419 protein-coding genes, 1 tRNA gene, 11 pseudogenes and 1 riboswitch (1 of these 432 cut by a window edge) are annotated in these 456,631 nt (G+C 59.5%); of the genes and pseudogenes, 231 read left to right on the forward strand and 200 right to left on the reverse strand.

What is annotated here, in order from left to right:
* The first annotated feature begins 326 nt into the window (after positions 1–326).
* The 4 genes from ACNAZS_RS00005 (at position 327) to ACNAZS_RS00020 (ending at position 4,039) form a co-directional block, all read left to right on the forward strand.
* Positions 327–1,055 carry a hypothetical protein gene (locus ACNAZS_RS00005; RefSeq protein ID WP_415784896.1) on the forward strand — a complete coding sequence of 243 codons (729 nt, stop codon included), beginning with the start codon at positions 327–329 and terminating at the stop codon, positions 1,053–1,055.
* A 184-nt stretch (positions 1,056–1,239) separates the two neighbouring features.
* Positions 1,240–2,094, forward strand: a complete 855-nt coding sequence (locus tag ACNAZS_RS00010; RefSeq protein WP_415784898.1) for a hypothetical protein — start codon at positions 1,240–1,242, stop codon at positions 2,092–2,094.
* A 102-nt stretch (positions 2,095–2,196) separates the two neighbouring features.
* A complete protein-coding gene (locus ACNAZS_RS00015; protein ID WP_415784900.1) occupies positions 2,197–2,799 on the forward strand; it encodes a hypothetical protein in 603 nt (200 codons plus the stop codon).
* A 349-nt stretch (positions 2,800–3,148) separates the two neighbouring features.
* Positions 3,149–4,039 carry a phage exclusion protein Lit family protein gene (locus tag ACNAZS_RS00020; protein ID WP_415784902.1) on the forward strand — a complete coding sequence of 297 codons (891 nt, stop codon included), beginning with the start codon at positions 3,149–3,151 and terminating at the stop codon, positions 4,037–4,039.
* A 150-nt stretch (positions 4,040–4,189) separates the two neighbouring features.
* Here ACNAZS_RS00020 and ACNAZS_RS00025 read toward each other — a convergent pair whose 3' ends face one another.
* On the reverse strand, positions 4,190–5,341 hold the full coding sequence (locus ACNAZS_RS00025; RefSeq protein WP_415784904.1) for a hypothetical protein: 1,152 nt from the start codon (positions 5,339–5,341) through the stop codon (positions 4,190–4,192).
* A 168-nt stretch (positions 5,342–5,509) separates the two neighbouring features.
* Between ACNAZS_RS00025 and ACNAZS_RS00030 the strand changes: the two genes are divergently transcribed.
* Together ACNAZS_RS00030 and ACNAZS_RS00035 are read left to right on the forward strand one after the other, a co-directional pair.
* A complete protein-coding gene (locus tag ACNAZS_RS00030; protein ID WP_415784906.1) occupies positions 5,510–6,271 on the forward strand; it encodes a hypothetical protein in 762 nt (253 codons plus the stop codon).
* A gap of 271 nt (positions 6,272–6,542) precedes the next feature.
* Positions 6,543–7,286, forward strand: coding sequence for an SDR family NAD(P)-dependent oxidoreductase (locus tag ACNAZS_RS00035; protein WP_415784908.1), 744 nt, complete (start codon positions 6,543–6,545; stop codon positions 7,284–7,286).
* 191 nt (positions 7,287–7,477) lie between these two features.
* On the opposite strand, the gene ACNAZS_RS00040 is transcribed toward ACNAZS_RS00035, so the two are convergent.
* The 5 genes from ACNAZS_RS00040 to ACNAZS_RS00060 form a co-directional block, all read right to left on the reverse strand.
* On the reverse strand, positions 7,478–8,122 hold the full coding sequence (locus ACNAZS_RS00040; protein WP_415784910.1) for an HD domain-containing protein: 645 nt from the start codon (positions 8,120–8,122) through the stop codon (positions 7,478–7,480).
* A gap of 222 nt (positions 8,123–8,344) precedes the next feature.
* A complete protein-coding gene (locus tag ACNAZS_RS00045) occupies positions 8,345–8,785 on the reverse strand; it encodes a DMT family transporter (protein ID WP_415784912.1) in 441 nt (146 codons plus the stop codon).
* Between the two features lie 2 nt (positions 8,786–8,787).
* Positions 8,788–9,732 carry an alpha/beta fold hydrolase gene (locus ACNAZS_RS00050; RefSeq protein WP_415784914.1) on the reverse strand — a complete coding sequence of 315 codons (945 nt, stop codon included), beginning with the start codon at positions 9,730–9,732 and terminating at the stop codon, positions 8,788–8,790.
* 47 nt (positions 9,733–9,779) lie between these two features.
* Positions 9,780–10,412, reverse strand: coding sequence for a TetR/AcrR family transcriptional regulator (locus ACNAZS_RS00055; protein ID WP_415784916.1), 633 nt, complete (start codon positions 10,410–10,412; stop codon positions 9,780–9,782).
* A gap of 216 nt (positions 10,413–10,628) precedes the next feature.
* A complete protein-coding gene (locus ACNAZS_RS00060) occupies positions 10,629–11,432 on the reverse strand; it encodes a helix-turn-helix transcriptional regulator (RefSeq protein ID WP_415784918.1) in 804 nt (267 codons plus the stop codon).
* A 45-nt stretch (positions 11,433–11,477) separates the two neighbouring features.
* On the opposite strand from ACNAZS_RS00060, the gene ACNAZS_RS00065 reads away from it, so the two are divergent.
* On the forward strand, positions 11,478–13,100 hold the full coding sequence (locus ACNAZS_RS00065; RefSeq protein ID WP_462935897.1) for an MFS transporter: 1,623 nt from the start codon (positions 11,478–11,480) through the stop codon (positions 13,098–13,100).
* Positions 13,101–13,124: 24 nt separating this feature from the next.
* On the opposite strand, the gene ACNAZS_RS00070 is transcribed toward ACNAZS_RS00065, so the two are convergent.
* Positions 13,125–14,327: an RNA-guided endonuclease InsQ/TnpB family protein gene (locus ACNAZS_RS00070; protein WP_415784922.1), complete on the reverse strand. Its 1,203-nt coding sequence runs from the start codon at positions 14,325–14,327 to the stop codon at positions 13,125–13,127.
* A 137-nt stretch (positions 14,328–14,464) separates the two neighbouring features.
* Here ACNAZS_RS00070 and ACNAZS_RS00075 point away from each other — a divergent pair, with 137 nt between their 5' ends.
* Complete coding sequence (locus ACNAZS_RS00075) at positions 14,465–14,971, forward strand: GNAT family N-acetyltransferase (protein ID WP_415784924.1); 507 nt, start codon at positions 14,465–14,467, stop codon at positions 14,969–14,971.
* 24 nt (positions 14,972–14,995) lie between these two features.
* On the opposite strand, the gene ACNAZS_RS00080 is transcribed toward ACNAZS_RS00075, so the two are convergent.
* Both ACNAZS_RS00080 and ACNAZS_RS00085 read right to left on the reverse strand, forming a co-directional pair.
* Entirely contained in the window at positions 14,996–15,361 is a 366-nt protein-coding gene (locus tag ACNAZS_RS00080) for a DoxX family protein (RefSeq protein ID WP_415784926.1), read from the reverse strand.
* Positions 15,362–15,377: 16 nt separating this feature from the next.
* On the reverse strand, positions 15,378–16,250 hold the full coding sequence (locus ACNAZS_RS00085; RefSeq protein WP_415784928.1) for an NmrA family NAD(P)-binding protein: 873 nt from the start codon (positions 16,248–16,250) through the stop codon (positions 15,378–15,380).
* A 311-nt stretch (positions 16,251–16,561) separates the two neighbouring features.
* Here ACNAZS_RS00085 and ACNAZS_RS00090 point away from each other — a divergent pair, with 311 nt between their 5' ends.
* The 4 genes from ACNAZS_RS00090 (at position 16,562) to ACNAZS_RS00105 (ending at position 19,465) form a co-directional block, all read left to right on the forward strand.
* Positions 16,562–17,029 carry a winged helix-turn-helix transcriptional regulator gene (locus ACNAZS_RS00090; protein ID WP_415784930.1) on the forward strand — a complete coding sequence of 156 codons (468 nt, stop codon included), beginning with the start codon at positions 16,562–16,564 and terminating at the stop codon, positions 17,027–17,029.
* Positions 17,030–17,179: 150 nt separating this feature from the next.
* Positions 17,180–17,974, forward strand: a complete 795-nt coding sequence (locus ACNAZS_RS00095; RefSeq protein ID WP_415784932.1) for an amino acid ABC transporter substrate-binding protein — start codon at positions 17,180–17,182, stop codon at positions 17,972–17,974.
* Positions 17,975–18,009: 35 nt separating this feature from the next.
* The gene (locus ACNAZS_RS00100; RefSeq protein ID WP_415784934.1) at positions 18,010–18,663 is read left to right on the forward strand and encodes an amino acid ABC transporter permease; all 654 of its coding nucleotides are present in this window, start codon (positions 18,010–18,012) and stop codon (positions 18,661–18,663) included.
* 49 nt (positions 18,664–18,712) lie between these two features.
* The gene (locus tag ACNAZS_RS00105; protein WP_415786969.1) at positions 18,713–19,465 is read left to right on the forward strand and encodes an amino acid ABC transporter ATP-binding protein; all 753 of its coding nucleotides are present in this window, start codon (positions 18,713–18,715) and stop codon (positions 19,463–19,465) included.
* A 78-nt stretch (positions 19,466–19,543) separates the two neighbouring features.
* On the opposite strand, the gene ACNAZS_RS00110 is transcribed toward ACNAZS_RS00105, so the two are convergent.
* Together ACNAZS_RS00110 and ACNAZS_RS00115 are read right to left on the reverse strand one after the other, a co-directional pair.
* Positions 19,544–20,194, reverse strand: coding sequence for a LysE family translocator (locus ACNAZS_RS00110; RefSeq protein WP_415784936.1), 651 nt, complete (start codon positions 20,192–20,194; stop codon positions 19,544–19,546).
* A 28-nt stretch (positions 20,195–20,222) separates the two neighbouring features.
* The gene (locus ACNAZS_RS00115; RefSeq protein ID WP_415784938.1) at positions 20,223–20,414 is read right to left on the reverse strand and encodes a YqaE/Pmp3 family membrane protein; all 192 of its coding nucleotides are present in this window, start codon (positions 20,412–20,414) and stop codon (positions 20,223–20,225) included.
* Between the two features lie 201 nt (positions 20,415–20,615).
* On the opposite strand from ACNAZS_RS00115, the gene ACNAZS_RS00120 reads away from it, so the two are divergent.
* The 3 genes from ACNAZS_RS00120 to ACNAZS_RS00130 all read left to right on the forward strand — a co-directional run bounded on the left by ACNAZS_RS00120 (position 20,616) and on the right by ACNAZS_RS00130 (position 22,269).
* Complete coding sequence (locus ACNAZS_RS00120; RefSeq protein ID WP_415784941.1) at positions 20,616–21,533, forward strand: DUF808 domain-containing protein; 918 nt, start codon at positions 20,616–20,618, stop codon at positions 21,531–21,533.
* Between the two features lie 108 nt (positions 21,534–21,641).
* Positions 21,642–21,938, forward strand: coding sequence for a hypothetical protein (locus ACNAZS_RS00125; RefSeq protein WP_415784944.1), 297 nt, complete (start codon positions 21,642–21,644; stop codon positions 21,936–21,938).
* 100 nt (positions 21,939–22,038) lie between these two features.
* A complete protein-coding gene (locus ACNAZS_RS00130) occupies positions 22,039–22,269 on the forward strand; it encodes a hypothetical protein (RefSeq protein ID WP_415784946.1) in 231 nt (76 codons plus the stop codon).
* 70 nt (positions 22,270–22,339) lie between these two features.
* Here ACNAZS_RS00130 and ACNAZS_RS00135 read toward each other — a convergent pair whose 3' ends face one another.
* Together ACNAZS_RS00135 and ACNAZS_RS00140 are read right to left on the reverse strand one after the other, a co-directional pair.
* Entirely contained in the window at positions 22,340–23,968 is a 1,629-nt protein-coding gene (locus tag ACNAZS_RS00135) for an FAD-dependent oxidoreductase (protein WP_415784948.1), read from the reverse strand.
* Positions 23,968–25,479 carry a polyamine aminopropyltransferase gene (locus ACNAZS_RS00140; protein WP_415784950.1) on the reverse strand — a complete coding sequence of 504 codons (1,512 nt, stop codon included), beginning with the start codon at positions 25,477–25,479 and terminating at the stop codon, positions 23,968–23,970. Before ACNAZS_RS00140 ends, ACNAZS_RS00135 begins: the two co-directional genes overlap by 1 nt.
* Before the next feature lie 94 nt (positions 25,480–25,573).
* Here ACNAZS_RS00140 and ACNAZS_RS00145 point away from each other — a divergent pair, with 94 nt between their 5' ends.
* From ACNAZS_RS00145 to speD, 5 genes are read left to right on the forward strand one after another with little or no spacing between them, the layout of a single operon-like run.
* On the forward strand, positions 25,574–25,960 hold the full coding sequence (locus ACNAZS_RS00145; RefSeq protein ID WP_415784952.1) for a DUF350 domain-containing protein: 387 nt from the start codon (positions 25,574–25,576) through the stop codon (positions 25,958–25,960).
* 26 nt (positions 25,961–25,986) lie between these two features.
* A complete protein-coding gene (locus ACNAZS_RS00150) occupies positions 25,987–27,024 on the forward strand; it encodes an SPFH domain-containing protein (RefSeq protein WP_415784954.1) in 1,038 nt (345 codons plus the stop codon).
* A gap of 7 nt (positions 27,025–27,031) precedes the next feature.
* Positions 27,032–28,510 (forward strand): DUF4178 domain-containing protein, encoded by a 1,479-nt coding sequence (locus ACNAZS_RS00155; RefSeq protein WP_415784955.1) that lies wholly within the window; start codon positions 27,032–27,034, stop codon positions 28,508–28,510.
* 3 nt (positions 28,511–28,513) lie between these two features.
* The gene (locus ACNAZS_RS00160) at positions 28,514–28,648 is read left to right on the forward strand and encodes a hypothetical protein (RefSeq protein WP_415784957.1); all 135 of its coding nucleotides are present in this window, start codon (positions 28,514–28,516) and stop codon (positions 28,646–28,648) included.
* Positions 28,645–28,995: an adenosylmethionine decarboxylase gene (speD, locus tag ACNAZS_RS00165; RefSeq protein ID WP_415784959.1), complete on the forward strand. Its 351-nt coding sequence runs from the start codon at positions 28,645–28,647 to the stop codon at positions 28,993–28,995. The genes ACNAZS_RS00160 and speD overlap by 4 nt, the downstream gene beginning before the upstream one ends.
* A 48-nt stretch (positions 28,996–29,043) precedes the next feature.
* Here the strand turns inward: speD and ACNAZS_RS00170 are convergent, their stop codons facing one another.
* Together ACNAZS_RS00170 and ACNAZS_RS00175 are read right to left on the reverse strand one after the other, a co-directional pair.
* Complete coding sequence (locus ACNAZS_RS00170; protein ID WP_415784961.1) at positions 29,044–30,330, reverse strand: amidase; 1,287 nt, start codon at positions 30,328–30,330, stop codon at positions 29,044–29,046.
* 181 nt (positions 30,331–30,511) lie between these two features.
* Positions 30,512–31,339, reverse strand: coding sequence for an IclR family transcriptional regulator (locus tag ACNAZS_RS00175; RefSeq protein WP_415784963.1), 828 nt, complete (start codon positions 31,337–31,339; stop codon positions 30,512–30,514).
* Between the two features lie 262 nt (positions 31,340–31,601).
* On the opposite strand from ACNAZS_RS00175, the pseudogene ACNAZS_RS00180 reads away from it, so the two are divergent.
* Positions 31,602–32,511, forward strand: a pseudogene (locus tag ACNAZS_RS00180) (Bug family tripartite tricarboxylate transporter substrate binding protein); the annotation flags it as partial.
* Between the two features lie 40 nt (positions 32,512–32,551).
* Positions 32,552–34,897 (forward strand): cytochrome P450/oxidoreductase, encoded by a 2,346-nt coding sequence (locus tag ACNAZS_RS00185; RefSeq protein WP_415784965.1) that lies wholly within the window; start codon positions 32,552–32,554, stop codon positions 34,895–34,897.
* 68 nt (positions 34,898–34,965) lie between these two features.
* Here ACNAZS_RS00185 and ACNAZS_RS00190 read toward each other — a convergent pair whose 3' ends face one another.
* Together ACNAZS_RS00190 and ACNAZS_RS00195 are read right to left on the reverse strand one after the other, a co-directional pair.
* Positions 34,966–35,859 (reverse strand): FxLYD domain-containing protein, encoded by an 894-nt coding sequence (locus ACNAZS_RS00190; protein ID WP_415784967.1) that lies wholly within the window; start codon positions 35,857–35,859, stop codon positions 34,966–34,968.
* The gene (locus tag ACNAZS_RS00195; protein ID WP_415784969.1) at positions 35,849–36,748 is read right to left on the reverse strand and encodes a hypothetical protein; all 900 of its coding nucleotides are present in this window, start codon (positions 36,746–36,748) and stop codon (positions 35,849–35,851) included. The genes ACNAZS_RS00190 and ACNAZS_RS00195 overlap by 11 nt, the downstream gene beginning before the upstream one ends.
* A 221-nt stretch (positions 36,749–36,969) precedes the next feature.
* Between ACNAZS_RS00195 and ACNAZS_RS00200 the strand changes: the two genes are divergently transcribed.
* The 6 genes from ACNAZS_RS00200 (at position 36,970) to ACNAZS_RS00225 (ending at position 42,074) form a co-directional block, all read left to right on the forward strand.
* Positions 36,970–37,887, forward strand: coding sequence for an aldo/keto reductase (locus ACNAZS_RS00200; RefSeq protein WP_415784971.1), 918 nt, complete (start codon positions 36,970–36,972; stop codon positions 37,885–37,887).
* Between the two features lie 10 nt (positions 37,888–37,897).
* Positions 37,898–39,196: an NTP/NDP exchange transporter gene (locus tag ACNAZS_RS00205; protein ID WP_415784973.1), complete on the forward strand. Its 1,299-nt coding sequence runs from the start codon at positions 37,898–37,900 to the stop codon at positions 39,194–39,196.
* Positions 39,197–39,314: 118 nt separating this feature from the next.
* Positions 39,315–39,467: a DUF3309 family protein gene (locus ACNAZS_RS00210; protein ID WP_415784975.1), complete on the forward strand. Its 153-nt coding sequence runs from the start codon at positions 39,315–39,317 to the stop codon at positions 39,465–39,467.
* Positions 39,468–39,535: 68 nt separating this feature from the next.
* Positions 39,536–39,934 (forward strand): Rap1a/Tai family immunity protein, encoded by a 399-nt coding sequence (locus ACNAZS_RS00215; RefSeq protein WP_415784977.1) that lies wholly within the window; start codon positions 39,536–39,538, stop codon positions 39,932–39,934.
* Between the two features lie 682 nt (positions 39,935–40,616).
* Entirely contained in the window at positions 40,617–41,228 is a 612-nt protein-coding gene (locus ACNAZS_RS00220) for a hypothetical protein (protein ID WP_415784979.1), read from the forward strand.
* Positions 41,229–41,393: 165 nt separating this feature from the next.
* Positions 41,394–42,074 (forward strand): DUF3313 domain-containing protein, encoded by a 681-nt coding sequence (locus ACNAZS_RS00225; RefSeq protein ID WP_415784981.1) that lies wholly within the window; start codon positions 41,394–41,396, stop codon positions 42,072–42,074.
* A gap of 42 nt (positions 42,075–42,116) precedes the next feature.
* On the opposite strand, the gene ACNAZS_RS00230 is transcribed toward ACNAZS_RS00225, so the two are convergent.
* A complete protein-coding gene (locus tag ACNAZS_RS00230; RefSeq protein WP_415784983.1) occupies positions 42,117–43,340 on the reverse strand; it encodes an MFS transporter in 1,224 nt (407 codons plus the stop codon).
* 109 nt (positions 43,341–43,449) lie between these two features.
* Here ACNAZS_RS00230 and ACNAZS_RS00235 point away from each other — a divergent pair, with 109 nt between their 5' ends.
* The gene (locus ACNAZS_RS00235) at positions 43,450–44,400 is read left to right on the forward strand and encodes a LysR family transcriptional regulator (protein WP_415784985.1); all 951 of its coding nucleotides are present in this window, start codon (positions 43,450–43,452) and stop codon (positions 44,398–44,400) included.
* 23 nt (positions 44,401–44,423) lie between these two features.
* Here the strand turns inward: ACNAZS_RS00235 and ACNAZS_RS00240 are convergent, their stop codons facing one another.
* Positions 44,424–45,539, reverse strand: a complete 1,116-nt coding sequence (locus ACNAZS_RS00240) for a site-specific integrase (RefSeq protein ID WP_415784987.1) — start codon at positions 45,537–45,539, stop codon at positions 44,424–44,426.
* Positions 45,540–45,688: 149 nt separating this feature from the next.
* Here ACNAZS_RS00240 and ACNAZS_RS00245 point away from each other — a divergent pair, with 149 nt between their 5' ends.
* Complete coding sequence (locus tag ACNAZS_RS00245; RefSeq protein WP_415784989.1) at positions 45,689–46,780, forward strand: DNA-binding protein; 1,092 nt, start codon at positions 45,689–45,691, stop codon at positions 46,778–46,780.
* Positions 46,781–46,920: 140 nt separating this feature from the next.
* Here the strand turns inward: ACNAZS_RS00245 and ACNAZS_RS00250 are convergent, their stop codons facing one another.
* Positions 46,921–47,379: a hypothetical protein gene (locus ACNAZS_RS00250; protein WP_415784991.1), complete on the reverse strand. Its 459-nt coding sequence runs from the start codon at positions 47,377–47,379 to the stop codon at positions 46,921–46,923.
* Between the two features lie 133 nt (positions 47,380–47,512).
* Here ACNAZS_RS00250 and ACNAZS_RS00255 point away from each other — a divergent pair, with 133 nt between their 5' ends.
* Positions 47,513–48,949: an NYN domain-containing protein gene (locus ACNAZS_RS00255; RefSeq protein WP_415784993.1), complete on the forward strand. Its 1,437-nt coding sequence runs from the start codon at positions 47,513–47,515 to the stop codon at positions 48,947–48,949.
* Positions 48,946–49,593 carry a glutathione S-transferase family protein gene (locus tag ACNAZS_RS00260; RefSeq protein ID WP_415784995.1) on the forward strand — a complete coding sequence of 216 codons (648 nt, stop codon included), beginning with the start codon at positions 48,946–48,948 and terminating at the stop codon, positions 49,591–49,593. The genes ACNAZS_RS00255 and ACNAZS_RS00260 overlap by 4 nt, the downstream gene beginning before the upstream one ends.
* A gap of 194 nt (positions 49,594–49,787) precedes the next feature.
* Here ACNAZS_RS00260 and ACNAZS_RS00265 read toward each other — a convergent pair whose 3' ends face one another.
* On the reverse strand, positions 49,788–50,636 hold the full coding sequence (locus tag ACNAZS_RS00265) for a c-type cytochrome (RefSeq protein WP_415784997.1): 849 nt from the start codon (positions 50,634–50,636) through the stop codon (positions 49,788–49,790).
* Positions 50,637–50,655: 19 nt separating this feature from the next.
* Positions 50,656–51,078, reverse strand: coding sequence for a c-type cytochrome (locus tag ACNAZS_RS00270; protein WP_415784999.1), 423 nt, complete (start codon positions 51,076–51,078; stop codon positions 50,656–50,658).
* A 165-nt stretch (positions 51,079–51,243) separates the two neighbouring features.
* On the opposite strand from ACNAZS_RS00270, the gene ACNAZS_RS00275 reads away from it, so the two are divergent.
* The 4 genes and pseudogenes from ACNAZS_RS00275 to ACNAZS_RS00290 form a co-directional block, all read left to right on the forward strand.
* Complete coding sequence (locus tag ACNAZS_RS00275) at positions 51,244–52,128, forward strand: cytochrome c oxidase subunit II (protein ID WP_415785001.1); 885 nt, start codon at positions 51,244–51,246, stop codon at positions 52,126–52,128.
* On the forward strand, positions 52,125–54,674 hold the full coding sequence (locus tag ACNAZS_RS00280; protein WP_415785003.1) for a cbb3-type cytochrome c oxidase subunit I: 2,550 nt from the start codon (positions 52,125–52,127) through the stop codon (positions 54,672–54,674). The genes ACNAZS_RS00275 and ACNAZS_RS00280 overlap by 4 nt, the downstream gene beginning before the upstream one ends.
* On the forward strand, positions 54,646–54,903 hold the full coding sequence (locus ACNAZS_RS00285) for a hypothetical protein (protein WP_415785005.1): 258 nt from the start codon (positions 54,646–54,648) through the stop codon (positions 54,901–54,903). Before ACNAZS_RS00280 ends, ACNAZS_RS00285 begins: the two co-directional genes overlap by 29 nt.
* A gap of 153 nt (positions 54,904–55,056) precedes the next feature.
* Positions 55,057–55,173, forward strand: a pseudogene (locus ACNAZS_RS00290) (XRE family transcriptional regulator); the annotation flags it as partial.
* Positions 55,174–55,262: 89 nt separating this feature from the next.
* Here ACNAZS_RS00290 and ACNAZS_RS00295 read toward each other — a convergent pair.
* Positions 55,263–57,491: an NADP-dependent isocitrate dehydrogenase gene (locus tag ACNAZS_RS00295; RefSeq protein WP_415786971.1), complete on the reverse strand. Its 2,229-nt coding sequence runs from the start codon at positions 57,489–57,491 to the stop codon at positions 55,263–55,265.
* Positions 57,492–57,749: 258 nt separating this feature from the next.
* Between ACNAZS_RS00295 and ACNAZS_RS00300 the strand changes: the two genes are divergently transcribed.
* From ACNAZS_RS00300 to ACNAZS_RS00320, 5 genes are all read left to right on the forward strand, one after another.
* Positions 57,750–58,661: a LysR family transcriptional regulator gene (locus ACNAZS_RS00300; RefSeq protein ID WP_415785007.1), complete on the forward strand. Its 912-nt coding sequence runs from the start codon at positions 57,750–57,752 to the stop codon at positions 58,659–58,661.
* A gap of 70 nt (positions 58,662–58,731) precedes the next feature.
* Positions 58,732–60,090 (forward strand): MmgE/PrpD family protein, encoded by a 1,359-nt coding sequence (locus ACNAZS_RS00305; RefSeq protein WP_415785009.1) that lies wholly within the window; start codon positions 58,732–58,734, stop codon positions 60,088–60,090.
* Positions 60,091–60,114: 24 nt separating this feature from the next.
* Positions 60,115–62,187, forward strand: coding sequence for an acetate--CoA ligase family protein (locus tag ACNAZS_RS00310; RefSeq protein ID WP_415785011.1), 2,073 nt, complete (start codon positions 60,115–60,117; stop codon positions 62,185–62,187).
* A gap of 25 nt (positions 62,188–62,212) precedes the next feature.
* Positions 62,213–63,361, forward strand: coding sequence for an acyl-CoA dehydrogenase family protein (locus tag ACNAZS_RS00315; protein ID WP_415785013.1), 1,149 nt, complete (start codon positions 62,213–62,215; stop codon positions 63,359–63,361).
* A gap of 91 nt (positions 63,362–63,452) precedes the next feature.
* A complete protein-coding gene (locus tag ACNAZS_RS00320) occupies positions 63,453–64,622 on the forward strand; it encodes a BamA/TamA family outer membrane protein (protein WP_415785015.1) in 1,170 nt (389 codons plus the stop codon).
* A 49-nt stretch (positions 64,623–64,671) separates the two neighbouring features.
* Here the strand turns inward: ACNAZS_RS00320 and ACNAZS_RS00325 are convergent, their stop codons facing one another.
* Positions 64,672–65,649 carry a helix-turn-helix transcriptional regulator gene (locus ACNAZS_RS00325; protein WP_415785017.1) on the reverse strand — a complete coding sequence of 326 codons (978 nt, stop codon included), beginning with the start codon at positions 65,647–65,649 and terminating at the stop codon, positions 64,672–64,674.
* Between ACNAZS_RS00325 and ACNAZS_RS00330 the strand changes: the two genes are divergently transcribed.
* From ACNAZS_RS00330 to ACNAZS_RS00435, 22 genes and pseudogenes are all read left to right on the forward strand, one after another.
* Positions 65,648–66,016, forward strand: a complete 369-nt coding sequence (locus tag ACNAZS_RS00330; protein WP_415785019.1) for an H-NS histone family protein — start codon at positions 65,648–65,650, stop codon at positions 66,014–66,016. The genes ACNAZS_RS00325 and ACNAZS_RS00330 overlap by 2 nt on opposite strands.
* 180 nt (positions 66,017–66,196) lie before the next feature.
* Positions 66,197–67,444: a Hint domain-containing protein gene (locus ACNAZS_RS00335; protein WP_415785021.1), complete on the forward strand. Its 1,248-nt coding sequence runs from the start codon at positions 66,197–66,199 to the stop codon at positions 67,442–67,444.
* Positions 67,445–67,593: 149 nt separating this feature from the next.
* The gene (locus ACNAZS_RS00340; protein ID WP_415785023.1) at positions 67,594–68,739 is read left to right on the forward strand and encodes a formylglycine-generating enzyme family protein; all 1,146 of its coding nucleotides are present in this window, start codon (positions 67,594–67,596) and stop codon (positions 68,737–68,739) included.
* Positions 68,740–68,795: 56 nt separating this feature from the next.
* On the forward strand, positions 68,796–69,764 hold the full coding sequence (locus tag ACNAZS_RS00345; RefSeq protein WP_415785025.1) for an AAA family ATPase: 969 nt from the start codon (positions 68,796–68,798) through the stop codon (positions 69,762–69,764).
* 8 nt (positions 69,765–69,772) lie between these two features.
* Positions 69,773–70,714, forward strand: coding sequence for a DUF58 domain-containing protein (locus ACNAZS_RS00350; protein WP_415785027.1), 942 nt, complete (start codon positions 69,773–69,775; stop codon positions 70,712–70,714).
* Complete coding sequence (locus ACNAZS_RS00355; RefSeq protein WP_415785029.1) at positions 70,711–71,214, forward strand: DUF4381 domain-containing protein; 504 nt, start codon at positions 70,711–70,713, stop codon at positions 71,212–71,214. The genes ACNAZS_RS00350 and ACNAZS_RS00355 overlap by 4 nt, the downstream gene beginning before the upstream one ends.
* A partial coding sequence (locus ACNAZS_RS00360; protein WP_415785031.1) for a VWA domain-containing protein occupies positions 71,201–71,850 on the forward strand: 650 nt, incomplete at its 3' end. The genes ACNAZS_RS00355 and ACNAZS_RS00360, both read left to right, overlap by 14 nt.
* A 19-nt stretch (positions 71,851–71,869) precedes the next feature.
* Positions 71,870–72,229 (forward strand): annotated as a pseudogene (locus ACNAZS_RS00365) (hypothetical protein); the annotation flags it as partial.
* Positions 72,214–73,743: a vWA domain-containing protein gene (locus tag ACNAZS_RS00370; protein ID WP_415785033.1), complete on the forward strand. Its 1,530-nt coding sequence runs from the start codon at positions 72,214–72,216 to the stop codon at positions 73,741–73,743. The pseudogene ACNAZS_RS00365 and the gene ACNAZS_RS00370, both read left to right, overlap by 16 nt.
* Positions 73,740–75,122 (forward strand): hypothetical protein, encoded by a 1,383-nt coding sequence (locus tag ACNAZS_RS00375; RefSeq protein ID WP_415785035.1) that lies wholly within the window; start codon positions 73,740–73,742, stop codon positions 75,120–75,122. Before ACNAZS_RS00370 ends, ACNAZS_RS00375 begins: the two co-directional genes overlap by 4 nt.
* The gene (locus tag ACNAZS_RS00380) at positions 75,122–76,156 is read left to right on the forward strand and encodes an HAD family hydrolase (protein ID WP_415786973.1); all 1,035 of its coding nucleotides are present in this window, start codon (positions 75,122–75,124) and stop codon (positions 76,154–76,156) included. Before ACNAZS_RS00375 ends, ACNAZS_RS00380 begins: the two co-directional genes overlap by 1 nt.
* Positions 76,157–76,201: 45 nt before the next feature.
* Positions 76,202–77,836: an arylsulfatase gene (locus ACNAZS_RS00385; protein WP_415786975.1), complete on the forward strand. Its 1,635-nt coding sequence runs from the start codon at positions 76,202–76,204 to the stop codon at positions 77,834–77,836.
* Positions 77,837–77,900: 64 nt separating this feature from the next.
* Positions 77,901–80,453 carry a fused MFS/spermidine synthase gene (locus ACNAZS_RS00390; RefSeq protein ID WP_415785037.1) on the forward strand — a complete coding sequence of 851 codons (2,553 nt, stop codon included), beginning with the start codon at positions 77,901–77,903 and terminating at the stop codon, positions 80,451–80,453.
* 117 nt (positions 80,454–80,570) lie between these two features.
* Complete coding sequence (locus ACNAZS_RS00395) at positions 80,571–81,362, forward strand: bestrophin-like domain (protein WP_415785039.1); 792 nt, start codon at positions 80,571–80,573, stop codon at positions 81,360–81,362.
* Between the two features lie 142 nt (positions 81,363–81,504).
* Entirely contained in the window at positions 81,505–82,407 is a 903-nt protein-coding gene (locus ACNAZS_RS00400; RefSeq protein WP_415786977.1) for a hypothetical protein, read from the forward strand.
* A 76-nt stretch (positions 82,408–82,483) separates the two neighbouring features.
* A complete protein-coding gene (locus tag ACNAZS_RS00405; RefSeq protein WP_415785041.1) occupies positions 82,484–83,668 on the forward strand; it encodes a hypothetical protein in 1,185 nt (394 codons plus the stop codon).
* Between the two features lie 13 nt (positions 83,669–83,681).
* Entirely contained in the window at positions 83,682–84,968 is a 1,287-nt protein-coding gene (locus tag ACNAZS_RS00410; protein ID WP_415785043.1) for a DUF3300 domain-containing protein, read from the forward strand.
* Positions 84,968–85,822: a DUF2950 family protein gene (locus tag ACNAZS_RS00415; RefSeq protein ID WP_415785045.1), complete on the forward strand. Its 855-nt coding sequence runs from the start codon at positions 84,968–84,970 to the stop codon at positions 85,820–85,822. Before ACNAZS_RS00410 ends, ACNAZS_RS00415 begins: the two co-directional genes overlap by 1 nt.
* 46 nt (positions 85,823–85,868) lie before the next feature.
* A complete protein-coding gene (locus tag ACNAZS_RS00420) occupies positions 85,869–86,261 on the forward strand; it encodes a hypothetical protein (protein WP_415785047.1) in 393 nt (130 codons plus the stop codon).
* Positions 86,262–86,537: 276 nt separating this feature from the next.
* Entirely contained in the window at positions 86,538–87,326 is a 789-nt protein-coding gene (locus tag ACNAZS_RS00425) for a hypothetical protein (RefSeq protein ID WP_415785049.1), read from the forward strand.
* Positions 87,327–87,518: 192 nt separating this feature from the next.
* The gene (locus ACNAZS_RS00430) at positions 87,519–89,456 is read left to right on the forward strand and encodes an alkyl/aryl-sulfatase (protein WP_415786979.1); all 1,938 of its coding nucleotides are present in this window, start codon (positions 87,519–87,521) and stop codon (positions 89,454–89,456) included.
* 145 nt (positions 89,457–89,601) lie between these two features.
* On the forward strand, positions 89,602–89,859 hold the full coding sequence (locus tag ACNAZS_RS00435; RefSeq protein ID WP_415785051.1) for a DUF1488 family protein: 258 nt from the start codon (positions 89,602–89,604) through the stop codon (positions 89,857–89,859).
* A gap of 8 nt (positions 89,860–89,867) precedes the next feature.
* On the opposite strand, the gene ACNAZS_RS00440 is transcribed toward ACNAZS_RS00435, so the two are convergent.
* A complete protein-coding gene (locus ACNAZS_RS00440) occupies positions 89,868–90,872 on the reverse strand; it encodes a zinc-dependent alcohol dehydrogenase family protein (protein ID WP_415786981.1) in 1,005 nt (334 codons plus the stop codon).
* A gap of 548 nt (positions 90,873–91,420) precedes the next feature.
* On the opposite strand from ACNAZS_RS00440, the gene ACNAZS_RS00445 reads away from it, so the two are divergent.
* Together ACNAZS_RS00445 and ACNAZS_RS00450 are read left to right on the forward strand one after the other, a co-directional pair.
* The gene (locus tag ACNAZS_RS00445) at positions 91,421–92,218 is read left to right on the forward strand and encodes a lytic transglycosylase domain-containing protein (protein WP_415785053.1); all 798 of its coding nucleotides are present in this window, start codon (positions 91,421–91,423) and stop codon (positions 92,216–92,218) included.
* Positions 92,219–92,271: 53 nt separating this feature from the next.
* On the forward strand, positions 92,272–93,168 hold the full coding sequence (locus ACNAZS_RS00450; RefSeq protein ID WP_415785055.1) for a MurR/RpiR family transcriptional regulator: 897 nt from the start codon (positions 92,272–92,274) through the stop codon (positions 93,166–93,168).
* A 20-nt stretch (positions 93,169–93,188) separates the two neighbouring features.
* Here ACNAZS_RS00450 and ACNAZS_RS00455 read toward each other — a convergent pair whose 3' ends face one another.
* Positions 93,189–94,697: a M81 family metallopeptidase gene (locus tag ACNAZS_RS00455; protein WP_415785057.1), complete on the reverse strand. Its 1,509-nt coding sequence runs from the start codon at positions 94,695–94,697 to the stop codon at positions 93,189–93,191.
* Positions 94,698–94,816: 119 nt separating this feature from the next.
* Here ACNAZS_RS00455 and ACNAZS_RS00460 point away from each other — a divergent pair, with 119 nt between their 5' ends.
* From ACNAZS_RS00460 to ACNAZS_RS00475, 4 genes are all read left to right on the forward strand, one after another.
* Positions 94,817–95,803 carry a Bug family tripartite tricarboxylate transporter substrate binding protein gene (locus tag ACNAZS_RS00460; protein ID WP_415785059.1) on the forward strand — a complete coding sequence of 329 codons (987 nt, stop codon included), beginning with the start codon at positions 94,817–94,819 and terminating at the stop codon, positions 95,801–95,803.
* Positions 95,793–97,082, forward strand: a complete 1,290-nt coding sequence (locus ACNAZS_RS00465; protein ID WP_415785061.1) for a hydantoinase/carbamoylase family amidase — start codon at positions 95,793–95,795, stop codon at positions 97,080–97,082. The genes ACNAZS_RS00460 and ACNAZS_RS00465 overlap by 11 nt, the downstream gene beginning before the upstream one ends.
* A gap of 141 nt (positions 97,083–97,223) precedes the next feature.
* Positions 97,224–97,538, forward strand: coding sequence for an antibiotic biosynthesis monooxygenase family protein (locus ACNAZS_RS00470; RefSeq protein WP_415785063.1), 315 nt, complete (start codon positions 97,224–97,226; stop codon positions 97,536–97,538).
* A 21-nt stretch (positions 97,539–97,559) separates the two neighbouring features.
* Positions 97,560–98,474 carry a LysR substrate-binding domain-containing protein gene (locus ACNAZS_RS00475; protein WP_415785065.1) on the forward strand — a complete coding sequence of 305 codons (915 nt, stop codon included), beginning with the start codon at positions 97,560–97,562 and terminating at the stop codon, positions 98,472–98,474.
* 14 nt (positions 98,475–98,488) lie between these two features.
* Here the strand turns inward: ACNAZS_RS00475 and ACNAZS_RS00480 are convergent, their stop codons facing one another.
* The 3 genes from ACNAZS_RS00480 to ACNAZS_RS00490 all read right to left on the reverse strand — a co-directional run bounded on the left by ACNAZS_RS00480 (position 98,489) and on the right by ACNAZS_RS00490 (position 101,924).
* Positions 98,489–99,754 carry a CaiB/BaiF CoA transferase family protein gene (locus tag ACNAZS_RS00480; RefSeq protein ID WP_415785067.1) on the reverse strand — a complete coding sequence of 422 codons (1,266 nt, stop codon included), beginning with the start codon at positions 99,752–99,754 and terminating at the stop codon, positions 98,489–98,491.
* A gap of 57 nt (positions 99,755–99,811) precedes the next feature.
* Positions 99,812–100,783, reverse strand: coding sequence for a tripartite tricarboxylate transporter substrate binding protein (locus ACNAZS_RS00485; RefSeq protein ID WP_415785069.1), 972 nt, complete (start codon positions 100,781–100,783; stop codon positions 99,812–99,814).
* Between the two features lie 190 nt (positions 100,784–100,973).
* On the reverse strand, positions 100,974–101,924 hold the full coding sequence (locus ACNAZS_RS00490) for a 2-hydroxyacid dehydrogenase (RefSeq protein ID WP_415785071.1): 951 nt from the start codon (positions 101,922–101,924) through the stop codon (positions 100,974–100,976).
* 137 nt (positions 101,925–102,061) lie between these two features.
* Between ACNAZS_RS00490 and ACNAZS_RS00495 the strand changes: the two are divergent.
* Both ACNAZS_RS00495 and ACNAZS_RS00500 read left to right on the forward strand, forming a co-directional pair.
* Positions 102,062–102,106, forward strand: a pseudogene (locus ACNAZS_RS00495) (helix-turn-helix domain-containing protein); the annotation flags it as partial.
* Positions 102,096–102,602 carry an RNA-guided endonuclease TnpB family protein gene (locus ACNAZS_RS00500; protein ID WP_415786983.1) on the forward strand — a complete coding sequence of 169 codons (507 nt, stop codon included), beginning with the start codon at positions 102,096–102,098 and terminating at the stop codon, positions 102,600–102,602. The pseudogene ACNAZS_RS00495 and the gene ACNAZS_RS00500, both read left to right, overlap by 11 nt.
* Before the next feature lie 40 nt (positions 102,603–102,642).
* Here ACNAZS_RS00500 and ACNAZS_RS00505 read toward each other — a convergent pair whose 3' ends face one another.
* From ACNAZS_RS00505 to ACNAZS_RS00520, 4 genes are all read right to left on the reverse strand, one after another.
* Positions 102,643–103,611: a Bug family tripartite tricarboxylate transporter substrate binding protein gene (locus ACNAZS_RS00505; protein ID WP_415785073.1), complete on the reverse strand. Its 969-nt coding sequence runs from the start codon at positions 103,609–103,611 to the stop codon at positions 102,643–102,645.
* A 146-nt stretch (positions 103,612–103,757) separates the two neighbouring features.
* Positions 103,758–104,339 (reverse strand): amino acid synthesis family protein, encoded by a 582-nt coding sequence (locus ACNAZS_RS00510; RefSeq protein ID WP_415786985.1) that lies wholly within the window; start codon positions 104,337–104,339, stop codon positions 103,758–103,760.
* Between the two features lie 182 nt (positions 104,340–104,521).
* Positions 104,522–105,406, reverse strand: coding sequence for an NAD(P)-dependent oxidoreductase (locus ACNAZS_RS00515; protein ID WP_415785075.1), 885 nt, complete (start codon positions 105,404–105,406; stop codon positions 104,522–104,524).
* Positions 105,407–105,525: 119 nt separating this feature from the next.
* On the reverse strand, positions 105,526–106,404 hold the full coding sequence (locus ACNAZS_RS00520) for a LysR family transcriptional regulator (protein WP_415785077.1): 879 nt from the start codon (positions 106,402–106,404) through the stop codon (positions 105,526–105,528).
* Between the two features lie 264 nt (positions 106,405–106,668).
* Between ACNAZS_RS00520 and chrA the strand changes: the two genes are divergently transcribed.
* From chrA to ACNAZS_RS00575, 11 genes are all read left to right on the forward strand, one after another.
* Positions 106,669–107,871: a chromate efflux transporter gene (gene chrA, locus ACNAZS_RS00525; protein WP_415785079.1), complete on the forward strand. Its 1,203-nt coding sequence runs from the start codon at positions 106,669–106,671 to the stop codon at positions 107,869–107,871.
* Between the two features lie 193 nt (positions 107,872–108,064).
* Positions 108,065–108,895, forward strand: a complete 831-nt coding sequence (locus ACNAZS_RS00530; protein WP_415785081.1) for an ABC transporter ATP-binding protein — start codon at positions 108,065–108,067, stop codon at positions 108,893–108,895.
* A complete protein-coding gene (locus ACNAZS_RS00535) occupies positions 108,895–109,773 on the forward strand; it encodes a branched-chain amino acid ABC transporter permease (protein ID WP_415786987.1) in 879 nt (292 codons plus the stop codon). Before ACNAZS_RS00530 ends, ACNAZS_RS00535 begins: the two co-directional genes overlap by 1 nt.
* Before the next feature lie 2 nt (positions 109,774–109,775).
* Positions 109,776–110,813, forward strand: a complete 1,038-nt coding sequence (locus tag ACNAZS_RS00540) for a branched-chain amino acid ABC transporter permease (protein WP_415785083.1) — start codon at positions 109,776–109,778, stop codon at positions 110,811–110,813.
* A 38-nt stretch (positions 110,814–110,851) separates the two neighbouring features.
* Positions 110,852–112,042, forward strand: a complete 1,191-nt coding sequence (locus ACNAZS_RS00545; protein ID WP_415785085.1) for an ABC transporter substrate-binding protein — start codon at positions 110,852–110,854, stop codon at positions 112,040–112,042.
* Between the two features lie 9 nt (positions 112,043–112,051).
* Entirely contained in the window at positions 112,052–112,885 is an 834-nt protein-coding gene (locus ACNAZS_RS00550; protein ID WP_415785087.1) for an ABC transporter ATP-binding protein, read from the forward strand.
* 5 nt (positions 112,886–112,890) lie between these two features.
* Entirely contained in the window at positions 112,891–114,717 is a 1,827-nt protein-coding gene (locus ACNAZS_RS00555) for an AMP-dependent synthetase/ligase (RefSeq protein ID WP_415785089.1), read from the forward strand.
* Complete coding sequence (locus tag ACNAZS_RS00560; protein WP_415785091.1) at positions 114,714–115,337, forward strand: TetR/AcrR family transcriptional regulator; 624 nt, start codon at positions 114,714–114,716, stop codon at positions 115,335–115,337. Before ACNAZS_RS00555 ends, ACNAZS_RS00560 begins: the two co-directional genes overlap by 4 nt.
* A gap of 4 nt (positions 115,338–115,341) precedes the next feature.
* Entirely contained in the window at positions 115,342–116,130 is a 789-nt protein-coding gene (locus ACNAZS_RS00565; protein WP_415785093.1) for an enoyl-CoA hydratase-related protein, read from the forward strand.
* A gap of 346 nt (positions 116,131–116,476) precedes the next feature.
* The gene (locus ACNAZS_RS00570; RefSeq protein WP_415785095.1) at positions 116,477–117,460 is read left to right on the forward strand and encodes a Bug family tripartite tricarboxylate transporter substrate binding protein; all 984 of its coding nucleotides are present in this window, start codon (positions 116,477–116,479) and stop codon (positions 117,458–117,460) included.
* Complete coding sequence (locus ACNAZS_RS00575; protein ID WP_415785097.1) at positions 117,418–118,614, forward strand: NADH:flavin oxidoreductase/NADH oxidase; 1,197 nt, start codon at positions 117,418–117,420, stop codon at positions 118,612–118,614. The genes ACNAZS_RS00570 and ACNAZS_RS00575 overlap by 43 nt, the downstream gene beginning before the upstream one ends.
* Positions 118,615–118,624: 10 nt before the next feature.
* Here the strand turns inward: ACNAZS_RS00575 and ACNAZS_RS00580 are convergent, their stop codons facing one another.
* Positions 118,625–119,569 (reverse strand): LysR family transcriptional regulator, encoded by a 945-nt coding sequence (locus tag ACNAZS_RS00580; protein WP_415785099.1) that lies wholly within the window; start codon positions 119,567–119,569, stop codon positions 118,625–118,627.
* Positions 119,570–119,713: 144 nt separating this feature from the next.
* Here ACNAZS_RS00580 and ACNAZS_RS00585 point away from each other — a divergent pair, with 144 nt between their 5' ends.
* Both ACNAZS_RS00585 and ACNAZS_RS00590 read left to right on the forward strand, forming a co-directional pair.
* Positions 119,714–121,834 (forward strand): hydantoinase/oxoprolinase family protein, encoded by a 2,121-nt coding sequence (locus ACNAZS_RS00585; protein ID WP_415785101.1) that lies wholly within the window; start codon positions 119,714–119,716, stop codon positions 121,832–121,834.
* Complete coding sequence (locus tag ACNAZS_RS00590) at positions 121,831–123,399, forward strand: hydantoinase B/oxoprolinase family protein (RefSeq protein ID WP_415785103.1); 1,569 nt, start codon at positions 121,831–121,833, stop codon at positions 123,397–123,399. Before ACNAZS_RS00585 ends, ACNAZS_RS00590 begins: the two co-directional genes overlap by 4 nt.
* A gap of 115 nt (positions 123,400–123,514) precedes the next feature.
* On the opposite strand, the gene ACNAZS_RS00595 is transcribed toward ACNAZS_RS00590, so the two are convergent.
* From ACNAZS_RS00595 to ACNAZS_RS00630, 8 genes are all read right to left on the reverse strand, one after another.
* Positions 123,515–124,747 carry an alpha/beta fold hydrolase gene (locus ACNAZS_RS00595; protein WP_415785105.1) on the reverse strand — a complete coding sequence of 411 codons (1,233 nt, stop codon included), beginning with the start codon at positions 124,745–124,747 and terminating at the stop codon, positions 123,515–123,517.
* Positions 124,692–125,435 (reverse strand): GntR family transcriptional regulator, encoded by a 744-nt coding sequence (locus ACNAZS_RS00600; protein WP_415785107.1) that lies wholly within the window; start codon positions 125,433–125,435, stop codon positions 124,692–124,694. The genes ACNAZS_RS00595 and ACNAZS_RS00600 overlap by 56 nt, the downstream gene beginning before the upstream one ends.
* 119 nt (positions 125,436–125,554) lie before the next feature.
* Positions 125,555–126,268 (reverse strand): ABC transporter ATP-binding protein, encoded by a 714-nt coding sequence (locus ACNAZS_RS00605; protein ID WP_415785109.1) that lies wholly within the window; start codon positions 126,266–126,268, stop codon positions 125,555–125,557.
* The gene (locus ACNAZS_RS00610) at positions 126,265–127,005 is read right to left on the reverse strand and encodes an ABC transporter ATP-binding protein (RefSeq protein WP_415785111.1); all 741 of its coding nucleotides are present in this window, start codon (positions 127,003–127,005) and stop codon (positions 126,265–126,267) included. The genes ACNAZS_RS00605 and ACNAZS_RS00610 overlap by 4 nt, the downstream gene beginning before the upstream one ends.
* Positions 126,998–127,972, reverse strand: a complete 975-nt coding sequence (locus ACNAZS_RS00615; RefSeq protein WP_415785113.1) for a branched-chain amino acid ABC transporter permease — start codon at positions 127,970–127,972, stop codon at positions 126,998–127,000. The genes ACNAZS_RS00610 and ACNAZS_RS00615 overlap by 8 nt, the downstream gene beginning before the upstream one ends.
* On the reverse strand, positions 127,969–128,832 hold the full coding sequence (locus ACNAZS_RS00620) for a branched-chain amino acid ABC transporter permease (protein WP_415785115.1): 864 nt from the start codon (positions 128,830–128,832) through the stop codon (positions 127,969–127,971). Before ACNAZS_RS00620 ends, ACNAZS_RS00615 begins: the two co-directional genes overlap by 4 nt.
* 31 nt (positions 128,833–128,863) lie before the next feature.
* Positions 128,864–130,084, reverse strand: coding sequence for an ABC transporter substrate-binding protein (locus ACNAZS_RS00625; RefSeq protein ID WP_415785117.1), 1,221 nt, complete (start codon positions 130,082–130,084; stop codon positions 128,864–128,866).
* Between the two features lie 234 nt (positions 130,085–130,318).
* Positions 130,319–131,158 carry a metallophosphoesterase gene (locus tag ACNAZS_RS00630; RefSeq protein WP_415785119.1) on the reverse strand — a complete coding sequence of 280 codons (840 nt, stop codon included), beginning with the start codon at positions 131,156–131,158 and terminating at the stop codon, positions 130,319–130,321.
* 411 nt (positions 131,159–131,569) lie between these two features.
* Here ACNAZS_RS00630 and ACNAZS_RS00635 point away from each other — a divergent pair, with 411 nt between their 5' ends.
* Positions 131,570–132,256, forward strand: a complete 687-nt coding sequence (locus ACNAZS_RS00635) for a dienelactone hydrolase family protein (protein ID WP_415786989.1) — start codon at positions 131,570–131,572, stop codon at positions 132,254–132,256.
* 77 nt (positions 132,257–132,333) lie between these two features.
* On the opposite strand, the pseudogene ACNAZS_RS00640 reads toward ACNAZS_RS00635, so the two are convergent.
* Together ACNAZS_RS00640 and ACNAZS_RS00645 are read right to left on the reverse strand one after the other, a co-directional pair.
* Positions 132,334–132,519: pseudogene (locus ACNAZS_RS00640) on the reverse strand (arsenical resistance protein ArsH); the annotation flags it as partial.
* Positions 132,520–132,528: 9 nt separating this feature from the next.
* Positions 132,529–133,239, reverse strand: coding sequence for a GntR family transcriptional regulator (locus ACNAZS_RS00645; protein ID WP_415785121.1), 711 nt, complete (start codon positions 133,237–133,239; stop codon positions 132,529–132,531).
* 249 nt (positions 133,240–133,488) lie between these two features.
* On the opposite strand from ACNAZS_RS00645, the gene ACNAZS_RS00650 reads away from it, so the two are divergent.
* The 4 genes from ACNAZS_RS00650 (at position 133,489) to ACNAZS_RS00665 (ending at position 137,374) form a co-directional block, all read left to right on the forward strand.
* Positions 133,489–134,031, forward strand: a complete 543-nt coding sequence (locus tag ACNAZS_RS00650; RefSeq protein WP_415785123.1) for a TRAP transporter small permease — start codon at positions 133,489–133,491, stop codon at positions 134,029–134,031.
* Positions 134,028–135,317, forward strand: a complete 1,290-nt coding sequence (locus ACNAZS_RS00655) for a TRAP transporter large permease (RefSeq protein WP_415785125.1) — start codon at positions 134,028–134,030, stop codon at positions 135,315–135,317. The genes ACNAZS_RS00650 and ACNAZS_RS00655 overlap by 4 nt, the downstream gene beginning before the upstream one ends.
* 101 nt (positions 135,318–135,418) lie before the next feature.
* A complete protein-coding gene (locus ACNAZS_RS00660) occupies positions 135,419–136,369 on the forward strand; it encodes a DctP family TRAP transporter solute-binding subunit (protein ID WP_415786991.1) in 951 nt (316 codons plus the stop codon).
* Between the two features lie 12 nt (positions 136,370–136,381).
* Positions 136,382–137,374, forward strand: coding sequence for a C-terminal binding protein (locus ACNAZS_RS00665; protein WP_415785127.1), 993 nt, complete (start codon positions 136,382–136,384; stop codon positions 137,372–137,374).
* Positions 137,375–137,591: 217 nt separating this feature from the next.
* Here the strand turns inward: ACNAZS_RS00665 and ACNAZS_RS00670 are convergent, their stop codons facing one another.
* From ACNAZS_RS00670 to ACNAZS_RS00695, 6 genes are all read right to left on the reverse strand, one after another.
* Complete coding sequence (locus ACNAZS_RS00670) at positions 137,592–138,278, reverse strand: HAD family hydrolase (RefSeq protein ID WP_415785129.1); 687 nt, start codon at positions 138,276–138,278, stop codon at positions 137,592–137,594.
* A gap of 189 nt (positions 138,279–138,467) precedes the next feature.
* Positions 138,468–138,932, reverse strand: coding sequence for a DUF6644 family protein (locus ACNAZS_RS00675; protein ID WP_415785131.1), 465 nt, complete (start codon positions 138,930–138,932; stop codon positions 138,468–138,470).
* Complete coding sequence (locus ACNAZS_RS00680) at positions 138,932–139,315, reverse strand: DUF6152 family protein (RefSeq protein WP_415785133.1); 384 nt, start codon at positions 139,313–139,315, stop codon at positions 138,932–138,934. The genes ACNAZS_RS00675 and ACNAZS_RS00680 overlap by 1 nt, the downstream gene beginning before the upstream one ends.
* A 95-nt stretch (positions 139,316–139,410) precedes the next feature.
* Positions 139,411–140,481 carry an RpnC/YadD family protein gene (locus ACNAZS_RS00685; protein WP_415785135.1) on the reverse strand — a complete coding sequence of 357 codons (1,071 nt, stop codon included), beginning with the start codon at positions 140,479–140,481 and terminating at the stop codon, positions 139,411–139,413.
* Positions 140,482–140,686: 205 nt separating this feature from the next.
* Complete coding sequence (locus tag ACNAZS_RS00690; RefSeq protein WP_415785137.1) at positions 140,687–141,322, reverse strand: Vgb family protein; 636 nt, start codon at positions 141,320–141,322, stop codon at positions 140,687–140,689.
* 80 nt (positions 141,323–141,402) lie between these two features.
* Positions 141,403–142,623 carry a helix-turn-helix domain-containing protein gene (locus ACNAZS_RS00695; RefSeq protein ID WP_415785139.1) on the reverse strand — a complete coding sequence of 407 codons (1,221 nt, stop codon included), beginning with the start codon at positions 142,621–142,623 and terminating at the stop codon, positions 141,403–141,405.
* A 123-nt stretch (positions 142,624–142,746) separates the two neighbouring features.
* On the opposite strand from ACNAZS_RS00695, the gene ACNAZS_RS00700 reads away from it, so the two are divergent.
* Positions 142,747–143,604 (forward strand): DUF899 domain-containing protein, encoded by an 858-nt coding sequence (locus tag ACNAZS_RS00700; RefSeq protein WP_415785141.1) that lies wholly within the window; start codon positions 142,747–142,749, stop codon positions 143,602–143,604.
* Positions 143,601–143,876 (forward strand): hypothetical protein, encoded by a 276-nt coding sequence (locus ACNAZS_RS00705; RefSeq protein WP_415785143.1) that lies wholly within the window; start codon positions 143,601–143,603, stop codon positions 143,874–143,876. Before ACNAZS_RS00700 ends, ACNAZS_RS00705 begins: the two co-directional genes overlap by 4 nt.
* A 26-nt stretch (positions 143,877–143,902) precedes the next feature.
* Here ACNAZS_RS00705 and ACNAZS_RS00710 read toward each other — a convergent pair whose 3' ends face one another.
* The gene (locus ACNAZS_RS00710; protein WP_415785145.1) at positions 143,903–145,105 is read right to left on the reverse strand and encodes a M20 aminoacylase family protein; all 1,203 of its coding nucleotides are present in this window, start codon (positions 145,103–145,105) and stop codon (positions 143,903–143,905) included.
* 221 nt (positions 145,106–145,326) lie between these two features.
* On the opposite strand from ACNAZS_RS00710, the gene ACNAZS_RS00715 reads away from it, so the two are divergent.
* Positions 145,327–146,448, forward strand: a complete 1,122-nt coding sequence (locus tag ACNAZS_RS00715) for an NADH:flavin oxidoreductase/NADH oxidase (protein WP_415785147.1) — start codon at positions 145,327–145,329, stop codon at positions 146,446–146,448.
* An 80-nt stretch (positions 146,449–146,528) separates the two neighbouring features.
* Here the strand turns inward: ACNAZS_RS00715 and ACNAZS_RS00720 are convergent, their stop codons facing one another.
* From ACNAZS_RS00720 to ACNAZS_RS00735, 4 genes are read right to left on the reverse strand one after another with little or no spacing between them, the layout of a single operon-like run.
* Positions 146,529–147,545: a Bug family tripartite tricarboxylate transporter substrate binding protein gene (locus ACNAZS_RS00720; RefSeq protein ID WP_415785149.1), complete on the reverse strand. Its 1,017-nt coding sequence runs from the start codon at positions 147,543–147,545 to the stop codon at positions 146,529–146,531.
* An 18-nt stretch (positions 147,546–147,563) separates the two neighbouring features.
* Positions 147,564–148,481: a polysaccharide deacetylase family protein gene (locus ACNAZS_RS00725; RefSeq protein ID WP_415785151.1), complete on the reverse strand. Its 918-nt coding sequence runs from the start codon at positions 148,479–148,481 to the stop codon at positions 147,564–147,566.
* Positions 148,482–148,499: 18 nt separating this feature from the next.
* Positions 148,500–149,240 carry an SDR family NAD(P)-dependent oxidoreductase gene (locus ACNAZS_RS00730; RefSeq protein WP_415785153.1) on the reverse strand — a complete coding sequence of 247 codons (741 nt, stop codon included), beginning with the start codon at positions 149,238–149,240 and terminating at the stop codon, positions 148,500–148,502.
* Positions 149,237–150,265, reverse strand: a complete 1,029-nt coding sequence (locus tag ACNAZS_RS00735) for a ketopantoate reductase family protein (protein WP_415785155.1) — start codon at positions 150,263–150,265, stop codon at positions 149,237–149,239. The genes ACNAZS_RS00730 and ACNAZS_RS00735 overlap by 4 nt, the downstream gene beginning before the upstream one ends.
* 141 nt (positions 150,266–150,406) lie before the next feature.
* On the opposite strand from ACNAZS_RS00735, the gene ACNAZS_RS00740 reads away from it, so the two are divergent.
* Complete coding sequence (locus tag ACNAZS_RS00740) at positions 150,407–151,327, forward strand: LysR family transcriptional regulator (RefSeq protein ID WP_415785157.1); 921 nt, start codon at positions 150,407–150,409, stop codon at positions 151,325–151,327.
* A gap of 237 nt (positions 151,328–151,564) precedes the next feature.
* Here ACNAZS_RS00740 and ACNAZS_RS00745 read toward each other — a convergent pair whose 3' ends face one another.
* Positions 151,565–151,861, reverse strand: a complete 297-nt coding sequence (locus ACNAZS_RS00745) for a putative quinol monooxygenase (RefSeq protein ID WP_415785159.1) — start codon at positions 151,859–151,861, stop codon at positions 151,565–151,567.
* 71 nt (positions 151,862–151,932) lie between these two features.
* The gene (locus tag ACNAZS_RS00750) at positions 151,933–152,586 is read right to left on the reverse strand and encodes a hydrolase (protein ID WP_415785161.1); all 654 of its coding nucleotides are present in this window, start codon (positions 152,584–152,586) and stop codon (positions 151,933–151,935) included.
* Between the two features lie 368 nt (positions 152,587–152,954).
* Between ACNAZS_RS00750 and ACNAZS_RS00755 the strand changes: the two genes are divergently transcribed.
* On the forward strand, positions 152,955–153,836 hold the full coding sequence (locus ACNAZS_RS00755) for a helix-turn-helix domain-containing protein (protein ID WP_415786993.1): 882 nt from the start codon (positions 152,955–152,957) through the stop codon (positions 153,834–153,836).
* 36 nt (positions 153,837–153,872) lie between these two features.
* Here the strand turns inward: ACNAZS_RS00755 and ACNAZS_RS00760 are convergent, their stop codons facing one another.
* Entirely contained in the window at positions 153,873–154,604 is a 732-nt protein-coding gene (locus tag ACNAZS_RS00760; protein WP_415785163.1) for a class I SAM-dependent methyltransferase, read from the reverse strand.
* Positions 154,605–154,864: 260 nt separating this feature from the next.
* On the opposite strand from ACNAZS_RS00760, the gene ACNAZS_RS00765 reads away from it, so the two are divergent.
* The 5 genes from ACNAZS_RS00765 (at position 154,865) to ACNAZS_RS00785 (ending at position 161,011) form a co-directional block, all read left to right on the forward strand.
* Positions 154,865–155,053, forward strand: coding sequence for a hypothetical protein (locus ACNAZS_RS00765; protein WP_415785165.1), 189 nt, complete (start codon positions 154,865–154,867; stop codon positions 155,051–155,053).
* 46 nt (positions 155,054–155,099) lie between these two features.
* Complete coding sequence (locus ACNAZS_RS00770) at positions 155,100–156,449, forward strand: citrate/2-methylcitrate synthase (RefSeq protein WP_415785167.1); 1,350 nt, start codon at positions 155,100–155,102, stop codon at positions 156,447–156,449.
* 345 nt (positions 156,450–156,794) lie between these two features.
* Positions 156,795–157,631, forward strand: a complete 837-nt coding sequence (locus tag ACNAZS_RS00775; protein WP_415785169.1) for a tripartite tricarboxylate transporter substrate binding protein — start codon at positions 156,795–156,797, stop codon at positions 157,629–157,631.
* Positions 157,632–157,726: 95 nt separating this feature from the next.
* A complete protein-coding gene (locus ACNAZS_RS00780) occupies positions 157,727–159,508 on the forward strand; it encodes a thiamine pyrophosphate-binding protein (protein ID WP_415785171.1) in 1,782 nt (593 codons plus the stop codon).
* Positions 159,509–159,538: 30 nt separating this feature from the next.
* Positions 159,539–161,011, forward strand: a complete 1,473-nt coding sequence (locus ACNAZS_RS00785; protein ID WP_415785173.1) for an aldehyde dehydrogenase family protein — start codon at positions 159,539–159,541, stop codon at positions 161,009–161,011.
* A 70-nt stretch (positions 161,012–161,081) separates the two neighbouring features.
* Here ACNAZS_RS00785 and ACNAZS_RS00790 read toward each other — a convergent pair whose 3' ends face one another.
* A complete protein-coding gene (locus ACNAZS_RS00790) occupies positions 161,082–161,345 on the reverse strand; it encodes a hypothetical protein (protein WP_415785175.1) in 264 nt (87 codons plus the stop codon).
* Positions 161,346–161,446: 101 nt separating this feature from the next.
* Between ACNAZS_RS00790 and ACNAZS_RS00795 the strand changes: the two genes are divergently transcribed.
* A complete protein-coding gene (locus ACNAZS_RS00795) occupies positions 161,447–162,229 on the forward strand; it encodes an AraC family transcriptional regulator (RefSeq protein ID WP_415785177.1) in 783 nt (260 codons plus the stop codon).
* A 54-nt stretch (positions 162,230–162,283) separates the two neighbouring features.
* Here the strand turns inward: ACNAZS_RS00795 and ACNAZS_RS00800 are convergent, their stop codons facing one another.
* A complete protein-coding gene (locus ACNAZS_RS00800; RefSeq protein WP_415785179.1) occupies positions 162,284–163,165 on the reverse strand; it encodes an EamA family transporter in 882 nt (293 codons plus the stop codon).
* Between the two features lie 76 nt (positions 163,166–163,241).
* Here ACNAZS_RS00800 and ACNAZS_RS00805 point away from each other — a divergent pair, with 76 nt between their 5' ends.
* Positions 163,242–163,763, forward strand: a complete 522-nt coding sequence (locus ACNAZS_RS00805; RefSeq protein WP_415785181.1) for a MarR family winged helix-turn-helix transcriptional regulator — start codon at positions 163,242–163,244, stop codon at positions 163,761–163,763.
* A 37-nt stretch (positions 163,764–163,800) separates the two neighbouring features.
* Here the strand turns inward: ACNAZS_RS00805 and ACNAZS_RS00810 are convergent, their stop codons facing one another.
* From ACNAZS_RS00810 to ACNAZS_RS00820, 3 genes are read right to left on the reverse strand one after another with little or no spacing between them, the layout of a single operon-like run.
* On the reverse strand, positions 163,801–165,018 hold the full coding sequence (locus ACNAZS_RS00810; protein WP_415785183.1) for an NAD(P)/FAD-dependent oxidoreductase: 1,218 nt from the start codon (positions 165,016–165,018) through the stop codon (positions 163,801–163,803).
* Between the two features lie 12 nt (positions 165,019–165,030).
* Positions 165,031–165,357, reverse strand: coding sequence for a non-heme iron oxygenase ferredoxin subunit (locus ACNAZS_RS00815; protein WP_415785185.1), 327 nt, complete (start codon positions 165,355–165,357; stop codon positions 165,031–165,033).
* The gene (locus ACNAZS_RS00820) at positions 165,354–166,496 is read right to left on the reverse strand and encodes an aromatic ring-hydroxylating oxygenase subunit alpha (protein ID WP_415785187.1); all 1,143 of its coding nucleotides are present in this window, start codon (positions 166,494–166,496) and stop codon (positions 165,354–165,356) included. The genes ACNAZS_RS00815 and ACNAZS_RS00820 overlap by 4 nt, the downstream gene beginning before the upstream one ends.
* Before the next feature lie 126 nt (positions 166,497–166,622).
* On the opposite strand from ACNAZS_RS00820, the gene ACNAZS_RS00825 reads away from it, so the two are divergent.
* Complete coding sequence (locus ACNAZS_RS00825) at positions 166,623–167,933, forward strand: citrate/2-methylcitrate synthase (RefSeq protein ID WP_415785189.1); 1,311 nt, start codon at positions 166,623–166,625, stop codon at positions 167,931–167,933.
* Here ACNAZS_RS00825 and ACNAZS_RS00830 read toward each other — a convergent pair.
* Positions 167,925–168,815 (reverse strand): LysR family transcriptional regulator, encoded by an 891-nt coding sequence (locus ACNAZS_RS00830; protein ID WP_415785191.1) that lies wholly within the window; start codon positions 168,813–168,815, stop codon positions 167,925–167,927. The genes ACNAZS_RS00825 and ACNAZS_RS00830 overlap by 9 nt on opposite strands.
* Positions 168,816–168,912: 97 nt before the next feature.
* Between ACNAZS_RS00830 and ACNAZS_RS00835 the strand changes: the two genes are divergently transcribed.
* Together ACNAZS_RS00835 and ACNAZS_RS00840 are read left to right on the forward strand one after the other, a co-directional pair.
* A complete protein-coding gene (locus ACNAZS_RS00835) occupies positions 168,913–170,544 on the forward strand; it encodes an FAD-dependent monooxygenase (RefSeq protein WP_415785193.1) in 1,632 nt (543 codons plus the stop codon).
* Between the two features lie 35 nt (positions 170,545–170,579).
* Positions 170,580–171,581, forward strand: coding sequence for a Bug family tripartite tricarboxylate transporter substrate binding protein (locus ACNAZS_RS00840; RefSeq protein WP_415785195.1), 1,002 nt, complete (start codon positions 170,580–170,582; stop codon positions 171,579–171,581).
* Positions 171,582–171,601: 20 nt separating this feature from the next.
* Here the strand turns inward: ACNAZS_RS00840 and ACNAZS_RS00845 are convergent, their stop codons facing one another.
* The 8 genes from ACNAZS_RS00845 to ACNAZS_RS00880 are packed head-to-tail and all read right to left on the reverse strand — an operon-like array spanning position 171,602 to position 177,678.
* On the reverse strand, positions 171,602–172,759 hold the full coding sequence (locus tag ACNAZS_RS00845; protein WP_415785197.1) for a thiolase: 1,158 nt from the start codon (positions 172,757–172,759) through the stop codon (positions 171,602–171,604).
* Positions 172,756–173,160, reverse strand: a complete 405-nt coding sequence (locus ACNAZS_RS00850) for a Zn-ribbon domain-containing OB-fold protein (protein ID WP_415785199.1) — start codon at positions 173,158–173,160, stop codon at positions 172,756–172,758. Before ACNAZS_RS00850 ends, ACNAZS_RS00845 begins: the two co-directional genes overlap by 4 nt.
* Entirely contained in the window at positions 173,160–173,624 is a 465-nt protein-coding gene (locus tag ACNAZS_RS00855) for a MaoC family dehydratase (RefSeq protein ID WP_415785201.1), read from the reverse strand. Before ACNAZS_RS00855 ends, ACNAZS_RS00850 begins: the two co-directional genes overlap by 1 nt.
* A 15-nt stretch (positions 173,625–173,639) precedes the next feature.
* Positions 173,640–174,608, reverse strand: coding sequence for an NAD(P)H-dependent flavin oxidoreductase (locus ACNAZS_RS00860; protein WP_415785203.1), 969 nt, complete (start codon positions 174,606–174,608; stop codon positions 173,640–173,642).
* Position 174,609: 1 nt separating this feature from the next.
* Positions 174,610–175,293, reverse strand: coding sequence for a 3-oxoacid CoA-transferase subunit B (locus tag ACNAZS_RS00865; protein ID WP_415785205.1), 684 nt, complete (start codon positions 175,291–175,293; stop codon positions 174,610–174,612).
* On the reverse strand, positions 175,277–175,957 hold the full coding sequence (locus ACNAZS_RS00870) for a 3-oxoacid CoA-transferase subunit A (protein ID WP_415785207.1): 681 nt from the start codon (positions 175,955–175,957) through the stop codon (positions 175,277–175,279). Before ACNAZS_RS00870 ends, ACNAZS_RS00865 begins: the two co-directional genes overlap by 17 nt.
* A 14-nt stretch (positions 175,958–175,971) precedes the next feature.
* A complete protein-coding gene (locus tag ACNAZS_RS00875) occupies positions 175,972–176,871 on the reverse strand; it encodes an SDR family oxidoreductase (RefSeq protein ID WP_415785209.1) in 900 nt (299 codons plus the stop codon).
* A gap of 9 nt (positions 176,872–176,880) precedes the next feature.
* Complete coding sequence (locus ACNAZS_RS00880) at positions 176,881–177,678, reverse strand: enoyl-CoA hydratase (RefSeq protein WP_415785211.1); 798 nt, start codon at positions 177,676–177,678, stop codon at positions 176,881–176,883.
* 208 nt (positions 177,679–177,886) lie between these two features.
* Between ACNAZS_RS00880 and ACNAZS_RS00885 the strand changes: the two genes are divergently transcribed.
* The 3 genes from ACNAZS_RS00885 to ACNAZS_RS00895 all read left to right on the forward strand — a co-directional run bounded on the left by ACNAZS_RS00885 (position 177,887) and on the right by ACNAZS_RS00895 (position 180,875).
* Entirely contained in the window at positions 177,887–178,729 is an 843-nt protein-coding gene (locus tag ACNAZS_RS00885; RefSeq protein WP_415785213.1) for an IclR family transcriptional regulator, read from the forward strand.
* A 255-nt stretch (positions 178,730–178,984) separates the two neighbouring features.
* Positions 178,985–179,971 (forward strand): Bug family tripartite tricarboxylate transporter substrate binding protein, encoded by a 987-nt coding sequence (locus ACNAZS_RS00890; RefSeq protein ID WP_415785215.1) that lies wholly within the window; start codon positions 178,985–178,987, stop codon positions 179,969–179,971.
* A gap of 109 nt (positions 179,972–180,080) precedes the next feature.
* A complete protein-coding gene (locus ACNAZS_RS00895) occupies positions 180,081–180,875 on the forward strand; it encodes an SDR family NAD(P)-dependent oxidoreductase (protein ID WP_415785217.1) in 795 nt (264 codons plus the stop codon).
* A 59-nt stretch (positions 180,876–180,934) separates the two neighbouring features.
* On the opposite strand, the gene ACNAZS_RS00900 is transcribed toward ACNAZS_RS00895, so the two are convergent.
* A complete protein-coding gene (locus ACNAZS_RS00900; RefSeq protein WP_415785219.1) occupies positions 180,935–183,184 on the reverse strand; it encodes a DUF3604 domain-containing protein in 2,250 nt (749 codons plus the stop codon).
* 113 nt (positions 183,185–183,297) lie between these two features.
* Here ACNAZS_RS00900 and ACNAZS_RS00905 point away from each other — a divergent pair, with 113 nt between their 5' ends.
* The 3 genes from ACNAZS_RS00905 (at position 183,298) to ACNAZS_RS00915 (ending at position 186,554) form a co-directional block, all read left to right on the forward strand.
* Positions 183,298–184,221, forward strand: coding sequence for a LysR family transcriptional regulator (locus tag ACNAZS_RS00905; RefSeq protein WP_415785221.1), 924 nt, complete (start codon positions 183,298–183,300; stop codon positions 184,219–184,221).
* Between the two features lie 100 nt (positions 184,222–184,321).
* Positions 184,322–185,290, forward strand: a complete 969-nt coding sequence (locus tag ACNAZS_RS00910) for a Bug family tripartite tricarboxylate transporter substrate binding protein (RefSeq protein ID WP_415785223.1) — start codon at positions 184,322–184,324, stop codon at positions 185,288–185,290.
* Positions 185,291–185,408: 118 nt separating this feature from the next.
* Positions 185,409–186,554, forward strand: coding sequence for an alpha-hydroxy acid oxidase (locus ACNAZS_RS00915; RefSeq protein ID WP_415785225.1), 1,146 nt, complete (start codon positions 185,409–185,411; stop codon positions 186,552–186,554).
* A 221-nt stretch (positions 186,555–186,775) separates the two neighbouring features.
* On the opposite strand, the gene ACNAZS_RS00920 is transcribed toward ACNAZS_RS00915, so the two are convergent.
* Together ACNAZS_RS00920 and ACNAZS_RS00925 are read right to left on the reverse strand one after the other, a co-directional pair.
* Positions 186,776–187,726: a dihydrodipicolinate synthase family protein gene (locus ACNAZS_RS00920; RefSeq protein WP_415785227.1), complete on the reverse strand. Its 951-nt coding sequence runs from the start codon at positions 187,724–187,726 to the stop codon at positions 186,776–186,778.
* A 41-nt stretch (positions 187,727–187,767) separates the two neighbouring features.
* Positions 187,768–188,892 carry a mandelate racemase/muconate lactonizing enzyme family protein gene (locus ACNAZS_RS00925; protein ID WP_415785229.1) on the reverse strand — a complete coding sequence of 375 codons (1,125 nt, stop codon included), beginning with the start codon at positions 188,890–188,892 and terminating at the stop codon, positions 187,768–187,770.
* Positions 188,893–189,045: 153 nt separating this feature from the next.
* Between ACNAZS_RS00925 and ACNAZS_RS00930 the strand changes: the two genes are divergently transcribed.
* A complete protein-coding gene (locus tag ACNAZS_RS00930; protein WP_415785231.1) occupies positions 189,046–189,942 on the forward strand; it encodes a LysR substrate-binding domain-containing protein in 897 nt (298 codons plus the stop codon).
* Between the two features lie 65 nt (positions 189,943–190,007).
* Here the strand turns inward: ACNAZS_RS00930 and ACNAZS_RS00935 are convergent, their stop codons facing one another.
* Entirely contained in the window at positions 190,008–193,571 is a 3,564-nt protein-coding gene (locus tag ACNAZS_RS00935) for an AAA family ATPase (RefSeq protein WP_415785233.1), read from the reverse strand.
* Between the two features lie 421 nt (positions 193,572–193,992).
* On the opposite strand from ACNAZS_RS00935, the gene ACNAZS_RS00940 reads away from it, so the two are divergent.
* The 22 genes and pseudogenes from ACNAZS_RS00940 to ACNAZS_RS01045 form a co-directional block, all read left to right on the forward strand.
* Positions 193,993–194,594: type VI secretion system ImpA family N-terminal domain-containing protein (locus ACNAZS_RS00940; protein WP_415786995.1), on the forward strand; the 602-nt coding region annotated here is incomplete at its 3' end.
* 1 nt (position 194,595) lies between these two features.
* Positions 194,596–195,510 (forward strand): annotated as a pseudogene (locus ACNAZS_RS00945) (type VI secretion system domain-containing protein); the annotation flags it as partial.
* A gap of 26 nt (positions 195,511–195,536) precedes the next feature.
* Positions 195,537–196,055: a type VI secretion system contractile sheath small subunit gene (tssB, locus tag ACNAZS_RS00950; RefSeq protein WP_415785235.1), complete on the forward strand. Its 519-nt coding sequence runs from the start codon at positions 195,537–195,539 to the stop codon at positions 196,053–196,055.
* Positions 196,056–196,058: 3 nt separating this feature from the next.
* Positions 196,059–197,546, forward strand: coding sequence for a type VI secretion system contractile sheath large subunit (gene tssC, locus ACNAZS_RS00955; protein WP_415785237.1), 1,488 nt, complete (start codon positions 196,059–196,061; stop codon positions 197,544–197,546).
* Between the two features lie 99 nt (positions 197,547–197,645).
* Entirely contained in the window at positions 197,646–198,131 is a 486-nt protein-coding gene (locus tag ACNAZS_RS00960) for an Hcp family type VI secretion system effector (RefSeq protein WP_415786997.1), read from the forward strand.
* 48 nt (positions 198,132–198,179) lie between these two features.
* Positions 198,180–198,599, forward strand: coding sequence for a type VI secretion system baseplate subunit TssE (tssE, locus tag ACNAZS_RS00965; RefSeq protein ID WP_415785239.1), 420 nt, complete (start codon positions 198,180–198,182; stop codon positions 198,597–198,599).
* A 2-nt stretch (positions 198,600–198,601) separates the two neighbouring features.
* A complete protein-coding gene (gene tssF, locus ACNAZS_RS00970) occupies positions 198,602–200,326 on the forward strand; it encodes a type VI secretion system baseplate subunit TssF (protein ID WP_415785241.1) in 1,725 nt (574 codons plus the stop codon).
* Complete coding sequence (tssG, locus tag ACNAZS_RS00975) at positions 200,290–201,339, forward strand: type VI secretion system baseplate subunit TssG (RefSeq protein WP_415785243.1); 1,050 nt, start codon at positions 200,290–200,292, stop codon at positions 201,337–201,339. The genes tssF and tssG overlap by 37 nt, the downstream gene beginning before the upstream one ends.
* Entirely contained in the window at positions 201,336–204,209 is a 2,874-nt protein-coding gene (locus ACNAZS_RS00980; RefSeq protein ID WP_415785245.1) for an AAA family ATPase, read from the forward strand. The genes tssG and ACNAZS_RS00980 overlap by 4 nt, the downstream gene beginning before the upstream one ends.
* 4 nt (positions 204,210–204,213) lie before the next feature.
* Positions 204,214–206,682 (forward strand): type VI secretion system Vgr family protein, encoded by a 2,469-nt coding sequence (locus ACNAZS_RS00985; RefSeq protein ID WP_415785247.1) that lies wholly within the window; start codon positions 204,214–204,216, stop codon positions 206,680–206,682.
* A gap of 34 nt (positions 206,683–206,716) precedes the next feature.
* Positions 206,717–207,777: DUF2169 family type VI secretion system accessory protein (locus ACNAZS_RS00990; protein WP_415786999.1), on the forward strand; the 1,061-nt coding region annotated here is incomplete at its 3' end.
* Between the two features lie 442 nt (positions 207,778–208,219).
* Entirely contained in the window at positions 208,220–209,332 is a 1,113-nt protein-coding gene (locus tag ACNAZS_RS00995; RefSeq protein WP_415787001.1) for a pentapeptide repeat-containing protein, read from the forward strand.
* Positions 209,325–210,269 carry a pentapeptide repeat-containing protein gene (locus ACNAZS_RS01000; RefSeq protein WP_415785249.1) on the forward strand — a complete coding sequence of 315 codons (945 nt, stop codon included), beginning with the start codon at positions 209,325–209,327 and terminating at the stop codon, positions 210,267–210,269. Before ACNAZS_RS00995 ends, ACNAZS_RS01000 begins: the two co-directional genes overlap by 8 nt.
* 21 nt (positions 210,270–210,290) lie before the next feature.
* Complete coding sequence (locus ACNAZS_RS01005) at positions 210,291–210,983, forward strand: DUF3540 domain-containing protein (RefSeq protein WP_415785251.1); 693 nt, start codon at positions 210,291–210,293, stop codon at positions 210,981–210,983.
* An 11-nt stretch (positions 210,984–210,994) separates the two neighbouring features.
* A complete protein-coding gene (locus tag ACNAZS_RS01010) occupies positions 210,995–211,396 on the forward strand; it encodes a DUF4150 domain-containing protein (RefSeq protein ID WP_415785253.1) in 402 nt (133 codons plus the stop codon).
* A gap of 11 nt (positions 211,397–211,407) precedes the next feature.
* On the forward strand, positions 211,408–212,232 hold the full coding sequence (gene tssJ / locus ACNAZS_RS01015) for a type VI secretion system lipoprotein TssJ (RefSeq protein WP_415785255.1): 825 nt from the start codon (positions 211,408–211,410) through the stop codon (positions 212,230–212,232).
* A gap of 21 nt (positions 212,233–212,253) precedes the next feature.
* Entirely contained in the window at positions 212,254–213,648 is a 1,395-nt protein-coding gene (gene tssK / locus ACNAZS_RS01020; protein WP_415785257.1) for a type VI secretion system baseplate subunit TssK, read from the forward strand.
* A gap of 3 nt (positions 213,649–213,651) precedes the next feature.
* Positions 213,652–214,323, forward strand: coding sequence for a DotU family type IV/VI secretion system protein (locus ACNAZS_RS01025; protein ID WP_415785259.1), 672 nt, complete (start codon positions 213,652–213,654; stop codon positions 214,321–214,323).
* Positions 214,324–214,353: 30 nt separating this feature from the next.
* Complete coding sequence (locus ACNAZS_RS01030) at positions 214,354–218,247, forward strand: type VI secretion protein IcmF/TssM N-terminal domain-containing protein (protein WP_415785261.1); 3,894 nt, start codon at positions 214,354–214,356, stop codon at positions 218,245–218,247.
* Positions 218,248–218,311: 64 nt separating this feature from the next.
* Positions 218,312–219,205: a LysR family transcriptional regulator gene (locus ACNAZS_RS01035; protein ID WP_415785263.1), complete on the forward strand. Its 894-nt coding sequence runs from the start codon at positions 218,312–218,314 to the stop codon at positions 219,203–219,205.
* 180 nt (positions 219,206–219,385) lie between these two features.
* The gene (locus ACNAZS_RS01040) at positions 219,386–220,366 is read left to right on the forward strand and encodes a Bug family tripartite tricarboxylate transporter substrate binding protein (RefSeq protein ID WP_415785265.1); all 981 of its coding nucleotides are present in this window, start codon (positions 219,386–219,388) and stop codon (positions 220,364–220,366) included.
* Positions 220,367–220,434: 68 nt separating this feature from the next.
* Positions 220,435–221,106, forward strand: a complete 672-nt coding sequence (locus ACNAZS_RS01045) for an isochorismatase family protein (protein WP_415785267.1) — start codon at positions 220,435–220,437, stop codon at positions 221,104–221,106.
* A gap of 167 nt (positions 221,107–221,273) precedes the next feature.
* Here the strand turns inward: ACNAZS_RS01045 and ACNAZS_RS01050 are convergent, their stop codons facing one another.
* On the reverse strand, positions 221,274–222,251 hold the full coding sequence (locus tag ACNAZS_RS01050; protein ID WP_415785269.1) for a Bug family tripartite tricarboxylate transporter substrate binding protein: 978 nt from the start codon (positions 222,249–222,251) through the stop codon (positions 221,274–221,276).
* A gap of 64 nt (positions 222,252–222,315) precedes the next feature.
* On the reverse strand, positions 222,316–223,758 hold the full coding sequence (locus ACNAZS_RS01055) for an amidase (protein ID WP_415785271.1): 1,443 nt from the start codon (positions 223,756–223,758) through the stop codon (positions 222,316–222,318).
* 133 nt (positions 223,759–223,891) lie between these two features.
* On the opposite strand from ACNAZS_RS01055, the gene ACNAZS_RS01060 reads away from it, so the two are divergent.
* Positions 223,892–224,575, forward strand: coding sequence for a TetR/AcrR family transcriptional regulator (locus tag ACNAZS_RS01060; protein ID WP_415785273.1), 684 nt, complete (start codon positions 223,892–223,894; stop codon positions 224,573–224,575).
* Between the two features lie 46 nt (positions 224,576–224,621).
* Here ACNAZS_RS01060 and ACNAZS_RS01065 read toward each other — a convergent pair whose 3' ends face one another.
* A complete protein-coding gene (locus ACNAZS_RS01065; protein WP_415785275.1) occupies positions 224,622–225,386 on the reverse strand; it encodes an IclR family transcriptional regulator in 765 nt (254 codons plus the stop codon).
* A gap of 226 nt (positions 225,387–225,612) precedes the next feature.
* Here ACNAZS_RS01065 and ACNAZS_RS01070 point away from each other — a divergent pair, with 226 nt between their 5' ends.
* The 9 genes from ACNAZS_RS01070 to ACNAZS_RS01110 all read left to right on the forward strand — a co-directional run bounded on the left by ACNAZS_RS01070 (position 225,613) and on the right by ACNAZS_RS01110 (position 236,149).
* On the forward strand, positions 225,613–226,941 hold the full coding sequence (locus tag ACNAZS_RS01070) for an NAD(P)/FAD-dependent oxidoreductase (RefSeq protein WP_415785277.1): 1,329 nt from the start codon (positions 225,613–225,615) through the stop codon (positions 226,939–226,941).
* An 84-nt stretch (positions 226,942–227,025) separates the two neighbouring features.
* Positions 227,026–228,048: a membrane dipeptidase gene (locus tag ACNAZS_RS01075; RefSeq protein ID WP_415785279.1), complete on the forward strand. Its 1,023-nt coding sequence runs from the start codon at positions 227,026–227,028 to the stop codon at positions 228,046–228,048.
* A 17-nt stretch (positions 228,049–228,065) separates the two neighbouring features.
* Positions 228,066–229,091, forward strand: coding sequence for a Bug family tripartite tricarboxylate transporter substrate binding protein (locus tag ACNAZS_RS01080; protein ID WP_415785281.1), 1,026 nt, complete (start codon positions 228,066–228,068; stop codon positions 229,089–229,091).
* Between the two features lie 38 nt (positions 229,092–229,129).
* Positions 229,130–230,149, forward strand: coding sequence for a Bug family tripartite tricarboxylate transporter substrate binding protein (locus tag ACNAZS_RS01085; protein ID WP_415785283.1), 1,020 nt, complete (start codon positions 229,130–229,132; stop codon positions 230,147–230,149).
* Between the two features lie 63 nt (positions 230,150–230,212).
* On the forward strand, positions 230,213–231,976 hold the full coding sequence (locus ACNAZS_RS01090; protein WP_415785285.1) for a gamma-glutamyltransferase family protein: 1,764 nt from the start codon (positions 230,213–230,215) through the stop codon (positions 231,974–231,976).
* Between the two features lie 106 nt (positions 231,977–232,082).
* Positions 232,083–233,264 carry a hypothetical protein gene (locus ACNAZS_RS01095; protein ID WP_415785287.1) on the forward strand — a complete coding sequence of 394 codons (1,182 nt, stop codon included), beginning with the start codon at positions 232,083–232,085 and terminating at the stop codon, positions 233,262–233,264.
* Between the two features lie 25 nt (positions 233,265–233,289).
* Entirely contained in the window at positions 233,290–234,882 is a 1,593-nt protein-coding gene (locus tag ACNAZS_RS01100) for a serine hydrolase (RefSeq protein WP_415785289.1), read from the forward strand.
* A 271-nt stretch (positions 234,883–235,153) separates the two neighbouring features.
* Positions 235,154–235,558: a DoxX family protein gene (locus tag ACNAZS_RS01105; protein ID WP_415785291.1), complete on the forward strand. Its 405-nt coding sequence runs from the start codon at positions 235,154–235,156 to the stop codon at positions 235,556–235,558.
* A gap of 24 nt (positions 235,559–235,582) precedes the next feature.
* Positions 235,583–236,149 carry a peroxiredoxin gene (locus ACNAZS_RS01110; RefSeq protein WP_415785294.1) on the forward strand — a complete coding sequence of 189 codons (567 nt, stop codon included), beginning with the start codon at positions 235,583–235,585 and terminating at the stop codon, positions 236,147–236,149.
* A 54-nt stretch (positions 236,150–236,203) separates the two neighbouring features.
* On the opposite strand, the gene arsC is transcribed toward ACNAZS_RS01110, so the two are convergent.
* The 3 genes from arsC to ACNAZS_RS01125 all read right to left on the reverse strand — a co-directional run bounded on the left by arsC (position 236,204) and on the right by ACNAZS_RS01125 (position 238,531).
* The gene (gene arsC / locus ACNAZS_RS01115) at positions 236,204–236,557 is read right to left on the reverse strand and encodes an arsenate reductase (glutaredoxin) (RefSeq protein WP_415785296.1); all 354 of its coding nucleotides are present in this window, start codon (positions 236,555–236,557) and stop codon (positions 236,204–236,206) included.
* A gap of 81 nt (positions 236,558–236,638) precedes the next feature.
* Positions 236,639–238,087 (reverse strand): CoA transferase, encoded by a 1,449-nt coding sequence (locus ACNAZS_RS01120; RefSeq protein ID WP_415785298.1) that lies wholly within the window; start codon positions 238,085–238,087, stop codon positions 236,639–236,641.
* Positions 238,088–238,204: 117 nt separating this feature from the next.
* A complete protein-coding gene (locus tag ACNAZS_RS01125) occupies positions 238,205–238,531 on the reverse strand; it encodes a tetratricopeptide repeat protein (RefSeq protein ID WP_415785300.1) in 327 nt (108 codons plus the stop codon).
* 175 nt (positions 238,532–238,706) lie between these two features.
* On the opposite strand from ACNAZS_RS01125, the gene ACNAZS_RS01130 reads away from it, so the two are divergent.
* Positions 238,707–239,198 (forward strand): glutathione peroxidase, encoded by a 492-nt coding sequence (locus tag ACNAZS_RS01130; RefSeq protein WP_415785302.1) that lies wholly within the window; start codon positions 238,707–238,709, stop codon positions 239,196–239,198.
* Between the two features lie 11 nt (positions 239,199–239,209).
* On the opposite strand, the gene ACNAZS_RS01135 is transcribed toward ACNAZS_RS01130, so the two are convergent.
* Positions 239,210–239,689, reverse strand: a complete 480-nt coding sequence (locus ACNAZS_RS01135; RefSeq protein ID WP_415785304.1) for an Lrp/AsnC family transcriptional regulator — start codon at positions 239,687–239,689, stop codon at positions 239,210–239,212.
* Positions 239,690–239,818: 129 nt separating this feature from the next.
* Here ACNAZS_RS01135 and ACNAZS_RS01140 point away from each other — a divergent pair, with 129 nt between their 5' ends.
* The 6 genes from ACNAZS_RS01140 to ACNAZS_RS01165 all read left to right on the forward strand — a co-directional run bounded on the left by ACNAZS_RS01140 (position 239,819) and on the right by ACNAZS_RS01165 (position 244,098).
* Positions 239,819–240,730: a DMT family transporter gene (locus ACNAZS_RS01140; protein WP_415785306.1), complete on the forward strand. Its 912-nt coding sequence runs from the start codon at positions 239,819–239,821 to the stop codon at positions 240,728–240,730.
* Between the two features lie 106 nt (positions 240,731–240,836).
* Positions 240,837–241,532, forward strand: a complete 696-nt coding sequence (locus ACNAZS_RS01145) for a glutathione binding-like protein (RefSeq protein WP_415787003.1) — start codon at positions 240,837–240,839, stop codon at positions 241,530–241,532.
* 137 nt (positions 241,533–241,669) lie between these two features.
* On the forward strand, positions 241,670–242,167 hold the full coding sequence (locus ACNAZS_RS01150) for a GNAT family N-acetyltransferase (protein ID WP_415785308.1): 498 nt from the start codon (positions 241,670–241,672) through the stop codon (positions 242,165–242,167).
* 17 nt (positions 242,168–242,184) lie between these two features.
* Positions 242,185–242,460, forward strand: a complete 276-nt coding sequence (locus ACNAZS_RS01155; RefSeq protein WP_415785310.1) for a biotin--protein ligase — start codon at positions 242,185–242,187, stop codon at positions 242,458–242,460.
* Positions 242,457–243,236, forward strand: coding sequence for a lipoate--protein ligase family protein (locus ACNAZS_RS01160; RefSeq protein WP_415785312.1), 780 nt, complete (start codon positions 242,457–242,459; stop codon positions 243,234–243,236). The genes ACNAZS_RS01155 and ACNAZS_RS01160 overlap by 4 nt, the downstream gene beginning before the upstream one ends.
* A gap of 31 nt (positions 243,237–243,267) precedes the next feature.
* Complete coding sequence (locus ACNAZS_RS01165; RefSeq protein WP_415785314.1) at positions 243,268–244,098, forward strand: RsiV family protein; 831 nt, start codon at positions 243,268–243,270, stop codon at positions 244,096–244,098.
* Positions 244,099–244,219: 121 nt separating this feature from the next.
* Here the strand turns inward: ACNAZS_RS01165 and ACNAZS_RS01170 are convergent, their stop codons facing one another.
* The 6 genes from ACNAZS_RS01170 to mltG all read right to left on the reverse strand — a co-directional run bounded on the left by ACNAZS_RS01170 (position 244,220) and on the right by mltG (position 250,231).
* On the reverse strand, positions 244,220–245,509 hold the full coding sequence (locus ACNAZS_RS01170) for a Glu/Leu/Phe/Val family dehydrogenase (protein WP_415785316.1): 1,290 nt from the start codon (positions 245,507–245,509) through the stop codon (positions 244,220–244,222).
* Positions 245,510–245,774: 265 nt separating this feature from the next.
* Positions 245,775–246,677, reverse strand: coding sequence for an ankyrin repeat domain-containing protein (locus tag ACNAZS_RS01175; RefSeq protein ID WP_415785318.1), 903 nt, complete (start codon positions 246,675–246,677; stop codon positions 245,775–245,777).
* Between the two features lie 85 nt (positions 246,678–246,762).
* Positions 246,763–247,533 carry a TatD family hydrolase gene (locus ACNAZS_RS01180; protein ID WP_415785320.1) on the reverse strand — a complete coding sequence of 257 codons (771 nt, stop codon included), beginning with the start codon at positions 247,531–247,533 and terminating at the stop codon, positions 246,763–246,765.
* 9 nt (positions 247,534–247,542) lie between these two features.
* Positions 247,543–248,595: a DNA polymerase III subunit delta' gene (holB, locus tag ACNAZS_RS01185; protein WP_415785322.1), complete on the reverse strand. Its 1,053-nt coding sequence runs from the start codon at positions 248,593–248,595 to the stop codon at positions 247,543–247,545.
* On the reverse strand, positions 248,592–249,224 hold the full coding sequence (gene tmk / locus ACNAZS_RS01190) for a dTMP kinase (RefSeq protein WP_415785324.1): 633 nt from the start codon (positions 249,222–249,224) through the stop codon (positions 248,592–248,594). The genes holB and tmk overlap by 4 nt, the downstream gene beginning before the upstream one ends.
* Complete coding sequence (gene mltG / locus ACNAZS_RS01195) at positions 249,221–250,231, reverse strand: endolytic transglycosylase MltG (protein WP_415785326.1); 1,011 nt, start codon at positions 250,229–250,231, stop codon at positions 249,221–249,223. Before mltG ends, tmk begins: the two co-directional genes overlap by 4 nt.
* A 175-nt stretch (positions 250,232–250,406) precedes the next feature.
* Here mltG and ygfZ point away from each other — a divergent pair, with 175 nt between their 5' ends.
* Positions 250,407–251,414, forward strand: a complete 1,008-nt coding sequence (gene ygfZ, locus ACNAZS_RS01200; protein ID WP_415785328.1) for a CAF17-like 4Fe-4S cluster assembly/insertion protein YgfZ — start codon at positions 250,407–250,409, stop codon at positions 251,412–251,414.
* On the opposite strand, the gene ACNAZS_RS01205 is transcribed toward ygfZ, so the two are convergent.
* From ACNAZS_RS01205 to ACNAZS_RS01230, 6 genes are all read right to left on the reverse strand, one after another.
* Positions 251,411–251,878: a PaaI family thioesterase gene (locus tag ACNAZS_RS01205; protein WP_415787005.1), complete on the reverse strand. Its 468-nt coding sequence runs from the start codon at positions 251,876–251,878 to the stop codon at positions 251,411–251,413. The two genes, ygfZ and ACNAZS_RS01205, sit on opposite strands and share 4 nt — an antisense overlap.
* 11 nt (positions 251,879–251,889) lie before the next feature.
* Positions 251,890–252,780: a 3-hydroxyisobutyrate dehydrogenase gene (mmsB, locus tag ACNAZS_RS01210; protein WP_415785330.1), complete on the reverse strand. Its 891-nt coding sequence runs from the start codon at positions 252,778–252,780 to the stop codon at positions 251,890–251,892.
* 57 nt (positions 252,781–252,837) lie between these two features.
* Positions 252,838–253,998, reverse strand: a complete 1,161-nt coding sequence (locus tag ACNAZS_RS01215; protein ID WP_415785332.1) for an enoyl-CoA hydratase/isomerase family protein — start codon at positions 253,996–253,998, stop codon at positions 252,838–252,840.
* Positions 253,995–255,149 (reverse strand): acyl-CoA dehydrogenase family protein, encoded by a 1,155-nt coding sequence (locus tag ACNAZS_RS01220; protein WP_415785334.1) that lies wholly within the window; start codon positions 255,147–255,149, stop codon positions 253,995–253,997. The genes ACNAZS_RS01215 and ACNAZS_RS01220 overlap by 4 nt, the downstream gene beginning before the upstream one ends.
* Positions 255,150–255,308: 159 nt before the next feature.
* Positions 255,309–255,653, reverse strand: a complete 345-nt coding sequence (locus tag ACNAZS_RS01225; RefSeq protein ID WP_415785336.1) for an RnfH family protein — start codon at positions 255,651–255,653, stop codon at positions 255,309–255,311.
* Complete coding sequence (locus tag ACNAZS_RS01230) at positions 255,643–256,077, reverse strand: type II toxin-antitoxin system RatA family toxin (protein ID WP_415785338.1); 435 nt, start codon at positions 256,075–256,077, stop codon at positions 255,643–255,645. Before ACNAZS_RS01230 ends, ACNAZS_RS01225 begins: the two co-directional genes overlap by 11 nt.
* 90 nt (positions 256,078–256,167) lie before the next feature.
* On the opposite strand from ACNAZS_RS01230, the gene smpB reads away from it, so the two are divergent.
* A complete protein-coding gene (smpB, locus tag ACNAZS_RS01235) occupies positions 256,168–256,635 on the forward strand; it encodes an SsrA-binding protein SmpB (RefSeq protein ID WP_415785340.1) in 468 nt (155 codons plus the stop codon).
* A gap of 48 nt (positions 256,636–256,683) precedes the next feature.
* Here smpB and ACNAZS_RS01240 read toward each other — a convergent pair whose 3' ends face one another.
* Entirely contained in the window at positions 256,684–257,613 is a 930-nt protein-coding gene (locus ACNAZS_RS01240) for an SPFH domain-containing protein (RefSeq protein WP_415785342.1), read from the reverse strand.
* Positions 257,614–257,816: 203 nt separating this feature from the next.
* Positions 257,817–258,236, reverse strand: a complete 420-nt coding sequence (locus tag ACNAZS_RS01245; RefSeq protein WP_415787007.1) for an NfeD family protein — start codon at positions 258,234–258,236, stop codon at positions 257,817–257,819.
* Positions 258,237–258,312: 76 nt separating this feature from the next.
* Here ACNAZS_RS01245 and ACNAZS_RS01250 point away from each other — a divergent pair, with 76 nt between their 5' ends.
* Positions 258,313–259,077 (forward strand): glutamine amidotransferase, encoded by a 765-nt coding sequence (locus ACNAZS_RS01250; RefSeq protein ID WP_415785344.1) that lies wholly within the window; start codon positions 258,313–258,315, stop codon positions 259,075–259,077.
* Between the two features lie 299 nt (positions 259,078–259,376).
* On the opposite strand, the gene ppsA is transcribed toward ACNAZS_RS01250, so the two are convergent.
* Positions 259,377–261,740: a phosphoenolpyruvate synthase gene (ppsA, locus tag ACNAZS_RS01255; protein ID WP_415785346.1), complete on the reverse strand. Its 2,364-nt coding sequence runs from the start codon at positions 261,738–261,740 to the stop codon at positions 259,377–259,379.
* A 159-nt stretch (positions 261,741–261,899) separates the two neighbouring features.
* On the opposite strand from ppsA, the gene ppsR reads away from it, so the two are divergent.
* A complete protein-coding gene (gene ppsR / locus ACNAZS_RS01260; RefSeq protein ID WP_415785348.1) occupies positions 261,900–262,730 on the forward strand; it encodes a posphoenolpyruvate synthetase regulatory kinase/phosphorylase PpsR in 831 nt (276 codons plus the stop codon).
* A gap of 20 nt (positions 262,731–262,750) precedes the next feature.
* Here the strand turns inward: ppsR and ACNAZS_RS01265 are convergent, their stop codons facing one another.
* From ACNAZS_RS01265 to rpsB, 16 genes are all read right to left on the reverse strand, one after another.
* Positions 262,751–263,539 (reverse strand): TrmH family RNA methyltransferase, encoded by a 789-nt coding sequence (locus ACNAZS_RS01265; protein ID WP_415785350.1) that lies wholly within the window; start codon positions 263,537–263,539, stop codon positions 262,751–262,753.
* 6 nt (positions 263,540–263,545) lie between these two features.
* The gene (rnhB, locus tag ACNAZS_RS01270) at positions 263,546–264,151 is read right to left on the reverse strand and encodes a ribonuclease HII (protein WP_415785352.1); all 606 of its coding nucleotides are present in this window, start codon (positions 264,149–264,151) and stop codon (positions 263,546–263,548) included.
* Positions 264,138–265,325, reverse strand: a complete 1,188-nt coding sequence (gene lpxB, locus ACNAZS_RS01275) for a lipid-A-disaccharide synthase (RefSeq protein ID WP_415785354.1) — start codon at positions 265,323–265,325, stop codon at positions 264,138–264,140. The genes rnhB and lpxB overlap by 14 nt, the downstream gene beginning before the upstream one ends.
* On the reverse strand, positions 265,322–266,116 hold the full coding sequence (gene lpxA / locus ACNAZS_RS01280) for an acyl-ACP--UDP-N-acetylglucosamine O-acyltransferase (protein WP_415785356.1): 795 nt from the start codon (positions 266,114–266,116) through the stop codon (positions 265,322–265,324). The genes lpxB and lpxA overlap by 4 nt, the downstream gene beginning before the upstream one ends.
* The gene (gene fabZ, locus ACNAZS_RS01285) at positions 266,117–266,572 is read right to left on the reverse strand and encodes a 3-hydroxyacyl-ACP dehydratase FabZ (protein ID WP_415785358.1); all 456 of its coding nucleotides are present in this window, start codon (positions 266,570–266,572) and stop codon (positions 266,117–266,119) included.
* A 60-nt stretch (positions 266,573–266,632) separates the two neighbouring features.
* Entirely contained in the window at positions 266,633–267,784 is a 1,152-nt protein-coding gene (gene lpxD, locus ACNAZS_RS01290) for a UDP-3-O-(3-hydroxymyristoyl)glucosamine N-acyltransferase (RefSeq protein ID WP_415785361.1), read from the reverse strand.
* A gap of 13 nt (positions 267,785–267,797) precedes the next feature.
* Positions 267,798–268,358 carry an OmpH/Skp family outer membrane protein gene (locus tag ACNAZS_RS01295; RefSeq protein ID WP_415785366.1) on the reverse strand — a complete coding sequence of 187 codons (561 nt, stop codon included), beginning with the start codon at positions 268,356–268,358 and terminating at the stop codon, positions 267,798–267,800.
* Positions 268,359–268,478: 120 nt separating this feature from the next.
* Complete coding sequence (gene bamA / locus ACNAZS_RS01300) at positions 268,479–270,809, reverse strand: outer membrane protein assembly factor BamA (RefSeq protein WP_415785368.1); 2,331 nt, start codon at positions 270,807–270,809, stop codon at positions 268,479–268,481.
* 55 nt (positions 270,810–270,864) lie between these two features.
* A complete protein-coding gene (gene rseP / locus ACNAZS_RS01305; protein WP_415785370.1) occupies positions 270,865–272,196 on the reverse strand; it encodes an RIP metalloprotease RseP in 1,332 nt (443 codons plus the stop codon).
* A gap of 24 nt (positions 272,197–272,220) precedes the next feature.
* Positions 272,221–273,420: a 1-deoxy-D-xylulose-5-phosphate reductoisomerase gene (locus ACNAZS_RS01310; RefSeq protein ID WP_415785372.1), complete on the reverse strand. Its 1,200-nt coding sequence runs from the start codon at positions 273,418–273,420 to the stop codon at positions 272,221–272,223.
* A complete protein-coding gene (locus tag ACNAZS_RS01315) occupies positions 273,417–274,274 on the reverse strand; it encodes a phosphatidate cytidylyltransferase (protein WP_415785374.1) in 858 nt (285 codons plus the stop codon). The genes ACNAZS_RS01310 and ACNAZS_RS01315 overlap by 4 nt, the downstream gene beginning before the upstream one ends.
* Before the next feature lie 18 nt (positions 274,275–274,292).
* Positions 274,293–275,057 carry a polyprenyl diphosphate synthase gene (gene uppS / locus ACNAZS_RS01320; protein ID WP_415785376.1) on the reverse strand — a complete coding sequence of 255 codons (765 nt, stop codon included), beginning with the start codon at positions 275,055–275,057 and terminating at the stop codon, positions 274,293–274,295.
* Positions 275,058–275,214: 157 nt separating this feature from the next.
* Complete coding sequence (gene frr, locus ACNAZS_RS01325) at positions 275,215–275,775, reverse strand: ribosome recycling factor (RefSeq protein WP_415785378.1); 561 nt, start codon at positions 275,773–275,775, stop codon at positions 275,215–275,217.
* Positions 275,776–275,789: 14 nt separating this feature from the next.
* Complete coding sequence (gene pyrH / locus ACNAZS_RS01330) at positions 275,790–276,506, reverse strand: UMP kinase (RefSeq protein ID WP_415785380.1); 717 nt, start codon at positions 276,504–276,506, stop codon at positions 275,790–275,792.
* A 95-nt stretch (positions 276,507–276,601) separates the two neighbouring features.
* A complete protein-coding gene (gene tsf / locus ACNAZS_RS01335) occupies positions 276,602–277,477 on the reverse strand; it encodes a translation elongation factor Ts (protein WP_415785382.1) in 876 nt (291 codons plus the stop codon).
* Positions 277,478–277,641: 164 nt separating this feature from the next.
* The gene (gene rpsB / locus ACNAZS_RS01340; RefSeq protein WP_415785384.1) at positions 277,642–278,391 is read right to left on the reverse strand and encodes a 30S ribosomal protein S2; all 750 of its coding nucleotides are present in this window, start codon (positions 278,389–278,391) and stop codon (positions 277,642–277,644) included.
* A 423-nt stretch (positions 278,392–278,814) separates the two neighbouring features.
* Here rpsB and map point away from each other — a divergent pair, with 423 nt between their 5' ends.
* The 3 genes from map to ACNAZS_RS01355 are packed head-to-tail and all read left to right on the forward strand — an operon-like array spanning position 278,815 to position 282,415.
* On the forward strand, positions 278,815–279,636 hold the full coding sequence (gene map / locus ACNAZS_RS01345) for a type I methionyl aminopeptidase (protein ID WP_415785386.1): 822 nt from the start codon (positions 278,815–278,817) through the stop codon (positions 279,634–279,636).
* Positions 279,637–279,657: 21 nt separating this feature from the next.
* Complete coding sequence (locus ACNAZS_RS01350) at positions 279,658–279,783, forward strand: hypothetical protein (protein WP_415785388.1); 126 nt, start codon at positions 279,658–279,660, stop codon at positions 279,781–279,783.
* 19 nt (positions 279,784–279,802) lie between these two features.
* Positions 279,803–282,415, forward strand: a complete 2,613-nt coding sequence (locus tag ACNAZS_RS01355; RefSeq protein WP_415785390.1) for a [protein-PII] uridylyltransferase — start codon at positions 279,803–279,805, stop codon at positions 282,413–282,415.
* Positions 282,416–282,532: 117 nt separating this feature from the next.
* On the opposite strand, the gene ACNAZS_RS01360 is transcribed toward ACNAZS_RS01355, so the two are convergent.
* The 7 genes from ACNAZS_RS01360 to ACNAZS_RS01390 form a co-directional block, all read right to left on the reverse strand.
* Positions 282,533–283,327 (reverse strand): putative hydro-lyase, encoded by a 795-nt coding sequence (locus ACNAZS_RS01360; RefSeq protein ID WP_415785392.1) that lies wholly within the window; start codon positions 283,325–283,327, stop codon positions 282,533–282,535.
* Positions 283,328–283,352: 25 nt separating this feature from the next.
* Positions 283,353–284,711 carry an amidase gene (locus ACNAZS_RS01365; protein WP_415785394.1) on the reverse strand — a complete coding sequence of 453 codons (1,359 nt, stop codon included), beginning with the start codon at positions 284,709–284,711 and terminating at the stop codon, positions 283,353–283,355.
* 63 nt (positions 284,712–284,774) lie between these two features.
* Positions 284,775–285,461 (reverse strand): DUF2848 domain-containing protein, encoded by a 687-nt coding sequence (locus ACNAZS_RS01370; RefSeq protein ID WP_415785396.1) that lies wholly within the window; start codon positions 285,459–285,461, stop codon positions 284,775–284,777.
* A 34-nt stretch (positions 285,462–285,495) separates the two neighbouring features.
* Positions 285,496–286,779, reverse strand: a complete 1,284-nt coding sequence (locus ACNAZS_RS01375; protein WP_415785398.1) for a TRAP transporter large permease — start codon at positions 286,777–286,779, stop codon at positions 285,496–285,498.
* Entirely contained in the window at positions 286,776–287,396 is a 621-nt protein-coding gene (locus tag ACNAZS_RS01380) for a TRAP transporter small permease subunit (protein ID WP_415785400.1), read from the reverse strand. The genes ACNAZS_RS01375 and ACNAZS_RS01380 overlap by 4 nt, the downstream gene beginning before the upstream one ends.
* A 102-nt stretch (positions 287,397–287,498) precedes the next feature.
* On the reverse strand, positions 287,499–288,545 hold the full coding sequence (locus ACNAZS_RS01385) for a TRAP transporter substrate-binding protein (RefSeq protein WP_415785402.1): 1,047 nt from the start codon (positions 288,543–288,545) through the stop codon (positions 287,499–287,501).
* A gap of 328 nt (positions 288,546–288,873) precedes the next feature.
* Positions 288,874–289,776 carry a LysR family transcriptional regulator gene (locus tag ACNAZS_RS01390; protein ID WP_415785404.1) on the reverse strand — a complete coding sequence of 301 codons (903 nt, stop codon included), beginning with the start codon at positions 289,774–289,776 and terminating at the stop codon, positions 288,874–288,876.
* Positions 289,777–289,879: 103 nt separating this feature from the next.
* Here ACNAZS_RS01390 and ACNAZS_RS01395 point away from each other — a divergent pair, with 103 nt between their 5' ends.
* Positions 289,880–290,854: a DMT family transporter gene (locus ACNAZS_RS01395; protein WP_415785406.1), complete on the forward strand. Its 975-nt coding sequence runs from the start codon at positions 289,880–289,882 to the stop codon at positions 290,852–290,854.
* A gap of 46 nt (positions 290,855–290,900) precedes the next feature.
* Here the strand turns inward: ACNAZS_RS01395 and ACNAZS_RS01400 are convergent, their stop codons facing one another.
* Entirely contained in the window at positions 290,901–291,569 is a 669-nt protein-coding gene (locus ACNAZS_RS01400; protein WP_415785408.1) for an ABC transporter ATP-binding protein, read from the reverse strand.
* Here ACNAZS_RS01400 and ACNAZS_RS01405 point away from each other — a divergent pair.
* The gene (locus tag ACNAZS_RS01405) at positions 291,568–292,254 is read left to right on the forward strand and encodes an arylesterase (protein WP_415785410.1); all 687 of its coding nucleotides are present in this window, start codon (positions 291,568–291,570) and stop codon (positions 292,252–292,254) included. The genes ACNAZS_RS01400 and ACNAZS_RS01405 overlap by 2 nt on opposite strands.
* On the opposite strand, the gene ACNAZS_RS01410 is transcribed toward ACNAZS_RS01405, so the two are convergent.
* On the reverse strand, positions 292,251–294,224 hold the full coding sequence (locus ACNAZS_RS01410; protein WP_415785412.1) for a SurA N-terminal domain-containing protein: 1,974 nt from the start codon (positions 294,222–294,224) through the stop codon (positions 292,251–292,253). The genes ACNAZS_RS01405 and ACNAZS_RS01410 overlap by 4 nt on opposite strands.
* A 300-nt stretch (positions 294,225–294,524) precedes the next feature.
* Positions 294,525–294,704: riboswitch (yybP-ykoY riboswitch) on the forward strand.
* A 3-nt stretch (positions 294,705–294,707) separates the two neighbouring features.
* Between ACNAZS_RS01410 and mntP the strand changes: the two genes are divergently transcribed.
* The gene (gene mntP, locus ACNAZS_RS01415) at positions 294,708–295,280 is read left to right on the forward strand and encodes a manganese efflux pump MntP (protein ID WP_415785414.1); all 573 of its coding nucleotides are present in this window, start codon (positions 294,708–294,710) and stop codon (positions 295,278–295,280) included.
* A gap of 28 nt (positions 295,281–295,308) precedes the next feature.
* Here mntP and ACNAZS_RS01420 read toward each other — a convergent pair whose 3' ends face one another.
* The 5 genes and pseudogenes from ACNAZS_RS01420 to ACNAZS_RS01440 all read right to left on the reverse strand — a co-directional run.
* A complete protein-coding gene (locus ACNAZS_RS01420; protein ID WP_415785416.1) occupies positions 295,309–295,788 on the reverse strand; it encodes a VOC family protein in 480 nt (159 codons plus the stop codon).
* 316 nt (positions 295,789–296,104) lie between these two features.
* A complete protein-coding gene (locus tag ACNAZS_RS01425) occupies positions 296,105–297,229 on the reverse strand; it encodes a zinc-dependent alcohol dehydrogenase family protein (protein WP_415785418.1) in 1,125 nt (374 codons plus the stop codon).
* 16 nt (positions 297,230–297,245) lie between these two features.
* Positions 297,246–297,998 carry an SDR family oxidoreductase gene (locus ACNAZS_RS01430; RefSeq protein ID WP_415785420.1) on the reverse strand — a complete coding sequence of 251 codons (753 nt, stop codon included), beginning with the start codon at positions 297,996–297,998 and terminating at the stop codon, positions 297,246–297,248.
* A 25-nt stretch (positions 297,999–298,023) separates the two neighbouring features.
* A pseudogene (locus ACNAZS_RS01435) lies at positions 298,024–299,383 on the reverse strand (aldehyde dehydrogenase family protein).
* Positions 299,384–299,610: 227 nt separating this feature from the next.
* Positions 299,611–299,793, reverse strand: a pseudogene (locus ACNAZS_RS01440) (ABC transporter permease subunit); the annotation flags it as partial.
* Between the two features lie 259 nt (positions 299,794–300,052).
* Between ACNAZS_RS01440 and ugpQ the strand changes: the two are divergent.
* Positions 300,053–300,799, forward strand: coding sequence for a glycerophosphodiester phosphodiesterase (gene ugpQ / locus ACNAZS_RS01445; RefSeq protein WP_415785422.1), 747 nt, complete (start codon positions 300,053–300,055; stop codon positions 300,797–300,799).
* Between the two features lie 15 nt (positions 300,800–300,814).
* Positions 300,815–301,672 (forward strand): 23S rRNA (adenine(2030)-N(6))-methyltransferase RlmJ, encoded by an 858-nt coding sequence (locus ACNAZS_RS01450; RefSeq protein WP_415785424.1) that lies wholly within the window; start codon positions 300,815–300,817, stop codon positions 301,670–301,672.
* Positions 301,673–301,693: 21 nt separating this feature from the next.
* On the opposite strand, the gene ACNAZS_RS01455 is transcribed toward ACNAZS_RS01450, so the two are convergent.
* The 6 genes from ACNAZS_RS01455 to argC form a co-directional block, all read right to left on the reverse strand.
* Positions 301,694–302,161 carry a disulfide bond formation protein B gene (locus ACNAZS_RS01455; RefSeq protein WP_415785426.1) on the reverse strand — a complete coding sequence of 156 codons (468 nt, stop codon included), beginning with the start codon at positions 302,159–302,161 and terminating at the stop codon, positions 301,694–301,696.
* 96 nt (positions 302,162–302,257) lie between these two features.
* A complete protein-coding gene (gene purF, locus ACNAZS_RS01460) occupies positions 302,258–303,778 on the reverse strand; it encodes an amidophosphoribosyltransferase (protein ID WP_415785428.1) in 1,521 nt (506 codons plus the stop codon).
* A gap of 25 nt (positions 303,779–303,803) precedes the next feature.
* Complete coding sequence (locus tag ACNAZS_RS01465) at positions 303,804–304,292, reverse strand: CvpA family protein (protein ID WP_415785430.1); 489 nt, start codon at positions 304,290–304,292, stop codon at positions 303,804–303,806.
* Positions 304,289–305,116: an SPOR domain-containing protein gene (locus ACNAZS_RS01470; protein ID WP_415785432.1), complete on the reverse strand. Its 828-nt coding sequence runs from the start codon at positions 305,114–305,116 to the stop codon at positions 304,289–304,291. The genes ACNAZS_RS01465 and ACNAZS_RS01470 overlap by 4 nt, the downstream gene beginning before the upstream one ends.
* Before the next feature lie 51 nt (positions 305,117–305,167).
* A complete protein-coding gene (gene folC, locus ACNAZS_RS01475) occupies positions 305,168–306,475 on the reverse strand; it encodes a bifunctional tetrahydrofolate synthase/dihydrofolate synthase (RefSeq protein WP_415785434.1) in 1,308 nt (435 codons plus the stop codon).
* Between the two features lie 43 nt (positions 306,476–306,518).
* Positions 306,519–307,496, reverse strand: a complete 978-nt coding sequence (gene argC, locus ACNAZS_RS01480) for an N-acetyl-gamma-glutamyl-phosphate reductase (RefSeq protein ID WP_415785436.1) — start codon at positions 307,494–307,496, stop codon at positions 306,519–306,521.
* Between the two features lie 109 nt (positions 307,497–307,605).
* On the opposite strand from argC, the gene ACNAZS_RS01485 reads away from it, so the two are divergent.
* From ACNAZS_RS01485 to ACNAZS_RS01495, 3 genes are all read left to right on the forward strand, one after another.
* Complete coding sequence (locus ACNAZS_RS01485) at positions 307,606–308,490, forward strand: LysR family transcriptional regulator (protein WP_415785438.1); 885 nt, start codon at positions 307,606–307,608, stop codon at positions 308,488–308,490.
* Positions 308,491–308,619: 129 nt separating this feature from the next.
* The gene (locus ACNAZS_RS01490; RefSeq protein ID WP_415785440.1) at positions 308,620–309,039 is read left to right on the forward strand and encodes a cupin domain-containing protein; all 420 of its coding nucleotides are present in this window, start codon (positions 308,620–308,622) and stop codon (positions 309,037–309,039) included.
* A gap of 92 nt (positions 309,040–309,131) precedes the next feature.
* Entirely contained in the window at positions 309,132–310,103 is a 972-nt protein-coding gene (locus ACNAZS_RS01495; protein WP_415785442.1) for a Bug family tripartite tricarboxylate transporter substrate binding protein, read from the forward strand.
* Between the two features lie 196 nt (positions 310,104–310,299).
* Here the strand turns inward: ACNAZS_RS01495 and lpdA are convergent, their stop codons facing one another.
* Genes lpdA through aceE form a run of 3 tightly spaced genes read right to left on the reverse strand, consistent with a single transcriptional unit; the run spans position 310,300 to position 316,528 of the window.
* Positions 310,300–312,096 carry a dihydrolipoyl dehydrogenase gene (gene lpdA / locus ACNAZS_RS01500; protein WP_415785444.1) on the reverse strand — a complete coding sequence of 599 codons (1,797 nt, stop codon included), beginning with the start codon at positions 312,094–312,096 and terminating at the stop codon, positions 310,300–310,302.
* 10 nt (positions 312,097–312,106) lie between these two features.
* Complete coding sequence (gene aceF / locus ACNAZS_RS01505) at positions 312,107–313,807, reverse strand: dihydrolipoyllysine-residue acetyltransferase (protein ID WP_415785446.1); 1,701 nt, start codon at positions 313,805–313,807, stop codon at positions 312,107–312,109.
* Positions 313,808–313,819: 12 nt separating this feature from the next.
* Positions 313,820–316,528 carry a pyruvate dehydrogenase (acetyl-transferring), homodimeric type gene (gene aceE / locus ACNAZS_RS01510; protein WP_415785448.1) on the reverse strand — a complete coding sequence of 903 codons (2,709 nt, stop codon included), beginning with the start codon at positions 316,526–316,528 and terminating at the stop codon, positions 313,820–313,822.
* 313 nt (positions 316,529–316,841) lie between these two features.
* On the opposite strand from aceE, the gene ACNAZS_RS01515 reads away from it, so the two are divergent.
* The 5 genes from ACNAZS_RS01515 (at position 316,842) to ACNAZS_RS01535 (ending at position 323,409) form a co-directional block, all read left to right on the forward strand.
* Complete coding sequence (locus tag ACNAZS_RS01515) at positions 316,842–318,596, forward strand: PAS domain-containing sensor histidine kinase (protein WP_415785450.1); 1,755 nt, start codon at positions 316,842–316,844, stop codon at positions 318,594–318,596.
* Positions 318,593–319,219, forward strand: coding sequence for a response regulator transcription factor (locus ACNAZS_RS01520; RefSeq protein ID WP_415785452.1), 627 nt, complete (start codon positions 318,593–318,595; stop codon positions 319,217–319,219). The genes ACNAZS_RS01515 and ACNAZS_RS01520 overlap by 4 nt, the downstream gene beginning before the upstream one ends.
* Positions 319,216–320,103, forward strand: coding sequence for a bifunctional methylenetetrahydrofolate dehydrogenase/methenyltetrahydrofolate cyclohydrolase FolD (gene folD, locus ACNAZS_RS01525; RefSeq protein ID WP_415785454.1), 888 nt, complete (start codon positions 319,216–319,218; stop codon positions 320,101–320,103). Before ACNAZS_RS01520 ends, folD begins: the two co-directional genes overlap by 4 nt.
* 411 nt (positions 320,104–320,514) lie before the next feature.
* Positions 320,515–322,581, forward strand: a complete 2,067-nt coding sequence (locus ACNAZS_RS01530; protein WP_415785456.1) for a M3 family metallopeptidase — start codon at positions 320,515–320,517, stop codon at positions 322,579–322,581.
* 213 nt (positions 322,582–322,794) lie between these two features.
* Positions 322,795–323,409: an SCO family protein gene (locus ACNAZS_RS01535; protein WP_415785458.1), complete on the forward strand. Its 615-nt coding sequence runs from the start codon at positions 322,795–322,797 to the stop codon at positions 323,407–323,409.
* Positions 323,410–323,474: 65 nt separating this feature from the next.
* Here ACNAZS_RS01535 and ACNAZS_RS01540 read toward each other — a convergent pair whose 3' ends face one another.
* Positions 323,475–323,948, reverse strand: coding sequence for an Lrp/AsnC family transcriptional regulator (locus ACNAZS_RS01540; protein ID WP_415785460.1), 474 nt, complete (start codon positions 323,946–323,948; stop codon positions 323,475–323,477).
* A 116-nt stretch (positions 323,949–324,064) separates the two neighbouring features.
* Here ACNAZS_RS01540 and ACNAZS_RS01545 point away from each other — a divergent pair, with 116 nt between their 5' ends.
* The 4 genes from ACNAZS_RS01545 (at position 324,065) to ACNAZS_RS01560 (ending at position 329,438) form a co-directional block, all read left to right on the forward strand.
* Positions 324,065–325,531: an aminotransferase class V-fold PLP-dependent enzyme gene (locus ACNAZS_RS01545; protein WP_415785462.1), complete on the forward strand. Its 1,467-nt coding sequence runs from the start codon at positions 324,065–324,067 to the stop codon at positions 325,529–325,531.
* A gap of 342 nt (positions 325,532–325,873) precedes the next feature.
* Positions 325,874–326,125 carry a GlsB/YeaQ/YmgE family stress response membrane protein gene (locus tag ACNAZS_RS01550; protein WP_415785464.1) on the forward strand — a complete coding sequence of 84 codons (252 nt, stop codon included), beginning with the start codon at positions 325,874–325,876 and terminating at the stop codon, positions 326,123–326,125.
* Positions 326,126–326,534: 409 nt separating this feature from the next.
* Complete coding sequence (locus ACNAZS_RS01555; RefSeq protein ID WP_415785466.1) at positions 326,535–328,925, forward strand: catalase; 2,391 nt, start codon at positions 326,535–326,537, stop codon at positions 328,923–328,925.
* 54 nt (positions 328,926–328,979) lie between these two features.
* The gene (locus tag ACNAZS_RS01560; RefSeq protein WP_415785468.1) at positions 328,980–329,438 is read left to right on the forward strand and encodes a hemerythrin domain-containing protein; all 459 of its coding nucleotides are present in this window, start codon (positions 328,980–328,982) and stop codon (positions 329,436–329,438) included.
* A gap of 52 nt (positions 329,439–329,490) precedes the next feature.
* Here ACNAZS_RS01560 and adeC read toward each other — a convergent pair whose 3' ends face one another.
* The 3 genes from adeC to ACNAZS_RS01575 all read right to left on the reverse strand — a co-directional run bounded on the left by adeC (position 329,491) and on the right by ACNAZS_RS01575 (position 335,549).
* Complete coding sequence (adeC, locus tag ACNAZS_RS01565) at positions 329,491–330,972, reverse strand: AdeC/AdeK/OprM family multidrug efflux complex outer membrane factor (RefSeq protein ID WP_415787009.1); 1,482 nt, start codon at positions 330,970–330,972, stop codon at positions 329,491–329,493.
* A 182-nt stretch (positions 330,973–331,154) separates the two neighbouring features.
* Complete coding sequence (locus tag ACNAZS_RS01570; RefSeq protein ID WP_415785470.1) at positions 331,155–334,358, reverse strand: efflux RND transporter permease subunit; 3,204 nt, start codon at positions 334,356–334,358, stop codon at positions 331,155–331,157.
* A 9-nt stretch (positions 334,359–334,367) separates the two neighbouring features.
* Positions 334,368–335,549 carry an efflux RND transporter periplasmic adaptor subunit gene (locus tag ACNAZS_RS01575; protein WP_415787011.1) on the reverse strand — a complete coding sequence of 394 codons (1,182 nt, stop codon included), beginning with the start codon at positions 335,547–335,549 and terminating at the stop codon, positions 334,368–334,370.
* Between the two features lie 236 nt (positions 335,550–335,785).
* Here ACNAZS_RS01575 and ACNAZS_RS01580 point away from each other — a divergent pair, with 236 nt between their 5' ends.
* The gene (locus tag ACNAZS_RS01580; protein WP_415785472.1) at positions 335,786–336,700 is read left to right on the forward strand and encodes a LysR family transcriptional regulator; all 915 of its coding nucleotides are present in this window, start codon (positions 335,786–335,788) and stop codon (positions 336,698–336,700) included.
* A gap of 147 nt (positions 336,701–336,847) precedes the next feature.
* On the opposite strand, the gene ACNAZS_RS01585 is transcribed toward ACNAZS_RS01580, so the two are convergent.
* A complete protein-coding gene (locus ACNAZS_RS01585; RefSeq protein ID WP_415785474.1) occupies positions 336,848–337,579 on the reverse strand; it encodes a pseudouridine synthase in 732 nt (243 codons plus the stop codon).
* A 196-nt stretch (positions 337,580–337,775) separates the two neighbouring features.
* Here ACNAZS_RS01585 and ACNAZS_RS01590 point away from each other — a divergent pair, with 196 nt between their 5' ends.
* Entirely contained in the window at positions 337,776–338,351 is a 576-nt protein-coding gene (locus ACNAZS_RS01590; protein ID WP_415785476.1) for a chorismate--pyruvate lyase family protein, read from the forward strand.
* A gap of 130 nt (positions 338,352–338,481) precedes the next feature.
* Here ACNAZS_RS01590 and ACNAZS_RS01595 read toward each other — a convergent pair whose 3' ends face one another.
* The 6 genes from ACNAZS_RS01595 to ggt all read right to left on the reverse strand — a co-directional run bounded on the left by ACNAZS_RS01595 (position 338,482) and on the right by ggt (position 346,507).
* On the reverse strand, positions 338,482–339,018 hold the full coding sequence (locus ACNAZS_RS01595; RefSeq protein WP_415785478.1) for a YaeQ family protein: 537 nt from the start codon (positions 339,016–339,018) through the stop codon (positions 338,482–338,484).
* Between the two features lie 438 nt (positions 339,019–339,456).
* Positions 339,457–341,340, reverse strand: coding sequence for a dipeptide ABC transporter ATP-binding protein (locus ACNAZS_RS01600; protein WP_415787013.1), 1,884 nt, complete (start codon positions 341,338–341,340; stop codon positions 339,457–339,459).
* Between the two features lie 14 nt (positions 341,341–341,354).
* Positions 341,355–342,233, reverse strand: coding sequence for an ABC transporter permease (locus ACNAZS_RS01605; protein WP_415785480.1), 879 nt, complete (start codon positions 342,231–342,233; stop codon positions 341,355–341,357).
* Complete coding sequence (locus ACNAZS_RS01610) at positions 342,230–343,174, reverse strand: ABC transporter permease (protein ID WP_415785482.1); 945 nt, start codon at positions 343,172–343,174, stop codon at positions 342,230–342,232. The genes ACNAZS_RS01605 and ACNAZS_RS01610 overlap by 4 nt, the downstream gene beginning before the upstream one ends.
* 101 nt (positions 343,175–343,275) lie before the next feature.
* Positions 343,276–344,790 (reverse strand): ABC transporter substrate-binding protein, encoded by a 1,515-nt coding sequence (locus tag ACNAZS_RS01615; protein WP_415787015.1) that lies wholly within the window; start codon positions 344,788–344,790, stop codon positions 343,276–343,278.
* A gap of 88 nt (positions 344,791–344,878) precedes the next feature.
* The gene (gene ggt, locus ACNAZS_RS01620) at positions 344,879–346,507 is read right to left on the reverse strand and encodes a gamma-glutamyltransferase (protein WP_415785484.1); all 1,629 of its coding nucleotides are present in this window, start codon (positions 346,505–346,507) and stop codon (positions 344,879–344,881) included.
* Positions 346,508–346,614: 107 nt separating this feature from the next.
* On the opposite strand from ggt, the gene ACNAZS_RS01625 reads away from it, so the two are divergent.
* The 10 genes from ACNAZS_RS01625 (at position 346,615) to gspN (ending at position 353,688) form a co-directional block, all read left to right on the forward strand.
* Complete coding sequence (locus ACNAZS_RS01625) at positions 346,615–347,517, forward strand: LysR family transcriptional regulator (RefSeq protein ID WP_415785486.1); 903 nt, start codon at positions 346,615–346,617, stop codon at positions 347,515–347,517.
* Positions 347,518–347,605: 88 nt separating this feature from the next.
* Complete coding sequence (locus ACNAZS_RS01630) at positions 347,606–348,049, forward strand: hypothetical protein (RefSeq protein WP_415785488.1); 444 nt, start codon at positions 347,606–347,608, stop codon at positions 348,047–348,049.
* Positions 348,050–348,143: 94 nt separating this feature from the next.
* A complete protein-coding gene (gene gspG / locus ACNAZS_RS01635) occupies positions 348,144–348,587 on the forward strand; it encodes a type II secretion system major pseudopilin GspG (RefSeq protein WP_415785490.1) in 444 nt (147 codons plus the stop codon).
* The gene (locus ACNAZS_RS01640; protein ID WP_415785492.1) at positions 348,559–349,050 is read left to right on the forward strand and encodes a GspH/FimT family pseudopilin; all 492 of its coding nucleotides are present in this window, start codon (positions 348,559–348,561) and stop codon (positions 349,048–349,050) included. Before gspG ends, ACNAZS_RS01640 begins: the two co-directional genes overlap by 29 nt.
* Positions 349,037–349,483 (forward strand): type II secretion system minor pseudopilin GspI, encoded by a 447-nt coding sequence (gspI, locus tag ACNAZS_RS01645; protein ID WP_415785494.1) that lies wholly within the window; start codon positions 349,037–349,039, stop codon positions 349,481–349,483. The genes ACNAZS_RS01640 and gspI overlap by 14 nt, the downstream gene beginning before the upstream one ends.
* Positions 349,483–350,205, forward strand: coding sequence for a prepilin-type N-terminal cleavage/methylation domain-containing protein (locus ACNAZS_RS01650; protein ID WP_415785496.1), 723 nt, complete (start codon positions 349,483–349,485; stop codon positions 350,203–350,205). Before gspI ends, ACNAZS_RS01650 begins: the two co-directional genes overlap by 1 nt.
* Complete coding sequence (gene gspK, locus ACNAZS_RS01655; RefSeq protein WP_415785498.1) at positions 350,202–351,155, forward strand: type II secretion system minor pseudopilin GspK; 954 nt, start codon at positions 350,202–350,204, stop codon at positions 351,153–351,155. Before ACNAZS_RS01650 ends, gspK begins: the two co-directional genes overlap by 4 nt.
* Positions 351,134–352,231, forward strand: coding sequence for a type II secretion system protein GspL (gene gspL, locus ACNAZS_RS01660; protein WP_415785500.1), 1,098 nt, complete (start codon positions 351,134–351,136; stop codon positions 352,229–352,231). Before gspK ends, gspL begins: the two co-directional genes overlap by 22 nt.
* A gap of 42 nt (positions 352,232–352,273) precedes the next feature.
* Positions 352,274–352,942 (forward strand): type II secretion system protein GspM, encoded by a 669-nt coding sequence (gene gspM / locus ACNAZS_RS01665; protein WP_415785502.1) that lies wholly within the window; start codon positions 352,274–352,276, stop codon positions 352,940–352,942.
* A complete protein-coding gene (gene gspN, locus ACNAZS_RS01670) occupies positions 352,939–353,688 on the forward strand; it encodes a type II secretion system protein N (protein ID WP_415785504.1) in 750 nt (249 codons plus the stop codon). Before gspM ends, gspN begins: the two co-directional genes overlap by 4 nt.
* Positions 353,689–353,864: 176 nt before the next feature.
* On the opposite strand, the gene gspE is transcribed toward gspN, so the two are convergent.
* Entirely contained in the window at positions 353,865–355,295 is a 1,431-nt protein-coding gene (gene gspE / locus ACNAZS_RS01675; protein WP_415785506.1) for a type II secretion system ATPase GspE, read from the reverse strand.
* Entirely contained in the window at positions 355,292–357,916 is a 2,625-nt protein-coding gene (gene gspD, locus ACNAZS_RS01680) for a type II secretion system secretin GspD (RefSeq protein ID WP_415785508.1), read from the reverse strand. Before gspD ends, gspE begins: the two co-directional genes overlap by 4 nt.
* Before the next feature lie 247 nt (positions 357,917–358,163).
* Here gspD and gspF point away from each other — a divergent pair, with 247 nt between their 5' ends.
* The gene (gene gspF / locus ACNAZS_RS01685) at positions 358,164–359,372 is read left to right on the forward strand and encodes a type II secretion system inner membrane protein GspF (RefSeq protein ID WP_415785510.1); all 1,209 of its coding nucleotides are present in this window, start codon (positions 358,164–358,166) and stop codon (positions 359,370–359,372) included.
* Positions 359,373–359,375: 3 nt separating this feature from the next.
* Here gspF and ACNAZS_RS01690 read toward each other — a convergent pair whose 3' ends face one another.
* The 3 genes from ACNAZS_RS01690 to ACNAZS_RS01700 all read right to left on the reverse strand — a co-directional run bounded on the left by ACNAZS_RS01690 (position 359,376) and on the right by ACNAZS_RS01700 (position 362,820).
* Positions 359,376–359,714 carry a P-II family nitrogen regulator gene (locus tag ACNAZS_RS01690; protein ID WP_415785512.1) on the reverse strand — a complete coding sequence of 113 codons (339 nt, stop codon included), beginning with the start codon at positions 359,712–359,714 and terminating at the stop codon, positions 359,376–359,378.
* 64 nt (positions 359,715–359,778) lie between these two features.
* Entirely contained in the window at positions 359,779–361,428 is a 1,650-nt protein-coding gene (locus ACNAZS_RS01695; protein ID WP_415785514.1) for an NAD+ synthase, read from the reverse strand.
* A gap of 36 nt (positions 361,429–361,464) precedes the next feature.
* Positions 361,465–362,820, reverse strand: a complete 1,356-nt coding sequence (locus ACNAZS_RS01700; RefSeq protein ID WP_415785516.1) for a mechanosensitive ion channel family protein — start codon at positions 362,818–362,820, stop codon at positions 361,465–361,467.
* A 152-nt stretch (positions 362,821–362,972) separates the two neighbouring features.
* Here ACNAZS_RS01700 and argH point away from each other — a divergent pair, with 152 nt between their 5' ends.
* Complete coding sequence (gene argH, locus ACNAZS_RS01705; protein ID WP_415785518.1) at positions 362,973–364,394, forward strand: argininosuccinate lyase; 1,422 nt, start codon at positions 362,973–362,975, stop codon at positions 364,392–364,394.
* 5 nt (positions 364,395–364,399) lie between these two features.
* Here the strand turns inward: argH and ACNAZS_RS01710 are convergent, their stop codons facing one another.
* Together ACNAZS_RS01710 and cadR are read right to left on the reverse strand one after the other, a co-directional pair.
* Positions 364,400–364,984 (reverse strand): nitroreductase family protein, encoded by a 585-nt coding sequence (locus ACNAZS_RS01710; protein ID WP_415785520.1) that lies wholly within the window; start codon positions 364,982–364,984, stop codon positions 364,400–364,402.
* 77 nt (positions 364,985–365,061) lie between these two features.
* Positions 365,062–365,496, reverse strand: a complete 435-nt coding sequence (gene cadR, locus ACNAZS_RS01715; RefSeq protein WP_415785522.1) for a Cd(II)/Pb(II)-responsive transcriptional regulator — start codon at positions 365,494–365,496, stop codon at positions 365,062–365,064.
* 155 nt (positions 365,497–365,651) lie between these two features.
* On the opposite strand from cadR, the gene ACNAZS_RS01720 reads away from it, so the two are divergent.
* From ACNAZS_RS01720 to ACNAZS_RS01735, 4 genes are all read left to right on the forward strand, one after another.
* The gene (locus tag ACNAZS_RS01720; RefSeq protein ID WP_415785524.1) at positions 365,652–368,054 is read left to right on the forward strand and encodes a heavy metal translocating P-type ATPase; all 2,403 of its coding nucleotides are present in this window, start codon (positions 365,652–365,654) and stop codon (positions 368,052–368,054) included.
* A 175-nt stretch (positions 368,055–368,229) separates the two neighbouring features.
* A complete protein-coding gene (locus ACNAZS_RS01725) occupies positions 368,230–369,009 on the forward strand; it encodes an amino acid ABC transporter substrate-binding protein (protein WP_415785526.1) in 780 nt (259 codons plus the stop codon).
* Positions 369,010–369,066: 57 nt separating this feature from the next.
* Positions 369,067–369,747: an amino acid ABC transporter permease gene (locus ACNAZS_RS01730; protein WP_415787017.1), complete on the forward strand. Its 681-nt coding sequence runs from the start codon at positions 369,067–369,069 to the stop codon at positions 369,745–369,747.
* Entirely contained in the window at positions 369,747–370,490 is a 744-nt protein-coding gene (locus ACNAZS_RS01735; RefSeq protein WP_415785528.1) for an amino acid ABC transporter ATP-binding protein, read from the forward strand. The genes ACNAZS_RS01730 and ACNAZS_RS01735 overlap by 1 nt, the downstream gene beginning before the upstream one ends.
* Positions 370,491–370,582: 92 nt before the next feature.
* Here ACNAZS_RS01735 and ACNAZS_RS01740 read toward each other — a convergent pair whose 3' ends face one another.
* The 9 genes from ACNAZS_RS01740 to ACNAZS_RS01780 all read right to left on the reverse strand — a co-directional run bounded on the left by ACNAZS_RS01740 (position 370,583) and on the right by ACNAZS_RS01780 (position 379,995).
* Positions 370,583–371,212, reverse strand: coding sequence for a flavin reductase family protein (locus ACNAZS_RS01740; RefSeq protein ID WP_415785530.1), 630 nt, complete (start codon positions 371,210–371,212; stop codon positions 370,583–370,585).
* Positions 371,213–371,295: 83 nt separating this feature from the next.
* Entirely contained in the window at positions 371,296–372,264 is a 969-nt protein-coding gene (locus tag ACNAZS_RS01745; RefSeq protein ID WP_415785532.1) for a Bug family tripartite tricarboxylate transporter substrate binding protein, read from the reverse strand.
* 64 nt (positions 372,265–372,328) lie between these two features.
* Entirely contained in the window at positions 372,329–373,414 is a 1,086-nt protein-coding gene (locus ACNAZS_RS01750) for an iron-containing alcohol dehydrogenase (RefSeq protein WP_415785534.1), read from the reverse strand.
* A 101-nt stretch (positions 373,415–373,515) separates the two neighbouring features.
* Complete coding sequence (locus tag ACNAZS_RS01755; protein WP_415785536.1) at positions 373,516–374,595, reverse strand: CaiB/BaiF CoA transferase family protein; 1,080 nt, start codon at positions 374,593–374,595, stop codon at positions 373,516–373,518.
* Between the two features lie 5 nt (positions 374,596–374,600).
* Positions 374,601–375,386 (reverse strand): citryl-CoA lyase, encoded by a 786-nt coding sequence (locus tag ACNAZS_RS01760; protein WP_415785538.1) that lies wholly within the window; start codon positions 375,384–375,386, stop codon positions 374,601–374,603.
* Between the two features lie 6 nt (positions 375,387–375,392).
* The gene (locus ACNAZS_RS01765; protein WP_415785540.1) at positions 375,393–377,543 is read right to left on the reverse strand and encodes an acetate--CoA ligase family protein; all 2,151 of its coding nucleotides are present in this window, start codon (positions 377,541–377,543) and stop codon (positions 375,393–375,395) included.
* Positions 377,540–378,052: a MaoC family dehydratase gene (locus tag ACNAZS_RS01770; protein WP_415785542.1), complete on the reverse strand. Its 513-nt coding sequence runs from the start codon at positions 378,050–378,052 to the stop codon at positions 377,540–377,542. Before ACNAZS_RS01770 ends, ACNAZS_RS01765 begins: the two co-directional genes overlap by 4 nt.
* Positions 378,053–378,060: 8 nt before the next feature.
* Positions 378,061–379,206, reverse strand: coding sequence for an acyl-CoA dehydrogenase family protein (locus ACNAZS_RS01775; protein WP_415785544.1), 1,146 nt, complete (start codon positions 379,204–379,206; stop codon positions 378,061–378,063).
* 39 nt (positions 379,207–379,245) lie between these two features.
* Positions 379,246–379,995 (reverse strand): SDR family oxidoreductase, encoded by a 750-nt coding sequence (locus tag ACNAZS_RS01780; RefSeq protein ID WP_415785546.1) that lies wholly within the window; start codon positions 379,993–379,995, stop codon positions 379,246–379,248.
* A 252-nt stretch (positions 379,996–380,247) separates the two neighbouring features.
* Between ACNAZS_RS01780 and ACNAZS_RS01785 the strand changes: the two genes are divergently transcribed.
* The gene (locus ACNAZS_RS01785) at positions 380,248–381,015 is read left to right on the forward strand and encodes an IclR family transcriptional regulator (protein WP_415785548.1); all 768 of its coding nucleotides are present in this window, start codon (positions 380,248–380,250) and stop codon (positions 381,013–381,015) included.
* Between the two features lie 70 nt (positions 381,016–381,085).
* Here ACNAZS_RS01785 and ACNAZS_RS01790 read toward each other — a convergent pair whose 3' ends face one another.
* Genes ACNAZS_RS01790 through ACNAZS_RS01815 form a run of 6 tightly spaced genes read right to left on the reverse strand, consistent with a single transcriptional unit; the run spans position 381,086 to position 386,910 of the window.
* Complete coding sequence (locus ACNAZS_RS01790; protein ID WP_415785550.1) at positions 381,086–381,808, reverse strand: ABC transporter ATP-binding protein; 723 nt, start codon at positions 381,806–381,808, stop codon at positions 381,086–381,088.
* A complete protein-coding gene (locus ACNAZS_RS01795; protein ID WP_415785552.1) occupies positions 381,805–382,560 on the reverse strand; it encodes an ABC transporter ATP-binding protein in 756 nt (251 codons plus the stop codon). Before ACNAZS_RS01795 ends, ACNAZS_RS01790 begins: the two co-directional genes overlap by 4 nt.
* Positions 382,557–383,837 (reverse strand): branched-chain amino acid ABC transporter permease, encoded by a 1,281-nt coding sequence (locus tag ACNAZS_RS01800; protein ID WP_415785554.1) that lies wholly within the window; start codon positions 383,835–383,837, stop codon positions 382,557–382,559. Before ACNAZS_RS01800 ends, ACNAZS_RS01795 begins: the two co-directional genes overlap by 4 nt.
* 4 nt (positions 383,838–383,841) lie before the next feature.
* Positions 383,842–384,783 (reverse strand): branched-chain amino acid ABC transporter permease, encoded by a 942-nt coding sequence (locus tag ACNAZS_RS01805; RefSeq protein WP_415785556.1) that lies wholly within the window; start codon positions 384,781–384,783, stop codon positions 383,842–383,844.
* 28 nt (positions 384,784–384,811) lie between these two features.
* Positions 384,812–386,059 (reverse strand): branched-chain amino acid ABC transporter substrate-binding protein, encoded by a 1,248-nt coding sequence (locus ACNAZS_RS01810; RefSeq protein WP_415785558.1) that lies wholly within the window; start codon positions 386,057–386,059, stop codon positions 384,812–384,814.
* A gap of 53 nt (positions 386,060–386,112) precedes the next feature.
* Positions 386,113–386,910, reverse strand: a complete 798-nt coding sequence (locus tag ACNAZS_RS01815) for an SDR family oxidoreductase (RefSeq protein WP_415785560.1) — start codon at positions 386,908–386,910, stop codon at positions 386,113–386,115.
* A gap of 273 nt (positions 386,911–387,183) precedes the next feature.
* Here ACNAZS_RS01815 and ACNAZS_RS01820 point away from each other — a divergent pair, with 273 nt between their 5' ends.
* From ACNAZS_RS01820 to ACNAZS_RS01850, 7 genes are all read left to right on the forward strand, one after another.
* The gene (locus ACNAZS_RS01820; protein ID WP_415785562.1) at positions 387,184–389,199 is read left to right on the forward strand and encodes a helix-turn-helix domain-containing protein; all 2,016 of its coding nucleotides are present in this window, start codon (positions 387,184–387,186) and stop codon (positions 389,197–389,199) included.
* Positions 389,200–389,245: 46 nt separating this feature from the next.
* A complete protein-coding gene (locus ACNAZS_RS01825) occupies positions 389,246–390,094 on the forward strand; it encodes an NADPH-dependent oxidoreductase (RefSeq protein ID WP_415785564.1) in 849 nt (282 codons plus the stop codon).
* A 277-nt stretch (positions 390,095–390,371) separates the two neighbouring features.
* Positions 390,372–391,154, forward strand: coding sequence for an exodeoxyribonuclease III (gene xth, locus ACNAZS_RS01830; RefSeq protein ID WP_415785566.1), 783 nt, complete (start codon positions 390,372–390,374; stop codon positions 391,152–391,154).
* Positions 391,155–391,233: 79 nt separating this feature from the next.
* Positions 391,234–391,309 (forward strand) — tRNA-Ala (locus tag ACNAZS_RS01835).
* Between the two features lie 182 nt (positions 391,310–391,491).
* Complete coding sequence (locus tag ACNAZS_RS01840; RefSeq protein WP_415785568.1) at positions 391,492–392,706, forward strand: tyrosine-type recombinase/integrase; 1,215 nt, start codon at positions 391,492–391,494, stop codon at positions 392,704–392,706.
* Between the two features lie 97 nt (positions 392,707–392,803).
* On the forward strand, positions 392,804–393,511 hold the full coding sequence (locus ACNAZS_RS01845) for a hypothetical protein (protein WP_415785570.1): 708 nt from the start codon (positions 392,804–392,806) through the stop codon (positions 393,509–393,511).
* A gap of 751 nt (positions 393,512–394,262) precedes the next feature.
* Positions 394,263–394,949 carry a replication initiation factor domain-containing protein gene (locus ACNAZS_RS01850; protein WP_415787019.1) on the forward strand — a complete coding sequence of 229 codons (687 nt, stop codon included), beginning with the start codon at positions 394,263–394,265 and terminating at the stop codon, positions 394,947–394,949.
* A 247-nt stretch (positions 394,950–395,196) separates the two neighbouring features.
* On the opposite strand, the gene ACNAZS_RS01855 is transcribed toward ACNAZS_RS01850, so the two are convergent.
* The 3 genes from ACNAZS_RS01855 to ACNAZS_RS01865 all read right to left on the reverse strand — a co-directional run bounded on the left by ACNAZS_RS01855 (position 395,197) and on the right by ACNAZS_RS01865 (position 398,733).
* Positions 395,197–396,501, reverse strand: coding sequence for a tetratricopeptide repeat protein (locus tag ACNAZS_RS01855; RefSeq protein ID WP_415785572.1), 1,305 nt, complete (start codon positions 396,499–396,501; stop codon positions 395,197–395,199).
* A 142-nt stretch (positions 396,502–396,643) separates the two neighbouring features.
* Positions 396,644–397,534: an ankyrin repeat domain-containing protein gene (locus ACNAZS_RS01860; protein ID WP_415785574.1), complete on the reverse strand. Its 891-nt coding sequence runs from the start codon at positions 397,532–397,534 to the stop codon at positions 396,644–396,646.
* 308 nt (positions 397,535–397,842) lie between these two features.
* A complete protein-coding gene (locus tag ACNAZS_RS01865; protein ID WP_415785576.1) occupies positions 397,843–398,733 on the reverse strand; it encodes a LysR family transcriptional regulator in 891 nt (296 codons plus the stop codon).
* A gap of 97 nt (positions 398,734–398,830) precedes the next feature.
* Here ACNAZS_RS01865 and ACNAZS_RS01870 point away from each other — a divergent pair, with 97 nt between their 5' ends.
* Genes ACNAZS_RS01870 through ACNAZS_RS01885 form a run of 4 tightly spaced genes read left to right on the forward strand, consistent with a single transcriptional unit; the run spans position 398,831 to position 402,586 of the window.
* Positions 398,831–399,769, forward strand: coding sequence for an alpha/beta fold hydrolase (locus ACNAZS_RS01870; protein ID WP_415785578.1), 939 nt, complete (start codon positions 398,831–398,833; stop codon positions 399,767–399,769).
* Positions 399,770–399,788: 19 nt separating this feature from the next.
* Positions 399,789–400,670, forward strand: coding sequence for an alpha/beta fold hydrolase (locus tag ACNAZS_RS01875; protein ID WP_415785580.1), 882 nt, complete (start codon positions 399,789–399,791; stop codon positions 400,668–400,670).
* Between the two features lie 39 nt (positions 400,671–400,709).
* Positions 400,710–401,684: a Bug family tripartite tricarboxylate transporter substrate binding protein gene (locus ACNAZS_RS01880; protein ID WP_415785582.1), complete on the forward strand. Its 975-nt coding sequence runs from the start codon at positions 400,710–400,712 to the stop codon at positions 401,682–401,684.
* Between the two features lie 53 nt (positions 401,685–401,737).
* Positions 401,738–402,586, forward strand: a complete 849-nt coding sequence (locus tag ACNAZS_RS01885; protein ID WP_415785584.1) for a polysaccharide deacetylase family protein — start codon at positions 401,738–401,740, stop codon at positions 402,584–402,586.
* 85 nt (positions 402,587–402,671) lie between these two features.
* On the opposite strand, the gene ACNAZS_RS01890 is transcribed toward ACNAZS_RS01885, so the two are convergent.
* From ACNAZS_RS01890 to ACNAZS_RS01940, 11 genes are all read right to left on the reverse strand, one after another.
* On the reverse strand, positions 402,672–404,741 hold the full coding sequence (locus ACNAZS_RS01890; protein WP_415785586.1) for an ABC transporter permease: 2,070 nt from the start codon (positions 404,739–404,741) through the stop codon (positions 402,672–402,674).
* The gene (locus ACNAZS_RS01895) at positions 404,738–405,766 is read right to left on the reverse strand and encodes a quaternary amine ABC transporter ATP-binding protein (RefSeq protein ID WP_415785588.1); all 1,029 of its coding nucleotides are present in this window, start codon (positions 405,764–405,766) and stop codon (positions 404,738–404,740) included. The genes ACNAZS_RS01890 and ACNAZS_RS01895 overlap by 4 nt, the downstream gene beginning before the upstream one ends.
* Positions 405,767–405,969: 203 nt before the next feature.
* On the reverse strand, positions 405,970–406,935 hold the full coding sequence (locus ACNAZS_RS01900; protein WP_415785590.1) for an ABC transporter substrate-binding protein: 966 nt from the start codon (positions 406,933–406,935) through the stop codon (positions 405,970–405,972).
* A gap of 1,015 nt (positions 406,936–407,950) precedes the next feature.
* Positions 407,951–408,838: a YghX family hydrolase gene (gene yghX / locus ACNAZS_RS01905; protein ID WP_415785592.1), complete on the reverse strand. Its 888-nt coding sequence runs from the start codon at positions 408,836–408,838 to the stop codon at positions 407,951–407,953.
* Between the two features lie 145 nt (positions 408,839–408,983).
* Positions 408,984–410,258: an amidohydrolase family protein gene (locus ACNAZS_RS01910; protein WP_415785594.1), complete on the reverse strand. Its 1,275-nt coding sequence runs from the start codon at positions 410,256–410,258 to the stop codon at positions 408,984–408,986.
* Between the two features lie 48 nt (positions 410,259–410,306).
* Complete coding sequence (locus ACNAZS_RS01915) at positions 410,307–411,257, reverse strand: ABC transporter permease (protein ID WP_415785596.1); 951 nt, start codon at positions 411,255–411,257, stop codon at positions 410,307–410,309.
* Between the two features lie 11 nt (positions 411,258–411,268).
* The gene (locus tag ACNAZS_RS01920) at positions 411,269–412,342 is read right to left on the reverse strand and encodes an ABC transporter permease (RefSeq protein WP_415785598.1); all 1,074 of its coding nucleotides are present in this window, start codon (positions 412,340–412,342) and stop codon (positions 411,269–411,271) included.
* 17 nt (positions 412,343–412,359) lie between these two features.
* Positions 412,360–413,889, reverse strand: a complete 1,530-nt coding sequence (locus ACNAZS_RS01925) for an ABC transporter ATP-binding protein (RefSeq protein ID WP_415785600.1) — start codon at positions 413,887–413,889, stop codon at positions 412,360–412,362.
* On the reverse strand, positions 413,886–414,920 hold the full coding sequence (locus ACNAZS_RS01930) for a BMP family protein (protein ID WP_415785602.1): 1,035 nt from the start codon (positions 414,918–414,920) through the stop codon (positions 413,886–413,888). Before ACNAZS_RS01930 ends, ACNAZS_RS01925 begins: the two co-directional genes overlap by 4 nt.
* A gap of 414 nt (positions 414,921–415,334) precedes the next feature.
* Complete coding sequence (locus ACNAZS_RS01935; protein ID WP_415785604.1) at positions 415,335–415,790, reverse strand: YaiI/YqxD family protein; 456 nt, start codon at positions 415,788–415,790, stop codon at positions 415,335–415,337.
* Positions 415,791–415,794: 4 nt separating this feature from the next.
* Positions 415,795–416,064, reverse strand: a complete 270-nt coding sequence (locus ACNAZS_RS01940; RefSeq protein ID WP_415785606.1) for a hypothetical protein — start codon at positions 416,062–416,064, stop codon at positions 415,795–415,797.
* A gap of 328 nt (positions 416,065–416,392) precedes the next feature.
* On the opposite strand from ACNAZS_RS01940, the gene ACNAZS_RS01945 reads away from it, so the two are divergent.
* Together ACNAZS_RS01945 and ACNAZS_RS01950 are read left to right on the forward strand one after the other, a co-directional pair.
* Positions 416,393–416,689 carry a type II toxin-antitoxin system RelE/ParE family toxin gene (locus ACNAZS_RS01945; RefSeq protein WP_415785608.1) on the forward strand — a complete coding sequence of 99 codons (297 nt, stop codon included), beginning with the start codon at positions 416,393–416,395 and terminating at the stop codon, positions 416,687–416,689.
* Between the two features lie 77 nt (positions 416,690–416,766).
* Positions 416,767–417,057 carry an addiction module antidote protein gene (locus tag ACNAZS_RS01950; protein ID WP_415787021.1) on the forward strand — a complete coding sequence of 97 codons (291 nt, stop codon included), beginning with the start codon at positions 416,767–416,769 and terminating at the stop codon, positions 417,055–417,057.
* A gap of 33 nt (positions 417,058–417,090) precedes the next feature.
* On the opposite strand, the gene hpxZ is transcribed toward ACNAZS_RS01950, so the two are convergent.
* On the reverse strand, positions 417,091–417,465 hold the full coding sequence (gene hpxZ / locus ACNAZS_RS01955; protein ID WP_415787023.1) for an oxalurate catabolism protein HpxZ: 375 nt from the start codon (positions 417,463–417,465) through the stop codon (positions 417,091–417,093).
* 301 nt (positions 417,466–417,766) lie between these two features.
* Between hpxZ and ACNAZS_RS01960 the strand changes: the two genes are divergently transcribed.
* The 10 genes and pseudogenes from ACNAZS_RS01960 to ACNAZS_RS02005 all read left to right on the forward strand — a co-directional run bounded on the left by ACNAZS_RS01960 (position 417,767) and on the right by ACNAZS_RS02005 (position 428,469).
* Positions 417,767–418,696: an ABC transporter substrate-binding protein gene (locus ACNAZS_RS01960; RefSeq protein ID WP_415785610.1), complete on the forward strand. Its 930-nt coding sequence runs from the start codon at positions 417,767–417,769 to the stop codon at positions 418,694–418,696.
* Between the two features lie 10 nt (positions 418,697–418,706).
* Positions 418,707–419,711, forward strand: coding sequence for a FecCD family ABC transporter permease (locus ACNAZS_RS01965; protein ID WP_415785612.1), 1,005 nt, complete (start codon positions 418,707–418,709; stop codon positions 419,709–419,711).
* A gap of 6 nt (positions 419,712–419,717) precedes the next feature.
* Positions 419,718–420,096, forward strand: a 379-nt coding sequence (locus tag ACNAZS_RS01970; RefSeq protein ID WP_415785614.1) for an iron chelate uptake ABC transporter family permease subunit, incomplete at its 3' end; no start/stop codon positions are given.
* Position 420,097: 1 nt separating this feature from the next.
* Positions 420,098–420,779: pseudogene (locus ACNAZS_RS01975) on the forward strand (iron chelate uptake ABC transporter family permease subunit); the annotation flags it as partial.
* Positions 420,780–420,799: 20 nt separating this feature from the next.
* Positions 420,800–421,633, forward strand: coding sequence for an ABC transporter ATP-binding protein (locus ACNAZS_RS01980; RefSeq protein ID WP_415785616.1), 834 nt, complete (start codon positions 420,800–420,802; stop codon positions 421,631–421,633).
* A 46-nt stretch (positions 421,634–421,679) separates the two neighbouring features.
* Entirely contained in the window at positions 421,680–422,519 is an 840-nt protein-coding gene (locus tag ACNAZS_RS01985) for an aldo/keto reductase (RefSeq protein WP_415785618.1), read from the forward strand.
* A 107-nt stretch (positions 422,520–422,626) separates the two neighbouring features.
* Entirely contained in the window at positions 422,627–423,142 is a 516-nt protein-coding gene (locus ACNAZS_RS01990) for a sigma-70 family RNA polymerase sigma factor (RefSeq protein WP_415785620.1), read from the forward strand.
* Positions 423,139–424,101, forward strand: coding sequence for a FecR domain-containing protein (locus tag ACNAZS_RS01995; RefSeq protein WP_415785622.1), 963 nt, complete (start codon positions 423,139–423,141; stop codon positions 424,099–424,101). The genes ACNAZS_RS01990 and ACNAZS_RS01995 overlap by 4 nt, the downstream gene beginning before the upstream one ends.
* A gap of 131 nt (positions 424,102–424,232) precedes the next feature.
* On the forward strand, positions 424,233–426,725 hold the full coding sequence (locus ACNAZS_RS02000; protein WP_415785624.1) for a TonB-dependent siderophore receptor: 2,493 nt from the start codon (positions 424,233–424,235) through the stop codon (positions 426,723–426,725).
* Positions 426,726–426,990: 265 nt separating this feature from the next.
* Positions 426,991–428,469: a PepSY-associated TM helix domain-containing protein gene (locus ACNAZS_RS02005; RefSeq protein ID WP_415785626.1), complete on the forward strand. Its 1,479-nt coding sequence runs from the start codon at positions 426,991–426,993 to the stop codon at positions 428,467–428,469.
* A gap of 64 nt (positions 428,470–428,533) precedes the next feature.
* Here the strand turns inward: ACNAZS_RS02005 and ACNAZS_RS02010 are convergent, their stop codons facing one another.
* The 4 genes from ACNAZS_RS02010 to ACNAZS_RS02025 form a co-directional block, all read right to left on the reverse strand.
* Positions 428,534–429,202: a GntR family transcriptional regulator gene (locus ACNAZS_RS02010; protein ID WP_415785628.1), complete on the reverse strand. Its 669-nt coding sequence runs from the start codon at positions 429,200–429,202 to the stop codon at positions 428,534–428,536.
* Between the two features lie 33 nt (positions 429,203–429,235).
* Entirely contained in the window at positions 429,236–430,129 is an 894-nt protein-coding gene (locus ACNAZS_RS02015) for an NAD(P)-dependent oxidoreductase (protein ID WP_415785630.1), read from the reverse strand.
* 77 nt (positions 430,130–430,206) lie between these two features.
* The gene (locus ACNAZS_RS02020) at positions 430,207–431,184 is read right to left on the reverse strand and encodes a Bug family tripartite tricarboxylate transporter substrate binding protein (protein WP_415785632.1); all 978 of its coding nucleotides are present in this window, start codon (positions 431,182–431,184) and stop codon (positions 430,207–430,209) included.
* 109 nt (positions 431,185–431,293) lie between these two features.
* Entirely contained in the window at positions 431,294–431,695 is a 402-nt protein-coding gene (locus ACNAZS_RS02025) for a carboxymuconolactone decarboxylase family protein (RefSeq protein WP_415785634.1), read from the reverse strand.
* A 231-nt stretch (positions 431,696–431,926) separates the two neighbouring features.
* Here ACNAZS_RS02025 and ACNAZS_RS02030 point away from each other — a divergent pair, with 231 nt between their 5' ends.
* A complete protein-coding gene (locus ACNAZS_RS02030) occupies positions 431,927–433,120 on the forward strand; it encodes an MFS transporter (protein WP_415785636.1) in 1,194 nt (397 codons plus the stop codon).
* A 157-nt stretch (positions 433,121–433,277) separates the two neighbouring features.
* The gene (locus tag ACNAZS_RS02035) at positions 433,278–433,610 is read left to right on the forward strand and encodes a YegP family protein (RefSeq protein ID WP_415785638.1); all 333 of its coding nucleotides are present in this window, start codon (positions 433,278–433,280) and stop codon (positions 433,608–433,610) included.
* Between the two features lie 68 nt (positions 433,611–433,678).
* Here the strand turns inward: ACNAZS_RS02035 and ACNAZS_RS02040 are convergent, their stop codons facing one another.
* The 3 genes from ACNAZS_RS02040 to ACNAZS_RS02050 all read right to left on the reverse strand — a co-directional run bounded on the left by ACNAZS_RS02040 (position 433,679) and on the right by ACNAZS_RS02050 (position 436,243).
* Positions 433,679–434,185: a YjjA family protein gene (locus ACNAZS_RS02040; protein ID WP_415785640.1), complete on the reverse strand. Its 507-nt coding sequence runs from the start codon at positions 434,183–434,185 to the stop codon at positions 433,679–433,681.
* 176 nt (positions 434,186–434,361) lie between these two features.
* Positions 434,362–435,501, reverse strand: coding sequence for a mandelate racemase/muconate lactonizing enzyme family protein (locus ACNAZS_RS02045; RefSeq protein WP_415785642.1), 1,140 nt, complete (start codon positions 435,499–435,501; stop codon positions 434,362–434,364).
* A gap of 16 nt (positions 435,502–435,517) precedes the next feature.
* Positions 435,518–436,243, reverse strand: a complete 726-nt coding sequence (locus ACNAZS_RS02050) for a GntR family transcriptional regulator (RefSeq protein WP_415785644.1) — start codon at positions 436,241–436,243, stop codon at positions 435,518–435,520.
* A gap of 98 nt (positions 436,244–436,341) precedes the next feature.
* Here ACNAZS_RS02050 and ACNAZS_RS02055 point away from each other — a divergent pair, with 98 nt between their 5' ends.
* From ACNAZS_RS02055 to ACNAZS_RS02075, 5 genes are all read left to right on the forward strand, one after another.
* Positions 436,342–437,109, forward strand: coding sequence for an ABC transporter permease (locus tag ACNAZS_RS02055; protein WP_415785646.1), 768 nt, complete (start codon positions 436,342–436,344; stop codon positions 437,107–437,109).
* Entirely contained in the window at positions 437,106–437,924 is an 819-nt protein-coding gene (locus ACNAZS_RS02060; RefSeq protein WP_415785648.1) for an ABC transporter ATP-binding protein, read from the forward strand. The genes ACNAZS_RS02055 and ACNAZS_RS02060 overlap by 4 nt, the downstream gene beginning before the upstream one ends.
* 42 nt (positions 437,925–437,966) lie before the next feature.
* A complete protein-coding gene (locus ACNAZS_RS02065; RefSeq protein WP_415785650.1) occupies positions 437,967–438,974 on the forward strand; it encodes an ABC transporter substrate-binding protein in 1,008 nt (335 codons plus the stop codon).
* An 18-nt stretch (positions 438,975–438,992) separates the two neighbouring features.
* Positions 438,993–440,594: a GMC family oxidoreductase gene (locus ACNAZS_RS02070; RefSeq protein WP_415785652.1), complete on the forward strand. Its 1,602-nt coding sequence runs from the start codon at positions 438,993–438,995 to the stop codon at positions 440,592–440,594.
* Positions 440,595–440,780: 186 nt separating this feature from the next.
* Complete coding sequence (locus tag ACNAZS_RS02075; protein ID WP_415785654.1) at positions 440,781–442,364, forward strand: aldehyde dehydrogenase (NADP(+)); 1,584 nt, start codon at positions 440,781–440,783, stop codon at positions 442,362–442,364.
* Positions 442,365–442,517: 153 nt separating this feature from the next.
* On the opposite strand, the gene ACNAZS_RS02080 is transcribed toward ACNAZS_RS02075, so the two are convergent.
* A complete protein-coding gene (locus ACNAZS_RS02080) occupies positions 442,518–443,462 on the reverse strand; it encodes a LysR family transcriptional regulator (RefSeq protein ID WP_415785656.1) in 945 nt (314 codons plus the stop codon).
* Positions 443,463–443,569: 107 nt separating this feature from the next.
* Between ACNAZS_RS02080 and ACNAZS_RS02085 the strand changes: the two genes are divergently transcribed.
* Both ACNAZS_RS02085 and ACNAZS_RS02090 read left to right on the forward strand, forming a co-directional pair.
* Positions 443,570–444,565 (forward strand): Bug family tripartite tricarboxylate transporter substrate binding protein, encoded by a 996-nt coding sequence (locus ACNAZS_RS02085; protein WP_415785658.1) that lies wholly within the window; start codon positions 443,570–443,572, stop codon positions 444,563–444,565.
* A gap of 57 nt (positions 444,566–444,622) precedes the next feature.
* On the forward strand, positions 444,623–445,588 hold the full coding sequence (locus ACNAZS_RS02090) for a 2-hydroxyacid dehydrogenase (protein ID WP_415785660.1): 966 nt from the start codon (positions 444,623–444,625) through the stop codon (positions 445,586–445,588).
* 89 nt (positions 445,589–445,677) lie between these two features.
* On the opposite strand, the gene ACNAZS_RS02095 is transcribed toward ACNAZS_RS02090, so the two are convergent.
* Complete coding sequence (locus tag ACNAZS_RS02095) at positions 445,678–446,535, reverse strand: LysR family transcriptional regulator (RefSeq protein WP_415785662.1); 858 nt, start codon at positions 446,533–446,535, stop codon at positions 445,678–445,680.
* A 95-nt stretch (positions 446,536–446,630) separates the two neighbouring features.
* Here ACNAZS_RS02095 and ACNAZS_RS02100 point away from each other — a divergent pair, with 95 nt between their 5' ends.
* Positions 446,631–447,011 (forward strand): tautomerase family protein, encoded by a 381-nt coding sequence (locus tag ACNAZS_RS02100; RefSeq protein ID WP_415785664.1) that lies wholly within the window; start codon positions 446,631–446,633, stop codon positions 447,009–447,011.
* Positions 447,012–447,066: 55 nt separating this feature from the next.
* On the opposite strand, the gene ppk2 is transcribed toward ACNAZS_RS02100, so the two are convergent.
* The 3 genes from ppk2 to ACNAZS_RS02115 all read right to left on the reverse strand — a co-directional run bounded on the left by ppk2 (position 447,067) and on the right by ACNAZS_RS02115 (position 450,570).
* A complete protein-coding gene (ppk2, locus tag ACNAZS_RS02105) occupies positions 447,067–447,984 on the reverse strand; it encodes a polyphosphate kinase 2 (RefSeq protein ID WP_415785666.1) in 918 nt (305 codons plus the stop codon).
* Between the two features lie 66 nt (positions 447,985–448,050).
* Positions 448,051–448,569: a DNA-deoxyinosine glycosylase gene (locus ACNAZS_RS02110; RefSeq protein WP_415785668.1), complete on the reverse strand. Its 519-nt coding sequence runs from the start codon at positions 448,567–448,569 to the stop codon at positions 448,051–448,053.
* A 144-nt stretch (positions 448,570–448,713) separates the two neighbouring features.
* On the reverse strand, positions 448,714–450,570 hold the full coding sequence (locus tag ACNAZS_RS02115) for a phosphoenolpyruvate carboxykinase (GTP) (protein ID WP_415785670.1): 1,857 nt from the start codon (positions 450,568–450,570) through the stop codon (positions 448,714–448,716).
* A 298-nt stretch (positions 450,571–450,868) separates the two neighbouring features.
* Here ACNAZS_RS02115 and ACNAZS_RS02120 point away from each other — a divergent pair, with 298 nt between their 5' ends.
* Entirely contained in the window at positions 450,869–451,204 is a 336-nt protein-coding gene (locus tag ACNAZS_RS02120) for a thioredoxin domain-containing protein (RefSeq protein WP_415785672.1), read from the forward strand.
* Positions 451,205–451,258: 54 nt separating this feature from the next.
* On the opposite strand, the pseudogene ACNAZS_RS02125 reads toward ACNAZS_RS02120, so the two are convergent.
* Both ACNAZS_RS02125 and ACNAZS_RS02130 read right to left on the reverse strand, forming a co-directional pair.
* Positions 451,259–451,948 (reverse strand): annotated as a pseudogene (locus tag ACNAZS_RS02125) (GNAT family N-acetyltransferase); the annotation flags it as partial.
* Positions 451,949–451,966: 18 nt separating this feature from the next.
* Positions 451,967–452,263, reverse strand: coding sequence for a hypothetical protein (locus ACNAZS_RS02130; protein ID WP_415785674.1), 297 nt, complete (start codon positions 452,261–452,263; stop codon positions 451,967–451,969).
* Positions 452,264–452,450: 187 nt separating this feature from the next.
* On the opposite strand from ACNAZS_RS02130, the gene gorA reads away from it, so the two are divergent.
* The 4 genes and pseudogenes from gorA to alkB all read left to right on the forward strand — a co-directional run bounded on the left by gorA (position 452,451) and on the right by alkB (position 456,178).
* Complete coding sequence (gene gorA / locus ACNAZS_RS02135) at positions 452,451–453,809, forward strand: glutathione-disulfide reductase (RefSeq protein ID WP_415787025.1); 1,359 nt, start codon at positions 452,451–452,453, stop codon at positions 453,807–453,809.
* A 78-nt stretch (positions 453,810–453,887) separates the two neighbouring features.
* Positions 453,888–454,980: pseudogene (locus ACNAZS_RS02140) on the forward strand (3-deoxy-7-phosphoheptulonate synthase); the annotation flags it as partial.
* A gap of 120 nt (positions 454,981–455,100) precedes the next feature.
* Complete coding sequence (locus tag ACNAZS_RS02145) at positions 455,101–455,436, forward strand: I78 family peptidase inhibitor (RefSeq protein ID WP_415785676.1); 336 nt, start codon at positions 455,101–455,103, stop codon at positions 455,434–455,436.
* Positions 455,437–455,527: 91 nt separating this feature from the next.
* Positions 455,528–456,178: a DNA oxidative demethylase AlkB gene (alkB, locus tag ACNAZS_RS02150; RefSeq protein ID WP_415785678.1), complete on the forward strand. Its 651-nt coding sequence runs from the start codon at positions 455,528–455,530 to the stop codon at positions 456,176–456,178.
* Between the two features lie 38 nt (positions 456,179–456,216).
* On the opposite strand, the gene ACNAZS_RS02155 is transcribed toward alkB, so the two are convergent.
* Positions 456,217–456,631: the final stretch of a ParB N-terminal domain-containing protein gene (locus ACNAZS_RS02155; protein WP_415785680.1), read on the reverse strand. 452 nt of this gene lie beyond the right edge of the window; only the last 415 of its 867 coding nucleotides appear in the window; its start codon lies beyond the right edge, outside the window — the gene reads right to left on this strand; the stop codon is at positions 456,217–456,219.

Genomic DNA, 456,631 nt, shown 5'->3' on the forward strand with positions numbered 1-456,631 from the left:
GCCAAGCCCCTGAAGCCCCCGACACGAACTCGCAGCGGTGGCATGCCTTTTAGCTGTGGGTTTTGATTTTATTTTGCTGATATACCCTCTGGTGAGTCGGAGGGTTTTTTCATCTTGGGGTTCGGTCGGGTTGTGTTGTTCAGTGTGGTTTGCTCATTATGTCGGTTTTAGCGAGCAGCCGCCTCGGGCTGCAATCGGCCAAATCGGACTTTAGATGGATGGCCCTAGATCGGTAACAATAGGGCGCAGTTGCAAAGCATTGTGGCGAACTCCTCACCTACTGCCGGAAGGCGAGTAATCAGCATCTTCGCAATATCGAGGAATCAGTGGAAAAACGAACCGCCGTTTCGATAGCCGTGTTTAGTGTCATATCCATTGGATTCTTTGCGGTCGGCGTCCATGTCGGCCTTAACGCGGAACAATGGGCTGCGTGGATACAGGCGATAGGAAGTATTGGCGCAATTTTGGCTGCGGTTGGCGTCGTTCAATATCAGCGCCAAAATGAAATCCGACGTGCCGCAGAAAGAGAGCGCCTCTCCTTTCAACGGAAAATGTATGCCATGAGAGCTCTATTCATGGAGATAGCTCAGCGCTGTCACACTGTCGCAGGAAAGGTATATGGCGATCACATTACTTGGGAACTAGAAAAAACCCATTTGCAAGAGGCACGGGCGATGCTGACTGCATTGCCAGTTTTCGATATACCGGACTCCGGCCTCGTCATGAGGATCATGACCATCGTCACCGGATTGCGGACAGCAGAGGCCATGGCAGAAGCAATGAAAACACCTAGGTCAAAATCGGTTCGAGATCACATCGCATCAATCTTGCTGACCCCACACGATCAGTGCTTAGAAGCGATCGTCGAAGTGACTAACCAGCTGGCGAGATGTAGTACAGAGAAAGAGCTTGAATTGGCTTGGCAGTCGTTCGAACGATTTAAAGACAATATGCAGCTAGCAAAAAAAGTGATGGCATCGCAACAGCAGAAATCTAAGAGTGAACCTTCAGATTCAGTTATCAAGGAGCCGTCAGATAAACAGAACGTCTCTTGAGGGTCGAATTCAGACAGTCGCGAAAGACTGCTTTCGACCCAAAGCTGACGATGGGGGCTAGTTCTCAAAATAGTCAATGATTTGCCGCCGCTTGCGCCTTGACAGAACCACGCCGTTAGAGAATCTAACCCCCGCCTCCTTTCGGGTTATAGTGCGTTCCGTTACTTAAAGTTTCATATTCCATATGGCGAAGGCACCGAGGGGCGAAAAGCGAAAGATCGAAGTTGCTGCGTCACTTTGGATTGATCTGCTAGGTTATGGCTCCATTCTCGAAGCGGCACAGTGGGATCCGACTTCCGAGCGGTCCGAAGCCGCGCTTGCGCGTATTGTGGAGTTCCAGCGCCTGATCACGAAACACTCCAACAGGCACTTTCCGACGTTCGTCATGAATGATGGAGCGATAGTCTTTCGGGATATGTCGCCGCGGAGTAGTGGAGTCACGTTCGACTTTCTTAAGCGCGCTATTGCCCTGCATCGTGAAGTCAACGATGTTGATCGTTCGGCGGGGTATCCCGGAGCTCGCGCAGTTCTAGCCGTTGGCTTCCGTGTTCGACGTAACATCAGCTTCGCGTCGCGCCTGCAAAGTGGTGAGGGCAAAAGAATCAAAGAGAAGCTTGCTGATGGCTCGATGGACTCCGAGCAAGCAATTAACCACGCGCTTAAGGTGCGGCATCATGCGGATTCAACTCCCGAACTCCAACATAATTACGCTATGACTAAAGCCTATCTGGCGGATTCTGGGGGGGCGAAGAAAGGCTTCAAGGGCCCAAACCTTTTCCTCGATCTGACTATGTTCCAAGACAAACTGCCGAACTGGATCACATTCACAGCGCAGACGAAATGGGCTGAGCGCGGGATGTCGGGAACATTCGGCACGTTCGAGTCGCTAGACACAGTGACCGCAAACCAAGAGGGGTTTTCGGGGATGCGCGATGCATTTGAGATTGCAGAAGCGCTATCACCAAATCCCGACATTGTTAAGCTCATCCGAATGACCCGAGTCGGCGACCTTCGAAAGAGGCATGCCGATAAGATTTAAAAAGTCGATCGGGGACGTCATAGCGCTCTGCTTGTCTAGCTTTAGGCGTAGCTCACTTTGATATTAGGCCTACATCACACACTGTCGGTAAAGTGGAGAATCATGGATTGGCTCACGTTCGTCAGCAAGGTAGTCGACTCTTTAGCATGGCCAGTAGCGGGTGTTCTCCTTGGCCTCATCTTCCGTAAGAAGCTACTTCACCTTATCCCATTGCTACGCAAGGTGAAAGCCGGTCCATTGGAAGCGGAATTTGAGATAGCAACAAAGCATGTGCTCGAAAGTACGGTTGATCTGGCCCCTAAGCAATCCACCCCAGAGATCCCTCAAACTGGAGCCAAACCAAGCGTTGAGGACCCAGCGGCGAAGTGGCTTACGGCAAGATCTGAGCCAACAGCAACGATCATCGAAGGTTGGTCAACACTGGATGGAGAACTGCACAAGCTTGGGCGGCAGACTGGACTTGTGGTCGATCCACTCGAGAGTCAACAAAAGGTCTATAACTCAATCCTGAGTTCGGACGTGCTTCCAGTCAGAACCAGGCAACTGATACAGAGTCTTCGACAGCTGCGAAATCAAGTGGCGCATGCCAACGTCATCCCCACCCCTGAATCCGCACAGGATTATCTGCTATCCGTCGAGCGTGTAGTCGAGCTCATACGCAACTATCGGAAGAATCTGCCTGGCTACACGGCCGATGTTCGCTAAGCCAAGCAGAAACTTGATGAGGTTCAATGTCAAATCGCGAAACCCGGCACAGCTCAAACGTTGATGGCTCTGCCTTCACTCGACCTCACTGGCTGTTGCTGGCGGGAAGCCGGTGCTGATGAAGGCGAGCTATCGACCCATAGCTGTCATTTCCAATGGCCTGTGCCGCGCGATTCGGTCAGAGGATCATCGAGCGCACTCACCTTAGCTCCCGCTTGCGAGATAATCATGAACGTAATGACCAGCCCCCTATCTGCCTTAAGTTAAATTGGCGCCAGCATAAAATTCCGGGAGCTTTGTTTTAAATCGATAAAGAGCTGCATCTTTCAATAACTTTCTTATCACACGCATGACTAAGCCAGTATATTCTCCCATTGCTCTTCTCGACGACGCCATCGCTAGCGCCGCATTCGCAATTGCACCGGAAAAGGCTACGGAGTTGGCAAACGATCCACGGGTCGCGGAATTTGGCCTAGTTCTATCTGCGGATTCCGGATGCACCATTAGAGTTGATATAGACACCAAAGAGGCAACTCTTCCTGTTTTTGCGATGGAATATCTCTGGTGTTTTTCATTTCTAGTTTTGGCGCTTGTTGAGGAATATCAGGGCGCCCAGTCAGGTGGGAAAGAAACGATTGACTTGCGCACTTCTCCGCAAGTATCTCAGGCGGTAGATATGTTGAATTGGTCGCATGCCCGGATGCGCCAGGGCGGCGGCTCTCCATGGCCTGAGGAATTTCCGAAGCCAGAGAAAAATCCTGCTCAGTCCGACATAGCGTACTCAGTTAACCAGATTTTTTTGTCCGCGATTGCCTGGATTATTCATCATGAAATTGCTCACATCCGCCTGGGACATGGGATCGAAACTACCTATTCCGTTCAAGAGGAGACAGCGGCGGACGACGAGGCAACAAAGAGGATATTTTCCGAAAATCTAAATGACGACGTTCTTTTGAAGCGGCAATTAGGCATGGCGGTGGCGCTGCTCTCCCTACAGTTCTTGGAAGAACCGCAAGGAAAAGATAGCAGAGTAGAGTCACACCCGCCCTCTGTGGACCGGCTATTTCGATGCTTTGATATAGCGGGCGTGGCCCAAGATGGTTTTATCTGCGCGTTGACGACCGTAGCACTTCAGTTTCAGTTGGCTAATTTGGATATCAAGACGCCATTAGACGGAAATTCTTGGAGCAACATAATGGCCGATGCCTTGATTTCGTTCACGACTGCCGGTCGAGATTGACATGCTGGCGGGCACGGATTTACGGAATCTTTCTTTCGAAATTTCTGAGAGTCTACGTCTGCTCATGGCCGAAAGGTGATACTGGATAGATGGTGGCATTCGACCCGTTGTGGCCGGTCGAGCCCCTCTCCCCCCGAATGAATAACTGGCTTAAAGCGTCAACGGATCAACGATGCGCTGCTCTATCAGCTCCTGCGATCCGAAGCAGATGAGATCTTCGCGCTGATTAGAGGGAAGATTCAATTTGGGTGCGTAAAAAGATGAGGGCAAGCAGTTTCTCAGTTCGATCGTGAATAGCTGGTTGCAGTACGCCGCAAGTGTGCCGCCTCCGTGAAAAAGAGGAAACGGGCCAAACCGTACGCTGAATAGCACTAAATTCGCAGCTACCGCTTGTAGACAGTTCCACAAAGTCGCGTCGGCGAAATTTGATCGCCGGTCATGTTTGGTTTTGTTGTATGCGTCGTACCACGGTAGAGACTTTGTCGGCGCCGTTGCTGACCAACTATCGAACGGGCATATCGCTGCTACGGCTGCATATCGTGGCAGCGAAATTTGGTATTCGGTAAGATGAAGCGGTCCCAACAGTTTCACGTAATCATTCGTTCTGAAATCCCCTCGTGCGGGCGTTGCAACATTTGCAATCCGCAGATATTCCATCCATGCGTTTTCCACTTCTGTGCATGCAAGGATCAGAAGTTCTCGAGCTTTATGACTATGTGTTTGTAGCGTGCTCGACGAGGGTTCAACGAAGTGGAGCAATTCATCCAGTCGTTGAATCAGCAGCAAAAGGGCCTGCTCTGCCACGCGAAGATCGTATACGGTTGCCGACAGACCCTGCAAGATTTCATCAGAGTAGTACAAACCTGGTCGCCAAACGCCGTGGACCGTGTGACCGACGTCACAATGTATTGGCTCAACGTCAATCGCACCAAAAGTTCTATCTATCCATTCGCCGAGAGTACCTGACTTGGCCTGAGTGACGGTAAGGCCGGTCGATACTACCCACAAGCCTTTATCCTTGCCGAAGAAATGGACGAAATGCGTGTCAGTTTCATATGCGATTCCTCGAGGCTCCTTGTGATGAAAGGGAACCCAGCCGGGAATTGTATGTTTAGTGATGCGATAGGTAAGCGCCTGCATGTCGTCCCTCAGGTTCAAGGAGTGGGCATCGTAACGACTAAGGTAATCCACGTCATATTCTGGCCATAGGGACAGCGTCCGTTTCTGGCTGGAAGCCGTCGGTGCTGGAAGATCGTTTCCGACCCATTGCCGCCATCCAGATGCAAGCCCTAAAGCAGTCATTCAGTCTAGCTACAAGCCGATTTCACAAACATGCGTACTCATTGCGCATAAGCCTGCTCGGAGGGTGGGCTATAGTGCTTAAACGAATTCGCTCACAGGCCTAATCAGCGGCCGCCTCCGGCGCAATACCGCCCCGCGCCGCCAACATTAGGCTTGATACTCAGATATATGAACTCGACACTCACGGAAGCATGCAGCAATTACCGCGCTTACATGGAGCGTATACTCCACCCAGTAGCCTCCGAATTCTTGAGCAAAATAAACAATAACTCTATTACTTTGCACGATGCCTTTGGAGTAAACCTATTTGTCGCCCATGCCGTTGACTATATACATGCAATCCGAAAAGCCGATGGCTTAAATGAAGGGCGCGCTGCCTTCGTAAAAGAGTTCGACCAACACTTTGGAGTAGCTGGAGCCCGCTTTCGCGACAGGAAGTTTGAACTTATTGACGCCATTAATAACTCGCTCAAGCATGTGCAACTCGACGAGAAGAGATACAAGAACATAGTCGATCAATACGGTTCAATTTCATTCAAATGCCTTGCTCCAGAAGATGGGCGGGTACTTTGTTTCCTTGATGGATATAGATTCGACTATGCTCGGTCGATCCTCCGTCCGGCAATTCGTGCACTTTCAGGATGGAATTTCGATGATAACTCCGAGGTCCTGGATTTTGCGCGCGGAAACATTCACATCGCGCATGACGAAAGTATGCCCTCTTATGATTACTGGGAGGATCCTATCGACCAGATGATTGAATACTGTAATCCGAATTGCGACGATTGTGAGGAGCCTGAGGGTACCTGCATGTGTGCCACCTACGTTTTTGACGGCAAGCAAGGGTCGTTCGAACCGCGCTTTGATTCAACGTTTAACTTTGATCACGTAATGTCCCGCATTTCTGGCGCATATAAAGCAGGTAGGTAGGTGCTGCGCTCATTAGCGGCAAGACGAATGATGGATGATTTCACACTAACTGGATGGTTAAGGTGAAGCTAAGATCCCTCGCTTTCGTCTCCGGCGCAGCTTACCTTTTGCATTGAGTGTCTGCGTCTTGATTACGCCAACGACGGTTTTTGGCCGCAAGCCGCCTTTGGTGATTGACGGCTCCCGGCCAAAAACGGCCATCAAGTTAAACTGCCAAATTGTGTCCTACGCCTACGATGAATAGCCCTTTACTCTTGATATCGATACGTCTATGAAGTCCTCATGTCCTGTTGCTCTCGTCACCGGTTCTACTTCAGGTATCGGTGCCGCCATCGCTCGACGGCTATCAAACGAGGGATTCGCTATCATCTTGCATTCGCGCAGCTCAGTCGATGCTGGACATGCGTTGGCCAGAGAGTTAACCACGGCCGCTTATGTGCAAGCCGACCTGGCTAATGAGGCGGACCGGCAGAGGCTCGTCCGCGAAGCAATTGCCATGTGGGGACGGCTCGACGTGTTGGTCAATAACGCTGGCGTCAGTCGCGTAATCCCGCATGCTGATATGTTGGCAGCCACGCCAGCTGCGTGGCAGGAACTGCATGAAGTAAATGTCGTTGCCCCATTTCGTTTGGTGGCGCATGCGGAATCTGCGCTCCGTGATGCTGCTGCGCGAGGAAAGCCTGGTTGCGTCATTAATGTTAGTTCGCATGCTGGCGTCAGACCAAAGGGCGCGTCCATTCCTTACGCGGCGACCAAGGCTGCGTTAAACCATGTGACCCGGTTACTTGCTCTTTCGCTTGCCCCGCATATCCGAGTGAACGCTGTCGCACCAGGCCTGGTCGATACGCCTATGACAGCGGACTGGACGCAGGCACAGCAAATTTGGAAAGAACAGGCGCCCATGCGTCGGGCGGCTAGCCCAGAAGACATTGGGCAGGCTGTTGCAATGCTGGTCGCCTCAGACTACCTGACGGGCGAGATCCTACTGTCGGATGGTGGCTTAAACCTCACATAGCCAACGCGTATCAATCGGCCAGCTGTTTTATTGATCGTCCGCTTCGGGTCGTGATCGCCTGCGAGCTGTTATCTCACTACTCCGCACCACCAAACCCCTACAGCATATTCTTAATCGACGTTACATAGCGCCGAGAAGTCGTCGCAATTTACGGAGAGATTGCGCGGTATTGAGACCGCTATCGCAGCGGATTAAATTTCGTCTGTGAATTCGTCCAGAAATCGCTGCAACCGGTCATGCCGAATCTTGGCCATACGTGCGCCAGTCGCCGTTTGGAAATTCGTCGCTAGTTTTAAAAGCTTCGTTCGGAAGTGATCGATCGCGTATCGCGTGTCATCAAGGGGCCGCTCCGATGCGTGTGGATCGGCCGGGTTATACAAAGCACTGCCCATCCGGCCGGCGACGTAAAAGCATCGCGCCACTCCTAACATTCCGATCGCGTCGAGTCGATCAGCATCTTGTAGCGTTTTTGCCTCCAATGTCGTCGGTACGAGATCGGCGGAAAAACTATGCGTCTTCACCGCATGCGCCACTGCCTGAATCTTGGTTTGCGGCCAATCGAGGGTGGTCAGTATTTCAGTAGCCTTTTCGGCTGATAGTTGCGATGCATGCGCGCGCAATGGTGAATTTTTCTCTACCGATACGCAGTCGTGGAGTATCGTTGCAGCAAACAACACTTCGGCATCTCCGCCTTCCTCTGCATGTATAGCCGCCGCGTTCTTCCAGACACGTTGTAGATGTGAGATGTCATGGGATCCGTCGCCACTAGGCTCGTTCGAATGAGCCAGCAAGGTCTTGGCCAAATCCTGAAATGGTACGAAGGCAACTGTCGTCACTGATGGATTCCGTTAAAAAGCGAGGTTTTGATTATCACCCAGGATTGATTTGGAAAAATCCGGCAATAGGGACTTCGAAACGCCTGTACTGCCTAAAGCAACTTGAGCAGACTCATTTCTAAGCGTTCAAACCGAGTTGTTCAACACAATAACTAGGCACGCATGTGCAAGCACATGCGTGGGAGGGCTATGCAGAGATTTCCCAACGGACTTGGCGGAATTTTAAACACTCATTAACACTGCTCCGGCAAGAAGCAGACCCGCTGCCGTCGTCCGCTGAAAGCTGAAGGGTTGTACTGCCATCTCAAACCAGCCAAGTCGATCCAATGCCATAGCGGCGATCACCTGCCCGGCCATGACCAACGCAATCATGTTGGCAGCGCCTATGCGCGGAGCGACGGCAGTGGTCGCAGACAGCACGACAGCTCCGCACAGCCCTCCGGTCCAGGCCCACCAAGGAAGACCGGTCATTTGCGATAGTCTTGGCCATGTTTTGCCGGACGCGAGCGCGACGCATGCGAGTATCGCTGCCACCAGCAATGCAGAGAGAGCTGCCGCCCAGAGAGGGCCTCCTATTGCGCGTCCTAAGCGAGCATTGACGAGCGCCTGTAAGGGAAGCATTACTCCGGCAGTCATAGCGAGGAGAAAGAAGAACCAAGACATCGCTATTTCCCTTGCTGCTTGCCGAAAAAATCCACCAGCAGCTCGGATACGTGATTTGAAGCTTCTTCTGGAAGGAAATGTCCGGCGTTCAAGATCACGTCACCTTGCACATCTTCCGCCAAAGACTGCAATGCATCTACGATACGATCCCCGACTCCTCGCTCTGCGCCTACAGCCAGCACTGGAATGTCGAGTCGCTTCTCAGCGCGAAGGCGGTTTGCGGCAATTCCTGTGGGTGAAAGTGCTGACTGGTAGTAACCAGTCACCGCTCGCAATGCACCGGGAGCCGCAAGCTGACGCGCGTAGATCGCGATGTCTTCGGCTGTAATTGTCCAGGGCTGAAGTGCTTTCGCGCGAAACAGCCAAGTGAGAAAAACCTCTTCGCGGCCGGCTATTAGTAACTGAGGAAGTTCGTCGAGTTGGTTGAAAGAAAAATGCCAACTGCGCAGGTTTGCCTCCTCGGCAGGCAGATCACTGCGCGGGGTTGAAAGTCCGGGTATTAGAGCGTCAAACATTGCGACGCGACGAATGTCCGAGCGCCAGTCAGCGGCCCATGCATAGGCGATCCAGCTGCCCACGTCGTGTCCGACGACGTCGATTGGTCCGTTCTCGAACAGCCCAATCTTCGCTGCAAAATGGTGCAGTTCAGTGGAGACTGTGGCCATATCGTAACTACCCACTGGCGCGTCACTTTCCCCCATACCCCGAGGATCGACTGCAATGACCCTATAACCTGCGTCAGCCAACTGGGGCATCACGTAGCGCCATGCATACCAGCTCTGTGGCCAGCCCGGAATCAGCAGAACGGGGGGGCCTTCGCCTCCCTCTAAGTAGTGAAGGTTAACGTCACCAACCCGAGTACTCGCATGGCGAAATCGTTGCCAGAAATCGGTACGCATCATGAAATCTGCACCGACATGCTCAGGTTGTCTTGAATGAACACTCATAACTGCTCCTTAAATGGAATTGAACGTTTCCTAATTGGTGAAATTTTTTAGAGCAGCCGCATTAACTCGGCAACCATTCCAACCATAGTGCTGGTTTCTGATCCGGTTTTCCCTAGTATCCGCATACCTTGTTGAAGTGTCAGGAGGAGCTTCGCCATGTTGGCGGCATTGACCTTCGTACGAATGGAACCGTCCATCTGTCCTTCTTCGATGAGACGCAGGAGCTGTTCTTCTTGCCTAGCCTGCTGTGCAGCGATCAGATCGGAAATCTCGTTGTCGGCCAGAGAAAGTTCAACCGCACTCTCGATGACTAAGCATCCCGTACGACCAGTACCCTCACTACTCAGTAGGGCATACTGAGTGAGTAAAGTTTCGATTTTTTTCTTGCCGGAACGCTCGCTCGCTAAGCAAGCAGCAATCGCCTCGCTGCGCTGTGTCATGTAGCGATCAAGCGCTGCTAGAAAAAGCCCTCGCTTGTCGCCCCATGCCTTGTAGATGCTGCCCGACGTCAACCCTAGGCATGCATTCAGGTCCGAGATAGAGGTGCCGTGGTACCCATACTCGCTAAAGCGAGTGATTGCTTTGTTCAGGGCTGCATCCGTATCAAACTCGCGAGGCCGACCAGGGCCGACAGGAACTTCCGTTTTTTGATTCATATCATCATTATAGGAAACAATCATTTCCTAATCAAGCGGCAGCAAATAACTAAGCATCCTTCTGCTCGAAGGGGCCACGAGGGTAACAATACAGAAAAGAGCGCCGCAGCTCTGAAAGCGTTCGCCAGATTTTCAGGCGTTTTGGGTCAACGGCTTCCATGCTTTACCTCTCCAACGTGAACCTGGTCAGCGCTGTGAGTGCGTCTCGCACACGCACGCGTTGGTCCGGGTTCAGGATATTCAGTGACTTGCCTGTTCGACGAAGTACACCACCATCCTGAGATGCCGGTGTTCATCGACCACCAGTGTTTCATGATGGAAATCCTGGCGGCCCTTATCGGCAGTCATGACAGATCCGATTCCGCGCCGAGCTTGCTCACTATCCGGTGTCTGCCACCAGCGCCGAAAGTCGGCCGACAGCTCCTTTAAGTTTTCGACCAATGCCAGCATGGACGGATCGTTCGGCGCCACGGCGAAGTCATAACGGAACTGCGCCAGCAATTTCGGCGCATCGTCTCGCCAGGCAGGAAGGCGCCGTCGCATGTCGGGGTCGGCAAACACCATGCGCAAGATGTTGCGTATCTGCGGTTCTCGTGCTGTTAACTCGAACAAATCATCGGCCGCCGCATTCCAGGCAATGACATCCCATCGCAAATTGAGCACATAGGCGGGCCTTGTGACCAGATCATCCATCAACTGTTGGACGAGTGGCTTGACCGATACCAAGTGATGGGCCTCCGGTGGCGGTGGCCGCTGGTGAGCCAGAAGAAACAAGTGACTGCATTCGGCGTCATCGAGCTTGAGCGCATGGGCCACACTTAGCAGGAATTTCTCCGACACCTGAATGTCCCGTCCCTGCTCGAACCACGTGTACCAGGTGAGTCCCACGCCAGCCAGTGCAGCGACTTCTTCTCTTCTCAGGCCCGGCGTTCGACGCGATCCGTGAGAGGGCAGGCCGACATCGGCTGGCGTCAGTTTTTTGCGGTGCCGAGTCAGAAACTCTGATAACTCGTTCTTGGTGCGGCTGAGGCTTCGCGCTATCACGGCTATTGCCATTAGTAATAGGATAAACACTTAAATTGTAATGTGATGATATTGCCTCAACAATGTGCCTTCCGCAACCAACCCGAGCGAACCGGGAGGCGACCTTTGACAACACTTGACGATTTATCCCCTATTACCGAAGGGCTTCAGACGCATGGTGCTGCGGGCGAGAGACGCGCAGGTGCTCGCGAATGGATCGCGCTGGCACTGCTTGCGCTGCCGACGATTCTGCTCGGGCTTGATCTGACGCTGTTGCACTTGGTGTTGCCAGCGCTGGCCGTCGATCTGCGCCCGACGAGTGCGCAGACACTCTGGATCGTCGATGCCTATGGCTTCATGATTGCCGGCCTTCTCATCACGATGGGAACGCTGGGGGATCGCATTGGGCGGCGCAAGTTGCTCATGATTGGCGCGGCCGCTTTTGGGGTGGCCTCCGTGATGGCGGCCTATTCGACTAGTGCCGCCATGCTGATTGCCGCGCGTGCCGTGCTGGGTGTGGCGGGCGCGACGCTGATGCCATCGACGCTGGCGCTGATCAGCAACATGTTTGTTCATCCTCATCAACGCGCGTTGGCCATTGGGGTGTGGGCGACGATGTTTGCGCTGGGCATGGCGGCTGGTCCCGTGGTGGGGGGCATCTTGCTTGAACATTACGGGTGGGGGGCTGCATTTCTCGTGGCACTGCCGGTCGTCGCGCTGTTGCTGATGGCTGCGCCGTTTCTCCTGCCAGAGTACCGTGCTCCGCAACAAGGGCGATTGGATTTGCCCAGTGTCGCGCTGTCGCTGCTGGCCTTGCTGCCGATCATTTACGGCATCAAGCAGTCCGCAAAGGATGGGATAGGGGCGGGTGCCACGTTGGTGATCTTGGGTGGGCTAGCGTTCTTGATGCTGTTCATCCGGCGGCAACGCCGATTGAGCAGTCCTTTGGTCGACCTCAGTCTGTTCTGTTGCCGGGCATTCAGTGTTGCCCTAGTGGTGCTTTTGGTGGGTCTGATCGGTGTTGGCGGAACGATGCTGCTGGTGACCCAGTACCTGCAACTGGTAGCGGGCTTGTCACCGTTGGCGGCGGGGTTGTGGATGGGTCCCCCGGCACTCGCCATGCTGGTGGCAGGTATTACTGCGCCATTGCTTGCGAGACGAATCCGACCCGGCTATGTGATCGCAGGAGCACTGGGGCTATCTGTAGTGGGCTATCTGATGTTGACTCAACTCGGTCACGCGCGTCACGGCATCGCACTGGTAACGGCATCGTTTTCTCTGGTGTATCTCGGTTTGGGCACGATTGCCGCGCTGGGAACAGATTTGGTGGTGGGGGCCGCACCGGCCGAAAAAGCGGGATCGGCCTCGGCCATGTCGGAGACGGTACAGGAGCTTGGATTGGCTGTAGGCATTGCCACGTTGGGCAGCCTGACAAGCGCCATCTATCGCATCAAGATGGCTGGTCAAGTCCATATCCCGATGGCACAGGACGTTCAACGTGCGGTATTGGACAGTCTGGCCGGTGCCATATCGGTGTCGCAGGAACTGCCTGCCGGTGTGTTGGAGCAGGCGCAAGCCGCTTTCATGACGGGACTCAACGCGGCGGCGCTAACCAGTGCCATCGGCGTTGCTATCCTGGCTGGGGTAGCAGCGGTCACATTGCGGTATATCGGCGTTGGGGGAGCGTAGTATGGAGGTCCGCACAGAGGAGTGTTATTGACTGCTCCCTTGCCTGAAGGCAAGGGATTCCCACTTCACAGAACCGAGCCGTTGCGCATCAACACTCATGCACTCAGGTCTTACCGTTTCTCCATGGGCTAACACCGCCAGCCCGGCGGCTAATACGTTATGGGCTGCGTTGAGGTCACGGTCGTGGTCTGTGCGGCATCCCGGGCAGGACCAACGTCGCACGCTCAACGGCAACTTGGCCAAGACATGCCCGCAATGGCTGCAACGCTTGGTGGAGGGATACCAGCGATCCACGCGCACGACGTCTCGTCCAACCCAACGCGCTTTGTATTCAAGCTGTCTCACGAACTCCGCCCACCCGGCATCGCCGATGGATTTAGCAAGGCAGCGGTTTTTCCGCATGGCTGACACAGACAAGCTTTCTACGGCGATCACTTGGTTTTCGTGGATCAACCGGGTGGAGAGCTGGTGCAGGAAATCCCTGCGGGTGTCTGCGATCTTGGCATGCAGTTTGGCCACTTTCAGCTTGGCCTTGGCACGGCGAGCCGAGCCGCGTTGTTTCCTGGCCAAGCGGCGTTGGAGCTTGGCCAACTTGGCTTCATGTTGTCGAAAGACCTGTGGCGCATCGACTTTTTCTCCTGTTGAGAGGGTTGCAAAATGAGACAGCCCCAGATCAATCCCGACACCAGTCGACGCGGGCGTTTTCTGCACCACAACGTCGTCACACAGCAGGCTGACGAAGTATCGTCCTGCGGGGTCTTTGCTGACGGTGACGGTGGTGACCTTCGCAGCCTTGGGAATTTGACGGGACCAACGAATCGGGAGCGCCTCGCGCATCTTCGCCAATTTGAGCGACCGGCCATCCCAGCGAAAGGCACTGGCGGTGTATTCGGCCGATTGCGGGCCGTCTTTGCGTTTGAATCGCGCGTATCCCGTGCGTTTCGCGAAGAAATTAACGAACGCCGTTTGCAAATGGCGCAGCGTTTGTTGCAGAGGAACACTACTGACCTCGTTCAACCAGGCATAGTCCGGCGTCTTTTTCAGCGCCGTCAGTGCAGCCGAGGTCGCGCGATATCCCAGACGCTCTTGCCGCTGGGCCCAGGCCGTCGAACGAAGATTAAGCATGTGGTTATAGACCATACGCACACAACCAAACGTGCGAGCCAGCGTCATCGCTTGCTCGGGCGTGGGATAGAACCGGAATCGGTAGGCACGTTTGGTTTGCATGCCCGAGATGTTATCGACGCCAAACCTAATAACTGGGTATTTACCCAGCTATCGACTCATATCAGACCAATCCTGCAGCCTGACGGCTGCCCCCCTTTCCTCCCCGGCAGGAATGCCGAGGTTTCTCCGAGCAAGTGATGAATCCCAAAATCAGAAACGAGAGATCCACTGATATAGATGCCATCGACGCAGTGACAACGGCTGCGTTTCTCACTGCGCGCCATACGGCTCATACCGAACAGTTCATCGTCAAGGCACTGCGCAAGACTGGCAAGTTGACGATATCGTTAGTCGCAGAGCTTGGCGCGGATGTGGTCGGTCATGTGGCGATATCGCCAGTGACTATTTCCGGCGCATTTTTGGGCTGGTATGGCCTTGGCCCCATTTCGGTAGTGCCGGCGCATCAAGGTCGAGGCATCGGCTCGCTTCTCGTCCTCGACGCCCTACGTGCGTTGCGTGAACGCCAAGCAGGCGGCTGCGTCGTTCTCGGCGAGCCTGCCTATTACGGTCGCTTTGGCTTTCGAACTGAGCCGGGTCTCGTCCTGCCGGATGTGCCACCAGAATACTTTCAAGCGCTTGCTTTCGCTGAAGTCATGCCGTCTGGTGTGGTCTCGTACGACGAATCGTTCAATGCGCGTACCTAGTGACACGACAAGCAGATCCTTGCGTTAGCTTGGTTCGGTTGGCGCCATCCGTTTGCGCCAACTTATCCAGACGACCACAAGTGACAATGTCGCTACGACCAGTGGTGGCACAGTGTGCCCGTATTCGCCGTGGATGATGACGGTCGCGAGGGCGGCCAGCATGACAAGGCAGCCGAGCGCCGAGCCTAACAGGCGGCTCGACGCCCGAAAAAGCAGAATGGCCGCAGTGAGTTCCAGCGATCCAGTCACGAAATGGAACCAGCCCGGATAACCCCATTTCAGATATTCCTCGTAGATGGGTTCCGGGGCGAAAATGTTGCTCAGTGAGCCCACGACGAAGAACGCCGCAAGAGCTAAGGGTAAGGCTTGGCGCCAAGAAATTTTAGACATGTGTCGACCCGTGGACCTACGCCGTAGCGGCCTGCTGGGCCGCCGAGAAGACATCGCGAGCGGAGGTCGCGCCTCGGACATGCTCCGTACCCGCGACCCCGAGGTCCATACAGCCCGAGTTGACGGCGTCATACATCGCTTCTGCCGGGCCTGTTTGGCCCTTCGGAATGCCGAATTGCTCAAACGCGGCCGACCAGTCGGCCCGTGGGATAGGAAGAGCTTTGACGTCGACCTTCAAGACTTCACCCCATTGGGCCGCTATTTCATCGGCGCTGACCATCGAACCGAGTTCGATGATCCGATGCTTCAACCATCCCGGCCCGGTCAGAAGTGCTGCAATCTCGGCACCGATATCATTGGTCGCGACCATGGTCGATTTCCGATCTGTCGGGTTGTAGTAGACGGGGAGCGTACCGCCCTGGGCAACATGCAGGCCGTAGAGGAAGTTCTCGAAAAACGCACCGGCACGCACATAGGCGGTGGGCAATTTCAGATCGCGAAATCCTTGTTCCAGAAGCGACAGAGCCGTGATTATCCCCAGCCCGCTGGTTCTATTTGCACCCATTGATGAGAGCGCGACGACCCGCGGCGGTGCCGCCTGGGCAAGCGCATCGAGGTAGTTTGCAATGACAGCCTTGGCTTCTGTGTAGTCAGGCGAAGGCGCCCATACAGGCGGCAGCATGAAAAATGCACCTTCGACATGTTTAAGCGCCATCGCAATAGCTACCGGATCATTCCAGTCGCCGTCCACCAGTTGCACGCCTTCGTCGGCCCACTTTGCTGCTTTTTCACGATTCCGGACGAGCGCGCGCACTTCTTTGCCTTGTGCTAACAGGTGTTTTGCCGTTGCACCGCCAACTTTTCCCGTAATTCCCATAACTAAAAACATGAGGGTTCTCCTGATCTTTAGGATTTCGTACATAAAGGTCAACTAACAGGCAGGAATTCCTGCCGATATGCTTTAGTTGAAGTAAGTGACTCCAAGCCCCAGTCCCGCTCAATCGCCGGACGGTGAAGCCGCTCCAGACGTGGTCCATGTGTATGCCGGAGCCTGTGACGAGAGGGCAGACGGAAACAGAGGGGGACATGGAGACTTTATGAGTGGAAGACTTCGGCTTAGGGTAGGTCTACTATAGAGACCTCTGCCGAGTACCGTAAGGAGGCAGTTTTTAGTAACCAGCAAATTTCGAGGGGTTCCCTATGAGTAATGCCTTGAAGGCGATCGAAAGATTCAGCCAATATCCATTAGGCGAATCCCAATCCGTGCATTGCCCGGTTCGAGACGTGCTCGACCGTATCGGCGACAAATGGAGCATGCTCATCATCATGGCTCTCGCGATGCGACCACACCGCTTCAGCGAGCTTCACCGCGCTGTCCATGACATTTCCAAGCGCATGCTCACCCAGACTTTGCGCGATTTAGAGCGCGATGGGCTGGTCACCCGTCATGTCTTTCCGACCAAGCCGCCGAGCGTTGAATATCGATTGGCGCCGCTGGGCCAATCGCTGCTGGAACCGATGGCGAGCCTCATCGATTGGGCGGATCGTTGCTATGGCGATATCCATGCTGCACGCGCCCGCTTTGACGGCACGCCCGATGATGCCCCACGGCAGGTTTTCCCTGCTGGGTCGAAAGCGCTGCCTGACAGCACCAACCTGCCAGGGTGACCTGCTGAAACCTGCATACTGTTCATGGTCTACCAGCCGGGACTCATCGCCGCGGCTTGCCCCGGGTGCTGGCTTATAATCCTGGGTTCGGCTTTTGCTTGGCCATTTCTCCTTCCTTACTTCCTGGCGCTTTTTAGCGCGTGACTCATCATGAAAAAATTGACCGCCGCTCTCCTGGTCTGCACGACTTCGCTTCTTGTGGCTTGTGGCCAAAAAGATGAACCGGCCCCTCAGGCGGCGGCTCCTGCGCCAGTTGCGCAAAAAGTGATCGTCGGGCTGGACGATAATTTCCCGCCGATGGGTTTTCGGGATGACAAGAACGAGCTGGTCGGTTTTGACATCGACATGGCCCGCGAGGCGGCCAAGCGGATGGGTGTTGAGGTCGAATTCAAGCCGATCGACTGGAGCGCCAAGGAGGCCGAGTTGAACGGCAAGCGCGTGGATGCGCTGTGGAATGGCCTGACCATCACCGAAGAGCGCAAGAAGAACATCGCGTTTACCGCGCCTTATATGGCGAACCATCAGATCATTGTGGTGGCAAAGGACTCGCCTGTGCAGACCAAGGCGGATCTGGCCGACCGCGTGGTGGGCGCGCAAGACGGCAGCAGCGCGGTGGATGCGATCAAGAAGGACGACGCCGTGGCCTCCAGCCTGAAAGAGATCAAGCTGTTTGGCGATAACGTGACGGCGCTAATGGATTTGTCGACGGGCCGTCTGGATGCGGTGGTGGTGGACGAGGTGGTGGGCCGTTATCTGGCCAGCAAGCGCGAAGGGCAATACCGTGTGCTAGAGGAAAATTTTGGCACGGAAGACTACGGTGTGGGTCTGCGCAAGGAAGACACCGCCTTGTTGGCCAAGCTCGACGAAACGCTGAATGCGATGAAAAAGGACGGCTCGGCTGCCAAGATTGCGCAGCAATGGTTCGGCGCCGACATTATCAAATAAGCTTGCGCGTTCGAGAGGGCTGACGAGAGCACCGCATGGATTACATTTTCTCCCTGCTGGGGCCGATGGCGCAGGGCGCGAAAACGACCCTGACGCTGTTTGTCATTACGCTGGTGCTGGCCGTGCCCCTGGGGCTGGTGCTGGCGCTGGCGCGTATTTCGCATTGGCGCTGGTTGAGCCAGTTGGTCAATGGTTATATCTGGCTGATGCGCGGTACGCCGCTGATGCTGCAGATGCTGTTCATCTATTTTGCGTTGCCTTTTGTGCCGGTGGTCGGCGTGCGGTTGCCCGATTTTCCGGCGGCGATTGTGGCCTTTGCGCTGAATTATGCGGCGTATTTTGCCGAGATTTTCCGCGCGGGCATTCAATCGGTCGATCGTGGGCAGTACGAGGGCAGCAAGGTCCTGGGCATGACGTATTTGCAAACGCTGCGGCGCATCGTGCTGCCACAGATGGTGCAACGCGTGTTGCCGCCGATGAGCAACGAAACGATTACGCTGGTCAAGGACACGTCGCTGATTTACGTGTTGGCGCTGAATGATATTTTGCGCACGGCACGCGGGATTGTGCAGCGGGATTTCACGACGACGCCTTTTTTGGTGGCGGCGGCGTTTTATCTGTTGATGACGCTGTTGTTGACCTGGTTGTTCCAGACGATGGAAAAACGTTATGCCAAGTACGATCAGTAATCCGTCGACGGCAATGGATGCGGCGCAGGACGGCAATGGGCGTCCGGTCATGATTGCCGCGCACCAGGTCAGCAAGTCGTTTGGGTCGGTACGGGTGCTGGACAATGTATCGTTGACGCTGCGCAAGGGCGAGGTGGTGGCGGTGATCGGCCCATCGGGCTCGGGCAAGAGCACGTTCTTGCGTTGCCTGATCCATCTGGAGACGATCGATCAGGGCAGCATCGAGATTGAGGGCGAGGCGATGGCGACGGCGGTGCCGAGCGGTCCGAGCCGCTATGCGCGCGACGCCGAGGTACGCCGAATCTGTCGCAAGATGGGGATGGTGTTTCAGTCGTTCAATCTCTTTGCGCACAAGACGGTGCTGGAAAATGTGATCGAGGCACCCATCACGGTGCAGGGCGTGGCGCGGGATCAGGCGATTGCCAAGGCCGAGGTTTTGCTGCGCAAGGTCGGCCTGCTGAACAAACGCGACAACTACCCCGCGCGTTTGTCGGGTGGGCAGAAGCAGCGGGTCGCGATTGCGCGCGCGCTGGCGATGGAGCCGGACATCATGCTGTTCGATGAGCCGACGTCTGCTCTGGACCCGGAGTTGACGGGCGAGGTGTTACGGACGATGCGCCAACTGGCGGACGAGCATATGACGATGCTGGTGGTGACGCACGAGATGGGATTTGCGCGCGAGGCGGCGCATCGTGTGATCTTTATGGACGAGGGTCGTATCGTCGAAGAGGCGTCGGCACAGGCGTTCTTTCTGGCACCGAAGCAGGAGCGCGCCCGAGCGTTCTTGGGACAGATGCTGTAGGGTTTTTGCCGGCAGGCTGGTCTGCACCTTGTCCGTGCGCGCTTGAGGTCTGGCGAGCGGCGTCGCCGCCCGCCACGATCATTTTTTGTGAGGGCCAGAGAGGGCCGCCACGACACCCAGCCCAATCAGCATGGCCCCACCCAGATAACGATCGATATTCAGATAGCTGCGGCTGGTGCGTAGCCATTGGCCTACGGCGCCGGCCGCGAACGCGTAGCAGGCATCGCTGATAAAGCCAAGGACGATGAGCAGCGCGCCCAGGATGAGGATCTGGGAGGCGATGTGGCCTTGGCTGGGGTCGGTGAATTGCGGCAAAAAGGCGAGGAAAAATAGCGCGGTCTTGGGATTCAGGAGATTGATGATGAATCCGTCGCGATAGAGTGCGCGCAGGCGCCGTTTGGGGATGGATGTGTTGGCGGCGGCCGCGGTGGGACGCGTGTAGATTTTCTTGAGGCCCAGCCAGATCAGGTAGGCCGCGCCCGCGTATTTGACGAGATTAAACGCCAGTGCCGAAGAGGCCAGCAGCGCGGAGAGACCGAGCGCGGCAGCGATGACGTGGACAAGGGTCGCCGTGTGGATGCCCAGGTCCGAGACCAAGCCGGCTTTTTTGCCTTGCTCTACGGATTGGGCAATGATGTAGAGCACTGCAGGGCCCGGGATGACCAGTAGTACGAGTGCGGAACCGGTGAAGAGCAACAGGTTTGCGGTACTGGGGACAACAAATTCCATGCTTGCCTCCGTCCACCCCGGCGCGGGATTAGCGCGAGCCCAGGGCGTCTTTGATTTTTTTGTCGGTGTTGTATTGGCTGAGGGCGTAGACGGCCCAGATGGCCGCCGGAATCCAGCCGATGAGGGTGATCTGCAAGATCAGGCAGATGATGCCGGCGATGGGACGGCCAATGGTGAAAAAGGCCAGCCAGGGCAGCAATAGGGCAATGAGTAAACGCATGATGATGGCACTTGGGTGTGAAAATTTCGAAAAGTGAGTTTACACGGCCAGCGAGGGGGTTCTGTTGCCAGACGTAGCCTTGCACGCAGTGTCTCATGCGACCGCAGAGGTATTTTCGTGATGATTCTCGCGTGAGTTTTACCGCGAAATGGCCTGTAGGCCTGTAAAATCCGGGCTCTTGCTTCAAAACTGGGGTCTTTTATGGCCGGTAGCAGCTTTTTTGCGTTGTTTGATGACATTGCGACCATTTTGGATGACGTATCCGTCATGACCAAGGTCGCGGCCAAGAAAACGGCCGGTGTATTGGGCGACGATCTGGCACTGAATGCGCAGCAGGTCTCGGGCGTATCGGTCAATCGCGAGCTGCCGGTGGTCTGGGCGGTATTCAAGGGGTCGTTGCGCAATAAGTGCATTTTGGTCCCCGCGGCGCTGTTGATCAGCGCCTTTGCGCCCTGGGCGGTGACCCCCTTGCTGATGGTGGGCGGGGCGTTTCTCTGTTTTGAGGGCGCCGAAAAGCTGATCCACAAATTTTTGCCGCATGACAGCACACCGGATGGTAATCATCAGGCACGCGCGCAGGCGCTGCAGGACGAGCGCGTGGATATGGTGGCGTTCGAGCGCGAGAAAATCAAAGGCGCGGTACGTACCGATTTTATTCTGTCGGCCGAAATCATCGCGATTACGCTGGGCGCTGTCGCGGGGGCAGACTTTACCCGTCAGGCGATTGTGGTGACGACGATTGCGTTGGCCATGACAGTGGGTGTGTACGGTTTGGTCGCGGGGATTGTCCGCCTCGACGATCTCGGGCTGTATCTGCGTAGCAAGGGTTCGGCTGCCGCCCGCGGTCTGGGCAGCATGATTGTGCAGGCCGCACCGTATTTGATGAAGACGCTATCCGTGGTAGGGACGGCCGCCATGTTTATGGTGGGCGGTTCTATTCTGACGCATGGTATCGGGCCCGTGCATCACGGGATCGAGTACGTCAGCCAACTCGCGTCATCGACGACGTGGGTGCAGGCCGTGGTGTCTACACTGCTGAATGCTGTGTTTGGCATCGCGGCGGGTGCGTTGCTGGTCGGTGTGATCTCGGTAGGCAAGCGACTGTTTCGGCGGCGGTGATTCGAAATCGATCGTATCCCATATTTACGTTTTGCCCAGAGGGACGGCGCTATGCTAGTCCGTAAATAATAAGAAATATTTTTACAGCAAGCGGTAGGGAGCAAGCGCATGTCAAATAATGATCGACATACCGGGCCCGACCAGAGAAAGCGTGATCTGCGTGATGCGGGCAGCGCTGTTCAATCGGCAGTGGAGCAGGGCCGAGAAATATATAACCGGGAGTCCGGCCAGTGGGGCGCGCATGAACCCGACTATGGGCGACCTTATGGCGAGCACCCGGAACATCAGCCTGTGTGCGGACCCAATCGTCATGGGCCGCAATACGAAGAAGGAGGGCGTTACCCCGGTACCCGAGAAAATGACGAGGAAATATCGCTGAGCGGTCGCCGCGAAGATTCAGGGTAGACCTACTCGGATCGGTATCCGCCGCGGCCTCAATGCGGTCTTGACGCAGCTTCAAGGTAGCGGATCTTGGAATAATGATTTGCCCAGACAGGAGAGCACGATGAACCTCAGCTTGCATGTTCCCCCGCCAAAGCCCAATCCAGATCCGCCCGTTATTCCTCCGGAAATCCCGCCCGAGGCGCCGCCGGAGGCTCCACCCGCCGATCCGCCTGCGGACCCGCCCATTGTGCCGCCCGAGCATCCCGATACGGATGAACCGGACGTTGATCTGCCTCCTGCAGAGCCGCCTGTCCGGCACAACACGGCGCTGGCGGGGTGCGCCCAATATTAAAATTCAGCATAGGCGGCAACCCCGGTTGCGCGATATCGCGAGTGAGTACGGGGAGTTGCAGCAAGGTCGTTTAGCTATTGCCGCCAAGTATTTTGGTGGCAGCCGTGACACCCCACCAAGACGCCTCTTCAAATACGGAGTATCCGGAGAGGTCCGCATGGGCAAACAGCACGGGGCCGTTGACTGCGCGTAGCGCGGCGAGTCCGGGATTATCGAGGTAACCAGGGACCGGCGTTGCCATGGCGTGTCCCCGTACCGTGATGTCCAGGCGATGCGCATGTTTCCAGAAGGTGTCGCCGTAGGCGGTCAGCAGGTCGCTGGACACCTCGTCGCGCAGCGCCTGCGGGCTGGCGTTGGTCAGCCATTGACGGGCCTCGTTGGGCGTGAAACGGCTGAGGGCGTGGTACGCCGTGAAGACGGTGCGCGGCGTGGGCGCGACGCGTAGCAACTGGTGGGTCGAGACGACGTAACCGAGCGCCTTGCCTTGGTAGACGACGTTATCCCAAGAAAGCGGTTCGCCGTGGATCTCTTGGGGGTAGCTGTTCATGTGGAAATTGGACACCAGCCAGGCGGCGCGCGGGCTGGCGTGCACGGCGGGATCGTAGCCATAGGCGCGGATGTCGGGCAGGACGTGTTGCGCCACGAATAGTGGCATGGCGCAGACGGCGCGCCGGGTTTGCAGTGCGTAGGCCGATGCGGTGCCGTTGATGCAGAGCACGCGCGGGCCGGCTGCGGTGTCCTCGAGACGGGCGGCGGTGCCGGGCAATAGCCAGTCGGCATGGCCGAGTTTGCGGGTGATGGCATCGCGCATCATGCGAGACAGCGAGGCCAGGCCGGCCGGCCACGTCAACACGGCGCCATCGGCGGCATTGGCTGCGTGGCCGTCGCGGCTGGCAAAGTAATGCAGGCCGGCCCAGGCGGAAACCGTATCGATGCCGGCGCCATAGTCGTCGCGACAGCAGTAGTCCAGATACCAGCGCAGGGCGGGTGAGGTGTAGTGTTCTTTATCCAGCCATTGCCGCAGGGTGAGTGTGTCGAGTGCGCGCCAGGCGGGGTCGTTTGATGACAGGGCGAGGGGGATGGCAAAGACATTACGGCCGTCTTGGCCGTGTGCCGTGCTCAGCGTCTGGGTATAGGCTAGAAACCGCCGGTGCTGGGCCACGTCGGCGTCCGGCAGGCCCGTCATGGGCAGCAGGCTGTCTTCCCAGCGACCATTGCGCAGCAGGCGCTCCTGGGGCGAATGAGCCAGTATCGTTTCGTCGTAATAGGGGTGGGTGGTATCGCCGCCGTGTTCGATGATGCCAAAGTCGGCCAGCATTTCCCGGACGTGGGTGGATTGCATCGAGGGCAGGGGCAGGTAGTGCGCGCCCAGCGGGTAGTCGAGGCCTTCGACGTGCCCGCCGGCGGCGTTGCCGGCGAACTCGGGCCCCTGGACCACCACGAATTGCCGGTACCCCTCGCGGGCGAGTTTCCAGGCGCAGGACAGGCCGGCGATCCCCGAGCCAAGGATGGCAACGTCGTGATGTCGCGTGGCGGTGGCTTGCGGCGTCGGCTCGGTGGCATCGCGCAGACGGTGACCCACGGACATGCCCGGGTAGTCGACGCGGGCGGGGATTTCGGTGACGCGGGACCGATAGTAGCCCGCGGCACCCGCGGCGGCAGCGATGGCCGTGGTGAGCAGGAAGCTGCGGCGGCGCACTAGCGAATGACCTTGCGCCAATCCTCGTCGAAGTAGCGTACGAGGGATTGTTCGTTGAGTCGATTCGGCGGCATGGCGAGCGCGGGCATGTCCGACGGGAAATGAAACAGCTCCTTGACGGTGGCGCTGTCCAGGTAGCGGGTGGGCACGGTGAGCGTGTCGGGCGGCGTGTAGTCGGCGCGTTTGCCTGCCAGGATAAATCCCCAGTCGCCGAACGACGGCACGTAGACGTGATAGGGCCAGGTGTGCAGGCCCGCTTCTTTCAGGGTGGCGTCGATGCTCCAGAATGAGCGCGGCGCAAAGTAGGGCGAGGTGGACTGGATCACCATATAGCCTTTCTCGGCCAGGTGCCGCGCCATCAGGTGATACACCGGTACAGAGTACAGGCGGCCCAAGCCGAAATTCGACGGGTCCGGAAAGTCGACCACGATGTAATCGTAGACTTCGGTGTGTGTTTCCAGCCAGCGGCCGGCGTCTTCGTTGATGACGGTGACGCGCGGGTCGTTGAGCGCGTTTTTGTTCAGGTCAACCAGAGGGGCGGACCGCTGGAACAGGCCCGTCATGGCGGGGTCGAGATCGACTAGGGTGATGTGCTCGACGTGCGGGTATTTCAGGAGCTCGCGCACGGCCAGGCCGTCGCCGCCACCCAGAACCAGGACGTTACGGGCCCAGGGCAGGGTTTGCAGGCCGGGATGCACCAGGGACTCGTGATAGCGGTGTTCGTCGCGTGAGGAAAACTGCAGGTTGCCGTTGATATACAGGCGCAAGTCGTCATTCCAGCGGGTGATGGCCAGACGCTGGTAGGGGGTGTTTTCTGCGTGGATGACTTCGTCGCCGTAGAGGCCTTTTTCGGCCCAGGTGGTCATTTTCCCGGAGTAAAGGAAACCCAGGCTCAGCAGACCCAAAATAACGGCGCAGCGCAGGGCGCGCTCGCCGGGGCGGCGCACCTCGGTCCGAAAGAGCCAGGTGGTCCACAAGGCGACGCCGGCATTGAGCATGCCAAACAGAAAGCTGGTGCGCAGCAGGCCCAGACGGGGCGCCAGGAGCAAGGGGAACACCAGTGAGACGGCCAGGGCGCCCAGATAGTCAAAGGTCAGCACGCGGCTGACGATCTCGCGGAACTCGGCTTTGCGCTGATTGAAAATGCGCATGACCAAGGGGATTTCCATGCCGACCATCAGGCCGATTATGAACACCCCGGCGTACAGGGCGGCGCGAAACGGGGCGGATAACCAGGCGAACACGAGAAAGAGTGCCGCGGCGGACACGCCCCCCAACAGCGCGACGAGCATTTCGACGTCGATAAATCGCGTCAGCACGTCTTCGTCCTTGATGTACTTGGATAGCCAGGAGCCGATGCCCATAGCAAACAAATAACAGCCAATGACGGACGAGAACTGCAGAATGGAATCACCCAGCAGATAGCTCGCCAGCGCGCTGCTGATGAGCTCGTAGCCTAGGCCGCAAGAGGCGACAATCAGTACCGATAAAATGAGAATGCGGTCGCGCATGGATTTTCCGGGCAAGGTGCGCGCAGTATATCGAACCATGCGGCGCGACCGTGCGTTTATACTGCGCGGACACCAAGACAAGGGAAGGGCTGGAATGCATCCTGTGCTGCTATATCTGATGTATATCGTCTCGGCGCTGATCATGCTCGGGATCTTTACCGTCATCTATACGACCGTCACCCGCTACAACGAGTTTTCGTTGATCCACGAGGGGAATATGGCCGCCATGTTGTCGTATGGCGGCGCGCTACTGGGATTCAGCCTGACCGTGTGCGTCAGTATCGCGGTGCACGCGACCTATGTGATGTTTCTGGCGTGGGGGCTGACCGCGATGGTGGTGCAGATCGTGGTGTACCTCGTCGTGTCGCGCGGCATTCCTGGAATGAACGACGCCATTGAAGAAAACAATGTCGCCATGGGTGGCCTGCTGGGCTTGTTCTCGTTGGCTGCCGGCGTGGTAAACGCCGGGTGCCTGACCTGAGTGTGATATTTGGAAAGGAGTCTCGTATGGGTCTCGGTTCGTTTATACGCAAGCAGTTTATTGATGTCCTGCAATGGAACGAAGACGGCGATGGCGTACTCGCCTGGCGTCATCCGATGGAGGATTTTGAAATCCAGTATGGCGCCAGCCTGACGGTGCGCGAGTCGCAGATGGCGGTGTTCGTCAACGAGGGCAAGGTGGCCGACGTGTTTGGTCCCGGCATGGTTAAGCTGACCACGCAGACGCTGCCTGTCCTGACGTACCTGAAAAACTGGGACAAGCTCTTTGAGTCGCCGTTCAAGTCGGACGTGATTTTCTTCAGCACTCGCCTGCAGTTGGGGCGGCGCTGGGGCACGGCGCAGCCGGTGACGGTGCGCGATAGCGAGTTCGGCATGGTGCGGCTGCGCGCGTTTGGCGTGTATTCGTACCAGATCAGCGATCCCGAGAAGTTTTATCGCGAGATTAGCGGCACGCGAGAGGTCTTTACGGTCGATGATCTCGAGTTGCAACTGCGCAATATGGTGGTCGCGAGCATGAGCACCGCGCTGGGTGGCTCGAATGTGGCGTTTTTGGATATGGCGGCCAATCAGGGCCTGATGTCGCAAAAGATCACCGAGCAGCTCGGGCCCGTCTTTGACCGCTATGGGGTCAAGCTCGATAACTTTACGGTCGAGAACGTGTCGGTCCCCGAGGAACTGCAAAAGGCCTTGGACCGCCGGATTTCGATGGGTATGGCGGGCGACCTGGGCAAATTCACTCAGTATCAAACCGCCACGGCGATTCCGATGGCGGCCCAGAACGAGGGCGGTATTGCGGGGGTCGGCGCGGGCTTGGCCGCGGGCGCGGCGTTGGGACAGACGATGGCCCAGGGCATGGTGCCGCCAGCGGGCGGCGCCGGTGCGGCAGCCGGCGCAGGGGCCGCGGCGGGCGCGGGTGCTGCCGCGGACAACGCCGATCCGGTGCAGCGTCTGCAGCAACTCAAAGACCTGCTGGACAAGGGTTTAATCACGATCGCGGACTACGACTCGGCCAAGGCCGAGGTGCTCAAGAAACTCACCAGCTAATTACACGATGCAGCAGGTTCTGTGTCCGCAATGCGGCGCGCCAGTCAAGTTCACGTCCACGGCTTCGGTCATGGCGGTGTGCGGCGCATGCCGCAGCACCTTGCTCAAGGATGCGGAATCGGTCAAGCATGTGGGCGAAATGGCCGATGTGCTGGAGGATTATTCGCCGATCTGCCTGGGCGCCTCGGGCATCTACGACAAGCGGCGTTTTACGGTCGTCGGGCGTATTCAACTACGCTATGACGACGGCTTTTGGAACGAGTGGTATATCTGGTTTGATGACGGCAGCGATGGCTGGCTATCGGATGCCTCGGGCCAGTATGCCGTGACGCACCGGCGTCGGGCCCAGAGTCCATTGGAGTTCCCGACGTTTTTCCAGATCGCGCCGGGCGCGGTGTTTGACCTGGATGGCCAGCATTTCATTGCCTCGGATATACGCTCCTGCCGCGCGACCGGCGTGCAGGGGGAGCTGCCCTTTGTGCCCGATACTGACGGCTGGGAGGCCCGGGTCGCGGACTATCGCAGCCTGGATGCGTTCCTGACCCTGGATTATTCCGATGGGGACACGCCCGAGGTCTATGTTGGGCACGCGTTCAAGATCGAGGGTATGGATGCGGCATCATTGCGCGGCGACGCCCTGATCGAGGAAACCGCCGGCCGCTTTCGTGGCCAGATCACGGCGCTGGATTGTCCGAATTGCGGTGCGCCCATCAGCTTTGTAGCCGCGATGGCGACTCAGGTGGTGTGCCCAACGTGCCAGGCCATGGTGGATTGCACCGAGGACACGGCTCGCGTGATCGAGCGACAGCGCAAGGTAAAGGCCACCCAAACGACGCTAGCGCTGGGTGCCGAGGCCACGATCGATGGGACGCCGTACACACTGATCGGCCTGCTCAAATGCGCTGACCCCGACCCCGATGAGCCGTCGGACTGGGTCGAGTATTTGCTGTTTAGCCCCAAAAAGGGCTTTTTGTGGCTGGTGGAGTCGGACGAGGGCTGGGAGCGCGTGCATGTCTGCGATACCTGGCCGAGTCGCAACAATAGCAACAGCTTTAATTGGCGGTCCAAGACGTATCGCAAGCTGTACGACTACACCTCCAAGGTAACGTTGGCCCTGGGGGCGTTTAATTGGCGCGTCAAGGTTGGGGACACGACGCAGATCAGTGATTATCAGTCAGGTAATCGCAAGTTGACGCGCGAGGAAGGCCTCAATGACCTGGGCTGGTCGGCGTCGGTGCCGGTCCAGCCATCCAGTCTGGCGCAATGGTTCGGGCAGCCCGAATTGGCCAGTGTGACAGCCTCGGCAACACGGTCTTCGGGCGACAAGGATACCTATCGTTCTTGGGCCATGCGGGCCTCGATTGCGATGCTGTTTCTCAATTTGTCGGACATCTTTAGTATCCGGATTCTCATGTTGATCGTCGGGTTGATCCTGCTATGGGTGCCCGCGAGCATGGCCGACAAATTCAATGGCGAAGGCGATTAACCGATGGGCAAGATTCTTTACATCATCTATGCGGCCATCGTCGTTCTCTCCATGACGGTTGGCTCGGGCGTGGGCGGATCGAGAGGCTGGGGCGGATCGTCCAGCAGTTCGGGATGGTCGTCGGGCGGCCATAAATGAGGGTGCATGCGACGCCGGGCTGCCACGTGCTGGCGGATCTGCGGGGTATCGAGGCGCGGTTATTAACGGATGCGAACGCACTGCGGGCGGTGCTGATCCAGGCTGCGGAGCACGCGGGCGCCCATGTGTTGGGCGCGCATTTTCATCATTTTGGCGAGCAGGCCGGTGTGACGGGCGTGGTCATGCTGAGCGAGTCGCACATCAGCATTCATACCTGGCCGGAGCATGGCTTTGCGGCGCTGGATATTTTTATGTGCGGGGCTGCAAAGCCCGAGTGGGCCTTGCAGCATGTGCGTGAGGCACTCAAGCCGGTTGATGCGCAGATCACGAGCGTCGACCGTGGCTAGCACCGACGCAGTGGGTTCAAGGACGCCGCGGGTTCACGGCGCCATAAGTTAGCCGCGCAGGCGCTCGTGTACCCAGGCAGCCGCGCGCAGCGTAGGCAAGTCGGCCCCGACCGGACCAATGACCTGCAGGCCCACCGGCAATCCGTGCGGCCCCTGATGAAAGGGCAGGTGGATGCAGGGGGCGCCCAGCAGCGTCCATAGACGACAGAACACGGCATCACCCGTGCCGCTGTCGGCCAACGGCGCCACGCCGGGCGCGCTGGGGGCCAGGATAATCTCCACATTCTTGAATTGGCTGGCCAACTGCGCACGAGCCTCGGCGGCCAGGGTCATCAGGGCTTGGTATCGTTCGTAGGGCAACTCCTGTCCCTGAGCCAGCATTTTTTGCAGCACCGGACCGAGTTGCTCCTCGTGACGGATCCGTTCGTCCGCCAGGGCACGGGCCGCTTCGAAGGCCATGATTTCGGCATGAATGTCCGTCAGTACGCCAAATGACGACGGCAATTCGATTTCGCGGATCTTGACGCCGGCGCCTTTTAAAACGCGTTCGGCTTGCGCCATGGCCTCGTGCACTTCCGGCTCCGCGTGATCCCACATCGGTGTGCGGCACAGGGCCACGCGCGGCGCGCGTGTTGAATCGGGATTCAGGAGGGCGCGATTGCCGCTCAGGGCGCTGACGAGCAAGGCGACGTCGTCAACGCTGCGGCCAAAGCCACCGACCGTGTCCAGCGATTCGCACAAGCTTTTCACGCCCGCGCGTGCCAGCATGCCGAAGCTGGGCTTGTAGCCTACGATCCCGCAATACGCAGCGGGACGGATGAGGGAGCCCGCCGTTTGGGTGCCAAGGGCAAGCGGCACCATGCCCGCGCCGACGGCGGCGGCGGAGCCACTGGACGATCCGCCCGGTGTAAAGGCCGGGTTGTGCGGGTTGCGCGTGGGCCCGGGTTCAAAGGTGGCAAACTCGGTCGTGATGGTCTTGCCGATCACCACCGCGCCGGCTTCGCGGCATACCGCCACGGCGGCGGCATCGTTGGCGGGCTGATGTCCTTTGTAAATCGGCGATCCGTAGGCGGTCGGCAGATCGTAGGTGTCGTAGATGTCTTTGACACCCAGCGGTAGCCCATGCAGCAACCCCTGTGTGGGGCCGCGGTCCAGTTCCTTGGCGCGTGCGATCGCCTGATCATGCCCGAGGACGGCCCAGGCATGTAGTTTGGGCTCGCGTTGCGCGATGCGTTCAAGGCAGGCGCGCGTCAGCGTTTCGGCTGAAATATCGCGTTGCTGGAGGCGGTGAGCCAGTGCGGCGGCTCCACTGTCTAACAGGCTGTCTATGTTCATCAGAGGTCCTGGGGAGTCAGATCTCGGGCTGAGTTGAGGGCTTCAAGCCTGAGGATACCAGTCACCAATGACATGGTGGAAAAAAGCGCCAGGCCGGTGCGAGTCGTTGGGGGCAGGCCACTGCATGCACGCCATCGGGCACCGCGTTGACGCCATTTGGCCGACATCGTGCAGTCATGTCTTAGGCCGTCGTTGTGCTCGCGCTATGACCCAGTAGACGGCTGATGATCTGCGCTTCTCTGCAAACGGCCTGGCCGACGACGCCTTCGGGCGACGGATTGAAGCCGCCGGTTGCGCCCAACGCTGTGAGCACCGCGCAGGGTCGGCCGGTGTAGTTGTATAAGGGCGCTGCGATCGCGCTGATACCCGGCAAGTTGGTGTCTCGCACGACGGCGCAGCCTGCTGCCAGGACGGATTGCTGCAAGGTCCCGATCGGATCTTGTGCGTCGAGTTGCGCACGCTGCTGCGGCGAGGCCGCCTGCAGCTCGGCGCGCGCCAGCGCCAGGACATTGCTGTCGTCCAGGGTGGCCAATAACGCGCGCCCCGTGGCGGACCACAACATGGGCAGGACCGAGCCCACGCGCACATTGAGGGTGACGGGAAGGCCAGGCTCTTCAAAGCGAATGATGGTCGGGCCTTTATTGCCCATCACAGCGACAAAACACGTGATCTCCAATTGCTCGCGCAAGCGAATCAACGAGGCCTCGGCTACGCGGATGGGATCAGCCTGCCGCATGGCCGACACGCCGAGTTGCAAGGTCTCCCAACCGAGGAAGTATTGTTGGGTCGCGCTGTCTTGATCGACGAGCCCGCCCTCGATCAGGCTGACCAGATAACGATGCACTTTGGCGGGGCTTTCGTCGATATGGGTAGCGATCAGGGTCAGGCTGGCACGCCCTCCCAGACTGCCCAGGGCCTTGAGCACCGCGATGCTGGTCTCGGCCGCCTGCACGCGCTGACGCCGTTCGCGTGGACGGGGGATGATGGGCGCAGAAGAGGGTGGGGTCATGGGCGTCGTTAAATAAAGGGGGCGGACCAAGGTCAGAGCTTATACCGGACCCGTCCTCACGGCGGCCCGTTGTCGACCTGCTTTCAGCCTGTTTTCGGGGTAAATCCTATTGATTAATTACGCATAGCGTATATTATTTACGCAAAATAGGATGCACAACACCTTTTCGCAAAAATAAGCCGGAGACAACCATGTCCGTTACCCGTATTGCGCGCGCACTTGCCTGTTCTGTATTCACCCTGACCGCGGCGNCGACTGCCGNCGCCGCGGATAACTATCCATCCAAGCCCGTGCGCTGGATCGTGCCTTATGCCGCCGGCGGTGGCTCGGATTTCCTGGCGCGAACCGTCAGTCAGGGGCTGGCGCCGCGCTTGGGACAGACGGTCGTGGTCGACAACAAGCCAGGTGGCAATACGGCCATCGGTGCCTCAGAAACCGCGCGATCCGCCCCGGACGGCTACACGATGTTGTCGGCCGATAACGGCACCCTGGTGTTCAATCCGGCGCTGTATCAAAAGCTGTCGTATAACCCCGAAAAAGACTTGGCGCCGGTGACGTTGCTGGGGGTGTTTCCCATGATTCTGGTCGCCGGCCCGGCCCTGAAAGCCACCGACGTCAAAGGCTTCCTCGAGGAAGTCAAGACGTACAAGGACGGCATGAGCTACGCCTCCGCCGGTGCAGGCAGCCCCCATCATCTGGCGATGGAATTGCTCAAGGTCGAAACTGGCGTCAATCTGGTGCACGTTCCCTATAAGGGCGCCGCGCCGTCGCTGTCCGATGTGGCCGGTGGGCAGGTGCCCGTGATGATGGTGGACCTGGCCGCGGGAGCGGGCTTTATCAAGGGCGGTAAGGTGCGGCCACTGGCGGTTGCCAACGCGACGCGTTTGGCTCAATTGCCCGACGTGCCGACCTTTGCCGAACTGGGCTACAAAAATATCGAGGCCGCCGCACAGGTGGGCATCGTTGTGCCGGCCGCGACCCCGCAGCCCGTCATCGATACGCTCAACCGCCAGTTGGTCGCCACGATCAATGATCCGACGATCCACCAAAAACTGGTCGACTTCGGCATCGAGCCCGTGGGCAATACGCCCGCGCAATACCGCGATTTGCTGCAAGCCGAGCGTACGCGCTGGCACAAACTGATCGACGATCTGGGTATCAAGCTGGATTAAACGCGCCGCTTGTTTTTTGAATTGCTATCGGAGCGAAGTCATGTCTGCATCCGTCACCCCCGAGCCTGCGTCGGGTTGCCCCATCCATCACGCCGCGAGCGGCCAGGCCGCCGGCTGTCCGATGCATGTCAGTGCCGGCGCCGCCGAGTTTGATCCTTTTGGTGATAGTTATCAGCAGGATCCGCCGGAGTATGTACGATGGGCGCGTGAGCAGGAGCCGGTGTTTTACAGTCCGAAGCTCGGCTATTGGGTGGTGACGCGATACGATGACATCAAGGCGATTTTTCGGGATAACCAGACGTTCAGTCCGTCTATCGCGCTGGAGAAAATCACCCCGACGGGACCCGAAGCCAACGACGTCCTGGCCTCGTACGGTTATGCGATGAACCGGACGCTGGTCAACGAAGACGAGCCAGCCCACATGCCGCGTCGTCGCGCGTTGATGGAGCCCTTTACGCCCGAGGCGCTTAAGCATCACGAGCCCATGGTGCGCCGACTGACGCGCGAGTACGTGGACCGCTTTATCAACGACGGCCGCGCGGATCTGGTGGATCAGATGCTGTGGGAAGTGCCGTTGACGGTTGCCTTGCATTTTCTTGGGGTGCCCGAAGAGGACATGGATCTGCTGCGCAAATATTCGATTGCGCACACGGTCAATACCTGGGGACGCCCCAAGCCCGAAGAGCAAGTCGCCGTGGCCCATGCGGTGGGGAATTTCTGGCAATTGGCAGGCAAGATCCTGGACAAAATGCGCCAGGATCCGGACCAGCCCGGATGGATGCAGTACGGAATACGCAAGCAGCGCGAGGTCCCGGACGTGGTCACGGATTCGTATCTGCACTCGATGATGATGGCGGGAATTGTGGCGGCGCACGAGACCACGGCCAACGCCTCGGCCAACGCGATGAAACTGCTGCTGCAGCATCCCGATGCCTGGCGTGATATTTGCGAAGACCCATCGCTGATTCCCAATGCGGTGGAGGAATGCCTGCGCCACAATGGTTCGGTCGCGGCTTGGCGTCGGCTGGTGACGCGCGATACGCAGATCGCGGGCGTACCGATGGCGGCGGGGTCGAAATTGCTGATCGTCAGTTCGTCCGCGAATCACGATGAGCGCCATTTTTCCGATGCGGATCTGTTTGATATCCGTCGGGAAAACGCGAGCGATCAACTGACCTTTGGCTATGGGTCGCACCAATGCATGGGCAAGAACCTGGCGCGCATGGAGATGCAGATCTTCCTGGAGGAGTTCACGCGTCGGTTGCCGCATATGCGCTTGGCCGAGCAGGCCTTCAGCTACGTGCCCAACACATCGTTTCGTGGGCCGGAGCATGTCTGGGTCGAATGGGATCCCAGTCAGAACCCCGAGCGTCGTCAACCCGATATCTTGTCGGTGCGCCATCCGGTGCGTATCGGTGAACCCTCGACCCACGCGATTGCGCGAACGCTGGTGGTAGAACGCGCCGAGGCGGCGTCGCAGGGCGTGCTGATGGTGACGCTGGTCTCGCCCGATGGCAAGGATTTGCCGCGCTGGTCGCCGGGCGCGCATCTGGACGTAGAGTGCGGCGACACGGGCTTGTCGCGTCAATACTCCCTGTGCGGAGATCCCAACGATGCGGGCCGGTTGCGCATCGCGGTGCTGAGAGAATCCGAGGGCCGGGGCGGCTCGGCGTGGATGCATGATCATGTCACCCCTGGCGCGCGTCTGCGTGTCCGCGGGCCCCGCAATCATTTCCGTCTTGATGAAGAAACGCGTCGCGCGATTTTCATTGCGGGTGGCATCGGCATCACGCCGGTCAGCGCCATGGCGCGACGCGCCCAGGGGCTGGGGATCGATTACGAGCTGCATTACAGCGGCCGTTCACGCGCCTGTATGGCCTTGTTGCCAGAGTTGGTGGCGTTGCATGGCGACCGTCTGCATGTGTACGCCAGTGATGAAGGGCGGCGTAATGATTTTGCGGCCTTGCTGGCCGAGCCCGATGCGCAGACACAGGTCTATGCATGCGGCCCGGAACGCATGCTGGATGCACTGAAACAAGCCTGTGCGCATTGGCCGGACGATACGCTGCGCGTCGAGCATTTTCATTCGACACTGGGCACGCTGGATCCCGCGAAGGAGCATGCGTTCGAGGCGGAGCTAAAAGACTCGGGGCTGGTGATTACGGTGGCGGCGGATCAGACCTTGTTGACCGCATTGCGTGCCGCGAATATCGATGTGCAAAGCGATTGCGAAGAAGGTCTGTGCGGCTCTTGCGAGGTGCGAGTGCTGGCCGGCGATATCGACCATCGCGATGTCGTGCTGACACGCGCGGAGCGCGAGGCCAACGGCCAGATGATGAGCTGCTGCTCCCGGGCGAAAGGCAAAAGAATCGTTCTGGAATTGTGAGGACTTGATCTGTTGTCGGCGTCGACTTGATTAGTCGATTTCCCGACCTGATCTATCTGGTTTGCCGTTTACTTGCCCTCGGCGTCATATACGATGCCCACGCGTTCGAAGTTCGCACCGTATTGCTTGACGGCCACCTCAAAGGGCGCGCTGTCTCCGGGTTTCAGGACGGGCAGGCGCAGTTCGTCGAACTCGGCACCGGTTACGCGATCTTTGGCATCGTAGAGGCTGACCCAGACGTTGATCTTGCTGACGTCGTGGTCGGCGTCGTTGGTGACCCGACCGGACACGACCACGTATTTGTATTGATAGCGGTACGTGAAGTTCAGCGTGCCCCGTCCGATGCGCGCGTCGGTTTTGTCGATGCTGATGGTCAGCGCGGGGCGCGGGCCGGGCAAAGCGGCGCGCCGCATCGCCTGCCAGGCCGGCTTGAACTCGGTGATCTTGTCAAAGCCTTCGCCGCCGTACATGACGGGGACGCGTTCGCCGGGATAGAGCGTCTCGGGCAAGGCCCACGAGGGGTGCAGCTTGACGCCGCGAGCTTTCTCGAAAAAAGCCATGTCGAGCTTCGGGTCTATCGCGATATATTGCTCGCTGCGATTGACGAGCTCGGCGATCCATAGAGACCGGCCGATCTCGTTGGCGAGTCGACGCGGCTCGACGATTTCCAGCGCCTGCGCGTCGAATAGTGCGAAGTTTTCGTCAAGCAGTTCCTGGGTGGTGAGCGTGACGCCTTCGATCATGCGCACCTTGGCCGGTTTGACGCGGATGATGCGGGTGGCGGCGGCAGGCGCGCCGGTGGTTTTTGCATTGGCTGGCTCGGTTGTCGGGCTTCCCGCAGGCTCGGTTCGTGCTGGAGTGGGCGTGGGGGCCGCGGTTGACTCGGCGGCCGGCACCGGCACTGCAATCAGCAAGGCAATGAGGCCGGCCAGTAGCGCGGCGGCGTAGCGGCTAGCGGTCACTTTGCACCATATAGTCGTAATAGGCGATGTTGCCGTTGTCGAACATCTCGACATCGACATCGAACGGCGTGGCGGCGTTGGGCTCCAGCTCGCTTGCCACGCCGTAGCCGGAGCCGGCGCCCATCAGGCGACCGTCTTCGTCATAGGCCATGACGATGATCTTGGTGCCGTTGGCCGCGCGGCTGTCCTTGTTGCGCAGCAGGCCCACGAAGCGATAGCGGTCGTCATTGAGGACCAGTTGGGTTTTCTCGGCGGCGACGTCGCGGCCTTCGGTACGTGATGCCGTCACGCCTCGTTCGAGCGTCAAGGCATAGCGCGTATAGGATTGCGATGGCACCGAGATCCGTACGGGCGTGTATTCGCCGGGTAGCAACGAGCTCGCCAGTGGTGAGGCCGATTTGGACGTTAGCGTCAATTCATCCTGAAAAAAGGTGGCCTTGACGCTCGGCACCTGGATTTTCACGCCGGTCTCGTTACGCATCATCAACACGATTTCGCGACGGCCGTTGTCCTCGACTTCCTGCGTGTTCGTCAGCGTGACCAACGCGGGATCGATGGGTTTTTCAACAACGCGGGGGGCAGCAGCGCGGGATGGGGGCGTGTCACGGTTGCCGAGTATCGAGGTTACGACGGCCACCCCAATAATCGCGACGATGATGGCGAGGACTCCGATGATCCAGGAGGTCTTGATTTCCAGCGGAGCTTGTTGGGGCGCCTGCATGCCCCGGAGAATCTTCTCTAGCCGCTGGGCGACGTCGTCTTCGACGAGGGTGACGGCCTGGCAGTGATTGCAGCAATACTCGTTGGTCGCCAGTTTGGTGAACTGGCTGCTACCGCAGGTAGAGCACGTCAGCGTGACAGTGTTGATAGTGGTTCGTTTGGTGGGCATGCTCGCTGCCACGCATCGCGCGGGCGGGTGTTGGTCATCCTTGGGGCGCAAGGATACCGGGATGGTGGGCAGGGTGGGGTGCGGGGTCGCATCTGAATATTACAAAATGCGAGCAAAGGCCGCCGGCAGTGCTAAAAGATGAGTTGTCTTGGCAAGGTCGAAGCGTGACGGTTATAAGAAAAACTCAATGCCACCCACCCGTTTCGCTAGGAGCCCACGTTATGTTTACGCGCCGTCGCTTTGTCTATGGCTTGTCTGCATCGGTCATGGGGGCTCAACTGCCACGCGTCGCGTTGGCCGCCAGTGCCGCGACCCATGCGATGTCGTCCCGACGGATTCCGTCGTCTGGCCAAATGGTGCCTGTGATCGGCATGGGGACGGCTGACAGTTTTAATGTCGGGGCCTCCGAGGGCGATCGCGCACCGTTACGAGAGGTGATGCGCCGGTTTTTCGCGGCGGGCGCCTCGGTGATCGATACGGCGCCCAGCTATGGGCAATCGGAAACCGTCGTCGGCGACTTACTGGCCGAGTTGGGGCTAAGAGACAAGGCATTTCTCTGCACCAAGATCGGCGCTTCTGGGCGCGACAACGGTCAAGCCCAATTTCAAGAATCACTGCGACGTTTAAAAACAGACAAGGTCGAACTCTTGCAGGTGCACAATCTACTTGACTGGAAAACTCAACTCGCGCTCATCAACGAGCTGAAGGCGCAAGGCAAGGTGCGTTATTCTGGGTTAACGCATTATCACGAAGGCGGGCACGACGAGCTGGCCGATGTGGTGCAAGCAACGAGACCTGATTTTCTGCAGATCAATTATTCGGTGATTTCCACGGGCGCGGAAAAACGTCTGTTCCCGATGGCACAAGACCTGGGGGTGGCCGTGCTGATTAACCGCGCGTTTGACGATGGTCGATTATTTCGCGACGTCGGCGACAAGGCGTTACCGGGCTGGGCGGCAGAGGTCGGGATCACATCGTGGGCTCAGGCCTTTCTGCGTTTTGCCATCAGCCCGCCTGCAGTCACGGCGGTCATTCCGGCGACGAGCCGACCCGATCGCCAAAGTGATAATTTGAAGGCCGGGGGTGGGCCCGTCCTGACGGCCGAGCAACGTCGATCATTGCAAGCGCTGTTTGCCTGAACGCATGGCGATGATCCCATCGACGCGCGTAGAGGCGTGGCTTGTTCGGGCGTTCAACTTGCGTCAAGGCGAAGGGCTCGCTGTTGCGGCGGGCCTGGCGATGTTCTTTCTGCTGTTCTGCGCGTATTTCATGCTGCGGCCGGTACGCGAAACCATGGGCGTGGCGGGCGGCGTCGATAATCTGCAGTGGCTGTTTACGGGGACGTTCATCGTCACGCTCATTGCGATGCCCTTGTTTGGCTGGGTGGCATCCGTGGCGCCGCGGCGTCAGATCATGCCCTGGGTTTATGGCTTTTTTGTCTTGAATCTGCTGGGTTTCGCGGTGGTGTTGTGGACGCGGCCCGACAGTGTGTGGGCAGGGCGCGTGTTTTACATCTGGTTGTCGGTCTTTAACCTGATGGCGATTTCGCTGGCGTGGAGTGTGCTGGCGGATTTGTTCGTCGGAGAACAGGCCCGGCGCTTGTTTGCGCTGATAGCGGGAGGCGCCAGCCTGGGTGGGCTCGCGGGGCCATTGCTGGGAGCCGCATTGGTCCAGCCGTTGGGCCATGGCGGCCTATTGCTATTAGCGGCGATGTTGCTGACGGCCAGCGCCTGGATGTCGGCATGGCTACATCGCTGGCGTGATCAACATCCTGTCGATGAGGCCGACGCTGCCAGCGAAGCGCGGCGCCGTCGCCCATTGGGCGGCAATCCGTTTGCCGGCTTGTCCGAAGTGCTGGGTTCGCGTTATTTGCTGGGTGTCGCGTTGTTTGTGACGCTGTTGGCCAGTGTCAGCACGTTTCTGTACTTTGAGCAGGCGCGCATGGTGGCAGAACATTTTCCCGACCGCACGCGGCAGACACAGGTCTTTGGGCTGATTGACGCGGTGGTGCAGGGTTTGGCGATTCTGACCCAGGTTTTCTTTACGGGACGCATTGCGCAACGGCTCGGTGTCGGGGTGCTGTTGGTCGGTGTGCCGCTGTTGTTGGCGCTGGGCTTCCTATGGTTAGCGTTGTCACCGGTATTTGCGGTCTTCGTTGTGGTGATGGTCGCGCGTCGTGCCGGAGAGTACGCGCTGGTGCGGCCGGGCCGTGAAATGCTTTACACCGTGCTGCCCGCAGAACAAAAGTACAAGGCCAAAAATTTTAACGACACGGTCGTGTATCGCGGTGCTGATGCATTGAGTGGTTGGGTGAAGCGGGGGGTGGACCTGATCGCGGATCAGCCCTCCTTGGCGCTATGCCTGGGCGCGGGGATCGCGCTTGCATGGGCCGCCACAGGCGGGTGGCTGGCGCGGCAATATCGAAAGCTGGAGCCTGACGGTAGCTGACCCGAGATCTCTGCGGCATGCCGTTCAGAGCGGACGTCCAGGCACGCAAGTTGCTGGACCTTAGGGCGCGCAGGCCCGACGGGGTCCCTGGCATTGTTCCGCAGGAAGGGAGGTCGCTATGTCGACTATTTTATTTATCGTGTTGATTCTTTTACTGATTGGTGCCATTCCGGCGTGGCCCCATAGCCGGAGCTGGGGGTACTACCCGAGCGGGATCCTTGGCATTTTGCTCATCGTTCTCATCGTTATGCTGCTGACAGGGCACATATAAGGAGTTAGCCGTACTGAATCAAGGCGCTGGTAATATGCGTTGTTTCCATGATGATCCGGGGTCAAATAATGACGCAGGTTTCACGGCGCCCAGCTTGCTTGTTTCATGCGATTGTTGTCACGCTGGCGCTGGCATCGGCGCCTGTGACGGCGCAGCCTGTCGAACAATATCGACCGATCGTCGCCAAGGAACTCTATGACGGCATCATGTCGGGTGGCTTGGCATCCTGGGTTGAGGATCCGGCGCAACGTACGGCGCTTTCGACCTATATGGCGACCTCGTATATTTGGGCGGTCGCGGATAGCACTCAAGGCAAACAGTGGTGTTTGATGCCGCCTCTGGATCTCGTAAAGATGGCCGAGTCTGTACTGGCCTATCTGGATGAACTACCGGCGTCCAGGCAGTCCGAGGGGGCCGCGGTAATCGTCGCCGAATCTTTGGGCAAGACCTATCCGTGTCCACGTTAAATCATGCGCGGCTGTTTTGTCACGATACTTGCCGCGTAGCTTTTACGGTACATACCGCTATTCGGTAGGCTTTACCGATTCCTTCCGTATCGTGTTGCGTCGTCTCGCGGCGAGCGGCTATTTTCCCCATGCCAGCGTTCGGGAACGGCAGTTGCGCCTGTGTCTCAGCGGACTGGCTTTTCACTCGCGGTCCGCGGAGCTTTTTCCAAGTGCGTATCACGCCTCGTATGGGAGAATCGCAATGACCGGCACAAAAACACCCCCTTCAACGAATCGACCCGCATCGCCTCATACCCATCGAACGGCAACCGAGCCTACCGTTCCACCTACAGCCGAAGGCCCGCCTAACGGTGAGATAAATACCGACCCGAGCACAAACTCCGGATATCCTGCCGGCGGCTCTCAGGCCCCCAGAGGTAAGGATCCTTTCGGGCGTAAGAATAAAAAAGAAGATTGACGCACCGAGCCTGCCTATTAATGCGTGGAGAGCGGAACCGCCTATGGCGCAAGCGCCTACGAGTGTCAGGCATGGGAATTGCGATGGGGATGCCCACGACGAGGGGCCGACGTCTCTCGAATCGGCCGAGCCCGTTAGCGCACCCGTCTCGACTCAAGCGGTTTTACCAAAAGACAATCCTTGTCTCCGAGGACTAGCGGCGATATTGACTCATTGGAGAATGATATGGCATCAAAGAACAAAGGCGATATGAAGATGATTCACGACCTGCTTTATCAGGCATTGGAAACCGAGATCGGCGGAATCAATGTCTATACGGCAGCGTTGACCTGTGCCACCAACAAAGATTTGGCAAAGGAATGGGACGGCTACCTTGGCGAAACGAAGACGCATCGCCAAGTGCTGCTGACCGTGTTCGAGGAGCTCGGCCTGGACGCCGAAGTGCGCGTACCCAGCCGTGAGGTGGTGAAACACCACGGCGATTCGCTGGTCGCCGCGATCAAATTGGCGAAGAAGGCAGGCGACCCAGCCGGCGCTCAAATCGTAGCCGCCGAATGCGTGGTGCTTGCCGAAACCAAAGACCACCAAAATTGGGAGTTGATAGGCGCAGTGGCCGATAAGCTTGCCGGCAAGGAGGCTGCTGTTCTAAAGAAGGCGCACCAAGCCGTGGAAAAGGACGAGGACCATCACCTATACCATACCAAGGGCTGGACACGGGAGCTCTGGATTGACGCCTTGGGTTTTCCCGCTGTGCTTCCACCTCCAGAGGAAGTCAAGAAGGTAGAGACCGCTATCGGCGCCTCGAGGGCGGAACAGTCGCGCGAGAAAATGTTATGACGATGGATGCCAGCTTGCAGACGCTAGGTTCGATCGTGAATTCGTCGAGCTAAAACGCAGATTCGTCGAAAATCGATAGTGATTTCCTGAGGGCGCATTTATCGTTGATCCGCGCCCGAGGATCAACCTCAGATAGAGCGCGGATTCATCTCAGGAGATTGGCTGATGGCATTGCAGCGCTTTGTTGGTCCGATGGTTGTCGCGGGAGCCTTGTTGCTCGCCGGTTGTGCGTCGAGGGTCCCGGACTCTCACGAGTATTCGGGTTTTTTGGGTAATTACAGCAATTTGCAGCCATCGACGTCGGCGTCGGGCGCGCCGATACTGCGTTGGGTCGCGCCGAGCTTTAACCCCAAGAGTTATTCGGCCCTGGTCTATGAACCTGTCGTGTATTACCCCGAGGCGCATCCGTCCAGCCAGGTTGGTCAACGGGTGCTGGACGGTGTGTTGTCCTATACGAATACCAAGCTGAAGACCGCTGCGGAGCAAAGGATGCGGCTGGTGAGCAAGCCCGGGCCCGGGGTGTTGATATTTCGTGGCGCGATCACCGCTGTGAATACCAGTGACCAAGATCTGAAACCGCGCGAGTTGATTCCTTTCGCGTTGGTCGTGGCCGGCGCGCGTGCCGCGACGGGCATGCGCCCCAAGGATACAAATTTGTTTTTCGAAGGAGAGTTGCTTGATGGCGTGACCAGGCAGCCGCTCGTCAAGATCGTTCGTAAAGGCACCGGCATACAGGTGACCAATGCGGAGCAACAAGTCACCGCGGACGATCTGCGAACGGTGATCGACCAGTTGGGCGCCGATGCGGTCATGTTTGATGCGAGGGCGCAGCCCAAGCCGAATTGATCGCGGGCTTGAGCACCCGCGAAGGATCAAGGCGGCGAAGGGTCAAGGACGGGCGCCTGTCAGGGCGATGGGGTGCAAGCGCAACAACAGGGCGCCCAGTGAGGCGGCTATCGCCAGTACGACAACACCCGTCCACCCGAAATGGGCCAAGGCCAGAGTGCCGAGCGCGCCGCCAGCCGCCATGCCAACAAATATGCCTACCATCAAGATGGCATTCAAGCGGCTGCGCGCAGCGGGGTCCAGGCTATAGACCAGGCTTTGATGCGCAATCAATGACATCTGAATACCAAGATCAAAACCGATCGCGCTGATCGCGATCAGTCCTAATGCGACGTAGGGCGACAACATGGGAACGGCGATCATCAGCGCAAAGGACGCCGCAGCCAGGAGTGCACCTCGACGCGCGACGGTCGCCGGGCCGCGCCGATCCGCCGAACGCCCAGCCAGTGGCGCGGCCAAAGCGCCCGCTGCACCCGCCAGCCCGAACGCGCCCGCGGCACCAGCTCCCAACTGAAACGGCGCCGCATGCAGCATCACTGCCAGGGTCGACCAAAACGCGCTGAAGGCGAGCGACAGCAGACCCTGGGCGACTACCGCGCGTCGCAACGCCGCATGTTGCCGCCACAATGTCGCCAGTGATCCCAGCAATGCGCCGTACGATAAACGCGTCGTAGGCGCAAAGGCGGGCAGGCCGCGCCACAGTGCCGCTCCCAAAACCAGTATCGCCGCAGACGCCGCCATGAACATGGTGCGCCAGCCGAATTGCTCTGCCACCAGACCGCTTACCACGCGTGACAGCAAAATTCCCAACAATAGGCCGGTCATGACTGATCCCACGATGCGACCGCGGTGTTCGGGCGGCGCCAGCGTGGCGGCGGCGGGCACAATATCCTGCGCCAGCGTGGCGGCTAAGCCCAATGCAAAGCTGGCGCCCAACAGGGCTTCTATTCCTGGCGCCAGTCCGGCCAACAGCAACGCCAGTGCCAAGGCAATGATTTTGCCCAGGATGATGCGCTTGCGGTCATAGCGGTCGCCCAGCGGGGCCAGCAACAAAATGCCCACGGCATAGCCCAATTGCGTTAGCGCGGGGATCCAGCCCAGCGCGGCGTCGCTGGCGCCCAGCTCATGTCCCAAAATGCCCAACATGGGCTGGTTGTAATAGAGCGATGCGACGGCGAGTCCTGCGCCGCTGGCCAGCAACAGTACACGCCCGGAAGACAAGTCCGTCCGGGCAGGGGAAGAAGCAGAAGTCATAACGGCTGGCATGAGATTTGTCCTGGGTCATTGCTTAGTGTGAAAGGCATCGCCGCATTCTGGACTTGCGCCAAACGTATTGGTAGTAGCCTAAATGGAAGAATGGTTATACGATTTACGTATGACCGATTCGAATTTCGGGGCAGATCGCCTCCAATTGCTGGAAACCTACGTGCGCATCGTCGAAGCCGGCAGTCTGTCTGCCGCCGCCGTGCAGCTTGGCGCTACTCAGCCGACAGTGAGCCGTCGCCTGCAGGCGCTGGAACGGGCACTGGGCGTACGGCTGCTCCAGCGTTCGACGCATGCCATGGGTCTGACCGAGGATGGGCAGCGTTGTTACGAGCGCGCGCTTGAGCTACTCGGCGCCTGGCAAACGCTGGAAGGGGAGGTGCGTGGCGCCAGTCGGCAGCCCACGGGCATGCTGCGCGTCGTGGCACCCCATGCATTCGGCCAAGAGCAGTTCATCGAGCCTTTGGCACAGTACCTACGCCAGTATCCCGAGATGCGAGTTGAATGGTTGCTGCACGATCGACTTCCGGACTTCATTGGCGAAAATATCGATTGCGCCATCCGGGTCGGCGAGGTGGCTGATCCTTCTGTGGTGGCGATTAAGCTGGGGGACGTCCCGCGTTTTGTCGCTTGCGCGCCAGCGTTATTACATGGGCGCCCACTGCCACAACATCCGCAAGAGCTTGCCGATCTGCCGTGGTTGGCATTGCATATGTTTTATCGCGAGGAAGTTCAGTTGACGCATCGCCATACGGGCGAACAAGCGCGCGTGGAGATCGCACCGCGTTTGTCGACGGATGGCCTGCGCGCCTTGGCAAACGCGATGAAACTGGGCCTGGGCGTCGGTATCGCATCGTCGTGGGCGCTGACCGAAGATCTGGCTACTGGCGATCTCGTCCATCTCGTTCCCGAATGGAAAGCCGAGCCGTTGCCCGTGTATCTGATTTATGTTCCGTCCCGGCTGCAGCCCGCTCGCCTGCGCACGTTCATCGATATTATGAAGACGTATCTGCCTGCGGAATTGCAGGCGTCGCAAGGGGCCGCTTCAGTCGAGATACGTTAGTCGGTTTTGACAAACGGCACCCTTTATCTCCTATCGGACGATGGCGTAAAAGGGGCGTCCTCTAAAAGATATCCGGCTTTGGACGACAAGGCCGCACCCGCCCGGTGATAGCCGACCACACTGGCTACGCTGGCGTGATTGGTCATCGCCATGATTTCGCCTAATGGACGCCCCTGGCGCCCGGCCTCGGTGACAAAACCCGAGCGCAGACTGTGGGCCGTGTAATCCCCCTCTAGCCCTGCCTGCGCCGCGCGAGCCTGGACGATTTTGCGTACGGCTTCGGCGCTCAAGCATTCGCCGATGACGCCGCCGCGCCGTACCCGGCGAAACAGCGGGCCCGACGTGATCTTGGCGGCGGCCAGCCAAGCCTCGAGCGCGGTCGCGGCGCGTCCTACCACCGGCTTATAGCTATCGGCGGTTTCCTTGCCTTGCTGGTTGGTTTTGGAATAGCCCATGGTGTATAGAAAACCCTCCGGCACGCGGCGCGTGTTCTCCAGAGTGGCACGCACAACCTCCGAGCGGCGGCGTCCACCGCTGGCCCAGGCAAATAACAGCAGAGCGCGATCACGCAAACCGATGAGCGAGTCGTCGCAAGTGGCGAGCAACTGCTCGAGGGGTTCTTTGGTGAGGGCGTCTTTGCGGCCAGGGCGCTCACCGCGCTTGGCATAAGCGCTGCGGATGCGGGCGAGCAGAGTTTGCACGGCGCGGCTGCGGCACGGATTGGGCAGGTCCTGTGTTTCGTGGGCCTCGGAGAGGACGGCAAGGCGATGGCGCACCGTGGCGAGCTTGAATGGCCCGGTTCTGCGCTTGACCTTGGCCGCGACCAGCGCGGCGTCGATGTCGTCGGGCAAGTCGTGGGCGAGTCCGGTGCCAGTGGCGTGCTCGACATGGTCGGCGATGAATTGGAGGACGGTGCTGACGGGCACGGGCAGCACAAAGGGATGCCCCAGACGCCACTGATGCCACGCCGCCCAATATTGAATGGCCGAGCGATAAGAGGCGAGGGTGTTATCCGAGCCGCCCTCGCGCAATAGCGCCTGGATGGACGCATCGCTGGCACTCAGGCTTGCCGAGAGCGCGTTCGTAATCCCATCGTATTTTTTAACGGCACGAGAGGGGCTGGATTGTGGGTTTTTCATCAGGAAACCCCTTGTTTATCTATTGAATGTATTAAATAATATGTATGACGTATTAAATAATACGTAAATATCTAATTAGGTTGGATAACTTTTAATTATCCGTTCTAATTTGCCAGAAACCCGTGCCGGTGCCAAGCCCGGCACACTCAGTGAGCAAAACCATGGCGATAGGCGTGCAAGAGGCAGATGTCTGGGCGGCGGCCGATACGCTGCTGCAGGCAGGCGAACAGCCGACGATCGAGCGGGTGCGTCTGCAACTGGGGCGCGGTTCACCGAATACAGTGGGCCCCCATCTGAAGGCGTGGTTTCGCGGTTTGAGTGGGCGGCTGAACGCCACGGGGCAGGCCGAGGTGGCCGGACCCGCGCCGGATAGCGTGACGCAAGCGGCGCAACAGTTCTGGACGCTGGCTTTGGCCGCGGCCAAGGAGGAATGGCAGCAGGCGATCGCCATAGAGCGCCAGGCACTGACTAATGCCCAGGAAATCTTGGCCGCCGATCAACGCGTCCTGGCTCTCGAGCAAGAGCGTCTGAGCCAGCGAGAAACAGATTTGAAAGCCACCATCTATAGCCTGCGCGAGCAGGCGGCGGCTTTACGGGATCGCGCCGAGACTCTGGAAAAACAGTGCCAGCAAAGTGACGCCCGCGCCACCTCGCTGGAGGCACGTTTAACCGAGGTCACGGAACGCGAGCGCGCGCTGCAGGAGCGTCAGCACGAGGCCGAACAGCAGCATCGCCAGGCATTGGCGGCGGCAGAGCAACGGCATGCCAGCCATGAGCGCCGCTGGCTGAACGATCTGGATGTGCAGCGTCAGGCCACCAGGAAAGCTCAGGACGATCTGGAACAACATCGCAAAACCGCCACCACATCCCAGGCAGCGCATCAAGACGCGTTGGCGCGAGCCGCGGACGAACTCCGCGACGCCCATGACGAACTCGCCCAAGCCCGGCATGAGTCCCTCAACACAGAACGCACGATCGCCCAGCTAGAGCAGGCACAAGATGCGCTGCAGACGCAGCTCGCCATGGCGCAGACGTCCGCGGCGGCCGTTCACGACAGCCTGAAAGAACGCGTCGCCGACCTCAACCTGCGCTTGGCGGAGCAGAGCGACCAACTTCAGGTCAAAGACCAACAGATTGCCGCACAAGCACAAGTCCTGGCGCAAACCCAGGCACTGGCGCAGCAGCAGGTCGGGCATGCCACATCTTCGACACCGAAGGCCAAGCGCGTGCCCGAACGTTAGGCGAGGGTGACGTACCGACTGAAAGTCGAGGCAACTGAAGATCGGGTGACTGACGGTTAGCCAAGGGAAACCAGCCGAAGAAAATCAGTCGATGACAGTCAGTCGGCGGAAAATCATCAACGAAAGTCATCGAACGAAAGTCAGCCAAGTCCGTGCCAGACCAGATAGACCAGCAGGATTACCGCCATGGCCAGGTCCGATATCATGGCCGCGATCTCACCCCGGGTGGTCGCCCGGTTCCGGATATGCTGGATGCCCGCCAAACCAAAGAAAATGCAGCCCGCCAAGGCCAGCGCAGGCACCCAGGCTGGAAAATACAGGCTCGCGACGGCCGGGACGCCCAATGCGAGATTGCCAAGGCCGATTTCCAGCACCAGCTTGTTCGCCCCAGGATCCTCGATGCCAAAAATATCCTTGGCCGTAAAGCCGGGCCGCAACAGCTGGTGCACCCCCGCGCCGATCAATCGCCATCCCATGCCCCAAAACACGAACCATTTGCCCAAGGCCTCGGCCAAGAGCACCTGGCCGGTAGTCACGTCTTGAATGATCGCGATGATTGGGAGGACTCCCATCAACAAGACGATCGCAACGAGCTGCATGGCAGTCTCCCGTGCTAAAAATAACAGTGACAATAGTCGCGACAGCGTGGTTGTGCAATGCAGGCACCCGGCTTGGCGTGTCAAAATAATGGCTACGTCACCGATACCCCCATGCGGTGGCCCTGGAGAGTCGATGAGTAATCCCAATGAAAACGTCAGCATGGCGCTTTTCTGTGACTTCGAAAACGTAGCCCTAGGCGTGCGCGACACGAAGTACCAAAAATTCGATATTCGCCCCGTGCTCGAGCGGCTGCTGCTCAAGGGCAGCATCGTCGTCAAGAAAGCCTATTGCGACTGGGATCGTTACAAAGACTTCAAATCGCCCATGCACGAGGCGAACTTCGAGCTGATCGAGATTCCGCACGTGCGGCAGTCCGGCAAGAACTCAGCCGACATCCGCCTCGTCGTCGACGCGCTGGATTTCTGCTATACCAAATCGCACGTCAACACGTTTGTGATCATCAGCGGTGACTCTGATTTCTCGCCGCTGGTATCCAAGCTGCGCGAGAACAACAAGAAAGTGATCGGCGTGGGGGTGAAGCAGTCCACGTCGGACCTGTTGGTCGCCAACTGTGATGAATTCATTTTCTACGACGACCTGGCGCGAGAGATCCAGCGAGCGGCCGAATCCGGGCGCGACAGCCGCGGGCAGCAAAGCGCGCCGCAGCAACGTCGCACGCCTGACGAAGAGCACCGCCGCAAAGAAGAGTCCGAGGCCCGCAAGACCAAAGCCGTCAAGATGGTGGTCGAGACCTTCGAGGCCCTGACGGCCGAGCGTGGCGATAGCGGCAAGATCTGGGCGTCCGCCCTGAAAGACGCGCTCAAGCGACGCCGGCCCGACTTCAACGAGTCGTACTATGGCTTCCGGGCTTTTGGCAACTTGCTCGACGAGGCACAGTCGCGAGGTTTCCTGGAAGTAGGCCGTGAGGAAAATTCCAGTACCTATGTGTATCGCAGCGGCGCGGAGGTCGCACCGGCAGCGTCGTTGCCCGTAGCGCAAGAAGAGCCTCGCACGAAGCAAACCCGCAGAACGCGCGGTGGTCGGCGGTCGGAGGGGGCGGGCAGGGGCGCGAACCAGACGACCGGGCAGGAGGTTCAGGCGGAAAGTGTTGCCTCACCGCGCGAGGCTGTCTCGGTATCCGAGGTCGCGGTGGTGCGCGAGGCGGCCCCGGTCTTCGAAGCCACCCCACTGGCGCCTACACAGCCATCCGGCGATCTCCCGTCATCCCGCGACGTGGCTCCGTCCAAACAAGGCAGTCTGGCCACAACATCCGAGACGGAGCAGGCGACTATACAACCGGCGCCCGAGCAGAGCGAGAACGCTCCCGCCCCCGTCAAACGCAGCCGAACGCGTAGCCGCAGTCCCAGCAAGAAGGCAACTGAGAAGGCGACTGCAACCACGGGCGTTGCGTCCAAGGAGGCCGAGCCGACGGTTGCGTCGTCTGTCGCCCCCGACGTTCAACCCGCCGATGCGACGGTAGCGGCCCCCGCCAAAACCGCCAGAAAAACCACGCGCAGCACGACCCCACGCACCCGCCGTCCGCGCAAAACTGCGAGCACCGAATCGTGACGAAACTTTTTTACCATCCCGGCAACGCCAGCATGGCGCCGCATTGCGTACTCGAAGAAATCGGGCAATCTTTTGAACTCGCGTTTGTCGATCGCGCACAAAACACGCATAAATCCCCGGACTATCTTCGGCTCAATCCGAACGGGCTTATCCCCGTGCTGGTCGATGGTGACCTGGTGCTGTACGAGACCGCCGCCATTTGCCTATATCTGGCCGATAAGTATCCAGAAAGGCAATTGGCGCCAGAGCTGGGTACCCCGGAGCGTGCGCAGTTCTATAAGTGGTTGATGTGGCTGACCAACACCATGCAAGCTTCGCTGCTGCTTTACTTCTATCCGGAACGATGGGTCGACGCCGGCAATGCGTCCGGCGCGCAGCAGATAAAATCCCATGCCGAATCAAAGGTCGCCGGTCTGCTGGCGCAGCTAGAGGATCACTTGGCAGCAAGCAGCGGCCCGTGGTTTCTGGGGGAGCATTACACCGTGCTGGACCCCCTGGTCATGATGGTTTGTCGTTGGACGCGTGGGTTTTCCAGACCCGCACGGGACTTTGCGCAACTCGGCCCTTATTTGCAACGCGTCCTGGCGCGTCCTGCCGTTCAGCGTGCGCTGCAAACAGAAGGATTGGCGCACCCGTGGGTGTAATGCATGCCTCGGCATGGTGAGTAGGGAGTCTGACTCTCTTCGCCGTTAACGAGAGGCGATGGCACGGCAAGCTATTGATTTGAAGTCAGTGTGCGGACGCTCGAGCCCGCAGGCTATGGAAAAAAATACTCAGGCCGGGAAATCATACGGAATGGGCGAAGGCGCCGATCTGCGTGTGCAGGGCGATACTCTGGCTAATCCGGCGCGGACAGCGTCTTCAAAAATGCCGCGATATCGCGCGCATCCTGCTCGCTGATGCCCAGGTCCGGCATCGCGGTGCCGGGTTTGATTGTCGTGGGCGCCATCAGCCAACGCCGCATGTTTTCCGGGGTATTGGATAACACGCCGGCAATATACGGGCGTATGGCGATGCCGGCCAGCGACGGACCGACATGGGAAGACGCACCCACCACATCGGGGATGACGTGGCAGGTCACGCACATATATTGCTGTAATGCCTGGCGTCCCGCCATTGCATTGCCTATCCGCGGAGCGTCCAGAGGGATGGCCTGAGGTGTTGGCTGGGGGGAGCGCTCATCCCACTGTCGATAGTCGGTCGGCGACAGCGTAGGCAGTACGCGCATAAACGCGACAACATCCCATATTTGACCGTCTGTCAGGCGATATTGCCAAGCGGGCATGCCGGTCATCTTGATGCCTTGACGGATTAACCAGAAGACTTCGCCCGCGGAACGTTCGTGGGCGCTCTCGACCAGGGAGGCGGGGGCGGGATTCAAGCCCAAGGCATAGGGTTCGGGCGCTACGCCGGGCGCGCCATGACATTGCACGCAGTGCGCGCGGAACAGTCCAAATCCATCCCGAATATCGGCAGGGTCATTCAGGTCGGGGACCCGAATGGATTTGGCGCGCACGCTGACCGAGCGTGCCAGGGTAGTTTCTATCAATTGATTCACGGCAGCCGTATGCGGGCGGGTCGCACTGATGTCATACCAGCCGAAGTAGATCACCGAGCCTGCGACTAACAAGGCGGCGGTGGTCAGTCCTATAACTGTCCAGGCAGCAACCCGCTTGCAGCTTGTCATGTTCAACGCTCCTCAGTAGTCATCCGTCGGGCAACGCATAGAGGAATGCAGCAATGTCCTCGGCTTCAGTCTGCGTCAGTCCGACATTCGGCATCGCGGTGCGCGGATTGACCGCGGGCGGGTCCATCAACCAACGGATCAGGTTGGCGGGAGTATTGGCAAGCAGGCCATTCACGTACGCCTGGCGCCCCATGTTATTCAACGATGGACCGACTCTCGCGATCGGGGCACGTACGCGTGGCACCACGTGGCAGGCAACACATCCCTTTTCCATCATCAGGCGTCGGCCTCGATCGGGATCGGCTCGGTCGGAAAGACCAGTGGATACGTCTTGCGCAAGCGGCGCCCGAGCATCGCCACAGGCTGCCATACCGGCCAGCATGACGATACCTATCGAGGCGAGCGCGTTGCGGGTGGCGTGATGCAAGGTTTTCTTCTCCAAACCCTGTCGCCGACGCAATTTTTGTACCTTGGGTACGGTACATGCTGCTGAGGGAGCGTTCCTTCCTCACGACGCGTCTCATAGCGAAGTTATCAAAAGCATCTATTTACATTTATGGCCGCTTTTTTCTTGCGTCCGCATGCCAAGCAACCCGGGGGTGATAGGGTGACCCAGTTCGCTGACATCAGCAGTGTGTTGTTCCTTGGCGCGACGGTCATCTTCGCAGCAGTCGTGATACTGATCGCCGTTGCAATATTCGCGCCCAGACCTTGGCGTGATCGGTTGGCTCGGCCATCGCTGATTCTGCTGGCGGGTATTGCATTTCCTGTTGTCTGCCTGACGGTCCTGTTGATCTACGTCCTGGCTCTCCCGTCCTCGACGGCATCAGATGCAAAGCCGACGATTCGCGTCGAAATCACCGGGGAACTCTGGTGGTGGCGCGTGCGTTATCTCGACGAGTCGGGCGCGCTATTGGTCGAAACTGCCAATGAAATCAGCATTCCTGCGGGGCAGCTGGTCGAGTTCGTGCTGAAGTCCGACAACGTTATCCATAGCTTTTGGATACCTGAATTGGGAACCAAGCTGGACATGGTTCCGGGCCATGTCAATCGGATGCGCGTGCGGGCGCCCGCAGCGGGCGTTCTTTCAGGTCAATGCGCGGAATACTGCGGTGCACAACACACCAAGATGAAGTTCGCGGTGCACGTGCTTACGCCGGCGTCATTCAATGCCTGGTTGTCGGCGCAACGTCGGCCCGCCAGGATGGCGGGGCCCGAGCTTCAGCAGGGTGCGCAGCGGTTTCAGCAAGCCTGTTCGGCGTGCCATACCGTGCGGGGTACGCCGGCCACGGGAACATCAGGGCCGGATTTGACGCATGTGGCCAGCCGCTCAACGTTGGCGGCTGGCGTGCTGACGAATAACGTGGGCGCGCTGGCGGGATGGATCGCTGCCAGCCAAGACATTAAACCCGGTAACCGCATGCCTTCTTTTGATCAATGGTCCGGCGAGGAACTACGTGCCGTGGCCAACTATTTGGATAGTCTGAAGTGACGACAGATAAAGCGACGTCCAGCGTGCCGCCACCGCTTCCAAACCCGCTTGAGCGCCCCGAAGGGGAGCTTGAACAACTCAAAACGGTCTGGCGACGTCCGTCGGGCTATCGGGCCATCACGGTAGTGAACAACACCTACATTGGATTGCTCTACATCGCGACCGCGTTGCTGTTCTTTATCCTGGCCGGCGTACTGGCGCTGCTAATGCGTACGCAGTTGGCGGTACCGGAGAACGCGTTGATCGGCCATGATTTGTACAACCAGTTGTTTACGATGCATGGCACGGTGATGATGTTTCTATTCGCGGTGCCGGCGGTCGAGGCGGTGGCGGTGTTGCTCCTGCCAAACATGCTGGGTGCCCGCGACCTGCCGTTTCCTCGTTTGTCCGCTTATGCCTACTGGGCGTACGCCGTGGGCGGGGTTGTGTTCTTCTGCAGTCTGTTTTTTGGACTGGCGCCGGAGGGAGGCTGGTTCATGTACCCGCCGCTCACCAGCACTCAGTATTCGCCAGCATTGAATGCGGACCTGTGGTTGCTGGGGATCGGCTTTATCGAAATATCCGCTATTGCCGGCGCGATCGAGCTGGCCGTGGGCATCCTTCGTACGCGGGCACCGGGCATGAGCCTGGACAAGATGCCCATCTTTGCCTGGGTGATGTTGGTGTTCAGCGCCATGGTGCTTGTCGCGTTTCCGGCTGTCATCGTGGCGACCGCGCTATTGGAGCTGGAGCGCGCCTTTGACATGCCGTTTTTCATTGCGCAGCGAGGCGGCGACCCTTTGCTATGGCAGCACTTGTTTTGGTTTTTTGGCCATCCCGAGGTTTATATCATTTTCCTGCCGGCGGCCGGCATGGTATCCATGATCATCCCCGCGATGACGGGCGTGCCGCTGGTCGGCTACCGGTGGGTCGTCATGGCGGTGATCGGCGTCGCGTTTCTCAGTTTTGGGCTTTGGGTCCACCACATGTACGCCACGGGGATTCCGCCGATGTCCTTGAGCTTTGCATCGGCGGCCAGTATGGCGGTGACGATACCCACGGCGATTCAGGTATTCGCCTGGATCGCGACGATTGCCGCCGCGGTACGGCTGCGTCCGGTGAAGACGCCGATGCTGTTTATCCTGGGATTTTTCTTCATCTTTGTGTTGGGTGGATTGACCGGCGTCATGGTGGCCGCCATTCCTTTTGACCTACAGACGCACGACACGTATTTCATCGTTGCACACCTTCATTACGTGCTGTTCGGCGGCATGGTTTTTCCGCTATTCGCGGCGTTTTATTACTGGATGCCGTTCGTCAGTACGCGAGCACTGTCCGAGCGTAGCGGACGCTGGGCATTCTGGTTGATGTTCAGTGGCTTCAATCTGGCTTTTTTCCCGATGCATTTCACCGGCTTGGCTGGTATGCCCCGCCGCGTCTACACCTATGCCGAGAGCCAAGGTTTAGGGACGCTCAACATGATGTCCACCGTCGGCGCCTATCTCATCGCTGCCGGAGTGCTGATATTTTTATGGGATCTGGCGCGCAACTTTCGTCCCAGCAGCGAGAAGAACGCCGGCAACATCTGGCAAGCCGGTACGCTGGAATGGCTGCCCACCGGTAACTACGGTTTGCGCAGCATTCCCATCGTGACCGCCAGGGAACCCCTATGGGATCAGCCCGGTATTGTCGACGACGTCGACGCGGGCCGCTACTTTTTGCCCAACGCGCCCGCGGGCGTGCGCTCTACGCTGGTGACGAGCGCCCTGGATGCGCGGCCGGAGTATGTGTTGCCGCTGCCAGGGCCGGGGTGGTCTCCTTTCGTTGCCGCACTTGGCACTGCCGGCTTTTTTCTGTTGTTGACCTTCAAATTGGTGGGCCTCGCGGCAATTTGTGGCGTCGTGGCCGTGGCGGCGATCTGGCGTTGGCTATGGGATGCTGACACGGGGCCCGATCCGTCGGGTGTGGATATCGGCGCGGGCATTCGCCTGCCAATGCGAGCATCAGGCAGCACATCCCACGCTTGGTGGGCCATGATGCTGCTGCTCATTGTCTGTGTCAGCATCTTTGGGGCGGTCGTGTTCGCGTATTTGTTCTTATGGCTCACCTCTCCTGAGACGTGGCCCGCCACAACGGCGATTGCAGCGCCTACGTTGCCGTCGTTATCAGCGGGCTTGCTCGTCGGTGCCAGCATCCTGGGCGTTTGCGCCGTACGTGGACTGAAGCACGGAAAGAAAATGGCGGTGAACGGATGCTTGTTGAGTGGGATCGTGTTGATGATCGCCGCCAGTGGACTGGATCTTTACACACATTGGCAACACGGTTTGAGGCCGCAGGCATCCGCGTATAGCGCTGCCGTGTTTGCCTTGTCGGGTCTGCAAACCGTGTTCGTGATATTGACAGTGGTGATGAGCCTATTCACCATCGCGCGTCATCTCGCTGGCCGGCTAAGTGCTCGGCAACGTGCATGCCTGGACACCACCATGGTGATGTGGCAATACACCGTCGTTCAGGGTTTGCTAACCCTGGGCGTTATTCATGTCTTTCCGCGATTGGCGGCGGGGTAGTCATCATGCGATCACCGTTTTGGGTCGAACTGTGGTTCCTGATTGGCGGTCCGGTGATCTGGCTGCTGCATTACCTGTCTATCTATACGATCAATGCGTTGCACTGTGCCAGGCCGAGGGCCTGGTTGGGGACTATCTGGATAAGTCTGCCGATTTCTTCCTGGATGATCCTGATTTGCAGTGCGCTGGCATTGAGCGCCATGGCGTGGGTCGCGCAGCGCCAGCATAGGCGTCTGCACGCAGGCGACTCACGGAGGTTCCATACCAGGCTGACAGATTCGTTATGTCTGTTATCCGCTCTCGCGGTGGTCTGGGAAACCCTGCCGGTCTTTCTGGTTTCAAGGTGTGGGTGAGGGTGTTCAGTCGCCGGTGCACAAGTACGACTGTGACGTCCGAGCGCAAGATGATGGACTGCTTGAATCGCCTCGGTTACGACATCGGAATCAAGGTGCGGTCGGCAAATGAACCGCTCGGTCATCTGACACTCGCGTTCGCCTGACGAAACCATAGAAAAAGCCGGCAATCCGCGAGGGTCGCCGGCTTTGATTTGCCAGGTGGCGGGCTAGCCCGCCACACCGTGCCGTTCGATCAGCTGATCGAGGCCAGTGCCTGGTTTAGCGTCGGGCTAGGGCGCATGGCTGCGCTTGCCTTGGCTTCGTTGGGTTGGTAATAACCACCGATGTCCACGGGCTTGCCTTGAGCGGCCTTCAGTTCGTCCAGGATCTTGGCTTCGCCCTCTGCGAAAGCAGCGGCCAGAGCCTTGAACTGCGTGGCCAGTTCGGCGTCGTCGGTTTGCGCGGCCAGTGCTTCGGCCCAGTACATGGCCAGGTAGAAGTGGCTACCGCGGTTGTCCAGGCCACCCACCTTGCGATCCGGCGACTTGTTGTTGTCGAGGAACTTCGAGGTGGCTTCGTCCAGGGTGTTGGCCAGGACTGTGGCGCGCGGGTTGTTGTACGCGCGGCCGAGGTGATCCAGCGATGCGCCCAGGGCCATGAACTCGCCCAGCGAGTCCCAACGCAGGAAGCCTTCTTCCACGAATTGCTGCACGTGCTTGGGGGCCGAGCCGCCGGCACCGGTTTCAAACAGCTGGCCGCCGGCCATCAACGGCACGATCGACAGCATCTTGGCGCTGGTGCCCAGTTCCATGATGGGGAACAGGTCGGTCAGGTAGTCGCGCAGCACGTTGCCGGTCACCGAGATGGTGTCCTTGCCGGCACGGATGCGTTCCAGCGAGAAGCGCGTGGCGTCCACGGGATTCAGGATCTGCAGTTCCAGACCATTGGTGTCGTGGTCGGCCAGGTATTTCTTGACCTTGGCGATCACCTGGGCGTCGTGGGCGCGATTTTCGTCCAGCCAGAAAACGGCGGGCGTGTTGCTCAGGCGGGCGCGGGTGACGGCCAGCTTGACCCAGTCCTGTACCGCGGCGTCCTTGGTCTGGCACATGCGCCAGAGGTCGCCGGCCTGAACGACATGCTCGAGCAGCACGGCGCCGGAGGTGTCGGTGACGCGCACGGTGCCATCGGCGGGGATGACGAACGTCTTGTTGTGTGAACCGTATTCTTCGGCGGCCTGGGCCATCAGGCCGACGTTGGGCACGCTGCCCATGGTGACCGGATCAAAGGCACCGTTGGCCTTGCAGTCGTCGATGACGACCTGATAGACGTCGGCATAGCAGCGATCGGGGATCACAGCCTTGGTGTCTTGCAGTTCGCCAGCGGCGTTCCACATTTTGCCCGAGTCACGGATCATAGCCGGCATGGAGGCGTCCACGATCACGTCGCTGGGCACATGCAGGTTCGTGATGCCGCGGTCGGAGTTCACCATGGCCAGGGCGGGCAGTGTCTTGTAGGCTGCGTCGATGTCGGCTTTGATGGCCGTCTGCTGGTCAGCCGGCAGGGCGCCGAGCTTGGCGTACAGGTCGCCAATACCGTTGTTGGGATCAAAGCCGATTTGCTCGAGGGCGTCGGCATGGCGAGTCAGCACGTCGCGATAGAACACGGACACGACGTGACCAAAGATGACGGGGTCGGAGACCTTCATCATGGTGGCCTTGAGGTGCACCGAGAACAGCACGCCTTTGGCTTTGGCATCGGCGATCTGGGCTTGCAGGAAGCTGCTGAGCTTCGCGGCGGACAACACCGAGGCGTCGATGATTTCGCCGACCTTGACCGGGGTTTTTTCCTTGAGCACGGTCTTCGTGCCGTCGGTCGCGGTCAACTCGATCTTGACGTCGCCGGCCGCGGCCAGCGTGACGGATTTTTCGCTACCGTAGAAATCGCCGTCGTCCATGTGTGAGACATGCGACTTGGAATCCGCGCTCCACGCGCCCATCTTGTGGGGGTGTTTGCGGGCGTAGCTCTTCACCGAGGCCGGCGCGCGGCGGTCGGAGTTGCCTTCGCGCAGCACGGGGTTGACGGCGCTGCCCTTGATCTTGTCGTAGCGCGCCTTGACGTCGCGTTCGGTGTCGTTGGCAGGCTCATCCGGGTAATCCGGCAGCTTGTAGCCCTGGGTTTGCAGTTCCTTGATGGCCGCCTTGAGCTGGGGCATCGAGGCACTGATGTTGGGCAGCTTGATGATGTTGGCGTCCGGCGTCACGGCCAGGGCGCCGAGTTCAGCGAGTGCGTCGCCGATCTTCTGGCTATCGTCCAGGTAGTCGGGAAACGTGGCAATGATGCGGCCGGCCAGCGAGATATCGCGGGTCTCAACCGTAATGCCAGCGGATTTAGCAAAGGACTGGACGATAGGCAGCAGCGAACGAGTAGCGAGCGCGGGGGCTTCGTCGGTCAGGGTATAGATAATCTTGGGAGTGGGAGCCATAGTCATCAGTGTGCCCGGTTGCTTGCGCAATCCCGGACATGCGTTGCTGGACATCGTCGCCGATGCCATCGTAGAAGGGGGGTGTCTTTGGGCACACGCAATCAAGCGCCTGCCCACCACGACGGAAACCCTGCCTTTATGACTGCTTTGGCTAGGTGTGACCGCCATATGCCGTTGATTGTAACCCCGCGGGGGGCGAAATCGTCAAGTCTTATAGAAGACTTGGAGGTTTAATCCAGGACTCGGTATATTCTCTCTATGAAAAAAATCGATATTCCCGCGCTTGAGATCTTTGTCGCGGCGGTAGAGGAGAAAAGCCTGTCCAGGGCCGCCGAGCGCGAGAATCTCGTGACGTCGGCTGCCAGTAAACGGGTCGCCGAACTAGAACGGCAACTGGATCGCATTCTGTTGCTGCGCCATGGGCGCGGCGTTGAGCCGACGCCGGCGGGCGTATTGCTATACCACCGCGCCAAGGCGATTTTGCGCAGTCTGCATCTGACCGAACAGGCCGTCCAGGGGTTTTCGGTCAACGGGCAGGCCAAGATCAAGCTGGCTGCCAACCCGTCGAGTATTTTGCAGTTTCTGCCGACGGTAATGGGGCGCTTTCTGGCGGGGCGCAGCGATGTCAGTGTCGATTTGCTGGATCAGCATAGCTACGACATTCCGCGCCTGGTCGCCGAAGGGACCGTGGATATTGGCATTTATCACGCCGATTATCCGATGCCTGGCGTGGAGTCTTTTCCTTTTCGCCGTGATCGGGTCGGGCTGGTGGTGCCGATCGGGCATCCGCTGGCCGAGCGCAAGGCGCTCTATCTCGAAGACGCGCTCGATTACGATTTACTGGGTTTTTTCCCGCGTCATTCGCTGGATCAGTTTCTGGCCTACGTGGGGCAGACGGTCTCGCGCCCGCCCAACGTCAAGCTGCAAGTGTCGAATTTCGAGACGCGCTGCCGCATGATCCGCGAGGGGCTGGGCATTGGCGTGGTGCCCGAAGATATCGCACGCAATTATCTACAAAGCATGGGCTTGGTCCTGTTGCGCCTGCTGGATGTTTGGGCCGAACGGCAGTTCTTTGTGTGCGTGCGCTCGCCCCGTGAGCTAGGGAGCGCGGCCCGTGATCTGTTTGACGTCTTGCGCGGGGAAGGGGCCACGTCTAATCAAGAACGGTGAGTTTCCTTTTTTTCAATCCTGCCGGGTATCGGATTCGATACAGTAGGCTGGATATCAACGAGGAGACATCATGTTGCTGAAAACCCTGGCGGATTACGGTGCGCGCGACAGCGTGGCGACGTTATCGGACGATGTCCTGCATCATGCGAAACGCGCCTTTCTGGACTGGTTATCCGCGTTGTACCCGGGCACCCGCGTGGCGCCGTGCCGCCAATTGCTGGGCGCCCATCGCGCAGAACTAGGCTTTGGCACGAGCAGCCTGCCCGGTTGCGGGACCACGGCTTTCGCCCCGACAGCGGCTTGGATCAATGGCAGTACGTCGCATGCGGTGGAGTTTGACGATATCTTTCGTGATGCGGTGTATCACCCCGGCTGCCCGACGATCGCGGCGGCGCTCGCGCTGGCCGAAGACCGCCATGCCAGCGGCAGCGCGCTGTTGGCCGCAATCGTGGTGGGCTACGAAATCTCGACGCGCATCGGTGCGGCCGTTCAACCGTCGCACTATCGGTACTTTCATACGACGGGTACGGTAGGCAGTTTTGGCGCGGCGGCGGCGGGTGCGGCGCTGGTGGCGCCGGGCGACACGTCGGTCATGCTGCATGCGCTGGCGACATCGGGGACGTTGGCCAGCGGCTTGCAACAAGCGTTCCGTTCTGACGCGATGAGCAAGGCCCTGCATGCAGGGCATGCCGCCGAAGTCGGCGTGCGGGCCGCGCAAGGCGCCGCACATGGTCTGACCGGGGTGGCCGATATTCTGGAAGGCGAGGTGGGTTTTGGTGCGGCGCTTGCACACAAACCGAATTGGGCCATGGCCATCGACGCGTTGGGCGAGCGTTACAACATCACGCACATGACCCAGAAAAATCATGGCTGCTGCGGGCATACCTTTGCCGCGATCGATGCCATGCTGGCCTTGCGCGACGCCGGCTTGCGACCGGAAGACGTCGCGTCCGTCACGGTGAATACCTATCAGACCGCACTGGATGTCACCGGCAATTTCCAGCCGAATACCGCGTTCGAGGCCAAGTTCAGCCTGCCGTATGTGATCAGCCATGCACTGGTCTATGGCAGCGTCAGGCTGGATGCCTTTGAGCCCGCGCGTCTCACCGACGCCACCGTGCGGGGGCTCATGCCGCGCGTCGAGCTCATCGCGGATCCCGATCTGACGGCAAGCTTTCCGGGTCAGCGCGCCGCGCGCGTCACGGTGCGTACGACGGATGGCCGCGAACTGGAGCACTTTGCGCCGTATCGCAAGGGGGACCCCGAGGCGCCACTCTCGGATGCTGATCTGAATGACAAATTCGCCGAGTTGGCAGGCCCTGTACTGGGCGAATCCCGCATGCGTGAGTTGCGTGATGCCGTCTGGCAATTGGAAAAGCAGGATGACCTGCGCGCGCTGCGCCTGGCCACCGACGGCCCATCCACCTGAATCATTGAATCCATCATCATAAGTATGACGACCTTTGCTCAAGCATTGCTGACCCCGCGCACGATCGCCCTGGTGGGCGCCTCGGGTGACGTGAAAAAGAATACGGCCCGACCACTGCGCTTTATGCGTAAACATGGCTATGACGGCCACATTTATCCGATCAACCCCGCACGCGATGAGATTCTCGGTGAAAAAGCCTGGCCGTCACTCGCCGAGCTGCCCGAGCCGATTGATCACGTCTTTGTGATGATTCCGGGCGCGGGCGTCGAGGCCATCTTGCCGGACTGCGCGCGGGCCGGGGCCAAAGTCGTCACAATTTACTCCGACGGATTTGGCGAGGCGGGCCCGGAAGGGCAGGCGCGCCAACAGGCACTGGTCGCCAAGGCCAAGGAACTGGGCCTGCGTGTGCTGGGCCCCAATAGTATTGGCCTGGCGGATCTGCATTCGGGCTCGATTTTGTCCGTCAACGCGGCCTATGAGGCGTCTACCTTGCTGCCGGGCGAAGTCAGCATGGTGTCGCAAAGCGGTTCGATGATGGGTTCTTTGCTGTCACGGGCCGCGGCGCGCGGCTTTGGTTTTGCGAAGTCGGTGTCGGTGGGCAACGAAAGCGATATCAGTGTCGGCGAAGTCGTCGACGCCCTGGTGGATGATGCGCAGACACAGGTCATCCTGCTGTTTTTGGAAACGCTGCGGGCGGCACCCGTCCTTTCACGTGCGCTACAGCGGGCGCGAGCCGCGGGCAAGCCCGTGATTGCCTACAAGCTCGGCCGCTCTGAACTGGGCGATGCGCTGGCACAATCACATACTGGGGCGATGGCGGGTAATGACAAGGCGGTCGATGCCTTTTTGCGGGCGCACGGGGTGTTGCGAGTCCATCAGCTCGAAACCCTGTTCGAGATGGTGCCGCTGGCGCGTCGCTACGGGACTGCGCGCCCGGCGCAGCGTCGGGCGGCACCGCGTGTCGCCGTCATTACGACCACTGGCGGCGGCGCGGCCACCGTGGTCGATAACCTGGGGTTGCGCGGGCTGACCGCGGTGGCTCCGCCCGATGATTTTATCGATCTGATGGCCAGCCGTGGCCTGAAACTGCGCCAGACGCCGGTGATTGATCTGACCCTGGCCGCCACCCCCCCGCAGTACAAAGACCTCCTGGAACACCTGTTGCGGGCGGATTGGTGCGACGCGGTATTGAGCGTAGCGGGCTCCTCGGCGCAGTTTCATCCGGAATACGTTGTCAAGCCCTTGCTGGAGTCCGAGAAATCCGCCTCGAAGCCTCTCGCCATCTTTCTGGCACCCGAGGCGCCTGAGTCACTGCAGCTCCTGCAACAAGCCGGTATTGCCGCGTTTCGGACACCGGAAGCTTGCGCCGATGCGTTATCGGTGTTCTTTGATACGTCGGGCGGCGCCATGCCCGCGCCCGTGACAACGCGCGAATGGTCCGCCGAGTTTCCGACGCAGGGCCTGCTGAACGAGTACGAAGCCAGCCAGGTTTTTGAAACGCTGGGCGTACCCGTTGCGCCGCGCGCCTTGTTGACGCCTGGCCGGACCACGCATGATCTGGCATACCCCTTGGTTGCGAAGGTCTGCTCGCGCGACATCCCGCACAAGACCGAGGCGAATGCCGTGCGTATCGGTATCAAAGAGCAGGGTGGCCTAAGCCAGGCGTTGGAGGAACTGCCCGCCAATGCCCGGGCCTATAAAGCCGACGCGCATATTGACGGTGTGCTGGTGCAGGCGATGCAGGACCGGCTCGCCGAATTCATTCTGGGCTATCGCGATGATCCACTAGTGGGGCCGACCGTGTTGTTTGGCGCGGGCGGGATCACTGCGGAACTGACCCCCGACTTTGCGTTGCGCCTGGCGCCGGTCTCCGAGGACGAGGCCCGGGAAATGATCGCCGAGGTGCGCCACACGCAGTTGATCACCGGCTGGCGCGGCCTGCCGCGTGGCGATATCGATGCCCTGGCGCGCGCCATCGCGGCATTCTCGCAGTTGGCGGGACTGCGCGGCGCCCATGTGACCGAGGCCGAAATCAACCCGTTGTTTGTGCAAACACAAGGCGTCGTCGCCGTCGACGGCTTGATCCGCCTGGACTGAATTTTCGATAGAGACCGATAGAAAAATGGACTTTAAACTCACCCCCGAGCAAAGCGATTTCGAGACTGCGGTCACGCGTTTTGCGCAAAACGAATTGGCCGAAGGCGCCGTCGCCCGCGCGCACTCGCAAGAATATCCCTGGGATATCGCCCAGAAAATGGCCAAGCAGGGTCTGCTGGGCATCACCATGTCCGAGGCCGACGGCGGTGTGGGTGGCTCGCTGATGGATGCGGTTATCGCGATTCAGGCGGTGGCCTCGGTGTGCCCCCGCAGCGCGGACGTCGTGCAGGCCGGCAACTTTGGCGCCATCCGCGTGTTGGCCGAATATGGCAGCCCCTTGCAAAAGGAAAAATATTTGGCTCCGCTGTTGGCGGGCGAAGCGCTGATCGCCGTGGGTATGACCGAGCCGGACGCGGGGTCGGCCGTCACCGAGCTCAAGACCAGTGCCACGGCCGTGCCGGGTGGTTTTCGAATTAATGGCAGCAAGATTTTTACGACGCACGGCCCGCACGCGACCGTCATCCTGGCCTACGTGCGGTTCGGCCCCGGCACCAAGGGCATCGGCTCCGTGCTGATCGACACTAAAGCCGAAGGCGTACGACTGGGCAAGCGCTCGGCCTTTATGTCCGACGAAGAATGGGTCGAGATCTTCTTTGACAACGTCTTTGTGCCCGACGAACTGGTGGTGCTGGGCGAGGGCGGTTTCAAAAAGCAGATCGCCGGCTTTAACGTCGAACGCATTGGCAATACCTCGCGTTCCGTGGCGCTAGGACGTTATGCGTACGAGGAGGCCCGCCAGTGGGCCCTGCAACGCAAGCAGTTCGGCCGTCTGCTCTGCGAATTCCAGGGCCTGCAATGGAAATTCGCCGACATGCGCATCAAGCTCGATGCCGCGCAATTATTACTGTATCGGGCGGCCTCCAACGCTGATACGGGCTTTCCGTCGCCGACCGAGACTGCCATTGCCAAGGCGTACTGCAATCAAATCGGCTTTGAGGTCGCCAATGACGCGCTGCAGGTGATGGGCGGCATGGGCTACAGCCGCGAGTCGCTAGTCGAGTATTGCGTGCGCCGTTGCCGTGGCTGGATGATCGCGGGTGGATCGATCGAAATACTGAAAAACCGCATTGCCGAAGGCATATTCGAACGGAGTTTCTCGCAGCGGCCCAGCTAAACCGCTACGCAAAGCGTGCCTGTACGTCGCGTATAAAACAGGGCAGTATTGCGGCTGAGCAAGAATTGCTTGCAACTCGCCGGAGTCATACATGCCCGTCACAGCAGTCGCGACTGACCGCGTCTCCTCGGTAATCAAGTACGCTTTGATTCGTGTGCTGGCGCCGACTTACGCCATGATGCTTGCGGCGACTGCCATCGCTCAGCCGACTTCGTATACGGACCCGGAGGACGGCGCTTTCGATATGAGCGACTATCTGTTGAACCGCAAGGGTGTGTTCCCCGTACCGGTCATCATTACCGAGCCCGCTGTGGGCTTTGGTGGCGGGGCTATGCTCATGTATTTTTCGGAATCGCTCGCGGAAGCAGACGAAAAGGCTAAACAAGCAGGAGAGCCCGTCGCCCATCCCAATGTGACGGGGATAGGTGCGGTGGCGACCAGAAACGGCACGCGTGGCGGTGGCTTATTTCATACGCGTAGCTGGGACAACGATAGGTTCCGGTATATGGGGGCACTGGCACATGCCAAGGTCAACCTCGATTACTACGGGCCATTCAATCAAGGACGAGGCTACGAGCTGACGGGCACGTTCTTGGTACAGCAGCTCTTGACCCGGCTGGGTAAGTCGCGGTGGTACATCGGACCGCGCTACACGTATTTCAGATCCGATACCCGGGTTACCGGCCAACCCGCCGCCGAATTTGGGCTGGAGGACAAGAAACTCAGCGTGGGCAAGCTGGGTTTGGTGATCGACTACGACAGTCGAGACAACCTGTTTTATCCCACGAAAGGCAGCTATGCCGAAGTAGAAGCGCAGTTTGCCCGTGGCTGGCTGGGCGGCTCCAGATCGTTCGAAACCTATCGTGCGCGTGGCTTCACGTGGCTGCCGATTCACCCCAAATGGACACTCGGATTGCGTGTGGATGGCCAGACCACCCGCGGAGCAGTGCCGTTCTACGCGCAACCGTCGGTCAATCTGCGGGGTGTCTCAAGGGGCCGCTATCAGGACCAGACGGCCCTGGTGGCCGAGACGGAGCTGCGCTGGAACGTGACACCGCGCTGGTCGTTGCTGGGGTTTACCGGAATCGGTAAAGCCTACGGTCGATGGAAGTCATTCAGCGATGCTTCCAATGTATCCAGTGTCGGGGTGGGATTCCGGTATTTGATTGCCCGCAAATTGGGGCTGGCCGTCGGTATCGACGTCGCGCACAGCAAGGACCAGAACGCTTTTTATATCCAGATCGGCAGCGCCTGGCGGTAAGTCAGTGATATGGCCTATTAAGGGTAACGTTTATCGCACTGGGTGATGATTAGTTCACGCGGGAACGATTCAAGGTCTCGCTTGGCAATTCGCCAAATGTCTTTTGGTAATAGTGGGAAAACCGCGACATATGCCGAAAGCCCCATTTCATCGCCACCTCCGAAACGGTGCATGTTTGATCGCATGCCAGCAGGTCGCGTAACGCCCCATTTAGCCGTGCGGTCATAAACCAGCGGCCAGGTGTCATACCCACGCTGCGGCGAAAGATCAGTTGCAACGAACGCATGCTATATCCGCTACGTTTGGCGATATCCGCGAGGGCGACGTCGGCCTCCGTGCCGGCCAGTACCAGTCGCTCGCACGCGTTAATCAAATGATGATGACGCACCTCGATGGACGGCTTTCCTGATTTGCGCGAGGGTACTGCATCGAATAGGGCATCCACATAGCCGGCCAGTAGCGACCCGTATATCTCTTGGGCCAGATCAGACGTCATACCGCCAGTCGATTGAAGACGTCGCGCGAGATTCAGGGCATCGTCGGTAATACGGGTTAATGCGCGTCTTCCGCCGACGGGCAGACGTATTGAGTAGGCGGCGGCTCGCAATAGTGTTAACGAGCGCCCCGTTCGCTCGATGGCCATCTTCTGCAGGCGCTCTTCCGGAACGACGAAATTCACCCAGCGAGACAGGCTTGCCGCGTGATACAGGAGCTCCACGCCCGCCGGATAAATTTGTATTTCCTCCGTGGCAATTTGCGTGGTGTTGATTCTGGTCGCGTCTGCGCCTTCAGCCATGAAACCAATGCAGATCGCGGTTTTCGGCATGCTTCCCCGAGCAATAACGGGAAAGTTATACCAGCCTGTCTCCAGTCTGATATCACCTAAGGTCAAGCGCTGATGCTTCATCGAGGTGCGCTTGGCGGACAAGAGGCGGTGCTCAAAACTCGTGCCATACACAACGTCGAAAGCCTGAGAGGGCTCGAAACCCGAATAGTAATGCTGTAAATAACTATTCTGAAACAACATGGCACAAACTCCCAGAAAGATTTCGTTTTTTGGATATCGCGCTGGCAAAGTTCGTAATACTTTAACTGAAAACAGCCGCAAGAATAGGTTTCAGCTTATGGCGAAAGACTATCGGCAGGTGAAAGCGCGCATACGTACGCTGGAGGCGGAGGCGGAGCGATTGCGTCGACAGGAGTTAAGAGGGCTCCTGGTCGAGATGCGTCGAAAGATTCGGGAATATGACATTTTGCCCGAGCAATTGTTTGGCCCGGATTTATCTGATTTTGTGAGATATCGACACCCGGAAACGGGGCAAACCTGGAACGGCAAAGGTCGGCCGCCCAATTGGATTCGAGGAAAAAATCGAGAACTTTTCTACGTGGAGTAAATAGCGTCAAGTCAAAAGAGCGCGTTGCTAAATGCCGACACGGAGTCCGCAGGTCTATAGGCATGATCGACTCTCCGCCAGGCAGAAAATCGAAGAAGCGAAAGTCCGAGTTTTGAAAGTGTGTGTTTTTAGTCTTGCGCCGTGGCACAAGGCGCGCCAATCAACAATAGAGGGATTGACATGGCAACGAACATCAGCTTGACGACTGAAGAACCATCATGGGCCTGGGACGCGGCGAGCACGGATCCGGACAATGCGTACAATTTTCAAATGGCGGCTGACGACGTCTCGGCCAGCTTCATCGGTTCCCCTGACTCCACTGCCAGCTTTGACGGTGCACATACCTTTTCGGTCTATGTCGAAGATACCAATCTGGACATCGGCCAGATGAACGGCGGGGCGGGTGATAGACCCTTCACCGTGCTGGTAGGACCCAATTCGAACACCAGCTTTGCGACGCTCCAGTCGCAATGGGAGAAAAACTTAACGATCGACTTTAGCGATGCCGCGGGCACAGGTAATGTGTCGATGAACATCGACCAACTTACAAACAACCCCGGTGACCTCATCACTGTCGAGGGCGCGGAAGGTGGTGCCTCCTTTACGTTTACATCGAGCGCCGGGACCCCGGTTCTGGATTCGCAGGCTACGACGTTGAGTGATGGCGTCCTGACTTTCTACGATGACAACGATGAAGTGCTTATCCAGGTAAATGCCCCGGACCTCACCTCAGAGGACCTGGCAAATTTTGAATACAGTGGCAGTACCGTCACGTTCGCGTGTTTTGTCCGAGGTACGTTGATTGCGACGCCGGATGGCCAAAAACGCGTGGAAGATTTCCAGGCGGGTGACCAGGTGCTGACCGCTAGCGGCGGTATTCGCACGGTAAAGTGGATCGGCCATCGTACCTTGTATGGGGCCTATATCCCCAAGCAGCACGCGAACCGTGCGTTTCCCGTACGGATCACTGCGGGAGCGCTGGCGCCGGAGGTTCCTGTTCGCGATTTATATGTGTCCCCGTATCACCACATGTATTTTGACGGGAAATTGGTCCCGGCGATGTTGCTTGTGAACGGCAAGACGATTATTCAGGATTTCTCACAAAAGAAATTTGAGTATTTCCATTTGGAACTGGACCAGTTTGACATTTTGATGGCCGAAGGCGCGGCATCGGAGTCATATGTTGATACGGGTAATCGTTCTATGTTCCAGAATGTGAACACCGTCACCTTGTTGGCAGACTTTGGTCCGCCGGCGGGTCGTCAATCGATGGGTGATTTTGAATTGGTGCGCAAAGGCCCCAAGCTGGCCGAGATATGCGATCGCTTGCTCAAGCGTGCTGAGCAGATCGAGGAAATCGTGCGCGTATCCGATTCAGATCCGACTGAACAAACGAATGAGCAGGTCAGCCTGCGAAAACAAGCCTGACAACAGCTTCAGTCGCATACACGCGAGTGTCGGTTCCCTTATCGAAGGGGTCGACATTCGCGGTCTGACGGTCGAGTTCTGCACTAATTTTCGCTATCACCGCGTCATTTGATGACGCCGCGTTTCTGAAACGGATGTGGGGTGGGCAAGTGAAACAGCAATTGAAAATCGGATTAACGGTCGCCGCAATTCTTGTCGCGGCGGGCGCGCTGGGGGCCTATGTGGCTCAGACACCCGCCTCGGATTCATCGGCCCCCATCGCCAAGCTCGGCGATGGTAAGTCGGGTCCTGTCGGTATGGCCTGGATTCCCGATGCCGAGTTCCTGATGGGTAATGAGCACAAGCTCTCGCAACCAAATGAGCGACCGGCTCACGAAGTTCGTGTGAGCGGTTTTTGGATGGATGTGCATGACGTCACGAACTCGGAGTTCCGGCGTTTTGTCGAGGCGACGGGCTACGTCACCACAGCCGAACAGAAACCGCGTTGGGAAGATCTGAAGCCCCAGTTGCCACCTGGCACCCCACGTCCGGACGACAGCTTGCTGGTACCGGGCGCGATGGTTTTTGTGGGCAGCGAATCAGAAATCTCGCTACGCGACTACACGCGCTGGTGGCAGTTCGTCCCGGGCGCCAGTTGGCGCCATCCACAAGGTCCAGGCAGCGATATCGAAGGCAAGGACGACCATCCCGTCGTTCAAGTGTCATATGAAGATGCGCAGGCTTATGCCAAATGGGCGGGCAAGCGTCTACCCACCGAAGCCGAATGGGAGTTCGCGGCGCGCGGCGGGCTGAACCAGGCCACCTATAGCTGGGGCAATGACCTGAGTCCGCAAGGCAAGCCCATGGCCAATATCTGGGACACGCAGCAGCAGCAGCCATTTCCGGTCGTCAAAGACGAAAAAATCCAGGTCGGTACTACGCCGGTCGGCAGTTTTCCGGCTAATGGTTATGGCCTATATGACATGGCCGGCAATGTCTGGCAATGGACCGCTGACTGGTATCGGTCGGACGCCTTTGCCATTCAGGCGCAGTATCGCCAACCGCCGCTCGATCCGGCCGGGCCCGCGTCGAGCTTTGATCCCGACGACGGCAATGTACCGGCTTCGGCGCCCAAGCGGGTGACGCGTGGCGGCTCGTTCCTGTGTAGCGATACCTATTGCATCAGCTATCGGGCTAGTGCCCGACGCGGTGCCGACCCTCTGAACGGCATGTCACACCTGGGTTTTCGCACGGTGATGACGCCGGAGCAATGGAAGGTGGTGCAAGCCCGCAAGGGCAGTGTCGCGAGTCGTTGATGTCAGGTCAGCCACCTTGTGGTGGGTGCAGGCAACAGTCATAAATAGGGAAGGGTATGGCGAATCGCGACGGTATTCTGGCGCTGGAGCAGGCGGTTGGCGCAGCTGTGTTGGGGCAATCGGAGGTCATCCATCATGTGTTGGTCGCGTTGCTGGCCGACGGGCATGTTCTGCTTGAGAGTCTGCCAGGTCTAGCCAAGACGCGTACGGTCAAGGCGTTGGCCTCACATCTGGCCGCCACGATGAGTCGCATTCAGTTCACGCCCGATCTGCTGCCTTCGGACATTACGGGCGCGGAGGTGTTGCAACAGGATGCCGACGGACGTCATCACATCGAGTTCCAGCAGGGCCCGTTGTTTGGCAATTTGGTCCTCGCGGATGAAATCAACCGCGCGCCCGCGAAAGTCCAGTCCGCGCTATTGGAGGCCATGGAAGAGCGGCAGATCACGGTCGGTGGTGTGACCCGGCCCATGCCCGAGCTGTTCATGGTGTTGGCTACGCAGAATCCCATCGAGCAGGAAGGCACGTATCCGCTACCGGAGGCCCAGATGGACCGCTTTCTCATGAAAATCCGGTTGGACTACCCGGGCGCCGAAGACGAGATGGCGATGCTGGCCTTATTGCGTGAGGGTTCGTCTGCCAGCGGCGCGGATGCGATGCGCCTGTCGCAAGAGGAGCTGTTCGCTTGCCGACGGGAGGCCGAGGCCTTGTACGTCGCGCCAGCCGTCGATCGCTACGTGGTGGATCTGGTCAACGCTACGCGACGACCGGCTGATTATGACGCGGATCTGGGGCGGTGGATACAAATCGGCGCCAGTCCACGGGGCGCCATTTCGCTGGATCGCGCCGCGCGCGCGCATGCGTGGCTGGCGGGAGCCGACTTTAGTTCGCCCGACGATGTACGTGCCGTTGCGCACGCGGTATTGCGTCACCGGCTGCATCTGTCATACGACGCGGTGGCGGATGGTATCACCGCCGAGCAGGTGATCGACCGCTTGCTGGACGTGGTGGCTGTGCCGGCCTAGGAACCCTCATGATGCGCCCCACACATCCCGTTCACCCGTCATTACATGAGTTGATGGCATTGGAAGGTGCTGTGGGCGGGTTGTCATTTCTGGCGCGCCAGCCGTTGAGCAGCGTACTGGCCGGTCAACATGGTTCTCGGTTGCGTGGGCGGGGTCTGGATTTTTCGGAGCTACGGCGCTATGTACCAGGTGATGATCTCCGGCAGCTAGATCCCCGCGCATCCTTGCGCTATGGCAAGCCGTACGTTCGTTCCTATACTGAAGAGCGTGATCGGCCGGCCATGATCTTGGTGGATCAGCGTATGAGCATGTTTTTTGGGTCGGTGCGATCCTTTAAATGTGCGGTCGCCGCGAGATTGGGCGCCATGGCCGCGTGGATGGCTTATCGCGCCGGCGACCGCGTAGGCGGACTCGTCTTCGCTGATGACGGCGTCCGGTCGGTCAAACCCTTGCGAAGCCGCGACCGTGTACGCGCGCTGCTGGCCGAGGTGACGCGTGCCAACGCCCAGTTGTCGGCCCAGCGGCCGGAACAACCCGTCGGCGCGCTATTGAATGCCGCATTGCGAGGCGCGTCGGCACATGCGCCGCATGACTGCCTGATATGCATCATTAGCGATTTCGCCGGCGCTGATGACGAGACCTTACGCTTGCTGCGCCGGTTGGCTGCCCATAACGATGTGCTGGCCGTATTGGTGTATGACCCGATGGCGCAGAACCTGCCCAAGCGCGGGCGGTTGGTGGTCACGCAAGGCGAACTGCAGTTGGAAATTGCTACGGGGCGGCAGCGAGAGCGTCAACCGCTAGCGGATTTTTTTAGCGGCCGTCTGCGTGATGTCGCGGATTTGTTGCGACGCAGCCAAGTGCCCTTGCTGTCGATCGACACGGCCGACGACGAACTCGGGCAACTGCGGCGCGAGCTGGGTCGGCAATGGTCCGGAGCACGCCCATGAATGACGCACTGCCGGGCCTGGATCAACTGCGCGAGCTGCCTTTGCCGGCGGCTATCTCGTATTGGCCCGCCACTTGGGGATGGGCGGTGGTGGCGATCGTGCTGTTAGCGGGCGGGGTCTGGTCGGCCGTTGCCATTGGACGCCGTCATTGCCGCAACCGGTACCGGCGTCAAGCGTTGGCGGAATTGGACCGTCTGACCCGCATCGTGAGCAAGACACCCCTTGAGGCACGTGCCTTGCCCGCACTGCTCAAGCGTACGGCGCTTGCCGCACAAGTCGAGGGGCAACAAGCACGGGTGGCGCCATTGAGCGGTAACGCGTGGTTGGCATACCTGAACCAGGACGCTGCGTCTCACCCATTTACCGATGATGCCGCGCGTTTGCTCGCCACACTGGCCTATGGCACGGATGCGACGGTGCAGTCGGTCGATCCCGCCGCGCTCGGTCGGCTCTTGGCGGCCAGTCGTCAATGGATGGAGCGCCATCATGTGGCGGCTTGAGTATCCGTGGGTGTTAGCCGTCGCGCCACTGGCGTTGATTTCCTATCGTTTGCTGCCCGCGTATGTGCAGGGCAGGGCGGCGTTACGGCTGCCGTTCTTCGATACGATGGCGCAGCTCACCGGGAAATCTCCGTCTCGCCCGGGGGTGAGCGCCGGCGGCGCTCAGTTGTGGCTGAACGTACTTGTCTGGCTGTTGTTGGTGCTCGCCTTGGCACGCCCGCAATGGGTGGAACCCCCGTTGACGCATACGGAACCCGTTCGCGACATTCTGCTTGCGGTCGATATTTCGCAATCGATGAGCAGCGACGATTTTCGGGATGCGCAAGGTCAGCGCGTATCACGTTGGAATGTCGTCAAGGCAGCGGTGGCCGACTTTATCGACAAGCGTCCTGATGATCGGCTCGGGCTCATCGTGTTCGGCACCGGCGCTTATCCCCAGGCGCCCTTGACGCGCGACCACGCATCGCTGCAGTTGTTGCTGGATCAGACGGCTGTCGGCATGGCCGGTCCGAATACGGCGGTCGGTGATGCGATCGGCCTGGGTATCCGTATGCTGGACGAGGCCAAGGAGCAGGACAAGGTGTTGATCCTGTTGACCGACGGCAAAGACACGGGAAGCGCCGTACCGCCATCGCGNGCCGCTACGTTAGCGGCNCAACACCATGTCACCGTGCACACCATTGGGTTTGGCGATCCCGAGTCGGGCGGCGAAGATCGGGTGGATTTCGATGCCTTGCGCGAGATTGCGACCAAAGCAGGCGGGCAGTTTTTCCTCGCTCAGGATGGCGACGCGCTGCAGGATGTCTACGCCACGCTGGACCACATTACGCCTCACGAGGTCAAGACGCTGCAACATCAGCCCAAGCGTGATTATTTCTGGGCGCCACTCGGTATCGCGCTGTGCCTGCTGGCGCTGTGGCACGGTGTAGCCGCGTTGTTTTCCTTACGGAACGGGCGCCAACACGGTGCGGACGCGATGTCGGACACGAAGGAGGCGACGTGGACATCGACCTGAGCGCCTTTCATTTTCTGCGACCGTGGTGGTTGGTGGTTTTGCCCGTCGCTGCGCTGCTTTGGTGGATGCGGCGCGGCGAGCGTGCAATGCCCGGGCGCGATAGCCAGATTGCGCCCAGCCTGTTGCCCTATTTGCTGGTGCGGGCCCCTGGCAGCCGCGGCCCAAGACCTATTGATCTGCTGGCGTTGATGGTCGCCGCGAGCGGGATAGCCGCCGCCGGGCCCGCGTGGCAGCGCGACGAACCCGCCTTTCTGGACAATGTTGCGCCGCTGATCGTCGCCGTGGATCTGTCCGCGTCGATGGACCACGCCGATGTGCCGCCCTCCCGGCTTGAGGCGGCCAAACACACATTGCGCGACCTGGCAGTGCGCCGAGCCGGGGCGAAGACGGGCCTGATTGCCTATGCGGGCAGCAGCCACTTGGTATTGCCACCCACGGACGATACGAGTTTGCTGGATCTGTTTGCGCAGGCACTATCCATCGATCTGATCGACCGACAGGGCAGGGATGCGGCCGGCGCCATCGCGTTGGGCGCGCGTGTGCTGGCGGCGGAGCGCGCGGGCGGGACATTGCTGCTGCTGACCGACGGCGCCGACGCGCAACAGCTCGACGCGGTGCAAAAGCAGGCCCAGGCGGCGCGCGACATGCAGGTGCTGGTCATGGCGGTCGGCCAGACCGGCCGCGGTCAGGCGGGCATCGACGCCGATGCCTTGCGTGATTTGGCGCAAGCAGCGGGTGCACCGCTGGGCAGCCTGACGGGCGGGCCCGATGATCTGGACTGGATCACGCTGCATGCGCAACAGCATTTCCGCGTGGTGCAAGACGCACAGCCCGGCGCCATTCACTGGAAGGACGCGGGTTATTGGCTATGCTGGCCGCTGGCGCTGCTCGCGTTGTTCGCTGTGCGGCGCGGCTGGCGGGTGACATGGAGCGCCTGCCTGGTGGCGGCAGTGATGTCGGGGGCACCGTTGGACGCACACGCGGGCGCCTGGGCAGATGCATTTTTGACCCCCGATCAGCAGGGGCGTCGGGCATTTGAACACGGTCATTATGACGAGGCGGCACAGCATTTTCGTGATCTTTATTGGAAGGGGCGGGCCGCCTATGAGGCCGGCGACTACCCGGCGGCGTTAACCGCGTTTTCCGACCTGGATACCGCCGACGGCTACTTTTACGTTGGCAATACGCAAACTCGCCTGCGTCAATATGATGCGGCGCTGGCTGCCTACGATCAGGCCTTGTCTATCAAACCGGGCTGGGAACCGGCGGTCGTGAATCGCGGGATTGTCGCGCGCCTGCTCGAGGCGATGAGCCAGGAGGATCAGGGCGACCAAGCCGAACCGCCGGACCGCAGCATTCAGGACAAGACCGCGCACGGCGGAAAAATGACCAAAGTGCCGGTGGCGCAAGCGACGTCCGAAGACGTCTGGCTGCGTAATCTGACAATATCGCCGGCGCGCTTTCTGCGCGGAAAATTCGCTGCCGAGGATGCGGCCCGAGGAGCCAAGCCATGATGCGTTGGCAACGTCTCCTGCAGGCAATCGCCCTGACGCTCAGCATGACCACGATGGCGTGGGCAGACGACTCGCCGTCGTTGCGCGTCACGGCGCGCTTGCAGGATGCCGCGCAGGCACAGGTCGGCGGGACGGTGCAATTGGAACTGCAGGTCATGACCCCGACCTGGTTCACGCAACCGCCGCGGCTGCCGGAGCTGGAATTGCCGGGTGTGATTGTGACGCCCCCCTCGGGACACGGCGCGATCGTGCGAGACCAGCAGGACGGCGTGGCCTATAGCGGATTGCGCTACACCTATCTACTCAGCCCCACCGCCGCCGGAGCGTTGCACGTGCCGGCGCTGACCGTGAGTGCTCAAGTCGGACCCGGGGGCAGCGCTGTCACCGCCAGTAGCGAGCCCATGGATTTCAATGTAGGCGGGGGCAGCGGCGTGGCGGGTGACGTCGCCGCCGCTGAGTTGACCATTACCCAGGACTACGCGCTTGAGCCTGATCCTCTTGTCAAAGGCGGGCGCGTGACGCGCAGTATCACGCAACGGGCCCAAGGCATGCAGGCGATGCTACTGCCCGCCGCGCCCTTGGAGGACGTGGCCGGTTTCAAGCGCTATCCGCGCGAGCCTGAGGTCACCACCTTGACCGATACGCGTGGCGGCTTCATCGGCGGGCAGCGGATCGACCGCGCGGATTATGTGGCCGAGGAAACCGGCACGCTTCATTTGCCCGACGTGATCATGCAGTGGCGTGATGCGAGCAGCGGTCAGCGTGAACAGCAAGCATTGTCGGGACGCGAGTTTGTCGTGACGGTGAGTCCGCTGGTCGATCCGCCCTTTTCATTAACGGATGATCTTGCACAGTTGCGCCATGGCTTGCGTTGGGTGCTGCCTGTGGCGTGGCTGGCATGGGTGGTAGGAGGGGGGTTCGCCGCACTGATGATATGGCTGGGTTGGCCGTGGTGGCGGCGCGGTATACAAAAAATACGTCTACAGATCCAGCGGGCATCCGCGCGCAGAAAGGCCGGTGAGCCGTGGCATTGGCGCGTATGGCGTCGCGCGGCGAGCCGCGGCGCGGTTTCCGACACGGCATCCATCAGCGCCTTTTACCGGTGGTTGGGTGTCATCACCGGCGCCAGCGATATGCGTGCGGCCACCCGACAGCTGGATGCGCCGAATCGCCAGGCCGTTGAGACGGCATTACGCGCGGCCTACGGCAATCCGAATGGCGGGAAGCGGTGGCGGGCCGGTCTTGCCGCGGCTTCTCGACAATGGCGACGGCTATGGCGAACACGACAGAAACCTACGCCGGCCTATACGTTGCCCGCGGCAGTGAATCCGGTGCCCGTCGAGCAAACCGGTTCATTCAAGCAAACAGGAGCACGATGATGGGCAGATTCCCGACCGTAATGACGCGCCGATGGACGAAATGGCTAGGCGTCACCGCCATCGTGCTACTGATGACTGCGTGCGCGGGGCACGGTGCCCACTCGCGCCATGGCGAACTGCCATCCTGGAACGACGGCCCGTCGCGACAAGCGATCGTGGCGTTCGTGCAGGCCGTCACCGATGCCGATAGTCCGGATTTCGTCGAACCCGAAGAACGCATCGCCGTGTTCGACAACGACGGCACGCTTTGGAGCGAACAACCGTTGTACTTCCAGGTGATGTTCGCGCTGGATCGCGTCAAAGCCATGGCTCCCGCGCATCCCGAGTGGGCACGGCGCCAGCCATATAAGGCCGCGATCGCCGGAGATCAGGCCACGCTGGCTAAGTCCGGCCAGGCCGGGCTCATGAAGATCGTCGGTGTCACACACACCAATATGAGTGTCGGTGACTTTACGAAGAGCGTCACGGAATGGGCGAACGAGGCACGTCATCCTCGTTTCAATCAACGCTATGTCGACATGACGTACGCACCGATGCGTGAGCTGCTCACGTACTTGCGCGCCCGGGATTTCAAGACGTATATCGTGTCCGGCGGCGAAGTGGAGTTCATGCGCGCCTGGGCGCCGGCCGCCTACGGCATTCCACCCGAGCAGATTATCGGCACCACGTTTGTGACGACCTTCAATGATCAGAAGGGCACGCCCGTCCTGTGGCGGCAAGGCAAGCTTGAATTCAATGACGATGGGCCCGGAAAACCCGTGGCGATCCAGCGCTACATCGGTCGTCGCCCAATTCTGGCTTTCGGTAACTCCGATGGCGATTTGCAGATGCTGCAGTGGACGGTGGCGGGCGAGGGGCGGCGATTCGCGGGACTAGTGCATCACACCGATGCGCAGCGCGAATGGGCCTATGACAGGGAATCCAAAATCGGCCGCCTGGACAAGGCGCTGGACGAAGCCACGAGCAAAGGCTGGACAGTCGTAGACATGCAGACCGAATGGAATCAGGTGTACTCGTTCGAAAAAACGCAATAAGGCTTGATGTGGGACGTAACGCCCTTCGGGGTAAGGAGAGCAATGATGAGAGCACGACGATGGTTCGGAGCGGCAGTGGTGGCCGCGAGCGGACTGGTGATGATGGGAGGAGCGTCCGCGCAAACCCCGAGTTCACAGTCCAAACCGGCGGCGCAGGCTTCCGGCAAGAAACCCAATATTCTGGTGATATTTGGCGATGACATCGGCCAGACCAATATCAGTGCTTACGGCAAAGGTGTGGTTGGCTACACGACGCCCAACATTGACCGCATCGCCAAAGAAGGCATGATGTTTACCGATTACTACGCCGAGAACAGTTGCACGGCGGGGCGGTCGACATTCATCACCGGACAGGTACCCCGCCGTACGGGTCTGTCGAAAGTGGGCATGCCTGGTGCCCCGGTCGGCCTGCAAGATCGGGATATCACCATTGCCCAAGCCCTGAAGGGGCATGGCTATAACACCGCGCAGTTTGGCAAAAACCATCTGGGTGATCGCGATGAGTATCTGCCAACCAACCACGGGTTTGACGAGTTCTTTGGCAATCTGTATCACCTGAATGCCGAGGAGGAGCCAGAACGTCCGTACTGGCCCAAGGACTCGAAGGATCAGATCATCGCATCCTATCAACCGCGTGGCGTCATCAAGGCTTCCGCTGACGGCAAGATCGAGGATACAGGCGCGTTGACGAGCAAGCGGATGGAAACCATCGACGACGAGACCGTTGGCGCCGCCCTGGATTATCTGGACAAGCATGGCAAGGATGAAAAACCGTTCTTTGTGTGGATGAACACCACCCGCATGCACGTGTATACGCATATACGGAAGGAACATCAGGGCAAGAGCGGTATGCCGGGCAACGACTACGCCGATGGCATGTGGGAACATGACCAGGATGTCGGTAAATTACTGAAGAAGCTCGACGATCTGGGGATTGCGGACGATACCATCGTGGTTTACACGACAGACAACGGTCCCAATCAGTTCAGTTGGCCCGATGCGGCGACGACGCCATTCCGTAACGAGAAAAACTCGAACTGGGAAGGCGCCTATCGGGTCCCGGCCATGATCCGTTGGCCGGGGCACATACCGGAGGGTGTCGTCAAGACCGGGCTGATGTCGGGACTGGACTGGTTCCCGACTTTGTTGGCGGCGATCGGTGATACCGATGTCAAGGACCGACTATTGAAGGGGTGGACGCCAGACGGGGCCAGCAAGAGTTTTAAGGTACACCTGGACGGCTATAACCAACTCGACTACCTGACGGGCCAGAGCGACGATAGCGCGCGCAGGGAGTTCTATTACTTCAATGACGATGGCATGTTGGTCGCCATGCGTTACAACAACTGGAAGGCCGTTTTTTGCGAGCAGCGCGCACCGGGTGGATTCGATGTATGGAAAGACCCCTTCGTTTGCTTGCGCGTGCCGAAGTTGTTCAATCTGCGCATGGATCCCTACGAGCGCGCCGATACCGTTTCAAACCAATACTATGACTGGCTGGTGAAGAACGACTATCTGGTGCTCATGGCATCGATGAAGGCGGCGGAATTCTTGCAGACTTTCGTCGAATGGCCACCGAGCCAGCGTCCCGCTTCCTTTAGCGTCGACCAGGTGCAAGCCGAAGTCGATCGGAAAGTAGAGCAGTATTTCGAAGAGGCAGCGAAAAAGCAGGGTAAGTAAGTAGACACGGCGCGGGCGTGGCATCCGCCATGCCCGCTGCCTACGAATTTCTCTGGATGGATGCATGAGTAACAATATGAGCTTGTCCACGCGCGCGCCGGCGGATGTTCCCCAAGCCGGCACGCCACCGTTGTCGTCGACGGGACTTGCCGCGCCATCCCTTTTGCTGGCGCTGTCGGGTATGGCGGCGCTGATTTTCCAGATTCTCTGGATCAAACAACTGTCGTTGATTGTCGGCGTGGAAGTGCACGCTATCGCCGTCGCAGTCAGCGCGTTTTTTCTTGGGCTGGCCGCGGGTAGTTGGTGGCTGGGTCGTCGGGCCGATCGGGTTGAACGGCCTTTGCGCTTGTACGTCCTGATCGAAATTGGCATTGCGGCGGTTGCTGTCGTCGTAACCCAAGTGTTGGCGCACGGCGCGTTGCCCTTCGCGCGAGTCGAACAGACCAGTCCCGTGCTGGCCTGGCTTGCTGTATTCCTTATTATCGGTGCCGCGCCGTTTCTGATGGGGGGCACGCTACCCGTGTTGTTGCGTGCCACCGGCGCGGCGAGAGTCGGGCGGGCGGGTGCCATGTTGTATGCGGCTAACACCAGTGGCGCGATTATCGGCGCGCTATTACCCGCATTTGTCCTGATTCCCGCCGTGGGAGTACAGCGAACGGCGTGGGCAGCGGCGGGCTTGAATCTTGCGGCGGCCCTGGGTGCCTGGATATTGGATCGACACCATCGGTCGGCCAATGACATCCCCGCGGCATCCGTTGCAGGCCACGAGCGTCAGTCGTTACCCGCCCGCGCATGGCTGGCAATTGGGCTGTACACCGTGGCAGGCGCCATTGCCCTGGGCTACGAGGTGTTGTGGTCGCAAATGATCGTGCCCTTCATGAGCACGCGCGCCTTTGCTTTTTCTATCGTACTCGCCGTTTATTTGGCCGGGTTGGCCATCGGGTCAGCGCTGTATGGACGCTATGAATCGCGTTTAGGCAGTCCGTGGCGGGTATTCGGGCTGTTGATCGCATGTGCCGGTGTGTTTGCGCTGGCGGAGGCCGCTCTGCTGGGGCGCTGGCTGGTCGATGTCCAGAGCTATGCCGAAGTCTTGGTAGCCGGCCCAACGGGTGGCGGCCTGGCGGGCATGAGCGCGCGCTTTGCGGTGGCAGCCTGCACGATCGTGCTGCTGCCGACGCTATTGCTCGGCGCGGCGTTCCCGGCCGTGTTACGCATAGTCGTGCCCGCTGAGCAGCGTGGACGTGGGGCGGGCGCGGTATTGGCGGGCAATACGCTAGGCGGCATTGTCGGCACGGCGCTCACCGCCTTTGTCCTGCTGCCGCAGTTGGGCACCCTACGCAGTCTGGTGCTGCTGGCCGCCGCGGCCTGCGGCATCGGCGTGATCGCTGTCTGGCAGGCCCGGCCCGCCGTCACCATGGCGCGCGCGATGACGATCACATTGACCGTCGCCGTGTTGATCGTCGGCTGGTCGCTGCCCACAGACCATCTTGCACGCTTGCTCCCGGGCGCGCAGGGTAAGGATCTGGTTTTCTACGAAGAGAATCACGGTGGCACCGTGGCCGTGGTGGAAAGCGGGGAGGGCGATCATCGTTTTCGGCGGCTGTATATACAGGGCGTCTCGAACTCGGGCGACGCCATGCCCTCCTTGCGCTACATGCGCTTGCAGGCCTTGCTACCGCTCATCATGCATGCGGGTGAGCCACGCTCCGCATTGGTTATCGGCTACGGTACCGGCATTACCGCGGGCGCCTTGTCGCGCTTTCCGGGCTTGGAACACCGGGTCGTGGCAGAGCTTCTGCCCGGCGTGCTGCATGCCGCTCCTTTGTTCAGGGGGACGTACGATGCCGTACAGGATCCCGGTCTGGATATCCGCGTGCGCGACGGCCGGCGCGAGCTCCTGGTCAGCACGGACGCCTATGACCTGATCACTCTGGAGCCGCCACCACCCTCCGCTGCGGGTGTGGTGAATCTGTACTCCAGGGATTTCTATACTCTGGCCGCGTCCCGCCTGAATCCTCATGGCGTCGTGGCGCAATGGCTACCTCTACCCACCCAGAACCTGGACGATACCCGCGCCTTGGTGGCGAGCTTCATCGATGTTTTCCCGCATGCCTCGCTCTGGACGACCGAGCTGCATGAAATGCTATTGGTGGGGTCGATGGATCCCTTGCCGCTGGATGTGGCCCGTATCGCCGAAAGGTACGTCAAACCCGCGACACGATCCGCCTTGGCGGAAGTCGGGATTCTCTCGCCAGCGGCGCTACTGGCGACCTGGGTCACCGATCGTGACGGCCTGGTACGTTTTGCGGGACCGGCACCTTTGGTCACCGACGATTTTCCGGCGATCGAGTACGCCACGTGGGTACGGCCTCGCGAGATCGTCCGTACCTTACCCGCACTGCTCGAGTTACGTGACTTACCCCCGGTGCAAGGGGGGTCTGAAGCCTTGATGGCCGAGATTCGCGGTGAGCGCGAACAACTGGATTTGTTTTATCGCAGTGCCCTGGCGGCCTACCGAGGGGATCGTCAGGAGTGGGCGAGCCATGCCGCCACACTGGCGCAGGTGGGGCAGGGAAATCCGTATTTGCGGTGGTTTATCGGGAGTCAAGCCGAATAGTCGGCGACGGTATCAATCTGAAGTTCAATGACGAGGTGGATACGAGGCAAAAAAATCAAAAACCTGTTCTGTTTTCATGGCGTGTCTGGTTGTGAACCTCTTTGCGCGTGGTGATATATGAACTTCTCATTGATGCTTATTAGTTTGGCCGTATTGTTTTTCTTTCTGTTGTTTGGTGCCATCCACCTTGGGCGTTATCTCGGAAAGTCGCATGGTGATACGGAAGAAGACTCGGGTCGTGTGGGTGCGGCGGCCATCGAGGCCTCAGTCTTTGCTTTACTGGGTCTGTTGGTGGCGTTCACCTTTTCGGGCGCCGCCCAGCGTATGGCGGAACGGCGCAATCTGATTGTCGAGGAGGTCAACGCCGTCGGAACGGCGTGGCTGCGTGTCGATCTTGTCAATGCTTCTGATCAACCTCAATTGCGCGCGCAATTTCGCCAATATGTCGACGAACGCATCAACTACCTGCAGCATGTCGCCGACTTCGAGCGACGTGATCAGATCGCGAACACCATAGCGGCTATCCAGAAAGACCTGTGGGCTACCTCTATGCAAGCCGCGACACGCAGCACCCCAGCCTTTGCGGCGTCGTACGCGAGCGCCGTTAACGAAATGTTCGATGTCGCCACGAGCCTGACCGTCGCACAGAAAGTGCATCCGCCGACGGTGACCTATTTGTTTCTTTGCTTTTTGGCATTGGTTTGCGGCTGCTTTGTCGGCCTGAATCTCGCCAACACAAAGCAGGGCAGTCTGATCCATCAACTGCTGTATGCGTTGGTGATGACCACCGCCCTATACATCATCGTCGATTTCGAGTTTCCCCGTATTGGCACGATACGCATCGATCAAGGCGATGCATTGCTGATCGCTCAGCGGCAGGCGATGAACGATCCCGTGGGGGGTAGGTAAATAGTTTTTCGAAGGAAAGTGACTATTGCCTGAACGCTATGCGTATTTTGATTGCGAGGACGAGATGTTTGGCTGGCAAGCGATACCGGTAATGACAGCGACACGTGCTTTGACATGGCTGATTGCCTGGGTGGCGTCGACGATGGGGACGTCGGCGTTTGGGCAATCGGGTGTTCGATTGACGCAGGACGACCTGCAAAAACGCGCCAATGGGGTGCTTGCACTAATGTCCTTTTCGATTGTCCCCGACATCACGACCAGTGCGTTGAGCATCGGCAGCGGCGGGGGGACCGCAGGTTCCAGCGATTTTTTTATGACACAGCTCGGCGGTGGAGACACGATTTCCGACAGTGTGCCCATTTATCTGGAGGGCGTGCTGGCCGCCAGCCGGTACGACCCGACCTTTATTGCGACCCAGGGTGCGGAGAATCGGAGAATCCCGGCAAAGTGGAATAGCCTGTCCGCCACGGGGGGCATAGGTTGGGATTTCAAACTGACCGATGAGTTGAAATTGCGACCCATTTTCAACTTTGCGCTTGGCAACGTGACCAGCGACCTGCGCGCTGCCAGTTGGTATGTCGGCCGCAAGACGGACCAGGATGTGGCGTTTCTCGATAGAGGTTCACTCAATGCCTATGGCCTTGGTGGGTCGCTGATGCTGGATTGGGAACACTATCGCCCGGGCTATGAGGTCGATGTGGAGCTGCGGTATTCCGATATCCGCCTGCAAAGTTTCGATAGTTCCGCAGCAGTCAAGGGCAAGGCGGCGGCACGGTCGGCCAACCTCTGGGCCCGCTATCGGGCGCCCACTGGTATCACGCTATTGCAGCGGCCGCTGCGCTACGTCCTGGAATTGACCCATACAGAGTTTCTGGGCGACCAGCGCGGCGTGCTGGGCTTTGATCGCTTGACCGCTATTGGCGCGGGGTTGGAGTTGGATTCCAGCGCCTATAACGTCGTGGTGACGCGTACGCGGCTAGTGGGCCGCTATGTTTTTGGAACCAATGTTTCGGGTTTTTCGGTGGGGTTGGCGGTGAGTTTTTAAACGAGTAGTCGCCCCTCGGCCGTGGCGATGAGGTAACCGATTGTGCGATGCCGGTGAACCTGGCTAAAGGTGAAACATGAAATCGGGGCAATCTTATGACATCGATTCTCGATCATTCTCGCTGGTGCGCAATGATCCGTTCTATCGACTACAGCGCCGGATTGGACTCATACCAGCCCATGGCGATGGATGTAAACGGCGGGCTTTACTCTACGCGCTGGTGGCATGGTTGCCCCTGATGATCGCTTCTTGGGTGGCCGGGACAGTGGTCGAATCCGCCGGGATCACCGAGCCTTTGCTGGGTCATATCGGTATTCATGTGCGCTGTCTGGTTGCGATTCCGTTGTTGGTATTGGCTGAAGGACTCGCCCAGAAGAATATCCCCTTGTTTGTGCGGGAGTTCCGCCGCACGGGGCTGATCGGTGATGCGCAATCGCCGCAGTTTGAGCAAGTGTTGGCGGACATTCAGCGACTGCGTAATAAGGCGATTCCATGGGTCATCATCGCAGGCTTGCTCATCACCTGGACAGCTGCTTTCTTTCTGGCGCCCAATTCCGACGAAATTCAATGGGCCGACGCCGAAAGCCCTAGCCTGGCTTTTGGAGCCTGGTGGTTCTTGCTGGTCACGCGCCCCATTTTTTCAGTTCTGCTATTAGCCTGGATATGGCGTCTGGTACTGCTGGGTATCCTGTTATTGCGGATCGCCCGTCTGCCGCTGCAATTGGTTGTCATGCATCCGGATCGGGCTGGTGGCCTGGGTTTTCTGGACCGCGTCCCGCTGATTTACAGCCCATTCATTCTTTCTGTATCCGCCGTCCTGGCCGGGGCCTGGGCGCACAGTGTTTTCTACCACAACGTGCCGGTGCCATCCCTGTACATCCAAATGGTCACCTTATTGATTGTTCTGACGGCAGTGGGCCTGGCTCCGCTACTGGCTTTTTCTCCGAAACTGATGCACGCCAAGCGTCAGGCGCTATTGGATTATGGTGTCTTGCTCGCCCGCCATGGCAAGGAGGTCGACGACAAATGGATTGCACAAAAAGGGGTACCCGATTCGCCCATGTTGGGTGCGCCGGAGCTCGGGCCAGTGGCTGATATGCAGGCCCTATACCAAGCCGTCGCGTCAATGCGGCCAGCGGTTATCAGCAAATCCATATTAATCAAAATCGTGTTGCCCGCTGCACTGCCGTTGCTCGTGCTGGTTGCCACACAATGGCCGCTCAAGAGCACATTGAGCAAACTGTTGTTCACACTGCTGTAAAGAGGAGAACGCCATGAGATGGCTTCCAAGATACGTCCTTGCATTGTTGGCACTGTTGTGTTTGAGTTCGCCCAGTTTCGGTCAATCGAAACTGGGTAATGAACAGTTGGATCAGATGTTGGCGCCTATCGCTCTGTACCCGGATGCACTGCTATCACAGGTGCTGATGGCCTCGACCTATCCTGATGACGTGGTGGCGGTGGCTGCATGGTCCAAGCAGCATACGGATCTGAGCGGTGACGCCGCTGTGAATGCCGTACAGAATCAACCTTGGGACCCCAGCGTCATGTCGTTGGCCGCTTTTCCTTCGGTGGTGGACATGATGGGCAGGCAGCCCGATTGGGTACGGTCGCTGGGAGACGCCTTTCTGGACCAACCCGAGGACGTCATGGATTCGGTGCAACGGCTACGGCTACAAGCTCAGAAGGCGGGCAGCCTGGCCAGCAACACACAGCAAAAGGTCACCACCTCCGCAGATAGTGGCTCGACAGTGATCAGTATCGCGCCTGCCTCCCCGAGCGTAGTGTATGTACCTACCTACAATCCCACCACGGTCTATGGCACGTGGCCATATCCCACTTATCCTCCCGCGTATTACCCGCCACCCCCGGGATCGGTATTCGCGTCGGCATTGGTCAGCGGCCTGGCATTTGGTACCGGGATCGCGATTGCGGATTCGCTATGGGGCGGTTTTGACTGGGATGATCGAGACGTAGACATAGACGTCAACCGCTACAACAATATCAACGTCAACAAGAGGCTGGACGTCAACCGCAACAACGTGAAATGGAATCATGATCCGTCCCACCGTGGCAACACGCCTTATCGTGGCGCTGATACCCGGCAGCGTTTCGAGACGCAGCGTGTCGACTCGCAACGACGTCAGGCGGGGGGAAGAGCTGGCACGGCATCCGGACAAGGAGGGGGCCAGCAAGCCCGCCGCGAGCATGCGCAAGCCGTCGCGCGTCAGCACAGCGCCGCCGGTCCGGCTGCGCGTGGTGGTGGAAGTTCAGTACGCCCGCCGAGCGCTCGAACGGGCGCTGGCACACACTCAGCGACAGCTAACCGCAGCGCAAGTCGCGGCAGTGCCCAGGCCGCGGCGGTTACGCGTTCAAAGGCCGACAATCGCGATAATGCGCTACGCGGCGTCAATGGCCCCTCTCATACGCGAAGCGTGAGTGCGAATCATGGGGGTCAGACCAGGCCTGCGGTGCATCGGGAAAATCGGCGGACGGCGGCCCCGCCTCGTCCACATGGTGGCGGGCGTGGCGCAGGACAACATACGCGTGGGAGACGGTAATGAAACAGGAAAAACAGAATTTGATACGTACCGTTGTCGTTGGGCTGTTGGCAACCAGCATGATCTGGACGGGGGGCAAAGCGCTGGCCCAAGCGTCCTATCCCAGTCCCGAAGCCGCGGCGGATGCCTTCGTGTCGTCTCTTGCCACCGGCGACGATATCAAGTTAAAGCATGTACTGGGCGCCGACTTCAAGCGGTATGTACCGCCCGGCGCCATCACACAGGAAGACATCTATACGTTCCTCGCGGCTTGGTCAAAACATCATGAGGTCGTCATGTCTGGCCCCGCAACAGCTGCATTTATCGTTGGGCAGCATGATTGGTCCTTTCCCGCACCTCTTATAAAAGGAGCCAAAGGTTGGCACTTTGACGTGCGCGAAGGCGGGCGGGAAATGCTGCGACGACGGATGAACCGTCACGAGGAAGCCGCAATACATACCCTGCAAGACTTGTGCGACGCGCAGGAGCGCTATCGATCATTGGTGGGGCAGGGTAAGCCGGCGCAACGGATTGTCAGCCACGAAGGCCAGTATGACGGTCTTTATTGGGAGTCCGACGTCCAAGCCCCCGTACAGAGTTTGCTGACGGACGACGCACTCGTAATGGGTGCCGATGTACCCGTAGATGCGGCTTTGCATGGCTATCGATACGCTATCCTGCCATCTGCCGGCGATGAAACGGGATGCGCCTTTGCCGCGTGGCCGGCCGCCTACGGCAGTTCGGGTGAGTACAGTTTCTTGATCGGGCCGGGGGCAAACGTGATGGAACGCGATCTTGGCAAACAGTCCAGCAGAGCGGATTTCAGTCGCATTGGACCCGGTACGAACGCCAAGTGGACACCGGTCGTCCCTTAGAATAGCTTTTTAAAATAACCAATCGTATCGATACTGGAGAACGACGATGGCGATCATTAACCGACAGGTCTTTACCTCTTCGCTGGCACTGGCGCTGCTTTGCGCCTCGGGGACGGCCGGCGCACAGGCATATAGCGCGTTTTCCCCTGATTCCATTTACGGTTCCTTAAAGGGCGCCGAGTCCACATCTTTTAATCAGGCCGTTGCCAGCGTGATCGAAAACCCGCAGGACAATGTGGTGCAACTGTGGACCAGCCCTGTGAAGCGCCGTACACCCATCACAGGGCAAGTCTATGCCGATGGCTCACGACAGCAAAATGGCCTGCCATGCCGCGAGCTTCACGCTAAATTGGAACGGGGCCCGAACCACGAGAACTGGAAATTCCTGTTTTGCAAGGTAGATGACACCTGGAAAATCGCCTCTCAAACGCAGCAATGATGGGCGCGTGGATAGGGTTATAAATATAGACCACCGTCGAGCATGATTTCGGCGCCGGCGTCGTTTTGATCATCACCGGCTGACCGAAGTCCTTTAACTTGAAACAACACGATAAAAAATATCCCCAAGATTTCGCTTTTCGGATAGAAAATAGCTGAGATTCGTAATAGTTTAGATGTCATGGATCACGCCAGATCCGAGACTGAACTAATAGCGGACAACGATCGACAGATTGGTGCACCGTGTATACGCACGCTCGAGACGAGGAGATGATCGATGAATCGTTGGAGAGATGCAACTCTCGTTTTGGGGACTGTCGCGCTTTGCACCGATCTGACTTTTGCTCAGAGTGCGGATAATGCCGCCGCCCAGGCTAATAACCCGTTGGCCAACATGACGGCGTTCAATATCCAGAACTATTACATTGGTCGCCAGACCGAAACGGGAAAGTCTGCGAATCAATTTTGGCTGCGGTACGCACAGCCGTTCTCTGTGTCGAATACCAAGTGGCTGATGCGGGCCTCATTGCCTGTCAACACGTTGCCGGTGAGTAATCATCATGAAACGGGCATAGGTGACCTGAATCTCTTTACGGCTTACCTTATCGATACGGGCAACCCTGCGATCAGCTTCGGGATCGGTCCGCAAATCACGGCGCCCACTGCTACCAAGAAATCTGTCGGCAGCGAAAAATGGTCGGCTGGGCTGGTGAATGTGCTTTTCGATGCCAGTTCTCCAAAGTTCCAATATGGGTATTTGCTGTCGTGGCAAGACAGTTTTGCGGGTTCGAGCCACCGGGAAGATTCAAATTTCGTTGCCCTGCAGCCTTTCGCGATGTACCAGCTAGGGGGTGGCACATATCTGCGGGCAGCGCCAATCTGGACGTATAACTTGGAAAATGACGGCTACAGCGTGCCTTTGGGCGTGGGTATTGGCCAGGTCTTCAAGCGACAAAAGACCGTTTTCAACTTGTTCATCGAACCGCAATTCTCCGTTGCCAGTCGGGGTCCTGGCCAGCCCGATTGGCAGATATACATGGGTCTGAACATGCAATTTGCCAACTGACGCGAGTCGGGTTGGGCAGGAAAAGGGTTTTTTTGCTTTACCGGGCTGCCGCATCGACGGTCGTTCATCGTTTCACCCTATGGAGAGTTAGCCATGATGAAATCCGATTATCGTGTGAAATCCCGTCAAAATCCGGAACACTACGTCGCGACGCCGCCACTGCGCGCGCGGCTAGCACCATTGGCGCTAGCCATGTTCACGCTAGTCGCGTCGAATCAGACATGGGCCGCGGAAACGTCCAAGCCTGCCGAGGCCGCGACCAAGGAGGCCAACGCCGCGCTCTTGAAAGCACTGCCTTTTTCGGACAAGACCTCATTCGAGCTGGCCCACAAAGGTTTTATCGCGCCGCTGCCACAAACCATGATCAAGGGGGCTCAGGGCAACCTGGTGTGGGATCCAACCAAGTACAACTTTATCAAGGAAGGTTCGCAGGCCCCTGATACCGTCAATCCGAGCTTGTGGCGCCAGTCGCAGTTGCTGAACATATCGGGTTTGTTCGAAGTCACCGACGGCATTTATCAGGTACGCAATCAGGATCTGTCAAACATGACGATCGTCGAAGGCAAGGAAGGCCTGACGATCATGGATCCCCTCATTTCCACGGAAACTGCCAAGGCGGCGCTGGATTTGTATTACCAGCACCGTCCCAAGAAGCCCGTCGTGGCCGTGATCTACACGCATAGTCACGTTGACCATTACGGCGGTGTACGCGGGGTCGTGGACGAGGCCGACGTGAAAGCCGGCAAGGTCAAGATCTACGCGCCTTTGGGCTTTCTGGAACACGCTGTGGCCGAGAATGTCATGGCTGGGACGGCTATGAGCCGGCGCGCAAGCTATATGTATGGCAACTTGTTGCCGCCTGGCCCCACGGGCCAGGTCGGTGCCGGCCTGGGCACCACCACGTCGGCGGGGACGGTCACTCTGATTGCCCCGACAGACATCATTCAGAAAACCGGCGAAACGCACGTCATCGACGGCCTGACATACGAGTTCCTCTACGCGCCCGGCAGCGAAGCGCCCGCCGAGATGCTGTATTACATCAAGGAAAAGAAAGCGCTCAATACGGCAGAAGACTCCACGCACACGCTGCACAACACCTATTCGCTGCGCGGCGCAAAGATCCGCGACCCTCTCGCATGGTCGAAGTACCTGAACGAAGCTCTCGCTCTGTGGGGCGATGACGTTCAGGTGATGTACGCCATGCACCATTGGCCCGTATGGGGAAACAAGGAAGTCGACGAACAGTTGAGCCTGCAGCGCGATATGTATCGCTACATCAACGACGAAACGCTGCGCTTGGCCAACATGGGCTACAACAAAGAGGAAATCGCGGAGCAGATCAAACTGCCCGAGACGATCGCCACCAAGTTTTCGAACCGTGGGTACTACGGCTCGGTAAATCACAATGTGCGTGCGACTTACGTACTCTACTTGGGGTGGTTCAATGGCAATCCGGCCACGTTGCACACGTTGCCCATTGAAGAGGGCGCTAAGCGCTACGTGGAAATGATGGGTGGTACAGACGCCTTGTTGAAAAAGGCGCGCGAATACTACGCCAAGGGCGATTACCGCTGGGTGGCAGAGGTTGTCAATTACGCCGTGTTTGCCGACCCCAAAAACCAGGCCGCTCGCGATTTGCAGGCCGATGCGCTGGAGCAGATGGGGTATCAGGCCGAAAGCGGACCGTGGCGCAACTTCTATCTGACTGGCGCGAAGGAATTGCGTGAAGGCGTGAAGAAACTGCCAGTACCGGATACTGCCAGTCCAGATACGGTTCGAGCCATGACGCTGGACATGCTGTTTGATTACTTTGCGGTGCGCCTGAACCGCGAGAAGGCAGCGGGCAAGCATGTGGTCCTGAATGTGGATTTCACCGACACCAACCAGAAGTACATGCTGGAGATGAACAACAGCGTGTTGAATCACACAGAAGGCAAGCAGGCTAAGGAAGCGGACGCCAGTCTTTCGCTGACCCGCGAAACACTGAACAACATTATGCTAAAGCAGACCACATTGAAGGACGCGATGGCCAAAGGCGACGTCAAGCTGACCGGCGACCAGTCGAAGCTGAACGATGTGTTCGGGTCGCTTGACGACTTTGAGTTCTGGTTCAACATTGTGACGCCATGACGTGATGAGGGCAGGGCGGGGCTCTCGACCGGGAGCCCCGCCCCTTTTTTCGATTGATCAGTTGTGCGTGGCACACGATTTGCTGCTCGGTAGCCTTTTGCCAGACCTCTGTCGAACGAGATAGGCTTGTTTAGGACTATTGGCCATGAAATTTACAAAATCGACCGACGCTAGCGTCCAAGACGACGCGATCGTTTTCAATATGGAAATTTCTGGTGTGGTGCGATCTTTCGAGATTTCAGGAGACGTACTGCGTCAGCACTTCGGGGCGGCCGATGACACCGCGCCAGAGCTATTGCGAGCGTTTGAACGCGGTGCGGGTGCCGTGCAAGACGCTGCGCGTCGTCTCCGATCGGTGCCCACCGAAGGGACTATTCAGTTGGGCGAGGGTGACTTTGAGTGATCCAAGCTCTAGATATCGAGCACGATTTTGCCGAAATGCTGCCCGCTGGCTTCGTACTGGAACGCCGCGACGATCTCGTCCAACTGAAAGTGGCGGTCGATGATCGGCCGTAGCTTGGTGGTATTAATGGCGCGGACAAAATCCTGTTGGTGGCGACGGCTACCGACAATGAATGCGTGCAGTCTGACCTGTCGGGCGAGCGCCTGCCCGAGCGGCAGTTGGCTCGTGACGCCGCTTAGTACCCCTATAACGGCAATATGACCGCCCACCCGGCTAGCGATAATGGACTGGGCCAACGTCGCTGGGCCGCCCACCTCGATGACATGATCGACGCCACGGCCCTGGGTCAGGCCGCGAACGGTCTTTCCCCAGTCGGGGTCATTGCGGTAATTGATCACGGCGTCGGCGCCCAATGCCTTTAATTTATCCAGCTTTTCATCGCTGGAAGAGGTGGCAATGACTTGCGCGCCGGCAAGCTTGGCTAACTGCAACGCAAAGATAGAGACGCCGCCCGTGCCTTGCACCAGCACGGTGTCGCCCGATTTCAACTGACCGTTCTCGAATAAGGCACGCCAAGCCGTCAGGCCAGCCGTCGTCAAGGTAGCCGCCTCCGCATGGCTATAGTCCTGCGGGGCGTGCGTGAACGCGGTGGCAGGCAGGGTGACCTGTTCGCGCGCGAAACCATCGATGCCGTCGCCTGGCGTGCGCCCAAATCCGGCACGTTGCGGCTCGCCGTCCAACCAGTCGGGAAAGAAAGTGCTGACCACATGATCACCGACCGCGAATTCATCGACGCCTTCGCCCACGGCAATGACTTCGCCGGCACCGTCCGACATGGGGATACGCTGCTCACTGGGGGCCATCGCGCCGCTGACCACGCCCATGTCGTGATAATTGAGCGAACTGGCCCGGATACGCACGGTGATTTCGCCCTTGGTGGGCGCTTTGGGTTCGCTGGTGCCCACCACAACGTTGCCAAAGCCGCCACCCGCTGGCACGTAAATCGTCTTGATCGGCATGTTGTCTCCAAAAGTGGGTCGGCCCAGTGGACTACCGTTGGTAGCTTAGCGGGCATAGAAGTAAAAATGATACTCGCTCACGACGCATGACGGGAGTAACGCAAACTGATCTGGCTGAACAGGTGGGCATTGGCCTATCGACGCTTGTTGCAATCGAAAAGGGCGCTCCTGGCTCTGCAATCGGCGCTGTGGCCAGAGTACTGTGGGGGCTGAACGTGCTTTCAGACCTTGACGCTGTATCCGGTCTGGAAGAAAGCGATCCGCTCCTAATCGAGCGCATCGCGGAAGTACCAAAGCGCGTGCGCAGAAGGCACCGATCATGAAAAAACAAATGAAGCCTGTCTGGGTATGGCTACCGGGATCTAAGGAACCGGTCGTTGCCGGGGATTTTGAAGTGTGAATGGACGTAGCGCGATAAAAAGTTTGAACTCGCTCTTCGATCAAATTCCTGTCACATTGCTGTCTTACTCTCTCTGTCCACAACCCGCTGGGGCATAATGCTTCGCGCGAGGCTTGCCTTACAATGTGGACGGAGGGTGCGGTTGAAAAGGAATTCGTGGCGTGATGCGGTCAGGCGGGTCGCCTTTTGCGCGACCCTGCTGGCCATGGCGCCCATGATGGCGGCTCAGGCCGCAGGGACCAAGGCCCCGGGAAAGAAACAGCCCGCGGGCGCTTCGAGCATGCTCATCATCGAAAACGGACAAGTCGTCGCCGAGATCAACATCCACGACGGTGAACTCGTGTTGTCCCATCCCGTGCCCAAGACCGTCCAGGCATCGAAGATGTCCAAGATGTCTAAGACATCGAAAGCATCGAAAGTATCCGAGACATCCATGGTATCCAGGATGACCCGGACGTCCAGTATGCAAGCAGTGCAATCCCACGAGATATATGACCCCGCGCAGGTCTACGACATCATGGTCCAACAGGCCGCTCTACGTTACAGCATGGATCCCGACTTGCTCCATGCCGTCATCAAGGTCGAGTCGAACTACAAGCCTCTGGCCGTGTCCTCCAAAGGGGCCATCGGCCTGATGCAGATCATGCCTACGACAGGCGTGGAGCTTGGTTTCGCCAACCCAAGACGTGACCTATTGATCCCTATGAATAATATCGACGCGGGTACCCGGTATCTGGCGCGGATGATGCGACGCTTCGAGGGCGATCTGTCATTGGCGCTGGCCGCCTATAACGCGGGCCCGAGCGCCGTTTCCCGAAACGCGGCATTGTCCGATTATCCCGAGACACGCAAATACGTCCGGTCCGTGCTGGACTTGTATAGTCGATCCGCTTTTAAAGCTCTGCAATTGGAAGCACTTCGGGCGGGATTGAGTCGATAGCCATCGCCGTTGTATGCAACAATCGTTGCAAGATCGTTTCACCTGTTTTTCCAATGCCATCGAATTCCACTTCTTCCGCTTTCCATACGCTGGCTGATTTCCAGGCGCATTGCCGCGCGCATTTCTCCGAGTTGAGCGCTCAGTATCAGCAGAGCGTGCGTTACCTGATGGATCATCCGCAAGAGGTGCCCATTTCGTCGATGCGAACGATCGCAGGGCGTGCAAAGGTGCAGCCGGCTACGCTGGTCAGGCTGGCCCAGCATCTGGGCTTTGACGGCTGGCAGTCATTGCGCGCGTTGTTCGTGGATGACTTTCGTGGCGCTCACCAGCCCTATGCATCGCGTGCCGAGACGGTCGTGCGTAAGCGAGGCTCGTCCCGTCTGCTGGACGATATGGTCCAGGCCCAGCACCAGAACCTGGAAACCCTGCGCGTTGAGGCGCTGGAGGGTCTGGCAAATGCGGCCGAGATGCTCGGCGACGCGCAGAATGTGCATGTGGCGGGCTTTCGGGCGTGCTTTCCGGTGGCATTTTCCTTCCATTATCTATATCGGCTGTTTCGCAAGTCAGTCCATCTGGTGCGAGGCGATGCCGGCGCGCTGGAGATGGAGCTGCGCGCCTTCGATCGACAGGACGCCGTGCTAGCCATCAGTTTCGCGCCTTACTCGCAAGAGGTGTTGAGAGTCGTCGAGGCTGCCCGCGCCGCGGGATGCCGTGTGGTGGCGCTGACCGACAGTTCGGTTTCCCCGCTTGCGTTGCAGGCTGACTGCACGGTGCTTTTCTCAGTGGACAGCCCATCGTTTTTTCCGTCTATCACGGCCGGCGTTGCCGCCGTCGAGGCGCTGGTCGAACAACTGCTGGCGCGCGAGGGCAAGGGGGCGGTCAAGGCCCTCGAGGCGGCCGAGGGGCAGTTGCATAGCATGGGCGCGTACGTGCCTGCCCGACGCCGGTAAAAGCGCCAGCAGGCTTGCGCTTAAACTACGTCCGCATCATCGAAGGGATAGACGCCCCGCCGGTCGAGTTGACGGTAGTCCAGCAGCGTCAGATCGGCAGGGCCATGATCGGGCGTGTCCACAATGAGGATCTCTTGCGCAACGGGCTCGTAGAAATCACGGAAATGTGTCTTCGAGCGGAGCACGATCACGTCGAAGTCCTCGGGACGTTGGCCGAACAGATAGAACGGGTCGCCGTCCACGGCGAAGGCGAAGCGGCTGACCACGCTGATCGAAACACCGTCGATACGTAGCAGGGCCGTCATGCCCAGATCCACCGGCATGCCGCGTTGATAATTGCCCGTGACCCGGTATGAGATGGGACCAGCTCGTTCGACTGTGGCCGTGACCGTCAGGGGTGGGCCCGCCTGCGGCGAACTGTGCGCGCCCAGGCGCACGGTGATCGTGGCGCCCACCCCGGCCTCGTAGGCCGCCTGGGCAGCGGCGGGATCCAACAGAAAGGGCACGGCGACCTTTTGCATGCGGCGCTCCAGCACCGCCGCTAGGACATAGGTAGAGTCGTTCATGCGATCGGCGTGCTCCAGCAGCACGTATGGCCGCGATGCGCCCGGCAGGCCCGCGGCCACGCGATCGATGGCCTGCGAGACGGTGAACACGTCAAAAGGCCGGTACAGTGCATGGCGTTGCGCGCGAATGTCGTCTGCCAGTGTCTGTGCGATGTCTTGTGCCTCGGAGAGCGGCCCGTCCAGGACGCACAGCACAGAAAAACCTGTGTTGTAGGCATCGGCATACGAGAAGCCCGCCATGACGGAGATGTCCAAGTAGCGTTCGCTGGCGGCTTCTTTTGCGCGAGCCTCGGCAATCAAACTGGCCAGCGGCTCCAGATTGGTGGCGCTGAAGATGCTGGGCACCAGCACGCCCGGCTTGACCACCGCCAGACTGTGGTGGATCTCGCCCGCGATCGTGCGCGTCAGGCAGAGCGCGGCGCGGCGCCCCGTATCGCCCATGTCGATGTGCGGTGACTTGTGGTACGCGAAGGCGGCCGTGGCATCGGCAAACGTGTCGGCATCGACATTGCCGTGATAGTCCAGCGCCACGACGATGGGCAGATTCGGCCCCACGCTTTGGCGGGCGCGCTCGATGATGTGGCGCTCGACGTCGGGATAGGACGCCGCCACGCAGGCCCCGTGCAGGTACAGCAGTACGCCGTCCAGTTCGCCGGCCTGCGCTGCCAGCGCCGAGCAGATTTCCCCGGTATAAAACTCGACCGCTTCGTCTGTCGCCGGACCCAGCGCGCCCAGCAGGGTGTGGACGATGGGCACGATTTCGACCGCGCGCGATTCGCAGACGTCGATGACACCGCCGGCCACCGTGTTGGTGCCGCGTAGCTGTTCGATGATGGCGTTCCCGCGCAAAGCCACTTGCTCGAAGTCCTGCAGCGTAGAGGCCACGGGCAGAAAGCTCACGGATTCGGTATTGAAGGCGGCGAATGCCACGCGGGGCGGCTGGAATTGTCGATCGGGTTTCATGTCGGCTCTTCAGTTGGAAACAAATGTTGTGTAGTATCTTAAAGCGAATCGGTTGATTCTTTTTGTTTACGGTCGATGAGTCGGCCAAATCGTCACAATAACTATCCAAGGGAAAACTTATGGCTCAGCCTCTCCTGCAGCGCGTGTTGCGCCGAGTCGCCCTCTGCGGCGTCGCCTTCATCCTCGCTCCCGTATCGGCGCAGGCCGCCTTTCCGGAGCGGCCCATCACCATTGTCGTGCCGTCCGCCGCTGGCGGAACACCCGATACGCTCATCCGTTTCCTGGCGCAAAAGGCACAGGAGCGCTATCAACAAAGCTTCGTCGTCGACAATCGGCCCGGCGGATCAGGTATTCCCGGTATCAGTGCCGTCTATCGCGCCAAGCCGGACGGCTATACCGTCGGCTATGCCAATAACGTCACCTTGGCTATCAACCGCAGCGCTTTCAAGGAGTTGCCCTACGATCCACAGGCTTTGGTGCCGGTCGCGTACGTCTTGAAGGTGGCTAACGTGCTGGCGGTGAATCCGTCTCTGCCGGTCAAAACGCTGGACGAGTTCCTGGCCTATGCCAAAAACAATCCTGGCAAAGTGACGTTTGCCTCGCCGGGCGCGGGCACGTCGGGCCATCTTACCGGCGAGCTTCTGGCCAGCTCGTCGGGCGTGGAACTGTTGCACGTACCGTATCGCGGCAGCCCGCAGGCCACCACCGACGTTATCGCAGGGACCGTCGATGCGCTGTTCGACAACACCACCAGCATTAGCCCGCATATTCGCTCGGGCAAGCTGCGGGCTCTGGCGGTGACTAGCCTGGAGCGGTCCCCCAATTTTCCGGATCTGCCTACGGTTGCCGAGAACAAGTTGCCGGGCTTCGAGGGAGTGGCCTGGGGCGGTATCGTTGCGCCGCCGGGAACGCCGCCCGAGGTCGTCCAGGTCCTGACCAAGATGTTCAACGATCTGCTCGAAGACCCCGCCATTCGGGACCAACTGCTGAAGATGGGCATGGACGAAGTGATGGGCGGCCCGCCGCAGGCCATGGCCGATTATGCGGAGAAGGAAACCGCGAAGTGGGGCAAGGTCATCAAGGATGCGGGTATCGATGTCAAGTGATCGCCGGGTCGCCATTGAACCGTCTACACGCTCGGCGGCGCGCGAACAGGTCGTTCGTTGGTTCAGCGTGATGGCCAGCAATACGGCCGATCCCGTTGCCGGTATCACGCGCCCTTCATATGGTGAAGGCGAGCAGTTCGCTCACACCTTCCTACGAGAGGAGGCAACGGCACTGGGATTGCGCGTAACCGAGGATGCCGCGCTGAACAGCTACATGACGCTGCCGGGCCGCGATAGCGAGGCGCCGGCGATCATGATCGGCTCGCATCTGGATTCGGTGGCGCAGGGGGGCAATTTCGATGGTGCCGCGGGCGTGGTGGCAGGCCTGGCCGCGCTGTCCATGTTGCGGCGGCACGGGATATCGCCGCGCGGCGACATCACGGTTATGGGGGTGCGTGCCGAAGAAAGCGCGTGGTTCCAGACCTCGTACATCGGCAGCCGCGCCGCCCTGGGTCGCTTGTCGCCCGAGGCGTTGCAATGCCGGCGCGTCGATACGCAGGCGACGCTGGCCGAGCATATACGACAGTGCGGCGGTGATCCCGACGTTTTGCTGGCCGGGCAGCCATTCCTGGATCCCGGCCGAATTCGGGCTTTCATGGAGGTACATATCGAGCAGGCCCCCAGTTTAGTCGAGGCCGGTGTGCCCCTGGGTATCGGCACGAGCATTCCTGGAAATTTCCGTTATCCGGAGATCACGGTGACGGGCGAGACCGCCCACGTGGGCCTGCCACGCCGCTTTCGCCGGGATGCGCTGGTGGCGGCTGCGCGCTTCGTGGCACAACTGGATGCCCTGTGGCAACGCTGGGAGGACGCAGGCAAGGATATGGCCTTTACCGTCGGTCGCCTGCATACCGACGCAGCCAATGACGCAATGACCAAGGTCGCGGGCGAGGTTTGCTTCAGCCTGGATGTGCGAGCGTACGACGCGGCGGACGTGGCGCGCCTGCACGAGGACGTGCTGGGCATCGTTGCCACGCTGCAGGACGAGTGCGGCGTACGGTTCGAACTGGGACGCCAAACGCAGGCGCCAGTGGCGACGGCCGCGTCAGACATTCAGGCCGCGCTGACCGATCTGGCGCGCTCGCGCGGGATCGCCTCCATGCCCCTGGCTAGCCCTGCCTCCCATGACGCGGCGGTTTTTCACGAGGCGGGGGTGCCAATGGGGCTGCTTTTCGTGCGCAACCACCATGGCAGCCACAATCCGCACGAGGCGATGGATATCGACGATTTTATGCTGGCGGTCGATGTCTTGACCGATTGGTTGCTGGCCCAGGGCTAAAGCCGGAATTCGCGCGACAGGTGACCCAGTTTTCACGATGGTGACATGAGTGACTAGGGGAGGGTGCAGGCGTCTCGACGCAGGGGGCCACTGGCCCACTACAATGGGACATCATTTGCAGAGAGCAGAGAGGATTCAGCCATGTACATCGCTATGAACCGATTCAAGGTCGCCCTGGGATCCGAGAGTGAATTCGAAGAACTTTGGAAGAACCGCGATACGCATTTGAAGGAAGTCCCCGGCTTTGTTGAGTTCCATCTGCTCAGAGGTCCCCAGAAAGACGATCATGTCCTGTTTTCGAGCCACACAGTCTGGTCGAGTCAGGCGGCATTCGAGGACTGGACAAAGTCCGAGGCATTTCGGGCCGCGCACCGCAATGCGGGCGGCGGCACGCGTTCACTCTATCTTGGCCATCCAGAGTTTGAGGGGTTTGAAGTTATTCAAACCGTGTCGTAGTCGAGCTTAAACGACCTGGCTATGGAACTGCGCCAACTGCGCTATTTCGTCAAGACCGTGGAATTAGGCAGCCTGTCGCGTGCTGCGGAAGCCGTCCACGTTGCGCAGTCGGCGTTGAGCTCGCAGATCGCGCGTCTGGAGGAAGAGCTTGGCTGTCAGTTGCTTAGCCGTAGCTCGCGTGGTGCGGAGCCGACAGAGCACGGGATGCAACTGTATCGACGGGCTCGGGCGGTGTTGCAGCAGATCGAAGGCATGCGCGATATTGGCGGTGGCATTGGCGTTGAGATTCGTGGCAAGGTGACGTTGGGTTTGCCGGTCAGCGTTGCGCAGACCCTGGCCACGGAGCTGTTTGAAGCGTTGACGAAGCGCTGTCCCCATGTTTTGTTGCGGGTGATCGAATATCCCAGTTCCTATCTGGCCGAGCAGTTGCTTAATCATCGCATTGATGTGGCGCTGTTATTTGCCGAAGATGTGCCGCGTGGCGTGGATGCCCAGGCCATGATCAAAGAAGATTTTTACGCTATTGGCGTTCCGGCACCTGCTGAAGGCGATTTCCCTTTGACGGCGCTGGATGGCGTGCCCTTGATTCTGGCTGCACAGCCCAATAATGTGCGGGCTGTTCTGGATAGGGCGTGCTACGCGGCGGGCCTGACGCTGAATGTGGTCGTGGAATGTTCGAATCCGTTGACCATGCTGCGTTTGGCGCGGTCTGGGGTCGGCGCGACGGTGTTGCCATTGTCCGCGTTGCCGGATCAGGCTTCGCAGTCTACGCTGCCCACCCGCCTGATTACGCCACGACTGCAACGCGTGTTGGCATTATGTACCGCGATAGAGGCCCCTCAAGAGCCCGCGCTGCTGGCACTGCGCGGCGTATTGAGCGATCTGCTGCACGACATGCTGAAAAATGGCCGATGGCCGGGTGGCCACAAGCCTTGATCAGACGATAGGTACTAAGTGGTGTGTTCGACCGTGCCAGGTGCCTGCGGATGATCTTCTAGACCGTCCCAACTGGCACCGGCGTTCTTTAACGCAGTGATTTCATCGCCGCTAAAGCCCAATTCACGCAGCACGGTCTGGGTGTCTTGCCCCAAACGTGGTGCAGCCGAGCGGGCAGGGTGGTTGCTTCCGTCAAACAGTATAGGCAGGCCGATGGCCCTGGCATTACCGCCATTGGCGTCGGCGACGTCAATCACCATATCGAGCGAGCGGGTTTGAGGATGGAGCAATGCTTCGTCCACGGTTTGTACCGGACCACAGGGAACGCCGGCCGCGAGGAAGTCACGCTCCCATTCGGCCCGGGTGCGCTTGACCAAGACGGCGTTCAAGCATGCCGCCAGTTTTTCTCGGTTGTCCAGTCGGTCTTTCGGACTGCGAAAACTCGGATCGATCTCCCATTCGGGTTTGCCAACAATCTGCACGATGCGTTTCCAGATCGAGTCATTACCACCGCCCAGTGCCAGTTCGCCATCGGCGCACTGATAGGTTTGGTAGGGTGCGATGATGGGATGCGCCGTACCGAGCCGTTCGGGCAACTGGCCAGACGAAAAAAATAACGCCGCATACCAATAGAGTTGTTGGACCGATGCCTGCAGTAACGAGGTCTGTACCCACTGGCCTTTACCGCTTCGCAGTCGATGGATATAGGCGGCCAAAACACCCAATGTGGCCAATACCCCCGCATTGATATCCGCGATGGGAACGCCTGGTTTGACGCCACCGCGTCCAGGTTCTCCGGTTACGCTGATCAGACCGCTGAACGCCTGCAGAACCAGATCAAAGCCGCCGCGTGATTGCAGATCGCCCTTGGCGCCATAGCCGCTGACCGATACGCAGATGAGTGCCGGGTTCTCGCGCATCAGTACGTCGGGTCCCAGCCCCAATCGTTGCAAGGTACCGGGCCGGAAATTTTCGGTCAGCACATCCGTCTTCCTGACCATGCGTAATAGCGCTTGGCGCCCCGCATCCGTGCGGATATCCAATGCCACGGACTTCTTGCCGCGATTGATCATCTGGAATGACGCGGGCATCTCCCCAGGGGCCCCTGAGTTGTTGAACGCGCGTGCGTCGTCGCCGGCAGGGAATTTCTCGATCTTGATGACGTCCGCCCCCAGGTCTGCCAGCATCAGCCCGCAAATCGGGCCCGCCATGATCTGCGAAAGCTCCAGGACGCGTACACCGCGCAACGGCAATCGACCATCAAGCATTTCGGCGTTCATTAATCCCCCGTAAATCGCGACATACGTTCTTCAGCGCAATGCTTCAGCTCCATGGCGTCAGTTCACCTGCATGTTGACGCTCGTGACCAGTTTGCGCGCCGTCTCATAGTCGGCGTCTATAAATTGGGCGAAAGCATCGGCGCTCATGTCGCCGACCTGACCGCCCAGCGCGGCAACCTTGCTCTTGATCGCCGGGTCTTGCAGTACCGCCATGGTAGCGTCGCTGAGCTCGCGGACTTTTTCCGGAGGTGTTCCGCTAGGCGCGAACAGGCCCAGCCAAGTCATATGCTCGTAATTTGGCATGCCGAATTCTGATGCGGCGGGGATGGAATCCTGCCCGGGCCACCTCTTTAGCGATGTGACGGCCAATGGGCGCACTCGCTTGGCCTGGATCAACGGCGTGGCGGCTACTAACGATGAAATGACGACGGGGATCTGGCCGCCAGCAACGTCGTTCAATGACGGGCCGGACCCCCGGTACGGCGCATGGACCAGTTTTATTCCCGCCGCTTGTGCCAGTAGTTCGCCTGCCATGTGCGAGGGCGTGCCTACGCCTGCGCTGCCATACGTGATCGTACCCGGGTGTTTGCGGGCATCAGCCAAAAGATCCTCGAACGAGTTGTAGGGAGAATTGATCGGCACCACGACCACAGACGGTCCGCGCATCAGTTCGGCGATCGGAGCCAGATCCTTTAGCTCGTAGCCTGCGTCGGCGAAGAGGGTGGGATTGATCGTGTGGTTGTTAGCAGTGAGCAATAACGATGTACCGTCAGGTTCGGCGCGAGCCACTGTCTGAGTGGCCAAATTTCCGCCGGCGCCTGGCTTGTTTTCCACCACAACGGTGGTTTTCAGCCGTGGCCCCAGCTTTTCGCCAACGATGCGGGCCATGGCGTCGGCGCTGCCCCCTGGCGCGACGATGACAAACAGCCGAATCGTGTTTCCCTGTCCGTGGGCAAAGTTGACGGTGCCCAACAGCCCCAGCAATGCTAGCGTAGCGGCAAACCGCCTGCGGGTTTTGCTCATTTTCATTCTGTCTCCGTCCTTTATTACGGCATCGCTCTGATGGCGGTGCTTTCGCCACTCTAAAGTGTTGGCGGGGCGGGGGGAACCATGAATTTCAGACAGGGGTATATCTGAATGCGATGGGAGTATGTCACACCGATTCAAAACGCGTTAGTTTGCGGGACCGGCGGTTTTGATAGCTGTTATACACCCTCTGTCAGACGGGCGTGACCAACGGCTTACCCGCATAAAAGCACGCCGCATTTTCCAGAAATTTCCGCACGGAGGCGTCAATCGCCTGCGGTGAAATCCCCGCGATGTGGGGGGTCAACACTGCATTGTCCAAGTCGAGAAGGGGAGCAGGGGGAGTGGGCTCGTTCTCGTACACGTCTAGCGCGGCGGCCATCAGGCGCCCCTCTCGCAGGGCACGCGAAACGGCGTCGAGGTCGACGAGCGTGCCTCGGGCGATATTCACGAGCACACCCTGTGGGCCAATGCAATCGATGATCTTCTCGTTAATGATGTGATAGGTTTCTTTGCCGCCGGGGGCTGCAACGATGAGGAAGTCGCACCAGCGCGCGAGGCTTTCAAGATCCTCAAAATACTCGTAATCGACATCGTCGCGGCGCTGCCGGTTGTGATAGCCGATGGTCATGTGAAAGCCGAGGGCCCGATGCGCCACCTTTCTGCCGATGGCGCCCAACCCGAGGATGCCCAGTCGGCGGTACGACACGTGAGGGGGGCGTGGGATGTCGTCGCGCCACAGGCCATGCCTGACGCCCGTATTAAGAAACGGCAGGCGCCGTATCGCGGCCAGGAGAAGCATCATCGTATGGTCGGCCACACAATCATCATTGGTGCCCGCCGCGTTGGCGACCGCAATACCGCGGGCGCGCGCGGCCTCGATCGCCACGTTCTCGTATCCCACGCCTACCGTGCAGATTAATTCCAGCACGGGAAGACGATCTATTTCACTGGCGAGCAGGCCGTTTGTGCCATTCGTGAGCACGACCTTGATTTCGTGGCCGCGCGCGTTGATCTGTGCTTCACCGTTGGTTCGGTCCTTGCCCAGATGGGCATTGGGTGCATAGATCATGTCGAATTGCTCGCCAACGAGTGCACGATGCTCTTCGGACAAAAAGACCAGAACGAGTAATACGGGTTTCATCCATTGCTCCGAGAAACCTCGGCATCCATGCCGGGGAGGAAAGGGGCGCCGCCGTAAGGCTGCAGGATTGGTCTGATTTGAGCTGTTGTCTGGATGACTATCCAGTGATTTGGTTTGGTGTGGATAGACTTTCGGGCATGCAAACCAAACGTGCCTACCGATTCCGGTTCTATCCCACGCCCGAGCAAGCGATCACGCTGGCTCGCACGTCTGCATGCCAAGATCGCAGACATCCGCAGGGATTTCCTGCACCAGCTCTCCACCCGGTTGATCCACGAGAACCAAGTGATCGCCGTAGAAAGCTTGTCTGTGTCCAACATGCGGGAAAACCGCTGTCTTTCCAAATCCATCGGCGATGCCGGGTGGGCGGAGTTCGTGAGACAGCTTGAGTACAAAGCGCGTTGGGCAGGACGTAAGTTGGTGCGCGTGGATCGCTGGTACCCCTCCAGCAAGCGTTGCCACGCTTGCGGATATGTGTCACCGAAGCTGCCGTTGAGCGTGCGACGTTGGACTTGTTCGGCTTGCTGCACAGACCACGACCGCGACATCAACGCGGCGCATAACCTATTAGCCGCCGGGCTGGCGGTGTTAGCCCATGGAGAAACGGTAAGACCTGAGTGCATGAGTGTTGATGCGCAATGGCTCGGTTCTGTGAAGTGGGAATCCCTTTCCCTTTAGGGAAGGGAGCAGTCAAACGATGATTTTCTCCTGCCGTCGATCAGTTGACTTTTGCGCCAGACAATTTTACGAGTTCTCCCCATTTCTTGATTTCGGCATCAACGAGTGTTGCGAACTCCTCAGGTGTGTTGCCGGCCGCGGCGGAGCCTTGTGCGTTGAACGTCTTTTGTACTTCGTCCGTGGTAAGCACGGCATTGATGGCCTTGTTCATCCGGTCGACAATAGGTTTGGGCGTACCGGCGGGGGCCCACACGCCATTCCAGAGAACGATTTCGTAGCCGGGGAGGGTCTCGGCGACCGCGGGGACGTCGGGCAATCTGGGTGACCGTTCGGGTGTCGTGACGGCGAGCGGGCGTAGCTTTCCGCTATCTATAAACGGGAGGACTTCCACCATAGGAGAAAAGACCGCCTGGATCTGGCCCGCCAGCAGATCGGCATTCGCAGGCGCGCCGCCTTTGTACGGCACATGCGTCATTTCGGTTCCTGCCATTTGGTTAAGCAGCGAGCCGGATAAATGCTGCGATGTTCCCGTGCCAGCTGAGCCGTAGTTCACCGCGTTTTTGTTTTTCTTGGCATAGGCGATGAATTCCTGGAGCGTTTTTGCCGGAACGTCGTTGTTGACCATCAACACGTTCGGAATCAGCGAGACCCGTGACACAGGCGTCAAGTCTTTCTGTACGTCCAGCGGCATATTCGGTGCGTACAAGGTCACGTTCGTGGTCAATGTCGAGGTCGACAACAGGAATGTGTAGCCGTCCGGTTTCGCATTCGAGACATAGTCGGCGCCGATGTTGCCGCCCGCGCCGGCGCGGTTCTCAACAATGACGGGTTGGCCCAGCTCTTTTGACAGACCTTGGGCGATCAAGCGTGCCGTGGCATCCGTACTACCGCCGGGTGATAGGGGGACCACGAGTGTGACAGGGCGCTCCGGCCAGGTCGCCGCACCCGATGAGGCAGAGATTCCCAGGCTGAGGACGGCCGCTGCCGTCATAGTGAAAAATTTAATCATATTTGTCTCCGAGTCGATCCGGCATAGTTCGTAAAGGGCTATACCTGCGACGTTTTATTTTCAAAAAATCATTGGCGATATCGCTTGAGGTGATCGCCTGATGTCTATGCGCGTCGGCGGTATGACCGACGCCCAGTGGCCAGGATTTAGCGTTGACCGTCGCCGACCGTGAGTTGGTCAGCCCGCAGTCCGCCAAGCCGTTCATGAACGCGCGTCCCTGTGGAGACGACCAACGCATATAACAGCTCGTCAGGGCGGGGGCTGTCGATGGCCCCCACGTCCATGGTGGTGAAGTGGCTGCGCACATAGCAGGCTTCGATGTGATGCAACGGAATCTGCAGGCGCGTGCCTGCGGTGGCAACGACCTTGGCGGCAGGCACAATCGATTTCGCCTGAGGCAACTCGGCGCGCATGGACCAGCCGCCCGCTTCGTGCCAGATTGCGCCGTGTTCGAGCTCGCCGTTCAGGCCCACGATGGCGCCCTTGCCATAGGCCTGGACCTTGTCAGCGCCACCCACGGCCGCGAGGAGCTCGGGCACGATTTCCTTGGCCAAGACTTTCGAGTCTTCCACGAGCTGGGAAAGGTCCTCGACATATCTGCCCGCGTAGGGATTCTTGAGAACGATCGCGATAGATGCCATCACGATCGGCGTCTCGCGAACGGGGCCGTTTTCGTGATAGATGGACTCGATGTTCAATAGTTTTTTGCGAATCTGGACTGCCATGATGTAGTGCTCCTGATGGTTGAATTCAACGGTGAGTCATGATGCGGGTGCGCAGTGTCGCTACTGCGGTAATCCGGACAGATGTTTCGAGATAAACCCCCAAGCCATCATCGGGCGCGTGCACAGAAGAGCGAATAAACGACGTTTCATCTGGGTCTTGATCTCTGGGTATTTAAGAATTCGTGTCAAGGCTTTTTACCGAACTCGACCCCCGCCCATTGCTCAATGTGCCGAATGGGGAACACGTTGTCCCGATCTCCATCGCCCTGTGAAATCGCAAACGCGAGGAACTGCCGGGCCGCCGGATTGACAGACATGGGGACACCGAGTTTCTCGGCCTCGTCAATGCACATCTTGACGTCTTTATGCAGCAACGCCGTCGTAAAACGCACCGGAAAACTGCGGTCAAGGACGCATTGCGGGATGCGCTCCAGCGTCGCAAAAGATCGGCCGCTGGATACGTTGATCACATCCAGAAGCGTTTGTGGATCGAGTCCTGCCTTGACGCCGTAAACGAGCGCTTCGCAACTGGCGATCATGCTCGTGGCATAGAGCGTGTTGTTGATGATTTTGGTGGTCTGTCCCAGACTGGGGTCCGCACCCAGGTAGAACACGTTTTTGCCCAGCACTTTCAGGATAGGCTCGACTTCGTCGAACGTGGTTTTCGGGCCGGCGGCCATCACGGCCAGTGTCCCTTTTTCAGCCGCCACGGTGCCGCCGCTGACCGGTGCGCCGATCAGCGGGATACCCTGGGCGGAGAGCACGGCGTCGATGTCTTGGGTGACAGACGGTCCCGTCGTCGACAGGTCGAGCACAATCTTGACTCCTTTGACCTGGGCGATTTCGCGACATACGTCAGCGACGATGGCTGGCATGGGCAGGCATATCAGCACGATGGACACCTCGCTGGCTAAAGCCGTTACGCTGTCCGCGCCGGTGGCCCCGCGATCCACACTACGCTGTTGCGCGGCCGCTGATTTGTCGTGCACCACCAACTCGTGCCCGGCGGCCAGCAAGCGATTCGCGAAATGCTGGCCGATGTTACCTACGCCGATTAGTCCCAACTTCATTGCCGTCTCCTGGATTTCATTTGTTGCGAGGCAGAGCCATTCGCGCAACATGAAATCCTAAGGATTCGGGCGGATTTGGGCGAGTGCTTAAATCTAAGCAGGGTATGCCGTCAGGTTCATCACTCCTTGGTCAGCACATCAATAAATTTGTCCGCGTGGCTCTTTCCCGTATCGAACGCCGATCGCACGATGCTTGGGAAGAGGGGGATGGGATCGGTGAGAGGCACGACCTGCACATCGGGCCATCCCATGCTTTCAGCGGTAAATTGATCAATGATCGCCACGCCGGCGCCCGCGCGCACCAGGGCGCATGCAGTGTCGGTCTGATGGATGTACACAGAAGCCCGGTGGTCCACGCCGGCCTGTTTGATCGCCGTGGCGACGAGCTGTCCAAACGGAATACCCGGGTGATGGGCGATGAGAGGATACTGGGCGATGTCAGCGATATCGACGCTCTTTTTCCGAGCGAGCGCATGTCCCCTCGGGACCACGCAGACCATGCATCCCTCCATGAAGGGCATGACTTTCAGATTGGGATGGTCAATCGGCAGGACGGAAATGGCCAGGTCGACTTTGTTACTGATGACGTCCTGAGCCATGCTGTTGAGCATCGTCAGGTGGTAGTTCACCTGAATGTTGGGATAGCGCTTGATAAAACGTGTGATGGCGCTGGCGATGACGCCTCGGCTCAATGCCGGGCTGCAGGCGAGATTGAGCATCCCCGACGGCCCGCTTGCCAGTCCGCGCGCAAAATCGTCGATTCGAAGCAAGTGCTGATAGCACTGGTCGACTTCCTGGAACAGGGCTTCAGCGTCTGGCGTGGGAACGAGCTTGCCCTTGACCCGATTGAACAGCTTGAGTCCGAGCGTCAGTTCGGTATGGGCAACGATCCGGCTGAGCGCCGGCTGGGATGTGAAAAGCAAGCTCGATGCGCCTTTGATCGAACCGGTCAACATGACTGCTCTGAAAACTTCTATCTGGCGTAGGCTGAAGCGCATGTGAAAGTGGGATTGCCCAAGACGGTGTGCTATAGATCTGGCGGGCGGAGCCGGCCAGGGAGTCACTTTACTTATAAACGACCGGGAGGCGAAACGGCCCGCGAATGTCCCTGGCTGAGCCTGAGGACTGTCCGCGCTAATTTGTAATTTTACTCAGTCAGAATGTTTGTCTTTTAAGCTTGGGGGCCTTTATCTTTACCCGAGACTCGCCCAAGACGTACCCCAGCCATCACGCATCTACCAAATATCAATAAATTATCAAATATGTTAAGAACCGACGGACAACATCGTGACAGCGCCTGGCGTGTCTTTCTGGTGTTCCTGCGACTGGGGCTGACTTCGTTTGGTGGCCCGATCGCCCATTTGGGCTACTTCCGATCGGAATTCGTGGAGCGCCGCCAGTGGCTGGATGATCGGAGTTATTCCGACCTGGTTGCCCTGTGCCAGTTTTTGCCCGGGCCGGCCAGCAGTCAGGTCGGCATGGCGTTGGGCTTGGGTCGCGCGGGCTGGCCGGGACTGCTGGCGGCCTGGACGGGTTTTACCTTGCCGTCGGCGATCGCCCTGATCCTGTTTGCCTTTGGCATCGCCCAGTACCAGGATCTGGCCGAATATGGCTGGGTGAACGGACTGAAGGTCGTGGCCGTGGCCATCGTGGCACAGGCTGTCTGGGGAATGGCCAAGTCGTTGTGCCCGGATCGTCCCCGTGCCTGTCTCGCGATTTTGGCTGCGGTATTGACCCTGATCCTACCGTCAACGGCAGGGCAAGTGGCCGCCATCGCGGTGGCCGGACTACTGGGTTGGTGGATGCTGAAAAAGGGCACTCAACCCGCTGGCGGGCACGCCCATCGTTACCCCGTCTCACGCAAGCTCGGGGTCGTCGCGCTGTTGTTGTTCGTCGTCCTGCTTATCGGGCTGCCGCTCTGGGCGTCGGCCACGGGTTCATCGTCGGTTGCCTTGCTAGAAGGGGTTTATCGTTCTGGCGCGCTAGTCTTTGGCGGCGGCCATGTCGTGTTGCCGCTATTGCAGGAAGCGGTCGTGCCGCCTGGCACCGTGAGCAACGCCGATTTTCTGGCCGGCTACGGCGCCGCGCAAGCCGTACCGGGGCCGCTGTTCACGTTCGCCGCCTATCTGGGCGCGATCGCCAACAACCCGCTCCATGGCTGGGCGGGTGGTTTGGTTCTGCTGGGCACGATTTTCCTGCCCGCGGTGCTGATACTGGTCGCTGCATTGCCGTTCTGGGAGTGGCTGCGTCACCGAGAGGGGATTCAGACCGCCATGGCAGGCATCAATGCCGGCGTGGTCGGCATTCTGTTGTCGGCGCTGTACGACCCGGTATGGACGAGCGCCATCCACGACAAGGCCAATTTCGGGCTGGCGTTAGTCTTGTTCGGACTGTTGACGGTGGGACGCACGCCACCCGTGCTGGTGGTGCTGCTGGCCGCGCTGGCAGGTTGGGCCATGGCCTAGTACGCGGCCGACAACTGGCTAATCCCGCAATGCGTCGGTATCAGGGTAAATACGATATTGGCAACGTGGCAGTACTGCTGCAGCATTCAATCAAGCGCTTGCTTGGTAGAAAGCATAGGATAGCCTTGCGGGTGCCCGGCGGTAAAAAATAGCAGGGCGGCGGGATCTTCCCTGTACAAAAACGGAGACAATTGTGGCGGCTGGCAACCCTATCTTGCAGGTAGAGGGGCTGACGCTCGCCTTTGGCGGTGTCAAAGCGCTGAGCGGTGTCGATTTCAGCGTCGCGCCTGGTTCTATTACCACTGTCATAGGCCCCAACGGGGCAGGTAAGACCTCGCTGTTCAACACGATTTCCGGTTTTTACCGCCCCAGCCAAGGGGCCGTCACATTCAAGGGCCGCGATATTTCTCGGCTACCGGCCCCGCAACGGGCCAAGCTCGGATTGGCTCGCAGCTTCCAGAATATTGCCTTGTTCCGCGGCATGTCCGTGCTGGACAACATCAAGCTTGGCAGGCATTGCCACCTGAAAACCAATGTGTTCCAAGGCCTGTTTTACCTAGGCACGGCCAAGCGCGAAGAAATGGCTTTGCGCGCCGATATTGAAGAACGCATTATCGATTTCCTTGAGATCGACCATATTCGCCATGCGTCGGTGGCGGCTTTGCCCTATGGTTTGCAAAAGCGGGTGGAAATGGCACGCGCCTTGGCAATGCAACCCGAAGTATTGATGCTGGACGAGCCGGTTGCCGGCATGAATCGCGAAGAAACCGAGGATATGGCGCGATTCATCCTGGACGTTCGCAACGAGTGGGGCGTGACCGTGTTGATGGTCGAGCATGACATGGGTCTGGTCATGGATTTGTCCGATCACGTGGTGGTGCTTAATTTCGGGCAGGTGATTGCCGATGGTACGCCCGGGCAAGTGCAGGCCGATCCCGAGGTAATTCGCGCTTATCTGGGTGATAGTGATGTGTCCGATTTACGCCGCCGCTTGCGCGGGCAGCCGCAAGACGAGGCCGTATGATCGACTGGCTTTTCCTCTTTGAAGTCACCCTGGCCGGTATAGGCAGCGGCGGCCTGTACGCGCTGGCCGGTTTGGCTTTTGTCATCGTATACAAAGCCACCAAGGTGGTGAACCTGGCCATTGGCGAAATGCTGATGATGGGTGCGTATATTTTCTTTGCCTTTGCCGCGGGCCTGCAATGGCCGATATGGCTAGCGGTAGTGTTGGCGATTGTTTGCAGCGGTGTCATGGGTGGTGTGATCGAACGCTTGGCCATACGGCCTATGCTGGGCGAGTCCCCGATTTCAGTCTTCATGGTCACAGTCGGACTGGGCTCCATTTTGGTGGGGCTGGTCGAACTGATCTGGACGGCGGATCAGCGTCGATTGCCTGAGTTTCTGCCAACCGAACCGATCTTTATCGGCGAAGCATTCATCTCGTCCAAGGTGTTCTATGGCTTTTGGGTGGCGGTCGCGCTGGTAGCGATCGTTGTTGCGGTGTTCCGATACTGGCGCGGTGGGATTGCCCTGCGCGCCACCGCTTCCGACCAGGGGGCGGCCTACGCCATGGGCATCAATGTGCCGCGCGTCTTCTCGCTCGCGTGGACGGCCAGCGCCGCATTGGCCGCAGTGGCGGGCATCGTCGTCGGTGCCATAGGAGGGCTGTCTTCCTCCATGGGGGTCTTCGGGCTCTCCGTACTGGTGGTGGTGATTGTCGGCGGCCTCGACAGCGTCGTGGGCGCCTTGCTGGCCGGGCTGCTGATCGGTGTGCTTGAGGCCTGGGCCGGTGCCTATCTGGGAGGCGAGTACAAGTTGCTGGTCACTTTTATCGTGCTGGTGGCGGTCCTGATGCTCAGGCCATACGGCCTGTTCGGCACCCGTGAAATAGAAAGGCTCTGATCATGCGTATTGCGACCGCCAAGCAAAACTACGGGGCCGATGAGGCCTTGTTCGACACATCCACGCAGCGAGTGTGGATGGCTGTTTTACTGCTCGCGCTGGTCTTGTACCCATTCTTGGCCAATGATTACTGGCTTTACCTTGCTTGCCTGGTGGCCATTCATGCCGCCAGCGCGACCGGCCTGAATATCCTGACCGGCTATACCGGGTTGGTCAGTCTCGGACAGGCCGCATTCATGGGCCTGGGCGCGTATACCGTGGCCGTGCTGGAGCAGCGCTACGGCACGCCGTTCCTGCTTAATTTGGTCGCGGCCGGATTCGTAGCCATGCTGGGCGGGGTGGTTGTGGGTGTTCCATCACTGCGAGTCAAAGGCCTTTATCTGGCTATCGTGACCATCGCGGCGTCTTTCATTGCGCATTTCATATTCGGCAATTTGGCGTTTACGGGCGGTTCGGGCGGCATGACCGTGCCACCGCCCAGTCTGTTCGGTTTCGCGCTGGATACGTCTTTCAAAATTTACTGGCTCATTGTGCCGGTGACCCTGTTGATGGTGCTGGGGGCAGCCAACTTATTCCGCACGCGAGTAGGGCGGGCTTTCATCGCCATTCGCGACCGGGATATTTCCGCTGAAGTGCTGGGCATCCCCTTGTTGCGCTACAAGCTGCTTTCCTTTGGTTTGTCCTCCTTCTATGCGGGAGTGGCAGGCGGATTGTGGGCCTACTTTTTTCGTGTGGTAACGCCTGAAAGCTTTCCGCTGATTCTGTCTATTTTCTTCTTGGCCGCGATTATTGTCGGTGGCATGGGGTCGATACTGGGCGCGATACTGGGCGCGGTCTTCATGACCATGGTGCCCGAGGTGCTTCGTATCGGGATCGGGTTATTGCCTATCGAGGGGGACACCCTGCGTTACGTCTCACCGGTACGGACCATCGTGTTCGGTCTGTTGATCGTCGTATTCCTGATTTTCGAACCGCAAGGGCTAGCCGAAATGTGGCGGCGGGCGCGGCGTTTTTTTCACTTATGGCCATTTCGCACCTGAGTGCGCACGGCCTTGTTCATCGCCCCAGGAGACAAACCATGAAACGTACGTTCTTTTTGTCCAGCCTAGTCCGGCGGCTGGTTCTTCCCTTGTCGCTGGCGGCCGGGTTGGCCGTTGCCGGCGGGGCGATTGCGCAGCAGAAGGATGACATCGTGATTGGTGGCTCGATCCCGATGAGCGGGGTTTTTGCCTTTGCCGGCGTCGGCATCCATGCGGGTATGGGCGATTATGTGAAGATTCTGAACGAAGCAGGCGGCATCGATGGACGCCAGGTACGTTATGTACCCGAAGACACTGGCTACAAAGTGGATGTCTCGGTCGCCGCGTTCAAGAAAATTACCAGTCAGAACAAGGTCAATCTGTACTACGGGGACTCCACCGGTTTTTCAAAGACCATCAATCCCGAACTCAATCGACTGGGCAACATCCTCATGACGGGCGCCTCGTTCGCCACCGAGATCAATGACCCCGAGAAATTTCCCGCCCAGTTCCTGGTAGGGCCCGATTACACGGAAATGTTCGGCATCCTATTGCGCCACATCGCCAAGGAAAAACCGGGTGCGAAGGTCGCTTTTGTCTATTCCGATACCGAGTTCGGACGCGATCCCATTGATGAATCGCGTGAGGAGGCCAAGCGCCTGGGCTTGACTGTCGCCACCGAAATCATGACGCCGCCGGGCAGCGTAGACGTGTCCACAGAAGTCCTCAAGTTGCGCCGCGCCAACCCCGACTTCACGATATTCCATGGTTATGTGCTGGCGCCTATCCCGGAGTTCGTCGGACAGGGTCGCCAAATGGGTCTGAAAACCCGTTATATGGGGACTTTCTGGACCATGGACAACTCCACCATCATGAAAATGGGCGAGAACGCCGATGGTTTCATGGGCGTCATGCCTTTCCGTTATTACTATGACGAAGAAGGCGAGGCGCCCATGATGAAGAAAATCCGCGAAATGCGCCCCGAATACCAGAGTACGGCGTATACCCAGGGCTTCCTGGCTGCCATGCTGCTGACCGAGGCGGTTAAACGCACGCTGGCCAACGGCAAGGAACTGACTGCGGTCAACATGAAAGCAGGGCTGCAATCCATACAGGATTTCGATACCGGCGGCATTATCGGGGTACCTATCAGTATCAAGGGCAATTCGGTACCGGTGGGCCGCATTTACCGGGCGGACTATAGCCAGCGCAAGATGGTGCCGGCGTCCGACTGGATTGTGCTGGATTAAGCGATAGCCATGTTCAACGCAATGGAACAAGCACCGGTCGGCCAGCCTGTTCTCGATATCAACAATATCGAGGTGGTCTATAACAAGGTCGTCCAGGTATTGCGCGGCTTGTCACTATCGGTGCCGTCCGGACAGGTTGTTGCCCTGCTGGGCAGCAACGGCGCGGGCAAGTCGACGACGCTCAAGGCTATCTCGCGTCTGTTGTCGCTGGAAAACGGCGAGCTGGTCAAGGGTCAGATTGCGTTCAACGGGCAGGATATCGCTCAGATGGCACCCCAAGTACTGGTGCGCAGCGGCATGAGCCACGTCATGGAAGGCCGTCGGGTATTCGAGGACCTGACGGTGGAGGAAAACCTGGTGGCGGCAACCTATGCGTTGTCACACCGTCGTGCGACACGCGCCGATTTCGACCTGGTCTATGATTATTTCCCCCGGCTGCATGAGCGACGCAAGGGATTGGCGGGCTATCTGTCAGGCGGAGAGCAACAGATGCTGGCGATCGGCAGGGCATTACTGGCGCGCCCCAGGCTGATGTTGTTGGATGAGCCGTCGCTGGGGCTTTCTCCCATGCTGGTTGAAAACATTTTCACGATCATCGCACGCATCAACCGCGAGCAGGATACGGCCATGCTGCTGGTGGAGCAGAATGCATCGGTCGCGCTGGCCATTGCACACTACGGCTACATCATGGAGACGGGCAAGGTGATGATAGACGGCACGGCGGAAAAATTGTCTCAGGACCCAGATGTACGGGAGTTCTATCTGGGCGTGGGAGGCAGCGGCGAGGCGCGCAGCTTTCGTGACATCAAGCACTACAAGCGCAGAAAGCGCTGGCTTTCTTGAAGAGCATGAATATGCGCGCTTATACGCCAGAGCTACCGGAACTGACGCTACCGCAGATGCTGCGCGAGCAGGCGTCCAGGATGCCCGACCGCATCGCCATTCGACAAAAGGATTTCGGCATTTGGCGACCTTATTGCTGGCGTGATTACTGGCAAAGGGCGTGTCACGTAGGCATGGGGCTGCGCGCGCTGGGTGTTTCGCCAGGCGGCCACGTGGGAGTGCTGTCCGAGAACCGCATTGAATGGGTGTTGAGCCAGATGGGGGCCGGTGTGGTTGGCGCAGTGACCGTGGGTTTGTATCCCACGAGCCCCTCGGCCGAAATCGGCTATGTGATGAACCACGCCGATATCGAGCTGGTCGTGTGCGAAGACCAGGAGCAGCTCGAAAAGGTGCTGGAGGTACGCGATGCGTTGCCGCGCCTGCGTAGCATTGTCGTGATGGAAACCAAGGGCCTGAGCAGTTATACGGACCAAGTGCGTCAACTCATCCATACATTCGAGGAGTTAGAGCGACTAGGTACCGAGCGGCATGCCAGCGAACCAGATGTCGTCGGAGAGGTGCTTGCCGTTCAGCGTCTCAGTGATGTCGGCCTCATGATCTACACGTCCGGCTCAACGGGCAAGCCCAAAGGGGCGATGATTTCCTATCGCAATATGCGTGCCGTGGCGCCGGGCATCATGGAAAGGCTAGGTCTGGACGCCAGCGATTCCCATCTTTCGTACTTGCCGCTCTGTCACGTCGCTGAGCAAATGTTGACGACGTTCGTGCCCATTTATTCTGGCGCGATGGTCAATTTTGGCGAGTCCATCCGCACAGTGCAGGAAGACCTGCGCGAGGTGGGCCCCACGTTGTTCCTGGGCGTGCCACGCATATGGGAAAAGCTGCACGCCGCCATCACGATAAAAATGCAGGAAGCACGCCCCTGGGCGCAAGCCCTGTACCATCGCGCCATGCGTGCCTGCACGCCTTTTGCCCTCAAGTCAGCGTCACAGCGCACACTTGGCGAGAAACTCACCTATCTGTTTTGGTATTGGTTGGTACTGCGCGCGTTGTTGAATTTCATTGGATTGCGGCGTGCCAAGATTGCCTTGACCGGCGCTGCGCCTATCTCGACCACCATCGTGCATTATTTTCGTACCATGGGCTTGCCGTTGGTCGAGGTATACGGTCTGACCGAGAGTACCGGGATGATATTGGGCCAGCATCCCGACCGTATTCTTTCTGGCACGGTGGGTGAACCCATACTGGGCGTCGAGTATCGCCAGGGCGAGCACGACGAGCTTTGGGTGCGCGGCGATATGGTGTTCGAGGGCTACTACAAGGCGCCGGAACAGACAGAGGGAGTCCTTGACGGAGGATGGCTCAAGACGGGCGACGTTATAGCCGAGGAGGGCGGCATGTTGCGCATCGTCGATAGACTGAAAGACATCATGATCACCGCGGGCGGTAAAAACCTGACGCCCTCAGAAATCGAAAACAAGGTCAAGGCCAGCCCTTACGTCAAGGAATGCATCGTGATCGGCGATGGGCGTAAGTACGTCTCGGCACTGATACAGATCGAATTCGACACCGTTGCCAAGTGGGCGGAATCCCAAGGCATTGCCTTCACCCATTTCCGTTCTCTGGCCGAGCATGCGTCTGTGCGCGAACTGATAGAACGAGAGGTCGCTATGGCCAACCGGCAATTGGCCGACGTCTCGCATATCCGGCGCTTTCATGTATTGACCAAAGAGCTCGACCACGATGATGGCGAGGTGACGGCAACCATGAAAGTGCGGCGCGCCAGTATTTACAAGAGCTATGCCGAACAGATAGAGGCGCTGTACACGTGAAGCCTGCAACGTCTTCGCATTCGTCTATCTCCACCGCCGGCGACGGCCGTCGCGAAGCGGTGATCCTGACCGCCGCGCGATTGTTTCGGCACAACGGCTATGAACGTACCACAGTGCGCGAACTGGCCGACGCCGTGGGTTTGCAATCAGGTAGCCTGTTTCATTATTTCCGCACCAAAGAAGACATTCTGGTGGCGGTCATGGCTAATGGCATTCAGTCGGTCATCGATGAAGGGCAGGAAATTATGGCGCGCCATGAACAGCCGGCCAAGCGCCTGGAGCGGCTCTTCCGATTGCATATGGCCAGTCTGATCAGCGGCGTAGGTGGCGATGCCATGCATGCCATGATCTACGAATGGCGCAGCCTGTCGCCCCAGGGGCGCGCGCAGGTCCAGGAACTGAGCACGGCCTACGAGAAGCTGTGGCATCGCGCCATTGACGATGCCGTAACCTGCGGACTGGTGCAGGGCGATGCGGCCATTATTCGCAAGCACGTTCTGGGCGGCATGAACTTTACCGTGCGTTGGTATCAACCCGGCGGCCGACTGAGCGCCGACGAAGTCATCGAGCAGATGCTGCGCGCCGCCTTGCCGGGGCTGGCGCAACACCTTGGAATATAGCCTTATGACACAACCTGATTCCACATCCCCCTTGCAATTGAGCATCGCCCAAGCTGTGGCGTGCATCCGCTTTAATCGGCCCGACGCGCTTAACGCCGTCAACATCGATATGGCACGGGCATTTCTGGATGCGGTCACGACGATTGCGGCAACACCCGAAGTCAGGGCCGTGTTGCTGTGCGGCCAGGGCAGGGCCTTCATGGCCGGTGGCGACGTGGCGGAGCTAAGCCAGGGTGCCGCCACAGCCGCGCGGATTATCGAGCCGCTGCACGCAGGGCTCCTGATCATGACGGCGCTGCCTGTACCCGTGGTGGCGAGCGTGCGCGGAGCGGTCGCGGGCGCCGGCCTGAGCATGATGCTGGCCGCCGATTTAGCCATTGCCGCCGACGATAGTACCTTCAATATGGCGTACGCCAAGCTAGGCGCTAGCCCCGACGCATCGGGGTCGTGGCATTTGCCTCGCGTTGTCGGTTTGCGTAAAGCCATGGAGATCGCGTTGCTGTCGGAGTCGCTTGACGCAACCGAAGCCTTGCGTTTATCTGTGGTTAACCGTGTGGTGCCGGCTGCCGATCTGGACGCTGAAACCGATCAATTGATACGGCGTCTGGCCGATGGTCCGACCGCGTCGTTCGGTCGCATAAAAAGCCTGCTCCGGGCCGCCGAGACGCGCGATCTGGCGACGCAGCTGGATGCCGAGCGCGCGGCGTTCGAGGCGTGCGCGGCGACCGAGGATTTTCACGAAGGCGTGACGGCGTTTCTCCAGAAGCGCCGGCCCTCATATCACGGCCGTTAATACGCCAACGGATCAGGCGGCAGCGGGAAGGCCATTTGTCATTTCGACAGGGGCTTGGCAACGGTTGGGGCTGAATCGATTGTTGCCTGGCAAATAAGACATGTGTGCAAGCGTGCCACCCGTTGGTGCATGATGTCGCGTTGTCGCCCGAAATGAGATCAAACCCGCGCTTTTTCCGCCCCATCATGAAGCACTGGCGTAGTACACGGCTCGATTATTAGCGGGCGCAAATCAAATCATTAGGATTTTTCATTTGTTGGATCTTTTGGCTGACCGTCATAGTAACGACACATAGTGGCGGGGCATTGTCCCTTCGTCGTTCGTTCACGCACTTGATGGCGGTTACATGCATCCGACTTTTCGCCGATTTCTCGTCGCTGTCGCCTGTACGCTGGGCGCGGTGAGTACCGTCCCAGCCAAGGCCGCGGACGCTTATCCCACACGCCCCATCCGGATGGTGATCCCTTGGTCGGTAGGTGGATCCACCGATATATTGGGCCGAATCCTGGCCGAGAGCATGGGGCGTCGACTGGGCACGTCCATCGTGGTGGAGAACAAGCCCGGCGCCACCGGCACCATCGGCTATGCACAGGTGGCCCGTGCCGATCCCGACGGCTATACGCTGCTGCTGGGCACCAACAGCACATTCGCTATCGCCCCCCATTTCTATAGCAATCTGACCTACAACGTGGACACCGACTTCGTCCCGATCGGGATGATCGGCGGGAACCAGCAGGTGCTGTGCGCTGCCCCCGCCCTGGGAGTCGATACGATGGCGCAGTTGCTGACCCGCGCTAAGCAAAAGCCTGGCGAGATCACCTACGCGTCTTCCGGCGTGGGTGGATCCAGCCACCTAGCCACCGAACTGCTGATGTCGATCACCGGCATCAACATGCTGCACGTGCCGTACCGGGGCGGTGCGCCCGCGGTGCAGGCCATTCTGGGTGCCCAGACGCAAGTGGGCTTTGTGGATATCAGCGTGGCCGAGCCCCTGATCCGAGGCGGTAAGCTGAAAGCGCTGGGAACCAGTGGCACGGCGCGCGCGCCGTCGCTGCCCGATGTCCCTACGCTGGCCGAGGCCGGTGTGACGGGCTTCGATTCCCTGACCACGTTTGGCTTGTTCGCGCCGGCCGGTACACCCAAGTCGACGGTTGACCGCCTGAACCAGGTGCTCAATGCCGCACTGCAGGATCCCGCAGTCGTGGAGAAACTGGGTGCCATGGGTTACGAACTGAGCGGTGGTACACCCGATACTTACAAGGCTTATGCAGACGCGGAGACAAAAAAATGGGGCACACTGATCGAGCAGCGCAACATCAAGTTGCCATGAGCGACGAGGGGGGTGAAAAACCCTTGCTGCTGTCGCCAACGACATTGCGCGGATTGCGCTTGCGCAACCGGATTGTGGTTTCGCCCATGTGCCAGTATGCGTCACAGGATGGTGCGCCCAGCGACTGGCACCTGGTGCACCTGGGCAAATTCGCCCTGGGCGGGGCCGGTCTGGTGTTCGGTGAGGAAACAGCGGTGCAAGCCAGCGGACGCAAAACCTACGGCTGCGCGGGTATCTACACTCATGCACACGTTGCCGCGTATCGTCGCATCACCGATTTTATTCATGCGAGCGGCGCGGCTGCTGGCATCCAATTGGGTCATTCCGGCCGCAAGGCATCGTGCGGCCCGCCCTGGACCAACTTCAAGCCGCTGACCGAGGCCGACGCCCTGGAAGGCCGGCCCCCGTGGCGCGGGGTTTCAGCCAGTGAACTGGCAGCCAAGCCGGGCGCCCTGACGCCCGTGGCGCTGGACGAGTCGCAGATCCGCGTCATGATCCAGACTTGGCGCACCGCGGCTTTGCGTAGCCTGGACGCCGGTTTTGACGTCTGCGAGATTCACGGCGCGCACGGCTACTTGATCCATCAATTCCTGTCACCGTTGGCCAACTTGCGCACGGATGCCTGGGGCGGCGACCTGAATGGGCGCATGCGGCTCGCGCTGGAAATTACCGAGGCCATCCGCGACGTTTGGCCGCAAGACAAACCCGTGTTCTTCCGCGTGTCGGCGGTCGACGGCGATGGCGGTGTGTGGAATATGGATGACACAGTGGTGCTGGCTCGCGCCCTGGGCGAACGAGGCGTCGACGTTGTGACCTGTTCGTCCGGTGGCATCAACGGGCCGTTGAACATGGCCGTGGTGCCGCGCGTGCCCGGTTACCAGGTGCCATATGCAGAGCGGGTGCGCAAGGAAGCCGGCGTGGCCGCCTGTGCGGTGGGCCTCATCACCGAGCCGGCGCAAGCCGAACGCATCTTGCAGGACGGTCAGGCCGATCTGATCGCCTTGGCGCGCGAACTCATGGTGGAACCGAACTGGCCCGTGCGGGCTGGGCGTGAATTGGGGTTGGACAAGTACCTGGACCTGCTGCCCGCGGACTACGCGTGGTGGCTCAACCGTCGCGAGGATATCCGTGCGTTGAGTGTGGCAACGGCCTGATCGCGTCGTGTCAGGCGAGCGGCTCGACCAATTCCACACCTTGCGGCAGCGACGCGGCATGCAGGGTGTCAAGCAGCGCCTGCAATAGGGCCTGCGCGGTACGCGACATGGAACGCAGACTGCGTGTCACCAGACACAGCTCGCGGTACAGCACGGGTTCGGCCAGGGGCTGAAAGGGCAGCGTTTCCAACTGATGCGTCTTGGCGGTGAGCGTGGGTAGGACGCACAGGCGCTGGCCCAGTTGCAACATGGGATGCAGGGTGGCGGAACTGGACACCTCTTCGCGGTATTGCGTCAGTTGGTATTCCTGCAACGTGCGCCGGTGCATGCTGCCAACCAGCGTGTCGGAGGCCAGACCGACCAGGTCGTCCCGATGCGCGGACACCTGCGACCAGTGCAGCGGTCCTCGGAGCGCAGCCAGCGGATGGTCCTTGCTGCATACCACGCCATAGCGGTCTTTCAAGAGCGGGGTGTAGGTCAGCTCGGCGTAATCGGCCAGACGGCTCGTGATGGCGAAATCGACCTCGCCGTCGCGCACGCGCCGTTCGATCTCGGCCGATCCCGCCTCGCGTACCGACAGCGTGACGTTGGGGTAGTTTGCCTGAAAGCGCGGCAATGCGGGGATCAGCAGCCAGGCCACGATGGACGGCGCGGCGGCAATGCGCAGGTGACCATGCTGTTGCAGTGCCACGGCCTTCAGATCGCTCACGATGGCATCGAACTGCAGCAGCAGCGCCGCGGCCTGCTGGTGCAAATGGCGCGCGGTGGGCGTCAGGCTCACGCTACGCGTCGTGCGCTCGAAGAGCTTGACGCCCACGTCTTCTTCAAGCTGGCGAATGGTTGCGCTTAGCGACGATTGCGTCAGGAATAGGCGCTCGGCGGCGCGAGTGAATGACTCGGTATCGGCAACAGCGACAAAGCTGCGCAAGTGACGCAACGTAATGATGGTGGACATGGCGTGAGCTCCGGCAGCGACCGCGCAGCGCCAAGAATATATTGGTGCTACGAATGAATCAACCGGAATGTTTCATTTGTAGTGGTTAATAGACTTTTCTATCATTTTCTACATCCTCATCACCCAGAAAAAGCGAGCGGGATCTTGAAAAACACCTCTGAAACACAGCCATCCTCGGGGCTGCGCATCGCGGTCGATATTGGCGGCACGTTCACCGATGGCGTGGCTACGCGCCAGGCCGACGGCCGCATCTGGGTCGGCAAGGCGCTGACCACGCCCGACGATCCGGGCCGTGCGGTCTCCACCGTTGCCGAGGACCTGCTGCGCCAGGTGCGCGAAAGCGGCCAGGGCGCCTTGGGGCTGGACGAAGTGGTGCACGGCACCACGTTGGTCACCAACACGCTGATCGAACGCAAGGGCGTGCACACGGCCTTGGTGACGACCGAGGGCATGCGCGACGTACTCGACATCGGTCGTGAATGGCGCTACGACCTATACGACCTGGAACTGGCGTTGCCGCAGCCGTTGATCGCGGCGAAAGACCGCGTGGAGCTGCGCGAGCGTCTGGGCGCTAGCGGCCAGGTGCTCACGCCACTGGAGGCGGACGCGCTGGCCGGTGTGGCCGACGCCTTGCGCGCGCTTGGTGTGCGCTCCGTCGCGGTGTCGTTGCTGCACTCCTACGTCAACGATGCGCACGAGCGCGCTGTGAGCGCCTACCTGGGCGAAGCGTTGCCGGGCGTGGAGATATCGCTGTCCGCGGATCTGGCGCGCGAGGTCAAGGAGTTCGAACGCACCTCCACCGTGGCGGCCAACGCCTACGTCAAGCCCATCGTGGCCGACTATCTGCGTCAGTTGGAGTCGCGCATCGCGTCGCTGGGCGCGGACATTCCCTTGCGCGTCATGGTGTCGAGCGGCGGCTTCACCTCCGCGTCGGCCGCTGCGCATACGCCGATCTTCCTACTGGAGTCGGGTCCGGCCGCCGGCGTGCTGTCGGCGCTTAACACCGCGCGGGCCCAAGGCCTGACGCGCGTGCTGGCCTTCGACATGGGCGGCACCACCGCGAAAGCCTGTGTGGTGGCAGATGGCGAGCCGCCGGTGGCTTACAGCTTCGAGTGCGCTCGCGTGCACCGATTCAAGCGCGGCTCGGGGTTGCCCATTCTGATTCCCAGCATCGACCTGATCGAGATCGGCGCAGGTGGCGGTTCCATCGCCCATGTCAGCCGCTTGGGGCTGCTGAATATCGGCCCGGAGTCTGCCGGGTCCGTGCCGGGGCCGGCCTGCTATGGCACGGGCGGCACCGAGGTGACAGTAACGGACGCGGATCTGGTGCTGGGTTACCTGAATCCCGACAATTTCCTGGGCGGCGAGATGCGCTTGCAAAAGGAGGCCGCCATGGCCGGCCTGCAACGCCTGGCTGACCAACTGGGCATGGCCGCGCTGGATGTGGCCTGGGGCATTCACGACATGGTCAACGAGAACATGGCCAGCGCGGCGCGTATTCACATCGCGGAAAAAGGCCATGACCCACGCGACTTCACGTTTGTTGCGACCGGCGGCGCCGGACCCGTGCACGCGGCGGAAGTGGCACGAAAGCTGCGTATCCCTCGTCTGCTGACGTCCATCGCCGCGGGTGCTGGTTCCTGCCTGGGCATGCTGGCCGCGCCAGCGCGCGCCGACCGTTCCTGGTCGCAGCCGGCGCTGCTGGACGAAGTGCAATGGAACGAGGTGAACGCGCGTTTCGCCGCGCTGCGCACCGAGGCCCAGGCCGAACTGGACGCGGCGGGTGCGTCGCAGACGGCGCTGGAATGGGTGATCGGCGCCGAGATGCGGTACGACGGCCAGGGCGAGAACGTGCCTGTTTCCGTACCGATGCAGGTTTTCGGGACCGACGCACAATCCCTGATGCTGGACGCTTTCGAGGCTCGCTACCGCGAACTCTACGGCCATCTGGTGCCGGGCGCGCGTCCTCAGGTGTTGACCTGGCGGTTGACCGGTAGGTCCGTGAGCGAGGCGCACGGTTTCAACTGGGGCGAATCCCGCGAAAAGGCGGTCACCGCAGCGAGCCAGCGCGACATTTATCTGCCGCTCAAGCGTGCCTTTGGCCCGGTCAATGTCTACGAGCGCTACAGCTTGCCGGCCGGCACGCGGCTGCAAGGCCCGCTGGTGCTGGAAGAGCGCGAGTCAACACTGGTCGTGCCCGTGGCGGCCGACGTAGAGATACTGCCCGACCTGACGGTCTCCGTGACGATCAAGGAATTCGAATGACGCAAGCTTGCACTTCCCCCGCCGCCAAGTCCGTGGCCTGCCGTTTTGACCCCATTGAGCTGGAGATCCTCTGGCGGCGGTTGATCAGCATTGTCGACGAAGCCTCCACGGCATTCGTGCGCACCTGCTTCTCGACCTTGGTGCGCGACGCCAATGACTTCGCCGTGGTGCTGACGGATGCGCAAGGCCGCTCGCTAGCGCAGTCCACCATGAGCATCCCGTCGTTCATCGGCAGTCTGCCGGCCACTGTGAAGCACTTCCTGAAAAAATTCCCAGCTGACACGCTGCGCCCAGGCGACGTGCTGGTCACCAACGACCCCTGGATGGGCACGGGCCACATCCACGATGTCAACACCGTCATGCCGTTGTTCTTTCGGGGCAAGCTGGTCGCGTTCGCCGCGCTCGTGTCACATCTGCCGGACATAGGCGGGCGGCTGCGCAGCAATGCCAACCGGGAAATCTATGAAGAGGGGCTGCAGATCCCGATGCTCAAGCTGTTGGACGCGGGGCGAATCAATGAAACGCTGGTCGACATGATTCGCCAGAACATCCGCGTACCGGAGCAAGGCCTGGGTGATATCTGGGCGCAGGTCAGCGCATGCCGCATGATGGAAGAGCGCTTGGGGCCGCTGTTGGAGTCGGTCGATCTGGACGCGCTGGGCGCAGCCATTCGTCACCGCTCCGAAGCCGCTATGCGTCAGGCTATCTCCGGACTACCCGACGGCGTGTACGAATCGGAGGTCTACCACGATGGCTTCGAGGAGCCCATCCGCATCTGCTGCAAGCTGATCGTCAAGGGCGATGCGATCGCTATCGACTACGCCGGCTCCAGCCCGCAGCAACCGCGGGCGGTAAACGTGGTGCCGATCTACGCCTTCGCCTACTCAGCCTATCCGATCAAGGCCTTGCTGTGCCCGGATGTGCCGAACAACGAGGGCGGTTTTCTGCCGATCACCACAGACGCGCCACTGGGCTCGATCCTGAACCCGACGTATCCGGCGGCCTCGGGGGGCCGGGGTGCTATCGGGCATATGTTGTCGCCCGCCATTTTCATGGCCCTGTCCAAAGTGCTGCCCGACCGTGTCTGGGCCAGCGGCTCAGCCAATTCGTCGGTGACCATGTTCGGCCGCTATCGCGATCGTCCCTTCAACGTGGTGAATTTCATTAATGGCGGGCAGGGCGCGACCGCCAGGCGCAATGGTTTTTCGGCCTTGTCTTTTCCGGCCAACCTCGGCAACACGCCCGTCGAGATGATGGAGGCGCTAGCGCCGATTCTGGTGCATCGACGCGAGATCCGGCGCGGCAGCGGCGGCGCGGGCCGTCAGCGTGGCGGCGAGGGTCTGACCTTCGAGTTCGAGATCACGCAAGAAGCCTCGAGCGTGGCGACCTCATTTCTGATGACGCGGCTGAAGTTTCCTCCGCCAGGCCTGAATGGAGGGCAGGACGGCGCGCGAGGAAAACTGCTGATCAACGGCGAGCCCAGCGATCCTACCGAGCAACGCATTCTGAAACCGGGCGACCGGATCGTGATGGAGAGCGCGGGCGGCGGCGGCTATGGCCGGTGACGTCATCGACGGGCGGTAGTCCAGAGGGATTGAACAGCGAGCCATCAATGTTCGGCAGATCGACCTGACAGTCAGACAGGGCCGTCCCGCCTATGGGCCACGATACCCAACGTCTCTAACCCGTCGACCGGGCAGCGAGAATGAGATCGAGCTCGGGCTTCAAGTAGTGCATCAGGCGTTGCGGATTTTCAACCATGGGAAAGTGGCCCAGATCGGGCATGGTAGTGAAACGGGCGCCGGGAATCATCGCGGCGACGCGACGTGAATCTTCCGGGCTAGCCGAATAGTCGTACGCGCCCGTCAGCAGCGACACGCCGAACGTGCTGGTGTCCAAGCCGCTCAGGTGTTTGCCTGCGTCGAAGTCTTCGCTATAGAACCAGAGATCATTGGCATACACGTTGAATCCGCCTTGCGCGTAGATCCAGGCCGCCTCGCGGCGTGCTTGTAGCATGGACGACGGACCCATCAGCCCACGCACGTAAGCGGGGTTGTGAGCAGCCTGGTTGACCTGGGGATGGCACAGCATCGGGGTGCGTCGGCCGGTCGCCTTGAAAGGTGCCTCCAGTGCTACGACACCGGTCACGTCCGCGGGGTGGGTGGTGGCGATGACCAACGCCATCGCCGCGCCCATTGAGCAGCCCAGCAGAGCGGTGGGCGCGCCCACCACTTGGTGTATGACTGCGAGGCAAGTCTGCAGATAGGTGTCGCGGGTCAGCCCGGTTTCGGTCCAGGCCTGGCCGGGTAATGGCATGCTGCGGCCGTGGGCGGGCATGTCGAAGGCGATCATGCGCCATCGGCGGCGCAGGTCCGGGTCCGCCATCAGCGCGTGATACTGGCGGGAATCGGCGCCCGCGGTGTGCAGCATTAAAAGCGGCGGACCGTCGGCAAGGCCGCTGGTCTCGTAGTACAGAGAGGCCTGCGTCGTTCCGAGATCCAACGTGGCGTATTGGCCGGTAATCGCACTGCGGTCGAGCAAGGCGGGCGCGGCGTCGACTTGCCCGCGCAAGAGCTCAAATAGCCGTTCCAGGGCGTGTAGGGCCTGGGCGATGGACAAGGCGTCGCCCTTGACCTGCAAGCCTTGCGCATAGCGGTGTGCCGCAGTGAATGAGTGGTAGCCGACAGGAGGATTCGGATCCAGTAGCTTGCGCCATGTGTCAGGGGAGGCCATGATGACGATACGTTGCGAGGGCGCCGCGGGTTGGCCGACCCACGCACTGACTTTCTCGTTTGGGTCGGTGCCAACCTGCAGCCAAATGGCGCACGGCAGGCCTCTGGCCGCGGATTTGAATTCGCTATCCTGGTGCGCCAGGGTCACGCCGGCTTTCAGTTCCTGCACGATCGTGTTCACTTGTGGAGGTCTCCTCTTGTTGGCGTCTGAGCACATCGAGGGCGGTGCGTTGCGCGTTGACGATGTGACTCTGGGCAGCCGCTTGGGCGCCTTGTGGGTCCCGATTCAGGATGCGTTCGAAGATGTGATCGATCTCGGCCATACTTTCGGGCAGCCGCTCAGGCCGCGCAAAAGAGGTGGCGCGCAGCAAGTTGATGCGCGACAGCAGGCCGGGCAACATATCTTTGACCAGGTCGTTTTCGCAGCCCGATAACAGTACATCGTAGAAGTCGCGCTTGGCTGCGAGCAGGGCGGATTTATTGCTGCCCTTGGCCTGGCGGTTCAGGGCTTGAACGGCCTTTCGAAGCCGTTCGACGTCCGAGTCGCTGGCCAGCCGAGCGAATTCATGCGCGGCGAAACCTTCGAGCAGCGCACGCAGGGCGTACAGGTCGCGCGCCGCTTTCTCCGTGATGCGCACGACCGTCGGTCCACGGTGTGGTTCGATGGAGATCAGCCGTTCGGCTTCCAGTGTGCGCAGCGCCTCGCGCAACGTGCTGCGGCTGATGTTCAGTTGATCGCAGAGTTCAATTTCACGCAGGCGTTCACCGCCTTTGATACGGCCGTCCATGATGGACGCGCGCAGGAACTCCTCGACGCGAGTGCGCAACGTGGAAGGTTTCTCGAAGATTGCGCCGGTGCGGCTGGGCATGATGGGTGTTTCTCGCTTAGCTTGGCGGCGGGCTCAAACAGCCGTTCAGGCTTCTGCTTGGCCAGTGCAAACCGCCGGTTCAACGTAAAGACGCAATATATCTCGCCGGCGGATCATGTTCACAATCCCAGGTAAGCGGCACGCACTCGGCTGTCTTCCAGCAACTCGCCGCTGGGGCCCGACAGCACCATCGAACCAGACTGCAGCACATAAGCGTGTTCGGCTACCGATAGCGCCAGCCGTGTATTTTGCTCCACCAGCAATATCGTCAGCCCACTGCGATGGATGTCGATCATGGCCTGGTGCATTTCTTCGACCACCATGGGCGCCAAGCCGTGGCTGGGTTCATCCAGCAACAGCAGCCTGGGCTTGAGCATCAGTGCGCGACCAAAGGCCACCATTTGTTGTTCACCGCCAGACAGCGTGCCCGCTTGCTGCCGGCGGCGTTCCAGCAGTCGGGGAAACAGGGCATAGACCTGATCGAGGCCGTGCTTGAGGGCCGCGGCGTCCCGACGGCGGGTGTATCCGCCAATGGTGAGATTCTCCTCAACGGTCATCTCGGGGAAAACATGGCGGCCTTCTGGCACGTGGGCGATTCCCAGCTCTGGAATCCGGTGCGGCGGCAGACGCAGAATGTCCTGGCCATCGAAGACGATATTGCCGTCGACCTTGTCCAGCAGGCCCGATATACAGCGCAACAGCGTGCTCTTGCCCGCAGTGTTGGCGCCGACGACAGTGACGAAGCCGCCTTCTGGCACCTCTAGCGATACGTCATGAAGTACCGGGCTGCGGTCATAAGAAGCCGTCAACGCCCGAATCTGCAACAGACTCATGTCGTGGCCTCCGCCTGCTCCATCGATTTGCCGAGGTAGACCTCGATCACCGTGGGGTTCGCAGCGATTTCGGCGGGGCTGCCTTCGGCGATTTTCTGGCCGAATGAGAGCACCAGGATGCGATTGCACAGCCGCATGATGGCACGCATGTGATGCTCCACTACGATGAACGTGATGTCCGACTCATCGCGCAGCGCGCGGATCAGGTCTAGCAGCGCATCCATTTCGGATTCGTTCAGCGCTGCCATCACTTCGTCCAGCAGAAACACTTTAGGGTCGGTACATAGCGCGCGTGCCAACTCCACTCGCGCCTGCTCGGGAAACGATAGTTCGCCGGCCGGTTTGGCCGCGATGGCGGACAGGCCGACGCGATCCAGGTTGTCGCGGGCGATCTGACGGGCGCGCGACACATTATGGCGCAGCAGGCCGCCGACCAGCACGTTGTCCAGTACGGTCATTTCGGGAAACAGCGCCACGTTCTGGAAGGTCTTTGTCATGCCCAGTGCCGCGATCTGATGGGGCCGCAGCCCTCTGACGTCGCGGCCTTCGAGTTCGATGCTTCCGCCTTGGCTGGTATACAGGCCCACCAGCAGGTTGAACAGCGTCGTCTTGCCCGCGCCGTTGGGACCGATCAATCCCAGGATGTCGCCCCGAGCCACACTGAACGACACGTTGTCTACGGCCTTCAAGCCGCCGAAACGGCGTTGGATATTCGATACCGTCAGGATGTCAGGCATGCTGGCCCCGCGTCAGGTTGCGCAGCCGTGTCCACAGTGCCGACAGGCCACGTGGCTCGATCAGAATGATGGCGATCAGGATCAGGCCAAATGCCAGTTGGGACACGCCCGCCGTATGGCCCGATAGCAAGTCGTTAAACGCCTCTTCCAACAGAATGATGACCAGTGCACCGATCAACGGACCCGCCACCGTACCCACGCCGCCAATGATGCAAATCAGCGCCACGCGCACCGATATGCCCACCAGCGAGAACACCGTGTCCGGATCAAAGAAGTAGATGAACTGCGCATACAGCGTGCCGCAGGCGCCCATCAGCGCGGCTGAGATCACCGCGGCCAGGATGCGCGTTTGCGCGGTGTTCACGCCGATGACTTCCGCCGCTTGCGGGTTGGCTTTTACGGCACGTAGCCGGTAGCCCAGGCGCGAATGGCTGATCAGCGCGAACACGACCGATGTGACCAGCGCGGCGCCCAGCATCAGGTAGTAATACGGGATGCTGGACTTGAACTGCATCTGTGCAAAGCCTTCCGAGAACGGGATGGACAGGCCGACCGGCCCACCCGTGACCGACGCCCAGGTGTTAGCAATGGCGCGCAGCACTTCGCCGAACGCCAGCGTGGCAAGGGCGAAGTAATGCCCGCGCAGTCGCATGGTGGGCAGGCTGAGCAGCGCGCCCGCCACGGCCGCCACCGCCATCGCGGCCACGATACCCAGCCACGGCGAAATACCGTAGCGCATCAGCAGCAGGGTAGAGGTATAGGCGCCCAGCCCAAAAAAAGCAGCATGACCGAGCGAGATCTGATTAGCCAAACCACCGACGATGTTCCAGGACTGGCCCATCGCTGCGAACAACAGCACCAGCGTCAGGACACGGATGCCATAGCCTTGATCTTCCAGCATCCAAGGCGCGGCCAAGGCGATCATCAGCAGTATTACCCACGGAAGAGATTGCCGAGCCCACGTCATGATGCTGCCCTTTTCAAGAGACCTTCCGGGCGCACTGCCAGGACAAGAATAAAGATGACGAATAGGACCAGGTTCTGAAGTTGCATGGGCAGCACCAGCGAGGACAGCGACTGGATCACGCCGACAGCCACGCCGCCCACGACCGCGCCCATCACGCTACCCAGTCCGCCCAGCACCACTGCCGTGAACATCAACACACTGAATTGCGCACCGACGGTGGTCGATGCGGTGAGATAGGGCAAGATGATGCCACCGCCCAACGCGGTCAGACCGACACCCAGCCCGAAGGCTAGTTGGTGCACGCGATGAGTCGAGATACCCGATAGCCGGGCGGCCATCGGGTCTTGCGCGGTGGCTCGCACCGCCATGCCCCACCAGGTTTTCTTCAGTACCCACCACAGCGTCAGTCCAGCCACCGCCGCCACCACGAATGCCAGTAAATACGGCGCGCTCAACAAGAGTGGACCGACCTGGAAAGCCATCATCTGATAGGGCGTTTGCACCGAGCGGAACTCCGATCCGAATAGAATCAGCGCCAGGTTCTCCATGACGATGAGCAGCCCCACCGTCAGGAAAATTTGCGCCACCGCTGGCGCCTTCAGCACCCGATTGATCAGGAATTTCTGCGTCAGCACCCCAAGCACGAAGGCCACGGCGAACGACAGTAACGACCCCAGCAACGGGTCCAGCCCCAGCAATTTCCAAGCGAAGTACGCCACGAACATGCCCACCATCAGGAATTCGGCCTGGGCGAAATTGATAATGGAGATCACCCCGAAGACGAGCGTCAGCCCGATCGAAATGACCGCGTAAACTCCGCCCAGCAAAATGCCGTCCACCAGTGCCTGCAAGAATTGCATCACAGTCCTCCGTATCGCACGCGTGGCACGCTCAGCTAGCGGTGATGACGGGGCCCTTGGCCAGCGCCTTCGGCCACACCGAGACCAGTTCGTTGTTCTGCCACTGGACCATGATGGGCTGAGCCAAAGTGTTCAGGCCACTGGCGTCGAAATGCACGCCGCCGCCGGACATCACACTAGACCAGCCCTGGTCGTACTTCTGCGCGCGTAGCGCCGTGGTTACCGCCTCGGGTTTATCCGATGCTGCGACTTCAAGGGCCTGGGCCAGCACGCCCAGGCAGACGGCGTGCTCTAGCGCCTCGTGCGGCATGAAGGTGCCAAAACGTTTGCGGTAGCGTTCGGTATATTCCGGCGCCTGGTCGTAATTGGCCGGCGCGATTGACAGCACGGCTTCGGCATACTGGCCCAGTGCCTTGGCAAAGTCGGGAATCACATAGCCCGCCGCGCCGCCCACCACGGGTACGGTCAACTTCTGCTGACGCATCACACGGATAATCAGCAAGCTGTCGTTCAGATACGAGATCGGGAATACGATCTGCGCGTCCGAGCCGCGTAGCTTGCTGATCAGCGGCGTGACGTCGGTGATACCCAGCGGATAAGCTTCATCCAGCACGATCTGGGCCCCCGCGGCCTTGGCGGCGTTGCGCACACCCACGGCCTGCGAGGTCCCGTAGGCCGTATCCTCGTACAGCAGCGCTATCTTCTTGATGTCAGATGCGCCCGCCACGACCGAGGCCGCGTAGTTGTATTGCGCCTTGCCCAGCACGGAGCCCTTGGACACCACCTGGAAGATATGTTTGAAGCCACGTTCGGTCAGCACGTCCGAGAACGACATGGTAAGCAAGGGGATGCCGCGGCGTTCGGTCACCTCAGAGACAGCGAGCGTCAGCGACGACGCATAAGCCCCGATGATGGCCACGCAGCGATTTTGCGTAATCAGTCGTTGTGCCACCGTGGCAGCCGTCGTCGGTTGCGAGGTGGCGTCCGCGATGATCAGCTTGAGTTTGGCGCCGCCCAGCGACTTGATGCCCCCCGCAGCGTTGATCTCGTCGGCGGCCAATTCCAGCCCCTGGCGCGAATTGATGCCGAATTGCGCATTGGCGCCAGACAGCGGCAAGATAACGCCGACATTGAGCTCCGCCGGGGCGGCGAGTACGCGAGCGGGTAGGGAAGCCGCCAGCGCGACTGTGCCCAGTCCCGCAACAAATTCCCGACGCCCGTGGCGTACGACCTGTTTGGATTGTTTTTCCATGCTTGTCTCCTGGCTTTTGTGGGTGTGGGCGCACGGCAGCCAGCCCGGCGCTTTGCGGCATTATTGTGCTCAAGTTTTTAATCCGTCAAGCATATTGTCTGACAAACAGATTGTTGGCGATTCGCAAGCTACCACTCGACAATCGGACGAACGACAGCCAGCGGCTTAGGCGCCTTCAAAGTGGTCAGTCAAGTGCTGGAACACGAGGGTTACGTACTGGAAGAAGAGGGGCCTTCAAGAAGCCACTTCCACCACGAATCCTTCGCGGAAGGTTTCTTGCTCGCCTTTGCTGTCGTACCCCAGTGGGTTCGCGACGATCCTGCATGCAAAATCCTGCCCTTGCGCGACGCCGTGCACCGTATAGTCGTTGATGCAATGCAGATGACCGTGCATCCACACCTGCGCGTGGGGTAGCAAATCGTCCAGGTCATTGCAGAAGCCCGCCGTTCCTGGCGTCAGCCCATAGCGGGGATCGGCGCTTCGCAGCGTTGGCGCGAAATGCGTCACAGCGACGGTTGTCCCATCAAAGGGTGTGGCCAGCGCATCACGCAACCATTCCTGACATTCCTGAAACAGGTCCCGAATGGTTTGGGCGAGCATCGGCTCGCCTTGACGGAGGGTGGTGTTCTTGCGCAGGTAGAAGTTGGCAGCTCGATAGGCCTTATCCCTTTGCCGCATCTGCTTCGTGAGATTGGGCTCAATCCGGGCAAGTGCTTCGAAGTCACTCCACAACGTGGTGCCAACAAACCGAACCGTACCCAACGTGACGGTCTGCCGTTCCAACCACGTGATCCCCAGGCGGGCACACACATCCTGCAACCGCCGGTACGCCACCTCGTACTCCAATGAGTCAAATTCATGATTGCCGGGAACATAAAGGACCGTTGGCCAGGGAGCGCCGGGTTTCAGCGGTGAAAACCGCGCGAGGCCGAAGTCGTCATCGACCAGCCTTGAGCCGGATTGGTATGAGCCGATGTCTCCTGCCAGGACCAGTACATCCACATTGCTTGCGGCTCTGGGTTGGAAGTCAGGGTGTTGCTCAAGATGAAGATCGGAAAGGAGCTGTATGCGCATGGAGTCTACATAGAAGAGCAGGGCAGGCGTACGCCCATCCCGCTACCACCGGCAATGACAAGGGCAACTTTATCTGCTGTCATGGTGACTCCGTTCAACTTCGTGTGGCGTTGATCCTAGACTAAAAACGGATATCGTTGTGGGAAGGCGTGCGGATTGACATGGTTTCCTATGCTTGAACGTCACGCGGATTGCCGTCAAGCGTTCCTGATGTGCCAGGTGCAAGAAGGGCTGCCGCACCAGGAGACCGCGTCGCGCCTGGGCATCTCGCGCACGATATGATGGGATACTGATTATGCTGTGGTTGGCCCCCTGGGCACTGGCTTGTCATACGCGCAGTGCCGCTGTTATGCGTATCCGTTTGGGGTGAGCCGACATCGAATTTCTCAAGAGGAGTCATTGATGGGAACTATGATCGAATTCAAACGTCCAGACGGGCAAACGCTTCAGGGCTACCTGGCCGAACCCGCCGCAGGGCCAAGTACGGCCGCAATCGTCGTGATCCAGGAATGGTGGGGGCTGAACGGGCAAATCCGTGGTGTCGCGGATCGTCTTGCGCAAGCGGGCTACCTTGTCCTGGTGCCGGACCTTTACCGGGGACAGTCGACTGTCGAACAAGAAGAGGCGAGCCACCTCATGAACGGACTCGATTTCGCTGACGCATCCAACGAGGACATCCGTGGAGCCATTCAATTCTTGAAGTCACGCTCGGCGAAGGTTGGCTGCGTCGGATTCTGCATGGGCGGAGCGCTGACGCTGCTGACCGCGGCAAACAACCCGGATCTGGACGCCGCCGTCACGTTCTATGGGTTTCCGCCTCTGGACTACCTCGACGTGGCGAACATCGCGACGCCGCTGCAAGGCCACTGGGCGACGCAGGATCCGCATTTTGACATCAACGTTGTCGATGAATTAGAAAAGCGTCTCGTTGATGCAGGTACGGCATTCAAGTTCTATCGGTACCTCGCGCTGCATGGATTTGCCAACGAGGACGCGACCGGGCCAAATCGTTTGCCGACCACGCAATACGATCCGATATGGGCACAGCAGGCTTGGGACCGCACGTTGACATTCTTTGGTCGGCATCTCGTGGCCTGATGCCGAATCCGCGATCAGCATCGTTGACCCATTGTCGATCAACTGCGTGCGTTGCCGTATCGCTATAAATCGAGTGCTCAGATGGATTGTTGATTCAGTCGCTTTGAGAGCTCATTGGGGGTTCCGTTACGCTCGCTATAACGGTCCAACAAATACGGCTCGATATTGCGTGTGAGCAAGGTGAACTTCATCAATTCCTCCACGACCTCGACGATCCGGTCATAGTACGGGGACGGCTTCATCCGCCCGGTGTCATCGAACTCTTTATGACATTACCGAGTATCGGTAAAGTTCAATAGCCGCTGCGGATTATCGGGATCTAGATGCTCCCAATACGAGCCTTCCTTGCGGGCGATATGACTCACCAGCACGCGTGTCGCTTTACTCAGATCACGTTCCCGAATGGCATTGGCGATCTCGATGTGTTCGCGTTTCGATTTTTTCATGTGATGGGGATCTCGCCCCAAACGATTGCGCAATGCGGCCATCTTGGCACTAATGAGTGCATAGGCGCTGGTGATATAGGGATTGTTTGCCGCCGCGATAATCGTCTCGTGGAACTCTGTGTCGAGCGCCAGATAGTCCTGCACGCGATTCTCCGAATGGGCCGTCTCCATCTTTTTCACGATAGTGGCCAGGCTGGCTGCCAATCCCGATTGCGGATCGTCCAACGCCAATTGAATCGCAGCCGGCTCCAACGCGAAACGTAGTTCACAAAGCTGCTCCAACTCTCCTGGTTGCAGCTCAAAAACGTAAGTCCCCGACTGGGGTTGAACCGTGACCAGGCCTTCCTTTCTGAGCAAGGCAATCGCTTCTCGCACGGGGGTAGTGGAAACCCCTAGTTCATTGGCCAGGGCATTTTCCGACAGCCGTTCGCCCGGTAGCACGCGCCCCTCGACGATCATCCCGCGAATCGCACGTATGACTTCATCGACGAGCAGCTTGGGACGCGCGATACGGTTGACGCCTTTTGCGTTCTGCATAGTTGTTTTCATCCTCGACGACGAATGCTCCGTTGATCCCATCGCACACCCTTTACAACGCCGGCCAAAATGCTATTCTAATCTCATTGATGCCTAAGGTAGCAGTTTGGCATCAGGAGAGGAAGACATTTCCCGTAAGGGAAAACATTAAAAAATCAAGACGGTATAGGCGGCTATCGGCGCAATGCCTGGTTTGGCACTGCATAGTGGTCGTCCCGACGATAAGGTCCGTCTGGAGGAGACACTTGCATGCTTGCGCGAATCGATAGCGCTTTAATCTGGCTGAATAAATTCATCCTTGGCACGCTAGTGCTAGGGATGACTCTGCTGGTGTTTGCCAACGTGGTGCTACGTTACTTGGGCGGCTCTTCGCTGTCCTGGGTCGAAGAGCTCACTCGCTACATGATGATCTGGTGCGTGTATCTGGGAGCCGGCTTAGCGTTACGCAACGGCTCTCATGTCGCGGTCGAGCTCTTGCAGGACGCACTGCCCAAGCGCGCAATGCACGCGCTACGGGTTGCCGTAGCAATGGCCATTTTGGCGTTTCTGTTGACCATCGCCTGGTACGGATTCGCGTACTCAAGCAGGACCATGATGCAATCCTCAGCCGTCATGAGTCTGCCACTGGGCCTGGTTTATCTCGCTGTGCCGGTGGGCTGTGTGCTGTCGACCGTGCACCTGTTGTTCGGATTTCGCCGCTACGTCACCCGTCAGTTTGATTCGGAGACCCCAGACGAGACGGTAGACGGCCCCGTGCCGCTGATGACCGCGCCAGAAGGTGGTCGGCCATGACTGCAATACTGGTATTGGTCTTTGCTGCCACGCTCGTGGCCGGCGTGCCGGTGGCCATGTCGATGGGTGGGGCAGGGCTCGCCGCCCTGCTATGGGGCGGCACGACGTCTCCCATGTTGGTTGCACAGCGACTGTTCAGCGGTCTGGACAGCTTTCCCATGATGGCCATTCCGTTTTTTATCTTGGCTGCGGAATTGATGACAGGCGGGCGCCTGACCGATCTGCTGGTCAAGTTCGCCTGCCAATTGATTGGTAACGTACGTGGCGGGCTAGGCTACGCCAACGTCGGCATGGCGATTTTCATGGCGGGTCTCAGCGGGTCGGCGCTGGCCGACGCTGCCGGCCCCGGGTCCGTCGTGATTCGGATGATGCGACAAGCAGGCTATCCACTGAGCTACGCAGCCGGGTTGACCGCGGCTGGCGCCATCATCGCACCCATCATTCCACCATCTATCATCATGGTGATTTATGCGTTGACGGATAACAGCGTCAGCGTCATGGGCTTGTTCATGGCCGGCATCGTGCCGGGGATAATGCTCGGCGCGTCGTTGCTCATTCTGAATTGGTGGATCGCCAAGCGCGAAAACTTCACCTTCCCGCTGCCGCGTCCCTCGTGGGGAATCTTTCTGTTGTCATCATGGAAAGTACTCCCAGCCGCGCTGATGCCGATCATTATTCTCGGCGGCATCCATGGCGGCCTGTTTACCCCTACCGAGGCCGCCGCCGTGGCTGCTGTGTATGCGTTCATCGTGGGGCGCTTCATTATCGGCACGCTAACAGTGAAACAGATTCCACGGATCCTCGTGACAACGGCGTTGATGTCCTCGGTTGTCTTGCTTGTCATCTCGATGGCGACCGTGTTTGCCTACATGCTGACCGTGCTGCAGATTCCACAGTCGGTGAGCCAGGCGATTGTGGGCTTGGGCCTGCCACCTTTGGGTTTGCTGATCGCAGTGTCATTGTTCTTGCTCGCCTGCGGCTTGTTCCTCGATACGCTACCCGCAGTCATTATTCTGGTACCGATCTTGGCGCCCGTCGCCCAGGCCGCTGGCATCGATCCACTGCATTTCGCCATGGTCGTCATTCTGAATCTAACGATAGGGATGATCACGCCGCCAGTAGGGGGCGTGCTGTTCGTCGTCTCGGTCATTACGAAGCTGCCATTGTTCACACTGGCGCGCGCCATCATGCCCATGTTGATCGTGGAGCTGATCGTTTTCGCATTAATTGTTCTATTCCCAGGGCTGAGCACTTGGTTGCCTAATCTTGCCGGATACACCCACTGACTTCGCGCACAAATGAAGGACAAAAAATGGAGAAGAGACATATGTTCGGAAAGTTTCTACTGGCTGCGTCGACCGTTCTCTCGCTAGGCAGCGCGCCGGCGATGGCCGCCCCAAAGGTAATGAAGTACGCGCATTTCCAGCCCGCTCGCGAAGACCAACCCATGCATGCGGCCGCGCTGAAGTTCAAGGCGTGTATGGAGCAAGCCACCAGTGGCTCCGTCACGGTACAAATCTTTCCGGCAGGGCAGTTAGGCAGCGCGACCAACGCGTTAGAGGGACTGAAATTCGGCACTGTCGAAATGGTCGTCTCGCACGACGGGGGCATATCGAGCGTTTATCGTCCGTTCGATGTCTTTGCGATACCGTATTTGTTTCCCGACCATGCGACCGCCTACAAAGTGCTGGACGGCAAATTTGGAAAGGATTTCGCCGATGAGATGCTGAAACAAACCGGGATACGGTTACTGGCCTATGCAGACAATGGCATCCGCCATTTCACCAACAGCAAGCACCCGATCAAGACCCCCGCAGACCTCAAGGGATTAAAAATCCGCGTACAGCCGGCACCTGTCTTTTTGACCATGATAGAGGCATTAGGGGGGAGCGCCTCTGCGATAGATTGGGGCGAACTACCGGCCGCGCTTTCACAGGGTACGGTAGATGGGCAGGAAAACAGCGTCACCAACATCATGGCGGGCAGCCTTTATCAGAGCCAGAAATATGCGACCCTGGACGGACACGTATATAGCCTGCATGCCTATCTGGTCAGCGACACTTTTTACCAGTCGCTGACCGACACCGAGAAAAAGGCAATTGACGATTGCGTGATCCCAGCTCGCGACATACACCGGGATATGACGCGTGCACAGGACCTCTCTGCACAAAAGGTGCTCACAGGCGTTGGCATGGAAGTTTATGTCCCCACTGCTGCAGAAATAGAACAATTCCGCTCGGCTGCTCAGCCCACTGTCGTATCGCAACTCAAAAAGTCCGCGGGCGAAAAATGGGTCGACGGACTGCTACAGGCGGTTAAAGAAGCGAAAGGGCAATAGTTGATGCGTGTCATGAATACCGTCGCGAAGCAGCCTCTATCGACGTCCCCGCGCGTTGTCATCCTGGACGAAGGATATGGTGGGACCGATGTCGAAGCACGTACGCTGGCGTCGTTTGGCGCACAGGTTATCGAGATGCCCTGTAGAGGTTCTGCCGACGTCGTTCGTCGGGCGGTGGTGAACGCGGATGCGGTCTTAGTGCGCGAAAGCCCCGTCGACGCCGTCGCGATAGACGCCATGCCGAATTGTCGTGCCATCGTGCGCTACGGCGTGGGGGTAGACAATATCGATCGCGTTCATGCCGCAGCTTGTGGCGTCTATGTGGCCAACGTGCCAGATTACGGGGTAGAAGAGGTTAGCGACCATGCGCTGGCGTTGCTTTTCGCCGTCGCGCGTCGCATCGTGACGCGCGACAACGCCGTGCGGCAGGGGGCCTGGAACGTAGCGCGCACAGAGCCGATGTATCGCATGCGCGGTGGAACCCTGGGATTGATCGGCTACGGCCGCATTGCCCGCGCCTTGCATCGCAAGGCCCAAGGTCTCGGTTACGGGCGATGCTTGATTTTCGATCCGTATTTGCAGGCAATCCCAGAGGGTGCCGAGCAGGTTGACCTGACGCGTCTAGCGGCCGAGTCAGACGTCGTGTCGGTGCATGCGCCGCTTACGCCCGATACGCACCGCATCGTGGACGCTGAGTTTGTTTCCCGTATGAAGCCGACCGCCATTCTCATCAATACGTCTCGCGGCGGCCTCGTTGATAGCGTGGCATTGGCAAGCGCGTTGCATGACAACCGGATTTTCGGTGCCGGCCTGGACGTTTTTGAACATGAACCTCCAGGCACTGACAATCCGTTCTTTTCTCTCGATAATGTCGTCGTCAGCGACCACACCGGTTGGTATTCGGAGCAATCCGTTGAGGACCTGCGACGCAAAGCCAGCGAGGAAATCGCGCGCGTATTCTCTGGGCAGGCGCCGCTCAATTGGGTGAATCGCTGGGGCGATTAGTGCATTTTTAGTGCCCCCATAGTCCCGCGGAGCGGGCGGGCTGAATCCTGGCCATGCCAGCGACGCAGGGTGCCCAACAGAACCGGTCAGGTTGGCAAGGCTGGTGAACGTCAATCCATTACTTTACATAATACACATTATGCGGTTATTTAAAGTATCAGGCTGCCCCCCTGTGGCCATATGAAATGATCCGCTAATGCGTCGTCATGGCCCGGTATCAAGAACTGAACGTTGCGTCGTGCACGGTTAGCAACTCGGCATAATCATCAAACGCCAAGGCCTGAGGATGCTCGTGCACCAACTCGCCACCATAACCTGCCCGGAACCACACGAACGGCACGCCGGCGTTGTGGGCGCTGATCGCATCCACGTGCGTGTCGCCGACGTACGCGCCCTGCGCGGGGGCCACGCCCATCGCCTCAAAGGCCTTCAGTAATGGCTCGGCGTCAGGCTTGGGCCGGCTGACCGAATCACTGCCCAACACAACCGAAAAATACGGCATCAGGCCTTTTTGCTCCAGTGCCTTTAGCGCCGAGGCGTGCAATTTATTGGTGCAAACGGCCAGTTTCACCCCCCGGGATTGGCAATCCTCTAGGAAGTCCACCACACCAGGATACGGTTGCGAATTGCGGTGAGCCAAGTGCGCATAATGCTTCGCATAGGCCTTTATCACCGCATCCAACACGGACAACGGTACGTTCCGGTCCTGCATGACGGCCACCAGCACGGCGGGAAATGCCCCATGCAGATTGGGCATGCGATAGTCCTCGGGCAATTCGCCGTAGCCACAATCGCGTAGCGCCACACTGACGGATGCGCGAATGTCTTGCATCGTATCGAGCAACGTGCCGTCCAGGTCGAAAGCAATGGCTTTGCAGTCAGCGAGCAGAAAAGGTGCAGTCATGGTCGGGATATTCAGGCAAATGAAAGTTAAACGTGTCGATTGGAACACGTCTACAAGACGAGCGCATTGCACGGGAATAACCCGCAGTGCCAGCGCCCGGTCAGCAGAGGACAGAGCCTCGGCGGCGGGATTCGTATAGGTCACTTTCGATGCCGGAAGCCAGACAGAAAGGCGCACGACCCAGGGGCACTATAAAAAACCGATCCAACGTCCCGCCACGATGGCGCCCAGCCAGAGAAGCAGCGACATCGCCGCGTGCAGCTTGATTCTTGTTGGTGTCGACTCGCCTTGCAAGGCTCTGTTCCACTGGCCCCGACAGTGCAGCCACAGGACATTAACAACGCCTAAGGCCAGCAATCCCAGTTTGGTGAGAAACGCAGGGTTATCCAGGTAGTCCTGAGGGTTCACGGCGAACAGGCACGCCCCCGTTAGCAGCGCCAGTATGAGTCCCACAGCCGCCAGGCGCGACAGATATGGCCCTGCCGCCGCCAGCGGCAAGGCGCGTGCGGCTCCCAGCAAGCGCAAATCCAGCGCCGTGATAGCACCAAAAAGCAGACCAATTGACGCGATGTGTCCTGCGTTGACCAGCAAATAGGCGGTGCCGGAATGCCGCAGCAAACCGGCCAGAGGCCAGCCAGCAATCCAGTCGAGCATTATTTTTTAATGCGGTCCGGATAGATATCGTAGGTTTTGTCACCTACGGTGATTTGCACGGCTTTCATGCGTTTTTCCGCATGGTCCTGGGCGCGGTTACCTGTCGCGGTAATCGTATCGCCCGGTTTGGCGGAAGACTCATCAAATCCGGCACGGCTGGTCTGGTTGGGATTGCCCAGCTCTACCCGCCACAGACCGTCCTGCGTTTCGACATCCAGCCAAGGGTGCGGCGGCGCGACCTGCACTTGCTTAATCGTGCCCTCAAGCTTGATTTGCTCGGCGTCGGCCCATGACCAGCCGTGGTGGGCGACGGCCTGGGGCATGGCAATGAAGACAGAGGCGGCCGCGCACAGAGTGCTGGCTGCGATGATGCGGTGGGACATGACGACACCTTTGACGTTGCGCTTCACTATCCATCAGCTGGCGATGATCGCCACCAGCCAGCATGTGAGTGACTATAGCGCAGCCTCTTCCCGGATCAAACAAACACGTCTTCGACACGCTTGGCATCCAGGATGCGTAATAGCCATTGATTCAACGTGGCCTCGTCTGCCTGCTCCATACGCGCCTTTGCCCAATCAGGAAGCACGCCGAACTTGAGTACTGTCAATTCTGTCAAGGATTTAGCAATGCCTCTGAGTTGGCCCTCCTCTCTGCCCTCCTCTCTGCCCTCCTCTCGCCCCTTCTTTCGTCCTTTGTCTTTCGCGCGCCGCAGCTCCACGCGTTCGACGCTAGTCACATAAGTCATTTCATGTTCCTGTTCAATTTTCTTTAGAGCGGTCGCAAATGCCCGCTCTAAATGCTGGGGTAAAGACATCATCGCGTCGATTACTCGAAATAGCATTCGTCTATTATCGCGCTTGATTCCCCATTGCTCAAAATGCCTGACCAACTCGACTTTGCGGGCCAATCGTTCCTCGGGATGCGTTCTACTGGTCGCCTCCAACTGCGCCATTACCACCACGGCAAACGGGTTACTCGACGCCAAGCCACTCAGTTCAACTATACGCGGACGCCACCATTCCAAATGCATCACGGGAAACTTGAAAGTCAGCCCGCAATCCTCTTCTTCGTATGTATAGGACATCAAATCAGCGCCTAAACAGCCGTAATCCAGGCCGCGACGGCTACGTCCCGTCAGTACTGCTAGATCCAGCAATCGACTGCCAGGATAATTCGCTTTCAGCCGTACGTGATAATCCAGCATACGCATCGCAAAATCAGGGTCGCATTTCGTCTGAATCTCGACGTGAATCAGCAGCAACGCATCCTGGCCATCCTGTAGCCGAACCGCTACCAGCTTGTCAACGAGCAATCGCCCTCGTGCCGAGCTACGGATCAACGCCTGCAGCTCTTTGTCTAGAAATTTCGGTGGATGTGTCCAATCAATCCGTGCGTGCGTCTGGGGGCGCAACATTTGCAAAAACTCGGGAAAGTACACGGCCAATGCGTCTTTCCAAGCGCTGTCATAATCCGAACGCGTTGCCATAAAGAGAATTCGCGAGCCTGTTAAAACGAATCCTCTACTATCGGCATCATCACTTTTCAACGAAAGATGCAGTGAACGCTTATATCCATGCGTGGTTGCCGCAAGGTTGAATCTGCCTTGCAGCGTAGGATCGACGGCCCATAATGCACTGCATCAAACTTCGTATAGTTTGTATCGGCCCGCGAAATCGGCCAAGCAATGCTTTGGCTCTCAATAGCAGCGACAAAGCTTGCTTAGCGTCTATCTGGGTGACTCGGGATGCTGGCTACTCACGCAAACGCACCACACGCAATTTACCGCTAGCGCCGCCACCGCAAAACAACTGGCCATGTCCGTCGGTCTCCAGGCCGGACACACCTGTGCCAACCGGCATCTCTATCGTTTCGAGAGTCTCGCCTGTTTCCGGATCGATGCGTCTCAGGTCACTTTCTTCGCCTTCCCACGTTCCGTGCCAGAGCTGGCCGTGAACCCACGTTACCCCGGTGACGACACGCCTGGATTCAATGGTTCGCAGGATTTTTCCCGTGTCCGGATCAATCTGATAAATTTTCCGATCGCGATATTGGCCGACCCAGAGCGTGCCTTCGGCCCAGGCTAACCCCGAATTGTTGCCCCTGCCCCCCGGTGATGGAATCGTGGCGAGCACATCACCGGTCGCTACGTCGATTTTGTGAATCTGGTCGCCGGTGATCTGAAAGAGATGCTTGCCATCGAATGCCGTCCCCGCGTCTCCTTTGACATCGACCTGACGCAGCATCGTGCCCGTGTCGGGATCGAACGCATTGAGTTTGTCTCCCGAGGCGAACCAGACATGTTGCCCGTCGTAGGTGACCCCATGGACTTCGCCTGCGCCCTCGAAGGGACCGTATTCGCGGATAATTTCTGCGTTGGAATGTTTCATCTGTGGCTCCGGATTCCGCCCGCTCAGGTAACAGCTGCCCCATGAGCCGCGCTGGTTGATTAGATTCTGACCAACATAGTCTACCCATCGTGTAACAAATCGGGGAGTAACAAGGCTGTCGGGAATCCTGGCACGGAGGCAACCGTCCAGCGGCGCGCTCGGCCGTCTCCGTAGGCTTGGACTTTGCCCTCGGCGCGTAGCGGTTCAAGCGCCCGCTGTACGGTGCGCGCGCTCATACCAAGCGCGATCGCCAGGGCCGAGCTCGACCACGCCTCGCCGTCGGCGAGTAGCGCCAAAATGGCGACGTTTCGCTCGTCGACGAGCGGTGCCAAGACCACCACGGCTTGTCCGTCGCGAGGCGCCAGAACAAAGCCTCGTTTGGTCGCGCGTACTTTGGCTACATCACCTAGCGCCACGCGCAAGCGCCCTATTTCCACGCGCAATCGCGCGCGGTGTGATTCATCGCTGTGTTTTGCCCGAAATGCCCGCAGCATTAGGGTTTCTCTGGGTACGTCGCTCGGGGATGCTTCGCCTAGACAGCGCACCAGGGTGAACAAGACTGGACGTTTGGCCAGCCGAACTGTCGTGTCATCGCCGCGTACGAGGCCGCGGCATGCATCGATGACGAGCGCCCCTGATGTCAGGAGTGATTCGACTTCGTCGAGTAAAACGACACGCTCCGCGCCGCAAGTGATCGCGCGTGCGGCGGGCTGGTCCAGAATGCCGGTCGCGCTCTCAACCTCTGCTGTCAGTGCGGGGATATCCGCCCGCCGGGCGGCTTCGGTTGCATGGGCAAACGCCGAACGCGCGGCGGCCGTGTCCAGGCGACGGATGGCGATGCCCGCCATCGTCAACTCGACTGCGGCGCGCAACGCAGGCGCAAGCCGGGTGGGATCCACGCCGGAAAGCGCCTGCGCCGCCTCGTCCACCCGGCCGATCAACAACAGGCGACGGGCAGCGAGATTGCGCGCATGAGCGGCGTTCATGAGGTCGCCATGCATTTCGAGCGTCGCGCACGCGGCGTCTAGCGTCTGGGCGGGCCAGTTCAGGTCGCGCGAGACCAACGCGATCTCGGCCTCGGCGACAACGCAACGCGCGCGGGCGACCTCGTCGGTCTGACCAAATGCCGTCGCGGCGCGCTTGAGCAACACCTTGGCGCGGCTGAGCTCGCCCAGTTGCGCCATGGCGATGCCGCGTAGCGCCAGGGCTGCCGGTTCGTCACGCAGTGCGACGTGCTTGAGCGCATCAAGGACATCGCCTTTGGCTAGGGCTTGCGCCGCCGCCCGGATCAACGCGTCCATTGGATTCCCGTCACATTTGTCACTCCCATGGTGTCAAGGCCTGGTGCGAATATGGTATCCAGCCCTGCCCTGACGGTCGATGATGCAGCGCAGTTTGTCAATAAGCGAACGAGGAATCAAACCATGAATGAGATCACAGCCAATCAGGTCGAAAGCGCCAAAATCAATGCCGGCGACCATCGCATTGTTTCCCGAGAGGAATGGATTGCCGAACGTAAAGCCTTGCTGGCGCACGAAAAAGAACTGACGCGTCTACGCGATCAGCTCGCGGCCGAACGGCGTACCCTGCCCTGGGTCCGTGTCGAGAAGGACTATGTTTTCAATACCAGTAAAGGCCCCCGCCGGCTGATAGAGTTATTTGACGGCCGCCATCAGCTGATTGTCCAACACTTTATGTTCGCGCCCGGGTGGGAGCAAGGCTGCCGGAGTTGTTCCTATATGGCCGACCATAGTGACGGGATGACGGCGCATCTGGCGCAGCGTGATGTGACATTTGTCGCGATTTCGCGTGCGCCGCTGGCGGATATCGAACGTTTTCGTGAACGCATGGGATGGAAATTTAACTGGGTGTCATCCCATGGCAGCCCGTTTAATTACGATTTCGGCGTGAGTTTTTCGCCGGAAGACGTCGCACGAGGAACGCTGCAGTACAACTATGGCGATTGGCCCTATGCGTCCGAGGAATGGCCGGGAATCAGTGCCTTTCTAAAAAGCGACACAGGCGAAGTTTTCCATACGTACTCCTGCTATACCCGCGGCGTGGAGATCATGATGGGCACGTATAACCTGCTGGACATCACACCCAAGGGACGCGATGAACGAGAGGGGGTCGAGAACAAAATGGAGTGGGTGCGGCATCATGATCGCTATCAAATGGAGTCGGCGAAAACGACCCCGTCCAATGGTACGGTCGCGGAGTTGCTCGATACCGTCAAATCGGCGTGTTGCCACGCCGACCTCGCCACTGAAGCGAAACAATGAGCGGGATCAGCCAAGACGAATGGACGAACGCGCGCCGTGCAAAGGGCGTGCGCGAGGCTGCGCTGGGAGCGGTCCGTTGGTTACACCTGGCCGCCGCCCCGATCTTTGCGCTCATGGCGGGGTTGACGTTTGCGCTGGGCGGCGAGGCGCAGCCGATGACGTGTCTGGGTGGCGGCGATGCCTCGCCTATTAGCGGCATGGGTCTGATGTATTTGCTCATGAGCGTATTTCACGCGGCGCCCTGGCTGAAGTTCGTTGCGTACCGTCGGTAAGCCGGACGCCATTGACGCACGACGATCTACGCTTTCTCTGAACACGCCAAATAGGTTTCCACCAAACGGCTCCAATAGGCGGCCCCGATGACCAGATTGTTGTCATTGAAATCGTATTTGGGGTTATGCAGCCCGCGACCGTCAGTGGCGGGACCGTTGCCCAGACGCACGAGCGCGCCGGGGCAACGCTGCAGCATGTAGGCGAAATCCTCGCTGCCCATCAATCGCTTGGTTTCAGCTACGACTTGATCGGCCGGCAGCAGTTCGCGCGCGACCGAGATGGCTAGTTCATTTGCTGCCGCGTCGTTGACCAACACGGGATAGCCTTCGACGTAATCGATGTCGGCGCTGACGCCATGGGCTGCCGCCGTCGATTCGACGATTTCATTAATGCGTTTCTTTAGCAGCACGCGGACTTCTGTGCTGAATGACCGCACGCTAATACCGATCTCGGCAGAGTCCGGGATGACATTGAGCGCCTGCCCCGCCAGCAACCGACCGACGGTAACGACAGCGGCCTCGTCAGGATCGACATTCCGGGACACCACGGTCTGCAGTGCTACGACGATGTGCGCCGCGGCGACCAGCGGGTCGGCAGCCTGATGAGGCCTGGCCGCATGCCCGCCCACGCCTTTCACTTTAATGAACACTCGGTCGCCCGCAGCCATGAACGGCCCTTCGCGAAACAGCATCTGGCCCAGGGGCATGCCAGGGTGATTGTGAATGGCAAAGACATAGTCGCAAGGAAATTTCTCGAACAAGCCGTCGTCCAACATGGCTGTCGCGCCGCTATCAAATCCTCGCTCTTCTGCGGGTTGGAAAATGAGATGTAGGGTGCCGTCAAAGCGGCGGGTCTGCGCCAAATGCCTGGCCGCACCCAACAACATCGTTGTGTGGCCATCATGACCGCAGGCGTGCATCACGCCCTGATGTTGGCTCGCGTAGTCGAGACCGGTTTCCTCCAGGATGGGTAACGCATCCATGTCGGCACGAATACCAATGCTGCGCCGGCCAGCGCCCACCCGCAACGAGCCCACCACGCCGGTCTGCCCGATCCCGGTAGTGACCTCGTATCCCCAGTCCTTTAGCTTGTCTGCCACGAACGACGCCGTTGCTTGCTCGTTAAAGGCAAGCTCCGGATGCTGGTGAATATGATGACGGATCGCGCGCAGATCTTCATCAAACGCGTGCAAGTCGGAAAGTTCGGTTGGATTCGCGGTGTAAGCCATACGTGAGACTCTGTAAAAGGACGCTCGAGGGTAAATCATTCTAGACTGCATTGCGGGGCAAGCGCCGATACGCCCGTCGCTACGCGACTGGCAGCCCTCAAATGCGGTAAAACTTACCTAACATGCAAGTGAATGACGAATTTTGGAAATTGACTGACAGTGCTTCACCCTTGGATCATTCGTAGTACAACTCTACGACTTATTGCCTTCAGGAAGGAACGATGTCCCAAGACCGCCTCAGCAGCGACACCCCCCTACTCTTTCAGCCCATCTCCATCAACCGGCTAACGCTGGCCAATAGAATTACCGTTGCGCCGATGTGTCAATACTCTGCCATCGACGGCTGTGCCGGTGATTGGCATCGCATGCATCTCGGCATGCTCGGCAGCAATGGCGCGGGCCTGGTCATGATCGAGGCCACGGCCGTCACCAAGGACGGTAGGATCAGCCCGGGATGTCTGGGCATTTGGGGCGACGATCAACACCGCGCCCTGACCGCTACGATCGAAGCCACTAGAACCTTTTCGACCGGCGCCCTGGGCATTCAGTTGTCCCATGCGGGGCGCAAGGGTTCTACACAGGCGCCTTTTCATGGCGGCGCGCGGCTATCCGACGCACAAGGCGGTTGGGACACGTTGGCGCCTAGTGCGATCGCTTCCAGACCGTCCGATACGGTGCTGCCTGTCGCGATGACGGCTGACGACATCGCAGACGTGCGAAACGCCTTTGTCCAAGCCGCCCATCGCGCAGTGGCGGCAGGCATTGATCTCATCGAGATCCACATGGCTCACGGATATCTGCTGCATCAGTTCTTATCTCCTCTTGCTAATCAGCGACAGGACAACTACGGCGGGTCGCTGGAAAATCGGATGAGATTTCCGCTGGAAGTCTTTGACGCGGTACGACAAGCGCTTCCAACCGATTTCCCTCTGGGCGTACGCGTGTCGGCCACCGACTGGGTCGACGGTGGTTGGAACGAGGACGAAACAGAGGCCCTGTGCCAGCGACTGCAGTCCATCGGCTGCGACTTCTTTGACATTTCAAGTGGTGGGCTATCTGCTGCACAGAAAATTGCCGTCCGCCCCGGATACCAAGTTCCCTTCGCCGCGCGGATCAAGAAAGCCGTCACCGCACCGGTCATTGTTGTGGGCATGATCACCGAACCAGACCAAGCAGAGCAGATACTTAAAGAAGGCAGCGCCGATATGATCGCGCTCGCACGCCAAATGCTGTTTGAACCCCATTGGGCGTGGCGAGCCGCTCAGGTCTTGAACGGAAAACTGCAGATTCCCCAGCAATACCTGCGTTCACTGCCTGCTTCACCCGACATCGCATTGGCTTAAACCATAGCGTCGACACCGGATCGCAGCCTTGCTCTTGCGATCCGGTTTATCGAAGTCTGGGCTGCGCATACGGCGAATGCTTACGAGACTCTCGTGGCCCCGACCAGCTTTACCAATTCGCCCCACTTTTCATACTCGTTCGCAAAGAAGGTACGCGTCTCTTCGGCCGTCATGGGCGCGTAGGCGGGAACGCCCTCGTTTTCGAGGCGCGCGTTAATGGTCGGATCCTTGAGTGCCGCCTGGATAGCCTCTCGCAACTGTGCCGCGATTTCCGTCGGCAAGCCGCTGGGAGCAACATAGGCATTCCATGTCACGACGCCGAAATCCGTATTCAACAATTCGTCGATCGTCGGGACATCCGGCGCGGCCTTTAGACGTTCCTTGCTGGACACGGCCAGTGCCACAAGACGCCCCGACCTGACTTGCGGCCCAACCACCGACCACGCATCGAAAGCATAGGTCAACTGCTTCCCTACCAGATCCGTCAGGACTTGAGGCCCTTGTTTGTAGGGCACGTGCACAGCTTTGGGTACACCTAGCTTTTGCGCCAGTACGTGGCATGCGATGTGGCTAGATGTCCCCGTGCCACTAGATCCATAGGCTGCGGTGTCAGGATTTTCGCGCAAATGCGCCGCCAACTCGTCAAGCGTCTTGATGCCAGATTCGGCAGTAACGACCAGCACCACCGGGACTTGGATCGTGACCGCCAGCGGCTCGAACGCCGTGCGAGGATCGAAGGGCAAGCTCGAATAAACGTGCGGGTTGATGGCGAACGAGCTCGCCGTGCTGTAGAGCAGCGTGTATCCATCTGGTCTAGCCCGGGCGACCGCAGCAGCCCCGATATTGCCCCCTGCCCCGGCTTTATTCTCAATCACGAGATTGGCGTCAAGCTGCTTGGACAGCGTCGTTCCGATCATCCGCGCAATGATGTCCGTATTACCGCCCGGTGCGAATGGAACAATAATGGACATAGGTTTATTAGGATAAGTAGAGGCGGCTTGCGCACCACGCCAGGGCGCGATTACGCCGGCGCCAACCGCTGACAGCAACGGCACGCTGGCTAATTGCGCACAAAAGGCGCGACGATTTTGGTTCATGGATTCCCCTTTTATTGGTTATTTAGTCACGCTGGGGGCAAAACGCCCCACATGCGCGCTCACATCAAAGAGCCCCGCGTTGATAGACGAGCGGTGATAGTCGGCTATCTGCATGGGCGTCGCCCACCAGACGTCTTTCGCCGCCGAGAGATGGGCAAAGAACTTGTCCAGCAGGCGCAGTCGTTGTGGTCGGCCCGAGATCCAGTCGTGGACCGTAATCATGCAGAGCCCGCCCCATTCTCGTACGCCCTCGAACTCCTCGATCCAGGTTTCCAGGACAGCATTGGGATTTGCAGGGTGCGTCTTGTCGCGAGGGCTATTGGTATAGCGAAAGTACAACGCATCGTCGATCGTCCATGTGACCGGTACCTGCACGAGGCCATTGATCGTGTACGGATGATCGAACCCCATTAACGAACTGTCATAGGCGATTCCTGCGCGCGCCAGGGCAGCCAGGCTTTTCGGTGAATGTTCAAAGGACGGTGCACGATAGCCTCGAATAGCCTCGCCCGTCTGCGCTCGAAACACGTCAATGCTGCGTTGCAGATAGTCATCCAACAGCGCATCGTCTAGCGTGTCTAGCCGCTCGTGAAAATAGCCGTGGTAACCGACCTCATGCCCTGCCGCCAATAACGTGGGAAGCAAATCGGGGTAGGTCGCCGCCACCACGCCGGGTACGTAGAAAGCCCCTTTGATATTCCACTTGTCTAACAATGCCAGAATCCGTGCGACCCCTTGCCTAGGACCGTAGCGACGCTGTTCCAGCTCTCCGAGCGACTCTGCCTGCTGCTGACGCGTGACCCAGAAATACGGCGATTCCGCATCCAGATCGAGCGTAAAGGCGACCGCACTACGCTTGCCCTCCGGCCACTGATAGGTTGGAAAGGAAATGCGACGGTCCTCGTGCATGCTCACGCTGGGCGGTGTGTTGTTCATAGGTTGACTCCTAGAGGATTAGATCTGGGCGCGTCGATTGATGCCGCCGCCGCCGTCCACGGACAGTATCTGGCCCGTTGTAAACGATGCCGCGTCGCCCGCAAGAAACAGCACGGCGTTGCTCAGTTCACCCGGAGCAATCATGCGGCCCAATGGAATCGCCGCAGAGAGCGATTTCAGATGTTCCGGCGGCAGCTCAGGGCTATTCTGACCCTGAGCCAATCCGGGGCGCACGGCGTTGACGCGAATCCCATGTGGTGCCAGCTTCAATGCCAAGATACGAGTCATTTGCTCGAGCGCGGCCTTCGATGGCCCATAGATCGCGCCGTTGGTCCGTGCGACCTCTGCCGACGCTGAGCTGACATTGACCACTGCTCCTGAAATGCCCGCAGCGATCCAGCGTTTGGCCAACGCCTGCGTCAACGCCAAAGGCCCCAGGACATTCACCGCCAGGATGCGATGACACAATTCGGCCGACGCATCCAGAATGTCCACGAACGGGAAGATTCCTGCGTTATTCACCAACACGCGCGGCAACTCCTCGTCTGTCCAGCTCGAGATCAATTGCTGCACAGCGGTTTCATCAGTGACGTCCAGTACCACAGGATGAATACCCGCGTCTGACCGTTCGGATGGCCCACGGTCGACACTCGTGATGACAGCACCCGCGTGCAGAAAAGCGTTCGCCAGCTCTTGGCCGAAGTGACCATTGCCCCCCGTTAACAGGACGTGCTGCCCCTGATAGGAATTCTGTTTCACTGGATACCCTCCATGAGTTCGTCGAGATTGGCGAGACCAAAGTCGCGAGTCCCGGCTTCCATCTCGCGAATCATCGCGATCATGCGCGCGACCGTCGGCGTTTGAATATTGGATGCCTGACCATGAGCGACGATGTCGGTGATCTGGGGATCGACCTCCGTGCGGCGCTTGCGCACTGCCAAGTCACGCCATACGCCGCTACGTGGTTTTCCCACCCAGCGGCGGCAGTGATCCACGATGTGCTGCATCTGTAGGCACGCATCCGCGACGCTCGCCTCTGATGAAAATGCCTCGGGTGCAAATCCATCAAACGGGACAGGCTTTACACCGCTCGCATAGGCCACCCGCACGACCTCTTGGCATAGCGCACGCCACAGCGGCAAATACTTGCGGTTGCCCAACTGCTCGACAATGGTGTCATTCGATAGCGCCGTCGTGAACAACAGCGCGCCGATGGCCACCTTGCTCCACTTATAGCCCAGCAGTTGCGCTGTCCAGCTCGATTCTGGATCGACCAGCCGTACCAGGGACTCCGCCTCACGAGAGCGAGCCGTGTCGCGGCCGTCCAGTTCGCCGACGCGAATACACCCTACCCCACCAAACTGAATCCGCCCGGGGCCAACATAATCCGAGGCGAAATTGACCAATGCGCCCATGGTGCGCTCCGCGCCCACCAGCTTCGCAATGATGGATTCTGTCAGGCCATTCTGCAGCGCCAGCACCCAGCCGTCGCTGCGCAGATGCGGGCGCAACATGGTGACCGCCTGCTCGGTATGCTGGCCTTTGACCGAAAGCAGGATACGTCCGTACTGCCCCTGGATTTCGGTGGGTAAACAAGCGTCCATGCGAGAAAACGCGCTATTGCCGTCTGGGCCGATAATCTCCAACCCATTGGCTCGCACGGTCTGCACGTGCGCCGGCACTACATCTACCAGCAATACAGCTTTACCTGCGTCGGCCAGCTTTGCCGCCACGACACCGCCAATGGCGCCGCCGCCCCAGACAACAATCGGTTCCTCAGTCACTGCGTTACCACTCCTACATTTCAATCGTGCACCGACGGCGCGTCTCAGACCGAAATTTTGGGGCGGACCAACATATAATTCAATTTCTTAATTTGGCCGAATACTTGTGAAAAACGCAAGTAATGACATTGGAATTTCGACATGAATTACCGCGCGTTCGAGGCCCTTCACGCCTTTGTCGAAGGAGGCAGCATCGCGCAAGCCGCCTTGCGTCTAAACCGTACGCAACCTCAGGTCAGTCGACTCCTGAGTCAACTGGAAGAAGACGCAGGCTTTGAAATCTTTACCAAAGTCGGTCGGCGGCTGGAATTAACGGAAGACGGCCAGGCACTTTATCAGCGGGTATACGGGCTACTACGTGCTCAGGATGCCGTGCACGACTTCGCGGAAGACATGCGCCACGGTCGGCGAGATCGTGTGCGTATCATCGCCGCCAACCACATCATTGACGGAATGGCGGCCGAAGCACTAGGGCATTGCCGCCTGCAAACGCCCGATTTTTCAGCCGCGCTGACCGCTCGTATGCCCGCGGAACTGCAGTGGTGGCTGGCTCAGCAGCAATTTGATGTCGCTTTGGTGCAGCTCCCACTTGAACATCCAGCCATCGAGACCGAGCTATTCTGCCAGAGTGAAATCGTAGCCGTGATGCACCCCGATCATCCCTACGCGGGTCGTGCCCAGATCGAGCCGAAAGACGTTCAGAAAGAGTCCTACATCAGTCTAGGCCGTCGCAGCATTCTGGAGCAGCGCTGTTTGGCCTCGTTTGAGGCGACCAATGCCAGCGCCAACAGCGACTTGGAGGTGTCATTCAGCACCACCGCGATCCAATTGGCGGCAATGGGTTGCGGCATTGCGCTCGCAGAGCCCATGGCCGCCCTCGCGCAGCGGCATTTGGACATTGTCATCAAGCCATTCCGTCCGATCACCAAACTGCATTACGGTATGGTGTTTCCCAAAGGAAAGCGCCGCAGCCCTGCCACTGAACAATTTGTGCAAGCGCTGCGACGCTGCGCGGATCAAAAGGCGAAAGAGATGCAAGAGGTGCTGGCGACCGCCTCGTGAATCTGCATCCTGTTGCCCCATTACCTGTACTCGGGCAGGCCTATTCCCCTACGCAGCTTCGGTTCAGGGACGATTTTTGTTCTAGCACTGGTCGGCATTGTGGCGCTGTGCAGCACCCTCTATTTTGTTTATTGAATCTACCGCATACAGGGTGAATTGGGATCGCCTGTTGTGTAAATCGCTGCTTTCACGATGGTGTCTTCGTTCGATGCACGCGTGTCGATGGGGTCAATGGGATCACACGACGCGTTTCAACAGATGCGCGAACTCCGCTTTCTCGACGTTGTTCATGCCATTGGCATGGAAGTACTGGACGTGCGGACTATGCTCGTGATGTCGGGTGCGCGTCTCGAGGGACGACCATTCCTCCACAAACACGAATCGTCCAGGTTCGTCCTGGTCCCCGAGCAGCTCATAGCGGATACTGCCCTCCTCCCTACGCGACGCCTCGGCGACCACGGATAGATCGCGGCGTAGCTCGTCCTCTTTGCCAGCCTTGGCCTTGAGGCTCACGACAATGAATAGTTCGCTCATTCGTGTTTTCTCTTTGTAGGATTGGTGGCGGCGATATTCACAATCGCCGCCACCATCATCATCATCGGAAATCAGCCTTTCGCTGACCTTTTTGCCGCTTCATTGGCTTTCTCGGGGTTGAAGCCGTCGGCGCTCTCAAAGACGTCCATGAAACCGGGGACAGTCGCCTCTCGTGCCCAGTCGCGTTGGAGCTCGCAGTACATCTGAACGCGACTGATGAGCTTGCCCCCGGCCTGCTCGATTCGGCGCAGCGCGGCCTCGTGTGCGGCGGACGACGTGCCGCCAACCGCATCCACTGGCACATAGACCTCAAAACCCTCTTGGATCGCGTCCAACGCGGGGAACGTCAGGCATGCTTCGGTCCAGAGCGCGGTCATGATGAGTTTGCGTCGCCCGATCGCCTTGACCGCTTCCTTGAACTCGGTGTCCTCCCAACTGTTGATCGAGGTGCGGTCATAGGTCGGCAAGTGGCCGAGCACGTCTTGCAACTCTTGGATCGGCGGCTTGTTGCGACCGGTCGCCACGTTGACTGTCGAATGGATAATCGGCAGGTTGTAGTTGAGGGCCGCTTTGGCAACGCCCGTGATGTTGAACACCAACTCATCACGCGGCATCGAGCGGATCGATGACACTTGGATCGGCTGGTAGTCGATAACGATGAGTGCCGAATTCTCGGGCGTCAGAAGCTGGTCTGTCTGGGGATTGCGGATCGTTTCGCTTGTCATAATGCTCTGCTGTGATGAGTAAATGGGATTGCATTCCCAGAAAAAACGTCTGTGAAGCGGCGTTTGGAGCGCGGTATTGTGCGGTTTCCTGCGTGATGAGGTAGAGCCATCTCGTGTTGAACTGTGTCGCAAAAAGAGCAACGCGGAATCAACGTCGAACACGCTACCCGTCCCCATGGAAGCTACCGACCGAGCAGGTAATATGATGTATTCACAGTCAGTCAGAAACAATGGCTGAGCGCGCCATCCCTATGACTGAAAGCGCCATCATCGGTCGAGCTTCTATGCCTAGCGACGAAACAGCCCCTATTTTTCGTTGGAATACGGATGAAATTCCGATTCACCATCGTTTCGATCAATATGTCGAGATGGTGAGAAAGAACCTCATCTGCGTGACAACCTATTGTGATGATCCACGCGATTTCATAACCGACATGCAAATGACCCAGTTGGGCCGTTTGCGTATCGCATCGATCGGTGGTTCAGCCAAACAGTCAGCCCGGACATCGCAAAACATCAAGGCCAGTGGCGACAGGGCTTTTCATCTGGTGTCGGGACGCACGGGCTGGGACTTTCAGTGCAAGGAGCAGCGGATCAAGCTCAATAGCACAGATCTTGTTCTCATCGATACCGAGCTTGAATATGCGTCGCAATTGCCCGATGCATTTCGCAACCACACGATTTCAATTCCTCCCGATGTCGTCCGGAAATGGTTGCCGGACCCAGACCGAGCCGTGGGAATGAGACTAGAGGGCGACAACGGCTGGGGACGGGTTCTGTCCGCCTACGTTGATCAATTGATTCATCTCGATGAGGCTCAACTGCCCTTGCCTGTCGCTGTCCTCGAAGATCACCTCGGCGCGCTTATTACGTTGGCGGTCCCTGGTGGCGCTGAAGACAGCGTGATAAAAAAGTCGACACACGAGGACTTGCGTAACAGAATCGTCGAATCGCTACGCCAACGCTGCACGGAACCGGGTCTGACGGCGGCACAAGTCGCCGCCGACGCCAGAATCTCCCCGCGTACATTGCACAGGGTATTATCGGCGGGCAAGGAAACCTTCGGTACCCTGCTGATCGCAGCCAGAAGCGATGTCGCGTATCGACTGCTGCTCTCGCCACAGTTCGACGCATTCATCATCGCTGACATCGGATTCCGTGCGGGCTTTGCCGATGAGTCGCATTTCAGCAGGACAATGCGCGCGCGCTATGGGTATCCTCCCGCGCAATTGCGACGCATGCGATCATAAATTTGCTGTTTTCCCGTCGCCTTGGTACCGAGTGATCTACCCCCGCCCTTCGCCCAACCGTTGAGGCGACATCGCAGACATAACCAACCACCGGCCATGAAGAGATTGAGCACTTGCCGCCTGGCGCCAATAGATCGCCTCGGCGGTGTTTGCCGCATTCGCGGCGCGTCGACGGCAGTACATCCGGCCGGGCCAAGCCAACACATGTTCCAACGCGTGCTTGGGCTTGGGTTCATCGACATCGTGGAGGGTTATGTTTTCGAACCCATAACGCTGCAGCAGCAGATGCAATTGCGGGAACGAAAATGGGAAATAAGTGATGTAGTCACCGCGCTGCTTCCCGATCATTGGGCTAAAGCCGGAATGGAACCCCCTGAGCAGGAACTGCCCACGTGAGCGCGAAAACCAGGTATTGGGCGTGGTGATAATCAGCTTTCCCCCTGGGTTCAAGACATCACGAAAACCCTTGATCAATAGGCCAGGATTCGTCACCAAATGAATGGCCTCGCCGCAGACGACGGCATCGTATTTTTTCCCCAAATCCGGAAGAGGCTCGTCAAGATCATGTTCCTTGACCGACTGATAAATGGGAACGTCTTCGGGGAATTCCCATAGGCCGACACCGTCCAAATGAACCTCGGGCTTTACGCTTTGAAGCGCATGCCCGAGCCATCCATGGCCGCAAGGCGCGTCAAGAATGCTGCTGACACCGCTTTCGGCCAGTATTGCGAGCACAACGGAATGGTACGGCTTCGTTTTAGGGGACATCTAATCAGCTTCGCATTGATGAATGAATTCAACGTGAATTCTGGCCTTTCCTCTCTGTCATAAGCGTGACAATGTCCTGACAAAAGTGACAGCAATGCAAAAACTGTTGCCTTCTTGTATTCAGCGTCCCTCAGCCCTGCGGGACCGATCCCGATCGCTTTGACGTTTCTTGAACGGAAGGCTCATTCATCGCTATAGCGTGCCTACTGAGGTAGACTTAAAAAGTCAAGCGAAAGGTATGCAATTGGGTTTTACACGGTATGTTGTCCGTGCCCGACTGGACCGTTCACAACGACGCGTCCTATGACGACTATGGTTATGAGCTGATGGTGCAGGACCAACCGCTAAATATCTTCATGGAGTCACTTTCGTGGACAGAAAGCCTGCATCATCCTATCGAAGTGCCAGGCAAGCAGGACGGCCTAACCACCAAACGCAAGGTCGCCTGAGCCTTCAAGGCAAGACAACGCCTGGTCGGTTAGGCCTCGTACCGCAATGACCACGATCTCCTTCTCATCGGTTCCCCCTCTGCCGGAACGGGGCGAGGACGCATCGGCCAATGCTGGTTATGCGTCAATCGCAACACAGGAGAAGGATCTGCCTTCGCTTGGCGATTATATCGGGGCCGCAGAAGCGATGGCCGTGCTAAAAGTAAGGCCACAGACCTTGTACGCGTACGTAAGCCGTGGTTGGATTTGCAGTGTGGCGCAACCTGGCCAAAAAGAAAAGCTCTACCGCCGAATCGACGTTGACCGCCTCAGGAAGCGTTCGCAAGCCAGATCAGGTCATGGCGCAGTTGCGGCCTCGGCAATGGATTGGGGCGAGCCAATACTCGCCACTTCCATCACCGAGATCACTCCCCAAGGGCCGCGATACCGAGGCAGATTGGCCGCAGATCTTGTGAATTCCGGCGAGTCATTTGAAGCCGTCGCCGAATTGCTTTGGACTGGCCAGTTGCCCCCTGAACCTCCCCGTTGGTCCGTGCGCCGGCAAGAAACTGCCCTGTTAGCGCTGACTCAGGCCATGTCTACTTCGAATCCTCGAAGCAATGTTTTGGAGGTCTTTGCCATTGTCGTGTTGATGCTGGGGCTGAATCAGGGATCGACCGAACAGCGCCTAGCTCGGAACAGCACCTTGTCTGCGGCCCGGGAGATTATTCAGGCGATGGTGTCTTGCTGCGGATTTATAGGACCCACTCAATGCTATCGACCGATGCAACGTGGCGAAACAATCCTGGAGGCGCTTACGCGATCGTTGGGAATGGTCGCAACCGCGGAGAACATTGACGCGCTGCGCGCCCTATTGATCCTCCTCGCCGATCACGAATTGCCTCCCGGAACCCTTAGTGCCCGTATCGTAGCGTCCGCGGGAGGTTCATTACAAAGCTGCCTGGCGTCTGCATTCTGCGCAACATCCGGGATTGAGGTAGGACGTATGTACGAGCGTGTCCAGGACTTCCTCGGACATTGGAAATCGCGCGCCGCACTCATGCGACGTGCGCATGAGCGGCTGTCACAGGGCTTGGATGTACCGGGCTTTCATCATCCCTTGTATCCGGATGGAGATCCTCGAGCCGCGCAGTTGCTCGACATGGTGCGCGGTCGTCGTACCCAGACGCGAGAATCACGCGCAATATTCGGCTTTCTTGATGAAATGCGAACGCGTTTAGGTCAGCATCCCAGGCAGGAGCTTGCACTAGTGATGTTGACACGTGCGATCGAACTCCCTGCCCAAGCCGCTCCAGCTCTGTTTGCCTTGGCTCGTTTAGCAGGCTGGGTCGCGCACGTGCGCGAGCAACACGCCAACGGATCCCTCCTGCGTCCGAGAGCTAAGTTCGTGCCCTAAGCCCGGTCCCTAAAGGGCCTGCGTGTTTGCAAGCTCATAAATCGCCCTGCCAGAACACACTTTCTCCCGCAATTGAGGGTCAATTCCCATTGCGTACCGATCGTTGCTAGCTGACCTCACATTGATTCAATGATCAAGATTGAAGGAGTTTGGCGTTCTCAATAGGATGCACTCTCAGCCTATAAAACAACGGAGACAAGGATGAGACATCAACGCCGCACCCTGTTGGGCGCAATATGCGCAGCCGCAGCTGCAGCCAGCTTTTCGCCCTTAGTTCGAGCCGATAGCTTCCCAAGCAAACCCATACGGATCATCGTGCCACTTCCGCCTGGAGGTTCCAACGATGTGCTCGCACGAGTTCTTGGGCAGAAGATGTCGGAGACTTTTGGCCAGCCCGTCATCGTTGAGAACAAGCCTGGTGCTGCAGGCAATATCGCCACAGACTATTTGGTGAAATCGGAAGCTGACGGTTACACCATTGCGATTGCACCCAATCAGACGGTATCGGTCAATCCGGTGCTGTATCCCACACTCCCGTTCGACGTCTTAAAAGATATTCAAGGGATATCGATGCTCGGTCGCGTTCCTATGGTCCTACTCGTATCTCCAAACATCAAAGCCGCGTCCGTCAGCGAACTTATCGCGCTGGCCAAGGCAAGCACCGAGGAGCTGTCGTATGCCTCTGCAGGATCGGGCAGCCCTCAGCATATGGCCGCCGAGGTTTTTAAATCGATGACGGATGTCAATTTGATGCATGTTCCGTACCGGGGTACGGCGCCTGCGATGGTTGATGTGCTGGCCGGCACCGTTGACATGATGTTTTGCCCATTGAATTCCGCGTTGCCCCATATCCGCAGCGGGAAATTGCGTGCCCTAGGGGCTAGCGGCCAGAGCCGCATCCCCTTGTTGCCCGATGTCCCCACCGTTGGAGAAACGGTCAAGGGTTTTGAAAGCGATATCTGGATAGGCATGGTGGCACCGGCCGGAACGCCGCCGGCAGTTGTGAACAAGCTCAACGCCGAATTGCGACGCGCACTGGATCTGCCGGATGTAAGGGAGACGCTGGCGGAGCAAGGTATCTTCGCCGAAAGCAGTACCGCCGACGAGTTCAACAGCCTAATCGCGAGCGACCAGAAGCGCTGGGCAGCCGTGATCCAAAAGGCTCACATTAAGCCCGACTAAAGCGTTATGCGCTTTGACGTATCGCTGTCGCCTCTCGTCACCTCGCCGCGATTCGATCTTTCGTTTCTTAATCCGCCCTTACTGCTGGAGCGTTAATGACCGTACCCTCTCCCACCTCCGTGCGTCGCGATATTCCTACCCCTTTCGTACCAGACCAGACCATATGGTGCAGCGACGCCATCGCTGACATTTTGCGCGCGATGGATATGCCGTACGTTCTGCTCAATCCCGGCGCCAGCTTTCGCGGCTTGCATGACAGCATCGTCAATCATTTGGGCAACGACAAGCCCCAGATGATTGTGGTACTGCATGAAGAGCATGCTGTCGCAATCGCTCACGGCTATGCCAAGGTGACGGGCAAGCCCCTGGCCGCTATTCTGCACAGTAATGTGGGTTTGATGCATGGTTCGATGGCCATTTTTGATGCTTGGGTTGATCGAGTCCCTGTCATCGTGTTGGGTGCAACCGGGCCTGTCGATGCTGCGAAGCGGCGCCCTTGGATTGATTGGATTCACACCGCTCAGGATCAGGCGGCTTTGGTACGCCATTTCATCAAATGGGACGCACAACCCACGTCCATCGGCGCGACACAAGAGGCGATGCTGCGCGCTAAGCAGATTGCGACTACCGCACCACAGGGGCCGGTTTACATCTGCTTTGACGCGGCCCTGCAGGAATCAAAGTTGCAGACAGTCCCACCCCTGCCCGACCCATCTCGTTACTTGGCCCCACCCCCTGCACGGCCTGCCGACGACATCATTCGGCAGGCGGCAGAGATGTTATCGGCTGCACGACGGCCTGTCATCCTTGCTGGCCGTGTCAACAGAGACGAGGCAGGTTGGCAACAGCGAATTAAGTTGGCTGAAACGCTGAACGCCGAAGTCTTGACTGACCTGAAAGTTGGCTGCGCATTCCCCACCGACCATCCTCTGCACGCCGCACCTAGTGGACATTTTCTGAATGCCCGCGCGCAGGAAGTACTTCATCGTGCGGACGTAGTGCTGAGTCTGGACTGGCTGGATCTGGCGGGAACGCTCAAGCAAGCCTGGGGCAATGACATCGTCACCAGCAAGATCATCCAAGTATCAGTCGATCATTACAGCCATAACGGTTGGAGTATGGATCACCAGGGGCTTCCACCTGTCGATGTCTTCCTGTTAAGCGAACCTGAGGCAGCGGTCGAACTCCTGAACCAACATGTCAAATCGCGACCGTCGTCGGTGCCTATTCAGGCTCCTGTTCGGCCGAAGGTGATGCCACTTGGAGCATTGACCGTACCGATGTTGGCATCTGTCCTACGAGACGCTATTGGAGATCAAAAGACCTGCTTAATGCGCCTTCCGTTGAGTTGGAGCGGTGACATGTGGGACTTTCGCCATCCACTGGACTTCCTGGGTTACGACGGCGGTGGGGGAATCGGCTCTGGACCAGGCATGTCGATTGGGTCTGCGTTAGCGTTGAAAGGCTCCGACCGGCTACCTGTCGCTGTCATCGGCGATGGCGACTACATGATGGGTGTCAATGCACTTTGGACAGCGGCAAATGCGCACATTCCGATGCTCATGGTGGTATGCAACAACCGCTCGTTCTTCAACGACGAGATTCATCAGGAGCGAATGGCGCGCCAACGCAATCGCCCTGTCGAGAATCGCTGGATTGGGCAGCGTATCGCCGATCCAGAGCCTGACCTCGCCTCAATGGCGCGAGCTCAAGGGCTCACGGCGTTTGGCCCCATTGACGACGCAGAAATACTGGCGAAGCTTCTGCCTCAGGCCATTGAGGCCGTTAAGACTGGTGCGACAGTCGTAATAGATGCTGTCGTGCAAACAGGCTACGGCCCGGCCATGACGGCAGGACTAACGCGCTCCGACGACTAGTCGCCCCCTTTCTCCACACAGGTACCTGGAATGCGAACCAAAGATATCCCCGATGGCATCCTGCCCAAGCAGCGAGAGCTCTACTATGGTGGCGCCTGGCATGCTCCCATATCGGGAGCGTACGCCGACACGATTAATCCCGCTTACAACGAAGTCATCACCCAGGCGCCGGTCGCCGTTGCCGCGGACGTCGACGCAGCGGTGCGGGCTGCGCACTTGGCATTTCCCGGGTGGGCCTCCATCCCGCCTGCCGAGCGTGCGCGCTACCTGCGAAGAGCCGCAGCCGTGCTGCGTGATCACGCCATGCCTTTGGCTCAACTGGATGCATTGAATAATGGCAATCCCGTCTCTGCGCTGATCCAAGATGCTGGATTCGCGGCCGATTGCCTTGAGTATTTCGCCGGCCTTGCCGCTGAGATAAAGGGCGAAACCATCCCCATGGGTGACGGCAACCTCAATTACACAACCCAAGCGCCGCTTGGTGTCGTCGCCCGTATCGTCGCGTACAACCATCCGTTTATGTTTGCTGCCGCTCGGCTTGCCGCACCTCTTGCCGCGGGTAACACCATCGTCGTGAAGGCGCCGGACCAGGCTCCGCTATCGATTCTGCGGCTGGCTGAACTCGTGGGGGAAATATTTCCCCCGGGTGTGGTCAATTTCCTATGTGGTGGGCGCGAATGTGGCGATGCGATGGGTAAGCATCCTTTGGTTCGCAAAGTGACTTTGATTGGCGGTGTGCCAACCGGTAAAGCCGTCATGAGAACCGCCGCGGAGCACCTGAAACCGGTATTGCTTGAGCTTGGTGGAAAAAATGCATTGATCGCCTATCCAGATGCGAACCTGGATTGCCTTGTGGATGGCATTATCGGAGGTATGAACTTCACCTGGTCAGGGCAAAGCTGCGGATCGACAAGTCGAGTTTTTTTGCACGAGTCGATTCACGATCAAGTATTGGACAGCGTCATCCGGCTTCTTCCGGAGCGCCATAAGCCTGGCATTCCTACTGACCCGAAGACGACCATGGGATCCCTTGTGAGTCTAGCGCAGTTGCAGAAGGTAGAGCATTACGTGAAGGTCGGACACGAAGACGGCGGACGATTGGTCTGCGGAGGTAAGCGTCCGGTCGATCCTGTCTTAAAAGATGGATTTTTCTACGAAGCCACGATTTTCGCGGATATGCACCCGGAGATGCGCCTGGCGCGTGAAGAGGTTTTCGGACCCATTATGTCGGTGTTCAAATGGACGGATGAGAACGTCCTATTCGATCAGGTAAATAGTGTTGAGTTCGGCCTTACCGGCTCGATCTGGACGCAAAATCTGAACATCGCTCATCGAGCGGCCAAACGCATGCAGGCCGGCTATGTCTGGATCAACAATGCGAGTCAGCATTTCATGGGGGCACCATTTGGCGGCGTGAAACAATCGGGAATGGGTCGCGAAGAGTGCTTTGCGGAGCTACTCGAGTTCACTGCTACGAAGAATGTGAACATCAAACTAGGATGACGTAAGGCATTTCTCTTTAGAGGGTGTAGGGTGTTTCACCCGCCGTCGCAGCAATGCTCCCGTGTCTCACTCAGGTAGTCGGGTAGTGTGTGTCAATCAATGTGCGCAAGGCTTCGTCGCGGATTGAAAACACGTCGAATAATCCAATGGCGCGTAATCCTGGCAGCAGAGCGCGCATATCGCGCTCCGCGCGCTGCCGCTGCTCGCTCGTTGCCGTCTGATCGCACCAGATGGTGGCGTTCGCCAGGAAAGCGCCCACGCTGCCTTTGCGGATAACGACGCCATCGCGTTCGACGTGGTTTTGACTGTCGTTCAGAATGTCTTCGGCACGCATAAAAAAGCTCCTTGTCATGATGGTCGATGTCGTCATCGTAGGCGTAGTGCTTTAGCCCGAGTACGGTATAAAGGACATTAAATAGCTCTGTGACGCCATCCATGACGGATCCGTTGATTTCTCTTGAATTAGCCTCCACCGCTGGCGGACCGCTGGTGTATGCCGCGATTTCGCATTCGGACTCGGTGCGGGAGACACCCGCTCACCGCCATGCTCGTGGCCAGTTGCTCGGCGCAACACAAGGATTGCTTTCTGTTGACGGGGGTGGCAGCCGTTGGGTTGTACCGGCAACACACGCTGTCTGGATACCCCCTGACGTACCACATGGCCTGCGTTCTCACGGGCCGTTCTCTGGCTGGAGTGTTTATATCGTGGCCTCAGCTTGTGACACGTTGCCTCCAGCACCCTGCATTCTGTCGATTTCAAGTCTGCTGCAGGCCGCTGTGGCGCGGGCGGCGTCGTGGCCGTCGAATACGACGCTTAACATCGTCCAAACCCGGTTGGCGGAAGTCATTCTGGACGAAATTCGCTTGCTGCCGCAAGTCGAGCTCGGCCTGCCCATGCCCCAAGACGCGCGTCTACTTAAGATCGCACAGGCCTTATCCGATAGACCCGATGACGAACGCCATATGCAGGCTTGGGCCCAATGGGCGGGCATCGCCCCTCGCACACTGACGCGTCGTTTCGTGGCCGAAACGGGATTCAGTTTTACCGAATGGCGTCAACGCGTGCGGCTGCTTAGAGGACTCGAGCTACTGGCGGCGGGCAAGCCGGTAACGGCGATCGCACTGGATTTAGGCTACGACAATGTCAGCGCCTTTATTGCATTGTTTCGTCGAACATTCGGTATGACACCGGGGCAATATGCGGCCGCAATGCGTTGAACGAGCACGACGAACTCACTCTTGATGATTCGCCGCGAGGCGGATGAAAGGCCCCTATGCTCTGGTTGGTCGGTTTGTCGCCCATTGAACGGCCAGGATGCTGGCCAGCACCATGACGAATCCGATGGCCGATACACCTGTCACGGATTGCCCTAAAAATACCCAGCCCAGAATCACGGCGGTTAGCGGGCTGAGTAATCCAAGCGATACGACCGCCACCGACGGTAGTCGCGCGACGCCGCGGAACCACAGCGCATAGGCCAACAAGGCACCCGCGATCGATAAGTAGGCATAGGCCAGGGTTTGCATCAGCGTCAAGGAGGGCAACGGCGCGTCCGCCAGCCAGGCAACGGGCGCCAACATCCCTCCTCCCAACAGCAGTTGCCAACCTGTTAACGCCAACACCGGCATATCCGTGCGCCAACGGCGTGTCAGATAGGTTCCGGTCGCCATGCAGGCGGCGCCCACTAACGCCGCCACAATGCCAACAGGGTCCCAAACCGTGTTCGGTGACAGCAACAAGACCGCCATGCCGAATACCCCCAAAATACTGGCCCAGAGCGCCAGTCTGACTGGCTGACGATGATCGACGGCCCATACCAGCGCCATCATCAATAGCGGCTGGATTGCGCCGACGACTGCGGCCAAGCCACCCGGCAATCGATACGCGGCGATGAACAACAAGGCCTGGAAAAAACCGATATTCAGCGCCGACAGTACGAGCAGCCGCCCCCACTGCCCTAGGCTCGCCGGCCAACGGCGTGTGAACAAAATAAGCAACAGGCCCGCGGGCAATGTCCTGATCAGCGCCGCCGTAAATGGGCGGTCCGGTGGGAGCAACTCCGTGGTGACGATATACGTCGATCCCCAGATGACAGGGGCGAGTGCAGTCAACGCAATATCGCCCCAGATGGCGTGATGTGAGGGATTGGACATAAAATAATCTTGAGTTCAAGATAAAATCCAATGGTGATGATATTTTATCTTGATGTCAAGATAAATGGAGCGGACGGTGGGAAAAACACGGCAATTGGATTCGGTGGACGTCATTCTTGAACAATGGCGCCGTGAACGTCCCGATCTGGACGTCATGCCGATGGGTCCGATCGGGAGGCTCAAGCGTTGCACCGCTCTCGTGCAGCGCAAGCTGGATCAGGTCTTCTCGGAATTCGGGCTAAGTAGTTGGGAGTTTGACGTGTTGGCCACGCTGCGGCGCGCCGGGGCGCCCTACTGCCTGGCGCCGACTGTGCTGTTTTCGGCGTTGATGGTCACGTCTGGCACGATGACCCACCGGCTCAAGGGATTGGAAACGTCCGGTTGGGTGGCGCGTTTGCCGAATCCCGTCGATGCTCGCAGCATGTTGGTCAGGCTGACACCGGCCGGGCTTGCGTTAATTGATCGCGCCGTGGTCGCTCACGTGAAAAACGAACGGGAAATCTTGGCGTTGATACCGGCAGACACGTTGACGTCATTGGATGAGCGTCTCGCGGAATTGCTCTGCGTGCTGGAGGATACGCCTTCGGCTACGTCCTAAGGATGTCGCACGACGCCCGCTCCCTACGGCTGTCTGGCTAAAGCCGATCCAGTCGCGTCGCTAAATCCTGCAATTCGGTGGCATTCGGACATTGCCCTCGTTTATGCCAGCGCTTTGCCAGCTTTAATTCTTTTGCCATATTGACAGCGATGACCGAGTGCAGGCTGCCGTCAACGACCTGGAATACGCAGAATTTTGCACTCTCGGCGGATCCTCGCAGGATGTGGGCGCCAGCTTCCGAAGGTATTCCCAATACTTGCAAATTGACATCGTATTGATCTGACCAAAACCAAGGAAGGTCCCGCTGCAAATGCATCTTTCCCGCTAGGACTTCGCCAACGGCGATGCCTTGGTTCTGGGCATTGGCCCATGATTCGAGCCGTATGCGCGCCTCTGTAGGAGCGCCAGACCAGGTGCACGGTTGATTCGCCACGTCGCCAACTGCGTAAATGGACGGATCCGACGTCCGGCCGTGGGCATCGACCACAATTCCGTTTTCGACCAATAGCCCACAAGCCGTCGCCAACTCGGTATTGGGTTCAAGGCCGATGCCGAATACCACCACATCAGCCTCCTGGACACCCTGATGAGTGTGGGCCAGCAATGGGCCCGCGTTTTCGGATCGATCGATCGCGGTTACTGCGCCCTCCAACTGAACATCCACCCCTTGACGCCGATGCAGGCTCAACAGAAAGCCAGATACACCGACCGGCACCGAGCGCGCACAAAGCCTCGAACCACTTTCTATCAAAGAAACCTCTAACCCAAGTAGACGAGCCGTTGCCGCTACCTCCAAACCTATCCATCCGCCACCCACGACCAGCAGGCGAAGGCCTGGCCGTAATGCGGCGCGTATGCGGGACGCATCATCCAGCGATCGCAAGGTATACACGCCGTCCAGGTTGCCGCCCGCTATCGTGGGTTTGCGCGCCCTTCCCCCCGTGGCCAGGACCAGCGAGTTATAGGTTAACGATTCCCCTTGCTCCAACAGAACATGACGGCGGTTGCGATCAATCTCGACCACCGTCGCACCCAGCTTGAGTTGTATGTCGAGTTGCCGTGCTTGTTGGACGGACAGCAGGCACGGCGACTCGGATTGTGCGCCAGACATGACTCCTTTGGACAATGGCGGGCGCTCATAAGGAGGATGTGCCTCTTGTCCGAGCAGCACTATCTCAGCCTCAGGAGCATGCTGTCGTAGCGTGCGCGCTACCCACGCACCCGCTTGTCCGGCGCCGACGATGACGGTTTTCATGGCTTAGATACCTTATACGAGCGCAACCCGGATATAGATGCCCCCGTCCTCTACTCGCGCAGGATAAGAGCGCAGGTTTTCCGTACAGGGTGCACTCACCGCTTTGCCGCTGCGTATATCGAACCTACCCTCATGCAAGGGGCATTCGATTTCACAACCGTCCTGTATCAGCCCTTCCGACAGGTCGGCATCACCGTGGGTACATTGGTTATCAGTGGCATATATTTCGCCATTGAGCTTGTACAAGCAAATAGGCAGGTCGCCCACTCCCACGCCCAGGGTGTCTTCTTCGTGTACGTCGGTATAGTCTGCCACCCGAATCCATTGCTCCGTCGTCACGCTGACCTCTCCATCAGATCAATGTAGTGGTTCTCCATATGGTGGAGCGCCTCCTCCATCGGTGCCATGGGGCCAGGCTGAAAGAACTTGGAACCCGACGCATTTTGTAGCGACTCAACCATGACAGCGTCTTCAACGATGATCTGACGAACGAACTCTCGATATTTTTTCAGCTCCTCGTCGTAATTGGGAATAGAAAAGGCCGCTGGCGGGAATAGCAGATAACAGATCACCCGTGTTTCATTGGGAGAGATTGGCCATACGTGCCACATGCGCAAACTGTCGGACCGCATCGACATGTTCAGATTCGGATAGATGCCTGCCTTGCAGGCGATGCCTGATGATTTGTCTTGTGCCCAAGGTAAGGTGGGAAACACCTGTTCGCCGCTTTTGGAGTGCGGTCGGGCTTCGTACTGAGTGTGCCAACCACCGTTTTTTTCGAGGTGAAACTTCAGCTTTTCACCCTTGACGAAGCCGCCGAACGTGCTCTTGTGGATCACGCCCACGTGATAGATGTCGATCAGATTTTCGACCAGAAATTTCCAATTGCACTTGACGTCGATCTCGACTTTGTCGGCCAGCTTGCATTCGCCCGATTGGAACCACCACAGATCCTCCTCGTACGGTGCGATGTAGTCCTCGAATGAGGATGGTTGTTCGGCAAAGTTGATGAAAATCCACCCCCGCCAGATCTTCACTGCTAGAGGCTTCATCCGGGCACCGCTCATGTCAACTTCAGATTCCTTCATGCCCGGTGCCGCAATCAGTTTGCCGCCGACGTCGAACAGCCAGGCATGATATGGGCAACTGAAGTCCTTGGCATGCCCACAGCCGCTTGCCACGGCCACACCTCGGTGCAGGCACATGTTCATGCAAACCTGAATCTCATTCTCGGCGGGTCGCGAGATGAGAATGGGTTCGCTCATGACGCTAAACGTCATGTAATCGCCGACATTGGGGATTTCCTCGACGCGACCGACCGAGAGCCAGTGTGTCATAAAAATCCGCTCTTTCTCCATGGCGTAAATCTCTTCTGAGCTGTATACGCTGCCCGGCAAGTGACGGGCGCGCAGCAAGCTTTCCCGCGTCTTCTCGAGTCTGGGGGAAAGCTCACGTAATTGGATCGCGGCGGTGTGCATGAGGTGTGTCTCCGGTGGTATGAATTCAGTGCTGAACAGTTTATTATCGACATTGATCGATGTATAGATCGACTATAAAATCGATCTAATGACGAATCGCCATTTAATAAATTCGAGGCTATTTCTGTGATCAAGCGGCACGAACCATCGAGCGACGCTATCGCACATGCGTCAAGCGACACAGGCCGTCGCGTTAATGATGTTGACTACGTGCGCCGTGACGAAGCCTTAGCGATGTTGGGCATTAAGAAAGAGTCGCTGTACACCTATGTCAGTCGAGGTCTCATCAAGACGCTGCCCGAACCAGGCAAGCGCACCAGCTTGTATCGCAAGTCTGATTTGGAAAAGCTGAGCACACGAGCTGGCGCCAAAGCCGGCGGGGCACCCGTGGCCCAGGCGCTACGCTATGGAGAACCTGTGGTGCAGACCTGGATCTGCGACATCAGTCCTGCGGGGCCGCATTATCGTGGGCTACTTGCGACGACGCTAGCGCGCGAAGGACGGTCTCTGGAATACGCGGCAGACTTGCTCTGGGGCGGCCTCCCCCCGGGACGCGATCGCCCGTGGCCTTGGGCGAAAGACGATTCGGCTGCGACACCGTATGGCCTTGCAGGGCAAGATAAAAAAAGCGATTTTTCCCCCATCCGGATTTTGGCTATGGCGGCCTTGCAATTGAGCACGTTGGAGACGGCTGAAGACACGGCTGGCCGAGGTGATGTGCGCATGAGCGGCGTGCGACTCATTGGTACTTTCGCGGGAGTCTCCGGGTATTTCGGGCCTGGGCGCTCGTACGAGCTTGGGAGAGACGAGGAATTCGTCGCCCAGCGACTACTGCGCGGTTTTGGCTTATCCGAGCGGTCGGATCAAGGCACGTTGCTGGCCGCGATGAATGTCGCTCTCGTGCTCAGCGCTGATAACGAACTGTCGGCGCCTACATTCTGCGCACGGGTTGCGTCCTCCGCTGGCGTTGACGTACATGCATGTGTAGCTTCAGCCCTGATGGCTCAAGCGGGTCCCATGCAGGCGGGTGGCATGATGGATCTGGGCCAGTATCTGGAAGATATTCTGACTGCGACTGATCGACCACTGGCATATTCTGGTATCCCCTGCTTCGGCCACCCTTTGTATGATCGCGACCCGCGCGCCGAATTGCTGCTCGGCATGATTCGAGATCTGCCGGGCGATAGCGTCGCAAAAGAGCGCCTGCTATGGTTTGTCAACGCAGTTCATCAACAGACAGGGTCCTATCCCAACTTGTTCGGCGCATTGGTGATTCTGTGCCGGGTATTGGGTCTGCCTGCGACTGCAGCCGTATATTTGCATTGTGTAGGCCGTACCGCCGGATGGATAGCGCACGCGGCCGAGCAGCGCTTGTCGGGCGTGATGCTGCGTCCGCGCGCACGCTATATGGGGCCCTCGCCACACCCTTCAACCTAAGATTAACGCTGCGATCAACTGGCGCAGCCACTTGTGAGCCGTATCGGTGTGAGCACGGCGGTGCCAGAATTGACGGACGCGCGCTTGGGGCATTTTGAACGGCAGCGCGTAGGTCTTTAGTCCGTCCATACCCACTACCGCGTTACCTGGTACGGTCGCTATCAGGTCTGATTGAGCGACGATGACGGCGCTGCGATGGTAGTGCGTAACCGTCAGTTTGACGTCGCGCCGTTGCCTACGGCTCAGTAACGTTTCTTCAACCAGGGCGTCGGTGCTTCCGGCGGTGGACACCACGTGTCCCTGTGATAAATAGCGCGTCAACGTCATCTTGCCTGTTAGTCTTGGGTGATCCGTACGTGCAATACATAAATACCGATCATCGAATAAATGCTGTTGATAGAAGCCAGCATGCAGGAACCCAATATTGCCGATGGCCAGGTCTGCCTGGCCGCTGCGCAATGCCGATGCATAGTCGGCGTGGGGTAACCGCGACGCTTCAATGCTGACGCTTGGCGCGGCGGATGACAAAGCGAGCATCAGACGCGGTAATACAACCATTTCGCCGACGTCCGACATCAGCAGACGGAACGTCCTGGTACTTGACTCAGGGCTAAACGCGGTGGCGTGTGCGAAGCAGGTTTCGATGCCGCTCAATGCCGCTTCCAGTGGACCGAAGAGACTATTGGCGAGCGCCGTAGGCTCCATTGTTCGCCCCGAACGGGTGAACAACGGATCGTTGCACTGTTCGCGCAATCTGCGTAGTGCATTGCTCATCGCAGGTTGCGTCAAGCCAATCGCATTTGCCGCATACGAAACGCTGCGCAGTCGATACACGACGACGAACACGCGCATTAGATTCAAATCGAAGTTTTTTATATTCATAGCGTGAATTTAGAAACTCTCAATCATTGATTTGACTGTATTAGCAGTGTGGCATGACTATGTTCTCCGTGCATAGATTCTCTTGAGGGAAAGATTCATGTCGAAAACACTAGCCAAGGTCCAGGTCCTTATTGTGGGAGGAGGACCTATCGGCCTGGCCATGAGTATCGATCTGGCACGGCGGGGAGTTCGTTCCGTGCTATTGGAGCAAGGCGACGGTACGATCGAGCACCCTCGCACGGGATTGGTCGCTATTCGTACGATGGAGGCCTTTCGCATATGGGGGATTTCTCAACAGGTGCGCGATTGTGGCTTTCCTGAAGACTACGATCTATCTATGGTGTTCTGCACGTCCCTCAATGGCCTGCTACTGGATCGCGAAACGTATCCAAGCATGCGTGACAGTCCGACGCCGCCCGAGACGCCAGAAAAGAAGCAGCGCTGTCCGCAACTGTGGCTGCAGCCAATCTTGACCGAAGCCGCTCTGGCGAGTTCGGAGACAGAGATATTGTTCCAGCACCGTTTCGTCCGTCTAGAGCAGGATGATGAATCGGTGCGCGTGGAAGCCCTCGATCTGCGCACTGGCCATAAGAAGCTGTTTCAGACGCAATATTTGCTTGCCTGCGACGGCGCTTCAAGCTTGGTGCGGGAACAGGCCGGAATCACGATGCAGGGCCGATTGCTGAGCTACTCGGTCAACATTCTCATCAAGGCCGCAGGCTTGGCAGGCAAGCATCCCATGGGGCAGGCCGAACGTTATCTGTTTGTTGGCCCCGAGGGAATGTGGGGCAACCTCACTGTTGTCGATGGTGCTGACATCTGGCGTCTAACAGTGCTGGGCTCTCAGGAAAAAATGGATCTGTCATCGTTCGATGCCACTGTTTGGGTGCGCCGCGCGCTGGGCGGCTCCAAGGGGCCGGAAATCGATTTTGAGGTGCTGTCAGTGACACCTTGGCGACGTAGCGAGATGCTCGCGGACAACTACGTTAAGGCACGCGTGCTACTGGTGGGAGATTCCGCTCATACTATGTCTCCGACCGGAGGTATGGGTATGAATACCGGCATACAAGAAGTGCTGGATCTAGGGTGGAAACTCCAAGGCGTCTTGCAAGGCTGGGGAGGACCTGCCCTGTTACGAAGCTACGAGATCGAGCGTCGGCCCATCGCACAACGAAATACCAGTTTCTCCACACAGAATTTTCAAGCGTGGCAGGACACACCAGACTCTCGCGCCGTATGCGACGAAACCCCCGAAGGCGAACGCACCCGGGTAGCATTGGGTAAACGGTTGCGCGATTCAACACGCGTCGAATGGGAGTCGATGGGACTGCAGATTGGACACAGGTACGATGAATCGCCGATCTGCATCTCGGACGGCACTGCGCCCGTACCGGATGATTTCAGGATCTATGTGCCCAATGCTCGTCCTGGTGCCCGAGCGCCACACGTCTGGCTGAAGGACGGCAGATCGATCTTGGATTTATTCGGCAAATCGTTCGTCTTGCTCAGTTTTACCGACGACAACGAGGCGAAGGCCGAGGCGATGCGATCCGCGTCCACGACAAAGCACATACCGTTCGAAGTGGTGACGCTCGACGACGAACCCGAGGCGGCGCGCATCTATGCCGCAAAGCTGGTGCTGGTGCGTCCCGACGGACATGTCGCATGGCGTGGCGACGGAGTGGACGACCCACACCATATTCTTGACGTTATACGCGGTGCTGCCTGACGGCACAAACACCAAAACGAAAACTAGGAGACAGAATGATGATGCAATCCTGTAAACGTCGGCTCTTTCAAGTGGCCTTTTGTAGTTTGTTCACTGGCGCGTGCTTGTCCACGGCGCAGGCAGCCGACGAGGGCTATCCAAACCGGCCCATCAAATTCGTGGTTCCCTACACGGCCGGCGGTAGCAACGATGTCGTGGGCCGCGTGCTCGCACAGAAGCTGTCCAGTGATTGGGCTGTGCCTATCATCGTCGAGAACCGTCCCGGTGCAGGCGGCAATCTTGGGGCCGCACAGGTGGCGCGCTCGACAGCGGACGGTTACACGTTCTTGATCACGCCCAACAATCTTCTGACAATGAATCCCTACGTCTATAAAAAGACCGGTGTCGGGTACGATTCGATCAAGGATTTCCAACCGGTCTCCTTGATTGCCACCGGACCAATACTGCTGGCGGTCAACGCGGAGTTGCCAGTGAATTCGGTCAAAGAACTCATTGCCTACACAAAAAATAATCCAGGCAAACTCAGCTACGCCTCAGCAGGAGTGGGCACACCCCATCACTTGACTGCGGAACTGTTCAAGTCCATGACGGGTATAGAAATGCTGCACGTGCCGTACAAGGGTGCGGTATCCGCCGTCAGTGACTTAGCCGCCGGACGAGTACAGGTTATGTTCGGCATTCCCAACAGCCTGATGCCCTTTGTTAAGACGGGCCAACTCAAGGCGTTGGCTGTGAGCAGTTTGGCGCCGTCCCCAGAGCTGCCAGATCTACCCACGATAGACAAGGCGGGTGTGCCCGGATTTGATTCTTCACTGTGGATCGGACTGACGGCACCAACCGGTACGCCAGCAGCGATCATCACGAAGGTCAATCAAGGGATCAAACAAGCGATGCAAGATCCCCAAGTGAAAGCCAGCCTGCAAGCGCAAGGATTGATGCCAGAGTCGAATAGTCAGCAGGAGTTTGCCAAGCTGATCAAGCACGACGCGGATCGCTGGTCCAAGCTGGTCGACGAGCGACAACTGTCCGCGGACTGAAGTCGCTAGCCTGCCCCCCCCTACACCGTCGACGCCCCTCCCAAGATCACGGTGTACTGCGACGACAGTACACCGCCATTCCCATGGGCCAATGCGACTTCTGCGCCGTCGACTTGGCGTTTGCCGCATTCGCCGCGTAATTGGCGGATGGCCTCGATCAACAGGAAAATCCCGTACATGCCCGGATGGCAGTACGACAGGCCGCCGCCGTTGGTGTTGACCGGCAGCGTACCGCCGGGCGCAATGCGTCCGCCGCTGACGAACGTACCGCCTTCGCCTTTGGCGCAGAAACCCAAGTCCTCGAGAAACAGAATCGTATTGATGGTGAACGCGTCGTATAGCCCCACCACGTCGATATCGGAGGACGTCAAACCGGCCTGGGCATAGGCGGTCGAGCCCGAGATGCGCGCGCCGGTGTTCACCAGATCGGGCATGTTCGAAATCGTTTGATGCGTGGTGCAATGCCCCGAACCCAACAAGTAGACAGGCGAGTGTTTGAGTGCCTTGGCGCGAGCCGGCGTGGTCAGCACGACGGCGCCGCCACCGTCGGTGACCAGGCAGCAATCGCGGATCGTCAACGGGTAGCTGATCATGCGCGACGAGAGCACCTCGTCAACGGTCAACGGGGTTTTTTCCCAGGCGACAGGGTTCATCAGCGCCCATTGGCGAGCCGCGACCGCGACGTCGGCCAGTTGCTCTCGTGTGGTGCCAAACTCGTGCATGTGACGGGCGGCGGCCAGGGCATAGGCGGTCGGCGGAAGGAACGGCTTGAATGGGGATTCGTAGGGATTCCATTCCGCTTGACTGGTGTTTTTGCGGCCTAGCGAGCGTTGTGTGCTGCCGTAGGCAACGACAGCGACCTCGCATAAACCTGCCGCAATGGCTGCCTCGGCCCGCACGAGATGACCCATGAACGAGGAGCCGCCGGTCGACGTTGAGTCGATATAGGCTTCGGGCAGATTCAGGTACTCGGCGAGGGCCAGGCCTGCGAGGCGGCTCTGCGAGGTCGCGCAGAATAGGCCATCTACCTCGTTGATGGACAGGCCGCAGTCATCCAGCGCGCGATAGACGCCCTGCGCCATCAGGTCCATGGCCGAATAGGCTTCGCCCACAGCGCCCAGGTCGGATTCGGCGGCGCCCACGACGACGGCACGACCGGGTCGGAAATCGGTGCTCATTGGCGGGACTCCAGGGATACGAAAACGGGGATCGGGTCATCCAGACCCTCTTGGGCTGCGGCTTGAAAGCGGACGCGTTGGCCGATACTGACCTGCATGGGATCGTCGGTCACGACGCGGCTCATCAGTCGAAAACCTTCGTCGAGATCGATCAGCGCCACGTTATACGGGTCGCCTTTACGCGGGTGTACCACCGACGTGCTGTAGACGGTGCCCAGGCCGGCGCTGAGTCGCCATTCGAGGCAGTCTTGGCCCGAATACGGGCAACGCACGCGCGGGAAAAAGACCGCACGCTCGGCGACGGGGCTGAATTGATAGGCCAACTCGCCTGCCCTTAAGTGCGCGACATAGCGCGCGTACGGTACGCCATCGCGCGATATGTCTTCCGTCTGAATTTCCATTATTTGCCCTTTTCGTACATCAAGTTCAAGGTCTCGGCGATCATGACGGGGCGGTCTTGGCCCTCGCGGTAGATAGTGTTGCCATAGGTCAGGCGAACGGCGCCGTCCATGCGTTCAAACGCTATCAGGCTGCGTTCCAGACGGATGCGGGAGCCCACCTGTACGGGCGAGGTAAAGCGAACTTTGTTCGAACCATAATTGATGCCACGGCCCCGTTCGCGGACGGCGACGATTTCTCCGCCCATGCCTGTCAACAACGAAAACGTCAGCATGCCGTGGGCAATCGTCTTGCCGTCGGGCAGTTCGCGGCGGGCGCGTTCGACGTCGATATGAATCCAGTTGTGGTCGCCCGAGAGCCGGGCAAAATCGTTAATCATTTCCTGGGTGATCTCCACCCATTCTGACTGGCCGAGGACTTTGCCCACGTAGGCTTCGAGATCATCAGGCGTATCTAGCGTCAACATAGTCTTTCCTTTGCGTTAGGCAACAAGAGACGACAGGCGTCCGGAAATCAAGGAATGCGCCTGATCCATGATACGGCCTACCAGGTCGCGGCAATTGGGGATGTCCTGGATGAGACCCTGGATCATGCCCACGGTCCAGATTCCTCCTTCGACATCGCCGTTCTCATAGACGCCACGCCCCTTGGCACCCGCGACCAGCGGGCCGATCTGATCAATGCCCGCCCCCACCTTCTCCAGGCTGACGACTTCGCCTGACAGGGCGTTTTTCCAGACCCGGCTGGTGTTGCGCAGGCTACGCAGGATCAGGCGCGTATCGGTTTCGCTCGAGCGCGTGATAGCTTCCTTAATGGCGTGGTGCACCGGGGATTCTTGGGTGCACATAAAGCGCGTGCCCATGTTGATGCCCTCGGCACCCAGGGCCAACGCCGCGACCAGGCCCCGCGCATCCCCAAAGCCACCCGATGCGATCACGGGGATGGTGACTTGTTCGACGGTGGCCGGGATCAGGATCAGTCCGGGGATGTCGTTTTCGCCGACGTGGCCCGCGCATTCAAAGCCATCGATCGAGACGATATCCACGCCGATCTCCTGGGCCTTGCGCGCATGGCGCGGCGTGGTGCATTTGTGAATGATGCGCACACCGGCGGCCTTGAAGGCCGGCATATGTTCGCTCGGGTTGTTGCCGGCGGTCTCGACGATCTTGACGCCCGATTCGATGATGGCGTCACGATACTCGGTGTAGGGTACGGGCTTGAGCGTCGGCAGAAAGGTCAGGTTGACGCCAAACGGGCGATCCGTCATCTCTCGTACACGTGCGATCTCGGCCCGTAGTGCTTCGGGGCCGGGTTGAGTCAAGGCCGTCAGGACGCCCAGGGCACCGGCATTTGAGACGGCGGCGACCAGTTCGGCACGCCCTACCCATTGCATGCCCCCTTGTACGATGGGATGCTCAATGCCGAGTAAACGGGTAATTGCGGTTTGCAACTTATGCTCCTGATGCGTTGGGTTTGCGATAGACCGACCAGTCTGGCGCCAGCGTGAGTGCGGCACCGGTCACGGCCTGCAGCGCCTCGAGTGTCCACCCGTCGGCCATGCGGTTGACGACAAGCCCCTTGTCGGTGACGTCGATGACGGCAATGTCGGTGTAAATACGATCCACGCACTCGGGCGCGGTCAAGGGATAGGTGCATTGCGTCAAGATGCGTGGCTGGCCATCCTTGGTGCAGTGTTCCATCAATACCCACACTTTCTCGGCGCCCGCCGCGAGATCCATGGCGCCACCTACGCCGGGAATTTGGCCTGGCGCGTCAACCGTCCAGTTAGCCATGTCGCCGTTCTCCGCCACCTGAAAGGCCCCCAGGCAGGCGATCTGAATATGGCCGCCACGTATCATCAGGAACGAGTCGCTGTGACTGAATACGGATGCGCCTGGCAGGAGCGTGACCGGGGATTTGCCGGCGTTGATGACGTCGTAGTCTTCCTCGCCCGGTGCGGGCACGGGGCCCAGGCCCAACAGGCCCTGTTCGCTATGCAGCATCAACTCACGGTCGGCCGGCACATAGTCGGCGATGAGCGTGGGCAATCCAATCCCCAGATTGACGCACGCGCCATCCGGGATATCGTGGGCCGCGACGCAGGCAATGTCCTGACGACTAAGCTTTACGTTCATTGGACACCTCCACTAGACGATCCACAAAAACACCCGGCGTAATGATGTGTTCGGGGTCGAGCGCCCCTAACGGTACGATCTCTCGCACTTGTGCGACGACCAGTTTGGCCGCGCCCGCCATGACGGGGTTGTTGATACGCGCGCCACGGTGATAGACCAGGTTGCCCCAGCGATCGCCGCGCAGCCCCTTGATTAACGCGACATCGCCCTTGATGGGTTTTTCCAGGACATAAGTCTGGCCGTCAATGACGCGCGTTTCCTTGCCCTCGGCCAGGCGCGTGCCGGCTGCCGTGCGCGTGAAAAACCCGCCGATGCCTGCCGCGCCGGCGCGGATGCGCTCGGCCAATGTGCCCTGTGGCACCAGTTCGAGCTCGATCTTGCCGGTACGGTGCAATTCGTCAAATACCGTACGGCCTTTCAGGCCGCGCGGGAATGAGCACACCACTTTGCGAATGCGGCCAGCGCTCATCAATTCGCTGACGACGTCGTCGCCCACGGTGGCGTTGTTGGCCACAATCGTCAGGTCTTTGACGCCGCGGTCCAACAGTCCTTCCATGAGGTCTGCCGGGCGTCCGGATGATCCGAAGCCCCCGACCAGAATGACGGCCCCATCCTCAATGCCGGCGACGGCATCGGCCAATGAACTTACACGCTTATCTATCACGACACGTCCTCGGTTCAGTCAAGATCATGGCCTTTCATATCGACATTGCGACGCGCCTTGTGGGCGAGATCGCGCATGACCGGGCCGATGGCGGTGACGTCATCCATCGGTTCGGCCGACGGGCCACGGCGCCACCCTTCCATGGCCGCCAAATGGCCACCACCTAGCTCAAATATACGGCCGGTCACGTCCTGGCTGTCCGCGCTGGCCAGCCAGACGACAGCGGGTGCGATCCAGCGAGGGTGACGCGACGCGATTTCCTCGGCGGAGCGTTCGCGTATGCCCTCGGTCATCCGTGTCTGCGCGTGCGGATTGATGGCGTTGACTGTCACGCCATAGCGCTTGAGTTCGCGTGCGGCGATGATCGTCATGGCGGCGATGCCGGCTTTAGCCGCGCCGTAGTTGATCTGGCCGATGTTGCCGTACAGGCCCGACGATGACGAGGTGTTGATGATGCGGGCGTTAGTGGATTCACCCGTCAGTTTGTGCTGATTACGCCAATAGGCGGCGGCATGATGGGTAGGGGCGAAGGCACCCTTCAGGTGGACATTGATGACAGCGTCCCACTCTTGTTCGGTCATATTGCAAAGCGTGCGATCGCGCAGAATGCCGGCGTTGTTGATCAGGCCATGCAAGGCACCGAAGTGCTCGATCGCCGCGTCAACCATACGCTTGGCGCCCGCGAAATCGGCCACGTTTTCGTGATTGGCAATGGCCTGCCCTCCTTCGTCGATGATCTCGCGCACGACCGATTCGGCCGTACTTTCGTCGGTGTCTTCGCCGGAGCGCGACACACTCAGATCATTGACGACGACACGAGCGCCCTCACGGGCCAACTGCAACGCGTATTCGCGGCCAATCCCACGGCCCGCGCCCGTCACGATGATGACGCGGCCTTCACATAGTGTAGACATGACACTCCTTTATGTGTGTTGAAAGTTGGGAGGACGTTTTTCCACAAATGCGCGTGCGGCTTCCTTGTGATCAGGACTGTCGACGCACTGGACATGACGCACGCACTCTCGATCGAGCATGTCGGCCAGACTCAATGTCAGGCCGTCGTTCAAGTTGGCTTTGATATGGGCAATGGCGGGTTGTGGGCCTCGGGCCAGGGCCTGCGCAATGTCGGTGACCTCGGAGGCCAGTTGCTCAGGGTCGAACGCCTGATGCAACAGCCCCAGCTCGGTGGCTTGTGCCGCTGACAACATGGGAGAACGTAGGTACAGCTCCCGCGCCTTGGCCGGGCCAACGATGCGGGGCAGAAAGTAATGGCCGCCAAAATCGCCCGGCACCCCGACGTTCGCAAAACCGGTGCGCATGCGCACGGACGTGTCGCCGTAGCGCAGGTCGCACGCCAATGCCAATGAAAGCCCTGCACCCACGGCGGCCCCACGCATCATCGCGATGGTGGGTTTGGGCATGCTGTGCAGGATCTCAACGATGCCGGTACGCCGGCGTAGCGCCGCCACCCGTTCGGCTTCGGAGGCTTTCTGTGCCTCAGATGACCGACTCATGCGTGCCACGTCGCCCCCCGCGCAAAAGCTCGCACCCGCGCCGGTCAGTACGACCGCGCCAATGGCCGTATTGGTCGCCGCGGCCGCCAAGGTCTCCAGCAACGCCTCGTAGAGCGTCGGACTAAGGGCGTTGTGCCGAGCCGGGCGGTTGAGCGTTAGCCACAGCACCCCGGCCTCTGTCTGCGTAATCAGTTCCTGATCATCCACGACGGCGTTTCCGTACAAGGTTCGAAGGCTTGTATGTTGCGGGGTTTTAGTCCTGGGCTGGGCGCGGGTCGATTCGATGAGAGAGAAAACGAGTCCGTATTATGAACTCTTGATATATTCCTATAGGAAACAAGGGCACAATTTGGCAGACAGATATGTCCATTATGTAGACTATTGATGGATGTCGCAGAACGACAAGGAGACCCTCGTGACGGATTCGAAGCAAAAAATCGTGCAGCCCGCCGCAGGCACGCAATCGCTGCAACGCGCCATCGCGCTGCTACGCATCATTGCTGGGAACAATCGTGCGGGCAGTCGTCTGGTCGAACTGTACCGTCGCACCGGGCTGGAGCGGCCCACCGTGCACCGGTTGCTGCAGGGCATGGTTGCGGAAAAGATGGTCCACCAAGATGCCCAAAGCAAACGTTACTACTTGGGGACGTTCGCCTACGAGCTCGGCCTGGCCGCTGCGCCTAAAGTCGCCATGCGTGATATCTGTTTGCCCCATCTGGACGCCATCGCCGAACACACGGGCGATACGGTGTTCCTGACGGTACGGTCGGGGTTTGACGGCATTTGTGTCGCCCGCTCGGATGGCTCGTTTCCGATCAAGATGTTTGTGCATGACGTCGGACGGCATCGTCCGTTGAATGTGGGGGCCAGTGGTCTGGCCCTGCTCAGTGCGTTACCCGACGACGAAATAGATCGCGTCTGCCGCATCAATGTCGAGCGCACCCGCCGCAAGAACCCACGTTTCACCGAGGCAGCCTTGCGCGCCAGTATCGAAAGCACGCGTCGCCGTGGCTACGCGACGACCAAGGTCATGGACGAACCGCCCGTGCATTCGGTGGGCATGGTGATCCGCTCGCCGGATGGCACGCCCGCAGCGGGGGTCAGCGTCTCGACCCTGGCATCGCGTCTGGGCAACAATCGCCTGGAGATGGTGGTGCATTGTCTCAGCGATGCCATCGCCTTGATCGAAGCCGAGTTGCGCAAATACGTGGATCAAGACCGCGTCCCCTATGCCATGCCCACCCTGGCGGTGATTTAACGGGCGGTGGCACGCACACATAGTGTCCAACACCGGGCGTCCAATATGCGGACTTACAGTGGATAATTTTCACGCGTGCCTCAGGGAAAGTGCGACCTTTCCCAGGTATTCCATAACGTGGACTTGAAACTGCGCATCCTGTGCGTGAAGTGATCCGGGGGTATGGACCCCCGCTTAGACTGCGGTCAACACGAGTCGAATCATGCACGACTCAGAACAACAATGATGATGCGCACTATTTAAGGAGACACGCTCATGCTGCACTTCCGCCCTCTCAGGAATCAACTCGTTCGCGGTCTTGGAATCGCAATGCTCGCCGTCGGCATTTGCCAGCCGTCGATGGCGCAATATCCCAACGACCGTCCTATCGAGTTCATCTCGCCGTATGCCGCTGGCGGCGCTAACGATTACCTGACGCGCCTGATGGCACGCTATATGGGCGAGGAGCTCAAAGCCAATATCGTTGTCGACAACAAGAGCGGCGCCAATGGCATGATCGGCGCGGCTTATGTTGCCAAGGCCAAGCCGGACGGCTATACGTTGCTGATGGGTAATAGCGCGACGCACGGCACAAATGCCACGCTGTACAAGAAGCAGCCCTACAACGCCAGCAAGGACTTCAGCCCCGTCGCCATGGTGGGCTCCGTACCCATCGTGATGGTGGTCAATAGCAGCCTGGGGATCAATAGCGTCGATGAACTGCGCGAATACGGCAAAACGCACCGTTTGTCGTTCGGCAGCAGCGGCGTCGGCGGAACCGGTCATCTGACGGGCGAGGCGTTTAAAGCCGAGAGCGGCCTGGACATGGTGCATGTCCCCTACAAGGGCGACAGCCCCGCGGTCGTCGACGCCATGGGGGGTCAGGTCGATCTCGCCTTTGTCGGCACGGCGTCAGCGACCTCGCAACAAGCCTCCGGCCGGATCAAGATCCTGGCCGTTGCACACCCCAAACGCACGCGGGCACTGCCTGATGTGCCGACGATGGCAGAGGTCGGTTTTCCGGGAATTGAGTTTTCACAGTGGTATGCCCTCTTCGCCCCTGCCGGCACGCCCGAGCCTGTGATTCAGCAACTGAACGCGGCAAACAAAGCAGCGCTGGCTAATCCCGCCGTGCAAAAGAGCCTGGATGCACAGTCGGCCGAGGGCACCTATCGCACCCCCGAGGAGCTGGAAGCGTTCTATCAGTCCGAGATCAAGCGCTTTGGCGAATGGATCAAGAAGCTGAATCTGTCTGTCGATTGAGGGAGTCCGGCCGCAGACCGAAAATGACCGACCATTTTGGTTAGCGTGAATTTATCGTTTACCCGACTTGAGAGTAATCTTGTGCCCTGTCTCAGGAAAAGGTGAAAACATGTTCAGGCTGGATGGCAAAGTCGCTTTGGTAACGGGCTGCGGCACGATAGAAAGTGGTTGGGGAAACGGCAAAGCCACGGCAGTGATGTTGGCACGACAGGGAGCGACCGTTTATGGCTGCGACCTCAGCCTGGATGCCGCACAAGGAACGCGCGACATCATTGACGAGGAAGGCGGAACGGCGACCGTGCAGTCATGCGATGTCACGCGTTCGGCCGATATCGCTGACATGGTCGCCAATTGTCTGGCAACGTACGGACGCATTGATGTGCTGGTCAACAACGTAGGCAGATCGGAACCCGGCGATCCCGTCACGATGGATGAAGACGTCTGGAACGAGCAGTTGCAGGTAAATCTCACGTCGGCGTTTCTCTGTTGCAAACACGTCATTCCGGTCATGGAAAGCCAGGGCGGCGGCTCGATCATCAATGTATCGTCCGTCGCCGGTCTGCGTTATATCGGCAAACCCCAGGTCGCCTACGCTTCGGCAAAAGCGGCCCTGATGCAAATGACGGCGACCACGGGCGTGATCTACGCCGAAAAGAATATCCGTTTGAACTCGGTCGTGCCCGGCCTGATTTTTACGCCACTCGTTGAGCGGCTGGCGAACAAATATGCCGGTGGCGATTTGGATAACTTTGTCGCGCATCGCCACCGCCAGGTTCCCATGGGCAGAATGGGAGATGCGTGGGACGTTGCGCATGCGGTGCTGTTTCTGGCCAGCGACGAAGCTCGCTACATTACCGCACAGCAAATCGTGGTGGATGGCGGTTTCACCATGGCGACGCGTTAAACGGGACAGAAATGATGGCGGTGCGTCTTTACCTACTGTCCTTATGCTGAGATCAACGGCTATTTGTTCTTCTCGATGTAGATCGGGCTTGAATAGATAAAGAAGCCGTCTTCGGTTGTCACTCTCACATAGATCGCATTGTCCTTGCCTGTGTGCAGGGGCACGCGCACGCGTTGGCGTATATGAGTGACCTTGTTTTCATTAGGCAGGCGGTAAATATGGAGGCGTCGTTTAATCCCGCCATTTTCATGGACGATGGGCTCCAGGCCGATCTCTTTCACGGACACGGCAACATCGATCAACGGCGTCTTCACCTTTAACACGCCGGCCTGTGCGTCTTTTAGCTTGACGTCGATCCCGCTGAAGCCGCCTGTCGTCAGGGATTTCCACTGAAGATGTTCGGGCGTCAGTTGATCCAGTGTTTTGTCCAGGTTCCAGAAGTTGATGGGCCGAGGATCAATAAACGTATTGTCTTCTAGTGTGGCGTCGCCGTCCCAAACGGTCTGTCGCCCTCGCCCACGATAACCCGACCCTTCCCAAATCATGCGAATGCGGTTTCCAAGATCTGCTTGACCATATGGACGTATCGTCGTCACGACTTCCATGAGATTGCGGATCTCGATGCTTTCGATGGCCCCATGGGTTGCCACATCGAACTCGAACTCAACGGTATCGCCGTCATAGGACAGAATGGATCCCATATCGGCGCTATTCACGGTGCGCTGGGTGACGGGCAGACCCATCTTAGGATCGTCAGACCATTGGGAGGCCGGCGTATCAAAATGCGCTTTGACATCTAGATAGGCACGACACCCGGTGGTCGCGTAATGGCGGCGCTGCCGCAGGCACTCCGCAATAGACGAGCGGGTGAGTTCGTCCGCGATCAGGCAACTGAGTCCGCCGTAGGCGCCAAAGAGCGACGCGCCTGGGTGGCTGGCGCCATGTCTACCCTTGTGCCCATCACTATTGGCGAGAATCCCTACCCGGTAACCTAGCTTGAATGCGTCCTCTAATAGCCATTCGAATGTGCCCCAGTCGGAATGGATTTCTACCGATCGTTCAATTCGTGCATCGTGCGACAAGGTAATGTCGGCGTAGCGGCCACCGATGTGGGCGAAGACAACGACCTCTTCGTCCGACAGCGCGTCAAAGAGTTGCGCGGCACTATTACAATCGCTATCGATGTCCGTCAGATCATCGATCAATGCGTGCGACGAGCGATGTATTTGTCGGCCTTCTTTCAAGTACATCACATTACGGTCACCACCTAGGCCGGTATTGCCTGACCATTCGTACCCGGGAAAAATAATGAAGCGACCGTCTTCGTTATATTTCGCCGTCAGCGTATTTAAATGCTCCCAGAATTCTGTCGTGATTTGGAAATCATTGCCCTGATGGCTCATGACATCAAGGAAGGCTCGGTCGCGTGCAAAAGTGATCAGATCTTCAGCTGAGTTGGTGCCGATCGTTTCTTCGGATTGGCCGTGAAGGTCCGCCCAGTAGTGGCGGCGTTGAAGTTGACTCACGACGCGGCATGGCGTGCTGCGTGCAACGACAACGCCGTTCAGAAGCACCTGAATTTCCAGATCACCCTCCTCTACTGGAGTTAGCCCATCGATGGCTGTTGCGTACTCGCCGTCCTTCATGGAGAAGGATTCCGGTAGTCCGGTGACCGCGAGATTCGCCCGCAGATTGTAGTTACCGGCGGCGCGATGCGAGGGGTTGCCCCATTTGTCTTCGCCCTTAAATCCCAGGCGTATGGGTTCGCCTTGCTTGGCCAGGCTTGGCAACAGGGCTTTATAGGCGACCGGTGGCCCAGCGATAACGGAGATGGTGGGTGACGATTCCAGTTCTACGTAGTGGTAGGTCGCGAAGGCGTCCACCAGCACCCGGAACTCAAAGCTGGGCTCGTGAAACGTCTGTACGCGCATGCCGGGAGACCCCTGGCGGGTGTCTCCAAAACGAACGACGATTTGGTCGCCCTCTTCCAGATAGCCGCGCACGACGCGAATAAACAAGGTCTTGTCCCACGGGCGGATGTTGCGCTTACCGTCGTATTCGATTTGCAAAATGGCGCCGTTGCTGGCTTCTACGGTTGTATAGTTCCAGCCCTTGGGATCGTCGAACTGGGGCTTTCCCATGTCGCTCGCAAAACGATGGACGATTTTGAGCGAACCTGTGTCGTCAATACCGAAGTAGCCCGCCGTATAGGTCAGGGTAAAGCAACCGAAACTCCCCGCCTCGAACTCTCCGGTCGGGGTGATGGTGGCGGAACCCATGAGGTGGCGGGCGTACTGGGAATGCGGCATGGCGGCCTCGCAAAGAGAAGACGGTTTTACGGTAACGATGATTACCTCCAATGCTATCGCCCGCCTACTCATGCTCCTATGGTATATAGGCTATTTCGGTATGACATCACGTTATGCAAGATCCTGTTGATATCGTTTCGCTACGGCAGCTTCGTGCACTGGTATCGGTCGCCGAGACGGCAAGCTTTACAGGCGCGGCCGAGCAATTGGGTATGTCACAGCCATCCATCAGTCATCTGATCCGACGGCTGGAGGCCGAGGTCGGCCAGACGCTGGTGGTACGCGGACGTGAGATCCAGTTGACGGCGCAGGGCCAGTCGGTGGCCGACGTTGCAAGGCGCGCAATTCTATCGATCGACAATGTCCTGCGCGAATGCCGGGACTTGGCCACATTGAAGGCGGGTTCCGTCAGCATTGCCGTAGGCCATGTCAGCGCCGCGACCTTATTGCCGCAGATCTTGTATCGATTTCAGAAAAAACATCCCGAGATCGAGTTGAGCGTGATGGACTGTATGGCGGAGCAGATTCGGATCAAGCTGCTATCACAAGAAGCAGATATCGGAATAGGCGCTGTCCTGGTGCCCGAAGATTCAAAAATCCTCGTAGAAACCGTCTGGGACAGCGGTGTCTCGTTGTTCATGCGCGAGGATCATCCGTTGGCTCGCCGCAGCAGCGTTGAGGCGAAAGTGCTTGCCGAGTTGCCCTGTATTCAACTCAATCCCAATTCGCCGGCGTGGTTGGCGATCAGCCGCAAGTTAATTGCGGCCAATATCTATCCCTGTGTCGAGCAGCGGGTCGTTCTGGTTTCAACGGCGGTCGGCATGATTCAGGCGGGGATGGGCGTTGCAATGATGCCGCGGATCGCTGCTAGTCATATGCCAGCCGGCATTCGGGGTATTCCCCTACGCAATCCCGAGCTGGAGTGGCCGATCTCGATCGTGAGACTGGCCAATTTCCCCTTGTCGCCCGCGGCGCGGGCGTTCGCGGGCGTGGTGCGGGCCACGATTGCAGAGATGCGCCAAGCACAAGGCGTATAACGCGACGTCATGATGGTATAGGTTGAGCGCTCTATGGTCGACGCTCGCCAATGAATACGCTTAAGTGTATTTCCCATCAGCACCAACCGTCGGAGCCATTATGAAAAAAATATTAGGGGTATGCCTGGCCGCTTTGGCCGGGGGTGTATTTTCGGCGCATGCACAGACCTATCCGTCTCGCCCAATCACACTTGTTATTCCACTCGCTGCAGGCAGTACCGCGGACATTCTTGCCCGCGCTATTCAACCCGGATTGTCCAAGCAGCTTGGGCAAACCGTGATTGTAGATAATAAGGCAGGTGGCAGCGGGTTGATCGCCATGCAATATGTGGCGAACGCGAATCCGGATGGTTATACGCTGGTGATGGGGTCGAATAATACGTGGGCAATCAATAAGGGATTGTTCAAATCCCTTCCCTATGATCCTCAGAAGGACTTTAAGCCGGTGGCGTATCTTGCCGGCGCTTCCAACGTCCTGATTGTTAAGCCGGATAGTCCATACGATTCGGTGAAGGCTTTGGTCGCGGCCATGAAGGCACAGCCGGAAAAATTGACGTTTTCGTCTGGCGGCAACGGTACGACCCATCATTTGTCCTCCGAGTACTTAAAAGCGTTGGCGGACACCAAGGCTACGCATATTCCGTATCGTGGCGCGCCTCAGGGGGTGACGGCGGTCATGGCCGGTGAGACCAATTTCGGTTTTTACAATACGCCCAGTGTGTCCGGACTGGTCAACGACGGGAAGCTGAAAGCACTTGCCACGACGGGCGAGGCACGATCATCGCTATTGCCGAACGTCCCCACCATGGCTGAAGCAGGCGTGGCGGGATACGTGATTTCGGTCGACCTCGGGATTCTGGCGCCGGCGGGTACCCCAGACGCAGTCGTAGAACGTTTGAATCAAGCGGTGCGCACGGTCATGAACGAGCCCGCATTTCACCGCAAACTGCAAGGGCTGGGGTATGAAGTGTTCAGGGATGACAGTCCGGCCCAGTTCGGTCAATTTATCCAGACGGATATCGATAAGTGGGTGCCGTTGGTTGTGCAGTCCGGTGCGCGGGTAGACTAACGATAAGTAGCGTGGTTCCCGCGCCCTACCTTGCGTCAGGCCAGGGTTATCGAGGCGCGGGATTGAGTTTCAGGCACAATATAAAAAGAACAAACCCGTTACCCTGGGACTTGAGAACATGCGCCTGAAAGACTGCCACAATTTTCATGATTTTCGCGCGTTGGCCAAACGCCGGCTGCCCGGCCCGATTTTTAATTACATCGATGGTGCGGCTGACGATGAGGTCACGCTGCGGCGCAACGCGGCAAGCTTCGAGCAGTGTGACCTGGTGCCCAATGTGTTGCGCGGCGTGCGGGATGTGGATCTTTCGGTGACGGTGATGGGGCAAAAGCTGGCGCTGCCGGTGTATTGCTCACCCACCGCGCTGCAGCGCTTGTTTCATCACAGAGGCGAACACGCAGTCGCCGAGGCGGCCTCGAAGTTTGGCACCATGTTCGGCGTATCGTCGCTGGGCACGGTCAGCCTGGAAGAGATCCGCAAGACATACAGCGGTCCGCAGGTCTACCAGTTCTATTTTCACAAGGATCGTGGCCTGAACCAGGCCATGATGCAACGCGCCAAAGAGGCCGGCGTCAATATCATGATGTTGACTGTCGACAGCATTACGGGCGGCAACCGTGAGCGTGATCTGCGCACCGGGTTTTCGATTCCCTTCAAACTGAATCTCGCAGGGTTGTCCCAATTCGCCATGAAACCGGCCTGGGGATTCAACTATGTGACCCACGAGCGCTTTCAGTTGCCCCAGTTGCAGGAGCATGTCGACATGAGTGGCGGCGCCATGTCTATCGGTCGATATTTCACTGAAATGCTTGACCCCGCGATGACATGGACGGATGTGGCCGATATGGTTCAACGCTGGGATGGTCAGTTTTGCCTTAAGGGCATCATGTCTGTCGAGGACGCCAGGCGCGCCGTCGACATTGGCTGCACGGGCATCGTTTTGTCCAATCATGGTGGACGTCAATTGGATGGATCCCGTTCGGGTTTTGACCAACTGGCCGAGATCGTCGACGCGGTCGGCGACAGGATCGACGTCATGATGGACGGCGGGATACAGCGTGGCACGCATGTACTGAAAGCGTTGTCCCTGGGCGCCAAGGCGGTCGGTGTCGGTCGATACTATCTCTACCCGCTGGCCGCGGCCGGACAGGCGGGTGTCGAGCGTGCCTTGGGCCAACTGCGCACCGAGATCGAACGGGATATGAAGCTCATGGGCTGCACTTCCGTATCGCAGCTGACAAGAGAAAATTTACGATTTCGTTGATACCCGCGTTAAGCCAGGAAGGAACCGTGCCGCAAGACAGCATCGCCAGCGCAAGCCTGCTGCTGTTTGACCCTTTCTGGCCCTGACGCGCCGCCCGGGAGTTGACCGGGAAACTGCAGATCCCACGGCAGTACTTGCGTTCGCTGCCATCCGGGACGGACATCGCCAGGGGGGTGATTATTCCGAGTGATTCCCTATGACCTTTATTTGAGGCCCGTGACTCACTTGGGCAAGGCCAGGGATTGGACCCCGGGGATGTCGAATTGCGCGGCGGTCAGGCCGGTTTCCAACGCATCGCGCTGTGCGGCCGTCAGCTCAACGAGTGGCGGGCGCACAGTGGCCCATCCTTCATCGCCCGAGCGCTGTGCGATGGCTGCTTTCATGGCGGGGATCATCGGGAATTGCTGGAAGATCGCCCGTACGGCATCCAGGCCCTGTTGCAGGTCGTCGGCCTGGCCGCTTTGCCATTCGCGATACAGCGCGGCAATCGGACCGGGGTTCACGTTGCCCGTGGCAGTGATGCACCCTGCTCCGCCGCCCCGCAGCGTCTGCAGCAAGAACGTTTCGCTACCGGCAAATACGTCAAAGCCCTGAGGTTGAAACTGCTTGAGCATGGCGTCGGTATTCGTCCAGTCCCCAGAGCTATCCTTGATACCGGCGACGTTGTTGGGATAGGCCTTTAATAGGCGCTCGATCAGCGCCAGGCTGATCCCGACCTGGGCGACGGGTGGTATGTGATACAGGTACACGCGCAACCGATCGTCGGCGACTTGTTCGATGACTTGAGAGTACGCGCGGTACAGTCCCTCATCGCTGACGCCCTTGTAGTAGAACGGCGGCAGCATGAGTACGCCGGCGCAGCCCGCCGACACGGCATGGCGCGTTAGCTCAATGGCATCCGGCAACGCGCAGGCGCCCGTGCCGGGCATCATGCGGGCGGCAGGCAGGCCGGCTTCCAGCAAGGCGTCCAACAATGCGCGTTTTTCCGCCACACTGAGTGAATTCGCCTCGGAGTTGGTGCCGAACACGGCCAGGCCGACGCCCTGCTCTACCAGGTTTCGACAATGCGCCACGAACCGCGGCGCCGACGGCGTGTAGTCGGCGTTGAACGGCGTAAGAACGGGGGAAAGCACGCCACGCAGGCGCGGCATATCGGGGGGTAAGGAGGACATAGTGAGGTGGACTCCAGATAAAGGCGAGGAAAAACCGGGTGTCAACGTACGGTGCGCCATTGCCCATAGCGTTCGACGGCGGATTTGTCGAAGTCGAATCCCAGGCCCGGATCCTGCCGCAGCAGGACGCGACCGTCCTTGTGTTCCAGTTGACGATCAACCAGTTTGCGAAAATTCAGCACTTGATCATCCCAAAAGAACTCGACATAACGGGCGTTGGGTGTGGCCGCCACGAGGGGCGCATGCAGATCGTGGAACCAATGCGGACACACTACCACCCCATAACTGGCCGCAGTAGCGGAAATTCGTCTCCATTCGGTGATGCCACCGCAAACCGCGGCGTCGTGCTGCAGAATAGCGGCCGCATTCTTGTCCAGCAATTCCTTGTGATACCAACGGCCATAGCCGATCTCGGCCGTGGCGATGGGAATGCGCGTCAGTTTTGCGAGCTTTGCGTGGCTGTCCACGTCGTCCGGTGAAAACGGTTCTTCCAGGAAGTAAGGGTCGTATTGTTCAAAGCGGCGCACGTACTGCATCGCCTGCGTGGTATCGACCCAGGCGTTATTCAGATCCATCATGATTTCAATATCCGGCCCCACAGCCTCGCGGGCCGCACGCAGGCGTGCTTCTTCTTCTGCCGGCGACAGGCGGCCGGATTTCATTTTGACGGCGTTGAAGCCCTTGGCGACGTAGCTGGCCATTTCCTCGCCCAGCATTTCCGGGGTTTTGCCATCCAGGTAGTAACCGCCACTGGCATAGGCCGGCACGGAATCCAGTTCGTAGGCGCCCAGGAATCGATGTAGGGGCAGCTTTGCCGTGCGCGCATTCAGATCCCACAGTGCGGTGTCCAACGCGCTGAGCGCTCGCATGACCGTACCCGCACGCCCTTGCAGCAAGGACTCCTGATACATGGTTTCCCACAGGCGCTCAACGGCATGAGAATCCTGGCCGATCAACACGGGCGCCAGCAGTTGTTCGACCGCGTTGACGAACAGATCGCCCGCTGCGCTACCCACATAGCAAAACCCGATACCTTCGACACCATCAGTCGAGCGCACTTTGACCAAGCCGTAATAGCGGGTACTGACCGTGCGGGTGGAAAAGGAAGTGACCTTATCCAGCGGTACCGCGGCGGCGCAAACGTCGACGGAAAGAATCTTGGGCACGTGGATCTCCTTGTATGCCGTGTGGTTGATTATGAAGTAAGAAGCGGATGATCGTATTCTGAGCCGATAAAACAAAAAGAAAAATAATGTTCTGGCTTCTTGTGAAGTTATAAAATCCATCTTTTAAAGGGGATGGCCCAAGGCTCCAACACCATGGATACACGGTTTCTACAAAGCTTTATTTATGTCGTGGAAACGGGATCAATCGCCGCCGCCGCGCGCCGGCTGGACCTGACGCCGGCATCGGTCGCACAACGGATCAAAGCCCTGGAAACCGACGTCGGCAGCCAGTTGATCGTGCGTGCCGGCCGCACGGTCAAACCCACACTGGCCGGCAATCGCATTCTGCAGCACGCACATACCGTGCTGAACGAAGTCCGCGACCTGCGTTCTGTCGCGTCTGAAACCAGCTTGCCAGCAGGTCCCCTGCGCCTGGGCGCCACGCCCACGGGATTGACGCAAATCTTGCCTGGCGTGCTAAAGCAGTGGGTGTTGGCTCACGCGCATATCGAGATTTATATCGAACCGGCACCCAGCACGGTGCTGTATCAACGCCTGCTCAACGGCCATTTAGACGCCGCTGTGATGGTGCATCCTCTATTCGATTTGCCTAAAAGCTGCGCGTGGCATGGCTTGCGCAAAGAGCCGCTGACGCTGGTCACCCCGTCCACGATGCTTGTGAGCGATCCGATCAAAACGCTGGCAACCGAGCCCTTTATTCGATATGACCGTCAGGTGGTGGCTGGAAAGTTGGCTGACGACTACCTGCGTCATCACGGGGTGCGGCCGCGTGTTCGCTTTGAGTTGGACGGCATCGAATCCATTGGAAAACTCGTGGCCGAAGGTCTGGGGATCTCTGTGCTGCCGGACTGGAACGTCGGTGGTCCGCCCGATTTCGCGATCAAGCGCTGGGCGTTGCCACCGCCCCATATGGAACGAGAAGTCGGCATCGTGTGGACTCGCGCGGGCGTGCGTGCACAATTGGCGCAAACGCTGGTGGCGTTGGCCGCACCGTTATTCAAGTTGGAAAGCGTTACCGGGCCTTCATGATGGTGAACCGTTGTGACCGGATCCGGCCGCTTACCTGCCTTACAGGGCAATTGTCATTGCTTTGCTCAGGCGGCACGTTGCGGCGATTCACTGTTTAACCGCGCTTCGGCCTTGCGCGCTGCCAGCGTCAGGCCCAGTCGTCGGCTTTCGGTGATGGCGGTCTGCCAGTGTTCGCGTGCCTTGGCATGTTGGCCTTGACGATCGGCGACGTTGCCTAGCAGGCAGAGATATTCGCCCCGCATGAAGTGGCTGCCGAATTTATCCATTTGCACTGCGGCCCGGCGTACGGCGCACGAGGCCCGCTCTGTTTGATTGTGCTCCAGGTAGGCGCTGGCCAGAAAGAGTTCCAGCGCGGATTGCAGCACGGGCATACCTTCGCGTGATGCATCGATGGCTCGCTGGATCTCGTCGAGTCCGGTGGGTTCCCCGCGGCACGCGTGTACCCAGCCGGACAGGCCTTCAGCCAGCCCATACCACAGCGCAAAATCGCCACTGGTGGCGGCCGAGCGCAAGGTGTTGGCGGCGTGCAGGGCTTCGTCGTCGTCGCCGCGTTGGCGGTGGATTTCGGCGAGCATGGCCAGGCATAGTACCCGGCTGGCCAAATGGTCCAGGCTATTGGCGTCGTCCAGACCGGCCTGGGCAAACGCCAGCCCCTCTTCTTCGCGGCCCTGTAGTGTGAGCGCCCAACCCAGGACGGCTTTTGCGGCGCAGACGCCGTCGGCACCCCAGCGGGCCAGCCGCATACTGTAATCCGGTTGACCATTCAGGCTGGTGATGCTGTGGCGCAGCCAGCGTTCGGCGGCCACCATGTCGCCGGTCAGCAGATAGCTGAAACCGCAAGCGTACTGCGCCCAACCGAGCAAGACGCTGTCACCGTTTTGCTCGGCGTAGCGATAAAGCCCGTCTGCCAGTTGCAGGCTTTCGGTATGCGTGCGAGTGCTCAGGGCCACACTCCAGGCGCCCCAGAGCATGAGAAACTGCGTGCTCGGGTCGTCGTCATCGTTGATCTGCAATTCGGCGATGCGCGCGTAGGCCTCGAAGGTCTCGGTCGCGCCGCCGCCTTTGAGCGACGTGAATACCGCGCCGCGCAGCAATTGCACATCGAGCTCGGTTCTGCGGCGCACGGCGACATCGTCGATATGGCGCAGCGCGCGCAAGGCGCGTTCGGTCAGCATCTGCGCCTCGGTCACTGCCGACTGGGCCAAGGCGTCGCGGGCTGCCAGGCACCACCAGTGCGAAGCGTTGGCGTGCAGCGCAATATCGAAGTGGCGCGCGATGTAGGCGGACTCTACGGACTCGGCGCGCGACTCTTGCTCGATCAGATAATTGGCGACTTTCTCGTGCGTGATGCGGCGCTGGCCCGGGCTGAGCGTTTGATAAATCGCGTCACGCACCAGCGCATGGCGAAAATTTGCGGGAATGCCATCCTCGATCAGACCGCGCTGGCGCAGTTCAAGCAGGATCTCGGGCATCCTGTGGGGAGACATCCCCATGTCCTGGGCGGCCCGATGCATCAATATGTCGTCCACCTGCCCTACGACGGCGGCGAACTGCACGAGCTTGCGAGCAGCGGGCTCCAGATCCGACAGTCGGGCGGCTATCAGATCGGCAATGACGGGCGTCACGCCGATATCCGCGCCCAGCGTGACCTGACGCACCATTTCTTCGGCATAGAGCGGGATACCATCCGCGTCGTCCACGATCCTGGCGCGCAGCTTCGGCGAGAGGCGCTGCCCCTTGGCTCGATGCGCAACGAGCTCCGCGATGACCTGGCGTTCCAGGGGTTTGAGTTGCAGTTCATGGGCAGACCAAGGGCAATGAAACTCGTCACGCACCGTCATCAGCATCATGGTCGCTGCGGACTGCTCGTGCTGCATCAGCATTTCGATCAATGCCAGGCTGGAGTGGTCCGCCCAGTGCAGGTCTTCCCAGACTAGCAACAGCGGGCGATTGGGTTGACTTCGATGCGTCAGGATGGTCGCCAGCGCCTGGATTAGCGACTCGCGTGGCAGATCGCCAGCGGCTGCGCGTTCGCTTTCTGGGAACAGGACGCGTCGCAGGCTGGCACAGACGGAGGCGTCCAGTCCCACGCGACGGCAGACCGTGTCGATCAGCTGATTCTGGGAGCTGGGGGATTCGAGGATATCCTCTACGCCCCCCCACTCCAGGGATAGACGCCGCATGACGAATTCGCGTACGGCATAAAACGGTGTGTGATCGTGACCCTCTTGGCTGGCCAGCAGACAGACGTCGCCGCCGGTATGGCGCACGTATTCCGCCATGACGCCTGCCAACAGCGACTTGCCGATGCCGGCTTCGCCACGCACGGTCATAGCGGTGGGCCGTTGAACCACGGGCAGATGCGCCCACAGACGGACCAGACTGTCGAACTCGCGCACGCGGCCAAACATCCGTCGCACGACTTTGGCCTCGAGCGGAGAGTCCAGCACGCACAAATGTCTACCGTGGCGTTTTTCGGCATGTACGGCGAACTCGCCCACGACGCGATCGCGGGTGGCCGCACTGATCAGGACTTCTCCGGTATCGGCCAGATAAGCCAGTCGCATGGCACTCTGACTCACGAGTGCACCCGCGTCGGGGCGCGTTTCCGATTGCACCAGGGAAATCTCGGCGTGAATACCCTGGCCCAGCCGTACCCCTGTCGGTAGAGGCAGGGCGCGGATGGCACACGCGAGTTTGCAGGCGATATGGGCCGGGCGTTCGGTCAGCTTTGGATAGCCGAAGACAATCGCCAGGCTGCTGTCTACGCCGACCAGGACGTGTCCGCCTTCGTTGCGCGCAAGTTTCAGCAGGCGCTTGCGCGCCATTTGCAGGCTTTGCAATGATTGTTCGGGATAGTCTTCGGATTCCTCTAGCGACAACGCAACCGCGAGTACCGCCAGCGGATGATAGTGACGCTGTTCGATCGGTCGCAGTACGTCCAGATCCAACGCGGACTGCCCCTGTTCGATCAGCGTGCGCGTTTGCTCCGAGGGCTCGGAGTCAAAGCGTTCGCGCATGATGCCGACACAGTGCTCGTAGGCCAGCATGGCGGCCTCGCGATTGCCACTATTGAGCAGCAGGCGGATCAGGTGGCGATGCGCGCCCTCGTCTTCGGGATGTTGGTGAACCCATTTTTTGGCCGTATCCAGCGCCTGATCCTGCAGGCCCTGGTCCATTAACTGGGCCAGTACCGTTTTGCGGGTGCCGGAAATATCGCGCTCGATACGCGACTGCCAGCTCGTTTTCCATGCGGTGAATGCTCCGCTTTCGGGCAGATCGGTGTACTCCAGCAACTTGCCGCGGTCGTACTCCAGCCGCTGTTCGAGCGTCAAGGATTCGTAGCCAGGGGCGCCAATGATGGCCAGCGCGTCAACCATGATGACGTCGGGATTCAGGGCCAAAGTGCCGGCCGTGGCTATCCAGGCATCGGGAACCGGCTCAAACAATCGGCGTAACACGAATAGCGAGTGGCGCAGGTTGGCGCGTCCATCTTGTAGATCAGCGGGCCAGAGGGTGTTGGCCAATTCTGCGCGGGTATAGGGTTTTCCTTGTGCTAGCGCCAACATGGCGAGCAACAGTTTGGGTTTGCTATAGCTGAATGCCCGACGACCGCTGACATTGGACACGGTGATATCGAATTCACCGAGTAAACGAAGTTGAACTGGTCGTATCAGGCTTAGGTGCATAGGGATAGATGGCGAGAACAATATGACCCGCCAGGACGACATGCGGAAATGCACATCGGAACTGCCCTGCCTCGTACCTTGGTTAGGTCTTTGCTCTCAATTGATATCGATTCGATACAGAAATAGCGTTGTAGCGCAAAAAGCGTTGAACAAACGTTAAATCGATTACAGACAATGACGACATTTTTGCGCTTTGCATCAACGCTTGATAAACGTCCGATCCATAACATGCATCAATACGCGGCGAAACACCACTTTCTTCGTAAAACAAGATAGTACGAATGTATGCAAATTATTTCGAACATGCGCCGCGTCCGCATAGGAATCGTCGACAGTGCCAATCAACGGGTTCGATCGCAACGTGGGCGCCAGCCCAATCCGCGCCGACCAGCCGGCGGGTGAAAACCCGCGTGACGGCGAGGCCTATACGGCCATGCGCAGCCAGATCGACCTGTTGACAGATATCCATGCCAGTACGGTGGCAGTGGACTGGAAGGCCATCATACGCCTGGGCGCACAGGTGCTCGGCCAGGAAGGCAAGGACCTGGCGGCCGGTGCGTGGCTGACCGTCGCGCTGTTTCATACGCACGCGTTGGTGGGTCTGGCCGAAGGCATTCACGTATTACGCGATTTAGTCGCGACTTATTGGGACGAAATGTCTCCACCTGCTGCACGATTGCGGGGGCGTCGTAACCAGATCCAGTGGATGCTGGACCACTTGAGCGAAGGCCTGCAAGACTCAAGCGCCGAATTCACGCCGCTGCAACCCGACGTGCATAGCGAGTTGCTCGCTGACTGGGAAGCGCTGGATGCCGCCTGGCAGGCGCACGACGATGAGGCCCCTGCTTTCTATGGCCTGCGTGCGATCTTGGCGAGTCTGCCCGTCGAGCGGCCGGCAGAGCCCAAACCCGAAGCATCGACGTCAGGTGCCGCGCCCGCCGCAGGCACAGCCGCCGCGGGCGCNGTCGCCGTGCCTGCGGCGGGCAGTGATCCGGAGACCGTTGCCGAGAACGCGCTGGCGGGGCTGCGTCCGCTGATCGATTGGTATTTGCAAGAGCACACTACCCTGCCCTTGCTGTATCGGTTGAATCGGATCTGCGCCTGGAGCACGCTGGAGCACGCGCCGCCGGCCCAGAACGGCGCGACGCGTCTGCCCGCGCCCCCTGATCAAGTCGTGGTGGGTTTCGAAAAAATCGCACAAGGTGGCGATCCGCAAGCGGTGATTCACTTTGCCGAATCGCGTCTGATCGGGCTGCGCTACTGGCTGGATCTGAATCGTGCCAGCCACGCTGCCCTGAGCCGCCTGGGGGCCACGGATGCCGCGACGACCGTCGCATTTGAGACGGGGCGCCTGCTTTCGCGCTTGCCTGAACTGGCGCAGATGCGATTCAGTGATGGCCGTCCATTTGCCGATCCCGACACCCAGGCGTGGCTGGAGGCCCTGGCCAGTGACGGGCCACATGCATCGGGTGGCGCGGGTGCGGCGGACGCCGTCTCCGAGCTCACAAAGGCCGCCGATGCCGATGCCGTCGCCGGCAAGCTCAATGACGCCCTGGATAACCTGCAGGCCGCCGCGCGCCATGCCGGCAGCCAACGCGACAATTTTCGCTTACGACTGGCGCAATGCGCCCTGCTTCAACGTTTTGATGCGCGTGCCGACATGCGTCCGCTGCTGGCCACGCTGATTAAAGAACTCGACGCCCACCGCCTGGCCACATGGGAGCCCGATCTAGCGCGGCAAGCCCTGAAGTTGGCAGCGGCCGTCGAACTGCGATACGGCGCGCCTGACGCCGGGTCCAACGAGTCCATGCTGGCCCGCCTGGCCAGCCTGGATCTGCGGGCCGCTTGGCAACTTTCGCAGTCTACTGCCGCCGCTTAACCCATCCGTTACCAAGGAGAACCGCAATGGCCAATGATGGATCCGTAGCCCCAAAGGAACGTGTCAACATCGTCTACAAACCGGCTACCGGCGATGCTAAAGAGCAGGTCGAGCTACCGCTTAAGCAACTCGTGTTGGGCGATTTCACGCTGCAGGAGTCCGATACGCCCCTGGATGAGCGCAAGCCCATCCAAGTCGACAAGGACAACTTCAATGACGTGCTCAAAGCTCAAGGCCTGAACGTCACGATGGCGGTGCCTAATCGCCTGTCCGAAGGCGAGACCGACGAGTCGCTGCCCGTCACGCTCAAGTTCGAAAACATCCGCGATTTCGAGCCGGATGCCCTCGTCGAGCAAGTACCGGAGTTGCGCCAGTTGATCGAGCTGCGCGAGGCGCTGAAATCCCTGAAAGGCCCGTTGGGCAATCTTCCCGAATTCCGCAAGAAACTGCAGGCGCTGATTCAAGACGAAGGCGCACGCGAACGCTTGCTGGGCGAATTGGGCGTGCAATCGGCGGACGCTGAGTCCGACAAATCCAAGGAGTAATCGATGAGCCAGGAATCCCCCCAGCAACAGGCCGCGGCGCAGGCCGCCGAACAGGCCGGCGGATCGCTGATCGACCAACTGATCGAGTCGACTCGCGTCAAGCCTGGCGACGATGCTTACTCGATTACCCGCCAGGGGCTGGAAGCCTTTGTGGCGGAGTTGCTCGAGCCCAGTCGCGCAACACAAAAGGTCAGCCAGGGTCTGATCGACGAAATGATCGCGGGCCTGGACAGCAAGCTATGCCGCCAGGTCGACGCCATCATGCACCAGGATCAATTCCAAAAGCTGGAATCGGCTTGGCGCTCGTTGAAGTTCCTGGTCGATCGCACGGATTTTCGCGAGAACAATCGCATCGAAATCCTCAATGTCTCTAAAGAGGCGTTGCTGGAGGATTTCGAGGACGCCTCGGACATCACGCGCTCGGGCTTGTACAAGGCGGTCTACACGGCGGAATTCGGCCAGTTTGGCGGTGAACCATTCGGCACGATCATCGGCAATTATGAGTTCACCCCGGGTGGGCAGGACATCAAGCTGCTGCAGTCTGTGGCCAGCGTTGCCGCGATGGCGCACACGCCATTCATCGCATCGGCCGGCCCGCAGTTTTTCGGCATGGATTCGTTCGCAGGTTTGCCAAATCTGAAAGACCTGGGCGCGGTCTTCGAAGGCCCTCAATACACCAAGTGGAATGCGTTTCGGCAGACCGAGGACGCGCGCTTCGTGGGGCTGACGCTGCCGAACTTCTTGCTGCGCGTACCGTACGGCGACGATACCGTTCCCACCAAGCAGTTCCGTTACAACGAAGACGTGTCCAATGGCAGCCGCGAGTTCCTGTGGGGCAATGCAGCGTTTGCGTTTGCCAGCCGTCTGTCGGAAAGCTTCGCCCAATACCGCTGGTGCGCCAACATCATTGGCCCTCAAGGCGGCGGCACGGTCAATGATCTGCCCGTCTACAACTACGAGGCGATGGGCGAGACGCAGAGCAAGATCCCCACCGAAGTCTTGATCTCGGAACGTCGCGAGTTCGAGCTGGCCGAACAGGGCTTTATTGCGCTGACCATGCGCAAGAACACGGACAACGCGGCGTTCTTCTCTGCAAATTCGGTCCAGAAGCCCAAGTTCTTCGGCAACAACAAGGAAGGCAAAGAGGCTGAGCTGAACTACAAGCTCGGCACCCAACTGCCGTACATCTTTGTCGTGAGCCGGCTGGCGCACTACATCAAGGTAATCCAGCGGGAAAACATCGGCACCTGGAAAGAACGCAACGATCTGGAAACCGAGTTGAACAACTGGATCCGCCAGTACGTCGCGGACATGGACAGTCCGGCGCCAGGCGTGCGCGGCCGCCGTCCGCTGCGTCAGGCTGAAATTACTGTGTCGGATGTCGAAGGTGATCCGGGATGGTATCGCGTGGGCCTGAAGGTACGTCCGCATTTCAAGTACATGGGGGCGTCTTTCACGCTGTCTCTGGTGGGCAAGCTCGAAAAGAGCTGATCCGCCGGTTAGCGGAATGGGNGTGCCGGCTGCCACCGGCNCGCCACAGGGTCTGCATGTCGTGCAGACCGTCACTTCAACAACAAGGAGCAATTTACCATGGCTATGCCGTGCTACCTGACCTTGGTAGGTCAAAACCAAGGCAATATCGAAGGATCGTGCGAAGTCAGCGGACATGAGGGCAAGATCCTCATCCAGGCGGTCGATCATTCCATCGAGCTGCCCAAGAACCCGCAAACCGGCCTGCCTTCGGGCAAGCGCCAGCATTTGGGCATCACGCTGGTTAAAGAAATCGACAAATCCTCGCCGAAGCTATACCAGGCGCTGTGCTCGGGCGAGCAGCTCAAGAGTGTCTTGCTGGAGTTCTACCGCATCAGCCCAAAGGGGATGGAAGAAAAGTACTACACCATCCAATTGGAAAAGGCGGTGATCGTGGGAACCCATCTGTGGGTACCCAATTGTCTGCAGCCTGACAACCGTCAACTCGGACACATGGAAGACGTCGCCATGACCTACGAGAAAATCGTATGGACATGGGAACCGGACGGCATCGAATCGGAAGATTCGTGGCTGGCGCCGAAGTAATAGCGAGAGAGAGAGCGGGTCCGCACGGGCCCGCCCTCCCCGTGTCTCATGAGAGAGCGTCGCCTACTGGAACGCATTGCCGGCCTGGGTACCGACGATCAGCGTTCACACGTTACCCGCGCCGAGATCCTGGTTGACTCGATCCTTAGCCACTTGCGGCGGATCCTGAATACGCGCCAGGGCAGCGTGCCTATAGACCCCCTGTTCGGCGTGCCCGATTTCACCAACCTGGCGGGGTCGTTCGCCGCCGGCACCACGGGACAGATTATCGAAGACATGAATCGCATGATCCTGCGCTATGAGCCGCGTCTACGCCAATCGCAGATCATTTTTGCCGAGTCCCAGGACGAGGTGCTGTCGCTGGCATTTTCCATCACCGGCCTGATCGCCGTGGATGACCAGGAAATACCGATACGTTTGACTTCGCATGTGGCCGCGAACGGCCGCGTGTCCTTAAAAAGGCAGTAGACATGCTGAATCGCTACTACGAACAGGAACTGGGCTATCTGCGCACGCTTGCGGCTGAATTCGCCGCAAGCAATCCCGCGCTGGCTCCGCTTCTGGGGTCGGGTAACGCCAGCGATCCTGACGTGGAACGCCTGCTGGAAGGCGTCGCGTTCATGACCGGCCTCATGCGCCATCGGCTGGACGACGATTTTCCGGAGTTCATCCAGAATCTGGCGCAGTTGTTGTTTCCACACATGCTGCGTCCCCTGCCTTGCATGACGATCATGCGCTATCAGCCTCGTGCGGCGCTGGAAGCCCCCGTCACGATCCCGGCCGGCACCGAGTTTGCCTCCGTGCCGGTGGATGGATTGCGGGCAATCTTTCGGGCCTCGTTTGCGGTCACCTTGGAGCCCGTGACATTGAAGGGAGTGCAATGGGAAGGCGGCGGGACGCAGCCCCGGTCACTGCGCCTGCAGTTCACGCTCGCCGGCGTGGCCGGTGCGGATTGGACGAGTGACCGTCTGCGGTTTTTCCTCGGTGATGCGCACGCGGATGCGGCGCGCCTGTATCTGCTGTTGTTGCGTCACGTGCGCGAGGTTCGCATCAGCGCCGAAGGCGGCCCGATAACGGTGTTGCCGGCCAGCAGTATCCAGCCGGCCGGCCTGCGCCCTGATCTGGAGTTGTTGCCGTGGCCGCGCGGCGCGCACCCCGCCTGGCGTGTGTTGTACGAGTATTTCGCCCTCCCGGAAAAGCTGCTCTTCCTGGACTTTACCGGTATTTCGCAATGGATCTCGCGCGGTAAGGGCGGCGAATTCTCGGTGCAGATCATGTTCGACGAGGTGCCAAGCTGGGCGCCCTCGGTCGACCCCTCGAGCTTCATCCTGAATGCGACGCCGGCCGTCAATTTATTCAGCCATGATGCGCATCCGATTCGGGTGGATCATCTCCAGCCGGATTACCGCATCCGTCCGATCACGCGTGGTAATCGAGCCGTGGAGCAGATTTTTTCGGTCGACAGCGTGAGTGCGCGCACGGCCGCCGGCGCCGAAGAGGAATATCACGCGTTTTCGGCGATGCACGACGAGAGCGCCGCGGCGTACAACCTCAGCATACGCGCGTCGGCCCTGCATCGTGGCTATGATCATTTTCTGAGCCTGCCCTATGCCACCGGCGAAACGCCCGAGCCCCTGACGCTTTCCACGCGATTGACCTGCACGCATGGTGATCTGCCGCAAGGCCTGCGGCTGGGTGACATCAGCGAGCCGACTGACAGTTCGCCGGCCCGGGTGGCCTTCACCAATATCCATGGCATTACGCCGCATAGTCCGCCGGTTGTCGATAGCGCCCTGCTGTGGCGGGTGCTGTCGCATTTGAATGCCAACCATCTGGCGCTGGCCAACGAAGGGCAGTTGCGCGACCTGTTGTCGCTATACGTCCCGGCACGTCAGGCGGATGCTCAGCGTCATGCCACGGCACGCCGCAGTGTCGAGTCGATTGGCAATGTGACAGTGGAGCCGGCACGACGCATCGTGCAGGGTATGTCTGTCCTCGGCAGCGACGTGCGCATCGAGTGTCGTGGTGACCATTTCCCGGGTCGTGGCAGCTTGTTTCTGTTTGGCACGGTGCTCGATGAGTTCCTGGCCGGTACGACCGCCCTCAACACCTTCAGCGCCCTGACGCTGGTGGACATCGTTAACGGAGATACCTTGCAATGGCCCGCGAAGATCGGTCGCTATCGCCTGCTATAGCCCAGCCATCGCTCGACGACCCGCTGTTGGCGCAGGGGCATCGCTACGCCTTTTTTCAGGCGCTGCGATTGCTGCGGCTGCGCAGTGCGGACATTCAGGCGTTTTCGCAGAACGTGCGGGTGCGCCCGTCTGTCACGCTGTCGTTTCCGGATCGGGATATCGAGCAAATCGAACGCGATGCCGAAGGCAAGTACCGGATCACCGCGAATTTCTTTGGCTTGTATGGCGTCACGTCGCCCCTGCCGACGTTTTACACCGAAGACCTAATCGAAGAGCACTTGCAAGGTGGCTCGACGGCGCGCGATTTCATCGACATCCTGCACGCCGCGCTATACCCATTGCTGTTTCGTGCCTGGGAGAAAAATCGTATCTGGCTGGCCGTAGCCGAACGGCAGGATTCCACTCGCATGGAGCACCTGTATGCGCTGGTGGGCATGGCCGGCGGCGCGGCGGCGCACCATCCGAAGGCGCGCGGGCTGCTGCCGCATGCGGGCAATTTCAACCAGTTTCCGCGTTCGGCGCTGGGCCTGGAGTCGCTGGTCGAAGGCTTGCTGGAGGCGCTGCCGGTAGACGTGGAACCCTGCGTCGCCGAAATCGTATCGATTCCCGAACCGGCCCGCTGCCTGCTGTCGGAGCAGGCCTGCGTATTGGGCGAAGACGCGATGCTGGGCAGTCAGATCGCAGAGCGGGCCGGTGGCCTGGTCGTGCATATCGGTCCGATTCCGGGCGATCGTTTGCACGATCTGTTACCGGGCGCGGCGCTGCATGATCGCCTGGTGCGCGCCGTAGCCCTGTATTTGCGTGCGCCGTTGCGTTGTGTGCTGGGCTTGCGTGTCGAGCCCGAGCAGCGTCTGGGCGCTTGTCTGGGCGAAGGCTGGTGCCAGTTGGGCCTGAACACCTGGTTGCCCGAAATAAAACCCGGAGATCTGGCCAATCCCTGGCCCCGTTACGACGAAATATTCCTGCCGATCGATACCGATCCCACACGTATTTCCAAAGAGGTCCTGCAATGATGCTGGTAGAACTGAAACCGCTGTTCGCGCGCTTGAATCCGTATTGTTCGGCCGCCCTGGAGGGCGCCGCGGGCTTGACTTTGGCCCGCAATCATTACGAGATCGCGGTTGAGCACATGTTGCGCCGCCTGATCGAGTCGCCCGACGGCGACGCGGCACGCATCCTGGCGTTTTTCGATATCGATGCATTGCGCTTGACGGCCCAATTGGATGACGCGCTGGGGCAACTGAAGAACGGCAATCCCGGGCGTCCGGTATTCGCCGGCCTGTTGACCGAATGGGTCCAGGAATCGTGGCTGATGGCCTCGATCACGCTGGGGCAGAGTCGCGTGCGTAGCGGCGCCCTGCTGCTGGCGCTGATTGCGCGCCTCAGCTATTACGGCGCGGGCACGCGCTACGCCGAAACGCTGCGCGCGATCTCGCGCGACAAGCTAGTGGCCGAGTTCGACACTATCGTCGACGGCTCCAGTGAAACGGATTTGCGAGTGTCCGAGGGCGGTGGTGCGGGGACTGGAGCAACTGCCGGTGCGCCAGCGGGCGATTCGGCCATTGGGCGATTCTGCGAGGACTTCACCGCCAAGGCCCGGGCCGGCAAGATCGATCCGGTGTTTGGTCGTGATAATGAAATCCGCCAGATGATCGATATTCTCGCGCGTCGTCGCAAGAACAACCCCATTTGCGTGGGTGAGCCCGGCGTGGGCAAGACGGCCGTGGTCGAGGGCCTGGCCCTGCGCATCGTCAACGGAGATGTGCCCGAGTTTTTGCGTGATACGCGACTGGTGGGCCTGGACCTGGGGTTGCTCGAGGCGGGCGCAAGCGTCAAGGGTGAATTCGAGAACCGGTTGCGCGGCGTCATTGACGAGATCAAGGGCTCGGTGCAACCGATGATCCTGTTTATCGACGAGGCGCACATGCTGATCGGCGCGGGCGGTCAGGCGGGCGGATCAGACGCTGCCAACTTGCTCAAGCCCGCCCTGGCACGTGGCGAGCTGCGTACCGTGGCGGCGACGACGTGGTCCGAGTACAAAAAGTACTTCGAGAAAGACCCAGCACTGGCACGTCGCTTTCAGTTGGTGAAGCTGGACGAACCCGATTTGCCGACCGCAGTGCAGATTCTGCGCGGTCTGAAGGACCGGTATGAGGCCGCTCATGGCGTGACGGTGCGCGACGATGCCATCGTGGCCGCCGCAGAGTTGTCCAATCGCTACATCACAGGGCGTCTGCTGCCGGATAAGGCGGTCGATCTGCTGGATACGGCTGCGGCGCGGGTGCGTATTGGCTTGGGCATCAAGCCGGCCGAGCTCGAAAATCTGGAAAGCGGTCTGGCAGGTCTGGAGCGCGAACGCGTGGCGCTAGCGCGTGACGTGCAGTTCCAACCGGGTGCGTATAGCGATCGACTAAGTGAGATCGAGGTCGAGCGCGCGGACCTGGAGGCGCGGCATGCCGACCTGGAGGGGCGCTGGAAGGCCGAAAAGGAAGCCGCCGAGGCTGTGTTAGCGTTGCGACGCCAACTTGGCGCCGCGCAGAATACGCCGACGGAACTGCCGATTGAAACACCGACTGAGGACGCGTCGGCACAGGAAACGCCGGCTCAGCAAACATCGGCTCAGTCGTCGGACGACACGCCGGCGAAGACGGCGGACGAAGCATTGGTCAAGGCACGGACCGAGGCCGCAGCGTCGACTAGTGTGGCCGCATTTGAAGCGCCGATTGCGCCGGCACCTGTCGCCGCATCGGCTGCCGCGCCCGTCGATGCCGGCACTGACGTCGTGGCCACACCCGAGGCCCTCGCCGCGCAGTTGGCCGAGGCACGCGACAAGCTCAAGAGTCTGCAGGGTCAATCGCCGTTAGTCTTCATTGAAACCGATCCCGACGCCGTGGCGCGCGTGGTGTCCGATTGGACCGGCGTGCCTCTGGGCAAGATGCAGCGCGATGCCGTCAGTGGCGTGCTGGCGTTGGCCGATCGCATCAAGGAACGCATTCGCGGGCAGGATCATGCGGTGGATCAGATTGCCGCCACGGTCAAGGCTGCGCAATCGGGGCTGCGGGATCCACAGCAACCCTTGGGTGTCTTCTTGCTGGTAGGCCCCTCCGGCGTGGGCAAAACCGAAACCGGTCTGGCGGTGGCCGATCAATTGTTCGGTGGCGAACATGCGCTTGTGTCGATCAACATGAGCGAGTTCCAGGAAAAGCATACCGTCAGCCGCCTGGTGGGTTCGCCGCCGGGCTATGTGGGATATGGCGAAGGCGGCGTGCTGACCGAAGCGGTGCGCAAGCGCCCCTACTCCGTGGTGTTGCTGGACGAGGTCGAAAAAGCCCACTTGGATGTCGTGAATCTTTTCTATCAAGTCTTTGACAAGGGTACCCTGGCCGATGGCGAAGGTCGGGCTATTAATTTCAGCAATACGGTGGTGTTTCTGACCAGCAATCTGGCGACGGAGGAAATCACCCGCCTGTCGCGTGACGGTCGGCCCGATGTCGAATCCCTGACCGCCGCGATTCATCCGGTCCTGGCCAAGCACTTCAAGCCGGCGCTGCTGGCGCGCATGACAGTGGTGCCCTTCTATACCCTGCCGCCGTCCGAGTTAGCTGGCATCGCCGATCTGAAGCTGAACAAGTTAGCGCAACGCCTGGAGACCGCCAATCGCATCAAGCTGAGCTTCGAGCCCTCGGTGCGTGACACCATCGCCGCGCGGTGCACCGAGGTCGATAGTGGTGCCCGCAATATTGATTTCATTTTGCGCAAGAGCCTCACGCCGCTGCTGTCGGATACGGTGCTGTCGTCGTTGGCCGATGGCCGCACGCTGAGTGCTATCCACGTGGCGCCGGACGACAGTAATGGCTGGGCCGTCACCACCACCGAGGGCTGACCGTATGTCGAATGCCGCCTACGACTTCCAGATTGTGTGTCCGACGCTGCAGGGACTGGTGCCAGGCCAGGACATCCATGTCACGTATTGGAAAGGGACCGAGGCTGTCTCGCAACTTTATCAATTCGAGATCAAGTTCGCGGTTCGCCAGGCGAACCTGGCCCTGGAAAAACTACTGAACGAGCCCGCCACGTTTATTGCCCATAAACCGGATGGTTCCGTACTGTGCTGGCACGGCATCGTCACGGGCGGCTCGCAGCAGGGGCGTGATGAAACGTTTGACTACTATCAGGTCATATTGGAACCGCGTTTGGCGAAACTGCGAACCCAGTTTTGGTCGGATATCTATCTGGATAAACAACTCGACGACATCATTCGACAGTTGCTGCGATCGATTGGTCTGGACGAGCCTTACAGTGTGCCGGGCGCGCCCTACGATTACCATATCGCGGCGAGCAAAATGGTCAACACCAAGCGGCCATTTGTCTGCCAGTTTGAGGAAACCTGCCTGGCTTTCCTGATGCGCAAGCTCGAGTTCTATGGTGTGTACTTCTGGTTCGAGCAAGGAAAAGACCACGAGTCAATCGTCTTTGCCAACAGCGTCGATCAGCAGCCATCCGACCCGGATATTGCGGTTTATTACCCCAAAGGCGTCATCGACCCCGACGCCCAGGAAGTGGTCATCACACAATTGAATCGGTCCGTGAACATGCTTCCCGGCAGCGTCACCCTGCACGATTCCACCACCTGGCAAAATACGGTGATGTCGCTGGACAGCAGCGCTACGGCGCCGGGGCCGATCCCAGCATTTGGCGACGAGCATCGCTACAGAAATCATTATGAGACGGTGACCGACGAGGACGCTGCCGGCAATCCCGTGGTTGGCGGGGAAACCCTGGCAACCTGGCGCAGCCAGGAAATGGCTTGCGAACGCGAGCGCATTTGGGGTGAGGCGCAAACGCCTGGTGTGCGTGCGGGCCGCATGCTAGAGGTGTCGGAGTACTTGCGCGGCGCGTCTCCCAACCAGTATTACGTGATTGAGGTGACCCATAAGGGCCAGCAGCCGCTAGAAACCGCACCCGACGCGGAAGGAAGCGCCTATTTTTCGCAATTCGTGGCGTTGCCGCGCTGGCTTGACGCGAGCGACGAGAATCCTCAGCCGCTGCAATTCAGGCCAGCACGCTCGACTCCTGTGCCGGTCATATCGCAGATGGTCAATGGCTTTGTGGACATCGTCGACCCAAAGAAACCGCAACTGTATGCACAGATGGACGCAGAGGGCCGATACATGGTGAGGTTGCCCTTTGCCAAGAAGCGCTACCCAGGCGACCAAAACTCTGCTCACTTGCGTATGGCCACTCCCTACGCGGCCGGTACTTCCACGTCGGACATGAAACTGCAAAACGCCGGCATGCATTTCCCGTTGCGCGAAGGCACCGAAGTGATCATTGCCTTTTTGAATGGCGATCCAGACCGGCCGGTCATCATGGCCGCCTTGCCCAACACGGAAGCTCCCAGCGTGGTGACCTCGGCGAACCCGGGTGACCATATTGTCCGGACCCCGTCAGGCAACTTGTTCGCCATGCTGGATAACGCCCCAAATCCCAAGAATTACGAGCTCGACGAAAAATCGTCCATTCTGTTGAATACGACATCGCCGAGTGCAATGTTGAGTTTGGGACAATGCGGTTCAGCGAATCCAGGCTTTTACCTGACGACAGAGGAAAACGGCACTGTCTACGCTGGACAAAGCATGAAGATGGAAGTGCCAGGTCACTGGCGCATGTCGGCGGGTACCGCGCCTGATGCTAATTCGACCACAAGTAACTTTATCAGCAGCCAGGCCACCGGCTTGGATCAAGGGATCAACGTAAGTCAAACTGGCGGAATCGTCGTCTCGAACTTCTTGGGTATGAAGATAGAGGCGGTGGAGAGCGTATCGCTGAGCCAGTTTTTCGGCGCGAAGATTAACTTGGCCGAAGCCGCTGAGTTTTCCATGACATTGGGCCTCAAGTACAACGTGAGTTCGGTGAAGACATGGAACGTCGATCCTGTCCAGTGGGTAAGTACCGCGCTCAAGCGTGCGTTTACAGCCGCGGAGGTGGTCAATGTCGCAGAAAGCGTGGAGAGCACGTACGTGGATAAAACCGAGAACGTGGGGGACTATTCAATTACGGCCGTAGGCTCCTTTGATTTAGAAACAGTCGGCCCGTGCCAAATTGATGCGACTGCGGCTTTGGCAGTTTCGAGCGGGGCGACCATCGATATGGATGCACCCGCCATTGAGCTAGCGGCTGAAGCGACGCTAGACCTAACCGCGCCGGACGTGAGTATCGCGGGTGAGGCCATTGAACTGGACAGCACAGCGACCATAGCCCTCACGGCCCCGACCATAGAGATAACTGCCGAGGCGACTCTCGATCTTGACGGGGCCGAGATATACATGAACAGCGCACTGATCAGCTTAGCGTGACTCAGCCATGAAAATTGCTAAGCCCGCCGACGTCATGGTGCTACTGGGCCGCCAGTCTCGTGGTGGACAACCCAGTTTAACCATCACCGTTGGTTACGCGTGCGCCATCGACGGCACACGCTTGACAGACCGACAAGCCTGGGCCTGGCTGGCGCCTATGTTCAACAAAGAACCCTTCGATCTGGGCGAAAAAAAAGAGCGAGGGTGTTTTGCGGTCGGGGGTATGGCGTGCGCGCCAGCCGGCCAGACCGTGACGGGCTTGACGGTGCGTGCGGGCGTGGGCGATCTGCAAAAAAGCGTGCTGGTGCAAGGTGATCGAACCTGGACGCGCGGGATCACCGGCTGGCAGACCAGCGCGCCACAGCCATTCGAACGGATGCCACTGAGCTTGGCTCATGCCTATGGCGCCGCGGGGTGGCCACACAACCCGCACGGTCGGGGGCATTGCGCCGATCCGAATCAGGCCGATGCGATAGCGCTGCCGAATATCGAGCATCCTCGGCATCCGGTACTCAAGCCCGCGGACGTTCCCCCACTGGCGACCCTGGGCCCGCTGCCTCAAGGCAGTCCGGAACGTGCCCGCTGGCTGGGGACGCTGGACGGACACTGGCAGCGTCACCGGCTGCCCTGGTTACCCGACGATACGGATCCACGCTGGTTTGACCGCGTGCAGCAGGATCAATGTCAGGATGGCTATTGGCGGGGCGACGAGCCGTGGTTTGCCGAGCACATGCATCCGAAACACGCGGTCTTGCGAGGCAAGCTACCCGGCTTGCGCCCTCGCCTGTTGCTGCGCGGCGATCGTGCGCCGGAGCATCGCGCCGAGGTGCCGCTGGACCTGGATACCGTGTGGCTGTTTCCCACCGATGAGCGCGTCCTGGTGTTATATCGAGCCAGCGTGGCGGTCAGGCGCGAGGACGCTGTCGACATACTGGGCCTGGCCGTATTTACGGAAACGCAGGATCAAGCGGCGCAGTCTACGGAACACTGGGCGGAGGTATGGCGTCAACAACAAGAAAAAAAGGCGAAGCCCGCTATCCGTGCGACACCCGTTGCCGCGCAAGCAGACGCCGCTCGTGCAGCCGTCACCGCCGCNGCGGCTGAAGCCGCAGCGCAAGCGGCGAGCGCGCACAAGCAGACCGTCCTAAAAACGATCGCCGAGGCTAGGCAAGCGGGCATAGACGAGGCCGATCGCGTCCTGACTCAGTTGAGGCAGCCGACACTGAGCAGTCGTCTTGCGCAAGCCGAAGCATCTGCCGCGGACGACGCGCCTTTGGCGCCCGCAACTTGGCCACGAGAACCTGCGGCATTCGCGCTAGCCGTACGGAATTATGTCAAAGCGCAATTAGCCGCCGGCGAAGCACACGCCCGCGCGACATTAAAGCAATATGGTCAAGATTTTGATGAAATAGTTGCAAGGTCTCAGACCCATTCCCCCAATCAGGTCGACGATCCGGCGGCTATATTGGCAAGTTTGCCTTTGACACCTGAGAAAAAACAGGCGGTGCTGCAGGAGTATCAGGCATTCCAGTCCAAAATGAGCGCCTTGGAGGCCAAGGCCGCCGATCTGCGGCAACGCGCCGAAGCCGTGCGTTCCGCGAACGCGCCACCCGCCCCGCCCACCATCAACGAGCCTCTCCCTTCCGGGGCGCGCACCCTGCTGGATCGCGAGACATTGCTGGCACGCCACGCGGTGGGCCAATCCTGTGCATGGGCGTTGCTGCAAGATCTGGATTTGACCGGGGTATCGCTACGCGGCGTGGACCTTTCACGGGCACTCATGCAGCGCTGCATCTTGCGCAATGCTGATCTGGAAAACGCGAACTTTCAGGAAACCGAGTTGCAGCAATGCGATTTCGTCGGAGCTCGGCTCGACCAATCGAGATTTAGCCGAGCCCAGTTGACGGAGTGCATGATGGATGGTGCGTCGGCGTCAGGCGCCGACTTTACGCAGGCGCGACTCAAGGCCGTCAGCTTGGCCAACGCGGGATTGACCAAGACCCAATGGCGCCATGCGCAGGTCGAGCAATGCGGTTTTGACCATGCGTTCATGCAGGGCGCGCAGGCGGAGCGCGCGACATTCAAGGCCTGCCGCCTGTCAGGTGTCAACGCGGCACGGGCGCAGCTTCAATGGGTCATCTTCAATCAGTGCGAGTTGACCAATGCGGTATTTGATGAGGCCATATTGGCCAAGACAACGTTGTTCGCCAGTCAGGCCGCCGGCGCGAGCTTTGTGAACGCTCGTATGCCGGGCCTGCGCACCCAGAAAGGCGCGGACCTGAGCCGCGCACGTCTGGATCGCGCGCAGATGGACGGCGCGAGCCTGCAAGACAGTTGCTTCGTAGATGCCTCGTTGCGTGAAACAAGACTGGATCGCGGCCTGATCAAGAACTGCGATTTAAGCGGTAGCGATGCTTGGCATCTGGTGGCGCGTGGGACGAACTTCGTCGGCAGCCGCGTCGCCCAGGCGAGTTGGCGCGGCGCCAACCTGATGAAGTCGCGCTGGAGCGAAGCCGTACTGGAGGACGTCGATATGACTGGCGTCAATTTACATGCGGCCGACACGCGCCGGGTGCAAGCACAAGGGGTACAACTGGAACAGGCTCTGCTGACCCGTTGCCGTCTGATCGAGGACTACGCTCGTGACTGACGCCACCTTGAACGCCACGCTGGAGTTGCTACGGGCCGGTAAAAAAATCCCGGCGAATGCGCTGGCGGGTGCCGACCTGCGTGGCGTAGATCTGAGCAACGTTCGACTACAGAACCTAGACCTGCGCGGGGCGCGCCTGGATGGTGCCAACCTGACACGCACTACGTGGAGTGCATGTCATCTGAACGAGGTTCGATTCGATAAGGCAGTCTTGAGCCGTGCATCGTTTACCGCGTGCCAGGGGCGCGGTCTGTCGTTGCGTAGTAGCCAGGCAGACTGGGTACGGATGAAACAATGCGCCTGGGAGGATGGCGATTTTCAGCAGGTGAATCTGACCCGGCTGTCGGCCAGCGGCGTCACGTTTGTGGGCTGCCGTCTGCAAGGATCCACCCTGTTCCAGTCCCGCTTGTCGGAATGTGACCTGTCGGATCTGGATTTACGTGGTGTGGCGTGGGCGCAGTGTCATTTTCCGGACTCGCGGTTGCGCGGTACGCGCTTTACCGGCGCCACGTTGACCCAATGCACGTTCAACCGCGTCGACGCCAGCAACGCCGATTTCAGTGGGGCTCAGGCCCCCGCCGCCTCGTTTTACGCAGCACAACTAGCGGGCGCAAGGTTCGAGGCAGCGCTACTGGATCGTGCCATTTTTGATCAGGCTCGACTCGATAAAACCAATTTTGCGCGGGCTTCGTTGAATGGTGCTCGACTGTATGGCGTTCGTTCGCTAGGCGTGACATTCACGGGTGGCAAGCTCGTCAGAGCGGACTTATCGCACCTGCAGGCCACTCATGCGGATTTTTCACATGCCGACTTAACGGGTGCACTACTGCATGCCGTGCAATTGCCCGATGCCTCGTGGCACCAAACGGTGCTGGCTGATGTGCGCCGCGATGATCCCGAACTGCGTGCCGCCGAATTGTGGCGCCCCCCTGTGTAACTGGATAGGAATTTCTGAACCATGTCTCAACTACTAGCCGCCCCCCTACCCGATGACACCGAGACGTCGCTATCTGCCGACGCAAAAGCGCATCAAGAGGCCAGCCTGCAGCATGCCCGCCTGGTCATGAGCGACGGCAAGCGCTACGCGGCATCGACCCGTCAGGGAACCCAATGGGTCACACCGGCCGCTGGATGCCTGTTGCAGCCCGCAGTGGGTGATCTGGCGCTGGTCAGCCTGATGGACGGCCAGGGCTATATCTTGACCGTTCTTGAACGCGGCGCGCCGGACTCCCCGGCCGAAGTCGCGTTGCCGGGCGACTTGCAGCTCTCGCTGCCACAAGGCCGCCTGGCGTTGACGGCCGCGCACGGAATCGCACTGAATGCCGGCCCGATGTTGAATCTCGCCGCTCAGCAATTGACCACCGTGCTGCAAGACGCTGATGTCGCCTGCCAGACGTTGAACCTGACGGGCGATGAAGCGTACACACAATGGAATAGCCGAACCGATGTATCGGGTAGCCACCTGGATATTGCCACGCGTAGCGAAAGCCATGCCGAACACAGCGTGCGTCGTGTCGCGGGCCACGAAGAGGTCAGCGCGCAATCAATGCGACAGATCGTGGAACACGATTGGTCGGTCCAGGCGGACACGGCCGATCTGCAAGCAGACGATCGCGTGGCGGTGAATGCCGCGTCAGTGCAACTGGGCTAAGGAGCGCAATCATGTTTATGCTGAATATTGGAGGCGCTATGACCTCCGCCACCGTGCCCGATGTCTGCTGGACACCGGCCGCGCCGTCTCCGATCCCGATGCCCTACCCCAACTTTGCCATGAGCGATATGGCCGACCCGGCCAGCATCGTTGAGAACGTACTGGTGGTGGCTATGCCCGCCCTGAACATGGGCAGCATGCTGTTGCTGAGCCAGGGGGACGAAGCCGGCACGGCCGGCGGTGGTGTGGCCTGCGCTGAGATCATGGGCATGGCGGAGTTCGTCGATGGCAGCCCCAACGTGATGGTGGGCGGCATGCCGGGCGTATCCCTGACCGGCATGACGACCCAGAATGCCAACAACACCATCGGCCTGGTAGTCAGCCCCAGTCAGGTCATCGTGATGCTGATGTGATGAGAGATGCCATGTCGATTGCACCTTCCTTCATGACAGGCCGCCCGGCCGCTCTGCGTCTGCTGCCGGCGGCACTGTGCGTCGGCATGCTGGCCTCGTGTAGTTCATTGAACAGCATGATGGGTGGCTCATCCGAACAATCGGCGCTGAAGGATCTGAAATGGACCTATGCCGCCAATGGCGTGCAGATCGAGGTCACCGCCGATCCACAGTTGAACCGCTCTACCAATCAGCCGCATATGCTGGCACTGACCGTGGTGCAGTTGGCAGATCCCAATGCCTTTACCGCTGCCACGGCGAACACGGCCAAGCTGACCGCGTTGCTGTTGGCCGATAGCCCGCCGCCCGGCATGCTGGCCCTGAATCGCGTGTTCGTATCGCCGAGTGAGAAGCGCACAGTGACGCTGCCGCGCGTCGAAAAGGCCCAATATGTGGGCTTGGCCGCTGGCTATTACCACCTGGATCCTGCCCGCAGTGTCCGCCTGTATCGTATCGGCGTGGAGGTGGATTCCTCCGGCATCATCGTCACCAGTCGCAGCGCTTCGCCAGAGCCGTTGCAGATTGACCTGCGCCTGGGGACGAGCGGCATACAGGAGTCGCCCGGTGTCGGCGCGCCACCCGTCACATTGACCAAGCCCAAGGCGGGACCCGTCCCTCCGCCAGCCTCGACGCCTGCGCCTGCGACAACACCGGCACCTGCCACGACTACTCCCGTCCCCTCGACGCCCCCACCTGCGTCAACGCCGTCGTCCGCCACACCCGCACCGGCGACGACACCACCACCGACCACGACGCCCGCCACGGCACCGACCTCCACACCGGCGCCTGCCCAATAACCTCGACCAGCCTCACCGGACATGACACAGCCACTTAACCAACCCCTGTTCTGGCACCAAGGCCTGTTTCTGCAGCCGCATCATTTCCAGTACCAGGATGCCTGGACGGTACGGAATCTGGCGCGACAGCTGGACATGATCATGCCCTGGGGATGGGGCTTCGGCGCCCTGCAGATTGACGATGCCGCACTGGCGGCCCGCCATCTGGTGATCAATCAACTCGCGCTGCGCTGGCCCGACGGTACGTTGACAGAGGTTCCCGGCAATGCGCGCATTGAATCCATGCGTTTTGAGTTGGCGGACTTTTCTCAGGGGCCTCGCACGCTCTATGTCGGGCTGCGCCGCCATGTCGAGGGACAGCCTAACGTGCAGAAATTCGCCAATCTGGATGACGCGGCCCGAGCGGATACACGGCTGGCGGTACCAGCGGATCCGCAGCAGGTCCCTGACCGTTATACCCCTGGACCCTCCGGCCGCGTCACGCTCATGACCTATGTGTTGCGCTTGTTTTGGGAAGAAGAGCTGGACCACCTGGGAGACTACGACCTGATGCCCATCGCGCGCCTGGAACAAGACGGCGAAGTGGTGCGCCTGATGCCGCGCTTTGTGCCTCCTTGCCTGAATCTGGCGGCGTCCCCCCCCTTGCAGCAAATGCTGCGCGAATTGCGCGACGAGATTATCGGGCGGGCCCGTCAGTTGGAGGTCTTCAAACAATCGGTCACCAGCCGTGCCGACGACACGCAATTTTCACCTGTCCTGGCACTGTCGGTGTTGAATCGCTACGGCCCGCAGATCAACCATCTGGCTGAATCTCTGCAAACGCATCCGTGGACGGTGTATGGGGTGCTGCGGCAATTAGCGGGCGAACTGAGCACGTTCTCGGAGTATTGCGATTTGCTGGGCGAAACGCGCGACAACCAGCAATTGCTTCCCCCTTACAAGCACACCGACATCGGTGCGGCCTATACGACGGTGACCGACCTGATACGCCGATTGCTCAATGAAATCACCATCGGGCCTGAAATGATGGTGCATTTCGAGCAGGACGGTACCGCCGCCACGCTGTATCGCGCCGAAATGCCGGATACCTTCTTTGGCCCACGCCACCGCTACTACCTGATGGCGCGCAGCGCCGCGACCGAGCCCAAAGAACTGGGCGAACTGATGGCGCTAGAGGCCAAGCTGGGTACGCCAGAGCAAATCGATACCCTGGTTACGCGGTCTCTGCCCGGAATCGAAATGCTGCCGCTGCAAACCATGCCCCTGGGTATGCCGCGTCGCGCAGGGGCGGCGTATTTCCGACTGGAGAGCCTGTCGGATTCGTGGGACGAGGTGGTGCGCGATGGGCGGCTGGCGTTTTTCATGCCCGATGCACCGGCTGATTTGCGGCTGGAACTCATTGTGATCAAAGGATAAGCCGTGCGCCTGAGCAATTTCTGGATTCCGGTAATCGACTCGGTCCGAGTGGCCACGGCGCAAGCCGACCAGGACGCGTCGTCGTTATCGGAACAGCTGAAAGTCACGCTGGATGCGGCAGTCTCGCGCGCACTCGGTAGTGGATCGGATCCCAACGACGTGCAACTGGCGCTGTTTGCGGTGGTCGCGTGGATCGATGAGCGCGCCATGTCTCGCGACTGGCCCGGTGCGGCAGCCTGGCGACTCGCACCCTTGCAGCGCCACTACTTCGGGACAACGCGCGCCGGGGTCGCCTTCTTTGAAAAACTCGAGGCGTTGCCCGACGAGGCCACGGAGGTCCGAGAGGTCTATGCCCTGATGCTGCTGGCCGGTTTTCATGGGCGATATGCCCATCGGCCAGTCGGCGAGGTGGCCGAGTATCGCCGGGCGTTGCTTGAACGCGTAGCCCAGGAACGCCAGATGGATCCGCTGAGCGCGGATCAACCCTTGTTTCCAGAGTCGGGCGCAGGCGCTCGACGACCCTTGCGTCGTGCGCGCGGCCTGATGCCCTCATTGGCCAGTCTGCTGTTGATCGTATTGCCCCTGTGCGTGCTGCTGGGCCTTTATCTGTTTCTGGATTTCCGTCTGGCGCAGACCGCGACAGCCTTGCTCGCGCCGCTGGCCGGTCGTCTTTGAACTTAATTGGGCTATGCCCCTGATTCCACGATGTTCAAGAAATTACTGATATTCATCGCTTGGCTGTTGGTCCTGATCCTGCTGGCGTTGGGATGCTGGCTGGTGGGCCTGTATAACCAATGGCCACTATGGCAATCGGCGGCCTTGTTTGCAGGCGTGATTGTGGGTGCGTTTGTGCTGGCCTGGCTGCGTCGTCGCTGGCTGGCGTGGCGACTGCGCCGGCGGTTGGCGCGCCCGGTCAATGACGAAACGTTCAATACGCGCCGTCTGGACGCGGACTGGCGCGCGGGACTTAGCGCGCTGAAGCACTCGCGCTTGTCGCGCTTTGGTTCACCGCTCTATGTGCTGCCATGGTATCTGGTCCTGGGCCCGCAAGGGACAAGTCAATCGGAACTGATGCATCGCGTGGCCGGGGCGGACCCCGTGCAAGCACGCGGTGACGAGCCTCCCGTGCTGCAGTGGTGGTTGTTGCGTCAATGCGTGATACTGGCCCCCACCGCCGCCATGGGAGACGAGTCGCTGGTGCCGATATCAGGCAACTGGCGACGTCTGCTGCACTGGATGATGCGTACGCGTCGGCGTGAACCGCTCAATGGGTTGGTTCTGGCCTTTAGCGCCAACTGGTTGATGCAAACTGACGAGGGGGAGCGCGGCGTGGCCGGGCAGCATTTGCGCAAGCGCCTGGATGAGCTCGCGCGCGTCTACGATGCCCGCATTCCGGTCTATATCGTCCTGACGGACTGTCATACCCTGCCCGGCTTTGCGTCATGGGCCGCGAATCTGGGCCCGGATGTCAACCAGCAGCCGATGGGCTATCTGAATCCGTCGTCGGGCACCGGTGTGGGTGAGTTCATCAGCGATGCCTTCAACAGCATCGTGCATCGCATGTTCGACCTGCGTGTCCTGCAAGGTGCTTACGCGCGTCCGGACGGTGAAGCCTTTGCCCTGCCCGAACGCATGGCGCCATTGGCGTTGCGACTGGCGAATGTCTTGCGGCCGGCCTTTCAGGCGACGCCCTATGCCGAGACGCCGCTGCTGCGCGGCCTGTATCTGACGGGTAATGCCGGGCCTGCCGAGCGCGGCGAGCCGGACTGGTTCAGCACGGGCCTGTTCGAGCAGGCCCTGCCGGCGCAGCGGCACGCCTGGCAACCGCTGGAGCGCTGGCGCCATTGGCGTCGTCTGTTGCGTCACGCCACGGTCGTTGCCTGGTTGGTCATTTGCGTGGGCATCGGTGTATTCCTGCTACATGCCAGCAACGTTGCCGAGCGACAACTGCACGCGGCGAATCTGCCGGGGTTGGACAAACAGTTGGATCTTTCCGGATCGGTATCCGCTAGTCTGCACAGCCTGCAAGCCGTACGCGGCGCGGTGCATGGCCTGATGGCGCGCCCGTACTGGGAACAGCATTGGATGCCGTATCAACGCCGAGTGAACGAGGTTCAGCAAAAACTGGCGGACAGCTATGTCCGCGACTTTCACCAGGCGATCATTGTCGGCAAGGTGGATCCCTTGCTCACCGCCAGCCTGCCGGCGCTGAATGGCGACCCGGACAAGAAAGTACTGGCTGCGTGGGTGCAGACACTGGTGCGTCGCATCAACTTGCTCAATGCCATCCTGGACGGGAAGAATATCTACCCGCTTCCCGCGCCTGGCAACGAAATGACCTATTTGTTCGCCCACACCAAGAACGGGGTCGCCAACCCCGTCGATGGGGCGTTGTTGGGGGGTGCATACCAAGACTATCTAGCTTGGCAACCTAATCGCGAAGTCCTGGTCTCCGAGCGGCGCGCGCTGCAGCAGGTATTGGCCAATCTGGAGTTGGACAAGCGATCACGTGACTGGATGTATGCCTGGGTAGCGCTGCAGGGCAATCTGATGCCGGTGCGATTGACGGATTTTTGGAACATTCCCGCGCTACCCGATCAACCCTTTATCCCTGCCGCACTGACGCCGGCTGGCGAACAGGCTGTGGGTAATTTTATGCGTGAACTAGGTCAAGCGTCGGGCGACAGTGCGCTATGGGAGCAGCGTAGCCGGGAGTTGCGTCAGCGCTTTCAACAAGCCGGTCTGGACGCCTGGTACGCCTTTGCGGATGCCTTTTCGTCGGCGCCCACGCAGTTGGCCACCGGCACGGCACGCCGTGCGGCGATGACGACGCTATTCACCGTCGATGATCCGTACCGTCGTTTGATAGGCCAACTGTCCCAGGTGGGACAACGCTGGTCGGCCGCCTCCCGTCCTGACTGGATGCAACAGGCCATTCAGGCCGATGCGCTGCTGACGCTGGCCGACAAACAGAGCCAGCAGCAGAGCACGGGTGCTGCATCAAGCGTAAAGAAACAAATCGACGTGGTGCAGGAATTCGGCAGCAACATGATTCGGCACCTGCCTGATGGCGGCTCGATCTCGGACGGGCTGGCTCAGCTACGCACAGACAACGACGCCTTGACGCTGCTGAACACCTATCGCCAGGGCGTGCTGGCGACCATCGTGCCCCTGCAACAAGGCGACGGCAACGCCATGAAGGCCGCCATTGATATCTGGTCATTCGGGCATGATCCCAATGTCAAGGCAGTGCCGCTGATTGATGCCAATACGGCGTTGACCAAGCTGAAAGCGAAATTGGGCAGCAAAGTCGGACCTCGCAGCAACGTCGTCTGGCAACTGCTCTCTGGGCCGCTGGATTTCACGCTGGACTACGCGAGCCGCAGTGTCGCTTGCCAACTGGAACAAGGCTGGCAAAACTCGGTACTCAGCGCAGTCCAGGGCGTCAACGATGCCGAGCTGGCCAACGAGATGCTGTTTGGCGATCGGGGACAAGTGAAGGCATTCATGGGAGGCGATGTTAAAAACTTCATCGATCAAGACGGCACACGCTATCAGGGTCGCGCCGCGCTCGCACGCACAGTGCCATTGAATGGTCAGTTTTACGCCTTTGCCAGCCTGGCTCAACTGCGTCAAGTCACACTGGCCGGCCATCAAATGCAATCCAAGCGGTCGCAGGACGAGGCGCAGGCCCTGACCAAGCAACAGCAAGACTTAAGCACTCAGATCGCCAAGCTTGAGACCACCACGGCCAGCGTGACACTCAGTACGGTGCCGCCCCAGACCAATCCCGGCGCAAACCTGTTGCCCGAGAGTGTGACCCTCAGTCTGCAATGCGCCAGCGGCCGCATCACCCTGGAAAACCTCAATTTTCCGAACAAGGCCGTGTTCCCATGGTCGCTGACACAGTGCGGCGACACGGCGCTCAGCATCCGTTTTGCGGATTTTGAGTTGAATCGTCAATGGAGCGGCGCGCGGGGCTTCATCGACTTTTTGAGGGAGTTTTCCAGCGGACAGCGGCGCTATACGGCTGCCGATTTTGGCGATCAGGCCGCATCGTTGCAGCAGGCTGGCGTGCAGTGGATCATCGTCACGTACCAGCAGCAAGGACAGGCCGGCCTGCTCTCGGCCTTTGCCGAGGCCGACAAGCTGACCGAGCAAGCCACCGAGGTTCAGAAACGCACGGAGCAGTTGCAACCCGGCACCGCGCCCGGTTCGAGCGTGCCGGCGGTCGGGCCGGCTCCGCCGCTGCCGCAGCACATCATCTCGGTCTGCATGGGGCCGACCGCGCTGCCCACGCCCCAGCCCGCACCCGCGCCGAACCCTAAGGCCAAGCCGGCGCCCGTTCCCGTGCCATCGGCACCCGGCAGCTACGATGTGCAAGTGGGCATCTTTTCGCATCCCGATCCGGTCCGTGCGCAACTGGCGCTCAACGGCTATGAGGCCGCCGAAGACAGCATCACCCTGAAAAACCGTCCCTACACGCGTATCCGGATTCATGGGTTTGCCACCCGGGCACAAGCCGAGGTGGCGGCCAAGAAAATCGGCCAGTTACTCAAGCTCAAGCCTGAGGTGCTACGCGACGGAAAGCGGGAATGACAACGGGATAAAATAAGGATCTCCCTGTCGGACCTTGAGCCACCCAACGCGTGGCCGTGATCGCATGAATCTGGCTTTCTTTGTCACCTTGAACGCCGTGATCAAACACGGCAGCTTTGCGCGCGCCGCGGTCGAGGTGAATGTGTCGCCCAGTACGGTCAGTTTGCAAATGAAGCGGCTGGAGGAGTATTACGGCCAGCCGCTGTTTGACCGCAGCACGTCGACAGTCAAGCCCACGCCTTTTGCCTACGACGTCGCCGGATTGATCAGCGGCACGCTCGAGCAAATGGAATCATTGCGACGGCGCGGCTCCAGTGTCATCGAAGGCCGCGTTGCCTTGGGGGCCATCGAAAGCATGCAGGCGTATATCCTGCCGGAGGCCATGCGCTATCTGCGCCAGCACACGCCCCGGCTTGAAGTGCGGCCAGTGCGCGACACCAGCCATGGCCTGCTCAATGCCCTGAAAGAAGGCACCATCGACGCGGCCATCGTGGCGCTGGCCGACGAGGAGCGCAATAAAAGGCTGGATTGGCATCCCCTCTTTCAGGAGGAGATGTTCATGATCGCGCCCAAAGACGCCACGCAAGACAACGCCAAGAACCTGCTTGATGCGCACGATCTCATCCGTTTTGGGCGTGGCTCCAATCTGGCCATTGCCATCGATCGCTATTTGGCGACAACCGGCCATACCGTACGCGGTACCGTGGAAATGGACTCGACGCTGGCGATATTGTCGATGGTGTCGGCGGGACTGGGTGTGTCCATTCTGGCGTGGCCCGACCGTCGCTCATTGGTGGGCTATCCCGTACGCGAAGTTCGTCTGGGTTCGCACGCCCCGCATATGTATGTCTCGCTGGTGACGCGACGCGACGACGGCTCTGATCGCGTGCTGGCGGTCGTCAAGGACGCCGTGATGCGCGCGGCCAATGTGGCGGCCGGCCGTAATCGCTGGCTATAGGGCGCACGGCGGGACGTGCGGCGCAATACCAGGCCCAGCACGTTCGCATTCGATTTTCCTCGTTTGGACGTTTGAAATACTCGCTGCAGGGTCGACCACCTCGTGCCTAGAATGCAGGTGCAGTGTCAAGAATACGGGTGGCGTAACCCATCCATTGCACAAAACGCACAAGGGAAAACCATGACTGTTCTGTTCAAACGGGCGGCGATCGCCGCTTTTGGCGTAACGATGCTCGCCGCCGCAGTACCTGCGATGAGTGCAGACGCTTACCCCAGCAAACCGATTACGTTCATCATCGGCTTTCCGCCTGGCGGCGCCAGCGATGTCATCACGCGCCTGATCGCCGGCCACATGCAGACGGCGTTAAAACAGCCCGTCGTGGTCAAGAACCAACCGGGCGTGAACGGCAACATCGCCAGCGAAGAAGTCGCCAAAGCACCCGCCAACGGCTATACGCTCTTGCTGGGCACGATTGCTAACACCATCAACGCGAGCTTGCTGAAGAATATCCGCCACGACGTGAATAAGGACTTCATACCCGTCGTCCAATTCATGTCGTCACCCAGCGTCTTGGTCGTGACGTCGTCGCTGCCGGTCAAAACGGTGGACGAGCTGGTTGCCGCGGCGAAGGCCTCGCCGGGCAAGCTGACCTATGCCTCGTCGGGCTCGGGCAGTTCGCCGCACCTGGCTGGCGAGTTGTTCAAGCTGCGCACGGGCACGGATTTGCTGCATGTTCCCTACAAGGGGGCGGCGCCCGCGCTGACTGACGTGATCGCCGGCCATGTGCAGACGGGATTCAAGACCGCGCTGTCCGCCCTGCCCAGCATGAAGGATGGCAGTCTGCGGCCGCTAGCCGTCGCTGACAAGGAACGTCTGCCCGATCTGCCCGACGTTCCTACGATGGCAGAGGCGGGATATCCCGATTTTGAAGTGCTGTCCTGGAATGGCATCTTTGTTCCCGCCGGTACGCCGCCCGAGGTGGTTCAGCGCCTGAATGCCACGGTCAATCAAATCTTGACCGATCCGGAGATCAGCCAACGCATCCGGGCCATGGCGGGCCGTCCCGGTGGCGGCACCCCCGAGGAATTTCGTGCACTGGTCCAGTCCGAGACCGAAAAATGGGGCGAAGTAATCCGTAAAAACGGCATCACACAACAATGACGTGCACCGCGGCGCTGATGCCGCGGTCTCGCTATGCAACAAACCTTGCAGTAAGGAGCAACGCTTTGATGGACAAGCTGGAAAAGTGGCGCGGCTACGTGCCCGACGAAGAACTCGAAACCTACCGTAAAGGGGGGTTCGCTAATCGCATCGGTATCGGCAAACGTCCGGCGCTGGTGAATATCGACACCACGCATATGTTTGTGGATCCGTCCTATTCGTTCTGCGGCGCGGCCATGCCCGAATTGATCAGCGCCCTGGATCGCATCACCGCCCTCTTTCGCAAACTCAACCTGCCGGTCTATTACAGCCGTCGCGACGATCGTTCCCTGCCCGCTTATCGCGGCGCGTGGAATCTAAAGCTGGCCAAGCCCGACGATGTGGAGTTTGTCGCCGATCCGAAAGCGGACGAATGGCCGGCATCATATGGCCCGCAACTCGGCGACCGCGTCATCATGAAAAACAAGCCGTCGGCCTTTTTCGGCACGATGCTGGCTGATTTTTTACGTTACGACGAAGTCGACACGGTGATCATGGTCGGCATTTCGACCTCGGGCTGCGTACGCGCATCGGCCGTCGACGCGTTCTCGCATAACTTCCGCATCGTGCTCGTCGAAGAGGCCTGCGGCGATCGCAGCGCGCAGGCTCATAAGGCCAATCTGTTCGACCTGGATATGAAATTTGCAGACGTGGAGTCGCTGGACGATATCTGCGAGGAATTGCAGAAGAAATTTGGCTGAGTGTGTGTGCGTGACACAGCCTATTCAGGCGTGGTCACGCGGCAATCCATTTGGATCGCATCATGTGACGATCACGACGTAAAAAACGCTGGCCCGGTCACCCCGGCCAGCGTTTTTTATGTAGTTTTCAGATCGAGATTACTCAGCGATCTGGATCTTGCAACGCCTTATTTTTCGACTTTTTTGCGAGCCGACGCAGCGAGTTTTTCGTACAGCTTGAGTTCTTTGTCGATCGTCTTGGCAAACTGCTCTGGCGAGTCTTTCAAGACCGGCGTCATGCCGATCTCGTGCACCTGCTTTTCAAATTTCGGCGATACCACGAGTTTGTCGAGCGAGACTTTCAGCTTTTCGATCACGGCCGGCGGCGTGCCGGCGGGCATCACCAGCCCCGTCCAGGAATCAAAGCTGAAGTCCGGCAGACCGGATTCGGCAAAGGTCGGCGTGTCGGGCAGCAGGACATAGCGCTCGGGCGACGCCACGGCCAGTACGCGCACTTTGCCGCTGCGGATGTGCGGCAGCACCGAGCCCAGCGTGGCAAAAGACATGTCGACGTGACCAGCGATCAAATCCACCATGGCCGGCGCGGCGCCCTTATAAGGAATCGGCGTGATTTTGGTGCCGGTCAATTCCGTAAACAATTCCGCCGCGAGCAAGGGCGATGAACCTTGTGCCGACGCGTTGTATTTATCGGGTGACTGGCGAACGGCTTCCAGGAATTCCTTGACGTTTTTCGCCGGGAAATCATTGTTCACCACCAATACCGTCGGGGCGATCGCCACCGTGCGCACGGGCATGAAATCCTTGCGGGTGTCGACGTCGATGTCGGCGGTCATCCACGGGTTGATGGTGAGGTTCAAGCTCGCGACCATCCCTGTATAGCCGTCGGGCTTGCTGCGGGCGGCGGCTTTGGTGGCAATATTTCCGCCTGCGCCAGCCCTGTTTTCCACAATGAATTTCTCGCCCAGATCCGTACCGAGATGCTCGGCGATCAGGCGCGCGATCAGGTCCGTCGGTCCGCCAGCCGAGAAGCCGACGATTAGATTGACGGGTTGGCTGGGATACGGATCGGCGGCCATCGCCGCCGGCGTCGTCAGCAGGCCCAGGCACAGCGGAATGGCACAGCGTAAAAACTTCGAAATTTTCATCTTTAGGCTTCCTTAGGCAATCGTTGAATGGAAATTTGATTTCGCGTGACGTCCTCTCGCGATCTCAAGGTTGGCGTGCGGCCCCCGGCAGGACCTTGGCGCGCAGTGGCTCGGGCGTAAAGTGGCATTCCAGAACGCGTGCGCAACGCATCAGGCGTGCCTCTTGCAAAAATCCCGCTACCAGTTGGACGGCGACTGGCAATCCCTTATCGTTAAAGCCCGCGGGCACGGATACGGCGGGATGGCCCGTCAAGGAAAACGGACTACCTGCCGAGCGCGTGGTGAAGGCAATGACGGACTGTTCATCCGACAACAAGGGCGCCACTCGATCCGTCATGGGCAGCAGCAAAACGTCCACGTCCGCAAACACAGCGTCCGTGCGCGCGATCAGGTCCTGGCGCTGGCGTAGCGCCCCGAGATAGATCGACGCGCGCATGTCTTTGCCCACGTCCAGTTTTTCCCGCAAGGCGCGGCCCATCAGGTCGCGATGTTCCAGATAGTCCCGCTCATTCGCGGCGTAACTCTCACTGCGGTTAATCGGCGCGGCTACGGACCGATACTCGGCCGCCGCGATGGGCAGGCTGATCTCGGCGACGTGTGCGCCTTGGGCGCGCAGCGCCTCGCAGGCCTGGTCGAGCGCCTGGGCAATCGCAGGCTCTACATCATCGACGGGATCCAGACGACGAACCAGACCGACACGCAGCCCCTTGACGCCGTCGCGCAGGGTCGGCAACACAGGTTCCACAGAATGGTTCAGCGTCGTCGGGTCGGCCGGGTCGTGGCCCGCGATGGCCTCGTAGACCAGGCAGGCGTCTTCGACGGTCACGGTCAGCGGCCCCGCGATATCAAAGCTCGGGCAGTTCGGCATGATGCCGTGACGGCTGACGCGGCCAAAGGTGGGCTTGAGCCCGACCACGCCGCACGCGGCGGCGGGCAATCGTACCGAGCCGCCGGTATCGGTCCCGATCGCAAAGTACGCCGTACCGGCAGCCACCGCGGCGCCCGAGCCGCTAGACGACCCGCCGGTGAAATGATCGGGATGCCAGGGGTTATGAGCCGGTGGCGCGTCCAGGTCGAAATGCACGGCGCCGGTGCCGGTGCCATATTCCCAGGTGTTCAGCTTGCCCACGAGAATGGCGCCCGCAGCCTGCAGACGTGCCACCAGCGTCGCGTGCAGCGCGGGATCATGGTGCTGCGGTACCCGCGACCCGCCCGTGGTAGCCAATCCACTGGTATAGATATTGTCCTTGACCGCGAACGGGATGCCATCCAGCGCGCCCAGGCGCGTGCCCTGCTCGGCACGCAAGTCCGCTTGGCCGGCTGCCGCCAGGGCTGCCTCGCGATCCGTGCGCAAATAGGAGTGGATCACGCCGTCGACCGCATCCAGCCGGTCGAATATCGCCTGCAACAAATCAGTGGGTCGCCAATCCCCACTGGCTATCCCGCGGCTAGCCTCGGCAATGGACAATGCGGCGAGATCTGTCGAGGGGAGAGAATTCAAGCTCATATGGATGTATAAAACAAATGTTTGAAATTAACGTTTGAATTATCATATCGAGCAGGCCATCAATGCAAGTCTCTTTCCCCCATGAAAACCCGGATACGCCGGATTGAATCACCCGAGGCAGAATCAGCGCACGATGCAAGAATTCGAAACGAGCGACACCCGAAATAGCCCCCGGCGCCAGGCCATTCTGGCGGCGGCCAAGGAACTCGTCGCCCGGAAAGGCCCCAGTGGCACGACCGTGCGGGACATTACGGCGGCATCGGGCGCTAACGGGGCGGCGGTGAATTATTACTTCCAGTCCAAGGACGGACTGATCAGCCTCGCCCACCGCGAAATCACCGGGGACGTCAATCGCGAGCGCTTGGTTCGACTGGATGCGCTGGAACAGGACGCCGCCGGGCAAGCGCTGGCGCCGCGCCAGATTCTCGCCGCCCTGATCGAACCCGTACTGACGATGTCACGCTCTGCCGACGGCGGTAGCCTCTATGTGCGCAGCGTGTTTCAGATGCGGGTGGACGTGCGGGCGGGCTATCACAACTTTGACTTGAACCAGCATGCGGCCCGGCGTTTCATCGATGCCATGGCGAAGACGTTTCCGGCGCTTAGCCGCGAGGAAGTCATTTGGCATTACGAGTTTGCGCGCGGTGCGTCCATTCATATGCTGGCCAACCTGGATCCGGTGTCACGGCGCTTTGAGCTGCTGGCCAAGGATCCCGATCAGGCCCTACCCGCGCAACCCGCCTACGAGCTCGATCAAAAGCAGGTCGATCGGGTGATCGGGATGGTGCTGACGGGATTTGGGCAGCCGTCAGCGTAGCCTGTCATTGCCATAGCGGTATCGGGGCTGTCAGTGCCCCGCCCGTTTAGCGATGCGTGCTGATCGCGCGCGCCGCCCGGATGACGAGCGGCCCGAGTTCCTGCCGCGCACGTTCCAATGACCAGCGTGGCTTGGGTACCGAGATATTGACGGCGCCAATGGGCGTGCCGGCCTCATTGTGGACGACAGCGGCAACGTTCAGGTCGCCGGCATAAAACTCCTCGTCCGCGTAGCCATACTGGTCGCGCCGCGCCTCATCAATCAGGGCACGCAGTATCTTGGGGTCGGTTGTCGTGCGCGGGTTGTGCTTGATACGCGCCACGGTACGAAGTTTGCGATCAAGCTCGGCCGGCGGGAGTTGCGCCCATAGCGCCCGGCCAGAGGCCGTCGCGATGCACGGGATGCGCGAGCCGACCGGCATGTATTCGGGGATATGCCGCGCGGGCGCCACCCGCATCACAAAGACGATGTTGTCCTCGTTATCCGGGACGCCTAGGTTGACGATCTCGCCGCACTCCTGGTTGAGCTGGTGCAGTACGGCGTGCGCATGTTGGAACAAGGGCTGTCGATACAAGTAGCTGTAACCCAGGCCCACGCTCTTGACCGTGGTGCTGTAGCGCTTGCTACGCGGGTCTTTGAACAGGTAGCCGGTTTGCTCCAGCGTGTGCGCCACGCGCTGCGCAGAGCCCATCGTAATGCCATTGACTCGCGCAATCTCCTGCAAGCTCAGCGACGCGTGAGCGCGAAAAGACTCGAGCACGGACAGACCTTTCTCCAATGACTGGATCATCAGGGCGGAAGTGTCAGACATGCGGGCTCCAAAGATGGCCGGGATACGGACCTGGTCGTGCGATGCGGCGGCCATGCGCAGGTGCCCTAGGGAAACCCTTACGTTGTTGGGCCGACGGACATGCAGTATAAAAGCACAATTAATTATCGCTATACACTTTTAATTATCGCATATCGATAATTCAAGGTGAGCATTCCCTAGCAATCCTTCATTGAGGTCCGTGTTGGTCTTCTCTCATTTGGCCCAGATGTCCGCTTTTCAAGACGCTGCGACGATTCGCGGATCCGCCCCAAATCGCCAGCTCTTCGGCGCTGCTGGCGCGTTGCCGGACGCCGTGGATGTGGCGGTCATTGGCGGCGGGATTATCGGTGTCAGCGCAGCCTATGCCCTCGCCCGCGCGGGCGTGCGGGTCGCGTTATTCGAAAAAGGCGCCGTGGCGTGCGAGCAATCGTCGCGCAACTGGGGCTGGGTTCGGACCTTGGGTCGCGACCTGCCCGAAGTCCCGCTGGCGCAACGCGCCAACGTATTGTGGGGCGACATCCAGAACAAGATAGACGTCGGTTTTCGTCGCAGCGGCATGCTGTATTTGCAAGAGGACGACGCAGATGCGTCCGGGCATCACGCCTGGATGGATAGTGCGCGCGCTTACGGCGTGGATGCCCGGCAATTGAGTCGTCACGAGGCACGGCAAATGTTGCCGCAAACCGCCCGGGCCTGGACGGGCGCGATGTATAGCGCGACAGATGGCGTCGCCGAGCCGCAATTGGCCGCGCCGGCCATTGCCGCGCTGGCGCGCGCGGCGGGCGCACTCCTATTCGAAGACTGCGCGGTGCGCGGGATCGAGCGTAGCGCCGGTCGGATCTGCGCCGTGCTGACCGAGCATGGCCGCGTTGCCACGTCTTCTGTCCTGGTCGCCGCCGGCGCCTGGTCCCGCTTGTTTTGCGGCAATCTGGGCGCCGATTTTCCGCAGCTGAAAGTACGGGGTTCCGTTCTGCGCACAGCACCCATTGACGCGGGCCTGGCCGCGGCCGTCAACGGCAAGGACTTTACCTGCCGCAAGCGCGCTGACGGTGGCTATACCGTGTCGCAGTTCGGGGCGTCGATGGCCGACGTCGTGCCCGACAGCTTTCGTTTAATGCGCCATTTTGGCCGCGCCTGGCTGGCGAATCGCAATTTTGTCAGGCTGAGATTCGGCAAGCGCTTTTTTGAAGAGCTGTCCATCCCGCGTCATTTCTCGACAGATGACGTGTCGCCGTTCGAGCGGCACCGCGTGCTGGATCCCCTGCCCTCCGAACGTGGCATCGACCAGGCGTGGCGGCGGCTGACACACGCTTTTCCGGTCTTTCGCGACGCCCGTGTCGCGCAGTCCTGGGCCGGCTATATCGATGTCACGCCGGATGCGATGCCGGTGATGGATGCCGTGCCTGACCTGCCTGGCTTGTATCTCGCATCGGGGTTCTCGGGCCATGGCTTCGGCATCGGCCCGGCGGCCGGCGAAGCCATGGCGCAATTGATTCAGGGGCAACGGCCCACCGTCGATCTTCAGCCGTTCCGTTTCGACCGCTATGGAACGTAGCCCGCGCGGATCGCATCTCTCGTTTCCCCGTTTTCGCTGATTCTTTCGTCTCCCATCATGACCCTATTACAAGAGAAGCCACTTATGGATAGCCACAGCGCCGATTTGCACCATCGCGCCACCATCATCGACGGATTAGTTTTCTTTAGCGACGGGAGCACGCGCGACATGCTCGAGGGCGGCGTCAGCGCCATCAACGTCACTGTCAGCGACATGAGTGCGGACTTTGAACAGGCGATCAAGGATGCGATGGCCTGGCGTCAACGCTGCGCCGAACCGGACAGCGCCTGGGTCCTGATCGAAAAGCCCGAGGATATTGTGCGCGCTAAAGAGACCGGCAAATTGGGCTTGATCATGGGCTGGCAAAACGGCAAGCCGTTGGGCGACCAGATTGACCGCGTCGCCCTCTTTCACACGCTCGGCATTCGCGTTATCCAATTGACCTACAACGAGGCAAACCTGTTGGGCGATGGCTGCCTGGAAAAGCGTAACGCGGGCTTGAGCGATCTCGGCCTGAATATGATCGACGAAATGAACCGCGTCGGCATGGCGATCGACCTGAGTCATTGCGCGCCTCAGACCTGCCTCGATGCCGCGCATCGTAGCAGCAAGCCCGTGTTCCTGACGCACGCCAATGCCAATGCCGTGATCAAGCGCCCGCGCAATAAATCGGACGACGTCATCAAGGCGGTAGCCGCGACAGGCGGCGTGGTGGGCTGCAGCATCCATGCTTATCTGAGTTGGCGTGGCGACCCTCGGCAGCAACCGCTGCTATCGGATTTTGTCGCCAATGTGAAGTACATCGGCGAACTGGTCGGCTATGACCACGTGGGCATCGGGACGGACTTTCCCTCTGTCGACACCTACGAGGCCGTGCGCCACGTGATGGTGATGTCGCGCACTAAATATGCCAAATCGGGCGGTGATTTTTCTGATGCGTTTGGCGATGTGATGCAAGCCCGCTACCCCGTCGAGACGCCGACGCCGGCACAGTTCCCTGCCTTTACCCAAGCACTGCATCAAGCGGGGCTGACCGACAGTCAGATTCTGGGCGTGGTGGGCGGCAATTTCCAGCGCGCATTGGCGCAAGCTTGGGCAGCGGCCTGAATCGAGTGGAGTTCACCATGACAACGTTTCTTTCGAATACCCTCGTTAAGGCGAGACCCGCGACAACTGGGCACCCTATAGCCGCCATGCTCGCCGTCGCCGTGCTGAGCAGCACCGCCGCGCTGGCGTCGACGCCAGCACAGGCTGCCGATGCATTCCCGACTCATCCTCTGCATATTGTGGTGCCTTATCAGCCAGGGGGTTCCACGGACACCGTGATTCGCCGATTTGCAGAGCTGGTCGCGCCCAAGCTGGGCCAGTCCATCGTCATCGAAAACCGCGGTGGCGCAGGCGCCACGCTGGGCGCGCGCGCGATCAAGTCGGCCGAGCCCAATGGCTATACACTGGCCGTGCTGCCTAGTCCGGTCTACCGCATGCCCCATATTCAAAATATGGGCTATGACCCCACGAAAGACTTTACCTACATCATGATGCTCAGCGGTTATACGCTCGGTGTCGCAGTACCCGCGGATTCGCCCTATAAAACGTGGGGCGATTTCATCAGCTATGCCAAGAAAAATCCCGACGAGGTCACCTACGGGACGGCCAGCGTAGGTAGTGCGTCCAATGTGATGATGGAGGAAATCGCTACACGCAATGGCGTCACCTGGCGCCATATTCCGTACAAAGGCGAATCAGACGTGCTGACGGCTGTCGTCGGCGGCCAGGTCACCGCCTATGCGGGCTCGACCACGGTGCAGCCGTTGGTGAAAGCCGGAAAAATGCGCATGCTTGTGACCTGGGGCGCAGACCGCAGCGCGCAGTATCCCGAGACGCCTACGCTGCATGAGCTGGACGGTACCCCTCCCGCTAACGCGCCTTTCGGTATTGCCGGCCCCAAAGACATGCCGCCCGACGTCGTGGCGACATTGCATGATGTGTTCAAAGAGGTCGCTGAGTCAGAGGCTTTTCAGCAGATATTGACGCAGTATGGTCAAGAGCTCGTTTATATGAATGGCAAAGACTACGAGGCCTATGCTGCGCAACAGTATCAGTTGGAAGCCGAGATCGTGCGCAAATTAGGTTTGGCAGCGAATAAGTAGTTTGATTTTTCAGACCGGGAAGCACTCAGGAGATTTTTATGATGACGCGTGCATTTGTCTTCTTGCGTTCCACCCCCCGCATCAGCCGGGCCATCGGGTTATCAGGACTCATCGGTTTGCTCGGGTTGCTGCAACCCGCGACGACATTCGCAGCGGATCCCTGGCCTGACAAGCCGATACGCATGCTTGTCGGTTATCCGCCCGGTGGTGGAACGGACACCGTGGCGCGCGTGCTGGCGCAGGAGTTGGGCAAGGAGCTCAAACAATCCGTTGTCGTCGAAAATCGCGGTGGCGCCAGTGGCACCATCGCGGCCCAGCAGGTGGCCCGGTCTCAGCCAGACGGCTATACGGTGATGTTTGCCACCGCGTCGCCATTGACGGGCGCACCGCTGACGATCAAGGGCCTGACCTATGACCCCATGAATGATCTGGTCCCCGTAACCCGGATCGGCGGCGGACCATTCATCCTGGTGGCGAATCCGGCGTTTCCGCCCAACACCTTGCCCGAGCTGGTGGACTATGCGCGCGCTCGTCCCAATGAGGTCAACTACGCCTCGCCAGGTGTCATGACCGCCAATTACTTTTTCATTGAACAACTGAACATGGACACCGGCATCAAGACGGTGCACATTCCCTACAAGGGAAGCTCGGCACTGCTAAACGACGTCATGGCGGGCCAAGTGGAGTACACGCTAGACACCCCGGGGACGACCCTCCCCTTGTTGCGCGCCGGCAAGCTCAAGGCATTGGCTGTCTTTAGTGAAGAACGCCTGGCGCGTCTGCCGGACGTGCCGACGGCCAAAGAAAGCGGCTTTCCCGCCATGGTCGGCGGCTCGTGGTACGGGCTGCTGGTGGCGCGCGGTACACCGACGGAGATCGTCGACGCCTTGTATCAGGCCACTAAAGTTGCGCTCGGCACCCTCGAAGTCCGCCGTGCCATGGAAGAACGCGACGTGATTATCGAGGGCAGTTCACCCGCAGAATTCAAGCGCTATCTACAGGCCGAATTCAAGCGGTGGAAAGGGGTGACGAGCAAACTGGGACTCTCGCCGCAATAATGTAGCCAATCTCGCACGCGGTGTTCTTTGCCGCGCGAGCACAGCATTTATCCGGAGGCATTCTTGTCCACCACGACCTACGCACCTGACCTGACCAGCGGCAGCGCCCCGACCTCGATGCGGCCCGCGCTGGCGGGCCTGAACCACATGATTTCGGCGGGCCATTATCTGGCGACCCAGGCCGGCATGGATATTTTGCAGGCCGGCGGCAACGCCGTGGACGCTGGCGTGGCGGCGGGTATCGCACTCGGCGTTGTGCAAAGCGACATCGTCAACTTTGGCGGTGTCGCCCCCATCCTGGTTTATCAAGCGCAGACAGGCAAAGTCTGGAGCATTTCGGGTTTGGGCTACTGGCCCCGCGCCACTCGGCTGGAAACCTTTCTGGAAAAGCACGGCGGCACCATCCCGGCCGGCGTGCTGCGCACCGTGATTCCCGCGGCGCCCGATGCGTGGATTACCGCGCTCGAGCGTTTCGGCACCATGAGTTTTGGCGAGGTGGCCGCCGGCGCTATCCAATTGGCGCGTGATGGCTTCGTCATGTATCCGTTGATGGCCGAAGTGCTTGCCGACAACGCCAAGAACTATGCCCGCTGGGCGTCCAATGCCGCCATTTATCTGCCTGGCGGCAAGCCTCCCGCCGCAGGATCGCTGTTTCGTCAGACCGATCTGGCCGCCAGTATCCAGTACATGGCGGATGAGGAGCGTACGTGCCAGGGCGACGGTCGACTGGCGGGCCTGGCGGCGGCGCGACGCGCGTTCTACGAGGGCGATATCGCAGCGGCGATCGTCAACTATCACAAGCAAGAAGGCGGGCTGATCACGCACGAAGATTTACGCGACTTTTCCGTTGAGGTCGATCCCGCGCTTGTCACCGATTTTCGTGGCACGCAGGTGCACAGCTGCGGCTTTTGGTGCCAGGGACCGTCGCTGTTGCAGATGCTCAACATCCTGGAGCCGCGCGACTTGCGCGCGCTGGGCCATAACTCCGCGGCCTATGTGCATTTGTTGACCGAAGCCATCAAGCTCGCCTTTGCCGATCGCGAAGTGCACTATGCCGATCCGCGCCACACGCAAATCCCGCAAGGGGATCTGCTGTCCAAGGAATATGCACGTCAACGCCTGGCCATGATTGCGGCAGATCGCGCCGGTCCCGACATGCCCCCGGCCGGTAGTCTGCCGTATAGACGCGATATCGACCTGCGCCCCACCGGGCCCGATGATACGGCGCGCACGGATCCCCGATTGGATACCTCTTATGTGGCGGTCGTGGACAAGGACGGCAACGCGTTTTCGGCAACCCCCAGCGACGGCTCCTACAACATTCCGGTTATTCCGGGCACCGGCATCTGCGCCTCGGGGCGCGGCAGCCAATCGTGGGCCGAGGCCGGGCATCCTTGCCGGGTCGGCCCTGGGCGACGTCCCCGATTGACCCCCAACCCCTCGATGGCGATACGGCCCGGGGAATATGTCATGCCCTTTGGTACGCCGGGCGGCGATGTTCAATGCCAGGCCATGTTGCAGACATTTTTGAATATCGAGGTCTTCGGCATGGATGTGCAGCAGGCGATCGAAGCACCGCGCTTTGCGACCTTTAGTTTTCCCTCTTCGTTCGAGCCCCACAATGCCATGCCGGGCCGGCTCATGATCGAGGATTTGGTCGCCCGCGGCGTGGGTGACGAGCTTGCCGCCATGGGGCATGCGGTGCATTGGTGGAAAGACCGCAGTTGGCGTGCTGGCGCGCTGTGCGCCGTCAGGCACGAGCTGCAAAGCGGTATCCGCTGGGGTGGAGCGGACCCTCGGCGACCCGCTTACGCGGCGGGCTGGTGAATAAAGCAGGGTTTGCAGATCGTTAACAAACAAAAATAATTTGTCGCGTTATGGCGCTTATTGCTAATATCGACGCACTTTTTGTTGCTTTCAGCAAACCCTGCTCATGTCGATCTTACGAAGACGGCGGTCCCTTTCTGGCACGGCCGTTCTTTCGGTGGTGCTGAGCAGCCTCTTAGGGATTCGTCCGGCGTGGGCCTCGCAATCCGAGATTTTTCTGGATCCCGCGATTGATCCCACGATCGCCCCTGACGAAAGCTATCCGCAGATATCGGGCCGGCTCATCGGCTATATCGAAAACGCCCATTTCTTTGACGTAAAGGGACCGGAGGGTGCCGGCCTGCCGTCGACTTGGCATACGTTGGACCCGTTCCTGCAGGGCGCCGCCGTCGCCAAACTGTCGCCCAATCTGGCGCTATCGGGGCTGGTCGAGTTTCGCTCGTTTGCCAATGGGCCTAATGACCGGGCTTTTGAGGATCTGGACGGCCAACTGCGCAATCTCTTTGTGACCTACGACGCGGGTCATGCGACCTATTTCGCGGGCAAATTCGAGGTGGGGTACGGAGAGGCCTGGCAAACGATTGACGGAATATACAGCGGGTTTTCGGGGGACTACAGTTATCCCGGATCGCTGGGACTGGGTGGGCGCTGGACGTGGCAAGGCGCCTCGGCACGCCATACGATCACGTCCATCCTGTTCAAGCGCGACAACACGATTTTTAGCCAGACCTGGGCCCACGACTATCCCGCCTTGCCTCGTATCGAGGATGGCGGCCCGGGCAATACCAATGGGCTGCAATCGGGCGGCATTTCGTACGACATTTCCGATATCCCTTCCCTGCCCGGCTTGCGCGGTGGATTTACGGTGGCCCGGCTGGCTCAAGGCAAAGGCGACAACGATCAGCGCGCCGAGACCGGTGTCGAAGCCCACGTCAACTACGAGACCCAACTCTCGGACAAGTGGGGGCTGCGCCTGTTTGGCGAGGCTGTCCATCTACGTGGCTTTATGGGTACCCAGACCGCCGCGACGGATTTGGTGGCATCGGCAACGCTATCCAAGGGGCCCATGATGTATACGGTCACGGCGGCTCGCCGAGGGCTTCATGCCTTGCAAGGCAGTCTGGCCGACCAGGGTTTTGTCGATAACCAGGATTGGGGCCTGTCGGCCACGGTGGCGTATGTCACGGACATCGGACTGATCGTGCAGGCGGGATTCTTGCGGCAGCAGGAGCAAGGTGTGTCGTTCAACCAGGGATTGCTGCGCCTGATTTATCAGACCGGCTTTTGACGTGTCCAAAAACAGGAGAACCAACATGCACAGCAAAGTTCAACGCGACAGACGGTCATGGACATCGTTGCGACGCTTGAGCGTAGCGACCGTCGCAGCCGCGGCGCTCGCGGTCGCCAGCCTGGGCGGCGTGGTCTACGCCTACAACCTGGATACGGCCGGCGCGTCCCGCCAGCAGGCACTCACGCTCGAGCAGGTGCAACGCGTACTGCCCGCCTTTGAAACCTATCTGCGCGACGTGATGGAGCGCAGCGGCTTGCCGGGCCTGGCGATGGGGATTTTGATCGATGGCCAGCCTGTACTCGCCCGTGGCTATGGCGTGCGCGATACGCGCAGCGGCAAGCCGGTGGATGCCGATACGCTATTCCCGTTGGCCTCGGTGTCCAAAGTTTTCGCGGGTGCCTCGGTCGCCGCGCTGGTCGGCGAAGGCACGGTGCAGTGGGATAGCAGAGTCTCGGACTTAGTGCCCGATATCCGTTTTCGGGACCCGTATGTCACGAGCGAAATGTCTCTGCGTGATTTGATGTCGCAACGCACGGGATATGCCGCGTTTTATGGCGAAGACCTGGAAGTCATCTTTGGCTATTCGCGGGACGAGGTCTTTCGGCGATTGCGCTATCTGCCGCCGGCTACCCCCTTTCGTACGCAATATGCCTATTCGAACTGGAACTTGACTCTGGCGGGCGAAGTGGCCGCGCGTACGGCACACCTGTCATGGGAAGATCTGGTGCGCAGCCGAATCATAACGCCACTGGGAATGAGCCAAACCGTTGTCACGCACGAGGAATTTCTGAAAGTCGACAATCGCTCGGCCGCACATGAGCTCGTCAATGGACGCGCGGTCGCGACCGATGTGAACCCCCATAACGCGCAAGCCCCCGCTGGTGGCGTGTATTCCACGCTGAACGACATGCTGCGCTTTATCGCGTTTGAAATGGATGAAGGAAAGTATCAGGGCAAACCCATCGTCGCCGAAGACGCGATGCGCGAAACGCAGACGGCTCAGACCATCATCAACCCGGCTTTTCCGACACTGCATTATGGATTGGGGCTAGAGGTCCGCGATGACCGAGGCCGCAAGGTACTGGAGCATAACGGCGCCTTTGAAGAAGGCATCAATACCCGTATTTCCTTTATGCCGGCGCAACGCCTGGGCATCGTGATATTGACCAACACACCGCCCATGGGCGTGCCCGATGCGCTGGAATACAAGTTGATGACGCTGCTATTTGCCGACCGGCCCGACGAGGATATCTGGCCGGATCTGCGGGACAAGTGGCATGAGGCCCTGACCGGCCTGCTCGATCGCCCCGGTCGTCTGCACGGGACGCCTCCCGCAGGCGCCGGGTCGAACATCGACGCCAAACGCTACGTCGGACGATATACGCACGAGTACTACGGCGATATCGTGATTGAACAGGACGCGACGGGCTTGCGAATGGTGGCGGGCGTATCCCCCGCGCTGCCTATCGAGCACTGGCAAGGCAATACATTTCGCGTACCACTGCTCGCCGACGCAGCCCTGAATTTCATCCCGGGCGCCAATCAGGTTAGCGACGCGTTGACCCTGTCGGAGATTGACGATATTCCCGACGCGTTATTTCTGCGTAAACCTTGAGTTTGCGCCGCCCGTCTTGCTGCGTGACGACTGGATTAAGGCGCCGAGCGCCGTATAGCCAACCACGCCGCGGTAGGCGGGCCGCAACCCTCGTCAACGTTCGAACAGAACGAGGAATTTCCACACATTTTGCTGTATATCCAACGAATCCTTGCCATTGCCCAAAGATTTGTAATAATGAGCGCATTCACCATGGCGCGTGAGTCCTGCCAAGGGTGGTGACCCGGATCGTTTATTGACCGACCGTACGACTTTGACGAAGAGAGACAACATGATCAAGTGTGATGACACGGGCAAGCTTATTTTGCGCCTCGCGGTAGGTATTTTGATCTTGCTGCATGGCTTGATGAAGATCTCCAGCGGCGTAGGGGGCATCGAGGGTATGCTGACCTCGCATGGCTTGCCTGCCTTTATCGCGTATGGCGCTTATCTTGGTGAAGTCGTGGGTCCGTTGCTGGTCATCGTGGGTTTGTATAGCCGCGTGGGCGCCTTGTTGATGACGGGCAGCATGGTGGTGGCAATCTTGCTGGCGCATATGGGGCAAATCGGTAGCCTGAACGCCCAGGGCGGTTGGGCGCTGGAATTGCAAGGCATGTTCCTGTTCAGCTCACTGGCTGTCCTCTTTTTGGGCGCCGGCCGCTTCAGCCTGGGGGGTTCCGGCGGTCGCTGGAACTAATTTTTGACCAAACCCGAGCGATCAATGATCAAACGTTGCTTGCCCCTGTTGACCTTGGCTGCGGCCTTGGTCAACCCCTGGCCGGCGTTCGCCGAGCTATCCGTTGGTGCGCCCGCGCCCGATTTTTCGGCGCCAGCCTCTCTGGGGGGTGAAGTCTTCACGTTCCAGCTCAACGAGGCGCTCAAGCAAGGGCCGGTGGTGCTGTACTTTTATCCGGCGGCCTTTACGCAAGGTTGCACGATCGAGGCTCGCAATTTTGCTGAGGCCACCGACGATTACAAGGCGCTGGGCGCGACGGTCATCGGCGTCTCTGCCGATGATATCGAGACCTTGAAAAAATTCTCGGTCAGCGAATGCCGCAGTAAGTTTGCGGTGGCGGCCGACGGCGATCAGACCGTCATCAAAGCCTATGACGCCGCGCATGACCGTCGCCCCGAGACCGCGACGCGGGTGTCGTACGTCATATCGCCGGATCACAAAATTCTGTATGCCTATACCGACATGAGCCCCGACCGCCATGTCGCCAATACACTGCAGGCGCTGCGAGACTGGCGCGCCAGCCAGCCGCAATCACAGCCACCGCAACGTTAGCGTTAGCCGTCGTCGTTGCGACGACGGCACTTCTATCTTTTCGCCGATAAAGGCTCAGGGCAAAATCTCGCTGACCAACTCGGTCGGGCGACATAGCCGGGCGCCCTGCTCCGTCACGACGAACGGACGATTGATCAGGATGGGATTCTCGATCATGGCGTCGAGCAATTCGTCGTCAGTCACATCGGACGCGGCCAGGCCGAGCTCTTGATAGAGCGGCTCTTTGGCGCGCACGGCGTCGCGCACCGTCAGACCCGACTGCTCAATCAGGCCTGCCAAGGTCTGACGCGACGGCGGCGACTTGAGATATTCGATGATCGTAGGCTCGATGCCGGCGTCGCGGATCATCTGCAATACGTTACGCGACGTGCTGCAGCGCGGGTTGTGATAGATGGTGGCAGAAGACATGCGAGCTCCTTGGAAAAACGAGAGTCTACCCAATTGCGGCGTATTGCCCAATGCGCCTGATCGACGCACTTACTCAACATGCTAACTGAACGGCCACACCGTCGGATCGGTGCCGGGTGGCACCGACGGCCTGGACCAGCGCGCCGGCGTCAATGAAAACTGGGCCGCGTGCTTGACTGCCGTCAATTGTCCATATCCCGATGGACTGGATTCCAGATAGCTCTCGATCGGCGGCATGGGACGTCGCAAGCCACCGCTCACCCGGCCCAGCGACCGCAGCCAGCGCGCCGTTTGCGCCAGCGACACCCGCACGTGCCAACTGCCGCCCTCGGTCGCCTGACGTGTCAGGGCGACTTGCGCGCCAAACGCCATCAGATAACCCGACGCATGATCCAGGATCTGCATGGGCATGGGCTTAGGTTCCTTGATGCCTGCCGCTTCTGCTTCGGCATGATTGAAGCCGGTGGCCGTCTGTACCAGCGAATCAAAGCCACGCCGCTGCGCCCACGGACCACTGTCGCCATAGGCCGACAGCGATACATACACAATGCCCGGTCGCATATTGGCCACCTCTTGCGGACCGAAACCCAACGACTGCAGCGCGCCCGGTCGGTAGCCCTGCACAAACACATGCGCGCTGCGCAGCAGGTTCGCCAGGGCGATCCGGCCATCCGCCGTTTCCAGGTCGGCATGCACCGATAGCTTGCCCCGGCTCGTTTCCGCAATCGTCTCGATATTGGGCAGATGGGGCGAGTTGATCAACATAACATCGGCGCCGTAGGCGGCTAGCGCGCGTCCACAGACGGGACCGGCGATGATGCGGGTCAGATCCAGTACGCGGACGTCTTTCAAGGGGCGGGCATCGTGTAAATATTTCGGCAACGGACGCGGATCCGCATCGCCAATGCGCGTCACGCTCAGCGCGGGCTGGCCTGCGATAGCCATGCCCTGCGGATGGTGGTCCCAGTCGGCAAAACGGCGCATTGCGGCCACCACCAATCCCGCATCGGCGGCCTCTTGTTCGAACTCGAGGGCGCTGCGCTGCGACAGCGCCTGCTCGACCATGGCTCGCGTCGTCTCGGGCCCCGTGGGGCAGCCCAACAGGGCCAGCGCGCCATCTCGATGATGCGCAAAGTTGGCATGAATACGCACCCAGCCGCCGTCGCCGCAGCGATAGGTGCCCGTCAACTTGTCTTGAATCTCGTGTTCCACGCCATCCAGCGTGAAATAACTGCGGCATTCTTGCGCAGCATGCAGCATATCGATGGCCACGCGTTGCCGAGTCCCGCCGCGCAGATGCCAGATCTCCGCCGCGGCCAGCGCGGCGGCGCCCATACTGGCCTGTGCTGCGGTGCCCACGGCAAACGATGAGGGAAACACAGGTTCCCCGCCCGAAAGGTCGATGTAGTCCATGGACTCATCGGGCATATTCAAGCCGCGCCATAACGACTGCAATGCATCGCGAGCCGTTTTGCTGTTGCGGTCCTGGCCGCCGGGATATGGCGGAAGTAAATCGATGAGTCTGCCCATAATTGCTATTGCATCAGTGATCGGTGGCGTATACCTCCGATTACAGAGCGCACGGCCAAGGGCGTCAACATCCGCCAAGTGCCGCGCCCCGGGGAGGGATACATCTGCTTGTGGGTTTTACAACGGGCTGGCGCGATCAAGGCGTTTCAGGAAAACCTGCAGCTCTTTGATGACCTGTTGATCGCCGCGGGATTGCGCGGCCTCGATGCCGCTTTGCCACGCCTGCCGGGCACCGGCGAGATCGCCCTGCCCTTGCAGCGCCTTGCCTAGCCATTTCCAGGCAACAGAATATTGCCCGTCCAGCTCCAGCGCGGCCTGTAAGTGCGGGACGGCAATGTCGTACTGTTCCTGCTCGACATACGCCTTGCCCAGGGAAAAACGCAACAACGTGTTGTTTTGACCTTTAGCGAGCATCGCTTCGAGTCGTTTGACCAAATCATCCATGGGGACTCCTTTACCTGCCTTTTCTCCATGATAGGCGGATCACGTCCTAAAACACGGTGAAACCGTAAGCTTGGCAAGGACAAACCAATTGTGTCTGGGTATGCCCAAGAGCGGATCAATGCCGCGAGGGCGTGGTAGCCTGTTGATTGTGTAAAGCGTCGGTTGAGAGGCCATTATGAGCACAATCTACGATTTTTCCGTGAAAGACATCCAGGGTAACGAGCAATCACTCGAGGCCTATCGCGGCCGGGTGCTGCTCGTGGTCAACGTGGCGTCGAAATGTGGATTCACGCCGCAGTACGCTGGACTCGAAACGCTGTATCAGGATTGTCAGTCGGCTGGGCTGACCGTACTGGGTTTTCCGTGCAATCAGTTTGGCCATCAAGAGCCGGGCGACGAGGCCGAGATTCAGCAATTTTGCGCTACCAACTACGGCGTGACCTTCCCCATGTTTGCCAAGATCGACGTCAATGGCGACGACGCTCACCCCTTGTATCGTTGGCTCAAGGGTGAAAAACCCGGCGTGCTGGGCACCGAGGGTATCAAATGGAATTTCACCAAATTCCTCGTGGGCCGCGATGGCCAAGTCATCAAGCGCTATGCGCCGACGGATAAGCCTACCTCGCTCAAGGACGATATTCTGCGCGCCTGCGACACGCAGGTCTAGCGATCCCAGGTCTAAGCGCGCGGCGACTGCAGCGGTGGCAGGCGACGGCGCACGGTGCAGGACTTGACGATCGCGGTGTTCGTTTCGGCGTACTCGGTGATGCGATCGAGTACGCCATCCAAGTGCTCGATCGATTTCAGCACCAGGCGCGCGATGAAGCAATCCTCGCCCGTGACTTTGTCGCACTCCACCACCTCGCCGATCTCGGCGATGAGGGTCTCTACCTTGCGCAACTGCCCCGGCAAAGGCCGGATACGCGCGATGGCGGTCAGCGTGTATCCCAGCGCAACGGGATCGACGTCCAGGGTATAGCCCCGCACGACCCCTGATTCCTCGAGCCGGCGCAGCCGGTCTGTGACGCTGGGCGCCGACATGCCGACGTGGCGCGCCAGGTCGGCGGTCGTGGTACGCGCATTGGCCGTCAACTGCTGCACGAGACGACGATCAATGCCGTCGAGGATGTCGTTTTCGATTTTTAGGTCACTGTTCATAATTATCTCCAAAACAAAGGCAGATGATTCGAATCTTCTATTTTTTCCCCTATTATGCATCCAATTCGGCTGGGATAATTTCTCCATGGACGACGCGGCATTCCCGCCGCACGTACAAGGAGTTTTCCCATGAAGACAAGCAATGACAATGTCGGCCTCATTCAAATGGCCGTCGCCATGATGATTTCCGGAACGGTCGGGGTATTTGTGCTGGAGTCCGGGCAAAGCGCCTGGAATGTAGTGTTTTTCCGTTGCGTGTTTGGGGCCCTGGGGCTGTTGGCCTATTGCCTGGCGCGTGGCCTGCTGCGTCCCGGCATCTTTACCCGCAAGACGCTCGCCTGGACGATGGTGGCGGGTGTCGCCATTGTCTTGAACTGGGTATTGCTGTTTTCCGCGTATCGCCTGGCGTCGATTTCCTTGTCAACGGCCGTCTATAACTTTCAGCCGTTTTTCCTGATCGCCCTCGGTGCGATTTTCCTGGGTGAACGCCCCTCCATGGGAAAGCTGGGCTGGTCCGTGCTGGCGTTTGGTGGATTATTACTCGTGCTGCAAATCGAGCCCACTGAATTGGCCGAAGCCGGCGGGTACTTGCATGGCCTGGCTCTGGCATTGGGCGCCGGGGCGCTATATGCCGTGACGTCCATTATCGTCAAACGGCTTAAGCCTATTGCACCTCACGTGCTGGCCTTGGTGCAAGTCACGCTGGGCGCCCTGCTGTTGCTGCCCATGGTGGATTTCACGGCGTTGCCCACCGGACCCACGCAATGGGGATTGGTCGTGATGATCGGCCTGCTGCATACCAGCCTGACCTATATCCTGTTGTACTCGGCTATTCAGAAACTGCCCACGACCTCGACCGCCGCGCTCGCGTTCATCTATCCGGCGATGGCCATTTTGCTGGATTATGTCGTTTATGGTCAGCAACTGGCGTTGTCGCAAATCGCGGGTGTCAGTCTGATTTTCCTGGCGGCGGCCGGCGTCAGCCTGAATTGGCAGTTCAAATGGCGTGCCGCGCCCAAGGCGCAAAGCCCCACTTGCTAGTGGGGCTTGCGGCGCGACGGCCCGGATACCCGCTATCATGAATGCCATCGCGCCGCCCCTGTTCCCTCTACCTGATCGGGTGGCCCTCGCACAAGGATCCTCCCCCATGATTGATCTTTATTACTGGACCACACCCAACGGACACAAGATCACCCTCTTTCTCGAAGAGGCCGGTCTGGATTATCAAATCTTTCCGATCAACATCAGCAAGGGCGATCAGTTTCAACCCGAATTCCTCAAGATTGCACCCAATAACCGCATCCCGGCCATTGTGGATCAGGCACCCGCCGATGGCGGCGAGCCGATTGCGTTGTTCGAGTCGGGCGCAATCTTGCTGTATCTGGCCGAGAAAATCGGCAAGTTTTTGCCGCAAGATGTGCGCGGCCGCGCCGACACCCTTCAATGGCTATTCTGGCAGATGGGCGGCCTTGGCCCCATGGCCGGCCAAAATCATCACTTTGGAACGTTTGCCCAAGAGCGTATCCCCTACGCCATTGATCGCTACGTCAAGGAAACCAATCGCCTGTACGGGGTGCTCAACAAACGCCTGGCAGATCGTGAATTCATCACCGGCGAGTACTCGATTGCGGACATGGCCGCTTATCCCTGGATCGTGCCGTACGAACGGCAAAGCCAGGATCTGAACGACTTCCCGCATCTGAAACGCTGGTTTGAGGCGATCGGAGCCCGTCCCGCGACGCAGCGCGCCTACGAGAAAGCCAAGGCCATCAATACCGCACCGACGGTCAAGACCGACGAGTCGCGTCGCATCCTGTATGGTCAAACGGCTCAAAACGTGTAGCAGGCTGTGCGTAGTCGGGCTCGCTGAGCTTGCCCCGCTAAGTAAGGCCCGCTCAGTACGCCTACACTGAGCAAGCCTCGCTACGTGAGCCTTCTTTAGGGGCCATGCTGAATAAACCTAGTCGCGTAAACCGTCTTATGTCTACGACTGAAAACATTCCGCCGCCTCATCTGGGGGCGCTGCAGTTCCGTCGCGCTCTCAGGGAGGACCTGGACGCGATTGTCACCCTGCTTGCCGACGATGTCCTGGGCAATCGTCGCGAGGATGCCACCCTGCCCGCGCGGCCGTGCTATGTGCAGGCCTTTGAGGCCATTGACCGGGACCCTAATCAATTTCTGACGGTGGTGTCGCGTGGCGACGAGGTGGTTGGTTGCCTGCAGCTTAGTTTCATTCCAGGCTTGTCGCGTCAGGGCCTGTGGCGCGGCCAGATCGAAAGCGTGCGCATCGCCGCCTCGGAACGCGGCGCCGGTACCGGTCATGCGTTGTTCGAATGGGCCATTGGGCAATGCCGTGAGCGCGGTTGTGGCCTGGTTCAATTGACGACTGACAAAACGCGCAGTGATGCCCAGCGGTTTTATCAGTCGTTGGGATTTACGGCCACGCACGATGGGATGAAGCTGGAACTCGCCCCTTAAACTGGAACCCGATATTTATGCACGGTGAATACAAAGTCCCCGGCGGCAAACTGGTTGTCGTCGACCTGGATGTCAAAGACGGCGCGCTGGCCGATGTGCGCGTAAGCGGTGATTTTTTCCTGGAGCCACCCGAGGCGCTGGACGTCATCAATGCAGCGTTATGCGGGTTGCCGGCCGACGCGGATGAGGCCCGCATGGCCGCTGCCGTCGCGGCGGCGCTGCCTGACGACGCCGAGCTGTTTGGGTTTTCCGCCGAGGCCGTCGCCGTCACGGTACGGAGGGCACTGGCATGAGCGAGCGCGCACAATGGAATGACTATCCCTGGGAACTGATCCGCGAGGGTCCGCAGGCTCCGGAATTGCATATGGCGCTGGACGCGGTCATTACCGACGAAGTCGGCGCCGGCCTGCGCCCGCCGACGCTGCGCATCTGGGAATGGTCTGAGCCCGCTGTGATCATCGGGCGCTTTCAGTCGCTGAAGAACGAGGTCGACCCCGAGGGCGCGCAACGCTACGGCGTCAAGGTCGTGCGCCGAGTCAGCGGCGGCGGCGCGATGTTTGTCGAGCCGGGCAACACCATCACCTATTCGCTCAGCGTGCCTCAGGCGCTGGTGCAAGGCATGACCTTTCAGCAATCGTATGAGTACCTTGATGCATGGGTGCTGCGCGCGTTGCAGGATTTGGGCATCACGGCCTGGTACCAGCCGCTCAACGATATCGCTTCGGATATCGGCAAGATCGGCGGCGCGGCACAAGCCCGTCGTGGCGGCGCCGTCCTGCATCACGTGACGATGTCGTACGATATCGACGTCGACAAGATGGTGCAGGTGCTGCGTATCGGTCGTGAAAAGCTCTCTGACAAGGGCACCACCAGCGCTAAAAAACGCGTGGACCCCCTGCGTAGTCAGACTGGCCTGGAACGCGACGTGATCATTGATCGTATGCTACAAACCTTTCAAAGCCTGGCGTCATTGACGCAGGTGCCGCTCGGCGAGGCCACCCTGGATAAAGCGCGCATCCAGGCACAGGAAAAATTTTCGAGCTCCGAGTGGACGTCTCAAGTCCCTTGAAATAACGGGTTGCTCACGTCTCAGGAAATCTATGCAACATACCTCAACCCAGACTCCCCGCACACGTTCATGGGTCCCGGCCGGCGCGCTGGCTATCCTGGCCCTGCTGGCCGGCTGCGCGAGTTCGCCATCGGATATCAGCCTGCCCTCGTCCGTGCCGCAGCCCGACAAATCGGAAGCCCAGGTCGCGGGATTGAATGTCCAGAAAATTCAATGGAAAGGCACCAAGCCCGGCTGTCAGGGGCAGTGTCCCCTTATCGAGATCGACAGCGTCGGCTTTCCGGATATCGCGAAGCTGACGGAGCTTGTCGATCACGTCCTGGCCTATATGACGGGCGTGGATCCCGATCGCCCTCGCCCCTACGGCACGCTATCGGAATACACCCAATATTTCTGGCAAACGGCGCAGTCCCGTGACGCCACGTACTTCAACGCCAGCGTCGTCGGTGTAACGAGCAAGATCATCGCGATTGAATTGAACACCAACCAGTACCTCACCGGCGCCGCGCACGGCATTCCCGCGACCCAATATCTGAATTGGCAGCGAGATCGCTCACGCGTTCTGGCGCTGGACGAGGCGCTGGAGCCCAATCAGCACGCCGCGTACGTGGATGCCTTGCGTCGCGCGCATAAAACCTGGCTGACTCAAAACGAAGACGCCAAACGCGATCCGGCGGCCTACGACAAAATGTGGCCGTTCCAGGAAAGCGATAACTTTGCGCTGACACCCCAGGGCATGCTCGTCAAATACGACGCCTATTCGATTGCGCCGTACTCGCATGGCGAGCCGGAATTGCTGATTCCGTATAGCGAACTCAAGGGCACGCTACGCCCGGAGTTCATCCCGGCTGCGGGCGGCTGACACACGGATGTCGTCCGCCTGAAGCCGATCAGCGATGGGGCTCGCGCGCGTTGCTCGGGCCGCGCAAGCACCGTCGCTGCACCACCCCCGGTGTCCCGGGGTGGCAGGCCTTTTCAATCGATCACGGATACAGACCGCGCACCTGACGAGCTTGCAGGATGCGCGTGCAGGCCACAATAAACGCGGCGGTACGCAGCGTGATCTTGTGCTCCTTGGCCGTCTGTGAGACCGCCGCATAGGCTTCACGCATCAGGCGTTCGAGGCGCTGGTTGATTTCCTCTTCGCTCCAGAAGAAGCTCGAGAAATCCTGCACCCATTCGAAGTAGCTCACCGTCACGCCGCCGGCGTTGGCCAGCACGTCGGGCACGACTAGAATCCCGTTCTCGCGCAGGATGTCATCGGCCTCAGGTGTCGTCGGGCCGTTCGCCCCTTCGACCACGATCTTGGCGCGCACCTTGTTGGCGTTGGTAATGTTGATCTGGCTTTCCAGGGCGGCGGGGATCAGGAAATCGGTTTCCAGCTCCCAGAATTGCGCGTTGTCGAGGACTTGGCCGTCGCTAAAGCCGCTGACGCCCCCCGTTTGCGAGACATGCGACAGCAACTTATGCACGTCCAGCCCCGCGGGGTTGTAAACCGTGCCGGTGTGATCTTGCACGGCAAGGACCTTGGCGCCGAGCTCGTGGAACAGGCGCGCCGCGGTGCCACCCACATTCCCAAACCCCTGCACGATTACGCGCGCCTTGCTGACGTCGATATTGCAATCGCGTGCCGCCTCGCAAGCAGTGACGAACACACCGCGGCCCGTGGCCTCGACCCGCCCGAGGCTGCCGCCCAGAGAGATCGGCTTGCCGGTAACCACGCCGGTCGCCGTAGAGCCTTCGTTCATAGAGTACGTGTCCATCATCCACGCCATGGTTTGCGCGTTGGTGTTCACGTCAGGGGCCGGAATGTCTTTCGTGGGGCCGATGATGACGCCGATCTCCGACGTATAGCGACGCGTCATGCGTTCGAGTTCGGACTGCGACAACAAACGCGGATCAACCCGGATGCCGCCTTTGGCGCCACCGTACGGCAGGTTGACCGCGGCGTTCTTGACCGACATCCACGCAGCCAGCGCCATGACTTCGGAGAGCGTCACGTCCTGGTGAAAACGCACCCCGCCTTTGCCGGGCCCGCGCGACGTGTTGTGCTGGACTCGATAACCTTCAAAGTGGGCCACAGTACCATTGTCGAGCTCGATGGGGACATCAACAATCAGCGCGCGCTTGGGTCGTTTGAGCGTTTCGACCCAGCGGGCCAGCGGGCCAAGATACGGGGTAACACGATCTACTTGTTGCAAATACACGCCCCAGGGGCCGAGGTGTTCGGCATCCAGGTACGACGGCAAAGCGTGGGCGGGTTTATCCGACATGAAGGTCTCCAGGCTAGGAACTCGTGTCATTGTAACGACGCTTTTTATAGCGTCCCCATTTAAATTCATAAAATTTAAATGGGGACGCTATAAATCAATGCGTTGTGGGGAACGTACCCGCCCATCTTAAGGCGCAAGCAAGTGCCAGGCTAGCCTAGTCAGCATACACGGCGTGCATGGATTCTATGCAGTAGCCTGCATCGCACTGCGCCAGACCTGCCCGCCGGATCTCAATGATCGAGGGGAATCCTGGTGACATTAAAAATTAGTCGTAGCTATTGAGCTTCACGCCAGACACGCCTCCCAGATCAGCACCACCGTCCCCGGATGGAGTGGGCGCGTCGGCGGATTTGGGTGCGGTTGGACTGGATTGCACTGCCTGCGGGATTTCCTGCGGCTGGACGGGCGTCGCCTGAGGTTGTCGGGGTGCCTGGGACGCCGGTGCGGCCTTGGCACTCCCCGATTTGCCGCGCTGGATATCGCGTTGTTGCTCGGCCTTGGCAATGATCTGGGCCAACTCGGCGCCTAGTTCGCCTCGTTTGGCGACATAGGCCCAGTCAGACGCGTTCTGGCCCTTGAGGTTGCGAGTGGTGATGTCAGCGCCCGCGTCGAGGAGCAAATCCACCATGTATTTGCGACCGGAAAACCCGGCCATCATGATCGGGGTGGTGCCTTCGGGCGACGGCGCATTCACCATGGCCTTGTTCGCGAGCAGCAGCTTGGCCACGTCCATCTGGGCCTTGGAGGCCGCATAGTGCAGCGGCGTCCAGCCCAGGCGGTTGACCTGGGCGCCCCGTTTGATCAGAGATCGGGCGCGATCCGTCTCCCCTGCCACTGCCAGGTACATCAAGGCGGTTTCGTTGGCGGGATTGACCGCATTGACGTCGGTGCGCGGATCGGCGGCCAGCACGTCAAATACCTCCCAGGCGCCGTCGACGACGGCCCGCATCAGGGCGGGTTGGCCGTTTTTATAGCGCACATTCGGATCTGCCCCCTTGGCGAGCAGTGTTTTTACCTCCGAGGCCTTGTCGTTATGGATGTAGACCCACCAGTTGTCGGGCGTGGCATCCGCGTGAGCGATAGGCGCGAGAGCCGCCGTCGCAGCGGTCAGGGCGATCGCCGCCAGCAATGAACGAGTGCGCAGAGGGAAAAAAGGAGAATATTTCATCGAAAATACTTTAATTAATTTACTTTAAATAAAGTGCTTTTAAAGTATTAATTTAAATAAATTACTTTAAATATTTTAGATTAGATTACCGATCTATCTTGTTGAATAATTTAAAGAAATTTTCTGTTGATGCACGCGCAACGTCAGCCACCGGGATGCCTTTCAGGTCCGCAATCTTCTCTGCGACGTGGATGACTTTCGATGGATCGTTGATCTTGCCTCGATATGGCACGGGTGCCAAGTACGGGGAATCGGTCTCGATCAATAGCCGATCCAGCGGGATGTTGGTAGCCACCTCATGCACGACACCCGCATTCTTGAACGTGACGATGCCCGAGAGGGAAATATAGAAATTCAGATCAATGGCCGCCTGGGCCATCTCCCAGGACTCGGTAAAACAGTGCATGACACCCCCTACTTCGGCGGCGTTTTCCTCGCGCAAGATGCGCAGCGTGTCCTGAACGGAGTCCCGGGTATGGATGATGAGCGGCAGATTCGTCTGCCGCGCCACGCGGATATGGCGGCGAAAACGCTCGCGTTGCCAGTCCAGGGGTTCGCTCAGGCGATAGTAATCCAGCCCGGATTCACCGATCGCCACGACTTTCGGATGCTGGGCCAATTGAACCAGCTCGGCTTCTGTGGGATCGGGGGTCTCTTCGTAGTCAGGATGCACACCGACGGACGCCCAGAGATTTCGGTGCGGCTCGACCAACTGAATCAAGCCCGGCCAATCGGGCATATCCACGCTGACGACCAGGGCGTGGGTGACCTGATTGGCTTGCATGCGCTGCAGGATGTCGGGCAAGTCCTGGGCTAGCTTGGGGAAATTGAGATGGCAGTGCGAATCAACGTACATGGGGAGACTTCAAACTTGGCAAGAAAGCACCACGCGCTGCAGAGTCGCGTGTGCAAATAATTTAGGACTGAGGGGGTGAGTCGCCACGCGACGCTGCTGCGTCAGCCAACGGGCACCCTCCGCCAAGCGTACCGCATCGGCACGCGAGGCCGTCAGGCCCACCCATTTTGCCAATGACGGGAAATAACGCACCGGCGCCCCTACCCCGGCCAGCATCAGGTCAGCATACAGGCGCTGCAGGGTATCGATCCAGTCGGTCGGCGGGGTTTTATCCAGGCTCTCGGCCAAGGTGCCGATATCGGGCGCCTGTCCCTGGGCCAGAGGCTCGATCAGCGACGATAGCCAGGTGGGACACGGCTGGTCGGTATTTTGCGATAGCTGGAGCGCCGCCAGAGGGGCGCCACCTGCGGCTGCCAACCATTCCTGGGCGGACTTGACGCCTTGTGCCTGCAGCCAGTGCAGCGTCTCTTCGGGTCCGGGCGCAGGCAGTGGCAGGCGGCGGCAACGCGACACCAGGGTCGGCAGCAGCCGATCGGGGGCGTCGGCCACCAGCAGGAAAACCGTGTTGGTGGGCGGCTCCTCCAGCACCTTGAGCAGAGCATTGGCGGAAATGACGTTCAATGCTTGCGCCGGATACAGCAGTGCGACGCGCCAGCCGCCCCGGTGAGTCGCGGTGTTGAACCACGATTCCAGGGCCCGGATTTGATCGATACGGATTTCTTTTGAGGGCGCGCGCTTGGTCCTGCCGGTCGCCCCGGCGGACTCCGCCTCGTCAGCGCCTTCGGCGGCGCCGCCCTCTTGCAACGCGATGGCTTCGGGACGTATGCGTCGCAGATCGGGGTGATTGCCGCTCGCGACCCACGTACAGGCGGGGCATTCGCCGCAGGCGAGCTGGTTGCGCGGCGACTCACACAGCAAGCTGGCGGCGGCAGCAAAGGCAAACTCTTTTTTACCTATTCCCGCGACACCGTGAATCAGCCAGGCGTGCGCAAAACGATCGCGCCCGGCCAACCACGTCTGGGCAATATCTTGCTGCCACGGCAGGAACTGGGCGCTGCTCATGCGCTGCGCGCCGCCTGCACGACGGCTTGTAATTGGGCCTGCAACTGTGTGCGGACCTGCTCCATCGGCTGACTGGAGTCCACGATGCGAAAGCGTTCGGGTTGTGCGGCGGCGCGCGCGTGATAGGCGGACCGGGTGCGCTCAAAGAATGCGGCTTCTTCGCGCTCGAAACGATCGGGTTGACGCGCATCAGCCAGGCGGGCTCTCGCCAGCTCGAGCGGCACGTCAAACAACCACGTGCAATCGGGCCGCAGCGACGGTTGCATCCATTGTTCCAATACGGCGACGCGTTCCATGCCCAGTTGCCGGCCTCCGCCCTGATAGGCGTAGGTTGCATCGGTATAACGATCGCAGACGACCCAGTCGCCGCGCGCCAGGGCGGGCTCGATGACCTGGGCGACGTGCTCGCAGCGCGCCGCAAACATCAGCAGGGTTTCGGTATCGAGCGTCATGGATTCGGACAGGACCAGGCCCCGGAGTTTTTCGCCCAGGGGGGTGCCCCCCGGCTCCCGTGTCGCCACGACGGTGTGCCCCAGCGCGCGCAGCGTATCGGCGATCCAGGCTGCATGGGTGCTTTTCCCCGCACCATCTACGCCCTCGAGGGTAAGAAAACATCCACGTGCTGTCATTGATTCCGGCCCAGAATATAGCGCGCCACATTGCGATTGTGCTCGGACAGGTTAGCCGAAAACTCGCTGGTGCCATTGCCGCGCGAAACAAAGTACAAATATTTATGGCGCTCGGGTTGCACCGCAGCCAACAGCGCTGCCCGCCCGGCCGCCGCAATCGGCGTCGGCGGCAATCCGGCGCGAGTGTAGGTATTCCAGGGCGTGTCGGCCTGCAGATCGGCGCGCCGAATGCGCCCCTGGTAACGATCGCCCATGCCGTAGATCACGGTCGGGTCGGTTTGCAACATCATCCCGATCCGCAAGCGGTTCACAAAGACGCCGGCCACGCGCGTGCGCTCGGGGCCATGGCCCGTTTCCTTTTCAACGATCGAGGCCAGCACCAGGGCCTCGTAGGGCGTTTTCAGGGGCAGATCGTCTTGCCGTTTGGCCCAGACGGCGGCCAACACCTGTCGGCCTTGTTGATAGGCCTGGCGCAATATCTCGAAATCCGTGGTCCCGGGGGTAAAGACATAGGTGTCCGGAAAGAATAATCCCTCGGGCGCTTTGATATCCGAGCCCAGTTTTTCCATCAAGGCGTCGTCGCTGATGTCGCCCAGGGTCTGCTTCACGTCGGGATTGGCGCGCAGGGCGGCACGCATTTGCTGATAGGTCCAGCCCTCCAGAAAGGTGAGCTGGCGCTGCACCATTTCGCCGCGCGCCAGACGTTCCAGCAGCGTCCAGGGGGAATCCCCGCGCCGCGCCTCGTAGCCACCAGCCTTGATCAATTTGTCGCGTTCGGACAGGCGCGCCAGCCAGGTGAAGCCGTCTTCCCAAATGGGAATGCCCGCCTCGTTCATGGCACGCGCCATCGCCCGCGGCGTATTGCCGGGCGACACGATGAATTCGACTTTATCGGCCGGCAAGTCGATGTCGCGGTTCATCCAGACCCACGCGCCACCGACTGCGGCCCCCGCGAGCACCAGCATCAACAGGCACAGCGACAAAAAATATTGGAAGAGCTTTTTCATAAGTTTGCGCAGTTTAATGGATCGCAGCCATTTTTCATGGATTGCGGCTTTTTGACCGAGGCCTGTGCACCCCTATTAAAAGCGGGGTATTGCTGCGACTTACAAGGGCGGGCGGGTATTATGGCTGTCTATATCGGCGCCGTCTTGGTGCCCTACTCTGTTGACCGCCTCTGCCATGTCCGCTTTTTTTGATTCGATTTCATCCACCTCGTCCGGTTCCGTCTATGCGACACCCTTGACCGACTATGCGGTCATTGCCGCGACGGGCGCCGATGCGCTGGCTTTTCTGCACGGGCAACTGACCCACGATGTGACCGGGCTCTCGCCCGACGTGGCCCGACTGTCCGGATACTGCACGGCCAAGGGCCGTTTGCTCGCCACCATGGTCCTGTGGCGCGCGCAGCCTGCGGCCGACGAGGCCGCCGATGCGCCCCAGCTTTATGCGTTGGTGCGGCGCGATCTGGCCGATGCCCTGGTCAAGCGGCTGTCGATGTTCGTGCTGCGGGCCAAGGCCAAACTGGCCGTCACCGCGTTGCAGGTCACCGGCGTGTGGGGCGAGCCCGCGGACGTTGATGCCCTGCAAACGGCGGCTGGCGGCGCATTGCCCGCCACGCCCTGGCAACGCGTCGATCTGCCCAGCGGCACCTGGATCGCGGCGCCCTTGGTCAGTGGCGGTTTGCGCTGGTGGTGGATCGCCAGCCAAGCCCAGCAAGACCAGGCGTCCACCTTGGCGACACAGGTCCAACGCGGCGATGCCGATCACTGGCAAGCGGCCGATCTGGCCACCGGTTTGCCCTGGGTCGCGGCCGCCACGCAGGATGTCTTCATTCCCCAGACGCTTAATCTGGACCTGATCGACGGCGTGAGCTTTACCAAGGGCTGTTACCCTGGGCAAGAAGTCGTGGCGCGCAGTCACTATCGCGGTACCGTCAAGCGCCGCACGGCCTATGGCCAGTGGGACACAATGGATACTGTCCCGGCCCCCGGCACCGACATTTACGACGCCCGCCAGCCACAAGAGCCTTGTGGTCGTATCGTTGACGCATCGCGCAGCGGCGCGCTCTTCGAAATCACCTTGGCGGCGCTGGACGACGGCGATTTGCGTATCGGTGCGCCCGACGGCGCAAAGATCACCGTCGCCCCCCTGCCCTATGACTTGGCCGACGGCGGATTCAAAGGCTAGCGCGGCGTGACCCGTACCGCCGTCATCAAGCCCACCAGGCATAACGCGGACTGCTCGCCACGATAAGCGTGGACCTCTACCTGGCAAATCGTCAAACGCCGGCCGGGCTTGAGCACACGGCCCGTCGCCACAAAACGATGGCCGTCGGCGGGCGCCAAAAAGTTCATTTTGAACTCGGACGTCAGGACTTCCTCGCCTGCGTCAAACAGTGATAGCGCGGCATAGCCACCCGCACTATCCGCAATAGTAGTGGATACCCCCGCATGCAGAAACCCGTTTTGCTGGCAGAGATCCGCCCGATAAGGCAGCGCGATGTCGACCTGCCCCGGCTCAACGCGCGACAACTGTGCGCCCAAGAGCGTCATGATCGATTGCCTGGCAAAACTGTCCCGCACCCGTTGCGCCGCGACCGCCGTATCGGCGTCGTCCGCGGCCGCAGCATACGCTGCTGAGCCTGTCGTCACGGCGCCGTCACTCACGAGGGTTTATGCACGTAGAGATTCACGATGCTGGAGAAATCCAGCTTGCCGTGGCCCTGCCCACTGTGCAGAGAATACATGTTGCGCGCCAATTCGCCCAAGGGCGTAGACGAGCGCGTCGATAGCGCGGCCTCGGCAGCCAGCCCCAGGTCTTTGAGCATCAGATCGACGCCAAAACCACCGGCGTAGCCCTTGGAGGCCGGCGCGTTTTCCATCACACCCGGCCAGGGGTTGTACAGCTCTGTGGCCCAATTGCGCCCGGAGCTCTTGGCGATGATGTCCGACAGAACTTTGGGGTCCAGACCGTTGGCCACGCCCAACGCTAGCGCTTCGGAGGTGCCGGCCATCAAGATGCCCAGCAGCATGTTGTTGCAGATTTTGGCGACTTGCCCGGCGCCTGCTGGTCCGGCGTGAAAAATGTTTTTGCCCATGTTTTGCAGGATGGGTTGGGCGCGCGCAAAGTCGGCGGCTTCGCCACCCACAATAAAGGTCAGCGTGCCCGCTGCGGCCCCGCCGGTACCGCCGGAAACGGGCGCGTCGATCATGGCCAGACCGCGAGTTTGCGCCACCATCGCGACCTTGCGCGACGAGTCGGGGGCGATCGTGCTGCACTCAATGATCAGCGCGGCGGGATCGATCGCCGACAACAGATCCGAATCCAGGTATAGCGCCTCAACATGTTTGCTGGCAGGCAGCATCGTGATCACCACTTCGGCGCCTTTCACGGCGTCAGTGGCCGATGTGGCCGGGCGCGCGCCGGCATCGGCCAAACTGTTGACGGCGCCAGGCACCAGATCGTATACGGCCAGGCTGTGGCCGGCTTTAATCAGGTTGTTTGCCATGGGCGCGCCCATATTGCCCAAGCCAATAAACGCGATGCTACTCATGTCGGGGTCTCCTCGTATTTGTCGTCGTATCGTGTCGAAATCAGAGTACTACTGAATTCAGCGTGCGCCCAGATCCGCCAAAGGGTGCGCTTGCCCGGCGGGCCAGGGGGCCTCGAAAAACCGCTGCACCCAGGCCTCGGAGGCCTGCTCAATGGTGGCGGGATTCCATTTGGGTTGCTTGTCTTTGTCGATCAACAGCGCACGGATGCCTTCGGCGAAATCGCCTTCGGCTGCGCAGGCCAGGGCCGCCACATATTCGGTGCGAAAGACATCGGCCAGCGAACTGAGCCGCGTATGACGCAACAGGGCAAACGCCAATCGGGCCGAGCCTGGCGATCCGGCCAACATCGTCGATGCGGCACGCGCGAGCCAGGGATCCTCGTGTGTTTTCAAGGCCCCAATAGCATCAACGATCATGCCCAGGTCCTCGCCGCCACACAGGGCGTCAATCATCGCCGCATGTTGGCGCAATGGTCCCGGTGCGAGCGCCGTCGACGGCGCATGCGCCAAGAGGGCCTGACGCAACAATCCATCGTTGATGAGCCGCGCCGTGCGGCCATCGTCGGCATCCTTCGCGGCCCAGTCGGGTTGCAGCAGCGCCTCGGTAACGCGCGGCCAGTCGGTCGAGTCCAGACGAAAGTCGGCCAGCCCGGCATAAAAAATATCTGACGTCGTGAGCTGTGCGCCCGTCAGCGCTAAAAATAGTCCGATACGACCCGTCATGTGGTTCAGCATCCAGCTGCCGCCGACATCGGGAAACAAGCCGATGGATATCTCCGGCATGGCCAGGCGCGTGGTCTCGCTGACGACCCGATGACTAGCACCCATCATCAGGCCGACGCCACCGCCCATGACGATACCGTGGCCCCAGCACAAAATGGGCTTCGGGTAGGTGTGAATTTGATAATCCAGCCGATACTCGCGTTCGAAAAAATCGCGCGCGAGCGGATTGGCCCACGCCCCCTGCCCGCGATGCGCTTGCATGCTGTGATAGAGGCCGTGCAGATCGCCGCCCGCGCTAAAGGCCTTGCCGCCCGCACCTTGCAGCACCACCATCGCCACCCCGGTGTCGCGCGACCACGCGTCCAGGCGCTGGGCCAGCAAATCGACCATTTCCAGCGACAGACCATTGAGCGTTTGCGGCGCATTCAGCGTGGCAAAGCCCAGGCGCATGCCATTGGCGGTGGTTTTTTCTTCGAACAACACGGGGGCATTCATCGGACGTCGGCTCCTTTTTCCAACAATTGGCGGGCCACGATCACACGCATGATCTCGTTGGTGCCCTCAAGAATCTGATGGACACGCGTATCGCGCACCAGACGCTCTAGCGGATAATCACGCAGGTATCCATAGCCCCCATGGATTTGTTGCGCATCCAGGCAGATCTGAAAACCCATGTCAGTCGCAAAGCGCTTGGCCATCGCGCAATAGGTGACCGCGTCGGGTGAGCCCGAGTCGAGCTTGCAGGCCGCCAGGCGCACCATTTGGCGGGCCGCCACCAAGTGGGTGGCCATGTCCGCGAGCTTGAATTGCAGCGCCTGAAACTCCGCCAGGCGACGGCCGAACTGCTTGCGTTCGTCCATATAACGCCGGGCCGCGTCCAGGGCGCCTTGCGCGGCGCCTACCGAGCAGGTTCCGATATTGATGCGACCGCCGTCCAGGCCCTTCATGGCGATCTTGAAGCCCTCGCCCTCCTGACCCAGCATATTGGCTGCCGGCACACGGACGTTTTCGAAGGTGATCGGCCGGGTGGACTGGCTGTTCCAGCCCATTTTTTCTTCTTTGCGGCCGTAGGTGATACCAGGGCTATCGGCCGGCACCGCGAAGGCGCTGACGCCGCCGGGACCGTCGCCGCCGCTGCGGGCCATGACGATCAGCAGATCCGTGTCGCCGCCGCCCGAGATAAACGCCTTGGCGCCATTCAGGACAAAATCATCCCCGTCGCGCTGCGCCCGGGTAGACAGCGATCCCGCGTCCGAGCCCGCGCCGGGCTCGGTCAGGCAATACGACGCCAGCTTTTCGCCGCTGGCCAGCAACGGCCCCCAGGCTTCGCGCAAGGTCGGTTGCCCCCACTGCCCGACCATCCAGGTCGCCATGTTGTGTATGGTCAGAAACGCGGTGGTCGATGGGTCCACGGCGGCCATTTCCTCGAACACCAGGGTGGCATCCAGGCGCGGCAACCCCAACCCGCCTATGTCTTCGGCGGCGTAGATCGCGCAAAACCCCAGCTCGCCCGCTCGCGCAAAGGCCTCGCGGGGGAAAATGCCTTCGGCATCCCAGCGCGCGGCATGGGGGGCCAACTCGCCTTGGGCATAATCACGCGCAGCCTGCGCAAATGCACGCTGCTCGTCAGAGAGTTCCAGATCCACAGCTTGTCTCCTGTTGGTTGGTCTAGTCGGCGTCATCGCAGCCTCGTGAACCGCGGCGCCGCCATTCGTCAATTTTGCATGACGTTAACGTAAACGTAAATCCGTAATGGCTATCTTAACCAGATTAGCAGGAGAAAATTGTCACTCTGATGACGAGACTTACAACAATCCCGCGGGGCGTGCCCGGCCGTTGCGAGCGGCCGTGGCCTTGGCGCGACGGTGTTCGGCGCGGCGACGGCGCGACACCATGGGGTCAAAGCTCAGCGGCCGATAGACTTCGATCCGATCCCCGTCGGCCAATGCGGTCTCAGCCTGACAGAGCTTGCCAAACACGCCCACGCCCTGCCCCCAGGGATCGAGATCGGGAAACGCCGCTTGCAACCCGCTTTCACGCAGGGCGTCCTGCACGGTGGCGCCCGTCGGCAGCGTGAGCGCGCGCTGCCACACGGCCGACGGCTCGGCATAGCAAACGCTGATATGCAAGTTGCCGGAGTTATTCGCCATAAATGGCCTGCGCGCGCTTGGTAAAGGAATCAATGAAACTGGACGCGATGCGATTAAAAACCGGGCCTACCACCATCTCGAGGGCCCGGTTGGAAAACGCGTACTCCATGGTGAACAGTACCTTGCAGGCGTCCTCGGCCAGGGCCTGGAATTCCCAGTTGCCGACCAGCATGGAGAACGGCCCGTCCACCAATTCCAACTGGATGTGGGTCGGGTACTCGTGCGTGTTGCGGGTGGTAAAGCGCTGCTTCATGCCCGCAAAGCTGATCATGACCGACGCTTGCATCCCGTGCTCGTTGCGCGAATGGACCTCGGTCCCGCCGCACCAGGGCATAAATTCCGGATACTTTTCTACATCGGCAACCAGCTCGAACATCTGTGCGGCGCTGTAGGGAACGAGGACAGATCGCTGTACTTTATGCATGGACTATCGCAAATGGCTAGAATGAGTGGATTTTACCGGTAGCGCCGCTGCCGCCGCATTTTTCGCCTGATTCCTGCCTTATTCGCCCTTATGAGCATTATCGACAACCGCAAGGCCTCCCACGATTATTTCATCGAAGACCGCTACGAGGCGGGCCTGGTCCTGCAAGGCTGGGAGGTCAAGGCGATCCGTGACAACCGCGTCCAACTCAAGGAAAGCTACGTTATCGTGCGCGATGGCGAGCTGTACTTGCTGGGCATGCACGTCAGCCCCTTGCCCACCGCCTCGACGCACGTCCACCCCGATGCTATGCGTACGCGCAAACTACTGCTCAAAGCCGAGGAAATCAGCAAGCTGATTGGCAAGGTCGAGCAGCGTGGCTACGCCTTGGTCCCGCTGAACCTGCACTACAAAAACGGCCGAATCAAGCTGGACTTCGCGCTAGGTCGAGGCAAAAAACTCTACGACAAGCGCGACACCGCCCGTGAAAAAGACTGGGAGCGCGAGAAAGAACGCATGATGAAGCACGACACCCGCAGCACGCGCCGCGACGACTGAGTCGCCGCTGTGGCGCCGCGTCGGTCAGTCGCGACGCCAGTCCCAGCCTTAGGCGGGTTTGTTCGACTTGACGATGGCCATGGCCGACGCGATCAGGCCGCCCACATCCGCCAGATTGGACGGCAGAATCAGGGTGTTGCCTTCCTTGGCGAGATTGGCAAACGCATCCACGTAGCGCTCGGCCACCTTGAGGTTCACGGCTTCCATGCCGCCGGGTTGACGCACGGCCTCGCCCACCTGGGTCACGGCCTTGGCCGTTGCTTCGGCAACCGCCAGCAAGGCGGCAGCCTCACCCTGGGCTTGGTTGATCTGCGCCTGCTTTTCACCCTCGGAACGGGCAATGGCGGCCTCGCGCTCGCCGGTGGCGATGTTGATCTGCTCTTGGCGCCGGCCCTCTGAAGCAGCGATCAGGGCGCGTTTTTCACGCTCGGCGGTGATCTGCGCCTGCATGGCGCGCAAAATCTCGTTCGGCGGCGTCAGATCCTTGATTTCATAGCGCAGGACCTTGACGCCCCAGTTCAACGCGGCCTCATCCAGCGAGGACACAATGGTGCTATTGATGATCTCGCGCTCTTCAAAGGTGCGATCCAATTCCATTTTGCCGATCACCGAACGCAACGTGGTTTGGGACAATTGCGTAATCGCCGAGATATAGTTCGACGAGCCGTACGAGGCGCGCATCGGGTCGGTGACCTGAAAGTACAGCACGCCGTCGACCTGCAACTGTGTGTTGTCGCGCGTAATGCAGACCTGGCTCGGCACATCCAGCGGGATTTCCTTGAGCGAGTGCTTATAGGCTACCCGTTCGATGAACGGAATCACAAATCCCGCGCCCGGCGAGAGGACGCGGTCGAACTTCCCTAACCGCTCGATCACCCAGGCATGTTGCTGCGGCACAATGGCAATGGCCTTGATAATGATCAGCAACGCCAGGACGACCAAGACGATCAGGACGATGGTAGAAGTTTCGAACGCCATGAAAGTATTCCTGCATAGAAGGGGAAAAAACCGCCGTCGTCGAACGATAGCGGAATAAAGACTTAGCCTTGACTGTAACGTATTCGATGCATTGATCTACGACGTATTCGCACCGTGGGGCAAACTAAGGTGTATTGGGTGTAGCTGGTATAGCCAACCTGGCGTCCACATGCCTGAGCGCCAGCACCTCGGAACGCTAAGCGTCACGATTTGCGGGTCAGTATCAGCCGTGTACCGCGCATTTCGGAAATCACGTGTGCACCGGGCGCGCGCGTTTGTCCCGCGGCCAGTTCAGCCTGCCAGTGCGCCCCGCGATACCAGACGCGTGCCACTCCGTTATCCGGCCAGCTTTCGACCTCGACGACCTGGCCGATATCGAGATGCACGTCGGCATTACGCGTGGCGTCGACCTCGCGCTTTTTCAGCACACCGGTGCGACGCAAGACAAGCAGCCCCACTAGCGCAATGGCCGCGCAAACCACTAGCTGCCATTGAAAATCCACGGCAAACCAAGCGGCAACGCCCCCGGCTGCCAAGCCCAGCGCCACCAGCAACAAGTAGAACGTACCGCTGGCGATCTCGCCGATCAATGCGACAAATGCCAAGCCGAACCATATCCACATCATTGTTAGCCTTGTTTTAAGCAGAGTAGCGGTTGATTGTACGGATTTCTGGGCGATGGCGATTATGATGATGGTTATGACTACGCCCGCCCGCCCCACTGATGCCGCGTTGCCGGTTCTAATTCTGCATACCGGAGACCCTGACGAGTTTCTGCGCCAATCTCATGGCAGCTATGCGGATATGACGCGCCATGCCGCCGGACTGGCGCCTGGCGAGACGCACATCGTGCGCGTGTATGAGGGCGAACGACCGTTGGCGCCCTCGGCCTACCGTGCCGTGCTGATCACGGGATCTCCAGCCATGGTGACGGATCGAGAGCCCTGGAGCGAGCAGACTGCCGAATGGATACGGCAGGCGGCCGCCAAGGGCTTACCCATGTTTGGCGTGTGCTACGGGCACCAGTTGCTCGCGCATGCTTTCGGTGGCGTCGTGGACTACAACCCGAAAGGCCGCGAACTCGGTACGCAGATCATCGAATGCCTGCCCGAAGCGACAGGCGATGCGTTGCTGTCCGGATTGCCGGCGCAATTCCCTGCCCAGCTCCTGCATGCCCAGACCATCGCGCAGCTCCCGGAGGGTGCAGTGGCCTTGGCGCGCTCGGAGAAAGACGATCATCAATTGGTACGCATGGCGTCCAATATCTATTCCACCCAATTCCACCCGGAATTCGGGCCGGAATTCATGCACGATCATTTGATGCGACACCAGGCCGAGTATGCACGCCAAGGCCTGAACGCTACGACCCTGGCCCACGCCTTGGGACCCACGCCCACGGCGGCAAACTTGCTGCGGCGCTTTCTGGGCCTGTTTCAACGCAGCGCCACGTCCTCGGCAAACTAGTGATCGGCTAGACATCTCGCCGTCATAAAAAGCCCCCACGCCGCGCCTTCGGCTTGCTGCCCCCCAAGGGGGCNTTTTNCCTTGGGGCGGCCCGGCGGCAAAAAAAGCCCCCACGCCGCGCCTTCGGCTTGCTGCCCCCCAAGGGGGCCTTTTTGCCTTGGGGCGGCCCGGCGGCAAAAAAAACCTGCAATCCTTGACGGAAATGCAGGTTTTTTGCCTTGGGCGGATCAAGCCAAAATCGCAGCCTGGAGGCTCTGTTTGCCTTGGGGTGTCCCAAGGCAAACAGAGCTCCTTGCGGATTATTTAGCCAAACGCTGCCACGTATCGACCACCGTGTCCGGGTTCAGCGACATGGACAGGATGCCTTCATCCTTGAGCCATTGTGCAAAATCGGGGTGATCGCTGGGGCCTTGGCCGCAGATACCTACGTACTTGTTGGCGGCCAGGCATGCCTTGATGGCACGGCTCAGCATGAACTTCACGGCCTCGTCGCGCTCGTCGAAATCGGCAGCGAGCAGTTCCATGCCCGAATCACGATCCAGACCCAGGGTCAGTTGCGTCATGTCGTTCGAGCCGATCGAAAATCCATCGAAATGCTCGAGGAATTGCTCGGCCAGAATGGCATTGGACGGGACTTCGCACATCATGATGAGCTTCAGGCCGTTTTCGCCGCGAACCAGGCCGCGCGTCGCCAACAACTCGACCACACGCTTGGCCTGGCTGACCGTGCGCACGAACGGGACCATGATCTCGACGTTGGTCAGGCCCATTTCGTCACGGACCTTTTTCAGGGCCTCGCATTCCATGCGGAAGCACTCGGCGAAGTCCTCGGAGATATAACGTGACGCGCCGCGAAAGCCCAGCATCGGGTTTTCTTCCTCGGGCTCGTAGCGCGAGCCGCCCACCAGCTTGCGGTACTCGTTGGACTTGAAGTCCGACATACGCACGATGACCGACTTGGGCCAGAACGCCGCGCCGATCGTGGCGATCCCTTCGGCTAATTTCTCGACGAAGAACGCACGCGGGCTGGCGTAACCGCGAGCGGCGGATTCGACGGCCTTTTTCAGCTCGCTATCAACATTGGGATAGTCCAACACGGCCTTCGGGTGAATGCCGATGTTGTTGTTGATGATGAATTCCAGGCGAGCCAGACCGACACCTGCGTTGGGGATCTGGGCAAAGTCGAACGCCAATTGCGGGTTGCCGACGTTCATCATGATCTTGACATCGAGCGGCGGCATTTCGCCACGGCGGACTTCTTCGACTTCGGTCTCGATCAAGCCGTCATAGATGCGGCCTTCGTCGCCTTCGGCGCACGAAACGGTAACGGCCTGGCCTTCTTTGAGGAGGTCGGTGGCATCACCGCAGCCCACGACGGCCGGGATGCCCAGTTCACGCGCGATGATCGCGGCATGGCAGGTACGGCCGCCACGGTTGGTGACGATCGCCGAGGCGCGCTTCATGACGGGTTCCCAGTTGGGGTCGGTCATGTCGGTAACCAGCACATCGCCAGGCTGCACACGATCCATCTCGGAAATGTCGCCCACGACCCGTACCGGGCCCGAACCGATCTTCTGGCCAATCGCACGGCCGGTAATCAGCACCTGGCCGGTGGCGTTCAGGCGATAGCGCAACTGGACGTCGTTGGCGCCCTGCTGCGATTTCACCGTCTCGGGGCGGGCTTGCAGAATGTAGATCTTGCCATCGATGCCATCACGGCCCCACTCGATGTCCATGGGACGACCGTAGTGTTTCTCGATGATCACGGCATAGCGCGCGAGCTCGGAGACTTCTTCGTCGTTCAATGAATAACGGTTGCGCTCGGACACGGGCACATCCACCGTACGGACAGCGCGACCTTCGGGACGCTCGGGATCGAATTCCATCTTGAGGAGTTTCGAGCCGATGCGGCGGCTGACGATGGGATAGTGACCGGTTTCGAGTGCGGGCTTGAAGACGTAGAATTCGTCCGGGTTGACCGCACCCTGCACCACTGTTTCGCCCAGGCCGTAGGACGAGGTGATGAACACCACATCCTGAAAGCCCGATTCGGTATCGATGGTGAACATCACGCCGGCGCTGCCTTTGTCGGAACGCACCATGCGCTGCACGCCGGCCGACAAGGCGACCTCGGCGTGGGCATAGCCCTTGTGCACGCGATAGGAGATCGCGCGATCGTTGTACAACGAGGCGAACACGTGGCGGATCTTGTCCAGCACGTCATCAACACCGACGACATTCAGGAAGGTTTCTTGCTGGCCGGCAAACGACGCATCAGGCAGGTCTTCGGCGGTGGCCGACGAGCGCACGGCGAACGAACCCTTGCCGTCGGCATCAAGCGCGGCAAAGGAAGTGCGGATTTGCGTTTCGAATTCAGATGAAAACGGCGCCTCGACGATCCACTGACGAATCTCGGCGCCAGCCGCGGCCAGCTCGCGAACGTCTTCGGGGTTCAGCGTGGTGAGGCGTTCTGCGATGCGCGTATCCAGGCCCGATGCCTTGAGAAAGTCTCGAAAGGCGTCGGCAGTCGTGGCAAAACCACCCGGTACGCGTACCCCTGCGCCGGACAGCTGACTGATCATTTCACCCAGTGATGCGTTCTTACCTCCTACCGAGTCCACATCCGTCATGCGGAGCTGCTCGAACGAAACAACGTACGACATTGAAGTCACCTTTTACAATGGAAAGAAAGCGAGTTTGGTCAATGCATCACGATGCGCTGACCAAACCAGCCTTGGACCGCACTTGGGGTGACTGATTCGGGGTCAAATTGTACTCGTTCGGGCACTCAAGCCCTCCCCTCTGGTTGGAATATTTTACATATGGCTTCGCCTCTTCTTGAACGTACTGTCTACATCGTCTCGGACAGTACCGGCATTACGGCAGAAACATTTAGTCACTCAGTGCTGTCCCAATTTGAGGAGGTCCACTTCAGGCCGATACGTGTGCCCTTTGTCGACACGCTAGACAAGGCCAAAGACGTCGTCCAACGGATCAATCGCAATGCTGCCGACACGGGTGTGCCGCCCATTGTGTTCAGCACGCTGGTCGATCCTCTGAGCATGGAGTGCGTGCGTAGTGCCAATGGCGTTTTTCTGGATCTTTTTGGCACGTTTGTGGGGCATATCGAGCAAGCCCTGGGCCTGAAATCCAATCATTCGGTGGGTCGTTCACACATGGCGGCCAACTCGGAGCAATACCGAAACCGTATCGATGCCATCAATTTCAGCCTGGCGCACGACGATGGCCAGTTTATCCATCAACTGGACCAGGCCGACGTGATTTTGGTGGGGGTATCGCGTTGCGGCAAAACGCCAACCAGCTTGTATCTGGCCATGCAGTACGCCATCAAGGCGGCTAATTTTCCGTTGACGCCCGACGATTTCGAACGGGGCACCCTGCCCTCTACGGTGGCGCCGCACCGGGCCAAGCTGTTTGGCTTGTCGATCCAGCCCGAACGTCTGTCCGAGGTGCGTAATGAGCGCCGGCCCAAAAGCCAGTACGCCAAACTGACGCAGTGTCGCTACGAGGTGGCCGAGGCCGAGCGAATGATGCGTCGCGAGGGGATTTCGTGGTTATCTACGACGACCAAGTCGATCGAAGAAATCGCGACGACGGTGTTGCAGGAAGTAGGGCTAGAACGCTCAAATTGAACGCGCCGTTAAGCAACGCGTCAATGTGCTCCGATCTGGCGGCGCTGTTCGAACAGGCACAGGGCCGCCGCGATCCCGACATTGAGCGACTCTACGGCCGGAGCATGATCAATGCGCACACGCAGCGTGGCGGCCCGTTGCAGGTCGACCGCGACCCCTTGTCCCTCATGACCAAACACCCAGGCACAGGCCCGCGGCAAGGCGGTCGCATACAAGTCCTGCGCGTCTTCCAGGGTCGTGACCGCCAGCGGCACGTCCAGCCGATCGACGCAGGCGGCCAGATCGACCTGCTCGTGCACGGTCAGCGCGAAATGCGCGCCTTGCCCACCGCGCAGGACCTTGGGTGACCACGCGGCCGCACACCCGGCGGACATCACCACGCGACGGATGCCGACGGCGGCGCAACTACGCAGGATCGTGCCCACATTGCCCGGATCCTGAACGCGATCCAGCCATACCATGGGTTCGGCCAATCGTTCGGGTAGTTCAGGCGACGGAGGGTCCACGACAAACAACACGCCCTGTCCAGTTTCGACGGTCTCGAGATAATGCAGCAACTGTGGCGTCAACGTCAGCACCTGATGCGCCGGCAATACATCCGTCACCGCCGCCAACAACGCGGCCAGCTCGGGACGATCTAGCCGCTCGGTGTCGAATACCGCCAATGCCGGCGCCTCGGCGCACGCCAGCCAGGCCTGGCACAGATGCACGCCCTCGAGGATCGCGCGCTCGTGACGACGACCCGCATGCTGGGCCAAGCGATGCAATTGCTTGAACTGAGGGTTTTCGCGAGACGCGACGTGTTTCATCGTGAATTACGGCAGCAATTTGCGGACCGGCGCAAAGCTGCGCCGATGTGCGTCACACGGGCCGTGTTGGCGCAATCGATCCAGATGCAATGCGGTGCCATAGCCTTTGTGCTGAGCAAAACCATACTGCGGGTACAACTGATCCAGTCGCAGCAGATCGGCGTCACGGGCGGTTTTAGCCAGAATAGAGGCCGCCGAGATCGCCGGCACCAGCGCATCGCCCTTGATGATGGTTTGCACCGTACAGCGCAGCTTGGGCGCCTGATTGCCATCGATCATGGCGACCTGGGGAGCATGGATCAAGCCCTCGACCGCGCGTTGCATCGCCAACAGGGTGGCTCGCAGAATATTCAGGGTATCGATTTCCTCGACGCTGGCGCTGGCGATATGCCAGCTCAGGGCACGTTCTTGAATCTGGAAGGCCAAGCTATCGCGTCGCGTCGCCGTCAGCACCTTCGAGTCGGCCAGACCCACGATCGGGCGATCCGGGTCGAGGATGACCGCCGCGGCGTAAACGGCGCCCGCCAGGGGGCCGCGTCCCGCCTCGTCGACGCCCGCTGTCAATACGGCCGCGAAATCCAGGGCCTCGGTAAAAAGACTATGTTGCGCCATGGGCTAGATTGAGAATGACGCGTGCTGCCAGCGTTGCCGTGTCGCGGGTCAAATCCTGGTGCATGGCCGTAAAGCGCGATTGCACACGGGCCGCGTGCGCCTCGTCGGTCAAGGCGACCCAGGTCGCCTCGGCGAGCTTGTCGGGCGTGGCATCGTCCTGGAGCAACTCCGGAACGGCGAAATCGCGCAGCAAGACATTCGGCAGCCCGACCCAAGGCAGATACGGCCGCTGCTGACCGGACTTCCAGCTCATGATGCGACGCATCCAAGGGGACAAGTAATACGAAATCACCATCGGCCGCTTGAACAACGCGGCCTCCAGTGTCGCAGTCCCGCTCGCCACCAAGACGGCGTCACTGGCCTCGAGCGCGGCCCAGGCAACCGGCAGGCCGTCCGCATCGGACAGGTCTTGTGCCGTCAAACAACGCAGCCCGGGCACCGGATACTGCGCCAGAATGGCTTCGAATTCCTGGCGTCGCTGGGCACTGACCATGGGCACGACGCACACCAGCCCCGGATCGCGCTGGCGCAACTGCTGCGCCGCCTGCAAAAAGCGCGGCGCAAGAATACGGATTTCCGATGAACGGCTGCCCGGCAAGATCGCCAGGACGCGGGCGTTGTCATCCAGCCCCAGGCGCCGGCGCGCCGTGGCGCGATCAGGCTGCATCGGAATGGCGTCGGCCAGTGGATGCCCGACGTAGGTCACGGGGATGCCCTCCTTGCGATACAGGTCTTCCTCAAAGGGAAACAGTACCAGCATGTGGGACACGGCTTCACGAATTTTGTGAATACGCTCATAGCGCCAGGCCCAGATGGACGGCCCGACAAAATGCACCGTGGGAATGCCGGCCTGACGCAGTTGAAGCTCCAGCTTCAGGTTGAAATCCGGCGCATCTATGCCTACGAATACCGACGGGGGTTGAGCCAGCCAGCGACGCTTGACGTCGCCGTACGTGCGCAACAGGCTGGGCAGGCGCTTGAGCGCGTCGACGTAGCCGAACACCGTCAGGGCATGCATGGGATGCCACGCCTCAAAGCCCGCGGCATCCATGGCGGGCCCGCCAATCCCCTGGCACGGCAGCGCAGGCTCAGCCTGGTGCAAGCCACCAATCACCCGGCTGGCGAGCAGGTCGCCTGACGGCTCGCCTGCCACCATGCCGATGGGGGCGATCATGGACGGATAATGCCGCGAGTCGAGGCATCGAAGAAGTCCAGCAACGTCTGCAGTGCCTCTGCCGCATCGGGATGCGATTGCTGGCGCGCACGCAATTCGGCGCGCGCCTCGTCCAGCGGCAGACCGCGCCGGAAAACGATCTTGTATGCCTCGCGCAGGCTGGAAATCACCGACACGCTAAAGCCGCGGCGGCGCAAACCTTCGACGTTGACGCCGACCGGCCGGCAAGGATTGCCCGCGCCCAGCACAAAAGGCGGCATGTCCTGCATCAGGGAGCTATTGCCGCCTGTCATGCTGTGTGCGCCGATTTTGCTGAACTGGTGTACCCCTGTCAGCCCGCCCACGATGGCCCAGTCGCCGACGTGTACGTGACCGCCGAGTTGCACCGAGTTGGCCAGGATCGTGTTGTTGCCGATATGGCAATCGTGCGCGATGTGCACGTAGGCCATAATCCAGTTGTCGCTGCCCAGGGTAGTCTCGCCACCGTCCTGGGTCGTGCCGGTGTTGAACGTCGTGAATTCGCGAACCGTGTTGCGGTCACCGATCACCAGACGCGTGGGCTCGCCGGCATACTTTTTGTCTTGCGGCATGCCGCCAATGGAGCAAAACCGGTAAAACCGATTATCCTGACCGATCGTCGTCACACCGTCGATCACGCAATGCGGGCCGATTTCCGTCCCGGCGCCGATAGTGACACCTGGGCCGACAACGCTATACGGGCCAATACGTGCGCTGCCATCGATCTGGGCACCCGGATCGATCACGGCGGTGGGATGGATATTTCCTGACATTTATCCTTCCAGGCTACGGATCGCGCACATGAGCTTGGCCTCGGCCACCACTTGGCCGTCGACCAGTGCACGCCCCTGATATTTGCAAATGGCACGACTCAGTCGTTCGGCCTGCACTTCGAGACGCAACTGATCGCCCGGCACTACGGGGCGACGGAATCGCGCCTCGTCGACACCAACCAGGTAATAGGCCGTCTTGGCGCTATCGCACTTCAGGCCGCCTTCGTCGTCCGTAAACGAAAACAGCGCCGCGGCCTGGGCCATGGCTTCGACGATCAATACCCCCGGCATCACGGGGTGATGGGGGAAATGGCCCTCGAAGAAAGGCTCGTTGATCGACACATTCTTGATCGCAATGATGGATTTGCCCGGCACAATTTCCAGAACGCGGTCAATGAGCAGCATCGGATAGCGATGCGGCAAGCGCTCCATGATCGCTTTAATGTCGAGTTCCATTTTCTAATAGTTCCTACCGTTTTTTGAGTAATTGCGCCGTCCTGCGCTTCGCGGGACGGGTCAGGCTTTTTCGATGGCTCGCAGACGACGGCGCAGCTGCGACAGTTGTTGTATCACGGCGGCGTTGCGTTGCCATTGACCGTGCTCGGCATAAGGATACACGCCAGTGTAACGGCCCGGTTGCGAAATGCTGGACGTGATCGCGGTGCCGCCGGAAACATGGACATCGTCGGCCAGCGTCAGATGCCCCGACAGCATGGCCGCGCCCGCAATGGTGCAACGCGAACCGATCACAGTAGAGCCCGCAATGCCCACGCAGGCGGCCACTGCCGTGTGCGCCCCTATCCGGACATTATGCGCGATCATGATTTGATTATCGAGTTTGACCCCGTCGCCGATCTCGGTGTCTTCGAGGGCACCTCGATCGATGGTGGTATTGGCGCCGATCTCGACGTCATCGCCGATACGCACGCCGCCGAGTTGGGCGATTTTGCCCCAGGCACCCTGCCCCAGCGTAGGATCTGGCGCAAAGCCAAACCCATCCGCGCCGAGCACCACACCGCTGTGCACAATGGCGCGTGCGCCTATGCGCACATTGGCGTACAGCGTAACGCGGGCGTACAGCATACAGTCGGCCCCCACGCTGGAGCCCTCTCCGATCACGCAGCCCGGCCCGAGCGTAGTACCACGGCCAATCCGGGCGCCGGCCTCGACGACACAATGCGGCCCGATGCGGACATCGTCCTCGATAACCGCATCAGGGGCGACGACAGCCAGGGGATGCACGCTGGCAGGCTGCTTGGGATGACGTGCGGCGTCAAACCATTGTGCCAGCCTGGCATAGAGTAAATATGGATGTGCACACACTACCCGGATACACGTCGGTGAATCGGGGTTGGTCTCCATGGCCTGGGCGACCTCTGGCGTGACAATGACCGCAGCGGCTCTCGTGCCTGCCAATTGGCTCTGGTAACGAGGATTGCTCAGGAAGGTGATTTCCTCGGGGCCGGCGGACGCCAGCGTACCGATGCCGCGAATACGGGGTAAATCCCCCCCGGCACTAGAAGCGGTTTGCCTGGCGGGCTGGTCGCCGACGACTGGATCGACCGATCCACAGGCCGCCTCAATGCGCAGATCCAGCCCTTGGGTATTGACCGCAGCCAGTAGCGCATCAAGGATCGGCGCGCGGCCGGTATCCAGCAGGATAGGCATGCGTACCTGGTACTTATTTGCCGAGAACCTGAATCACCCGGTCGGTGATATCGATACGCGGGTTCACCGTCACGGCGTCTTGCACGATCAAGTCGTAGTTTTCCTTTTCCGCGATGTTCTTGATGGCTTGGTTAGCCTTGGTCACGATCGAGGAAAACTCTTCGTTGCGGCGACGGTTGAAGTCCTCTTGGAACTCACGGCGCTTGCGCTGCAGATCGGTATCCAGGCGAGCCAGGTCACGCTGACGGCTCACGCGGTCCGATTCCGACAAGACAGGCGCGTCCTTGTCGAATTTCTCGGCTTGTGAACGCAGGGAGTTGCTCAGGCGCTGAAGTTCGTCGTCACGCTTTTTGAATTCGGACTCGATCTTGCTCTGGGCTGCCTTGGCCGGCCCAGACTCACGCAAGATGCGCTCGGTGTTCACGAAGCCAATTTTGGTGCCTTGGGCATGAGCAGGCAGGGTCACGACCGAACCGAGGAACAGTGCACCCGCCAGGGCCAGCGTGCCGCGCAGTTTGCCGACGCGTTGGACACGCGACGGGCTCAAGGTGTTGAGTGCGGAATCAGACATCATGAAAATCTCACCTTCCAATGAGGTAAAGCAAAACCAATATTGTGCCACTAAACCAGCAAGCGCCGGGTTGCAGCGTCTTGCTGGCGTGAACAGGCGTAACCGTAATGGTCACGAGAAACCTTAGAATCCGGTACCAATCTGGAACTGGAACGACTGGAGATCGTCACCCGATTTCGAGTTGAGCGGACGAGCATACGACAATTGCAGCGGTCCCAACGGCGACTGCCACGATAGGCCGATACCAGCCGAATAGCGCCAGCCGCAAGGATCTTCGACCCCGTCGCCAGGTTCGCCAGTTGAGCAAGGCATGCCGCTGCCGGCCGATACCTGACCGGCGTCGGCGAACAGGAACCAACGCAAGGTGCGGTCTTTTGTTGCACCGGGGAATGGCAGATACAACTGGGCGTTGGCCACAATACGGCGCGAGCCACCGATGTAATCGCCCGTCAGCGTATCGCGCGGGCCCAGCGATGAACCGTCGTAACCCCGTACCGTGCCAATACCGCCAGCATAAACGTTCTTGATGACGGGGAAGTCTTTACTGCCGTAGCTACGACCATAATCCACCATGCCATTCAGGGCAAACGTGTAGTTGCGACCCAGCGGGAAATAGTACTGCTGCTGTGCCGACAGCATGTAGTACTGGAGATCCACGGTAGAGATGTCGGACTTCAGGCGGGTATATGAGCCCTTGGTCGGCGCCAATGCGCTGTCGCGCGTGTCCTTGGACCAGCCTACGTTAAAGATCAGCGCGTTGGTGCTGTCACCGTATTGATCCACGAAGTCGCGGTAGGATTGCGGCGAGTTCGTATATAGATCGATCTTGTTGTGCTCGAACGTGGCGCCGAGGAAGACACGGTCGTACTCGGAGATCGGCACACCGAAGTTCATGCCCAGACCCATGGCCTTGACGCGGTAGTCGCCGTCGTTGTTGTTCCAGGGTTCCGTCACGCGATAGTAAGCAGACGTGGTGCGGCTGATACCGTCCTTGGTGAAATAGGGATCGGTGTGCGACAGCACGACAGCGCGATTGCTCTCGCTGGTATTGAGTTGCAGCGTCAGGTTGGTGCCGCTGCCGAACACGTTGTCTTCACTGATACCAGCCGACAAGATCGCCTTTTCAGATGAGCCGTAACCCACCCCGAGGTTGATCATGCCGGTGGGTTTTTCCTTGACGTCCACATTGACGTCGACTTGGTCGGGCGAGCCCGGCACCGGGTCCGTCGACACGTTGACCTCGTTGAAATACCCCAAGCGGTCGATACGATCGCGCGAGATCTTCAGGTCGCCCGAATCGTACCAGGCGGCTTCTTCTTGGCGCATTTCGCGGCGGACCACGGCGTCGCGCGTGCGGGTGTTGCCGCCAATCTGGATGCGGCGCACATAAACGCGGCGGCTGGGATCCACGTAAAACGTGATGTCGGCCTCGTGCTTGGCGCGATCCAGTGTCGGATTGGGGTTGACGTTGGCAAACGCGTAGCCCAGATCGCCCAGGTAGTCTGTAATGGCCTTGGAAGAGTCGTTGGCCTGTGCCGCCGAGAAGGTCTCGCCCTCTTTGACTTGCACTAGCTTACGAATTTCCGAGTCCAGGCCCAGCAAATTGCCGGCCAGCTTGACGTTGCGGACCTTGTAGGGCTCGCCTTCGTGGAGGGTGATCGTAATGTAGATGTCTTTGCGATCGGGCGAAATCGTGACCTGCGGCGGCTCGACCGAGAACTCTAGATAGCCCTGATCCAGGTAGAACGAGCGTAGCGATTCGATATCGCCTTCGAGTTTTTCGCGGGAATACTTGTCGGTATTCGTATACCAGGTCAGCCAACCCGGTGTCGACAGCTGGAACAGGTCCTGCAGGTCGCCTTCGGAAAAGGCCTTATTGCCCACAATATTGATTTCGCGGATCTTGGCGACCTCGCCCTCGAACACGTCAAAGCTCACGCCCACGCGATTACGCGGCAGCGGGGTCACGGTCGAGGTGACCTCGACACCGTACTTGCCTTTGCCGAGATACTGTTCTTTGAGCTCAAACTCGGCGCGCTCCAGCATGGACTGGTCGAATACCCGCCCTTCCCCAAAGCCCACCTGCATGAGCGACTTGGTAATTGCAGCGGAATCGAACTCGCGCATGCCGGCAAACGTCACGGAGGCAATGGTCGGACGTTCCTGGACCGCGACAACGACCACATTGTTGTCGGTTCGTATGTTGACGTCGCTGAAATAGCCTGTGCCATACAGGCGGCGCACCGCCTCGGTAGCCTCGGCTTCGGTGAACTCTTCGCCGACCTTGACTGGCAAATACCCGAATACGGTGCCGGCATCAGTACGCTGAATACCTTCGACGCGGATATCCCGCACGACAAAAGGTTCGAACGCATGGGCTATCGCCGGCAAAAGCAGCGCGGCAATCAGGCCCGGCATCAAGCCCTTTTTGTGATGAAACATCCGAGATGACATGTCCTTGACTATCCTAGGTCGAGCAAACGGCGACAGATTTTATTCCATTGCCTGTTCAGGTGAACAGGCGAGCGAAATCGTTAAATAAAGCCAAGCACATCAGCCCGGCCAGTAAACCGATACCCGCACGCTGTCCAATATCTATCCAGCGATCAGGCGGCGGACTACCTCTTACAATTTCGACGAAATAGTACAGCAGATGACCGCCGTCCAGCATGGGGATCGGCAACAAATTCAATACACCCAGGCTGATACTGATCAGCGCCAGGTATGCAATATACGCGGCCAGGCCAATGCGAGCAGTCTGGCCTGCATAGTCGGCGATGGTGACCGGGCCACTGATATTGCGCCATGAAACCTCGCCTATCACCATACGTCCCAGCATACGCAACGACAGCCAGGCCGTGTCCCAGGTACGTACCGTGGCGTGGCCGATACTTGCAAACAGACCGTAACGTACCGTCACCATCGGAATGTCGCCGCCCAACTGCACGCCGATGCGTCCGATGGTCTTGCCCTCGACCGTTTCGGCACGCGGCATGATCGTCACCGACAGTTGGTCTCCATCACGCTGTAACGTCAGCGGCAAGGATTGGCCGGCGTGCTGCTGAATGATTTGCACCAGTTGGGCGGTATCGGGCTCGGCGACATCACCGACACGGATAATACGGTCACCATCGCGCAATCCCGCGCGCTCGCCCTCACCGCCCGCCACCAGACCGCGCACGATAGGTTTGGGTTGCGCCAGCCGCAGTCCCGCGTCGGCCAGCGGATCGCCCTGCTCCGGATCCATGCTGCTGCCGGGTACCTGCAGTGTGCGTTGCTGCGTCGCACCATCGACCGTACGCACCTCGACATGAGCCTCGCCTCCCGTCGACAAGACCTCGATCAAGTGCCAGCGCGCATCGTTCCAGGAAGTGACCGCATTGCCATCAATAGCGAGGATCTGATCGCCCTTTTGAAAACCCGCTTGGGCGGCCGGTGTGCTGGCGGCTGGCGGCCCGATCAGGGGTGCGGGCTCTTCCGTGCCGGCGAGATTGAGGCCGGTATAGAGGAAAATCGCCAGGGCCAAATTAAATAACGGCCCTGCCGCCACAATGGCGATGCGACGACTCACGGGCTGGGTATTGAATGATTGCGCCGCCTCGGCGCGCGATGCGCCCGCTGGCGGATCGTCCTGCATTTTGACGTAGCCGCCCAGCGGAATCGCCGACACTGCCCATTCGGTGCCGTGCTTGTCCGTGCGGCGCAGCAGTACGCGGCCAAATCCGACCGAAAATCGCAGCACACGTACCCCGCACAAGCGAGCCACCCAATAGTGGCCCAACTCGTGAAACGTAATGAGGATGCCCAGGGCAACGATGAAGGCGAGCAGGGTAAAAAGCATGTGTCAGTATTTGAGGGCCGAGAGTCAGGCCAGGCCGAGATTGCCCGCGAAAGCACGCGTCTCGGCGTCGAGCGCCAAAACGTCGGCCAGGCTGTTGAGCGTAACAGAAGACTGACGCTGTTGCCATTCCAGCGCCGCCGTAATGACCTTTGGAATCCAGGTATAACGCAGGCGCCCCGAGAGAAACGCCTCAACGGCGACCTCGTTAGCCGCATTTAGCGCGATACAGGCCCCCTGCCCGCTGCGCAGCGCGGCAAAAGCCAGTCCCAGGCACGGAAAACGCTCGAGATCGGGTGTTTCGAAGTCCAGCCGCCCGCAACGCGCCAGGTCGAGTGGCCCGACACCGCTGGCCAGACGGTCCGGAAAGCCCAAACCGTACGCAATCGGCGTGCGCATATCGGGTTGCCCCAGTTGCGCCAGCACCGAGCCGTCATCGTATTCCACCATCGAGTGCACCACGCTTTGCGGATGGATCAAGACCTCGATGCGATCCGCGGGCATCGCAAACAGCCAATGCGCCTCGATGACCTCCAATCCCTTGTTCAGCATGCTGGCCGAATCGACCGAGATCTTGCGACCCATGCTCCAGTTGGGATGCGCGCACGCCTGGTCCGGCGTGACATCGTGCAAATCCTGGGGGTCGAGGCGACGAAAGGGCCCCCCCGACGCGGTCAGCAACAAGCGCCGCACGCCCTTCGCGGGCTCGGTCGGCGCACCGGCACGCGTGCCTTGGGGGAGGCATTGGAAAATCGCATTGTGCTCGCTGTCGATGGGCAACAGCTCGGCGCCATGGTCGCGCACGGCCTGCATAAATAGTCCACCGGCAGCTACCAAGGCCTCTTTGTTGGCCAGCAACACGCGCTTGCCCGACTGCGCCGCCGCCAGGGCAGCCGGCAGCCCCGCAGCCCCGACGATCGCGGCCATCACCGTATCGCACCCCGCATCCGCGGCCGTATCGGCTAGCGCCTGGGCGCCGACCCGAATCTCGGGCGCGGTGCGTCCGGCCGGCCAGACCGCCTGGAAACGTGCCCGCGCCGCCTCATCGGGCACGACCACAACGGCGGCCCGGCAGGCGGCGGCCTGCTCGGCCAAGCGTTCGATCCGGCTATGCGCGGACAGCGCATAGACGGCCAACTGATCAGGGTGACGGGCAATCACATCCAGGGTGCTCTCACCGATAGATCCCGTAGCGCCCAAAATGGCGACGCGTTGAAAACGGCTCAAGACAACACTCCCGACAACAACAAAGCAAACGGCGCCACGGGCAGGATAGCGTCAAGACGATCATAGACCCCGCCGTGCCCTGGCAATAGCGCACTGGAATCCTTGCGGCCGGCGCGACGCTTGAGCAAGGATTCAAACAAATCACCCACAATCGATATGGCGCCCAACAGGGCTGCGGCGGGCAAGGCCAGCGTGATGCCCAGGCGTTCAATCAGTGCCTGGCCAAAACTGCCGTCCCAGAAGCTGGATGCCCAGACCCACAGCACCACCGCGACAATACCCGCCACCGCGCCCTCGATGGTCTTGCCCGGGCTGACCCTGGGAGCGAGTTTATGTTTGCCAAATGCCCGCCCCGCGAAATAGGCGGCAATATCGGCCACCCAGACCAGCGCCAGCAACGAAATGACAAACCACGCGCCCCGTACCATGAACGTCAACGACAGCACCGACCAGGCCGCGAAAATGGCAGGCACGCTGAACAGAGACCACACCAGACTGGCCGGTGGCGCATCGGCGCGCCCGCGCACCACTGCCGCGGTCACGCCCAGCAACCATATCAATGCGACGGCAGGCACGAGGAACTGCAGTACCACGGCAGCCAAATCCATGCCTGCCGGCTGGCCAACCAGCCAGGCCCATCCGGCCCACAACATTACGGCCAGCAACATCGCCGCCACTCCGACACACAGCACGCGTGCCGGCGGCTGCGCAACCGTCAGCCTGAGCCATTCCCAGCAGGTGCAGGCCGCACCCACCGCCAGCAAGGCCACAAACCACCAGGGATTGTGTAACGCCAGCGTCGCGGCCAGGACAGCCAGCAGCACGATCGCGGTAAGAACTCGTTGACCGAGCATGAAAAATCTCCGGTGACCTTAGCCTGTCGTGCTTTCGCGCAACTGAGCGCTCGTACGACCAAAACGGCGCTCGCGGTTCCGATACCACTCAAAAGCGGCGTCAAGCTCATCGGCACCAAAATCAGGCCAGTACTGGTCGGTGAAATACAGTTCGGTATAGGCCAACTGCCAGATCAGAAAGTTGGAAATACGTTGTTCGCCACCCGTACGAATGAACAAATCCGGCTCCGGTGCCCAGGCCATCGACAAATGGCTGCTGAGGTGGCTCTCGTTGATTTGCCGCGGGTCGCGGGCCAGTTCAGGATGCTGGCTGAGCATGGCGCGCGTGGCCTGCAGCACATCCCAACGGCCCCCGTAGTTGGCCGCGACCGTCAGATGCAGTCTGTCGTTATGGGCGGTACGCGCTTGCGCGTCGACAATCAGGGACTGCAGACGCGCCTCGAAAGGCGACAAATCGCCCACAACGTGCAGCCGAACGCCCTGCTCATTGAGTTTGTCGACCTCGCGCTCCAGCGCCTGCACAAACAAGCGCATCAACAGCGAAACCTCTTCGGCGGGGCGGCGCCAATTTTCGGAGCTGAAGGCAAACAGCGTCAGGTATCGCACCCCGCGTCGTCCACACGCCTCGACCACGCGCCGCACGGCCTGTACGCCTTTTGCGTGCCCAGCTTTGCGTGGCAAGTGTCGGCGCGTCGCCCAACGACCATTGCCATCCATGATGATGGCGACGTGTTGAGGAACTGCCTGCGCGGCGGGAATCGCCTGGGTAGAGCTGATGGCCATGAAGGGGAAGTATCCGGCCGAAAAGGCCCGGTGAAAAGCTGAAATTGAAAAACGAAAGATCAAAAAAACTCGCGCCGCCCCACCAATACCGTGGCGGCGAGGCAGCTACGGTACGGCGCAAGCGGCGCGCGAGCGAGCGGACAATACCTGACCTTGATTATACGGTCATGATCTCCGCTTCTTTCTGGGTGACCAGCTTGTCGATCTCGGTGACGTGACGATCGGTGAGCTTTTGTATGTCATCCTGGGCACGACGCTCGTCATCTTCGGAGATATCCTTGTCTTTGACGAGCTTCTTGAGCGATTCGTTGGCCTCGCGACGCAAGTTGCGCACGGCAACCTTGGCGTCCTCGCCCTCGCTTTTGACGACCTTGGTCAGGTCGCGGCGGCGCTCTTCGGTCAGGGCCGGCATGGGCACGCGAATGGTGTCACCCATCGACATCGGGTTCAGACCCAGGTCGGAGTCGCGAATCGCCTTTTCGATCACCGATGCCATCGGCTTTTCGTAAGGCTGCACACTGATCGTGCGCGCATCGACCAAGTTCACGTTGGCGACTTGGCCCACGGGCACGGGCGAACCGTAATAGTCGACCAGGACGTGATCCAGAATGCCGGTATGGGCACGCCCGGTGCGGATTTTGGACAAGCTGACTTTCAGCGCATCCAGCGACTTGATCATGCGTGATTCAGTCGATTTGCGGACTTCTGCGACGCTCATGAAATTTCCTTTGCTTAAACGTGTACCAAAGTGCCTTCGTCTTCGCCACTGACTACGCGTTTGAGCGCGCCGGACTTATTGATCGAAAACACCTTCAGGGGCAGCTTTTGGTCGCGGCAAAGCGCAAACGCCGTCGCATCCATGACTTCGAGGCGACGCACGATGGCCTCGTCGAAGCTAATGCGACTGTAGCGCGTTGCCGTGGGGTCTTTGTTGGGATCGGCACTGTAGATCCCGTCGACCTTGGTGGCCTTGAGCACGATTTCGGCGCCGATTTCGGCGCCGCGCAACGCGGCTGCCGTATCGGTCGTAAAGAACGGGTTACCCGTACCGGCCGCGAAAATGACGACCTTGCCCTCTTCGAGGTAGCGCAACGCCTTGGGACGGATATAGGGCTCGACCACCTGGTCGATATTCAGGGCAGACTGCACACGCGTGTCAACGCCTTTGTGCTTGAGCGCATCCTGCAGTGCCAGCGCGTTCATGATGGTTGCCATCATGCCCATGTAATCCGCTGTCGCGCGATCCATGCCCTGGGCGCCAGGGGCGACGCCACGGAAAATATTGCCACCGCCAATGACGATGGCCAGTTCGACGCCTAGCGCCGAGACTTCTGCAATTTCATCGGTCATGCGCACAATGGTGCCGCGATTGATGCCAAAAGCATCATCGCCCATCAGCGCTTCGCCGGAAAGTTTGAGAAGAACCCGTTTGTATGCTCTGCTGCTCATAGGTGATGTCCCAGGGAACGATCCGACGAAAGTGTAAGACAAGAAATAGGGCCGGACTAGATGTTTATCTAGCCGGCCCCTGATACTACGACAACTTAGGCGCGGCCAGCGGCGGCAGCCACTTCGGCGGCGAAGTCCTCGGACTTCTTCTCGATGCCTTCGCCGACGACGAACAGCACGAATTGGGTGATCGAGGCGCTCTTTTCTTTGAGCATCTGTTCAACCGACTGCTTGTCATTCTTCACGAAAGGCTGCGACAGCAGCGTGACTTCCTTGAGGAACTTTTGCACCGACCCTTCGACCATCTTGGTGACGATTTCGGCGGGCTTGCCCGACTCGGCGGCCTTTTGTTCGGCGACCGAACGCTCGGCAGCGATGTCTTCGGCGGACACGCCGTCGGCATTCAGGGCCTTGGGCTTGGTTGCAGCGATGTGCATGGCCAGGTCTTTGCCGACTTCGTCGGCGCCAGCGTACTCAACCAGCACGCCGATCTTGCCACCGTGCACGTAGCTGGCCAGGGCGTTCGGCGTCTCGATGCGCTGAAAGCGGCGTACAGAGATATTTTCGCCGATCTTGCCGATCAGTGCGGTGCGAGTGGTTTCGACCGTGCCCTCGCCCATCGGCAGCGCCGACAAGGCGGCCACATCTGCCGGATTTTGGGTGGTGACCTGTTCGGCCAGCGTATTCACGAAGCCGATGAAGTCTTCGTTCTTGGCCACAAAGTCGGTTTCGCAGTTGACTTCGATGACGGCGCCTTGCTTGGCGTCGGCCGAGATGAACAGGCCGATCAGGCCTTCGGCGGTCACGCGTGCAGCGGCCTTGCTGGCTTTGTTGCCCAGCTTGACGCGCAGGATTTCCTCGGCACGGGCCAGATCGCCTTCGGCTTCGGTCAGGGCTTTTTTGCACTCCATCATGGGCGCGTCGGTTTTCTCGCGCAGTTCCTTGACGAGGGCGGCGGTAATAACAGCCATGATTGCTCCAATTTCGCTAAGACGTGCCCCGGTCACACCGGGACACATAGATTGATTCGACTGGACGCCCGCTGTTGCACGGGCATGAGACGGGAGCCCGTCTCGGGACCCTGACCGGGGTTGTAACAGACCAGGCTGTCACAAACCACCGGTCAGATCAGGTATCAGGCCTGGTTGTCCTGCACTTCGACGAACTCTTCCGAACCTTCGCCGGCTTCTTCGACCGGACCGTTACGGTTTTGCTCGCGGCCTTCGAGGACGGCGTCAGCCATGCCCTTGACGTACAACGCGATGGCCTTGGCCGAGTCGTCGTTACCGGGGATGACATAGTCCACGCCGTCGGGCGAGTGGTTGGTATCAACCACGGCCACAACCGGGATACCCAGCGTGCGGGCTTCGGCGATGGCGATCTTGTGGTAGCCGACGTCGACCACGAACAGCGCGTCAGGCAGGCCGTTCATGTCTTTGATGCCGCCGATGGACTTGTTCAGCTTGTCCAGTTCGCGTTGGAACAGCAGGCCTTCTTTCTTGATCATGCGCTCGGCGCCGCCTTCGGCGACAACGACTTCCATGTCTTTCAGGCGCTTGACCGACGACTTGACCGTCTTGAAGTTGGTCAGCATGCCACCCAACCAGCGGGCGTCAACGAAAGGCATGCCGCAGCGGGCGGCTTCGACAGCGATCAGTTCACGGGCGGCGCGCTTGGTGCCGACGAACAGGACGTTGCCGCCACGAGCCGTCAATTGCTTCACGAACTTGGTGGCTTCCTGGTACTTGGCCACGGTTTGTTCGAGGTTGATAATGTGAATCTTGTTGCGATGGCCGAAGATATACGGGGCCATCTTGGGATTCCAGTAGCGGGTCTGGTGACCAAAGTGGACACCAGCTTCCAGCATTTCGCGCATAAGGGACATAATATTCTCCGAGGGTTGAGTCTTGCGTTACACCTGCACCGGCCTGTGCGTGACACGGCTGGCACCCTGGGTGGCATAACGCGCGATTTTTCGGCCGCCACCATTGGCCACCGAAATAAGTCTAGCCCTGAACCCGGCCGGCCGATCACCACAGCAAAACCACCACTGCAACGAACAAACCCAGACGACCGTAGCCGCGAAAGGCCTACAATGACACCACGGTAGGCCCCGCCGCCGGCAACGTTTGAGGGGTACCTAAGACTACCCCGCCGCTAGCGCCCCAGATACGTCCACAGACCAGATTTACTGATCCACGGACAACAACCTACGGGTACCAGCCTCAACATTGCCCCCGGTTTTCAGGCAAGCCTATAATTCTACTATCTTTCCACCTACTAACTCAAGCCAAGCTAAATCACCTACATGGGACTCGTTACCAACCCCGCCGATCTGGACAAAATGCGTGCCGCCTGCCAGGACGCCGCCAAAATCCTCGACTTCATTACTCCCCACGTCAAACCAGGTGTCACCACGGGTGAACTCGACCGTTTGTGTCTGGAGTACCTGACCGATGAACTCAAGGTAAAGTCGGCCACGGTCGGTTACGCGCCCCCCGGTTATCCGCCCTTTCCCGGCGCCATCTGTACCTCAGTCAATCACCAGATCTGCCACGGCGTCCCCGGCGACAAGGTCCTGAAAAACGGCGATTCGCTGAATATCGACGTCACCATCATCAAAGATGGCTGGTTCGGTGACACCAGCCGCATGTATCACGCCGGCGAACCGTCGATTCAGTCACGCCGCCTCGCGGAGGTCACATTCGAGTGCATGTGGAAAGGCATCCAGCAGGTGCGCAACGGCGCGACCCTGGGCGATGTCGGCCACGCTATTCAAAAGCACGCCGAGTCCAACGGCTATTCTGTGGTGCGTGAATACTGCGGCCATGGCGTGGGCCGCCGCTTTCACGAAGACCCACAGGTTCTCCACTACGGCAAGCCGGGCACGGGCGTTCCGCTGGTTACCGGCATGATCTTCACGATCGAGCCCATGATCAACGCCGGTCGACGCGAAATCCGCCAGCTTTCCGACGGCTGGACGGTGGTCACGCGTGACCACAGCCTGTCGGCTCAGTGGGAGCACGCCATCCTGGTCACCGATACTGGCTACGAGGTCCTGACGCTGTCGCCCGGTGTACGCCAACCGCCCGACTTTGTCGCCGAAAAACTGATTTTGCCGACTGCCTGATACCGGCCAGGCCCCTGACCGATGGTGTGGTCAGCCATCGACACGGGTCTGGCCGATTTTGCCGGCGACGTGATGCCGGTTTTGCAACGGCCCTTGCGGCCCGCCCTCTTGGCAGGCCGCATTACCGAGCTTTATTCTGAACGCTGACGCCGCCCCTTACGTAGCCATGAATACCGCCATCTCCAGGCTGTCCAAGCTGCGGGAGCAGCTCCAAACCGCTCGCCTTGCCGCGATTGCGCAATTCCGCAAGCACCGGCGCCCCGACACCGTTTTAGCCGAGCTGCGGCGACTGGTCGATCAGGCGCTGCGCGATCTCCTGAAGCTGCACCCGCTGCCCGCGGGCGCCACGTTGGCCGCCGTGGGCGGATATGGCCGCGGCGAGTTATATCCGCACTCCGACGTCGATCTGCTGATTCTGCTGCCCCAGGCGCCCTTGCCTGCGGACGCCGAGAAAATCGAAACACTCGTGGCTGCCCTGTGGGATCTGGGCCTCGAACCTGGCCATAGCGTACGCACTCTTGACGATTGCGTCCGGGAATCCCGGGCCGACATCACAGTCGAGACCTCGCTGCTCGAGTCCCGTTGGCTTGCTGGCAGCCGCTCGCTGATGAAGCAGTTCGAGGCGACCATCCAGCAGCAGCTCGATGCCCCCGCCTTTTTTCAGGCCAAGCGCGTTGAAATGCAGCAGCGCCACGCGCGCTACCAGGACACGCCGTACGCCTTAGAGCCCAATTGCAAAGAATCGCCGGGCGGCCTGCGCGACCTGCAAGTCATCTTGTGGATGGCCCGCGCCGCGGGCTTTGGCTGCAGTTGGCGCGAGGTCGCCCAGGCGGGCCTGCTAACCCCCTCCGAGGCCCGCGACCTGCGCCGTGCCGAACAAGCCTTCAAGCGCCTGCGCATCGAATTGCACTTAATGACAGGACGCCGCGAAGACCGCGTCTTGTTTGACCTGCAACCCGGCCTGGCCGAGGTCTATGGCATTCAGTCCACGGCCACGCGGCGCGGCAGCGAACTGCTGATGCAACGGTACTACTGGGCCGCGCGCCTGGTGACGCAACTTAACGCGATTCTGGTGCCCAGCATCGAAGAGCGTCTATATCCCAGTCCCGATACCGACGCACAAGAGATAGACGAAGATTTTCGCAATGTGCGCAACCGCCTGGATATCGTTCGCGACGATGGCTTTGAACGCAAGCCCACCCTGTTACTACGCGCCTTTTTAGTCATGCAGCAGCACACCGAACTGACCGGCATGTCGCCGCGCACACTGCGCGCCATCTGGCATTCGCGTGATCGCATCGACGCGCAGTTCCGGCGCAATCCGGTTCACCGCAAGCTGTTCCTGCAGATCCTGCAGCAGCCGCGCGGCATCGTGCATGAGCTACGTCGCATGACGATGCTCAATATTTTGCCCCGCTATTTACCGGTATTTCGCCGCATCGTCGGGCAAATGCAGCATGACCTGTTTCATGTTTACACGGTTGACCAGCATACGCTGGCCGTCGTGCGTAACATCCGCCGGTTTACCATGCCGGAACACGCTCAGGAGTATCCGTTCGCCAGCCAACTGATCGCCGATCTGGAACACCATTGGCTGCTGTATATCGCCGCGCTATTTCACGATATTGCCAAAGGCCGTGGCGGCGATCATTCCGAGCTGGGCGCCCGCGAGGTCCGCCGTTTTGCCCACGATCACGGCTTGGATCCCGAGGACGCGGAACTGGTCGAGTTCTTGGTGCGCCAGCACTTGCTGATGTCCGCCGTTGCACAAAAGCGCGATCTTTCCGATCCCAATGTTATCGCCGAGTTTGCAGCCACGGTCCGTGACGAGCGCCGCCTGACGGCGCTCTATTTGCTGACGGTTGCCGATATCCGCGGCACGAGCCCCAAGGTCTGGAATGCCTGGAAAGGCAAACTGCTCGAAGACCTCTATCGCTTAACGCTGGCGGCGCTGGGCGGCTCGCCCGCCGACACGAACACGGTGCTCAAGGAACGCAAGAACGAAGCGGCCCGCCTGACCCGTTTGGTGGGCCTGCGCGACGATGCGCGCGAGGCGTTCTGGAAGCAACTGGACGTGGCCTATTTCCTGCGCCACGATGCCTCGGATATCGCCTGGCATACACGCCATTTGTATTACCAGGTTGCCCCCGACACGCCGGTCGTCCGCGCACGCCCCACCGACCACGGCGAAGGCCTGCAAATCATGGTGTATCTGCGCGATGTCCCCGAACTGGTCGTTGCGATCTGCGCCTATTTCGATGCGAAGGCCCTCGGCATTCAGGACGCCCGCATTCATACCACGCGCCACGGTTGGGCCCTGGATAGCTTCATTGTGCTTTCCCCGGAGGGCAGCACGGATATGCGAGCCCAGGCGACGCTGGTGGAACACGAACTCACGCAACGCTTACGCCAGTTGCAAGACGGCACGATGGCTACCAGCCCAATTCACGGGGTTGCCCCGCGCCGCCGACAGTCACGCATTTCAAAGGTCTTCCCAGTCCTGCCACAAGCGGAATTACAGCCCGACGAACGCAGCCAATCGTGGCGTCTGTCGGTCACGGCGACGGATCGCCCTGGCTTGCTGCATGCGCTGGCTCGCGTCTTTTCGCAGCACAAGGTCGAGGTCAGCATGGCCAAGATCATGACACTGGGCGATCGCGTCGAAGACGTTTTCATCCTCACGGGCGCGACTTTGGAACGCCCACGCAGCCAAATGCAATTCGAACGTGCGGTATTGGATGCGCTCGCGGGAGAGGTGTTGGAAAAGCGGGTGGCTTAGGTTTCTTGTGGGCGGTGCGGGGTTCTTTTAACGCCTTCGTCCGGTGTGCGTAGGCGCGGCTGGCCATATCGCACCGGCTCGGCGACATCAAAAGAAAACCCACCCGCAACGCAAGACCTACAACACCGCCATCCGACTATTCAGCAAATCCGTCACCAACATATGCCCTGGCGCATGCGTGATGCAAAACGCCGGTTGTACTGCTGCCACAACGGATTGCGGCGTCACGCCGCAGGCCCAGAAAACAGGGACTTCTCCGGGTCGAATCTCGACCGCATCGCCGTAATCCGGACGATTGATATCAGCAATACCGATCTCTGCCGGATCACCGAAATGAACCGGTGCGCCGTGTACCGATGGAAAGCGTGACGTCACCTGGATCGCCCGGATCGCATCGGCGGCTTTCAATGGGCGCATCGACACCACCAACGGGCCGTGAAAAAGTCCCGCCGGCTGCGTTGGGATCGATGTTCGGTACATCGGGACATTGCACCCCTGCTCGATGTGGCGTACCGGTAGACCGTTATCCAGCATCGCTTCCTCGAACGAAAACGAGCAGCCAATCAAAAAAGAAACCAGATCATCGCGCCAGACGTCTTTCACATCCGCTGGCTCTGATGCCAACTCGCCGTTGTGCCATACCCGATAGCGCGGGATATCGCTGCGGATATCAATGTCGTGGCCCAGGTCTGGCAGCGCCGGATCACCGGGCTCTGACATCGCCAGTAGCGGGCACGGTTTGGGATTGCGTTGGCAAAAGCGCAGAAAATCCGCCGCCAGGTCCGCCGGCAAAATTGCCAGATTGGCCTGGACATAGCCCGGGGCGATATTGGCCGTCGGGCCGATAAGGACGCCCGTGCGTGCATCCAAACGGGCTTGATACGCAGGGTTGGTAGCTGCGGCTTGTGTCATCGTGGTCTCCGGTGCTGTCGTTGCGTTATGCCTGCAACAGGTCTTCCACCGCCATCCCGATCGACAGGATGCGCGAATCCGTGCCGTTGGCGCCCGCGATCATCAGGCCGACTGGTGCTGTGCCTGCCGTGTGGCAAGGGACAGACACGGCGCAACCATCCAGGAAGTTAATCAGTGTCGGGTTGCGCAAGATCAAACCGTTCGTCGCGTAATACACGGCGTCATCGGCTGAGACCTCGGCAACGGTGGGGGCCGTGACGGGCACCGTGGGCAGGATCAGGGCGTCGTAGCCGGCGATGCGGTGATCGACGGCGGCGACCCAGGCTTCGCGGGCATCGAGCAGGTCCAGATAATCAGCGGCGGACATCTCCGCGCCTCGACGAATGCGCGAGACGACACGCGGATCGTAGCGGTCGCCGGCGCGTGCGATCAGGTCTCGGTGCCAGGCCCAGGCTTCAGCGGCCGTGAAGCCGCCCGTTTTGTTGATGGCCGCCAGTTGAGCGAACTCGGGAACGTCGATTTCATCGACTTGGGCGCCTGCGGCAGAGAGTTCGCTGATCGCGGCGGCAAAGGTCGCCGCCACGTGTTCGTCCATGCCGTCCAACGCCAACGTCGTCGGCACAGCCAGCCGCAAGCCACGCAAGGGAGCGGCTTGCCAGACCGGCGATGCGCGGGTGATGTCGTCGCCGGCCAAAATCGCGTCCAGCGTGGCGCAGCAGCGCACGCTGGGCGCAAGCGGGCCGATGGAATCCAGGTTGGCGGACAAGGGCAGCACGCCCGCCATCGACACACGCCAGGCGCTGGGTTTGAAGCCGGCAATACCGCACAGGGCGGCGGGAATGCGCACCGAGCCGCCGGTATCCGAACCGATAGCACCCAGGGCCATGCGGTCGGTCACCGACACGCCGGCGCCGGATGAGGAGCCACCGGGGATGCGGCCGCTGGCCCGGTCCCAGGGGTTCAGGGGGGTGCCGTAATGGGGGTTGACGCCCAGGCCCGAGTACGCGAACTCGACCATGTTGGTACGACCGACGATGACCGCACCGGCGGCCAGCAGGCGTTGCACGACCACGGCGTGGTCGTCGGCGACGGGCGCGCCCTCCAGGGCGACCGAGCCAGCCAGCGTCGTCTCACCAGCGACATCGAACAGATCTTTGATGGAAATCGGCAGGCCGTCGATGGGCGAACGCGACAGACCGGCGGCACGCAGCGTGTCGGAGGCTTGCGCAGCGGCGCGAGCCCGCTCGGCATAGACCTTGGTAAACACACGGGCGCCCTCGCCTGCCGGATCGGTCGCGCGTGCCAGCGCGTCCTCGGTTAACGCAACGGCGCTCAGGCGCCCTTCTTGTAAGGCGACGGCGGTGTCATGCAAAGTGGAAAGCATAAATTCCTCGTGCCGCCTCGGCGGCGTAACTATCGTTTATTGCCCGGTGACGACCGGATGCCCTCAGGCGATTTCCGGCAGAACGTCGACCTCATAGCGATGTTTCAACGAGCGCTGACGGCGCGGGTCAAAGAGTTCCATGATGAATGTCGTCGAGGCACGGATGCCGCCGATGGCCCCTACGGTGCCGCAGGTCATGCCGGTGCCGTCGGGCAAGGCTTTACCGTCAGTGTAGCCAGCAATCAGGTCCTGTGGCGTGCGCAGCGAATCGAGTGTTCCTTCTTGATACAGGACCTCAGCGCCGCCCTCGACGATATAGGAGCGGATCACGAGCTCGTCCCAGTACGCGGCGACATCGTCCATGCGCCAGGCGGTGGTGCCGACGGGCTTGGCGCACACTTGCTTGGACAAGGCCACGCTATGAGACTCAAGCTTGCGGTCGGTGTGGTCAGACGCGATGCTGACGTAGAGCTCGCCTTCAACGGCAAAGACGAAAGTCTCGATCTCGCCGGACGAGGCATCGCCGACGGCCTGGATACACGCGGCCTGCGTCAGTTGATTATCGGCGATGCGGTAGTACAACGGCACACTGCTGGGGCGCGGCACGCCAATGGCGGCAAGCTCTTCGATGTGATGTTCGATGGCCGCGCGATCACGGCCGGCCCACCCTGCCACGACCAGCGTGCGAATGTCGGTTTCAAGGGTGCGCGAGGCACCGTCTGCGGACTCGATTTGGAATACGGCTTTCATGAAAATTCCTGCCTAAGTCTAAATAATTGAAATATCAACCAAACACGCGCGGTAGCCACAAGGCTAGATCAGGGATCAAGGCCAACAGCAACAGCATGACAAACATCGCCAGAACGAATGGCAGGCTGCCGACGATGACGGCACCCATGTCGCCGCTCTTGCGCAGGCTTTGCACAACAAACAGGTTCAGGCCAACGGGCGGCGTAATCAGGGCGGCTTCGACGAGCACGATGATGACGATGCCGAGCCAGATCGGGTCGTAACCCAATGCGATCATGATGGGGGCCACGATGGGGATCGTGGTGATCATCATGGACAGCGTTTCCATGAAGCAGCCCAGCACCAGGTAGAACAACACCAGGATCAGCAGCATCCAGCCGGGCGACAGGCCCAGGCCCGTGATCGATTGTGTCAACGCATCGGTCAAGCCGGTCGCGGCCATGACAAAGTTCAAAAAGCTGGCGGCGATCACGATCAACATGATCATGGCGGTCGAGCGCATCGTGCCTTCGATGGCGTCGCGCAGCATGACCCAGTTCAAACGGCCAAAGCACGCGGCCAGAATCAGGGCACCCAACACGCCCAGCGCGGCGGCCTCGGTCGGCGTGGCCAATCCGGCGTAGATGGAGCCCACTACCAAGAAGAAGATTCCCATCGGTGGCGCCAGGTGCACCAGGCTGGCCAATCGCTGTCTCCAGGTGGCCTGGATCTTATGGCCGCCCCACTGCGGCTTGAGAATGCAGGCGACGATCACGGTCAGCATGAACAGGGCCGCCAGACCGAACCCTGGCAAAATCCCGGCCAAATACAGCTTGGGCACCGACGAATTGGTCAGTACGCCGTAGATCACCAGATTGATCGATGGCGGAATCAGAATCCCCAATGTCCCGCCGGCAGCCAGGCTACCTAGAAACAGCGGCTCGTTGTAGCCATATTTTTTAATCTGCGGGAGCGCGACCGTGCCGACGGTGGCGGCCGTTGCCACGCTGGACCCCGACGTAGCGGAAAACAGCGTTGATGCACCAATGTTGGCGTGCATCAAGCCGCCCGGCAGCCACGATAACCACAGGCTCATCGCGCTGTACATCTTTTCCGCAAAGCCGGAACGCAGCAGTATCTCGCCCAGCATGATGAACAGCGGGATCGCCACCAACAGAAACTCGTTATTCGTGCTCCACGATACTTCACCCAGGGCGCGGGTCAGCGGCAACATGGAATACAACGGGTCCAGGATCAGCCCCAGCACCCCCAAGGCGGCGCCAACGGGAATCGAGATCCCGATCAACACCAACAATAAAATCAGAGCGGTCGCGATCATGCTGCGTCTCCCTTGACCATGCGTTCGCCGGCGATGGCTTCTTCTTCGGCCTCTTCCTGCGTGGAACGCACGCCGCAAATTTCTTTGACCAATTCCAGATCACCGGTGACCAGCGCCAGCGAGGCGCGCACCAGCATCAATGCCACCGTAATGCACATCCACGCCAGTCCCAGCAACCACAGGCCCTGGGGAATCCACAAGGGGGTGGCCAGCGGTGTATTGGCGGTCGAATTGCTCCCCCACGAGGTCTGCACCATCTCCATGGCGAAGTACGTCAGATAGACCATGAAGATGCCTAGGGCCACGAGTGCGATCCAGTCCATCACGGCCGACACGCGCACCGGGAAATACTGATACAGCACGTCCACGCGCACGTTGGCGCGCTGCAGGGTCGCAAACGCCAGGGCCCACGCGGTGCTGATGGCAAAGGCATAGCTGGACAGTTCATCCGCGCCGCCGGTGGTGAATCCCAAGAACTTGCGCGCCAGCACGTCGAACGAGATCAGCAGCACGCTGGCCAAGGTCAGCGCGCCACCCACCCAGACGGCGATGCGCGAAAAGGTCTCTGCGCAGCGCAAGAGCTTGCCCAGTACCCGGAAATTTTCAGATGGAGTCATGACGACTGCCCCCATAGCCGCGCACCGCGGTGCGCCTGGAGTCACTCCAGGCGTGCGGTACGGGCGGTTAATGCTGGAAAAATGCGATGACGAGAGTGCGGCTTACTTTTTGGCGACCAGACCGAGTTCTTTGCCGATGGTCGCGTTGAAATCCTGCACGCATTGTGCCGAACAACGTTCCGCCCACTTCGGCAGCACGGCATCATTCAAGACCTTCTTGAGCAATTCGCGATCGGCTGCGGTGGGCTCAACCAGTACCATCTTGCCTTTGACGGGATACGGGCATGCGGCGGCGCCGGTGTTGCAGTCATAGCCTTCTTGCGTCTGACGGGCGGCGGCGTCCCAGATATCGTCGACTAGCTTGTCGATGTTGGTTTGCAGGAACGTTTGCACCTTGGGATCCAGCTTGTCCCAGGCCTTTTGGTTCACGGCGTGAATCTGTTGGTTCCAGTTGATCGGCAAGGCATACAGGTGGGTAGACACCTCGTACCATTTGGCCGAATAACCCGACAGCGAACCGGTGATCGCGCAGTCCACGACCTTGTTTTGCAGGGCCGGCACGACTTCGCCAAACGCCATGGTTACGCTGGAGCCACCGAGGGCCTGCACGAATTCTGCCGTGGTGCGGCTGCTCGTGCGAACTTTCTTGCCCTTGACGTCCGCCAGGCTCTTGATGTCGGCGTTGCAGAACAAGACTTGGGCGGGATAGGTCGAGATACCCAGCAGCTTGACGTTGGCGCCCTCGCCGTAGAGCTTGGCATATACCGGCTCAAAGGCATTAGTCACGGCGCGCGCGGTCTTGACGTCAGGCGCCAGACCCGCTAGATCGATGGCTTCGTTGATGGGGTTGTCGCTGGCAAAGTAAGCGAGGGTGGCGGTGCCGAACTCGATGACGCCTTGCGACATCAAACGCAGCAGCTCGGGGCCTTTGAGGCCCATTTCGTTAAAGCCCTTGATATCCGCCGTGACCTGGCCCTTGGAGAGTTCAGGGATGGTTTTGGTCCAGAACGGTTTTTCGTAATCGTTATACGCCGTCAGGTTGCTCAAGCCGCCGACCACTTTTAAATGGGTCTTGGGCAAATCTTGAGCCAGTGCAGCAGTCGCCAGCAGTGACGCAGCGATAGCGACAGTGATCAATGGCTTCTTCATGAGAACTTTCTCCTTGCACGCGGGATTCGATACGCGTCTGGCCCCGTTACCGCATGACGCGCTGCCATCGGCAAAACGATTGCCACAGACAGTCTGTATGCAACCTTGCCAGGCGACCATTGCACCGGTCGGTGGTATTTGCTGTCCAATCGTATGTTGCGATGCCGAGGTATAAATATTATTTATATCTTTATTTCTCTAGGTAGTAAAAATGACGAAACCCCAACAAGGACGTGGGTTTACAGGCGATGAGGGCGCGCCGCAATGCACGTCTGTCCGCGGGCTTTTGAGTGCCTGCTATAGGGAAAGCCCTAGGCGCGGCCCTGCTCTATTTTTTCTGTAACTGCCCGCGTGCCGCCTGCTGGGCCAACATGGCAATGGTGCGGGCAATGTGGCTGTCGGGCCCCTGCACCCAGGTCGCGGTAAAGGCGAGGTCGGGCAGTGAATCCGTCTGTTGCACGTCGAGCAGACGCAATTCGCCGCTGGCAAGTTCTTTATCCAGGAACACGGGCGCGATGACGGCCGTGCCGATGCAATCCTGCGTCATACGCACGACCATGGACAATGAGGCGCTGCCATACATGCGCGGCTCTTGCACGCCCGCGCGTGTCAGCATGTCGCGCACCATTTGATAGGGACGGCTGCTGGAAGGATAGGTAATCACCGGCAGCTTGCCCAGACGCTCTAGCGTCAGGGGCTGCGGCCCCAATGCCAGCCGAGGGCTGGCGACCCAAGCCAGCGGATAGGCGCACAGCGGCAGGTTTTCAAAACGAGGTTCGAGCACGGGGCCCATCAAAAAAGCCAGATCAATCTGACGCGACGTGAGGTGGCTGCGCATCACCTGGCTCGTTTCCACCTCGATCTGCAGCACCAGCGCGGGATAGGCCGCGTGCAGATACTCGATGAGCACCGGCAACCAGGTCTGCACGATCGTTTCGGCCACGCCCAGGCGGAACGGCCCGCGCATCACGTTTTCCGCGCGCGCTGCCTGGAGCATGTCGCGGCGCAGTTGCAGCATGCGCTCGGCATGCGACAAGAGCTCGTGGCCCTTGGCCGTCAGGGTCACCCCCCGCGCATCCCGCTCGAACAGGCGCACGTCCAGGTCGCGCTCCAGCGAGGCGATGCGCTGCGAGATCGCCGGTTGCGTGGTGTTGAGTTTTTCCGCGGCCGCACGAAAGCTGCCCAGCGTCGATACCCAAAAGAAAGTTTCGATATTCCGTAGATCGATCATGCGCGTTCCTGTTCGGGGATGAGCGTATCATGTGCGACGTCAATCAGCCGGCCCTGGGCCGGCTGGTGCTTTTGCCCTGCGCCCGCGAACCAAGGAGATCTTGATGCACCGGCCTGCCACCGGCTCCAGACCGGCACCCTCGTCACCACGGCCCACGCCGCAAATTCCCGCAACCAAGCCCTTGGTCGGCATTGTGCTGCTGATTTTGTCGGCATGGATTCTGTCTTGTCTGGATGCCAGCGGCAAATGGGTGATGGCGGCGGGCGTGCCGCTGTGGTTTCTGTGCTGGGTGCGCTATTGCGTGCATCTGGTGCTTGTCTTGGGCCTCTTGTTGCCCAAGCGGGGCTTGAGTGTGTTGCGCAGCGTACGCCCTCGCGAACAACTCATCCGCGGCGGGGCGATGTTATTCGCCACGATGAGCTTTTTTACGACGCTGAGCTACATGCCGCAGGCAGAGGCGACGGCGATCAACTTCCTGGCTCCGCTCATCGTCCTGGCGTTGGCGCCTTGGGTACTCAAAGAACCGCCACGTCTATCGCGTTGGGTAGCGACTGCCTTCGCCTTTATCGGCGTCCTGATCATCATTCGCCCTGGTGCAGGCCTGCACCCGTTAGGGATCATGTTCGGCCTGATCACGGCCTGCCTCTTTGCCGCCCAATTTATTGCGACCCGTCGCGTCGCCGGCGACGACCCGTATACCTCGCTCATCTGGAGTGGCGCCGTCGGTACGATCTGCCTGACCCTGGCATTGCCGTTCATTCTACCAACGGCGCTGCCGATCATGCGTGAACTCAGCATCGGCAACTGGATCGTCCTGATTTCCACGGGTGTCTCGGGTGCGCTGGGACATTTGCTGCAGATCGGGGCCTATCGCAATGCCCCGGCCTCCACGCTAGCGCCGTTCGTCTACCTGCAAATCGTCAGCGCGACCGCCATCGGCTGGATGTTCTGGGGACATTTTCCCGATGCGTTGACTTGGCTCGGAATCGCCATAATCTGCGGCAGCGGGATCGTGATCGGCTTGATGGAATGGAGACGCAGTCAGCGGTCCACCCCGGCGTTTCAGGCGCGCGCGTAGCAGGCGCGATCACGCTGGTGCCGAGCAGCCGATAAGTGCCAGGGGATCAGGCCATACGCCCCGCTGACAGCACCAACTGCTGGCCACAGCGCGCGGCCAGCTCCGCGTCATGTGTCACCAGCACCAGCGTCGTGCCGTGCTCGCGAAGCAGATCAAACATAAGATCAATCACGGTCTCGCCAGTCGCCGCATCCAGGCTACCGGTGGGCTCATCGGCAAAGAGCAGATCGGGCTGCACGACAAACGCCCGCGCCAGCGAAACGCGCTGCTGTTCGCCACCCGAGAGCGTGCGCGGATAGTGATGCAGTCGCTCGCCGAGGCCGACACGCCGCAGCATGCTCTCGGCGACGTCACGAGCAGGCTCACCGGCCAACTCGAGGGGCAACATGACGTTTTCCAGCGCTGTCAGGTTGGGCAATAGCTGAAACGACTGGAAAACAAAGCCCACGTGACGGGCGCGCAACTGTGCGCGGCCATCTTCGTCCAGGGAAAACAAGTCCTGTCCCGCCAAGCGCACGGTACCGGTGGAGGGAACATCCAGCCCCGCCATCAGTCCCAATAGCGTAGATTTACCGGAACCGGAGCTGCCGGTGATCGCCAGAGCGCTACCGGCGTCCACCGTAAAATCGATATTTTCCAGGATCGACAGCGTGCCCCCTGCGTCGGAAACCTGCTTGCCCAACCCTGACACTTCGATCGAGACCCTACTATCCATGCGCTTGTTCTCCCGCTTGTTTGTTACCGTCACACTGGCCTTTAGCACTGCTGCCGGTCTGGCCTTGTCCGCCGCTCACGCGCAATCCCCTGCCCCCGAGCCCGATGCCGCTGACCAGACCTTACTGGTCGTCGGTGACAGTTTGTCTGCCGAATATGGACTGAAGCGCGGATCTGGCTGGGTCGACTTGCTCGCCAAGCGGCTGTCCGAACAATACCCTAACTTTCAGGTGGCCAATGCCAGTATTAGCGGCGACACCACCAGTGGCGGCATGGCGCGCCTGCCTGCGCTGCTGGAACGCCACCACCCCGACATCGTGGTGATCGAGCTGGGCTCGAATGATGCCCTGCGCGGATTGTCCCTGCAAATGACGGAAAAGAACCTGCGCGGTATGACGCAACGTGCGCAACAGGCCGGCGCCCAGGTGCTGGTGGTGGGCATGCAAATCCCGCCAAACTACGGGCGAGACTACACCCAGCGCTTTGCCGCCGTGTTTCCTGCGGTGGCAAAGTCCGAAAACGCGCAATTGGTGCCTTTTTTCATGGATGGCATCGCCGCGGACCGTGATCAGTTTCAGGCCGACGGCATTCACCCCAACGAACAGGCGCAACCCGCCCTGCTCAATAACGTATGGGCCGCATTGCGGCCCATACTGGAAAACGCCTCGACCGCGAAAAAGCCTTAGCCGACCGGCGCGTCGGGGTTATCGGCCCCCTGGATGACGGTGGCGGCCTCGGGCAGAACCTTGACCTCGTACTGAGTCCGAAGGGTTTTCATGATGGCGGCGTTTTCGGCGCCACCCCAGGCGGCCCCCAGTTGACGTGACAGGAGCTCGACACCCGAAGCATCGACCTTGCCGCTCTCGATTTTGTCCAGGCGCGCGACCACATAGTCGTCGCCATCGGCCACGCCGATATACGACGGCAGGGGTTGCGCCGGCTGACGCATCACAGCCTGCAATACTGGCTGAGGCAAGTCCTGCGGTTGGCTGCGAGACACCACCGTGCTGGCGCCGAATCCTTCGGGCAGGCTGGCGGCGTCCGCGGACCACGTCTTGAGGGCCTCGTCGCCAGCCTTGCGGGCCGCCTCGGCGGCCCGTTCGTTGGTCAGGCGATCGCGGATCGAGTCGGTAACCTTGTCCAGCGGAGATACGTGCTGAGGCTTGACCTCTGCCACGCGCACGACCAGCAGCTTGTCAGATGCCAGTTCGATCACACCGGAATTCAACTTGTCACGCAAGCCTTCGGACGAGAACAGCGCCTGACGCACGCGCGGATTGTCCAGCGCCTCGGCGTCGCTGCTCTTGGATGCCGGGTCGGCGCCGATGGCCTGATCGGCCGGCAACAAGCCCTGACGCGTAATACCGCTGGCGCTGCGGATCTTCAGGCCCAGGGCATCGGCCGCGGGCTGCAGGCTGTCGCGTTGCTCATAGACGATCTCGGTCAGCTTGGTGGCCATTTCGGCAAATCGCGTCGCGGCAATCTGCTTGCGAATCTCGGTCACGATCTGGTCACGCACCTCGGCAAGCGGCTTGACGGCCGGCGGCTGAATATCCGTGACCTTGATGATGTGCAGGCCCGAGGGGCTTTCGACAACACCGGACACCTGGTCCTTCTTCAGGGAAAGGATCGTTTTTTCCAATTCACCGGTCAGCATGCCCTGCGCCAGCCAGCCCAGATCTCCGCCCTTTTGGGCGGAGCCGGCATCTTGCGAATTGGCCTTGGCCAGCTCGGCGAACCCCGCCGGATTGGCCGCTGCCTGCTGCGCCAGCGATTCGGCCTTGGCACGGGCGGCCTGGCGGTCCGCATCCGACGCGCCTGCAGGCACCTGGATCATGATGTGGCTGGCACGGCGGCGTTCAGTTTGGCCGAAGCGGCTCTGGTTTTGCTCGTAGTAGCTGGTGATGTCCTCGTCTTTCACCTGGATATCTTTCGAGGCAGCGGCCTCGTCCAGCAAGAGATATTGGGCACTGACCTGCTCCGGCACCGTCAGTTGCTGCTGATTGGCGTCGTACCAGGCTTTGATGTCCTCCGGTGATATCGATACTTGCGAACGGTAGTTGGCCGCATCAAAGCGACGTAATTGCACCGTACGCTCTTGTGTCAGGGCCGTTTCGATGGCGGTCGCCACCGTGCTCGGCACCCGAGCCGACTCGGTCACGGGCTGCAGGACGCGTCCAATCGCCAGATCGCGACGCAAGCCGGCCTCGAACATGGTGGGCGTCATTCCCTGCGCGGCCAATACCTGGCGATAACGCTCGGGTGAAAAACGGCCGTTGTCCTGAACCTGGGGAATCGAGGCGATCGTATTGCGCAGCGTCTCGTCCGACACCGAAAAACGATTATCGGCGGCGACCCGAGCCAGCAGGCGCTGGTCGATCAATTGGTTCAACAACTGCTCACGCATCGCCGGAGTGTCGACCAGCGCCGGGTCATAGCGCGTGCCGAGCTGCTGGCGGAACTCCTCGAGCTGATTACGGTACGCATTATCAAATTCGCCACGCGTAATGGGTTGCCCGGCTACGGTGGCCAACTCTGGCTCACTACTGACGAAACTGTCATATCCCTGGATGCCGACCAGGAAAAACGACGGCACGATCAGTACCAGCAGAATAAACTGCATCCAGCGACGGTGACTGCGTATTAGTTCGAACATGGAATCCTTCAGTGAATGGCGTGGCCCCAAAGCACATGTTTTGCCCGGAGATAGCTGGCGATAAAAAGGGCGAACCGATTCGCCCTTGTCGCCCATTGCCACTGCGAAAACCGTACTAGGTTAGCCGCCGGAGTTTACCATTGTCACCCTGATATTCGGCAAGTACCGGCCCGCGCGCCGCAGTCGCGGCCGCTAACCGCGAAGGCCGGCTAGCACACGATGGCCCTAGCGGGCGAAATATGGGGAACAAGAAGCATCCCGGCCGCATCACGGTTGTCGAGGGGCCATCGTGATAAAATACGCCCGCTCTCTGGGGAGTAGCTGCCTTTCAGGATCGTCTGAAAGAGGCTTGCGTCAACATTCTTGGCCACGCTGGCCATGGCGCAAGCGGCCTTGATGGCTTGGCGAGACCATGGATCTTTCACATTTTGCTGGGCATGTGAAGGATTTATGCTGTCCTCGCCCGGTTGATCACAGGTCACAATGAACGCGCTTTCCACGCTTGTCCTCGCTCTGGCGATGTCCACCGACGCTTTCGCCGCCGCTGTCAGCAAAGGCACTACCCTAAAAAACCCCAGATTCGGCGAGGCGCTGCGAGCCGGTGTCATCTTTGGTGTCATCGAAGCCATCACCCCTCTCATCGGCTGGGCGCTCGGCTCTGTCGCGGCCAAATATGCCGAAGACTGGGACCACTGGATCGCATTTACCATGCTCTGTATTCTGGGGCTGATGATGATCCGCAATGCGTTCAAGCAAGAGGATCAGGAAACAGCCCCCGTGAACCGGCACTCTTTCTGGCTATTGGCCGCCACCGGCTTTGCGACAAGCATCGACGCCATGGCCGTTGGCGTCAGTCTGGCTTTCATCGACAACAACATCATCGTCACCGCCATCGCGATCGGCCTGGCCACCACATTAATGGTAACGATCGGCGTGTTGTTGGGGCGTCTCTTGGGCAACATCGCCGGCAAGCGAGCCGAGATCGTAGGCGGGCTCGCGCTGATCGGTATAGGCTCCACGATTCTCTACGAACACCTGAGCACCGCCGTGGTCTAGACGACGGGTTACAACGCCGTATCGGCCCTTAACCCCGCCGTGCCGCCTCGATCGTCGCCACGTCGATCTTTTGCATGGCCATCATTGCATCGAAAGCGCGCTTGGCAACAGTCGGGTCGGGGTCGGATATGGCTTCGAGAAGAACCCGCGGAGTGATCTGCCACGACAGACCCCACCGGTCTTTACACCATCCGCAATCGCTTTCCTGACCACCGTTATTCACCACCGCATTCCACAACCGATCCGTCTCCGCTTGGTCCTCTGTCGCGATCTGAAACGAAAAGGCCTCGCTCTGTTTGAAATGCGGGCCGCCATTCAGTCCGATGCATGGAATGCCGGCAACGGTGAAGCGCACCGTCAAAATATCCCCCTTCTGGCCGTCGGGATAGTCCCCCGGCGCGTGAAAAATCTCGCCTACCGCACTGTCTGGAAACGTGTCGGCATAAAAATTTGCGGCATCCAGGGCATCGCGGTCATACCATAAACAGATCGTGTTCTTACTGATCATTTGGCGCCTCCTGAGCGTTGAGCACGGACATCTATCGTTATCAAAGTAACGCCGATAGACGGCACAGCGAAACCCCATGCCGAGCATTTGCTACTAATGCTCACAAAGTTGTTCGGGTCGCATTCGTCAGCCGATTGTATTCGGCAGCCGCCGCCGGCCGCCCTGCCAGCGAACCCCTACAAGCCAAAAAATCCGGGATAATCGTGATATCGCTGAGCACCTTGAACAGATACTTGTCACTTTTCTTGGTGACACCAAACAGTTAGGCTTCGATGCTTTGCCCAGATCGGCGGCCCAGCCTACACATTTCCCGCCGTTAAAAAACAATCGCGTCGCGCAAGTTGCTCCCCGTGGCAAGCTCGTCGAACCCTTCGTTGATTTGATCCAGCGTGAATGATTTGCCCATCATCTTGTCCACGGGCAGGTGGCCCGCCTTGTACAGATCGATATAGCGGCCAATATCAATGGCAGGCACACCCGATCCCAAATAGCTGCCCCGGATCTCGCGCTCCTCGCCCACCATCTGCGACAGCGACAAGGAAAAGCTCAGCTTCGGATTGGGCAAGCCCGAGGTAATCGTGGCGCCACCACGACGCGTCAGCTTGTAGGCCGTCTCAAACGCCGGCACGGCCCCGGCCATATCCAGCCCATAGTGCACCCGGCCACCAGACAAGTCGTAGAGATCGTCATCGCTTTTGACTTGTTTGGGATTCACCGTATGCGTGGCGCCCAGTTCGCGCGCCAACGCCAATTTTTCATCGGACAAATCCACGGCCACCACACGGCGCGCCCCGGCCGCCACCGCAGCGAGCAAGGCGCTCAAGCCCACGCCGCCCAGTCCGACAATCGCCACGTCATCACCGGCCTTGACGCGCGCCCGATTCAATACCGCGCCCGCTCCGGTCAACACTGCGCACCCAAAGAGCGCCGCCTCGCGGTGCGACAGCTCGATATTGACCTTGACGCACGAACGACGAGACACCACCGCGTATTCTGCAAAACAAGACACACCGGTATGGTGATTCAGATATTCCTGACCCACACGCAAACGACGCTCGCCACCCAGCAAGGTGCCCTGCGTATTGGCGGCAGCCCCCGGCTCGCACAGCGCGGGCCGACCCTCCAGGCACGGATGGCAGCACCCGCAGCTCGGCACAAACACCATCGCTACATGGTCGCCCGGTTTCAGATCGGTGACGCCCGCCCCGACCTCGACCACTTCGCCCGATGATTCGTGGCCCAACACCATCGGTAATACGCGGGGCCGATCGCCATTGATGACAGACAGATCCGAATGGCAAAGCCCCGCGGCCTTGATTTGCACCAACACTTCGCCAAACCCCGGCGGATCCAGATCAACGTCGGTAATTTGCAAGGGGCGACTGTCTGCATAAGGCGCAGCCAGTCCCATGTCGCGCAACACCGCAGCTTTAATTTTCATGCTAGCGTCCTGTGTATCAGATGGTGCGGCCACCATCGACCGGGAACTCGACCCCGGTGATGAACTCAGCCGCATCGCTGGCCAGATAAAGCGCGGCCGCCGCGACGTCCGAGGGTTGGCAAAAACGACCCAACGGAATCGTCGAGACAAACTTCGCGCGATTTTCGGGCGTGTCCGGCATACCCATGAACAGCTCAAACATCCCCGTCACCCCCATCACCGGACAAATCGCATTGACGCGAATGTTGTCCGGCCCGAGTTCAACGGCCATGGATTTCGAAAGCAGGTTGACTGCGCCCTTGGACGCGTTATACCAGCTCAGACCCGGGCGCGGACGGATCCCGGCAGTCGAACCGATATTGAGGATCACGCCGCGTTTTTGCTGCCGCATGTGCGGAATCACGGCTTGCGCCATGTGATAAATGGACTTCACGTTGACGGCGAACATGCGGTCGAACATTTCTTCGTCCACGTCCAGCATAGGTTGGTTTTTGTGCGTGATGGCTGCGTTATTCACGACGATATCCAATCCGCCGAACGCCGCGAGGGTGTCTTTCACCATCGCGTCGATATCCGCGCGACTTGACACATCTACCTGCAAAGACAGCGCGACGCTGCCGATCTCGCCGGCCACGCGATCGGCGGCCTTTTTGTTGATATCGGCAATCACGACTTGCGCGCCCTCTTTGGCATAGAGCTTGGCAATCCCTTCACCAAAGCCACTGCCCGCCCCGGTCACAATGGCGACCTTATCTTGCAATTGACCCATGTCTGTCTCCGTCTCCGTAGGGGATTTACTTGCCGTAGTACTGAATGATGGTTTTGGTCGTGCTCATTTCCTCGAGCGCAACAAAGCCTTTTTCGCGGCCATGCCCGCTCTTTTTGACGCCACCGAAGGGCAACTCAATACCGCCGCCCGCACCAAAGCCGTTGATATACGCCTGGCCGACCTTGATGCCGCGCGCGACGCGTTGCTGACGCCCGCCGTTCTCGGTCCAGGACGGGGCCAAAGATTTCCTGCGTAAAGAGATCGCTCTCATGCGCGGCGGCGCTAAACAGCGTGGGCTTGACGTAGTAGCCATCGGCGGGCACGCCATCGGCAATCGTGCCCTCGGCCACGATTTTCAGGCCGTCGGCCAAGCCACGCGCGATGTAGCGGTTGACCCGATCGAACTGCGAACGATTGACGACGGGGCCGCAGGTCAGATCCATCTCGGGGGTCCCGACACGCGTCTTGGCGAACGCTTCGGCGACGGCTTTCATGAATGCCTCGTAAATGGATTTCTGCACCAACAGGCGACTGCCCGCCGTGCAGGTCTGGCCGGCGTTATGCACGATGCCTTTCACAATAGCCGGGACCGCGCGCTTGAAACTCGCATCCTCAAAGACAATGTGCGCGGACTTTCCACCCAGCTCCAGCACGCACTTGACGGCGTTGCGCGCGGCCGCCTGCTGCACCAATACGCCCACCTCGTTCGAGCCGGTAAAGGTCACGAAGTTGATATCGGAGTGACCGGACAAGGCCGCACCGGCCTCTTCGCCCAACCCCGTGACGACATTCAGGGCGCCCGGCGGAAAACCCACCTCGAGGGCCAACTCGGCGGTGCTCACGATCGACAAACATGCATCTTCGGCGGGCTTGACCACAGCCGCGTTGCCCATTGCCAACGCGGGCGCCACGCTGCGACCGAACATCTGGGCGGGATAATTCCAGGGAATGATGTGCGCCGTCACACCCAACGGCTCGCGAATCACCTGAACGGAATAATCTTCTTGATAAGGAATGGTTTGGCCGTGCACTTTGTCGGCCGCGCCGCCATAAAACTCAAAATAGCGCGCCAGTGCAGTGATGTCCGCGCGCGCCGTCGACAGCGGTTTGCCCGTATCGCGCGACTCCAGCAGCGATAGTTCTTCGTGGTGTTCCAGCACGCTTTCGCCCAGACGCACCAGCAGACGGCCGCGATCCAGTGCCGTGGTCTTGCCCCACGCGCCACTATCCAGTGCGGCACGCGCCGCCTTGACGGCCAAATCGACATCGGCCGCCTGGCCGCGGGGCAGCGTGGTGAATGACTTCCCATCTACCGGCGAGATGACATCCAGTGTTCCGCCGTTTTGTGCAGCAACGCTTTGTCCGTTGATGACCATATTCGCCATACTTCTACTCCATTGGGTTAAGGGGGATATTCAGTTCAACGTGATCGCGCCGCGTTCAATCGTCCAGATCTGATCGGGGATATCCCCCAGCAGTTTTACGTTTGATTCCGTGATCACGATGTACAGATTGGGTTGCATGTCCTTCAGACGCGCGAGCGAACAATCCGTGCGGGCAAATAATGAGCACGAGCCCATGATGATGTCGGGGACAGCGACCTCCCGCTCATGGGCGCCAGCACCATGACCAGGCTGGCCGCGGCATAGCCGCCATACGCATAAAACGCGCCGTGTGCGACGTTCAGTATTCCCATGACGCCAAATACCAGCGTCAATCCCATTGAGACCAAAAATAGCAGGCTGGCATACGCCACGCCGTCTACCAGGGCTAAATACAGCAGATCCCAGGTCAAACGTTGTCTCCCTTGTTGTCGAGGTACCGCTGTCGTGTGACGACCCTTGGACTCGTGCCCATTCGGATTACACATGCACGGCGATAGGACTGATTGCCCGAGCGCATGACACTCCCTCCCTATGTTTGTTGGGAGCCAGTATAGGGACGGGTCTATCAACGACGGTATTTCATTTTGTGGAAACCACGCTTAATAAGCGGCTAAGGGGGTATCCTTGCGGGCTCGGCCTTTTTCCGTTGTTTTCGCCTATTCTGCTGCCATGTCTACGTCCAACCCCTGGCCATATCCCACCCACATTGCGCACCGCGGCGGTGGCCGCCTGGCCCCCGAAAATACGCTGGCGGCTATGCGGGTGGGCGCCGATCACGGCTATCGCATGGTGGAGTTTGACGTCAAACTCAGCCGCGACGATATTGCCTTTTTGTTGCATGACGACACCCTCGATCGCACCACCAATGGGCACGGCCCGGCAGGCGCCTTGCCCTATGGCGAACTAGCGCTGCTGGATGCCGGCAGCTGGCATTCGCCGGCCTATGCCGGAGAGCCGGTCGCCAGCTTTCAGGCGGTGGCTCGCTATGCCATCGCCAACGGCATCGCATGCAATGTCGAGATCAAGCCCAGTACGGGCCGCGAAGCCGAGACCGGCACCGCCGTCGCGCGGGCGGCGCGCGCCTACTGGCAAGGCGCGGCCGTTGCGCCGCTGTTGTCGTCTTTTTCCGAAGTCGCGCTGGCCGCAGCCCAGGCGGCCGCACCCGAACTGCCCCGGGCGCTGCTGGTCGAACAGGTGCCCGTCGACTGGCGCGAACGCCTGGCCAAATATGCGTGCGTGGCCCTTAATATCAATCAGCGCGACGCGACGCCCGCGCTCATTGCCGACGTACGCGCGGCTGGCTACCGAATCGCCGCCTGGACCGTCAACGACCCGCTGCGCGCACAACTGCTGCTATCGTGGGGGCTGGACGCGCTGTTTACGGACGAGCTCGCCGCCATTCTCCCCTCTGCCTGAGACCAGGATCTTATTTTGTTTAGTTATCGACACGCCTTCCATGCCGGCAATCACGCCGATGTGCTAAAGCACGCCCTGCTGGTTCATACGCTGGACTACCTGAACCGCAAAGACAATCCCTATTGGGTGATTGATACGCACGCGGGCGCGGGCCTGTATGCGCTGGATGGCGAGTGGGCCAACAAAAACGCCGAGTTTGCCGACGGTATTGGCCGATTGTGGGACCGCAAGGATTTGCCGCCGCTATTGGCGGATTATGTCGCACAAGTACGAAGCTATAACTCCAACGGTCACCTGCGCTACTACCCCGGTTCGCCCTGGTTGACGCTGGATGCACTGCGCGATCGTGATCGTCTGCGCCTGTTTGAGATGCATCCGACCGAGTCAGAGGTGCTGGTGGGCAATCTCGAAAAACTCGATCGCACCGCGCTACGCCAGACTACGATTTTCGCGACGGATGGTTTCGAAGGGATGAAATCCCTGCTGCCGCCGCCACCGCGACGCGGGCTGGTGCTGATAGATCCCTCGTACGAAGACAAACGGGATTACCGATCCACCGTCAACGCGGTCAAAGAAGGCATCAAGCGTTTTGCCACCGGCACATACGCGGTGTGGTACCCCTTGGTGCAGCGGCGCGAAGCGACCGAAATGGTTCGGCACCTGGAAAACCTGCAAGTCAAAAACTGGCTGCACGTCTCGCTGACCGTCAAGCGTCCTGTCGCGGAGGGCTTTGGGCTGCACGGCAGCGGCATGTTCATTGTCAATCCGCCGTGGACCTTGCATGCCGCACTAAAAGACGCCATGCCCGTGCTGACACGCCTGCTGGCACAGGATGATCGGGCCAGCTATACGTTGCAACACCGGACAGATTGACGGGCGGCCAGCGCGCCGTCGTTAGCGTTTGACGGCGGCGATCAGGCTAGTGATCAGGATAATCGCAAACAGGGCCAGGCTCCATAAGGCGTACTCAATGCCCAGGACCTCTACGGTGGCGTCCATGCAACTGGCGAAGATACCGAAGACCCAGGGAATACTCCCGTCCAGGCCGGACGCGCTCATGAAACGATCGGCGAAGGTCAGGTCGCAGGAGAACATGTGCGCCGCGACGTCGTATTGGTACCAGGCCGCCGCGATGCCACACAGGCTGAGGATACCGGTCAAAGCGGCGCCAAGGCGAGCCAGCGCGTTGGCACTAGCGCCAATCAGCGCAATCAGGCCGATCACCAGATAGATCAAGCGTTGCAATACGCACCATGCGCAAGGCGGCATGTTGAATACGTGTTGCGATACCAGTGCCACGCCGAGGGCAGCGAAGCTGAGAAAGGCGATCAGCCACAAAAGACGCTGGCGAGATGCTTGCATTATTGTCGTCCGGGAAGGTCAAGGAAAATAGCGGCCGGGCCCTGTTGAGGCCCGGCGGGATCGTCGCGCGGCGTGATTGAGATCAGTCGTGAATGGTCAGTCGTTGAGTCCGTGGCCCATATTGAACTGCAACCCCCCCGTGGACTCTTCGTCGTCGGCGTTGCTGCGTGCCAGGCTCAGGCGCTCGAGGTATTCCGGGGTGATGTCGCCGGTGACGTAGTCGCCGTTGAAGCACGACGATTCGAAACGCTTGAGGGCCGGGTTGATGTCGGAGACGGATCTTTCCATGTCGGCCAGGTCTTGGTAGATCAGACCGTCGGCACCGATGGTGGCGGCGATTTCCTCGTCCGAACGACCCGTGGCGATGAGTTCGCTTTGCGTCGGCATATCAATGCCGTAGACGTTCGGAAAGCGTACCGGTGGCGCGGCCGAGGCAAAGTAGACTTTGTTGGCACCCGCCGCGCGTGCCATGTCAACGATCTCACGGCTGGTGGTGCCACGTACGATGGAGTCGTCGACGAGCAAGACGTTTTTGCCTTTAAATTCGCTGCCGATGGCGTTGAGCTTTTGGCGCACAGATTTACGGCGTACGGCTTGGCCGGGCATGATAAAAGTGCGGCCCACGTAGCGGTTTTTGATCAGGCCTTCGCGGTAGTCGAGATTCAGGCGGGCGGCCAGTTGCATGGCGGCGGGCCGCGACGAATCCGGAATGGGCATGACGACGTCGATGTCGCCCAGACGCATATTACGTGCGACTTTGTCGGCCAGGTATTCGCCCATGCGCAAACGCGCGTCGTAGACAGATACGCCGTTAATCATCGAATCGGGACGCGCGAAATACACGTACTCGAATATGCAGGGTACGAGTTCGGGGTTGTCGGCGCATTGGCGGCTGACCATGCGGCCATCCAGGTCGACAAAGATGGCTTCGCCGGGCTCAACGTCGCGGAAAAAGGCAAAGCCACTGCCTTCCAGCGCCACGGATTCCGAGGCGACCATCCACTCAACGCCCTCTTCTGTTTCTTGGCGGCCAATACAGAGCGGACGGATCCCGTAAGGGTCGCGAAACGCCAGCATGCCGTAGCCGGAAATCTGCGAGACGACGGCATAGGCGCCGCGTGCCCGCTTGTGCAGGCCGACAACCGCCTGAAAGATCGTATCGTCATCGAGCGACATGCCTTTGGCGGCCACCTGCAGTTCGTGCGCCAGCACATTAAGCAGGACTTCCGAGTCAGAGTCGGTATTGATATGACGGCGATCCACCCGATACAGCGACTCGCGCAGTTCGCGCCAGTTTGTCAGGTTGCCGTTGTGGGCAAAGGTGATGCCATACGGGGCATTGACATAAAAAGGCTGCGCTTCTTCTTCGCTGACGCTGGAGCCGGCGGTCGGGTAGCGAACATGACCGATACCTGTCGTACCCGGCAGCGAGCGCATGTTGCGGGTGCGGAAAACGTCACGCACCAGGCCATGCGCCTTGAACATGTTGAAGTGGCTGCCCTGTGACGCCGTCGCAATACCGGCCGCGTCCTGGCCACGATGCTGCAGCAGCAGCAAACCGTCATAGAGCAGCTGGTTGACCGGCCCGCGCCCAATGACCCCGATGATTCCACACATGGTGAGATTTCCCGTTAAACGAAACTTAGTAGGGCAGCCACGTCGCCAATGACGGGGGCAACCACAACTTGATATGCCTGACGGCCTCTGTGGCCGAATGTGAAAACATGGCGTTCTGCCACCAGGGCTCTTGCGGCAGTGGCGTATAGCCACCCAACGCCACCAATATCAATACAAACAACAAACCGCGCGCCAGACCGAATACCGCGCCCAGGCCGTGATCCGCCGGCGTCAGGCCGGTGGTACGAATCAGGGCCCCCAGCGTCATGTTGATCAATCCGACGCCCAATAACACCAAAATGAAGACGGCCGCGTACGCGATCCCCATGCGTAGCATCGCGGTTTCGATATAGGGTTCGAGCCAGCCATACACGGTGGGCCCCCACCAGATCGCGGCTATGAACGCCAGCAAAAACGCCATCAACGACAAGACTTCTTTGAGCAGGCCGCGAATCAACCCCAGCAACCCCGAGGCCGCCAGAATTGCCAGAACGACGAAGTCGAAGCCGGTCACTGGCCGGTAATGAAACCGTTGTCGTAACCCAGCGTGCGCAAGCGAGCCTGAGCGGCCTGGGCGGCCTCACGCGAGGGGAATGGTCCCACACGCAGACGATATTGCTGTTTACCCCCTACCGAGGCCTCTTCGACAAACGCGTTGGTGACACCTGCCTGATGCAACTTGGTGCGTCGTGACTGTGCATCGGCCTGTGCGCCATACGACGCGATCTGCAGGACGAAATTACCCTTAGTGGCAGGCTTCGGGGCGGCACGGGCCGGCGCCTCGGGAGCCGCGCGACCCTCGAGCAGCGCCAGGGCACGTGCGCCATCGTCATCGCGCGCGGTTTTGGGCGGCGTCGCGGGTGGCTTGGGCGGTGTGACGGGCGGCTTGGTGACCGGCGGCGGCACGGCAGGTGGCTTGGAGAGCTCTGTCTCGGCGATCGAGGTCGTTGGCTCGGGCGGCTGCACGCTGGACAGGTCAGGTGGCGTCGACGGCGTGGCCGGCGACTGCGTGGCGGGCGTCTGGCCTGATGCATCGCCGGGCGTCGTGCCCGTTGCGGCACTGCCTGCATCGGCGACAGCCGGTGGCGACACCTGCGGCTGATAAGGCGCATTGCGATCCGGGATACGGATCGGGATGTCGTTGGCGACGGGGACGGGCTCGGAGTCAAGCACCATCGGCAGCACGATGACTGCGGCGAGTACCAGCGCGACCGCCCCGGCGAGCCGTCGGCGAGCACGCCCACGGAGTTCCGCGGCTTGGGCCTCACTGGAAACCGACGGACGCGGTCTGGAGGGAGATGCCTGCGAGGCGGAGTCTTTGCGAGTGAACAATCCCATGGACAGGAATTCCTTGCGACCTGATCGGAGCATGCCCCGACTGCCGAAACCTTAGGCTGTACGGCCCAATGACTGCAAAACCGAGGCTACGGTGAGAAACGAGCCAAACACCACGATTCTATCACCCTCGCCCGCCCGTTCGCGGGCGGCGGCAAACGCGGCCGCAGGGTCGGGATAGGCTTGTACCGTGGGCGCCTCGGACGCCGTCGGCGCGGCCGTCAGGGCGGACGAAACATGACTCGCCAAATCGTCACCCGTACCACCGCGAGGCCCCGGCAAGCCCGCGCAATACCAATGATCGATGCGGCCAAGCAGCTTGGCAATGACACCGTCGACGTCTTTATCGCTCAGCATGCCCACCACCGCATGGGTGTAGGGATGAAAACCCATGTTGTCGAGATTCTGCGCCAACACCGCTGCCGCATGCGGGTTGTGCGCCACATCCAGAATGATCGACGGTTGCCCCGGCAAAATCTGAAACCGCCCCGGCAACGAAGCCTGCAACAGCCCGACGCGTACGGCTTGCTGTGGCACGGCCAGCCGATCACGCACTGACTCGAGAGCGGCCAAGGCCGCCGCCGCATTCAGCAACTGGTTTGCGCCGCGCAACGCGGGGTATGCCAAAGCGTTGCGACGCTGCCCACGGCCACCATAGGCCCACTGCTGGCGATCGCCCGAGTAGTTGAAATCCTTGCGAAACAGCCACAGATCGGCGCCGATCTCTTGTGCATGGTCCAATAAAGACTGCGGCGGCTGCGGATCGCTGCAAATGGCCGGCCGACCGCCGCGATAAATGTGGGCCTTTTCGGCGCCGATTTCCTCGCGCGTATCACCCAGCCAATCCGTGTGATCCAGGTCGACGCTGGTAATGATGGCGCAGTCGGCATCCACGATATTGACGGCGTCCAGTCGTCCACCAAGGCCAACCTCAAGCACGATCGCGTCCAGCTTCGTCTGCGAGAACAACCGCAAAATAGCGAGCGTCGTAAATTCGAAATACGTCAGCGTGACCTCGCCACGCGCGGCCTCGACCGCGGCAAACTGCTCGGTCAGCGCGGCATCACTGGCGATCTCGCCATTGATGCGTGCCCGCTCATTGAAATCGATCAAATGCGGCGACGTGTAGGTGCCTACCCGGTAACCCGCAGCCAGCAAAATGGCCTCGAGCATGGCACAGGTAGAGCCCTTGCCATTGGTGCCACCGACGACGAACTTGATGCCGTCGAGCTGCAACGCCAGGCGATCAGCCACCTGCCTAACCCGGTCCAGCCCCAGATCGATAGCCTTGCTGTGAATGGACTCGAGATACTGCAGCCACTGGGGCAACGGTGTGGCGGCGTCAAGACGGGGGGCGGGCATGAAGATACACAAAAATAGCGAAGATCGACAGTTTAACAGTCGCTCAGCCCGCGCCCAACATCAGGTTCAGATTCTGCACCGCCGCGCCCGAGGCGCCTTTGCCCAGGTTATCGAAAACGGCGCTCAACAAAATCTGGCCCCGTTCCGGATTGGCAAAAACGGCGAGCTCCATATTGTTCGTGTCATTGAGGCGTTGCGGGTCGAGCCCCTGTAATCCTGACGACTCGGCCAACGACAGCACGCGCACGTGCGCCGCGCCTGCATAGTGATTGGCGAGGCAGGCGTGTAGCGTCTCCGCCTGCGCTCCCGCGGGCAACAAGCGTTGCTGCAGCGCAATCGTAAGCACAATCCCCTGGCGATAAGCGCCATAGGCGGGCACGAAAACAGGAGGATGCGCCAACCCGGCGTAATACTGGATCTCTGGCACGTGCTTGTGTTGCAGGCCTAGACCGTAAACCTGGAATGCGGACGGTTGCGTGCGCCCGCCGGGTCCGCTTGCCCCCGGCTCAGCATGGTCTGGCGGCTGCGCTTCGGTATTTTCGTACTTCTGGACGGCGCTACGCCCTCCCCCTGAATAGCCCGACACCGCATGAATCGCCAGCGGATAGTCCCGCGGCACCAGGCCGGCGTCCACAAGGGGATGCAATAGGCCAATGGCGCCCGTTGGATAGCAACCCGGATTGGTGACGCGCTTTGATTGAGCGATCAGGCGCGGCTGATCCGGACCCAGCTCCGCCAAGCCATAGGTCCAGCCATCCTGAACCCGATGCGCGGAGCTTGCGTCGATGACGCGTACGTCGGCGTTCGTCAGCAGACCTACGGCATCGCGTGCCGCGTCGTCGGGCAGGCACAAAATAGCGATATCGCAAGCATTCAGTGCCTCGGCACGGCGTTGCGGATCCTTGCGGTGGGCCAACGGCAAGGTGTTGACGACGATATCGCTGCGTCCCTGTAAACGCGCATGGATCTGCAGGCCCGTCGTGCCCTGATCGCCATCAATAAAAACGTGAGGAGTCGTCATCGCAAAAACCCGGTGATAGATTGATAGCGCTATGCTCGCTCACCCCATAAAATTAGAAAAGTTGAATTTCATGATCGTTATATTCATAAATTCTGAGGCTTGAAGCATCATGCGGGAAATCAATCTCGATCAATTGCGCACCCTGATCACCATTGCAGATCAACGATCGTTTGCCAAAGCAGCAGCGCTGCTTCATCTGGCACCGCCCACGGTCAGCCTGCACGTCAGCGAGTTGGAAAGCCGTGTCGGCGCCCAGTTGCTTTCCCGGACCAAGGGCCAGGTTCGACCGACCGCCATCGGTGAAAGCCTGATCGAGCACGCCCGGAAATTGCTCGGCGACGTGAGTCATGCCCTCGACGATGTGTCGCGCCAGGCCCAGGGGCTCGCCGGGCGCGTGCGTCTGGGCGCCTCTACGGGGGTCATTGCTCACCTGTTGCCCCGCGCCCTGGCATCGTTGACGCAATCGCATCCGACGATAGACGTGCAAATCGCGGTCCTGACGTCTCAGCAAACCCAGGCGCGTTTGATCGAGGGATCACTCGATATCGGCGTCGTGGCGCTGCCTCAGCCCAAAGTGCCCGGTCTGACGATTCAACCGTGGCGACGCGATCCCATCGTGGCGTTCCTGCCCGCCGCATGGTCCGTACCCGCGCAGGTCACACCCCGCTGGATGGCCGGACAGCCTCTTATCCTGAACGACCCGGGTACCCACCTGTCGCGACTGACCAGCCAGTGGTTTGCCGACGCCGGTCAGCGTCCGGCACCGCGCATCGCGTTGAACTACAACGATGCCATCAAGAGCCTGGTCGGCGCAGGATACGGCGCCACCCTGCTTCCCCACGAGGATGGCGCACCACCTCCTGATGAACGCATTGTCATGCGGCCGTTGCGGCCGGCATTGTGGCGACAACTGGGTATTGCCTATCGCGAAGACACAGCCGACCCCGCGACCGGCCACATGTTGACCGCGTTGTGGGGACTGCAGCAAAAATAATGAAGTGGGCGCCGCGGTTCGCGCGCAAATGATGCCCATTCGCTACGTTTTTGATTTTCCGGGGGAACGTCTGCTGTCCATTTTTGTGTTATCAATAATTCCCATAAACAGACAACATTGAGACATCCGATGCCCCACACCCCTAGCTGGCTCGTGCGCGAAGCCGAGGTTCCCGGTTACCACCCCGCCAATCACACCGGTACGCTGAACCGCCGCTTGATCGGTGCTGAAAACGTCGGTGCCCGCCATGTCGAGGTCTTGCTGGGCGTGATCGAAAAAGGCAAGGGCGCCCTGCCCCACGCCCATCCGGGAATTGAGCAAGTGTGTTATTTGCTCGAGGGAACGGCGCGTGCGCAAGTCGGCGACGAGTCCGCCGATATGGTGGCGGGGGACTGCTGTTATTTTCCGCCCGACATTCCTCACGTCTTTACCGTCACCAGCGAAACGCCGGTGCGGTTGCTGGTCATTTACTCGCCGCCCTACGAAGAGTCGCCCGATCGCGTGATTCGCGATTTTTCGACGCCGGCGGCTGATGGTTCAGCCACGTAGGACGACGACGCTTAGATTCCCCCGCTAGCGGCCACGACGGAATCCTTTCGTCACCCAAGAGCCGCGACCATCCAAGAAAGGAGATACCCCAAATGTGGTTACGTACCCTACGCGCCGCGGCGCTGTGTAGCACTGCCCTTGCGTCCGTACTGTGCGCGCCCGCGCAGGCCGCCTATCCGGAAAAACCCATCAACCTGGTTGTGCCCTTCCCTGCGGGATCCGGCACCGATGCGGTCGGTCGAATTTTTGCCGCGGAACTGGGCAAGATTCTGGGCCAGCAGGTGGTCGTGGAAAACAAACCCGGGGCGAACGCCACCATTGCCGCCCAATACGTCGCGCGCGCCAAGCCCGATGGTTACACCCTGTTCGTCACGACCAATACGTCGCATTCGGCGGCGCCGTTCCTGATGAAGAACGTGTCGTACGACCCGATCAAGGATTTCACGCCTATCGCGCGTGGCGGGAATTTGCCTTTTCTGCTGGTCACCAATCCCAAGCAACCCTACACCACGGTCGCCGAGCTGATCGATTACGCCCGCAAAAACCCCGGCAAGGTCACTTACGCCACCGGCAATAGCACGGGCATCGTGGCAGGCGCCACGCTGGCGCGCCGAGCGGATATCGACATTCTGCATGTGCCTTACAAAGGCACGCCGCAAGCGCTGACGGATCTGATTGGCGGACAGGTCAACATCATGTTTACCGACTTGGCATCGGGGCTGCCGTTTGTACAGTCCGGCCAATTGCGCGCCATGGCCGTGTCGACCGCCGAACGTAGTGAGATCGTGCCCGACCTGCCCTCTATGCGCGAAGCGGGCGTCGACAATTTCGACCTGAACTCATGGAACGGCTACTTTGGCCCCGCCGGATTACCCCCTGAAATCGTGACCAAACTCAATGCCGCCATCAATCAGGTTGTGAATGATCCCGACGTGCGCAAACGTCTAGCGAGCCTCGGTTTTGATGCCTTTAGCGGGACGCCCGAAAGCTTCGCTACCTTTGTCAGCGAACAACGCGACCTCTGGGGCAGCCTGATCAAGGACGCTGGCATTCAGGCGCAATAAGTCCGGTTGAGCCGCTAATCTGCCCGAGCAATCGGAGGCAGCTTCGCCTGAAATCGCAACCCCCGACGCTTACGCGAAACCGATACGCGGTCTCAGCGCCTTTCAAACAAAACAGCCCTGTACGTCATCGATATTTTGACGTACAGGGCTGTTTGTCTTGACGCCCGTAGGGCGAGCAAGCTCAGGTCGACAGAGGTTACTTCTTGCGCATCGGCGGCAAGTCGGTGCACACCCCTTCGGCGACCTCCGCCGCCATCCCGACCGATTCACCCAGCGTGGGGTGCGGATGGATGGTTTTGGCGATGTCCACGACGTCTGCGCCCATTTCGACAGCCAGGACAACCTCGCTGATCAAATCGCCCGCATGGGTGCCGACGATACCGCCGCCCAGGATGCGATGCGTTTCCGCGTCAAACAGCAGCTTGGTAAAGCCCTCGTCGCGGCCATTGGCGATAGCGCGGCCAGAGGCAGCCCAGGGGAACACGCCCTTTTCGACCTTGATGCCCTGCTTCTTGGCTTCGTCCTCGGTCAGACCGACCCAGGCGACTTCCGGATCGGTGTAGGCCACCGATGGAATGACACGCGCGTCGAAGAAAGACTTTTGACCCGCGGCGGCTTCGGCGGCGACATGGCCCTCGTGCACGGCTTTATGCGCCAACATGGGCTGGCCCACGATGTCGCCAATCGCGTAGATGTGCGGCACATTGGTACGCATCTGGCGATCGACTTCGATAAAACCCCGGTCCGTCACAGCCACGCCGGCCTTGTCCGCACCGATCTTCTTGCCGTTGGGACTGCGACCCACGGCTTGCAACACCAAGTCGTAGCGCTGCGGTTCTTTGGGAGCCCCCTCGCCTTCGAAGCTCACGTAGATGCCGTCTTTCTTTGCCTCGGCACCGACCGTCTTGGTCTTGAGCATGATGTTGTCAAAGCGATCGGCATTCATTTTTTGCCAGACTTTGACCAGGTCGCGATCCGCGCCCTGCATCAGGCCGTCGAGCATTTCGACCACATCCAGGCGCGCGCCCAGCGTGGAATACACCGTGCCCATTTCCAGACCGATGATCCCGCCACCGACGATCAGCATCTTTTTGGGGATGCTGCGCAGGTGCAGCGCGCCGGTGGAGTCGACGATCCGCTCGTCATCGGGCAGGAACGGCAATTTGACCGATTGGCTGCCCGCCGCAATGATGGCGTTCTTGAAGCGAATGGTCTGCGTCTTGTCGTCGGCGCCCTTGACCGACAAATGATTCGGATCGGCAAACTCGCCGACGCCCGTCACGACCTTGACCTTGCGCGCCTTGGCCATACCGGCCAGGCCGCCCGTGAGCTTCGCGACGACGCTGTCTTTGTAGCCGCGCAGCTTGTCCAGATCGATCTTGGGTTCGCCGAAACTAATGCCGTGTGCCGCCAGCGCACGCGCTTCGTCGACGACGGCAGCGTTATGCAACAAGGCTTTGGACGGGATGCAACCCACGTTCAGGCAAACACCGCCCAACGTGTCATAGCGCTCGACCAGCACCACAGACAAGCCCAGGTCGGCTGCGCGGAACGCCGCCGAATAACCGCCGGGGCCTGCACCCAGCACCAGTACGTCGCATTCCAGATCGGCCGAGCCGCTGTACGAGGCTGCAGTCGGCGCCGCGGCCTGGCTGGCCTGCGTCGCAGGCGCGGCTGCGGATGGTGCCGCAGGCTTGCTGTCGGCAGCGGCAGGCTGTGGGGCCGTCTTGGTGTCGGCGGCCGGTGCGGCGTCGGTGGCTTCGATCTGGAAAATCACCGTGCCTTCGGCGACCTTGTCACCGACCTTGACTTTGACCGACTTGACGACGCCGCCAGCGGACGCAGGGATTTCCATCGAGGCCTTGTCGGACTCGACGGTGATCAGGCTCTGTTCGGCCTTGATCGTGTCGCCCTCGGCTACCAGCACCTCGATGACTTCGACCTCCTTGAAGTCACCGATGTCGGGTACTTTGATATCAACAAGTTTGCTCATGCGGCCCCCGTTACAGCGCGATGCGGCGGAAGTCCGCCAGCAATTGGCCGAGGTATGCGTTGAAACGCGCAGCGGCGGCGCCGTCGATGACACGATGGTCGTACGACAGCGACAGCGGCACGATCAAGCGCGGCACGAATTGCTTGCCGTCCCACACCGGCTTGTGAGCCGAACGCGAGACACCCAGGATGGCGACTTCAGGTGCGTTGATGATGGGCGTGAAGTGCGTGCCTCCGATACCACCCAACGACGAGATCGAGAAACAACCACCCTGCATGTCGGCCGGCGAAATCTTGCCGTCGCGGGCTTTCTTGGAAAGCTCGCCCATTTCCTTGGCAATCTCAAGGATGCCTTTTTTGTCGGCATCACGGATCACCGGCACCACCAGGCCATTGGGCGTGTCGGCCGCGAAACCAATGTGGTAGTACTGCTTGTAGATCAGTTGATCGCCGTCGAGCGAGGCGTTGAACTCGGGGAATTTCTTCAAGCCCGCGACCACGGCTTTGATCAGGAAGGCCAGCATGGTGACCTTGACACCGGACTTTTCGTTTTCGTTGTTCAACGTGACGCGCAGCGCCTCCAGGTCGGTGATATCGGCTTCGTCATTGTTGGTGACGTGCGGGATCATGACCCAGTTGCGATGCAGGTTCGCGCCGGAGATTTTCTTGATGCGCGACAGCGGCTTGGCGTCGATCGGCCCAAACTTGGTGAAATCGATCTTGGGCCAAGGCAGCAAGCCCAGCGCGGCGCCATCGGCACCGCCTGCACCTGATGCGGCGGGCGCCGCCAAGGCCTGCTTCACAAAGGCACGGACGTCGTCGGCCGTGATGCGGTCCTTGGGACCCGAGCCCTTGACCTTGCTGAGATTCACGCCAAGTTCGCGCGCGAATTTGCGTACCGACGGCGAAGCATGCGGCAGTTGGCCGGGCTTGAGGTTCGGGTCTTCGAGCACTGCCGTGGGTGATGCCTTGGCAGTGGGCGCGACTTCCGGGGCAGGTGTTGCAGCTTGCGAGGCAGGCGCTGCGGCTTGCGCAGGTTTGGCGCCTTGGTCGGCAGCGGCGGGTTTGGCGGGCGCGGGCGCCTCGCCGGCGCCGCCTTCCACGATGGCGATGACCGAGCCCTTGGCGACCTTGTCGCCGACCTTGACCTTCAGTTCCTTGACAACGCCGCCAGCCGATGCCGGGATCTCCATCGAGGCCTTGTCGGACTCGACAGTGATCAGGCTTTGTTCAGCCTTGATAGTGTCGCCGACAGCGACCATGACTTCGATGACTTCGACTTCCTTGAAGTCGCCGATATCCGGCACGGCAATTTCCGATGGACCACCGCTCTGTTGGCTTTCACCCTTATCGGCGGCAGGCGCGGCTTTGTCTGATTTTGCTTCGTCGGACTTCGATTCAGCGGGCTTCGACTCAGCCGCAGCCGACTTCGATTCGCCGGCGGGCGCTGCGGCACTGTCTTTCTGCTCGTCAGCGGCCTCGATCTCGAAGATCACCGTGCCTTCGGCGACCTTGTCTCCGACCTTGACTTTGACCGACTTGACGACGCCGCCAGCGGACGCAGGAATTTCCATCGAGGCCTTGTCGGACTCGACGGTGATCAGGCTTTGTTCGGCCTTGATCGTGTCTCCCGCTGCAACCAGCACCTCGATGACTTCGACTTCTTTGAAGTCACCGATGTCGGGTACCTTAATTTCCACGAGTTTGCTCATGTCTGTTTACCTTCAAGCGTGGTGCGGGTTGGCTTTTTCCGGGTTGATGCCGTATTTCTTGATGGCCTCAGCCACCTTGGCGACGGGGACCTTGCCTTCGTCGGCCAGCGCGCGCAAGGCGGCCAGCACAACGAAATGGCGATCGATCTCGAAGTGCTCGCGCAGCTTGTAGCGGAAGTCCGAACGGCCAAAGCCATCGGTACCCAGGACGCGGTACGTGCGATCCTTGGGGACGAACGGACGGATCTGATCGGCGAACAACTTCATGTAGTCGGTCGATGCGATGATCGGCCCTTCGGTCTTTTCGAGCTGTTGCGTCACATAAGGCACCAGCGGTTTTTTCTGCTCGGGGTTGAGCAGGTTGTGGCGATCAGCGTCCAGGCCATCGCGACGCAGCTCGGTAAAGCTGGTCACGCTCCAGAGATCCGAGGCTACGCCCCAGTCGGCTTCGAGCAATTCCTGGGCCGCCATGACTTCGCGCAGAATGGTGCCGGAACCCATCAGTTGTACACGTTGCTTGCCCTTGCCGTGCGACTTGAGCTTGTACATCCCCTTGATGATGCCTTCCTCGTCGCCTTTGGTCAGACCCGGCTGCGGGTAGTTTTCGTTCATCACGGTCAGGTAGTAGTACACGTTCTCCTGATTTTCGACCATGCGCTTCAGACCATGCTGAATGATCACGGCCAGCTCATGCCCAAAGGTCGGGTCGTAGGACACGCAGTTCGGGATCGTCGAGGCCAGGATGTGGCTATGGCCGTCTTCGTGCTGCAGGCCTTCGCCGTTGAGCGTCGTGCGCCCGGCAGTACCGCCCAGCAAGAAGCCGCGCGCCTGCATGTCGCCTGCCGCCCAGGCCAGGTCACCAATGCGCTGGAATCCGAACATCGAGTAATAGATGTAGAACGGCACCATGATGCGGTTATTCGTCGAATACGACGTGGCCGCCGCCATCCACGAGCTCATCGCGCCCGCCTCGTTGATCCCCTCTTGCAGGAGTTGACCATCGGCGGACTCTTTGTAGTACATGACCTGGTCCTTATCGACCGGCACGTATTTTTGCCCTTCGGGCGCATAGATACCGATCTGGCGGAACAGGCCTTCCATACCGAACGTGCGCGATTCATCGGCCAGGATAGGCACGACACGCGAACCCAGGTCTTTGTCTCGCAGAATCTGGTTCAGGACGCGAACGAATGCCTGGGTGGTCGAGATTTCGCGGCCCTCGGAGGTGGGCTCCAGCACAGCCTTGAAAGCCTCGAGTTCAGGCGCCTTGAGCTGTTCGTCGGCTTTGGCGCGACGCTTGGGCAGATAACCACCGAGCGCCTTGCGGCGTTCGTGCAGGTACTTCATTTCGGCGGAATCTTCTGCCGGTTTGAAGTACGGCAGTTTCTCGAGTTGATCGTCCGGAATGGGGATCGCAAAACGATCGCGGAATTCGCGGATCGATTCGAGTTCCATTTTCTTTTGCTGGTGGGTCGGATTTTTGGCCTGGCCCACATGACCCATACCATAGCCCTTGATGGTCTTGGCCAGGATCACCGTCGGCTGGCCCTCGTGGGTCGCGGCCGCCTTGAAGGCCGAGTAGACCTTGTGGGGGTCATGGCCGCCACGGTTCAGGCGCCAGATGTCCTCGTCGCTCATGCGCGACACGGCTTCCAGTAGCTTGGGGTGTTTGCCAAAGAAATGTTCGCGCACGAACTTGCCGTCATTGGCCTTGTACGCCTGGTATTCGCCATCGACGGTGTCTTCCATGATCTGGCGCAGGATGCCTTCCTTGTCGTGCGCCAGAAGTGGATCCCAGTAGCCGCCCCAGATCAGCTTGATGACGTTCCAGCCCGAGCCTCGGAAGTCGCCTTCGAGCTCCTGGATGATCTTGCCGTTGCCACGTACCGGCCCGTCCAGGCGCTGCAGGTTGCAGTTGACGACAAAGATCAGGTTGTCGAGTTTTTCACGCGCGGCCAGGGCGATGGCGCCCAGCGATTCGGGTTCGTCCATCTCGCCGTCGCCGCAGAATACCCATACCTTGCGCTGGCTGGTGTCGGCCAGGCCGCGGGCGTGTAGATACTTCAGGAAACGGGCCTGATAAATCGCCATCAGCGGGCCAAGGCCCATCGACACTGTCGGGAATTGCCAGAATTCCGGCATCAGCTTCGGGTGCGGATAGGACGATAAGCCCTTGCCATCGACCTCCTGGCGGAAATGATCGAGCTGCTCGGCGGTCAGGCGGCCTTCGAGGTAAGCACGACCATACATACCGGGCGAGGTGTGCCCCTGGAAGTACACCAGGTCACCACCGTGATCTTCGCTTTCGGCGTGCCAGAAGTGATTTTGACCGCAGCCGATCATGGTGGCCAGCGACGCAAACGAGGCGATATGACCGCCCAGGTCGCCGCCATCGGGCGGATTGTGCTTGTTGGCCTTGACCACCATGGCCATGGCATTCCAGCGCACATACGAGCGAATACGCGACTCAAGCTCGAGGTTGCCGGGATGTGCCGTCTCTAGCCCGGGCGGAATGGTATTGACATAGGCCGTATTGGGCGAAAATGGGATATGCGCGCCGGAGCGACGAGCCTCGTCAATCAGGCGTTCCAGCAAATAATGGGCACGCTCGGGACCTTCGCGCTCGAGTACGGCAGCCAGGGCTTCAAGCCACTCTTGTGTCTCTAGAGAGTCTTCGTCGTTGGCGGCCGGTAGCGCGTTAGCCTGGGCATTAGAGGACATCGTTTGTCTCCTGTGGGAGTTCTGAGCAGGCCCATCCCCCACGATCATAGGGTCGGGCAATCCAATAGATTCCGGCTTGCGCCGGTGTTTCTGCCACTGCTGCGATCAATGCTATCGCAGTCAGGTTGCAGTACGGTACGCGAAGAGTAACCCGTCCAGATAAAAATTTCATGTTGCGGTACGGAATTTCATAATATGGAATATTGACAAATATCTGAACGTCTTTGTCCCTTTCCGATCTGCACGAAATCGGTACGCTGCGCAATAAAGCGCAACACACTTTAAAATGCCGAGTCTATCTGCATTGACTGTCATGTCCAGTTCTCATAAATCCAGTATCCCGAACTCGTTTCACGACCACGCCCGCAAACGCCGGCGCGGCGTGTACTGGCTGACGCCAGCAGTCGTACTGGTCCTGTACCTGTGCGTGATGGGCGTGTTTTTCTGGTTGCAACGCCTGCGCGACGACAGCGTGATGTTCGTCACGATCGACCAGGAGCTCCGTCAACAGCGCCTGATCTGGGTGGTGCTGGCGCTCTCGTGCGTGATCATCATCAGTTTGCTGATGCTTTGGCGTTACACCCGGTTCCGCTCGACGGCCGAGTCCGCCCTCATCGCCGAGACCGGCTTTCGGCGCGCCATGGAAAACTCCATGTCCACCGGCATGCGCGTGCTCGACATGGAGGGCCGCATCGCCTACGTCAATCCGGCGTTTTGCCGCATGATCGGCTGGAACGAGGCCGACCTGATCGGGCGCAGCCCCCCCTTCCCTTATTGGGTACCGGGGCGGCACGACCAGCATCAGCACACCCTGGATGTCCTGACTTCCGGCAAAACCCCCAGCAGCGGCCTCGAAATCGAAGCCCAGCGCCGGGACGGGTCGCGTTTTACCGCGCGCATGTATGTCTCGCCACTGTTGGACCCCAACGGTACGCAGATCGGCTGGATGACCTCGATGACGGACATCACCGAGCCCAAGCGAATTCGCGAGGCGCTGACGGCCGCGCATGAACGCTTCATGACGGTGCTCGAGGGTCTGGACGACGCGATCTCCGTGACAGCCGATACCCATGACGGCCTGGAACTGCTGTTTGCCAACCGCACCTATCGCCGGGTATTTGGCGCGCAGACGGGCGGCCATAATGAGCTGCTGGCCAGACGGCGCGGCCGTTTTACTGACGAGGCGGTCGAGGTCTTTGCGCCGTCGGTACAACGCTGGTTCGAGGTGCATCACCGCATGCTGGCCTGGACCGATGGTCGCCGCGTGCGCATGCAAGTCGCCCGCGACATCACGGAACGGCGTAATCACGAAGAAGCCTCGCGCCTCCAGCAAGAAAAAATCCAGATCACCAGCCGCCTCACCACCATGGGCGAAATGGCCTCGTCGCTGGCTCACGAACTCAACCAGCCCCTCACCGCCATTGCCAACTACAGCATGGGCGCCGTTGCGCTGGTCAAGGCGGGGCACACCAGTCCAACCATGTTGTTGCCCGCCCTGGAAAAGGCCGCTTCGCAGGCCGAACGCGCCGGCAAGATCATCAGCCGCATTCGCGAGTTCGTTAAGCGCAGCGAGCCGCGTCGCCAGCGTGTGCCCATCAGCCGGATCGTGGATAATGCCATTGGCTTTGCCGACATCGACGCCCGTAAGCGCCGCATTCGCATCGAGGCGTTCGTGCCCTCGAATGCGCCCGACGTACTGGCCGACCCGATCCTGATCGAACAAGTACTGCTCAACCTCCTGAAAAACGGCCTCGAGGCCATGGACAGCAGCGAGTCCGACGAGCTCAAGGTGGCCGTCATCCTGCATGAGCAGCATATCGAAGTTGCGGTGGTCGATCGCGGGCATGGCCTGAGCGACCCCGAACGTCTGTTCGAGCCCTTCTTCAGCACCAAGTCGCAAGGCCTGGGCATGGGGCTGAACATCTGCCGTACCATTATCGAATCACACCACGGTCGCCTCTGGGCGGACCCCAATCCCGCCGGCGGTACTATCTTTCGTTTTACACTGCCCTGCGCGGCGCCTGAACAGCCCGCACAGAGTGATCAGCCCGAGGAGTTGCACGCATGAACACCCCCCCCCAGTCGAGCACGGTATTCATTGTCGATGATGACGAAGCGGTACGCGATTCACTGCGCTGGCTGCTCGAAGCCAACGGCTATCGCGTACGCGCGTTCGCCAGCGGAGAGACCTTTCTCGAAGAGTACGATCCCGGCCAGGTCGGCGTACTGATCGCCGACGTACGGATGCCGGGCATGAGCGGTCTTGAGCTACAAGAGCAATTGCTGGCCCGTAACGCCCCGCTGCCCATCGTCTTCATCACCGGCCACGGTGACGTGCCGATGGCCGTGTCCACCATGAAGAAAGGTGCGGTCGATTTTCTGGAAAAGCCGTTCAACGAGTCCGATTTGCGCGAAATCGTTGCCCGCATGCTCGAGCAAGCCACGCAGCGTATCAGCCAGTTCCAGGCCCAAAAAGACCACGAAGCCATGCTGGCTCGCCTGACGGCGCGCGAACAGCAAGTGCTCGAGCGCATCGTCGCCGGCCGCCTGAACAAACAAATCGCCGATGACCTCGGCATCAGCATCAAAACGGTGGAAGCGCATCGCGCCAACATCATGGAAAAACTCGAAGTCACCACGGTCGCCGATTTGATGAAAGTCGCGTTGGCCAAACCTGAGGCACATGCATGACCCTGCAGGACACCCCTGCTTCCGTCCACGAAGCACGCATTATTGATGGTACCGCCCTGGCGCAGCGCATCCGCGAAGACGTCGCTCAACGTGTCCAGGTGCTGGTCGCCAAAGGCGCCCGACCCGGTTTGGCGGTGGTGCTGGTTGGCGAAGACCCCGCCTCGCAGGTCTATGTGCGCAACAAAGTCGCTGCCTGCGAAAAGGCCGGACTGCACTCGGTAAAAGAACAATACCCGGCCGACATGACCGAGGCCGAGTTGCTGACCCGCATCGACGCCCTGAACCGCGATCCGTCCATACACGGCATTCTGGTTCAACTGCCGTTGCCGCCGCACATGAATAGCCACAAGGTCATCGAGGCCATCTCGGCCGAAAAGGACGTCGATGGTTTTCATATCAGCAACGCGGGCCTGCTGATGACGGGCCAACCCCTGTTTCGTCCGTGCACGCCCTACGGCATTATGAAAATGCTCGAGTCCGAAGGGGTCGCGTTGCGCGGCGCCGAAGCCGTGATCGTGGGTGCCAGCAACATCGTGGGCAAGCCCATGGCCATGCTGCTGCTGCAGGCCGGCGCCACCATCACCATTTGCAATTCCAAAACGCGTGACCTGGGCGCCCAAACGCGCCGCGCGGACGTGCTGGTCGTCGCGACCGGTAAGCCGGGCATGATCGACGGCAGCATGATCAAAGCCGGCGCGATTGTCATCGATGTCGGCATCAATCGAGGCGCGGACGGCAAACTGTGCGGCGATGTCGATTTTGCCTCGGCCCGCCAAGTCGCTGGTGCCATCACGCCCGTGCCTGGTGGCGTCGGTCCCATGACCATCGCCATGCTGCTGGTCAATACTGTCGAGGCAGCGGAGCGGGCGGCAGCGGGTTCTTAGTTCTTAAGCCGTCCGTCGTAGCGGGCAGGCCGTCGCAGTCAGGCCGTGACACCAAGCCTGGTCGGCTCACTCGCCCCTTGACGGGGCTCGGCCTTCGTCCGCAGACCATCGGCGGGCCCTGGGCCAAACTCGCTCCGCTACGCTGCGCTCAAACATGGCCCAGGGACATCTCCCGCCGATGGTCTGCGGACTCGGCAGCCTCCGACAGACTTGGTGTCACGGCCTGACTGCGACGGCCTACCCACTACGACAGACTCAGGTTCGAGAATACTTGGCCGCTCTACCCACCCTCGGCCCATCTGTATCCACCACTCAGCCTATCTGCCTACCTGCGCTGCCTGCGCTCTTGTTTTCCAGGCAACCGCCCTCATCTCTAAAGCCTGTTCGTCTCCCATTTGCAGCGATACGCCCATGACTCAGAATCCCCTGCTTGCTCCCGTCTCCGGTCTCATCGACTATGCCGCCGTGCAACCCGCACACATTGTGCCCGCCATCCAGGAACTGCTGGCTGGTGCACGGCAGGCCGTCGACGTCGCGGCCGACCCGGGCCTGCCAGCCGATTGGGAATCCGTTGTACAGCCGCTGGACAACGCTTCGGAACAACTCTGGCGTGCCTGGTCGGTCGCCGGACATCTGAATGCCGTGGTCAATACCCCCGAGCTGCGCGAGGCCTATAACGCGGCCCTGCCGCTGGTCACCGAGTTTTCCACGTGGGTAGGCCTGCACGAGGGCCTGTATCGCCAATATCAACGCCTGCGCGCCGCCAGCGATTTCGATAGCTGGGATCCGGTGCGTCGCCGCGTCATCGAGTTGGCTCTGCGTGACTTCCGCTTGAGCGGCGTTGAGCTGCAAGGCGAGGCCCGCGAGCGTTATGCCGCGAATGCCGAGCGCGAGGCGCAAGCGTCGCAAAAATTCTCGGAAAACGTGCTTGACGCCATTGACGCCTGGTCGATTCTCATCGAGGACGAAGCCCGACTGGCCGGCTTGCCTGCTGATGTGCTGCAGGCCACGCGCCAGGCCGCCCAGGACGATGGCCAGGCGGGCTGGAAGCTCACGCTGAAAATGCCGTGCTACCTGCCCGTCATGCAGTATGCACGTGATCGTGCGCTGCGAGAGCAACTGTACCGTGCCTACGGTACGGTGGCCTCCGAACAAGGCGATGCGCGCTTCGACAACTCGTCGTTGATCGAGGAACTGTTGTCGTTGCGCGCCGAAGAGTCCTCCTTGCTAGGCTATGGCACCTTTGCCGCCCTGCGTCTGCAAACTCGCATGGCCCGCGATGCGGCTGAGGTGACCGGTTTTCTGCGTGACCTCGCGTCGCGCGCCCGCCCCTATGCCGAACGCGACCTCGCCGAGCTCAAGGCCTTTGCCGCCAGCGAATTGGGATTGGACACGCTGGAGCCCTGGGACATCGCCTACGCCTCGGAGCGTTTGCGCGAAACCCGCTACGCCTATTCCGAAGACGAGATCAAACAATACTTTACCGAGCCTCGCGTCTTGCAGGGCCTGTTCCAGGTCATCGAGTCGCTGTTCGACGTCCGCTTGCGCGAAACCGACGTCTCGCGCTGGCATGCCGATGTGCGCGGCGTACGCGTCGAGACGCACGATGGCGCACTGATCGGCCATCTCTATCTGGACCTGTATGCACGCGCGGGCAAGCAAAGCGGCGCCTGGGTAGACAGCGAGCGCAATCGTCGCCGTCTGGGCGATCAAGTACAAACTCCCGTCGTCTATCTCACCTGCAATTTTGCGCGCCCTGGTGATGGCAAGCCCGCGTTGCTGACCCACGACGATGTCATCACGTTATTCCACGAAACCGGCCACGCCCTGCACGCCCTGCTGTCCGAGGTCGACGAGCCCGGTGCGTCCGCCTTTGCCAGCGTCGAATGGGACGCTATCGAACTGCCCTCGCAGTTCATGGAAAACTTCTGTTGGGAGTGGCCGGTCGTGCAACGCCTGTCGGCCCATGTCGCTACCGGCGAAGCGTTGCCTCGCGCGCTGTACGACAAGCTGCTGGCCGCTCGCAATTACCAGAGCGGCATGCAAACGGTGCGTCAAATCGAATTCGCGCTGTTCGACATGCTGCTGCATAGCCGCAGCGAAGGCACGAGCATCGCGGATACGCTCGCGCTGCTGCAACAAGTTCGCGACGAAGTCGCCGTGCTGTTTCCGCCCGCTTGGCACCGACTGCCACATGCCTTTTCACATTTGTTCGCGGGTGGCTATGGTGCGGGCTACTACAGCTACAAGTGGGCCGAGGTGTTGTCCGCCGATGCCTATGAGGCCTTCGAAGAAGCCGCCGCGGCAACGGCGTCGCAAAGCACTTCTGGCACGCTGGACGCCGCCACGGGCTCACGCTTTCGCAAGGAAGTGCTCGCCGTCGGTGGCGCTCGCCCGGCAGCGGAGTCGTTCGAAGCCTTCCGCGGTCGCGCCCCACGTATCGATGCGTTGCTGCGGCACAGCGGCATGACCGCGTAGTTCCAAGCGCAAGCGTATTTCCCCAAACACGGCGGCTCGAGCACAGCCGCCTGAGCACAGCCGCCCGAGCGCGACGACGCGCAGCCAAATGTCGCCTCGTCAGATCGCTCACATCAGACCGACCCACGTCGGTCGGCTCACGTTTGCCGCGGGCACGCTAGAATCGAATGCATCCCTGCAACCCTTTCAATCCGCGTGCCCCGCTACTCCTCTATGTTTGCTTTTCTCAATGGTCGTGTGTGTCGCGCCCTGCTGCTTGCCCTCTGCACTCTGATCGCCGCCTGTGGTGATAAAGCTGTCAACTGGACGCTTTACGATATCAAGGGCCACTTGCCCGACCTGACCTTTCAGTTGCCGGGCGCTGGCGGCAAGACCGTCACCAATGATGATCTCAAAGGCAAAACCGTCTTGCTGTTCTTCGGTTACGCCAGTTGCCCCGATATCTGCCCCACGACCATGGCGCAGCTCACCGCGGTTTTGCAGCAACTCGGCGACGATGCCCGCGACGTACGCATTCTGTTTGTCAGTGTCGATCCTCATCGCGACACGCCCGACAAGCTCCAGGCCTACGTAGATGCCTTCAACAATCAGGCGATCGGTGTGACTGGCACCGAAAAACAAATCGCCGACCTGGCCCGCCGCTATCGCGTGGCCTATCAAATCGAAAAGCCGCGCCCCGGCGATGCCGCCGATCTCTATGACGTCACGCATAGCCGCGGCGTCTACATTTTTGATAACGAGGGCAAGGCTCGTCTGCTGGCCTCGGATACAGATAGCACCGATGCTATCGTCAAAGACTTGCGTCAGTTGATTAACATCACGCAGTAAAAAGAAAACGCGCGCCCTAAACGCGCGTCAGCGCAAGCGCGCCGGTATATCGTTGTCCGGCGTGCTCAGTCATCCAATACACGCAGATCCGGCGGCCGGTTTTCGATGATGGCTTCCATACTGAAAAAGCCGGTCACGGTCGACAGCTCAAACCCCGTAATCAATTTTTGATAAAAGCGGTCGTATCCGGCGATGCCGCGACAGACCACCTTGATCAGGTAATCCCAATCGCCACCAATGCGATAAAAGTCCGTCACCTCGGGCAACTGATCCACATGCTGGCGAAATGCATCAGCCCAGTCCTTGACGTGATGGCTCGTCCGGATCATGACGAACACCGTCAAGTCCAGCCCCAACGCGACCAAGTCCACCTCGGCTCGCGTGCCACGAATGATCCCGCATGCGTTCAAACGCTGCAGTCGGCGCCAGCAGGCGTTTTGCGACAAACCCACGCGATCGGCCAGCTCGCGCTGCGACAACGCACCCTCTCTTTGTAGACAAGAGATGATGCTCATATCAAATTTATCTATTTTTTCCATAATTCAGATCAATTGACCCATTACTGGCAAATAATCGAGAAATTTCGGTGATGTTTCAATTTTTGTTCCATCGTATGATAGTTGGACATTTCAGAATCACCTATTCATTGACTCCGATGGACACGCACACCCCCGCGACGCTCGCCACGCTCGGCCCGTTGCAACAATTTCAAGCAGACCTGAATACCGGCGATATCGTCACGGCGCTCGCCGATGGACTCATCGGCAAAGACGCCGTCGTGCAGGGCCCCTATGGGCCCAAAGCGCTGGTGTATGCCGACTACGTGGCCTCCGGCCGCGCACTGACGCAGGTCGAACGCTTCATCCTTGAGCAGGTGTTGCCCTACTACGCCAACTCGCACACCGAGGCCTCGTATTGCGGCGGGTTCATCACCCGATTGCGCCGCGAAGCGCGCGCCGTCATCGCTCGATGTTGTGGCGCCGATGCCGCGCATGCGGTGATCTTCGCCGGATCGGGCGCGACCGCAGGAATCAACCGCCTGGTGCATCTCTTTGGCGTGGATACGGCCATCTCGGCCGGTCGAAAAGTCCGCGTGATCCTCGGGCCTTACGAGCATCACTCCAACATATTGCCGTGGCGCGAATGCGGTGCGGAGATCATCGTGGTGCCCGAGGCCTCGCACGGCGGTCCGGATCTCGCCGCCCTGGACGCCGCCCTGCGCACTGACGACACCACCCTGGTGATCTGCGCGCTGTCTGCTGCCTCTAACATCACCGGCATCATTGCGGATGTGCCCGCGATCACGCGGCGCGTCAAAAAGACTGGCGCAAAAATGCTCTGGGATTACGCCGGCGGCGCCCCTTATCTGCCCATCCAGATGTCGCCCGCCGCGGATACAGCGATCGACGCCATCGTTTTTTCACCGCATAAATTCATCGGCGGCCCTGGCGCCTCGGGCGTGCTGATCGTGCGCCGCGACGCCGTCGTGACCATCACACCGACTTGGCCCGGGGGCGGCACGGTGAAGTTCGTCTCGCCCACCGGCCATGACTATAGCGACAGCCTGGAGTCCCGTGAAGAAGCTGGTACGCCGAATGTACTCGGCGATATTCGCGCCGCGCTGGTCCTGTTGGTGAAAGAAGCCCTGGGCGATGCCTTCCTGCAACAGCGCCACGCCCAGTTTGTTCAACGTGCACTGGCCAAATGGAAAGACGCGCCGCGGCTCGAGCTACTGGGCTCGCTGACCGCCGATCGTTTACCGATCTTTTCGTTCCGGGTACATAACGGCCAAGGTGATCTGGTGCACCAACAACTCATCACCCGGATGCTGAGTGATCGATTCGGGATTCAGGCACGTGGGGGATGCGCATGCGCCGGCCCTTATGTGCACGGTCTGCTGGACATTGATGCCGAGCAATCTGCGCAAATGCGTCAGGCGATCCTCGAGGGCCGCGAAATTGAAAAGCCTGGCTTTGTCAGACTGAATTTCAGCGCCCTGCTGTCGGACGCCAAGGCGGATTTCATTCTGGACTCCGTCCTGACACTGGCCGCCGATGCGACGCAGTTTGAACATCACTACACGTTCGACCCGGAGCGTGCCATTTTCAGTCCACTTGCCTGAAAAATCGGGGTTGTCGACCCTTGTGATGCAGGGCCTGCGGCGTTGTTGAATGCCGGTCGGTAGTCGTTCGTACGCCGATCGGCACTCGTTCATCTTGAGGATCCCGAGCCGTCGTCGACTCTAGCGTCGCTTATTTAATAATATTGCTTATAGGTCCAGTATGACAGGACAGTTACCCCGCGGATGCTATCTCTCCCTGGGCTAAATCCGACGTCTGCTGCACTGCGACAATAAACAGGCAGTGTTGCGGATATACCCCAAATACGAGTTGTTACACCCACGGGTTCGCTAGCGTGAGTATTATCCAGTCGTCTATCCGTCGCCTAAAAAAGGAGCAAGCGCATGAGCATCATCATTATGATCATCGTCGGTTTTATCGTGGGTCTGATCGCCCGCGCCATCATGCCGGGTAACCAGTCCCTAGGTATCATCATGACGACGATTCTCGGTATCGTCGGCTCGGTGGTCGCGGGCTTTCTGGGCCAATCGCTGGGCTGGTATACGCCGGGCGAGCCCGCCGGTTGGATCGGCTCAGTCGTCGGTGCCATCATCGTGCTGTTCGTGGTTGGCTTGGTGACCAAAAAGCGCGCCTGATCCTGATCAGATCGAATAAAAAAAGCGGCCTTTGCGGGCCGCTTTTTTTATTGCCGGGCCGCCCCAAAATAAAAAAGCCCCCTTTTGGGGGCAACAAGGCCACGCAGTAGCTGCCGCGTGAGGGCTTTTTTTGACATATCAACGCTGAATAGATAGCCAGCGCCCAGCCGGAGCATGCGGACGCTATGATTGATGAGCCAAAACTGGCCTGCATGCTATAAGAACTTGAAGGTGTGGCCATCCACGGGCCCATCGCGGAGTCTAGAGCGAAGCAACCGTATCAGCGAACTCAAGCGCACTTCGGGTGGTCAGGCGGTTTCAACTCAAATTCCGTCCTTTCTATTTTTCGTGTATCAATGTGCAGTGGTCAAGGTCGATGTCATAACCGCAGAGCTAAAAGGAGCCAACCATGGCGACAGGCAAAAGCAAGCAGACACAAACCCAACAGACCGCGGTCGACACCGCTTATCTCAATACAGATAGTGGACCGGCATTGCCTCCAGCGAGCGATGCGACTCAGCCCGCCCTGAAAAAGGCCCGTGCGGTTGGCGATCTCGTCGCTAGCCAGTCTCATAACGTGAATAAGCCTGCCGAATACGGTATCTCATCGGCTCGCCCCCCGACCGGGAATACCGCAGCACCTCGCGACAAATCTGCTACGGCGAGCACGCTATCAGAGAAAAACACCTCGGCCAAGACCGGCGCAAAGGCTACATCCGGCGTCAATGCGGCGGGTGGTGAGCTACCGCGCGTCCGTGCGGACAGCGGCGGTCAGGCCATGACGACGAATCAAGGCGTTCCGGTGGCCGACAACCAAAGCTCGCTGAAAGCAGGATTGCGCGGCCCAGCGTTGTTGAAAGATTTCATCTTGCGGGAAAAAATTACCCACTTTGATCACGAACGAATTCCTGAACGCATCGTTCATGCACGCGGCTCGGCGGCACACGGCTATTTTGAATGCTACGACGCCCAGACCGACCTGACCTGTGCCTCGCTGTTTGCCAAGGCAGGTAAAAAAACGCCTGTGTTTGTGCGGTTTTCCACGGTGGCCGGTGAACGGGGCTCTAAAGACACGGCGCGAGACGTGCGCGGATTTGCCGTCAAGTTTTATACGGATCAGGGCAACTGGGACCTGGTTGGCAACAACATTCCGGTCTTCTTTATTCAAGACGCGATGAAGTTCCCCGATCTGGTGCACGCCGTCAAACCCGAGCCACACAATGGCATGCCTCAGGCGGCATCGGCACATGATACGTTCTGGGATTTTATTTCGTTGATGCCTGAGTCCATCCACACGGTCATGTGGGCGATGTCGGACCGAGGAATACCGCGTAGCCTGCGCATGATGCAGGGGTTTGGGGTACACACCTTTCGCTTCGTCAATGCGCAAGGCAACGCCAAACTGGTTAAGTTTCACTGGGATCCTAAGTTCGGCACCCACTCCCATGTTTGGGAGGAAGCCGTCAAGATCTCTGGCGCCGATCCCGACTACCATCGCCGAGACTTGTGGGAAGCGATTGAGGCCGGTGAGTATCCGGAATGGGAGCTAGGCGTACAGATATTCGATGAGGCGCAGGCCGACGCATTTAGCTTCGATGTGCTGGACGCAACCAAGCTTATCCCCGAGGAGCTTGTGCCAGTCACGCCCATCGGACGGATGGTGCTCAATCGAAACCCGGATAATTTCTTTGCAGAAACTGAGCAAGTCGCATTTTGTACGGCGCACGTCGTTCCGGGCATCGACTTTACGAACGATCCGCTCTTGGCCGGGCGTATTCATTCCTATGTGGATACACAACTGTCACGTCTGGGCGGGCCGAATTTTCATGAAATTCCCATTAATGCGCCATTGGCGCCCATCCACAATAATCAACGCGACGGCATGCATCGCCAAGCCATCCATCATGGCCGGGTCGCCTACGAGCCAAACTCCCTGGCAGGTGGTTGTCCCTTTCAGTCGGGCAGCGCGGGATTCATCCCCTTTCCTGAACCTGTCTCCGACGTGGAACTGCGAGGCAAGCCAGAAAAGTTCGCAGAGCACTACAACCAGGCCAGTTTGTTTTATGAAAGCCAGGCCGAACATGAACAGCGCCACATCGCCGATGCGTTCTCGTTTGAACTGAGCAAAGTCACCGTGCCGGGTATTCGACGGCGCATGGTGGCGATGCTGCGCAATGTTTCGGACAATCTGGCCAAGACCGTCGCCAAGAATCTGGGCATGCCCGATTTGCCCGATGCGCTACCTAAAGCCAACGCGCGGAAGGTAAAGCCGGAGCTCACCCAATCCAAGTTTCTGTCCTTGCTGGCCAGGCCCGGCGAAGTGGGAATCCGTACTCGCAAGATTGCCGTGCTGGTGGCCGATGGCGTCAGTGCTAAGACGGTCGATCAAGTTGCCAACGCCTTGATCGCCAAAGGCGCGGTCGTGCGGCTGGTAGGCCAGCATATAGGCCTGCTGCGTACGGACGCGAAAACGCCGCTGGATGCCGATGCTTCGTCTCAGAATAGCCCCTCCGCCTTGTTCGATGCGGTGGTTATCCCGGATGGCGACGAATGCGTGAGCGCGTTGTGCAGCGATGGACTGGCGCTGGAGTATGTGCGCGATCAGTTTCGTCATGGCAAAGCGTTGCTAGCGATTGGCACCGGAGTTCGCGTGCTTGAGCGAGCGGGTGTGCCGACCAATCCGGCCGATAAAGGTTTGATTGTGGTGAAAACGGTGGAGAAGAAAGGTATCGCTACCTTTATTAAGGCCGTGGAGCAACACCGCCATCCTGAACGAGAAACCAAACCGCCTGTCGTGTAGCTTTGGATCGGGTATCTAAAGTCGCGCTTGAACCATAAATCAAAGGATGGGACTATGTCTGAAACTATTTATGAGGCGCTTCGAGCAAGCCATGAAACACAACGGTCGCTCTGTCGAAAATTGATGCGTGCAACGCCTCAGAGTGGTCGGCGCGGCGAAGTGTTCCGGGAATTGCGCATTGAATTGGCGGCACACGCCGCCGCCGAAGAAAGATTCCTGTATGCGCCTATTCTGATGGACGACATGGGCTTGAGCCCGTCTCGCCATGCCCTGGCAGAGCATCATGAGATCGATGAGTGCGTGGAAGAACTAAGCAAGGTGGACGAACAGGGCGACGCTTGGAGCAATCACGCCAAGAAACTGTCCCATAAGGTCCATCATCATCTGCGCGAGGAAGAGACAAAGTTTTTTCAGACGTCCGGCAAGATACTGACCGAGGCGCAAAAGACATCCTTGGCAAAGCGCTATGTGAAAGACTTCGAGCGCATGAAGCGCGTTCTATCTGAGCAATAGCTCATTGCACCAGGATGTCGTTAATCAAGTACTAGCCGATGCAGCGAGCCCACTATTGGGCTTGTTGCGTAGCGCCACCCTGAACGGTCGCGTCCTCAGGCGTTGCAGCCGCGACCGTCGTTTCGGTCCAGCCGCCGCCCAGTACCTGATACAAGGTGACCAGGTTGGACAGTCGGGCCAGACGCGTCTCGACGAGCACTTGTTGTGCCGAATACAACGATCGCTGCGAATCGAGTACGGTTAGATAGCCATCGATACCCTGATCAAAGCGTTGCCTCGACAAATCATAGGCGCGTTGATACGAATCTACGAGCTGCTGTTGCGCCACAATTTGCGTTTGCAACGTACCCTGTCCCGCCAATGCGTCCGAGACCTCGCGAAAGGCCGTCTGGATGGTTCGCTCGTAGGTGGCAATCTCGATGTTCTTGCGCACCTTCGCGACGTCCAGGCCCGCTTGCAACGAGCCGCCGGCAAAGATCGGCGCGGAAATCGACGGCATAAAGCTCCATGCCCCCGAGCCTGCGTCAAACAAGCCGCCCAGGCTGGAGCTCGCCGTCCCCGCGTTGCCCGTCAGACTAATCGTCGGAAAGAATGCTGCACGTGCCGCGCCGATATAGGCATTGGCGCCCTTGAGCTGATGTTCCGCGGCGCGGATATCCGGACGACGCACCAGCAAATCGGACGGCAAACCGGCCGGCAAAGCCCTCGGCACGACGTTATCCGGCAATGTCTTTGCCTGATCCAACTGCGCAATGACACCCTCGGGCAACGGTTGCCCGACTAACAGCACGAGCGCGTTGCGTGCCTGCGCGACCAGTCGCGTATATTGCGATAAATTGCGTTGCGCCGTGCGCAAAGAGACCTCGGCCTGACTCAGGTCGAGCTCTGTCGCCACGCCCAGATCGTAGCTTTGTTTGGTCAGCTTGTAGGAATCCTCCTGCGACGCCAGCGTCGATTTCGTCAGATCCAACAACTCCTGATCGGCACGCAACAACAGATAGGCCGTTGCCGTCTCGGAAATCAATGCGAGCTGCGTGGCGATACGGGTTTCGTCAAGCGCCAGGTACGTTTCCAGTGCCTGATCGCTCAGGCTGCGAATCCGACCAAACAGATCCAACTCCCAAGCCGACACCGCGCCGCCGACCTGGTAGGAACGGCTGATGGTGCTGCTGCCCGTGTTACTCAGGTCAGCAGGCAAACGCTGCACCGTGCCCTGCCCCGCCACGCCTATGCTGGGTAGCAGGTCAGCTCGCTGGATACGATACTGTGCACGCGCCTCTTCCACGTTCAGCGCCGCCACTCGCAGATCACGGTTGGCCGTCAACGCCATCGAGATCAATTGCTGCAGGAGCGGATCCGAATAAAAGTCACGCCAGCCGATATCGGCGACCGGCGCCTGGGCAGTAGCCCCCTGCGCTTGACCGGGCTGCGCATAGGCGTCTCCCGTAGGATAGTTCGCGCTCACCGGCGCCTCGGGCCGTTCGTAGGTAGGCGCGAGCGAGCATCCTGCCAAGGCCGCGGCCAATGTCACCATGAGGAAAAGGCCCCCACGCCGCGCCTTCGGCTTGCTGCCCCCCGAGGGGGCGTTTTTGCCTTGGGNCGGCCCGGCGGCAAAAGGGCCCCCACGCCACGCCTGCGGCTCGCTTCCCATCAAGGGGGCGCTTCTTGCCTTGAGGCGGCTCGGCGTCACAAAAGATCGATACATACTCGGATTCATCATTGCGGTTGCTCCCCAGGCTGCGTCGATGCCGTATGTGGCAAGGCGCGAGTTTCGTCCTGCGGATCGTCATCGTCATCATCGTGGCGTTCGCTCAGGCGCTTGATCTTGAACAAACGCATCACCACCACGAAGAATGCCGGCACAAAGAAAATAGCCAGGAAGGTGCCCGCCAGCATGCCACCGATCACCCCCGTACCTATCGCATGCTGGCTGCCCGAGCCCGCGCCATTCGAAATGGCAAGCGGCGTGACACCCAGGATGAACGCCAAAGACGTCATCAAGATGGGACGCAGACGCTGGCGGGCGGCATGGACGGCGGCTTCGATCAAACTGGCGCCTTCTTCGTAGTGAGCCTTGGCGAACTCCACAATCAAAATAGCGTTCTTCGCGGTTAGACCCACGGTGGTCAATAGTCCCACCTGGAAGTACACGTCATTAGACAAGCCGCGCAACATCGTCGCGAGCAGCACACCGATCACGCCCAGCGGCACCGTCATCATCACCGCGGTAGGAATGGCCCAGCTTTCGTACAACGCCGCCAGACACAGGAACACCACCAGCAGCGAGATCATGTACAAGGCCGGTGCCTGCGATCCAGACAACCGCTCTTCGTACGACAGGCCCGTCCACTGGTAGCCCACGCCCGTTGGCATGGTCGACGCAATGCGCTCCATCTCCAGCATGGCTTCGCCCGAGCTATAACCCGGCGCGGCCTGACCCTGGATGTTGAATGACTGCACCCCGTTAAAGCGATCCAGACGCGGCGGACCGTAGACCCATGTCGCCGATGCAAAAGACGCGAAAGGCACCATTTCGCCGCTTTGATTGCGCACGTACCATTTGTTCAGATCCTCGGGCAGCATGCGCGAATCAGCTTGACCCTGCACATAGACGCGCTTCACACGGCCACGATCCAGAAAGTCATTCACATAGGAACTTCCCCACGCCGTGGACAACGTGGTGTTGATGTCGGAAATTGCGACACCCAAGGCGCGGGCTTTTTCGCGGTCGATGTCCAACTGATACTGTGGCTGATCAACCATGCCGTTCAGACGGGCGCCCACCAACACGGGACTCTTGGCGGCCTCTGCCAGGAATTGATCTCTCGCCGCGGACAGTTTTTCGTGGCCCAGACCGGCCTGGTCCATCAACTGGAAGTCAAAACCCGATGCGTTACCCAACTCCATCACCGCGGGCGGGGCAAATGCGGCCACGCGAGCATCGTGTAAATGCGTCGCAAAATACCCATTGGCACGCTGCGCCAGCGCCGCTACCTTTTGCTCGGCATCGGGACGGGAATCCCAGTCACGCAACTTGACGAACATGATGGCCGAGTTTTGACCGCGACCGCCAAAGCTGAAACCATGGACCGCAAACACCGACTCGACAACGTCTTTTTCGTCTTCGAGGAAGTAGCGTGTCGCCTGACGCACCATTTCGCTCGTGCGCTCAGTCGTAGAGCCAGTAGGCGCCTGAACCTGGGCAAACAAAACTCCCTGGTCTTCTTCAGGCAGGAACGAGGTCGGAATGCGCGTAAACATCCAGCCCATCACCAGCAGTAGCACCAGATAAATCAGCATCAGACGCTTGGTGCGTCCCAGGCCTCGCGCTACGGAATTGGCGTAACCGTGACTGGAACGATCGAACGTCCGGTTAAACCAGCCGAAAAAGCCGGTTTTGGCGCCGTGGTCCCCCTTGGGAACCCGTTTGAGCATCGTCGCGCACAGCGCGGGCGTAAAGACAATCGCGACCAGCACGGACAAGGTCATCGCCGCCACGATCGTGATCGAGAACTGGCGATAGATCACACCCGTCGATCCGCCAAAGAACGCCATCGGCACAAACACCGCCGACAATACCAGCCCGATCCCGACCAACGCCCCCGTGATTTCTTTCATCGACTTGCGGGTCGCCTGCTTGGGAGACAAGCCTTCTTCGGCCATCAGACGCTCGACGTTCTCGACTACCACGATGGCATCGTCGACCAGCAGGCCGATAGCCAGCACCATGGCAAACATGGTCAATGTATTGATCGTATAGCCGAACATCGCCAACACGGCAAAGGTACCCAGCAACACCACCGGCACGGCCAACGTCGGAATCAAGGTTGCCCGGAAGTTCTGCAGGAACAGATACATCACCAGGAACACGAGAATAATGGCTTCGATCAGCGTATGAATCACACTCTCGATCGACAACGACACAAACGGCGAGGTGTCATAGGGATACACGACGGCCATGCCCGGCGGGAAATACCGCTCCAGACCACTGATCGTCGCTTTAACGGCTGCTACCGTGTCCAGTGCGTTAGCCCCGGGCGCCAGCTTGACAGCAAGACCTGTCGCGGGCTGGCCGTTGTAGTAGCTGTCAATGGAATAGTTCTGTGCGCCCAGCGACACTGTCGCCACGTCACGCAAGCGCACTTGCGAACCATTGGTGTTGACCTTGAGAAGAATCTCTTCGAACTCCTGCGCGGTTTCTAACCGCGTAGGGCCGATGATCGTCGCGTTCAACTGCTGACCGCGCACCGATGGCAAGCCGCCCAGCGCGCCGGAGGACACCTGCACGTTCTGCTCTTCGATCGCCGCAATCACATCATTGGGCGTCAGGCTGTACGTCAACAACTTGGCCGGATCCAGCCAAATGCGCATCGCGTACTGTGAGCCGAACAACTGAAAGTCACCGACACCTTCCGTACGGCTAACCGGGTCCTGAACGTTGGCCGCCACATAGTTGGCCAAGTCTTCTTTGGTCATCGAGCCATCGGTCGAGATGAACCCGGCAAAAACCAGGAAGTTCTTGGTCGCCTTGGTGACCCGAATCCCCTGCTGCTGCACTTCCAGGGGCAGCAACGGCTGCGCGACAGCCAGCTTGTTCTGTACCTGCACCTGCGCCGTATCCGGATCAGTGCCCTGGGCGAACGTCAGCGTAATGCTCATGCTGCCGTCGGCGTTACTTTCCGACGTCATGTAGTTCAGGTTATCGATGCCGTTCATCTGCTGCTCGATGACCTGCACCACACTGTCTTGCACCGTCTGCGCCGACGCACCTGGGTACGTCACCTGAATACCAATGGCGGGCGGCGCAATATTGGGGTACTGCGCAACTGGCAGCGCCGTAATCGACAGGATCCCCGCCAGCATCAAAACGATAGCGATGACCCAGGCAAAGACTGGCCGATCAATAAAAAACTTGGCCATGCGAACTCCTTACTTGGCCGCGGCAGAAGCCGCAGCTGGCTGGATCGCAGGGGCCGCCGGCGTCGCCACGAAATCTTTGACCGTCACCTCGGTGCCGGGCTGCACACTCTGCAGGCCTTCGACAATGACCTTGTCACCCGCCTTGAGCCCATCCGTCACGAGCCATTGATCGCCAACCGTGCGATCCGTTTTCAAGATGCGCAGTTCCACCTTGTTTTCGGCATTGACGATCAGGGCGGTGGGCTGGCCACGCTGGTTACGCGTCACGCCACGCTGCGGCACCAGCAAAGCCTGCTGTGCGGTACCTTCGAGAATGCGGGCACGCACAAACATACCCGGCAGCAATTTGTGATCGGGGTTGGGGAATACCGCACGCAAGGTCACCGAATCTGTCCCTTCGTCGACCGTGACCTCCGAGAACGCCAGCGTTCCCTCCAGCGCGTACTCCTGCCCGTTAGACAACGTCAGCGTCGCGCGCGCGGAATCCTTGTCCGTACCGCGCTGCAGCAATCCACTATCCAGCGCACCGCGCAAACGCAGCAATTCGTTGCTGGATTGTGTGACATCCACGTAAATCGGATCGATCTGCTGCACCCGCGCCAGCGCATCGGCCTGATTCGCCGTGACCAGGGCGCCCTCGGTTACCGATGAACGGCCAATAATCCCTTCGATCGGCGACAGCACCTTGGTGTACACGAGATTAATGCGCGCGGTCTCGAGCGCGGCCTTCGCCGACTGCACATCCGCAGCGGCCTGGTCGCGACTCGCCACCGCATCGTCATAGGTCTGACGGCTGACTGCACGCGTTTGCGTCAGCGGCTTGTAGCGTTGCACCAATACAGATGCCGTCTTTAATTGTGCCTGCGCACGCGCCAACGCCGCTTTGGCGCTGTCGAGGCTGGTTTCATATAACGCGGGATCAATCTGATAGAGCTGCTCGTTGGCGGACACCTCGCCACCCTCGGTAAACAGGCGCTTCTTGATGATGCCACTGACCTGCGGGCGGACTTCCGCCACCCGATAAGCCGACGTGCGACCCGGTAACTCGGTCGTCAAAACAACAGGGCGAGTCGCCAGGGTCACCACGCTGACTTGCGGCTTACTCGCCGATGGTGCCTCTGTACTCTCGCCGCAAGCCGCCAACACCAACGCTGTTGCCGCGAAGGTCAAAACGGCGGCGCCACGCCGCATTCCGTTGTAGTTCATACGATCCTTTTTGAGCGATACTGCGCCCGCATCACGCCTGTTGGCGTGCATGGGCTGCCCTGTTCCATTAATTCACTTGTCGTCGCGCGCAAGCATTCCATGTTGCGCTGCGCAATCCCGCATTTTGCTTTATCCCAATTCAGAAACAAATAGGGAATAAGCGAAAACATCATCCCAAATATGGGATAATTCACCCGTCGCATATCACGGATGACATCACCATGAAACGCCTGCACGGCATGGAGCTCTTTGTCGAAGTCGCCAAAACCCGCAACTTTGGCCGCGCCGCCGACAACCTGGGCATCCCCAAATCGACCGTCTCGCGTCAAGTCGCCGAGCTCGAACGCTCGCTGGGCCTGCAACTGTTCATCCGCACCACCCGCAAAGTCCAGCTGACAGAAGCCGGCGAACTGTATTTTGTTCGCTGCCAGCGCATCGTCGCCGAAGCCCAGATCGCTCACGAAGAGCTGCAAAAACTGGCCCAAACGCCTTCCGGCCCGCTGCGAGTCAACATGCCAGCGGATTTTGGCACGGACTTTCTGGCCGAAGCCTTCCTCGAATTCTCTCAACGCTATCCTGAAGTTACTTTTTACCTGGATCTGGCTAGCCCCGACCACGCCGAACGCGTCTTCCAGACCTGCGACATCTCTATCGAGATCGGCGACCTGCCCAACTCAAGCCAGATCGCCCGCCAACTCGGCCACCTGTCTGCCCATTTCTACGCCTCGCCCGACTACCTCAGGCGTCACGGTACCCCGCAACACCCCAGCGATCTGACCCAACACGAATGCCTGGAGTTCCGCGCCAACAACGCCCGCGTCACGCGCTGGCCCGTGTCCCGCGGCGACGAACGCATGGAGATCACGCCCGGCAAACGGTTCTCTGTCAACAGTATCGCCATGGTTCGCAGCTTGGCCTCGTTAGGCGCCGGCATCGCCATCCTGAGCCCTTCGACCAACGTGCTCCAGGAAGTCGAAGAACAACACCTGCAACGCGTCCTGCCCGACTGGAGCGCCGGCCCCTTTCCCGTCTACGCCGTCACCAATACGCGCCTCGTACCCGCCAAAACCCGAATCTTCATCGAGTTTCTGATAGAACGACTGCGCACTGGCAAACTCGTATCGAGAATAGCCTAGGCGTATTAAGTCTTAATTAAGAAAATGGGATCCCGAAATCGACTGAAATGGATCGTTTGTCGACATCGGCATCTGATGAATACCGGCACGCGGCCTGATATCACGTGTTGAGCGTCCTCGTACCGAGCACCGCCACGTCACACACAATCAAAAGCGCTCGTCTTCCCGCAAATAGCGCCATTGCCCCACGGGCAAATCACCGAGCCTGACCCGGCCAATACGCACCCGTTTCAGACCCACGACCCTCAGGCCCACCAATTCGCACATCCGGCGAATCTGGCGTTTCTTGCCCTCGCGCAACACAAAACACAGTTGATCCGCATTCTGCCAACTCACCTGTGCCGGCCGCAACGCCTTGCCATCCAGCGACAACCCGTGATTCAGCAACGCCAGGCCACGCTCATCCAGGCGCCCCTGCACGCGCACCAGGTATTCCTTATCGACACTCGAATCCTCGCCAATCAACTGGCGCGCAACCCGACCATCTTGCGTCAGCACCAACAACCCCTGCGAATCAATATCCAATCGCCCCGCCACCGCCAGCCCGCGCAAATGTCCACGCGAAAAACGCAACGACGATCGATCATTCCTGTCGCGAGAACCCGCATCAATCAGCGCGACCGCCGGCGTATAGCCGTCCTCCGCCTGACCCGACACATAACCTACCGGCTTATTAATCAAAATCGTCACACGAGACGTCTGCTGCGCCTGCGCCGCACGCTCCAGCGTAATCACCTGATCAGGAAACGCACGTGCGCCCAACTCAGACACCACCACGCCATCGACCTTGACCCAGCCGCGCTCAATATAAGCATCCGCCTCACGCCGCGAACACAGCCCGCGCTCAGACATCAACTTCGAAATTCGTATCTTTTCCATAATCCCAATCCACCAGCCGCGCTGGCCCATCCCATACCCCGAGGCGACCTCGCATTTTAGGCCCAGGCACCCATCACACCTACTCCGCCAAGATCAGATCATGCCTAGCTCATCCCCATCTGCTTGTCCCAGCCAGTACCCAACTATCCCAAGCGTCCACCTCGCAAACCACCGCCGGCTTGGCATAATAGACACCATGACAGCACTTCCCCCACTCGCCCCAGGCTGGCGGACCACACTCCCGCCCTCACTGCCCCCCGACCACAAACACTGGCTACTGCGGCCCGGCGCTCTCACCGCGGGACTACGCCAACTCGGCACCGTCACCCTGCGCGTCCTGGACGAATACCCCCAGGGCATCCCGCCAGATGAAGCCCACGCTATGGCGCTCACCCCCAACAGCCCCGTCTGGGTACGCGAAATCCTCATGTCCATCGACGGCATAGACAGCGTCACCGCCCGCAGCCTCACCCCCCTGAACGCCTCTCACGGCGTCTGGCAAGGCATACGGCGTCTGCGCACACGTCCCTTGGCCGACATGCTCTATCACGATCGCACCATCCAGCGCTCCGTCTTCGCCTGCCGCAAACTCGCCTCGCCCGTCCCCTTTCACCGCAGCGCCCTCGCCATCCAAAGCCCCGACGATCCAGGCCCTCTATGGGCCCGCCGTTCAGTCTTCTGGCGCTACCGGCAACCCCTGCTCGTCGCCGAATGCTTCCTGCCCGCCTTCTGGAAAATCGTCGAACAACACCGCCAGTCCAGTACCCGCTAGCACCTGGCGACTTCGGCACCCGCTAGCTAGCCCCCCTGCCCAGTCCGGCGCCCGCTAGCTCTCCGATATTCCAACACGGGCTAACGTCCCGCCGACCCAGCGCACACTAGCGTCCTGTCGACCCAGCCCACTAACGCCAAATCTCTGGCTCCACCGTCACCGACCCCTGGTCCGCAGACACAAACGCCGCCGCATCCTGCACATTCACATGCACATCCATCGTCCGCTCAGCCAACTCGCTGAGCTGACGCGTCTGCCCATCCGGCAAATACACCACCCGCAAATTCCGGGCGCGCTCCAGCCTGCCGCGCACACCATCCCACCACACCTTGCTGGCATGGCCTCCATAGCAATACACCACCACCTGTCCCGCACGCCCACAAGCCTTCAAAATCCGCCGCTCATCAGGCTGCCCCACCTCCACCCACAAATCGATCGCGCCCGTCAAATCCTTCAACCAGACATCCGGCTCATCCGTATCACTCAAACCCTTCGTAAACGCCAGCCCGTCCTGCGCATGCAACGCAAACGCCAATAAACGCACCATCATGCGCTCATCCGTCTCCGAAGGATGCCGCGCAATCGTCAACGAATGGCTCCCGTAATAATGCCGATCCGTATCCGCCACATGCAGATCCGCCTTATAAATCGTCGCCCGCAAAGCCATAAAAATTCCACGCCAAGGCAAAAAAAGACCGCCCATAATACAAGACGGCCACCAAGACCCCATTCCACAAAACAGTGCAATGCAAACCCCGTCCCGACGCGCGCAACGCCAAGCGGACAACGGATAACGCGGCCCCTTTGAATGCAGAGAAGCCCCTACAGAAAACATCCGCCCCTTGGTGTACACCCGCGAGCCGACACAACAGTGCAGCCCCGTCCCGACGCGCGCAGCGTCAGGCGGGCAATGGGTGGCGCTGGCCCTTTGAGTGGAGGGAAGTCCCCGCAGGGGACATCAGGCGCATGGTTTGCGCCTGAGCCGANNCNANGGGCCAGCGCCACCCATTGCCCGCCTGNCGCTGCGCGCGAGGACGGGGCGCCAAAAGAACTACGCCCTCCACCCGCAACCGCCCTAAATCCCCCGCCATCACCGGTACCTACGTTACTGATAAACCCCCACCCCATGCCGAGCCACAAAATGCCCCTCTCCCACCTGCACTAAAGGCGCCACAACAGGCTCATCCCCCACCTTGCGCATAGGACTAGGAATCTCATCGACCAGCAATGATCGCTGACGATGCCGACGCTGGGGATCCGCAATAGGTACCGCATCCATCAACTTGCGCGTATACGGATGCTGCGGATTTTCAAAAATAGCCCGACGAGGACCGATCTCCACGATCTGGCCCAAATACATCACCGCCACACGATGACTCACCCGCTCCACCACCGCCATATCATGCGAAATAAACAGCAGTGACACACTAAACTCGCGCTGCAGATCCAACAACAGATTCACAATCTGCGCCTGAATCGACACATCCAGCGCCGACACCGACTCATCCGCCACAATCACCTTCGGATTCAACGCCAACGCCCTCGCAATACAAATACGCTGACGCTGTCCACCCGAAAACTCATGCGGATAACGACCGATCATATCCGGTACCAACCCGCACTTATCCATTAGCCAGCGCACCCGATCCTCAGCCGCCCGGCCCTTGGCCACCCCGTGGATCAGCAGCGGCTCCATAATCGAATAGCCCACCGTCATCCGCGGATCCAGCGACGCAAACGGATCCTGGAAAATAAACTGAATATGGCGACGCAACGACTGCATCGCAGCCCCCCGCAAACTGCCAATATCCTGGCCATCAAACTCAATGCGGCCGCCCTGGCTCTTGACCAACTGCAGCAAAGATCGACCCGTCGTCGTCTTCCCGCAGCCAGACTCACCCACCAACGCCAGCGTCTCACCCGGATACAGATCAAAGCTCACACGTTCCACCGCGTGGACACGCTTCTGTACCCGACCCAAAATGCCGCCCGTAATATCGAATCGCGTCACCAGGTCCTTGACCCGCAACACCGGACCCTCATTCCGACGCACCGTACTCGGCAGCCCATCACCTGCCGCCTCTGATACAGCCGAGTCCTCATCCGCAATCCCATCCTTGGCCGTATCCGTCACCCGCAACAACGGGAACGGAATGGGCTCATCCGTCCCATGCATCGCGCCCAAACGCGGCACCGCCGACAACAACGCCCGCGTATAAGCATGCTGAGGAGAACCAAAAATCTCATCCGCTCCTCCCTCCTCCACCTTATCGCCCCGGTACATCACCAGCACACGATCCGCGACCTCCGCCACCACACCCATATCGTGGGTAATAAAGATCACCCCCATATCCATTTCCTCTTGCAACTGGCGGATCAGTTGCAAGATCTGGGCCTGAATCGTCACATCCAGCGCCGTCGTCGGCTCGTCCGCAATCAGCAACTGCGGCTTGCACGACAACGCCATCGCAATCATCACGCGCTGACGCATCCCGCCCGACAATTGATGCGGATAACGATCCAGAATCGAACGCGCCTCCGGAATACGTACCCGCTCCAGCATCCGTAACGCCTCTGCCCGGGCGCCCGTCGCATCTAGCCCCTGATGCAACTGCAGCGCCTCCGCAATCTGCGTCCCCGCCGTAAAGCTCGGATTCAGCGACGTCATCGGTTCTTGAAAAATCATGGCCACATCGGCGCCACGCACCCGCTGCAACACCGTCTCATTGGCGCGCGTCAGATCCAGCACCTCGCCATGACGACGCCGCAAACGCATATCGCCGCCGACGATGCGCCCGCCGCCGTACTCCACCAAGCGCATCAACGCCAACGACGTCACCGACTTGCCCGACCCTGACTCCCCCACAATGGCCAGCGTTTCCCCGCGGTCCACATGAAACGACACATCGCGTACCGCCTCGACCAGTCGGTCCGGCGTCTTGAAATGCACCGTCAAGCCGTCGACCTGAACTACCCGTTTTTCTTCCATGATTGTCATCCCGCCTACTTCTCTTGCCGTGGATCAAGCGCATCGCGCAAGCCATCGCCCAGCAGGTTAAAACCCAACACCGCCAGGAAAATCGCCGAGCCCGGAAAAATCGACATCCACGGCGCCTGCGTCATAAAGTTCTTCGCAGTATTCAGCATCGAGCCCCACGATGGATTCGGCGGCTGCAAGCCCAACCCCAGAAACGACAGACTAGCCTCGGCAATAATGGCCGTTGCAATCGTGATCGTCGCCTGCACAATCAACGGCGGCATGATGTTCGGCAGAATATGACGCACCACGATACGTGTGTCCGATGCGCCCAGCGCCCGCGAGCTTTGCACATAATCCTCGCTCTTTACCGCCAACACCTGACCACGCGCCAGACGCACGAACTTCGGTGCGGCGGAAATCCCGATCGCAATCATCGCATTGGTTAGACTAGGTCCGAGGAAAGCCGCCAGCGCAATGGCCAGGATCAAAAACGGAATGGCCAACAGCGCTTCCGTGCAGCGCGACACGATACTGTCGATCCACCCGCCGAAATAGCCCGAGACCAATCCAAACGGCACGCCGATGATCAGCGCGATCACGACGGACACCAAGCCCGCCATCAGCGACGCCCGCGCCCCATACAGCATGCGGCTATAGATATCACGGCCCAACTCGTCCGATCCCAGCCAGAACGTCGCGGACGGCGCCTTGCGAATCGTCATAAAACTGGTCTGCATCGGGTCGTGCGTCGCCAGCAGCGGCGCGAACACCGCCAACAGGACCATCGCCAGAACGATCACTGCGCCCAGCAAGGCAATACGATTACGTTTGAATTTTCCCCACGCGCGATTGCGGCTGCGGGGAGGCGTGACGGCGGCAGCCGTAGCAGTCGTTGCGCTCATGCGTGCCTCAATCGGGGATTAACCAGGATATAAAGAATGTCGGCCAGTAGGTTCATCACGATGAAACCCACTGCGACACACAGCACGACGCCCTGCACCACGGCATAATCGCGCGTAAAAACGGCATCGACAATCAGCTTGCCAAAACCGGGAATGGTAAACACCTGCTCGGTCAGCACCGCGCCCGCCATCAACTCACCGAACAACAGCGTCACGAGCGTCACGATAGGCATCAGGGCATTGCGTAACGCATGGCGCAGCACCACTTTGCGCGGCGACACGCCCTTGGCGCGGGCGGTGCGCACATAATCCGCACTGAGCGCCTCCAGCATGGCCGAACGTGTGTGTCTCATCAGGTAGGCCGCAATCGCGGTGGACAACACAAATGCCGGCATCAGCATTGTTTTCATCGACAGCCAAAAGTCATCAAAAGGCGAGACATAGCCCGACGCCGGTAATAGCCGCCATTTCACTGACACCAGCATGATGAGCAAAATACCGAGCCAGAAATTGGGGATAGACATCCCCGATAAGGCCGCGACATTGGCCCCCATCTCGGTCGCGGTGCCCTTGCGCACCGCGGCGAGAATGCCCATGGGAATACCGATCAATATCGCAAAAAACATCGCCATCGCTGCCAGTTGCAGCGTGACGGGTAATTTCTGGGCAATCAAGTGACTCACCGGCACATCGGTACGCAATGAGTTACCCAGGTCACCCTGCAAAACCTGCATGACCCACACACCGTACTGCACGGGCAAGGGATCATTCAAATGATATTTTTCGCGCAGGAAATCCAGGACAACGGGATCGCGCTCTTCGCCCGCCATGGTAAGCACGGGGTCGCCGGGCAGTAGTTTCTGTAGCATGAATACGATCACCGATACCAAAATCAGGGTTGGGATCGCAACGAGCACGCGGCGCAGGATAATTCTGAACATAAAGGAAACCTGAGACGTTGGGTTGCAGACGATGGGCTGCTAAATGCACGGGCCGTGCGCACAGCACGGCCCGATCGTCAGTCTGGCTGGATGCCCCGCGTTTATTGCGCGAACGTCACGCCTTTCAGGCGAATCATGCCGTCGGGATAGGCCTTGAAACCCTGAACTTTCTTGGCCAGCACAAAAGGCCATGGTTGATAGTAGAGGTAGACCGACTGTGTGTCATTTTGCAGAATAGTCTGCGCCTGATCATAGATCGCTTTGCGCTTGGCTTCATCAGGAACCCGGCGCGCTTCGTTCAACAGCTTGTCGACCTCTGGATTGCAATAACCACCGTCGTTCAGCGCACCCTTGCACGTCACGAACTGATGGATGTTGCCATCCGGATCTACGCGACCCGACCAGCCGCGCATCATGACTTCGAAGTTTCCGCTTTTCGCCTCGCTCAACATCGCTGCGTACTCAGTCGGGCGCAGGCTCAATTGAAAACCGGCCTCGGCAGACATGGCCTGTACCATTTCGGCAATCGCCGAGGTCGTGGTGTTGTTGCCGAAAGACAATTCCGCCTTGACCTGCTCCACGCCTGCTTCTTTCAACAGCGCTTTCGCCTTCTCGACGTCACGCGCCGGAATCGGGAATTTATCGCTGAAATACGGGCTCGCCGGGGGGAACGGTTGATTGGCGGGGTCGAAAATACCGCCGCCCACGACCTCGTTAATGATATTGCGATCCAGCGTCAACTCAAACGCCTTGCGTACACGCGCATCTTTAAAAGGATTGGCTTCGCTGCGCTTGCCATTACCGGTGTTGAAATAGAACTGCTGATAGCCCAGTCCCGACACGTGCACAAACTGCAACGACGTATCGCTCTTGACCTGTTGCGCGTCGGACGGATTCATCCGCTCCAGGATATCCAGCCCGCCCGCCCGTAGATTCGACAAACGCACGGTCGTATCGGGGATCGGCAGGAACGTCACGCGTTTAAAAGCGAAATCCTTGGCACCGTAGTATTTATCGAATTTCTCCAGCACGATACGGTCGTTCTGGACCCGTTCGACAAACTTGTACGGTCCCGAGCAAATCGGCTTGCGGCCCACCGCGGCAGCGTCTTCCGAGAACGTACTGGGCGCCAACATCATGCCCGAGCGATCCGACAGCGCGGCCAACAACGTCGCGTCGGGTTGCTTCAGTTTCAGCACCAGCGTCTGCGCGTCCGGTGCTTCGATCGTATCGATGGAGCCCAGCTCGCCCTTGCGCATGCTGTCCTTCAGTGTCCTGGCACGCTCAAGGTTGGCTTTGGCCGCCGCGGCATCAAACTTGGTCCCGTCGTGGAACAGTGCATCGCCACGCAGCTTAAAGGTCAGCACGGTGTTGTCGTCATTCCATGACCATGACTCGGCCAACTGCGGCACGAACTGCAGTTTTTGGTTGACGTCGACCAACTTGTCGCACAGCGAGGTGAAGACAATGCGACCCACATAGGTACGAGCGCGATGGGGATCCAACACATCGGGGTCTTCTTGCAATCCGATACGCAAATCCTGCGCCATGGCGGTGCCCGAGGCCGCCGCCAACAATGTCGCGCATAGTCCCAGTTTGAAAGCCTTCAGCTTCATCATTTTTTTTCCCTTGTTCAGCGTTGTAGGCATTAAACCGGCGCTCGCAAGAACGCCGGTTTATGTCGTATATAGCTTCTTATTTTGCTTAAAAACCGACGGCTTGGCCATCGCGACGGGGATCGCTCGCCGCCACATAGCCGAGTTCGTTGTCGCTTTCGTGCATGCGCCAAATAAACTGACCCGCACCAAAATCCATATAGGGATCATCCACCGACTTCAGCTTGTGCCCCAGGGCCTGCAAGCCATCGACTGTCGCGCGATTCATCGTGGACTCAATGTCCAGCGTGAAATCGCGGTTGACCTTCCAGCGCGGCGCATCGCACGCGGCCTGGGGCTGCTGGTGGTAATCCAGCATGCGGATCACGGTTTGCAGATGACCCTGCGGTTGCATATCGCCACCCATTACGCCAAAGCTCATCACGGGCTTGCCGCCCCGCGTCAGAAAGCCGGGAATAATCGTGTGGAAAGGACGCTTGCCGCCTTCGACCACATTGGCCGACTTGGGATCCATCGAAAAACCCACGCCGCGGTTCTGCAGACTGATGCCCGTGCCCGGCACGACCACGCCCGACCCAAAGCCCATGTAGTTCGACTGGATGAACGAGATCATCATCCCGCTTTCGTCGGCGGCGGTCAGGTAGATCGTCCCGCCAGCGTGCGGACGGCCCGGTTCGAAATCGGTGGCGCCATCCAGACGAATCAACTTGGCGCGGCTTTGCAGATACGCATCCGACAACATTTGCTCGGGCGTGACTTCCATACTGCGCGGGTCGCTCACATAGCGGTACAGATCCGAGAAGGCCAGCTTCATGGCCTCGATCTGAATGTGCTGCGACGCCACCGAATCCACTGGCATGTTGGCCAAATCGAACTGTTCGCAGATGCCCAGCGCCATCAGGGCCGCAATCCCCTGCCCGTTCGGTGGGATCTCGTGCAACTCGTAGCCACGGTACGACTTGGAAATCGGCTTGACCCAGTCGGGGCGATAGTTGCGCAAATCGTCGAGCGTCATCGCGCCGCCGCACTCTTTACTGAAGGCCGCGATTTTCTCGGCGATCTCGCCTTCGTAGTAATCGCGTCCGCCGCTGGCCGCGATACGACGCAAGGTGTAGGCGGCATCCGGAATGCGGAAATGTTCGCCCGGCTTGGGTGCGCGGCCATTGGGCAGGAACGTCTGTGCGTAGCCAGGCTGATCACACAATTCGTCGACCGCGGCGGCCCACTTGTGTGCCACGACCGGCGGCACGGCGTAACCGCGTTCGGCCACCTCGATAGCGGGTTCAAACAAGTCAGCAAACGGCAATTTGCCCATTTTCTCGTGCAGCGCGGCCCAACCCGCGACGACGCCCGGCACGGTCACGGCATCCCAGCCGCGCTTAGGCTGGATCGCCAGGCCATTGGCATCGGTGCCGTACTTGCGCTTGAAGTACTCCACATTCCAGGCGGCAGGCGCCACACCCGAGGAATTCAGGCCGTGAAGCTCTTTGCCGTCCCACACGATGGCAAAACAATCGCTGCCCAGGCCGCAGGAAACCGGCTCGACGAGCGTGATCGTGGCAGCCGCCGCAATCGCCGCGTCAACCGCGTTTCCGCCCTTGAGCAACATCCGCAACCCGGCCTGCGCGGCCAGAGGATGCGAGGTAGACACCATGTTGCGGGCAAACTGAGGAATACGGAACGACGGATAGGGGTTGTTCCAATCGAAATTTTTCATGGGCGCACGAGCTCAAGGATTACAACAGTTAGACAAGACTATTGAACTTACTCTTGTGATTTGATTAAATCAATTTGAATAATTTTTATCACGCACAAAATATTTTTATGAGTAGCATCCGCTTTCTGCGCAGTTTTCTGGCCGTCGCCCATCACGGCTCGTTTTCCGAGGCGGCCGAACAAGTCGCCTTGACCCAGGCGGCGATCAGTTTTCAGATGCGTGCCATCGAGAGCGAGTTCGGCCGGGAGCTCTTCGACCGCAGTGGTCGGCTAGCCATCTTGAACGCGGCCGGGCGCGAGCTACTGCCTGATATCCGGCATCTGGTCGACCTTTACGATCGCCTCAAACTGCCCCGCTCGGCGCCCGGAAAGCTCGCCGGCGCCGTCTCCATCGGCGCAATCGTCTCGTGCATGGGGACCCTGTCGAAGGTCGTCTCCCAACTGAAACGAGAGCATCCGGCGCTGGATGTCCGCGTGCTCTCGGGCAAGGCCAGCGAATTGGCCAGCAAGGTCGACGCGGGCGAGCTCGACGCCGCCTTTGTCGTAGAAAGCAGCCGCAAAGTTGCCAGCATCGACTGGACGCCGCTCTACGAAGAGCCGCTGGTTGTCGTCGCACCCGCGTCGATCGAGGGGCAGACTGCCCACGCGGTGTTGGCTGCCAACCCATTTCTGCGCTTTGATCGCACGCAGCGCACCGGCCGGCAGATCGATCGCGTCCTGCGGCGCTTAGGCGTACCCGTGGACGAATTCCTGGAGCTCAACGCGATTGAAACTCTGGTGGAACTGGTACGACAGGAAGTCGGCGTCACCGTGCTGCCTCTGCTCAATGGATCCAACTGGTCAAGCAGCCCCGATCTGCGCATCCTGTCCCTTCCCGATGAGTTAGGTCGGCCCACTCGTAATATCGGGATGCTGGAGCGCCGCGGCCATGTCCGCCAACACGTCACCCGTGAAATCTGCGCACAATGCCAGGAAATATTCCTGCTGAAGGCCCAAGCCCAGGCCGCGTAGGCATCAGGCATGATGGGCTCCGAACACGTATTGCTGCCATGAAACTCTGTTAGAGTCCACGATTTCGCTATCACTGACGTCCTATCCCATGCGTCTGCGTCCCATGTTTTCCCTGCCCACCGGCCCGCGTGCGGTACGCGTCTTGGCAATCCTGGCCACTGCGACGGGCGTAGGCCTATGGAGCGCGATTCTGCTGGCGCCTGCCCCTTCGAACCTGCCCCCAGCCCTCAATACAAGCAACGACGCCGGCTCCGACACACGGGCCGTCGCGAGATTGTTCGGCACGGATGGCGTCCTTGACACCCAGATTTCCGTATTGGGCCTGATTTCCGCGGGGCCACAAGGCTCCGCCGTGCTAAGCATCGACGGCGCTCCGGCCCAAGCCTATCGCGTCGGCACAGAGATTGCCCCCGGCCTGGCGCTTGTCGAGGTCTCTCCCACGGGGATTGAAGTCGATCGCAACGGCACCCGGCTGCGCTCGGCCGCCCCGACTCGCGCAGTGGCACCCAATGGGTTTGTGCCAGCGCCATAACGCCGCCTGAGCCACCGATTCATTCGTGTAACATTAATATTATTATTGTCATATTTCTGACGTATCATCCCGCTTTTGTCGCAATTTCTAGAGAATGCGGAGAGAATTCGTGCATCAGTTTCAGCGCCCGCGTGCCCGCCAGCAAGGTTTCACCCTGATTGAAATCATGGTGGTGATTGTGATCATGGGTATTCTTGCAGCACTCGTGGTTCCCCGCGTATTGGATCGCCCCGATCAGGCACGCCGTGTCGCCGCCCAGCAAGACATCAGCGGCCTGATGCAGGCATTGAAGCTCTATCGCCTGGACAACGGCCGCTACCCTTCCACGGCACAAGGTCTGCAAGCCCTGGTGCAGCGCCCCGAAGGCGCGCGCAACTGGCGTCCCTATCTGGATCGCATGCCCAACGACCCGTGGGGCCAGCCCTATCAATACCTGAACCCTGGCGTCAAAGGCGAAATCGACGTGTTCTCGTTCGGCCCCGACAACAAGCCCGGCGGGGAGCAAGACGATGCCGACATCGGTTCGTGGGAACTCTGAGCGCGGTTTCACCCTAATCGAAATGCTGATCGTGGTGGTGATCATTGCCATCGCCGCGTCCATGGTCAGCTTGTCAGTTTCTGCCTCGTCGGACCGTGTACTGGTGGCTGATGCCGAGCGCCTCGTCGACGCGTTCACCGTCGCACAAAGCGAAGCACGCAGCGACGGTCGCACGATCCGCTGGTACGGCGATGAGCGGGGCTGGTCATTCGAACGCCCAGGCAGATCCGAGCGTCTGTCGGCGCAGGACGAAGGGCCGCAGACTCCCGATCGTTTTGAAGACGACCCCAGCCTACGCGCCCAGACGTGGCGCGCGACACCCGTCACGCTCATCCTGTCGCCGAATCGGCCCGTGTTCTTTGGAACCGAATGGGTTTCCGATCCCTTGGTACTGGAGTTGGCCGCCGACGGAAACACCGTACGCATCGAACGCGACGCGGCGGGTGGTTATGCGATTCATTAATTCCCGCGCGGCGCAACCACCTGTTGCCCCGGCATCGCATTCCGGGCAATCCGGCGTCGGACGACGTCGCCTACAAGAGGGTTTTACGCTGATCGAGGTACTCGTTGCCCTGGCAATTATCGCGGTCGCCATGGGTGCCGCGCTGCGGGCGACGCACGTCATGCTGGACAACAGTCGCGCCATTCGTCACAAGACACTCGCCCTGGTCGCGGCGGAAAATACACTGGCCCTGCTACGGCTCGAAGGTGCTTTTCCCCGCGCCGGCACCCAGACCCGGACCTGCCCGCAAGGCACGCTGGCGCTACGGTGCGAGATCGAAATCCGCAATTCGTTAAATCGCAATTTTCGCCAAGTCACGGTGCGGGTGCACGACACGGACCGCCCCGACACCTCGCTGGCCGAGTTGACGGGCCTGTTGTCGCAGGTCCGATAATGCGTACGCACGCAACCCCGATAGCCCGTCGTTCCTGTCAACGCCTCGCGCCTCGCACCCGCCAACAGGGCTTTACGCTGATCGAAGTACTGATCGCCATTGCCCTGATGGCGTTGGTGAGCCTGATGTCCTGGAAGGGACTGGAACGCGTGTCGGCGGCGCGCGAATGGCTCGGCGATCAGGCCGTCGACCAAGCCATCGTGTTACGCACGCTAGGTCAGATCGAACGCGACCTCAACCGGGCGTATAGCGGTGTGGCTGCCGAAGACACCACAACCGAGAGTCGTGGCGTAAGCGGCGGGACGAGCGAGGGATCCACGGGCGGCACGACCGGTGCAGCCGGCAACGCCGACGATGACGACAGCACCCTGTTTCCCCCCGGCATCAGCGTCACCCAGTCAGCGGGCGCGGTCTTGCTGGATATCACGCGCGCCACGCCGGACAGCGGCTTGTGGCAGCGCGTGACATGGCGTCTACGGCCCGATGGCCTATGGCGCTACAGCGGCGCGCCCGCCGCAAACTATCCTCTGCCCGAACCCACCGAGGGCATTCTCATCATGCCCGACTGCACCAGCCTGCAAGTGCGTGCCTGGGTGTTCGGTCAGGGCTGGCGCGATCCGCTGCGTCCGGCAACAACGCGCGCGTCGGGGCTCGAGGTCGTCATGGAACGACGTCACAACAGTCAATTGGAACGCTACACCCGCGTGGTGATCTTGCCATGATCCGGCGCACTGCTACGACCCAACAAGGCGGGATGGCCGTCGTCAGCGCGCTGATCGTCGTCGCCATTGTCGCGGCCCTGACCAGTGGCCTGTTCCTGCGTCAAACCTCGGCGATTCGCCAGATCGAAAACGAACAGGCCCGCATTCAGGCCCGCTGGCTGTTGCTGGGCGGCATCGACTGGTCTCGCCTGCTGTTGCGTGACAACGCCCGTCAAGAGGCCACGGTGAGAGGCGACCAGCTTTGGGCAACGCCGGTGCTCGATACCCGCATCGAAGGCGATCAAAGCGGCCAAGAGGCTGTCTTTGCGGGCGACATCAGCGACGAGCAAGGCAAATACAATCTGTACAACCTCGCGTCGCGCGGCGTGGTCGACGAAACACAAGTCGCTGTGCTGACGCGCCTGCTCAGCATGCTCGGCCTGCCCGAGCGACTGGCGCCCCAGTTCGCGGGCCATATTGCCATGACACAAAGCCGTCGGCCCCCAGGCACGGAAACGGCACAGGGCGCGCAGACGGACATCCAGGGCGGCGTTCGCGCGCCTCAGCCACGCGGCATCGATGATATGGCCTCGCTCATGAACGTCGACGAGCGCGCCCGTGAATCCCTGCGCCGCACGATGACTGTGCTACCCCAGCCCAGCGAGGTCAACGTCAACACAGCCCAACCCGAGGTGATCGCTGCCCTGGTGCCCGGGTTGACCCTTTCCCAGGCCCGCAGCGTCACGGGCGAACGAGACCGTGGCCGCTGGTTCAACGACAGTGGAGACTTTTCCAATCGTTTAAGCAGCTACGGCGAGGACCTGGAAATTCCCGAGGTTGCCACCGGGAGCAAATGGTTCCTGGCCAATGGCACCGTCGCCTATCGGCGCAGCCGCGTTAGCATGCAAGCACTGCTATCAATGTCAGACCCCCGCACTCCAAAAACAATATGGATAAAAGAAACTCCGTAAAAAACGTTCTGCGTATCGCGTTACCGCCGCTGGCCGAGTGGACGGATAGCACGCCCCTGCCCTATGCCTGGCTGGATCGCCAGGGACGCGTTGCGCGTGGCGGTGAACTGGCGGCCGGCGCGCTAGCCGCCGCCTTTCCACAAGCTCGCGTGCAGGCCGTCCTGCATCCCGACGACGTGATCGTCGCAACCATCAAGGTACCCGCGGTTCCGAACAATCGCTATGCCGCCGCCGTACAGAGCACGCTCGAGGGCCTCGTCCTGGGTGATCTGGACGACCTGGCGGTCGGCTACAGCAAGCGTACGGAAGACGGCACGGCGACAGCTGCGTGGATCTCGCGCGAAGCCCTGCGCAACGCTTGGCAACGCCTGTCGACGGCCGGTTTGGCCGTCCAGGCGTTCTACCCGCTGCAGGTCTGGTCTGAGGCCGGCGCGACAGCAGCACCGGCCGCATTGCACGATCTCCAGGACCCTCGCTGGCAAGCAACCAACCCGGCCTGGTCTCTGACCCTCCCCCAATTAGCGCCACGCCAGCCCTCTCGCTGGCGCGGCGCCGCCGGATGGGCCGCGATCGCTGCCTGCGTGTGGATCATCGGTCTGAATATTTACGCCAGCCAACTCGATCGCGAAGTGCAGCAACTGCGCGAACGCATGGAGCGCGATGTACGGGACGCTTTTCCGGACATTCCCGTCATCCTGGATCCCCTGCGTCAGGCCCAGCAGGGTCGCGACGCCCTGCGCACCGGCCAGGGTGACGTCTCCGGAAAAGACCTGCTCTCGCTGGCACGCACGGCCGCGCAAGTCCTGCCCTTTGCCGCTGATGCGGTGGATGTCATGAGCTATCGCGACGACGTGCTGACGCTGAGACTGTACGACGGGACGCAGGACAGCAACACGCCGAGTCTGTCCGCCGCTGGGGCGACCGCAACCCCCACGGCAACGGCCAGCGCTCCGTCCAGCGACAAAGCGGATCGGCTTGCCGACACCGCCGCCATTTTGCAAAGCGCCGCCGCACTCGGCGCACGCGTCGAGCGCGACGACAACGGCGATTGGCGTATTTCCCGGGCGGAACCTTGATCGCACCTCGGCACGACTGTCGACGTGTATGGAGTATTTTTGATGCGTCTTTCTGAATCTCTACAAACTACGCTGGCTCCCTGGCGGCGTCGCGGCGCCGACGGGTGGCAACATGCGCAAAACTGGTATCGCCAGCGCCCGCCTCGCGAACAACGCTTGCTCGCCATCGCGGGCGCCATCATCGGTATCGCCCTGGTCTTTTTGATCCTGATTGATCCCGCCTGGTCCACCATGACCCGCGCGCAGCGCGAATTACCTGAACTGCGTGCCCAGGCAGCCACCGTCGCCGACCTGACCGCCCAAGTGCGCGCTCTGCGTCGCCAGGGCTCCCCGGCTGCGGGCAACGCCGCGCCATCGACCGACGAACTGGCCACCAGCCTGCAGCGCGAGGGGCTGACCGCAGAAAGCTGGTCCATCGCTCACGGTGACACCGCATCGAAACGCAACGGCGATGCAGAAAATAGCAGGGCTCGTCGTGGCAGTATCGGTGGGGATCGTGTCGGGGGGTCGTCGCAGGCCACCCAAGCCATCACGCTGACGTTGCATGAGGCCTCCGCCGCCTCGTTATTTCGTTGGCTCGACATCGCCGCTCGAGATTGGCGACTGTCCGTCATCGATGCCGAACTGACCCGTGCCATGCACGCCACTGGCAAGCGTCTGCCCGGTCGTCTGAGCGGCACCTTGACCTTAATACCCGCCATGCAACCATGAGTCGTTCCCGGTTTCTCTCGCTGTCGCTTGCCGTCTTTTGTCTGATCTTTGCCCTGATCGCCGCCCTCATCGTCCTGCCCGCACGCTGGCTCATGCTGGCCCTGCCCGACAACGCCATGGCGAGCATCGCTGACGCCAGCGGCACCGTCTGGCAAGGCAGCGCACAGCTCGCCCTTGGACCGCGGGGCGCGCGCTATCTCCTGCCCGAGCCCATTCGCTGGCAATGGAATAAAGGCGCGCTCGAAGTCTCACACACCTGGCTGCGGGGTCCCGTTCGTATCGAACCCGGCCTGTCTGGCGTCAAAGTCTCGGGACAACATCTACAGGCCCCCGCCGGCATCCTGACGGCCTTTGGCGCGCCCCTGAACACGATCGCGCCGGGCGGCCAGATCAGCCTCAATTGGCAAGCCTTTGTCGTGGGACATCTTCCCGACAGCGGCACCCTGGCCACGGGCCGCTGGACCCAGGCCAGCTCAGCCCTATCGCACGTGCGCCCCTTGGGCGACTACCGTCTACAAGTCAGTGCAAAAAACGGGGTGGCACAACTCGCGTTCAGCACCGAGGCTGGCCTACTCACTGCCAAGGGGCAAGGGCAATGGGAAAAAGGCCGCCTGCAATTCAGCGGCACGGCGCAAGCGTCGGACACGGCCAGCGATGCGCAACGGGCCGCGCTCACCGGCATCCTGACCGCGCTGGGACCCGTCTCCGACGGTACGGCCAAATTTGGCACGCCGCCGCGACGATAAGTCCAGATCACGTGCATAGCGCCACCACGGCTTAGCGTGGTGGGGCGTCAGCATATTGGGACTGTATCGTGAGCGTCGATACGCTGCGCGCAGACATGCTAGGTGCTGGCATGCTGGGCGTAGATATGCCTGCCCCAGACACGCCGGGTGCAAACATGCTAGGCAGTGTGCTTGCCTCAGGTGTCCCGCGTCACGCGCACGATTTCCTCGGGTGAAGTCGCGCCCTGCTCCACCCAGCGTTGCCCGTCGTCGCGCAGCGTCCGCATTCCGTTGTGCAAGGCCTGCGTACGCAGTGCCTGCTCGTCGCGCCCTTCGTGTATCAAACGACGGGCGTCTTCATCAACTCTGAAGAGCTCATGAATCCCCGAACGACCGCTATAACCCGTGTGATTGCACGCCTCGCATCCCACTGGCCGATACACGAGTCGACCATCGGGCAATGTCTCGGGTACGCGGCACGCTACACAGAGCTTACGGACCAGACGTTGCGCCAGCACGCCCAATAGCGACGATGCCAATAAAAATGGCTCTACCCCCATATCCACCAGACGCGTCACCGCCGAGGTCGCATCATTGGTGTGCAACGTTGCCAACACCAAGTGACCCGTCAACGACGCTTGTACCGCAATTTGCGCAGTTTCCAGATCCCGGATTTCACCGATCATGATCACATCCGGATCCTGGCGCAAAATCGCGCGCAGCGCCAACGCAAAGGTCATATCGATCTTGGAATTGACCTGCGTCTGGCTGATCCCGGGCAAGTCATACTCGATGGGATCCTCAACCGTCAGGATATTGCTCGTCGATGCGTCCAGTCGCGCCAACGCGGCATACAGGGTCGTGGTCTTGCCACTGCCCGTCGGCCCCGTCACCAGGACAATGCCGTGCGGTTGCCGGATCAGCGTATCCAACTGCTTCAGGACCCCTTGGCTCATGCCCAGCTTTTCCAACTGCAACCGCCCGGCTTCTTTGTCCAGCAAACGCAGCACGGCGCGCTCGCCATGGCCGGTCGGCAACGTCGAAACCCGCACATCAATGGCGCGCCCGCCCACGCGCAAGGCGATACGGCCATCCTGAGGCATACGCTTTTCGGCGATATCCAGATTGGCCATGATCTTGATACGCGAAATCAACGCGGCATGCAGCGCTTTACGCGGACTGACCACATCTCGCAGCACGCCGTCAACGCGATACCGCACCACCGAATGCGTCTCGTACGCCTCGATATGCATATCGCTTGCGCCGTCGCGCGCGGCCTGCGCGAACAGGGCGTTGATCATGCGGATAACAGGCGCATCGTCCTGCGTTTCAAGCAGGTCGGCGACCTCGGGAATATCTTGCAGCAGGCGATCCAGATCGATTTCGTTTTCGGCCACGCCCATCACCACCGCCGCGTCCGCCGTATCACTATAGGCCGCATTCAGCAGGGTCTCTAGCGCCTCGTCCGACACCTGCGTGATCGGAACCTCACCGTGACAACGCAAAATCTCTCGCACCGCCCAGGCCGGCGTACGCGGGCTCGTCGTCAACTGCGACGCTCCGGGCCGCAGCAACAGCACCGCACGCTGCGCGCGCGCCCAACGATAGGGCAACGGATAGGCGTTCACAGATGCGTCACCAGCTCGGCGCGATAGCCCAGTTCTTTCAACAAGGCCACCGCCGTGTCTACCGTCGTTGCGTCACGCGAGATATCCGCACGCACCACATAGCCCTGCCCGCCCGGGCCCACCTGCGAATACGCATTCAGGCCGCTGATGCGCACGGTCCTGACAATGCGATCCGCCGTCGCTTGATCTGGCGCCGAAGCAAACTGCAAAATCGTCGTGTCCGAACGGGTCTCCGCATACAGCGCCGACGGATCGGTCGCGATACTTACCCCACGAGGCAAATTGGCCCGTATCGGCAAACTGGGATCGGACGCCCCGGGAGGCTGCGGCAATTGACGCACCTGAAAGGTCTGCGTCGTCGTAGGTGGCGGACGCCGCATAGTGGCGTTGATCGCCTCGGGTCGCATGTCGTAGCTCCCGTTGCGTTCGTTCGACCCCACGGTATCCACGTTTGAAGGCGGCAAAATGGGCGCCTGCATATCGGGCAGCAACCAGTGTTTCCCCGGCTGCGCCGCGCTCTGGGTGCGCCGCATATAGTCGTAGCGATTGATCGTGACATTGGCGCTATCGTGCGCGTTGCGCACCACGTAAGGTCTCAAGAACACCATCAAATTACTCTTGGTGCGTCTGCGCGTGTCATAACGGAACAAGGCGCCCAAGATCGGAATCGAACTCAGACCCGGCACCCCTTCCGTGGTGGTTCCCACGCTGTCCTCGAGCAAACCGCCTAACACGATAATCTGACCGTCATCGACCAACACGCTGGTATCAATGGCCCGCTTGTTCGTCACAATGCCCATGGTCTCCGACGAGCTGGTCTCGTCGATGCTGCTGACCTCCTGATAGATATCCAACTTGACCGAGCCGCCCTCGGAAATCTGCGGACGGATATTCAGTTTGAGACCGACATCTTCACGTTCAATGGTCTGAAACGGATTGCCACTACCGTCGCTGCCGGAGGTCACATACTGACCCGTCACAAACGGCACGGTCTTGCCCACCAGAATACTGGCCGACTCGTTATCCAGCGTCAGCAAGTTCGGGGTGGACAGGATATTCGCCTCGCCCGTGGCATTCAGGGCGCGTGCCAAGACGCCGAGGTTAATGATTTCAGTACCCAGCACGTCGACCGTGCCCTTGACCACGCCCAACGACAAGCCGCTGCCCAACATATCCAGCGTCGTCGCGCCCGTGCCCGCGCTACCGATCCCGCTTCCGCCCAGATTGGTACCGCCAACAAAACCACTGCCGTCGGCCAAGTTACCGCTGCCCGTCATCCACTGAATGCCGAATTCCGCCGCTGTTTCCTGGCTGACCTCAACGATCAGACTTTCCACCAACACTTGAGCGCGGCGTTGATCCAGTTGGTCGATCACCTCGCGCAGGCTACGATACAGCGGCTCAGGTGCGGAAATGATCAAGGTGTTCGTCGTGGGGTCGGCTTGTATCGTCGCGCCGCCGCCCGAATACGACACCGCGTCCGCCGAACTCGTATCGCGCTCAATCTGCTGCAGCCCCAGCGTACTATCGCCCGACGAACTACCCATCATGCTGCCGGACGATGAGCGGTTGCTGTTGCTGTTGCTGTTGCTGCGCGGCGTGGTGCTGCGATTGCTGCCGGTCGCATTCGAAATGGCCGCACCGCCACCTATCCCGCCAGTACCATTCATTGCGCTGGCGCTATTCAAGGCCTGGCTGTTCAGCAGGCCGCCCAGCACTTCGGCCAACCGCGATGCTTGCGCGTTGCGCAAATACACAACATGCAGATTGCCAGGACGTGATTGGGCGGTGTCCAGCTTGGCAATCAAATCACGAGCCAGCTTGGTGCGCGCCGGGCTGCCCGAGCGAATCAACACGCTGTTGGTGCGTGGGTCAGCCACCATGGACATGCGCTGCGTGGCGTCATTACCCTGGGCATCCAGCAATTGCGTAGCCAACGCCGCAAGATCACTTGCCACGCCATAGCGAACGGGCACCACGTCAGTATCAATCGCGCTGGGCACGTCCACGCGCGCAATCACACTCGCAATGCGATCCAGGTTATCCGCATAGTCCGTGACGACCAGGGTGTTATTACCGGGATACGCATTGATGGGATTATTGGGGGGCACCAATGGCCGCAACACAGGCAGCAGATTAGCCGCGTTCTCATATTTCAACGAAAACACGCGCGTGATGATTTCGCTGCGCTGTGTGCCCCGTGCGAACTGCTCCATCGACACTGGTGCCGGTGCACCCGCGCGCGATGGTGGATCGACGACCACCGAGCTCCCCTGCAACTTGGCATCGGACTCGGGCACTACGCGCGTCACTCCGTCGACGTCGACGATGGCGTAGCCCTGCATGCGCAACGCCCCCGCCAACATGTTGACGGCCGTGTCCCGATCAACAGGTCGCTCTGATACCAACGTCAACTTGCCCTTTACCCGTGGATCAACCAAGTAGTTGCGTTGCGTGAACAACGACAATGCACGCAATACGGCTGGAATATCTGTATCGACAAAATTCAGACTGACTTTGTCGCTCGCCGACTGCGCTTGTGCATAGACAACCGGCAAGGGCATCGTCAGTTGGGCGATCGCAAGCAAACAGGCCAGGGTAGTTTTTCTAACGCGACGCATGAAATCTCGGTGACTAAAAACGGGAAAAGGGACAACGACCAACAATCACAAACAAGTAACAAATCACAGGGAAAACCCCAATCAAAACGGTGCGCGTTCAACACTCGAATCGCGCTGCACGCATGCGGAAAACACCGTCGGATACGCACAATGTGCGCCGAGTATACTGGTTACCGCTGCAACACTACTGTCACAATCCAACGTCACGCTGGCGTGTTTTAAATCAAAGACATTCCAGGCTTTTTGCATGCCCACCTTTCGCTACGAAGCCACCGATTTGGTGGGAAAAATTGTTCACGGCACGCTTGATGCCGAAACCGAGCGCAGCGCGCGCAATCAGTTGCGCGCGCGCGGCCTCCTGCCGCTTTCAACCGTCGCGGCCGCGTCACGTCAGGGGGGCCGCGGCAGTTTCTTGCAACGCCGTCTTTCGGATACAGAACTGGCCTGGCTGACGCGGCAGTTGTCGAGCCTGCTCGCGGCCCGTCTGCCACTAGATGCCGCCCTGAGCGCCACGCTCGAACAGGCCGAGAGCAAACATGTCGCAGGCGCCCTGACCGGCGTGCGCGACGAGGTCCGCGCCGGTTTCCGCCTGGCCGACGCGCTGGCCACACGACCTCGGGATTTTCCGGAGATTTATCGCGCATTGGTCGCCGCCGGCGAAGAGTCCGGCGACCTGTCACAGGTCATGGAAAAGCTCGCCGACTACATCGAGGAACGCAATGCACTGCGCGGCAAGGTGATGACCGCGTTCATCTATCCCGGCGTCGTCTGCTGTGTATCGGTCGTCATCGTGGCTTTTTTGCTGGGCTATGTGGTCCCGCAGGTCATAACCGCCTTTAATCACGCGCATCAACAACTCCCCCTGCTGACACGCGTCATGCTGGTGCTAAGTGATTTCGTACGTCACTGGGGTTGGGCGACGGCGTTGGGCGGCGTGGCCCTCTTCGCACTCTGGCGCATGGCGCTGCGGGACCCCGGCAGACGCATAGCGTGGCACGCTCGCCTGTTGCGTTTACCGTTGATCGGGCGTTTTGTGCTGGGTGTCGACGTGGCGCGCTTTGCATCCACGCTGGCAATCTTGAGCGGCAGCGGTGTCAGTCTGCTGGGCGCATTGAACGCTGCCCGCCGCACGCTGGGTAATGATCGCCTACGCGGCGCGGTCGACGAAGCCACCGAGCGTGTGCGCGAAGGCACGCCCCTGGCGTCCGCGCTGGCGGCCCAAAAGGTGTTTCCGTCATTATTGATTCACCTGATCGCCAGTGGCGAGAAAACCGGCCGCCTGCCGGAACTGCTGGAGCGCGGTGCACAAAACCTGTCTCGCGACCTCGAACGGCGCGCCATGGCGATGACTGCCCTGCTGGAACCGTTGCTGATCTTGCTGATGGGCGGCTTTGTGCTGTTGATCGTGTTGGCGGTGATGATGCCGATCCTGGAGATGAATCAGCTGGTGCGCTAGGCGCTACAGCGCCTGCTCGCCACTTTCACCGGTCCGAATACGGATGGCCTGATCGACCGGCGACACGAAAATCTTGCCATCGCCGATTTTGCCCGTCCGGGCGGCCTTGATCACCGCCTCGATCGCCTGTTCGACCATATCGTCGGCCAGCACGACCTCGACGCGGATTTTCGGCAGAAAGTCCACCACATACTCGGCGCCCCGGTACAGCTCGGTATGCCCCTTTTGGCGGCCGAATCCCTTGACCTCGGTGACCGTCAGCCCACTGACGCCGACCTCGGCCAGCGCCTCGCGCACTTCGTCGAGCTTGAAGGGTTTGATAATGGCAGTGACTTGTTTCACGTTGTTCTTGTCCTGAAGAAAATTCGACTCTGGGCAAATCATGCCCCGCACTCGGCACACAGGTTCAGACGGTTTCCCGGAACCCGTTTGTGACAGGATAGCGCCAATCCCGCCCAAACGCGCGTGGCGTGATGCGCGGACCGGGCGGCGCCTGACGACGCTTGTATTCGTTAATGCGAATCAGGCGCACGACCTGCTCGACGGCGGATTTCGGGAAACCAGCCGCGACAATATCGGCCGCGGACTCGTTGCCCTCCATATAGCGCTCCATGATGCCGTCCAGGATTTCGTAGGGCGGCAGGCTGTCCTGGTCGGTCTGATCCGGTCGTAGCTCGGCCGACGGCGGGCGCGTGATGATGCGGCGCGGAATGACCTCTTGCGCTTGATTGCGCCACTCCGCCAGACGGTACACCAGCGTCTTGGGCACGTCCTTGATCACGGCAAACCCGCCCGCCATATCGCCGTACAGCGTGCAATACCCCGTCGTAAGCTCGGATTTATTGCCCGTCGTCAGCACCAGATGGCCGGTCTTGTTGGACAACGCCATCAACAGCGTCCCGCGTACGCGAGCCTGGATGTTTTCTTCTGTCGCGTCGAGCGGCAGGCCCGCGAACTGCGGCGCCAGCATGGTTTCAAATGCCTCGAACGCCGGGGCAATCGCGATATCGTCGTGCCGCACCCCCAGTCGCTGCGCCATATCCGTTGCGTCCGTCTGGGAAATATCGGCGGTATAGCGGGACGGCATCATTACCGTGCGCACATTCTCGGCGCCCAGCGCATCCACCGCGACGGCCAGCACCACGGCCGAATCAATCCCGCCCGAGAGGCCAATGATGGCGCCGGGAAAACCGTTCTTGCCCAGATAGTCACGCACACCCAGAACGAGGGCCTTCCAGACTTGCTCTTCGAGGCAGTACGGCGCCACATCGGCGTATTGGGACACGGGCCGCACCGCGCCGCGGGCGTCCACCTCAACCACATTGACGCCCTCGGTATAGTCCGGCAGGCGCGCGGTCGATTGACCCTGAGCGTCCAGGGCAAACGATGCCCCATCAAATACCAGCTCGTCCTGCCCACCGACCATGTTCGCGTAGATCACGGCACAACCGGTGTCCTGCGCGCAACGACGCGCAACCTGCAGCCGCTCGTCTTGCTTGCCCGTGTTGTAAGGCGACGCATTGGGGACCAGCAGCACCTGAGCACCGGCGTTGGCGGCGGCACGCGGCGCGGACTCGAACCAAATGTCTTCGCAGATATTGACGCCAAAACGCACGCCCTTGACCTCGAATACCAAGGGCTCCTGGGCCGAGGAGAAATAGCGCTGCTCGTCGAACACCGAATAATTCGGCAACTCGCGTTTGCGATACACGCCCACCACGCGCCCTTCGCACAATACCGTGGCCGCGTTATACAGGTGCTCGCCCTGGGCCAATACATGGCCGACGACCACATGCAGGTCAACCATATCGGCCATATCCTGGCGCAACTGGTCCAGCACCGCCTCTTGGCGCTCGACAAAATGCGGCCGCAGCAACAGGTCTTCGGGGGGATACCCCGTCAGCACCAGTTCTGGCGTGACCAGGACATCGGCGCCCTGCTCGTGCGCCGAACGGGCCGCCTTGAGTACGCGAGCCGCATTACCGGCGATATCGCCCACATAGGCGTTGATTTGCGCGATTCCAACGCGGGCAGCGCGGTTTGACGACGGTTCCAAATCAGGATTCCCAATCGGTTGAGGACGAAAGGAAAATTATCGCATGCCGACGCTATCGCTCGGCGCCAAGCGAGGCTCGGGCGCGCGGGCGTCTTCGTGCAGCGCACGTTCGCGCGCCATCTCTTGGCGCAGCGCCCGTCCCAACCCGTCGCCCATCGCTCCCACATCGGCTCCCGTAGGCTGTTGGTACAAGCGTAGGCCGAGCTCGGGCAAGATGGCCAGCAAATGATCAAAAACGTCACCCTGAATGCGTTCGTGCTCGACCCAGGCGGTCTGCGCCGTAAAGCAATACACTTCGACCGGAATGCCGTCGGATTGGGGCTCCATCATGCGCACCATCATCGACATATCCTGGCGAATTTCGGCGTGTTTCTTCAGGTAAGCCAGCGCATAGGCTCGAAAAGTGCCGATATTCGTCAAACGTCGACGATTGGCCGGTTCTAGCGCCAATTCTTCGCCCAGCTCGCTATTGGCCCGCAGCAAATCACTCTGCTTGGCCTCCAGATAGTCATGCAGCAGCAGGAAATGCGACAGTCGCCGCGCTTCGTCGTCCGTCAGAAAGCGCACGCTGGTCGCATCGACCCGCATCGTGCGCTTGATACGCCGCCCACCCGACTCGAACATGTGCCGGTAATTGCGGTAGCTTTCTGAAAACAGCTTATACGTGGGCACCGTCGTCACGGTGTTGTCCCAGTTTTGTACCTTGACGGTATGCAGGGCGATATCGCGCACAAAGCCATCAGCATTGGCCTGCGGCATCTCGATCCAGTCGCCGATACGCAGCATATCGTTAGACGTGAGCTGCGTGCTGGCGACAAACGACAACAACGTATCCTTGAACACCAGCAGCAAGACGGCGGACACCGCCCCCAGGCCGGAGATCATCCACAACGGCGAGCGCTGCAACAGAATAGACAGCACCAGCACGAAACAGATGGCGATCAGCGCCAGCTTGCCGATCTGGATATACCCCTTGATCGAGCGCGTCTTGGCCCGCGTGGTCGCGGAATACGTATCCTGCAAAGCGCTCAGCAACCCGGCGATGGCCAGAAACACGCAAATCCAGGCCGCCGCGTGCGCCAAGCGCCCGATGATGAGCACCAGCCCCTCCACGTGAGGCACCTGGTCAATCCCCAGCGACACCACGGCAAATGGCACGGCATACCAGATGTGGTGATACGCGCGGCGACGCCGCAGCGCCTTGTCCCAGTCGGCGCGGCCAGTCAAAATCAGCAGCCGATGCGCCCCAAGCAGGATAAGGCGTGCGCCGACCCATTGCGCGACCAGCGCCACCAGGACCAACACCACGACGCCCACCAGCGTCTGCGCCCAAGGGTGTTCAGGCACATATTGCGTCAGCCTGACTACCAATCGATCCCAATCCCAATCCATTAGCACGCCTTGATTCTGTCGTATGACTTGTTCGAATTATCCAACAAGTCGGGGCCTGCGTCGGTCAATCACCTCACAGATTCGGCGGCAATAGGCAACGCCCGCGCCGACACCCCGGCAAAGCCCCTCACCCTGGCTCTATAATCCCGCCCATGGCAAAAACTCCCCACTCCGACCAAAACCAGTTCGCCAACAAGGCGCAAGCCTGGTCCGCCCGGTTCTCTGAGCCGGTTTCCGATCTCGTCAAACGCTACACCGCGTCCGTGGACTTTGATAAGCGCATGGCGCGCTGCGACATCCAGGGTTCGCTGGCGCACGCTGACATGCTGGCCGCCCAGGGCATTATCAGCGCCCAGGATCTGGCCGATATCCAGCGCGGCATGACCCAAGTCCTGTCCGAAATTGACGCCGGCAGCTTCCAATGGCTGCTCGACCTCGAAGACGTCCACCTGAACATCGAAAAACGCCTGGTCGAACTCGTCGGCGACGCTGGCAAGCGCCTGCATACCGGCCGCTCGCGTAACGATCAGGTCGCCACCGACATCCGTTTGTGGTTGCGCGCGGAAATCGACAACCTGATCGACCTGCTGCGCCAACTGCGCCACGCGCTGGCCACCGTCGCCCTGGAACACGCCGGCACCATCATGCCCGGCTTTACCCACCTGCAAGTCGCCCAGCCCGTCACCTTTGGCCACCATCTCCTGGCCTACGCCGAGATGTTCGGCCGCGACGCCGAGCGTCTGGCCGACTGCCGGGGCCGCGTCAATCGCCTGCCGCTGGGCGCAGCCGCACTGGCCGGCACCTCGTTTCCGATCGACCGCGAGCGCGTCGCCAAAACCCTGGGTTTTGACGGCGTCTGCCGCAACTCGCTCGACGCCGTGTCCGATCGCGATTTCGCCATCGAATTCTGCGCCGCCGGCGCCCTGATCATGACGCACATATCGCGCCTGTCCGAAGAGCTTGTGCTCTGGATGAGCCCGCGCGTGGGTTTCATTGATCTGGCCGACCGTTTCTGCACCGGCAGCTCGATCATGCCCCAGAAAAAGAACCCCGACGTGCCCGAATTGGCGCGCGGCAAAACCGGCCGCGTCAATGGCCATCTGGTCGCCCTGTTGACTCTGATGAAGGGCCAGCCCCTGGCCTACAACAAGGACAACCAGGAAGACAAAGAAGGCCTGTTCGATACGGTCGATACCGTGCGCGACACGCTCACCATCTTTGCCGACATGGCCACCGGCATCAAGGTCAAGCCCGAGAACATGCGCGCGGCGGCTTTGCAGGGTTTTGCCACCGCCACCGACCTGGCCGACTATCTGGTCAAGCGCGGCTTGCCCTTCCGTGACGCCCACGAAGTCGTGGCCCACGCCGTACGCGACTGCGAACAACGCGGCTGCGACCTGGCCGACTTATCGACCGCCGATCTCAAGGCCTACCACGACAGCATCGACGAAGACGTCCATGAGGTCCTGACGCTCGAGGGCTCCGTGGCCGCACGCAAGCACATCGGCGGCACCGCCCCCGAGCGCGTGGCCGAAGAAGCCCAGCGCGTATTGACGGAAACGGCGCAGGGCTGATCCCGCTAGACCGGCCCGCTCCACTCCGTGACAAACTCACGGAAATCGGGCCGTTCTATCGTGGGTACGGCGCAAGCCGGCGTACCCACGGCCAAGAACCCCAAAAACCGGTGATCCAGCGAATCCAAGCCCAGGGCGTCCTGGACCTCTTCCAGGTACGTCCCCATCCCTGTGCTCCAGAACGCGCCATAGCCCAGCGCGTGGATGGCGTTCAGCATGTTCATCACCGCCGCGCCGGTCGCCAGCAACTGCTCTTGCTCGGGTACCTTGGGATTGTCGTGGTCAATCTTGTGCGCCAGGCCGACAAATAGCGGGACCTCGCTCATCCACTGGCGGACCGATTTTTCCTTTTCGGGCGTCATGCGCGGGTCGCCGCTGCGCTTGACCGCATCCAGGGCCAGATCCGCCAATCGGCCGATCGCCTCGCCACGGATCAATACAAAACGCCATGGACGCAGCTTGCCGTGGTCAGGCGCGCTCATCGCGGTCTGCAGAATCTGATCCAACTCGTCCTGTTTCGGTGCCGGCGCGCGCAGGAATTTCATCGACCGGCGGGAAGTTAAAGCATGCAAAGGGGAAACGGCTGTCATGAGATCGTTATCGCTAAAGTCATTCGAGAAACATTCTCATCATACTTGAGCGTACCGCCGCACAGGCGAGTCCCACTTCAACCCAAATGGGTATGACGTTCGCCACGCTCCTCCACCTGCATCTGCGCCAGGCCGTGCAAAATGCCGCAATCCTCCGCATCTGGCCGCGCCGACAGGCAACGCTGTCGTAGCTCGGCCAATTGCGTTTTCAACTGCTTCAACTCGGCAATCCGGGCGTCGACGTGCGCAATATGCTCGTCAAACAACGCATTAATCGGCTGGCAGCTCGTCTGATGATTGTCCGCCAGGCTCAGAATGGTCCGAATTTCATCCTGCGTCATATCCAAGGCGCGGCAGTTACGGATCAGTCGCAGCCGCTCCAGATGCGCCTCGCCATAGCTACGATAGTTGTTCAGACTACGCTCCGGCTTGGGTAATAATCCCTCTTTCTCGTAATAGCGCACGGTTTCGACCGTCGTACCGGCTGTCTTGGCCAGCTCACCGATTTTCATGATCCTCTCCTGTAACGCGGCGCCCTGCCCCCCACGGTGACCCGATGCAGTCGCGAGGCGGGAAATACGGGGTAGGAAACATTCAGGGCTTGACTCTATAGTAACTCCAAGGTGTGAAATACCCGCATCTCCTCTGAAATAGTCGGAAATCACCCATGTCCACGTCTTCAGCTTCGCAGTGCTGTTCCCAGGACCCCAGTCCCGACAAGCAGGACCACGATCACAAGCATGAACACGATCATGCCAACTCTCGCGACGTGGGCCAAAGCTGCTGCGCCACCGCCTCGGGACCGGCCACCGAGGCCGCTCTGCAGGCGGGTCCTGGCCAGCAACTGAGCCGGCTACGTATCGGTCAAATGGACTGCCCGACCGAAGAAACGCTGATCCGCAAAAAACTGGACAAGCTGCCGGGCATCCATGACGTGCACTTCAATCTGATGCAGCGCGAGCTGACCGTCGTCCACGCGCAAGACACACTTGATCCCATCGTCAGCGCCATCAAATCGCTAGGCATGACGCCCGAGCTGCTCGCCCAGGATGACACCAGCGCACCAGCGGCCACGGGCCCCTCGTCGCGCACTGGCTATCTGCTCGCCACGGGCGGGGTACTGGCCGCGCTCTCCGAGGCCGCGCATTTTGCCGCGCTACCCACGGCCGTCAGCGCCATCCTGGCTGTCGTCGCGATCCTTACGTGCGGGCTGGGTACCTATCGCAAAGGCTGGATTGCCCTGCGCAACGGCAATCTGAACATCAACGCCTTGATGAGCATCGCCGTCACCGGCGCCGTCCTCATCGGTCAGTGGCCCGAGGCCGCCATGGTGATGGTGCTGTTCAACATCGCCGAGCTCATCGAAGCCCGGGCCCTCGATCGCGCGCGCAACGCCGTTCGCGACCTGCTCGCGCTGACCCCCCAGGTCGCCACGGCCCGCCAGCCCGACGGGTCATGGAAGGAAATCCCCGTCGCCAACCTGAATCTTGAGGATTGGGTACGCGTGCGGCCCGGCGAACGCATCGCCGTGGACGGCATCATTGTCGAAGGGACTTCCGCCATCGACCAGGCCGCCATCACCGGCGAAAGCCTGCCCGTCGACAAAACCATCGGCGACACCGTCTATGCCGGCACGGTCAACACCACCGGCGCTTTTGACTACCGCGTCACCGCCGCGGCGGGCAATACCACGCTGGCCCGCATCATTCACGCCGTCGAGCAAGCCCAGGGCGCGCGTGCGCCCACCCAGCGCTTCATCGACCGGTTCTCGCGTATCTACACGCCTGCGGTCGTTATCCTGGCAATCCTGATCGCCGTCGTGCCGCCACTCGTCGCCGGCCAACCCTGGATGGACGCCATCTACCGCGCCCTCGCCTTGCTGATCATCGCCTGCCCCTGCGCGCTGGTCATTTCCACGCCCGTCAGCGTCGTCAGTGGCCTGACCGCCGCTGCGCGGCGCGGCATCCTGATCAAGGGCGGCATCTACCTTGAACAGGGCCGCAAACTGAACTGGTTGGCGCTAGACAAAACCGGCACGCTCACCCACGGCAAGCCCGTTTGCACAGACTTTATCGCGCTACAGGCTAGCGCGCCCTCCGGCAGCCAAGGTAATACCGCCGTGGCAGATTCAACCGCAGCCTCTGCGGACCACGCGCTCTCGACCGGCGACGCAACCACCCTCCTCGATTCATCGACCGACCGCATCGCCGACCTAGATTCCCCCACCGCCCTGATCGCGGCCAGCCTCGCGGCCCGTTCCGACCACCCCGTCTCGCGCGCGGTCGCACAGGCTTACCTCGCGGCACATCCCGACGCCGTGCTACGTGATGTGCAAGACTTCTCCGCCCTGCCCGGTCGGGGCGTGCGCGGTCGCATCGACGACCAGACCTGGCACCTGGGTAACCTGCGCCTGATGCGCGAACTGGGTATCGCCACCCCCGAAATACAAGGCCGCATCGAAGCCTATGAACAGCAAGGAAAAACCGCCATCGCCCTGACCGATGGCACGCAAACCCTCGCCCTGGCCGCCGTCGCCGACACGCTCAAACCCAGCAGCAAAGAAGCCATTGCCAGCCTGCATCAGCTTGGCGTACGCACCCTGATGCTGACCGGCGACAATCCTCGTGCCGCCCGCGCCATCGCCGAACAAGCCGGTATCGACGAAGCGCACGGCGAACTGCTGCCTGAAGACAAGCAACGCGCCGTCGAGGCCAAGCTCAGCGCGAGCCACACCGTCGGCATGGTCGGCGACGGTATCAACGATGCTCCCGCCCTGGCGCGCGCCGACATCGGCTTTGCCATGGGCGCGGCCGGCACCGGCACCGCCATCGAGACCGCCGACGTCGCCCTGATGGACGATGACCTGCGCAAGATATCCGCCTTTGTGCGGTTATCACGCGCCACCCACCAAGTCCTGATGCAAAACATCGGGATGGCCCTGGGTATCAAGGCAATCTTCCTCGTGCTGGCGGTCACCGGGCACGCCAGCCTGTGGATGGCCGTGTTTGCCGACGTGGGCGCCAGCCTACTGGTCGTGGCCAACGGATTGCGATTGTTACGGGCGCGTTAGCGCGTAAAGTCGTGGTAGCCACCCCTGGCGTTCCCCTGCCGCTTATAACTAATAGAAATATTTTCAATATTTTTTATAGGTTGTGGAAGAATAGACGGCTTGTTAGAGTCATCGTTTATGCGCGGTGGGGCTCATAAGGCCCCACAAGCCACACAACAACTCACCGGAGCGTGACATGAAGCCCCTGCGTTCGATCCTGTTGACTGGATTGCTATCTCTCGTCTCCGTTTGCGCCTACGCCCAAGATGGCCTGGCCGACATCAAATCGGCCGGCGTTATCAAAATCGGCACCGAGGGTACCTATGCCCCGTTCAGTTATCACGACGCGTCGGGCAAGCTCACCGGTTTCGACGTCGATATCGGTCGCGCCATCGCCGAACGCCTTGGCGTCAAGGCCGAGTTCGTCGAAGGCAAATGGGACGGCCTGATCGCCGGCCTCGACGTCAAGCGTTATGACGCTGTCATTAACCAAGTCGGTATCACCGATGCACGCAAAGCCAAATACGACTTTTCGGACCCGTACATCGCCTCCGAGGCCGTCCTGATCGTGCACGACGACGAAAAAAACATCAAAAGCTTCGAGGACATCAAAGGCAAGCGCTCGGCCAACACATTGACCAGCAACTTTGGCAAACTCGCCCAGAAATATGGCGCCGAAGTCATCGCCGTCCAAGGTTTTAACGAGGCCATCGACCTGCTGCTCTCCGGCCGCGTCGATGCCACCATCAACGACAACCTGTCCTTCCTGGACTTCAAAAAACAAAAACCCGACGCCAAGGTCAGCATTGTCGACAGTGACAAAAGCGCGGAATTCAGCGAGTCCGGAGTCTTGATCCGCAAAAACAACCCCGAACTGCGCGACGCCATTAACAAGGCACTGGCCGACATCAAGGCCGACGGTACCTACAAAACTATCTCGGTCCAGTACTTCGGCACAGACCTGTCCGCCCAGTAACGCCATCGCGACGTAAAGACCACCCGAGCATCGCCCCTCCCCATGGACGCCGCTATCGTGCCCGCATGGCTACAGTTAATGCTGGATTCATTCTGGCCCTTGCTGAAGGCGGGACTCGCCTTCACCGTACCCCTGACGCTATTGTCCTTTGCGGGCGGGCTGATACTGGCATTCATCGTCGCGCTGATCCGGCTATTTGGCCCTAAGCCACTGGTCCTGATCGTCCGCTTTTATGTCTGGCTGATACGAGGCACCCCACTGTTGGTGCAGTTGTTCATTATTTTCTATGGCCTGCCCAACGCCGGCATCGTACTGGATCCCCTGCCTGCGGCACTGATCGGCTTTATCCTCAACGTCGGTGCGTACAATTCCGAAGTCATACGCAGCGCCATCGAGTCCATTCCCAAAGGCCAATGGGAGGCCGCCTACTCGCTCAGCATGACCCGCGGCCAAGCCATGCGACGTACCGTATTGCCCCAGGCCGCCCGCGTCGCGGTCCCCCCGCTGGCCAACTCATTTATCTCGCTGGTCAAAGACACCTCGCTGGCCGCGGTGCTCACCGTACCCGAGATTTTCCAGGCCGCCCAGCGCATCGCCGCCGTCACCTACGAGCCGCTGATCCTCTACACAGAGGCCGCCCTGATCTATCTGATATTCAGTTCCGTGCTGTCGGCCGCCCAAACCCGCCTCGAGCGCCGTTACGGCCAGCATGCTGTCTTTACCGAGGGGCAACGCTGATGATCTCGCTCACGCAGATCAACAAATCCTTCGGCACGCACCACGTGCTGGACAACGTCGACGTCGCCCTTGCCGAAGGCAGCGTCACCGCACTGATCGGCCCGTCCGGCAGCGGTAAAAGCACACTGCTGCGCTGCGTCAACCTCCTTGAAATCCCCGAAGCGGGCACCCTGCGCATCGGCGATGAAACCCTGGAATTCAATCCCGTGCACAGGCCGCAGCGCGACGCAATCCAACGCATCCGCATGCAAACCGGCATGGTGTTCCAGAACTTTCAACTGTTCCCCCACCAGACCGTCATCGACAACGTCATGGAAGGCCTGGTCACCGTCCAAAAATGGCCCCAGGCCAGGGCTCGCGAACGTGCCGAGGCTCTCTTGACCAAAGTCGGCATGCTTGACAAGGCCAATGCCTGGCCGTTGAACTTATCCGGCGGACAACAACAACGCGTCGCCATTGCGCGCGCGCTGGCGCCTTCTCCCCGCGTCTTGCTCTGCGATGAGCCCACCTCCGCGCTGGACCCCGGCCTCGCCGCGGAAGTCGTGGACGTGCTCAAACAACTCGCCAGCGAAGGCATGACTATGCTGATGGCCACCCACGATCTGCGTCTGGCTGCGGCGATCTCACGCGAAGCCGTTTTTCTACAAGATGGCAAAGTAGTCGAATCGGGCGCGTCCGCCAAGTTATTTACGCAGCCCAGCGATCCGCGTACCGCAGCGTTTATTTCGACATTGACGCAGTGAGATTGACCCAGTGACATCGATGCAGCGATGTCAACGCATAACCCGCGCTGAATCTCAACGCGGGTTCGTCGCCAGTCGTTAAAGGACGGCGCTTACTGCCCCGACTCCCATTGCTCGACAGTCAATTGCGGTATCGCAAAACGATCCGTTGTCGTGGTGTACCATCCCGGACTCGCCATCCGTCCAATCGCCTCAAACTTCGAACTGTCGAGATGGCAACGGTCCACGTCGATGACGCACGAATCATCGATATGCATCGCGCTCACGGTGGCCATCACCATGACCGACGACGGCGGCACATCGATGATCTGCTGAAGCTTGCATTCCAGTGTCAACGGACTGCTCTTGATCCGGTGTCCGGCAATCTTGGTGCAAGGCACCGTCTCCAGCCCCGCCTTTTCCAGTTCGTTCACACCGACAGGGAAAGGCACTGCGGTGGTATTCATGGCCTGCACAAGAGGCTGCGTCACCATATTGATCGCGAACTCTCCCGTCGCCCGGATATTTGCCAGACTATCCTTATCGTTTCCCTTTGGCCGCCCCATACCGATACAGACAACGGGAGGATGTCCGCCAAAAAAGTTGAACAATGAATACGGTGCCGCATTCACAACACCATCGGCATCCTGACTCACCACCCATGCAATGGGACGAGGCAGAATTGAGGATGACATCAGTTTGTAGCTGCGGCCAACATCCAGGTCATCCATATCGAACATCATGGTGTGTTTCCGTCCCGTTATGAATCCATAGCGCCTCGCTGTGCGCACGCCGCGAATCGACGTGGCCGCTGAAGGCGCCAATCTTAGTTCGAACTGATTTTAATACGTTCGATTACCGGCTCCCAACGCACACGGTCTTCCTCGATCAACTTATCAAGCGCTTTACTATCCGCATGTAATGGAATGGCACCCATATCAGTGATCTTCTGCTGAACCTCCGGATCTTCCATCACAACAGTCATCTCGCGACTCAACCGCTCAATGATTGCATCAGGTGTTTTCGCCGGGGCAAAAAATCCCATCCAGCTCGATGACTCCGCGCCTTTTACACCCGCCTGTGCGGCGGTAGGTACATCCGGCAAGGACTTGACGCGCTCACCGTAGACGACCGCCAGCGCTTTCAAACGTCCGTTACTGATAAAACTGGCAGTTGTCGCCGGATAATCAAACGCGACGGGTACCACACCCCCTACAACATCTTGAACAGCAGGTGCACTACCCCGATACGGGATGTGAGTCATTTTGATGCCCGCGACGTCCTGAAACAGCTCGCCGGTCAGATTTGCGGCGGATCCATTACCTGCGGAGGCATAACTCAAATTACCCGGATTCGCTTTGGCATAAGCGACAAGCTCCAACAATGTGTTGTAAGGCGCATCCGCACGCACAACGATCACCGTCGCCGCATCGATAAATGCGTAGACTGAGGCAAAGTCACTTGCCGGCGGAATATTGACGTCCTTCTGAATCATGGCGTTCGTCACCTGTGTACCACGCGTACCCATAAACAGCGTGTATCCATCCGGCTTCGCTCTTGCGGCATACTCTGCCCCAATTGCCCCGCCCGCGCCCGGACGGTTATCAACGATAATCGGTTGCCCCAATCGCTCAGATAATTTTTTCGCCACCAAACGCCCGGATACATCGGTAATGCCCCCGGCCGTATAGGGAATCACGAGCGTGATGGGCTTTTCCGGATAGGCTTGGGCAGCATTCGCTTGCGATATACCCAGACCAAGGCACAACAGCGCAGCATAAGCAAAATTTTTCATTGAATTGTCTCCTTTGTTATTGATAGATAGGCAAGCGACAAGCTCAGCAAGATCGCCTGTTTACTCACCAGGCCATGCGTAGCATCTCCAGGGCATCGCCTGCACTTTGAACTGGGCGTGGGCTATTGCGCATACCAGGGTCATGCATGCTCTTTTGCGCAATGGACGGCAAGTCCACCTCCGGAACATTCAATTCACGCAACCGAGCAGGCAGTCCCAATGTCGCGACAAAGCGCTCAACCCACGAACCCAGATCCTCGCCCGGGCCGTCCAGCGCCGCTATCACGCGCCGTTGTTGGCGTTGATTGACGGTCACATTCCAACGCAAGACCGATGGCAGCAATACGCAGGAAGTCAATCCATGCGCGACACCGGCGTGTATACCCAGCGTGTGCCCCAACGCGTGGCTGGCTCCGGTCTTCACCCCCGCATTACCCCCCGTAATGGACAACCATGATGCCAATTGGCATTGCACTCTGGCCTCAAGATCGCCCGGTCGACGGTGCACAGCAGGAAGCGCCCACGCCAACATTTGCAAAGCGTGCAGACTCGTCGCGTCAGACACGGGATGGCTGCGTAATGCGACCAGGCGTTCAATGGCGTGATCCATCGCCTTGACCCCGCTGGCCAAAAAAATCGGCAAGGGAACGTCCATCGTTAACACCGGGTCAAGAATCACCGTACGAGGCGCCATTGCCGCATGCGCTACGATATTCTTGACTCGGGTGTCGGGGTCGCTAACGCCGGCAAACCACGTAAACTCCGCCGCCGATAATGTCTGCGGCACAACCGTGATGCGTAGCCAATCTGCTGCCTCCTGATCAGGATCACTCGAATCGACCTGGCTCAGGTCCTGAGGCTCCAATAACATCGCGGCGTCTGCGTCGACGCTTTTATGCAAAAGCAATGCGATCGCCTTGGCCGCGTCAATCACCGATCCTCCACCCAGTGCGACCAGATGATCAACGTTCAACTCACGTGCCAGCAGTGCACCTTGCCGAATACACCGTACCGGCACATGTGGCAATGCCTCACAGAACTCGCCGACGTACCGCTGTCCCAATGCAGCACTCAAGGTTTGCAGCGCGACCGAACCTCGTGCCTGGGGCGCCGCGATGACGAGAACGCGTTGTGCATTACAAACATGCATCTCCTCTACAACAGCCTTATCAAAAGGCTGCCCATGAACGACTCTCTCTAACAAAGTGTGGCGACAGATGCCTGCCGCAACTGACGATGTCTCAGGAGTAGTCATTGCCGTACGACTCTCGATTGCGCGTCCGCATCCGACTCCGGCATGCCAGAGAGCGACACCGGAAACCGCAGAAAAGACGTTCCATCACTTGCCTGTAGATCCCGGCCCGCGGCCAGGCTGGTATCCAGAAGATCAGAGGGTTTGACCAGCAACATCGCCGGCACATCGGCGGCCATCAACGCCACATGCAGTTCATTGCTTTCACGTTGCAGCACGTGTGCGGCGATGGCTTGGCGAATAGCACCCGCGGACTTTGCGCGATACTCATAGTCCATGAACGCTGCATCAGTGAATGTGTTCAGTTCAAGGCATTGCACAAGCCGCTGCCAGAAATGATTTTCCAGCGCGCAGATCGTGATTTCCTGACCGTCCCGGCAACGAAACACCCCGTATGCCGGTTTGTCCAGTACGTCCTGACGCTGTTGATTCAGGGCATCCAGGCCCTGGGCCTGAAAAGCGCCCAAGCGCGGGTTCATCCAATGAGCAAGACAATCCGCCAGGGCAATGTCCAGATACTGTCCCTTGCCTGATTGCACACGCTGAAAGAGCGCCGCCAGCACTGCGCTAAATCCATACATCGCACCACAAAGATCCGCCACCGGCAGGCCGAAGACATGCTCCGGTCTACCATCGGGCAATCCCGATAGCGCGAGCGCACCACTGACCGCTTGGTAATTGAGATCATGCCCTGGCAGCAAAGCACGCTCCCCTGTTTGGCCATAGCCACTGATAGAGGCATAGATCAATCGGGGATAGCGCGAACTAAGCGTTGCATAATCCAGTCCAAGCCGCTTCATCACGCCGGGACGATAGGCCTCCAACAACACGTCGGCCGTCTCAAGCAACTGTTCGATCTGCGCATGCCCCTGCGAAGATTTAAGGTCCACCTGAATACAGTCTTTGCCGCGGTTCGCCGCATGAAAGACCCCCGGTGCCATCAGGCGAGCGTTGTCGCCGTGCGGAGGTCGCTCGATCTTGGTCACGTGGGCCCCCAGTTCGACCAAATTTTGCGACAAAAACGGGCCCGGTAGCAGTTCAGTGAAATCCAAGACGCGGATCCCTTGTAGCGGTGTCATCTTGTTCACCGCGCGCGGACTGCCTTGACATTGCGGGGATCCTGATCGAGCACCAAATCCCACAACTCCTGTCCAGTCGGGTGTTCAGCTTCTTCGCGCACATGCGCGACCAGCCCCGCAGCGCGGCCGACAAGCATCAGGCCACGACCGAAGATCCCGTCCAATCCCATGTCCGCGACAATAGCGCCCAACGCTCCCGCTCCATTCATGGGCAAGCGCTTGCCATGATCTTGTTCCAGCACTTGCGGAATCGCCAATGCCAGCCGCCAATGCTTGCCAAAATACCCGTGCTGTTCCGAAATCTCCTGCAGCACCGGGACGCGCGGATCACCGTGGACATGAATATTGTGTCCAAGACCGGAAATGGGTGTACGTGTTTCGCGGTACTTTCGCACGAGTGTGCGTGCAGCCTCGGTCACCGCCTCGTCGGCCGCGTCGGGATCCAGCGTCGCCGCGCCCTTCTTCAACATATCCGCTACATTCAGCACGGTGCCGAGATAACGGCTACCAGCACCCAGCAAGCCTGACGCCACCGCGCCCTGAACCGATTCCGGCGCACCCAGAAATGTCAATCTCGTCGACAATGCACTCGGCGTTAGCCCATGATCAGCCGCGGCGACCAATATCAAGTTCGCCATGGCTTTTTCCCGTGGCTCTGGCATTCTTGAAAAATTCAACCAGTAAATCATGTCGATAAAATCGAATTTTCCAAAAATGTCCGTGGAAAGATTCTTGCCACGCACCATGATGACGTCCGGCGTGGTGTAGCCGATTTCAGTCTTGACTGCCATGTTTCTTTACTCCGATTCGTTCTTGGATAACGCTTCAACAATGACGACCGCGTCGAGCGCAATCGCGCCTTGGCCCGCTGCCCCGACCCAGACAGGATTCAGGTCGATTTCCCGTACTTGGGGATTGGCCAGCACAAACTGCGATATGCTGAGGAGCAGTTCCTCAAGCGCCCGCAGATCACACTTGGACTTACCCCGCGCACCGTCGAGCAACGGGAAGCATTGCACTTCTCGAACCATCGACTCACACGTCGCGCGCGTTAGCGGCAGCATTCGGCGACTGATGTCCTTAAAGACTTCCACGTAGATTCCGCCCAGGCCAAAGCTAAGGATCGGGCCAAAGACCGCGTCGCGCTGCACGCCGACAAACACCTCCACGCCACCGGCGCCGGCCATACGCTCAATCAACAGACCTTCGACAGAGGCAGAGGGCGCTTTCCCTGCGACAGATTTCAGAATGGCTTCACATGCGACACGAACCTCGTTCGCATTGGATAAGCCAATAGCGACGCCACCCACCTCGGACTTGTGCGCAATCTGCGGGCTAACGATCTTTGCCACCACGGGATAACCCAACTCATCGGCAAGCAGCACAGCCTGCTCTATCTCGACCGCCACACCACGCGCCATGAACGGAATGCCCGCACGACCAAGCATCTGCTTTGCCTCGACCTCAGATAGCGTTCTTGTCGGCGGTTCCTCCTGGCCTATTCGTGAGTGCGCGACGGGCTGGGGCTTAAAATCAGGATCGCGCTGCTTGATCCAACGTCCCCATTCAATCCAATGGCCTACCGCGCGCACGGCATTACTCAACGAGCGTGAAGGAACCAATCCGGCTTTTACAAGCGCGTGGTACCCATCACCCAGACGATCACTCATCCAGACAGGAAGAATGGGAACACTCGTACCCGCCTGCACTCGCACCGCGCTCTCTGCGTTATCGCGCATGACTTTTCCGTAGTCGAGTGGAAACGCGTAAAGCACCAATCCCACACCTGGGTCATCAACCACTGCCTGCAGTGTGTCATCGACCAGCCGAGAGTTCGTGAATATTTCCGTACCGACGTCCACCGGGTTCGCAATAGCGGCATAGTCAGGCAATAGCGATTTCAGTCGTTCGGTGGTGTGTGTTTCAAATTCAGCCAGTTTCAAACCCGCACTACCCACCTTGTCGGCGGCCAAGGTCACCGCCCCTCCTGAGGGGCCGTAGATAACCAGACTTTCTTTGCCTGTAGGCAGTTGACGGGCCAATAGCCAAGCGGTGTCGACAAGCTCATCCATATCGTCGACTTCGATCACGCCCAACTGCCGCAGCACCATGCTATTAATCTGCGCGGTGCCGGTAATAGAGGCGGTATGCGACTGTGCGGCCCGGATACCGTACTCTGATTTACCCACCTTCAGTGCAACAACTGGCTTACCCTTATCCGCCGCGTGCTGCACCGCCGCGACAAATTTCTCTCCGCTTTTAAAACCTTCAATGATGGTTGCAATTACCTTCACATCCGGCGCATCCGCCATATAGTGAATGAAATCGCTCACGTCCAGATCTGCCTGATTACCAGACGATGCCCAGGCGGCCACGCCTATCCCGCGCTCCATGGACTGCATGATCGTGCGTCCCAACCCACCGCCTTGCGTCGCCAGACCGATGGGACCAGGCGCCAGGTCCATGCGAAACGCGGGCGAGAATGACATACCCAATTTGGCATTGATGTTGTTGAGCCCAGGACAGTTAGGCCCATAAATGCGCATGCCGCTGCGCTGGGCAATCTCGCGCATGGTGTCCTCGTCGCGCCTGCCGGCTTCGCCCATTTCCCCAAAACCGGACGTCAGGACGATTGCAAACTTCGACCCCTTTTCCGCACATTCTTCTAGCACGGCAATAACGGACTTGGCCGGGACCGTGATGATCGAGACATCGGGCGGCTCTGGCAATGCACCGACAGAGGGATAGCACGGCAATCCTCGTATTTCCGATTTAGTTGGGTTGATCAGATAGAGCGGCCCCTTCAGATTGGAAAACTCCTGCAAGTTCTCCAGCGTTCGTCCGCCCACACTGTCATTTCGGCTGGAAGCGCCGACCAAAGCAATGGATCGTGGATTAAATAAAAGATGTAGATCTGAAAACAACCCCGACTTCTCCACTGAACTCATTCCGAACCCCTACGCTTGAACATCATGCTCACAATGCATTCGACGACGACCTCGCCGCGCTGTGATATCGCACTACGTCGAAACTTCACAATGCCGCGATCCGATTTGGAGGAAGGCCGTGTTTCGATGACCTCGATTTCTACGGAAATGGTGTCGCCAACGAATGTGGGCTTAAGAAAACGACATTCCGTACCGAGCAACGCCAGCATCGATGGCTCTAGCAACTGATTCACGATGGTTCGCGTATTCAGCCCGGCCATGTAGGACTCCACGAGTAATCCGTGTGCAATCCGTTTACCAAACAGCCCGCTACGTGCAGTCTCGTCGTCGACATGCGCGCGATTCATGTCACCGGTCAGCGCGGCGAACGAAACAATGTCCGACTCAGTAATCGTGCGCGATGATGTCTGATATTTGAAGCCGACCGGCAGGTCTTCCCAGAAATAGCGACCCGCCGCTATGCTGTCCAACGCCACCGCGGGCGTTCCTGTAGATGTTGTTTGCGACATGGGCGATCTTAATGAATGGCCGACATGCCCAGCAGGCTGCGACCGATGATGAGTGTCTGAATTTCAGTCGTCCCCTCGGGAATCGTTCCTCCACGCGTATCACGGAAGATCCGCTCAATGGGATAGCCCACCGCATAGCCTTGACCACCATGCACCTGCAGCGCCATGCTCGCCACTTCGTGGGCGGCCTCCGTGGCATACAACTTGGCGATCGCGCACTCCATCGTGGCTCGACCCTGCTGCAAAGCGCACGCAGCCTGATAAGACAACGCCCGCGCGGCATTGACCCGTATCGTCATATCAACGATATGTTTCTGTACTAACTGGAAACTGCCGATAGGCTTGCCGAACTGCTCGCGCGTCTTGGCAAAATCCGTGGCCAAGTCCAGTGCTGCCTGTGCCGCGCCCACCGCGCCGTGCGCAATATGCAGACGTCCGACATCCAAGCCTGCCAGCGTGATGCGCATGGCATCGCCTTCCGCACCCAAAAGGTTCTCGCGAGGGACCTTCACATCGTAAAAACCAAGTTCCGCTGTGCCCGTGCAACGCAACACCATTGTCTCCGCCGCGCGGCGCTCGAACGGGGACTCCTTTGCATCGACAATGAACAGAGATAGCTTGCCATCGCTATCCGCACTATAGGTCCGGGCAACCACAATACCGAAGTCGGCCCACAACCCGTTGCTGATCCACAGCTTTCGGCCACTGATGACGTAATGATCCCCCTTGAGTTCCGCGCGCGTCTGCACGGCTGCGGGATTGGATCCGACGTTTGGCTCCGTAATGGCAGTGAATATAGATGCCTTGCCCTCAATAAGCGGCTTTAGATACTTTTCCTTTTGCTCGGCCGTCCCCCGGCTCGCCAACATAAACATCGGCACATTCGTGCAGTTAAGCATGGTGCGAAGCGACAGCCAGTGATAGCCCAACTGCTCGAACATCATCGACCACGTCACATAATCGATGCCCAGCCCGCCTTCCGATTCTGGCAAGACGCCTCCCATATAGCCAAACTCCGCCAGTTTGGGAAACAGCTCGAACGGAAACTTCCGGCCGGCTTCGCTCTCATCGATCAACGGCACCACTTCGCGGCGCATGAAACGCCGTATCTGATCTTGCAATTCAATCTGTTCGGAGTTGAGATCAAAGTTCATGTTGATTCAGTTCACTTGAAGATAGGGAAATGAGCCCGATCAGCTCGAATAGCGGCCACCGGTCACAAACAATGTCGTCCCACTGATATAGCGCGCCACGTCTGAAGCCAAAAACGCAACTGCATTAGATATGTCGCGCGGCTCACCCAGAAAACCCACCGGAACCTTGGCGACGGCGGCCCCGTGCAACTTGGGGAAGTGCGGAAGATTGCGAATGCCCGGTGTCATGATGAAACCCGGCGCAATCGCGTTGACTGTTACGCCGAACTTGCCTTGTTCGAGCGCCAGCGCGCGAGTAAAGCCCACCAGGCCTGCCTTTCCTGCCGAATAGTTGACCTGCCCGGGATTACCAAACAGTGAGCGCGACGAGATATTGATCACGCGCCCCCACTTCTTTTCCATCATTTGTGGCAGCACTTCACGTGAACATAGAAAGGCTCCCTTCAGGATGATGTCAACGACGCTGTCCCAAGCCTGCTCAGTCATCTTGGTCAGATAGCCATCCTTCACGATGCCTGCGTTATTCACCAAAATGTCCACGCCCCCCAACTGCTGTGCTTGCGCAATCAGTTGCCTCACCTGGTCTTCGCTCGTGACATCACATACCACGGCAAGCGCCTCATGCCCCGCCTGGCGAAGTGCATCAGCCGTCTCTTGGGCATTGTCGGCATTGATATCGGAGACAACGACCTTGCACCCCTCCTCGGCCAACTTAAACACCGTATCGCGACCGATGCCGCTGCCCGCCCCCGTCACCAGGGCGACACGCCCCTCAAGATTGAGTTCCATAGCGCTCCTCAGATTTTCTTTTTCAACGAAATATCGTTTTATTCGACGAATGATCGTAATTTATAGATCAGACCACGCAATGTCAACACTCAGCTGTCGATAAATTCAACGATGCTGTAACTCTTGATTTTTCGCGATCTAGCCAATCTATCGTCCGAAATAGTCATTCTCCAGAGCTATTCTCGAACTCATTTAAGGAACCGGCGTGACGAAGTACAATACGACCTATCGTTATTACTTATTGGAGGCTGTGTGCCCGCAGACGTACCCGCTTGCGCCCGGACCCTGGCCGTCCTCGAAGTGTTTGCCCGTGAAAAACGCGAACTCTCCGTTTCCGAGGTCGCCCGGCTTCTGGACTTGGCTGACAGCAGTTGTTCAGACCTGCTGCATACGATGATGAAAGCCGGATACGTAATTCGTACGGCCAAAACCCGTCGCTTTTATCCGACGGGAAAGCTCTATTCCATTGCGCTGGATATTTCGCGCAATGATCCGCTCTACATGGCGAGCCTGGAGATGGTCGAGCTACTGAGTGAAAAAACGGGCGAATCCGCCTTCTGCGCCATGCTGGACGGCGGTGCCGTCAAAGTGCTCGCCACGGCTGAAGGCAAGCATCATTTGCGCTATGTGTTGCGCAACGGAGAGCGCATTGCACTACACGCATCAGCCCTTGGAAAGGCCGTACTCGGCAGTCTGGACGACGAGGAGATGCGCCGCCAATTGCGTCTCAAGCCATTGCGAAAGGTCACGACGGAGACCATCGTAGATCCCACCGAATTAGAAGAAAACGTCAAGGCACAACGCAAGCGTGGCTGGTATAGCGTCCAGGAAGAAGGCAACGAAGGTGTCCTGGCATTCGGTATTCCGCTAGAAATCGGCGATGCCAAGGCGGCGTTATCCATTGCGGGCCCCGTGGATCGAATGCTGAAGAATCGCGAGACCTATTTGGCGGAAATGAAGCAGATAGTCGCCGGACTGCCAGCCACTACCGATAACAAACCAGCCACGATCGACGCCTAAGCCTCTCATCGATTGGGGCCATCGAGTCCCAGATAGCCCCATGACGTTGAGTCAACAAGCGTCTGGCGACTCACACGGCCAGCCATTGGGATACCACCGCTTCGTTCGAGGCCAGTTCTTCGGGTTGGCCTTCGAACACGATGCGGCCATGGCCCATCACACAGACGCGCGTGGAGACTTTCAGCGCGATAGTCAATTTCTGTTCGACCAAAATGACCGAGACGCCCTTGCTGTTCATGTCCTGGATGCACTCGCCGACCTGGACGACGATCTTGGGGGCTAGTCCCTCGGTGGGCTCATCAATCAACATGACCAGCGGATTGCCAAGTAGTGAACGGCAGATCGTCAGCATCTGCTGTTCGCCTCCCGACAGGCTGCCGGCTTTGGTGTTGCGCCGTTCTTTCAGGCGCGGAAAATAGTCGAACATCTGCTCGACCGTCCATCGATGCGCGCCGGCTACGGGCGGCTGTTCCCCCATCTGCAGGTTTTCATCGACCGTCAGGTTTGCAAAGACCTCGCGTTCTTCTGGCACATAGGCGATACCGGCACGGCAGATCGTGTAGGGCCGCGAGCCGGCCAGATCACGCCCACGCAAGCAAATGCGACCAGATGTGGGCGGGACCAGCCCCATGATTGCCTTCATCGTGGTCGACCGCCCTGCTCCGTTTCGACCCACCAGGCTGACGACTTCGTTACGATGGATCTGCAAGTCCACACCGTACAGAACATGGCTTTTACCGTAATGCGCGTGCAGGTTTTCCACGGCGAGCAACGTGTCATTCAGCTCGTTCATGTTGTCGCCTCGTCGCCCAGGTACGCCTCGCGCACACCCGCATGCCCGCGGATTTCTTCGGGACTGCCCGTCGCAATGATTTCGCCATAGACCAGCACACTGATGCGGTCACTCAGTTTGAAGACGACGTCCATGTCGTGCTCGACGATCATGAGCGTGCGCCCCACCGAGATCTCCCGGATGAGCTGGGCCGTGTATTCGGTCTCATCGTGCGACATACCAGCCATGGGTTCGTCCAGCAAGATCAACGTGGGATCAGAGGCTAGCGTCATCGCGATCTCCAACGAGCGTTGCTCGGAATACGCCATTTCTCCTGCGATAGTCGATGCCTTTGGCGTTAGACGCACCAGCGCAAGCAACCGCTCCGTTTCGTCTCTAATGCGACGATCGTTGTCAATGAACTTCCAGAACACATACTGCAAACCATGCGCGCGCATCACGGCAAGCCGCACGTTCTCGAACGTGCTTAGCTTAGGAAAGATGTTGGTGATCTGAAACGAACGCGCCAGGCCGCGACGGTTGATCGCCTGGGGAGAACGGCCACCGATCTCGTGTCCCTTGAAGAGGATCGCACCGGAGCTCGGCGCCAGTTGGCCAGACATCAAGTGAAACAACGTGGACTTGCCGGCGCCGTTGGGGCCGATGAGCGCATGTCGTTCGCCTTCCTGCATACTCAGGTTTACACCACGAATGATGTCGGTCGCACCAAATGATTTGCGTAGCGACTGAATGTCGAGAATCGCGTCGCTCATGCTGCCTCCCTGCCTTGCGGCTCGGGCCCGGTAGTGGGCATCACCGACGGGTCGTCCCGCAGCGCGCGCATCTGTCTGCGGCAGCGCCGCACGAGCAGACCGCCGAGCGCCAGCATCAGTATCGGTACGCCCCAAGTCATCATGGATTGTGGCTGCCAAGCGTGGTCGAACAATGTTACGGCCGGCCAGGGATCGTCGGGTTTGAGCCGCGCCAACGAACGATATTCCAGTGAAAATAGGCGCTGAGCCAATTCGATGACAAACACAGCGCCAGCGCCAATCAATGCGGCCGAGGCAATCGCCTGCAAGAAAATCGGCATCAGCCTTCCCAGGCTATGATGCTCGCGCAGGCGGCCCGCGATGCCGATCAGCCCGGTCAGTCCAGTGGGCAGGAACATCATGACAAGGACGAATACGATGCCCTGGTACAGCAGCCAGGATCGCGTCAGGTCGGAGACGGCATACCCAAAAAAGGTCATCAGCGCCGCGCCGAATGCAGGCCCAAGGAACACCTGCACGCCACCGATATAAGTATTGAGCACGGCCGCCGCCGAGAGAGACGGATCGAAAACCACGTAATTCGCCGACTCGTTCGACATCACTTGCAAGCCCCCGGCCATGCCGGAAAACATCGCCGAGATAGCGAACGCCAATGTGCCCAATCCGTGAACGTTGTAGCCCAGGAACCTCAAGCGGTGGCTGTTCTCGCGCAATCCGTATGTCAACCGCCCGAGCGGCGTGCGCGTATACAGATACAGTAGCGCCACGCCAAACAACACCCAGGCTAGCGTCAAGTAGTACACCTGCGTGGTCGACCCAAAGTTGAATCCCCAGGCGGGCATGCGCATGGTTGAGATGCCCGCTTCACCGCCAAACACTCCCTTGAGATGCGGCGCGAGCGAATGGACAAGTTCTGCGATCGCCAGCGTGATCATCGCGAAATACGTGCCACTGCGCTGAGTAGCAAACCAGCCCGCGATGCCGCCGAATATCAAGCCCCCGACGGCACCGGCCAGCGGCATCAAGGGCGTAGGCAACAAACCCGCGCCGCCCACCGCATTCATCGCATGCACCGTCGCGAATGCGCCAACGCCGAAATATGCCGCATGCCCAAAAGACAGCATGCCGGCCTGCCCGCACAGTAAGTTATAGGCGCTGGCAAAGAGCGCGGCGATGAGCATCTGGATCGCAGCGTTTAACAACCCCTGCGACAACAGGAACGGGAGCACCACCAACACGGCGACGCCCATCAAACATGAAAGAAGGTGTTTTCTCATGGTGTCAGCCCTTTTCGCCCATGAGGCCACCGGGCCGCACCAACAGAATCAGCAACATGAGCGCAAAAGGCAGCGTGGCCGCCAGGCTAGATAGCTTGAGGGTCATCAGGCCTCCCATGTCGCGAGCCCAGTCTCCGGCACCAACCAAGGTCAAAAGATCGGCCAGGCTGCTGTCCACCGAGACGGCCAGCGAGGTGACGATGCCGATCAGCAACGACGCCAGCATGGCCCCCACCAGCGAGCCCAGGCCGCCGACCACGACGACCACGAAAACCACGACGCCGAGTTCGAGCGCCATGTTCGGATTGGTCGTATAGAAAGCGCCAGCCACGGCGCCAGCCAGTCCCGCCAACGCCGCGCCCGCACCAAAGACGCCCATGAAGACCAGCGGCACGTTGTGCCCGAGCGCTTCGGCCATGTTTGGCTTGTGGATCGCCGAACGCACCACAATCCCCACGCGGGTGCGCGTCAAAGTCAGGTAGATGACGACGAACATGACAATCGCGATACCCCCCATCAACAGCCGGTAAACGGGATACTGCGTCCCGCCGATACTGAAAGCCGAGAAATCCAGGAAGGCCGGTACCCGGTAGTCGACGGGATAATTGCCAAAAAACAGCTTGATCGACTCTGCGATGATGAACGATAGGCCAAAGGTCAACAGCAGTTCATGCGCATGGCCATAACGATGCACCCGGCGCAGAAAATAGCGTTCCACCACAACGCCGATCAGCCCGACCAGCACGGGCGACACGATCACCGCCGGCCAGAACCCGATCGCGCCCTGCAGCATATACGCGAAGTACGCGCCCAGCATGTAGAACGACGCATGGGCGAAGTTGAGTACGCCCATCATGCCAAAGATGAGCGTCAACCCGGCCGAGACCATGAACAACAACAGTCCATAGATGACGCCGTTCAGCAGAGAAAATAGAACTTGTTCCATGAGTGTCCGAAGGCAATCGACCCTGAACTTAGCTGGGCCGCTTCATCTGGCAACTGGATTGCGCGGGCGTCGAGGCTTCTTCGGCCGAGAGCAACAGTACGGGCTTGAATCCCATCTCCGTGCCATCCACCTTATATTTGGCGTCAGGCGTGACGGTGGACACCACCATGGGCAGTTGTCCCTGATGATCTGATGCGCGCATGCTCATTTCCCCCATCGGGGTCTGGATACGTGCCGTCTCCAGCGCCTTCGCGAAATCGTTCACGTTCAGCGCACCGTCCTGGGGCTGGCTGCGCTTGAGCGCATCTTCAATCATCTTCATGCCGTATACCGTTTGCGGCTCCACGAAGACCGGCAGATGGCCCGTTTTGGCTTTGTAGTCGTCGACAAACTTCGCCGCATCGTCGCCACCGGCTTCGGCGTTGAACGTGTGAACGACAAAGTTGCCTTCAGCCAAGTCTCCCGCGTTGGCCAGGTTGCCGGGCTGGTCCAGATATACCGTGCCGTATCGCGCCTTAAGACCGGCTGACTTGGATGCCTTCATCAGCAGCAGCAAATCATTGGACCAGTTTCCGGTCATGACGGTATCGGCGCCGGATGCCGCGATCTTTGCGACGTAAGGCGAGAAGTCCTGGATCTTGTTCACATCGTGCAAGGTCTTCTCAACGACGGTATAGCCGCCCTCCTTCTGGTTATCGACAATGGCTTGCTCCATGTCCTGGCCCCAGGAGTAGTTTTGATTGATGGAATAGACCTTGGTACCTAGTGCGCCGGCCTTCTTCATTCCTTCGATCAGGGATTTAGTACGGACCTGGGCATTACCTGCAAAACGGAAATGATAAAAATTGCATTTTTCACCCGTCAGATCCAGCGCCTCGGCACCCATGTTGATGTAGACCACCTCCTTGCCGGGGTTGCGCAGATTGTGTTTGCGCACGTCCTCGGTGATCTGTCCGCCGATGGCTGATGACGCCCCCTGCACGACGATCTGCACGCCATCGGCGATGGCGGCCTTGAGTTTGTCGGCAGCACCCGAGGGGCCACCTTGATTATCGTATTCCCGCAGTTGCACCGGCTCGCCGTTCCATCCACCTGCAGCGTTGATTTGATCAACGACATAGCGCACTGCCGTACGGTAGGCTTGCCCCGAAGAAGCCTGCGGGCCGGACAGCGTTTCCACCAGGCCGATCTGGACCGGTGCAGCCGATACGGACGCGGCGCAAAACGCGCCCATTCCGGATACGACCGCAAGAGCGTAAAGGTTTCGCTTGTTCATCTGTGTCTCCTTGTTTTCTAGTCTTAGTGCGGTAAATGGAGCGGATCAGGGATTCATAGATACTCCATGTTCCCGTCCACACTGATCGCCTGGCCTGTGATGTTGCGCGCCGCTGGCGAACAGAGAAACAGGGCCATGGCCGAGATATCATCCGTCGTGACCATGCGGCGCAGCGAGATCTTTTGCATGTATTCCTCGCGCATCGCCTCGACAGACACACCGGCCGCCGCGGCGCGCGCGCCGATCACGCCCGTCATCCGGTCGCCTTCGACCGTGCCGGGCAGAATCGCATTGACGCGTACACCATGGGGCCCAAGCTCAATCGCCAGTGATTTCATCAAACCGACGAGCGCCCATTTCGTACATGCATACGGCGTACGCAGCGCGTAGCCCAGTCGACCCGCGACCGAGCTCATGGTTATCAGCCCAGGATTGTTGCCGGACGCCTTCAGCAGCGGAATGGCACAGCGTGCGAAGTAAAAATGACTGTTCAGATTCACATCGACCGTGCGCTCCCAATCGGCATGCCGCAAGTCTTCCATCGGCCCGGTGGGCCCGGCGATACCGACGTTGCTGATCAACACGTCCAGGCCACCCAGACTATGCTTGACGTCATCGAACACCATATCCACGTCTTTAGCGATCGAGGCGTCCGCTGTACTGGTCGTGATGGCCGGCGTTTCGGCCGCCAACCCATCGAGCGCGACGCGGTCGACGTCGCATACATGTACGCGCGCGCCCGTCTCGCAGAAGGCACGTGCGATCGCGGCGCCGATACCCGAGGCGCCGCCCGTGACCAGAACACGCAGGCCCGGCACGGGCCTGAGCGAATCGATAATGCGGTTATGCACCTAGTAGTCTCCTGTCTCGGGGATAGGCAAAGTGTCAAGCACGCGCTGGTGCAAAGCTATATGCGATGTACACATGAAAACTGGTGTTTTGATATGATGTTCGCACAGCGTCTTTAAGGGAATATACCGACGAGCTCCTACGGACGTGTACTCCCCATGGGAGCTTGTCGTGACGAAATTCACCAAGCGGCCCTTCTGAACGCTTGCGCGTTTGGTCCGCCGCGTGCCTACCGCATATTGCCTACGACGCATTGCCCACCATTGTGAAAACCCATGCCCCGGCAACCCCTTGATCGCAGACTGCACACTCTTTCGCCCGCAAGCCTGCCAGGGGACGCCGGCGCCGAGACCATCGCCGCCGAACTGGTCGGATTGCTGCACAGCAATGCCCCGACAGAGGATTTCGCGGCACGATTGACCACGCTCGAGGCGTTGCCCGACGCGCTGACGCAAAAGAACAGCCTGATCGAACTGGTGCGCATGGCCATGGGGCTGCGCAACCGGCTTGAGCAACATGAACAGCGTGAGCGCGGTCTGCTCGCGGTGATCGAGTCCGCACAGGATTTGGCGGGTAGGCTTGATCGGTCCGAACTGCTCAATGCGATCGTGACCCGTGCCCGGGATCTGCTCCGAGCCCATCTTTGCTGGCTGACCATCTACGACGCCGAGGTCGGCGAATTCAAAGTGGTGGTCGCCGAAGGAGCGATCGCCGCGCGCACCGGAAAAATGACGGCAAAACGCACGCTGGGTGTCGCCGGCATCGTGATGTCCACACGCCTGCCTTTCGCCACGCCGGATTACCTGCACGACAATCGTTTTGCCCATGACTCTGTCCTGGATGACATATTCCGCGACGAAGGCGTCGCCGCGCTGGTGGGGGCTCCCCTCATCTGGGACAACAACGTGATTGGCCTGTTGTTCGTCGCCGATCGCTATCACCGTACCCACACGGCGGTGAATGTCTCTATTCTGTCCACGCTGGCGACCCACGCGGCCATAGCGATCAACAATGCCAAGGCCTTTGCAGATGCCCGGTCGGCCCTGGAAAAAGCCGACCAGGCACGTACCGAACTGGAGCAGCACGCGCGCGACGTACAGGGCGCCGTGGAAGCGCACGAACGCCTGACTTTGCTGTTGGCCAAGGGAGCGTCATTGGCCGAGCTATGTCAATCAATCGCGCAACTGCTCGAGGGCAGCATCGTGGTGCTGGACGAAAGCCATCACGTGATCGCGCGCGCTACGGCGTCCGGTTATGACGGCATCGCATCCGATGCTTACGAACCGTATGGTCCTCACAGCGCCGCGCTGACACAAGCTCTCCGAGACAGCCGGCGCGCCGGTCGCTCCACGATCGCCTACAAAACCCAGGGCGAGATTTGTCGAACGATTGCCGTGATTGGCGGTGGTGGCATCCTGGGCGCTATTCTGTTGTTTAGACGCGAGGACATGCGCGACACGTCGATCCGGACCTTCGAAAGAAGCTCCAGCATCATTGGTATCGTGCTGCTATCACAAGAGCGCATGGAAGCCAGCAAGCATCGTGACGTCTCCGAATTCCTGCAATCGCTGATATCGCCCCGACAGAGCGAGCCCACGCTGACCCCGGATCGCGCTGAACGTTTCGGACTGGATATCTCACAACCCCTGACGCTGATGCTGGTCGAATTGATCCAGCAGGAACCCAGCTTTCTAGCGCGGCGCCTGCGCGCCATCTTTACGCACCCGGCGTTGGTGGTCGATGAGGTCGATGGTGTGCTCGCCTTTGTGTGTAGCACGGCACACGTTCCTTACTTACGAGAGACCTTCGATGACTTCGCACGCCAAGAGTTGGGCGACGCCTATCGGGGGGTGCTGTCGCGACCCGCACAGAGCGCCGCAGAGATGCCCGCCCTCTATACATCGCTGCGGCGCGCATTATCCGTCGTGGGCCGCTTGGGCATGCGCGCACGTATCGTTGGTCAAAATGAACTGGCCCTGTATTCCGTACTATTTGAAACGCAGGACCGCACCAGCCTGAACACCTTTCTGGATGCCTCGATCGGTGCCATCATCAGGCACGACAACAAACGCGGATCCGCGCTGGCCACGACCTTGCTGGCCTATTTCGACCACGCCCAAAACGCCACGGTCACGGCATCGCACCTGGGAATTCATGTAAACACCATGCGGCAAAGGCTCACGAGTGTCGAGGAACTGATCGGCCAGTGGAGCGATACAGGGCGTGCCCTGGAAATTCACGTTGCCTTGCGCCTCTGGTACATCGGCGTGGCGACCATTATGCCTACTTAATCGGTTAAATTCCGACCTTGCCCCGGTCCGCCACTTTCAGACGCTTATGACACAATCCGCACCACCATTCTCATTGTCCAGTCCGATTGCGGAACTACTGACACAACGTTATGGCGAGGAAGTCGCCAGCGACTATCCCGTCATTGACAACCCGGCCATCCGGCTGGCGTTAGGTCACCGTTCGGTACGCGCCTTTTCCTCACGGCCGCTGGCACCCGAGGTACTGCCTACCCTGATCACTGCCGCGCAGTCGGCATCGACATCGTCGAATCTACAGGTCTGGAGCGTGGTAGCCATCCAGGACCCCGAGCACAAAGACCAAGTCGCCCACTGGGCACGCAACCAGGAATTCGTTAGGCAGGCACCCTTGTTTCTCGTCTGGCTAGCTGACTTCGGCCGAGCACGGCAGGTGGCCGAGCAGCACAGCCGGGAAATTGACGGTGGCGAATTCGTGGAGTCGGTGGTTCTGGCCTCGGTCGAAGCCGGTCTGGCCGCGCAGAACGCCGTGCTCGCCGCCGAGTCGCTCGGCCTGGGGGCAGTCTATGTCGGCGCCATTCGCAGCCACATCCGGCCGCTGGCGGCCAATCTGAAGTTGCCGCCCCAGGTGATCCCCGTATTCGGCACCGCCATCGGCTACGCCGACGAGGCTGTCGCGCATAGCATCAAGCCGCGCTTGCCTCAATCGGCGGTGTTACACCACGAATACTACGACGGCGCCACACAGTTACCGGCGGTCGACGTGTACAACCGCGCACTGGACGCGTTCTGGAAAAAGCAATCCATCGAACATCCGCTCTGGACAGCCCACATCCTGAACCGCCTGAAAGCCAACCCGGCGGATCAGCGCTATGAGCTGCGCAGCATCCTCAACGACTTGGGTTTCCTGTTGCGCTGAGATCCGCTGAATCCACATTTCGTGATTCGATGGCGTTAATCGAACGTGACGCCCGACACCGCTACGTGATCGTCAGCGAACATCCAGAGCCAGGAGTTAGTGCGCGGAGCCGTCCCCATAGAAAACGGCGTAGTCGTGCGCGGTATCATTCATCGTTCACCCGGAAGGCTTACGCTGGCCAGCCTCGCATGCATTTCGTCGCTGAATTTGCAGCTAGTGGCGATTTCCCGGAACGATATGGCTTAAGAGCCGCATAAACAAACGGTCTACAAAATTCATGAAATTAGCCACCTGGAATATCAACTCCCTCAAAGTCCGCTTGCCGCAAGTCCTGGACTGGCTGGCGGCCAACCCCGTCGACGCCCTGTGCCTACAAGAGCTGAAACTCACCGACGACAAGTTCCCGCTGGACGCCTTCACCGAGCTGGGTTATCAGGCCGCCTGGGCCGGTCAAAAAACCTATAACGGCGTGGCCATTATCTCGCGCGAGCCGGGCTCCGCTCTGGTGCGTAACATCCCCACCATGGACGACCCGCAACAACGTCTGATCGCCGTCACCCTGCCCGCCCCTGGCGGCGACGTGCGCATCATCTGTGCCTATTGCCCCAATGGACAGTCCCTGGATTCCGACAAGTACCCCTACAAGCTGGACTGGTACCAGCACCTTAACCGCTGGGTCGCCGAAGAGCTTAAAACCTATCCGCGTCTGGCTTTACTGGGTGACTACAACATCGCCCCCGCCGACGAAGATGTGCATGACCCCGCCAAATGGGTGGGCCAAGTGCTGGTCTCCGAACCCGAGCGCACGGCCTTTCGCGCCCTGCTCGACCTCGGGCTGACCGACTCGTTCCGACAGTTCGATCAACCCGAGAAATCGTTCAGTTGGTGGGACTACCGCATGCTCGGCTTTCGTCGCAACGCTGGCCTGCGTATCGATCATATTTTGCTATCTGAACCGCTGGCCAAGCAATGCACGGCCTGCGTCATCGACAAAGGCCCGCGCGGCAACGAACAGCCGTCTGACCATGCGCCCGTCGTGGCTACGCTCGACCTGACCTAAAGCGGAATTCGGGCGCCGTCACAAACTGGCGAAAGCCCGGCGCAAGGCTCTGGGAATATGCTATATTTTCGTGCTGATTGGGGCGGTAGCTCAGCTGGGAGAGCGTCGCGTTCGCAATGCGAAGGTCGGGAGTTCGATCCTCCTCCGCTCCACCAAAAAATCATCTAAAGTAGCCCAAGGAAGTCTAAAAATTCCTTAGCCTCAACGACTTAGGGATTTTTCTTTGCCTAGGGTGCTATACATCGGTATATGGACATACCGTACTTTAGAGCGGTATCTTTGACGGTATCCTGAGAAAATGACGACCCAACACCGTCAGATACCGTCAAGGCCTACTATGCCGCTTACCGATACCGCAGTCCGCCAAGCCAAGCCCATTAGCGGCAAGTCCCGCAAGATGTCCGACGGTAACGGTCTATACCTCCTAATCGAAGACATAGACAAAAAGTACTGGCGCTGGGACTATCGCTTTGCAGACAAAAGGAAAACGTATTCTATTGGCGTGTATCCTGAAACGACACTTGCCGAAGCTCGCAGGCTCCATCTAGAAGCTCGTAAACTGCTAAAGGAAGGGATAGACCCCAGCCAAGCCCGAAAAGCTGCCAAGCAAGCTAAAAAGCTAGCTGCAGCTTCCTCTTTTGAAGCTGTCGCCCGAGAGTGGTTTGCCAAACAGTCCCCATCTTGGGCGGCAAACCATTCAAGTAAGATCATCGGTAGGTTAGAGAAAGATGTTTTCCCATGGTTAGGAAAACGGCCCATCAGTGAAATCACGCCGCAAGAGTTGTTAACGCTCATACAACGGGTCGAAAGCCGTGGCGCAATAGATACCGCCCATCGCATTCTCCAAAACTGCGGTCAAATCTTCCGGTACGCGGTTGTCACTGGCCGAGCAGGGCGCGATATAGCTATAGACTTGCGTGGAGCCGTCGCACCCGCCAAACATACCCATTTCGCGGCCATCACCGACCCGAAGCAGGCAGGAGAGTTACTACGCGCTTTAGATGCTTTCCAGGGGACGTTTGTCGTACGGTGTGCGCTCCAGATAGCCCCCTTAGTTTTTGTACGTCCTGGCGAACTACGGACCGCCCAATGGCAAGATATAGATTTAGAAAAAGCCGAATGGCGTTACTTCATCACAAAGACCAAGACCGATCACTTGGTTAGCCTTTCTAAGCAGGCCGTTAAAATTCTGCAAGACCTACGTCCTCTTACCGGAAATCGTACCCACGTATTCCCCGGTCGTGACCCAAATAAACCGATGAGTGAAGCCGCGATCAACGCGGCGTTACGACGCCTAGGTTACGACACCAAAACTGAGTTTACCGCTCATGGATTTCGAGCAATGGCTCGTACTCTCCTAAGCGAACAACTCCGCTTCCCTAGCCATGTGATCGAACATCAGCTTGCTCACAAAGTCCCCGATGCGTTAGGTACAGCATACAACCGCACCAAGTTCCTCGAAGATCGCCGACAGATGATGCAAGCATGGGCCGACTATTTAGATGAACTCAAGGTCGGCGGCAACGTCATTCCGCTGACGCGCACAGCGTGACTTTAGTGCGCGAACATTTAGCCTTAACTCAATCAAACACCGAATCGCCCCGGTCGAGCGCTAGCGCTTTGTTTTGGGATGACTCAAAGGTAGTCGCATGGAACCCGCAAACCACTGCATTTACGACCAGAGAGAACAATTTAGTGCGTGGGAGACCGCATGCTTAATAGCAGGATTCGATCCTGCTGGCCTCGATCAAGGAGACCTGAGCAGCGCACCAAAGGTGAAAATCCTTTCTGCACTAATTGAAGATGCATACCAAAATGCTCTTTATTGCAGTCGAGCCCTGTGCCTTGGACAAACTGTTTACCGCGACGGTATTCCTGTTGAGTATTGCCCCTCAAACAGTAAAGGAACTCCCATTCAGTTTGGTGTATCAGCAACTCCTTCCACACTACCCAGCGTGGAGATATGGGAAGCGTGCGAACACGCAATCAAAAGTGGTAATGGCCTTGACGCATACGCGGAAAAACTTCTGAGTACGAAGCATGCTAGTTTCTGGCGGAACGATATCAAAAAGTGGTTGAAAGAAATAGACTGGAAAGAAGCACGATATTTCGCCAGCTCAGCAAGAAAGCTGCAGGAAAGCCCGATAGGAACTCGTGAGCGAGAAACCATGCTGAAGCTAATTATTGGGATGGCTATCAAAGGCTATGACTATGACCCTAATGCCAAAAAAAACGAAGCTACAGGGCAAATCGCAGCAAGCCTGCAGGGAATCGGCCTTCCTGTTTCCGACGAAACCATACGCAAATATCTAAAGGAAGCAGCAGAGTTGCTGCCAAGAAAATCACCTGCAAATTAGCCTAAAACCAACTTGGCTTTACCAAAACTCAATTTGGCCTGCGCAATGTCAAACGTCGTCAAACTGGCTTCCTCGTTCAACACACAGGAGCACATGGCGATGACTACCAATACATCAGTCCAAACAGCCAAAACAAAGAAGGCAGCAGCCTTACCCGCAGAAGGCTATTGCAGCATTAGAGCTTTAGCACAGCCCAATGGCGTAACCCCTTGGGCGGAAAGCACGATATGGCTACTCGTTCGGCAAAGGAGATTCCCTCAGCCAGAAAGATTTGGCCTGCGTTGCACTCGCTGGCGCGTGGAGCAGATTCGCGAGTACCTAGCCGATCCAAAGGCGTGGGAAGCGTCATACGCCCCGAACCTATCCTCCTACGATGAAAACTCTCGCAAGCAGAAAAGGGCTAGACGCACCTCCTAGAAGATTTTGCAATCAATTGCAGAATCCATCCTGCGCGGGGGGCGGTGGGAAACCTCTCACTGCTGCTCTATTAGAAGGTTTACTGAACATACAAACGAGAGCTGATATGGCTACTCTCAGTCATCTATTCATTGATAAGGTATCAGCGACACTACAAGTACAAACCGATCCACTCCAGCACGCCGTTACCGAAAGGCTTCAAACGTGCGCGGAGTGCGAATACATCATCCAAGTACTATCTGGACCGCTGCTACAGAATTACCATTTCGCCTACACGCTACCACTAGCCGGGGGGCGGCATCTAACGATACAAGCAGTCCCACGCTTTGATCGCATGAACTTCATAAGACTGGAATTCAATCCGAAAGTCCGGGGACAAAATGGAGAGCATCCTGTTGATCTGATCGGCAACGTTCTATGCCCCAGCTGGCCAAACTTTTTTGGGGACCTCGAACACGCCCGCTTTACTCGTCTGGATTTCGCTGTCGATATCCGGGGCGTGCACATTGAGCAACTAGGGCTATACCACAGCACACGCTCCGTATTTTCTCGAAAGTTTGAAGCCCAGTTTGATCGGGGGGGACAGACAACGGGCATCTACCTAGGAAAACGCACGAGCAACCGTTATATCGTGGCCTATGACAAGAGACGAGAATTCATAGAAAAGCAAGGAAAACGCCCCCGTCTGCGAGGAGCGTGGACAAGGATTGAATGCCGACATGCCGACCTAGGAAATCTCCGCACAATTTTCGATATGCCAAACCCGCTGCTATCGTTTACGTTAACCCGCTACCCGTCACAGCAGCTCGACGAAACGAGTGCCCTCTTTCTAGACTCATGCCGTTACCGGGGAGCGCAAGCTGCTCTATATCGCATCAAGAACCGACGAACACGAACCAGATACCGAGCGTGGTTATCAGAGCTTAGCCCCCCTTGGTGGAACCCGCACGACATTTGGGAACAGCGCGGGGAGGCTTTAGCCAATGCGTTGGGGTGTGCATTAGGTACTAATCCTCATTAAACATCGAAAAGGACTTTCCCCTGCAAATTCTTGCAATTTTCCAGACCGAAAAAAATCGAGCATAGAACCGTGTCAGCATCCCTACTACACGACTCTATGCTTTTCGTGTAGGACTGCGAGCCAATCCTAACCTACTCAAATTCTTAGAGCGATCGTTTGTTGAAAGTACTTAACTTGATATTGCCTTTCTCGCGGGACACTGCCTCATTCACGTCTAGTCCTGTCTCTCGACAGCCAACCATCCTCATCACTTGGACGAAGTTCTCGCCTGCTCTAGCAGAGCAGCAGCACGGCGGGGAGCCCATTTTTCTATCTGTTGTTGAATCACCTGCGAATCAGGTGGGTAACCTAGCATACTGAAAGCTCTTATCGCTTCCTGCTGGTATTTCTCTTCATCTAATACATCGCCAAATACCATCAACAAACTACGCATTCTTAATTCTTGATAAGGGCTTGGCCCTGGCGCCTCGTAACTTTGAGTCAGCACGCCTTTCCAATCCCCACACTCTCGACTAGGTATACTCGGCTTATCAACTAACCCCTCCTTCATGAGGATCACGCACCACGAGGTCATGGGCTCCATCGGAGAACGTAGAGGTAGTGGTTTTTCCACCTTGCCTGAAGTAACCGATGTTCCTAGCCCCATCTTAGATGCAATAGCCAAGCCATAGGCCACATATTGCCTTTCCCGAGAGCCTATTCGCTGCGCACCCCCATCATCTTTCAACTTCTCCCAAATCTGCACAGCAGCTTTCGGATTTTTAGTTAAACCTCCATCGCCTCGAAACAGCATCCAAGCATATAACGCCCTAGCCTGTGGATCTGACCGTTTTGAAAGCCGTTGAGCTGCGAAAGCAGCGTTTTCAGGGGTCCCAGAGCCATAATAAGATTGCTCATCAATGAGAAATGCCGCTGTGGTACGCATTTTTTCTTTCACCGTTGGGTCTGCCTCCACAGCCTTCCAATAACCCAAGGCTTTGGCCTGATTGCGCTCGAATGCGGGACCCCCATATCGATATGCCATTGCCAATTCCCAAGCAACGTTGGCCTGCTCTAAGTACTGGAGCCCCTTTAACGCCTTCTCTCTGTCGGGCAGCGATATGTAATATCTTCCAAGATCAGCCATAGCGGGTCGGTAACCTTGATCCTTGGCTTTGGTAAGCAACGCCAGTCCCTCCTCTACGCGCGAGGGAGAACCGCCCTCCACAAACACCATGAGATAGCCTCGCTCTTCCATTGCCTCGACGCATCCATCTATTGCTGCCTGCTCCAAATATTTAGTGGCCAGATGCTTATCCTTTTCGACACCTAGTCCGCCTGAATACATGCGATACAAATAGAATTTTGCTTCTGGATTCCCTTCATTTTTTTTGAAAATTTCAACGGCACGTCCGTAGTCTTTGTTGTTATATGCATTGATACCATCAACCACTTCTGCATTACTTTTGCATCCAGCACTCAAAAAGACGATTGCCCCTAAAATTGCCGACACTACCAACTTTCGCGACTTAACTTTCAGCATTCTTCCACCATGTTGTCTCGTCAATGCCATGGAACGCCCCTATCTCATGCTGTTTACGTTAAAAGAACGATGAACATTGATACACTCGTCCTACTTATTCACATGAACATCTATGCGTCTAAGGAATTGACGTTGAAAATTACGGATGTCCTGCACCGCAGAATTATCTAAGCTATTTGCTTAGCGCTTCACTTTGAACCCACACACGAGCAGAGTCCCCACTGGGAAACCTCAATAAAACTTCCGACCGTGTTAGTCCTTTCTTCAAAACAGCGCCGTCGAATGTGGCTAAGGTGGAATAGCAACCCACGCTACCTAACAGGCCCCTCTTCCCCTGAATGATTAGTTGTGTACCATCATTCAATGCTCGCTCACTCTCGCACATGATGTACCCATCCCTCAGAAGGCCCTTTGTGGAAGCATTCGAGGACGGCTTGGATGACGATGCCGCCGTCGTTGTCTTTCCGTTGGATTGAGACCGTATTCCTTTAGCAGAATCAACGCCGTTGAGATACGAAACAACCACTGAGTTTCCCAGGGTCTTGGCCGCAGATAGCGCATTGTCACCATCGCCGTTTCTTATTGTCTTACTAGCGCCAGCAGCGACGAGAAGCTTGACCACCTCTAAGTGTCCTTGATATGACGCCAGAATTAGCGGAGTGTCGCCGTCTGGAGCCGTCTTGACATCTATCCTAGGTCTTTTCTCAAGCAATGCCTGTACGCAGTCAGTCGCCCCTGACTGAGCTGCTAAGGTCAAGGGAGTAAAGCCGTACTTACTATTCGTGTCAGCTCGTGCCCCACCTTCCAGCAGGAGCCTCACTGCAGAGCATTGCTTATTGGCCGCAGCAGCACTTATCGGCGGACTTCCGTCTATGTTTATGGAAGGAACGCCCCCGCTCATTTTGTTTAGATCAAATTTAGCTGCTATGTACTGCCGTATTGTTGCCAAATCGCCAGACCTCGCCGCTTGACTAAGGCCCTCGGCAGTCAATGTTTCAGCCCTAGCGAAAGAGAACACAACGCACCCTGCCACCAATAAAGTCAAGCCAGTCAATTTGCGCATTCGTATTTATTTATACACAAAAGAAACGAAATATATACGAATCAGCAACACTTGTGTGACGGTATTTTTGACGGTATTTAGAAGCTTAAAAAATTCCAAATATAGTATTTATGCGGCTTTTAAGAGACACTTTGGTAGTCCTCCGCCCACCAAAATTCCCGATAGAAACAGGGCACTACATTTAGCGATGTAGTGCCCTGTTTTGCGTTGTACAGCGGGTCTTGCTACAACAGATCTGGCAAAATTATCCAAGTCTTTTAGGCGGCGTGTCAGGTGCTGGGTTTGACCAAGATGGCGGTTTCCTTTCATTAGCCGCGCTTGGGCGCGCTGCGGCCCGGGCAGCACGCCAGAAACGCCCGCAGGATGGGCGAACCATCGCCCTTGCGCCACGCGATGGCAATGTCGGCCGCGGCGTAGTATTCCTTGATCGGGCGATACGCAACCTTGCTGCCATACAGGTGCTCCATGGATTCGGGCACCACCGCCACCCCCGCGCCCGCGGCCACCATGCCCAGCACGGATTCCATAGGTTCGGCTTCTTGGACCACGTTGGGCACGAAGCCCGCGCGCCGGCAAGCTTGCATGGTCAAGCGCCCGAAACCGCGGCCTTTGGTCCAAGGCACCATAATGAAATCGTGGCTAGCCAGGTCGCGCAGCGACAGCTTGCGGCGCGTTGCCAGCCCATGTCCTGCCGGTAGCGCCGCTAGCAGGCGCATGCGTATCAGCTTGCGCGTTTCGAGTTCGTCGTTATCCATAGGCAGCACAACCAGACCCACGTCGATGCGGCCTTCAAGTAGCGCGGCATGGTGATACGCCAGGTTAAGTGGATTAAGCACCAGTTCCACTTCGGGATGGTGGCGACGGAATAGCGCCAGCGTGTCGGGAAATACATGCGCGGCCGTACCGCCCAGGCCAACGGATATCTTACCCACCTGCCCCGCCGCGACACGCCGCGTAGACACCACCGCGGCATTGGCCGCCGCGACCAGCGTACGCGCTTGGTCGTAGAAATGCTGGCCCGCACTGGTAAGCCGCACATACTGCTTGGAACGCTCGAACAATTGCGTGCCGATCTCGGCCTCGAGCAGCATGATCTGGCGGCTGACCGGCGGTTGCGACACATGCAGTAAAGCGGCGGCACGCGTGAAACTGAGCTCTTCGGCAACGGCCAGGAAATATCGAAGCTGGCGCAATTCCATGTAATACCTTTTTAGCATTACGGTGGTGCCAATTATATATTGGACGATTTACGGCACTGTTCTTAATCTTGCCTTGACTCGACACAGGACCGACGACATGACACAGTCAGATCCGCAACCCACCGTTGCCGCCACGCGCCACGCCATGCCCGAAGGACGTTGGGTAGATGTGGCCGGTGTACGTACCCGCTATTTTGAGGCAGGTACGGGCGAACCCGTAGTGTTCGTCTATGGCGGCAACTTCGGCATGGCCGATGGTGCCTCCAGTGCCTACACCTGGAGCCTGAACCTGCAGCCGTTGGCCCAGGCTGGCTATCGTGCCATCGCCTTCGACAAGCTGGGTCAGGGGGAAACCGGTAATCCCGAGCGTGACGAGCACTACACCATGCAGGCAGTGGTCGACCACGCCGCCGCCTTTCTGCGTGCCCTGGACCTGCCGCCGGTGCACTTGGTGGGCCATTCGCGCGGCGGCTATGCGGCCACCCGCATGACCCTGCAGCATCATGATGCGGTGCGCACACTCACCATCGTCAACAGCGGCACCCTGAGCCCGGGCGTAGGCACCAACGAGGTCGTGCTGTGCAACCCGCCGCATCGGCGCGGCAGCCGCGAGGCGGTGCGCTGGGTGTATGAAAACTACAGCCATAATCCCGGTGTGGTAACCGAAGAATGGATAGATGCTGTCATGCATATCCTGTCTTTGGAGAAGTACCGCCACACTGTGCAGAAGATGGCAACCGAAGGGTTGGCCGAACGCGTATTCCTGCCCGAGCTGGCGCACCAGAAAGGCCAGACCTTGCGCTGGCTGGACGAGGGGCGGCTACAGCGCCCGATGCAGATCATATGGGGCTACAACGACCGCACTGCGGTGCTAGAGCGCGGCATGGAACTGTTCCGCATGGTGTCGCGCCACCAGCACGATGCGCAGTTCCATGTCATCAACGAGTCTGGCCATTTTCCGTTCCGCGAGCATCCCGCGCAATTCAACGCCTTGCTCGCTCGTTTCTTTGCCCTGCAGCCTGCGCCGGGTAGGTGATTCCATGAATGGTGCATCCATGACTACCCTTGCCCTACATTCCCACACACTGGCCATCGACGGCCTGGCTGCCCGCATTTTGCGCGACCGCGAGGCCCACACCGCCACCGTGTTCGTGCATGGCGGCGCGCCAGGCTTGACGCCCTACAGCAGCGGTGCCCATATCTGGGGCGCGGCGCTCGGGCGCTTCGCCGAAGACAGCGCGGTACTGGCGCTGGATCTACCGGGCTTCGGCGGTAGCGACGCGCTGGATGCGCCATACACTATCGACGCCATGGCCGATCACATAGACGCCGTCGTGCGCGCCACCGGCATGCGCCGCTGTCACTTGGTGGCACACGATACCGGCGGCCTGGCCGCGCTGCTGCTAGCCTGCCGCCAACCGGGCTACATCGAAGCAGTCAGCGTGGTGTCTTCGGTAGCTGCGGCCCCCACCGGAGACGGCGTCGAGAACACAGCGCTGGCCTACCCGCCGCAACCACTGGGGTCGCGCACGTCCCAGCGCTGGGCGCTGGAGCGTCTGTCCTATTCGCCGCATCACGTACGGGGCATGCTTGACGATTGCGTGCAGGCCGCGCAGCAAGCCCCGCACCAAGTGGCCGCCGAGCGCATGGCCGATCCGATCACCCGGCAAGCCTGGAATACCTCGGTGGCCCGCGCTAAAGCCCGCCTGTTCGAATTCTGCCGCGGCCCCGGCGTACCCGTGCCGGTGCAGGTAGTGTGGGGCACGCACGATCCCACCGGGACCATAGACCAGGGGTTATGGCTATACCGCATCCTGGCGCAACACCAGCCCATAGCGCATTTCCATTTGATCAACCGGGCGGGCGCGCTGCCCTTCCGGGAACAACCCGAGGTCTTTCACGGCATCATTTCCGCGTTCTCGGACGCTGTGCGTTGAGCCAACGGCCACCAAACGCATACAACAGGGGAATACATCATGAAGCGATTACTGGCAGCCTGCCTTGCCCTGACGTCTGCCCTGCTTGCATCACCCGGCACGGCGGCAGACTTTCCCGATCGGCCGATACGCTTGGTCATGCCGTTCAGTCCGGGCGGTCCCACCGACATGGTGGCGCGCATTCTGGCCCAGCATGCGTCGGAACGCCTGGGCCAACCTATCGTGGTGGAAAATCGCGCCGGCGCCAATGGCATCATCGGCACTGGCGCGGTGGCCAGCGCACCGCCGGACGGCTACATGCTGCTGCTGGCTCCAACGTCCCACACTATCAATCCCAGTCTCTACAAGAAACTACCCTACGACACCGTGCACGATTTCGCTTCGGTGATTTACGTCGGCAACTCGCCCGGGCTGGTGCTGGTGGTGGGTAACCAAGTACCGGCCAAATCCGTGCAGGAATTGGTCGAACTGGCCAAGAAGCCCGGCAATTCGATCGCTTATGGATCGGCTGGCAATGGCAATCTGCTGCATCTGGCTGGGGAATACTTCAACCGTGCCACCGGCGCGCGCATGTTGCACGTGCCATACAAAGGGGCCGGCGCAATCATCGCGGGCTTGTACTCGGGCGAAATCCAGGCCGCCTTCCTCGGTCCCCCACAGGCTGCCGAACTGATCAAGGGGGGCAAGCTGCGAGGCCTGGCCGTGACCAGCCCCAAGCGCATCCCGCAATTGTCCGACCTGCCCAGCATCGCCGAGTCCGGCTATCCGGGCTACGACTTCGACGGCGGCATCCAAGCGGCCATCTACGCCCCGGCGGGCACGCCGCCCGCCGTGATCGCCAAGCTGAACGAGGCATTCAACGCCGTGCTGCAAGAGCCGGAAATCCGCGAGCGCTTTGCCACGCTGGCGCTGGACATCGGTGGCGGCCCGCCGTCCGTACTGGACAAACAAGTGACCAACCGGATGGAGCTTTACGCCGGGCTGCTGCGCCAGGCCGGTATCCAACCCGAGTAAGCGTCTTCTCAACAACGACCGCCGCGCATACGGCGGCCGATACAGGGCATACCATGAGCAAACCTGCTTCTCGCTACCCCCGTGACTGGCAATGGCCGGGCGGCGAACACATCGCGGTCTCGGTCTCGCTGGCGTTCGAATCCTTTGTGAACCACAGCCAGATCACGCTGGAGAAGACCGCCAACAAGACCGACCATTTCTCGCTGAGCTACGCCGAGTACGGCGCCAAGTCCGGCATCTGGCGCCTGATGGACTTGCTGGACGAGTTCGGCATCAAGAGCAATGTCTCGACCAACGGCTTGGCGGCCGAGCGTCACCCGAACGTGATCCGCGCCCTGGTCGAGTCCGGCCACGAAGTAGCGGGGCATGCCTGGGCCAACGACGTGCTGATGCGCGATGACGACCCTGCGGCCGAATTGGAAGAAATCCGCCGCTGCACACGCGTACTGACCGAGACCGCCGGCCGCGCGCCGCTGGGGTGGACCAGCCCAGGCAGTGCCGGCTCGGCCAATACCCTGGACTTCCTGAAGCAGGAAGGCTACCTGTGGAACGCCGACGATGCCAGCGACGACCTGCCGTTCGTTCGGCAGACTGCGCACGGCCCTCTTGTCATCATGCCGCGCACCAACTTGCCGCACAACGATTTGTGGATGTGGATCTGGGGCCGAAATCCGCCCGGCATCATCTGGGATGGTTTCAAGGACACCTTCGATGAGTTGTATCGCGAAGGCCAGGCAGGTCGGCCCAAATGGACCGAGATCACCCTGCACGCCCACATGGCGGGCCGTCCTACGCTGATCCCCACGTTGCGGCGCTGCCTAGAATATGCGCGCGGGCACGAAGGGGTATGGTGGGCGACCAAATCGGAAATCGCAGCGTGGACACAACAGCGCGAGGGCTGAGAGCTTGCCTTCCTGGCAATTACCAGACAACGTATGGCGCATCCGCCGAAAGTCAGCACGCCATACCTTGCTGTCCTGCCCTGCCTCAGGCCAATCCCAACGCCTTTTTCTTGCGTTTGACCCACGCGCCAATCAAGCGGTCAGCGGCAATTCCCAGGAACGCGATACACAAGCCGGCGATCAGCGCCTTGCCTATTTCGTTGCCCGAACGCGCCGCGTTGATTTCAGATCCCAAATCCTGGGTTCCGATCAAGGCGGTGATCGCGACCATGAACAAGGCCATGAAAATGACCTGATTCACGCCCAGCATGATTTCAGGCAGCGCGATGGGCAGCTCTACCTTTACCAACCGCTGCAATCGCGTCGCGCCTTGCTGCGTCGCCGCCTCGATAATGGGGGTAGGCACGCCACGCAACCCCAGTATCGTGTAGCGGATCATCGGCACCACCGCGAACAGCAGCACCGCAATGATGGCAGACAGATCACTGACCTTGAATAGCATCACGACCGGGATCAGATAAATAAACGACGGGAAGGTTTGAAAGAAATCGCACACACCCGCCGCCACGCGAGACCAGCCCGCGGTACGTGATGCAATCAGCCCGATCACGAAACCCACGCTGATACACACCACGGCCGCTGAACCGATCATATACAGCGTCGTCATCGTCTCGTGCCAAAGACCCGTGACCGCGGGAAACAAAATAAGCAGGCCGGCGGTCAGCGCCACCGACCAGCCACCCAGTCGGTATCCCAGCAAAGCGATCAGGGCGACAAACGTCACCCAGGGAATCGCCTGGAAAAAATTGCGGGTGGGAATCAGGATCTGAAGCAGCGTGAAATTACGAAATGCCTGGACCGATTCGTACAAATGCACGTTGATCCAGTCGATTCCGGCATTCCAGTATGGTGCCGTGGTGATGCTGTGCTTATCAGTCAATAACACCAGATCCGGCACAATGCGAGCGAGCAGGATGCTGACCACCAAAAACGCGAAAGCCAGCACCAAGTACGGATGGCGCCGGCCCCAGCCGAGGTTGGGATCGGTATATACGGGTTGCTTCAATGCATAGGCGCGGCTAAAGCGGTCGAGTACCACGGCGATCACAACAATCGCGATCCCCTGTTCCAGCGCTTCGCCCAAGCGCAGCGACTGCAATGACGTCAACAACTGGCTGCCGAGCCCCGATGCGCCGATAAGCGCGGCCAAGACAATCATGGCCAACGTCTGCATGATGCCCTGATTCAGGCCCACCAATAGCACGGATCGTGCGGCCGGCATCTGCACGCGCCACAATAGTTGCCAACGTGTGCAGCCCATCATCCGGCCTGCCTCGAGCACGCCATGGCGCACGCTGTCCAGCCCAAGCGCGATGCAACGTGCAACGGGTGGCACGGCGAATAAAGCGGTCGCGATCATGGCTGGCACGTCGCCCACGCCATACAGCACCACAATGGGTACCAGATACGCAAAGGGCGGCATGCTCTGCAAAATATCGAATAGCGGGGTAACCGTGCTCCTAAAGCGCGGACTCTTGCTCATCAATATCCCGGCCACCAATCCGATCAAAAAGACCAGAGGCACCGTCACGAGCACCAGCGCAAACGTCTGCATGGACGGCTTCCACACGCCGAACAATGCCAGATAGGTAAACGAGGCGGCCCCCAGCAATGCACTGCGCCAGCCGCCCAGCCAATGCCCCAGCAGCGCAGCCAAACCGGCAACCGTAATCCATGGCAAGGCGGGCACTTGCTTAGAGAAGCCCGAAAAAAACAGTGAATCTGAAAATGCCAACGGATATGCCAGCAAGCCCGAGAGCCCGCGGGTCACATCGCGCGGCTTGAACTCCAGCGCGGTGCCTTCAAAGAAGCGGGCCCCGTACACTAGCCACTCAAAAAACGAATCGATCCAGTCTTTCAGAGGCAAGATCCATTCGGAGGGATAGCGTGCGACCCAATCCAGTCGGCTCACTGCGAATTGGCCCAGCACAATGATGGCGATCGCGGCGATCCAATACAAAGGCCGGTTGCTGACGGTTCGGATACGCTCATTTACGGGTTGTGTCGCAACGCCGGTGGTGGTCACGGCAGGTCGGCGTTCGATATGGTCAGCGGCGTTACCGGCGTTATCGGTCAAAGTGGCGGTATGACTCATTGGAACAACGCCCGTGCAAGATGTTCACGGCCGACCTGCCCTACCAGCACACCCGCCGCATTGACGACAGGCAAATCGCGATCAGCTTCGATCACCCGGCGCGCGATGTTCTCGAGTACGTCTGTGCCTTTGATGGCGTTTTGGCCCACCGTCAGATTCGATTCGCCGGGGCCTATCGGCACCATGATTTTCTGTGCCGTAATCAATTTACCGCGCGGCGCATGTTGTACGAATTTTTTCACATAGTTATCGGCTGGCGCCATCAACAGGTCTTCGGCCGTGCCGATCTGCGCCAGGCGGCCGTCCTTCATGATGGCAATGCGGTTACCCAACCGGACGGCTTCGTCAAAGTCATGTGTGACGAACACAATGGTTTTGTTCAAGCGGGACTGCAGGCTGATAAATTCGTCTTGCATCTCTCGCCGGATCAACGGATCAAGCGCCGAGAACGGCTCGTCCAGGAACCACACATCACACTCGCCGATCAGACTGCGCGCAATACCGACACGCTGTTGTTGGCCACCCGATAGTTCACGCGGAAAATTGTGTTCGCGCCCTTGCAGACCGACCGTCGCCAGCAACTCACTTGCTTTGGCCAAGCGGTCCGCTTTAGGTACGTTTTGGATCTCGAGCGGAAAAGCGATATTTTCCAGTACGGTGCGATGCGGCAATAGACCAAAGTGCTGGAACACCATGCCCATTTTGCGGCGACGAATATCGGTCAGACTGCTGCGCGACGCTTGTAATAGGTCAACGCCGTCAAACAGCACCTGGCCGGCGCTAGGCTCGGCTAAGCGCGTCAAACAACGGATAAGCGTGGACTTACCTGAACCACTCAAGCCCATGATGACCAGAATCTCGCCTTCATAGACATCAAAACTGACATCGCGTACCGCCGCGATCAACCCCGCGGATGCTAAATCGGCATTGCTGGGGTTGTGCTGATGTTTGTCGAGAAAACCGTGGGCACCTTTACCAAACAGTTGCCATAGATTTTTGCAAGATATTTTTATCGAATCGCTCATAGCGTGATCTGCCGAGTAAATGCGCAAGAAGCGCAGTCACCTTCCGACAGCATCAGCGGCGTCAGCAAATCAGAGCTGATTCAGAACAAAGAACTACGCAGTGTCGGAAGGTTCGAAATTGAGCCAGGACGGCGCGCCGCACGGTGCGCCGTCAACCACAAATGGCGCGTGGCCACGTAACCATGACCACGCGCCGTCGGGTGCTATTTAGCGCAAGCGGGCATCCAGGCGGCTATCTGGTCCGGGTGCTTTTCAATCCACGCGGTGGCCGCGGCGTCATGCGACAAACCGTCAACGTCCGCCAATGCAGCGGCCTGATCGATCATCGGTCCGGTGAAGTTGATATTCTTGATCAACTGGCCGGCGCAAGCCCATTTTTCCTCAAAGCCTGACCAAGCGGCCTTTTTCAGATAGCCACCCTTGGGCGACCCGCAATCGTAGGTCTTGTCGGGATTGCTGCCCCACTTCGGATCTTCGGTGCAGGCTTTTTCGTGTTCGGGAAATTCGACGAACTTCCCGGGAAATGCAGCCCCCACCCAGTTGGGCGACCAGTTGAACAGCACAATCGGCTCTTTACGCGAGGCGGCTGATTTCAATTCGCCAAACAACGCGGCGGTAGAGCCCGCATTGACCACGGTGAAGTTCAGATCCAAGGCTTCGATTTTTTCTTTGTCGTGCTTGATCCAATCAACCGGGCCTGCCAGGTAACGTCCTTTAGGGGCCGTCTCGGGTGTCGCGAATTTGGCGGCGCACGCATTCAGTGCCTTCCAATCCGGCAAACCGGGACAGATTTCTTCCATGTAGTCGGGGTACCACCAGTCTTCCCGCGTCGTGGCGGTGTGACTGCCCAAGTCGACCATGCGACCCGCCTTCACCTCTTTCATGAAGCTGTCGTTCATCGTGCCTTCCCAGACTTCCATCTGTAAATCCAGATCGCCCAGGCCCATGGCCGCAAACTGTCCCTGGCTGTCGGAGGGCACAATTTTGGTTTCGTAGCCGACTTTTTCAAGCAATTGTTGCGCGACGCGAGCGAGCACCTTTTGGCTCGACCAATTGTTGTCCACGATCTTGATCGGGTCGCTGGATTCGGGCGTGAACGCATAGGCGGGCACACTGATCGCAACGCCGGTCAGCAGCATTCCGAGGCCAAATTGGTTGAGTTTTTTCAAGGGAACTTCCTCCACGTTTGAGAGAGCAACGGATCACTCGTCTCAGATTTCGATTAATAGGCCAACCTCGCAATGCGCGATCGGCCCACTCGTCAGAAACGCAACTGCTTTTGCTGTCGTGCGAAAGCAAAAGCAAGAAACCAAGCCATGGCTCGGTTAACGCGCACAATAGAGCACGCGCTGGCAAGCGTGTTGCCAACGCAGTAAAACCAAACAGTTCAAAATGCCAGATTTACTTCAGACAAATCGAATGGGAATTACTATTTCCAGCGCTACCCACCGCATGACTGCGTTATCGCCTTACGCGAATTCGGCCGTCGTGCATGACATCCGGGTATGTGGATGATTTGAAAACAACAAAGGTGCCGCGTACGCGACATTTGGTCGGTCAACAAAGACCGTTTGGCCGGTCACAACCTAGTTGACCACAATGTGGTTGACCGAAATTACGACCGTGTTATTGCATGAACCTATGCATGATACTAGAAATAAGCACTTTATGCATATTAGTCCCGGGATTGGCTGCTAGTTCGAGCCTCGAACGACTGGATTTTGAGGTTATGCCTGGGTGCGACGATACCTATCTGGTTCCAAATAAAAACGCGACAAATACAGCCACTTATGGGGCATTCGCGATAATTTCTATATAATTGCCAAATTATAACAATTATAGTCAATTTATTGCAATATTAAATTACCACGATCTGAGATCGTATTGAAACAGGATGAAAACATGAGCACCCATAAGCCGACACGCATCGCCCTTCACCATCGGGCCAGCGGACCTCGTAGACCAACGGTACGCACGCCCACCGCGCGAGGTGGCCTGTGGTGCATGCAACCCATTCCTCGATCGGCGCTTGATGATCCCCGATTGCCGATGCCCGATATCCGCGGACCGAACCCCGCGGACCCGCGACCAATCATGCCGGATATGTTGCCACCGATGCCTGATTTCTGGCCGCGAATTCCCGTTAACCAGCCGCCGCGATAAGCCAACGCGACAAACCTTTACCTACGCCAGATATTGCTGGAACCACGCCATGGTCCGTTCCCAGGCAAGCTTGGCCGCCGCCTCGTCGTAACGTGGCGTTGAGTCATTGTGAAAGCCATGGTTGGTGCCGGGGTAGGTATGGGCCTCGTAGGTCGTACCCGCGGCCTTCAGGGCCGCCTCATAGGCGGGCCAGGTGCCGTTGACGTTGGGATCGGTTTCGGCAAAATGAAACTGCAATGGCGCCTTGATGCGCGAGACGTCCTCGGGCTTGGCCTGCCGCCCATAGAACGGTACGGCGGCGGCCAGCTCGGGATAGGCCACCGAGGCCGCATTCGCCACCCCACCCCCGTAGCAAAAGCCGGTGATCCCGACTTTTTCAGTCGTCAGGTCACTGGCGCGCACATACTCGATCGCCGCAAAGAAATCGTTCATCAATTTCTGGGGATCAATGTTTGCCTGCAGTTCGCGGCCTTTGTCGTCGTTGCCGGGATAGCCACCTACCGAGCTCAGTCCGTCCGGCGCCAGTGCCACGTATCCGCCCTTGGCGACACGTCGCGCGACGTCTTCGATATAGGGATTCAGGCCGCGGTTTTCATGCACCACCACGATGCCGGGCACTTTGCCACTGGCGGCCTTGGGGCGCACGAGATAGCCGCGCACTTCGCCATGGCCATTCGGTGACGGATACTCGATGTATTCGGCAATGATCTCGGGATCGGTGAACGGCACCTGTTGTGCCAGGGCGTAGTCCGGGCTCAACGATGACAATATCGTTGCGGCCGTCAGGCCCCCGACCGTATACATGGCGGCGCGGTCGAGAAAATCGCGCCGGCTGATCCGGCCATGGACATAACCGTCGTAAAGCTCAAGCAATTCAGGGGAAAAATCGCGGGCGGTAAGGCGGGTCATTGGGATCTCCGAGGTCGTGGTGTTGTACCGAGACATCTTGTACCGGGCCACCGTACGCGAGCCGTACGGCATCCTGATGACTAGCTGCGATTAATCATACCCTCGATGCCGTTACCGCGACCAAAAATCCACGTCAACCGAGGAACTACCTGGACCGAAAATCCACGGTCTGTGGACGGCCCTCAAGCATCAACGACGCCGTCGCCGGCGGCGTGCTCGCCACGCGTTTCCCGCCGCGCCACACATGCAGGCGTGTCGCGCGCAGGCGTATGGCTTCCACGGGGCTGCCGGCCTGCAACAGCACCATATCCGCGCGTTTGCCGACATCGATGCCCGTCTCATCCAGGCCCAGGATTTTGGCGGGTGCCGTCGTCACGGCCTCGAAACAGGCGTTCATGGCGTCCTGCCCCGTCATCTGCGCCACGTGCAGCCCCATGTGGGCGACTTCGAGCATATCGCCGGACCCCAAGCTATACCAGGGGTCCATCACGCAGTCCTGGCCAAAGGCGACGGTCACGCCGGCTTCGAGCAGTTCGGGCACACGCGTCATGCCGCGACGCTTGGGATAGGTGTCGTGACGGCCCTGGATCGTGATGTTGATCAGCGGGTTGGAGATCGCCGACACGCCGGCCTCGCGGATGAGCGGGATCAGCTTGGATACGTAGTAGTTGTCCATCGAATGCATTGATGTCAGGTGTGAACCATTCACCCTGCCCTGCAGCCCCAGGCGCTGCGTTTGGTAGGCCAGTGTCTCGATGTGGCGCGACATGGGATCGTCGGTTTCATCGCAATGCATGTCCACGCGCAGACCGCGCTCGGCAGCGATCTCGCACAGCAGCCGCACGGATTCGGCGCCATCGGCCATGGTCCGTTCAAAGTGCGGAATACCGCCCACGACATCCAGCCCCATATCCAGCGCCCGTGTCAGATTGTCCATGGCTCCCGGCGAACGCAACAGGCCGTCTTGCGGGAAGGCCACCAGTTGCAGGTCCAGATACGGTTTCACCCGCTCGCGCACATGCAACAACGCCTCGGTCGCCAACAGGCGCGAATCACAGACATCTACATGCGAGCGGATTGCCAGCAAACCATTGGCCACCGCCCAATCGCAATACGCCAAGGCCCGTTCCACCAACGCCTCTTGCGTGAGCAAGGGCTTTAGTTCGCCCCACAGCGCAATGCCCTCTAACAAGGTGCCGGATTGATTCACGCGCGGCAGCCCGTAGGACAAGGTCGAATCCATATGGAAGTGCGGGTCAATAAAGGGCGCACTGAGCAACTGCCCTTGCGCATCAACGACCTCGCCGGCCGATGCCTGCAGCGCAGGCTGGATCGCCACAATACGGCCGTCCTGCACGCCGACATCGACGCCGGTTTGGCCATTGGCCAGGTTGCAGTTCTTGATAATCAGATCGAGCATGTCAAAACCTTTTTAAATCGTCTTGGTGGCGGGACACCGGCTGGGTGCTCAACGCTCGCCCTTGCGGTAGGGTTTCATCAGCGCCTGGGGATATGCGGCGCGGCGCGCCATCAGAACCAGCGCCAAAATCGATAAGAGATACGGCAGCATCAAATAGACTTGATAGGGTAATTCCGGCAGACCAGGCAGATGGGTGCCGCCCTGCTGCAGGCGCAACTGCAACGCATCAAAGAACGCAAAAATCAAGGCACCCAATAGGGCCTTGCCCGGCCGCCACGAGGCGAACACTACCAACGCCACGCATACCCAACCGCGACCGTTCACCATATTAAAAAAGAATGCGTTAAAGGCCGCCAGCGTCAAAAAACTGCCGGCTACGCCCATCAGCGCCGAGCCCGCGACAATCGCACCCATGCGCAGTTTGGTCACAGACAGACCCTGCCCTTCGGCCGCGGCAGGGTTCTCTCCCACCATGCGTATCGCCAGGCCCAGCGGCGTCCGGTTCAGTACCCAGGCGATCACGGGCACCGCGATCAGTGCGATCAAGGTCATCACAGTCTGACCCGCCAGAATGGGTCCAATCACCGGAATCCCCGAGAAAAACGTCATCTCGGGAAACGGCGTGATGGTCGGCGGCGTGGTCACGCTCGGGAACGTGACCCGATACGCGAAATAGCTCACGCTGGTGGCCAGCAGGGTCACCCCCAGGCCGGACACGTGCTGAGACAAACCAAGCGGTACGGTCAACACGGCATGCAATAGCCCGAAAACCATGCCCGCCAGTGCGGCGGCCAACACGCCGACATACAACGGCGCGCCCAGATACACCACCAGCCATCCAGTGAAAGCCCCAGCCGCCATGATGCCTTCGATGCCCAGGTTCAACACCCCGGCCCGCTCACACAGCAAGACGCCCAAGGTCCCCAGGATCAGCGGCGTCGCCAAACGCAGTACCGCGACCCAGAAGGCGCTCGAGCTCAGTAAATCCATCCATTCCATGCTCGTCTCCTTCAGGCCTGCTTGCGGCGCAGCCGATATTGCGCAAACAAGGTGGCCACCAGCATGGACAACAACGACGCGGCCACGATGACGTCGGCAATATAGTTCGGTACGGCAATCGCCCGACTCATGCTGTCGGCGCCCACCAGCATGCCCGCCACAAAGATGCTCGCGACGACCACGCCCAGGGGATGCAAGCCCGCCAGCATGGCGACCACCACGCCGGTATAGCCATAGCCCGGCGACATATCCAGCGTCACATAGCTGGTGCGCCCCGCGACCTCAATCGCGCCGGCCAGGCCGGCCAATGCGCCTGACAGCATCGCCGTACCCAGCATGACGCGCGTCACCGGCAGTCCCAAAAAGCGCGAGGCGTGCGCATTCGCTCCCACCGCTCGCATCTGCAGGCCAAACACGGTATAGCGATTGATCAGCCACAGGGCCACAGCCAGGCCCAGTGCCCAGAGCAGGCCCGTATGCGTCCGGGTCTTGGCGATCAGTTTGGAAAACTCCAGATCGGGATTGAGGGCCACGGATTGCGGCCAGCCCATTGCCATCGGGTCCTTCATCGCGCCATCCAGCATCATGGACACAAACAGCAGCACAATAAAGTTGCCCAGCAGCGTGGTCACTACCTCGTCCACCCCAAGACGGGTTTTGAGTATTGCGGGAATCAACAGCAGCAGTGCGCCTGCCAACGCGGCGGCGATCATCATGCAGGCAAATAGCACGGGTACTGGCAAATCAAAGCCGCTGCCACCATGCATGCCGCCTACGGCGACGGCGGCCAGCGCGCCGAAATACAACTGTCCTTCGGCGCCGATATTGTAAAAACGCGCCCGAAAAGCCACTGCACACGCCAGCCCGGTCAGCATCAGGGGAGTGGCGCGCATCAAGGTTTCCGAGAAGGCAAAGCGCGAGCCGAATGCACCTTCGAACAGCAAGGCATAGGTGCGCCCCACCGGCGCACCGGCCCACGCGACCAGCAGCGCACAGATCAACAGCGTGAACGCAATCGCGGCCAATGGTGCCACCAGCAGGGCCGTGCGGCTGGGCTCTGTACGTCGTTCCAGATAAAAATTCATAGGTCAGTAACTCGCCGTCAGACAGGCACAGTGCCGGTCATGGCCAAGCCTACGGAGGCAGGCGTCCACGCCCCCACGGGCTTGACCGCGATGATTTTTCCGCCGCACATGACTGCGATGCGATCGGCCAGCGCAAAAATTTCTTCGAGATCTTCGGACACCAGCAAGATGCCCGCCCCTCGCTCACGGGCCGCTAGCAATTGCTCGCGCACATAAGCGACAGCCCCAATGTCCAGGCCCCAGGTCGGCTGATCCGCCACGATCAAGCGCGGCTGACGCGCCAGCGTGCGACCGAGGATCAACTTTTGCATATTGCCGCCCGACAAGCTCCGCGTGCGCACCTCGAGCGAGGCTGCCCGCACATCGAAGCGCTCGCTCAACTCGCGGGCATAAGCACGGCCCGCTTGGGCACGTACGACGCCCAACCGCGTAAAACGCTTGTCGTCCAGATCTTCAATAATCGCGTTTTCCCATAGGGGACTATCCCCGATCACCCCTTCGTGGTGCCGATCTTCAGGGATCCGCCCGACGCCGGCCGTCGTCCAACCCGCGGGCGTACGCGGCGCCATCGCGTGCGCCGGCCCCAGGCGGATCGTGCCGTCATCGGGCTGGCGCAAGCCATTGAGCACCGAGACCAATGCCTGCTGGCCATTACCGGCTACGCCGGCCACCGCCACGATCTCATGGGTATGCACGGTCAGATCAGCACTGTCGAGCAACGGCGCGCCGCCCGCGCTATTGCGCACCGTGACCTGCGACAGTGTGACTACCGGCGCCGCCTGCGTACGCGGCTCGGCGTTGTGTGCGCGCGGCATGACGACCTTGCGCCCGACCATCAGCTCGGCCAGTTCCGACGCGTTGGTCGACGCCGTATCGCGCTCGGCGACCAACTGGCCTTGCCGCAACACCGCGACGCGCTGCGACACGGCCATGACCTCGTCCAGTTTGTGCGAAATGAAAATGACGGCGAGCCCCTCGGCCACAAAACCGCGCAACGTCGCAAACAAGCCCTCGACCTCTTGCGGGGTCAACACGGCAGTGGGCTCGTCAAGGATGAGAATGCGCGCGCCGCGATACAGTGCTTTGAGAATCTCGACACGCTGCTTTTCGCCGACGGACAGCGTACCCACCGGCGCATCGGGGTCGACGCCCAGGCCAAACCGCTGGCCCAGCTCGACCAGACGCTGCCGCGCCCGCGCACGGCCCGAGGCCAGCGTCCATAACGATTGCGTGCCGACCATGACGTTATCGAGCACGCTCATGTTGTCCGCCAGCGTGAAATGCTGATGGACCATGCCCACACCCGCGGCCAGCGCGGCATCCGGCCGACCTGGCGGTAATACCTGGCCATAGACCGTAATGCGGCCAGCATCAGCGATGTAATGCCCAAACAGAATGGACACCAGCGTCGACTTGCCCGCGCCGTTTTCCCCCAGCAGGGCGAGAACCTCACCCTGTTTCAAGCTCAGCGAAACCGCATCGTTCGCGGTCAAGCTGCCAAAGCGCTTCGTAATGCCCTCAAGTCGCAGGGCCAGGGTATCCGTCATTTCGCGCTGGACTTGGGTTCGCTGTTGTCCACCTTGACGACAAAGCTACCCTCGAGAATAGCCTTTTGCTTAGCCTCGACCTTGCTCATCAGATCGGCGGGTACTTTCTTCTCAAATGTACCCAGCGGCGCCAGCGCCGAACCCTTGAACTTCATCAATGAATATTGACCGTAGTCCTCGCCCTCGAACTTGCCTGCCTTGACTTGGGCCAGCGCGTGGTCGATGGTGGGCTCCATATTCCACAGGGCCGACGCCACGACCGTCTCCGGATACTGCGGTTGCGTATCCACGACGTTGCCGATGGCCAGCTTGCCGCGTTCCTTGGCGGCGTCCGACACGCCGAAGCGCTCCGCATACAGTACGTCCGCACCATTGTCGATCATGGCGAAGGCGGCTTCCTTGGCCTTTGGGGGATCAAACCAGGAGCCGATGAACGACACCGTGAAGCTCACCTGAGGATTGATCTCCTTGGCCCCGTCCATGAAAGCATGCATCAAGCGGTTGACTTCGGGGATCGGATAACCGCCGACCAGGCCGATCTTGCCCGATTGACTGACACCAGCGGCAATCATGCCGGTCAGGTAGGCAGGCTCTTGGATGTAGTTGTCGAACACCGAGAAATTTGGTTTTTGGGGTTTGCCCGAGGAACCCATCAGGAAGGCTGTCTCGGGATAATCTTTGGCCACCTTGCGGGCAGCGGACTCGACGGCAAAGGCCTCGCCCAAGATCAGCTTGTTGCCCTGCTCCGCGTACTGGCGCACCACGCGTTCATAGTCGGCATTACTGACGTTTTCCGAAAACACGTATTCGATTTCGCCCCTTTCCTTGGCGGCGTTCAAAGCCTTGTGAATGCGCGACACCCACTGCTGCTCTACCGGGACCGTGTACACCGCTGCGACCTTGATCTTGGCCGCCGTGTCCTGAGCCTGTACCAGACCGGACATCAGGAACACGCCAGCGGTGGCCAAGCCCAGCTTCAGCACACCGCGACGGGCAAATGCAGGCACGGACGGAAGGGTTTCAAGCATCATGATTCAGGCTCCCAAGCGGAATGAAAAGTAAACGTCGACGTTCGCCTCAGAGTCCCCCAGACGCGAACTCGCGCCATGTGCACAAGATAGGAAGGGGCTGATCTAGTGAAACATCTGACGTAATGGACCCAATGGTTGGGTTTACGGTCGCCTGGAAAGAAGCAAAATATGTGCCGGCGGCAGAAAATGCATGCCGCTTAGCTCGCCCGTCGCGATGAGTCATAAAACCAAACCGGACGAGATTGTAGACATTTTCTTGAGCGTAGACCGCCTTAGCCTGGGGCATGAACCCAAAAACACGGTCGATAAATGCATTATTTCAGTGCATAAGCACAATAATGGTGCGCAAAATAACAACCTGAGAACTTGTGCCGCCATACCCAGGCGGTCAAGCAACGAACCGTCGACGGGTCGCTATTTCAGTCGCGCCTGCGCCATCATCAATCGATCCAGGGCATTGCCAAACGTACGCCGATCCGCCTGACTAAATGCCGCTGGCCCGCCCGTATCAATGCCGGCACTGCGGAGTTCTTCCATCATGTCTCGCACCGACAACCGCTCTCGGATGGTGTCCTCGGTATACCGCTCACCGCGAGGGTTGAGCACCAGGGCGCCTTTTTCGAGCGCCTGGGCGGCCAAAGGAATATCCCCCGTAATCACCAGATCACCCTTTGACGCGTGCTGGACGATATAGTCGTCCGCGACGTCAAAGCCCCGCGGCACCTGCACGGCACGTATCAAAGGTGACGGTGGCGTATGCAGCATCTGATTCGCCACCAGCGTCAACGAACGCTGCCACCGTTGTGCTGCGCGATACAGGATTTCCTTGATCACGACAGGACAAGCGTCGGCGTCCACCCAAATATGCATAACGTCAGGCTTTCAGGGCGTCGGTCAACAGCGTATTGATGAGATCGTTGACGCTGACCTCATCGAATTCGGCCTTGGCGCGCAAGGCGTCGATCACGGGCTGACGCAGTTTGACCGGAAATGACACCAGACCGGCGGCCTGATCCAGACGACGTTGCTCGCGACGATCCAGCGCCGGCGCTGCCCCCGCGGCATAACGGCCGGACGGAATAGAGGCATTCAATTTCCCCATCAACTTCAGGGCTTTATTTTTTTCGAGATCGGTCTTTTTCATAAAAATCCAGAGATATACGCCCACGTATGCCACAAAGGTGGCGCCCCCTTATGGGGCTTCCTTGCCGCGGGGCAATCCTCCGGCAAAAAACGCGATTTACCCATCGGCAAATTCGACAGGTCGCATCTTAGAGCATACGGCGAGCACGTGCCCTCGGATTCGCATCAGCTCGGTATCTACGAATAGACCAGGTATAGGGCAATCGCCACACTATTGCCATCGATCAGCAATCGCTCCTCATAATTGCTCACCTTGAAAGAACGTAGCCACAAGGCTACACTAAGTGTATCCGGCTGAATACTGGTAGGTGAGCATTCTTCGCTTGCCTATGAAACAAGTACACAGCACCAAAAGATACGATGAGTTCGAGGAAAACCTTAAGGATCTCGTTGCTCGTGCACGAATACAGGCTCGGATTAAACGGCTCTCACTTGGCAATCCCGGATCTCATCGCAACCTGCAAAAAGGCGTATCCGAACTGAAGATCGATGTTGGGCCGGGATATCGGGTTTATTACACTGAAATGCAGCATGGAACGATCGTGCTACTGCTGGCAGGAGGCGATAAATCAACACAGAAGGCAGACATAAAGGCGGCTTATCAAATGAATGATCAATTGCCATGAGCCTCAACACGCTTCAAGAACTCGGGCAGGAAAGTGCTATATCGGTCTCGCCACGCAACGCTCCCAAAGGAGCTTCTATGAAAAAATTGACAACACGAGAATATGACATCGCCGAGCGACTTCGTACGCCCGAGGAGATGGTGCTGTATCTCAATGCCTGCATTGCCGAAAGTGATGGGGATGCGGCCTTTATCGCCAAAGCCCTCGGTGACATTGCACGAGCACAAGGAATGACCAAAGTCGCAAAGCAGGCAGGCCTATCTAGAGAAAGCTTGTACAAATCACTGTCAGGTGTACGCGAACCCGAGTTCTCAACGATTTTGAAAGTGACACGTGCTCTCGGATTACGGCTGCACGCCTCCATCTGACAGCCACAGAGTGGTAGGCGGCGAGCGCAGTAATTACTTCAACTGACTGACATGCGCAGCCACCACCCGCCATCCCTGCGGCGTACGCACCCACGTCTGGCTTTGACGCCCGGTCCCGGCCACACCCTCTCGTCGAAATTCCCGATTGCAGGTCGCAAAATCCCGACCATAGGTGGTGATCACGGTTTTCAGCACCTCTCGATCCAAGCCCTGCGAGGGCCGAGCGGTACGAAAGGCCTGGATCTCTTCATAACCATATAGGTTCTCTCCTGCGCCATAGCGCAGGGTATGGGGGCTGTCCCAGAACAGTTCATCGAGGACCGCGACATCGTTACTCGTCAGGGCCTTTTCGTAGCGATCGAACTGCTCGCGGACCTCGGCCACCACATCGGGCAAGTTGATCTCAATCACCGCCGCACCTCACGTTGGAATATTTCTAGGCTGCGCTTCTTAGTTTCGATGAAACTCGGTTGCGACAGTGTCTAGGATACGCGGCCGCGCATACGCATTCGGAATTGATTGCTCTACCGCACTGAAGGGTGCATGAACAATCTGCCCCTTGTTCAGTAATCAAATGCAATATCTCTCGCCATTGGCGTCAGGGTTTCTCCTAGGGCCAGGATGTAAAGAATGTAAACTACGGAATAAGACTTATTCTTGGTCAATGGATGACCCGATCACTATTACGCCGTTGTCGCGAAGGAACCCGATGCATTTCTCCGATCCCCGCCCCGTCCGTCGCCTGCCACGCTTTGCCGCAGCCTTGCTGGCGGGTCTGACGATCAGCCCCGTCACGTGGGCGGCCGAACGCACAATGCAAACGGCATTCGGCGAGGTCAAGATCGAAGGCGTACCCACCCGTGTCGTCACGCTGGGCGAAAACGCCTTGGATGCTACGGCGACATTGGGTATCAAGCCGGTAGGCGCCCTGGCGAGCCGTGGTGGCACCGATATACCGACCTATTTAAAAGCCAAGACGGGCCCACTGGCGCTGGTGGGGACGGTGCGTGAACCCAGTCTCGAAGCCATCCTGGCGCAACAGCCCGACATCATTTTGGCGGCCCCCGGCTTGACCAAGGAGATGTACGCGAAACTCAGCCTGATCGCTCCCACCGTCGTGCCCGCAGGTAGCTCGTTTGATCCCTGGGAAGACACCCTGCGCGAGTACGCCAAGGCGTTAGACAAATCCGACGACGCCGAAAAACGCATTAGCGAAGTCGACACGCGCGTTGAGGAACTAAGCAAGCGGATGCCCGCCAACACCACCGTGTCCGTGCTGCGCTGGAATCCGCAAGGTCCCCAGATGATGTCGAGCCATTTGTTCGTGGGCAGCCTGCTGCAGGATCTGGGCCTGCGACCCAACCCGCTGGCGGCCAGCATCAAAGATCGCCCACATAGCGACATCCTCAGCCTGGAGAACCTGAACAAGGCCGACGCCGACTGGATATTCCTGGCCACGCTCAATCCGGATGGCAAGAAAGCGCTCGATGAGGCCCGCACTCAACCCGCGTTCACGCGCTTGAAAGCCGCGCAGGACGACCAAGTGGTCAGCGTGGACGGCCAAATCTGGAGCAGCAGCTCGGGCTATCTGGCCGCGATGCAGATCCTCGACGACGTGGAGAAGTCGTTAGCGAAGTAACGGCGCGAGAATGGCCTTCCGACAATCCTTTATGCCCGTCAAGGCACTGGGTCTTTCCGCCCTGTGTCTTCTGTTTTTGTGCCTGCTCAGTTTGCTGATCGGCGCGGGTGATGTTAGCCCCGCAGAAAGCTTGCGGGCACTACTGGGCGGCGGTAATGACAACGCGCGTTTCACCCTATTTGAACTCCGCTGGGCCCGCACCGAATTGGCGTTGCTGGTCGGCGTGGCATTAGGGGTCGCCGGACTGCTCATGCAAGCCGTCGCCCGCAATCCGCTGGCGGAACCAGGCCTGCTGGGCGTCAGCGCCGGATCATCGTTTGCGGTCGTGGTGGCGATACTGCTGGGCGCCTCGACCGCAAGTCTCTATCTGTCGGCGGCGTTCATCGGCGCGATCCTTGGCTGCGCGCTGGTCATGCTGGTATTGCGCATGCGTGGTGTAGGAGACGACCCGGTACGCCTTGTCCTGGCGGGTGCGGCGTTCACCGGTCTGCTGCAAGCAGGCAGCAGCATGATCCTGCTTTCCGATCAGCGCACGGCCGACGAAATTCGTTTCTGGGTGGTGGGCAGTCTGGCGGGACGCCCCCCGGAAACGTTTTTCTGGACGCTGCCGGGCCTCATCCTGGGCGGATTGATTGCGCTGCCCCTGGTGCGTCCCCTCGCCGCCCTGGCGCTGGGAGAACAGGTGGCCAAAGGGTTGGGCCACCATCCCCATGGCGTGCGCCTGGCTACATTATTGTCAGTCGCCTTGTTGGTGGGTGCGGCCAATGCTGCCGCCGGGCCCATTGCCTTTCTGGGCCTGATCGTGCCGTATATTGCGCGCCGTTTTGTGGGCACGGATATCCGCAAGCTGCTGGGTCTATGTGTGCTGTTGGGCCCCTGTGTCTTGTTGCTGGCCGATATTGTGTCGCGCCTGGTCGTGCGCCCCTACGAATTACCGGTTGGGGTGGTGACCGCCTTTATCGGCGCGCCTATTCTTATCGCGGTAGTGCGTACCCATCGCCTGCCCAGTTTGTGATTGCCGATGTCCAACGCCGCCACTCTGCACCGTCCCCATGGCTACTTCGTATTGCGCACAGGCGGACTGTCGCTACTGTTGCATCGGCGTGCGACCTGGGTCTTTATCGCGTTGTTGGCCGCGCTGGTCGCGATCTGCGTATTTTGTCTTAGCGCAGGCGGGCCCAAGCCCTTGCCGTTTGCGGACACCTTGGCGACCGTGCTCGGCGGCGGCACGCCGATGCAACGCCTGCTGGTCATGGAGTTGCGCTTGCCGCGCATTCTGGCCGGCCTCTTTAGCGGCGCAGCGCTGGGGGCCGCCGGTTGCCTGATGCAAACACTGGCCCGCAATCGCCTGGCCACTCCCGGCATCATCGGTATCGACAATGGCGCGACGGCATTTGCCGNCGCGTCTATCGTCGGCGTCGCCACCAGCATGGCGCCTTCGACATTGGCCTTGTCGGGCGCCGCGACGGCCGCCGCCATGACGTTTATTCTGGCAGCGGGTGCCGGCGCGCGAGGTTATCGCTTTATCGTGGTCGGCATCGCCGTCGGTGCCCTGTTTGGCGCACTCACGAATTTGATGCTCGCTCGCGCGGCGATCGATGCCGCGAATGCCGCGTATCCCTGGACGGTGGGCAGCCTTAACGCTCGACCCAAAGCCACCGTCCTGCTGTTGGGTTATTCCCTGCCCCTTTTGTTGTTTGTCGGTCTGCTATTAACGCGTGGCCTGGCCACCATGCGCTTTACCGACAGTGTCGCGATCGGCCTGGGCGTACGCTTGCAAGCCATGAGGATCGGCACGCTTATTGTGACCGTATGCCTCACCGCCCTGGCCGTCGCCGTCTGCGGTCCAGTCGGCCTGGTCGCACTGATCGCTCCCGAAGTCGCTCGCTACCTGGGCGGGCAGCACGGTGTCCCCATGCTGAGCGCCGCCCTGGTTGGCGCCATCTTGACCGTCTTTGCCGATTGGGTTGGCCGTACCGTTCTGGCGCCCACCGAGATTCCCGTGGGGATTGTGATGGCCATCATTGGTGGCCCGTACCTGCTGTGGATCATCCTGCGCCCATCGGCTCAAAAAGGCCCCTGACCTTATTGTCCACCTCGCTTATGTCCACCCCGATTTCTTCCCTGCTGTACCAGTCCGCCGGCACCGCGGCCACCCTCGAAACCCAAGCCTTGCGCATGGGCTACGGCCAGCGACTCATCATTGAATCACTGGATCTGATGATCCCCACAGGCCGTGTCACCGCCATCGTCGGACCCAATGGCTGCGGCAAATCGACCTTGTTGGCTGGGCTGGCGCGCCTGCAAAAAAGCCAGGGAGGCAGCGTATTGCTCAACGGTAAGGCGATCAACACGATGCCCAGCCGCGAGGTCGCGCGCCTGTTGGCGCTATTACCCCAAGATGCGAGCGCTCCCGACGGGCTGACGGTCGCTGAGCTCATCCGCTTTGGACGCCAGCCTCACCAAGGCTTGCTGCGCCAATGGAGCGACCGCGATCAGGCCGTGATCCAGGCCGCGCTCGACGTCGCCGACCTGAACAGCTTGGCAGACCGCCCCTTGGAATCCATGTCAGGCGGTCAACGCCAACGCGCTTGGATCGCGATGGCGATTGCGCAAGACACTCCACTGCTGCTGCTGGATGAACCGACCTCCGCCTTGGATCTGGGTCACCAGATCGAGGTCTTCGAACTGATTCGCCAACTGGCCCGCGTCGGTAAGACCGTCGTCATGGTGGTGCATGACCTGTCCAGCGCGTGCCGTTACGCCGACCACGTCGTCGCCATGAAGCATGGCAAGATCGTCGAGCAAGGGTCTCCTGCGCAAATTGTGACGCCGGAGCTAGTGGCAACCCTTTACGGTGTACGCTGTACGTTGATGCAAGACCCGCATACAGGAACCCCCGTGATCGCAGGAGTCAGTTTGCTCGAAAAGACCTGACTCTTGCACGGCGGGGCACTGGTTCGTTTTGATAAGGAATCACGCTATGAACGCCACTGTTCAACCCGCCCCTACCGTCACACTATTGAATGGCGTCGCAATGCCGCAGTTGGGCTTGGGGACATGGCCCATGGATGACACGCAAGCCGCGCGAGCAGTGGCCAGCGCCCTGGACCTGGGTTACCGCCTGATCGATACTGCGGAAAACTATCGCAACGAAGCCGGCGTAGGCGCCGGCATCCGCCAGTCGGGCGTGAGCCGCGATCAGATCTTCGTCACCACGAAATTCAACCGCGAATGGCATAGCGTCGATGGCGTCAAGCAGGCATGCGAAGCGAGCCTGTCGCGACTTGGAGTGGACTACATTGATCTGCTGTTGATCCATTGGCCCAACCCCGCCCAGGATCGTTACGTCGACGCTTTTCATGGATTGACGCGTTTGCTGGAATCGGGCGTGGTCCGGGCGATCGGTACGTCCAACTTCAAGGTCACCCACTTGCAACGCCTGCTCGATCAAGGGCTGGTGCCTCATGTGAACCAGATTCAACTGGACCCCTACCATTTGCGCGATGATGTGGTCGCCTTGCATAACGCGCACGGCATCGTCACGGAAACCTGGAGCCCACTGGGGCGCGGCGGCGAGATGCTGGCCGATCCGGCGATCACGGCCGTGGCCGAGCGTCACGGCCGCACGCCAGCGCAGGTCGTGCTGCGTTGGCAGACGCAGTCAGGCTATGTGCCCGCACCGAAGTCATCCGACCCCACCCGCCAGGCGCAAAACCTGAACGTGTTTGATTTTGAACTATCGGCCGATGAAATGGCGGCGCTTAACGCGCTGAACCGCCCCGACCCGAAGATGATGGACGCCGACGTGTTTGGGCATTGAAACGGGAGCGAACAGAGGGAATTGCAGTTTCACGAGTTTTAGGGCAATAATTGAGACTAATTCTTATTACAAATTAGTTTTCCCTATAGATAGCCCTGACTGCTCGCATGTCTTCCTCTGAATCGTCACCATCTCTGATGGTTGCCCAGTTGTACGACGCGCATCATGGCTGGCTTTCGAGCTGGCTGCGCAAACGTTTAGGTAACAATGCCGATGCCGCCGATTTGGCGCAGGATGCGTTCGCCGGTATTTTGCTCGCTAGCCGTCGGCAGTCACTGCCCAATCTGCGCGAACCTCGTGCCTATCTGACCACGATCGCCAAACGGCTGGTAGTGGACTTCTACCGGCGCCATGCCCTGGAGCGCGCCTATCTAGAGGCGCTGGCGCTTGTTCCCGCCGAGCATGCACCATCGGAAGAGCAGCGCCTGATTATTTTGCAGAGCTTGCAGGAGATCGACGCGCTACTGGACGCCCTGCCCGCCAAGGTGCGTCAGGCATTTTTGCTCTCACAGCTGGATGGTCTGACGTATGCGCAGATCGCGGCGGAGATGTCTATCGGCGTGCGCTCAGTCAAACGTTATATGGCAGAGGCTTTTCGTCATTGCATCCTGGCCGCCCCATGAGCCTGCAGACGTCGCCCTCCATCGATCCGCAAATCGCCGCCGAAGCAGCCGACTGGCTGGTACTCATGCATTCGGGCAATTGCTCCGTTGCGCAGCAGCACGCCTGTGACCGTTGGCGCCAATCCAGTGCCGAAAATGAGCGCGCATGGCGTCGCGCTCAAGAGGTTTTGTCCAAGCTTGGCGCCTTGCCGCCCGAGTTGAGCCGGGCCGCGTTAAACCGGCCGCAGCGTCATGATCGCCGGGCCGCGATGCGCACCCTGGCGGGGCTGGCCCTCGCGGTACCTTCTGGTTGGCTGGCTTGGCATGTCGCGCCGTGGCAAACCTGGACCGCGGACCAATCCACGGGCGTGGGTGAACAGCGCCGCCTGGATCTGCCGGACGGCAGCCTGTTGACACTGAATACGGCCAGTGCAGTAGATATTGCTTTTACGCCCTCCTCCCGAGAAATCGCACTGCGTACGGGGGAAATTCTGGTCGAAATGACTCACTCCGCCCGATACGACGCGCGACCATTACGGGTACGAACAGACAACGGCATCATCCAGAGCACTCACTCGCGGTTTACGGTACGACAGTTTGCCGATCACTGTGCTGTCGCGGTCATCGAGGGTGGCATAGACATCGAGCCATCATCGGGCAGCAGCGTTCGACTGACCGCGGGTTACGCGACGACGTTCTCCAGTACGGCGGCAAGTATTGCCCACCCGGTGTTGTATCCACCTCAAGCCTGGGCCCAAGGCGTTTTGTATGCGGACGCCATGTCATTGGACGACTTTGCGGCCGAGATCAATCGGTACAGGCCGGGGATTGTGCGATGTGACCCACAGATCGCGCATTTACGCGTTTCTGGCGCCTTTCAACTGAGCCATACAGACACCGCATTGCGTGCCGTCACACACAGCCTACCTGTCCAATTGGTCTATCGGACCCGCTACTGGGTCACTTTGGCCGCCGTTTAATGCCCCCCACCCGATGCGTGATTGGGCATCGCATGGCGACATCGTGAATCAATAATTTTTTACACGCCCGCCTGGCCCTTTTTTTTATCTCATTCGACATACCAGACAGAACCCTATTCGGACCTGCCTGCATGCCTCGCCTACATTTGCCTCTTTGTGGACTACGTCCCGCCCCGACGGGCCTACGACGGATCGTCTTTACCTGCTTCTCCTTTGCGGTGGTGCTGGCCATCGGCTCGCTGCCTAGCCACGTGCAGGCACAAACGACCCAACACGCGCAACGCCAGTTCAATATTCCGGCCGGATCGCTGTCCTCTGTGCTGGCGACCTTTGCGGGTGCAGCGGGAATCAATCTGTCGTTCGACCCCGCGCTGACGGCGGGTCAACAGTCGCCCGGTTTGCAAGGCCACTCGACGATCAGCCAGGGACTGAACACGCTACTGAGCGGCACAGGACTCTTATCGGTACATACCAGCGGCAATGTGTACACCCTGCAGCGGGCCCCCGCTGGCTCGACAGCGACGCTGCCCATCGTAACCGTAGAAGGATTTGAATCTGCGACCGGCCCGGTCATCGGGTTCGCCGCGCGACGCAGCGCTACTGCTACCAAGACCGATACGCCATTGATCGAAGTCCCCCAGACCGTCAATGTCGTGACTCGTGATGAGATGACGGTGCGAGCATCCAACACGGTTGTCGAAGCCCTGTCATACACCCCTGGCCTGTATGCACCTGGCGGCAGCACCGATCTGCGTTACGACAATATTTATCTGCGTGGCGGGTACGCAGCGCGCAACAACCTCGATGGTTCTCGATTGCCATACGGAGCATACAGCTTTGGCATGCTGCAAATTGAACCTTACGGGCTGGAACGGGTGGAAGTCCTAAAAGGACCTTCCTCCGTGCTCTATGGGCAGAACACGCCGGGGGGCCTGATCAATATGGTCAGCAAGCTGCCAACCGAGACGGCACAGCGCGAGATCAGCTTGCAAACGGGCAGTTACGGCCGCGAACAAGCCACGATAGACTTGAGTGGCCCCGTGGACGACGAAGGACAGTGGCGCTACCGCTTTACGGCCTTGCAGCGCAACGCCGCCCAATCGCCGTATTACACCGAAGACGATCGAATATTTGTCGCGCCGGCCCTGACTTGGCAGCCCTCGGCCCGGACCTCTCTGACGCTACTGGGCTTTTATCAAAAGGATCATCAGGTTCCGTTGTACGGCACCCTGCCCGCTGCAGGTACGCTCTATGACAATCCGAATGGCGAAATTTCACGTCACCGATTTGCGGGCGAACCGGATTGGGATCGATATAACCGCGAGCAATACTCGGTTGGATATTTGTTTAGCCACGAACTGAACGACACGTGGACCTTTAAACAAAATCTACGCTATAACCACATGCGAGGCGAAGCCCGCACGATGCCGGGGTACATGCTGGATCCCGTCGACATGCGTACGTGGTCGCGCACCATGGCGCGCGGTCAGGGGACAGGCGCCACGTTTACCTTGGATACACAAGTACTCGCGAGCTTTGATACGGGTTCCGTGCATCACGAAGCGCTGTTCGGCTTTGATTATTTGAACATGCGCGACACCTACTATTTTTCTAACGTCATCGCGGGCGTTCCCTCACTGGATTTGTATGATCCGCACTATGGTCTACCCGCGCCTGGCGTTGACGATCTCATCACGCGCATCGACGCTCGTCAAAAGACCGAGCAATATGGTCTGTACATGCAAGACCAACTGCGTTATGAAAATTGGGTACTGACGCTAGGCGGGCGCTATGACATTGCCGACAGCATCACCCGTAACCTGATGACGTCGCAAAAGGTCTCTCAACGTGATCGTGCCTTTACCGGCCGCGCCGGCTTGACCTATCTGTTCGCCAATGGCCTGGCGCCCTATCTTTCATACTCCACCTCGTTTACCCCCACAGGCGGCACAGACTACAACGGCAACCCGTTCGAAGCCAGTAAAGGAAAACAGGTCGAGGCCGGGTTGAAGTATCAGCCGCCGGGTAGCGACACCATGGTCACGCTGTCGGTCTATCAACTGACGCAGACCAACGTGTTGACTTCCGACACGACGCCGGGACGCCCGCCGGGCTTTCAGACCCAGACCGGTGAAACTCGGGCGCGCGGGATCGAACTGGAGGGCAAAACCACCCTCGCACAAGGCCTGGATGCCGTCGCCTCGTACGCCTATGTGGACTCTGAGATCACGCGCACCGCGAATACCGACATCGTCGACGGCATACCCGAATCGAGGCAAGGAAAACGGCTGTACTACGCCCCCCAACACCAGGCAGCGGCCTGGCTGAACTACACCGTACAAAGCGGTGCCTTGCAGGGTCTGGGCCTGGGTGCGGGCGTGCGTTATATAGGATCGGACTGGGGTGATCCGGCCAATACTTTGCGTATCCCCGCGGTCACTTTGGTGGATGCCGCGATTACTTACGATTTTGGTCGCATGGATCCCTCATTAAAGGGCCTGAATCTAGCGCTTAACGCCAGTAACTTGTTTGACCGTCGATATGTCGGCACGTGCATTACGAATCTATCGTGCTCCTATGGCGCTGGCCGCATGGTCTACGCCACGTTGAGATACCGATGGTGAAACGGCGTGCATCGAAGGGCGAAGTGATATCGCGTCTTGTGGCCGCGGGCCCAGGCGGATATGTTCTGATCTATGTTTTTGCGGGCACAGCTGCATTATTGCCGCTGCACCCCGCTGATGCGCTCTTCTATCCAGGCCTGTTATCTATCGCGTTATACGTGGGGATAGCGCTGTGGGCCTTTGCCGCTCGTAGCCATGCGCGGGTCTGGATGGCGATCGTGGCCGGTTGCGTGGCCTGCCTGGTTGCGCGCGTTGGATTACAGGCATGCTAGGCAGCCTGCGCCAGTCGATGGCTTGGTTGCACAACTGGGCAGGTTTGCTGTTTGGATGGCTGCTGTATGCCGTGTTCATGACCGGCGCACTAAGCGTTGTAGCTGCCGAGATCACGCACTGGATGACACCGGAATTCCTGTCGGTGCGTCCTGCTGATCGCACTCACACTCTGCACATTGCGCAGGACTGGCTCGAAAAACACGCCCCGCCCACGGCCCAAAGCTGGCAGGTCGAATTGCCCTGGGCCCGTCATCCGGCGCTACTAGTGGCCTGGCACCAAGACGGACAAAGCGAAACGGCCTGGCTGGACCCCGCCAGCGGCCAGACTATCTCTCCTCGAGACACAGAAGGTGGCGAGTTTCTGATCGAATTTCACTACAGCCTGCACGCGGGATTGCCAGGCATCTTGTTGGTCGGGCTAGCCAGTATTGTGATGCTGATAGCGCTCTGCAGCGGGCTCATTGTGCACCGTCGTCTGTTCGTCGATTTCTTTACATTTCGGCCCAATGCATCGACCGGACGCGCATGGCTGGATGCGCACAACGTGTTGGGCGTACTGCCCTTGCCGTTTTATTTGATGATTACCATCACGGCGCTGTCGACCTTGTTGCTGACGTACCTGCCCTCCGGTATCAATAGCCGCTACGATGGCAACGCCGCGGCATTTGTGGCGCAGGCCTTTCCGGTTCCTCCACCGCTGCGGGCGAGCTCACAACGTGCGACGACACAGTCATTGGCCACCAGCGTCACTCGTGCCGAAAACTATATCGGACACGATAGGACTGCCAGCGTGTGGGTGCATCAACCCGGTCAGATGAACTCCAGAGTGGATGTCTTGCGCCACTACGATGATCGCTTGATGGCCTTTCCGGATCGAGTCAGCCTCGATGGCCGTACCGGTCAGATACTGCAGATTGCCGACCAATACCGCGCGTCGCTGATCGTGATGCGTGTGATGGGCGGATTGCACTATGGACGTTATGCGGGCGCCGTGCTGCGCGGCTTGTATTTCGTGTTGGGCGTCGCCGGCGCGGCGATGATTGCTACCGGGCTGCTGCTTTTTACCCTACGCCGTACCGTGCGGCCCACCCGATTTGAGCGTGCGGCAAGTCGCATCAACGTCGCGATGATCGCCGGCCCGCTTTACGCGTGCGCGGGCTATTTTTTGGCAAACCGTTTGTGCTGGCCGCAATCGCCTGGCCTGCACGAGCGCGAGGTCACGCTGTTCTTTGCGCTTTGGGCGTTGTCCGCCGCCCACGCGGCCTTCAGGCAACCCAATCGTCTATGGCGCGAGCAATGGTCGGGGTTGACGGCTCTGGTGCTGGCGATACCGCTGATCGATATCGCGACCTTGTTCACACAAGGCCGCCTGCAGGATGCCCTGGTGACGCCAGTGTTTCCCGGAATGTGGATAGGCTGTTTGAGCGTGGCGGCGATTTGCGGTTGGACGGCACAACGCGCAGCAACGTGACCACCGGCCGATTTCCCACCGAAGTACCCGTTGGCAGCGAATCGATGCTGAGCAAAGCTCGGTGCTAAGACTGTTGATCAGCCATCACTCGCAAGGCAATCGTCGCGGCTTTGCTGACATGATCCGCGCATAGTTTCGATGCCCGTGCTGCATCACGACTGCGAATCGCGTCGATAACCGCTTCGAGTTCTTTGACAGTATGCGCCAATCTCCCGGGCTGCCCCATGGAAAATCGGCGCAGCGAGGTAATCCGGTTATTCAGACCGGTCAGCATTTCCTGGACGATCGGATTACCACACGCCTTGAGCAAGACACGATAAAAATCGTTCTTGGCCTTGACGAGTGCCTTTTGATCGTCATTGCCTTGACATGCGGCGATACGCTCTAGGCTGGCTTCGAGGGCGGCGATGTCGCTTTCGGTGGCATGCTGCGCGCAGCCTGCGCCGGCCAGCGCCTCTAGCGCCTGACGCACCGCGTAGATTGCACGCGCCTCTTCCAGCGTGATCTCCGCGACGGCGGGGCCACGATGGGGCACGATCGTGATCAGCGCTTCAGCCTCTAATTTCTGAAGCGCCTCACGCATCAATGAACGACTGACATCAAATAGCTCGCACAACTCGCGTTCGACCAGTTTCTGACCCGGCGCGAACGAGCCATCGATGATGGCGTCCCGCATATGATCAATCACCTGCTTTTTCAGCGAGACATCCACACGTTCAAATTGAATATTCATGGCCCTTGACTCGTTGCCGCGCCGCGTCGCCAACTATGACGATAAGGGCACGTCACAGCGTTGCGAGACATACCGGGCGAGCTCAGTATGATCGGCTCCCTTGCCCAGCGATTCCGACGCCGCGCGCGATATCTTCAGGCAAAGCTGCGAAAACTCAGCGGTATGGTTGTCATCCAATCCCAGAGCGATGCCAAGATCTTTGACCATCAACTCCAGACCAAAGCCGGCATTGTACTTACCCGACAAGACGAACTGCTTAAACTTTTTTTGCGTCGAGTTGTTCATCCCGGTCGAGGCATTCAGCACATCGACCATCATCTCCGGATCGAGCCCAAATCGCTTGCCCATCACCAGGGCCTCCGCACCAATCAAGAACCCGCCCGCCGACACGAGGTTATTGAGCGCCTTCATCGCATGAGCGGTGCCCACGTCACCGGTGCGCACCACGCTGGATCCCATGGCTTTCAGCACGGGCTCTACGGTCGACAGGGCGGCCGAGCTTCCCCCAAACATGATCGACAAGTCACCCGTTTTTGCGCGGCTGACGCCACCCGACACCGGCGCGTCGACCAACTCGACGCCCTGCTTCTCGGCGGCTTGTGCCAACGTGCGCGTCATCGCAGGCGCACCGGAACTCATCTCGACAATGATAGATCCCGGCTTCACGCTGGACAACACGCCATCCGAACCCGTCAAGACCTGCTCGACGATGGCGCTGGTGGGCAACATCGTAATAATGATTGAGGCCTCGCGGGCCACGGCGGCGGGCGTCGCTTGCGCACTGATATTGGCATCGGTCGCCAGTGCGGCGACCGCTTCGGCGTTGGCGTCATAAACCGCGACGCCATACCCGGCCTTTACCAGACAATGCACCATGGGCTTGCCCATGCTGCCCAGGCCAATAAAACCAATTTTCGGTGTTGCCATGTCATGTCTCTCTGTCGATATTCGATAAAACGTCGGCCGCCGGCCCGCTAGGAGGCAGTCCGGCTGTCGGATTTCACTTATTTGTTAATGGGAATATTTGCGTCATGTATCAGTTTTGCGAAGCGGTCCACATCTCTCGTGATCAAGCGCTGCATTTCGTCCGGCCCGCGTCGATCCCCCTTGGGCGCGAGAGCCCCCGCTGCGTTCAGAGACTCCTTGACCTTGGGGTTATCCAGGGCGCCATTTAGCGCGCTGACCAGTTTATCGACGCGATCCTTCGGTGTGCCCTGCGGGGCGGCCACCGCGTTCCAGACGGCCATATCAAACTCTGGCACCCCACCCTCGGCGAACGTGGGCGTGTCCGGCATTTGAGGGATACGCTCGGCGCTCGCCACCGCCAGCGGGATCACACGCCCCCCTTTGCTGGCGGGAATCATCGCTACCGTCTGATCCACCACCATGTCCACCGTGCCGGCCATCAGATCGACCATCGCCGGGCCGGTGCCTCGGTACGGGACCATTTGCGCGCGAGTCTTGGTCAGAAAGAGAAAGTACTCCGCCCCGATATGCCCCGTGCTGCCCGGTCCGCCATTTCCCAGATTGATCGCGGGTTGGGAGCTATCGCGCAGCCGCTTCAATAAGTCCGGCAATCGCTTGATACCGCTGGCTGCGCTGACCGATAACACCATCGGCACTTCCGCCACCAAACCAATCGGTTGCAACTGTGTCTTAGGATCGAATTTCATCGCGGGGTACAAGGTCGGCGCAATCGCAAACGAACCCATATTGCTCAGTATGATCGTATAGCCGTCGTTGGGGGAGCGCAAAAATTTCTGTACCCCCGGCACGCTGCCGACGCCGCCCAGGTTCTCAACAATAACCGTTGTTCCCAGCTCGTTACCCATCGCCTCGGCAACGATGCGGGCTAGGCCATCAGTAGAGCCGCCGGGCGCATAAGGCACGACCATGGTGATCGGCTTATCGGGGTAGGCGTAGGCGCCTGTGCCGAAGGCGACTAACGTCGCCACGATCACGGGGCGAAGAACTTTAAGCATGCGTGTCTCCTCCATCGTCGAATGGATAGGTATTTAGCAGTTCAAGATGCGAAAAAAAAGGCCGGGATGATGTTTTCTTATGCCCAGCCGGATATCGCGGCAGAACCGCTTACTTCTTGTCCTGTGCGGCTTCCTCTTCGTGATATTCCTTGATCGCTTGCGATGCAATCCGGAACGAGTCGATCCCCGCCGGTATCCCGCCATAAATGGCGACGTGCGTTAATGCACCACGGATCTCCGATTCTTTCAGGCCATTGCGCAGCGCGCCCTTCACGTGCAAGGCCAGCTCATGTTGGCGATTCAGCACGCCGATCATGGCCAAGTTCACGAGGCTGCGTTCGCGACGCGTCAGGTCATCATTGGCCCAGCACAAGCCCCAGCATGATGTGGTGGAGATATCTTGCACAATGCGATTGAAATCCGTGGCGTTGGCGATCGACTTGTCCACGTATTCCGCGCCAAGCACTTCACGGCGGACTTTCAGGCCTTTTTCGTACAGTTCGTTGTTCATCGTCTTCCTTAGCGGTGTTGAAGGGGTAAATGACAAAGCAGACTAGCAGGATGCATTCCGCCAAATCGTTGCAGTCAATTTTGATTGATTGTCTGACAATATGGCAATCGTAGGGATTCGCAAAAAAATCGCCTATAAGTATTAACCCTGATATGCGTGCGCTACAATTGTTCTTTAACGGTTGCGGGCATGACGGTCCTGTGCCGATCCACTCCCCCAGAGACTGACTCCATGACCCCCTCCGCGTCCGGAACACGCTCGCCCGGCTTAGTCCTGTTTGCGCTTGCCATCGGCGCATTTGCCATCGGCACAACCGAATTTGCCACCATGAGCCTGTTGCCGTATTTCGCGCAAACGCTCGGTATCGATGCTCCGACGGCCGGCCACGTCATCAGCGCGTATGCACTGGGCGTGGTCGTCGGTGCCCCTTTGATTACGGTCGCGGCGGCCCGTCTGCCACGACGCGCTCTGCTGTTGTGGCTGATGGGCAGTTTTGCGTTGTTCAATGGTTTGTGCGCGTTCGCGCCGACCTACGAATGGATGATCGTGCTGCGCTTTCTCAGCGGTTTGCCGCATGGTGCCTACTTTGGTATTGCCTCGTTAGTCGCCGTGTCGCTGGTCCCCGAAAATCGTCGCACCCAAGCGGTCGGCCGCATGTTTTTGGGATTGACGGTATCCACCATCATCGGGGTCCCGATGGCCAATTGGCTGGGACACGCCGTGGGCTGGCGCTGGGGCTTTGCACTGGTTGCGGCCACGGGCCTGCTCACCGTGCTGCTGATCTCCTTGTTTGCACCCGCTACGCCGGCCGACCCCAAAGCCAGCCCCTTACGCGAACTCAGTGCCTTGCGCCATGCGCAGGTCTGGATGACGCTCGGTATCGGTGCAATCGGTTTTGGGGGCTTGTTTGCCGTCTACACTTATCTGGCCGACATCCTGCTAGAGGTCACCCAAGTCGCGCCGAGCACGCTCCCATTGGTATTAGCCGTGTTCGGCATCGGCATGACCATCGGCAACCTGATCATCCCCAAGTTCGCCGATCGTGCCCTGATGCCCACGGCAGGTGCCATCCTCTTGTTTAGCGCTACGTCACTGGTGATATTCACCTTCAGCATCGACAGTCTATGGACCATCACACCGGCGGTGTTTCTGGTCGGCATCGGTGGCGCGCTGGGCACGGTATTGCAAACCCGCCTGATGGACGTCGCGCAAAACGCCCAGGGCTTGGCCGCGGCACTCAATCATTCGGCGTTCAATACCGCGAATGCGCTAGGCCCCTTGCTGGCCGGATTGGCTCTTTCTCACGGTTATGGATGGCATGCGCCCGGTTGGGTGGGTGCACTGCTGGCATTGGGCGGTTTTGTGTTGTGGGCGATCTCGGTCGCCATGGATAGACAGCGCAATACACTGCAACAAGCCACGTAATCGATACAGGGCGGCCCACGACCCGCTGGTGAAACATCCAACAAAGCCTAGGCAAAACCAACCACATTCCCTATGATCTGACCACGCTGTGGCGGCGCGTCCGCCCCAGTCTGGATCGACTGTTTCGCGTATTGTCATCAACCCAAGGAGTCACGACATGGCAGGTTGGTTTGAACTCAAAAAAGCAAACAACGGGCAATTCTATTTTTCGCTGAAAGCCGGCAACGGGGAAACCATCCTCACCAGCGAGATGTACGTGGCCAAATCATCCGCCACCAGTGGCATTGCCTCGGTGCAAAAGAATAGCGGTGATGGCGCACGATACAAGACCGCGACGTCCTCAAACGGCAAGTTTTATTTCACGCTGCGCGCCGGCAACAATCAGGTGATCGGCAATAGCCAAATGTACAGCACCGAGGCCGCATGCAACGGCGGCATCGAGTCGTCCAAGCAAAACGGCGCTACGCAAGACATCCGCGATAACAGCTAATGTCCTGACATAGCGCGCAACCGGGTACGCCGTGGCGTACCCGCGCTCAATCCTGTGGGGCTAGTGATTTACAAGAACGACTTGCCCTGCTCCAGCACCTGATCGCACGCTTTGCGGGTGATCTCTTCTTTCAAGCCTCCGCCGCTCAGATCCACGGATTGCCCATTGCCGCCCGTCAAAATGCCCTCGGCGCCTTTGGTATAGCTCTCGTCGGATGAGGCTTTTTCAGAGCCACCTAGCTTGCCCATTAATTGGTCCTTCACTGATGAGGCGTCGCCACCGCTGAGGTAGTTGTTTTTCATGCAAAACTCCAGCACGCCCGCCGCATTGCCTGCGGAGCCGGCGCTCACTGAACCGCCGCCCAATGCCGACAGGGCCGAGCTGTCACCGCCACCCAACGCGCCACCCAGCCCTTGCGCCGCGCTACCTGCCGATGATCCGCTTTGCTCTGCCGCGCCACCACCGAGTTGACCTTTGACAGCGTCCATCGATAATTGCGCATGCGCAGCGGTTGCAAAAAACGGGGCAGCAATAATGGCTGCGGCGCCGATAAGATGACGATGACTCAATTCCATTGCATCACTCCAGGCTGAGGAAATCCAACTTATCCTAGCGGTCGCCGGTGTCAAACAACAAGACAAACAACGCAAAGACAACGGCTCGAATGCGACAAATTATGAATACCAGGCGGCGATGCCTCAGGGCGGCGTAACACCCCGATCCGTATTGTCACAGGCCCGACATGTCTGACCTATCGATGGCAGCAGTCCCGCAGTGCCTGCAAGTCGGGTTCTAACCCAATGCCTGGCGCGTGGCCTAGATGGGCCACACCATTTTCCAATACCGACAACGGCTCGCTGAGCATCGACCGCAGCGGGTTGTCGTTCGCATCGATTTCCAGCAATCCGCCGTGATTGAGGCCATCAACGCTGGCCAGAAGATGCGCCGATGCCATGAGCCCCACGCCGGCCCCCAGATAGTGCGGGCAATAACGCAGCCCTGCCGCGCGCACGGCCTGAATCACGGGCAAACATCCCGAAATGCCGCCCCATTTGGCGAGATCGGGCTGGACGACCCGCAGAAATTCCGCATCGATCGCCGACTGGAACATCTCTTGGCCCAGATAGTTTTCCCCTCCGGCCAAAGGCACCGCGGACTGACGCGCCAGCGCTTGCCACTCGGCAAACGGTCGATCGACGCGCAGCGGCTCTTCCAGCCAGGCGATATCCAGCTCGGCCATTGCGGCTGCCATCGTCATCGATGTCGCAAGATCCCAACCCTGATTGGCATCGGTCATGATCGGAACCCCCTGCCCGACGACGTCGCGCGCGCTGCGCAGATTATGCAGATCACGCTCTTGGCCGAAACCGAGCTTGAGCTTGAAAGCGCGATAACCCTCTGCGTGTTTCTTTCGTATCGTGTCCGCCGGATCGTCGGGGTTAATGCCACTGGCATAGACAGGAACCTGATCGTGCTTTCCGCCCAGAAAGGCCCACAGGGGTTGGCCGGCGCGACGGGCACACAAGTCCCATAGCGCCAGGTCCACCCCCGCAATGGCCTGTGCAATCGGGCCCGGCTCGGCAGACTGCAACGCCAAGACAGCGGTCGCCATCGTCAAATGTGCAAAAACCGCCGGGGGATCCTCGTACGCGCGCCCCAACAGCAGGGGTTGCAATACGGTCTCGACCAAGCGCGCGCGGTGCTCTGCCCCGCAAGCGGGAAAATTGCACCATACCTCGCCCCAGCCATGCGCACCATCACGATCCTCGACCCTGACAAAGACCGCCGGGCGGTCGTGCATCGTGCCGAACGATGTGCGTACCGGTTGCTCGATGGGATAGCGCAACACATGCACGCTGAGTTTGGCGGGGTACACGCTGGCGTTGCCCATGACTGACCTCGTGGCGTTAGGGAATCAAGTTCATTTCGACATGAATAAAGTCCCCACGGTATGAGACTTCACTTAAATAGATCACGCGATCATCCTCATCGACGAACACACGTCGCACCTCGGCAATCGGCGTATTGACCGCTATCTGCAGTTGCTGCGCGATCTCGGTGTCGGCCGTGCTGATCGTCAATGCCTGCCGCGCCTGTGCGATCGTCACACTCGGCATGGACACCAATAACGGAATCACGGTTTCGTTGCGAAAGCGCTTGGGATGCCGACGAAAAATGTCTTCGGCCAAATAAATATTGATCACACAATACGGCTGATCGGCGCGCTCATGAATACGCCGCATGAATACATAGCGCTCAGCGGCGATGCCGTCCTTGGGTGTCACAGGGGCGCTATGTATGGCCTCGTCGATCGTGACAATCGTGGGCTTCGTATCGCGATACATATTGGCCAGCTCGGCCAGTGTCGTCTGTACGCGTAGCCAGCGATCATTCGGTGGCTGCCCCGTGACGAACGTGCCGCGCCCCTGTTGTGGCGACACCAATCCCTCGCGCGTCAACACGTCCATCGCTTGACGCACGGTCACGCGGGCTACCCCGAACGCCGCCACCAGCTCGTCCAGTGACGGGACTTTTTGGCCTTGTTCCCATACGCCGCGGCCAATGCGCTGACGCATCAAGTCCGCCAGTTGCAGATAGCGTGGAATGGGGCTGTCGTGAAAGTTGATAGCCATAAACAAATAGCCATATATTGTTTGCTAAACGTATGGTCTACAGTACGATTTGACCTTTAAAAGGTCAAGCGACTTCGCATCTAGACGGAGGAGACATTTTGCGCGATCGTTCATTTGCAAAACGTGTGGCGTTGATTGCCGCGCCGTGGTTGCTGATCATTGCGGCGTGGTATGCCGTGCGTGCCAGCGGGTTGATCAGCCCTGCCCTGGTTCCCAGCCCGCACGAGGTGCTGGCCAGATTCATGGCGCTCATGCAAACACGACTGCCCCACGACATCCTGATGTCCACCCAGCGTGTCGTCGTCGGTGTGGCCTTGGGTATTTTGCTGGCTGTTCCCGTCGGCTTTGTGCTGGGTTGGTACAAAGGGGTGCGCAGCTTTGTCGACCCGGTCATCAATTTTTTTCGGGCGCTGCCACCGATTGCGTTGATTCCGTTGGTGATCGTCTATTTCGGTATTGGCGAGTCAGCCAAGATCGCGATTCTTTTTTATGCGTCATTCTTTGCCGGCGTCATCGTCATGTACGAAGGTATCGCCCAGATCAATCCGATCTTTGTCCGCGTGTCTCGTACCCTGGGCGCGACGGACGGCGAAATCTTTCGCAAGGTGATCGTGCCACTCACGATTCCCCATATGCTGACGGCGTTGCGCGTGGCGCTCGGCGTCGCTTGGGCGACCTTGGTCGCCTCGGAACTCATTGCCGCGCAACAAGGATTGGGCGCGTTAATCCAGGATGCCTCGTCATTCTTTCAGCTCGACATCATTTATGTGGGCATTATTTGCATCGGTTTGATCGCGCTGGTCATGGACCTGATTCTCCGCGCGGTCGCCCGCCGTTTGGTCGCCTGGCAGGAGCGCATCGCATGACCGTTGATACCTCGCCGGTACGTATCCGTTTTTCCGATGTCGCCGTGGACTTCCCCACGGCGGATGGCCCCATGCGCGTTCTGGATGGCATCAACTACGACATTCATCAAGGCGAGTTTGTCTCGGTGATCGGACCGTCGGGTTGTGGCAAAACCACGATGATGAATATGGTGGCAGGCTTTCTGCAGCCCACGCAGGGCGCGGTGCTATTGGATGGCAAGCCCATCACCGGCCCGGGCCCCGATCGGGGCGTGATTTTTCAGGAGTACGGGGTCTTTCCCTGGCTGACGGTCAAAGAGAACATCGCATTCGGCTTGAATTTGCGCGCCAATCGGACCGGCCGCGCGGAACGCGACGACATCACGCAGCGCTATATGACCCTGATGGGGCTGGCAGACTTTGCCCACCATCATCCCAAGCATTTGTCCGGTGGTATGCGGCAACGCCTGGCCCTCGCACGCGCGTATGCCGTCAAGCCGCAGTTTCTGCTGATGGACGAGCCCTTTGGCGCGCTCGACGCGCAAACCCGTTCGGCGATGCAGGACTTGCTGCTGCAAGTGCTAATGGCCGAAAACAAGACCGTGATGCTGATCACGCACTCTGTCGAAGAGGCGATTTATTTATCTTCGCGCATCGTGGTCGTCACGGCCCGGCCGGCACGTATTCGCACCGTCATTGATGTGCCGTTCTCTTATCCTCGCGCAGAGAATCTGCACGAAGATCCGCGTTTTGGCGAACTGCGTTCGCAAATACGCAGCCTGGTGATGCAAGAGTACGCCAGGCAGGCCAGCCAGACGGTACGTCTGGCTGATTAATGCTTCACCTCCATTATCTTGCTCGCTAGAAAGGAGTTCCTCATGATCAACCCGCAGCGCAGAACACTATTGAAAACCGGCGCCCTCGCGGCTGCCATGTCAGGAATCGGCATGCCCCTGTTGGCACGTGCCGCGCAGCCTGTTCGCGTGGGCTATCTGCATACGCCCGCCGTCGACGCGCAGATCTGGACGGGCCTGGAGATCGGTGCTTTTACTGAGCAAGGCCTGGATTTGCAGATGATCAAATTCACCACAGGACTCGAGCTCTTTCAGGCCATGATCGGCGGCAGTCTGGATGTGCTCTCGACCGGAGCGGTCGTATCGAACTTTCCGGCGCGCGGCCAGGGCAAGGTCTTTCTGATCAATAACGTCGAGTACGCCACCGCCCAACTCTGGGTACGGGAGGACTCGGGCATCAAGAGCGCCGCGGATCTCAAAGGCAAAAAAATATCGACGACGACCGGCACCACGGCGCATGTGTTTCTGAACCGTGTCTTGCAGGGTGCCAATCTGGAAGAAGGCAAAGACGTGCAGATCGTCAACCAACGCATGACCGAAGCCGTCACGTCGTTTATCTCGGGCGCCGTACCCGCTGTGGCGCTATGGGTGCCGTTCGATGTCACCATCAAACAAAAAGTCAAAGGCGCACGCATGCTGGTCGATGCCTCGGCGTTTTATCCCGAGGCGGCCATCGTCGGTGGCTGGGCGGCACGCAACGACTATTACGATAAAAACCCGCCATTGATTCAATCGCTGATCAAAGGCTGGGTCAAGGCCAATGATCATCTGCTGTCGCATACCGATGACGCCATCACGGCGCTGCAAAAGAAGCAGTATCCCCAAGTGCCGCTCGCCGATCTGAAAGAGCAATTCAAGGCATCCAAATACTTTACCTCGAGCGAATGGCGTGCCAAGTATGCCGACGGCACCGTGACCAAATGGCTGCAGCAAGTCACCGACTTTTTTGTACAGGCCGCCAACATTTCGAATCCCGTACCGGCCAGCACGTACTTCGATCCCAAGCCCTATATGGACGTGGTTAAAGCCTGAGCCCTTTCCCAATACGCGATGCCTCTCACCTATGACTACATCATCGTGGGCGCCGGCTCTGCCGGCTGCGTCCTGGCCAATCGCCTGAGCGCAGACCCGGCTTGTCGCGTCCTGCTGCTGGAGGCCGGCGGCGCCAACACCGGATTCTGGTTAAAGCTGCCGGTGGGTTATTTTCGGTCCATCTACGACCCACGTTATTCATGGCAATTTGCCGTGGAGCCTCAGGCGGAAACGGGTAATCGACCCATCGTCTGGCCGCGCGGGCGGGTGCTGGGCGGATCCAGTTCCATCAATGGGCTGATCTATATCCGTGGCCAGCATGCCGATTATGACGACTGGGCTCGGCTGGGTGCGACGGGCTGGGGCTATCGCGAGGTACTGCCTATTTTCAAACAATCCGAATGCTATGCCGGCGGTGAAAACGACTACCACGGCGAGCACGGTGAATTGCATGTCTCGAACCTGCGTAACGATCATCCTTTGTGTGACGCCTGGCTACAGGCGGGCGCACAGGCCGGCTATCCCGGTAGCCCGGATTTCAACGGCGCGCAGGACTCGGGACTGGGCAGTTATCAGTTGACCCTGAAAGGTCATTGGCGCGACAGCGCGGCGACGGCCTTTCTGCGCCCTGCCCGCTCACGTCCAAACCTGACCGTGTTGACGGGTGCGCATGTGACCCGTCTGCGGATCGAGCGCGGTGTGTGTCAAGGCGTCAGCTGGCTACACGATGGCAGGACGATGCAGGCCGACACCACGGGTGAAGTGATTCTGTCCGCGGGCGCCCTTCAATCGCCCCAGTTGCTGCAACTGTCTGGCGTAGGCCCCGCCGAGTTGCTCCGCAAACACGACATTCCTGTTCACGTCGACGCCCCGGAGGTCGGCCGCAATCTGCAAGACCACTACCAGGCGCGCGTGATTGTCAAGGTCAAAAACAAGCTGTCGCTCAACGACGAGGTGCGTAATCCGCTCAAGCTCGCGCGCATGGGAGCCCGGTGGCTGTTCGAAAAATCAGGTCCGCTCACGGTCGGCGCCGGCCAAGTCGGCGGCATGGTGTGCACCGAGCACGCCCGCGATGGGCGCGCCGACATCCTGTTTAATGTCATGCCGCTCTCGGTCGACAAACCGGGCGATCCACTACATGGATTCTCGGGATTTTCGGCGTCGGCCACGCAGTGCCGGCCGGACTCTCGCGGCACCGTCGAGATCCGTTCGACCGATCCCCTGGCGCCGCCGCGCATCGTCTCCAACTACCTGACTGAGCCACACGATATCAAAGTGCTGGTTGCAGGATTGCGCATGCTGCGCGATATTTATCATCAACCTGCCTTTCGTGAATTTGTGACGGGCGACGAGTACATGCCCGGGTCCATCGTGCAAAACGATCATGACCTGGCCCAATTCGCGCGCCAGCGGGGTGGCACGGTGTTCCATGTGTCGGGGACATGCCGCATGGGCAGCGATGCGGCGGCCGTCGTGGATCCCGCCTTACGCGTGCAGGGTGTCGACCGCCTGCGCGTCATCGATGCATCGGTGATGCCGGCCATGGTCTCGGCCAACACGAACGCGGCGGCCATCTTGATTGGCGAAAAAGGTGCGCAATTGATTCGACAGCGCGCTTAGGTCATTCAATATTTAGTTTAGGTGATTCAATATTTAGCTTAGACCATTCAATATTTATATTAATTCATGTTTTTTATGACTGGATTGGCAAAGATACTCGAAACAGGAGTGGTTCTATCCCTATACTAGACTGAAGTTGCGGATCCGTTCGGTACACCGCCCCCATCCAGTATCAGGAGACTATCCATGTCCATCACAGGTGACATGCTCATCGGCGCCGGCGCCGTGCGCGGCACACAGGGCGCCCAGCGCGCGTTTGACCCCGCCCGAAACGAACCCATCGAACCTGAATTCGGTCTGGGCGGCAAGGACGATGTCGATCGCGCTTGCGCGCTCGCGGCGGCTGCGTTCGATCCCTATCGCGCCGCACCGCTGAGCCAGCGCGCGGATTTCCTGGAAAGCATTGCCGATAACATCATGGCCGTGGGCGATGAGTTGATTGCGCGCGGTATGGCCGAAACCGGCCTGCCCGAGGCTCGCCTGCAAGGTGAACGCGGTCGCACCGTCGGCCAGTTGCGCTTGTTCGCGAAAGTGGTGCGTGATGGTTTGTTCTTGAACGCCACCATTGACCCGGCGCAACCCGAGCGCAAACCGATGCCACGCTCGGATCTGCGCTTGGCGCGCGTACCGCTGGGTCCGGTCGCCGTGTTTGGCGCCAGCAATTTCCCGCTGGCATTCTCCGTCGCGGGCGGCGACACGGCATCCGCACTGGCAGCCGGCTGCCCCGTCGTGGTCAAGGCGCACAGCGGTCACCCCGGCCTGTCCGAGCTAGTCGGCCGTGCTATCCAGAAAGCCGTCAAAGACAATAACCTGCCCGAGGGCGTGTTCTCGCTGCTGTTTGGCGCGGGCCGCACCTTGGGTGATGCATTAGTCGCGCATCCCGCCATCAAGGCGGTTGGCTTTACCGGCTCGCGCCAAGGCGGACTGGCGCTGGTTCGCACTGCCAATGGTCGCCCCGAGCCGATCCCGGTTTATGCCGAGATGAGCAGCATCAACCCGGTATTCCTGTTTCCAGGCGCCCTGTCTGCACGTGCGGAAGGCATTGCACAAGGCTTCGCGGCCTCGCTCACGGGAAGCGTCGGCCAACTCTGCACCAACCCCGGTCTGCTGATCGCGATCGATGGTCCGGATCTCAAGCGCTTTGAGGCTGCCGTCACCGAGGCCCTGCAACAAGCTCCCGCCGGTACCATGCTCACGCCCGGTATTGCCGATGCGTATCAGTCTGGTGTCGCACAACTGCGCAACCTCGACGGCGTGGATTGCGTTGCCCAAGGGCAAAGCAATGAAGGACGGCCCAATAGCGCACAAGCCGTGCTGTATCGCACGGATGCCCAGCGTTTCCTGCAAGACAAGGCCCTCGAAAGCGAAGTCTTCGGTCCCGCCTCGCTGCTGATTCGCGTACGCGACGTGGCCGAAATGCGCGAGGTGGCCGAGCATCTCGAAGGCCAGCTCACCAGCACGCTACAAATCGAGGCCAGCGATGTCGAGGCCGCACGCAGCCTCGTACCCGTACTGGAACGCAAGGCCGGCCGTATCCTGGCCAACGGGTTCCCGACGGGCGTAGAGGTCACGTATGCCATGGTTCACGGCGGTCCGTTCCCGTCTACGTCGAACACGATGTACACGTCAGTCGGCGCCACGGCCATTGATCGTTTCTTGCGTCCGGTGTGCTATCAGGACCTGCCCGATGCCCTGCTGCCCGAAGCCATCCAACAGGCAAACCCGCTGGGCCTGTGGCGTCTGGTCGACGGCACGCCGCAACAACCGTAAGCACAACGAGCGCGGCTAGCGAAATCAGGCGCTAATACGGCCGACGAAGCGTCGACAACGGGGCGAAGATGGCATTGGCTGTCTTCGCCCCGTTTGTCGTCTCTTTGCCGTCCTTGTGCCCTTTCTTTGTCGCCCTGCTGTCTCTCTTTGTCCTCAGGCTGCGCTTAACTTGCTTTCAGGCCTAGCCTTCAGAGACACGCCATCCTCGCTATCGTCCACCCGATCACGCTCCGCCACGCGATCCAGGAACGCGTCGACGGCGGGGTTATCTGATTGCTGACGCCAGGCCAAATAAATATCGGCGTACAAATTTTTCTGTGCAATGGGACGAAACTCTACGCCATCGAAATGCAGCTCGCGTGCCGAGTCTGGCACGATACCGTAGCCCAACCCCGCGCGAACCAGCGCAACCAGGGTGTGTGTCTGACTGGCTCGTTGAACATAACGCGGCGCCACATTCGCCAAGCCGAACGCTCCGACAATCCGATCATGAAAATACCGGCTGTCGCCCGGCGAATATAAGATCAGCGGCTGGTGATGCAATGCCCGTAGCGGCACCGACTCCATTTCCGACAGGGGCGACCCCTGCGGCAACGCCAGGACGAGCGCCTCACGCTCCATCAAGCGTTTTTCCAGACCTTGGTGCGGCGGCACATGTCGAGTCAAAGCCACGTCGAGCTCACCCGCGAGCAACTGCCGGCCCAAGTCGCTGGACACCATTTCGCGCAACTCGATTGTGACGTCCGGCAAGACCGTCTGAGCGCGCATCAACAAGGCCGGCATCAACCGATAGGCCGCCACTGCGGTGTATCCCAGCGTCAATTGCCCGGCCTCGCCGTGCGCTGCCCGCTGCGCCGCCAAGGCCGCCCGTGCCGAGAAGTCGAGCAGGTGACGGGCATCGCGCAGCAGACGCTGTCCTGCCGATGTGAGCTTGACGCTGCGGCTATGCCGTTCCAGCAGCATCACCCCGAGGTGCTGTTCCAGCATTTGAATCTGCCGACTCAGTGGCGGTTGCGTCATCCGCAAGCGCGCCGCTGCCCGACCAAAGTGCAATTCCTCAGCCACTGCAACAAAACACTCTAATTGACGCAGCTCCATTACACCCCCTATTAATTCAATATAGGTATTAGACCATGTTATTTGTAGCTCAATAGGTATTGAATGCCTATCGAAATCTATAATTTTCAGACATTGTGGAGACAGACATGAAAACGAAACGAAAACCCCTGCTGCGTACCAAAATTGCGAGTGTCATGGCCCTGGCGATAGCGGCATGCATGCCCATGGCCGGCCATGCCGCGGCGGACTATCCCAGCCGGCCCGTTTCGCTGGTTGTACCGTTCTCGCCGGGCGGCGGCACTGACATCTCGGCACGCATTCTGTCCGAGCGCCTGGCCCAGGTACTGGGCCAAACGGTGGTCGTGGATAACAAGGCCGGTGCGGGCGGCCAAATCGCTGCCGACCTTGTATCGCGCGCAGACCCCGACGGCTACACCTTGTTGTTCGCCAATTCCGGCATGCTGGCCATCAACCCCTGGATTTATAAGCTCAAGACCGACCCTGCCACCGCCTTTGCGCCGGTGTCGTTGTTCTCGGACTTGCCCTTTGTGCTGGTCGTGCCGCCATCGCTCAACGTCAAGACGGCGAAAGATCTGGTCGCACTGGCCAAAGCCAAACCCGGCGAACATACTTTTGCGAGCTCGGGCACCGGCGGCGCACCGCATCTGACCGCGGAAATTTTCCAATTGGCGACCGGCACTGAACTCTTGCACATTCCCTACAAAGGCGGCGGTCCCGCCATGGCCGACTTGATGGGCGGCCGTGTCGACATGCTATTTGCATCGGTGCTCGAAACGAATTCATTCGTCCAGGCCGGCAAGCTACGGGCGCTGGCCGTCACCGGCAAAGAACGCTCGCCCGCGATGCCGGATGTCCCCACCATTGACGAAGCCGGTATCAAGAACGCCCAGGGCGGCTCCTGGACGGCCGTGCTCGTGCCCGTGGGCACGCCACAGCCAATCATCGACAAACTGTCGCAAGCGATTCGTGAGGTCGCCAACGAAGACGCTATCAAGGAAAAACTATTGGCTCAAGGCGCCGGCGCACACGGCTCTACACCCGAAGAGTTGGCGCAACTCGCCGCGACGGAACGCGCGCGCTATGGCGAGATCATCAAGGCGCGTGGCCTGCAGGCGCAATAGCGCTTTTCCCTTGCGCGATCGCTAGCGCGGACCTTACCTCTATGCTGGATATTTTTTATGACTGATACCGTCGCCACGGATTCCATCGACCTATTGATGGTCGGGCCTATGCCTGCCTCCATCACGGCGCACGCCGAGCGCCATTACCGTTTGCATCGCTGGTGGGAACTCAAAGACCAAGCCGCGTTTTTGCAAACACAAGGGAAATCCGTGCAGGGTATCGTTACCAGCGGGCGCCACGGCGCATCGCGCGAACTCATCGAAAGCCTGCCCAATCTGAAAGCCATCATCAGCCAGGGGGTGGGCGTCGACACCATCAACCTCGATGCCGCCAAGGCGCGCAATATCGTCGTCACGAATACGCCCAATGTGCTCAATGCCTGCGTCGCGGATACAGCACTCGCGCTCATCCTGAACGTGTCTCGTCGCTTTTGCGAAGCAGACCGCTTCGTGCGCGATGGCCGCTGGCCAAACGCATCCTTTCCGTTGACGATCAAACCCAGCGGCAAGCGCTGCGGTATCGTCGGCTTGGGCAATATCGGCTTGCAAGTCGCCAAGCGCGCCGAAGCGTTCGACATGAGCATCGCGTATTACAACCGCCGCCCGCGCAACGATGTGCCGGATCACTATCGCTATTACGACGATCTGATCTCGTTGGCGCAAGACAGCGATTTTCTCGTGATCGTCGTGCCGGGCGGGGGGCAGACGCGTCACCTGATCAACGAGGCCGTCCTCAATGCCCTGGGCGCGAATGGCTATCTGATCAACGTCGCACGTGGTTCGGTCGTGGATGAACCCGCGTTAGTGCAGGCTCTACAAGATGGACGCATCGCCGGTGCGGGACTGGATGTGTTCGAGCACGAGCCCCAAGTGCCGCCAGCACTGCTGGAAATGGATCAAGTGGTCGTTTTTCCGCATCTCGCGAGCGGCACTCAAGAAACGCGACAAGCCATGGCGGACTTAACGTTGAGCAATCTAGAGGGTTGGTTCAAACGACGTCAGGTGCTGACGCCTGTCACCTGATGGCGTGTGCTTGCCACGGGCTTGGCGGCATTTCGAATTTTCATTAAGGACTGTCGCCATCGCTGCACGCTGCGGTTTTCGACGCACAATCAGGACCGGATCACACTACGAAACGCAGCGCAAAGCGCATCGAGCGCTTCATGCGCTCGACCACGATGGACCCTGGTGTGCAGCAAGACAGGTAATCGGGCTAGCTCAGGCAGTCCAAGCTTGGCGCCTACGTCCACCGCGCCAAAGGGCAACATCCGCGGTGCCAATGCTGCAATTCCCACTCCTGCCATTACGGCCGCGGCGACTGCGGTCACCCCGCCCCCAACAAAAACCTCTCGCCACGGTATCCCTGCGTCATCAAGCAGCCTCCCCGCCATCGCACGTACCCCACAAGGCTCGGCAAGCGTGGCCAGTGGCAATGGCTCGTTAGCGCGACGCTGCCAATTTGGCGAGGCGAACCACCCGAATGACTCTTGCGCCAGGACCTTCCCGTCGCTGCGATCAGCGTGCTGACGAACGAAGACCGTATCCAACTCTCGGCGATCAAAGCTTTGAAGTAGATCCCCTGATGACCCAATTCGAATCTCGATCAGCAGTTCGGGATCTTGCGCATTCATGCGGGCGATCAATGCCGGGAGTTCAGGCCCCGCAACATGATCGCTGATGCCGATTGTGAGACGTTGCCGCGCCCCGGTGAATGCCGAGAGCGCGCGATCATGTGCCTCCAATAGCTCGCGTGCGAGTTCAAGAAAAGTCGCCCCCTGCGCCGAAATCTCCACGTATCGTGGTGTGCGCTCAACGAGTCGAAATCCAAGCATTTCTTCGAGGCGCTTCAGCTTCAAGCTCATCGCGGCCTGAGTCGTCCTAAGGGCCTCTGCTGCGCGCGTAAAACTGCCGAGCTCGACGATGCGGATGAAGGCCCTAACCGCATCCAAGTCCAGGGATTGTCTAGTCATTTAAATTTCTTATTATTGAAATAAGTATAAATAACATAAAAGAATGAATAATGGTAAGCAATTCCCCCACGTGAGACCCATGGAGAAAACGCACCATGCCACTCGTTAATATTTCCCTACGCACCGGCAAAACCGCAGCCTACAAACAAGCGATCTTTGACAACGTCTACCTCGCACTGCGCGAAACGTTCAACGTTCCCGAGAACGACCAATTCATGCTCCTGACGGAACATGACGCGGCGAGTTTTTGCTACAACGCGTCTTACATGAACGTCGCCCGAAGCGACGAACTGGTGTTCATCCAACTCACCGTGAGCAACACCCGCGACCTGGAGCAAAAAAAGGCCCTGTTCCACCGGATTGCCCAACGACTTGGAGATAACCCGGGGATCCGACCGGATGACGTGTTTATCAATCTGGTTGAGGTCCCCAAAGAGAATTGGTCTTTTGGTCATGGACTCGCGCAATACGCGTGAAAACGACCCCAGAAACCATGCCTGCGAAGCGAGGATCGTTTCGCAGGCAACGAGACTAGTACAGTTGCGGGACGATCATGCTCTGCGGCACGGGATGGCGAATGTAATCTTCATTGCGCACGCGTGCCGGCAAGACGACTTCGGAGCGCTCTACCTCTTCGTAGGGGAACTGCGACAGCAAATGATGGATGCAATTCAGCCGCGCCTGCTTTTTCATATCGGCAGGCACCACCCACCATGGGGCCTCGGCAATATGCGTATGGTCCAGCATGGTTTCCTTGACTCGCGTGTAGTCTTCCCAGCGGCGGCGCGACTCCAGATCCATGGGGCTGAGCTTCCATTGCTTTAACGGGTCATGAATACGACCCAAAAAGCGCAAATGCTGCTCGTCGTCCGTGATAGAGAACCAGTACTTGATGACCTTGATGCCCGAGCGCACCAGCATGCGCTCGAATTCGGGCGCCGACCGAAAGAACTCGTCGTATTCCTCGTCGGTGCAAAATCCCATCACGCGCTCTACCCCGGCGCGGTTGTACCAACTGCGATCGAACAACACCAGTTCCCCCGCCGCGGGCAAGTGTGCCACGTAGCGTTGGAAATACCATTGCGTGCGTTCACGATCGTTGGGCGCGGGTAGCGCCACCACCCGACAGACACGAGGGTTCAGGCGCTGCGTAATCCGCTTGATCACGCCGCCCTTGCCTGCCGCGTCTCGCCCTTCAAAAATAATGACCGCCTTTTGCTTGGTCGCCGCGACCCAGTTCTGCAACTTGACCAGTTCGCCCTGCAGGCGAAATAGTTCACGGAAATACGATATGCGCTGCGCATGGCTCTCTTGCCGTGCCACCGCGTCACCTTCGGCGTTCAAATCATAGGTGCGATCCTCGATTTCCAGTTCCAGCTCTTCATCCAGGCTGTCGAGCAAATCGTTTTCGATACGGCGTCGCAATTCTTCACGATCATCAAGATTCATAGCACGCTCCTTACGCGTTTTTGACAGCGTAGCCAGTTCAGATGAACAATTCTTGACACTGGCCGATCAACCATCTGGTAATGCCAGTGCATACCCCCATGCTCGCAGCTTATCTTGCCGCGTCATGGCCGCATGGGCCGGGCTCGTGGATGGCAGATCAACATACCGCAGATCGCGCGTCGTCAGCGTGGGCAGCACATGCCGCCGGTACATGGCGGCCGCTTTCGCGCCGTTAAAACAGATACGTACAATGGAGGGATGGTTATCCAGAAAGGCCTGAAAATCATTCGGTACGATGCTGGTGATATCAATGCTGGCGTCCAGGCTGCCCGGGCGCACACAGGCCTGCAGCACATCCCACAGCGCAATTCTCGAGGCCATCAATGCCGCACATCGCGCCTCGTAGCTCGCCTGGACCTCAAAACCGCAAACCTCAGCGGCAATCGGCCAAAAAGCGTTGCGCGGATGCGCGTAATACTGCTGCTGCCGCAACGAGGCCACACCGGGCATTGAACCCAATACCAGGATGCGCGCGTCAGGCGCTGTCAGCGGGGCGAAGCCGACCACACGAAGGGAAACTGACATGGGGAAAATCGCTTTCATCCATCGCCAACGATGCGTCGGCGATCCACCGTCCACAATATCAAACGCGGTCATCAGATTCAGTCAGAATCTGATGACCNCGTCGCGGCCTTCCGGCCGTTTACATCGAGCGCAACCGGGCGGGCGTCAGGCCGCCAGGCGATTTTCGATCGACGACTTCACCTTGGGCAATTCGCTGGGCAAACCCTGGGCCAACTGCTGGAACAGGGTGTCGTGCAGGGCGAGTTCGTCCTGCCACGACGCCACATCTACCGAGATCACTTGCTGGAACTGATCGGGGCTGAACTCCAGGCCGGTCCAATCAATGTCCTGATAGGTGGGCGAAACCCCGAATACCTGCTCGGCGCCGCCGGCCGATCCGTCGATACGGCCCAGCATCCATTTCAGGACACGCATATTGTCACCAAAACCGGGCCACACGAATTTGCCGTCCGGTCCTTTGCGGAACCAGTTCACGCAATAAATATGCGGCAACACGGCACCCGCGTCCTGCAGGCGCTTGCCCAACTTGAGCCAATGGCCGAAATAATCGCTCATGTTGTAGCCGCAGAACGGCAACATGGCGAACGGATCGCGACGCACGACGCCCTGCTGGCCTGCCGCCGCGGCAGTGGTCTCGGAGCCCATGGTCGCCGCCATGTACACACCTTCGACCCAATTGCGGGCTTCGGTGACCAACGGCACGGTCGTCGAACGACGCCCGCCGAAGATGAATGCGTCAATGACTACCCCGTCTGGGTTTTCCCATTCGGGATCAATGGACGGGCATTGTGAGGCCGGCGCGGTAAAGCGTGCGTTCGGGTGTGCCGCCTTGCGGCCGGTTTCCTTGGCGATCTGCGGCGTCCAGTCCCGTCCCTGCCAATCGATCAGGTGGTCCGGCGGTGTATCCGTCATGCCTTCCCACCAAACGTCGCCATCATCGGTCAAGGCGACGTTGGTGAAAATGACGTTGGACTTCAGCGTGGCCATCGCATTGAAGTTGGTTTTTTCGCTGGTGCCAGGAGCCACTCCGAAATAACCCGCTTCGGGGTTGATGGCTCGCAGACGTCCGTCGGCACCCGGCTTGATCCAGGCGATGTCGTCGCCCACGGTCGAGACCTTCCAGCCGTCCATGCCCTCGGGCGGGATCAACATTGCAAAGTTGGTCTTGCCACATGCCGACGGAAAAGCCGCCGCCACGTGATATTTTTTCCCCTTGGGCGAGGTCACGCCCAAAATCAGCATGTGCTCGGCCAACCACCCCTGGTCGCGGCCCATCGTCGATGCGATTCGCAAGGCAAAGCATTTCTTGCCCAACAACGCGTTGCCGCCGTAGCCGGAGCCAAAGCTCCAGATCTCACGCGTTTCCGGGTAATGCACAATGTACTTCGTCGGGTTGCACGGCCAGGAGACATCGGCCTCACCCTCGGCCAGCGGCTTGCCCACGCTATGCACGCACGGCACAAACTCACCATCGGTGCCCAGCACGTCAAACACAGCACGACCCATCCGGGTCATGATGCGCATATTCACCACCACATACGGGCTGTCGGAAAGCTCAATGCCGATGTGCGCGATATCCGAGCCCAACGGACCCATCGAGAATGGCACCACGTACAGGGTGCGGCCTCGCATCGCGCCGTCAAACAAGCCGTCCAGCGTCACACGCATTTCGGCGGGATCGGCCCAATTGTTGGTCGGCCCGGCATCTTCAGGACGCTCGGAGCAAATAAAGGTGCGGTCTTCGACACGCGCTACATCAGAGGGGTCGGAGCAGCCGAGATAAGAATTAGGCCGTTTCGCGGCGTTCAGGCGTTTCAGCGTCCCGGCTTGCACCATCTGCTCGCACAAGCGGTCGTACTCGTCTTGGGAACCATCACACCAGACCACATTGTCTGGTTTCGTCAGCGCGGCCACACGTGCCACCCACTCGACCAGCCCCTGGTGCTTGACGTATTCGGGAACGTTAAGCGAAGCGATTCCTCCGTCGAACGGCTTATTCATCAGGCCCATCTCCTAAATGTAAACGGCGATGNGGGNCCCGCTGGGACCCGCATTTCATAAATGTTTTCTAAACGCAGTCATATTACTTGCATGCATTGCCAACGCAGCGATTCCAGGCGTCGGGAATGCAACATCGTATTTCTGTAGCGTCCCCAATAACTGATCGGCGCTCGCGCAAGCACTGACGCGGCCTCGCGGCGTAGTGAGGGTACTCCATTCATCACACAACGGGTCACTCAGCAGGGTAAACCCCAAGAAAGCGATATGATGGGGGCCGAATCGTACTGGCGCACTCTCCATGCAGCAAATCGAACTCAACGACAGTACCGCCGACCGCTATTTGCTGGACGCGCCAGGCTCGTCACTACTGGCCTTCCATAGCCGCACGTGCGCAACCTGCAAGGTCGCTCGCGAGCAACTGCCCAACCTGGACTTGCCGGTCGATCGTCTGTGTTGGATTGATGCGGGTGATAACGGCGGCTTAGTCGAGCGCTACGAGGTCTTTCACTTACCTGCCTTGTTTCTGACGCGCGACGGGGCTTATTACGGCCAGGTCAATGCCTCGCTGGCCGAATGGGATTTACGTCAGCAAATCAGCCTGGCACTCGATAGCTATCCCGCCGAGCTGCCCTAGGGCGCCGGTCCGTAGCACGAACGATCAGCCAGGCCGGACCGCGGCGATCAAATCCGAAAGACGACGGCGCTGCCGGCCAGCCTCATCGAAATTGTGTGGCGCCAACCACTGCGTCATCGCCTCGCGGACGGCCGGCCACTCGCCGTCCACGATCGAGAACCACGCCGTGTCGCGATTGCGCCCCTTGTACACCACCGCCTGGCGAAAGATCCCTTCGAACTGAAATCCCAGGCGCAACGCGGCAGCCCGTGACGGGCCATTCAAACTATCGCACTTCCATTCATAGCGGCGATACCCCAATTGATCAAACGCACGGCACATCAAGAGATACTGGGCTTCGGTCGCTGCCGGGGTGCGCTTCAACAAATCTGAATAGGCCACATTGCCGACCTCCATCACCCCGTTGGCCGGATCAATACGCATGGAAGACAAAGTACCCACCGCCTGCCCGCTAGCCAGATCGATCACCGCGAAGTGCTGTGGGTCCTCAGAGGCCTGCATCGCGCGCGCATGCGTCAGGTAGCTGGCCTCGTCGGGAAACGGGCCGGCGAACATGTACGTCCAATCGGCATCCTCCGGCGTCTGGCGAAAGGCGGCGTACAACGCCGCGCCATGACGTTCGACGTCGACCGGCTCCAGCCGGCAGTAATGACCAACCATGGGTTCGCGTGCGGGCCGCGGACGCGCGACCCAGTTCGGTACAGGCTCCCCCACGGGGCGTTCGGACACAGCACTCGTCGACATCACAAAGATCCTTTTGATCTACCCAATCAATCCACTCAATAACAGCATTGCCAATAGCAGCCAGAACAGGCCCGACACGATGGAGCGGCCAATGAAGGCTTTTATCGCAGCCCAGAACAACAGCAGGCCCAGAATCAACAACGCAAAATTGAACACCGACGGACTCATACCCAAGGCGCCCGCCAATCCCGAAAAAAAATCGCCGATCGCCGAACCGAATCCGCCAAACACATAACGGATGCCGGACACGATGGCACGGATTACTTCGCCAAGTATGGCGCCTACCGAACCGAAGAAACTATTTTCTGTCTGCATGCATTCTCATCACAGGGTCACCCCGAACGCAGCCTCAACCGGCACTGCCACCGCCAGAATGTATCTCAACTATGACCGCCGTGCCTATGGAATAACTGGCCAGGTCGCAGGATACCCGCCGATTTGCGGTTTAACATTAGCCCTTTCATCCCGTTCTTTTCAGAAAGACTCGTAACAAGGAAAAATGATGGCTTTCGATTTTGACTTATACGTCATAGGCGCAGGTTCAGGCGGTGTGCGCGCAGCACGCTTTGCCGCCGGATTCGGCGCCCGCGTAGCAGTTGCGGAAAGCCGCTATCTGGGCGGCACCTGCGTCAACGTCGGATGCGTGCCGAAAAAACTGCTGGTCTACGGGGCACATTTTCACGAGGACTTCGAGCAAGCGTCCGGCTTTGGCTGGACAGTGGGCGCGCCCGGCTTTGACTGGCCAACCCTGATCGGCAACAAAAACCGTGAGATCGAACGCCTGAACGGGATTTATCGCAATTTGCTGGTCAACAGTGGCGTCACCTTGCACGAGGGGCATGCCCGTCTGGTGGATCCTCATACCGTCGAGATCAATGGCGAACGCCACACCGCCGAACACATCCTGGTTGCGACCGGTGGGTGGCCGCAGATCCCCGATCTCCCGGGCAAAGAGCACGCGATCACCTCGAACGAGGCGTTTTTTCTGAAGGCATTGCCACGTCGGATCGTGGTGGTGGGCGGTGGCTATATTGCCGTCGAATTTGCCTCCATATTCAATGGTTTGGGTGCCCAAACTACCCAGCTATACCGGCGCGAGCTATTCCTGCGCGGGTTCGATGGCAGTGTGCGCGAGCACCTGCGCGACGAGTTGATAAAAAAGGGCGTGGACCTGCGCTTTAATGCCGATATCGCCCGCATTGACAAGCGCGACGACGGTACGCTGGTGGCCACCCTCAAGAATGGCGATCTCATCGAAACCGACTGCGTGTTTTACGCCACCGGCCGCCGCCCCATGCTCGATAACCTGGGGCTCGAAAATACGGCTGTGACGCTCGATGACAACGGCTTTATCGCGGTCAACGACGAATACCAGACCAGCGAGCCGTCCATTTTGGCCATCGGCGATGTGATTGGTCGCGTACCGCTCACCCCCGTCGCGCTGGCCGAAGGCATGGCCGTGGCGCGCCGCCTGTTCAAGCCCACGGAATACCACAAGGTCGATTACAACCTGATCCCCACGGCCGTCTTCAGCCTGCCCAATATCGGCACGGTTGGTCTGACCACCGAGGCCGCGATCGAAGCCGGCTATCGCGTCAAGCGTTTCGAGAGCCGCTTTCGTCCCATGAAGCTCACGCTGACCGACATCCAGGAAAAGACGCTCATGAAACTGGTCGTGGATGCCGACACTGACCGTGTACTCGGCTGCCATATGGTGGGGCCCGACGCCGGCGAAATTATGCAAGGCCTGGCGGTCGCGCTCAAAGCCGGCGCCACCAAGCAGGTGTTTGACGAAACCATCGGCATCCATCCGACGGCTGCCGAAGAGTTCGTCACCCTGCGTACGCCCGTTCAGGCGTGATTTCGAATGCGATAATCGCGCAGCCCCGCCACCTGAGACTGTTATGACCCCCAGCAACACCCCACTATACGACCGTGNCGCCGGCGAGCCCGGCGCCACCCAAGACACCACTCGTATCAATGACGTGCGGATCGATGCCGTACGCCCGCTGATTTCGCCAGCCCTGCTGCAGGACGAATTGCCTATCCCCGATTCGACGCTGGCCTTGGTCGAAGACGCGCGCGTGCGCATTGCCGATGTGCTTCATGGTCGCGATGACCGGCTCGTCGTCGTCGTAGGCCCCTGTTCCATCCACGATCACGACCAGGCCCTGGAGTACGCCCGCCATTTGAAAGAAACTGCACAGTCGCTCAGCGACGATCTGCTGATCGTCATGCGCGTGTACTTCGAAAAACCGCGCACCACCGTGGGCTGGAAGGGGTATATCAACGACCCCCGCCTGGACGGCAGTTTCCGCATCAACGAAGGCCTGCGCCGCGCACGCGAATTGCTGCTGGAAATTGGCGCGCTGGGCCTGCCCATCGGCACCGAGTTTCTCGATCTGCTCAGCCCGCAGTACATTGCGGATCTGGTCGCCTGGGGCGCCATTGGCGCGCGCACCACAGAAAGCCCCAGTCATCGTCAATTGGCCTCGGGCTTGAGCTGCCCGCTGGGCTTTAAAAATGGCACGGATGGGAGCATGCAGGTCGCCGCCGATGCCATCGTCGCGGCCAGCGCCAAGCACGCCTTCATGGGTATGACCAAGATGGGAGTAGCCGCGATTTTTGAAACGCGCGGTAATGACGACACCCATGTCATCTTGCGCGGTGGCAAACAAGGCCCCAACTATGATGCGGCCAATGTTCAGGCCAGTTGCGCTGCCCTCAAATCAGCCGGACAGCGCGAACAAGTCATGATCGACTGCTCGCACGCGAACTCCAACAAATCGCACGAGCGTCAGATCGATGTCGCGCGTGATATCGGAACTCAGCTCGCTAATGGCGATCAGCGCATCATCGGCGTCATGATTGAAAGCCACCTGGAAGCCGGCCGACAGGACCTGAAGCCCGGCGTAACGTTGCGTCACGGCGTGTCCATTACCGATGCCTGCCTGAGCTGGGCGCAAACGGAGCCCGTGCTCGTCGGTCTGGCCGAGGCCGTGCGCCAACGTCGCGCACGCCAAGCCGTCTGATCGGGATGCAACGCTGCGTAACTCTCCGCAACATCCCGCCCGGCCACTCGTCGGACAATTGAACCTATCGGCGGGCAAGCTGGCCTATTATGGAGGTCTATTCCGTACGAAGGAGCCCTCATGATTCGCAAGCTGACCCCCATTATCCTCGCTGCCATCCTGACTGCCTGCGCGTCGCCCGGTACACAACAGGCTCCCGCCGATACCACGACGTCCGGTGGTGGCAGCATGTCCTCGGGCAGCACTCAGCCCGGCACCTGCGACGCCCAAGCCGTGCAGAACTTGGTGGGTCAACAGTACACGGAGTCCCTCGATAGCGATATCCAGTCGGGCGCCGGCGCCAATCAAATACGCGTATTGAAGCCTGGTCAGGTCATGACCATGGAATACAACCCCGCCCGCGTAAACGTCATCATCGAAGACAACGGCGCGATCAGCGCCATACGCTGCGGCTGAGTTTCGTCCGAATTCAAGCGCAAGAGTCGGAGTGCCCCCGGGCACTCCGCTGTCTATCCTTCGGGTATAGACAGCACGCACTGGCCACGCCATGAATCTGGATTTATTCGCCCCTGACGACATTCCCCTGCTCGACGTCCCACTGGGACCGCGAGCCGTGGTCCTGCGCGGCCTGGCATTGCCCTATGTCGAGGCATTGCTACCCGACCTGGATCGCATCTTCACGGCAGCACCACCGCGCCACATGGTGACACCGGGTGGATTCCGGATGTCCGTCGCCCTCACCAACTGCGGCGCGCTGGGCTGGACCACGGATCGACGCGGATACCGCTATAGCGATACCGATCCCCAGACCGGCCAATGCTGGCCCGCCCTGCCCGACACCTTCTTGTCTCTTGCTCGGTCAGCGGCGGACGCGGCCGGTTTTTCGGATTTTCAACCGGATGCCTGCCTGATCAACCGCTATGTACCTGGCGCTGGTGTGAGCTTGCACCAAGACAAAAATGAACGAAATTTCGATGCACCGATTGTGTCCGTATCAATGGGCATCCCCGCCGTCTTCCTGTTCGGCGGCCTGCAGCGCAGCGACCGTGCGCAACGCGTCTTGCTGCAGCACGGTGACGTTGCAGTATGGGGGGGACCGGACCGGCTACGCTATCACGCCGTCTCGCCCCTGAAAGATGCCACGCACCCATTATTCGGGGCCGCACGCATCAACCTGACGTTCCGCCAAGCTGGCTAGGCACCGTTCATCCGACCGTGGCCTCACTGCACCCTTGCCTATTTATCGTTGCGCGCCTCGGCCAAGGCGACGGTCAGATGCATGACTTTTTTCTTCAAGCCATCGCGCTCTTCGGTCAGCGACGCTACCAGACGCCGCAGGCGGGCAACCTCGGCGGGATAATCCTCAATCGCCTCAATGGGCGGCTCAGCCTCGGCGCCCTCGGCCACATTCGACGCGTCGTCCCCCGCTGGCGACTTTGCTTGCGCCTTGGCCTCGCGCGCCTGACGGGCCAACTCCCTTAGTGCCTTGCGGCCCTCGGCGGCGGCCGCGACCTGCTGCTCCGCCGGCATCGCTGCGACTGCGGCGGCGGCATTAATCGAAATATCCCCCGACCGCACGGCGCGCACCAGCTCCGGCGCGGCGGCCTTGTGGATTTTCTCGATCTGGCCCAGCGTATTGCTGCTTAGCCTG

The organism is Bordetella tumulicola, from assembly GCF_965138755.1.
GTDB classification, from domain to species: Bacteria; Pseudomonadota; Gammaproteobacteria; order Burkholderiales; family Burkholderiaceae_B; genus Bordetella_A; species Bordetella_A tumulicola.

Excerpts from the sequence above, each read along its gene's own strand:
- ACNAZS_RS00010 (WP_415784898.1), top strand. The coding sequence starts at position 1,240 with ATGGCGAAGGCACCGAGGGGCGAAAAGCGAAAGATCGAAGTTGCTGCG.
- ACNAZS_RS00015 (WP_415784900.1), top strand. The coding sequence starts at position 2,197 with ATGGATTGGCTCACGTTCGTCAGCAAGGTAGTCGACTCTTTAGCATGG.
- ACNAZS_RS00020 (WP_415784902.1), top strand. The coding sequence starts at position 3,149 with ATGACTAAGCCAGTATATTCTCCCATTGCTCTTCTCGACGACGCCATC.
- ACNAZS_RS00025 (WP_415784904.1), bottom strand. The coding sequence starts at position 5,341 with ATGACTGCTTTAGGGCTTGCATCTGGATGGCGGCAATGGGTCGGAAAC.
- ACNAZS_RS00030 (WP_415784906.1), top strand. The coding sequence starts at position 5,510 with ATGAACTCGACACTCACGGAAGCATGCAGCAATTACCGCGCTTACATG.
- ACNAZS_RS00035 (WP_415784908.1), top strand. The coding sequence starts at position 6,543 with ATGAAGTCCTCATGTCCTGTTGCTCTCGTCACCGGTTCTACTTCAGGT.
- ACNAZS_RS00045 (WP_415784912.1), bottom strand. The coding sequence starts at position 8,785 with ATGTCTTGGTTCTTCTTTCTCCTCGCTATGACTGCCGGAGTAATGCTT.
- ACNAZS_RS00050 (WP_415784914.1), bottom strand. The coding sequence starts at position 9,732 with ATGAGTGTTCATTCAAGACAACCTGAGCATGTCGGTGCAGATTTCATG.
- ACNAZS_RS00055 (WP_415784916.1), bottom strand. The coding sequence starts at position 10,412 with ATGATTGTTTCCTATAATGATGATATGAATCAAAAAACGGAAGTTCCT.
- ACNAZS_RS00065 (WP_462935897.1), top strand. The coding sequence starts at position 11,478 with ATGATATTGCCTCAACAATGTGCCTTCCGCAACCAACCCGAGCGAACC.
- ACNAZS_RS00070 (WP_415784922.1), bottom strand. The coding sequence starts at position 14,327 with ATGCAAACCAAACGTGCCTACCGATTCCGGTTCTATCCCACGCCCGAG.
- ACNAZS_RS00075 (WP_415784924.1), top strand. The coding sequence starts at position 14,465 with ATGAATCCCAAAATCAGAAACGAGAGATCCACTGATATAGATGCCATC.
- ACNAZS_RS00080 (WP_415784926.1), bottom strand. The coding sequence starts at position 15,361 with ATGTCTAAAATTTCTTGGCGCCAAGCCTTACCCTTAGCTCTTGCGGCG.
- ACNAZS_RS00085 (WP_415784928.1), bottom strand. The coding sequence starts at position 16,250 with ATGTTTTTAGTTATGGGAATTACGGGAAAAGTTGGCGGTGCAACGGCA.
- ACNAZS_RS00090 (WP_415784930.1), top strand. The coding sequence starts at position 16,562 with ATGAGTAATGCCTTGAAGGCGATCGAAAGATTCAGCCAATATCCATTA.
- ACNAZS_RS00095 (WP_415784932.1), top strand. The coding sequence starts at position 17,180 with ATGAAAAAATTGACCGCCGCTCTCCTGGTCTGCACGACTTCGCTTCTT.
- ACNAZS_RS00100 (WP_415784934.1), top strand. The coding sequence starts at position 18,010 with ATGGATTACATTTTCTCCCTGCTGGGGCCGATGGCGCAGGGCGCGAAA.
- ACNAZS_RS00105 (WP_415786969.1), top strand. The coding sequence starts at position 18,713 with ATGATTGCCGCGCACCAGGTCAGCAAGTCGTTTGGGTCGGTACGGGTG.
- ACNAZS_RS00110 (WP_415784936.1), bottom strand. The coding sequence starts at position 20,194 with ATGGAATTTGTTGTCCCCAGTACCGCAAACCTGTTGCTCTTCACCGGT.
- ACNAZS_RS00115 (WP_415784938.1), bottom strand. The coding sequence starts at position 20,414 with ATGCGTTTACTCATTGCCCTATTGCTGCCCTGGCTGGCCTTTTTCACC.
- ACNAZS_RS00120 (WP_415784941.1), top strand. The coding sequence starts at position 20,616 with ATGGCCGGTAGCAGCTTTTTTGCGTTGTTTGATGACATTGCGACCATT.
- ACNAZS_RS00125 (WP_415784944.1), top strand. The coding sequence starts at position 21,642 with ATGTCAAATAATGATCGACATACCGGGCCCGACCAGAGAAAGCGTGAT.
- ACNAZS_RS00130 (WP_415784946.1), top strand. The coding sequence starts at position 22,039 with ATGAACCTCAGCTTGCATGTTCCCCCGCCAAAGCCCAATCCAGATCCG.
- ACNAZS_RS00140 (WP_415784950.1), bottom strand. The coding sequence starts at position 25,479 with ATGCGCGACCGCATTCTCATTTTATCGGTACTGATTGTCGCCTCTTGC.
- ACNAZS_RS00145 (WP_415784952.1), top strand. The coding sequence starts at position 25,574 with ATGCATCCTGTGCTGCTATATCTGATGTATATCGTCTCGGCGCTGATC.
- ACNAZS_RS00150 (WP_415784954.1), top strand. The coding sequence starts at position 25,987 with ATGGGTCTCGGTTCGTTTATACGCAAGCAGTTTATTGATGTCCTGCAA.
- ACNAZS_RS00155 (WP_415784955.1), top strand. The coding sequence starts at position 27,032 with ATGCAGCAGGTTCTGTGTCCGCAATGCGGCGCGCCAGTCAAGTTCACG.
- ACNAZS_RS00160 (WP_415784957.1), top strand. The coding sequence starts at position 28,514 with ATGGGCAAGATTCTTTACATCATCTATGCGGCCATCGTCGTTCTCTCC.
- speD (WP_415784959.1), top strand. The coding sequence starts at position 28,645 with ATGAGGGTGCATGCGACGCCGGGCTGCCACGTGCTGGCGGATCTGCGG.
- ACNAZS_RS00170 (WP_415784961.1), bottom strand. The coding sequence starts at position 30,330 with ATGAACATAGACAGCCTGTTAGACAGTGGAGCCGCCGCACTGGCTCAC.
- ACNAZS_RS00175 (WP_415784963.1), bottom strand. The coding sequence starts at position 31,339 with ATGACCCCACCCTCTTCTGCGCCCATCATCCCCCGTCCACGCGAACGG.
- ACNAZS_RS00185 (WP_415784965.1), top strand. The coding sequence starts at position 32,552 with ATGTCTGCATCCGTCACCCCCGAGCCTGCGTCGGGTTGCCCCATCCAT.
- ACNAZS_RS00195 (WP_415784969.1), bottom strand. The coding sequence starts at position 36,748 with ATGCCCACCAAACGAACCACTATCAACACTGTCACGCTGACGTGCTCT.
- ACNAZS_RS00200 (WP_415784971.1), top strand. The coding sequence starts at position 36,970 with ATGTTTACGCGCCGTCGCTTTGTCTATGGCTTGTCTGCATCGGTCATG.
- ACNAZS_RS00205 (WP_415784973.1), top strand. The coding sequence starts at position 37,898 with ATGATCCCATCGACGCGCGTAGAGGCGTGGCTTGTTCGGGCGTTCAAC.
- ACNAZS_RS00210 (WP_415784975.1), top strand. The coding sequence starts at position 39,315 with ATGTCGACTATTTTATTTATCGTGTTGATTCTTTTACTGATTGGTGCC.
- ACNAZS_RS00215 (WP_415784977.1), top strand. The coding sequence starts at position 39,536 with ATGACGCAGGTTTCACGGCGCCCAGCTTGCTTGTTTCATGCGATTGTT.
- ACNAZS_RS00220 (WP_415784979.1), top strand. The coding sequence starts at position 40,617 with ATGGCATCAAAGAACAAAGGCGATATGAAGATGATTCACGACCTGCTT.
- ACNAZS_RS00225 (WP_415784981.1), top strand. The coding sequence starts at position 41,394 with ATGGCATTGCAGCGCTTTGTTGGTCCGATGGTTGTCGCGGGAGCCTTG.
- ACNAZS_RS00230 (WP_415784983.1), bottom strand. The coding sequence starts at position 43,340 with ATGCCAGCCGTTATGACTTCTGCTTCTTCCCCTGCCCGGACGGACTTG.
- ACNAZS_RS00235 (WP_415784985.1), top strand. The coding sequence starts at position 43,450 with ATGACCGATTCGAATTTCGGGGCAGATCGCCTCCAATTGCTGGAAACC.
- ACNAZS_RS00240 (WP_415784987.1), bottom strand. The coding sequence starts at position 45,539 with ATGAAAAACCCACAATCCAGCCCCTCTCGTGCCGTTAAAAAATACGAT.
- ACNAZS_RS00250 (WP_415784991.1), bottom strand. The coding sequence starts at position 47,379 with ATGCAGCTCGTTGCGATCGTCTTGTTGATGGGAGTCCTCCCAATCATC.
- ACNAZS_RS00255 (WP_415784993.1), top strand. The coding sequence starts at position 47,513 with ATGAGTAATCCCAATGAAAACGTCAGCATGGCGCTTTTCTGTGACTTC.
- ACNAZS_RS00265 (WP_415784997.1), bottom strand. The coding sequence starts at position 50,636 with ATGACAAGCTGCAAGCGGGTTGCTGCCTGGACAGTTATAGGACTGACC.
- ACNAZS_RS00285 (WP_415785005.1), top strand. The coding sequence starts at position 54,646 with ATGTCTTTCCGCGATTGGCGGCGGGGTAGTCATCATGCGATCACCGTT.
- ACNAZS_RS00295 (WP_415786971.1), bottom strand. The coding sequence starts at position 57,491 with ATGGCTCCCACTCCCAAGATTATCTATACCCTGACCGACGAAGCCCCC.
- ACNAZS_RS00300 (WP_415785007.1), top strand. The coding sequence starts at position 57,750 with ATGAAAAAAATCGATATTCCCGCGCTTGAGATCTTTGTCGCGGCGGTA.
- ACNAZS_RS00305 (WP_415785009.1), top strand. The coding sequence starts at position 58,732 with ATGTTGCTGAAAACCCTGGCGGATTACGGTGCGCGCGACAGCGTGGCG.
- ACNAZS_RS00310 (WP_415785011.1), top strand. The coding sequence starts at position 60,115 with ATGACGACCTTTGCTCAAGCATTGCTGACCCCGCGCACGATCGCCCTG.
- ACNAZS_RS00315 (WP_415785013.1), top strand. The coding sequence starts at position 62,213 with ATGGACTTTAAACTCACCCCCGAGCAAAGCGATTTCGAGACTGCGGTC.
- ACNAZS_RS00320 (WP_415785015.1), top strand. The coding sequence starts at position 63,453 with ATGCCCGTCACAGCAGTCGCGACTGACCGCGTCTCCTCGGTAATCAAG.
- ACNAZS_RS00330 (WP_415785019.1), top strand. The coding sequence starts at position 65,648 with ATGGCACAAACTCCCAGAAAGATTTCGTTTTTTGGATATCGCGCTGGC.
- ACNAZS_RS00325 (WP_415785017.1), bottom strand. The coding sequence starts at position 65,649 with ATGTTGTTTCAGAATAGTTATTTACAGCATTACTATTCGGGTTTCGAG.
- ACNAZS_RS00335 (WP_415785021.1), top strand. The coding sequence starts at position 66,197 with ATGGCAACGAACATCAGCTTGACGACTGAAGAACCATCATGGGCCTGG.
- ACNAZS_RS00345 (WP_415785025.1), top strand. The coding sequence starts at position 68,796 with ATGGCGAATCGCGACGGTATTCTGGCGCTGGAGCAGGCGGTTGGCGCA.
- ACNAZS_RS00350 (WP_415785027.1), top strand. The coding sequence starts at position 69,773 with ATGATGCGCCCCACACATCCCGTTCACCCGTCATTACATGAGTTGATG.
- ACNAZS_RS00355 (WP_415785029.1), top strand. The coding sequence starts at position 70,711 with ATGAATGACGCACTGCCGGGCCTGGATCAACTGCGCGAGCTGCCTTTG.
- ACNAZS_RS00375 (WP_415785035.1), top strand. The coding sequence starts at position 73,740 with ATGATGCGTTGGCAACGTCTCCTGCAGGCAATCGCCCTGACGCTCAGC.
- ACNAZS_RS00380 (WP_415786973.1), top strand. The coding sequence starts at position 75,122 with ATGGGCAGATTCCCGACCGTAATGACGCGCCGATGGACGAAATGGCTA.
- ACNAZS_RS00385 (WP_415786975.1), top strand. The coding sequence starts at position 76,202 with ATGAGAGCACGACGATGGTTCGGAGCGGCAGTGGTGGCCGCGAGCGGA.
- ACNAZS_RS00390 (WP_415785037.1), top strand. The coding sequence starts at position 77,901 with ATGAGTAACAATATGAGCTTGTCCACGCGCGCGCCGGCGGATGTTCCC.
- ACNAZS_RS00395 (WP_415785039.1), top strand. The coding sequence starts at position 80,571 with ATGAACTTCTCATTGATGCTTATTAGTTTGGCCGTATTGTTTTTCTTT.
- ACNAZS_RS00400 (WP_415786977.1), top strand. The coding sequence starts at position 81,505 with ATGGGGACGTCGGCGTTTGGGCAATCGGGTGTTCGATTGACGCAGGAC.
- ACNAZS_RS00405 (WP_415785041.1), top strand. The coding sequence starts at position 82,484 with ATGAAATCGGGGCAATCTTATGACATCGATTCTCGATCATTCTCGCTG.
- ACNAZS_RS00410 (WP_415785043.1), top strand. The coding sequence starts at position 83,682 with ATGAGATGGCTTCCAAGATACGTCCTTGCATTGTTGGCACTGTTGTGT.
- ACNAZS_RS00415 (WP_415785045.1), top strand. The coding sequence starts at position 84,968 with ATGAAACAGGAAAAACAGAATTTGATACGTACCGTTGTCGTTGGGCTG.
- ACNAZS_RS00420 (WP_415785047.1), top strand. The coding sequence starts at position 85,869 with ATGGCGATCATTAACCGACAGGTCTTTACCTCTTCGCTGGCACTGGCG.
- ACNAZS_RS00425 (WP_415785049.1), top strand. The coding sequence starts at position 86,538 with ATGAATCGTTGGAGAGATGCAACTCTCGTTTTGGGGACTGTCGCGCTT.
- ACNAZS_RS00430 (WP_415786979.1), top strand. The coding sequence starts at position 87,519 with ATGTTCACGCTAGTCGCGTCGAATCAGACATGGGCCGCGGAAACGTCC.
- ACNAZS_RS00435 (WP_415785051.1), top strand. The coding sequence starts at position 89,602 with ATGAAATTTACAAAATCGACCGACGCTAGCGTCCAAGACGACGCGATC.
- ACNAZS_RS00450 (WP_415785055.1), top strand. The coding sequence starts at position 92,272 with ATGCCATCGAATTCCACTTCTTCCGCTTTCCATACGCTGGCTGATTTC.
- ACNAZS_RS00455 (WP_415785057.1), bottom strand. The coding sequence starts at position 94,697 with ATGAAACCCGATCGACAATTCCAGCCGCCCCGCGTGGCATTCGCCGCC.
- ACNAZS_RS00460 (WP_415785059.1), top strand. The coding sequence starts at position 94,817 with ATGGCTCAGCCTCTCCTGCAGCGCGTGTTGCGCCGAGTCGCCCTCTGC.
- ACNAZS_RS00465 (WP_415785061.1), top strand. The coding sequence starts at position 95,793 with ATGTCAAGTGATCGCCGGGTCGCCATTGAACCGTCTACACGCTCGGCG.
- ACNAZS_RS00470 (WP_415785063.1), top strand. The coding sequence starts at position 97,224 with ATGTACATCGCTATGAACCGATTCAAGGTCGCCCTGGGATCCGAGAGT.
- ACNAZS_RS00475 (WP_415785065.1), top strand. The coding sequence starts at position 97,560 with ATGGAACTGCGCCAACTGCGCTATTTCGTCAAGACCGTGGAATTAGGC.
- ACNAZS_RS00480 (WP_415785067.1), bottom strand. The coding sequence starts at position 99,754 with ATGAACGCCGAAATGCTTGATGGTCGATTGCCGTTGCGCGGTGTACGC.
- ACNAZS_RS00485 (WP_415785069.1), bottom strand. The coding sequence starts at position 100,783 with ATGAAAATGAGCAAAACCCGCAGGCGGTTTGCCGCTACGCTAGCATTG.
- ACNAZS_RS00490 (WP_415785071.1), bottom strand. The coding sequence starts at position 101,924 with ATGAAACCCGTATTACTCGTTCTGGTCTTTTTGTCCGAAGAGCATCGT.
- ACNAZS_RS00505 (WP_415785073.1), bottom strand. The coding sequence starts at position 103,611 with ATGATTAAATTTTTCACTATGACGGCAGCGGCCGTCCTCAGCCTGGGA.
- ACNAZS_RS00515 (WP_415785075.1), bottom strand. The coding sequence starts at position 105,406 with ATGAAGTTGGGACTAATCGGCGTAGGTAACATCGGCCAGCATTTCGCG.
- ACNAZS_RS00520 (WP_415785077.1), bottom strand. The coding sequence starts at position 106,404 with ATGCGCTTCAGCCTACGCCAGATAGAAGTTTTCAGAGCAGTCATGTTG.
- chrA (WP_415785079.1), top strand. The coding sequence starts at position 106,669 with ATGTTAAGAACCGACGGACAACATCGTGACAGCGCCTGGCGTGTCTTT.
- ACNAZS_RS00540 (WP_415785083.1), top strand. The coding sequence starts at position 109,776 with ATGCGTATTGCGACCGCCAAGCAAAACTACGGGGCCGATGAGGCCTTG.
- ACNAZS_RS00545 (WP_415785085.1), top strand. The coding sequence starts at position 110,852 with ATGAAACGTACGTTCTTTTTGTCCAGCCTAGTCCGGCGGCTGGTTCTT.
- ACNAZS_RS00550 (WP_415785087.1), top strand. The coding sequence starts at position 112,052 with ATGTTCAACGCAATGGAACAAGCACCGGTCGGCCAGCCTGTTCTCGAT.
- ACNAZS_RS00555 (WP_415785089.1), top strand. The coding sequence starts at position 112,891 with ATGAATATGCGCGCTTATACGCCAGAGCTACCGGAACTGACGCTACCG.
- ACNAZS_RS00565 (WP_415785093.1), top strand. The coding sequence starts at position 115,342 with ATGACACAACCTGATTCCACATCCCCCTTGCAATTGAGCATCGCCCAA.
- ACNAZS_RS00570 (WP_415785095.1), top strand. The coding sequence starts at position 116,477 with ATGCATCCGACTTTTCGCCGATTTCTCGTCGCTGTCGCCTGTACGCTG.
- ACNAZS_RS00575 (WP_415785097.1), top strand. The coding sequence starts at position 117,418 with ATGGGGCACACTGATCGAGCAGCGCAACATCAAGTTGCCATGAGCGAC.
- ACNAZS_RS00580 (WP_415785099.1), bottom strand. The coding sequence starts at position 119,569 with ATGTCCACCATCATTACGTTGCGTCACTTGCGCAGCTTTGTCGCTGTT.
- ACNAZS_RS00590 (WP_415785103.1), top strand. The coding sequence starts at position 121,831 with ATGACGCAAGCTTGCACTTCCCCCGCCGCCAAGTCCGTGGCCTGCCGT.
- ACNAZS_RS00600 (WP_415785107.1), bottom strand. The coding sequence starts at position 125,435 with ATGCCCAGCCGCACCGGCGCAATCTTCGAGAAACCTTCCACGTTGCGC.
- ACNAZS_RS00605 (WP_415785109.1), bottom strand. The coding sequence starts at position 126,268 with ATGAGTCTGTTGCAGATTCGGGCGTTGACGGCTTCTTATGACCGCAGC.
- ACNAZS_RS00610 (WP_415785111.1), bottom strand. The coding sequence starts at position 127,005 with ATGCCTGACATCCTGACGGTATCGAATATCCAACGCCGTTTCGGCGGC.
- ACNAZS_RS00615 (WP_415785113.1), bottom strand. The coding sequence starts at position 127,972 with ATGACGTGGGCTCGGCAATCTCTTCCGTGGGTAATACTGCTGATGATC.
- ACNAZS_RS00620 (WP_415785115.1), bottom strand. The coding sequence starts at position 128,832 with ATGCAATTCTTGCAGGCACTGGTGGACGGCATTTTGCTGGGCGGAGTT.
- ACNAZS_RS00625 (WP_415785117.1), bottom strand. The coding sequence starts at position 130,084 with ATGGAAAAACAATCCAAACAGGTCGTACGCCACGGGCGTCGGGAATTT.
- ACNAZS_RS00630 (WP_415785119.1), bottom strand. The coding sequence starts at position 131,158 with ATGCGCATACAGCTCCTTTCCGATCTTCATCTTGAGCAACACCCTGAC.
- ACNAZS_RS00635 (WP_415786989.1), top strand. The coding sequence starts at position 131,570 with ATGATCGAATTCAAACGTCCAGACGGGCAAACGCTTCAGGGCTACCTG.
- ACNAZS_RS00645 (WP_415785121.1), bottom strand. The coding sequence starts at position 133,239 with ATGCAGAACGCAAAAGGCGTCAACCGTATCGCGCGTCCCAAGCTGCTC.
- ACNAZS_RS00650 (WP_415785123.1), top strand. The coding sequence starts at position 133,489 with ATGCTTGCGCGAATCGATAGCGCTTTAATCTGGCTGAATAAATTCATC.
- ACNAZS_RS00655 (WP_415785125.1), top strand. The coding sequence starts at position 134,028 with ATGACTGCAATACTGGTATTGGTCTTTGCTGCCACGCTCGTGGCCGGC.
- ACNAZS_RS00660 (WP_415786991.1), top strand. The coding sequence starts at position 135,419 with ATGGCCGCCCCAAAGGTAATGAAGTACGCGCATTTCCAGCCCGCTCGC.
- ACNAZS_RS00665 (WP_415785127.1), top strand. The coding sequence starts at position 136,382 with ATGAATACCGTCGCGAAGCAGCCTCTATCGACGTCCCCGCGCGTTGTC.
- ACNAZS_RS00670 (WP_415785129.1), bottom strand. The coding sequence starts at position 138,278 with ATGACTGCACCTTTTCTGCTCGCTGACTGCAAAGCCATTGCTTTCGAC.
- ACNAZS_RS00675 (WP_415785131.1), bottom strand. The coding sequence starts at position 138,932 with ATGCTCGACTGGATTGCTGGCTGGCCTCTGGCCGGTTTGCTGCGGCAT.
- ACNAZS_RS00680 (WP_415785133.1), bottom strand. The coding sequence starts at position 139,315 with ATGTCCCACCGCATCATCGCAGCCAGCACTCTGTGCGCGGCCGCCTCT.
- ACNAZS_RS00690 (WP_415785137.1), bottom strand. The coding sequence starts at position 141,322 with ATGAAACATTCCAACGCAGAAATTATCCGCGAATACGGTCCCTTCGAG.
- ACNAZS_RS00695 (WP_415785139.1), bottom strand. The coding sequence starts at position 142,623 with ATGGACGCGTTGATCCGGGCGGCGGCGCAAGCCCTAGCCAAAGGCGAT.
- ACNAZS_RS00700 (WP_415785141.1), top strand. The coding sequence starts at position 142,747 with ATGAATGAGATCACAGCCAATCAGGTCGAAAGCGCCAAAATCAATGCC.
- ACNAZS_RS00705 (WP_415785143.1), top strand. The coding sequence starts at position 143,601 with ATGAGCGGGATCAGCCAAGACGAATGGACGAACGCGCGCCGTGCAAAG.
- ACNAZS_RS00710 (WP_415785145.1), bottom strand. The coding sequence starts at position 145,105 with ATGGCTTACACCGCGAATCCAACCGAACTTTCCGACTTGCACGCGTTT.
- ACNAZS_RS00715 (WP_415785147.1), top strand. The coding sequence starts at position 145,327 with ATGTCCCAAGACCGCCTCAGCAGCGACACCCCCCTACTCTTTCAGCCC.
- ACNAZS_RS00720 (WP_415785149.1), bottom strand. The coding sequence starts at position 147,545 with ATGAACCAAAATCGTCGCGCCTTTTGTGCGCAATTAGCCAGCGTGCCG.
- ACNAZS_RS00725 (WP_415785151.1), bottom strand. The coding sequence starts at position 148,481 with ATGAACAACACACCGCCCAGCGTGAGCATGCACGAGGACCGTCGCATT.
- ACNAZS_RS00740 (WP_415785157.1), top strand. The coding sequence starts at position 150,407 with ATGAATTACCGCGCGTTCGAGGCCCTTCACGCCTTTGTCGAAGGAGGC.
- ACNAZS_RS00745 (WP_415785159.1), bottom strand. The coding sequence starts at position 151,861 with ATGAGCGAACTATTCATTGTCGTGAGCCTCAAGGCCAAGGCTGGCAAA.
- ACNAZS_RS00750 (WP_415785161.1), bottom strand. The coding sequence starts at position 152,586 with ATGACAAGCGAAACGATCCGCAATCCCCAGACAGACCAGCTTCTGACG.
- ACNAZS_RS00755 (WP_415786993.1), top strand. The coding sequence starts at position 152,955 with ATGGTGAGAAAGAACCTCATCTGCGTGACAACCTATTGTGATGATCCA.
- ACNAZS_RS00760 (WP_415785163.1), bottom strand. The coding sequence starts at position 154,604 with ATGTCCCCTAAAACGAAGCCGTACCATTCCGTTGTGCTCGCAATACTG.
- ACNAZS_RS00765 (WP_415785165.1), top strand. The coding sequence starts at position 154,865 with ATGTTGTCCGTGCCCGACTGGACCGTTCACAACGACGCGTCCTATGAC.
- ACNAZS_RS00770 (WP_415785167.1), top strand. The coding sequence starts at position 155,100 with ATGACCACGATCTCCTTCTCATCGGTTCCCCCTCTGCCGGAACGGGGC.
- ACNAZS_RS00780 (WP_415785171.1), top strand. The coding sequence starts at position 157,727 with ATGACCGTACCCTCTCCCACCTCCGTGCGTCGCGATATTCCTACCCCT.
- ACNAZS_RS00785 (WP_415785173.1), top strand. The coding sequence starts at position 159,539 with ATGCGAACCAAAGATATCCCCGATGGCATCCTGCCCAAGCAGCGAGAG.
- ACNAZS_RS00790 (WP_415785175.1), bottom strand. The coding sequence starts at position 161,345 with ATGCGTGCCGAAGACATTCTGAACGACAGTCAAAACCACGTCGAACGC.
- ACNAZS_RS00795 (WP_415785177.1), top strand. The coding sequence starts at position 161,447 with ATGACGGATCCGTTGATTTCTCTTGAATTAGCCTCCACCGCTGGCGGA.
- ACNAZS_RS00800 (WP_415785179.1), bottom strand. The coding sequence starts at position 163,165 with ATGTCCAATCCCTCACATCACGCCATCTGGGGCGATATTGCGTTGACT.
- ACNAZS_RS00810 (WP_415785183.1), bottom strand. The coding sequence starts at position 165,018 with ATGAAAACCGTCATCGTCGGCGCCGGACAAGCGGGTGCGTGGGTAGCG.
- ACNAZS_RS00820 (WP_415785187.1), bottom strand. The coding sequence starts at position 166,496 with ATGCACACCGCCGCGATCCAATTACGTGAGCTTTCCCCCAGACTCGAG.
- ACNAZS_RS00830 (WP_415785191.1), bottom strand. The coding sequence starts at position 168,815 with ATGAATATAAAAAACTTCGATTTGAATCTAATGCGCGTGTTCGTCGTC.
- ACNAZS_RS00835 (WP_415785193.1), top strand. The coding sequence starts at position 168,913 with ATGTCGAAAACACTAGCCAAGGTCCAGGTCCTTATTGTGGGAGGAGGA.
- ACNAZS_RS00840 (WP_415785195.1), top strand. The coding sequence starts at position 170,580 with ATGATGATGCAATCCTGTAAACGTCGGCTCTTTCAAGTGGCCTTTTGT.
- ACNAZS_RS00845 (WP_415785197.1), bottom strand. The coding sequence starts at position 172,759 with ATGAGCACCGATTTCCGACCCGGTCGTGCCGTCGTCGTGGGCGCCGCC.
- ACNAZS_RS00850 (WP_415785199.1), bottom strand. The coding sequence starts at position 173,160 with ATGGAAATTCAGACGGAAGACATATCGCGCGATGGCGTACCGTACGCG.
- ACNAZS_RS00855 (WP_415785201.1), bottom strand. The coding sequence starts at position 173,624 with ATGTTGACGCTAGATACGCCTGATGATCTCGAAGCCTACGTGGGCAAA.
- ACNAZS_RS00865 (WP_415785205.1), bottom strand. The coding sequence starts at position 175,293 with ATGAACGTAAAGCTTAGTCGTCAGGACATTGCCTGCGTCGCGGCCCAC.
- ACNAZS_RS00875 (WP_415785209.1), bottom strand. The coding sequence starts at position 176,871 with ATGTCTACACTATGTGAAGGCCGCGTCATCATCGTGACGGGCGCGGGC.
- ACNAZS_RS00890 (WP_415785215.1), top strand. The coding sequence starts at position 178,985 with ATGCTGCACTTCCGCCCTCTCAGGAATCAACTCGTTCGCGGTCTTGGA.
- ACNAZS_RS00895 (WP_415785217.1), top strand. The coding sequence starts at position 180,081 with ATGTTCAGGCTGGATGGCAAAGTCGCTTTGGTAACGGGCTGCGGCACG.
- ACNAZS_RS00900 (WP_415785219.1), bottom strand. The coding sequence starts at position 183,184 with ATGCCGCATTCCCAGTACGCCCGCCACCTCATGGGTTCCGCCACCATC.
- ACNAZS_RS00905 (WP_415785221.1), top strand. The coding sequence starts at position 183,298 with ATGCAAGATCCTGTTGATATCGTTTCGCTACGGCAGCTTCGTGCACTG.
- ACNAZS_RS00910 (WP_415785223.1), top strand. The coding sequence starts at position 184,322 with ATGAAAAAAATATTAGGGGTATGCCTGGCCGCTTTGGCCGGGGGTGTA.
- ACNAZS_RS00915 (WP_415785225.1), top strand. The coding sequence starts at position 185,409 with ATGCGCCTGAAAGACTGCCACAATTTTCATGATTTTCGCGCGTTGGCC.
- ACNAZS_RS00920 (WP_415785227.1), bottom strand. The coding sequence starts at position 187,726 with ATGTCCTCCTTACCCCCCGATATGCCGCGCCTGCGTGGCGTGCTTTCC.
- ACNAZS_RS00930 (WP_415785231.1), top strand. The coding sequence starts at position 189,046 with ATGGATACACGGTTTCTACAAAGCTTTATTTATGTCGTGGAAACGGGA.
- tssB (WP_415785235.1), top strand. The coding sequence starts at position 195,537 with ATGGCCAATGATGGATCCGTAGCCCCAAAGGAACGTGTCAACATCGTC.
- tssC (WP_415785237.1), top strand. The coding sequence starts at position 196,059 with ATGAGCCAGGAATCCCCCCAGCAACAGGCCGCGGCGCAGGCCGCCGAA.
- ACNAZS_RS00960 (WP_415786997.1), top strand. The coding sequence starts at position 197,646 with ATGGCTATGCCGTGCTACCTGACCTTGGTAGGTCAAAACCAAGGCAAT.
- tssE (WP_415785239.1), top strand. The coding sequence starts at position 198,180 with ATGAGAGAGCGTCGCCTACTGGAACGCATTGCCGGCCTGGGTACCGAC.
- tssF (WP_415785241.1), top strand. The coding sequence starts at position 198,602 with ATGCTGAATCGCTACTACGAACAGGAACTGGGCTATCTGCGCACGCTT.
- tssG (WP_415785243.1), top strand. The coding sequence starts at position 200,290 with ATGGCCCGCGAAGATCGGTCGCTATCGCCTGCTATAGCCCAGCCATCG.
- ACNAZS_RS00980 (WP_415785245.1), top strand. The coding sequence starts at position 201,336 with ATGATGCTGGTAGAACTGAAACCGCTGTTCGCGCGCTTGAATCCGTAT.
- ACNAZS_RS00985 (WP_415785247.1), top strand. The coding sequence starts at position 204,214 with ATGTCGAATGCCGCCTACGACTTCCAGATTGTGTGTCCGACGCTGCAG.
- ACNAZS_RS00995 (WP_415787001.1), top strand. The coding sequence starts at position 208,220 with ATGAGCGCCTTGGAGGCCAAGGCCGCCGATCTGCGGCAACGCGCCGAA.
- ACNAZS_RS01005 (WP_415785251.1), top strand. The coding sequence starts at position 210,291 with ATGTCTCAACTACTAGCCGCCCCCCTACCCGATGACACCGAGACGTCG.
- ACNAZS_RS01010 (WP_415785253.1), top strand. The coding sequence starts at position 210,995 with ATGTTTATGCTGAATATTGGAGGCGCTATGACCTCCGCCACCGTGCCC.
- tssJ (WP_415785255.1), top strand. The coding sequence starts at position 211,408 with ATGTCGATTGCACCTTCCTTCATGACAGGCCGCCCGGCCGCTCTGCGT.
- tssK (WP_415785257.1), top strand. The coding sequence starts at position 212,254 with ATGACACAGCCACTTAACCAACCCCTGTTCTGGCACCAAGGCCTGTTT.
- ACNAZS_RS01030 (WP_415785261.1), top strand. The coding sequence starts at position 214,354 with ATGTTCAAGAAATTACTGATATTCATCGCTTGGCTGTTGGTCCTGATC.
- ACNAZS_RS01035 (WP_415785263.1), top strand. The coding sequence starts at position 218,312 with ATGAATCTGGCTTTCTTTGTCACCTTGAACGCCGTGATCAAACACGGC.
- ACNAZS_RS01040 (WP_415785265.1), top strand. The coding sequence starts at position 219,386 with ATGACTGTTCTGTTCAAACGGGCGGCGATCGCCGCTTTTGGCGTAACG.
- ACNAZS_RS01045 (WP_415785267.1), top strand. The coding sequence starts at position 220,435 with ATGGACAAGCTGGAAAAGTGGCGCGGCTACGTGCCCGACGAAGAACTC.
- ACNAZS_RS01050 (WP_415785269.1), bottom strand. The coding sequence starts at position 222,251 with ATGAAAATTTCGAAGTTTTTACGCTGTGCCATTCCGCTGTGCCTGGGC.
- ACNAZS_RS01055 (WP_415785271.1), bottom strand. The coding sequence starts at position 223,758 with ATGAGCTTGAATTCTCTCCCCTCGACAGATCTCGCCGCATTGTCCATT.
- ACNAZS_RS01060 (WP_415785273.1), top strand. The coding sequence starts at position 223,892 with ATGCAAGAATTCGAAACGAGCGACACCCGAAATAGCCCCCGGCGCCAG.
- ACNAZS_RS01065 (WP_415785275.1), bottom strand. The coding sequence starts at position 225,386 with ATGTCTGACACTTCCGCCCTGATGATCCAGTCATTGGAGAAAGGTCTG.
- ACNAZS_RS01070 (WP_415785277.1), top strand. The coding sequence starts at position 225,613 with ATGTCCGCTTTTCAAGACGCTGCGACGATTCGCGGATCCGCCCCAAAT.
- ACNAZS_RS01075 (WP_415785279.1), top strand. The coding sequence starts at position 227,026 with ATGGATAGCCACAGCGCCGATTTGCACCATCGCGCCACCATCATCGAC.
- ACNAZS_RS01080 (WP_415785281.1), top strand. The coding sequence starts at position 228,066 with ATGACAACGTTTCTTTCGAATACCCTCGTTAAGGCGAGACCCGCGACA.
- ACNAZS_RS01085 (WP_415785283.1), top strand. The coding sequence starts at position 229,130 with ATGATGACGCGTGCATTTGTCTTCTTGCGTTCCACCCCCCGCATCAGC.
- ACNAZS_RS01095 (WP_415785287.1), top strand. The coding sequence starts at position 232,083 with ATGTCGATCTTACGAAGACGGCGGTCCCTTTCTGGCACGGCCGTTCTT.
- ACNAZS_RS01100 (WP_415785289.1), top strand. The coding sequence starts at position 233,290 with ATGCACAGCAAAGTTCAACGCGACAGACGGTCATGGACATCGTTGCGA.
- ACNAZS_RS01105 (WP_415785291.1), top strand. The coding sequence starts at position 235,154 with ATGATCAAGTGTGATGACACGGGCAAGCTTATTTTGCGCCTCGCGGTA.
- ACNAZS_RS01110 (WP_415785294.1), top strand. The coding sequence starts at position 235,583 with ATGATCAAACGTTGCTTGCCCCTGTTGACCTTGGCTGCGGCCTTGGTC.
- arsC (WP_415785296.1), bottom strand. The coding sequence starts at position 236,557 with ATGTCTTCTGCCACCATCTATCACAACCCGCGCTGCAGCACGTCGCGT.
- ACNAZS_RS01120 (WP_415785298.1), bottom strand. The coding sequence starts at position 238,087 with ATGGGCAGACTCATCGATTTACTTCCGCCATATCCCGGCGGCCAGGAC.
- ACNAZS_RS01125 (WP_415785300.1), bottom strand. The coding sequence starts at position 238,531 with ATGGATGATTTGGTCAAACGACTCGAAGCGATGCTCGCTAAAGGTCAA.
- ACNAZS_RS01130 (WP_415785302.1), top strand. The coding sequence starts at position 238,707 with ATGAGCACAATCTACGATTTTTCCGTGAAAGACATCCAGGGTAACGAG.
- ACNAZS_RS01135 (WP_415785304.1), bottom strand. The coding sequence starts at position 239,689 with ATGAACAGTGACCTAAAAATCGAAAACGACATCCTCGACGGCATTGAT.
- ACNAZS_RS01140 (WP_415785306.1), top strand. The coding sequence starts at position 239,819 with ATGAAGACAAGCAATGACAATGTCGGCCTCATTCAAATGGCCGTCGCC.
- ACNAZS_RS01145 (WP_415787003.1), top strand. The coding sequence starts at position 240,837 with ATGATTGATCTTTATTACTGGACCACACCCAACGGACACAAGATCACC.
- ACNAZS_RS01150 (WP_415785308.1), top strand. The coding sequence starts at position 241,670 with ATGTCTACGACTGAAAACATTCCGCCGCCTCATCTGGGGGCGCTGCAG.
- ACNAZS_RS01155 (WP_415785310.1), top strand. The coding sequence starts at position 242,185 with ATGCACGGTGAATACAAAGTCCCCGGCGGCAAACTGGTTGTCGTCGAC.
- ACNAZS_RS01160 (WP_415785312.1), top strand. The coding sequence starts at position 242,457 with ATGAGCGAGCGCGCACAATGGAATGACTATCCCTGGGAACTGATCCGC.
- ACNAZS_RS01165 (WP_415785314.1), top strand. The coding sequence starts at position 243,268 with ATGCAACATACCTCAACCCAGACTCCCCGCACACGTTCATGGGTCCCG.
- ACNAZS_RS01170 (WP_415785316.1), bottom strand. The coding sequence starts at position 245,509 with ATGTCGGATAAACCCGCCCACGCTTTGCCGTCGTACCTGGATGCCGAA.
- ACNAZS_RS01175 (WP_415785318.1), bottom strand. The coding sequence starts at position 246,677 with ATGAAATATTCTCCTTTTTTCCCTCTGCGCACTCGTTCATTGCTGGCG.
- ACNAZS_RS01180 (WP_415785320.1), bottom strand. The coding sequence starts at position 247,533 with ATGTACGTTGATTCGCACTGCCATCTCAATTTCCCCAAGCTAGCCCAG.
- holB (WP_415785322.1), bottom strand. The coding sequence starts at position 248,595 with ATGAGCAGCGCCCAGTTCCTGCCGTGGCAGCAAGATATTGCCCAGACG.
- tmk (WP_415785324.1), bottom strand. The coding sequence starts at position 249,224 with ATGACAGCACGTGGATGTTTTCTTACCCTCGAGGGCGTAGATGGTGCG.
- mltG (WP_415785326.1), bottom strand. The coding sequence starts at position 250,231 with ATGAAAAAGCTCTTCCAATATTTTTTGTCGCTGTGCCTGTTGATGCTG.
- ygfZ (WP_415785328.1), top strand. The coding sequence starts at position 250,407 with ATGTCCGCTTTTTTTGATTCGATTTCATCCACCTCGTCCGGTTCCGTC.
- mmsB (WP_415785330.1), bottom strand. The coding sequence starts at position 252,780 with ATGAGTAGCATCGCGTTTATTGGCTTGGGCAATATGGGCGCGCCCATG.
- ACNAZS_RS01215 (WP_415785332.1), bottom strand. The coding sequence starts at position 253,998 with ATGAATGCCCCCGTGTTGTTCGAAGAAAAAACCACCGCCAATGGCATG.
- ACNAZS_RS01225 (WP_415785336.1), bottom strand. The coding sequence starts at position 255,653 with ATGGCGAATAACTCCGGCAACTTGCATATCAGCGTTTGCTATGCCGAG.
- ACNAZS_RS01230 (WP_415785338.1), bottom strand. The coding sequence starts at position 256,077 with ATGCATAAAGTACAGCGATCTGTCCTCGTTCCCTACAGCGCCGCACAG.
- smpB (WP_415785340.1), top strand. The coding sequence starts at position 256,168 with ATGAGCATTATCGACAACCGCAAGGCCTCCCACGATTATTTCATCGAA.
- ACNAZS_RS01240 (WP_415785342.1), bottom strand. The coding sequence starts at position 257,613 with ATGGCGTTCGAAACTTCTACCATCGTCCTGATCGTCTTGGTCGTCCTG.
- ACNAZS_RS01245 (WP_415787007.1), bottom strand. The coding sequence starts at position 258,236 with ATGTGGATATGGTTCGGCTTGGCATTTGTCGCATTGATCGGCGAGATC.
- ACNAZS_RS01250 (WP_415785344.1), top strand. The coding sequence starts at position 258,313 with ATGACTACGCCCGCCCGCCCCACTGATGCCGCGTTGCCGGTTCTAATT.
- ppsA (WP_415785346.1), bottom strand. The coding sequence starts at position 261,740 with ATGTCGTACGTTGTTTCGTTCGAGCAGCTCCGCATGACGGATGTGGAC.
- ppsR (WP_415785348.1), top strand. The coding sequence starts at position 261,900 with ATGGCTTCGCCTCTTCTTGAACGTACTGTCTACATCGTCTCGGACAGT.
- ACNAZS_RS01265 (WP_415785350.1), bottom strand. The coding sequence starts at position 263,539 with ATGAAACACGTCGCGTCTCGCGAAAACCCTCAGTTCAAGCAATTGCAT.
- rnhB (WP_415785352.1), bottom strand. The coding sequence starts at position 264,151 with ATGGCGCAACATAGTCTTTTTACCGAGGCCCTGGATTTCGCGGCCGTA.
- lpxB (WP_415785354.1), bottom strand. The coding sequence starts at position 265,325 with ATGATCGCCCCCATCGGCATGGTGGCAGGCGAGCCGTCAGGCGACCTG.
- lpxA (WP_415785356.1), bottom strand. The coding sequence starts at position 266,116 with ATGTCAGGAAATATCCATCCCACCGCCGTGATCGATCCGGGTGCCCAG.
- fabZ (WP_415785358.1), bottom strand. The coding sequence starts at position 266,572 with ATGGAACTCGACATTAAAGCGATCATGGAGCGCTTGCCGCATCGCTAT.
- lpxD (WP_415785361.1), bottom strand. The coding sequence starts at position 267,784 with ATGCCTATCCTGCTGGATACCGGCCGCGCGCCGATCCTTGATGCGCTA.
- ACNAZS_RS01295 (WP_415785366.1), bottom strand. The coding sequence starts at position 268,358 with ATGATGTCTGATTCCGCACTCAACACCTTGAGCCCGTCGCGTGTCCAA.
- bamA (WP_415785368.1), bottom strand. The coding sequence starts at position 270,809 with ATGTCATCTCGGATGTTTCATCACAAAAAGGGCTTGATGCCGGGCCTG.
- rseP (WP_415785370.1), bottom strand. The coding sequence starts at position 272,196 with ATGCTTTTTACCCTGCTCGCCTTCATCGTTGCCCTGGGCATCCTCATT.
- ACNAZS_RS01315 (WP_415785374.1), bottom strand. The coding sequence starts at position 274,274 with ATGCTCGGTCAACGAGTTCTTACCGCGATCGTGCTGCTGGCTGTCCTG.
- uppS (WP_415785376.1), bottom strand. The coding sequence starts at position 275,057 with ATGGCCATCAGCTCTACCCAGGCGATTCCCGCCGCGCAGGCAGTTCCT.
- frr (WP_415785378.1), bottom strand. The coding sequence starts at position 275,775 with ATGAGCGTCGCAGAAGTCCGCAAATCGACTGAATCACGCATGATCAAG.
- pyrH (WP_415785380.1), bottom strand. The coding sequence starts at position 276,506 with ATGAGCAGCAGAGCATACAAACGGGTTCTTCTCAAACTTTCCGGCGAA.
- tsf (WP_415785382.1), bottom strand. The coding sequence starts at position 277,477 with ATGGCTGTTATTACCGCCGCCCTCGTCAAGGAACTGCGCGAGAAAACC.
- rpsB (WP_415785384.1), bottom strand. The coding sequence starts at position 278,391 with ATGTCCCTTATGCGCGAAATGCTGGAAGCTGGTGTCCACTTTGGTCAC.
- map (WP_415785386.1), top strand. The coding sequence starts at position 278,815 with ATGGGACTCGTTACCAACCCCGCCGATCTGGACAAAATGCGTGCCGCC.
- ACNAZS_RS01350 (WP_415785388.1), top strand. The coding sequence starts at position 279,658 with ATGGTGTGGTCAGCCATCGACACGGGTCTGGCCGATTTTGCCGGCGAC.
- ACNAZS_RS01355 (WP_415785390.1), top strand. The coding sequence starts at position 279,803 with ATGAATACCGCCATCTCCAGGCTGTCCAAGCTGCGGGAGCAGCTCCAA.
- ACNAZS_RS01360 (WP_415785392.1), bottom strand. The coding sequence starts at position 283,327 with ATGACACAAGCCGCAGCTACCAACCCTGCGTATCAAGCCCGTTTGGAT.
- ACNAZS_RS01365 (WP_415785394.1), bottom strand. The coding sequence starts at position 284,711 with ATGCTTTCCACTTTGCATGACACCGCCGTCGCCTTACAAGAAGGGCGC.
- ACNAZS_RS01370 (WP_415785396.1), bottom strand. The coding sequence starts at position 285,461 with ATGAAAGCCGTATTCCAAATCGAGTCCGCAGACGGTGCCTCGCGCACC.
- ACNAZS_RS01375 (WP_415785398.1), bottom strand. The coding sequence starts at position 286,779 with ATGATCGCGACCGCTCTGATTTTATTGTTGGTGTTGATCGGGATCTCG.
- ACNAZS_RS01380 (WP_415785400.1), bottom strand. The coding sequence starts at position 287,396 with ATGACTCCATCTGAAAATTTCCGGGTACTGGGCAAGCTCTTGCGCTGC.
- ACNAZS_RS01385 (WP_415785402.1), bottom strand. The coding sequence starts at position 288,545 with ATGAAGAAGCCATTGATCACTGTCGCTATCGCTGCGTCACTGCTGGCG.
- ACNAZS_RS01390 (WP_415785404.1), bottom strand. The coding sequence starts at position 289,776 with ATGATCGATCTACGGAATATCGAAACTTTCTTTTGGGTATCGACGCTG.
- ACNAZS_RS01395 (WP_415785406.1), top strand. The coding sequence starts at position 289,880 with ATGCACCGGCCTGCCACCGGCTCCAGACCGGCACCCTCGTCACCACGG.
- ACNAZS_RS01405 (WP_415785410.1), top strand. The coding sequence starts at position 291,568 with ATGCGCTTGTTCTCCCGCTTGTTTGTTACCGTCACACTGGCCTTTAGC.
- ACNAZS_RS01400 (WP_415785408.1), bottom strand. The coding sequence starts at position 291,569 with ATGGATAGTAGGGTCTCGATCGAAGTGTCAGGGTTGGGCAAGCAGGTT.
- ACNAZS_RS01410 (WP_415785412.1), bottom strand. The coding sequence starts at position 294,224 with ATGTTCGAACTAATACGCAGTCACCGTCGCTGGATGCAGTTTATTCTG.
- mntP (WP_415785414.1), top strand. The coding sequence starts at position 294,708 with ATGAACGCGCTTTCCACGCTTGTCCTCGCTCTGGCGATGTCCACCGAC.
- ACNAZS_RS01420 (WP_415785416.1), bottom strand. The coding sequence starts at position 295,788 with ATGATCAGTAAGAACACGATCTGTTTATGGTATGACCGCGATGCCCTG.
- ACNAZS_RS01425 (WP_415785418.1), bottom strand. The coding sequence starts at position 297,229 with ATGAAAATTAAAGCTGCGGTGTTGCGCGACATGGGACTGGCTGCGCCT.
- ACNAZS_RS01430 (WP_415785420.1), bottom strand. The coding sequence starts at position 297,998 with ATGGGTCAATTGCAAGATAAGGTCGCCATTGTGACCGGGGCGGGCAGT.
- ugpQ (WP_415785422.1), top strand. The coding sequence starts at position 300,053 with ATGTCTACGTCCAACCCCTGGCCATATCCCACCCACATTGCGCACCGC.
- ACNAZS_RS01455 (WP_415785426.1), bottom strand. The coding sequence starts at position 302,161 with ATGCAAGCATCTCGCCAGCGTCTTTTGTGGCTGATCGCCTTTCTCAGC.
- purF (WP_415785428.1), bottom strand. The coding sequence starts at position 303,778 with ATGTGTGGAATCATCGGGGTCATTGGGCGCGGGCCGGTCAACCAGCTG.
- ACNAZS_RS01470 (WP_415785432.1), bottom strand. The coding sequence starts at position 305,116 with ATGGGATTGTTCACTCGCAAAGACTCCGCCTCGCAGGCATCTCCCTCC.
- folC (WP_415785434.1), bottom strand. The coding sequence starts at position 306,475 with ATGCCCGCCCCCCGTCTTGACGCCGCCACACCGTTGCCCCAGTGGCTG.
- argC (WP_415785436.1), bottom strand. The coding sequence starts at position 307,496 with ATGACGACTCCTCACGTTTTTATTGATGGCGATCAGGGCACGACGGGC.
- ACNAZS_RS01485 (WP_415785438.1), top strand. The coding sequence starts at position 307,606 with ATGCGGGAAATCAATCTCGATCAATTGCGCACCCTGATCACCATTGCA.
- ACNAZS_RS01490 (WP_415785440.1), top strand. The coding sequence starts at position 308,620 with ATGCCCCACACCCCTAGCTGGCTCGTGCGCGAAGCCGAGGTTCCCGGT.
- ACNAZS_RS01495 (WP_415785442.1), top strand. The coding sequence starts at position 309,132 with ATGTGGTTACGTACCCTACGCGCCGCGGCGCTGTGTAGCACTGCCCTT.
- lpdA (WP_415785444.1), bottom strand. The coding sequence starts at position 312,096 with ATGAGCAAACTTGTTGATATCAAAGTACCCGACATCGGTGACTTCAAG.
- aceF (WP_415785446.1), bottom strand. The coding sequence starts at position 313,807 with ATGAGCAAACTCGTGGAAATTAAGGTACCCGACATCGGTGACTTCAAA.
- aceE (WP_415785448.1), bottom strand. The coding sequence starts at position 316,528 with ATGTCCTCTAATGCCCAGGCTAACGCGCTACCGGCCGCCAACGACGAA.
- ACNAZS_RS01515 (WP_415785450.1), top strand. The coding sequence starts at position 316,842 with ATGTCCAGTTCTCATAAATCCAGTATCCCGAACTCGTTTCACGACCAC.
- ACNAZS_RS01520 (WP_415785452.1), top strand. The coding sequence starts at position 318,593 with ATGAACACCCCCCCCCAGTCGAGCACGGTATTCATTGTCGATGATGAC.
- folD (WP_415785454.1), top strand. The coding sequence starts at position 319,216 with ATGACCCTGCAGGACACCCCTGCTTCCGTCCACGAAGCACGCATTATT.
- ACNAZS_RS01530 (WP_415785456.1), top strand. The coding sequence starts at position 320,515 with ATGACTCAGAATCCCCTGCTTGCTCCCGTCTCCGGTCTCATCGACTAT.
- ACNAZS_RS01535 (WP_415785458.1), top strand. The coding sequence starts at position 322,795 with ATGTTTGCTTTTCTCAATGGTCGTGTGTGTCGCGCCCTGCTGCTTGCC.
- ACNAZS_RS01540 (WP_415785460.1), bottom strand. The coding sequence starts at position 323,948 with ATGGAAAAAATAGATAAATTTGATATGAGCATCATCTCTTGTCTACAA.
- ACNAZS_RS01545 (WP_415785462.1), top strand. The coding sequence starts at position 324,065 with ATGGACACGCACACCCCCGCGACGCTCGCCACGCTCGGCCCGTTGCAA.
- ACNAZS_RS01550 (WP_415785464.1), top strand. The coding sequence starts at position 325,874 with ATGAGCATCATCATTATGATCATCGTCGGTTTTATCGTGGGTCTGATC.
- ACNAZS_RS01555 (WP_415785466.1), top strand. The coding sequence starts at position 326,535 with ATGGCGACAGGCAAAAGCAAGCAGACACAAACCCAACAGACCGCGGTC.
- ACNAZS_RS01560 (WP_415785468.1), top strand. The coding sequence starts at position 328,980 with ATGTCTGAAACTATTTATGAGGCGCTTCGAGCAAGCCATGAAACACAA.
- adeC (WP_415787009.1), bottom strand. The coding sequence starts at position 330,972 with ATGGTGACATTGGCCGCGGCCTTGGCAGGATGCTCGCTCGCGCCTACC.
- ACNAZS_RS01570 (WP_415785470.1), bottom strand. The coding sequence starts at position 334,358 with ATGGCCAAGTTTTTTATTGATCGGCCAGTCTTTGCCTGGGTCATCGCT.
- ACNAZS_RS01575 (WP_415787011.1), bottom strand. The coding sequence starts at position 335,549 with ATGCGGCGTGGCGCCGCCGTTTTGACCTTCGCGGCAACAGCGTTGGTG.
- ACNAZS_RS01580 (WP_415785472.1), top strand. The coding sequence starts at position 335,786 with ATGAAACGCCTGCACGGCATGGAGCTCTTTGTCGAAGTCGCCAAAACC.
- ACNAZS_RS01585 (WP_415785474.1), bottom strand. The coding sequence starts at position 337,579 with ATGGAAAAGATACGAATTTCGAAGTTGATGTCTGAGCGCGGGCTGTGT.
- ACNAZS_RS01590 (WP_415785476.1), top strand. The coding sequence starts at position 337,776 with ATGACAGCACTTCCCCCACTCGCCCCAGGCTGGCGGACCACACTCCCG.
- ACNAZS_RS01595 (WP_415785478.1), bottom strand. The coding sequence starts at position 339,018 with ATGGCTTTGCGGGCGACGATTTATAAGGCGGATCTGCATGTGGCGGAT.
- ACNAZS_RS01600 (WP_415787013.1), bottom strand. The coding sequence starts at position 341,340 with ATGGAAGAAAAACGGGTAGTTCAGGTCGACGGCTTGACGGTGCATTTC.
- ACNAZS_RS01605 (WP_415785480.1), bottom strand. The coding sequence starts at position 342,233 with ATGAGCGCAACGACTGCTACGGCTGCCGCCGTCACGCCTCCCCGCAGC.
- ACNAZS_RS01610 (WP_415785482.1), bottom strand. The coding sequence starts at position 343,174 with ATGTTCAGAATTATCCTGCGCCGCGTGCTCGTTGCGATCCCAACCCTG.
- ACNAZS_RS01615 (WP_415787015.1), bottom strand. The coding sequence starts at position 344,790 with ATGAAGCTGAAGGCTTTCAAACTGGGACTATGCGCGACATTGTTGGCG.
- ggt (WP_415785484.1), bottom strand. The coding sequence starts at position 346,507 with ATGAAAAATTTCGATTGGAACAACCCCTATCCGTCGTTCCGTATTCCT.
- ACNAZS_RS01625 (WP_415785486.1), top strand. The coding sequence starts at position 346,615 with ATGAGTAGCATCCGCTTTCTGCGCAGTTTTCTGGCCGTCGCCCATCAC.
- ACNAZS_RS01630 (WP_415785488.1), top strand. The coding sequence starts at position 347,606 with ATGCGTCTGCGTCCCATGTTTTCCCTGCCCACCGGCCCGCGTGCGGTA.
- gspG (WP_415785490.1), top strand. The coding sequence starts at position 348,144 with ATGCGGAGAGAATTCGTGCATCAGTTTCAGCGCCCGCGTGCCCGCCAG.
- ACNAZS_RS01640 (WP_415785492.1), top strand. The coding sequence starts at position 348,559 with ATGCCGACATCGGTTCGTGGGAACTCTGAGCGCGGTTTCACCCTAATC.
- gspI (WP_415785494.1), top strand. The coding sequence starts at position 349,037 with ATGCGATTCATTAATTCCCGCGCGGCGCAACCACCTGTTGCCCCGGCA.
- ACNAZS_RS01650 (WP_415785496.1), top strand. The coding sequence starts at position 349,483 with ATGCGTACGCACGCAACCCCGATAGCCCGTCGTTCCTGTCAACGCCTC.
- gspK (WP_415785498.1), top strand. The coding sequence starts at position 350,202 with ATGATCCGGCGCACTGCTACGACCCAACAAGGCGGGATGGCCGTCGTC.
- gspL (WP_415785500.1), top strand. The coding sequence starts at position 351,134 with ATGGATAAAAGAAACTCCGTAAAAAACGTTCTGCGTATCGCGTTACCG.
- gspM (WP_415785502.1), top strand. The coding sequence starts at position 352,274 with ATGCGTCTTTCTGAATCTCTACAAACTACGCTGGCTCCCTGGCGGCGT.
- gspN (WP_415785504.1), top strand. The coding sequence starts at position 352,939 with ATGAGTCGTTCCCGGTTTCTCTCGCTGTCGCTTGCCGTCTTTTGTCTG.
- gspD (WP_415785508.1), bottom strand. The coding sequence starts at position 357,916 with ATGCGTCGCGTTAGAAAAACTACCCTGGCCTGTTTGCTTGCGATCGCC.
- gspF (WP_415785510.1), top strand. The coding sequence starts at position 358,164 with ATGCCCACCTTTCGCTACGAAGCCACCGATTTGGTGGGAAAAATTGTT.
- ACNAZS_RS01700 (WP_415785516.1), bottom strand. The coding sequence starts at position 362,820 with ATGGATTGGGATTGGGATCGATTGGTAGTCAGGCTGACGCAATATGTG.
- argH (WP_415785518.1), top strand. The coding sequence starts at position 362,973 with ATGGCAAAAACTCCCCACTCCGACCAAAACCAGTTCGCCAACAAGGCG.
- ACNAZS_RS01710 (WP_415785520.1), bottom strand. The coding sequence starts at position 364,984 with ATGACAGCCGTTTCCCCTTTGCATGCTTTAACTTCCCGCCGGTCGATG.
- cadR (WP_415785522.1), bottom strand. The coding sequence starts at position 365,496 with ATGAAAATCGGTGAGCTGGCCAAGACAGCCGGTACGACGGTCGAAACC.
- ACNAZS_RS01720 (WP_415785524.1), top strand. The coding sequence starts at position 365,652 with ATGTCCACGTCTTCAGCTTCGCAGTGCTGTTCCCAGGACCCCAGTCCC.
- ACNAZS_RS01725 (WP_415785526.1), top strand. The coding sequence starts at position 368,230 with ATGAAGCCCCTGCGTTCGATCCTGTTGACTGGATTGCTATCTCTCGTC.
- ACNAZS_RS01735 (WP_415785528.1), top strand. The coding sequence starts at position 369,747 with ATGATCTCGCTCACGCAGATCAACAAATCCTTCGGCACGCACCACGTG.
- ACNAZS_RS01740 (WP_415785530.1), bottom strand. The coding sequence starts at position 371,212 with ATGATGTTCGATATGGATGACCTGGATGTTGGCCGCAGCTACAAACTG.
- ACNAZS_RS01745 (WP_415785532.1), bottom strand. The coding sequence starts at position 372,264 with ATGAAAAATTTTGCTTATGCTGCGCTGTTGTGCCTTGGTCTGGGTATA.
- ACNAZS_RS01750 (WP_415785534.1), bottom strand. The coding sequence starts at position 373,414 with ATGCATGTTTGTAATGCACAACGCGTTCTCGTCATCGCGGCGCCCCAG.
- ACNAZS_RS01755 (WP_415785536.1), bottom strand. The coding sequence starts at position 374,595 with ATGACACCGCTACAAGGGATCCGCGTCTTGGATTTCACTGAACTGCTA.
- ACNAZS_RS01760 (WP_415785538.1), bottom strand. The coding sequence starts at position 375,386 with ATGGCAGTCAAGACTGAAATCGGCTACACCACGCCGGACGTCATCATG.
- ACNAZS_RS01765 (WP_415785540.1), bottom strand. The coding sequence starts at position 377,543 with ATGAGTTCAGTGGAGAAGTCGGGGTTGTTTTCAGATCTACATCTTTTA.
- ACNAZS_RS01770 (WP_415785542.1), bottom strand. The coding sequence starts at position 378,052 with ATGTCGCAAACAACATCTACAGGAACGCCCGCGGTGGCGTTGGACAGC.
- ACNAZS_RS01775 (WP_415785544.1), bottom strand. The coding sequence starts at position 379,206 with ATGAACTTTGATCTCAACTCCGAACAGATTGAATTGCAAGATCAGATA.
- ACNAZS_RS01780 (WP_415785546.1), bottom strand. The coding sequence starts at position 379,995 with ATGGAACTCAATCTTGAGGGGCGTGTCGCCCTGGTGACGGGGGCGGGC.
- ACNAZS_RS01790 (WP_415785550.1), bottom strand. The coding sequence starts at position 381,808 with ATGAACGAGCTGAATGACACGTTGCTCGCCGTGGAAAACCTGCACGCG.
- ACNAZS_RS01795 (WP_415785552.1), bottom strand. The coding sequence starts at position 382,560 with ATGAGCGACGCGATTCTCGACATTCAGTCGCTACGCAAATCATTTGGT.
- ACNAZS_RS01800 (WP_415785554.1), bottom strand. The coding sequence starts at position 383,837 with ATGAGAAAACACCTTCTTTCATGTTTGATGGGCGTCGCCGTGTTGGTG.
- ACNAZS_RS01805 (WP_415785556.1), bottom strand. The coding sequence starts at position 384,783 with ATGGAACAAGTTCTATTTTCTCTGCTGAACGGCGTCATCTATGGACTG.
- ACNAZS_RS01810 (WP_415785558.1), bottom strand. The coding sequence starts at position 386,059 with ATGAACAAGCGAAACCTTTACGCTCTTGCGGTCGTATCCGGAATGGGC.
- ACNAZS_RS01820 (WP_415785562.1), top strand. The coding sequence starts at position 387,184 with ATGCCCCGGCAACCCCTTGATCGCAGACTGCACACTCTTTCGCCCGCA.
- ACNAZS_RS01825 (WP_415785564.1), top strand. The coding sequence starts at position 389,246 with ATGACACAATCCGCACCACCATTCTCATTGTCCAGTCCGATTGCGGAA.
- xth (WP_415785566.1), top strand. The coding sequence starts at position 390,372 with ATGAAATTAGCCACCTGGAATATCAACTCCCTCAAAGTCCGCTTGCCG.
- ACNAZS_RS01840 (WP_415785568.1), top strand. The coding sequence starts at position 391,492 with ATGCCGCTTACCGATACCGCAGTCCGCCAAGCCAAGCCCATTAGCGGC.
- ACNAZS_RS01845 (WP_415785570.1), top strand. The coding sequence starts at position 392,804 with ATGGAACCCGCAAACCACTGCATTTACGACCAGAGAGAACAATTTAGT.
- ACNAZS_RS01850 (WP_415787019.1), top strand. The coding sequence starts at position 394,263 with ATGAACTTCATAAGACTGGAATTCAATCCGAAAGTCCGGGGACAAAAT.
- ACNAZS_RS01855 (WP_415785572.1), bottom strand. The coding sequence starts at position 396,501 with ATGGCATTGACGAGACAACATGGTGGAAGAATGCTGAAAGTTAAGTCG.
- ACNAZS_RS01860 (WP_415785574.1), bottom strand. The coding sequence starts at position 397,534 with ATGCGCAAATTGACTGGCTTGACTTTATTGGTGGCAGGGTGCGTTGTG.
- ACNAZS_RS01865 (WP_415785576.1), bottom strand. The coding sequence starts at position 398,733 with ATGGAATTGCGCCAGCTTCGATATTTCCTGGCCGTTGCCGAAGAGCTC.
- ACNAZS_RS01870 (WP_415785578.1), top strand. The coding sequence starts at position 398,831 with ATGACACAGTCAGATCCGCAACCCACCGTTGCCGCCACGCGCCACGCC.
- ACNAZS_RS01875 (WP_415785580.1), top strand. The coding sequence starts at position 399,789 with ATGACTACCCTTGCCCTACATTCCCACACACTGGCCATCGACGGCCTG.
- ACNAZS_RS01880 (WP_415785582.1), top strand. The coding sequence starts at position 400,710 with ATGAAGCGATTACTGGCAGCCTGCCTTGCCCTGACGTCTGCCCTGCTT.
- ACNAZS_RS01885 (WP_415785584.1), top strand. The coding sequence starts at position 401,738 with ATGAGCAAACCTGCTTCTCGCTACCCCCGTGACTGGCAATGGCCGGGC.
- ACNAZS_RS01890 (WP_415785586.1), bottom strand. The coding sequence starts at position 404,741 with ATGAGTCATACCGCCACTTTGACCGATAACGCCGGTAACGCCGCTGAC.
- ACNAZS_RS01895 (WP_415785588.1), bottom strand. The coding sequence starts at position 405,766 with ATGAGCGATTCGATAAAAATATCTTGCAAAAATCTATGGCAACTGTTT.
- yghX (WP_415785592.1), bottom strand. The coding sequence starts at position 408,838 with ATGACCCGCCTTACCGCCCGCGATTTTTCCCCTGAATTGCTTGAGCTT.
- ACNAZS_RS01910 (WP_415785594.1), bottom strand. The coding sequence starts at position 410,258 with ATGCTCGATCTGATTATCAAGAACTGCAACCTGGCCAATGGCCAAACC.
- ACNAZS_RS01915 (WP_415785596.1), bottom strand. The coding sequence starts at position 411,257 with ATGGAATGGATGGATTTACTGAGCTCGAGCGCCTTCTGGGTCGCGGTA.
- ACNAZS_RS01920 (WP_415785598.1), bottom strand. The coding sequence starts at position 412,342 with ATGAATTTTTATCTGGAACGACGTACAGAGCCCAGCCGCACGGCCCTG.
- ACNAZS_RS01925 (WP_415785600.1), bottom strand. The coding sequence starts at position 413,889 with ATGACGGATACCCTGGCCCTGCGACTTGAGGGCATTACGAAGCGCTTT.
- ACNAZS_RS01930 (WP_415785602.1), bottom strand. The coding sequence starts at position 414,920 with ATGATGCTTGAAACCCTTCCGTCCGTGCCTGCATTTGCCCGTCGCGGT.
- ACNAZS_RS01935 (WP_415785604.1), bottom strand. The coding sequence starts at position 415,790 with ATGCATATTTGGGTGGACGCCGACGCTTGTCCTGTCGTGATCAAGGAA.
- ACNAZS_RS01940 (WP_415785606.1), bottom strand. The coding sequence starts at position 416,064 with ATGAAAAAGACCGATCTCGAAAAAAATAAAGCCCTGAAGTTGATGGGG.
- ACNAZS_RS01945 (WP_415785608.1), top strand. The coding sequence starts at position 416,393 with ATGAAACAAGTACACAGCACCAAAAGATACGATGAGTTCGAGGAAAAC.
- ACNAZS_RS01950 (WP_415787021.1), top strand. The coding sequence starts at position 416,767 with ATGAAAAAATTGACAACACGAGAATATGACATCGCCGAGCGACTTCGT.
- ACNAZS_RS01960 (WP_415785610.1), top strand. The coding sequence starts at position 417,767 with ATGCATTTCTCCGATCCCCGCCCCGTCCGTCGCCTGCCACGCTTTGCC.
- ACNAZS_RS01965 (WP_415785612.1), top strand. The coding sequence starts at position 418,707 with ATGGCCTTCCGACAATCCTTTATGCCCGTCAAGGCACTGGGTCTTTCC.
- ACNAZS_RS01980 (WP_415785616.1), top strand. The coding sequence starts at position 420,800 with ATGTCCACCCCGATTTCTTCCCTGCTGTACCAGTCCGCCGGCACCGCG.
- ACNAZS_RS01985 (WP_415785618.1), top strand. The coding sequence starts at position 421,680 with ATGAACGCCACTGTTCAACCCGCCCCTACCGTCACACTATTGAATGGC.
- ACNAZS_RS01990 (WP_415785620.1), top strand. The coding sequence starts at position 422,627 with ATGTCTTCCTCTGAATCGTCACCATCTCTGATGGTTGCCCAGTTGTAC.
- ACNAZS_RS01995 (WP_415785622.1), top strand. The coding sequence starts at position 423,139 with ATGAGCCTGCAGACGTCGCCCTCCATCGATCCGCAAATCGCCGCCGAA.
- ACNAZS_RS02000 (WP_415785624.1), top strand. The coding sequence starts at position 424,233 with ATGCCTCGCCTACATTTGCCTCTTTGTGGACTACGTCCCGCCCCGACG.
- ACNAZS_RS02005 (WP_415785626.1), top strand. The coding sequence starts at position 426,991 with ATGCTAGGCAGCCTGCGCCAGTCGATGGCTTGGTTGCACAACTGGGCA.
- ACNAZS_RS02010 (WP_415785628.1), bottom strand. The coding sequence starts at position 429,202 with ATGAATATTCAATTTGAACGTGTGGATGTCTCGCTGAAAAAGCAGGTG.
- ACNAZS_RS02015 (WP_415785630.1), bottom strand. The coding sequence starts at position 430,129 with ATGGCAACACCGAAAATTGGTTTTATTGGCCTGGGCAGCATGGGCAAG.
- ACNAZS_RS02020 (WP_415785632.1), bottom strand. The coding sequence starts at position 431,184 with ATGCTTAAAGTTCTTCGCCCCGTGATCGTGGCGACGTTAGTCGCCTTC.
- ACNAZS_RS02025 (WP_415785634.1), bottom strand. The coding sequence starts at position 431,695 with ATGAACAACGAACTGTACGAAAAAGGCCTGAAAGTCCGCCGTGAAGTG.
- ACNAZS_RS02030 (WP_415785636.1), top strand. The coding sequence starts at position 431,927 with ATGACCCCCTCCGCGTCCGGAACACGCTCGCCCGGCTTAGTCCTGTTT.
- ACNAZS_RS02035 (WP_415785638.1), top strand. The coding sequence starts at position 433,278 with ATGGCAGGTTGGTTTGAACTCAAAAAAGCAAACAACGGGCAATTCTAT.
- ACNAZS_RS02040 (WP_415785640.1), bottom strand. The coding sequence starts at position 434,185 with ATGGAATTGAGTCATCGTCATCTTATCGGCGCCGCAGCCATTATTGCT.
- ACNAZS_RS02045 (WP_415785642.1), bottom strand. The coding sequence starts at position 435,501 with ATGGGCAACGCCAGCGTGTACCCCGCCAAACTCAGCGTGCATGTGTTG.
- ACNAZS_RS02050 (WP_415785644.1), bottom strand. The coding sequence starts at position 436,243 with ATGGCTATCAACTTTCACGACAGCCCCATTCCACGCTATCTGCAACTG.
- ACNAZS_RS02060 (WP_415785648.1), top strand. The coding sequence starts at position 437,106 with ATGACCGTTGATACCTCGCCGGTACGTATCCGTTTTTCCGATGTCGCC.
- ACNAZS_RS02065 (WP_415785650.1), top strand. The coding sequence starts at position 437,967 with ATGATCAACCCGCAGCGCAGAACACTATTGAAAACCGGCGCCCTCGCG.
- ACNAZS_RS02070 (WP_415785652.1), top strand. The coding sequence starts at position 438,993 with ATGCCTCTCACCTATGACTACATCATCGTGGGCGCCGGCTCTGCCGGC.
- ACNAZS_RS02075 (WP_415785654.1), top strand. The coding sequence starts at position 440,781 with ATGTCCATCACAGGTGACATGCTCATCGGCGCCGGCGCCGTGCGCGGC.
- ACNAZS_RS02080 (WP_415785656.1), bottom strand. The coding sequence starts at position 443,462 with ATGGAGCTGCGTCAATTAGAGTGTTTTGTTGCAGTGGCTGAGGAATTG.
- ACNAZS_RS02085 (WP_415785658.1), top strand. The coding sequence starts at position 443,570 with ATGAAAACGAAACGAAAACCCCTGCTGCGTACCAAAATTGCGAGTGTC.
- ACNAZS_RS02090 (WP_415785660.1), top strand. The coding sequence starts at position 444,623 with ATGACTGATACCGTCGCCACGGATTCCATCGACCTATTGATGGTCGGG.
- ACNAZS_RS02095 (WP_415785662.1), bottom strand. The coding sequence starts at position 446,535 with ATGACTAGACAATCCCTGGACTTGGATGCGGTTAGGGCCTTCATCCGC.
- ACNAZS_RS02100 (WP_415785664.1), top strand. The coding sequence starts at position 446,631 with ATGCCACTCGTTAATATTTCCCTACGCACCGGCAAAACCGCAGCCTAC.
- ppk2 (WP_415785666.1), bottom strand. The coding sequence starts at position 447,984 with ATGAATCTTGATGATCGTGAAGAATTGCGACGCCGTATCGAAAACGAT.
- ACNAZS_RS02110 (WP_415785668.1), bottom strand. The coding sequence starts at position 448,569 with ATGTCAGTTTCCCTTCGTGTGGTCGGCTTCGCCCCGCTGACAGCGCCT.
- ACNAZS_RS02115 (WP_415785670.1), bottom strand. The coding sequence starts at position 450,570 with ATGAATAAGCCGTTCGACGGAGGAATCGCTTCGCTTAACGTTCCCGAA.
- ACNAZS_RS02120 (WP_415785672.1), top strand. The coding sequence starts at position 450,869 with ATGCAGCAAATCGAACTCAACGACAGTACCGCCGACCGCTATTTGCTG.
- ACNAZS_RS02130 (WP_415785674.1), bottom strand. The coding sequence starts at position 452,263 with ATGCAGACAGAAAATAGTTTCTTCGGTTCGGTAGGCGCCATACTTGGC.
- gorA (WP_415787025.1), top strand. The coding sequence starts at position 452,451 with ATGGCTTTCGATTTTGACTTATACGTCATAGGCGCAGGTTCAGGCGGT.
- ACNAZS_RS02145 (WP_415785676.1), top strand. The coding sequence starts at position 455,101 with ATGATTCGCAAGCTGACCCCCATTATCCTCGCTGCCATCCTGACTGCC.
- alkB (WP_415785678.1), top strand. The coding sequence starts at position 455,528 with ATGAATCTGGATTTATTCGCCCCTGACGACATTCCCCTGCTCGACGTC.